Here is a 461,373-nt window from a genome sequence, read left to right as displayed (position 1 = left end):
ATCATGCTGCCGGGTCAAAAAGTATGGAAGAGTGGGAGCTGGGATGCCGGAACATCTGCATCATGGACATACAATTCTGCTGATGTGAATTTTGCAGATGGCGATAGTGTATTGTTTGACATTTCCGGTGATAATTCAACAGCCATTACCGTTGATGGTGATGTGGCTCCGTCTGATATAAGGGTGATATCTCCAGATGATTATATTTTTAGCGGAACCGGAAGTATTACTGGCAATACTGATTTTACCAAAGCCGGAAGATGTAAATTAACTATCAATACTAGTAATACCTACACAGGTATTACCAGAGTTTGGGATGGATCGTTAATCATAAATGGGTCGTTGGAAAATAGCCAGGTACTTGTAAAAAGATTTGCAACTGCAGGAGGTAATGGCACATATAATAATGGTTTGAAGCTTGAACCATATACCAATCTTGTTATAAGTGATGCCAAAGGAACAGCTGACACACTATTCATTAATAAGGAACTTTCTGTTGCAAAAGAAACTACCTTGTTTTGGGATCTCTCCGACGATGTTGATGGCACAACAAAAACCAATGATATTCTGGTAATAGATGGTGATCTCAATTTTAGCACTACTACCATCAATATTAATCGTCTGGATGGCAAATTGTCAGCTGGAGACTATGTACTGGCAACAGTTTCAGGTTCCCTGAATGGAAATCTGTCGGATATTACTGTTACTGGAATTCCGGGCATCCCTCATTCTTTGAGCTTTGATAATAACAAACTTGTACTTACGGTAGATGCTACCCGTGCTCCCGGAAAAGTTGAATGGACAGGTGCCGTAGATAGTGATTGGGACGTATTTAATAAACTGAACTGGTCTAATAATGGTGAGGCAGATTATTTTATCGGAGAAGATTCTGTGGTAATAAACGATAACGCAGTCAATAAAGCTCTTAAAATTCAGGGCGACTATGCTGTGCGTGATCTTACAATAGATATCAGTAGTACTTTTCTTTTATCCGGTAATGGTTCAGTTACTGGAGATGCCGGTTTGACCAAAAAAGGTTCAGGGATTATAACTATTCTGACTGATAATACTTATACAGGTAAAACTAAAATTGAAGGAGGTAAGATCAGGGTATTAAATATTGCCAATGCCGGATATGCAAGTCCGATAGGTGCGTCTACAGATGCTGCTACTAACCTTCAGTTGAACGGAGGATCTCTGGAAATAGTCGGGACAGGCGAGATGACGACGGACCGAAATGTATACATAGGTGCCAATAACGGTGAATTATCTATTTTAAACAGTACAGTAACATTTGGCGGCTATTTTACAGGAACCGGAAACCTGATTAAAAATGGGTCAGGCACTCTTGTGTTAAAAACAAAAAACTTTCACAACGCTACTGTTATAGAAAAGGGATCTATCCGGCTAACCGAAGATGCTGCAAATATTGATGGATTGGGAGATACCGTTGTTTTCAGAAATGGCAGTACACTGGCAATGAATGATAATTCATATTCTTATACCGATGGATGTCGCTGGAATATTCTGGTTGAAGAGGGGCAAACCGGCAATTTATTGCTTGATAGTCGCAGCTCCCTTACAGGTAAACTTTTGGGTTCTGGTACATTAAATCTTTTTTCTCCCTGGATCCGAAATGATTTAAACGGAGACTGGTCTGGCTTCACTGGGACAATTAATATTACTACCGATGGAGACGGAGGAGATTTTCGTATTAATAATACCTATGGTTTTGGTAATGCAGATGTTAATCTTAACGGACAATTATATACCTATAATCTGAAAGGAGGAACGACAAAATTAGGTACACTTAGTGGTGTTACTGCTTCCACTCTTGGTTCAAATGTATGGAGCGTTGGACATAATGATGGTGATGCCGTTTTTAACGGCTTAATCACCGGATCAGCGGTAATATATAAATTTGGAAAAGGTAAATGGACCCTGACGAATGCGAACGACTATACCGGAAGCACTTATGTTAATGGCGGTTCATTGATTGTTTCGAACACCAGCGGAAGCGCGACGGGAACAGGTGCCGTAACAGTTAACAATGGTGCCATACTCTTGGGAACAGGTTCCATTAGGGGAGCTGTCACCATTAATGCAGGCGGATATTTGCAAGCTGGCTCAGGCTTATCAGGTTCATACTTAACGGTAAACAACCTTGTTAGGTTTCAACCTGGTTCATATTTTGCGGTTGCAGTTAATAATACTACAAATAATTCTGATAAACTGGTTTCATCTTCAGTAGTATATTTAGGAGGTACTTTATATGTAACTAATAAAGGCGGTGCTTATAAAGTAGGTGATAGTTTTAAGGTTATTGAATCAACGGCCAATACAGGAGATTTTGATGCAGTTTCCCCTGCTTCTCCGGGAACAGGACTTGCATGGGATTTATCAAAAATGCGCTCTGACGGAATCTTAATGGTAACTGTCAGCAACGCAATTGATGAAAACCAGACAGGTTCATTTGAAGTATATCCTAATCCGGGAAATGGATTATTCACGGTTGAATTAGCAAATAACGAAAAGATAAAACAAATTCAGGTAACTGATTTGAATGGTAAAAAGGTGTACAATGAAAGTGCAGATGGAGGTATGAAGGAAACACTTAACCTTCAAAGTTTAGCTTCCGGAATTTACATTCTTAAAGTTGAAACCGATGATAAGGTATATAACAGGAGGATTTCTATTAAATAAACTTTAAAATACAAATATAAAATACCCATCCTAACCGGTGGGTATTTTTGTATTCCCCTGAAAGCCTTCAATTAACACATTTTAATTAGCAACTCGTAAAAATTCTTTTATTTTTGCTCTGTTTTATAAGATGAATAGAATTAAGAAAATATTACTTGTTCTGTTGTTGGGTATTGTGTTGCCTGCAGAGGCGCAGCTTAATACCGACCGCATACTAGCAATCGGGCAAAATGCCTTGGATTTTGAAGATTATGTTCTCTCCATTCAGTATTTTAATCAGGTTATTATGGTAAAACCATATCTTCCAGAGCCTTACTATTTCAGGGCGTTTGCGAAGTTTAATTTGGATGATTATCTTGGGGCAAAACAGGATTGTGATAAAGCACTGGAAAATAATCCTTTCTTGGTTGATGTCTACAATTTAAGGGGAGTATGTTACCTGAGGCTTGGTGAGTATTCAAAAGCAAATGAGGATTTTTCTACAGGTCTCAAATATGATCCTAACAATTCATCCTTGATTATGAATAAGGGAATAAGTAGAATGGCTGTTAAAGATTATAAAGATGCTATTGAGGATTATACAGAGGCTATAAAACTAAAATCCGATTTTGCAAAAGCTTATTTAAACAGAGGGAATGCTTATTTGGATATGAATGATACGCTAAAGGCTATTCCTGATTTTGAGAAAGTAATTGAACTAAATCCATATAATCCTGATGGATATGCAAATCTTGGTAGGATAGATTTTGAACAGAAGAAATATAAAGCGGCTGAAGAGAATTTTGATATGGCTGTGCGTTTAGAACCCGATGAGCCCATACATTACTTAAAACGTGCTTTAACAAGGTATTTCCAGAAAGACTATATGGACGCATTGAGCGATTTTGATAAGGCCATTTCACTTGATCCCAATAATTCAGATGCTTACTTTAACCGCGGTTTAATTCTTTCCGAGATAATGGATAATAACCGTGCTGTTGAAGATTTCTCTATGGTGTTGAATATTGCCCCTGATAATTATAAAGCTCTTTTTAACAGAGGCTTGATACATAATCAATTAGGTAATGCTTTTAATGCTATAGATGATTTCAATCGTGTCATTAATAAATATCCTGATTTTGCACCTGCATATTATGCAAGGGCCGAAGCCCGTCAGATGTTGGGAGACCAGAGTGGCATGCAGAAAGATATTAATATGGCCTATAACATTGAAGCTAAAGCCGATGAACGCAAGAAAAACGATAAGAAAGAGCTTGAAAATGTTAATCTGACTAAAAAAGATGAATCCCCTGATAAAAAAGATACTGACATCATTAACTTTAAGAAGATCGTAATCTTTAATGAAAGCAAAAAAAGCAAATTCGCCAGCAATATTCGTGGTCAGATTCAAAACAGAAACATTGTTATAGACCTTGAAAAAGAATTTGTTTTATCCCTTTATCCGGATGATCCTAAGCTTAAAACCAGGCAAAATTATTATGTTTCACTGATCGAAAGCTTCAACAGAAACTCCGGTCTTAATAAAACTATTTACCTGACAAACGATAATCAGACACTTAGCGAAAAACAGGTGGATGAGCATTTTCAGACCATAGAAACCATTTCACAACGCATTGATATGTATCCAAACAGTGCCATCAGTTATATGGAGCGTGCATTGAACTACGATATGGTTAAAGATTTTAGTTCAGCCATTAAGGATTTGAATAAAGTTGTAGAAATAAAGAGAGATTGGGCTATCGCTTATTTTTACCGGGCAGCACTTAGATATAAAACTGTGGAATTTGTCCTGTCCATAGAGAATGAGATAGCCCCGGACGCCAACGTCAACACCAATAACAATGGACGGCAATTGTTGACAGGTGGTCAGGGAACTGCTGATTTTCAGACGGAAAAGAAAATTCTGGATTATGATCTTATTTTAAGCGATTATAACAAAGTTCTTGAACTGGAACCGAATTTTGCATTCGCATGGTATAACAGGGGTATTGTGCATACTATTTTAAAGGATTATAAAGTTGCATTGAACGATTACACTGAAGCCATACGTCTGGAACCGGAACTGGCTGAAGCATATTTCAACAGAGGCCTTACAAATATCTATCTTGGAAATCTGGAACAGGGCAACAAGGACTTAAGTAAAGCCGGTGAACTTGGATTATATAAAGCTTACAACGTATTGAAACGTTACGGCCTTCAAAACCGTAATTAAATAACCTAATTAGAGATTAACATTATGAAAGCTTATATTTCTTTGTTTTTAAAAGGGCTTGGAATGGGAGCAGCCAATGTAATACCGGGAGTTTCCGGAGGTACAATTGCTCTTATAACAGGTATCTTTGAACGTTTAATTAATGCAATAAAATCGTTTAATATTAAAGCATTAAAACTGCTTTTAAAGGGTGATTTTAAAGAGCTTATTCGCCGCACGGATCTGTATTTTCTAATTGCAGTATTGGCGGGAGTCGCAATCAGCATTTTATCCCTGGCTCATTTACTGGACTTTCTGTTCAAGAATTATCCTGTTTACATATGGTCATTCTTTTTCGGATTAATCCTGGCTTCGGTCTATTTTGTAGGTAGAACCATCGATAAGTGGAATTTTCCGGTAATTACATCTTTTATGATAGGAACAGGTATTGCAATAGCCATATCCGTTCTTACACCTGCTTCCGAAAACACGGGTATGCTATACCTCTTTATTTGTGGTATTGTAGCAGCATGTAGTATGATCCTGCCTGGGTTGTCGGGGTCTTTTGTCTTAATTCTGATGGGAAACTACCAGCTGGTGATGATAGATGCCGTTAATACTCTTAATTTAAAAGTTCTTCTGCCTGTTGTTGCAGGTGCCGGCATAGGATTGCTGGGATTCTCATATATTTTATCCTGGGTGTTTGAACGGTTCAGAAATCAGACAATTGCCATACTTACAGGCTTTATTCTGGGATCGTTGGGAATATTGTGGCCGTGGAAAAATGAGATTTACAGAACCGGCGCAACAGGGGAATTAATATTAAAGAGCAGCGGTGAAAAGATTGTGGAAGGATATCACTGGTTCATTCCTGATGCATTTAATCATGAAGTGATTCTGGCCATTGCATTTGCACTGGTTGGTATTGTCATAATATGGCTGCTTGAAAAACTGGCAGCAAAAAGCAATGCGTAACTATTACAGAATTTAAAACTGTATCATGATTCTTGCGTCTTGATACATGATACTAAATAAATAAACAATGAAAACATTTGGCTTGCTTGGATATCCGTTAGGACATTCATTTTCAAAAAAATATTTTACTGAGAAATTTGAAAAAGAAGGGCTTGCGGATCATGAATATGTAAATTTTGAATTGGATTCTATTGACCGTTTCCCTGAAATACTGGATTACAAACATGAAGTTTATGGCCTGAACTGTACCATTCCATATAAACAACAGGTTATGCAGTATCTTGATGATATTGATGATGAAGCATACGAAGTTGGCGCAGTAAATACCATAAAATTTATTCGTGAGGAGAGTGGCAGAATTGAACTGGTTGGTTATAATACTGATATCATCGGTTTTGAGAATTCCCTGATGCCGATGCTTTCAGAAAAGCACAAAAAAGCTCTTATACTTGGAACCGGCGGCGCTTCTAAAGCAGTGAAACATGTACTGACGAAAAATAATATTACGTTTGTTTCCGCATCAATTGAAGAGCTGCAGGAAAATGAGATCGGATATGATGCGATAGATGAAACAATGATCAAAGACCATTTGATCATCATAAATGCAACCCCGCTTGGCACTTTCCCCAAGGTAGATGCATGTCCGGATATTCCTTATAATGCACTGACTTCGGATCATGTTCTTTTCGATCTGGTATATAATCCTGAAATCACAAAATTCATGAGTAACGGTATTGAAAAAGGTGCCAGTGTGAAAAACGGACTCGAAATGCTGCATGGTCAGGCAGAAGCTGCCTGGAAAATATGGAACGAGGATTAGAATATCTTGGGTTTGACATACGCCAAAATTTAATTACCTTAGGGGGTTTTAGAAAACAACACAATGTTAAAACTCAATAAGATTCAAAAAGGCTTTGGTACACCCGGTGCCCACGATTATCACCAGGTTTTAAACGAACTTTCACTAGATGTTGAGAAAGGTGAAGCTATAGCGATAACCGGTCCTTCAGGAAGTGGTAAATCAACCCTGCTGAACATTATTGGTTCTCTGGATAAACCGGATAAGGGATCAGTACTGTTCAATGAGCAGAATATTGAAAATTACTCCACCGAACAACTACAGAAATTCAGAAATTCAAACATAGGTTTTGTCTTTCAGTTGCATCATCTTTTTCCACAATGCACATTATTTGAAAATGTTCTGATTCCAACTTTACCGGTTAAAGATAAATCAGAAAGTGTTGAAAGGGCAGAAAACCTGATCAAAGATATGGGCTTGTGGGACAGGCGAAATGATAAACCAGGAACCTTATCGGGAGGAGAATGCCAGAGAACAGCAGTTATCCGTGCATTAATTAATGAACCATTATTGTTATTAGCCGATGAGCCAACCGGAGCACTGGATGAAGAAAATGCCTCAGCACTGATTGATCTTTTGCTTGAAATCAATAGAAAAACAGGAACAACCCTGATTGTTGTTACTCATTCCATGGAACTGGCCGGCAGAATGCAGAAAGTTTACAGGCTTACCAAAGGCAAACTGGTTCAGGAGAAATAATATGAATTACTTAAAGCTTGCCATAAAAAGTTTCAGATATTACTTTAGGTCACATCTCTCCTTAATGGCCGGAGTGATTGTTAGTACCATGGTTATTACCGGAGCGCTCATCGTAGGTGATTCTGTAAAATACAGTCTGGAGCATATTGCAATGCTCAGATTAGGTAATACTACACAGACTTTAACATCGGGAGACAGATATTTTACGCAGGAACTGGCTGCCAGATTAAAAGGTGTTCCTTTATTAAAACAGGAAGGAGCAGCAGTTAGAGAGGGTGGCAGATTCCGTTTAAACAAAGTTCAGATTCTGGGTATTGACAGCAGCTTTAACCAAATTGCAGGTTTTGATATTCACAAGGTGATCTCCGGACGGAATGTTTCTATTGGTTTCAATACCGCTGAACGTTTAAACCTTAAAAAAGGTGATCAGTTTTTACTACGGCTTGAAAAGGCTTCTCTGATACCGGCTAATGCTCCGTTTGTATCTGAAAAAGGTGAAATGACATCAATACGGGTACACGTTGCTGAAATTCTCTCAAAAGAAGAATTAGGAGCCTTTAATCTACGTAATTCTCAAACTGCACCTTACAATGTATTTATTGATTTGAGTGAACTGCAAAAGTACGTTGAAACAGAAAACAAAATTAACGTAACATTATTTTCTGAAGAGAGTCTTACTCCTGATGAGTTGCAGAAGAATCTGACATTGAAGGATGCGGGATTAAAAATCAAAAAATCGCAGGAACAAGGTATCTATGAATTGTCATCAGATCGGGTATTCATCGACAAACAACTTGTTGATGTCTTTCCAAATGCCAATCCAGGTCTTACATACTTTGTAAACTCTATTGGTTATCATCATAGATCTTCGCCGTATTCTTTTGTTGGATCAATGAGCAATTTAATGCTTGATGATGATGAAATAATTGTAAATCAATGGCTGGCTGATGATCTCAGTCTAAGACCGGGAGATTCACTAACTCTAACGTACTTTTTAGTAGGTCCCTTACGGGAGTTGTCAACCGACTCCGCCAGGTTCGCGGTCAGGCAGATTAAGCCTATGCAGGGAATATTTGCTGATCCGTCATTTATGCCTGATATTCCCGGGCTGTCTGACGTTGGCAATTGCCGGGACTGGGAGACGGGCGTTCCCATTAAACTTGATGCCATCAGAGACAAAGACGAAAAATACTGGGATGATTATAAAGGATCACCAAAGGCCTTTATCAGTTATTCTACGGCTTCAAAACTCTGGGGCAACCGGTTTGGTGTTGCTACTTCCTTGTTTTTAAAAGAATCCCCCGAAGAAATATCACAACAGTTTTCTGTCGGTATTGATCCGGCTCAACTAGGATTTATCCTGACACCGGTTAAAGCCAATGCAGTTTATGCTGCCCGCAACGGCGTTGATTTTGGGCAGTTGTTTATTGGGTTGAGCTTTTTTATTTTGGTGGCCGGATTTATTTTGGTCATTCTTTTGGTATCCTTCCATTTGAACAAGCGGGAAGAGCAGATAGGCACTTTGTCTGCAGTAGGAATACCGGTTAAACAGATTAAACGGTTGTTATTGCTTGAATCTGGTATCACACTTGTTCTGGGCGTTTTGCTTGGCCTTGTTTTTTCAGTGTTGTATAATCAGCTCATATTTATTGCCCTCAACCGGGTTTGGAACGATATTGTCAGAACCGAAATGCTGGAAGTTTACATAAAACCTCTCACATTGTTTTACGGTGCATTAATATCTGTTCTGACAATCCTGATTACCATTTATTTCACTTTGGCGCATACGTTTAAGAAGAACATTGCACAACAACAACGGAAGCTTCAAAAATCAAATAAGCCACTAAATACAATATTAAAGTTGCTGGGGTGGATTATTTCTGTTGGTTCTGCTATTTTACTGGTATCGTCGCTAGTTGTAGGGAATACAACTGATACTGTTTTGTATTTTAGCATAGGCGGTGCCATAATGGCCGGTCTTATTCTGCTATTCAGAACGTGGCTGATAGCCCTTGAAAATAAACCCGTTATTCTGCAAAAATATACGCAACTGGGATTTAAAAACATAACACGAAACAGGGGACGAAGCATGTCAGTCATCATTTTGTTTGCCCTGGGAACGTTTATTGTTGTTTCTACCGGTTTGAACCGGAAAGACATGTCAGCCAATTCCGATTCTAAATTGAGCGGGACAGGGGGAAGTTTGTTTTTCGCCGAAACAACCCTGCCGATCCTTCAAAATCTGAATTCTAATTCGGTTCAGCAGGAGGAGGGGTTTTCAACACCTGCATCGTTTATTCAGTTCAGAAAAGCCGAGGGAGATGATGCAAGTTGTTTGAACCTGAACAGAATATCCAATCCGGCTATATTGGGTGTTGAGCCGGATAAAATGGAAGGAAGATTCAGTTTTATGACGAAAGATCCATTGCTTCAGACAAATAATCCATGGAGTACTTTGAACCGAGATATTGGCGGAGTAATTCCGGCCATTGCTGATCAGACCGTTATTTTGTGGGGACTAGGGATGGAAATTGGCGATACGCTGACCTATCAGACTGAATCCGGTGAAGTATTAAAGCTAAAACTTGTGGGAGGACTGGTTAATTCAGTATTTCAGGGTTATGTCATCATCAGTAATCTGAATTTTCTGAAGTATTTTCCTACCTCGTCCGGTTCAAACATTATGCTGGTGGATGGCAAAAAAGGTAATGCACCTGCAATTAAAGATGAACTGGAATTAAATTTTCGGGATTATGGTATTGAATTAACATCATCAACAGATAAACTGAATGAGTTTTATTCGATTGAGAACACATATCTTGCTATATTTCTTATCCTTGGAATTCTGGGTTTGATCCTGGGAATTATCGGACTAGGTATTATCCTTGCGCGAAGTGTTTATGAACGGAAAAAGGAGATTTCATTGTTACAGAGCCTCGGATTAAAATCATTCAGAATTGCCGGGATGCTGGCTTATGAATATTTGATTTTACTTTTTGCAGGTCTTATAACAGGAATGCTTTCAGCTGTTGTTGCAACGTTGCCAAGCTTGATTTCTTCAGGAACACAGGTTTCATTTTCAACGGTTTATATTGTTTTAGCAATTCTGATCCTGAGTGGCCTGTCCATTATTTTGATAGCTGCCGGATTGCAGGTCAGGAAAAAAGATGTGTTATCGGGATTAAGGTATGAATAATTACTTTATTAGGTATTGGATCAATAAGGTAAAACCTGAAATTATTGTGAGACAAAGAATACATACCAATACCATCTTTAAAGCTTTATTTTTCATGATCCTTATTTTACTTTGAAAACAAAATAGTTACCTGGCAGGTTCAGATTTGTGGAAATTTGAATGGAAGTGATTGCACTAAATTTTATTACTTTTGCGTTAATTCAGAAAATATGAAGAAATTAATTATATCAATCATACTGGCATCTGTATATCTGGTATCGTCAGTTGCACAGGATAATTCTCTGAACGAACGGCTTACCAGCAATAAGATCATTGAAAACGGTAAGGAGTTCTATCTTTACAAGGTTAAGGAAAGGGAAGGTTTTTACACGCTTGAACGTAAATTTGGTGTATCCCGGGTTGAAATAGTCGAATATAACCCGGAAGCTGCCCAGGGGTTAAAGTTGGGGCAGATCATTAAAATTCCGGTTTTAAAAGGACGCAACAGTACGGATTCGGAGCTTAAGGAATCCTCTGATTTTATTTTTCATACGGTTGAAAAAGGGCAAACACTGTTTTTTATATCCCGCAAATATGGGGTGACTGAAGAGGAAATTTTTAAATATAATCCGGAAGCCAGAAATATTTTAATTACAGGCACGGAACTTAAAATTCCGGTTCATAAAGAAGACGTAAAACCTAAAAAGGATGAGGCGTATATTTATCATTCTGTAGAACCCGGTGAAACATTGTATTCTATTGCGCGGAAATACAATAAACCGGTAAAAAGTGTGCTGGATGCAAACCCGGGACTTGAATCAAGCGATATACCGGTGGGAACGGAAATTCGCGTACCCAAAATGGTTGTTGAAATAAAGTCTCCCATAGTATTAAATGATGGAAAGGAGAAAAAAGATTCAACCGTTTATGTTTTTGAGGATAGCACCTACTATTATCATAAAATTAAACCTAAGGAAACATTTTATTCCATTGTCAGTCAGTATAATGTAGATCGAGATGCAGTGCTGGCGACCAACAATATCAGGAATCCTGAAGACCTGAAAATTGGCTATATCATAAAAATTCCTAAAGCTGCTATTCGTAAAATAAGTAATGAACAGCAGCAAATGCAGGATCAGGATCATTTGGTTTACAAAGTCAAGGAACGAAGGGAATCACTCGATGATATTGCATCGAAGTTTTCTGTTACGGTAGATGAACTGAAAGCAGCAAATGATAATATACCAATCTGGGGTAAATATAGAAGAGGCGATTTGGTGAGAATTCCTGTTAAAAATGAATTTGCGAAACCTCTATCTCCGCTCACGAAACCTAAAAAGCCAGGACGAAATCTTCAGTACGTGAGAGACAGTATCCTTCTGGCTGAGGCATTCATAGCAGGTTGTGACACCCAATATTATGACTCACCTGTTAATGTAGCTGTCATCTGGCCGTTTTTCCTTGAAGCCAATGATACATTTAACATAGTAAAAGAGATCACGGAAGAAGGGGATACATTAGTAAAAATAAAGGATCCGCTTGAAGTTTATCCGGCAACAGACAAAAATGGTTTCAGAGAATTTTACGAAGGGATTCTGATCGCTGTGGACTCCCTTAAAAGAAAAGGACAGGATATTAACCTCTACACTTACGATACCGGTAACGATACTAATAAGGTAAAACAGATTCTGGCCAAACCGGAACTCAGATATATGGACATGATAATCGGACCGGTATATACAAACAATGTAAAACTGGTTGCTGAATTTTGCAAAACAAATGAAATTAAGCTGGTTGTTCCGTATAATCCTGCCGACGACCTGACCATCAATAATCCATATGTGTACCAGGTAAATCCGTTTTTGTCGGCCATGTTTGAACCCACGGTTAATTATATCGTCGATAATTATAAAGGCAGCAATATTATTGTTGCTTACACCGGAGATAAGACCGAGAGCAATACAATATTTACAAATATGCTGAAAAGGCAGTTGTTCAGGGTTGGGCTTGATCATTATCAACCGGTTTCTTTTAAAGAGGTTGATGTGAAGAAATACGGATTTCAGGGGCTTGAAAAACTTATTGACCCTGAAAAACATAATCTGATTGTTTTGCCTCCCGAAGCTACAAAAAGTGAAAGGATGGAACCCTTGAGCAGCGTAGTACCAACGCTGGAGAATCTGGTTTATAAGCGTAAGATGAGTAATATTACATTATTTGGGTATCCTGATTTTCAGAATTTAGGAGGGACAGATTTAAAAATGATATTCAAGGCAAATACAATATTATATGCTCCCTTTTATGTAGACTTTTCGGATCCGGGAACAGAAGCTGTTATCCAGTTATTCAGAGATAAATTTTATACTGATCCCACATCATATTTTCCGTATTATGGCTTACTAGGTTTTGATGTGGCCTATTATTTTCTGACTGCCGTACATGAATTCGGGCCGGAATTCGATCGTTGTCTGCCATATCTGAATCTTAAGCTTACAACATCCGGATTTAATTTTCAGCGGGTGAATAACTGGAGTGGTATGGTAAATACCAAAATTAATTTCATGAACTATCAGAGAAACTTTGATATCGTTAAACTTAATTATAAGCCTGTTGTTAAACCATTGGATTTAATAGAATTTTCAAATTTCGAAAAATAAGCTATGCCATATTTCAAAGTCAATACAAATACCAAGGAATTACCGGACAGAAATACATTTTTAAAGGATAGTTCCGCATTTATTTCAGGTTTACTTCATAAATCCGAAAAGTATGTCATGGTAGAATTAAATACAGATAGTTCAATGATTTTTGGTTCTGAGACAACCGGATTGGCTTATATAGAATTGAAAAGTATCGGATTACCGGCAGACCAGACAAAGGTTTTTTCGGAGAAAATATGTGACTTCATAACTAAACATTTTAACATTGAAAAATCGCGTATTTATATTGAGTTTTCCGATGTAGAGCGAAATAAATGGGGGTGGAACGGAACAACTTTTGCGTAATGTCTATTTCTTTCAGAAACTATTTCATTTTTATCTTTTTATCAACTGCATTTATATTTTTAGCTTGCAACCGCAAACCTAAAGGGAAATCCATAGATTATGTCAGTGTCTCAGTGTTGTCGAGAGATGAATTAAGGGCATTAAAAAAACATCCGAACGCAGACCACCTGGAAGCGATAAAGAAAAGCCCCGTAAAGGAAGTTATAAAAAGCCATAAATTTTTCGAAGAACACAAAGATGAAATATGCGATCAGAATGATTTGCAGGAAGTAACGGATAATGATTTTTATATAGTGTCCGTTTTAACTCATTCTTTGCCATATTTAACGGAACATACAGTGGATTTTCTGAATACCCTTGGTGAAAGAATGGAGGCAAGCTTTAAAGAAAATGGTATCATACCTTACCGTTTTGTATTAACTTCTGTTTTAAGAACAGCTGAAGACCAGAAAAAGCTGCGATCATTCAATTACAACGCCACAAAAAACGAATCGGCACATTTTTATGGTATTACGTTCGATATATCGCAAACACGATTTGCGTTGTGGGACTCAAGGGAATCCGTTTATACTTACAGACTTCGCAATCTTTTGGCACGAGAATTAATCCGTTTGCAGGAAGAAGGTAAATGTTATGTTCTGCTTGAAAACCGGGAAAAATGTTTTCATGTAACGGTTTTACCGGATTAGGATCAGGGTGCGAGTCTTGATATTTTCCATTTCTCACTCTTTAGTTTGTATAAAATTCGGTCGTGTAGTCTGTTAGGTCTTCCCTGCCAGAATTCTACAGATATCGGAGAAACGATATAACCGCCCCAGGAATCCGGACGTTCCGGCTCCGTTGTTTTTAAATTTTCCATGAGGTGCTCAACTTTATCATCCAGGTAATTTCTTGAAGGTACCTTTTGGCTTTGATCCGAAATAATTGCACTGACTCTACTTTCAAAAGGCCTGCTGTTAAAATAATCATCACTTTCTTTTTCTGTTGTTTTTGAGGCCAGACCTTCTATACGAACCTGCCGTTCCAGTTCAGGCCAGTAGAATGTAAGTGATACCTTATTATTCTTTTTAATGCCTTTCCCTTTTTGACTGTTATAATTGGTATAAAAGCTAAATCCTTTATCGGAGTATTCCTTTAAAAGGACAACTCGTGCCTGTGGAAATCCATTCTTCCCATGCGTTGAAAGTATCATTGCATTAGGCTGTGAGTTGTATGTGGCACTAATCTGCTCGAACCAATTATGAAAAAGCGTCAGAGGATTATCAGGCAAATTTTCTTCCAGTAACGGATCGCCGTTATAATCAATTTGTATGTCGGAAAGGTTATGTTGCATAATTTTTATTCAATTTCTTTAACAATTAAGAGATAAACAATCCTACACCGGCTAAGGTTTATATTAATAAGCTAATTAAATACTTAGGCTGTATTAACAATTAAAAAATTGAGTTATGAGAAAAAAAGGATTATTTATGTTAGCATTCATGGCTGTGGCTTTAGCGGCTTCAGCGCAGTACACTACGCTCGAAATAGGTGACAAGGCCCCATATACAACCTATAAAATGGAGAATACCAACGGTAAAATGTTATCATTTGATGACGTAAAAAAAGACAACGGCACACTGGTAATATTCTCCTGCAATACCTGTCCGTTCGTTCTGGCATGGGAAAACAGGTATCCTAAAGTAGCCCAGTTGGCTATAAAAAATAATGTTGGATTAATGCTTGTGAACTCTAATCAGATGAAACGTGATGGAGATGACAGTATGGACGCAATGAAAAAACACGCTTCCGACCACAATTATAACTGGCCTTATCTGGTTGATGTTGACAGTAAACTGGCTAATGCTTACGGAGCAATGACAACTCCCCATGTTTTTCTGTTTGACAAAAACAATAAGCTGGTTTACTTAGGTGCGATTGATGACAATTATAAAGATGCATCACAGGTAAAGGATTTTTATTTAAAAGATGCTTTGGAATCTTTAGTATCAGGTAAAGCAATAGCTGAAATCATTACCCGTGCTACAGGGTGTAGCATTAAAAGAATGAAATAAATCAAATTAGCTTTTTCGTATTCAACCGTTTGGTTGAAATAAATATTAGTGTTATAAAAAAAGGGCAGTTAACTGCCCTTTTTATTTTTGTAAAAATTTTGCTATTTAAAATTATAACGGACCGTTAGAGCTGTTCCTCCAAACCATCCATAAAACCTGCCAACAATATCAAATGATGGTTTCCAGTCAACAGATATATCAACAGGAAAGTCCCTGAATGTATATTCCAGTCCGATAATACCATCAAGACCCGCTACAAAACTTCGGGTATAGGGATTGCCAAATCCTGCATGTGCACCACCGCCATAATACCACATCAGGCCTTCAATGTCAAAAGCTTCATTATGCACCTCATACAATCCTGTTACAGCGATATTATTCCAGCGGGTCGAAAAAATACCTTCCAGCGCGGTATGATCATTAACAAAATGTTTCAGTGTAATACCGCTCTCAAATCCCATGCGTAAACCGATGGATGTTTGATAAGGTTGAGCCTTGAGTGCAATGGTAGAAAATACCAACATAAGAGTGATTACTAATGATTTTTTCATGTTTTACTTATTTATATTTGTTTAATATTCTTCTGCCAGATACCAGGTTTGTGTCCTGAAAAAAGGTCCGATATAACCTCGGACATTCAGCTTGTTACCTTCTCTCCAGATTTTAACATCGTAAAGTTTTCCGTTATCCGGATCAAGAATACCGTCATCACCTTTCCAGTATCCTTCATCATTTTTCAAACCGGTAATAATGGTTAACCCAATAATGGGTTTCATGTGCCTGTTTCCAGGACATTTATCACATAACGGATTTTCTTCATCATTATCAAGTAATTTAATGATATCTCCAAAAGCTTTGCCATCTTTGATGTATATTTTTACAATAGATTTTGCATTTCCTGTTTTGTCATCAATGGTTTTCCAGTGACCGGTGATATTTTGCGAGAATAACGATGTTGCTGTAAAAAGCAGGGATATAAGCATTAAGTGTTTCATACTAAAAAATTTAAGTTCATAATAAATTATTAACAGTTTTTGTAACTTTTAAACGTTTAGCACGTATTTGTAATAGTACAACAATAATACTTAAAAAATCATGAAAAATACAATCCTTTTAATTGTTGCGGTATTAACGCTAACGCTGGTAGCATTTGATGCACCAAAAGATGATATTGATATACGAGGTAATGGTGATGTAATAATAACTTCAAGAGCGGTATCATCATTCTCAGAATTAAAAATAGATGGAGTATTTAATATATATCTCCTTCAGGGGGACCAGGAAAAAGTAGAGGTGGAAACCGATGAAAACCTTCAGGATGTGGTGATTGTAAGAAATAAAGATAATGAATTAAGGATCAAGACAAAAGATGATATAAATATTAAGCATTCTACAAAAAGTAATATTTACATCACGCTTAAAAGCATAAATAAGATGGAAATAAATTCCGTTGGAAAAACCGAATGTAAGGATATACTTAACCTGGACAGATTATCTCTCGAGGTTAACAGCGTTGGAAAAACAATTATGAAAATCGACTGTAATCAGTTAAATGCAGAAGTAAATGCTGTTGGTGCCGTTATTTTGGAAGGTAAAGCTAAAAGTGCAAATATTGAACATACCGGTGTTGGTAGCATGAGTGCTTATCATTTTAATGTAGCCTATCTTTCACTTGAACACTCAGGAATCGGAAGTGTGGAAGCATATGCAACAAAAGAATTATCAATTTCATCAGACGGTATTGGCAGCGTAAGATACAAAGGACCGGCTGAAGTGACCAAACTGGAAACTTCGGGCATTGGATCTGTGAAAAAAGTAGATTGACCAGATATGTAATCATATCATCCCTAAAAGGAGGTACATCAGGACGGTGTGCCTCTTTTTTTGTATGTTTGCATCAAAAGATTGAAAATGGAAAAATTTATCCCCAAAGACCACATCAAAGTCACATTAATGATCTTTACTGCAATGCTGGGTGGTCTGTTCGTTTATGCCATGGTAGGCCTGTTTGTTACCTATGGCAAGAAACAGCCTAACAATGATATTGATACGTATCTGTATATTGCTGTTGCTGCAGCTTTTATTGCGATTATAGCAGGTCAGTTAATTGCCGGTTCTATCATTAAAAATGCCATGAGTAAAGATTTTGAAACAAAACTGAATGCATACAGATCTGCCGTACTTGCAAAGATCTCTCTCATGGAAGTTGCAGCCATTTATTCCATTACAATGTATATCATAACTGCCAATATTTTATTGCTTGTAGTTGCAGCTGTACTTGTTTTCCTTTACAGGTACACACGTCCAACTCCGTTAAGGGCAGCAAAACTTATGAAACTTTCACAAAAAGAGGCCCAACAACTAATGTAAACTTTAGTCGGTACTAAGGAGCCGGATTCGGTATTTCGCGTTGTATACCTTCAATTGCCTGAAGAATATCGTCTGACAAGGTAATATTGATACTTCCTATATCTTCTTTAAGCTGATCCATTGATGTCGCACCTATGATAGTACTGGTAACAAAATCACGGCTGTTTACAAATGCTAGAGCCATTTGTGCTGGTGTTAAACCGTTATCTTTAGCCAGCTTTACATATTTTTCCATCGCTTCCCATGCTTTAGGTTTACTGTAACGCGGTAGCCGGTCACTAAATAAGGTCAGTCTGGCTCCTGGAGGCATCATTCCACCGGATCTGTATTTGCCGGTTAGCAATCCAAAAGCGAGGGGGGAATATGCCAGTAATCCTGCTTTTTCACGTATTGCAACTTCAGCCAGTCCAACTTCAAATGTTCGGTTCAATAAGCTGTAAGGGTTTTGAATGCTCACAATTCGGGGTAGATTGTACTGTTCAGAAAACTTTAAAAAGGACATCAGTCCCCATGGTGTTTCATTGGATAATCCGACATACCTGATTTTCTTAGATTCTATGAGTTCCTGCAATGATTCCAGAACCACCTTAAAATCGGTTCCGGTATTATCAGTTTTATGATTGTATCCAAGGCGACCAAAAAAGTTTGTAGGACGCTCCGGCCAATGCAACTGATATAGATCAATGTAATCTGTTTGAAGACGTTCAATACTTTTTTCAAGAGCTTCATTTAAATGAGTTCTCGAAAAGGAAGGAGACTTTCTGATGTGTTCCATTCCTGGTCCTGCTATTTTGCTGGCAATAATCAGTTTATTTCTGTCATGTCTGTTTTTAAGCCATGAACCAATATACCTTTCAGTTGAACCCTGAGTTTCTGGTCTGGAAGGTACTGAGTACATTTCTGCCGTATCAATAAAATTGATGTCATTATCAATTGCATAATCCAGCTGCTCATGAGCTTCTTGTTCTGTATTCTGTTCCCCCCAGGTCATTGTTCCCAGGCATATTTTACTGACTTTTAAGCCGGTTTTACCTAATGTATCGTAGATCATAAATTTTTTTGTATTACATTATTTGAATTCAAATATGGCAAGTAAATTCAGCTGATCCAAAATTATTACCTCCATAATTTATAATAAACCCCATACTTATTAATTGGGTTCAGACAGATGAATAATTAACAATAAAAACAAGGCTTAAGTCGGGTGAGATATAACCATGTGAGATTCAATAAAAAAAGTGTGAAATCCTTTAGCATTACTGATAAATAGTGTATCTTTGCGCCGCGATAAGAAAATATAATGTCTAACTTATTAGTTTTTACAGAGTTAATTAATTTATGTCACAAAACGAAGAAAAAAAACTGGAAAACCAGGAACCTCAGGAAGAGGTAAAAGATCAGGTTGAACAGGTTGAAGAAACAAAACAGGAAGAAGCTCCTGTAGAAGAACCCAAAGAAGAAACTGAAGCAGCTCCCGCTGCCGAAGAAATCCCGGAAACAAAAGAGGAAGAAGTAGTTGAAGAGGCACCTGCAGCTGAGGTAAAAGAAGAAGTTGCTGAGCCTGTTGCTAAAAAGGAAGTTGTTAAAGAAGAGAAAACAGCAGCAAAAGCTACTGCTTCAGACGATTTTGACTGGGCCGCTTTTGAAAGAGGTGATGAAGTTCCTGACAAAGAAGCCAGCGAACTTGAAAAAATTTATGATGGAACACTTTCAACAATTGCTGAAAAAGAAGTTGTTGAGGGTACCGTTATTTCAATGAACAAGAGAGAAGTGGTGGTTAACATCGGCTTCAAATCTGATGGTATCGTAAGCTTAAATGAATTCAGGTACAATCCTGACCTTAAAGTTGGCGATACTGTTGAAGTTTACATTGAAAACCAGGAAGACAAAAAAGGTCAGCTGGTTCTTTCACATAAAAAGGCACGTGCAATGCGTTCCTGGGATCGTGTGAATGCTGCGCTTGACAACGATGAAGTTATTAAAGGTTACATCAAATGCCGCACAAAAGGTGGTATGATCGTAGATGTATTTGGAATTGAAGCTTTCCTTCCTGGATCTCAGATTGATGTTAAACCTATCCGTGATTACGATATCTATGTTGGTAAAACTATGGAATTCAAAGTGGTTAAAATCAACCAGGAATTCCGTAACGTAGTTGTATCTCACAAAGCGCTTATCGAAGCTGAACTTGAAGAACAGAAAAAACAGATCATTCAGAAACTTGAAAAAGGTCAGGTTCTTGAAGGTACGGTTAAAAACATTACATCATATGGTGTATTCATCGACCTTGGAGGTGTTGATGGTTTAATTCACATCACTGACCTATCATGGGGACGTGTTACACATCCGGAAGAAATCGTTCAGCTGGATCAGAAACTGAATGTTGTTATTCTTGATTTTGATGATGACAAAAAACGTATTGCTTTAGGTCTGAAACAATTGACTCCACATCCATGGGATTCATTGGATGAAGAGCTGAAAGTAGGTGATAAAGTTAAAGGTAAGGTTGTTGTATTGGCCGACTACGGTGCATTTGTTGAGATTGCTCCGGGTGTTGAAGGTCTGATCCACGTTTCTGAAATGTCATGGAGCCAGCATTTACGTAGTGCACAGGACTTCCTGAAAGTAGGAGATGATGTGGAAGCTGTAATTCTTACCTTAGACCGTGATGAGCGCAAAATGTCACTTGGTATTAAGCAGCTTAAAGAAGATCCATGGGCCAGCATTACTGAAAAATACAGCGTTGGAACCAAACATACTGCAACCGTTCGTAATTTCACCAACTTCGGTGTATTTGTAGAAATTGAAGAAGGTGTTGACGGATTAATTCACATTTCTGACCTGTCATGGACCAAGAAAATCAAACATCCTGCTGAATTTACTCAGATTGGTGCTGATATTGAAGTTGTGGTTCTTGAAATCGACATGGAAAACCGTCGTTTGAGTCTTGGACACAAACAACTGGAAGAAAATCCATGGGATGTATTTGAAACAATTTTCAGCGAAGGTTCAATTCACGAAGGTACCATAATCGAATTATTCGATAAAGGTGCTGTAGTATCTCTGCCTTATGGTGTGGAAGGTTTTGCAACTCCAAAACATCTTGTTAAGGAAGACGGCGTACAGGCAAAAATGGATGAGAAACTGGAATTCAAAGTCATTGAATTTAACAAAGATTCCAAACGAATTATTGTTTCCCACAGCCGTGTATTCGAAGATGAGAAACGTGCTGAAGATAAAGCAAAACGTAAATCTCAGGCTTCTTCAAACAAAAAAGGCATGAAGAAAGTTGTGGATAACCTGGAGAAAACAACTCTTGGTGACGTAACTGATCTGGCTGCTTTAAAAGATCAGCTTGAAGCTGCTGCCAAACCGAAGGCAAAGAAAGCCGCTGCTCCTAAAAAAGCTGAAACTGCAGAGCCAAAAGCTGAAGCGAAAACCGAAGTGAAGGAGGAAGCTAAAGAGGCTAAAGAAGAAAAAGCAACTCCTGCTGCTGAAGTGAAAGCTGAAAAGTCTGAAAAAGTGGAAGAGCCAAAGGCTGAAGAAGAAGCTCCAAAAGCTAAAACTAAGGCTAAAGCAAAAGAAGCTGATGAAGATGCAAAAGAAGATAAAGAATAATCATTCGATATCACATAAAGAGAAAGGCGGCCAAACGGTCGCCTTTCTTATTTGATATAATTCATATTTAACTATCTGTCAAGGTACTGTTTTTCATAATATTTCTCATACTCACCCGAAACAACGTTGTTCAGCCAGTCCTCATTCGTGAGATACCATTCAACTGTTTTTTCAAGACCTTCCTCAAACTGTAACGATGGTTTCCAATTTAACTCATTCTGAAGTTTTGTTGAATCAATTGCATACCTTAAATCATGCCCGGCACGATCTTTCACATACGTAATTAATTCAGCAGATTCTCCGGCCTTACGTCCAAGTTTCTTGTCCATGATACTGCACAGGAGCTTAATCAGCGCAATGTTAGTCCATTCGTTATGTCCCCCAATATTATAGGTTTCACCTGTCTTTCCTTCATGGAAGATGACATCAATAGCCCTGGCATGATCCTCTACCCATAGCCAGTCTCTTACATTTTCGCCTTTGCCATAAACAGGTAGTGGCTTTTTGTTTTTGATATTGTTTATAAACAATGGGATCAGCTTTTCAGGAAACTGATAGGACCCATAGTTATTTGAACAGTTTGATACTACAGTTGGCAAGCCAAACGTATCGTTATAAGCTCTGACAAAATGATCAGAGCTGGCTTTGGATGCAGAGTAGGGACTATGTGGATCATATGCCGTAGTTTCGGTAAAAAAACCACTTATGCCAAGAGAACCATAAACTTCATCCGTTGAAATATGATAAAAGCGCTTATCCTCCATGCTATCTTTCCAGATGGCTTTTGCTGCATTTAAAAGATTTACCGTTCCGATAACATTCGTAAAAACAAATTCCGTAGGATTCGAAATAGATCTGTCTACATGCGATTCAGCAGCTAAATGAATAACCCCATCAAACTGATGTTCCTGGAAGAGTGAGGTGATGAAATTGTCATCAACAATATCTCCTTTAATAAATTCATAATTTTCACGATCTTCTATGTCACTCAGGTTAGCCAGGTTTCCGGCATAAGTCAGTTTGTCTAAATTGTAAATTTTATAATCAGGATATTTGGTTACAAATAATCTTACAACATGAGAACCAATAAATCCGGCTCCTCCTGTAATTAAAATTTTCTTCATTTATTTTAATTTAATCTGTTTACTGGCAAAGTATAAAATTAATACCAAAACGCCAAATAGCTTATTTTATTCCCCTATAATTTTTTTCCCAGTTCCATGCAGAAGCCAGAGTTTCAGCCAGAGTTTTCTCAGCAGTCCATCCAAGCTCTTGATTTGCTTTCGTAGTATCAGCATATATTTTTTCAATATCACCGGCACGTCTGCCAACAATACTGTATTTCAGGTCAATTTTATTAACGTCACTAAATGTTTTAACCAGTTCAAGAACCGATGCTCCATTTCCGGTACCTACATTAAAATACTCATATGAACCATTGTTTTTACCCTCCAATAATCTGTTAATGGCATAAACGTGAGCTTTCGCGAGGTCAACCACATTGATAAAATCCCTGATGCAACTTCCGTCAGGTGTATCATAATCATCACCAAATACTTTTAGTTCGTCCCTTAATCCTGCTGCCGTCTGAGTAATATATGGCAACAGATTATTTGGAATCCCCTGTGGCAGTTCGCCAATTAGGCCGCTTTCATGTGCTCCAATCGGATTAAAATATCTTAATGCAATAGCATTGATGTTACCATAGGCTTTTGCAGAATCTCTTAAAATATCCTCACATATGGCTTTTGTATTGCCGTAAGGACTTTCTGCTTCTTTTCGGGGAGTTTCTTCTGTCACCGGAAGTTGATCCGGTTGTCCGTAAACCGTACACGATGAACTGAAAACAATGTTTTGAACACCACTTGCTTTCATGCCTTCAATGAGGTTTATCAACGATAATACATTGTTTTTATAATAAAGTAGTGGTTGCTGAACAGATTCACCAACAGCTTTTGATGCAGCAAAATGGATAATAGCTTTAATATCTTTGTTTTCGTCAAACAAAGCCTGTGTTTTTGCCATATCCTGCAGGTTGAACTGATAGAATGCAGGTTTTGTTCCTGTTATTGTTTCAATGCTGTCCAGAACCTCAACTGAAGAATTTGACAGGTCATCCACAATAACCACTTCAAAACCTGAGTTAATTAATTCAACTGCGGTGTGTGAACCAATATAGCCGGTTCCTCCTGTTACTAAAATTTTTTGTTTCATTATGATATATTATTCGATTTTCAGGATTAATTGCAATTTTGTTTTCAGGCCTAAAAATACGTAAAAATTAGCGCCGATGAATTGTAATAATCCTTTTTTACCGTCACTTTTATTTTAAAAGTGTACTTATTTACATGTAACATTGATATATGATGGTAATATTTTAAAAATCTGTTTTTATTTGGCACTTTTGTATTTCCAATTTTTTTGAAATTTACGTGAAGACATTCAACGGACACATATTGCACATTCCCCGATGGTATCCGGGACTAAACGGACCACAGGGAGGAATTTTTATTTCCAAACATATAGCATCTTCACAAAACTACAGGCATAGCGTAATAAATGTAAATACATCAAAGGGGAAGGAGATACCTTTAAAAAGGGTACTTTTTACGTCATCTGAAAACATCAATACCTATTCCTATTTTTATAGATCCGGAAACAGGTTGTTGAGTAGCTTCAATTATTGTATTGGAATTTATAGATGTATACGACAGATACTTAAAGAAAATAATAAACCTGATCTTATTCATGCACATGTATTGTTAAGGACCTATGTTGTTGCTTATGTTCTGCATATTTTATTTAAAAGACCCTATATAATTACAGAACATTGGTCAGGCTACCATTATGGCTTATACCACCAAAAAGCTAAAACCTACAGGTTTCTGTTAAAACGTACGCTGAAAGGAGCTGAAAAGGTATTGGTTGTTTCAGACAGGTTAAGGAATGATATACTGGCATGTATTCCTTTGGATAAAACAAAACTTAAAATACTGCCCAATGTTGCAGAGAATACATCGGAAACAAAACCCCAAAAGCAAGGCAGCACAATTAAAATAGTAACCGTAGCCGATCTGAAAGATAATATTAAACGCGTTTCAGGAGTGATAGAGGCTATGAAAAGGCTTACAAACAAAAATGATATTGAATACCACATTATTGGGGATGGACCCGACTTAAATAATTTAAAGCAGTTGGCCGATCAGCTATTGAATGAAAAAATATATTTCTATGGCGAACTATCAAATGAAGATGTTCTAAAAAAGCTGCCTGAATTTGATTTTCTGATACAGAATAGTCAATATGAAACATTTGGCTTGGTACCTGTTGAAGCTCTTTTATCCGGTCTGCCTGTTATTTCAACAACGACCGGATGCCCTGAAGAAGTTCAGCTGCGTGAAGCAGGTATATTTATCGAACCGGATCAGCCGGAGGAACTTATGAAAGCAATCGACAAAATGATTCATACATTTCGCGAGTATGATTTGATACCGGTTCAGAAAATAATTAACCAAAAGTTCTCTGTTGAAGCGGTAGGAGAAATGCAGGAACAGATTTATAATGAGATACTGAACAGATAATCAATGGATTTTACTTTTATCAACGATACTACAGAAAACGATCTGAAGCTGGTTTTAAATCAAATTAACCTGCATAAAAATGGTCCTGTTAGCCAGTCAATGAAGGATGCCGGTCTGAATTACAGGGTAAATTTTGGCGTTTCCGTTGTTGATCTTCGAAAAATAGCAAAACAATATGCTTATAATAATACACTGGCAAAACTGGTTTGGGAGAAAGGATGGCGGGAAACATATATCCTGGCGACTTTAATTGCAAATCCAGAAACTATTGAGATTGAAACCTTGACCAAATGGATGAATGAAATTCCTACCACTGAATTGTCAGAACAGTTGGGTAATAATCTTATTGCTTCAGTACCATATTCAAGTATCCTTAAAGACTTATTGAATTCCGGGAATAATTTTATGCGGATAGCTGCTTATAAAGCATTGTCGAAGCAGTTTCTGATGAAGAATTTTGATAATAAAGATGTTTTTATGAAATCGCTTGAATTTAACCTTTATGATTCGGCTTTGTTCAGACGGGAATTAGCAGTTTCATTAGGTCAGGCTTCTGCATTTTTTATACGATATCATAACAATTTGATAAACTACTTACTCGAAAAAATTAGTTATTTTCAGGTGAAATCAAATGATTTCGAATTAACGCACCAAATAGTTATAACTGAAATAGATTTTTTCTGTGAAAGGGACAATTCTGAATAAAGGATTATTGTTGTTTGTTATATTTTTTATAGCAAATACTATTTCTCTCTTCGCTTATATATCAGATCCTGCTTTCGAATCAATACCTGAAGAAAATGATTCTGCTTCGGTTTCAGTTTCTGAAACTGAAACGCTTGAAAATGAAAAGGAATCCTTTTATTTAAAGGCAGAAAAGGCAAATTCAAGTCAACAAAAATTTAAAGTTAAAAGTGATAATAGTGATTTTTGGGGTTTAATTGAAGAAGGTGAAATAACAGCTGCAAATAAAGAATATAAACCTGATAAACACCAAAAAGTTCCAATGTGGGGAGAGGCCGATCTTTCTTTTGAACTGGAGGAAATGATCCGAAATTACCGGGAACTGTTAAAAACCTATCAAAGCCATTCAAACTGGGCACAGAGGGTTAATAATCAACAGATTGTTGACTTAATGAATGTTAAAATAACGCAAACAAAAAAGCTGATAAAGGAATGTAAAAGAAATCTAAGGAAATATTAATATTACCCCTAAATGTCTGAAGAATACCTGCTAAACCAAATTGCCGCATCCATGATACCGGGAGCCGGGAGTGTTATTGTTAGAAAACTCATCGGTATAACCGGTTCACCCGAGGCTCTTTTCAGCGAATCAAAAAAGAATCTTTTAAAGATTCCTCAAATTCCACGTCATGTGGTAGATAACATATATAAAAAGGAATTTTGGAATAGTGCGGAAAGTGAACTGGAATTTATTAAAGCGGAAGATATCAACACTACATTTTTCCAGGAAAAAGATTTTCCGGTTCGGCTTAACGAATGTTATGATTCACCGGTATTATTATACCATAAAGGAAATGTTGATTTTAATAAACGAAAAATTGTGAGTATTGTAGGAACCCGTAAAAGTTCACATTACGGATCCGGCATGGTTGAAAAGATTGTGAAAGGTCTGGCAGAATCTGATCCTGACACCTGCATTGTCAGTGGATTAGCTTATGGTATTGATATTATGGCACACAAGGCCGCTGTACGCCATAATCTTGATAGTTTTGCTGTTCTGGCTCACGGGCTTGACGATCTTTATCCTCCTAAACATAAAGATACAGCAGTTAAAATGATGGAGCATGGCGGACTCGTGACTGAATATACCAAGTCCACTATTCCAGAATCTCATAACTTTGTAAAGCGGAACCGCATTGTGGCTGGCATTTCCGATGTAACTCTTGTGATTGAATCAGGTTTGAAAGGAGGAGCAATGATCACTGCCAATCTTGCATTTTCATATAATCGCGAAGTTATGGCGGTTCCCGGGAATGTCGGGAACTATTATTCGGCGGGATGCAATTATCTGATTAAAACACAAAAGGCATCGGTTATTGAGTCTGCAGACGACCTCTTAAAACTGATGAACTGGGATCTAAAAAATAAAATAGTTCAAAAAAGTCTCTTTGTTCAACTAAAACCTGATGAAGAGAAAATTTATAATCTGCTCAGAGAATACCAGACTATGTCTTTAAATGATATAAAGATACTGAGTGAATTAATGATCAGCCAGGTTTCAATGGCACTGCTAAACCTTGAAATGGAAGGATTAATCAAATCCTTGCCCGGAAATATGTTTACGATTGCCTGAGCTGATGATGAGGTTTATCATTCGGATCATATTCCAGTGTTATCTTAGTACCGTAAGTTTTATCTTCCAGTTTTGTCGCTTCTGTAATGACACTTTTTTGTCCACCATGTTCAATAAAACGTAAGGCTGCCCTTATTTTAGGAGCCATTGTTCCTTCGCCAAACACACCTTCTCCCAGCATTTCATTGGCATCCGCATAATTCAGAAACTCAACAAGTTCCTGTTTTTCTGTTCCAAAATGTTTATACACAAATGGTACATCCGTTAAGATGTAAAGCTCATCGGCATGAATATGTGCAGCCAAAAGGGCAGAAGACAAATCCTTATCTACCACAGCTTCTACAGGTTGTAACATGCCCTTAGAGTCTTTATATACAGGTATGCCACCACCACCAGCCGCAATCACAATACGACCGGCTCTTGCAGTAGCCTCTATTACTTTTTCATTGGTTATACATACCGGTTCGGGAGAAGCAACTACACGGCGTACATAACCGTTTTGCTTCGAAGCTTTAAACTGCCATCCTTTGGCTTTTTTCAAAAGTTCAGCTTCTTCCTTAATAAAAGACTTGCCTATGCGTTTTTGAGGATCCAAGAATGCGTTGTCCTTTGGATCAACAATTACCTGGGAAATAAAAGCAACAACTTCTTTGTTTATTCTGTATTTCTTTAAAATATTTAGAATACAGCGCTCAATCATATATCCGATACCGCCCTGTGAATCAGCCACACAAATATCCAGTGGCATAGGAGTAATGCCGTATATCTGTTCTCCTGCATCATTTCGCATCAGAATATTTCCAACTTGTGGCCCGTTTCCATGGGTGATCACAAGGTCATAGCCATCTCTGAGCAAATAGATAAGGTTTTCCAGTGTATCAAGTGTGTTTGCAATCTGCTCTTCAATACTTCCTTTCTGGTCTGCTCTTAACAGAGCGTTCCCGCCTAAAGCCACAACTGCCAGTTTATTCATAACATGGTGTCTAATCAATTCAAACTAAAGTAAGGTTTAATTTGAATCGTAGTAATGATCAAAGTCAATCTTTTACCATGTGATTAATCATGATTTTTCAGTTTGCACAGCGAACACTTTTTATTACCTTTATTGGATAAAAATTAACACAATGAGCAAATCAGTTACAGATATTTTAAAAGAGGCTATACTACTGGAGATGCGTGGACAGTCATTTTATAGTAATGTGTCAGAAAAGAGTGATAATGAAGCTGCAAAGGAGTTTTTTGACCTGATGGCAAAAGAGGAAGGTGAACACATTCGTTTTTTGAAAGAGCAGTTTGACAATTACACAAAAAATGCAAAATTTACCGCACCAAAGAAAATTGACACAGACGATGACACTGTAACTCAAATACTGACCGATAAAATTAAAAAAGAGATTAGTGCTGCCAGTTTTGAAGCCGCTGCTATTTCTGCCGCCATGGATTTTGAAACCCGTGCCGTAAAGATTTATGCTGACCGTGCGAAAGAAGCTACCGATCCCGAAGAGCAAAAAACATATGATATGTTAGCCAAATGGGAGGTAGGACATCAAAAATTCCTGCATGAAATAAATGAAGAACTGAAAGAACGGGTATGGTATGACAACCAGTTCTGGGCTTTTTAGATGATCATTCCGGCGGCTACTGTCTCATTGGTCGCCTCATCAATAAAAATTAAGCTACCGGTGATCCTGTTTTTATTGTAAGAATCATAAAACAGTGGTTTTGCTGTTTTGATGGTTATATTTGCTATATCATTTAATCCTACAGTCAAATCTGAATCATCCTGTTCAAGTGAATTAACATCCATTTTATAATTCACAGAATTTACGATCGCACGTACTTCATTGGTCGTATGCTTAATGGCGTATTTTCCTCTTGGAACCAATTTTCGTTCGTTAAACCAGCAAACCATCAAATTAATTTCCTGACCAACACGTGGCATATTTTCCTGATCCGTAATCATGTCACCACGACTTATATCTATATCATCTTCCAACTCAATTGTTACAGATTGGGGTGGGAATGCCTGACTTAGTTCTTCGTTGTATTCAAAAATATTTTTAATTTTTGAATCTATTCCTGATGGCAATACTTTTACTTTGTCTCCTTTTTTGAATATTCCACTGGCTATTTTTCCGGCATAACCCCTGAAGTCATGGTATTCATCACGCATTGGACGAATAACATACTGTACCGGGAAACGTGCATCATCAAGATTTTCATCATGCTTAATTTCAATGGTTTCCATCAGGTGCAGGAAGGTGTCACCTTTATACCAATCCATATTTTTTGAAGGATCAACAACGTTATCACCATTTTTGGCACTTATCGGAACAAACCGCGCATCTTCGAGACCAAGCTTTTTGGTTATATTATCAGTAAAATCCTTTTTGATAGATTCAAATGCTTTCTGATCATAATCAACCAGATCCATTTTATTAACGCAAACAATGATATGCGGAATCTGCAAAAGATTGGCGATATAAGAATGTCTTCGGGTTTGCTCAATCACACCATTACGGGCATCAATCAAAATAACGGCAACATTGGCTGTAGAGGCTCCGGTTACCATATTACGGGTATATTGAATATGACCCGGAGTATCGGCAATAATAAATTTACGTTTTGGTGTTGCAAAATAACGATAAGCCACATCAATGGTGATTCCCTGTTCGCGTTCAGCACGTAAACCATCCGTTAATAATGCAAGGTTTACTTCTTCTTCTCCCTTACCTACGCTGGCACGCTCAATAGCTTCCATCTGATCTTCGAAAATGGCTTTACTGTCATACAACAAACGTCCAATAAGCGTACTTTTTCCGTCATCCACACTTCCGGCTGTTGTAAACCTCAGAAGTTGCATATCAAGATAACCTGAATCTTTTCCTGCCATGATATATTTATGTGCTGATTGCTAAATTAAGTGATTAAAAATACCCCTCTTTTTTACGGTCTTCCATTGCTGCCTCTGAACGCTTGTCATCGGCACGACCACCTCGCTCTGTGACGCGTGTTGCGGCAATCTCCTGAATTATATCTTCAAGAGAATTCGCCTGTGACAATGTTACGCCTGTACAGGTTATATCACCAATGGTACGGCATCGAACTTTCATATGTTCTACCTTTTCTGTTGGCTTAAGTTCCATAAAAGGGGCATAGGCGAGCCATACACCGTCTCTGTTAAAAACGTCTCTTTCGTGCGTATAATACAGGGAAGGTAACGGAATATTTTCCTGATAAATATACTGCCATACATCCATTTCAGTCCAGTTGGAAATAGGGAACACCCTGAAATGTTCTCCTACATTCTTCCTGCCATTGTAAATGTGCCATAGCTCTGGCCTTTGGTTTTTAGGATCCCATTGACCAAAATCATCTCTGTGCGAAAAGAAACGTTCTTTGGCCCTTGCTTTTTCTTCATCACGCCGTCCACCACCAAGTGCAGCATCGAATTTATACTTTTCTATGGTATCTAACAGTGTTACCGTCTGCAGTTTGTTACGGGAGGCATTAACTCCTTTTTCCTCAACGACACGACCTTCATCAATTGATTCCTGAACTGAACCAACAACCAGTTTTACGCCCAGCTCTTTAATCAGATTGTCTCTGAATTCTATGGTTTCATCAAAATTATGTCCTGTATCGATATGTACAAATGGAAATGGAATTCTGGCAGGCCAGAATGCTTTTTTTGCCAAATGAGCCATTACAATGGAATCTTTCCCTCCAGAAAAAAGCAAAGCAGGATTTTCAAATTGTGCTGCTACTTCACGCATCACATAGATCGCTTCTGATTCCAGTTCTTTTAAATGGTTCAGACTATACTCTTCCATGTTTATTATAAAATTTAAAGCAAATTCGCCCCAAAGGAGAGATTTTCCCGTTTTATTTAATAAGCTGCAAAATTAATTAATCTTACCACATAAGAAAAAATCGTTACATATTTTAATTCTAAATAATCAGAAGCGGTCGAATCGTTTGCTATCAGGATCCAACTAAATTAATCTGGCTATGAGAGTATTATAGAACTTCGATATCCATAAAAAGATTTTCTTATGAACAGAGATTAAAGTATATTTAAGTCCTGTTAATTACAGTCTTAAAAATTATGTCCAATAATAGAACGTTGAAAGAGATAAAATGGGGAATAATCGGTGTCGGGGATGTGTGCGAAGTAAAAAGTGCGCCAGCTATGAACCTTGTAGAGCATTCTACTATTGTAGCTGTGATGCGCAGAAATAAAGTGAAGGCAGAAGATTATGCAAGGCGGCATAAAGTTCCGTTTTACACAAACGATGTGGATGAACTTCTTAATCATCCGGAGGTAAATGCCGTCTACATAGCCGCTCCACCCGGTTCGCATGCCGATTTGGCCGTAAAAGTCGCAGGAGCAGGTCTGCCATGTTATGTAGAAAAGCCAATGGCCAGGAATTTTGAAGAGTGCAGAACTATGATTGAAGCTTTTGAAACGGTAGAACTACCGCTTTGGGTGGCTTATTACAGAAGAACCTTACCAAATTTTGTAAAAATAAAAGAACTGGTAGAAACCGGGCATATCGGTGATATTCGTTCTGTTACCATCGAAATGTTTAAAGCTTTGGATAATAATCTGATAGCCAACTCAGAAGTCAACTGGCGGGTTGATCCGAAAATTGCAGGGGGCGGCTATTTCCATGATCTGGCCTCGCATCAGTTGGATTTTCTGGACTTCCTGTTTGGCCCGGTTAAAACAGCAAACGGATACTCTTCCAATCAGGCCGGCGTTTATCCCGCTGATGACATTGTCACAGCATCATTTGCATTTGAAAATGGGATTATTGGTAACGGAATCTGGTGTTTTAATGCTGCTAAAAATGCCGAAAAGGAGGTAACCACTATAGTTGGTTCCAAAGGTAAAATTACCTACCAGTCATTTGGATCGTCCGACCTAAAAATTGACATTGATAGCGGACCAACCCAAACACTTAAATTCGAATATCCAAAACACATACAGCAATATTTGATACAAACTGTTGTGGATGAACTGCGGGGAGTTGGAACATGTCCCAGTACGGCCGAATCGGCAGCCAGAACAAACAAGGTAATGGATTGGATACTGGAATAGGTTCATTTTATTCACCCGGTGAATAATTCATACAAATTTTTACTTCAGCATCCATCATAAAATTATACCCTCCTTGTCACGACAAAGTCGGGACAGGGAGGGCAGTTCATAAAGTACTTACAGATTAAATATTATCCAGGGTGGGGCATTAACTAACCTGACTCAGCCCTAAGTTGGGCGTAGCTTCCAAGCTACGTCGTTTTAAACAACTAAGCTCCAGCTTAGGGTATATTGTTAATTGCTTAATAAAATGGATTGAACTTTGTAAATTTGATATGTTATCTTAAATCTAATTCAAATGACAACCGGTTATAAAATTTACGATCAGAGAGCACTGTATTATCTTACGTTTCAAATTGTAAGCTGGGTAGATTTATTTACACGTAAGGTTTACAAAGATATCGTTATAGATAGTTTAAAATTTTGCCAGGAAAATAAAGGGTTGGAAATCTATGCTTATGTAATAATGAGCAATCACATGCATTTGTTAATCAGAAGTGCGAAATAGATACTAAGTGATACAATTCGTGATTTTAAAAGCTATACAGCAACGGAGTTTTTAAAAGTAATTGACTCAGTTGAAGAAAGCAGAAAAGAATGGATGTTAAATATCTTTGAGTTTGCTGCAAAAAAGCATAAACGTAATTCTAAATATCAGATCTGGACACATGAAAATCACGCTGAATTAATTTATAGTAATAAATTTATTGATCAGAAAATCAACTATATCCATGAAAATCCGGTCAGGGCCGGCATTGTTGAAAATGAAGAAGATTACTTATATTCAAGTGCTGGCATATTAGCTGGTAAGAAAGGTGCTTTAGAAGTAGAACTTATAAATATGCCGGTTGAAAAAATGAAATCATTTAGGACAATAAGGTAATATGTTTAACTTTGAGATGTTGATGTTTCTCAGGCCTGAGGCCTTAATATTATGTGTCGTAGCGAAAGACGCTACGCCAAACAAAGATTAACTTTAGAACAAGTACGAAGAGTGAAGGCCGCTGGAAATGGTGCGATTGAGCGATGGAAGACGTTCAGTATATCAATATCGGACAAGATATTGCAGTTTATTTCCAGCATGCATTTTTGAATACTTTTGATGCTTCAAAAGTATTAATTGGGTGAATTTCGAGTAAAACGAGAAAGAGGGTGTTATAACCCTAAATAATATTATAAGTTAAAGGTTCTGTCTTCTTATTAGTATTAATTTCAATATTCACCGGGTGAATAATTCAATCAAATTCTTACTTCAGCGTACGTTCCATGAAATTAAACATTCTGTGATACAGGTGATTGCGTGTATTGCCACCATATATGCTGTGGTTACGGTTATTATAAACCTGCATCTCAAACTGTTTGTTGGCCTGAACCAGGGCTTCTGCATATTCTATGGTATTCTGATAGTGTACATTATCATCCGCCGTTCCATGGCAGATCAGCAGATCGCCCTCCAGCTTATCTGCCAGCATTAAAGGAGAATTATTATCAAAACCATTTGGATTTTCCCCATAGGTTCGCATAAAGCGTTCGGTATAGATTGAATCGTAAAATTTATAATGCGTAACAGGAGCAACAGCAATTCCCATCCGGTAAACTCCCGATTCACGTGACATACATAAAGCCGACATAAAACCTCCGTAACTCCAGCCCCAGATACCTATTTTTGCAGGGTCGGTATAGGGAAGGGAGCCAACATACTTTGCTGCTTCAATCTGATCCATGCTTTCGAGTTTACCAAGGTTCAGATAGGTGCATTTTTTGAACTCCTCTCCCCGGGCACCTGTACCACGGCCATCTACACAGGCTACAAGATAACCCTGTGATGTGAGATACTGTTCCCAGCCAAATTCCCATTGGTCCAGAACTTCCTGGGATCCGGGACCGCTGTACTGGATCATTAATACCGGGTATTTTACATTCGGATCAAAATTAACCGGTTTTATCATCCAACCGTTTAACGAAACACCTTCTGTTGTTTTAAAACTGAAAAATTCTTTTGATGATGTTTGATATTTTTTAAGTCTGTTTACAAGTGCCTTATTATCTTCAAGCGCTCTTAATTCACTACCTTTATAATCGCAAACTGAAACAATTCGTGGTGTTTGAGCAGAACTGAATTTTTTAATAAAATAGCTGAAGTCTGCACTGAAATCTGCACTGTTTGTTCCTTTCTGAACAGCAACAGGGATAACTTTTTTGGCTTTAATGTCAACCGCATAAACTTCGCGCTGTAAAGGAGAAACAGCCGCAGCCTGGTAATAGAAAAGGTTGCGTTTTGAATCGAAACCATAGTATTTTGTCAGGTCCCATTTACCATTGGTAAGTTTTCTGACTTCAGTGCCGTCATTACGATAAAGGTACAAATGGTTCCAGCCATCTTTTTCGCTCACAAACACGAAATGTTCGTTATCAGGCAAAAAACTCAGATAATCCAGATTGATTTCATCAATGTATCTGTCGTTTGTATCTTTCATGATCATTCTGCAAACACCGGATTTGGGATTTGCCAGATACAGCTCCAGTTCGTTCTGGTGTCGGTTCAGCTTTAAAACCGCCAGATATTCAGAAGTTGCAGTCCAGCGAATGCGCGGGAAATAAATGTCCTTTTCATCCGTAACTTTCATTTCATGTGTGACACGGTTCGACGTATTATAAACATGTACTGAAACAACGGAATTCTTTTCACCTGTTTTTGGATATTTGTATACGTATTGTCCGGGATACAGTTCATTTTCATCATGCGATGGATGCGATCCTTTATAGACGGGGAAACTGTACTCTTTAACGTCTGATTCGTCAAATTTAATGTATGCAAGAAACTGTCCGTCCGGGGACCATTCAAACGCTTTGTTAAATTCGAATTCCTCTTCGTACACCCAATCCGGAATACCATTAATTATTTTATTCCGTTCACCATCATCCGTAATCTGAAGTATTGTGCCGAAACGCAGGTCTTTCAGATACAGGTTATTATCCCTGGCAAAAGCAATCCGGTTCCCGTCAGGAGAAAACGTGGCCATTTGCTGCCGTTTTCCCGGCTCAACTGCTTCAATGCGTTTGCGCCGTATATTATATACCCAGTATTCAGCGGTATAGCTTCTTCGGTATATCTGTTTTTTATTGGTATAAACCAAAATCAACTTTTCATCGTTGCTGAATGCATAACCAGAAATTGACCTTAGCCTGGCATCCTGAAGCAATTCAGCATTTACATCAAACACAACTTCTATTTTTTCACCGGTCTTATAACTGTATTTTACAATCTGCTGTCCGTTTTCCAGAACTGTATAATACTGACCGTCATTTAAGCTGTGAATATCTTTAATATCCTTTTGGTAGAAGGTATTGCGCAGAGTAAAATCCTCGAGTTCAACCTGCTGAAGATCAGTTTGAGAATATGTTGTTAACGTAGTTAAAATGGCAAAAAACAGAATAATATGTTTCATGTGTGTTGTTTTTACAAATAAACGAATGTTTGTGCTTTTAATTATGAAAAACAAAAGTATTTAAAAGATGTCACTCATCAAACTTAATATTTCAACAACGGATTTACATGCATTTATGACCAAAGCTATTATCTTTGTTAGTATTCCAGTAAAATTAAATCCGTTAATAATGATGCGTAAAACATCTCTTTTTCTCCTTGTAATTCTTTTAGGCGCATGTGAATCGGGTAATATAACAAAATTCGATTTTGAGACTTATGTTACCAAAAATATTACAGAACCTGAAATACCGGATTTCTCACTAACCATTCTTGATTTTAGTCCCTCCAGAGATTCAGCTGCGGATTGGAAACCGGCATTTGATAGGGCAATTGCAGAAATCCAGCAAAAAGGAGGAGGAACACTAATCGTTCCTGCGGGAAATTACCTTTTAAAGGGTCCGATACATCTCGTCAGTCATCTTGAAATAATGCTGAAAAAAGGCGCCAGATTGTATTTTAGCTCTGATCCGAAATATTATCTGCCCGTTGTAAAAACAAGCTGGGAGGGAACTTTTCTGTATAACTACAGTCCGTTTATTTATGCATACAATTGTACCAATATTGCCATAACCGGAGAGGGCACCATCGATGGTGAAGCATCGGAAACATGGGCTTCCTGGAAAGCCAGACAAAAAGATGACCAGTTGTTGAGCCGTGAAATGAACCACAATAATGTGCCCGTAAAGGACCGGATATTCGGTGCGGGACATTATCTGCGTCCTCAGTTGATTCAATTTTACGAATGTGAAAACATTAAAGTTGAGGGTGTTACCATCGAAGATAGTCCGTTTTGGTGCGTACATCTGCTAAAATGCGAAAATGCTATTGTACGAGGCGTACATTACAATGCATTTAATTACAACAATGACGGTATTGATCCGGAATATTCAAAAAATGTGCTGATTGAAGATGTTCATTTTAACAATTCTGATGATAATGTAGCCATTAAAGCGGGCCGGGATAATGAAGGAAGGGCAGCTAAATCAGGTTCCGAAAATATTATTATACGTAATTGTCATTTTCAGGGTTTGCATGCAGTTGTTATCGGAAGCGAAATGTCTGCCGGAGTAAAAAATGTGTTGGTGAAAAACTGTGATTTTGCAGGAAAACTGAAACGCGGGATTTATCTTAAATCCAATCCTGACAGGGGAGGATACATCAACAACATTTTTGTGGACCACGTAGCATTCGGCGAAGTGGAGGATTGCATATATATCACATCTTTTTACCATAATGAAGGAGAAGGTCATGTAACCGATATATCTAAAATTTATCTGAATGATATTACCTGCCATAAAGCGACCGGAAACGGGATTGTTATTCAGGGATATCCTCAACAAAAGGTTAATGAGGTTTACATCAGTAAGCTTCAGATTGATACAGTAGCAAACGCTGTTAGCATGGTGGATGCTGAAAATATCGTAATGTCTGATGTTGTGATTGGTGGTCTGGCTACTTCACCATCTTATGTTCGGTAATATTGTTACAAAGAATTATTTTAAACTGATACTATCTATTGTAATCATAAACTTTGAAAACTATATTTGAAACAACAACTAAAAAATCCTTCAATATGAAGTCTATAAAACTGATGGTAATATTATTTCTGTTGTGTTCGGTTACCGGGCTGGCACAAATAGAGTCAGCATGGCGTGGTCCGGATCGTAATGGAATTTATCCTGATAAAGGTCTGCTAACTCAATGGCCGGAAGATGGCCCGGAAATTATCTGGCATTACGACAATCTTGGAGAAGGATATTCTTCAGCTTCATTTTATAATGATAAAATCTATATGTCAGGAAACGAAGATACAACAGGCTATATATATGTATTGGATATGAATGGCAGCCTTCTATGGAAGAAGCCTTACGGTAGAGCTTATACCGGATCATTTCCAAACACCAGGACGACACCGTTGGTAACCGATGGTAAAATATATATGTATACCGGCTATGGTGTTTTGACCTGTATGAATGCAGAAAACGGAGACAAAATCTGGGTTCTGGATACTCAAAAGGAACTTGACGGAAGAAATATTACATGGGGAGTTACAGAAAACCTGCTTATCGATGGAGATAAACTGTTTTGCTCTCCGGGTGGTGAAAAGTACAATGTAATCGCTGTGAATAAAAATACGGGAAAGCTTATCTGGTCATCGCCGGGACTTGGAGATCTTTCTGCGTATTGTTCGCCGGTTGTTATACCCAGAAAAGGCAGAAAGATATTGGTAACAATGATGGCCAGTCACATACAGGGACATGACACAGAGACAGGAGAAATGTTATGGTCATACGAACAGCCCAATCAGTGGTCGGTTCATGCCAATACGCCTGTTTATGCCGATAATGCCATTGCCTGTGTTAGCGGATATGGCAAGGGAACCGTAAAACTCAATCTAAATGAGGATGGATCTCAGGTTACAAAAGCATGGTTCAACGAAGAGCTGGATAACAGAATTGGTGCGTTTGTTAAATGGGGTGATTATCTCTATGGATCCGGTGATAAAAACCGTGGCTGGCATTGTGTGAACTGGAAAACAGGAGAATCAAAGTACTATGACAAATCTTTGGCGAATGGTGTGGTAATTGCAGCCGACGGTATGCTGATCTGCTATTCCGACAGAGGTGAACTTGCATTGGTAAAAGCTGAACCGGATAAATTCAACATTCTTAGTCAGACCAAGGTTAATCTTGGAACCATGCAGCATTGGGCACATCCTGTAATAAAAGATGGGAAGCTGTATTTACGACATGGGAAGTCTTTGATAGTATATAAAATTAAATAATACATTGATTCAGAGCTGATGGGGAAATTGAAATCATCACATCTGTTAATTATTGCTTTAATAATTATTGGTGGTGGCGCAATTATTTGGTGGTTAACCAAAGATCCGGTTTCTGATTTAACCATTAGCATGCCCGGTACCGATAACCGCGGAAGTGATTCCTTGTTTGAAGAAGACATAAAAATCGGGAGCCTTTTTGAATCCTTTTCCAATGAAGTTCCTGAATTATCGGAAGTCTGGGCTTGTTTCCGTGGTGTAAACAGGGACAATATCTCCAATACAAAAGCACATCTGAAATCACAACTCGACGAAAATAAACTTCCCATTGTATGGAAAACTGAATTGGGTGAAGGGCATGCTGGCGCTGCCATTTACAAAGGCCAGGTTTTTGTACTGGACTATATGGAAAAGGAGCATGCCGATATGCTGCGGTGTTTCAATCTGGAAACAGGGAATGAACTCTGGAGAAGAGGGTATAAGGTGAAGATCAAGCGGAATCATGGCATGTCAAGAACAGTTCCATCTGTTACGGAAGATTATGTTGTAACCATAGGTCCGCGTTGTCAGGTGATGTGCGTGGATCGAAAGTCAGGCGATTTTAAATGGGGCATAGATATTGAAAAAGAATACCAGACTGAGGAACCATTGTGGTATACCGGTCAGTGTCCGTATATTGATAATGGAAAAGTAATTATTGCCACAGGGGGTAAAGCTCTGATTATTGCCGTGGATTGTGAAACCGGCGAAAAATTATGGGAAGTTCCGAACGACAATAACTGGCAAATGTCGCATGCTTCGGTAATGCCTTTTACATTTAAGGGAAAAAAAATGTATGTGTACAGTGCCGTTGGTGGCGTGTGTGGCGTTTCTGCCCAGGGCGTGGATGAAGGAAAAATACTCTGGCAAACTTCAGAATGGAATCATTCCGTGGTAGCACCATCTGCATTATGCTTACCGGATGGAAAGATTTTTTTAACTGCAGGTTACGGAGCCGGAAGCATGGTTATTCAACTCAATGAAAATGACGGAAGGTTCAGTACAAAGGTTCTGGATGAGTTCAAGCCAAAAGACGGTCTTGCATGTGAACAACAAACTCCTGTAGTTTGGAACGGACATGTGTTTGGGATCATGCCTAAAGAAGGTGGCATGAACCGCAACCAGTTTGTGTGCGTTGATCCGAAAGATTTCAGAACAATGGTCTGGACAAGCGGAAAAGATAAACGCTACGGCCTCGGGCCTTATTTTATGGCTGACGATAAATTTTACCTGTTGAATGACGATGCCACACTGACTATTATTGAGCCGAGTGTGACAGGTTTTAAAGAACTGGATGAAGTGAAACTGTTTGATGGACAGGATGCCTGGGCACCATTGGCAACAGCGGACGGGTACCTTGTGTTGCGCGATTCAAAAACCATGATTTGTCTGGATATGCACGTTGACCGTTAAAATTGTTTAAGTCTCTGGACTGCCGTAAGCTATTGGTACAGAAATTGATATTACCATAACAAATCAATAAGTCATGAAAAAGTTAATCGTAATCACAATTCTGATACTTGCAGTTGCAGGTATTAAGGCTCAGGACCAGCAAAAACTTAGTCGTAAAGACAGAATCGCACAACGGGAAGCAGAAGCAATTAAAGAAACCAAGCAAATGGTTGACAGTGCCAGTTTTGTTTTTGTCCCAACACAAGCACTGCCGTTAAGTATGCGTACACAGAATCTTGACGGAACCTTCAGGGCTAAAATTCAAAATGATTCTATAGATTCTTATCTCCCTTTTTATGGCAGGGCATATAAGGCAGACTACAACAGTTTGGACGGACCATTTTCTTTTGATCTCCCAATTGAAAAATATTCAACTGAAAAGTTAAAAAAGCAATATCTGGTTCAGTTTCAGGTTCAAAACAACGATGATTTAGTGAAATTTATGTTTTACATTGGTGAAACCGGTTACACAACACTTACCATCACAAGTACCAACCGGCAATCCATTTCATTTTACGGAAATATTGAGAAACCTGAAAAATAAGTATTCATTCGATCACAAATAACTTTGATAATGTGTGGTTTGAATACTCTGCACTCATTATATACCAACCAGGTTGCATTGCTTCGGTTTCAATTAACTGAATCATGTCGCCTGAAATATCCGCATCATAGGAGTTGAAATACATTTCTTTCCCTGATATGTCACGGATTATTATTTTTTTAATGTCTCTAATATCCCCATCAATGAAAATTCTATTACCAGCAGATAACGGATTAGGATAGATATTCAGGTCACCCAGCGTATTATTTTTAATTAATTTTTGAATTACTGATTCACCAAACGGCTCTTTAATTTTATGATATTCCGTGCTATTAATCACAACACTGTCAAGACAAAGATTCTGATAGTTATTGATGATAAATGGTGTGGAAATTGATTTAAAAGTGCAGTTCGTCAATTTCACATTTCGAATAAGTGAGCGGCTGTAACCATCAAACCGGAGTCCCACTGGTGCGTCGTTACATGTCGTATTCCGGATATCGATGTCTCTGACAATTGGATCAAATGTGGAAATATCACCCTCTCCATAATAAAAATTTATGCGTACTATAGCATCAGAAACTTGCCCTATTTCAATATTTCTCATGTAAATTTTTTCTATTAATCCACCTCTGATTGAGTTCGTTTTAATTCTCAGGGCACGATCCAGATTCGGGCTGTCCATGATACAGTTTTCCGCAAAAATATGATTGGCTCCTCCTGATATTTCACTACCAATCACAACTCCACCATGACCATCTTTCATTGTGCACTCCTGAATAATGATGTTTGAAGATGGAACATTTACTCTTCTGCCATCTGCATTACGACCCGACTTTATTGCAATGCAGTCATCACCGGTGTCAAAATAGCAATTTTTGATCCGCACGTTCGTACAGGATTCCGGATTACAACCGTCATTATTGGGACCATGCCCGACAACGCGCACGTTCGATACCGTAACATTTTCTGATAGTACCGGATGAATGTGCCACATTGGACTGTTCTCTATGGTTACACTATCAATCAGAACATTTGTACACCGATAGGGCTGTATCATGTTAGGGCGGATATAATGACCGCTTCCGAATACTCTGTCTTCAACAGGTACATTATTATCTGCCATAGTACGCAAAGCAGAAACATCTGAACCTCCTGTACTCTTCCATGCCCACCAGTTATCATAACTTCCCATACCGTTAAGTGTTCCGGTTCCTGTTACAGCAATATTCGTTTGCTCAAATGCATATATACAAGGTGAATAATTATAACATTCTGTCCCTTCAAAACGTGTATAAACCACCGGCAGATAATCATCCGGATTAGTACTGAATTTAACGACAGCATTAGCTGTGATATGTAAATTGACATTATTTAATAGGTGGATCGCACCTGTTCGGTAAGTACCTTCCGGCACAATCACGCGGCCACCACCTGCATCAGAGCATGCAGATATAGCTGATTTAAAAGCTTCGGTACAATCCGTAGCATCATCACCTGCCGCACCATAATCAAGAATGTTAAAGTCGTTGTCTGGAAACTCAGGAGGAGTTATGGATGCTAAAATTGCAGGGAGTCCGGCCCATCCTGAATCAGGATCATTAAGGGTCCGCACATTAAAATCATAAAACTCATTTCCAATTTTCAATTGTGCAGAACTAACGGAACTGTAATTTGAAGATGAGTTTACTTGTACCTCTACCTGATCATTGTTTTTAATAACCCCCGGGTCAGATGTAAAAGATCCGTTGTTAATAGCATATTTACCGTTTTCAATACTTATACCAAGGTCAGAGCTTAGTCCTGTAATGACCTCCGGATCAGATTTAATCCGGGTGTTTATTTCAACGTCAAACTTATCATCAAATTCGAACGGATCAGGAGTATTCTGAATAAATTCAGGATTGTAAAGAATAATTGTAAAGTTACTCGCACCGCTTGACTGGTTAACTGAACCAAGCGTAACCCAACTGTTTTTGGCATAGTTTTTACTGTAAAGACTAAAACTTACGGGAGTTGATTCATCATTTATTATGTTTTCTCCTGTATCCTCCCAATCTGTCATCCAGGGTAATACGCTTAACCTGTCATCCAGGGCAATGATTACATCAACATTTTCAGTTGTGTAAAACTTCAGCAGGGTGTCGTCGGAAAACGACTTGGATCCATTTGCAGTTCTTATCCATTCAGAGCCCGGATACGTTGAAGGTATATCGGTCAGTTTAAACGTTCTGTCGCCAAACTGCATATCGCCCTCCTGAAGATTTTCCTGAACGGACCAGTAATCTTTATTGTCAGTATCGTACACCTGAAACTGCTCAATTAGAGAAGCATATGAATTTATAGTTAAAATAAAAGTGCTGATAGTGAATAGTAATCTGATTAAGTTTTTCACGATGGGAATATGTTCAAAAGTTTTTAATTCAGGTAAAGGTATAAAAACATTAAACTTCACATAGTAATGTGTGCTAACTAAAATCTTCTTAAACCTAAATAAGATAACATTATATTCATTTTAATTTTGGCGGACAGTGATATTTGGGAATGAGTTCACAGGATTATGGCAAACAAATTCAGACTGATTCTAAATGATGTAAGGTTTTACCTGTGAATGCTTTTGTTTATTATTTTTACACGATTACAGCTTAAATGCGATATGCAGAAAAAGGGTATTATTATATTTATTGTTTTACTGGTTGTGGCTTTGATTGCTATAATTGTGGCGGATGTCATAAAGACACGTACTGATAACAGGCCGGACAATCCGTATGCTCTGGAATATGATGATTTAAAAAACGTTGATCCAAACCTGATTAGTCATAAAGAAACCAAAAATTTCAGGTTAACCGGTGATTCGTTGGGAGCTATGACGATTGATTCTGCATTCATTTACGTTTCAGTGGATCGTAATATTCTTATTTTGGATCTTAACGGAGTTATAAAGCAAACCATACCGGTTACCGAAACTGCCAAATCACTTGCGTTATGTCCGGATCAAAACCTTATAGTTGGCTATAAGGATTACATTGAAAAGATAGACTACAAAGGCATTGTTCTGGCTAAAACAGAACCGGTAAACGACAAAACAGTAATCACCAATGTTGCCGTTTATAATAACCGGATTTTATATGCAGATGCGGGCAACCGGGAAATATCTGAAGTGGATAAGGATTTAAAGCCAGTTAATTCATTTGAGGGGAAAAGGGAAGAAGGAGCATTGCACGGGTTTATTGTACCAAGTGCCAATTTCGATCTGGCGTTTACAAATTCCGGCGAACTATGGGTGGTCAATCCGGGCTTGCATGCTATAGAAAATTATGATGCATCAGGTAAAATGCGTTCGTATTGGGAAGCTACTTCTTTTAAACTGAATGGGTTTAGTGGATGTTGCAACCCGGCACGTATTGCTATCATGAATGATGATTCATTTGTGACCAGCGAAAAAGGCATAGTACGGATCAAAATTCACGGACCGTCAGGAAAATTTGTTTCAGTGGTTGCGCCTCCGTCAAAATTTAAAGTGGATGGCAAAGCACCCGATGTGGCAGTAAATAAAGAAGGTGTAGTATATGCACTGGATTACGATAAAAAGATGATACGAGTTTTTGAACCTGTAAAATAATGGACAGAAAAGCATTTTTACAACGGTTGGGGCGTTTATCGCTGTTGGGCGGATTAGCTGCAGTATCGGGTTTAATCCTGACAAAAAGGGAGATAAGCGCGGAGAAGTGTGCTATTAATGAGGTGTGTAAAAACTGTAATGAATACCGTTTTTGTTCTAAGGATCAGGCATTAAAACAGAGGGTAAATGAGCGAAAACAAAAAGATTGACCGCAGGAAATTCTTTAATACTACGGCCCGTGCATCGCTTTTAGTAGGACTTGGAGGTGTAGGAGCCCTGGCTTTTAAGAACGAAACAACAGATAAATGGGTGTGGCAAATCGATCCATTTCTATGTACGCAATGTGGCCGTTGTGCCACCGATTGTGTCATGACACCTTCTGCTGTAAAATGCGTGCATGCTTTCGATCTTTGCGGATATTGTGATTTATGCGGCGGATATTTTAAACCGGATTCCCATGCGTTGGAAACAGGAGGGGAGAACCAACTTTGTCCGACTTCAGCAATACAACGAAAATACATAGAAGAGCCTTATTTTGAATATATTATAAATGAAGACCTATGTTTTGCCTGCGGAAAATGCGTAAAGGGTTGTACGTCCTTTGGTAATGGTTCCCTTCATTTGCAGATAAGGCATGACAGATGTGTGAATTGTAACGAATGTTCTATTGCACGTGTTTGTCCTTCAGATGCTATAAAAAGAGTTCCGGCCAGCAGTCCATATTTAATTAAAGGAGATTTCACCAAAGATAGTTAAGATGAAAAGACTTATTCTGACCATATTGCTTTCTCTGGTTCTCATGCAGACTGTCGTGTTCTCTCAGGCGCAACAACGTTTTCCAAAACCGGAATTTGAAAACGGTTATGAGCAACCGGATACTACCACACCCGAACCACGGTCTGTTTCTCTGGAATTTTTTGATGTGGCGGTATTGCTGGTTGTATTGGCCCTCGCATCATGGCTTGCCATTCGCAAACGTTCCAGAAGAGGTATTTTATGGCTGTCGGTATTTACCTTGCTGTATTTCGGGTTTTACCGCAATGGTTGTATCTGCGCCATTGGCTCCATACAGAATGTGGCTTTAACGCTGGCTGATCCGGGATATGCCATTTCGCTGACCGTTCTGCTGTTTTTTCTCCTGCCACTTTTGTTTGCTTTGTTTTTTGGGCGAACCTTTTGTGCGGGTGCCTGTCCGCTGGGAGCAATTCAGGATTTAATCATTGTAAAACCTATTTCACTGCCGCTGTGGCTTAGAAAAGCATTAGGATTAATACCTTATCTTTATCTGGGCTTAGCCGTTTTATATGCAGCTACGGGAACAGATTTCATCATTTGCCGGTACGATCCGTTTGTGAGTATTTTCAGAATGGACGGGCCGTTTCTGATGATTGCGTTAGGCATTGTCATGTTGCTGATCGGGATGTTTGTGGCAAGGCCTTATTGCCGCTTTTTTTGTCCTTACAGTGTGCCGCTTAACTGGATGTCACGCTTCTCTAAATGGCATTTGAGCATCACACCAAAAGAATGTATTCAATGTAAACTATGTTCCGGTTCCTGTCCATTCGATGCCATCAATGAACCGGAAGACCGCAAGGAAGACCAGGGCTCTCTAAGACAATTTCTGTTTTATGTTGTTTTGGTACCTTTGATCGCTTTAACATTTGGATTTGCTTTTTCAAAAGCGCACGGATTTCTGGCAAAAGCCCATTCCGATGTTTATCTGGCAGAACTGCTGATCAAACACCCTGAGATGAAGACAAATCCTGACAATCTGGATATTCAGACCTTTATGGCTTCCGGAAGGACCATGGATGATCTGGTTCAGTCGGCAAAAACTATTCAAAAGAAATTTTACACCGGAAGTTGGATTTTGGGTATTTTTATGGGACTGGTGGTTGCATTTACACTGGTTAATCAGGTGATGTTCAGAAGTCGAAAGGACTATGAACCGGACAAAGGCACCTGCTTCAGTTGCGGACGATGTATGGACTATTGTCCGGTAAAGAAAAATTAATGTATGGATGACAACAAAAAAATAAAATTAGCTTTTAATGTCGCCTTGGTGGCCGGAATTTTCACACTCGTAGTGGCGCTGTTGTTTCTCATTAATTATATCAATATCAAGCAGAATGATCCGGTCGATAATAAGGTTCTCGAAGCCATGGTTCAACGTTTATCAGATGATCCGGGAAACGATGCTTTGATTTCCGAAATCCGCAATCTGGATCTCCTGGCCCGAAAAGCGTATTTTACAGGGCAGTGGCAGATCAACATCGGATCGTGGCTGTTACTTCTTGGCGCAATAATTACAACACTTGCACTCCGCGTTTATTATTCGTTGACCAGTAAAATAGATAAACCTGAATCCGCGGATATTAAACCATCCACGGCCCGCTTAATGAGCCAAAAATGGATTGCCGGACTGGCTGTAGTCGTTGTTATTCTGGCTCTGCTTTCATCGTTTGGATCACAAAATTACCTTGCCCGTTACGATCAGATGAAGACATCTGCAGCGCGGGATTCTGTGGAACAAAGTGAAATAGTTGTGGTGGATGTTAAACCAGCTCAGGCAACAGAAGAAACAACCGATACATTACAAAAGGCTGAAGAAAAAGTTGAAGAAATTGCGAAGGTAGAACCAGAAAAAAACACAACCAATAAAGAACTGGAAAAAAATGTTGAGCCGGAGGCTAACGTAAAGGCAGCGAAGATAGAGACGGAGAAAGAGCCTCAGGAAGATTTAACAGCCGAAAAACCAAAACCTGCAGTACTGCCTACACTGGATGACATTAAAAAGCAAAGTCCTTATTTCAGAGGCTATCTGGGGCAAGGCATATCTTTCGCAAAAAACATTCCCGATAACTGGGATGTCAGCACAGGAGATCACATTAAATGGAAAACAGATATCCCGTTAAAAGGGTACAATTCACCCGTTATCTGGGATGATAAAATATATTTAACCGGTGCAGATCAAACCAAAAGGGTGGTTTATTGTATCAGCAGGGGCGATGGCAAAATTCTGTGGCAACATGCGGCAGATAACATTCCTGGCTCACCGGCAAAACCACCTAAAACAACAGATGATACAGGCTTAGCTGCCCCAACAGTAGCTACCGACGGACAGCGTGTTTATGCCATTTTCGGTACCGGAGATATCGTTGCATTAAAGTCGGACGGAACCCGCCTGTGGGCCAAAAACCTGGGGGTGCCTGATAATCATTACGGACACTCGTCATCATTGATATGTTATCAGGATAAAGTATTTGTGCAATACGATACCAGCAAAGGTGGCCGGGTGATGGCTTTAAGTGTCTTTGATGGTTCTGTATTATGGGATACCAATCGTGAAAGCCATATTTCATGGGCATCGCCGGTATTAGCCCAATTAAACGGTAAAATGCAGTTAGTGTTATCGGCTGAACCAATTGTAGCCGGTTACGATATTAACGACGGGAAACAACTTTGGTCCGTAGAATGCATGATGGGAGAGGTTGGTCCTTCTGTTGGCATTGGTGATGGGTTGGTGTTTGCCGCCAATGAATATGCAACCCTGGCAGCTATTGATCCGGGGAAACAGGCAATTACCTGGGAGGATAACGAATACCTTCCCGAAGTTTCCAGTCCGGTTTCAGCAAACGGTTTATTATTTATTGCCACAACCTACGGTGTATTTGTCTGCTACGATGCTAAAACAGGAAAGAAACAGTGGGAAACAGAGTTTGGCAGCGGCTTTTATTCATCGGCCATGCTTGCTGACGGGAAAATATATATTGCAGATATGGAAGGCAATGTGCACATCATGAAACTGAGCAGACAACACGAAACCATTGCAGATATCCCGATGGGCAAACCAGTGATGGCAACACCGGCATTTATTGACGGACAACTTTTTATCAGAACAGCAGGAAGTTTATATTGTATCGAATAATGACAGAAGATCAGGCATTCATAGATCGGATTCTGGAGGAGAAAGGGCGTGGGAAAAATGCCGTTATTCCTGTACTGCAGGCTATTCAGGCTCAGTACAAATACCTGCCACAACCTATCCTTGAATATGTGTGTGATCATTCCGAAATAACACCTGCCCAAATTACAGGAGTGGCGAGTTTTTATTCCCAGTTCAGGATGCAACCTGTTGGGGAACACATGATAAAGGTGTGTGTGGGAACGGCCTGCCATGTAAAAGGTGCTGTTCAGGTTTATGATGCATTCCGGCGCGAGTTTAAGCTGGAAGGAGAAAATGATACCGATATTGATGGCAATTATACCATTGAAAAAGTTAGTTGTCTTGGCTGTTGTACGCTTGCCCCTGTGGTTCAGATAGATGATGTGACTTACGGTCATGTGAATACGAACCAGATCAAATCGGTTATCAGCGATTTTGAAAAACATAAAAACGATAAAAAACGGAAGAAATTCCGAAAAGGAGACGGAACAGAAATTCAGGGTGAAATCCGGGTAGGCCTTGGTTCATGCTGCGTAGCCAGCGGAAGTGATGAGGTAAGGGAAGCTGTGGAGAATGTGGTGGAAAACAGCGGAATGAATGTGAAGCTGAAACATGTGGGATGTGTGGGCATGTGTCACCAGGTTCCCTTGCTGGAAGTAGTTCCGACGGACAAAGAACCAACCTTATATGCCAAAGTAAGGCCCGAAGATGTCAAACAAATTGTTGAATCGCATTTTCAATCTGTAGGCTTGATGCAACGCCTGAAAAGAAGTCTTACCAATTCTGTGGAAAATATTCGTACCGATGCGGCATGGAATGGCGTGGAACGCTATAAAATTGATATCCGCGAAAAACATGTCTCCTCATTTTTAGGCAAGCAAATTCCGATTGCCACAGAACACCGCGGTGTCATCAATCCTACCGATCTGGAAGAATATCTGTCAAATGGTGGGTTTAAAGCTTTAAAAAGGGCTTTAGATGAGATGAAACCGAATGAGATTATTTCCACCATTAAGGAAAGTGGTTTACGTGGGCGTGGTGGTGCCGGTTTCATAACAGGTTTAAAATGGGACCTGGTAAGCAAAGAGAAATCTGACGCTAAATATCTTATCTGTAACGGAGACGAAGGCGATCCGGGAGCATTTATGGACCGGATGTTGCTGGAGTCCTATCCATACCGTGTTATTGAAGGGATGCTGATTGCAGCTTATGCCGTTGGTGCTACCCATGGCTTCTTTTATATCAGGGCTGAATATCCGCTGGCTTTAAAACGAATTCGTGAAGCACTTAAGATTTGCAGAACAAACAATTATCTCGGATCAGGTATTTTAGGCTCTGGTTTTAATTTTGATATTAACATCTATGAAGGAGCCGGAGCATTTGTTTGCGGGGAAGAATCAGCATTAATAGCCTCTATAGAAGGTGATCGCGGTTTTCCGCGTTTACGCCCTCCTTTTCCGGCACAGCAGGGATTATGGAACAAACCAACTCTGATCAACAATACAGAAACATTTGCACAGGTTTCGTATATCATCAGGAATCATTCGGTGTCATTCAGCAGAATAGGCACAGAAAAAAGCAAGGGAACAAAAGTATTCGCATTAGCGGGCAAAGTGGCGAGGGGCGGATTAATAGAAGTACCCATGGGAATTACCATTCGTCAGGTGATCGAGGAAATTGGTGGCGGAGTGGCCAATGGAAGAACTTTTAAAGCGGTTCAGATTGGTGGTCCGTCAGGAGGCTGTGTGCCGCACTGGTTGGCTGACACACCCATAGATTTTGAATCGCTTAAGGATGTAGGTGCCATGATGGGATCCGGTGGTCTGGTGGTTTTGGATGATACCGACTGCATGGTCGATATTGCCAAATACTTCCTCACATTTACGCAGCAGGAGTCGTGCGGAAAATGTACGTTTTGTCGCGTTGGTACCCGTAGAATGCTGGATATTCTGGAACGGATTACAGAAGGCAAAGGAAAGCTGGAAGATCTGGATGAACTGGAAAAACTGGCCGAATGGACCGGGAAAGGAAGTCTGTGCGGTCTCGGCAAAACAGCGCCAAACCCGGTTTTATCCACGTTGAAGTATTTCAGAGAAGAATACGAAGCGCATATCAATGGTGTGTGTCCGACCGGCAAATGTCAGGATCTGATCACGTATTCCATTACGGATGATTGTATTGGCTGTACCAAATGTGCACAGGATTGTCCGGTTGACGCCATAGCATTTAAACCGCATGAGGTTCATGTCATTGATACAGAATTGTGCATCAAATGTGATGCCTGCCGTCAGGTATGTCCGGTAGATGCGATTTTAGTGAAATAGTGATAAGTTGTAAGTGATAAGTTGTAAGTGATAAGTTGTAAGTAGTAAGTAGTAAGTAGTAAGTAGTAAGTAGTAAGTAGTAAGTAGTAAGTAAAAAGAGAAAAGTGTAAAGGAACAATTAAAAGTATGATATAACTCATTAAGGTCAAGCTGCAATTCCCTTAAATATCTCTATCCCTTAAAGGAGAAATCCCTCTTAATTTGTGGATTGGTCCCTTTAGGGAATTAAAGGGTAGGCGATGGAATAAAATATAAATCGATTAATATATAATCTTGATTCTTTAGTCTTATATCTTATTATGTCTTGGTTCTTATGTCTATAAAAAATGAAGCTAAAACTAAATCATACAGAAATAGAATTTGAAGAAGGGAAAACCATTTATGAAGTGGCAAAAGCCAATGGTATAGACATTCCTGTAATGTGTTTCAACGATGACCTGGAACATTTTACGTCCTGTATGATTTGTCTGGTAAAAGATGCAAAAACGGGAAAACTGATGCCTTCCTGTACCATGAAAGCTGAAAAAGGAATGGATATCATCACCAACGACGAAGAAGTGCAGGAATCCCGTAAAATGGCCCTGGAGCTGTTGCTGAGTGAACATGTCGGTGATTGTGAAGCGCCTTGCCGGACAGCCTGTCCGGCATATATGGATATTCCATTGATGAACCGTTTGCTCGCTGCCGGAAAAGTACAAGAAGCCTGGAAAGTAGTAACTAAAGATATCGCATTACCTTCGGTACTTGGACGTATTTGTCCGGCACCATGCGAAGGTGTTTGTCGCCGTAAACCCATTGATGGAGCGGTTTCTATCTGTCTGCTGAAACGTTATGCCGGTGATGTCGGATCAGCTCAGGAAAAACCGGACATTAAACAAAGTGGGAAAAAAGTTGCCATTATCGGTTCAGGTATAGCCGGACTCGCAGCAGCCAAACACAGTGCGGAAAAAGGACATGCCGTTACCATATTTGAAAAAGAAGAACAACCCGGCGGAAAACTACGATATGATACAGCAGAGGAACTATTGCCTAAAACTGTTTTAGATAAAGAGATTAATCAGATTAAAAATCTGGGGGTTACCGTTAAAACAGGTTCGCTTGTCGATGAGAAAACATTCAAAAAAATCCAAAAGGACTTTAATGCCATTGTCATAGCATCCGGAGGAATTACTGACGAGCAAAAAAACTGGGAAATTCCCTTTAATGATAAAGGTTTTATTGCAGATCAGAACACATATGCCACCGAGGTTTTGGGAGTTTTTGTTGTGGGTACTGCTATAAAGCCTGGCAGACTTGCCATTAAAATGCTGGCACAGGGAAAAGAAGTGGCCTTTAGTTTGGATCAGTATTTAAAAAGTAAACCTGTTGTTGGGGAAACCAAACGATTCAATTCCAGGTTTGGAAAACTGAGAGAGATTGAATTTGATGAATACCTGAAAGAATCACTTCCCGGGAACCGTATTGAACCTAAATCAGGAAAGAAGGAAGGTTTTACGCTTCAGGAGATGAAAGTGGAAGCCGCACGCTGTTTACATTGCGACTGTAGAAAACCCGATACCTGTAAGTTGCGATTATATTCCGATGAATTTGACGTAAAACAAAAGGTAGATAATGACCGCAGGCATGTGACAAAAAAGAATGTTCAGCATGATTATGTGATATTTGAAACAGGTAAATGTATTAAATGTGGAATTTGTGTACGCATGACAGCTAAATACCAGGAAGATTTTGGTTTTACATTTATTGGCCGTGGTTTCGATGTGGAGATTGGTATTCCATTTAATAAAATGCTTCATGAGGGATTGAAAAAAGTAGCCCTGGAAGTTGCCGATGCCTGTCCAACTGGTGCAATTGCAAGAAAATAATCTATTTACCCTAAATCAATTAAAAATTAAGAATTATGGAGTCTTGTGTCTTACATCTTGGTTCTTATGTCTAAAAAGATAAGGCCGCATGTCTAAACTATTTCATGAAATAATCATAGCATTGCAAGTGCTCTTATCATTACATCATCTTTACAAACAAGGACGTAAAGCATAAATTAATAATATTCAAATCCTCCGTCCCGCCTTTAGCATGACACCTCCTTTGACAAAGAGGACGCTGACATTTACTCATCGGATGACTTAAAGTCATCCGATGAGTAACAACTTTAACTAAAAAGATTACCTTTGCAGCGATTTTTCAAAAGGGTACGGTGAACCAATTGTAATTCAAAACATTTTATGAATACAAGGGTTTGAAATCCAGGTTTTTTGAAAGATCATGGATTAGGAATCTTGGACAAACACTGAATAAATTAAAACAATTGAAATCAATACGAAATATCGCAATCATTGCGCATGTTGACCATGGCAAAACTACACTGGTAGATAAAATGTTACTGGCAGGTCAGTTATTTAAAGATCATGAAAAACCAGGTGATCTTATCATGGACAGCAATGATCTGGAACGGGAGAGGGGCATCACAATTTTATCAAAAAACGTTTCCATCCTCTATAAGGATGTAAAAATCAACATTATTGACACACCTGGTCACGCCGACTTTGGTGGCGAAGTTGAACGCGTACTGAACATGGCCGATGGTGTGCTTTTGCTGGTAGATGCCTTTGAGGGACCAATGCCACAGACACGATTCGTGCTTCAAAAGGCACTCGGTTTAGGACTAAAACCAATTGTAGTCATTAACAAAGTAGACAAGCAAAACTGCCGGCCGGATGAGGTGCATGAAGAGGTTTTTGACCTGATGTTCAACCTTGATGCAACAGAAGAACAGCTGGATTTTGTTACCATTTACGGTTCTGCCAAAAATGGCTGGATGAGCGAAGATCTGGCTAAACCATCCAGTAACATTGAACCGCTTTTGGACGCTATCATCAAGTATATTCCTGAACCTGAATACAAAAAAGGAACGTCCCAGATGCAGATCACATCTTTGGATTATTCATCGTATGTAGGACGTATTGCTATTGGCAGAGTTTACCGTGGGGAGCTGGAAGAAGGACAAACGGTGGCTTTGGCAAAACGTGATGGTTCGATAGTCCGAACCAAAATCAAGGAGTTGAATGTTTTCAGTGGGTTGGGGCGTACACCTGTAAGAAAAGTATCTTGTGGTGAGATTTGTGCACTTGTAGGCATAGAAAATTTTGAGATTGGCGATACAATTACTGATATCGATAATCCTGATCCATTGGATCCGATCTCTATTGATGAGCCAACCATGAGCATGACGTTCACGATCAATAATTCACCGTTTTTTGGCAAAGAAGGTAAGTATGTAACATCGCGCCATATTCATGACCGTTTGATTCTTGAACTGGATAAAAACCTGGCATTGCGTGTGGAAACATCCAACGAAGCTGATTCGTGGACGGTTTATGGCCGTGGGGTACTGCATTTATCTGTTTTAATAGAAACCATGCGTCGCGAGGGATATGAACTTCAGGTAGGACAACCCAAAGTAATTATCAAGACCATTGCAGGCGAAAAAAACGAGCCTGTTGAAGAACTGACCGTTGATGTGCCGGAAGAATTTTCAGGGAAAGTAATAGAACTGGTTACCAGAAAGAAAGGTGAGATGCTGGTTATGGAACGTAAAGGAGACCGCCTGCATCTTGAATTTCATATTCCGTCAAGAGGTATCATAGGACTGCGAAACCAGATTCTGACAGCCACTACCGGTGAAGCCGTTATGACGCACCGGTTCATTGAATATCAGCCTTGGAAAGGTCCTATTGATAAACGTCTGGCAGGTTCATTAATAGCCATGGAAACCGGAACAGCCATTGCCTATGCCCTGGATAAATTGCAGGACAGAGGAAAATTCTTTGTCGCTCCTCAAACTGATGTTTATATGGGGCAGGTTGTTGGAGAGCATACCAAGGAAGGCGATGTAGTGGTTAACATTACAAAAACCAAGAAGCTGACAAACATGCGTGCTTCCGGTTCAGATGATAAAGTTAAGCTGGCTCCACCAATAGTCTTCAGTCTTGAAGAGGCTTTGGAATATATAAAAGATGATGAATACGTGGAAGTGACTCCAAAGTCAATTCGACTGCGTAAAATATTACTGAACGAAAACGACCGCAAACGCGCCGGTAAAAAAGAATAAAGCATAATGAGCCATCCTGACTGGACATCACGCACTGAACTTTTATTGGGCAGAGAAAAGCTGGATAAGCTTAAAAAAGCCCATGTTCTTGTTGTGGGACTGGGTGGTGTTGGCGCATACGCGGCTGAATCCATATGCAGAGCCGGTATAGGCAAAATGACTATAGTCGATGGAGATGTGGTTAATCCCAGCAATTTAAATCGTCAGTTAATTGCTTTAAATTCTACCATAGGTGAGTCTAAGTCTGATGTTTTATCCGGAAGACTAAAGGACATTAATCCTGATCTCGAACTTAGCGTTCATAATATTTTTTTAAGAGATGAGGAAACCATAAAACTTTTGGAAGCAGTCCATTACGACTATGTAATAGATGCCATTGACACACTCAGCCCGAAGGTTTATCTTTTGTATCACGCATTGCAAAAAGGTTATAAGGTGGTTTCGTCTATGGGAGCCGGAGGTAAAATGGATCCGACAAAAATTCACATTTCAGATATATCCAAATCCTCGGTATGCAGACTGGCGAGAACGGTTAGAAAACGCCTGGGGAAGATGGGAATACGAAAAGGAATCACCGTAGTTTACTCCACCGAAGAAGCAGCAGAACATGCCATTATTGGAAGTAGTGAGGAACAAAACAAAAACTCTACGGTTGGAACCATTTCGTATATGCCTGCTGTTTTCGGCTGTTTTGTAGCTTCAGTAGTAATCAGAGACCTGTCAGAGAGTGAATTGTAAGTCTTGCATCTTGGTTCTTTTGTCTATAATCGTTAAAAAACATCAACCACAGAACATACTTTGAAATTGATACGTTACTTTTGTGAATAGTTTAAGAAAAGAATAAAATGATACTACAAATATTATCAGTCACCATAGGTTTAGTTGCCATAGCATTCTTACTGCTTGGGATCAATGTATTATTTAAAAAGAAAGGAAAATTCCCAAATTTTCATATCGGAGGTAACAAAGAAATGGCAAAACGAGGTATTTACTGCGCCACAACAAACGATAAGCTGGAACGCAAATCGAAGAGCCGTTTTGATTTTACAAAGTTACAGCACGAAGTAGACGACTCGCTTAGTTGTTAATGTTTGTTAATAAGACACTATTTTCCATTCCCTTCATCTGTTGCGTGATGCAAAAAATTATTTTTGTATCTGGTCAATTAAAATGTAAATAATGAAGAAATTAATTCCTATCTCAATTGCAATTCTCTTTATTGCCGTAATTATCTTGTTTGTTATGCAATGTAACGTTTCAAAGGAATGCGCAGCACCTGCAGGTAAAGCTGAAACTCCGGCTATACGAGCCGATGGAACGGATCTGACAATTGCATACATTAATACCGATACCTTATTATTAAATTATCAGCTGTCCCGTGATCTCAACGAAGAATTGTTGAAAAAACAGGAAGATGCACGTACAAACCTTAACCAGGAAGCGCGGGCATTCGAAAGTGAAATGCAGGAATTTCAGCGTAAACTTGAAAACAACGGGTTCTTATCCCGCGACAGAGCCGAAAGGGAACAGCAAAGGCTGATTAACCGTGAACAGGAACTAAAGGATCTGAATGCAAAACTATCCAACGAACTGATGGTTAGACAACAGGAAATCAGTTCACAACTTCTGGACTCAATTACAATTTATCTTAAAGAAATGAATCTGGATAAAGATTATGATCTGATCCTGAGTACGACAGTTGGTGGAACCATTCTGCATGCTAAAGATGGCTTAAACATTACAGGTGAAGTTCTGGATGCGTTGAATAACAGATATAAAAAGAAAAAATAACACATATAAAATATTATTTTTAAGGGCTGCAAAGCCCTTTTTTTATGCACATCTACGAACAATACCTTAAAAAGCACGATATTCCCGGACAGTTTGTTTCAGGTTGGCATAAAAGTGTTTCCATCATAATTGTTATTCCATGTTATAATGAACCGGAAATAAAGCACACGTTAGATTCATTACAAAAATGCACATTTCCTGAAACGCACATTGAGGTCATAATATTGATTAATTCGGGAGAGATGACACCGAAACATATTATTTCTCAAAATCATGAGACATACAGCATGATCCTGCAGGAATTCCCTTTTGATCCGGATAAAAATCTGAATTTTAAACCCTGGATTATTGAAGGCATCCGTAAAAAACATGCCGGAGCCGGATATGCACGTAAGCTGGGCATGGATATGGCAGTTTCAACGTTCAATGGTATGGGAAACGAAAACGGCCTGATTGTTTCACTCGATGCAGACACGTTGGTAGAACCAAATTATCTCACAGAGTTATTTAATGTTTATTCAGATCCCGAAATACAAGGTGGAACCATACATTTCGAACATCCGGTAACGGATTCTGATGAACCTGAAAACCAGGCCATACTTTTATATGAATTGCATTTACGCTACTATCACAATGCCTTAAAAGAAATCGGATTCCCTTATTTCTATTACACCATTGGTTCTGCATTTTTTATACGCGCCTTAGAATATGCCAGACATGGTGGTATGAACCGGAAACAGGGTGGGGAAGACTTTTATTTCCTGCACAAGGTGTTGCCTCATATTAACAAAAAAATCCTCACTTCAACTAAAGTCATTCCGTCATCCAGAATTTCCGACAGGGTGCCATTTGGTACAGGGCCCAAAATCAGGCAATACCTTGAAACCGGAGAAATGCTGACCTATTGCATGGAAGCCTTTACTTCGCTTCAAAACTTTTTCAGTTTGAAAGAGAAGCTTTTTGAAACCGATACAAACCAGATTCAAGGGTTTATTAACGCTGTTCCCGAACCACTTCATACGTTTTTAATTGAGTTTAATGCAGAGGAAAAACTAATGGAACTCAAACAAAATACTGCCAATTTTCAAACATTTACAAAACGTTTTTTTGATCTTTTCAATGCCTTTTTTATTGTAAAATACCTGAATGAGTCCCATCTGCAATATTTTAATATGAAGAATGTCTGGCCTGAAGTTTCTGATTTTTTTAAAAAGCACTTCCATATTGTTTCAGGTTCACCGTATGATTTATTAAACCAAATCAGACAGAGTGATATAAAAACAACTGAAAAGTAAACTCATCCCTAATTCGTTTGTTTTTAAAGTGACAGACAATCAAATTTTAAAATATGCGATACCTGACGTTAATACTAATAACCATGTTATTCGGATGTAAAACACAAAAACTTCAGCTTGAAACAGTGGATCATCTTGATCTGAAACAATATACCGGAACCTGGTATGAAATTGCACGGTTACCAAATTCGTTTGAGAAAGGTTTGAAATGTACTACAGCTAATTACAGCCTTAATAAAGACGGATCAGTAAAGGTTGTCAACAGAGGACATAAAATATCTGATCCGGGTAAAATTAAAGAGGCAACAGGTAAGGCACTTGTTCCGGATATGTCTTCACCGGGTAAGTTAAAAGTAAGCTTTCAGTGGCCTTTTTACGGTAAATACTGGGTCATTAAACTTGATCCGGAATACAAACATGTACTGGTGGGTACTCCATCGGGGAAATATTTATGGATACTGAGCCGCGATCCTGATATGAATGACAGGGAAATGATGGAATACGTTGAATTTGCTAAAAAACAAGGTTTTGATATTCAGAAATTAATCTACGTCGATCAGGACTGTAAATAAAAAGCCGCTGAAAATATCAACGGCTTTTCCTTATAAGATTCACTACGTTATAATGTTGGCTTACATTCCGAATATGAGGCAAATCGCCTTAAGATAGTAACCAGTTTAGTTAATTCCTCCGGTTCATTCATATATTCAAATCTTATTTTCTTATAGTAATACTCATCCTCAATGGACACCCATTCTTCTCCGCCATCATTACAATCGGGGCAACCATAAACAGATTCCATGTAATAGAACAATGGTTTACTGACAAAATCAAGCACCATGTTGGTACTGTCAACCGGAAAATTCATCGAACAGTCAATGTCAGGAAGTGTATCTGTATTCAGACTTTCGTACAGAAAATCCAACTGACCACGACTGAGGGTCATTGTTTCAGAACAGTAACCGATACACTCTCCGAACGAAGTTCCATAGGTAACTTTCATGTCCTGTTGTGCACGCTTAGCTGTTTGCAAATGAACGACTTTAATAAGTGCTGTTTTTAATTCATCCGAAGCCGTATCTGTATAGGTAAACTGCACAGATTCATCATAAGTTGTTCCGGTAAACAGAATCTGCATTCCATCAACTTTCAGACTATCAGGAAATACATCCGGTTTCAGGAAGACATTATAATTCAAACTATGAATGAGGTACTGAGACGAATCTCCTTTAGGAAAATCATACACTGCTCCGGGGCTTTCGTTAAAATAAACCGTTGTATAATTATCACTTTCCTTAAGACATGACGTAAATGCTGTTGCTATAACAATCAACAAAATTATTATCCTTCTCATATTTTTTCTTTTAAAGATATTAAAATTTAAAATTTAGTTGCATCAGATACTGACTAAGTGCTGATAAAACATTTCAAAGTGCAAAAATACACTTTAAAAATATGTAATAATGAACCCAACAGGTTTTAACTTACCCTACCTTTTTAAATATAAAAATCTGTTATATAATCAGTTTTAGAACTTTTTTACAAGAAGCAGTGTTTATTGTTTGATAAAATATAAAGCATAAAAGCCACACTTTTTAACAAAGTAACTACTTTTGTGCCCGTAATCATTAAAACTTTAATATGGCTTATAATTTACTTAAAGGAAAAAGAGGAATTATTTTCGGTGCGCTTAATGATATGTCCATAGCGTGGAAAGTTGCTGAAAAAGCAGTTGAAGAGGGAGCAACCGTAACACTTTCCAATACACCCATGGCAGTAAGAATGGGTGAGGTAAACGAACTGGCTAAAAAGCTGAACACAGAAGTTATTCCCGCCAATGCAACAGATGTGGAAGATCTGGAAAAGGTTTTCGACCGCTCTATGGAAGTTTTAGGTGGTAAAATTGATTTTGTTCTGCACTCCATTGGTATGTCACCTAACGTTCGTAAAAAGATACCGTACGATGATCTTAATTATAACTATCTGTCGCAGACCCTTGATGTATCTGCAATCTCTTTTCATAAAATGATACAGGTAGCCAAAAAGAAAAAAGCAATAAATACATGGGGTTCCATTGTAGCCTTGTCTTATGTAGCTGCCCAGAGAACCCTGTATGGATATAACGATATGGCTGATGCCAAATCCCTGCTGGAAAGTATTGCCCGTAGCTTTGGTTATATCTATGGACGTGAAAGTAATGTACGCATCAATACAATTTCTCAATCGCCTACCATTACCACTGCAGGACAGGGCGTGAAAGGAATTGACAAACTGCTTGATTTTTCAGAACGTATGTCTCCGTTGGGAAATGCAACTGCCGAAGAGTGTGCAAACTACTGTGTGGTTATGTTCAGTGACCTGACCAAAAAGGTAACGATGCAGAATCTTTATCATGACGGAGGATTTTCCAGCATGGGTATGAGCCTCAGAGCCATGACCCAATATGAAAAAAGTTTCGATCTTGATGAGACTATTTCTTATGGATAACAGATAAAGAAAATACAGAGAAAGGCTTTCCGGTTTCGGGAGGCCTTTTCTTTTAAGACACAAGAATCAAGACCTTATTACTTATTTCAGCTGTCCCGTTAAAGCTTCAGAGATTCCTCCTTCACCCGGAATGACAGGCAGTTGCTGGTTGTCATTCTGAGCGTAATAAAATGAAGCGAAGAATCTTTAAGTAATATTGATTTTTTAACCGGACAACAATGATTACTTATCACAAAACTTCTAATTTGCATACTGATAAACCGAAAGTTCATTGCCTGATACACTTACATTATATCTGCGCAGCGGGAGAGTGGCTGGTCCTGTTGAGGGAATGCCGGAACCATCTATCAGGACAAATACGGAACTGTCTACAGGACATACGGCCAGGGCACCGTCAGCATTTACCTGATGTGCTTCGTTAGGGTTATGCGTACAGCATCGGTCAAAAGCATAAAAACCTGAATTTGAAAATGAACTTTTAATTATAACAAGCCCTGCATAACCGGCCCTGCGACCGTAATTATCATAAGTTGGAAGTGTTATCGACTGGCCATCACCAAGTAATGCCGCATATTCCGGCCTGGTAAGATTAATCGTTACATTAAATGATACAGTAGGTATATTAGAGTTTATTTCGTCTTTACAACTGCTTAAAAACATTAAAACAACCATAAATGATATGATCCTGATTTTGAACATCGCAGAATATAGTTTATTTTTGATGTAAAGTTAAAGCAAAAATCATGGATTCCGATAACATTGGCGATTTTCTATATCTTATCCTTCTCGTTGTTTTTGGGATAATCGGCGTTTTTGCAAAAAAGAAAAAGAAGCCTGTAGGAACGACGGGAGCACCACGTCCTTCATCACAAACAAGGGATATCTTTGAAACGCTGTTTCCATCAGACCAGGATGATGAACCTATAAGGGAAACTGTTTATGAACAGGAAGATGAAACGGATTATGAACCCTTCCCATCTGTAAAATCAAAGCCGGAAGTGGTTACAACAAAACCGGTATCTTCTGATTATACTTCAAAGCTCCCCAACGAAGGGACGAGCATTCATGAGGATACTTATTCTCAGAAAATAAGAGGAACAGAGATATCGGATCAGATTAAGGATATGAATCCAATCAAAGAGGGCGAAATAGGTTATGAAGATTCATCTCCGGAATATGATTTGTCTGATCCTGAAGAAATAAAGAAAGCAATTATTTATTCTGAAATATTAAAAGCAAAATACATCCACTGAACGTAATTGTTTTTACACATTCTAAATATTGTGGACGTACAATATTTTAAATTCGGAAAAATCTTATTATTTTTGTACCTGAACTTGAGGATCCTGATGAGGTATCAGGGTTCTTATTTTTTTATGTACTATTGAAAATTATTGGAGGATACCCATATGGCAGTTTCGTATATTTCAAAAGAAGGGCTTGAAAAGCTTAAAAAAGAATTAGAATATCTTGAAAGTGTAGAAAGGCCGTCTATCTCTCATCAGATAGCTGAAGCTCGTGATAAAGGTGATCTCTCTGAAAATGCTGAATATGATGCAGCAAAAGAAGCTCAGGGATTACTGGAAATGCGTATTGCCAAATTACAGGACACCATTGTTAATGCACGAATCATTGATGCATCCATGATTAATACCGATACGGTTCAGTTGATGAATAAGGTTAAAATCAAAAATGTAAAAACCGGTGCGGTTATGAGCTATACCCTGGTTTCTGAATCGGAAGCCGACCTCAAGAATGGTAAATTATCTATAAGTACACCAATTGCTCAGGGTTTGCTGGGGAAAAAAGTTGGTGATGTTACCGATGTTAAAGTACCAACAGGTATTGTTCCGTTTGAGATTCTTGAAATTTCAATATAATTAAAATGGCTTCCATATTTTCAAAAATAGTTGCAGGAGAAATTCCATCTTATAAAATTGCAGAAGACGATAAGTTTTTCGCTTTTTTGGATATTAATCCGCTGGTTGAAGGACACACCCTGGTAATTCCTAAAAAAGAAATTGACTATATATTTGATTTGGATGATGTACTTCTGGCCGACATGATGGTGTTTGCAAAGAAAGTGTCCAAAGGCATTAAAGAGGCTATTCCGTGTAACAGGGTAGGTGTAGTGGTACTTGGTTTGGATGTGCCTCATGCACATATTCACCTTATTCCGCTGAATTCTGCGGACGATATTAATTTTAGCCGTGCAAAGCTGAAATTTACGCCGGAAGAATTTAATGCAACCGTTAAAAAGATTCAAAATAATCTGTAACACAAAAGCTTAAAAAGAGACTCCTAAAGAGTCGGGAATTCACAATATTTTGTTTGCCGTAGCATTTTTGTTACGGCTTTTTTGTGTCAGCAACGAGAATACGATAGTTCTGCATTTGTAATGTTATGGACTTTGATTTCCTGAATAGTTAGATATATATTGGCTTTGTGTAACTAAAGGGATTTAACACCCTCTCCTTCGGATTCACCCAGTTGTTTCTTTTGAAGCATCAAAAGAAACCAAAAATGCTAGCTGTAAAGAACCGCAATAACTTACACGAATGTATTAAACTGTAAGTCTTCCAACGCGCCAATCCGCACCCTTTACAGCGGCAAACGCACGGTCTAAATAAGCTCTGGCTTTTGACACAATAACGATGCCCCTGTTAAGGGTCACCCTAATACTTCGGGGTAGTCTCAGGTCAATGAGCATAGTGAATGTAATTTGGGGTTAGGAAAGTCATGTAAATCAAGGCCGAGGCAATATCCTCAGTTTAAATCAGGAGCAGATCAAGGCCTAATGAATAAACGGATTAATGAAATAAAAAGCAAACAATCTTTGTTGCGGCAATATTATTCCCTAATGGACAGAATATAACCGCTACGTGGAATGGAGTCAATTTTAATATCCGGATCGTGTTGCAGGCGTTTTCTGAGTTTGGTAATGAACACATCCATACTGCGGCCATTGAAATAATCATCTTCACCCCAAAGTTTATTCAGTACTTCGGCACGTGAGATCAGTTCATTCTTACGGGATATCAGTAATTCGAGCAATTCAGCTTCACGGGGCGAAAGCCGTATAATTTCTCCGGATAATACCAGGTTTCGTAGTTGCACATTAAACGTATATTTCCCTATCTGGTATTCTTTGGTATCGGTCTGAACCGGAACTTTATTCCGTTTCAGAATAGCATCTATCTTATAGAGCAACACTTCGGTATCAAAAGGTTTGGTGATATAGTCATCTGCTCCTGTTTTATAACCTTTAAGTATATCTTCTTTCATTGATTTCGCTGTCAGGAAAACAAACGGAAGCTCAGCATCCTGTTCCCTGATATTTGTGGCAATGGTAAATCCGTCTACATATGGTAACATCACATCAATAATGGCCAGGTCGAATTTAGCTGGTTCAAAGCCTTCCAGGGCAGATTTTCCGTCAGAAAACCAATCCACCCTGTAATTATTCAACTCAAGAAAGGTTTTAAGCACATTCCCGAAGGGCAAATCGTCTTCTACAAAGAATATATGTTTGGTATCAGTCATATTTAAACAGAATAAGGTAAAAACATATTGAACGTACTGCCCTTACCCGGTTCACTTTCTACGTTAATGGTTCCTTTATGCGCTTCACATACGGCTTTCACATAACTCAGTCCAATACCAAATCCTTTTACATTATGCACATTTCCTGTTGGAATCCGGTAAAATGTATCAAAAATTCGGTGCTGCATTTGTTTACTTAACCCTATGCCGTTATCCGTCACTGAAATTATCACACCGTTTGTTGTTCCGCTGGTTTCTATTTTTATTACCGGTGAATGAGGCGTATATTTTTCGGCGTTATCAACCAGGTTGGTTATACTGTTATAGATATGCTCATAATCAGCCAGTACCACGGGATTTGCGGCATTCAAACCACAGCTGATTGTTCCGTTCCGGCCTTCCAGTTTAAGCGCAAATTTTGTGCAGATATCTTCCAGTATTTCATGTAAATCCACCGGTTTGAACCGGAATTCCACTTCCTTCCTTTCCATGCGGGCCACGCTCAGAATCTTTTCCACATGCCCGTTCATGCGCTTGTTTTCCTGTTTAATCAGATTGGCATATTCAGAAACGGCTTCGGGATTATCCACCACTTTTTTATTAACCAGAGAATCGGCTGCAACAGCAATTGTAGCTATTGGTGTTTTAAATTCATGGGTCATATTATTGATAAAATCCGATTTTACCTCTGATATTTTCTTTTGCAGTAAAATGGAATAAATACTCAGGATAAAGGCAGTGATAATCAGCAGCGTAAAAAGGAGGGAGGCAAACATGAGCCAGTTCACCGATTTCAAAAAATACCGGTTCTCTCCGTCAAATTTCACTGCTACAAACAAATCCTTTCTGATAATATCATTTGGAAAAAGCATGGCCTGATAGCTGTTTTCCCTGAATCCCAGCGTATCTATAATTTCCTTACTGCTTTCGGTTATTATTCCCGAATCGATCACGGCCAGATTATACGGCAGCTCAATATGACTGTTTTTCAGTTCATCATTCACAACCTCCTGCACAGCATCGAAATCAACCGGCAGCTTTTTCTCCATGATTGTCACCTCCGTCTGAAGCTTCTCTCCAATCCAGTTGATCCTTTTTTCCTTATCTTTTATACGCTGAATAATCACATCCTTTTGATTGTCTCCATGAGTAATCACAATCGTTGTATCCGAATTTACAACTTTTATCGTATAGTCCTTATTATTAATACTGTCATGACCAGTGCTTACAATCACATTATTATTTCTGAAAGTAAACTGTTTGTTTTTTGCTTTTCCTGTGGTAATAAAGCTCATTTTTAACCTGTTCAGGTCTGCTGTATCAAGCTGAGGAATCGTAATATTCTTAGGCAGTTTAACTTCTATTTCCTGCGTTGGAGGAGGAGGAGGCGGAGGAACCGGAATTTCGTTCTTTACAAAATAATTGATATACGATTTATTTTCAATCCGCTCAGAACTGCTTGTCAATGCATTGATAACTTTGGTTCTGTATTCCTCTTTACGCAGCTTGACAGCATTGTTGATCCAGATAATCTGAATGACAATAATTCCGGGCAATGCCAGAGACATAATGATAATAAGAATTATTAATGTACTGCGTTTCATACCTCAAAATTAGAAATTTAAATCATATACTTAAAAACGTTAACCAACCGTTAACCCGAATTAACCGGTCATTAACCATCTTTCAGAATGACAAGCCATAATTTTGGGATATCAAATTTCAAAATATGGATCAAATGAAAAGAAATCTATTATTCAACAGCCTGGTCGTAACATTCGGTGTAATATTCGCAATATCGGCACAGGATAAGACCAAAAAGGTTGAGAAAAACGTTCAGGTCGTAGTGAAAGACGGAAAAGTTGTTATGGATACCGTAATATGGACGGATGTTGATAGCGATATGGACTATTCTTTCGCAACCGACAGTACAGTCAATGTTTTTGTGATCAAAAAGGGAGACGGGAAAGAGGAGAAGATCATTAAGATTAACGCGATGCACGGAACTCCCGGAAAGGAGATGAAAATCAAAACCATCGTTGACGGAGATGGAGACACGTCTGTTGTAAAAACCATAATTCTGTCAAATGGCTTTGATCATGATTTAAATTTTACGGTTCCGCCACCGCCGCCGCCACCACTTCCAAAAATCAAATTCAGAACCCAAAACTATGATCCTCTGGAAGCCGTTTTAAACGATCCTGATTATGAAATTCTGGATTACACAAAAAAGGAAAAAAACGGTGTTGAACGAATCGAGATCAAACGAAAAAAAATAGAAGAATAATTTAGATGTTTGATTAATTCCCCAATTAATCATTGTGTTTCCGAAAGAGAAGTTGTATCAGCTTCTCTTTTTTTATACAATGATCACAAACAGAATATTTACGACAATGATAGCCAGAAATCCGACAATTAACCATCGGGTTTGCTTTTTGGCAAACAGGCTAATGGCATAAAACATTTTTAAAAAGTTGTTGCTGACAATTGCCAGTAACGACGAAGAAGCAATGGCACTGAGTGCAATCTCGTATTTCCCCTGAAACATATTCAGCAAAAACGGATCAATATCAGCTACACCAACAATAAGCGCCAGAATATGCAGTCCATCGGTTCCCCAGGTCTTTATGGCGAAATGGTTCACAAAGGTAAACAGGATGTATAAACCAGTAAATAAGAGCGCTACGTTAAATTCCAGAGGGTTTTTATTTTCTTTCACTTCCGCGGCGTCACCTTGTTTATGCGATCCTTTTAAATAGTACAGCAATATGCCTGAAGCTGCTGCAATTACAGCAAGAATCAGCAAATACGGAACCATTAACTGCGCAAGTGTTTTGTTAAAAATATAGACGAGTATAATGATCCGAACATACATCATAGATTGAGCCAAAAGTATTCCGGCCGTAATTTCATTGGATTGTTCAGGCATAGACTTACTTTTCCGTGAAAGCACAACCGTCGTGGCAGTACTTGAATATAAGCCACCTAAGATACCTACCAGTAACAACCCCGCATTTTTAAACACAAATTTTCGAAGCAGGTAGCTCACGTACGAAATGGATGAAATAACCACAACTGCCAGCCATATTTTATACGGCGTTATGGTGAGATATGACACAATGGGCTTGTCCGGCAAAAGTGGCAGAATAATGCCTGCTATCAGAATAAACTTTGCGACTGTAATAAATTCAGTCTTATCAAATTTTTGAGACACAGACGTCAGCTTTTCCTTTAATTCAGAAAAAATGAGGATAATAACAATATAGGTCAGGTACACATATATGGGCTGGGTGATCAGTACTGCTGCCTGAAAATAGGTGAGAAGAGCAACCATCACTGAAGTTAGTCCGGGTTTGTTGTGTTTTCCCCATTTATGATAATAGTGGATGCCAAGAAATAACGACAGAATTATAGCTCCGGTCATAAAAAACAGCTTGCTGTCCCTGTCGAGAATAAACAACACGAATCCCATGATACCGATAAAAGTAAATGTCCGGTCTGTTCCGAATACATATTCATCTTTATCGTTATCGCGAAGGTGTTTTTGAGAAAGACCTATGATCAGTGAAAAAACTGTGATCATAACCAAATGGATCAACACATCATTTAAGTAGGGAGCAATATCATTCATTAGCAGGAAAATTTAAAAAATACAAGGTACACAAAAAAGAAATATGTCCTGTATACTGCCAAATAAAAAAGGAGACCAAAACCTGATCCCCTTTTCTATTAATTATTGTAGTTGTTATTCTTTTTCCGAATCATTTTTTTCGGGAATCTCCTTTGGAGAATCGGGAAGGGCCTTTCTTTTCTTGTTAGGAGGTAACTTCGCTTTCCCCTTTTCAATGCTCGTCACTATTTTGTGTTCTTCTTTATCAAAGTCAACAACAATAGCATCACCCTCGGTCACCGTAGCTTTGATAATAATCTCAGCCATTTCATCCTCAAGATATTTCTGAATGGCCCTTTTCAAAGGTCGTGCACCAAACTGAACGTCATACCCTTTTGAAGCAATAAACCGCTTTGCCTCATCCGTAAGTTTCAGTTCATAACCAAGATTCTGAACACGGCTGTATAAACCTTTCAATTCAATATCAATAATTTTGAAGATAGACTCTTCATTTAGCTGTTCAAAAGTAACCACATCATCGATACGGTTAAGAAACTCCGGCGCAAACGCTCTATTTAAAGCTTTCTGAATGACACTTCGTGCATGTTCCTTATCATTGGCTGAACCAGTCTGAAATCCGACACCACGTCCAAAATCCTTTAACTGACGCGTACCTATGTTGGATGTCATAATGATAATGGTATTTTTAAAGTCGATCCGACGTCCCAGGCTGTCTGTCAAACGACCTTCATCCAGAACCTGAAGCATGATATTAAATACATCCGGATGTGCCTTTTCAATCTCATCAAGCAATACAACTGCATAAGGCTTTCTGCGCACTTTTTCAGTCAGCTGACCACCTTCTTCATATCCTACATATCCGGGAGGTGCACCAACCAGGCGCGATACGGAGAATTTCTCCATATACTCACTCATATCAATCCTGATCAACGCATCTGTTGTGTCAAACAGGAACTGAGCCAGTATCTTCGCCAGATGGGTTTTACCAACACCGGTAGGTCCCAGGAAGATAAATGATCCGATTGGTTTATTCGGATCCTTTAAACCGACCCGGTTACGTTGAATCGCTTTCACGATCTTATCAACCGCTTCATCCTGTCCGATAATCAGTTTTTTCAGTTCCTCTGACATCAGCATCAGGCGTTTGCTTTCGGCTTGTGCAATGCGTTGAACCGGAATCCCTGACATCATGGCAACAACTTCTGCCACTTTTTCTTCATCCACAATTTCACGATGCTGCTGAATCTCTTCTTCCCACTTATCTTTTGCGGCGTCAAGGTTCAGAATATATTCCTTTTCCTTATCCCTGAAACTCGCTGCCAGCTCAAAATTCTGCGATTTAACGGCTTTCAGCTTCTGTTCCTTGGTTTCTTCAATCAGTTCTTCCAGCTTTACAATATGTTCGGGAACCACAATATTTGTAATGTGAACCCTTGAACCGGTTTCGTCAAGCGCATCAATAGCTTTATCCGGCAAATGACGGTCGCTGATATAACGCTCTGTTAAAGATACACAAGCCTCCAGTGCATCTTCTGTATAGGTCACATTATGGTGATCTTCGTACCGGTCTTTAATATTTTTCAGGATAGCCAGCGTTTCTGCAGGTGTGGTCGGATCAACCATAACCTTCTGGAAACGGCGTTCCAGTGCACCATCCTTTTCAATGTTCTGGCGGTATTCATCAAGCGTTGTTGCACCAATACACTGAATCTCACCTCTGGCTAAGGCCGGTTTCAACATGTTGGCCGCATCCAGTGAACCCGCAGCGCTACCTGCACCTACAATGGTATGAATCTCATCGATGAACAAAATGATATCCGAGTTTTTACTCAGCTCATTCAGAATGGCTTTCATCCTTTCCTCGAACTGCCCACGGTATTTGGTTCCCGCTACAATTGAAGCCATATCCAGAGCTATAACCCGTTTATCAAATAATACGCGAGATACTTTACGGCTTACGATCCGCATGGCAAGCCCCTCGACAATGGCAGACTTACCAACGCCAGGTTCACCTATAAGTACCGGATTATTTTTCTTACGCCTGCTTAAAATCTGTGCCAGACGTTCAATTTCCTTTTCCCGTCCAATAATCGGATCTAGCCTGTTCTCTTCAGCAGCGCGGGTCATATCCACGCCAAAATTGTCAAGAACCGGTGTATCGGAATTAGAACGCGGATTTGCTTTACCCTGATCTCCGGAAGGAGAGGAGCCTGACACAGGTATATCCTGGTCATCATCGTCATCATGATATTCAGACCGAGTCTGAACATGCTCATTTTCAAATATTCTTCTCACTGAATCGTAGGTTATATTAAAATCCTGAAGCATACGTGCCACCAGATTATTTTTCTCTTTTAACAATGCTAATAATAAGTGCCCTGTTCCTACAACTTCACTACTTAAAGATCTGGCTTCAAGATAGATCAGCTTCAGAATTTTCTCACTGGTACTCGTGAGCGGAAGATTACCGGATAAACTTTGATGATAATCACCACGAATCTCGTTCTCTAGTGATGTCTTTATATCAATAATATCAATGTTCAGCATTTCCAGTACATCCATCGCTCTTCCTTCTCCTTCGCGTAATATTCCCAGGAAAAGGTGCTCCGGTCCAATGGATTCATTTCCAAGCCTTTCCGCTTCCTCCTTGCTGTAGGTCAGCACATCTTTAATCCGTTTTGATAATTTGGAATCCATTTATTCGTTATTTAATATGGGTAAAAATAGAAAAGTTAATACATAACAACAAAATTTCTTCACCCATCTTTTCAATAATTTAACAACAAAAATCTCAATGCTGGATACATTTTTAACAATAACTATGCCGATTTTGTTTTCCCTGAATTCCGGGTGCATTTATAAATATTTAACATATTGATTATCAGATGCTTTATAATTTAATTAACTTTTTATCCAATCGTTCTGTTAATTGCCTTTTTTCTATTATTTTCGCTTAGTTGTAACGTTTGGAACATATTATTTTTATTACATCGAAATCAATAAAATTACGATACTAAAAACATATATTAAATGACTGAAGGAGAAAAGGTTATAAAGATTAATATTGAGGAGGAGATGAAATCGGCCTACATCGATTATTCGATGTCGGTAATTGTTTCCCGTGCTTTACCAGATGTCAGGGATGGTCTGAAACCTGTTCACAGGAGAGTTTTGTTTGGTATGAATGAGCTTGGTTTAGCTGCCAACAGATCTTATAAAAAATCCGCAAGAATTGTAGGAGAGGTGCTGGGTAAGTACCACCCGCATGGTGACAGTTCCGTTTATTTCGCAATGGTCAGAATGGCGCAGCCATGGTCGTTGCGCTATCCCTTGGTAGATGGTCAGGGTAACTATGGTTCAATTGACGGTGACAGTCCGGCAGCTATGCGTTACACAGAGGCACGTTTGCAAAAGATCGCTGAAGAGACTTTGGCAGACCTGGATAAAAATACAGTAGACTTTAACAATAACTTTGATGATACTTTAAAAGAACCATCAGTTTTACCGACAAAAATTCCGAACCTGCTTGTTAACGGTACATCGGGAATTGCTGTTGGTATGGCCACCAATATGCCGCCTCATAATTTGAGTGAGGTATCGGATGCTGTAGTTGCTTATGTTCAAAATCCGGATATAGACATCGAAGGTCTGATGGAGCATGTAAAAGCACCTGACTTTCCGACAGGTGGTACCATTTACGGTTACAGCGGCGTTAAAGAAGCCTATGAAACGGGCAGAGGCAGGGTCGTGGTAAGGGCTAAAGCTGAAATTGAAGTTGCTGAAAACGGAAGGGAAAAGATTATTGTAACTGAAATACCTTACCTTGTAAATAAGGCAGAACTCATTATGAAGGTGGCTGACCTTGTTAATGACAAAAAGATTGAGGGTATTTCAAACCTGAATGATGAATCGGACCGAAATGGTATGCGCATCGTATTTGAGATTAAAAAAGATGCCATTGCCAATGTGGTTCTTAATAAATTATACAAATACACACAATTACAAAATGCGTTCAGTGTAAACAGCATTGCGCTGGTGAATGGAAGACCTAAAATACTGACGCTGAAAGATCTGATTTCCAACTTTGTGGATCACCGCCATGAGATTATTGTACGTCGTACGCAATATGAACTGGATCAGGCCGAAAAAAGGGCTCATATCCTTGAAGGACTTATTATTGCCAGCGATAACATTGACGAAGTGATCCGGATCATTCGTGGATCTTCAACACCGGATGAAGCAAGGGAATCCTTAATGACCACATTCAGTTTATCTGAGGTTCAGGCACGTGCCATCGTAGAGATGAGGCTTCGTCAGTTAACCGGACTGGAACAGGATAAGTTAAGAGCAGAATATAACGATTTAATATCGGAAATTGCACGCTTAAAGGAAATTCTGGAAAAACAAGAATTGAGAATGCAGATCATCGTTGATGAAATGCTTGAGATTAAAGCAAAATACGGTGACGAAAGAAGAACAGATATTGTTTATGCCTCGGAAGAATTCAACCCGGAAGATTTCTATGCAGATGAAGAGATGATAATCACCATTTCGCATATGGGATACATCAAAAGAACACCGCTTGCAGAATTCCGTACACAAACCAGAGGTGGAGTCGGGTCTAAAGGAAGTAATACGCGCGATGAGGATTTTCTCGAAGATATTTATCCGGCGTCCATGCATAATACCATTATGTTCTTTACACAGAAAGGACGTTGTTTCTGGAAGAAGGTATGGGAAGTTCCGGAAGGAAATAAAAACTCCAAAGGTCGGGCTATTCAGAACTTGCTGAATATTGATCCGGATGATAAAGTGAATGCATTTATTAAGGTGAAAAATCTGGATGACGCCGAATTTATCAACAGTCATTACCTGATGTTCTGTACCCAGCAGGGTGTAATCAAAAAAACATTACTCGAAGCATATTCAAGACCACGTGTGAACGGTGTAAACGCCATTTCGCTGCGTGATGATGACCGTGTAATTCAGGTAAGACTGACGGATGGTGAAAATGAAATTCTAATCGCCAATAAAAACGGTCGCGCCATCAGGTTCAACGAAAAAACCGTCCGCCCAATGGGTAGAACAGCCACCGGAGTCCGGGGAATGACGCTGGATGGAGGAAATGACGAGGTGGTTGGCATGATTTGTGTTAATAACCTGAATGAATCTATTCTTGTGGTAAGCGAAAAAGGATACGGAAAGCGTTCCGATATCGACGACTACCGCATCACCAACAGAGGTGGTAAAGGTGTAAAAACCATTAATATTACTGAAAAGACCGGAAATCTGGTTTCCATAAAGAATGTAACCGATGACCATGATCTGATGATCATTAATAAATCAGGGGTCACTATTCGACTGGCAGTAAGCGAAATGCGCATTATGGGTAGAAATACACAAGGCGTACGGCTTATCAACCTGGATAAACGGAACGATGAAATTGCCAGCGTTACAAAGGTAATTCATGAAGAGGAAGAGCTGATTGAGGACATTCTGGATGAAACACCAGATGTGGAAAATACCTCAGAAAACGGTGAAAATGGGGATAATGAATAGATTTTGAATTAATTATTATTAAAAAAATTCATAGTTTTGCATTCTCAATTGAACTCAAATAAAAATGAAAAATAACATGAAAAAACTGATTTTAATATTCACAGTTGGTTTGATGAGCACAGGTTTATTCGCTCAGAAAGGTGCTGTTAGTTATGCCGATTACGAATTATCTGCTGACAAGCCCGATTATGATAAGGCTGTTGCCAAAATTGAAGAGGCTGTGAAGCATGAAAAAACGAAAGACTGGCCAAAGACTTACATTGTAAAAGAGCGCGTTTACCGTACTTATTACGAAAAAAAGGACAAAAAAGAAGCGTATATTGACAGTGCTTACAATGCATTGATGAAAGCTGATTATCTGGACAGAAAGGGTAATGAAAAAGGAAAGGGTATTGGTAAATATCAGAAAGATATCCTTCTGGAAATGGTTAACCTTCGTAACGTATTGATTAACGAAGGAGTGTATGCCAATAACGATCTTAAGGATTATGATCGTACACTCAATGCCTTTGAAAAAGTGCTGGCTATCGACAAAAATGAAACATATTTACAGGAGAAACCATATGTTATGGACACTGTGATTATGTACAACACGCTGGCCACAGCTTATTCTGCTAAAAAGTATGATAAGGTAGTTGAACTGGCTCCCGATGTGATTAAAACAGGATACCAGGAAGATCAGCCGTACCTGATATTGTATGATAGCTATAAAAACCTGAACGATACAGCAAAAATGCTTGATGTATTGAAGGAAGCACTGCTTAAATTCCCGGATAAAAAGGTATTCCTTGATCAGTTGGTATACCATTATGTGGAAATGGGAGATGCACAGGAAGGGATTAATTACATTCAACAGTCTCTGGCAAAAGATCCTAACAATGCACAATTGCTGTTCATTTTAGGAACATTTTACGATGAAATAGGAGAGAGAGATAAAGCTATCGAAGCTTACAAAAAGGTTAACGATGTTGATAACGCAACTGAAAGTTCTATCACCAATGCCAATTATAACCTTGGCGTAATTTATTACAATGTTGCTGTTGAAGCCATGAATGATGCGAATGAAATAAAGGATTATAAAAAATTCAAGGCGGCTGAAGAAAAGGCAATAAAAGAATTCGACGTTTGTATTCCTTATTTCGAAAAATGTCTGGAGGTTGATCCGAACAACGTAGATGCACTTCAGGCTTTAAAACCGGTTTATTATCGTTTGATAAAATTTGATAGTAAAAAATATCAGCAGAAGTACAACCAGACAATGGATAAACTGAAAGAATTAGGCAAATAATAAAAGCATAGAATGAACCGGTCAAAAAATAGGGCCGGTTTATTTTTCATATATTCTATTTAACATAATATTTATTATAGGACAATAAATAATAAAACCGTAACAGGACTGAAAGTCATGTTTAATATAAAATCTGTTATGGTTGACGTAGTCCCATAACTATCGATTTTATGTTAAGGTTTTATGCCTGGTCTTTTTGAACAACATATTATGAATGCCGGAGAAAATCTATTTTCCCTACAGGACAATATCATAAATAGAAATATCCTTTTCCCGACTTATAGTTCCTTACGGGACAATTACTGTAATTTATTATGTTAAACTAATAATCCCTCAGATTTAAATATTCCTGTATAAATACCCGGATTATTTCAAATATTGAATTCTCAGAGCCTTTAGCCACAGATAATTATTTTGCCTTGCGCTTAAACCAGTTTACGGGATTCAGTTTGTCCCTGTATTTTTTAAACAATTCTTTTCCCACTAAAAATCCTCCGGCATAAAATAAAACTTCCATGGTAATCAATGCAGTTGTTGATCCGATAACCTTGGTTTTATTTTCCAGATCCAAAAACGGAATCAGTAACATAATTGCAAAAGCAACACCTGACAGTAATATCAGAATAATTCCAAATTTTATTTGTTGGCTCTTTTTCAACGAAAGTTTCATGATGAGGATTTAATAGTATAACTGGTGCTGCGGCCACCACCTGGTTCCTTTTCCAGAATCCCTTTATCCATTAAATCCTGTATATCCCTGAGTGCCGTATCCGGTGAACATTTGGCTATTTTAGCCCACTTGCCCGTTGTCAGCTTACCATAAAAATTATCCAATATCTTATTTAACATAATATATTGACGCTTATTAAAAGATGTGGCTGCATGTTTCTCCCAGAATCTGGCTTTAAACATCACATTTTCAAGCATTTCGCCTGTGTCGTTCAGGGCATCCTGCAGTATTCGCAAATACCACTGTAACCATATGGTGATATCCAGCGATCCTTTCTGCGTTAACTCCAGGATTTCGTAATAACTTTTACGGTTTTGCTCTATTTGTTTGGAGACACTGTAAAAGCGCAGATTGGTCTCATCAGCCCTAGATAACTGCATATCGGCTATAGCCCGGGCTATCCTGCCATTACCATCATCAAAGGGATGAATGGTTACGAACCACAAATGTGCTATCCCGGATTTAAGCACCGGCTCTACAGAATTTTTCTCATTAAACCAAAGTAGAAACTGTTGCATTTCCTTTGGCACCAGGGCTGATTCAGGCGCTTCAAAATGCACTCTTTCCTTTCCTAACGGACCGGAGACAACCTGCATCGGGCCGGTTTCGCCTTTGCGCCAGCTTCCTACCGTAATTTTTTGCATTCCGCTTCTGCCGGTTGGAAAAAGTGCAGCATGCCAGCCAAACAAACGTTCATCGGTTAACGCAGTATCATAATGTTGTGTGGCATCCAGCATCATTTCAACCACACCATCCACATCACGGTCCGATGGTACCAGGCCTGCTATATCCATCCCCAGCTTACGGGCAATGGACGATCTTACCTGCTCTGAATCAAGCGTCTCCCCTTCTATTTCGCTGGAAGTAACCACATCTGCCGTTAAGGTCTTTAACATGGCCTGATCGCGCAACTGAAAGCCAACCAGTTCCATTTTACCCAGCAATTTTCCCTGTAAACTTCTTACCTGACTTAATGCGGGTAATAATGCATCATTATCCCACTTAAAATCCGGCCATTGCGGTTTTTGATGAATATAAATCATTATTCGCCTTAATTTTGCGGTAAATATACAAAATATTCTCCGCAAAAAGGATTATCTAATATTAACTGCTTTATAGGATTTCTTATTTTTCTTTTTATCAAAGGATTGCTTTAAATCAAATGTTACTATTTGATTATTTTTAGTACGTTGTGGCAAATCATCTTTACTACAAAAGAAGGAATTGTGATCTTTGGTCTCAATAAAGCAAAATGGCTTGTTCGGATCAGCAAGATTGACTTTTCCTTTTAGATTTTTTGTTTTAGTTTGTTTTTTTGAATCCATTTTAATCCCCAATTCATCATTCCAAATTTGTTTACATTGTTTTAGAATATCTCTGGTACTTTTAACTAATATGTCCTGAGGATAAGATTCAACTAATTTCTGTATATTTTCTTTTAATTGTGTTGAAATGAACCATCCTTCTTGTTCACGTATAGTATGAACAAGTTGATAATGAATAAGAGCGATTTGAGGCTGGTCATGGATTATCAATAAATTAGCAAGGTCATAAAATAGGCTAACTTTATTCTTCATTGGTCCAGGAGAAATACTTGCTCGGTACATTAAATTAAGTGCTTCTTTTATCTTGTTTGAGTCAAGCAAAACTTTTGCATATTCATGGAGTATCCACCAATCGACTTTATTACTTTTTGTTAGCTTTTCGTAAATCTCCTCACTACCTTCCAAATCATTAGTAGCAACACAGGCTTTTGCAACCAATCTATCAAAAAATTTAGCTTTGCTTTCGAAACTATCCTTAACCTGATTTATAAAGAGTATTCCTTCTTCAAACCTTTCTGTTTTAATTAAATAAACAGCCCGATAATAATGCCATATTTCACTCTCTGACCAATCTTTCCCTTCCTCTTTAATTTTAAGTTGATCTGGTTCAATTTTGTGCAGCCATTCATCAAGTATTTCCCAATCCTCATTTTCCTTAGCAACCTTTGCTACTTTAAATATTGCCTTCTTATATGCCATTTGATCAGGTACTAGATTTAAAATCTTTAAGGCTATTTCAGTAATATATTGAGTGCTTGGAGTTTCTGAAAACTTATTTAGTTCACCAGATATTATGGTCCAAGCACATTCATTTTTAAACCAGCTAAAATCACGGAATTGTTCTAATGTTTCATCAATTAAATTGAAAGCTTTATCAAAATATCTTTTTTTTCGGTAACAATGTAAAAGTCCTGAAGCGATATATTTGTCCATTTTATCATTACGAATTGCTTCATAAATTTGTATAGCTTCATCATATTTACCAGCCTTACGGAATTCATTTGCGTTGCTACTATTTTCTTGATAAATACTCATTAGGCTATAATTGGTTTGTAGTTTTGAAATGTAATTTCGCCACACTTGCTAATTTCTCCTTCCCATATTTTTTAATAAAATCTTTAGCTTGCTCAACTATTCTTTCTGAAGCTCCCTTTCCAAATTCAATATCGTATTCGATTGACATTTTTTTCATTCTTTCAAGAAATCTAGCCCTTGCGAGTATTGAAGCTGCTGCAACAGCAGTATAACTCTCCGCTTTATGTTCCTGAACCAAATTAATACCTCTTCCCTTTTCCTGCAACTTACTTAAAATATATCTTTCATCCGCAAATTTATCAGATACGGCATCATCACAATTTACCTTTGTTAAAACTTCTTCAATAGCTTTTGCATGACTCCATGCTAGAAGTGTATTCAGATTCTTACCTTCACTTTTAAACTTAAAATACAAATTGTTGTATGTGTTAGGCGTTATTTCAATAACAGCATACTGTCCTCTACAAACATTTTTTATTATTAGAGCAAGCTCTATAATTTTTTTATCTCTAATCTTTTTACTATCCTTTATACCACTACTATCAAGAATTGATTTTGTGCGAGTATCTACATAAACTCCAGCAGTAACTAGCGGCCCAAAATAATCTCCTTTCCCTGATTCATCAGTGCCAATTATAGGTTTAAAATTTATAATTTTCGAGTGTGTTTCCTCTACTATATTCAAATTCTTCGACTCATTGTCAAAACCTGTTTGTTCTAAAATAGCTTTTAATTTAATCTTTTCTTTTTCATCTTTTATTTGAGAATAATCATATTTAATATCACCTTTTTTATTAAAAAAAACTCGAAAAATATATTCACCGTTTTTTATGCCAATCTTAAATTGTCTTCCATAATTAATATCTTTGATCTCCAATATATCAAAGATACCTTTCAATTTGTCTTCAACTTCTTGTAATATTGTACTAACTTTGTCCATTGAAAAAGATTATTGTCATAAATATAAGCAAAAATGGTGTCAGAATATAAAAACCTTTCTGTTAATAGAGATCGGATTGATGAAGTTTTGAATGAATATCCTGGTATTGAAAGTTTTACAAAAAGTGAAAAACCAAACAACCTTTTTCAGTACAAGCTAATTGTTGAGGGAAAGGTTGCATTCTTGAACGTTTATTTTAATAAAAATGGAGGAACAACTTTTTCCCCAACAGGGAAGAATACAGATCTGTCATCATCAATTGCGGGTTTTTTAAAGGCAAACTGTTTAAAAGGAGATGGAAAAACAAAAAGTTTGCGAATTATAAATTTCACTTCTAGCGGAAAAGCTTTATTATTTGATTATCTAAAGGATGAGTGCTTTGCGACAATTAATGATTCCGAAACATTCCCGCATGGTGAGAAATATAAGATAACAGGAAAAGATGGTGATTCAGTAGTATTTTGGATTTATACTAATGGTGCATGTCATTTACAGGGAAGACAATATTCAATATTTACAGATATTTTGGAAATGCTAGCTGAAATTATGGACTATAAGGAAATAATTGACAGCCAACTTAAAACCATAAAGGTAGATATAACTACAGCTGAAGCTTTGAGAGACATGAAGGTATTTTTACCTTCATCATTTAATTTTATTCCTAATAAGTTAAAGGCAATTATCAGTCCAGCATTAGCTTTAAAAAAAGTTGATATTGACTTAACTGATTACTCTAGCTTTGTATTTCCTGTCTTACGAGGATTGGAAGGTTTTTTAAAACAAGTTCTTATCCAGTTTGGAATTCTTATCGGGAAGGATGGCTTTGGTGAATTATTTACAGTTAATAACTTGGGCCGTTATGAATTAACTAGTAACGTTAGAGAGCGAATCAATGATGCAGGAAAGGAAAAGGTTATATTAGATATATACAAATTTTATAATACTAATAGACATGGACTTTTTCATGTTGATTCAGTAATAGAAAGTACACGAACTTTGGAAAATAAAGATGAATGCATAGCGTTAATTGAAAAAACTGTTATTTTAATGGAGAATTCTTATAAAAGTTTATTTTAAATGAACAGACTCTTTCATATTAGCGAATATCTTGATAGTTTTAAATCACAACTGGTATTTTCAACTAGTTATTTAAGCTTAGAAAACTATCTATATGATTTGGCGACCATTCTACATAAAAGAAAGTATAAAGGTAATGTCATTATTGACTTGCTATTAAGTAATGGTAAAGCTAAAAATCGATACATCCAAATTTATTTTGATGGCGCCAATTTTAAAATAGATCTAGCTAAGATTTTAAGACCAAACAAAGAACTTAAGGAAAAAAGTTTAAATTTTTATGCGAATAATTCCGAATTCTTATATAATAGTGTTTTAAATAAGTCGCAAGTATATCTTATTAAAAAGAAAATACAAATTTAATTTGGTAGCATTTTTTCATAACAATTTTAATCAAAGCTCTTTTAGTGATAATTTGTTTTTATTCTGATTCACTTTCATGATATTTAGATAATTAATTTTTTTCTAACGTTAGATATATTTTTACCTTTTCTATTTGATATAGCCTAATTATATTCCTAATTCTTTTAATATAAATAAATCAGTAAAACTGATTGACTTCCCAGCCAAACTGCCGTAACTTTAATAGTCATTTTAGTTCTAACCTCAAAAACATAGTAGTATGGCAGAAAGTGTTTACAAAGTCATTGAACTGGTCGGAACCAGTACAGAATCATGGGAAAAAGCAGCAGAAGCCGCCATCAACAAAGCTTCAAAGAGTCTGCATGACCTTCGTATTGCCGAAGTTTCCCAACTGGATATGCACATCAAGGACGGTAAAATTGAAACCTACCGTGCTAAGGTGAAAGTATCATTCAAGTATGAAGATTAATAAGGATGCGAGCCTACCACCCTTTTACCCAATAATGGGTTTATATAAAACAGGTTTTTATCAGCGGATATTTGCGTCATCTTTCTGCGTACATCTGCGAGAAATATTATGCTGTAAATAAGATGATTATATAAATCCGGAATTTAATATCAGACAGTTGCCTTAATGGTCAGCAACCAGGCATCTTTAAATTTAGGATTCTTTTCCCTGAATGTTTCAAGCACAGGAACCGCATCTTCTTTACTGGTAAATTTTCCGATGCTTACCCTGTATCTTCCGTTACTTTCAATAATGCTGTAATCAGGGGAATATTTTTTACAATTTTGCTTTACGAATTCCATGGCCTGTTCCTTTGTTGCCAGACTGGCTATAATTATGTGATAGGTCACAGAAGAAACCATCTTAATTTTTTCTTTCACAGGAACTTCAGTCTGCGTTGAAGTTGTATTTTGTACTTCTGATGGCTCAATATCTTCCGTAACAACATTTTCATTCTGGCTTAGTGCAGCAGTTGTTTCATTTGATATATTTTCTGATGCACCGGAAATATGCGCTTCATCAGCCATTGTTTCTTCAGATGCAATCTCAGGATTGCTCTTATTCAAAGAATCGAACATCGTCGTAAAATCCGCTCTTTCCACGTTCGGATCCTTCACCTTAGCAGGAAACAGAAAAAAGAAAATTAAGAACAGTGCAGCCACTGCCGCAGCAAAATGAGAAACCGGACGTCTGGCAACAGGTTTACCCGATTTAACTACTTTCAGATGCGTGCCCCTCTCCTCTTGTGAAAGCTCATTCATACTGAACGATGCCAGACCATATGACGCCTTAAGCAGTTGATTCTCCTTTTCAGGCTCGAACAATAACAGGCCATCTTCTCTGCGTTCCAGTTTTCCCAGACCCGAAAGTAAAACCATTTCGTTATCAAGCTTTGATTCTGCATGTTGAACGGATGACTGGATGATATCCACAGATTCGGCAAAGCTTCGGTGCTCATGTTTCATGATTTGCTGACACAACAAACCATCGTTATGCGTCAGCTTTGAATTAAATGCAATCTCTTTGGAAGGCGGAAAGAACCGTTTTAAAGTCGGATCAAAATAAGCTGGTTTATAGCTGGATACAAAACCACCAAATTGCGGAATAATTACACAATCGTGCATGAGGAGCAGGTCCTTAATATATCCAGTGAGATTTTGCATCAAACAAAAATAGCAAATGCAAACATCCTCACCAAAGAACAATTATAATTTGGTTACACTTTTTATTAACAATTTTTAGGTTAGGTTCACAATTCGCTAACTATCAGATTGGTGGTTACATCGAAACAATTCCTCAAATTTGAAACAGTAACATAGGAACAAGGAGGTGTCGTGATGTGAATCGTGACGGAAGCTTTTAGATTAAAATGGATAATTTAATTGAGCATCAATTGGTTTTTCAATGTTTTGTCTGTTTTAATTTTGTACGTATTTCATGAGTTCGTTCTGAAATGCGGCCCTATCTTTTTAGACATAAGAACCAAGATGTAAGACACAAGATTTCATAATTCTTCATTCTTCATTTTTAATTGATTTAGGGTGGCATTCGCTTCGCAAATTTACCCAGGGCTAAATAATGGTACCCCTACAGGGTGCATACTTATTTTCTAATGTTTGCATTTTTGTCCTCCTTTTTTCAAAAGGAGGTGGCCGAAGGACGGAGGATTTGAATTTTATTAATTTATGCTTTGCATATTTGTTAATAATGAGGATGTAATAATAAGAGCATTTGCAATGCTATGATTATTTCATGAAATAGTTTAGACACGCGGCCTCGATTCGTTTGAATTTCAACAGGAGATAAGAATACCGGCCTTGATTGACATTATTTCTATAACCCAGGGTTGCATTTGCTTCGCAAATTTACCCTGGGCTAAAATAATGGCACCCCTCCAGGATGCATACTTATTTTCTAATATTTGCATTTTTGTCCTCCTTTGAAAAAGGAGGTGTCGCGATGTAAATCGTGACGGAGGATTTTAGATTTTAAAATGGATTATTAAATTGAACATCGCCTGGTTTTTAAAGGTTTATCTGTTTTAATTCTGTACGTATTTCATGAGTTCGTTCTGAAATGCGGCCCTATCTTTTTAGACATAAGAACCAAGATGTAAGACACAAGACTTCATAATTCTTCATTTTTAATTGATTTAGGGTGGCATTCGCTTCTCTCATTTACCCTGGGCTAAAATAATGTTACCCTTTCAGGGTATATTAAATCATTAACCTTTGTTTTTTTGTCCTCCTTTTTTCAAAAGGAAGTGTCGCGATGTAAATCGTGACGGAGGATTTTAGATTTAAAAATGGATTATTAAATTGAACATCGCCTGGTTTTTAAAGGTTTATCTGTTTTAATTCTGTACGTATTTCATGAGTTCGTTCTTAAATGCGGCCCTATCTTTTAGACATAAGAACCAAGATGTAAGACACAAGACTTCATAATTCTTCATTCTTCATTTTTATTGATTTAGGGTGGTATTTGCTTCGCAAATTTGCCCTGGGCTAAAATAATGGCACCTCTACAGGGTGCATACTTATTTTCTAGTGTTTGCATTTTTGTCCTCCTTTTTTCAAAAGGAGGACAGTTTACACCATATTTGCGGGCCATGACGTGAGAGTTCCTGTGAAACAGATTACAATTCAAAAACATAAACCTCTCTTCTTCTTCGATTTACTACGAGATGAAGAGGGGAAGTTCATACCAGCTTGTTGATTCACGACAAAGAGGTCAACCTATATCAGGGACATATATACATCTTAAATCTTATATCTTGTGTCTTATGTCTATATAAACAAAAAAGGTCACCCAAAGGTGACCCTAAAAAATAACCAAAAAGAACTATTAACATTAATTTTTATGTTTTCCCAGGAATTCGGCAATGCCTTCCTGAGTCGCTTTCAATCCTTGTTCGCCCTTGTGCCAGTCAGCCGGACAAACTTCTCCGTTTTCTTCGAAAAACTGTAATGCATCTACCATACGCAGGGCTTCAGAAACACTTCGTCCCAGTGGCATATCGTTTACAAGCTGATGACGTACAACGCCTTCCTTATCGATTAAGAAAAGACCGCGGTATGCTCTTGGTTCACCTACAAACACGCTTTCGCCTTCCTCATTAACATCATAATCACCCGCTAGAACGTCATAATTTTCTGCAATTGTTTTAGCTGAATCTGCAACCAACGGAAATTTTACACCTTTGATTCCACCGTCATTTAACGAAGTCTGTAACCATTTCCAGTGCGAAAATTCAGAATCGGTAGAACATCCTACCACTGCCACATTACGAGCTTCAAATTCAGCAATAGCATCCTGAAACGCGATTATTTCTGTTGGACACACAAACGTAAAATCAGCAGGGTAAAAGAAAAATACAACGTATTTATCACCCACATACTGCTCCAGAGAAAAGTTTTCTACTATTTCACCGCCGTTTACAACAGCCGGCTCAGAGAATTTTGGAGCTTTTTTTCCTACTAATACAGCCATAATTGTTTTAAAAGTTAAATTGTTTGTAATAATGGTTTATTTAATTCACTCATTTAAATTCAATAAAAAAGGCCGGACTGATAAAAACCAAAAAATAAAAACACAACGAAATACCCCTAAACAGCAAAACCCATGCAGTCCGGCCTACATACATAACAAAAGGGTATATAAATTGTTTTTCAAATAAAATATTTTTTTGAATCATTCTAAATAAAGACAAGAATCGCTTGAATTTATTACTTTTGCAGCACAAAACTACAGTTATGATACAAAAGCCGGATATCAATAATACAGCCAAAAACAGAGTACTTATTTTAGATGGGGCAATGGGTTCAACCATTCAGCGCTACAAACTTCAGGAAGATGATTTCAGAGGCGAACGATTTAAAGATCACCCCTCTCCTGTTCAGGGAAATAATGATCTGCTCTGCATAACACGGCCTGATATAATTTCAGAAATTCACCGTAATTATTTGCTGGCCGGAGCTGATATTCTCTCGACCAACACCTTCAATGCCAATGCGATTTCGCTGGCAGATTATAACATGAGTGATCTGGCCTATGAGATGAACCGTGAAGCCGCCAGACTGGCACGTGAGGAAGCAGATAAGATGACCTCTGAAACTCCGGATCAGCCAAGATATGTGGCCGGATCTATCGGCCCTACCAACAAAACAGCTTCCATGTCGCCCGATGTAAATAATCCGGCTTACAGGGCTGTATCCTTTGACGATCTGGTCAGGATCTACAAGGAACAGGCATTAGGTCTGATCGATGGTGGTGCTGAACTGATCCTGATAGAAACCATATTTGATACGCTGAATGCCAAAGCCGCTATTTTTGCAGTAGAACAGGCTGAAAAAGAGCGTTCTGTTAAACTTCCGTTGATGATCTCAGTGACCATTACTGATCTGAGTGGCAGGACCTTATCGGGTCAGACGGTGAAGGCATTCTGGATTTCTGTATCACATGCCAAACCGTTTTCAGTTGGAGTGAATTGTTCGTTCGGAGCTAAAGCGCTTAAACCTTATATTAAAGAGCTGGGCGATATGGCGCCATGCCTGATCAGTGCGCATCCTAATGCAGGTCTGCCGAATCAGTTGGGCGATTATGACCAGACGCCGCGCATTATGGCAGAATTGGTACAGGAGTATTTTGATGATGAACTGGTTAATATTATAGGTGGTTGTTGCGGAACACGTCCCGAGCACATTGCAGAGCTGGCTAAACGCGCTAAAAATGCAAAATCGCGTATTCCTTCTGTAGCGGACAGTTTGATGCGGTTAAGCGGTCTTGAACCCTTGGAGATCAGACCGGATTCCAATTTTGTAAACATCGGGGAACGTTGTAATGTGGCCGGATCCAAGAAATTTGTGCGGCTCATAAAAAACAAACTGTACGATGAGGCCCTTGAAGTAGCCCGCGATCAGGTTGAAGGTGGCGCTCAAATCCTGGATATTAATATGGATGATGCCCTGCTGGAGGCCAAAGAAGAAATGGTGCAGTTCTTAAATCTGCTTATGTCTGAACCGGACATCTCGAAGCTTCCTGTCATGGTGGATTCATCCAAGTGGCCGGTTATTGAAGCAGGTTTAAAATGCTTGCAGGGAAAATCCATCGTCAATTCCATAAGCCTTAAGGAAGGTGAGGAACAGTTCATAAACCAGGCTTCGCTGATTAAAAGTTATGGTGCTGCGGTAGTGGTTATGGCGTTTGATGAAAAAGGCCAGGCCGACAGTTTTGAACGCCGAAAAGAAATTTGTACCAGGGCATATAATCTGTTAGTGGATAAGATCGGATTTCAACCACAGGATATCATTTTTGATCCGAATGTGCTGGCGATTGCCACCGGAATTGAGGAACACAATAATTATGCACTGGACTTTATAAAAACCGTAAAATGGATTAAGGCTAACCTGCCACACGCGAAAATCAGTGGCGGAATCAGTAACCTCTCCTTCTCTTTCAGGGGAAATAATGTGGTTCGTGAGGCTATCCACTCTGTTTTTCTGTACTATGCCATTAAGGAAGGTCTGGATATGGGAATTGTTAATCCGTCGATGTTACAGGTTTACGATGAGATTCCCAAAGATCTGCTTGTATTGGTAGAAGATGTGGTTTTGAACCGTAGACCGGATGCCACAGAACGTTTGATTGAAGCTGCAGAGCAAATCAAAAACAATGATAGCGGTGAGGGTCCGGCAAAAGCAAAGGATGAATGGCGTAATGGTACGCTGGAAGAACGCCTGAGTCACTGCCTCGTAAAAGGAATTGACAGTTATCTGGATGTGGATATTAATGAAGCACTGGAAAAATATCCTACTGCCCTCGACATTATCGAGCAACCGTTAATGGCCGGGATGAACGTAGTTGGTGACCTGTTCGGTGACGGTAAAATGTTTCTGCCTCAGGTGGTAAAAACAGCCCGTGTGATGAAAAAGGCCGTGGCCATCCTCCAACCCTACATAGAGATGGATAAAAAGGGTGGCTCGCACTCTGCAGGAAAAATACTGATGGCAACCGTAAAAGGTGATGTACATGATATTGGAAAAAATATTGTAAATGTGATCCTGGCCTGCAATAACTTTGAAGTCATCGATCTTGGCGTGATGGTTCCGGCAGAAAAAATTCTGGATACAGCTATCGAAGAGAATGTGGACGCGATTGGTTTAAGCGGTCTGATAACACCTTCGCTGGAAGAAATGGCCAAAATTGCCGAAGAAATGGAGAAACGTGGCATGACACTTCCGCTGATGGTTGGTGGTGCCACTACCTCGAAAGTGCATACAGCGGTTAAAATTGCACCTAAGTATTCACATATTGCGGTTCATGTAAAAGATGCATCGCAAAGTGTACAGGTAGCTGCGGCCATCATCAATCCTAAAACAAAGGACGAATTCAAGTCTAAATTAGACGTGGAATATGGCTTGCTGCGTGATAAGTTTTCAAAAGGCAACACAACCAGCTTTGAACCAATAGAATCTGCCAGAAGAAAGGGTGTAAAACTTGAGTTCAATGAAAATACCATCTACAAACCTGAATTTTTAGGTGTTAAAGAACCGGGAGAGTTTGATATCAGCAAACTCAGGACCTTTATCGACTGGACCTTCTTTTTTAAAGCGTGGCGACTACCCGGATCGTACAAGGGTATCCGGCTTTTTGAAGATGAAAAAAACGAAACAGCGTGGCTGAATACCTTTAAAGAAGGTCTGGAACGTGTCAAGGCCAAAGAAGCGCTGACACTTTACCGCGAAGCCAATGCCATGCTGGATGATGTGCTCGGAAATAAAAAAGTACGTGCAAAAGCTGTTCTGGGTTTCTTCCCGGTAAATTCTGAAAAAGATGATATTATATTCTGGAAAGATGAAAGCCGCAACGAAGTGCTTTTACGATTTCCGTTTCTGAGACAGCAGGCCACCAAGGATGCCGGTATTTATAACTGTCTGAGTGATTATATTGCACCTGTGTCGCATCCAACGTGTGATTATATTGGTGCGTTTGCAGTAACAGCCGGACTGGATATTGAACCATGGATAGAAAAATATGAGAAAGAAAATGATGATTACAGCGCTTTGTTGTTAAAGTCATTGTCTGACCGTCTGGCAGAAGCTTATGCTGAACTGCTGCATATGGAAGTTCGTCGTGATTACTGGGGATTCGCAAAAGACGAAGACCTGAGCATTAAAGATATGTTGCGGGTTAAATATCAGGGAATTCGTCCGGCCATCGGTTATCCTTCTATGCCGAACCAGGCTGATAACTTTCTTTTGGATAAGCTTATTCCATTGGAGAAAGCCGAAATACAACTCACAGAAAACGGAGCCATGTATCCAAACGCATCTGTAAGCTGTCTGGTATTTGCACATCCTGATTCTGCCTATTTTGCCATCACCAAAATTGATGATGATCAGGCTTCAGACTATGCCAACCGTCTTGGTATTGCACATGAGGAGATTGAAAAATGGTTGTACGGAATGGTGTAGTCAATTAATAATGAAGAATTAAGAATTACACAAACACAGAATTAAAGTTTTCTTTTTTCATTTAGGTAAGTTAATACATATCTGTTATATAAAAATTCCCGCAGATTTCGCAGATCAACGTAAATATATTTTGATCTGTTCAAGAGTTACTACTTTTCTGTAGGTGCAACCGCGGGCCGACCTTCCTCTTCATGGGACTAAGGGGGAGCAAAATATCCACAAGTTAATTAGGAATTACGATTTAATATAGTCCTTAATGATATAAAATCCGGTTGCTGAGTAGAAACAAAGTTGCGTATCGAAATAAAGATTCAAGGTAAGGGTCTAACTTAATTAATCCAGATTTTCCAGAATTTGCTTCAGCTGATCCCTGACACTGGAAAGGCGGGTTGCAATTTCAAAGGTTTTAATGGTTTTTTCGGGATTTTCTTCCAGTTTCTTTTTGGCTCCTTTCAGGGTCATCCCCTGCTCTTTCAGCAAAAAATAGATCAGATGAAGGTTCTTTAAATCCTCAGGCCTGAAATACCGTGTGCCTTTTGTATTCTTATAGGGTTTCAGAATATCAAATTCATTTTCCCAAAAACGAATAGTGGATTGCGGGATATCAAACATTTCGGATGTTTCCCGCATGGAATAAAACATTTTTTCGATGACCGGCTTCTTGTATGGCATCTGCAGTCTGTTAATCGAATGTTTGACCTGTATTAGTTGAGATACTGATCATTTCATCGTACTGCTCAGGCGTAAGATCCTGATAATAGAAATCCTTGGGATTGACCGGCCTGTTTTTGTAATGCACTTCGTAATGCAAATGAGGTCCTGTTGAATCACCCGTATTTCCCACATAGCCAATTACATGACCACGGGTAATCTTCTGTCCTACTTTTACATTAAAGCCGCTTAGATGTCCGTATAAGGTCTGGTATCCAAACCCATGATCAATTACGATATAGTTTCCGTAGCCTCTTCTCGACTTAATCACCTTCACCACGCGGCCGTCACCTGTTGCATAAATATCGGTTCCGATTGGTGATGTAAAGTCCATGCCGTAATGAAACTTACGTATTTTTTCTATTGGATGAATTCTGTATCCCCAACCTGAAGCTGTCCGTTTTAAATCACGGTTTGATATGGGCATGATGGCCGGAATGGAATGTAACATTTTTTCTTTGTTACGTGCCAGTTCAACAATCTCATCAAAGGATTTGGTTTGGATATAAAGTTCTTTCGTCAATACATCCAGTTTTTTCCTGGTTGATATCACCAGCTCGGCATTCTGCATGTTTTCAAGATGCTCATAGCGGTTTACCCCACCAAAACCTGCTTTACGAATAGACGAAGGTATCGGATCTGCCTCAAAAATTACACGGTAAATTCCCTCATCACGCTGCTGTACCTCATCAAGTATCTCAGAAAACTGATCCATTTGCTGATTCATCAGATCAATCTGCATGACCAAACGTGAATTTTCCTGCTTAGCTGACTTTAACTGTGGAGAATCTGCATAAGACCAGAGCAGATAGGCAATAACGGATCCAAAGACTAAACTGGGAACCAAATAGACTAAAATTTGTTTTAAACGATACTTGAAACCCTTTTTAACCTTCTTAAAACTAAGGGTCTCCGGATCGTAATGATAATGAGCTTTTGCCATATATCCTCTTTTAAAACAATTTAAGTGCAAAATTAATTATTTCGACTAACTTTGCAAAGCTGAAAAAAACAGGTGTTGTAACACGCTTTCAGCGCTTAAATATAGTAAAATTTTCATTAGTTTAACATTAAATTAGTTTTTTCGTTCATATGAAGACAGCCAAAGAGATACGCCAGGCCTTTAAAGATTTTTTTGAAGAGAAGGAACATCTTATCGTTTCATCTGCCCCGATGGTGGTAAAAGACGACCCAACACTGATGTTCACCAATGCGGGCATGAACCAGTTTAAAGAAATATTTCTGGGGCATGCCAAAGCGAAATCTCCAAGAGTGGCGAATTCACAAAAATGTTTGCGTGTATCCGGTAAGCATAACGATCTGGAAGAAGTGGGTCACGATACCTACCACCATACCATGTTCGAAATGCTTGGAAACTGGTCGTTTGGTAACTACTTTAAAAAAGAAGCCATTCAGTGGGCATGGGAATTTTTGGTGGAACGCATGAAGATTTCCCCGGACAGGTTGTATGCCACCGTTTTTGAAGGTGATAAGGAAGACGGCCTGGAACGCGATAACGAAGCATCCGGTTACTGGAATCAATATCTCCCTGAAGACAGGATCATTAACGGTAATAAAAAGGATAATTTCTGGGAAATGGGCGATACAGGGCCGTGCGGACCTTGTTCCGAAATCCATGTGGATATAAGAAACGACGAAGAACGTAAAAAAATAAGTGGTCGTGAGCTGGTCAACAAGGATCATCCGCAGGTGATTGAAATATGGAACCTTGTATTCATTCAGTTTAACCGGATGGCAAGCGGCAAACTGGTTTCTTTACCAGAAAAACACGTGGATACAGGAATGGGATTTGAACGCCTTTGCATGGTACTGCAAGGCAAACAGTCGAATTACGATACTGATGTGTTCCAGTCCATCATCAAAGCCATCGGTTCAATGTGTAATACCTCGTATGGTGATGATCCGAAAAAGGATATTGCTATGCGCGTGATTGCCGATCATGTGAGGACCATTGCGTTTTCAATCGCCGACGGACAGCTGCCATCCAATAATAAAGCCGGTTACGTTATCCGCCGGATACTGCGTCGTGCTGTACGTTACGGGTATACTTTCCTTGGGTTCAGGGAACCGTTTATGTATAACCTCACAACCGTACTAAATCAGGCGATGGGTGAAGCTTATCCTGAACTGATTAAGAACAGCGACCTTATTTCGAATGTTATGCACGAAGAGGAAGAGTCGTTCCTTAGAACCCTTGATACCGGAATTCGTCTGCTGGACAGCGTTATAAAAGAAGTGAAAGCCAAAAACGAAACCGTTGTTTCGGGTAAAAATGCATTTGAATTATACGATACATTTGGATTTCCATTGGATCTGACCGAATTGATATTAAAGGAAAACGGGCTGGTGGTTGATCGCAAAGCATTCGATGTGGAAATGCAGAAGCAGAAAGAACGGGCCCGTAATGCCGCTGCCATTGAAACAGATGACTGGGTGATCATTAAAGAAGATGACAGAGAGGAGTTTATCGGATATGATTACCTGGAGACTGATCTTTATATCACCCGTTATCGTCAGGTAAAATCAAAAAACAAAACATTTTATCAGTTGGTGTTCAATGTCACGCCGTTTTATGCTGAAAGCGGTGGACAGGTTGGTGATTCGGGCTATATAGAAGCTGAAGGTAAAAAATACAGTGTTATTGACACTAAAAAGGAAAATAACCTGATTGTACACATTGTAAAGGAGCTTCCCGAAAATATTGAAGCACGATTTAAAGCCACAGTAAATGGCAAAGACAGGCAATTGACTGCCAATAATCATTCGGCTACTCACCTGCTCCACCAGGCACTGCGGATGGTTTTGGGCGAACACGTGGAACAGAAAGGTTCACTGGTATGCCCGGATTATTTACGGTTTGACTTTTCGCATTTTCATAAGGTAAGCGATGATGAAATCAGGCAGGTTGAGCGCATTGTGAACCGGAATATCCGGAAAAATTTCAAACTGGAAGAATTCAGGGAAATTCCTATTAATAAGGCTAAAGAAATGGGTGCTATGGCACTGTTCGGCGAAAAATACGGCGATGTGGTCCGTGCCATTAAGTTTGGTTCATCGGTTGAATTATGTGGTGGAACACATGTGTCTGCCACAGGCGAAATCGGCCTGCTTAAAATTACAAGCGAAAGTTCAATATCTGCCGGTGTTCGAAGGATTGAGGCTGTTACAGCCGATAAAGCTGATGAATTTGTGGATAACCTGGCTGATACGCTAAGCAGTGCAAAGGAAATACTGAATAATCCGCCAAATCTGGAAAAAACACTGGAGAATCTGCTGGCAGAAAATAACGATCTTAAAAAACAGCTGGAAGCATTTAAAGGCGATGCGCTTAAATCTGTTAAAGGTGAGCTTAAGCATAAGATTGTGGAACAGAATGGCGTGAAAATCATCAAATCTGTTGTAGATAAGCTGGATGCCGGTGCATTGCGCGATTTATCCTTCCAGTTGAAAGGTGAATACGCGGATCTGGTTTGTGTGCTTGGAACAGAAAACGATGGAAAAGCAAACCTGTCTGTAATGATATCAGACGACCTGGTAAAATCGAAAGGCTGGCATGCCGGAAACATCATCAGGGAAGCCGCTAAATCCATTCAGGGCGGAGGTGGTGGACAGCCGTTTTTTGCCACAGCCGGTGGTAAAAATCCCAAAGGACTGGAACAGGCTTTGGACAAAGCCATCGAGTTATTAAACATTTAATATACCGATTGCCACCGTTTAGGTGGCAATTGTTTTTTGAATACTATCATGGTAACAATCAGTAAGGAAGTTCGAAAGGACCCGATGTATCTTTTTCTGTTGATGCTCGTCATCAGCGCCGCAGTATCTTTCCAGGGGTGGCGCACGCTTTACAGTAACTTTGCTGTGGACGTTATTGGTATCAACGGGTTTCAGAACGGTATTGTACAGGCCGTTCGGGAAATTCCCGGTTTTCTGTCGTTTGCTGTTGTATTTTTATTGCTATTTTTAAAGGAAAACCAGATTGGCTATCTTTCGGTTTTGTTGCTTGCATTAGGGGTTATGATCACCGGATTCTTCCCCTCTTTTACCGGCCTTATAGTTACAACTTTTATTATGTCGGTTGGATTTCATTACTACGAAACAGTGAATCAGTCCCTGACACTTCAAAGCTTTAACCTGAAGACTGCTCCATTGGTGCTGGCCAAATTACGCAGCATTATGTCCATAGCCAATGTGCTGATTGGCGCTGCAATAATCGGTCTGGCCTATATTCTGCCATTAAAATGGATCTACGTTGTTCTGGGGGGCTCTGTACTTATCCTGGTTGTTTATACCATCTTTAAGTTTCCGGCACGTGAACCGGAAATAAAACAGCATAAACGCATTATTCTAAAGAAACGCTACTGGTTATTTTACCTGCTTAACTTTTTAAGCGGAGCCAGAAGACAAATCTTCGTGGTTTTTGCGCTGTTTATGCTGGTAGAAAAATACCATTTTTCTGTGCAGCAGATTGCATTGCTTTATGCCGTAAATAACCTTATAACATGGCAGTTAAATCCGTATATCGGCAAATGGATCAATAAGTTTGGCGAACGCAAAGTACTCAGCATGGAATATATGAGCCTGATTTTTGTGTTCATTGGGTATGCGTTTATTGAGGAACCAATTATCGTTGCCCTGCTTTACATTGTGGATCATATCTTTTTCGGATTTTCCATAGGGATTAAAACATTTTTTCAGAAAACGGCTGATCCAAAGGATATTGCACCATCCATGGCAACCGGGTTTACCATTAACCACATTATGGCTGTATTTATGCCTGTGGTTGGTGGTGCTTTATGGATATGGAACTGGCGGTTACCGTTTCTGGTCGGCTCAGGAATTGCTGTCACATCGCTGATCTTTGCGCAGTATATAAGAGTTCCTGAAGAACAGGAATAGCATTTTATTTGCATTTCAAATGCTTAAACCAGAACATTCTCGTTGCAAACGAGGATGAGATACACTTTCCCTAAATATTTGTCTTGCTTCTTATATCTTGTGTCTTACATCTTACATCTTACATCTTACGTCTTATGTCTTATATCTTATATCTTATATCTAAACCTGTTTCACCTTAACCACGCCTTTCCGGTAGGCATCCAGAAGCCGGTGTAAATCCCTTATCTGTTGTTTCAGGTGTACGCCATTGTCCGTGTCCCCTACACGTATCCTTGTAATAGCATGTTCAATCATATTACGCGTGGACACAATATCAATCTCATCTTTTATGGCTTTACGTCTGGATTCAAAGGGCCTGTGCTCTGCGAGTATGAGATTATAGGAGTCGAATATCAAAGTATAGCCTGCAATCCCTGTCACTTTCTGGTAAGGTTTGGACATGCCTCCGTCAATCACAAACAGTTTTCCTCCGGCTTTTACAGGACTCTCTCCTTTAGTCACCTTAACCGGCACATGGCCGTTGACGATATGTGATACATCCGGATCAAGGCCAAACTCTTTTAAAATACGGTTACAGGTCTCTTCATCATCCCTGAGTTTATAATAGAGATTGCCTTCTTCATGGTGCGTTTCCTTGTCATCGATAAAATAGCGCTCAAAAGTTGCCATTTTCTTTTTACCGAATAACGGAGAAGCAGCGCCGCTCCATAGTGACCACATGTAATCGCGGTCTTTGCTCACCAGTTCCTGATGTTCCCTGTTAAAGTAAGCCCGGCGGCAGATGCGGTCGTACTGATCGCATAAGGCTTTGCCGCTGTATTCCTTACCATGCAGGGTTACCTTTTGAAAGTCAGCTTTGTCATCCAGAGGAATACAGCCATGGTACAGCAGATTGGAATTGTAGATCATATAGGTGCTGCCCTTGGTAAACAGTGTTTTCACGTGCCGTTGGAGCTTTTCACTGTTGAGAAAAGAGAAGCGCAGTTTCTGTGTCAGCTCTTTTTCTTCATCACTCAACTCGTAGGGATGCTCCGGATCGATGGTTGGAAAGAGTTTATCGTTCAATTCATATTCCTTCCCATCCAATTTAATGGTTCCTTTTTCATGATCTATTTTATGCAGTAACAGTCTGTCTTCCATGCCCAGTTCGGGTGTCCGCTGAATAATCTGTCCGGACAGTTTCATTTCAATAATGGCAATGGCTTTATGCATCTTGCTGATAAGCTGAACATGGGTAGACCCAATATTCTCCTTTGGTGTATTTACAGGGATGAATTGTTTGCAGGGGTCATTTCGGTAAACTTTCATTGCAAATGTGGCCAGCGGTACCAGGTTGATCCCATATGCATCCTCAAGTGTATCCAGATTACTGTAGCGTGCACTTATCCTGATTACCGCAGCAATGCTCGCCTGGATGCCGGTAGCTGCAGCCATCCATACAATATCATGGTTTCCCCACTGAATATCCACTGCGTGATGATTCTGGATCACATCCATCACCTTATCGGCATAAGGTCCCCGATCGAAAATATCACCAATTATATGCAGGTGATCAATCAACAGACGCTGAATGAACTTACTAAGAGCAATGATAAAGGAATCCGCCCTGTCCACATCAATGATGGACCGGATAATACTGTTGAAGTATTCTTCCTTTTTCACATTATGTTCCGTCAGTAATTCCTCTATGATATAGGCAAAATCAGCCGGCATAGCTTTACGAACCTTGGAACGGGTATATTTATCCGCAGAAACGCGGGCAACTTCTATTAACCGGCGGAGTGTAATGGCATACCAGTTATCCAGATCTTCCTGGTGTTTCACAATCAGTTCCAGCCGCTCCTCAGGATAATAAATAAGCGTGGCTAACTGCCGCTTTTCCTTCTCACTAATGGTGTATTTATACACGTCATTTATCTTTTTACGCACCATTCCTGAAGCATTTCTCAATATGTGACTGAATGTTTCATACTCACCATGAATATCTGTTAAAAAGTGCTCCGTTCCTTTTGGCAGATTAAGGATTGCCTCAAGGTTAATGATTTCAGTACAGGCAGCCTGAACGGTAGGAAACTTTTCAGCCAATAAGTTCAGAAAATTCAACTCATCTTCCCCATAGTTGTTAAGGTATAAACTTTCATCAGTGTAATCCATTGTGGTAGATTTAAATTTTACAGATTATACTAAGATAACATAATTAGGTATCAAAATGCTCAATTAGCACCAATACTTTGGGGTATATTACCTAAAAGAAAGTAATTGTACCGGACATTACAAATGCGATACAAAATGCATCCTCATTGCAAACAAGGATGAGAACAGATCATTATTGGATATAAAAACTATTGGATTAATCTAATTGTGTGTAGGCCGCTGTAAAGGGTGCGGATTAGCGGGACCGAAAACCTACAGTTTTATAGTTTTGGGTAAGTTATTGCGGTTCTTTACAGCAAGCATTTTTGGTTTCTTTTGATGCCTCAAAAGAAACAACTGGGTGTGGGTGTTAAAACCCACATATCACTTTAAACTTTTTAGTTTGATAGGGATTATCTTCCTTCGTCAGTCACTTCTCGTCCCTCAGTTTCAGACATAAAAAAACGAACCAACATTTCTGCTGATTCGTCTTAAGTGAACTTGGAGGGACTCGAACCCCCAACCTTCTGGTCCGTAGCCAGATGCTCTATCCATTAAGCTACAAGTCCTTTTATATGGTGCCTTCCGTTTTGGAATTGCGAGTGCAAAAATACACAATTTTACTTAACTGCAAACCTATAAAACAGATTTTTTATACCAACAATTAATAAACTTATTTTTTACGATTTTCGTTAATAATGTGTAACAGATTTATGCAAATTTGCTAATCTTTATTATTTTAGGCTCTTAGATAGAAAATCTGAAATCAAGATAATTTAAACATATGAAGAAGGTTCTTGGGATCATTGCGATCATCATCACAATTTTAATCATTGCTATTGTTGCCACACCGTTTTTATTTAAAAACCAGATTTCATCTCTGGCTAAAAAAGAGATCAGTAAACAGATGGAAGCCGATGTGGATTACAGCTCTGTTAACATTTCCATATTTAAGCACTTTCCGGATCTGACATTATCTCTGAATGACCTTTCCATCGTTCAGGAGGAAACGGATACTTTGATCAGCATGAAACAAATGCTGCTGAACATGGAAACATGGAGTGCCATCACCGGCAATCAACTCAACATTAAAACCATCGTTTTAAATACACCACGAATTAATTATGTAACTGGTATTGCGGATGCTTCTTCCGCAGAAATGGTGGAAGAAATGGTGGAAGAAATGCCGGATAAATCAACTCAGGATACCATTACAGAGGAACCTTTTCTTGTAAAGCTACAAAACCTTTCCGTCATTAACGGACGGATAGCATATCTGGATACCACTGAACAGATGCATGCCGTTGTAGATGGCATCAACCTTAATTTAAGCGGTGATTTCTCAGAGGTTAAAACCTTACTGGATATTGATTTCAACGCAGATAACATCTTTTATGCACAGGAAGGCGAAACCTTAATCAAAGGCTTTCCTTCCAGTTTAAAGGCTCAGGTTGACGCCGATTTGCAACACATGATTTTCACATTGAAAGATAATAATCTAAAGCTTGGCGTGTTAAATCTTGAACTGGATGGAAATGTAAAGGAAAACGGGCCGAATTATACTTTTGATTTGCATTTGAATGCACCTGTAACGGATATGAGCGATCTGTTGGGCATGATTCCGGAAAGCTATGCCAGCATGATGGAAGGCATGAAAACCGACGGGAAAATCACCATAAACGGTAACATCAAAGGCGATTATGTAGATATGGATCATCTACCCGAGTTTGATTTTAAATTCAGTGTGGTGGACGGTATGTTCCAGTATCCTGATCTTCCAAAATCCATAAACAGCATTAATATCAACGCAACGATCACCCACCCCGATCAAACCAGTACCGATGCAATGGTGATCAGGGTCGATAACTTTACCTGCAACATTGGTGGTAATCCAATCGAATCAAAATGGAATTTTACCACACCGGTTTCGGATCTCAACATCAATGGATTTTTTAAGGGAAACGTGGATCTGGCTACCCTGAAGGACGTTATTCCGATGGAAGATTATGACATCAAAGGTAAAATCAATGCAGATATTCGTCTCAAGGGGTGTATGAGTGCTATCGAAAAAGAGGAATATCAGAAATTTGATGCTTCAGGTTATATGAGCCTAAATGGTTTCTGGTTTAAAAGCAATGATGTACCGCAGGGCATATCCATCAACGAAAGCACCCTCTCCTTTTCTCCCAAAGAGATTGATCTGAAATCCTTCAGTGCCAGAATGGGCGAAAGTGATTTTACACTGGATGGTAAATTTTCAAACTACATCAACTATGTGTTCAGTGATGGCACCCTTAAAGGTAAATTCAATCACAAATCGAATTATATCAATGCCAACGAATTTCTGGACCAGGAAGATGATAACATAGCTGAAACCGATACGAGCGCCAGTGAGTTGTTCCTGGTTCCGGATAAACTGGATCTGGTATTCACCAGTAACATTCGTAAAATGTTATTTGATAACCTGAAAATTTATAATACCACGGGAAAAATTACGGTCGTGAACCGCAAAGCCATTCTTGACAACCTGAACATGCAGATGCTGGATGGTTCTGTGACCTTAACCGGCGTATATAATACAGAAGATACAACGAAGGTTTTCTCTGATATGCAGATGGTTATAGATAATATTGATGTGGCTCAGACCACGGCTTCATTCAGTACAATCCGGAAACTTGCTCCCATTGCCACATATGCCGAAGGGCGTATATCTCTAAATTTAAACTACTATTCGCCGTTTATGGAGAATGGAGAAATTGACATCGACAAGCTTGCCAGCCAGGGTTACCTGTCCTCTCCAAGTCTGTTGGTAAGAAACAATGCAGCACTTGATGAACTGGCCCGTGTCACTCAGAATCCAAAGTATAAAGATTTAAAAACGGGACCGTTTAAAGCCAATTATATGATTGAAAACGGCAAGGTGGTCATTAAACCGTTTAAAGTTGTTGTGGATGATAAGCCAATGGAAATCTGGGGTGATCATGCGCTTAAGAATGATATGAATTATCATATAAAAACGACAGTGGCGGCTAACGAACTTGGTAAGGATGTGGCCAACCTGGTAAAAATGATCAGTGATCCGAACAAACAGCTGCCTGTAACCGTAAATATAAAAGGCAGCATCAATAAGCCATCAGTATCCCTGGATGCCAAAGCAGCAATCAAACAACTTCAGAAAGATGCCTCAAAAGGCATTTTAAACGGATTGTTTAAGTAATGAAAAGGAGGATTTTACTGGATTTAATTCACTTATCATAGAAATCAAACCCTCTCCATAGTACGCTTTGAAAACAAAAAAAGCCGTAGCGAAAATCACTACGGCTAACCTATATGTTATAAATCTGATTTCTAAACTTCTAAGGCTCCAACCAACTCAGTCGCTGATTTAAAGCCGTTTTCATCGAGATAGGCATTTATACCTTCCTTTACTTTAATCGATACAGCCGGATCAATAAAATTGGCTGTACCAATCTGTATTGCTGAAGATCCGGCCAGCATAAATTCAATGGCATCGGTGGCATTCATGATACCTCCCATCCCAACCAGGGGAATTTTTACAGCATTGTAAACCTGCCAGACCATTCTGAGTGCTACAGGTTTTACCGCCGGTCCTGATAAACCACCAGTAACCGTGGATAGCTTCGGTCGACGGGTTTTGGCATCGATTGCCATGGCTAAAAGCGTATTGATCAGTGACAATGAATCAGCACCTTCAGCTTCCAGCACCCGTGCAATTTCCGTCACATCTGTCACATTGGGTGACAGTTTCACCATCAGGTGCTTCGGATATACTGCCCTTACGACCTTTGTAACAGCAGCTGCAGAAGGACAGGATGTTCCGAAGGTCATACCACCTTCTTTCACATTTGGACAACTTATATTCAGCTCAATGCCGGCCACATTTTCCAGATCAGCCAGTCTGCGTGAAGTTTCGGCATAATCTTCCACTTTTGATCCGGATACATTAACAAAGAGTTTAGACGAATATTTGGTCAGACGCGGATATATATGGTTTATAAAATAATCCACTCCCTTATTCTGAAGACCTACCGCATTCAGCATGCCTGAGGCCGTTTCAGCCATTCTGGGGTACTTATTACCTTCACGGTGTTCAAGGGTAGTACCTTTCACCACATAGCCTCCCAGAGCGTTTAAATCAATGAAATCCTCAAATTCTTCACCATATCCGAAGGTGCCGGATGCAGTCATTACCGGATTCTCCAGTTCCAGGTTACCAATATTTACCTTTAAATCTGCCATTCTTTTATATCCTTAACATTGAATATGGGACCTTCAACACATGTTGTTTTGTGTCCTTCACTGGTATCAACCACACAGCATAAACACACACCAAAACCACAGGCCATAAGGTTTTCAAGTGAAGCTTCACAATAAATATTATTTTTCTGTGCATACTTGGCCACAACTTTCATCATCGGATCAGGGCCACAGGTGTATATCCTGTCAAATTTCTGATTTTCATCCCATAATACATCATGATGCACTACATACCCCTTCTTACCCACAGATCCATCTTCAGTGGTTATATGTACCTGGCCAAACGCTTCGTATTTATCGATCAGAAAGATACCTTCCGATTTTCTGGCGCCCAGAAGAAACTGAGGCCTGATTCCATTTTTATTCATCTCACGTCCAAGGTACAATAAGGGAGCAATACCGCAACCACCGCCAATCAACAGTACGTTTTCGCCCTTTTCCGGCATGCTGAACCAGTTACCCAAGGGAAATATGGCGTTCATGGTATCACCGGGCTTTAATTGAGCCATCTTATGTGAACCATCACCAACCTCCTGAATCAGCAGACTCATACTATTGGTTTCAGGATCATAATCATGAATGGAAATGGGGCGTCTGAGAAAGGTATTGGGTGAATCTTCAACCAGAATCTGGACAAACTGTCCCGGCATCATTTCAGGTAGTGTATCCTTGTGTGTTACATCAATGACCACATATTCCTTGTTGAGCCTTATATTGCTGACGACCTCCAGGTCGAGTATATGCTTCTTCATTTCAAATCCCTGCATTTTTGAAGTGCAAATATAGAAAAAATGAAGACAAGAGACTATTCCAAATGCTTATCCAGCACAAATTCATCCATGCTGAAATCATCATAAATCACAACAATTTTTTTGATGCGTTTTGATGCATCCTTTTCCATTGCGATTCTATTTTCCCGTAAAGGCTTGTTCAGAGGGGCAGAGGTGTGTTCCTGTGTATTAAACAAGTTTACTCCATTATCTGCTTTATCGGTCTGAACCGGATGAATCGCTTCGTTTTTATACATCGGGCCTGATCCTGACAGCAGCCAGTCTCCACTAATATCCGGAAAGGTATTTATGATCTTCTGGAGGAAATCCAGGCTGGGTTTGTTCCTGCCAGCCAATATATGAGATATATTTGATCGCTGAACCTCAATCATATCAGCGAATTTAGAAGGCGTAAGTCCCTCTTTTTCTATTAATTCCGCTATTCTGTCCTTCATATTAACGTTAAATGCTGACGATATTCAGTTTAAACCCGGACCTTACACGTAAAAAAGACCGGTTTTTGATGTTTACATATTACACTATTCAAAATTACAAAACTAGTTACATATCTAAAATTCTATTTACTAACATTCAATTCACAAAAGACAACATGTAACATTTGTAATTCAATCATTGAATTTATAATTGTAAACACTATTTACATATTTATTATATTACAAATGTATACACTACTAAATGCCAAAGGTTGTATTAAAGCCGGAAACTCCTACTCTTATTTGCAACAGCTAACAATGATTACGACTATTAACCTCTATAAAAGGGATTATATAATGCTTTTGTGATATTAAATATCTTGAGTAGGGGCCTGTAAACAATATTTACAACTATAAAATTATGTTTATTTACAGTTATTTATTCAATTAATATCTAATATAACTTTATATAAATTATATAATAATTTGGTAATAAGTATTATAAGTAATGAATTATGTTGGAAAAGAAATAGTTTAACTTTGATCTAATATAAATCAATTATAATCGGTATTATAACTTGAATTAAATATATTATATAACTGATTATATGGTAATTATATTAAGTAATAGGATAATTCCTAACAATGTTAAATGTTTACATATTAGAATCTCATTGCAGTTTACTTTTTTAAATAATAGTAATTTATATTTGTGATCAAATAAATATAAATGCCATATGTAACTTATTTTGTTCGAAAATTCACATTAATAACTTCAAATTTACATTTCACATCTGTAATTTTGTCAGATTTGTAATTTTACACATGTTCTCCACTCCTATAAATGCAATAAGTTATAAACCGGCGTAAAATAATCTATCTTATTTGTTTATATCCAAGCTTATTTGATCCTGTTAATAAGGATTGATTAAAAAAATTAAAATCAGCAATCGGGCTTCCCACTCAAACAAACAATATTCTTAAAATTCAGCGCTTTACCCTATCCCTTATTCGGTCGATAGGCAAATACTGAATTCTCAGAGGCTTAAAATCAGTATTATATGCATATAATAATCTTAATACCAGTGAATTATGCATAAAAAAACGCCTTAGCTGTATATGAACAATTAAGGCGTCTTCTGTATTTTTATATGTTTATTCCCACTCAATTGTGGCAGGTGGTTTGGAACTGATATCGTAAACCACCCGGTTTATTCCACGCACTTTATTGATAATGTCGTTCGATACTTTTGCAAGAAAATCGTACGGAAGATGTACCCAGTCTGCCGTCATCCCATCAGTGGAAGAAACAGCACGGAGCGACACCACATTTTCGTAGGTACGTTCATCTCCCATTACGCCTACTGACTGTACCGGCAATAACATCACACCTGCCTGCCAAACCTCATCATATAAATTCCACTCCCTCAGTCCGTTGATAAAAATTGCATCAGCTTCCTGCAGTATCCTGACTTTCTCCGGTGTTACATCACTTAAAATTCGGATTCCAAGTCCTGGCCCCGGGAACGGATGGCGTCCCAGCAATTCCTGCTTGATGCCCAGTGCTTTACCTACCCGGCGTACTTCATCTTTAAACAGAAGATTCAACGGCTCCACTACTTTCAGCTTCATGAAATCCGGTAATCCACCTACATTATGATGCGACTTGATCGTAGCCGATGGACCGTTGACAGACACAGACTCAATCACATCAGGATAAATTGTTCCTTGTCCCAGCCATTTTACATCTTTTATTTTATGCGCTTCATCATCAAATACCTCAATGAAATCACGACCGATAATCTTACGCTTTTGTTCCGGTTCAGTCACACCCGCAAGATCGCCTATGAATTTCGCGGAAGCATCAACGCCAATCACATTCAATCCCATGCCTTTATAGGTATCCAGTACATCCTGAAACTCATTTTTGCGCAATAATCCGTTATCCACAAAAATACAGGTCAGATTTTTGCCAATGGCTTTATGCAAAAGCGTTGCAGCAACAGAGGAATCCACACCTCCCGATAAGCCCAAAACTACTTTATCATCTCCCAGTTTTTCTTTCAACTCATTTACAGTAGTTTCAATAAACGATGCCGGAGTCCAGTCCTGCTTACATCCGCAGATATCCACTACATAATTTTTAAGCAACTTTATGCCTTCTGTTGTATGGTAAACCTCAGGATGAAACTGAATAGCATACGTTTCCTCTCCCTGAATATGATATGCAGCGTTAACCACATCATGCGTACTTGCAATGACCTCAAAGTTTTCAGGCAGCCTTTGAATGGTATCACCGTGAGACATCCAGACCTGTGTATCCGGTGTCATATCTTTCAGCAAATCAGAGTACTGACTAATAAATGACAATCTTGCCCTTCCGTATTCCCGCGAATCAGAGGCTTCAACACTACCACCGGAACTCTGGGCCAGATACTGTGCTCCATAACAAATACCGAGCAAAGGTAAATGTCCTTTAATGCTTGTTAAATCCGGGAAAGGAGCATTTTCATCCCTTACCGAATATGGACTGCCGGAAAGAACCACGCCCTTAACTGTTTCATCCATAAGCTCCTGAGCTTTATGATATGGATGAATCTCACAATACACATTGAGTTCACGAATTCTACGGCCGATCAGCTGCGTGTACTGTGAACCAAAATCCAAAATCAAAATTTTTTCCTGCATACCTCTTTGAAATACTGAAAATTATGGCGCAAAGATAATACAAAGCAACGCTCCTTCAAACCCATTTTTTTAACACCTTTTCATAAATGTTACTTTCTCTGTTTGAAGCATTTTGCGTAAATTTATCAGACTCAATACAATGACTTAAGTTTGAGCCCATGTATAATTTTAAAAAAAATAATCTGCAAATTCTGGAAAACGACAGGAGACCTGTAGTTGCCGGTAAATTTTATCCTTCTTCTGCCAGCGAGTTGAAAAGGGATTTGGAATCGATCTTTTCAGAAAGCCCCTCATATCACATAGAAGAGCCATTACGCGCACTAATTGTACCACATGCAGGCTATATCTTTTCGGGTCATGTGGCCGGATCAGCCTATAAAGCACTTAAAAAATTTGATACTCCCGTTAATATTTTTCTTATCGGCAGCAGTCATAGCATGAATTTTGGCGGAGCAAGTATTTATAATAAAGGCGATTATGTAACTCCTTTGGGTAAGGTAAAAGTCAATAAGGAACTGGCAAACCAGCTCTTTAAAATAAATGAGAATATAACTTACTTCCCGGATGCACATAAAAATGAACATACACTGGAGGTTCAGTTGCCGTTTTTGCAAATGCTGTACGGTGATGACCTGCAAATTGTTCCAATTATTATCGGTACAAAAAATAAATCCATCATCAAATCAATTGCAAATGCTTTAAAGGATTATCTAAAAAGCGAAAATCTGTTTATTGTTAGCAGTGATTTCAGCCATTATCCATCCTATCACGATGCAACGCTGTCGGATGGATTAATCGCCAAATCAATTATCAGTAATGATCCCGAGGTATTTCTGAATACAAAGGAAAAAGTTGAGGGCATGCAATATGATAACCTCGTTACCTCCATTTGCGGTTCGAGTGCAATTCTGACTTTGCTCTATATGACAGAAAAAAGCAATTTTCATTATAAATTATTTGAATATAAAAATTCCGGTGATCATGTATATTTCGGAGATAAAACAAGAGTTGTAGGCTACTGGAGCATTGGTATTACAAAGCCAAGAGAAGTTTTTCACATCAACTCCGATGAGCGGAATTCTCTGTTACGCATTGCACATCGCACACTGGAAAAATACATTGGGAATCATAATATTGATCCGCTCGAAGATGTTGATCTAACATCTGCCATGATGACCCCTGTGGGTGCTTTTGTATCCATTTATTCCAACGGCAAACTTCGCGGTTGCATAGGAAGGTTCAACCCGGATTATCCCCTGTACAAAATTGTTCAGAAAATGTCTGTAGCAGCAGCAACTGCTGATAACCGGTTTTCACCGGTTCACCGGGATGAATTATCAGATTTGGAAATCGAAATTTCTGTGTTGACACCACTGGACAAGGTTCATGATATAAAGGAGATAAAGCTTGGTAAACACGGTATTTATATCAGGCAGGATAATAAAGCCGGAACTTTACTGCCACAGGTTGCTACGAAAAATAACTGGACACTGGAAGAATTTTTAGGCCGTTGCTCCAGAGACAAAGCAGGCATAGGTTGGGACGGATGGAGAAGAGCCGAAATTTTTAAATACGAAGCGATAATTTTTAAGGGCTGATTTTAAACTGCTTAAGATAATTCTTTGCCGGCTCAGAGATCAGACTGAATCCGTATTCATCGGCACTGTAAGCCTTCTGAACCAGCCTGTTGGATTCAAATAATTTTTCTTCAAAATTGTATCCTTTGTATGAATTATGTATATACAGTGTATCCAGCAGTATTTTATCATCCACCAGATTCCCGGTTAAAAAACCTACAATTTCATAATTATCATATATCAGACGAAGTTCGGAGTCATTATTTTTATAATTAAAATACGGGTAATAATGTTCTATGTCGGTTTTAAACCTATCCATAAACTTTTGAACTAAGGGATCATGCCAATCTTCTTTTTTAAGATATAGATGAAGATTTTTGTTATTCAGTTTCACCAGGTACCAGATATTAACCACTACCAGAAAAGCGTTCATCAATAGTACCGGCCATGAATCAATCAATGCGCCATATACTGTAAAAACAAATGCACCGGACATATTAATCCAGCGAAGTTTTTTTACTGAAGACATTAAAAGACTAAGCGCTACCAACGCGGACGCAAGGTAACCGATCCATTCCTGCCAATTGTTCATCAAGCTGCCTTAACTTTCATAGGTTTACAAACTTTATCCTCCTTTTTAGCCTGCCGTCCACACTTTTTACACTCGTATTTTGGCTTTTCAGGAATCTTTTTTGAATAATCTTTATCAGATAATTTACACCTTTTGTTTCCCATTTTTATAAATTATAACAACAACCAAAACAACTCAATAAACATTCTGTTTAATGTTTTAATATCTTTTGCCTGATATGTTCAGTTATTTTGTGAATATTGTACGGTGAAAACCATGTCATTTCTTCATCCTTCTTAAACCAGGTTAACTGCTTTTTTGCATATCGTCTGGAATTCCGCTGAATCAGTTCCACTGCCCGTTCAAGGGAAATTTTTTCATCGAAGAATTCAAATATCTCCTTGTATCCAACTGTATTCAAGGCATTCTCATTTCTGTATTTTTCAAGTGATCTTACCTCTTCCACCAGGCCATCATCTATCATTTTATGCACTCTTTGGTTGATCCGGTTATATAAATCACTGCGTGGCAAATCCAGTCCGATTTTTATCATATTGAACGGCCGGTCCTTGACTTGTTTTGTTCTGAACTCTGAAAATGGTTTTCCGGTAGTCAGACATATTTCCAGCGCATGTATAATCCGAACCGGATTTTTAAGATCTGCTTCTTTATAGTACACTGGATCCAATTTTTTTAGCTGCATACGTAAGCCTTCCATCTCGCCACGTTCGTGAGCCGCATACAGTGTTTTGCGTATTTCAGGATCAACATCCGGCATCAGGTCAATGCCTTTAGTTACTGCATCTACATATAACATGCTGCCGCCACATAAAATCGCCATGTCAGTTGTTTTGTACAGATCATCCAGTAAAGCCAGAACATCGTGTTCATATGTACTGGCATTGTAATACTGTTCCGGTTCAAGAAACTGTACAAAATGATGCTTTGCCTTTTGAAGTTCTGCCGCAGTTGGTGACGCCGTTCCGATTGTCATGTATTTGTAAAACTGCCTTGAATCGGCAGAAATTACATCACAGCCAAAATGTTTGGCTAATTCAATACTCACACCTGTTTTTCCAACAGCAGTTGGGCCGGTAAGGATGATAAGGTTTTTATCGGGCATCAACTAAAAATATTCTTCATAGGAATCAGAGTCGAGATCTTCGAAACGGATATCGTTAAATTCATCGTCAAACTCATCGTCTTCCTCTGTCAGACCAAGTAAGGATGATACTTCATCCAAACCAATATCATCCAAAAGAATCTGCTCAGGAGGCTCACCCTCCGACTTTATCAGAGCAGGTTGGGCAATGGTTCTATTTTCGCTTATTGAAAGTAATTCAATAAAGAAACCACGGTTTGAGAAAAAATCAAACTGGTAAATCAGTCTGTCCTTTTTGTTCATTAATATATCCTGAAGTTTTACATCCTGCATAATCAGTTCCTCATCACCGCTACGTCTGTCCATTTTAATGAGGGTGATCTCCTGTCCTTTGTCCCACTCATCATCTGACACAAAAAACGATGCAATCTGGCTGGTATCATAACCTACACTTTCCTGAATAGCTTCATGTAAATCAAGAAATGTAGCATCGCTATTGATGAGAATTTCACGAACAAAATCCTCTCTTTCTCCGGATAAAATTAAAAAGTGATATAGCATGTTGTCGTCCCCTGTTTTATAACTTCAAATTTAAAGAAAAACCTATGGACAATCCAAAAAGTTTATAAAAAAGGCACCTCAAAATTGAAGTGCCTTGTAAATATCTGTATCTCAGTTGATCAACCACATTTAGAATTTCCACAGGAAGTACAGATCAGACACCCCTCCTGATAGATCAAAGAATCACTGTTACAGTTCTGGCAATGTTTCCCGTGAGCTTTGGTCCCGTCAGGAATATATTTCTTAAGGGCACGTTCAACACCGTTTTTCCATGTATTGATGGATTCACTATCCAGATCCAGTCCCTGTATAAGTTTGGCTGCCAGATTTATAGGCATACCATAACGCAATACTCCTGAAATTAATTTTGCATAGTTCCAGAATTCAGGGTCAAATTTGCAACTCAGTCCCTCGATGGTTATTTTAAAGCCACGACGATGAACGTACTGAAAGTCGTAACGCTTATGACCTTCTTCATCCACATTCTTAATAATTTTACCTTTTGTAACCCATTTGGGTAGCAAAATTCCGTCTTCGTCATCTGCAAGACCGGTAAAAATTTCATAGGGTCTTCCGTCCAATAAACCAACGAAAGCAATCCATTTTTCCTTGTTATTCTGAAAACGAACCACATCAGTTTCCAGTTCTTTCGGACGTTCTTCAATCACCCGTACTGAATCTTCGCCGGCGACAGTGGCATCTTTTTTATCTTTATCTGATACCAAAACACCTGAACGTGATCCATCTCTGTAAACTGTCACACCCTTACAGCCTGATTTCCAGGCTTCAATGTACAATTCACCAACAAGTTCCTCTTTCACGTCTTCAGGCAGATTGATGGTTACACTTATGGAATGATCCACCCACTTCTGTATTCTTCCCTGCATTTTCACTTTCTGAACCCAATCCACATCATTTGAAGTTGCCTTGTAGTAAGGTGATTTAGCAACAATCTCATCCAGTTCTTCGTTGCTGTACTTTTTTGAAGTGTCATACCCGTTCACCTTCATCCAGTCGAGGAATTTATGATGGTATACAGAAAATTCTTCCCATGAATCTCCCACCTCATCCACAAAGTCCACTTTAATACCGGGATCATTCGGATTAACCTTTCTGCGACGGGTATAATACGGCAGGAATACCGGTTCAATGCCTGATGTTGTCTGAGTCATGAGGCTGGTTGTTCCGGTTGGAGCAATGGTAAGACAAGCGATATTACGACGTCCGTATTGCTGCATCTCTTCCAGCAGAGTTGGATCAGCATCAGCTAACCTGTTAATGAACGGATTATTTTTTTCACGTTTGGCATCAAATATCGGGAACTGACCACGATCCTTTGCCAGATAAACTGATGAACGATAGGCTTCAACAGCAATGGTTCTGTGAACTTTTACAGAAAAGTCTGTAGCTTCCTCCGTTCCATAGCGGTATCCTAAACCTGCCAGCATATCGCCTTCTGCAGTTATGCCAACACCGGTTCTCCTGCCCTGTAATGTTTTATTGCGTATGTTTTCCCACAAATTGCGTTCAACGCGTTTAACCTCAGCTGATTCAGGATCCAGATCAATTTTTTCAATGATTTTATTGATTTTTTCAATCTCCAGATCAATAATATCATCCATCATACGCTGAGCATATGCCACATGTTTTTTGAACAAACCAAAATTAAATGTTGCATTTGGTGTGAATGGATTTTCAACATAAGAAAACAGGTTGATGGCCAGCAGACGACAACTGTCGTAAGGGCACAACGGAATCTCGCCACATGGATTGGTGGAAACAGTTCTGTAACCTAAATCGGCATAACAATCCGGTACAGACTCATTAATCACATTATCCCAAAACAATATTCCCGGTTCTGCAGATTTCCATGCGTTATGAACAATCTTTTTCCATAGTTTCTGGGAATCAATTTCCTTGGTTACTGTTGGATTATTTGTTGCAATCGGATATTGTTGTTTATAGGGATTGCCATTTTCAACGGACTGCATAAAAGCATCATCAATTTTTACGGACACATTGGCGCCTGTCACTTTCCCCTGTTCCATTTTGGCATCAATAAAATCTTCAGCATCCGGATGTTGGATAGACACACTCAACATCAAAGCACCACGTCTGCCATCCTGGGCTACTTCCCTGGTTGAATTAGAAAAGCGTTCCATAAACGGAACCAAACCGGTAGAAGTTAAAGCAGAGTTTTTAACAGGCGAACCTTTTGGACGTATATGAGAAAGATCGTGACCTACACCACCACGTCTTTTCATAAGTTGCACCTGTTCCTGATCAATCTTCATAATACCACCGTATGAGTCAGCATTATCTTCATTTCCGATCACAAAACAGTTGGATAATGATGCAATCTGAAAAGGATTGCCGATGCCTGACATAGGGCTTCCCTGTGGAACAATGTATTTAAATTCTTTTATCAGATCAAACACATCCGTTTCGCTTAACGGATTCGGATATCTTTGTTCTATTCTGGCAATTTCAGATGCCAGCCTTCTATGCATGTCGTTGGGAGTTTTCTCATAGATCTTTCCATGTGAATCTTTTAATGCATATTTATTAACCCATACGCGTGCAGCAAGCTCGTCCCCTTTAAAATAGATTTTAGAAGCTTCAAAGGCTTCGTCAAATGTGTAAGTTTGAGTATCCTGCTGTTTAGCGTCATTTATTAAAACAACATTTTTTACGTCCATCAGTTCTTTTTTTTGCTAAAGATTTATTTTCAATTAGTTATTATACTTCAATTTTTAGAAGAGACAGTCTGCAAGTTAATAACGAATAAAACGCAACAGAAGAATATTGAACCGTAATTATCAACAAAGTTTTTACAGAAAAATTGTTAATTACAATTAACTTAATATTAAGTATTTAATCAATCAACACAGATAAAACTGATAATATTTGTTAATATAATTATATTTTTTTTAGAAAAGTTTTTTCTGCCCTACAACAGAAAACTTTCCTTATTTAGAATGATTCCACAATAAACAGTGTCACCTTTCAAACAAATTTATGAAATATAATGCTTTTTTAAAGCCTTTAATTTTCTTAAACAAAGAGTCCTTGTAATTTTGCATAAATTTTGATTTAATGCAGGAACAAGGGAATAAAAAGCTTTTTATTGAAACCTATGGGTGTCAGATGAATCTTGCGGACAGTGAGGTTGTAGCAACCGTAATGAAAATGGATCATTACGATATAACTAAAAATATTAATGAAGCTGATGCTATTTTTATCAACACCTGTTCTATCAGAGATAATGCAGAACAAAAGGTTTTGAACAGGCTCGATTATTTTAATTCGCTCAGAAAATCGAAGCCCAATCTTATTGTTGGGGTCTTGGGTTGTATGGCAGAACGAACTAAAGATGAACTCATAAAGGAGAAAGGTGTAAACCTTGTTGTGGGTCCCGATGCCTATCTTGACCTGCCTAATATGGTTGGTGCGGCAGAAACAGGAAAAAAAGCTATAAACGTTACACTTTCTACAAGTGAAACTTATAAAGAAATCATCCCGGAACGTATTGGGCCGTCAAGAATTTCAGGATTCGTTTCAATCATGCGGGGATGTAATAATTTTTGTACATATTGTATCGTACCCTATACAAGAGGACGGGAACGAAGCAGAGACACTCAAAGCATCATCCATGAAATTCAGGATCTGAAAGACAGAGGGTTTAAAGAAGTAACGCTTTTGGGTCAAAACGTAAATTCTTATAAGTTTTCTGACGATGATGAAAATGCAACTGATTTTACGGCACTTCTTGAGCTGATTGCCAATACATTTCCGGATATGAGGATACGTTTTACAACCTCACATCCTAAAGACATGAGTAATGAGACACTAATGGTAATTGCCCGCTACTCAAACATCTGCAACCATATCCATTTGCCAGTTCAGTCAGGAAGCTCAAAGATTCTGAAGCTTATGAATCGTAAATACAACAGGGAATGGTACCTGCAAAGGATTGCTGCGATAAAGGAAATTATACCGGACTGCGGCATTAGTACCGATATTTTTTGTGGATTTCATAACGAAACGGATGAAGATCATAATGAAACACTTAGTTTAATGAAACAGGTAGGATTTGATGCTGCATTTATGTTCAAATATTCTGAAAGGCCCGGAACCTATGCAGCTAAAAATCTTGAAGACAACGTACCGGAAAAAATAAAAAAGCAGAGACTGGAGGAAATCATAGACCTTCAGACTCAATTATCTTTAAACAGTAATAAAAAAGATATAGGGAAAACTTTTGAAGTATTGGTTGAAGGTGTTTCCAAACGTTCCCGGGAGAAACTCTTTGGAAGAACGCAACAAAATAAAGTTGTGGTCTTTTCAAAGGAACAAAACAGGATTGGTGACCTGGTTCAGGTTACAATAAATGATGCAACTTCCGCAACATTACTGGGCGAACCTGTACATCAACATCACACCATATAATTTGATCAGCTAGGTAATTCTCTTATTTTTGTAAAAAACAAGCAAAATGAAAAAACTTTTAATTGCTTTGTTGACAACTTTTGTTCTTTTTTATGCCTGTTCTGAAAAAGAAAAGGGTGACGAAAGAATTGCAGTTATAAAGACAGACCTGGGAAACATAAAAATCAAACTTTACAATGAAACGCCCCTCCACAGGGATAATTTCGTTAAACTGGTCAAAGACGGATTTTATAAAGATCTTCTTTTTCACCGTGTTGCCAAAGGAATGATTATTCAGGGTGGTGATCCAAAGAGTAAAAATGCGCCTGCAAATGTACAGTTGGGGTCAGGTGGTCCGGGATATACTATTCCTGCAGAGATTATTTATCCGAAATATTTTCATAAACGTGGCGCATTAGCCGCAGCCAGACAGGACGACAGAGTAAATCCTCTTAAGGAATCCTCCGGTTCACAGTTTTATATCGTGCAGGGTTCGGTTTACGATTCTACGCAACTGGTAAATATTGCGGTTAAAAAAAACGATCTTGAACGTAATAAATATTTTAATAAAATAGTTCCTAAATACAGGGATAGCATGAACACATTAATGTATTCTGACATGCCCGACAAACTTCTGGAATTACAGGATTCAATTATGGCAGAAACTAACCGGGCTTTTATAAAGAACAGCGGTATATTTTCATTTACGCCGGAACAGGTAAAAACATATTCTACCGTCGGAGGAATTCCATTTCTTGATAATGACTATACAGTGTTCGGAGAAGTCATTGATGGCATGGATGTTGTTGATTCCATTGCTGCCATGCAAACCAATCCGTCCACTCAGCGCCCTTTAGAAGACATTAAGTTTACCATCAAAATGCTGAATTAGAAATGCAAAAAAAACTAATATTAATACATCTTATATTTATACTTTCCTTTTATGCCGCAAGTTCTCAGACGCATGAAGTTTTAATAAGTACGAATATGGGAAATATAAAAGTAATGCTGTACAATGGTACTCCCGAACATGCTAAAAACTTTATGCAGTTGGTAAATTCAGGGCACTTTGATGGCACATTGTTTTACAGGGTCATTAAAAATTTTATCATCCAGGGAGGTTCATTGGATTCAAGAAATGCCCCTCCCGGAAAGCATATCGGCTATGGCGTTTCAACGCGAATCATTAATTCAGAATTTAATCCTGAGTATTTTCATAAAAGAGGTGCACTTTGTGCCCCGAGACAACCAGATGATATCAATGTATTTAAAAAATCGGATGTAAGTCAGTTTTACATTATTTCGGGAAGGAAATACACGAATGAAGAATTGGATATTCTTGAAAATAGCCATAACAAACCCATCGAAATTGAATTAAAAAACAAATATTATGTTCCCCGCAAAGAGGAATTGGCCAGGCTTAAAACTACTGACCCAAAAGCTTTTAATGAATTGTTACGGGAAATAAAGAATAAGATACAGGTAGAATATCTGTCATCAGATTTAAAACGATTTACCAATGAACAGCGGGAAGTGTATACAACAATTGGTGGTGTTCCGGCTCTTGATGGAGAATACACTGTGTTTGGAGAAGTGATTGAAGGCATGGACGTAGTTGATAAAATTGCCAATTTAAAAACGGATAAAAATGATCGTCCTTTGCAGGATGTAAAAATGGACGTACGCGTATTAAAATAAATGAAGAACCTGCTATATATATTGGTTATAACTTTTCTGTTTTCGTGTGGCAACAGTAAGAAGAAACAGAATGAGCCAAAGAAAAGCAATTCTACAGATGTTGAACAGTACAGGAAGAATTTTCTGGCTAACACCGAAATCATAACTTACGACCAGTATGCTTCAAAGGATCAGACCGGAAACGGAGTACAGGTAGGTGATAAGATCGTTGCCATCCCCTTTTCTTTATCAAGCAATGCCTATTCTGTCCGGATCATTTATAAAGGTTCAGATATAGAACCAATGGCCCGTGGTTACCTATGGTATGACATAACCCAAAATATTTTACTTCTCAGGGTAAGTGGAAAACCGCATAAATTCCCAGAACTGCTATCTACCGATGTCCCAAAGGATCTGTACGGATTAAAGATAATTGACAGCAAACTGCGCAAGTTCAACTGCCAGCGTGATTCTGCTGTAATAATTAAGAAGCTGAAAATGTATACGGTTAACAGCCCGTATGCCGATCCTGGAACAGCCCTTTTTACGGCTGATCACAAACTGGCCGGTGTGATAACAACTGTCAGCAAAGATGGTACTGATCTGAAGGTAATTTATCCGGCGTATCGTCTGAAGGCCGTGACAGATACACTGAGTGACAATTTTAAGCCTATATCCAAACTAAGATTTAAAACCGATAAAGTATATCCGAAACCAGAAGACGTAAAAAGTTTTACGGTGGAAACAACCATGGGAAATTTTGAAATTAAACTTTCAGATAAATTACCCGAATACGAAAAGAACTTTATTCGTCTTTCCAGTGATGGTTACTATGACAGCCTTCTTATTCACAGGGTTTTGCATAATTTTCTTATTCAGACCGGAGCAGCCGATACCAGATATGCTAAAAAGGATGATCCGGTTGGATGGAAAGGTCCCGGATATACTTTACCTACTGAAATTATTCCGGGCCTTTATCACAAAAGAGGTGCTGTTGCAGCTTCGAAGTTGCCAAAATATAAAAACAAATACAACAGAACCGACGGATCACAGTTTTTTATTATTTCGGGCCGTATTTTCACCGATGAGGAACTGAACGATATAGAACAGGCCAAACAGATAACGTTTACTCCGGAACAGAGGAAAACCTATACAACCGTTGGAGGTGCACCTATATACGATGGAGATTTTACGGTATTTGGAGAAGTCATTAAGGGAATGAATGTGGTAGATTCCATTGCTGCTGTAGCCACAAATGACAAAGACAAGCCATTAAAAGATATCCGTATTAAAAAAATTCGGATCATTGAAAAATAGCCTGAGTTCCGTTTTTTTACTAATTTCGCGCTTCAAATCGGAACAAATCATTTATATATATGAAGGTTATTGATCATATAAGAAAAGCTGAAGCTGAAAAACGAACCGCTTTTTCTTATGAAATTCTTCCTCCACTCAGGGGTAAAAATATTGACCGCTTATTCAAAAATATTGATGCACTGCAGGAATTTAATCCTATTTACATTAATATAACCACACACCGTAGTGAAACTGTATTTAAAGAGACTCCGGATGGTTTGTTTAAAAAGGTTACTGTGCGTAGCAGACCCGGAACAATTGCCATTGCAGCGGCTATAAAAAGCCGTTATAATGTTAATGTGGTTCCTCATATGTTGTGTAGCGGTTTCACAAAAGAAGAAACAGAATATGCATTAATAGACCTGCAGTATCTGGGCATTTTCGATCTGCTGGTACTTAGAGGAGATAAAGCCAAACACGAGAAACAGTTTACACCATCTGTAGACGGACACTCACATGCGACAGAACTGCAACAGCAAATTAACGATTTCAATCATGGTATTCTGTGTGATGGATCAAAAACAGAACCCTATGATCATAAGTTTTCTTATGGAGTTGCAGGATATCCGGAAAAGCACGAGGAAGCTCCCAATATGGATTCCGACATTCATTTTATGAAACAGAAAGTAGATAATGGTGCGGAATACATTGTGACCCAAATGTTTTTTGACAATGCCAAGTATTTTGATTTTGTGGACAGATGCAGAAAAGAAGGAATTAATGTTCCAATCATTCCGGGATTAAAGCCAATTACGTTTAAGAGCCAGCTAACCGTACTGCCTAAAATTTTTAAATCAGATATTCCACAGGAACTTGCCAGCGAACTTTTAAAATGTAAAACGGATGAAGAGGCTGCGGTGGTAGGTACAGAATGGACTATTAAGCAGTCCAGAGAACTTATTAAAGCCGGTGTTCCAAACATTCATTATTACACGTTAATGGCTACACAAAGCATCAAACAAATTGCGACGGAATTATTTTGAAATATAAGAATGAATCCATATAAAAAAAGGGAGGCCAAAGCCTCCCTTTTCACTTGTTACTCTAATAGCGCTCCCGTTCTACGTATTTAGTGTGGAGTAAATGATGAGACTTCTCGCCAAGAGGTTGTCCAAGAAAATCATTGTATAATTTTATGACTTCGGGATTATCATGCGATTTTCGCATATCCATTCCCATATCTTCAGCATAAATTGCTTCCATGCGTTTCTGACGTATTTCAGGGCTTGTTGGTATAGGTTGACCACCACCTCCAAGACAACCGCCCGGACATGCCATGACCTCAAGAAAATGAAATTCGGCTTCGCCTTTTTTCATGGAATCCATAACCTTTTTAGCATTGATTAAACCATGCGCCACGGCACATTTCAGTTCAACGCCATCAAGAAAAGCCCATTCTTTTAACGGCTTTTCAATTTTTACACTGGCCTCGCGTACGCCTTCTATACCGCGAACCGGAGTAATATTCAAATCTTTGAAAGGCACTTCCCTTCCGGTTACGATTTCATAAGCTGTGCGCAGTGCAGCTTCCATAACACCACCTGTTGCTCCAAATATCACTGCGGCTCCGGTAGAATCACCCATCAACCTATCGTAGTGCATATCTTCAAGCTTCATAAATTCAATACCTGCCTGTTTGATCATAATGGCAAGCTCACGGGTTGTAAGAACGTAATCCACATCTTTGTAACCACTGTCATGCATTTCCGGTCTGCTGGCTTCAAATTTCTTTGCCGTACACGGCATGATAGAAACGCTTATAATGTCTTCCGGTTCCAGATTTCTTGCTTTGGCATAATACGTTTTAACCAGTGCGCCAAACATCTGTTGAGGAGATTTACAGGTGGACAGGTTTCCAAGGTATTCTGGATACATATGTTCAATATATTTTATCCAGCCAGGAGAACAGGATGTAGCCATCGGAAGTTTTACAGTTTCATCCTTATCAACCAGTGCTCTTTTAAGTCGGGTTAATAACTCTGTACCTTCTTCCAGAATGGTAAGGTCTGCAGTGAAATCCGTATCCAAAACAGAATCGAATCCCAAGCGTTTCAATGCTGCAACTAGTTTACCGGTAACCCTTGTTCCGGGCTCATAGCCCAACTCTTCACCCAAACCAATTCTTACAGCCGGTGCTGTTTGAACCACCACATGTTTTGTAGGATCAGCAATGGCATTCCAAACATCTTCAATGTAATTGCGTTCAACCAAAGCACCTGTAGGACAGTGGTTAACACACTGACCACAGTTAGTACAAACCACATCTGTAATTGGCTTTTCAAAAAAGGTTGAAATTTTCATATTTTCACCTTTATATGCCACAGTTAACGCATTTACTCCCTGAAGCTCTGCACAGGTTCTTACACATCTTTGACACCTAATACAACGACTATTGTCCTTAATGATCGACGGAGAATACATATCAATTGTACGTGGCTTATCGTGACTAATTTCGATAAAATCCTGTGTCATTATTTTATATTCGGAAGCCAGCGTTTGTAACTCACAGTTTCCATTTCTGTAACACTGGGTACAATTGGCATTGTGTTCAGCCAATAGAAGTTCTATCACGTGTTTACGTGCATTTCTGACTTTTAAAGTATTTGTTCGAACTTCCATTCCTTCAGCGCAAGGTGTTGCACAGGAAGCTGCCAAACGCCTTTGACCTTCCAACTCTACCACACAGACCCTGCAGTTGCCTGCAACACACAGATCCTTATGATAGCACAGTGTAGGAATCTTTATATTCAACATTTTTGCAGCATCCAGAATTGTTGTTCCCTGATCTACAGCACATTTTGCACCATTTATAAAAAGATTTATTTTTTTTGCCATAACAGTCGTTTTTTAAATTAGTAAATCATCTCTTCCTTGAAATTCTCAACAATGGCAGCAAATGAATTTGCCACAGACTGACCCAAGCCGCATTTTGCCGTAACCTGCATGGTTTCAGACAATCTCAGAAGAGTATCAAGATATTGAGCATTGCGTTCTCCACGCTTAACGGCCTGAATTCCCTTGTAAAGAACCTGACAACCTACCCGACATGGTGTACATTGTCCGCAGGATTCTTCCTTGAAAAAATCAAGATAGCTATTCAAAACATTAAACATTGAACGCGTACTGTTATATAGCATCATAGAGCCTCCGGTAGGTAACGAAATACCAACCAGCTTGCCCTGAAAACCGATGGCTGTTTCCTTAAACTTTTTGCGTGGTACCAAAAAACCGGATGCACCACCAACCTGAACTGCCTTGGTATCACCGTCTCCAAATTCCGTTACAAAATCATGCAACGACATACCAAGTTCCAGTTCATAAATTCCGGGTATGGGTGTATCGCCAGATATTGAAAAGAGTTTCGTTCCCCTGGAATATTGCACCCCTAAATCGTAGAATTTTTTATCACCATATTTAAATATGGTGAAAGTGTGAGCCAGGGTTTCCACGTTATTTATGACTGTTGGTTTATTAAGATATCCACTATCAGTTGGAAAAGGAGGTTTATTTCTGGGTTCACCTCTCCGTCCCTGCATGGATTCGAATAATGCAGTTTCTTCACCACATATGTAAGCACCGCTTCCCATAAAGATTTTGATACTAAATTCAAAATTCATCTCTTTACAGAAATACTGGAATTCAGCAATAGCCTCTTCCAACGGTTTTTTCAAAAATGTATATTCACCACGCAGGTAGATAAATCCTTTTTGAGCCCCTATAACCTTACCACAAATAGCCATTGCGGTGAGAACTTTATATGGAACTTTTGTTAATATTTCCCTGTCTTTAAAGGTACCAGGTTCACCTTCATCTGCATTGCAAATCACATACTTTTCATCAGCTTTCGCTTCTGAGGCCAGCTTCCATTTGAGTCCGGTAGGAAAACCAGCTCCTCCCCGTCCTTTCAACTCTGAGCTGATAAGGCTGTTAACTATGTCCTGAGTATCTCTAGCCAGGGTATCTGTTAAAATTTTTTCCCAATCATTATCATTTTTAAAGATCAGGTCTACTCTTTTTAATTGATATGCCATAACAAACTGTTTAACCCATTTTTAAATAATCAGAAATAACATCTCTCACTTTTTCTGGTGTCAGTTCTGTATAAACCTCGTCATTAATTAAAATGGCAGGCGCTTTATGACACCATCCCAAACAGTTAGTTTGCAAAAGAGTAAACATACCATCGGGAGTTGTTTCTCCCAGCTTGATCTTTAACATATCCTGTATAGCCAATAATATCTGATTCGTTCCTTTCATTGAACAGGATATTGTTTTACACACCCGGATAATGTTTTTACCGGTTTTTTTATTCTCCATAAAAGAATAAAAGGTAGCAGTACCAAATACTTCAGCGGCAGGCAAATCAAGCTCTCGGGCAACTTCTTTCATCGAATATTCCGATAAAAAGCGCTCCTGCTTCACCACACCCTGTAAAATTGGTAAGAGACTGGTTCTTTCACGACCATGAACTTCGGCCAGTTCGTGAATCAATTCCTTAATAGGATCCATAAGCGATTAGTTTAATTAGAGAATTACAAGTGTTTAGTTTAATAAGAGTACCATGTGGTTTGTTCCTTGCTAATGTGATCAACATCACGACTTTAAATATAGAAATATTTCTTTAATTAAAATGTTGGACAATAATGTTATTCAACATAATTAGAGAATTTTTTCTTTAATTAAAATGAGATTGAATAAGAGATATAAGTATTTTATTTACAGATAATTAAAAAATTCATAAAGGAAATTACGTTCATATAAGGACATAAAAAAGCCGCACCCTGGATCTGAATAAACTCCTGTATTACAGGATTTGAGTGCCAGAGCAGTCAAGTATCTGCCGTCCTAAAAAGGAACCCGAAGGTTTGCAGCCCGCTTTCCTACTCTTAAGCTTTCTCGGAAAATTTTGTAGTGTTGAGTTTATCAATCTATTCTGATGCGGCCAATATCTTGTATTCAATGAACGTTTTCGTATTTCGAAAATAGGTAAAAAACCCTTTACCGGCAAGGATTTTAATACTTTTTTTCATTAAAAAGACTTAAAATAAACCAGTGTCTGTAGTACACTAAATTATAAATTACTCAGTTCCAGAAAGTCAATACCTCAACAGTTCAAATCAGTTAGCTAAACAAAATTGCAGGATTAAAATACGCTGACAGCAACAATCGCTGTAATATGTTCCTATTTCACGATTTTTAGTTTATTTTTGTGCCCCGTAAAACAATAAAACTACAAGTATGTCAGAGGATATTTTTAAAAAACTGATCTCACATTGTAAAGAATATGGATATGTATTTCCATCCAGTGAAATATATGACGGACTCGGTGCTGTTTATGATTATGGTCAAAATGGTGTTGAGTTAAAAAACAACATAAAAAAGTACTGGTGGGACAGTATGGTTTTATTAAATGAAAACGTGGTAGGAATTGACTCTGCAATTTTCATGCATCCCACCATTTGGAAGGCATCAGGACATGTGGATGCTTTTAATGATCCTTTGATTGATAATAAAGATTCAAAAAAGAGATACCGGGCCGATGTCCTGATCGAAGATCTGATGGCAAAGTTCGAAGGGAAAATTGATAAAGAAGTTGAAAAAGCAAAAAAACGGTTTGGTGATTCTTTTGATGAAGCACAGTTCAGAGCTACCAATCCACGTGTTTTGGCCAATCAGGAAAAAATCGATGCTGTTCATACTCGATTTGTAAAAGCATTAAACGATAACGATCTGGCTGAATTAAAAGCAATTATTGAAGACTACGATGTGGTATGCCCTGTTTCAGGAACAAAAAACTGGACAGATGTTAGACAGTTTAACCTGATGTTCAGTACTGAAATGGGATCAACTGCAGATGGTGCCATGAAGATATATTTACGTCCTGAAACCGCACAGGGAATATTTGTGAATTACCTGAATGTTCAGAAAACAGGACGTATGAAACTACCTTTTGGTATTGCACAAATAGGTAAAGCCTTCAGAAATGAAATTGTGGCCCGTCAGTTTATATTCCGTATGCGCGAATTTGAGCAAATGGAAATGCAGTTTTTCGTGCGTCCGGGCGAAGAGATGGATTGGTTCAATAAGTGGAAGGAAACCCGTATGAAATGGCATAAATCACTTGGTATGGGCGACCAGAAATATCGCTTCCACGACCACGACAAACTGGCTCACTATGCTAATGCTGCTACAGATATTGAATTTGAAATGCCATTTGGATTCAAGGAAGTGGAAGGAATTCATAGTCGTACCGATTTTGACCTGTCTCAACACGAAAAGTATTCCGGTAAAAAAATTCAGTATTTCGATCCGGAACTTAATAAATCGTATGTTCCTTACGTCATTGAAACATCTATTGGGGTAGACCGGATGTTTCTGAGTATTCTGGCTGGTTCATACCACGAAGAGGAAGTTAAAGGAGATACACGTGTGGTTTTAAAGTTACCTCCGGTTCTGGCGCCGTTCAAACTGGCAGTATTACCACTTATTAAAAAAGACGGTTTACCGGAAAAAGCGCGGGAGATTATTGATGAACTGAAATTTGATTTTAACTGCCAGTACGACGAAAAGGATTCAATCGGAAAACGATACCGCAGACAGGATGCAATAGGAACACCGTTCTGTATTACTCTGGATCATCAAACCCTGGAAGATAATACGGTTACTATACGACACAGGGATACTATGGAGCAGGAACGTGTAAGAATTTCGGATCTGCAAAATATTATTTCGGATAAAGTAAGTATGAAGAGTTTGTTCAGGCAGATTGCGCAATAATACAATTTTATACTGGTAATCCTTATTGAATTGCCAGTATAAAATTGATCCATATGGAAGCCATTACCACAATACCCATTGCTATTCTGGAATGCCAGAACACGTTAGCAACATATAATCCTGATAATATAAGGTTTTCGTCGTGTTTTGAAGCCTCAATCACACCTTTTTCTGATGAACCGTTAAACTTTATAAGGGTACCATTATAATCTGTTAGTTCCCACTTTGAATTCCAGAAGTTATAATTCCTCAGATCAAATGTTTTATCCACCATTTTAATTTTAGCTGTTGAATTAAAAAGGTTGTAATTGATTTGTCCAAAGACATTGCCATCCCTATCAGATATTTTTGTCTTAACCAGGAAGATACCCCTGGTATTAAAATGAATCTGTTTACGTTTCAGTTCTGCTTTTGCTTGCCTGTTAAACGTGCTCTGTATCAGGTCCCCAACATGCGATCCCTGATTATAAAGATAATAGGTGTTTTTAAAATATTCCTTTTCCCAAGTATAATCCGAATTCATAACGCAAGTTTTTAGGTTGTTTTGGCATTTTCTCTTTTCAAATTTAGTGAATATTAACACTATTACGGATTGTGTAATAGTTAAGTTTACATCTTTTTAATGCTTTAGCAGTTTCCTGGTAAATATGCTATACGACATTGTTTTTTATTCGAACCGGTTTTGATGTCAAGATTCTCAGTGACATAACCCCCTTTTAAATCAGCTTTTTAAAACAATTCTAAATAAAATTTCTCATGCTGATTTTAGCAAATATATATTACATTTGTTGCCATAAATTGCAAAGTGGAGATTGCAAAATGCACTCAGAAGCAATAACACATTCAGGGAAAGTACAAAAGATATCAGGTGATTGTATCGAGGTTGAAATCCAGACCGGTTCAGCCTGCGGGCATTGTAGTGCCAGCGATCAATGTGTGGCAGCCGATTCCAGCACGCGCAGGATCACTGTGGAGAATTATCAGGGGCCTGCTTTGAATATCGGAGATTGGGTCACATTAACCGGAAAAAACCGTGATGGATTAACTGCTGTATTTTTTGCTTACTTTCTTCCGTTTATTTTAGTGATTGTAACGCTGTTTGTATCTAATTCCATAGTTGATAGCGAGGCCATATCCGGTCTCATTTCTTTAGGGATACTTATTCCCTACTACATTGTGCTCTGGTTATTTAAGAACCGTTTAAAAAGAAAGTTTTCATTTAAAATAAATATTTAGTTTTTACTAATATGAGTCTTACGCTAATTGTAATGATAAGTCTTGGAGGCCTTGGAGGTATTTCTGCTGCGATTCTCTATTTTGCGGCACAAAAATTCAAGGTATACGAAGATCCAAGAATTGATCAGGTTGAAGAAGCACTACCTGCTGCCAACTGTGGCGGATGCGGATATCCCGGATGCCGTGGATTTGCAGAAGCATTGGTGAAGGCAGATGATTTGGCTGATTACAACTGCCCGGTTGGTGGTGCCGATGTCATGAAAACCGTTGCATCAATCCTGGGTAAAGAAGCCGCTGTTGCAGATCCATTGATAGCCGTTGTAAGATGTAACGGGTCTTGTGAAAACCGACCTAAAACAAATACCTACGACGGTGCCACATCCTGCGCTATCGCTTCATCTTTATATGGTGGAGAAACCGGTTGTTCATATGGATGTCATGGTTTAGGTGATTGTGTGATTTCATGCGATTTCGACGCTATTCATATGGATGAGGTTACAGGCTTACCCGTTGTTAACGATAAATGTGTGGCATGTGGAGCCTGTGTTAAAGCCTGTCCGAATAACATCATAGAGATGCGTAAAAAGGGTCCTAAAGACAGACGGATCTATGTCTCGTGTGTGAATCAGGATAAGGGCGCTGTTGCCAGAAAGGCATGTAATGTAGCATGTATCGGTTGTAACAAATGTTTTAAAATTTGTCCTTTTGATGCCATCATTATGGAAAACAACCTTGCTTACATTGATTATAATAAATGTAAGCTGTGCAGAAAATGTGTAGATGTTTGCCCGACAAATTCTATTCATGAACTCAACTTTCCACCTAAAAAGATAAAAGTGGATACTGAAGCGGTAAATGCAACCAAACCTGACAAAGATAACCAGAGTACGAACTCAACTAATAAGGAGGCATAATCGTGTTAAAGACGTTTTCATTAGGTGGTGTTCACCCTGCTGAGAATAAATTTTCTGCAGATAAAAAAATTGAAATTCTTCCCGTACCTGAAGAAGTGGTAATTCCTCTTGGACAGCATATAGGTGCACCTGCTACAGCCACGGTTAAAAAAGGAGATACTGTAAAAGTTGGTCAGTTGATTGCCCAGGCCGGAGGTTTTGTTTCGGCAGCGATCCACTCCCCTGTTTCAGGAACAGTTGTTAAAGTTGACGAAGCTATTGATGCAAGCGGTTACAGAAAGCCTGCCATCTATATAAAAACAGAAGGTGATGAGTGGGATGAAAAAATTGACCGCTCTGAAAAACTGGTTAAGACCTGCAACCTTGACTCAAAGGCAATTATCGAAAAGATAAAGGATGCCGGTATTGTAGGTCTCGGTGGCGCTACTTTCCCTACTCATATTAAGCTCTCCCCGCCTCCGGGTATGAAAGCTGAGGTATTGATCATTAACGGAGTGGAATGTGAACCATATCTTACTTCGGATCATAGGGTAATGCTAGAAAAAAGTGATGAAATTCTGGTTGGAATCGAGATTCTGAAAAAAGCATTGAATGTTGAACGGGCAATAATCGGAATTGAGAATAATAAACAGGATGCAATAAAACTTCTGACTGAGAAAGCAATTGAATATCAGAACATTGAAGTTGTAGCATTAAAAGTTCAATATCCTCAGGGTGGTGAAAAACAGCTGATAAAAGCAACCATCAATAAAGAAGTTCCATCAGGACAATTACCGATTGCCGTTGGAGCTGTGGTTCAGAATGTAGGTACAGCACTGGCCGTTTATGAAGCTGTTCAGAAAAACAAACCATTATTTGAACGCGTAGTAACCGTTACCGGAAAATCTCTGAAGCAACCATCCAATTTTCTGGTGAGACTGGGGACACCAATAAAAACACTGATTGAGGCAGCAGGAGGATTGCCAGAGGATACAGGCAAAATAATTGGTGGTGGACCAATGATGGGAAAAGCTCTGGTAAATACTGATATTCCTGTAACGAAAGGGAGTTCGGGAATTCTTATTATGCAGAATGAAGAGGCAGGCAGAAAACCGATGCAGAACTGCATCCGTTGTGGAAAATGCGTGAATGCCTGTCCAATGGGCTTATCACCCTACCTGCTAATGGTACTCGGAGAAAAAGACTTGCACGAAAGATCAGAGAAAGAACGTATCATGGACTGTATAGAGTGCGGTTCATGCAGTTTTACCTGCCCTGCAAACCGTCCGTTGCTGGACTACATCAGATTAGAAAAAGGTAAAGTAGGAACAATAATCAGAAACAGAAAAAATTAAATACTTAACTATGTCAAAGATAACAGTAGCCCCTTCTCCTCATGTGCATAGCGGCGACAGCATTTCAAAAAACATGTACTATGTTTTGCTGGCGTTGATCCCTGCATTTGCGGTCTCGATATTCAATTTTGGATTGGGCAGTATTGTCGTTATGGCTATTTCTGTAGCATCATGTCTGGTATTTGAGTACGTAATAGCTAAATACATCCTTAAAACAGAACCCAGCATAACAGACGGTTCAGCTCTTATTACAGGTGTTTTACTTGCTTTTAATGTACCTTCCAATCTTCCGTTCTGGATCATTATAATAGGTGCCCTCGTTGCAATAGGCGTAGCCAAAATGAGTTTTGGTGGCCTGGGAAACAATCTTTTCAATCCGGCATTGGTTGGACGTGTATTTTTGTTGATTTCTTTCCCGGTTCAGATGACCTCGTGGCCCATTCCGGGAGCTGACAGACTTGCTTATACAGATGTCACTACCGGTGCAACGCCCTTAGCCATTATAAAAGAAGGCCTTGCGAACGGAGACAGTTATACTTCATTACTTGGTAAACTTCCCTCCTACATTGATATGTTGTTTGGATACACCGGTGGCAGCGCCGGTGAAATGGCTGCAGCAGCACTTATACTGGGACTTATTTTTATGCTTTGGAAGAAAGTCATCACATGGCATATTCCGGTAAGCATCATCGGAACAGTAGCAATATTTACATCGCTTCTTTATTATCTGGGTGCTCCTTCCGCTGATCCTATCGTACATCTGTTGTCCGGTGGTTTAATGCTGGGTGCTATATTTATGGCAACCGATTATGTAACCTCTCCTATGAGTAATAAAGGTATGATAATCTATGGTATTGGCATTGGTGTGATAACAGTAGTCATAAGGGTTTTTGGTGCATATCCGGAGGGAATTTCATTTGCTATTCTGATAATGAATGCATTTGTTCCGATTATCGATATGTATATTAAACCAAAGAGATTTGGCGTGGTAAATGTGAAAAAGTAAAAGCATCTCACAATGAAAAAATTAGAATCTTCATTTCTCAATATGTTCCTGGTTTTGCTGGCAATCGCTTTAATTTCCGGCGGAGCACTCGGAACTGTATATAATATAACAAAGGCACCTATTGCTGAAGCCAAAATGGCAAAACAGGTAAAAGCTATTGAACAGGTTGTTCCCGGGTTTACAAACCAACCTTCCAAAGAGGCACTGAATATAAATGTGGATGGGGAAAAAGTTACTATCTATCCAGCTAAAAAGGATAATAAGTTTATTGGTGCAGCTGTTGAAACCTTTTCAAAAAATGGATTCAGCGGGTTAATTAAAGTTATGATCGGGTTTGACAAGGAAGGTAACATTATCAACTACTCTGTTCTTGAGCATAAAGAAACACCAGGGCTTGGAAGTAAAATGAATGATTGGTTCCGGGTCGGAAAAGGAGATATTAACGGAAAGAACCCTGCCACCACAAACATGGAAGTATCCAAAGATGGTGGTGATATAGATGCCATAACTGCAGCAACCATTAGTTCAAGAGCATTTTTGGATGCCGTGAACAGAGGCTACAAGATTTATGAAGAAAAAATTGACTCCCTGAGTGGAGCAACTGACATGAATGAATAAACAAGGAGCATATGAATCAGTGGAAAAATTTTAATAAGGGTTTCTTTAGAGAAAATGCAGTTTTTGTGCTGCTTCTCGGTATGTGTCCCACCCTGGGTGTAACCTCATCAGCCATTAATGGTTTGGGAATGGGACTGGCAACCACTTTCGTGCTGACCATGAGTAACCTGGTGGTTTCATTAGTGAAGAATCTGATACCCGATAAAGTGCGAATACCTGCATTTATAGTCATAATAGCATCATTCGTAACTTTGGTAGAACTCTCTATGCAGGCCTATTTACCGTCATTGTTCGAAAGTCTGGGCATTTTTATTCCGTTAATCGTTGTTAACTGTATTGTTCTGGGGCGTGCCGAAGCTTTTGCCTCAAAAAACAGTCTGATGAGCTCAGTAATCGACGGACTGGGAATGGGACTTGGCTTTGCGATGGCCCTTTCAATTTTGGGTTCAGTACGTGAATTTTTAGGAAGCGGGAAAATATTCGGTGTCACCATATATCCGAATCAGTATGGCATGCTGATTTTCGTTCTGGCTCCTGGTGCTTTTATTGCACTTGGATACTTAATTGCGTTTATCAACCGAATGCGTAAAGTTGCATAACATAGAAAATAAGAATCATGGAATATATATTAATATTTATATCGGCAATATTTGTAAACAACATCGTTTTAAGCCAGTTTTTAGGAATTTGTCCATTCCTGGGTGTTTCTAAAAAAATAGATACTGCCGTTGGTATGACCGGTGCCGTAACGTTTGTTATGGTTATCGCAACCATTGTTACATATCTGATCCAGAAATATATACTTGATGCTTTTGGTATCGGATTCCTACAGACGATTACATTTATTCTGGTAATTGCTGCTTTAGTTCAATTGGTTGAAATTATTCTTAAGAAAGTAAGCCCTCCTCTTTACCAGGCTTTGGGTGTATTTCTTCCGTTAATCACCACAAACTGTGCAATTCTTGGTGTAGCCATTATGACCATTCAAAAGGAATATAATCTGCTGGAAGGTGTGGTGTTTTCCTTTTCTACAGCAATTGGTTTTGGATTAGCGCTTATACTTTTTGCAGGTTTGCGTGAACAAATGGACCTTGTAAAGATTCCTAAAGGTATGAAAGGCACTCCCATTGCTTTAATTACAGCCGGCTTGCTGGCCATGGCATTTATGGGATTTGCCGGTATCGTATAATTCAAATCAAAAATATTCTGTTATGTCCGAAGACTGGAAAAAGAGATTAGGAATGGTTTATTCCTCTAATCCTGATTATAATTACGAAGCTGATGATGAAAATCTGGAAGAGACTCCCGAGAATAATAAACAGGACTTAAGAGTATTACGGGACAGCAAGAAAAGAAAAGGGAAAACTGTTACGCTGGTTACCGGATTTATTGGACACGATGATGATCTGAAAGAATTAGGGAAATTATTGAAAACCAAATGTGGTGTTGGTGGTACTGTTAAAGATGGCGAAATAATAATACAGGGAGACTTCAGGGACAAAATATATGACATCCTTAAATCTGAAGGATATAAAGTAAAAAAGGCCGGAGGTTGATTAAATGTCAACCTTTTTTGTTAAAATTCCACTAAAGTTGTTATGCTGCCAAAGCATGAATGCGCTGAAGTAATGTTGGATGAGAGTAATAAAAAAACACATACAATTTATGCGGTTTAAGATTACTTAGCGATTTAACAGACAGTTTTTTAAGTCCTTCAGTCAAGGCTAAACCCGAAAAATTTTCCTTTGCAAAACGGTCCGCTTGATATTCATTTTTACGAGAAAGCATATTCATAAAAATATCCAGTATAAAGGATACGGGACTATATAAAATTCCAAATGCCAGCACATTAATATGAAAGCCCGGAACTTTTGCCCCAAGCGCTTCGCTTAAAGCGTTGCTTTGCAAAAACAGTGATAGTATAAATAACATAATTCCACTGTTCACTATCGTAATAATAATGCTCTGAAGCGTATGTTTCTTTTTATAATGCCCAATTTCATGTGCCAGTACGGCGGTGACTTCATCTTCTGTCAGATCATTTATTAAAGTATCGTACAACACGATCCTCTTTTTGGGTCCTAAACCGGAAAAAAACGCATTGGCTTTTGTACTTCTTTTTGACCCATCCATCACAAAAATATTATCAAGTTTAAACCCCGTCTTAACACTCAATTTTTCAAGCTTATCGCGTAAAGAACCTTCTTCCAGCGGCTTTTGCTTATTGAATAACGGTAGAATAAGGGATGTATAAAACATAGCGGTAAACAGGGAAAAAATCACAATTATAGCCCAGGCTATCAGCCAGAAATAGTTTTGGGTCAGTGTGTAAACCCAAACAATAAGACTTAAAATGCCCCCACCTACGATAGCAGTGATTAACCAACCCTTCAACGTGTCCAGTACAAATGTTTTGGGAGTGGTTTTATTGAACCCAAATTTTTCTTCAATAACAAAAGTAGAATAAATAGAAAATGGCATGGTCAACAGATCAGATGCCAATCCGATAATTCCAAAGAAAAGTAAAGCTATCAATACTGCACTATCCGTTACTGAACGCACTAAAGTATCCAGCCATCCGAAGCCTCCCATAAATAGCATCAGCATAATTAATACGGTGCTGAATGTACCTGTTATCTGTGAAAATCGCTGTTTTACCTTGTAATAATCCTGAGATTTTTTGTATTCTTCATCACTGTATATACCTTTTAACTCATCCGGCAGAGTATTACTTAACTGTCTTGTATTAAGCCAATCAAGATATAGCTCGAAAAAGTAATCGAAAATAAGAATGAAAATAATGATCCAAAAAACTGTGTTTCCCATTTAAAGAATATAATGCCACGTTAAATCATGAAGCGTTTACAAAGATATTATTATTCTTTAACTCACAAACAGTTATTCGGATAACACTACTTTCATGAGGTAGATATTAAGCGGATATCAAATGAAATGACTGCAAAAGGAGGAATTTTACCCGATGTGCCTTTTCTTCCCCAACCTAATTCCGGGGGAACCCAAAACTTAAAGCGACTTCCTTCTTTCATTAAAAGTACACCTTCCTTAAGTCCGTCAATTAATTCTTCGTATTTTACTTCATCCGGTTGATTTTTTCGATAGGTGTCTTCCAGAATTGTTCCATTTAATAACAGAGCTCGCTGATGAATAACTAATTTACTGTATTCATCCGGGATATTGCCGTTTCCTTCCTCAATTACCTGGTATTGTAAACCTGAATCTGTTTCAATCACATCTTCTTTTTTCCTGTTCTTTTCCAGAAATTCCTCCCCGGTTTTCTTATGAAGTCCTGCACCTCCCCGGTTTTTTAATTTTTGTTCGCGTTTAGCCAAAATTCTCGTTTTTAAACAGATTATTCTGTACATATTTTACAGTCCGGTTCATTTCTATAAACTGAACCAGGCTCCTGTAACACTTTCCACAACTTACAGATGCACCCGTCATCAACCTGATATCTTCAACTGAGGCATCCGGATGCTTCTTAAGTGCTCTTTTTACATCAGCACCACTCACCCTGTTACACGTACAAATCATACCATAAAACTACTGCAAATCAGTATATTCATAAAAAGTCATACTACCTGATTACTAACATTTTTTCCAAATGAATTGTTTTTTCACGTTTGAGGTCATAAATTTGATTAAGCAACCAAAACAATACGAAAATGAAAAAGTCACTGTTCTTAGTTTCAATGAGTATATTATTTGCGGCCTGTGCTCCCGTTTATTTTCCAAACCAGTTACAAACACCATTGCTGCAGGATCAGGGTGAAGCAACAGTTTCAGCTTCCCTTGGTACGTCAACTTTCGATATGCAGCTGGCCTATTCTCCCATTAAGCATATTGACTTAACAGGTGATTTCTCTGTTGCCAACGGGAATGATCATGAACATCTGCAGTTTGAAGGAGGCATGGGTGTTTATCAGACCATTAATAATGCATTGCACCTGGAACTTCTTGGTGGCGGTGGTGCCGGTTATTCCACCACAACCACACAGGGAACTTTTGGAGAACATAACGAAGGAGCCTTCTCTAGATTTTATATCCAGCCGAATGTTTTTGTGGTCAGCGATTATATTGAAGCAGGCCTGGCAACCAGAGCATCCTTTATCTCATTCAGGGAGTTTGGAACAGGAGTTTATGTTGAACCAACTTTTGTCGGCCGCTTTGGCATTGAACATTTGAAATTTCAGTTGCAGGCGGGGTTATCCTTTAACGTTAATGACAATTCCGTTTTGGACTATAATCCTTTTATTTTTAATGTCGGACTGGTTTATACATTTCATCACAGAAGCAATCCCTGATTCAGCTCTATAATGGAGCATCAGGCTCTTTTGCCATGTGATTGTAAGTCAGCTTTATAAGTAGTCCGGGCATAAATTTACTCAGAAAGACGGTTAATTTACCTTCAACAAAGGTAAGAATTAGCGTGCGTTTGCGCTTTATCACAGCCTTGTAAATGTGCTGTGCTACTTCTTCCGCACTCATCATTTTATCTTCTTTTCTGGGCGTTTCACCCTGTGAAGATCCATCAGCTGTCAAGGCAGAAAACCTGACATTTGAAGCCGTAAAGCCCGGTGCAGCAATTAATACGTGCAATCCCTTTTTAAGATTCTCGGTTCTTACCGTATTTAAAAAACCATGCATGGCAAATTTTGAAGCGGAATAACCGGTCCGCCCGGGCAAACCGACATAACCGGCTATGGATGAAACTCCCACCAGTGAACCTTTGCTTTTTAAAAGATAAGGTAACGCATATTTGGTACAATACACGGTTCCCCAAAAGTTTACATCCATTAAGCGTTTCAGTACAGAAAGTTCCACATCCATGAAATTAGCACGCATGGAAATACCTGCATTATTTATCAAAACATCTACTCTCCCAAATTTTGAAACGGCCTTTTCCACAAGATTTTTACAATCACTTTCAATGCTTACGTCCGTTTTTACCGCAAGCACCTGAATACCAGACTTTTCAAGCTCAATACTCAATTCATTAAGTTTATCAAGCGAGCGTGCTGCCAGTACCAAATGCGATCCTTTGATGGCATACTGACGAGCCAGTGCAAGACCAATTCCTGAAGATGCTCCTGTTATGATAACAACCTTGTCTTTCATCCTTTTTATTATTTTGGATCAACAAAAGTAAGATTTGAAAATTAAATTACATATCGCACGTTAAACTTTTATCTGAAACCCTGCAATGACACGATTTTTTTTAACTTTGCTTTAACTTATAACATGTAAACTATGATACAACGCATACAAACACTTTATCTGTTTTTAGTAGTAGTACTAACCGGAGTAATTTTAGCTACAAATATTCTGAGTTTTACCAACACAGGGCTTATTTTCTTGAGCCCTTACAGACTCTATAACGAAACAGGAATAACCATAAAAGAGGCCATGCCTTTAGCAACGCTATTTCATCTGAGCTTCATATTGGTTGCTACAGCAATATTTTTTTATAAAAAAAGAGTTATACAAATTCGTATTTCAATATTCAGTCTTGTCTTATATTTAGGATCATATGCTTTGATTGCATATTACTATTTTACATTCAAAAAAGATTTATCTTTAGAATTCAATTCATTTAAAATTGGTGCTGTTATTCCGTTAATTAATGCTATATTGCTTTATTTAGCAGTGAGGAGCATCGGTAAAGATGAAGCACTGGTGAGGTCGTTAGACAGAATACGATAAATATTAAAAGTAGCTGTACTTTCAAAAATTAGAACAATGGCAAAAACAAACTCAATTGAGGAAACAAAACACAATCTGATCACAACCGGAACCAAAATCAAGGGTGAATTATCAGCAGAAGGCGATTTAAGAATCGATGGAATTGTAGAGGGAACAATCAACTGCAAAGGTAAATTGGTTGTAGGTCCGGAAGGTTCACTAAAAGGCGAAATAACCTGCAAAACAGCAGAAGTTATGGGTGCCATAGAAGGAAAGCTGTTAGTTAATGAGCTGCTGTCCATTAAAGCTACTGCCAAAATAAACGGTGACATTAAAACGTCCCGTCTGGCTATAGAACCGAATGCGGTCTTTACCGGCACCTGCGACATGGGAAAACCGGTAGTTCCAGGCCCATCCACCAAAGATTTAACAGATAAGAAAAAATAGAAATGAGTCCCCACAAAATTCGCAGAGCCTACAAATTCATGGGTCTGTACGCGTTAGCCTTATTTGTATTACATAATGTAGTCAATGCAATTGTTCCGCATCTTTCCATACTGAAAGAGCTGGTGATCATTCATATTATTATTTATGCTATGTGCGTACTGGATTATGCTGTTTCTAAATTTCTTATTGATCATAACAAGTCATATAAGCTGCTCATTGTTTTAGGAAGTATAACCGCGAAAATGTTTGTTGCCCTGATTGTAATTCTGTTGTTCTATTTTTTGAAAGAAAACAACATGAATACCTATATCTTTTCTTTCTTGATTGTTTACTTACTTTATCTACCCGTTATTACTTACTTCTTTGTTAAGGACTTTAAATAAGCGTTTATAAGTATGTTCATTTCAAATTATACTGAATCTTTCAAAACAAAACATATTCTTATTATTGGCGATGTAATGGTGGATTCCTACTTATGGGGAAGCGTCAAACGCATTTCACCTGAAGCACCCGTTCCAATATTAAGTCGTTCCAGGAGGGAACACCGACTGGGTGGTGCTGCCAATGTAGCTAGAAATATTAAACATCTCGGAGCCACTCCATTGATCTGTAGTGTAATTGGAGACGATACAAACGGTTCAGAATTCAGAACATTGTTAGCCGAAAAGAACCAGATAACAGACCGTTATATCGTTAGCGACCCCTCCCGTCCCACTACCATAAAAACAAGAATTATCAGTGGTGGACAACAGTTGTTGCGCCTTGATGATGAAGTTACCGATCCACTATCTGATGCTATTGAAGACGAACTGGAAAAATCCATTGAACGATGCCTTAAAGAAAATAGTGTTGATGCAGTAATTATTGAAGATTATGATAAAGGTATTATTTCGGAACAATTGATTGAAAAAATAAACGAACTGTTTGTTCCCTTATCCGTTCCGGTCTTTGTTGATCCGAAACGGAAAAATTTCTTTTCATACAAAAATGTTACGCTCTTCAAACCTAATTTCAATGAATTCTGTGCCGGTATCAATAAAGACCTGGAAAAGGATGATATAACTGAAATTGAAAAACAGGCACATATCTATAAGGAAAAATTCAATATTAAAAACATGCTGATCACGCTCTCTGAACATGGTATGTTGCTCAGTGGAGAAGAAAACCTGCACATTCCTGCCCAGAAAAGGGACATCGCTGATGTATCAGGTGCCGGTGATACAGTGATCAGTGTTATTGCTTTGTGCTATGCTGCAGGAATGCCTATGGAAATGGCAGCAAAAGCGGCAAACATAGCCGGAGGACTGGTGTGTACAAAATCAGGTGTCGTCCCGGTTGATCTGGATGAATTGCTTAAAGAATGTGACCGGATTTATAATATTTGACACAACTCACTTTTGACGAAGGAGGACTGTTTCACAATTTTTCAATCTTTAAGCCATAAAGTTGCTGCATTCTGGAGATAACTTGTTCCTCTTCGCTTAATCGAATGGCAATATCAATAGTGCAGGTCAGTTCAAATACCTGGTTCTTTATTTCAGGATTTTCTTCTTTTAATAATCGCATAACATCGTTCATTAAAGGATATTCAAACATTAACCGGTAAGGAGCCGTAACGATACACTCTTCTATTTCAGCCTGAGTTAATGCATCCTGTGCTGATGACTTGTAGGCATTTATCAAACCACTAATTCCAAGCTTAATACCGCCGAAATAACGAATTACAACAACCAAAACATTAGTTAAATCAAACGACAGAAGCTGACCATAAATTGGTTTACCTGCTGTTCCCGATGGTTCACCGTCATCATTCTGACGATACTGTTCGCCTTGGGGACCTAACCTATAGGCATAACATACATGACGTGCATCATAAAATGTTTTCCTGTACTGTTCAATTAATTCCTTTATTTCATCCTCGGAATCAACAGGATGAGCGTGAGCAATAAATTTGCTACCTTTTTCTTTATACAATCCTTCGGAATGTGTTGCGATCGTTCTGAATGTATCTTTTATCATCTAAAACCGTATTTCTTTAAGTTGCTGTCTACCCATATCCAGCAAATACAGACGATCCGGCTTCAGTACAAAATTGTATTCCAGCAATTGCCGGCGAGTTGATTCATTATAAACCGATGGTGCCGACTGACCTGTCTTAACTTCAATCACACAAAATTTTCCATGCCTGGTTGCCGTAAAATCTGGAATGATCTTAATTACTTTTTGACTACCATCCTCAATCAGTTTATAATTATATTGTTTCTGATACCGAATATTTTTAAACCCTTTACGTGAAAGAACTTTCTGAGCCTTAGCTTCAAGCTTCTTCCCGAGTTTCATCCGCTTTTTCTGCCTCCGGTTCAACCGATACTGATTGAACACAAGCCTGAACAAATAAAACGAAAGTACTACGAGTAATATAATTATTCCGTATAGCCAGTATTCATTCATTCTCAATGCCTTCCTTAAAAAACAACTCCTCAGTTATTGCCGTTATACGACGTTCAGCTGCACCTTGATACGTTGCGTTATTCTCGGATACTTTCTTACCACTTCGATCCAGGAAATCAATAAACTGTTGATAATACAGCTTTGCCTGCTTTTTATTGTCCAAATCAAAGTCGTACATTGATCCAAGATAAAACAATGCAAGCACAGCCTGCGTTGAATCGGCTTCCAACGCTTTATCAAATTTCTGTTCTGCCAAATCATATAATTTCAACGCCCGGTTACTTATGCCCATTTGCAGATAAAGCTCTGCAATTACCTTATCATCTGGTGTCAGCAAATCCATAGCCTTTTGCAGATACGGTAAGGCCAAAACATTATCACCGGTATAACTCAATGCGCAACCCAGAAAAAAAGCCACATCGGGTGCATTCTCATTATCACTGAAATACCGCTTTAGCAGACCAATTGATTTATCATACTGCTCTGTTTTAAAATATGCTATTCCAAGATACTTTTTAATGTTATCATCAGAAGTATTCCTTTTATGAGCTTTTTCAAGAAAATACACCGAACTCTTAAAATCGCCACCTTTGTAAAACGTCATTCCATCAAAGTAATAGAAGAAATAATCATCAGGATATTTATCCATTCCTTTTTTACATATCTCCTGTACAAAAGCCAGATTTTCCAGATTATAGTTAATCTTAACCAGACCACGTTGCACTTTTAAATTTTCAGGATCAGCAGCATAGGCTTTTCGCAGTATCTCGTCTGCATTCCTTAAACGTTTCGAGGCCATATAAGCATCTGATAACCGCATCATATACTGCACATTTAAAGTATCCAGCCGGTGTGCAAACCTTAAAAGCTTAATTGCACTGTAATTCTTATCGAATGTAAGATACAAACTTGCAAGTGGTAAATATGTTCTTTTAATAGATGAATCTGACTGAATAACCATTTCATAATACTTCTGTGACTGATCCAGATAACCTGCATCATAGCATATATCTGCCAGTTGTAAGCCCAGCTTAGCATTAAAACCATTATCGGTAATATATTCTGTCAGTTTACCGGCTGCTTTCTGCGTTGCACCTGTCTTGTCAAGAGCATAGGCCAGGTAAGAAATTTCTGTTTGATTCAGATCCGGTTCCTGATCCAGAAGTTCAATAACACTTTTGTATTCGCCTTTTATCATATACAGGTTCAGCGAATCGCGTGACTGGGCAAAACCTGAGATAACAATAAAGGCTAAAAAACTACTAACTACGAGATATTTCATGTGGGGTTGTTTCAAATAATAACGTAGAAAAACTGATTCATGTATGTGAACAGTTAAATTACTATCCTTTCAAAAGTAGCCACAATTAATGAAGTTCAAAAGCATAAACTGTATAAAATAAAAAAGGCTACACCGCTGTGTAGCCTTTTTCTCTGTTTGTTGACCTACTGAGCTTAATAATCGCATTAAGCTATATTTTTATATTACTCGAATAATCTTTTTATAATTTTTAATCCGCCCTGTGTTCCTTTGGCCACAAAAATGTATTCATCCTGAACTGTAACATAGTTTGCAGATGCATCTTCAATATCTTCATCCCATACGTAAAGCGGTTCAACAATAACAGGATCCTCACCATAGGTTATCGTCGGCTTTTTACATACAACCAGTCCGTCAGCACCGTTTGCCAGGTAAATGTATTGATCATCCACACTAATGCCGTTGGTATTACCATGTTTCAGCAATTTAGGAGAAGACTGCAACACTACCATTTGTTCAAATATATCAACAGCCACAAATCCGCTGGCTCCCATTGATACATAACAATAGCGGGAATCATTTTCCATAAAACAGGTTGCTTTTCCTGAATACATGTCAGCCTCGTTATCTACATTATGGTATAATGCCCCCAAAGAAACTACTGTTTCATTCTCAGTATCATTGACACCAATTCTATACACATGAAGTTTTGCTTCTTTACCGCCTTCAAGAGATACGTGGAATTTTCCCATGGTATAACCGTTGGTAGCTGAAAATTTAGCATTCGAGAAATAATCTGTACCATCATCACGGTAGCCTTTCTTAAAATTAAGAGCAAATGTTCCACCACCGGAATTCCCTGCTGTTACCATTAACCAGTCACCAGCTTCCTTAATACCATTTACGGATGCCACATTTTTTAAGGTAATAATATCCAGCGTAAGTTCACTTCCTGAATCTGCTACTACATTACCTTTATTATCAAGTTCAACGGGTATGATAACTGCGCCCTTTTTAAATGAAGATCCACCTAACCACATAAGTTTACCTGCATGATAAACTTCACATACGTTGATATCAATATCATTAAACAAAATTTCATTCACAATTGATGGATTTTCTGAATCAGTCAGATCCAGTACTACTAATGCACCACCGTGCGCAGATCCGCTAAGGTTATAGGTAACATAAGCTTTCACTTCAGAGTTAACCTTAAACACCTTAACATAACTTGCACTTAACATTTCACCGTTAATAACCGGAGAATTCACTGTTGATTCCAGTAAAAAGTTTTCAATTGAAACTTTTACACTTTTCAACTGCACCTGTGTATCGTCATAATACTGTGTAAAAGGAACCTCAACTCCCTGATAATTAATACTTGAAGAAAATTCACCTTCTCCATTTACCACAATATCAGAATATTCACCAAAAGAGACAACCGGGTCCTCCTGCTTTTCACAGGATGCTACCAGCACACCTCCAAAAATTAATAACAGAAAGTAAATTAAGTTCTTCATCTCTAATGATTTTAACAATATTATAACATAATGTTATCACAAAGATAAACAAACTCTTTTAATTTACAAATTATTTACATTAAATTTTTACTTCGGAAACAATAATGGATAAAACTTTAAGTTAAGGATAATTTTTTCATCAGAAATGGTTTACATAAACCCTTGTTTCTTAAGCACATCGAGTAATAAACCAGAAAATAGCTCATTATCAGCTTTTTTATAACGCACGTCCGTGAATACCTGCGCGAGTGTTTCTTTTTTATTCTCATCCACAAATCTTTTGTTCTCAGAAAGCGATTCTTTGAACGCATAAAACCCGTGAATTTGTTCTTCAGTATAGTCATGATAAATTTCTTCATGCACAACTGCTTCCAATGGCAGACGATCAGTTTGTTCAGGATTTTCATCGGGCCATCCAATAGTAACTGTTGTTACAGGAACAACTCCTTTTGGCAAATTCAACACATCAATAATCTGCTGAGCGGTATAAGTTGTTGTTCCCAGGTAACAAATGCCCAACCCTTTGTCTTCTGCAGCCACGCAAATATTCTGAGCCACAAGTAATGCATCAATTGCCGCTGTCATAAACGACAGAAAATTATCATATCCCGGTTCAGCATTACTTATTTTGCACCATTTATTGAAGCGGTTAAAATCTGCGCAAAAAGTCAGGACTACCGGCGCATTTTTTACCATTGGCTGATTAAAGTGACAGGGAGACAGTTTCTCTTTTACCTCCTGGGATTTTGTTACAACAATGCTGTAAACCTGCATATTACCTGTTGTAGATGCCCTGCAACCAGCTTCTAAAATGGTATCGAGCAATTTTTCACTTATCTGTTTTTCGCTGTATTTCCTGATGGATCTGTGATTCAAAATAGTATTATTCATTTCTTATATGTTAGACTCAAAACTTTAAAATCTTAAATATTCGCCTCGCGAGCTTTAGAGCAACCGGATATTTTGTCCATTTCCAGCGGTAGTTAATCTCCTCTTCGCTACCAAACCGCGCTTTGAAGTCCCTAACTCCGTAAGGAACATCTGGTATTCCGCCTCCCATAAAATCAAACCTCTCAGCCTTCAATTCCCCGGCTTTCTGAATTCCACCCCACGTTGCCATAACACTCGGAAACAAATGTTTATACGTTTGATGTAATCCCCCAATATACCATTCATAATATGTTTTACCGGGGTTTCCGGCCAAAAGAATTCCACCAATCACCATTCTGTCGTATTTAATTGCCAGAGTCTGAATGCAATCATTATGTCTGCCAAGCCGATAAGCAGAAACAAAGAAACTTTTATCCGGTAATGGCTTTCTCACCTTATGCTTATACAATTCCCTGAGGATACCATAAAAGGTGTTTAATTCATAAATATCTGCAAAAGGTTCTACTGTTACACCTGCGTCCAGCCCCTTATTTATCTGTCGCTGCTTCGACTCACTCAGGTTTTGAAATGTATCGAAAGAACCAAAATCTATATATAGATTAATTCTTTCCTGAGGCACAAAATTGAATTCTGACAATGTTCTATCCAGATTTTCATCCTTTTTACAATTTCTGAATTCAGTATAAAATACTTTATCGCCATATGCAGATTTGAATTCAACCAGTAAATCCCGTAATACCTCTTCTCTCCCCGATTTTATGACAGGACTTTGCATTACCACTGCCCGCCTTCCAAACTGCCATAAAAAATATGATCTGATAATGACAACCAGCATCAATCCGTCAATTCTGTCATCGGTATAATGTACAAAATACACGGGATTGTATCCTTTGGTCAAAGAATATAAATTGAAGATCAGCGGGAAATGGAACACAGATTCCGGCGATTCGCTTTGCAAAAAAGACAGAATCTCTTTCTCTGCGTCATCAGGAATAATATTTTCGTATTGTTTAACCAATGCCTTTAAATTGTTTAAAGAATTCTTTTTTTAAAAGTACCTCTTTTAAATTTTCCAGATTTGAATTTTCAATAAGCCAGTAAATAAAGGCGCTTAAATTAATATAATCCCTTGAGAAATTTTTGTAATTATTCTGCTCATTTTTAGTCTTCAGCAGTTCATCAGCCTTTTTTATAACATTGCCAAGGGCTGATTCACCGCACCTGAAGTTATAAACAAGTTGATAATCCGTTTCCAATCTGTCTGTATAACTTCGTCCTACCGGATCACAATATATTGCAGGAACATTTAAACAGGCTGCTTCGCTTGCCATAGTTGCACTTTCACCAATAAATAAATCTACTGTTTGCAATGTCTCATGAATCCTTTCTACTGGCCCTTTATATCTATACTTTTCAAGCTCAGATGGCAAGGTCTGTTCGGATGAGATTATGATATCTGCATTATTTTTAAAATGTTCCACAAGTCTGATCTTTTGGTTTACGGACAAACCATTTCTGAAAAAATCGTGCGTGGCATTCCACGAAACAAACCTAAAGAACACAGTTGGTTTGTCTTTCGGTTTGGCTCGCTTTATAATATTTCCAGGCAGATACGAAAGTTCGTGTAAACCCGGATATTTAACATGTTTATTGCCAAGATGCAGTAGAAATGGTTCAGGCGTAAATATTAAGGTTGACCCCAGCCTGTAAAACATAACCTGCTCTCTGTTTTCCGTATCATCAAAAACAAAGTGTTTCTTACCGGTTATGCCGCATGCCAATGATGCATACGGAGATGCTCCACTTAAGATAATATCAGGTTTAAACTTCCTGATCACACGGAACAAATGCCACGAATTTATGAAAAGGCCTCTTAATTTCCCCGTCTTTGATGTATAGTGTTTTCCTGTTTCTACAGAATGAAGATTAAACGCAGCCAGCAATTCATCACACCGGTCTTTATTCCTGTATGAAAACAAAACATCGTGTCCCAGTGAAATAGCCTGCTGAGCAGGTTTCACAAACAGATGCACAAAAGAAGGATGTCCTATATCAAATAATATCCGCATTAAAATCTGTATGAAAAGCCCACACTCGTCAACTGCTTAATCTGTATCCTTTTGGAGTATATCTTGTTACCTGCACTATCATCTCCAATGTAAATTTTTTCTTCATCATCGTACTTTAAATTTACGTAGAATCTCAGAGAAAAAACATGGCTAAACTTATATTCATATTCACCTTCCCAGTCGACATCAATATTTTGCGGATTTTTGACATAATTAGAGAAGAGATAAAGGTTTGAATTCACATGCATTTCGCTGTTGATATTCCATTTTAGGTTGGCTTTTATGTAGGCACCTGCCTCAGTCTTTGAACGTTTTCCGGCTTCAACCCCGAATTTCTGTTCATTAATTTTTGCCGTATCACTAACCAGTGTATTTTTCATGGTAAGTGGCGATATCAAAACAGAAAGTAAATTCTTTTTATACTTATAATCCAAACCAATTGAAAGATATGTTTTAGCCGGAGAAAGGAAACCCGATATCGGATCAGACCTTTCAGAGCCATTGTAATCGTATCCGTAAAGCAGCTGGGTTTGAAAATCAAAATCGAGCGTATAATACCAGCTCTTAAATGCTTTGTAACCAAGTTTAGAGCTTAGTTTTAACCGGTCATCAGTTTTCCTGAACAGTTCATCCTTGTCGAACTGTTTAATGGATCCAAGTTTTAACTCAAATTCATTCTCCCATTTTACATTCTTTTTATTATAATCCGCTTCAAACCTGCCAATACCAAGGAGTGACACTGAACTCTCATCCCCTTTTGCCCAATATTTGGTAAACGTTTCATTGGCCTGTAAGGCCCCATATCCTTTAACGTTCCACGGATTCTTTATCTGGTCAAAACCAGTAATCTTTCTAACATAATCCCTTTCCTCACCTGAAAAGTTCTTATAGTCCAGTTCCACGTTACGGATAAAAGGCATGTACACCGTATCCGATATATTTGGTGGATCAGGCAGCTGATTCCAATGAAGATCTATGTCTGAAGGATTATCATAACTTATGAAAGTTCTCGTCTCGTTCCATATTTTATTTTCAACCTGTACTGTTGTATCAATCATCACGAAATCAAGCTTATATGGAAAGGTATCCACATCAAGCATCAACTGTTTTTTCTTCCACAGATCAGGATATTCAAGATTATGATAGGTAACATAATCCAGTCCGTAATAATTTAATATAAGACCCGGAATGACAGGTTTGTAGCGATATATATTAAAATGTATGTGTTCATCAAATTTTTTCCACGACTTATATATTAATTTCAGCTGTTCATCGTACGTAAGATTACTATGAATATAATTGAAATTATACATATCAGGATACTCCACGAAATGAGGCAAATCCGGAACAATATAACCATCTTTACCCGGAATATATGGTTTAGCATTTTGAATGACCCGTTGAGCTGCAGAATCCTCCATAAGGCTGTCTATCTGACTCAGAATAACCTTTACTGAATCACTTAACAGAAAGGTATCCGGTTTTAATACCAGTGATGTGTCCTGCTGCAAATTATAATACCGGTAATATTTAGTCATTTCATTACCATATCCGTTTAATGTAATAAACAGATTACAGATTATATAAAGTATCAGGTAGCGAATGTATCGATTCATACCTTAAACAAAGGCGTTTTGAATAAGCCGCAAGTTATAAAAATGTTTGTGCTTACACAATACGAAATATCAATATCTAAAGTCGTTCTTATATCCAAAGCTTACCACAGCATTAATCAATAAATCTTTTTAAATTTGCGGTTCTTAAAATGAAACGGGAAATTGTAAATATTGTTTTATTGGGAAGTGGAAATGTTGCCACTCACCTGGGTTTGCATCTGCAAAACATAGGTTATAATATTATTCAGGTTTACAGCAGAACAGAGAAAAATGCCATGATACTGGCGAACCGATTGAATACCGACTACACTTCTGATCCGGAACAACTTAATCAGCAGGCAGACTTGTATCTGATTGCAGCAAAGGATGATTCCATAGCCACAATTGCCTCATTTACCATCCTGAAAAATAAGTTCCTGGTTCATACTGCAGGGAGTGTAAGATCGGATATTTTTATACCATACACGGATAAGTATGGCGTACTATATCCTTTTCAGACATTCACAAAAACCAGAAAAGTTAATTTTAAAGTCGTACCGGTTCTGGTTGAGGCCAACACTCCGGATCTTGAAAATGAATTAATAACTCTGGCGGAAAAACTTTCAGAAAAAGTTTTAAAAGCAAGCTCTGATCAACGGGCTATGTTACATATATCGGCTGTATTTGCCTGTAATTTCACAAATCATATGTATGCCATAGCTGCAGACCTGCTTAAAAATAATGATCTTTCGTTCGATCTTCTGCAACCTCTGATTATGGAAACTGCAGAAAAAGTTATGTCAATCCGTCCTGCTGACGCTCAAACCGGTCCTGCCGTACGATTCGACCGGAATATTATGGACCAGCAAATGACAAAACTGAATGAAGTCCCGGTTTATCAGGAGATTTACAGAATTATGAGTGAAAGTATTCAGAACCTTCAAAATAAGAAGTAATGGCAAAAAAGAATTTTAAAGAACTTTTACCGGATATTAAAGCATTTGTTTTTGATGTGGATGGCGTATTATCCGGTGGTCAGATTGTATTGCATCCCAACGGGGAACCTATGCGGACAGTTAACATCAAGGACGGATATGCCATGCAACTGGCTGTAAAAAAAGGATACCCTATTGCTATTATAACTGGAGGAAATACGCGAAGTGTAAGGATGCGTTACAAAAGACTCGGAGTTAAAGATGTGTATATGAAATCGGCTGAAAAGATTCACGATCTGAATCACTTTCTGAAAAAACATCAGCTGGATGCCAAAGATGTGATGTACATGGGAGATGACATTCCTGATTATCCGGTGATGCAGGCTTGTGGCTTTCCGGTTTGTCCTTCCGATGCGGCGCCTGAAATAAAAGCAATCTCACTGTATATTTCAGATAAGAAAGGTGGCGAAGGCTGTGCCCGTGATATTATTGAGCAGGTAATGAAAGCTCAGAACAAATGGATGGATGAACATGCTTTTGGCTGGTAAAGAACTATTTACGTGATAAATATGTCTTATAGTTTCCGGAATGGATATATTCCAAATCCATAGGATCGTAGTTATATGCATAAACCCAACAACCATGTATAACTGTTCCGTTATTAAGTACAACCGGAAGTTTTAATCTATTATATTCCCAGGGTTCAGGGAATTCAGGAGAACATTCTTCATATTTGTCCAATTGATAAAATAATTGAATAGCCTCTTTCAGCAAATACACCTCACCATAAACTTTCTCATCCTGATTGTCTGTTGGCACGAAACCGGGATAACCATCAATTTCGTAAAGTCTGCCCGTCATGTAAGCTTCACCAAGGAGCGTACCGTATTTTAATACCAATGCATTCATTTCTTTATTGACACTGGCAATAAGTGTTCCATATATAAATAAAAATTCTTCTTTCAAGCCTCAGTTTTAAAAATCTTATATATCATTCCCACTCTAAAATAACAAAAAAGGCTGGCATAATGTTATAAGATTATTTAATTTACATTTCTGATTAAGTATTGATTAAGACCATTAACACACTGAATATACCAGGTTATGAAAACAGTTAATATTCCCCAAACCGTAAACGAGTACATTATAAATGCCCCTGAAGGCATTCAGGAAAAATTACAGCAACTCAGAGAAATCATTAAAGATGTAGCTCCCAACGCAACAGAAAAAATCAGTTATCAAATGCCTGCATTTGCACAAAATGGTATACTGGTTTACTTTGCAGTCAATAAAAATCATATTGGCTTCTATCCTACTGCATCTGGCATAAAATTTGCTGAGCCTGAACTAAAATCCTTTAAATATTCAAAAGGAGCGATACAGTTTCCTCTTGATCAGGATTTACCGGTTGATCTTATTCGTAATATTGTCCGATTCAGATTAGAGGAAAACACACATAAAATTAAAAAATGAAAGGGATAAACTAAATCAGTATCTTAACGATCTAAATGTAAAAGTATGAAAAAGAACACCCCACAATTCAGATTAGCTGCATTTTTACTTGCGGTCACAATTCTATTTTCAGGTTGCGTTAGTTCCACAGTCATCAGGACAATTCCTGAAGGCGCAAAACTGTACATGAATGACGAGATAGTTGGCACAACACCATACAAGCATTCGGACTCTAAAATTCTGATGTCTGAGACCCAGATCAGGATTGAGAAGGAAGGATACGAACCTTTTTATACTACTCTTACAAAAGACGAAGAGATTGATCCCGGGGCAATTGTGGGTGGTATTTTCTTTACGTTTCCTTTTATCTGGGCATTGGGATACAAACCCGTACATACATATGAGCTGATTCCTTTATGGCCTGAAGAAAATGTCATTGAAGATCTGGAACAAAAAGATATTCAACTTACTCAACCCAATGATTCTGTTCCGGTTCAGAACCCGGCTGTAAAGATTATAAAATAAATTTTACTTCTTTACATCCACGAGTGCACCTGAAATAATTTTATCCACTACCTCTTCATCCAGCAATGTGGTGGTGTCGCCCAGATTTGTGGCATCTCCTTCTGCTATTTTCCTTAGTATCCTGCGCATAATCTTACCACTGCGCGTTTTAGGAAGACCGGGCACAAGTTGCACCAAATCGGGGCGTGCGATAGGACCAATTATTTTTGAAACCCCTTGTTTTACACTTTTTCGTATTCCGTCCTCGCCTCCTGTAGAAAGTTCTCCGCAAACGATATATGCATAAATTCCCTGTCCTTTAATAGGATGAGGATAACCAACCACAGCTGATTCATTTACCAGAGGATGTTCATTAATGGCATTCTCAATTTCAGCAGTCCCTAGCCGATGCCCTGAAACGTTGATAACATCATCCACACGACCCAGAATTCTGTAATAACCGTCTTCATCGCGCTTTACACCATCACCTGTAAAATACAGATTCTTAAACGTACTGAAGTATGTCTCCCTGAACCTTGCGTGGTCACCCCAAATTGTTCTTGCCATACCCGGCCATGGATATTTAATACAAAGGTTACCCTCTACAGAATTACCTTCAAGTTCATTCCCTTCTCCATCAACAATCATGGGCTGAATTCCCGGTAAAGGCAGAGTTGCAAACGAAGGTTTGGTTGGCGTAATACCGGCAATTGGAGAAATCATCACACCACCGGTTTCAGTTTGCCACCAGGTATCCACAATGGGGCACTTATTTAATCCCACATGATCATGATACCAATGCCATGCCAGTTCATTAATCGGCTCCCCTACGGAACCCAAAACCTTCAAAGTACTCAGATCCTTGCTTTCCAAATATTCATTTCCTTTTGCCAGCAAGGAGCGAATAGCTGTAGGTGCTGTATAAAACTGATTGACCTTATGTTTTTTTACGATATCCCAGAACCTTCCTGCATCAGGCCATGTGGGAACACCTTCAAACATAAGTGTTTTGGCACCCGATAACAAAGGACCATAAACAATGTATGAATGTCCGGTGATCCAACCAATATCAGCTGTGCAGAAATAAACATCACCGCTGTTATATTGAAATACATTGGTAAAGGTATACGCAGAATAAACCATATAACCACCTGTAGTATGGACAATTCCCTTTGGTTTTCCTGTTGATCCTGACGTATATAAAATAAATAACGGATCTTCCGCATCCATTTCAACCGCTTCACATTCATCGGACTGCCCGTTAACGATATCGTGCCACCATATGTCACGGCCACCCTTCATAACAATGTCAGAACCGGTACGTTTGAGAACCACCACATTTTCAATGGAAGGGCATGTTTCCAGTGCTTCATCCGATATTTCTTTTAATGGCGTTATCTTATTCCCTCGGTAACCACCATCAGCAGTTAAAAGCAACTTAGCATCCGCATCATTAATTCGCTCCTGTAATGCATTGGCCGAAAAACCTGCAAATACAACAGAATGGATAGCTCCAATCCTTGCACAGGCAAGAAGGGCTATCGCAAGTTCAGGAACCATAGGCATATATATAGCAATCCTGTCTCCCTTTTCCACTCCTAGTTGCTGCAATGCATTGGCAAATTTGTTAACCTCAGCAAATAATTCATTATAGGTTAATGTCTTTGATGCTTCCGAAGGATCATTGGGTTCCCATATTATTGCGGGTTGATTTCCATACGTAAAAAGATTACGTTCAAAAATATTTTCCGTAATGTTAAGTTTACCATTAACAAACCAGTTTACATCAGGCTTTTCAAAATTCCAGTCTATAACTTTATCCCAACGTTTTCTCCAGTAAAAAGATTCTGCCTGTACTGCCCAGAATTCACCAGGATTTGCAATACTCTTTTGATACTCATGAATGTATCCTCCCAAACTGTGGATTTTATTAATCATTTTAAATCAGAATAAGGTTAAACATCGATTTACCAATTTGAACTAATTTAAAATAACAATCTGCAAAGTGATACAGTTCAAACTTTTATCATATCGTAATACTTCGAAAAAAAAGCCTGTGTAAAAAAATACACAGGCTTCACAATATTGTTGATAATTAATATTAATCAATTCCTTCACCTTCAATGGCTTCAACAGGCACAAACTCCAGATAGTCCATTTGAAACTGACCTGTTCTGGATGCTTTAATATGAAATTTATGTTCTTTAACTTCGTTAAACGTATATATCCCAAGAATTCTTCTTAAAACATTGGAACTTAAACGCACGTTCACGGTAGCATTTGAATAAAAACCACCATCAGACTTGTAACTGGAAGGCCCTTTCATGTATCCCCTGTTGCGCATGGTTTTGTCGTTTTCGTAACCATTCGGATCAGCCGAATCTGAGCCGGGTAACTGATACCCTATTGAAGGATTGGTTGCCAAAATATTAAGATCCAAAGGAATACCTGTAGGCACTCCATCCCAGTACATCTGAACAGCTCCCCTGTTACCGTTAGAATGATAGCACATCCGCACTTCGTATGTTCCTTTAGGAATAATAGGCGTTGTTATAGTAAATTCATACAATCCTTCCAGCAGGAATATCTCATCACCCTGAAAATCAATAAGACGTGAATCATAGCAGTAATAAAAAAATACAGTCTGTTCAGAAAATTCCAACCGATCAACATATCCGTGAGGAAGAATAAATCTGCTTCTGTTATTCACTCCGTCTCCAATGCCTCTCATGTTATTATTTGTTAGTTCCGGGAAAAAAGAAGCCAGATCCAGCCTCAGTCTTTTACTTGACACTTCAGAAGCAACATTCAAATCATATTGCAATATCCCGTCAATTTCATGGTAAACACCATTCAATGCATCATTGTCATAATCATCAGTCAGAGTAATAAATTCACCGGTTGAACTGTTGTAGTTAAACACATTCGTTCTGTTACTGTTTCTCAAGGTTCTGACTTCCATTAACGTTTTCGGACACATCATTTCCACGTATTCATACATATCATATGTCTGGATAGTGTTAGATGTATTATAATAGTCAATAATAAACTTCGTGCGACCAATTTGCTTGTTAATGAGATGGTAAGCAACAAATTTGTTAAGGCTGTTTCTTGGATCTGTAATATCTTCGACACCTGCATCTTCCGGGAAAACGGCATCATATACCATTTTGGCATATGCTTTCATATCTTCCAGGTTTTGAATTCCGTGAGCTTCGTATGTGGAATCGCTTTCCATTAAAGCTGTGTATCCGTATTTTTTAAATTCAGGAACATAAATTGTCGTTCCCAAACGTTCCCGGGGAACATCATCATAATAATTATTCCAATAAGTATAACTATAAGATTCATCCTCTATTAAATTCAGCTTTTCATCGAGATGTGTTGCCAGAAGAGCTTCTGAAAACAGACGGAATTTGGGATCGTCATTAATGGCTTCAACCAGGGTTTTCTCCGTTGGCTTCAATACCTCTCCAATCACATGAACAACACCGTTATGGACTATAACATCGGGTTTAAGAATTGGTGATGTTTTATTGACTCTGATGGTATGATCACCAGTCTGAAATCCGGAAAAAGTTACAGAGATGTAACGCTTACTCATAGTAAGATAGGGCAATCGTCCTTCCAGAAAGGTTTCTGTTCCCAGTTCTTCATCTTTTATTATATGATCATACGCAATTTTTTTCAAAGTATCAGCCGAGAAATCCTCAAGTGATGTCCTTCCTCTGGAGGCATAAAATGCATGCATGGCCTCATTTGTCGGCGCAAAACAGGTATAGTGCCCATAGGCATTTAAAAGCCCCATAACCTCTGTCGTATCCAATAATTTTCTGAATTCAGAAAAAGAATCCGGACGATTCATGAAATAACGTCCCATCATCTCTTCTGTAAACGTATAATAACTGTTACGCGTGATATTGTCGCTATTACAGGACACAAACAATACAGAGAAAAATAATGCTATATATATCAGTGATTTAAACTGATAGCCTGATTTCCTTAAATGAAATTTATTTAAATTTTTACCAGTATTCATATTTGTATTTTCAGAAAAGTTTAATAAAAAGGATTTATCCTACATATTTCTAAATAAAATACCACAAATTAAATTATAATTAATTGCAATAATTGAAATAATTTCAAAATATCATGTCAAATTTTCACAAAGATAATTTGAATTTCTCTTTATTAATTATGTAAATATACAAAAAAAAGAGCCGGAATAATATCCGGCTCTTAAAAGCATATGATGTAAATATTTTATCCAAGGAAGGATATCAAAACTCCGGCAGCAACTGCAGAACCAATCACACCCGATATATTACTAGCCATACAATATTGCAATACATGATTGCTTGAATCTTTTGTCAGAGCAATTTCATTCGCCACCCGTGATGCCATTGGCACCGCACTTAAGCCTGTGGCTCCTACAAGCGGATTGATCTTTTTCTTACTAAAAAGATTATAAATTTTCACTGCATAGATACCACCGGCAACGGAGATTGAAAAGGCAATAAAGCCACCTCCAACAATCATCAGTGTTTTCCAGTCCAGAAATACATCAGATGTCATTGTTGCGCCAACTGTTAATCCCAAAAAGATAGTACTACTATTCATAATTGAATTACTGGCAGCATCAAACAAGCGGAATGTATTAGCGCCGATTTCCTTAACCAGGTTACCAAATAACAACATCCCCAGCAAAGGCACGGCAGAAGGAACAAAAATAGAAACAACGATACCCAGAACAATAGGAAAAGCAATCTTAGCTGCCTTTAGATTCTTTATCTCGTATTTTGGCGGATACTTCTTATCCATCTGTTTCATGTTGATTTTCAACTCCTTATCGCCACATGTCAGCCGAACCACAAAGGGTATAATTACCGGAACCAAAGCCATATACGAGTATGCTGCAATAGCGATTGGACCCAATAAATGAGGTGCCAGTTTCAGCGTTGTATATATTGCAGTCGGGCCATCTGCTCCACCTATAATTCCCAATGAACCAGCTTCTTTTGGCGTAAATCCAACAGCTGTAGCACCAAACAGAACGGCAAAAATACCAATCTGGGCTGCAGCACCAAAGAAAGCAAGTTTAAGGTTACGCAACATCGGACCAAAATCTGTTAAGGCTCCTACTCCCATAAAAATTAATGGTGGAAGTAGTCCCGTTTTTATCAGCGAGTAATACAGGAAATTCATAATCCCGTATTCATGCGCTATCTCAAACAGATTCATATAAGATGATTGTTCGGCCATATGAGCCACAACTTTAGGGTCCAGTGCTTTTATCGCTTCAGGATCCATTCCTGAAAAAGCTGTATGAACCCAGTCAGCGGGTACTACTCCCATCGTTCCACCCGGCAGGTTGGCCAAAATAACCCCCATCCCAATAGGAACCAGTAACAACGGCTCGTACTGCTTCTTTATACCAAGATACAAGAGAAATGCACCTACTGCCAGCATGAGGAGATATCCCGGATTCGCTGCCAGTTCAGACAGCGCCGTCATCTCAAATAAACGTCTTAATATCATAATATTACTATTCGTAAGTCATTAAGCCAGCTTGAAGAGCACATCGTCTTCTTCAACATCTGAACCATTATCAAAACATATTTCAACCACAGTACCTGATACATCAGCTTTAATGGCATTCATAGTTTTCATGGCTTCGATGTAACCAACCAAATCTCCTTCATTTACTTTATCTCCAACCTTTACAGCTTTATCACCGGCATTTTTCACCAGATAAAATTTACCCTCAAGCGGAGCAATAATTTCCGCACTTCCCTGAGCTGGTTGTGCTGCAGCTGCAGGAGTTTCTTCTTTTTTTGTTTCCTGAACCGGAGCAGAACCGGAAGTCTTTCCGTAAGATACCGTGACATTAAATTTTTCACCATCCACAGATACAACCATCTGCTTAGGAGTGGTATCCATTGCCGGTGCAGCAGCCTGAACAGCAGGAGCAGACTCAGTAGCCGAAGCTTCTTTTTTGGCTTTTAAATCAGCCTCAAAGTCTTCTTTTGCCTTACCGGACTTATATGCCCTGTATTGTTCCGGATGCATGGCAAGTTCAAACAGTTCTTCATTATCCTGTCCGTAATCCCATCCGTTTTTATCCATTTCCTTTTTAAAGTCTTCCAGAGCATCAGGATATTCATCCTGAGGAACTCCTGTAAAGAATTCCTTGCCCTGTTCTTTGGCCAGTGCAATAATTTCCGGCGCCAGTTTACCTGGAACCTGTCCTGTTTTGCCAAGAATCATATCCCAAACAGAATCCGGAATCATGGACCAGCGCTCCTGACCTTTTTCCATTTGCATCACATTCATCAATGCAACATTCTTAACATACTGACTGTAAGGCGTTACTAATGGAGGATATCCTAATTTAGGCCACGCATATGACACCTCATCAAACAGTTTTATCAAGAGGTCATCCTGTGTTAATTCAGCTTCGTTATGCTTTACTTTCCATTTATTAAGGCTCTTCAGGTTATTTTCGAGGTCAGCCATTAAACTACCCATCATGCCACCAGGAAGCCCCGGACCAATAAGCAGCGAATTCATAAAGCGGTTTTTCGGATTGATGTACAGGCCAAGAAAATCGTCAATAAATTCCTGTGTCAACTCACGAACCTTCATATAAGCCTTCATATTAATATCGGGCACTTTGAATCCGGCATCCCGCAACATTTCATGTATGGTTAAAATATCCACATGTCCTGTTCCCCATGAAAGCGGTTCCATGGCCACATCGATGATATCGGCACCGGCCTTGGCAACTTCAAGAATGGAAGCTGGTGCAAAACCAGGTCCAGAATGTGAATGGTACTGAATGATAATATCAGGATGATTTTTCTTAATGCCTTTTACAATTTTACCCAGCCAAACCGGACGTCCGATACCGGCCATATCTTTTACACAGATCTCGTCAGCACCCATTTTAATGAGCTTTTCTGCCAGATCCACATAATATTCAACGGTGTGAACCGGTGAATATGTAATGCTTAATGCTGCCTGAGAGATCATTCCTGCCTCTTTGGCAAACTTAATGGAGTTCTCAAGGTTTCTCGGGTCATTTAAACCGCAAAAAGAACGCGCAATATCTGTTCCCTGCGCCTTTTTAACCTTAAAAAATAAGCGACGTACATCAGCAGGTACCGGTGTCATGCGGATACCATTTAATGCGCGCTCAAGCATATGCGTCTTTATTCCAGCCTCGTGAAATGGTTTGGTCCACTCACGAACCGCTTTATTCGGGTTCTCACCAAATAGAAGGTTTATCTGTTCAAAACCACCACCATTGGTTTCCACCCTGTCAAAACATCCCATTTCAACAATGTGGGGCGCGACTTTGGTTAACTGATCTACCCTGGGTACATATTTACCCGACGACTGCCACATATCTCTGTATAGCAGTGAAAATTTTATTTCCCGGCTCATAATATTAATATTTTATAATTTTTCAACTTTTTCAACCACACCTTTTCCATTGGTAACAATGCTGACTGCAGCAGAAATTGCAGCAAGCTTCTTAGAACTTATGGTCTGTTTTACCTCAGCTAGCTTCTTTTCTGCCGGGAGTTTAATAAAACGGTTGGTGAATAATATGATGGCTTTACCTACGTAAACTACCAGCATAAGAATAATAAACACGGTTATCATTCCTATTGCAAGTAATGAAAATGCCATTTGATAATCTGAGTTCATCTGAAATTAGAATTTAAAAGAAATAGATTGGACATTTTTATAAAAAGATGCAATTTTAATCAAATAACTTATAATCTAAAAGTCAATTTGTCAATCCTGCGAATGAAAAGCTATAAGAATCTCTAGCATAAGTCATTCTATCTGCAATTTATACAGAGTCTAAATCATATCTACTTTTCTAAATATTTGTTAAACTGGTATAACAGAGGAAATAAGATTCAAATAAAGAACATACCAAACTGATTTCAAACCCTTAAATTAAACCAGACTATCGATAGTAGATTTAATATCGGGATAATTAAATTTGAAGCCCTGCTGTCTAAGTTTTACCGGCCGTACTTTTTCGCCACCCACCACTACTTCTGCAGCACCGCCATAAAGTAATTTCAAAGCAAAAACAGGCACTGTAAATAACGCTGGTCTGTGTAAAGCTTTTGCCAGAGTTTGTGTAAATTCTTTATTGGTACAATATTCAGGTGCAACAAGATTGTAAACACCGCTGGCTTTTTTATTCAATAGGAGCTCTTCCAAAGCTCTTATCAGGTCCTCAATGTGAATAAAAGACATGGCCTGTTGCCCATTGCCGATTTTTCCACCAACAAACCACTCAAAAGGTTTCTTCATAACCGGAAATGCACTGCCGTCTTTCCCCAATACTACACCAAACCGGGTAATACAGCTACGTATTTCAAGGTCATTGACTTTTTTTGCTTCTGCTTCCCATTGTTTAACGACATCTGCCAGAAAATTATGGCCGAAATAAGGCGTGGTTTCATCGTTTTCATGTTCATAATCATAAATACCAATGGCAGACGCGTTGATATAGACTTCAGGCTTTCTTTTCATGACGGTAAGGGCACCAACAATTTTTCGCGTGGTTTCAACCCGACTTGACAAAATTTCTTTTTTCCAGGATTCTGTCCACCGTTTTATCACAGGTGCTCCGGATAAATTGATGACGGCATCACATCCTTTGAGATATGCAGCAAAGTCGTCTTGTGATAGTTTAAAATGGTTTCTTTTGACGGGGACAATTTCATGCCCTTTAGACATCAGATATTCACTTAACTTCTGACCAATATACCCGGTAATACCTGCAATGGCTATTTTCATATTCTGTTTAATTCACAATTATATCTATTAAACAAAACAAAGCGGATTCTGTTTGAATAAATTTTACTTCTGTAAATCCAGATGTTTAAGTATGCGACTATTCTTGCTTTAAAGGAACTCCAAACTCATATTTTCCAAAAACCAGTTGTGGGGTTTAACACCCTACTTCGATAAACTCAGTACCCTTCTCCTTCGACAAGCTCAGGATTCACCCAGTTAATACTTTTGATGCATCAATCCCGACATTTTATGTCGGGAGCTGTAAAGAACCGCAACAACCTACCCGAAAGTATCAACATGAAAAGTTTTCCAACGCACCAATCCACACCCTTTACAGCGGCTAACGCGCATTTTGAAACATGTGATAAAATTAATCTAATATTAGCTATTACCTAATATTGATTATTGGGAACATTATGAAATAAATGCTCTAAAATTAATATAAAATTCAAGCCACAACCTCACCAATCAGATCGTATGATTCTGCACCGGTAATTTTAATCGTATAAAAAGATCCAACATTCAGATTTTTACCACTAACAAGGACTTCAGGGTCAACTTCGGGGGAATCAAATTCTGTCCGGCCAATATAATAGTCTGCTTCTTTACGGTCTATCATTACCTTTAGCTCCTGTCCCACTTTCTGAGCACTTAGTTCATTGGCAATTTCTTCCTGAACAGCCATCAGTTTTTCAGCACGGTCCAGCTTAACTTCTTCGGGAATATCGTCGGCAAAATGATCACCGGCATAAGTTCCGTCCTCTTCAGAATATGGAAACACACCTAAACGCTCAAAACGGATATCTTTTACAAACTGCACCAGCTCCTCAAAATCTTCCTCAGTTTCTCCCGGAAAACCGGTCATCAGTGTTGTACGCAGATGAATGCCCGGCACTTCCGTTCTTATTTTTCGGATCAGGTCATATGTCTGCTGTTTAGATACCTGGCGCTTCATCTTTTTCAGCATGTTATCACTGATATGCTGAAATGCAATATCCAGATAAGTGCAAACTTTAGGATTGGTACGCATCACCTCCAGAATCTCAAAAGGGAAACCAGCGGGATATGCATAATGCAACCGAATCCATTCTATGCCCTGAATTTCAGACAGAGCTGTGACCAGTTCAGAGAGTTTGTGTTTTTTATAGAGATCCAGGCCATAATACGACAGATCCTGCGCAATCACCTGGAGTTCCTTCACACCTTTTGATGCTAGCTGTGTGGCCTCCTCAACAAGCTTGTCAATTGGCACTGATTTATGTTTTCCGGTAATCAGAGGGATAGCACAATAAGCACACGAACGGTTGCATCCTTCTGATATTTTAAGGTAAGCAAAATGCGAAGGCGTAGTTATATACCGGTTGCTACTGGTTGATTCTTTATATTTTTTATTTTCAATGAGTTCATCAATAACTTTATTCCAATTAAACTTGCCAAAATATTTATCTACCTCCGGAATTTCACGGTTCAGATCTTCCATATACCGTTCAGACAAACAGCCCATTACATACAGCTTTTCTATGTCTCCATTGGTACGGGCATCGGCCAGCTGCAGGATCATATTTACCGACTCCTCTTTGGCATCACCAATAAAGCCACAGGTATTGACCACCACAATTTCTCCGGTTACAGTTTCGGGATCATGTTCCACATCAAACCCATAATCTGAAAATTTTTGCAGTAAAACCTCCGAATCCACAAGGTTCTTAGAGCACCCCATTGTAATTACACTTACCTTCTTCCTCATTCCGAATGGAGCCTTAAAATGAATTTTGATTAGCTGAAAAGAGAATCCACAAACTCACGCTTGCGGAAAACCTGAAGATCTTCTATTCCTTCACCAATGCCAATATATTTGACTGGTATTTTAAACTGATCCGATACGCCTATCACAACACCACCTTTTGCTGTTCCATCCAGTTTTGTAATAGCTAACGCATTAACTTCTGTTGCCAGGGTAAATTGTTTAGCCTGCTCAAAAGCGTTTTGTCCGGTTGAACCATCAAGAATAAGCAGAATTTCGTGTGGCGCACCCGGAACAATGCGGTCCATCACTTTTTTCACCTTACTCAGCTCATTCATCAGGTTTATTTTATTATGCAAGCGGCCGGCTGTATCAATAATCACAACATCAGCATTTTGCTGCTTGGCAGATTGCAACGTATCGAAAGCCACGGATGCCGGATCAGCACCCATATGTTGCTTAACCACAGGAACATCCACCCGCTCACCCCAAATCACCAACTGTTCTATGGCAGCAGCACGGAATGTATCCGCAGCTCCAAGAATGACTTTCTTACCCTGCTTTTTAAACTGGTACGCCAACTTCCCGATAGTGGTGGTTTTTCCAACGCCATTCACTCCAACAACCATTATCACATACGGATTGTCGGATACAGGCAACTCAAACGCTTCGCCATCACCGGTTTCATTTTCTGACAATAACTCAGAAATTTCCTCCCTCAGGATCAGGTTCAGCTCTTCAATACCCAGATATTTATCTTTCTGCACACGCTCCTCTATCCGTTCAATTATTTTCAGAGTAGTTTCAACGCCCACATCAGATGTAATCAATACTTCCTCCAGATTATCAAGTACTTCATCATCCACCTTAGACTTTCCTGCTACAGCACGCGAAAGTTTTTTGAACACACTTTCCTTGGTTTTCTCCAAACCTTTATCCAGTGTTTCTTTCTTTTCCTTAGAGAATAATCCGAATAGAGCCATCCTTAGTTTTTTACTGAATTATTGAAGCGTAAAAGTAAAAAAAAACTTCCCTTTTTGGGGGAAGTTCTTTGTATTATTAAGAATAATAATTATTTCTTAAAAAAATCCTTAACTAAGTCGTTAGGAACAATTTCTTCTTTGAAAGAATAAGCTCCGGTTTTATCGGATTTTACCATTTTAATTACTTTGGCATGACCTTTACCGGCTCCTTTCTGTAACGATGCTACTGCTTTCTTAGCCATAACTCAATTATTTTATTTCTTTATGAACAGTTACTTTTTTAAGGATAGGATTGTACTTTTTCAGTTCCATCCTTTCCGGAGTATTTTTGCGGTTTTTTGTTGTAATGTATCTTGAAGTTCCAGGCATACCGCTTTCTTTATGCTCAGTGCATTCAAGAATAACCTGTACTCTGTTTCCTTTCTTAGCCATTGTTCTATCTCCTCAATTAAATATTTTTAGCTACTAATCCTTTTTCTTTTGCTTCTTTCAGCGCTTTATTCAAACCAATTTTATTGATTGTGCGTAAACCTGAAGTTGAAACCCTTAAAGTGATCCAACGATCTTCTTCCGGGAGATAAAATCTTTTATTGATCAGGTTAATATCGAACCGTCTTTTAGTTCTTCTTTTAGAGTGTGAAACATTGTTTCCCACCTGTGCTTTCTTCCCTGTTATCTGACAAATCTTTGACATTTCGCTATGCTTTTATATACGTTTTTCAAACAGTGCGCAAAATAAGCAATTATTTTCCATATTAGCAAAAATTATTTTCCAGAAAATTTCATGCTTTTACGCTTCATTTCAAGCATGTTAACATTTTAAACCTGTTTTCCGAATACAAATCAGAAATACAAAGCCTCCAAAAAAATCTATAATTCCCTGACCTTTAAATCTTTAATCAACACATCACAACTACCGTTCAGCAAAGACTTAAACATCTGCGCATCGTCCACTTTTCCTTCATACAGACCGTAATGAAAAGGAATTGCCACGATGGGACCGACATCTTTAACAGCTTCAGCAGCTTCTTTTACGCTACTCATGGTATAAGTTTGCCCCAAAGGCATGAAAGCAATATCACAATTAATACCCTTCATCTCGGGAATTCGCTCCGTATCTCCCGGATGATATATGGTTACGCCATCATATGTAAGAACATACCCTACCCAATTATTTGCTTTGGGATGATACCTTACTTTAACAATATTATACGCATGGACTACTTTAACGGCTATGCCATCCAGGTCAAATTCATCACCTGGTTTTACCAGAACCAGGTTGTCAAAGCCACCTTCACGGAGTTTACTCTCACACGTTTCCGGCGCTACAATCAGCACCTTATTACCATTCAGTTTAGCTATTTCATTTACATCCAGATGATCCCCGTGACTATGCGTGATGAACACCACATCAGGCGTATCATTTCCAGGTAATTTGTACGGATCAATATAAACCGTTTTGTCACTGAACAGTATTTTGATGGATGCCTGACCGAACCATTCTATTTTTTTTGCAAAGTCCATTACCTCTTTCGCAGATTTCTGACTAAATCCTGTGACTGAAATCATTGAAATTATGACAAACCAAACAGTTTTATTGTTCATTTCATACCTTTTAAGTATTTGTACAATTCATTATCGGTAGATAAGATTACCGATGTTTCGCTATCAAACGTTTTTTCAAACGTCTCCATAGATTTCATAAAGGCATACAATTCGCGTGCACTAGTGTTTTTATTATAAGCAGCAGCATAAATGGCAGCAGCTTTAGCATCGGCTTTACCTTTTATTTCCTCAGCCTCTTTAAAAGCACCTGACTGGATCGTCTGCAACTCTCGCTCTTTTTCTCCATTGATCCTGGATGCTTCACCCTGTCCTTCTGATCTGAATTTATCCGCTATTCTGTAGCGTTCGCTTTTCATACGCTCATATACCTGAGTACGTACTTCTTCGTTATAATTGATCCTTTTAAACCTGAAATCAAGAATGGCAATCCCCAACTCGCTGGCCAGTTTATTAGCTTCTGCCAGGATCATCTTTTCAATTTTAACACGGCCAACAGATATATCCATCAAAGAATCACCTACCATTTCACCAATTAATCCTGAAGACATCGGTTTACGATTACTGTTCCGAACAGCTTCCTCAATATTGTTCTTAGCGATAAAGTCCCTGGTTTCACCATCCAGAATATCATCCAGACGGGATTGGGCACTACGTTCGTTGTTAAAACGTTTAAAGAACTGCAACGGATCGGTTATCTGCCACCGGGCATAGGTATCCACAAAAATATATTTCTTATCTTTTGTAGGAACAAGATCCGGATCTCCATCCCATTCCAGAAAACGTTTGTCAAAAAAGTTTGCAGTCTGAATAAAGGGTTTCTTGAACTTCAGTCCCGGCGTTAGCACAGCTTCTCCCACGGGTTTACCAAATTGGGTAATTACAACCTGTTCCGATTCATTGACGACGTAAACACTACCGGCAAGCAATATTACTGCGATTAATGCAATTACGGATATAAATACTAATTTTTTCATGGCTACTTATTTTGAAGGTTGAGGATTAGACATTTGCATTTGTAACAATGGTAATACATTATTGCCATCATCATCTGTAATAATTTTCTTACCCAGCTTTGGAATTACATTCTGCATGGTTTCAAGATATATCCTTCGTTTTGTAACCTCAGGTGCTTTAATATATTCAGAGTATAATGCATTAAAACGAGCCACATCACCCTGAGAGTTATTCACCCTGGCTGTAGCATATCCTTCTGCCTTCTGAATAGTCTCTTCGGCCTGTCCCTTGGCCTTTGGAATTACTTTATTGTATTCGGATTTCGCCTGGTTAATCAGGGTTTCTTTTTCCTGCTGAGCCTCATTTACCTCATTGAAAGCATCTTTTACAGGATCAGGCGGATTCACATCCTGCAGAACTACCTGATCAATTTCAAATCCGAGAGAATATTCCGTACATATTTTCTGAACCAGTTCTTCCACCTTGCTTGCTATTTCAGTCCTACCCACGGTCAGAACTTCATTAACCGTTCTGTCTCCTACAACCTGGCGCATAGCAGCTTCTGATATATCCCTCAAAGTAGTCTCCGGATTTCGGACCTTAAACAAATAATTGTAAGGATCATTGATCCTGTACTGTACCACCCATTCCACATCGGCAAGGTTAAGGTCACCTGTGAGCATCAGTGCTTCATCCCGCACTCCGGATCGCGTATAGGTTGAGCGCACATCAGCTTTCACTGTTCTGAATCCAAATTCCTGTTTTAACTGGCGCTCAACAGGTACTTTGTAAAGCTTATCTATAATCGGGAGCTTTACATTCAATCCTGGTTCCACCGTTCGTTGATATTTTCCAAACCGGACAATCACACCAACTTCCTCTGTGTTGATCTGAAAGAATGTACCTAAAAGCAATATGATAATGACAATCGCTGATATTCCATACTTTATAAGCCTGAGAACGTTTTTTACATCAGGCTTTTGAGAACCTAAATCATTAAAATTAATTTGTGCCATATTTAATAGTTTGTTGTAATAGTGTGAATTTATTTTCTTTTGGGATCATTACCCTTTTAATCCTTTAAAACAGCAACTGCATCTACTTCAACAAGAACCCCCAAAGGAAGCGTTTTAACAGCCACCGTTGCTCTGGCAGGAGCACTTGCCTCATCAAAAAAAGATGCATACACCCCATTAAAAGCTTTAAAATAATCCATATCGGACAGATAACAGGTCGTTTTCACCACATCATTAAATCCGGCTCCTGCAGCTTTCAATACTTCACCAAGATTTGTCATAACCTGTTTTGTCTGGGACTCAATTCCACCTTCAACAACGGTCATTGTTTTTGGATCAAGGCCGATTTGTCCCGACGTAAAAATCATATTTCCGGCTTTAACAGCCTGTGAATAAGGTCCGATTGCCTGAGGGGCTTTTTCAGTTGCGATAATCTGCTTGTTCATAAACATCAATTTGGGTTCCCAAGGTAATGAATTTTAGGAGATAAAACTTAAATAAGTGCCTTAAGTTTCAGGAGTATAAATTTGATCTTATTTCGATATAACCAAAACTTTAGCAACTTACTTTTCTATCCGGCAAAACCTCTTTAACCAGATCAAATATGTTTAGGAACCTTATAACAATTCTTAAAAGTTTATAAAAATCTTTATTATATCGTGCGCGATACAAAATTACATACTATATTTGTATCGCGAACGATATAAATTAAAAACGATCTCAAAATGGACGCAAAATTTTATGATTTTAAGGCAAAAAGCCTTCAGGGGAAAGAGATTTCAATGGACAGTTACAAAGGCAAAACTGTTTTAGTAGTTAATACTGCCAGTAAATGTGGATTTACACCTCAGTACGAGGGTCTGGAAAAGATGTATGAAAAATACCGGGAGCAGGGTCTTGTAATCCTTGGATTTCCCTGTAATCAGTTTGCCAATCAGGAACCTGGTGATGAAAAATCTATTGCCGAAGGTTGTATGATAAATTATGGCGTAACATTTCCAATGTTTTCAAAAATTGACGTTAACGGTGACAATGCACATCCGTTGTACAAATATTTGAAATCAGAACTGGGAAGTGTTTTAGGTAGTAAAGTCAAATGGAACTTTACAAAATTTCTGATTGACAAGGATGGCAAGCCAGTGAAGCGTTTTGCCCCGGTAACAAAGCCGGAAAAGATAGAGCCATATATTGAAAAGATGCTGAAATAGCAGATTACGCTTATTGATTTCGGATTAAACTGATATTTTTGCACGCGCAGCGTTATAAATTCATGATGAAATACGAACAACTAAAATTAAGTAACCAGATATGCTTTCCTGTATATGCAGCCTCCAGGCTAATTATAAGGGAATATCAGCCATATCTGGATAAACTTGGTATTACTTATCCGCAATATCTTGTTTTGATGACATTATGGGAACAGGATGGATTAACTGTAAATGAAATCGGATCGAAACTCATATTGAAAACAAACACCATAACACCATTATTAAAGCGCATGGAAGTTATGGGTTTGCTTACGAGACAAAAAGCAATTCAGGATGAACGGAAAGTCATCGTGAAGCTTACCTCAAAAGGGGAATACATGATGGAAGCTGCCGCAGAGATTCCTGAAAAACTTGTAGCGGACACAGATATTTCTTCGATCAATATTGAAGACCTGATAGATTTGAAAAATAAACTTTACCAGGTCATTGAAGTCCTTTCGAAAAAACAAACATTACATGCAAACAACTAACTATACCGTTCTATTTTTACTGGCATTAGCCGTATTTATCCTTAATCTTCCATTCGGTTTCTGGCGTAGAAATACTAAAAAATATTCATTTAAATGGTTTCTGTTTATTCATCTCCCAATCCCGGCCATAGTATTGATGCGTATTTATAGCGGTGTGGGATTTGCGTTTGTCACGTATCCAGTTCTGGTATCGGCATTTTTTATGGGACAATTCGTGGGAAGGAAATACATTGTAAGCTTAAATCCATTCAGAAAATAAATATATACTGACTTTAGACATTCAGCTGTTCAATAAACACACCAACTCCGGTTAACACCATTTGTACACCAATGGTAGCGACAATCAGCCCAAAGATTCGAATCAATGAATTCATAAGGTTAATCCGGTTTAATCCATTACCAATCTTACGTGCATAGTGCATAAAGAAGAAATTTATAACTAACGCTGCAACTATTGAAATTATGGTAACCATATATCCGTAGTGAGCAGGAAAGGTAACAGCAGCTGTTATGGTGGCTGGTCCTGCAATCATAGGTAATGCTATAGGAACAGCAGTAATATCCTTTATAGAAATATTCTTATCCAGTTTGATGAATTCACCACGTTGCAGGCCCTGAATTCCGTTATAAAACAAAACAACGCCACACGTAATCTGAAAGGCATATAACTGGATATGAAACACATAATTGAATACAAACTGCCCCAATGCCAGAAAAAATAATAAAATAATCAGTGCTGTAATTGTAGCTTTTATGGCAATATACTTAATAGATTGATGATCAAACTGGTTTTGCAGTGTATTGATCACAAAAACCTTATGAATAGGATTGACTAATGCAAAAAATGCGACAAGGCAACTTAAAAAGAGATTAAGGTTAAATACTTCCATCGTAAAATAATTTTACTGATCTTTAAATGTCAATCCAAATCCAACATGTGAAATGACATACAAATTTTGCATTATTTTACCATAATTGCTAAAAAGCAGATGTTATAATTTTTTAAAAACCGAAAGAATCAGCACACCCCGTTATTATTTGCAGATTCTTTTGGCACCAGCTGAATAGCGTCCCAATGTTCCACTATTTTTCCCTTTTCATCGAACCTAAAGAAATCCATAGTAATATATTCTTCATTGCCCGGCCACACCTGATGCGTGTGGAGTGCAACGAGGTTACCTTCAACCACACTTCGTAAAAAACTGACTGACTTTTCCGGATACTCCTTCTTCATTCGATTAAAATATCTGATAAAGCCTTCCGGTCCATCTTCCACAACAGGATTATGTTGAATATACCTTTCACCCACATAGAGTTTAACTGCTGTTTCCGGATCACCATTAAATGCCATCCTGTAAAATGCTATGGCATTTTCCTTGTTTTTGTTTTCAATCATACCAGTTTTGTTTAACGTCTTTTTATTAAACAAATCAAACCTGAATAGTTTCAAAGTTGACAGTGAGTACCCTGATTTGATTCAAATGCAACATAAGATCAATGTGAAATGCATTAGTCATTATAGCGTTTTAATAAGCAATATTTGCATTGTCAAGAGTGTTTATCCAACTCCACCAATTCATAGCTGAAGCTACTGCAGGACATTAAAGGATTTCGGTTAACTCCTCCTCCCCATTCGTCAGATAATATGCCACAAATGTCATGGGCTCCGTATCTGAATAATTATCAAAATGTACAATTGGAGTTTCAGCAGGTTCATAAAATGTTTCTCCGGCTTTCAGAACCTGTGGATTTTCTCCTTCAACCTGAACCAAACAGGAACCGGAAACAATTTGCCCTACTATCGGGCACGGATGACGATGATAAGGCGCTTTTTGACCCGCCTGAAATTCAATCTCCACAATTTTAACTATCGAAACATCCCGTTTTCCGATATCAACATTCATCAATCCCTTTCTGATAATGGTGTTTTTTGCATTCTCTTCCATTTCTGTTATTATTAAAATTCTTGCATTCAGTTTGGTTCACAATATTATTACAGATTGTGCCGGTAAATTCAGTTTTAAATAACAAAAAACAGGGTCAAAACGTTGACCGGAATAATATATGTTAACGCTAAGATTTTATTAAAAGTCAGCCTGGATAAATACTCAACTGCCCTTGTAAGCCATAAAATATCCAGCTACATGGTTTATCCGGTCAGCTGCCACCTGAATTTGTTTCTGAGCCAGATCCCAATCTTTTTGCTCAATGGCCTCCCTGATTCCCGGCATTGTTTTCACGCCATAACCTGTGTAAAATCCGGGAGCATACAGCACATGCTTATACCACGAACGCCCGGGTAAACCATCTGCAATCAATAACTGCTGTTCTGCCTGACTGAGTAACCTGTTAAATGCTTCGCTAACGTGATGATACTTTACCGCTGCATTATAAGTCAGTGTCACACTATCCACTCCTGCTTTCAGGGCACTCAGCGCATTTTCCAGAGGCGAAAAATCAAGATATGGCACTTCAGGTTTAATGTCAGGTAATTTGTATTTTTTTGTCGGGTCTTCGCCAAGATCATAGATATGGTTTTGAATTAACGTATTCTCAAAATCTGTACCTTCACGGCTTTTATCAATTAGACTGATAAGTTCTTTTGAATAGCCCAGAATGGTTTGATACAGAATCTCAAAATCATACGGAAGAACATCAGCATTTGCCATTCTTAAAACAGCACGACCAGCAGTTTCTGCCAAAGCTACACCATAATGAAATCCAGGATCTTTGAATGTTACAAAATTTGTATAGGTATCAAAATTTGTATGGTATTCGCCACCTTCATTTTCACCATAAAATCCAAGATTTAATGCAGGGATACCAATATGCTGGATAAATGAGGAATAATCGGATCCTGATCCCATGGCATATAGTTTCAGGTTATTTTCCTTCCATATGTTTTCCTTTCCCTGCAGACTGGCTTCATTAACAATTCTTCCTGCTTTAAGCCGTTCAAAAACACTTACGTTAGTCTGAGGATCAGGGACATCTTTCGCAATTTCATCCATCAAAGGTTCAAGTGCATGAGATCCCTGTGCAAACAAAAACCCGCGACCGTTACCATCAGAATTCACATACAACACAGCATGCTCCTTCAATTCTTTTTCATGAGCCTCTACCCATTCCGTTGATCCAAGTAATCCCGGTTCCTCACCATCCCATGCACAATAGATCAACGTACGGTCCGGTGTCCAGCCATTTTTCTTCATTTCACCGATAGACCTTGCCTCTTCCATAAGTGCCGCCAGTCCACTGATCGGATCTGATGCACCATGAACCCAGGCATCCTGATGATTCCCACGGATCACCCATTCATCCGGATATCTGGAGCCTTCAATTTTCGCAATCACATCGTAACAAGGCACAATATCCCAGTTGAAAGCCAGACTCAGATGCACCCTTGCTTTTCCCGGACCCAGATGGTAGGTAAAAGGAAGGTTCCCCTGCCAACCAACCGGTGCCACTTCACCTTCCAGTGCCTTCAACAATGGAGTAGCATCACTATAACTTATAGGTAAAACAGGTATTTTCAACAAGTTTTCAGCTTTGGAATGATCTAAATGATCCGCATCTTTAACTGATCCGTATCCCGGTGTTGTGGGATCACCAGGATATACCACCATATCCATTACTGACCCCCGTTGTACACCGTGTGAATTTTTAAACGCACCTTTGGGATACACATCGCCCTGTTTATAACCGTCATCGGCCGGATCACTGTAAATAATGCACCCCACGGCACCATGTTCCTGTGCTATCTTAGGTTTTATCCCCCGCCAGCTGTGACCATATTTTGCGATCACTATCTTGCCTTTTACATCCACGCCCATTTTATCCAGAACAGCATAATCGTCAGGTAAACCATAATTTACAAACACCAGCTCTGCCGTCACATCTCCATCAGCACTGTAGGCGTTATACGTCGGTAACTGTCCCGGTAAAGCTGTGGCAGGATCTTCCTTTAGAACAGACTCCTTCAAACCGGCTTTAAAGGAAACAGGTTCAACCATCTCAAGAAGTCGTTTTTTAGGAGTCGGAAACAGCACATAGAAGGTTTCTATTTCGGCATCCCATCCCCATGATTTGAACTTTTTCAGAATATATTCCGCATTCTCTTTGCTTCCGTCAGACCCCAGATGATGCGGTTTTGCTGACATTTTTTTGATCATCTCTCCAATATGCGCGGCACTCAGATTACTATCAAAATCAGTCTCCAGTTTCAATTGTTTCTCAACACTGCTGCTGTAAAACCCTGTAAGCGAGGTTTCCTGTGCCATCCCGAACTGCAAAACAAAAAGGAAACCAAAGAGAAAGTATATATGTTTCATAACCTATGTATTTTATTTAAAACCAACAACTTAACCTAAAAAGAAGCCACCCAGCCATTTATTTTTTGTTCCAGAATTTCCAGGGGTACACAACCGGTCGACAATACCTGATCATGATACTTCCGGATATCAAACTTATCACCAAGTTTCTCTTTAGCCATATCGCGTAATTCCCTTATTTTAATCTCCCCTATCTTATATGAAAGTGCCTGTCCCGGGTTGGCCATATAGCGCTCAACTTCTGCAATAATACTGGCTTCACTTTCAGCTTCATGATCCAGAGAGTACTGAATAGCCTCATCTCTGGTCCATTTCTTGAAATGAATACCTGTGTCAATAACCAGTCTGATGGCACGGTGCATTTCCATACTGAGCCGTCCAAAGTACTGGTACGGATCGGTATATAATCCAAGAATTTTCCCCAGTGATTCCGAATAAAGTGCCCATCCTTCACCATAACCACTATACCAGATAGTCTTCCGGAATTTAGGTAATTTATCATTCTCCTGTGTTAAAGAGACCTGGTAATGATGCCCCGGAACTGCTTCATGTAAGAACAGTGCCTCATCCGAATAAATGTTATACGTGGATGCATCAGGAATGGGTACATAAAAAATTCCCGGTCGTGTACCATCCAGCGAAGCAGAACTGTACTGTGCACTGGCAGATTTTTCTCTGAATTTCTCCGTTTGCCTGATTTCAAATCCGGTTTTGGGTTTGTGATCAAACAATAGATCCAGATTAGGCTGAATGGTGCTGTAAATATTTTCAAAATGATCCAATACCTGCTGAGGCTTTGTGTATGGCATTAAGGCCTTATCGTGTCTCACAAATTCAAAAAAGGCTTTCAAATCACCTTTGAATCCAACCAACTCCTTCACCTTTTCCATCTCCGCAGTAATTCTTTCAACCTCCTTTAATCCAATCTGATGGATCTCTTCTGCAGTCAGTTTTGTGGTTGTATATTTCTTTATCTGATGTGCGTAATATGCTTCACCATTGGGAATATCCCAGATACCACTGGTTTTACGGCCGGCTTTTAAATAGTCATTGACCAGAAAACTGTTCATTTTCGTGAACTCCGGTATCACTTCATTAGCTACCATATTTTTGTACGCTTCAGTCAATTCTTTTTTATCCTGATCCGAAAAAGATGAAGGCATTTGCTTCACCGGCTGATAGAACAGGTGATTTTCGACGTCTTTATTTGCCATTACTGCCATTTGCGGAATGATTTTTTTAATGAGGCTTTCCGGCAACACATATCCTTTTTGAATTCCCTGTTTCATCCGGTAGACAGCTGTATCCATCCAGACCATAAATCCATCTACCCGTTCCAGCCAATTCCTGTAATCCTGAACCGTTTTAAAAGGCTGTGCATTTGTACCACTGGCAAACTGCCCCATTGTGAGATTTACAGTCCACATCTGATCCACGGGAAAATAATCTTCCCTGAACTTCAGCCCCTCAAGGTTAATGTCACACTCCCATTTCAGCACTGCCTTACTCACCCGCTCTTCCGGTGTAAGATCTTTATCATTAAATGCCTGTAATTTATTGAGATATATTGTATAATACGCATGTAAAGTATCTCTGTAAGCTATCGACAGAAAATTTGGAAAGCTGTTATTATATCTTGTGTCTCCCTGATAGGTAGCTTCAATCGGGTGTAATCTCAATCCTTCCTCATAATAGTTGTTCAGCATTGTATCGAATGCCTTATTATTCTGATTAACATTGCTTTGCGTTGATGAATTTTTACAGGAACCAAGGAAAAGAATAAAAATGAAGACAGGAAGAAAAAACTTATGCATAACCTGAGAAATTTAAATATATGTAATTAAAAACAATACGTATTTCTAAAAGTTTAAGGTAACGATAATTCAATTAACTGAAATGAAGGTACCTATTTATCTTTCTCAAATTGTAGCCGTATTATTTTTGGGAAATAAATGTCCTCATTAGCAATGAGACTTTCAATATCTCCGTTGTTGATATTATAGGTGATGATTAGTCCGTCGGACTTAAATTCTGGATGTGCATTGGCAGTGTATACAAATTCTTTATCTTCTTTAAGTGAAGGCGTGTAAACTATTATCGGTTCAGACCATGGACCGTACAAATGATCTGCCAACCGGTATCCAACAGATGCTTTACCGATTCCATACGTCTGTATCTGGATATATTGCTTTAAACATTGATCATAATGAACAGAAAACTCCGTTTGCCCGATAAACAGAGCCGATGATTTGGGTTCCTTATCAACATTGTTTGTCCAGTCGCTAGTTACCCACCATTCAAGTTCCGCCAGGTTTCCATCTGTTAAATCCTGTTTGTCAATCCTGAATAAATACGTTTCATGCGTGGCAGGTTCCTTTACCCCATAGGCATACACATAGGTTTCATCCTGAAGAACAGCCGATGAACCAACAATAACGCCAAAGGTATTTATTCCTTTGTGATAGGTTATGTCCCATTTATCAGGACTTACGTCAGGATTATCAATTACTGCAACATACCATCCAACCGCCTCAAATCCAATACCTTCTTTAGTAGCCGTTTCTTCAAACAAAAAAACGACCAGCTTGTCGCCGACCATGATACCATGTCCTGTCCAGAACCAGTTTTTCCCGGGGAGCTTAAAAAAATCTTCAGGGTTTTGCGGATTACCTTTATAATAAAACGTCAGGTTAGCATTTAAAACGCCGGAGTCCTGAACCGCAATGCTGTTCCGGATCATCGTATTGGACCAGGATCGTTTTCCTGTTCCTTCTTTATCAATAAACGAATCACTGAAAAGCCACAGAATTTTACCATTTGCCAGTTTAACGGTGGCGGCGCCGTCTGCACCACGCCAGTAATTATCCCTTTTAAAAATTGTATTATCGATTTCTGCTACAGAGAATTTTAGTTCCTGTGCGAAAATAATGTTGGGTAGAATTAAAAAAAGGAATAATATGCTTCTCATCTTTTTTTTATATTAAAATCTGTATTTCTCTGGTATAAAATTAGCACATCTTATCCAAGCACCCTGGTTCTTAGCTGCAAAAATGGTTTTTCAATTATCACATGCATTATTAATCCCACCAATATTGCCATCATTACAGAAATCCAGAATGTCCATTGTTCAACTTTAGGGTTTCCTGATTTATCAATCAGCATCTTAACCAGATAATAAACTTCCTTATGTATAAGATAAACAGCGTATGATAACGTTGCTATTATCAGAGTAAACCTCGTTTTTATCTTATACAAAATGCAGGTCGGACTTATTGCTGCTATAACAATTACTCCATATGCCAATGAAATTAATGGAAACCCATAAATCATGGATTTATAGGAAATAAAGTTTTCACATATTTTGTATGCAAAAAGGAAAAGTAGAATACCACTTACCAAAACAATATTCCCATGCTTCGTAAGGAATTCCTTAATTCTGGGTTTAAAGTTGAAGATTGCTGCAATGCTCACACCTATTAACAATCCATCCATTCTGTTATAACTTGGATAATAAATTTTTTCCTGCATATTATAAACCATTTGCCTGCGATTACCTGAATCAATGAACGGTTGTACATATTCATTCCAGTTGTACATTCTGATAATAAATCCCAAAATTATGAGTCCAGCAATTACATAAGGAGCAAGTTTTTGAACCCGGCTCTTAAAAAACAGCGTTATTGTTATTGGTAACAGTAAATAGAATTGTTCCTCTATACACAGGGACCATGCGTGGGAGAATGATTTTTGAGTCTGAACGTCTAATCCAAAATTTTGAGTAAACGTTAGAAATCTCCATAATGGCGGCAGGCCACCCCCTTCGCGCAGATTTGGGAGTAATGAATAATATAAAATTAAAACGGCTAAGTAAACAGGAATGATCCTGAAAAACCTTTTTATGTAAAAACGCTTGAAATTAATTCTGCTGGTATTTTTATATTCCTTTAAAAGCTGATAACCAATCAGGTAACCGCTGAGCACAAAAAACAAATCCACGCCTGTCCAACCGATCCGGTTTACCGGCTCCAGCCATGATGGTATGCCACGCCCATAATGAAAAATCATGACCATAAGAATAGCTAATGCCCTCAAATGGTCTAATCCGTTTAACCTGTCAGATTTATAATTAAATATAATGGCCATTTCATCTTATTTATAAACCAAGCAATTTTGTTTTTTCAATCAGGCAATTTTTAATCCTATAGATTCCTATCCTTTTAATGATTTATACAATAACACGTATTCCTCATTCAACAACTTAATATTTATATCCTTAGTCGTATTAATTCCTTCATACCCTGTTCCGTGAAACAAATTTTTAAACATTGAAGCTAAGATGGTTACATTACATTTTTTATCTATTTCTCCCGATTTAACAGCATTGTTAATAACTGTATACCATACTTTTGTTTCCGTTTCATTCCAATCAATTGCTTTTTCTGCAAAGTCAGGGTAAAAATGAAAAGCCTGCAGGTTCAGGTTAACCAGAGCAAAACTCATGTTTATGATACCCAACTCAAATAAATCCTTCTTTAATTCTGCTAACTGTTCAGTATAATTAAAAATAAATTTTTCCAGAGTAATTTTTTCTTCCTTTATATGGCGGGATGCTGAAAGATCATGTAATACATACTTATCTACCACATTTTTAAATATTTGTTCCTTCACAGGAAAATGAAAGAGAATTGCCCCACGACTCAGGCCTGTTTCTTCTTCAATTCTTTTTAGAGAAATCTTATTGTAAGCACTTCCTGAAAATAAAATAAAGGCTTTTTCCAATATCAGTTTTTTGGTCCTTTCCCCTTTTGTGTCCATTTTTTGTAATTAGAAATATAAATGTAATTGCATTTTAACAAAAATACTTTAATAAACGTAACCATTATTGAAGATTATTAATACTTTTGTAAAACAGTCTATTTAGACTGTTTTGTTGATTTAAGGATATTGACCAATATTAAACAGATGAAAAAATTATTATTCCTGGTATTACTATGTACTTCTTTTTTAACAGCTTTTGCCGTTAATGTTGATCTCTACATGCCTTCAAACGATTCAACAGGCGTTGAAACTCCAATATTTGTGTGGAATGATCCAGACATACCGGAAGGATTAACCGTGGCTTATGATTTTTACTTTGGAACAGAAAGTGATCCAGGCTTGATCCAGGAAGGATTATATGATGGATTCAGTGTATTAAACGATGATGAAACACAGATTGTAGCTACAGCATACATCTCTGACAGTGGCGAAGCTTTGTATTTTATTTATTATGATAATCGACTAAATTTTAAACGCTCAACAAAATATTTCTGGAAAATTATAGCAAGGCTAAGCGATGGAAACGAAATTACGAGTGACGTATTTAATTTTACCACTGCTGATATTAATGTACTTCCGTCAAGACCAGTTATCAGTTACCCGGCAAACAATGCCCAAAATGTAGAAAGCGAGAACCTGACTATTTCATGGAACGAAAGCTCTGATAATGATAGTGATGCCGTAAGTTACAATGTTTATCTGGGCACAGCCGCCAATAACATGGTTTTAAAGGCAGGCGGGCTTACCGAAACAGAGTATACGGTACCGGAAAAACTAATGGATCAGCAAAAATATTATTTAAAAGTTACAGCCGTTGATGGTCATAGTGGCGAAGAAGTTGATAACCTCAATGCTCCTTATGTTTTTACTGTTGAAAACTATGTAAACGATGCTCCAACAAAGGTTACGCTTACAAAACCATGGGATAATTCCGAAAATACGACCTGTAATGTTACCTTAACCTGGCAGAAGGCAACGGATAAAGATGGTGATGCTGTTTATTACGATATTTATCTTGACATGACCCCAAACCCTTCAACATTAATTGCGTCTGACATTTCCACGCTGTCAAAAGCTGTTGAATTAGAAAACAGACACGAAACCTATTATTGGAAAGTTGTTGCCAAAGATAATAAAGGAGGCGTATCCGAAAGCTCTGTATATTCATTTCTTCCATGGAAGAAAGCTGATAAATTTATGGAATTAGTGCGCGTAGAAGGAGGAACTTTCCAGATGGGTCAGCCTAATCCCAATATTGGTTTCGAAGGATATTCGAATGACGAGCAACCCGTTCATACTGTAACGCTGGATAATTTTATGATCGGAAAATATGAGGTCACGTGGGCTCAGTTCTGCGATTTTTTAAATGCCTTTAAAAATTCTGTTTACATTGATTACCAGGAAGATTACTACCATGACTGCGATATAGTTAAAACATCAGGTAGCAGTTATTTCGGTGCAGGAAAAGTTATCTGCCTGATATCCGACAACAGTGGTATTGACTATGAAAATCCGAAAATTTATTATGCCAATGGTTCTTATCATGTAAAGCAAGGGTTTGAAAACTATCCTGCCGAAAACATAAATTTCTCAGGGGCAAAAATATATTGCAGATGGGCAGGTGGCAGATTACCGACCGAAGCCGAATGGGAATACGCTGCACGCGGAGGAAACAAAAGTATGGGATATACTTACAGTGGAAGCAATTCAATAAACCAGGTTGGTTGGTATTATGATAACGGGTTGAACCTTCACAATCCTATGGATGATCATCATTTATCATTAAGTTTGTCGGGTCACGGCACACATGAAGTTGGTACAAAAGCACCAAATGAACTAGGAATTTATGATATGACCGGTAATGTTGGGGAGCTGGTAAGCGATTGGTATCAAAAAGATTATTATAGTATTAGTCCGGCTATTAATCCGCAGGGACCAGAGACTATGCCCGCAGATGACTCTTCTTTTATTTACCGTGGAGGCGACTGGTTCCGTCACGATTATCGATCGAGGAATTGTTCCAGAAACCGCGTTCAGTACGTCGATGAGTATCTTATGAAGTTTTTCAGAGGATTTCGTTTTGCCGCAGATACAACAGAAAATAATGCTCCGGATAAAGCAGATTTATTGTTACCCGCTAACGGGACTACAGGAATAAATTCGGCAGTAAAGCTTAAATGGAAGTCATTTAATGATTGGGAAGATGATTTGGTCGCTTATGATGTCTATGTTGATAAAAATATAAATCCTGTAACACTTGTTTCTCAGAATAATTCAGACACTACCTACGTGATTACAGCTATTGACTCCAACACAACTTATTACTGGAAAATTATTGCTAAGGACAACAAGGGAAATTCTGTAGAAAGTGATACCTGGTCATTTTCAACTGCAACAATCACAACATATACCCTGTCAGGCACTGCCTTAACAGAATTCGGGACACCAATGACAGATGTTGAAATAATGGGTTTTGATACAGAAGTATTTACCAATCAAAATGGTGAATTTTCGGCTGAGGTACCCGAAGGTTGGGCCGGAAGGATATGGCCTTTTAAACTTGACTTTGAGTTTACTCCAGAAAACATTGATTTTGAAACGATTAAACACAATATTGATTCAATTAATTTTACCGGGCATCACACTTATTTCTACTACATTATTGTTTATGTAAGGGATGAAAATGGAAACTATACTATTGAACCGGAAATAACTGCGGGAGAAGGAGCTATTAGCCCTGCGAGTAGTACATTTTATATGAAACGGGTTAACGCCGGTTGGACTGGCATAATAAAACCTGAACTTGAAGGATATTCATTCTCTCCGGCAAGCTACAAGATAGATACCCTTGAAGAAGAAACTGTTATTCATTTTTCACTGGCTCCTACCGAAACATATAATATCTCTGGTAGTATCAAAGATCAATCAGGAAATCCTTTATCCGGCGCTACGCTTTCTGGTTTTTCAGAAGAAGTCATTACCGACAATAATGGGAATTATACAACCACTGAATCCGGTGGCTGGAGCGGGACCATAACTCCCGAAATGGATGGATATCATTTTACTCCTGAAGAACTGGTTGTCACAACTTTAGAATCAGATATTTCACAGGATTTTACAGCAACTGAAAATGTACAAAGCTATTCTGTAACGTTTACAGTAACCAGCGGCAATATTCCGCTTGAGAACGGAACAATAATATTCGATGGATTAACTTACACCACTGATATCAACGGTCAGCTTGTCATTGGCAATATACTTCCGGGTACTTATAATTATGAAGTAACATTAGACGGTTATGAAGGAACCTCGGGAGAAATAATTGTTCACGATGAGGATATAACGGAAACCGTTTCATTAACACCCCTGCCATTAACATATAATGTTGTTTTTGTTTTGACTGATGGAATGAGCCCTGTTTCAGAAGCCTCTGTTAATTTTAATTCGGAAAACTATACCTCTGATGAAGAAGGCAAGGTTGAAATTGAAGGCATCGAAAGTGGCGAATATTCTTATCAAATTACAGCTGATGGTTATCAAACCTTTGACAGCAGCCTTATGGTTGAGTCTGACACCTTAGTTGCTATTGAGTTGTTAATTTTAAATGGAATCAAATCGGTTGAGGCAGAAAAGATCAACTTTTTCCCCAATCCGGTTCGTGATATATTAATCATTGATCCAGATCTTAAAAACTTTGATGAAGTATTGATCATTGATTATTCAGGAAAGGTCGTTGCTAAAAAAACATTATCGGCATTCACAACAAATGAAATTAATATGAGAGACTTGCCATCAGCAGTTTATTTAATCGCCGGTAAAAACAGTCAGAGTTATATTTTATTAGGAAAAGTTGTAAAACATAAATGATGTGGCCCAAAGAATCAAATACAAAAGCTGAAATGTCCCCCAGTAATGCAGATAAAGAATTTCAACTCGCCTAATTAAGTTCGGCCTCCTTCTTCACCAAAGCCTCAAACTGCAATAAACCATCCCGTAATTCGGTGTTGGTCACTTCTACATTACCGGAATTGAGTTCAAAAGTGATATTTGCCCAGGTACCTGTTGGCAGCACCGATGGTGTGTAGTCTCCTGCCAGCTCATTCTCGTTATGAAGGGCTGCATAAAAAGTATTAAACAGATCCACAGTTTCGGTATTCTGTTCCAGAATTACATCTTTGCTTGTATTGCTGAAATTATAATACGAAATATGTGCTTTCAGCTTTCCCTGATTAACTGTTTCAAAGAGATCAAAATGAAGGCTACCAGCGCCGTCTCTCTCAAAATGCATGCATCTGTAATACCCGGTAACTGTATCAGGATAATCCTCTTTTTGACAGGACACTATGCATATGGAAGCAAATAGCAAAAGGAAGAATATTTTTTTCATGGTTCAATGTATTATCAACAATCAAATATAAGATAAAAACTTTGAAGAAGATTCAACATAATCATAAATAAATACTGTAATTTTTACGGATCAGTACCTTTTCTTGTACTGATTCTATGACTTCGTTCTCCAACTGGGTTTAAGCATTTGGCAGTTAAGCAGGATACTATCGAATAATTCAATAAATTTCATACATTCTACAGTCTGATCAGGGAATGAAGGTAGTGAAAACTAACTTGTAATCAGTAGTAGATACTATACTTAATATTACCAGTGTCAGGGTAAAGCGGAACGAACTATGTTTTTGATTAAATTATCAGATATTTATTTTAGTACTCTGATAATCAGGACTAAAGTCCTTTTGTATGGATTTAACCAGTAACCCCGGCATTAATGCCGGGGTTACTGAATAATTTATATAATTGGGTTTTAACCCATAATTTAATATTTTAACCGATCAACAATGACTTGATATTGATAACTCCAAACCCCTAAATCTTCAGGAGGAAGACTTTAAGTCCCTTTTTCGCGTGTTGCCTAAGCTATAGCGGAGGCACAAGGGAATTTATTTTTTTACCAATCCCATATCAGTTGATACATACGGTTTAAGCTTTTTATACGGAATAACAGACCAGCCTGCATCGTCGCATTTACGGCTGGTTATTGGAGATTTGCTTCCGAGGTAGAGTCCCTTTTTAGTGAGGCACCAGGTTGGAAACTGCCATACTTTCACATCGTGGTAGTTGCAGGCACCGGCTGATTGCGGTGACATCTTATCCGGATATTGTGCGTTCATGAATTCAAGTATTTGAGGTCCAAAAACCTTATAGCGGTACTGGAACCATGCATATTCACCATCCTTAAGTTCCGGTTGCGGTTTTTCTCCAAACCAGAAGAGATTCTCCAGCGAAACCGTTTCTGCATCTTTCATATATAAGGTATTGTACACTACCAAATTCTGAGTCGGACTGCCGTAGCACGCTGCATTCGAAATTACTTTATAGCTTATAAGATCTTTGCTTAAGTATTGTACTTCAAATTCATACTGGTAATCTCCCGGTTTTCCCATGTAAACACAACTATACTTATAATTCAACGCCATCAAAAATTCAGCCTGTAATTTTATATTTACAGAATCCACATCCGGTAAATATTTAGAATTCTGAATCAACCTGAACCATTTCATGCCGGTTTCCGGTTCCATCTCATTCATAATATATGCGCCTTTGCTTATCTTTTCTTTTTTCAGATCGACCAGTTTGATATTTTTAGTCCGGTAAGCCGCAAATGGTGAAACCTTATATTTTTGTATTGCTTTAATAAACGGATGATCCAATTCGTTGACCTCTATCCTGTTCAAATGGACTTCCTGTGCCGTTCCATCCGGCTTTTCCCATACACCTTGCCATACATCCAGCCTTATTTCTTTAACGGTTAAACGGCTGCCCGGTGCCTTTTCCTTTGTCACCGGATCGTATTCATTGGCATGAAATTCAAACGTTGTATCCGGTAAAATTTTGCCTTCCAAAACATGATCGTACAAATTATCTGCAGTAAAATAGCGGGCCATACAGTCGTTTCCATATTCATCTATCTGAATGGCAACCTTCTGATTCCCGAAAGTCCCGTACAAATAATATGAGTTTTCACGATGTGCAAACAGTTGTGAAACGTTCAGCAAAAACAGTAAAAAGAGAATATGTACAAATCGCATAACCTATTTTAGAGATTTAAACAGTGTTTATAAAACAATAAATATGCAATCTTGTTTCAAAAGAAGTATTAATCCGGGATTTTCACAAAATAATGGATCAGTTCTTATTTTATCTCGAACAGGGAATTAACCATATTACCGACCTTAATGGCCTGGATCATATGGTATTCATCATTACGTTATGTGCTGTTTATACGCTTAGGCAGTGGAAACAGATTTTAATTCTCATCACCGCATTTACACTGGGACATACTTCAACACTGGCATTAGCCGGGTTGAATATTATAACGGTTAACCAAAAACTAGTGGAAACATTGATCCCAGTGACTATTCTTTTAACCAGCATTTACAACATTGTTAAAAAAAGTGCCCCGGATAAAAAGTTTCAGATCAACTACTTTCTGGCCCTGTTTTTCGGATTGATCCATGGCATGGGCTTTTCGAATTTCTTCAGAGCCATGATGATGGGGATTTCGGATGATTCTATTGTATTCCCCTTATTCTCCTTTAACGTGGGTATTGAAGTAGGGCAATTAATTATTGTTAGTTTGTTCCTGATCGCAAATCTTATTTTGTCGACCCTCTTTACCATAAAACACCGCGACTGGAATCTGGTTATTTCAGGTGCTGGCGGTGGTATTGCTGCAACGATGATTATTAAAGCAATGTTTTTAGGGTGAAATCATTAATATCCATAGGGCTTTTGTTGATCCTGCTGATTCCGGGAGGCTTACTTTATGCACATCCCATAAAAATGACCACGGGAAAATTACAGATTGATACCAAAGACAAAAACTGCATTCTCACCCTGAATTTCTTCATTGATGATTTTGAAAGTACCCTTCGGAAGATATATCCGCAGCCGGCATTTAATTATGATGAACCGGGTGAAACCATGAAGGCAACCATTTATGAATACATTACCTCCAATTTTGAACTAAAACTGGATGATACTGTAATTAGCTTTAATTTGGAATCCATTAAAAAAATTGAAGACAATGTATGCCAGGTAACGCTGAACGGAAACTTCACTAACCTGTCTGATTTTAATCTCATAACCGTGAAAGACGTCCTGCTTTTTTCATCCTTCAGCAAACAGTCTAACATCCTTCACGTGTTTATTGACAATGGATCACATAAGATTCTGCAGTTTTATCCCGGTGTTCCGGTAAGGATTGAAAAATTATAGTTAATAAACGTTTCGCTCTTTTTACTTATACTGAGTATGAATTATTAAGCTACTACGAATCCGTTTATTTTTTTCTTATTTTAGTAGCATTGTTGAGATACATTTAACCTAATATTACTTGCTATGTTACGAAGATTATTACTTGTTGTATTCATTTCAACTTGCTTTATGTATAATTTGCTGTCTCAAACCCAGGACAGTATTGTTGATAAGGGTATAAAATTATACGACGAACAAAAATACCCAGAAGCCATTGAAGTATTTGAAACTGTAGATGAAAATGATTCTGCTTACACCCGCATGTTATATGAGCTGGCTATTACTCACCTTGCAGAGGATGATTACAATCAGACCATGGAGACCTGTCAAAAGGGAATGACAGAACCTTCAACCTATGACGGTTTGTTTTTGGCGACTATGGCAACGGCATATGATAATATGGGTGAAAAAGATTCAGCTATTTCATATTATATCAAAGCAATTGCTAAAAAGCCATTTAATTATTTGAACCATTATAATCTTGGATATACTTATTATAATATTGGGGATATTGAGAAAGCTACAAAATGTTTCCAGGAAGCACTCAGATGCAATCCCTTTCATGCCACAAGTCACCTATTCCTGGGAATAATAAGTGCCCGGCAGCATCAGTTAACAAAGGCAATGCTATCTCTGGAAACCTACCTTATGGTTGAACCCAATTCAAGTAGAAGTAATAAATACCTGGTTTATTTGGATAACATTGCGCAAAGCTATGTTGATACTGCACATGGTCAGTATATTGAACCATTTCTGGATAATACACTGTTCGAAGAAACTGATCATCTTATTGCATCAAGAATAGTAATTACTGACGAATTTGAACCTGCAATAGATTTTAGTGCAGCTACAGTTAAACAGACACAACTTTTATTCGACAAATTACCGTTCGACACCACAGAGAAATCATTTTGGGTTGAGATGTATTTCCCGTTTTTTAAAAGTATTAAAGAAAAAGGATATATGTCACCAATGCTTTACACAATACTAACATCAACCAAAAATAATAAAGTACAGGAGTGGAAAGCAAAAAATGAAAACCTGCTTAAAGAGTTTTATAAACTGGGATCTGAACTTACCGCTGTGAAAAACTACAGAGATGTCATTACACCAAACGGTATTGTACATAAAATAGTAGAATACGACGATGACAAACCATATAGCTTTGGATCATATAATTCGGATCAAAAAGAAGAAGGTTACTGGGAGTATTTTAATAACAATGGAGGTTTAAAAGCCTGCGGAAATTACATTAATGGGGAAAAGAACGGAACATGGTCATATTATACATTGGAAGGAAATCTGGAATTTAAGCAGGAATTGAAGGATGGTAAAATAAACGGGATGGAATATAAATACTTCCCAAATGGAAAGATCAGATATGAAGTGGCCTATATAGACGATGTTCCTGATGGCATACTAAAATTCTATAACCAGACGGGGAGACTTGATGAAATAAATTATTTCAAAGACGGAACGCGAAACGGACCTGCAATAGGCTTTTACGGTAACGGTGATACCTCTTTTATCTACAACTATCTGGATGGTGAAATAAATGGTCTGTATAAAACTTACCATTATGATCAAAAGATTTATTTAATCTCTAGGTATAAAAACGGAAAAGAAGAGGGAGAAGAAACAACCTATCATCCAAACGGAAATGTTAGTTCAAAAGGTAGTTACATAAACGGTAAAGAAACAGGACTCTGGCAATATTTTTCTGATAATAATACATTACTGAGCGAATACCTTTACAATGACACAATTTTAAAAACAATTACCCAGTACCATGAAAATGGAAAGATTCAACAAATTACGCCATATAATGATGCAGGAAACATTAACGGGGAATTAAAATCCTTTGACAGAGAAGGAAATCATTTCTCCACAGAAGTATATGAAGACGGAAGTATATTAAAACTGATTAATTATACCGGTGATAAAGAAAGAGACAGTTATAGTTCTGATGATATGTCATTTGAATTTGTAACCTACTATCCTGATGGTCCGGTCGCCAGAAAGGGAAACATCCGAAATGGAAAACTTGACGGTACCATAAAAGATTTCTGGCGAAATGGTAATCTGAAAACAATATCTTATTATAAGGACGGGACAAAACTTCCCAGGGAAGAAAATTACTACATAAACGGGACTTTAATAGCCAAAACATCAGAAGCAGGCACGTATGGAATAAGCAAATATGAAACCTATTACAACAACAGCAATATTAAAAGTTCAGGGTATTTAAAGGATGGCTCTTTTACCGGCCAATATCTGCAATATAATCCACTGGGCAAAAAATCATTTAAGAGCTATTACATTGATAACGAACAAAATGGATGGTCAACCTACTTTTTAAATGACACCATAATAACATCACGCTATCAAAACAAAAACGGAGATTTGGTAAGGGTTGATTATTATGACGAAGCCGGAAACATATATTGTACTAACAATTATGATAAAAAGCCAAGATTTGAATCCTATAGTCTGACTGGCGAATTAAGGGGCTCCGTAAATGTTTATAATTATTGCTTTTACGACACATTAAAATGGTTTTACCCAAATGGAAATATTGAGTCTGAAATGTATTTTTTCAACGATCAAAGACAGGGTGATTATAACAGATATTACTTATCGGGAAAAATGCGGCAAAAAGGGAAATACCGCTATAATAAAAAACACGGATTATGGGTTTCGTTTTACGAGAATGGCTTGCCCGAAGATTCATCATATTATATTGCTGATAATAGGTTTTACCGTAGGACTTCTTATTATGAGAATGGGAAAATACAAGCTATGTCCATGTATATAAATGATGAGATGGATGGTTATACTACATTATGGGATTACAATGGAAACTTGCAAATCAGGATTTTATACAAGGGTGACGAAATTATTTCATATCAAACACCCCTATCTTCTGGTTGGTCTGAACCTATACAGATAAAAACCGGTAATGAACTGATAAAATCATACTTCCCAAACGGGAAAATTGCATACGAAATGCAACTCAAAGATTTTTGTCCCAATGGCGAACAAATATTGTATGCCGCAAACGGCAAAATAATATCACAAGCAGAATATTCATGCGGTTCATTAAACGGGAAACATACATATTACTACGCCAATGGAAATGTAAAATCAGAGGGAAATTATATTATGGGTGACAGGTATGGTTTATTTAGTGAATTTTACGAGAATGGAAAACTACGCAATACTACAGAATTCAATCAGGACGATATAAACGGAGAAGATGTTTTTTATGATAACACAGGAAAGCATAACAGAACTGAAATTTATTTCAACAACAGATTTATGAAAATGAAAGAATAATTAAGAAAGCAATTTGATTTGAAAAATATAAAAAAAATATATTGGGTTATTTCAGGAATTATTTTAGCACAGACATGTTTGGCAGCAAAAATAAAAATACCTGACATTAAAGATATGACTGCCAGATACAGCAATCAAAATGCAGTGTTCCTGTATAATAATAAGGATATCACATTTGATATTGTTAACGATTCACTAAAGATTTTTCAGCACAACGAGGAAGCAATAATGCTACTTAACGAACATTCCAAAAACGGTGCTAAGAATCATATCTATTTTGGAAAATTCAATTCAGTAAATAATGTAAATACATATACATATTACCTTTCAAAAGGAAAATACAAAAAAGCTGAGGCCACAAACAAAAAAACAACAAATAACATCGGCAACTCTGTATTTTATGATGATTCCAAGCAAATTGAAATCACCTATCCCATGGTAAATAAAGGTTCAGTTATGATTATGGCCTATGATGAGGTCATAAAAGACGCTCATTTTTCAGACTTGTTTTATTTTCAATCCTCTGTACCTACAGAACGTACAGTCCTTACTGTTAAAGTTCACGATAATGTAAAAGTTGAGTTTAAAAAATTTAATTTTGACAGGGTGCACATTGCCTGCGATTCAACGCATAAAGGGAAATACACCATTTATACCTTTACTGGATACAATATGCCTGCAGCAAAATATGGCAATAATTACACCAGCATTCGTCATCTTTGGCCACATATTCACATGCTCGTAAACGAAGTCAGGCTTTCTGATAGAACCGAACGGTATTTTGAAACGACAGATGATCTTTTTACCTATTACAATGGCTTTATAAAAACAATTGATACCACTTATTCTGAAGAGTTTAAAGACAAAGTAAAGGAGATTACACAGAACTGCATTTCAGATAATGATAAAGCAAAAGCTATTCTTTATTGGGTTCAGGATAACATAAAATATGTTGCTTTTGAGGATGGATACAGAGGATATATACCTCATAGTTCTCAAAAGGTTTTTGATCAGAGGTACGGTGACTGTAAGGATATGGCCAGTATTATTGTCGGAATGATGAAAGTTGCCGGGTTGCCCTGTTATTATAGTTGGGTTGGTACAAGAGACATACCTTATACCTATAAAGAATTACCAACAATAGCAGCTGATAATCACATGGTAGCAGCCTATTTAACCAAAGATTCTTTAATTATTTTAGATGGCACAATGGATATGTATGAATATGGATATGTTCCACATCACATTCAGGGAAAGGAAGTGCTTATCCGTTTATCCGACAAAGATTACACCATAAAACATTTACCTGTAACGGCTTTTACAGAAAGCCGGATTATTGATTCCTTAAGCATCCGCATTAATGGATCTTCAGTTACCGGAGTTGCTCAAAAGCGTTGGGAAGGTTATAACAGGTACGAAATTGCCAGTACGTTGGATGGCGTAAAAAATGATAAACTCAACAAAACATTAAATAAGATTCTGGTCCTTGGAAATAATACGTTTATCGTTAATAATTTTAATATCCCGGATATTAAAGACAGAGACAATCCCATAACTATTGATTATTCATTTAATGTCACTGACTACGTGCAAAATCTGGGTAATGAAATATACATTAATTTAAATCTGGATAAAGAATTTGCTGAATATAAAATTGATACAACCTTCTCATGCAGGCCATTTGCAAACGACTTTAAATTCTATGAAACTACTATATCATCATTAGAGATACCTGATGGTTTTAAAGTCAGTTATGTTCCGGAAAACGTTTCATATCACAATCCGTATTTTAGTTTTAAAATTGAATATTCACAAAATAATAACCGTATCACTCAACTTAAAACAATTACTATGAATTTACTGGACCTTGAGCCGAAGGATTTTTCTGAATGGGATAAAATGATTCTGGAATTGAATAAAGCATATAATCAGACTGTAGGATTAGAAAAAATTTAAACCAACGACTATGAAAAAATTATTTCTTTTACTGTTTTTGGCATCACAGATAATTGCTCAGGCAAAAGGATTTGAAACCACCGATTGGGAAACTTCACCGGATTACAAAACACTACCGGATTCTTTGATGAACGAAAATGTTATTTGTTTGAACCTGAATATAGCATATGACTTCAGACACGGAGATGATGGAAACCTTTATGCATACGAAACAGAACATAAAGTATATCGCATCCTGAATGAAGAATCCATTCAGAGTTTTAATAAATACTATATGTATGATGAGTCCGTACTTGAATATATAACCATAAAGGCACGGACAATTTCCTCCGATGGTACAATAAAGGAATTTGACAAGTCCAACATAAGAGAAATAACAGATGAGGAAACCGGGAAAAAATATAAGATCTTCGCTGTTGATGGTATAGAAGAAGGTAATACGGTAGAATATTTTACCGTGATGAAAAAAGAAGCAGAATCCTTTGGACGAAATTACTTTCAATTCGGCTTCCCTGTATTAGAGGCGAGCTACAGTCTTACATGCCCAGAAAAGTTGCGATACCTAATAAAACCTTATAATGGTCACATGACGCAAAGTGAACCGGAAATAAAAGATAGTACCGTTTATTATTCCTTAACCGGAGAAAATATTCCGGCAATAAATTCTGAACTCTTTTCGTATTTGAATCCCAATAAAGTTCGGGTTGAATATCGTCTCGACAGAAACCTGTTTAAAGGAAAATATCAATTAAATACCTGGGATATTGCAGCTAAAATTATTAACAACCAGTTTTCAAACCTGAATAAAAAAGAAGAAGCAGCTCTGGAAAAATTTATAAAAAAGCTTAAAGTACCCAATGGCGAAAATATAGATAAAATCATTGCCGTGGAAAACATCATAAAAAAGGATTTTCTCATCCAGGAGCAGAACAGCTATATTTATAACGATCTGACCTTTACTATTGGTGAAAAGGTCTCGTCGGATAAAGGTCTTGCCAAATTATATGCTAACATTTTTACAAAGCTCAACATACCTTATAATGTTGTACTAACATGTGAAAGAGATAATGTAAAATTTGACGAATCCTTTCCCAGCTGGAATTACCTTACGACCTATCTCATTTATTTCCCGGAATATGATTTATATCTGACCCCATCCACGCCTTTTCTCAGAGTGGGCATAACCAAAGAAGATGTTATGGCTCAAAATGCACTATTCATTCGTAAAGTAAGTGTAGGTAATTTTCATTCTGCCGTTGCCGATATTAAATACATTAAAGAGAACTCTTATTTGGATAACCAAAATAATATCATATCTGATATTACACTTGATGTTGAAAACAATAAGGTTAATATTGATCTGACAAAAAAGTTAAAAGGGTTATCAGGTGGATACTTTGAACTTATTTTATCATCGATGGATGAAGACCAAAAGTTAAGCACATTTAAAAATCTCTCAGGTTTGGATGATTTAAATCCTGAATTTTCCGATTTTAAAATAATCGATCAGAATAATAACAAATATCAAAATGAATTCGGATTTAACTGTAAAGTCTCTACTCCCAGATTAATTGAAAATGCCGGAAATAAAATCTTATTTAAAATGGGGATGGTTATTGGGCCTCAGGCGGAATTATACCAGGAAGCAGAACGTACACTTCCCGTTGAAAACCAATTTAACCGCAGCTACGACAGAATCTTAACGTTTAATGTTCCAGAGGGTTATAAAATATCCAATCCTGAAGCAGGCATTATTAATGTGGTAAGTTCCAAAGAAGAAGATGCGCCCTATGGATTTATATCTGAAGTGGAATATTCCGTCAATACATATACAATTAAAATCCATGAGTTTTATAAAGACCTGCTGGCTCCCATAGAACAATTTGAAGCTTTCAGAAGAGTTGTAAATGCCGCTGCGGACTTTAATAAAGTTGTTCTCGTTCTTGAAAAAACAGATTAAAATCCAAAGTTAAAAATCCCTTCTATTACATAATCCTGATGGCTAAAAGAATAGCCGACTTTGGCTCCTACTTTCCATTCAATTGGATAACGGAACAGATTCATATCTATATACATCGTTCCACCCAGAGCATTATATTCATATTCATCACGACTGAATTTAAACTGTCCAAGATCAGCCCAAACGCCGAAATTTAATCGTTTAAGATATGCCAGCCAAAATATTTCTGCATCCGCATTTGCCAGGGTAAACAGGTATTCAAAACCTATGCGGTAATTATCCTTGCCATATCCGGAATTTGTTAGTTTACTCCATCCTATTGGCATGGATAAGGGTTGTGTAAATACCATTCCGTATGGTTGATCCTTACTCAGGTGCAGAAAAGTGAGGTTCAGTTGAAGACTATGATTTACTTCAAATCCAGGCAGATAAAAGCTGACTTCAGCTCCTGAATATATTTGAGAATCTTCAGAGCCTGACATTTTATAGTGCCTATCAAATTTTTGCAGGATTGCCGTAATTTCATATCCCCAGTTTGTTTTTAGGTTCCGGTAAGCGTTTTGTTTCAACCAGGAATGATACAATCCAATACCATAAAATGTTCTGGTTCCCTGGCCTTTGTCAAATTCCATTGAACCGGTATTCTGAAATGTATACCTGTCTGATGCATAGCTACCATAGATAAAAGGAGATAATGTAATATACTCTGAAAGATGCCTGAAGACAAACGGGAATTCTACCTTGCCCTCGAACCGCAAGGCATTGATATCTGTACTCACATTATACCCGTATCCTGTTTCATCTATAACTAAAATGTTTTGGTTCCATGCACCATAATAGGTGTTAAAATGAATCACAGGAAGAAAACCGCGGTAGATGTAGTTAAAGTAAAACTTTTCATCTTTGTTGGTCGACGCAAAATTAATTCCAACCGACATTGTTGCATCATTCAGCATGCTTTGGGACAGCAATGACACACCGGGTAAATATGCCTGCCCTCCAAGTTGATAGGCAGCACCAGGTATCCAGCTGTGAAAATTAAACTGATGTGCAAATTTATTGTACCGGCTAATGCTGTATTCTGTTGAATCTTTTTCTTTGAAATCAACTTTACCTAACTCCATTTCAGCCAGATTTCGGTAAAGGTTAGGGGCATAATTGGGCACCTCTGTAAGGTTTTGATTAAGCATCTGATTGTCATTTTGTTTGACAACCTCATTTCCTTTCCATGTATAATCCAGATACACCAGATCCCCATCAATAAAAGTAGGTGATATTGCCCCAAACCTTGAATTAGTAATACGTACAGGTTCTCCTCCGGTAAGAGGTATCTGGTAGATATTTTCTATTCCGGACCAATCCCCTGAAAAAAATACATATTCGCCTGTCACATAAGGATGCTTGAAATCCATATTATCGGGCCCAAATAAAATCTTCTCCTCTTTAAAATCATTCCGGCACAGTATTTTGCCACCATCTGTGATTTTGATATAAACCAGTGACTTTCCGTCCGGAGTCCATTTTGGAGTAATAATATACCCGTTATTATCATTTTTAAGCCGCTTAATTATGCTGCCATTCTGCGGATTAAGGATTACCAGATTACAACCATTCAGATCATTCATTTCTACTGCAGCAATCTGATCCTTTACAGGATTAAATACCGGACTGTAATAGCTGTTGTAATGCGTCAACCTTTTATTCTTGAACTTTTGCATATCATATACATAAACAGCCTGCTGACTTTCCTGCTCCCATCTTGCATTCGGCATTTCAAGAGTATACAACAACTTATGATCCTTAACATCAAAATACTTTCCATTGTTGTACCCCAGCGATAAAACAGGTACCACAAAACCGGATGTGTCAATTTTCACGATCTGAGGCACGCGGCTCAGATTACTTTGATATGCGTAAAGATCAGATCCCTCTTCTGTTATGTATTCCAAACCTGAATAATCCTTTGACGTGTAAATTATATCCGGCTGATCAGCTTTTACGAGTTGATCCTGTGCTTTCCATAATTCCATAAGGGTATCTGCAGCATATTTGTAATATTTAAACTTCCGTGTATCCTTTAAACCGTTACTGCGCCTTGAAAAGGGCCATATATACCATGGGTACCGGGCAATTTTATCCAGCTTTGTTTTAAATATGTCAGGATCACGAAAAACCCTGTTAGCAGCTACTATTTGGTAGCCGGTAGCATAATGGTCAGGTATAAAATCCCGGTACGATCCAAGAATCATCTTATCGTATCCCGGATTTCCTTTTTGCAGAAAATATGCCCGCATTTCCTTTTCAAAGGAAGCTTGTCTTCCCCGTCCGTAGTCTGAAAGTGCTGTTTCAGTAACAACCGCATCACCTTCCATAAACCAGTTTGGGATATATAAGCCAACAGGGAAAGAATATCCCATTTGTCCGGTCAACCAGATGGGAAGTTTGGATGCCCCCCTGTACATACTGGTAAACTGAACCACATGTCTGCCTTCGTGCAAAATCAGTTGTTCATCCCAGGCCTGCCCGTAACTGTCCTGATAAGGCTTGGTCCATAATTCTACCTTATTAGGTGCCACAGCCGTCATACCGTTGGCAACAGCAGAATGTGTGCGTAGCACATAAGTGAATTTTTTAGGTTCAAAACCAAGCGAATAATTGACGTATTTATACGCCTTTTCAAGCTTCATTGCGTATTCAATAGCCTGACTTTCATAATTCTCAGGATAAATTACAATGTAATGCAATGTTTCTATTTTGTTCCAGTCAATCGACGATCGATCCGTGCCGGCATTCACAAATTGAGCATAAATATTGGGGGCTGAGACACAAAAAAATATCAAAAGCAATATTTTAGTCATGTTTTTAAAAGATTTTTGTAGGTTTATTACCATAACTTTGTATAAAAATTAAGGGATGGAAAAATTTATCATTTACCAGGCATTTACAAGACTATTCGGAAACAAAAATAATACAAATAAACCTTCCGGCACCATTAGGGAGAACGGATGTGGAAAATTTAACGATTTCACATCCGAAGCATTTAATGGAATTAAAGAACTGGGGACAACCCATATCTGGTATACCGGGATTCTTGAGCATGCAAGCAAGACCGGATATCCGGAATTCGGAATTCAGGCCTCCCCTGCTGAAATTGTAAAGGGCCAGGCTGGTTCGCCCTATGCCATAAGGGATTACTATGACGTTTGTCCAGACTTCGCAGAAAATATTCCGGAAAGAATGAAAGAATTTGAAAACCTGGCTCAACGCACACATGAAGCGGGATTAAAAGTAATTATCGACTTTGTTCCGAATCATGTTTCGAGAGGTTATAAATCAGATTCAAAACCAGAAAGTGTATTTTGCTTTGGTGAACACGACAACCAGTCCGATGCTTTTAATCCTAACAATAATTTTTATTATATCCCGGGTCAGTTATTACGTCTACCAAATATTCCTGACGCATATCAACCAGATGTCTATTCTGAGTTTCCTGCTAAAGTTACAGGCAATGACTGTTTTTCTGCCAATCCGGGTGATCATGATTGGTACGAAACGGTAAAACTGAATTACGGTGTGGATTACTTAAACGGACATGCAAAACATTTCTCACCCATTCCGAATACATGGTATAAAATGTTGGAAGTACTTACATTCTGGGCCAGTAAAGAAATTGACGGTTTCAGGTGTGATATGGCAGAAATGGTTCCTGTTGAATTCTGGGAATGGGTCATCCCTGAAATTAAGTCAAGATTCCCATCGGTTATCTTTATAGCAGAAGTATATAATCCTCAGCTGTACAGGGAATATATCAACAAAGGTAAATTTGACTTTTTATACGATAAAGTTGGCCTGTATGATACATTAAAAGGAGTACTGCAGGGAAAACAATCCGCTACCGATATTACAAAGTGTTGGCAGGACATTGATGACATTAAACAACATATGCTCAACTTTTTGGAGAATCATGACGAACAACGCATAGCTTCTGATTTCTTTATTAAAGATCCGTTTACAATCATTCCCGCCCTTGTAATTTCCACCTGCCTGAATCCCGGACCATATATGCATTATTTTGCACAGGAGCTTGGTGAAACTGCTGCAGATGCTGAAGGGTTCAGCGGATTTGACGGCCGGACAACCATATTTGACTATTGGGGCGTTAAATCGCAACAGAATTGGATGAATAACGGAAAATTTGACGGTGGACAGTTAACGGATGAGCAAAAAAGATTGCGCCAGTTATATGTCGATATTTTGAATTTTGCCAGAACCGAAAAGTGCGTTTCTGAAGGGATGTTCTATGGTCTTCAGTGGGCAAATAAAGATAATCCTGAATATGACAGTTACAGCATCTATTCCTTTTTGAGATACACAACAGAAGAGGTTCTGATCTTTATCTGCAATTTCTCGGATGAAATAAAAGTAGTAAATCTTGAAATTCCGGAAGATGCAAAAGAAATGTCCGGTCTGAAAGGTTTATGCCATTGCAAGGGAGAAGAAATCAGTTTTAATTTTGGTTCAACCGATATTGAATTTGCCCAAAAACGATTTTTAAGAATAAATCATGAAGTTGAAGCAAAGGATGTTTTAATTTACAGAATCAGGAAATAGCACCATCATCCAGGATAAAATTATCCAGTGTTGTATTTCTTAAAATTGAAACAAACTGCTTCCGGGCACTGTCGAAAGAAGTATGCAGAACACAATGTGAGCCTTTCTCTACAGGACAGTTTTCAAACCCCATGATACAGCGGTGCACGTTGGTGAATCCTTCAAAAGCTTCCACTATTTCCGAAACAAAAATCTCTGCACTTGGTCTCACAAGGACAAATCCTCCCTTACGGCCATGGATACTTCGTAATAAATCTTTATTGGTAAGATCGGTTAAAATACGTCTGCAATACTGAAGTGGAATTTTCAGTTCCCTACTTAAAAGCGTTGCTGAGACATTCACATCAGGGTGTTTAGCCATGTGTGTAAGAATCATCAATGCATATGTAGTAGTCTTATTAAAGGTCATTGCTTAAACGATCTGGTACCGGGATCAAATTATCCGAATGCGGTAACATTATTTTTCTGATTCACAAAAATAACGATTTGCATGAAATTTGCATTTTTTACGTCCAATATCTTGTGTCTTATGTCTATATCACGAATTAAAGATCTCAAGTGATTCAGGAGGCAATTCATTGATATCCAAAATCATCAAACCGTCCAGAGAATAATTAAAATCAGGATCAACATTAAAGCCAACCACCCTTGCATTCTGACTCAGATACTTCTTGATCAAAACAGGAATACGCATGCCCTGAATTTCGAGTGTTGAAATGTAATTATCCAGCTTTTTCAAATCATCTTTATGTTGATCCAGAATAGATTCAACCTCATGTTCACGAAAGCCACTGACTTTAAATTCCATTTTAGGATGAATATATGCTGCCAGTTCAGTATTGAAATAATACTTTCTGATAAAGGACATGATCAATTCCTTCGAGAATTGCGAAAAATCGTTACTGATGCTCACAGGCCCCATAAGATAACGCTGAGAATCATGTTTGAGCACAAATTTCAATATCCCGTTCCAAAGCAAAAATAACGACAGTGGCTTCTTCTGGTATTTTGATACAACAAAGGAACGTCCCATTTCAATGGTTTGGGAAAAAACGGGAATCATCTCGTCATCCACATCAAACAGCGACGTAATGTAAAACCCCTTCTTACCATATTTTTCTATAATTATGTCACCCCTGCCCAATCTGTAACCACCAAGCAATTCCTTTTCTACACGGTTCCACACAAACAACTGATCGTAGTAAGTATCATAGTCATCCAGATCAAAAGACCGGTTTGTACCTTCTCCAACTTCGCGAAAGGTAATCTCTCTTAAACGGCCAATTTCCATTAAAACATTTGGGATAAGATCTTTAGATGCATAGTACACATCAAACTCATTCCGGGACATAAGCTTATGTTCTGCCGGTAGTGCAAATATTTCTTTTTCCAGAACTTCCGGATCAACCGGGAGAATAATTGGCTCCGGCTTTTTAACCCTGAATTTCAGGTTCAGCTTTAATATTCTTTTGTCTTCGGGAGATGAATATTTTAACGCATTGACCGTAGAATGAAGAAAATCGCGCGTTGCCGGTGTATCCGATTTAATATAATCTTCGGGCTTTATAGGCATCCCAATTCTAAAGAAGACTTCCTCATCTTTTTTTCTTAGAAATTCCCGGGGAAGTGATATCGATCTGAGAATCGGATTTATCCGTTCTGTAATTTTGTACAGTCGGCTGTTCTTACCACTAAAGTAAACCGGTATTACCGGAACCCCGGCTTTTTCTATCAGTTTTATCGATGCCAGATTCCATTCCGTACTGCTTACAAACTTACGCTTCCGCGACCTTGTGGTAATGTCTCCGGAAGGAAAAATACCAATAGGATGACCATCTTCCAAATGTTGCAATGCACCTTTTACCCCTTTTTTATTGGTGTGTGTGCCCAGTGTAAACGGATCAACCTCAATAAAATAATCGGCAATAGGAGAAAACAATCTTAAAAAATAATTGGCAAGCACCTTAAATCCCTCAAAACGTTCTGCGAAAATTCTGATCAGAATCAATCCGTCCAGAAAACCATATGGGTGATTGGAAATAACAATAAAAGGACCTGTCTTAGGAATATGTTTCAGATCGTTTTCAGGACATACATATTTAATATTCAGTGTTTCAAAAGAAGCATCTATAAAATTCAATCCGGTTTGGTTCACCATGTATTTTTTATAAATCCTGTTTATTTTAGAAAAACCTGAAGCCTGGTAAGCAATATTGAATATGAGCGGATTTTTAAGTGGCCCACCCATGTACTTTTGCAAAGCATCCTTATCTATAAGGTTCATATTTATAAGTAATGTTAATTGAACAAATGTAATTATATTTCTATATTAACTATTAAATTAATAGGTTAAGAACTTAAAAATTATATTTTTGTGTGACCTTAAAAAACTGTTCGAACCATAAGGTCCTCATTATTCATACGAATTTTAAATAAAGCAAAAAGATTAAAGAAATATTTCCATAATTAAAATATTTTCTATTTTTGTAACCGCTCAAACAGGGCGTATTTTATAACCGGATAGAACAATTATTAACATAAAAAACGATTAAGAGCTATGGCAAATTTAGATTTAAGCAAGTACGGCATCCTGGACGTCAAGGAGATCGTCCATAATCCATCGTACGAGCAGTTGTTTGAAGAAGAGATGAAACCGGGTCTGGAAGGATTTGAAAAAGGTCAGCTTACAGAACTGGATGCGGTGAATGTGATGACCGGTATCTTCACCGGACGTTCTCCTAAGGATAAATACATTGTAAAAGATGCAACAACAGAAGATACCATGTGGTGGACCACTCCCGGATCTCCTAACGATAACAAACCTGTTTCTACAGAGGTATGGAACGATCTTAAAAAAACAACTGTTGAGCAGCTCTCCGGCAAGAAATTATTCGTAATGGATACATTCTGTGGAGCAAACGCTGATTCAAGATTAAAAGTACGCTTTATAATGGAAGTGGCATGGCAAGCACACTTCGTAAAAAACATGTTCATTCGTCCAACAGAAGAAGAACTGGCCAACTATGGTGAACCTGATTTTGTATCAATGAATGCCTCTAAAACCACTAATACAAAGTGGAAAGAGCACGGATTAAATTCAGAAGTATATACTGTATTTAACCTTTCGGAAAAAATGCAGGTTATTGGTGGTTCATGGTATGGTGGTGAAATGAAGAAAGGTATGTTTGCCATGATGAACTACTACCTGCCGTTAAACGGTATGGCTTCGATGCACTGTTCTGCCAATAAAGGTAAAGATGGTGACGTGGCTATTTTCTTCGGTTTATCAGGAACCGGAAAAACAACACTTTCCACAGATCCAAAACGTGAGCTTATCGGTGATGACGAGCACGGTTGGGACGATGACGGTATCTTCAACTTCGAAGGTGGATGTTATGCTAAAACAATTAATCTTGATCCTGAAGCTGAACCGGATATTTATGGTGCAATCAAAAGAAATGCACTGCTTGAGAATGTGACGGTAGATGAAGCTGGTAAAATCGATTTTAACGATGGATCTGTAACACAGAATACACGTGTTTCCTATCCGATTTACCATATCAATAATATTGTTAAGCCGGTTTCAAAAGCAGGACACGCCAACAAGGTAATTTTCTTGTCTGCAGATGCATTCGGTGTATTACCTCCTGTTTCAAAACTGACCAAAGAACAGACAAAATACCATTTCCTTTCAGGATTTACAGCTAAACTGGCTGGTACTGAACGTGGTGTAACATCTCCACAGCCTACCTTCTCAGCTTGTTTCGGTGCTGCTTTCCTTTCACTTCACCCAACTAAATACGGTGAGGAACTCGTTAAAAAGATGGAAGAACACGGAGCAGAAGCTTACCTGGTAAACACAGGATGGAATGGAACAGGAAAACGTATCTCTATTAAAGATACACGTGGTATCATCGATGCTATTCTCGATGGTTCTATCGAAAAAGCTGAAACAAAAACAATTCCTATTTTCAATCTGGAAGTACCAACTGCATTACCCGGGGTTGATCCTAATATTCTGGATCCTCGTGATACATATGCTGATGCTAAAGATTGGGAAGAAAAAGCTAAAGATCTTGGCTCACGCTTTATTAAAAACTTTGTTAAATACACTGATAACGAAGAAGGTAAAGCATTGGTTGCTGCAGGTCCTCAACTTGACTAATTCCAAACAACACCATAAGAAAAAACCTTCCGGCTTTCGGGAGGTTTTTTTATGCTCTCAAGTTTAGCAATAAGTTTTTAACCCTACTGCGACTGAATTTCACAGACAATTTTCTCGGTGGTGCCTGCAATGTTATACAGCAACCTCAATCGCTGTTTTTGCAGCCCTGACTCAGAAGCTGATAACTGCTCTTGCAAATCGTTTAACAGAACTGTAAGATCTGAAGAAAATCCCTGTTGTTCCGTTTCAGAATAATGGCCTGCTTCCTTTAAACCTTCCATCACCCGGTTACTTACAGTTCTTATTTCATTTAAATCGGGCGAACTGGTCTCTCTGTGTGCTCCGAGGGCAGAAATATGCGATAACAAAGCATGATTAAGGTAAGTAAGGGTAAAAGCCTGCTGCATGGACATTTGTTTGCTTTTGGGTTCAAGACGCATGCTGTTCCAAGCCAGCGCCAGCTCATTGTCTGCCAGATGGGCCTCGCGTCGCGCAATTCGATATTCCAGATCGTCCTCTGTATGTACATTATATTCATTTGTTATAGCCCGGAGATAAGCCATATTCTTCAGCAAAGCTTTGGAAATCAGGCCCGGCATACGCCTGTACTGCCATCCCGGCCAAAGCAGCCGTATAACGATAAATGCAATAGATGCACCGATTATGGTGTCTATTAAACGTGGAACCATAATGTGCATTCCGGCATCTTTTGATATCAGGTTAAATGCGCTGATCACAAATGTGGTTATGAAAACAACTGCCACAGAATACCTGCTTCTGACCCAATAGAAGAATGCAAAAGCCGAACCAAGCATCATCAGAACCTGTGCTGCTGTATTGGTAAAAACCTGCAGCAGTATTACACCCAGTACAACACCACTGGCAGTTCCCAGTAAACGTTGAAATAAACGGCGGCGCGTTTCACTATAGGTTATCTGACTTACAAACAAACTGGTCAGCATGACCCAGGCTCCTTTATCCAGTTGAAAATATCGCTCAATAAAAAACCCAATCAGAAAACTCATGCTTAGTCGGATAGCATAACGCATGCGGGGATGTTCAAAAGTCAGCAGAGCCTTAAACCGTTGAAATGGATTCCTTTCATCTTTTCTTAACCGGGGAACAGCACTCCCCTCTTCAGTGTTATCGAGGTATTTAAGAGCCTGTTGAGAACGATCAAGATTATGATGCAACAGGCGAAGTGCCTGAGCCCTCTCTGCATCCATTGTTTTCAGTTTCTCATCAATAGCTTTTGAAATCAGTTCCAGTGCAAGCGGATGTTGATATTTTGTGCCGGTGAGCATTTTCTCACCAACCTGCCTTGTAGCATACGACAACTGCCGCAGCATTTCTCCCATGGCACTCATCACCTCCGGGCTTCCGGCTTCACCACTTAATTTGTCATGCTGTTCATGGCTTGAAGCTGCACGCTCATGCAAACTCTGCAATACCATAAAACGCTGGAGATAAGGACGAAGTTGTTCCGGTGTATTGAGTTCTCTGCCGTAGCTGTTCAGCACATCCTTGATTTTTTCAAGCGAATTAACCACGCTGATATTCAATAGTGCCAGCTCCTGGTTTATAGGCTGCTGGTCTTTTAAATTACTCGGAAATAACCCTGATTTCTTTTCAAGATAGACCGAAAGGTTAATAAATCCGTTGGACATCTGTTCATCGAGTAGTCGAAAAGGTTTTCGGTACATCAGGATGAGTGTTAACAGGCCATGGAATAATGCTCCTGCTGGAAGCAATACTGCCTGCCAGTACCAGGCGGGACTTATTTCAATTCCCAGCATCGCATAAATACCGATAAGTATTGATCCGAATGTGATTGCCCGGTATCGTTCTCCGGTTCCTCCCAGAAGAATAAATAAAATGGTAGACAAAATAAATCCTGCACCTAACCAGAAAGGATTATTGTTCAAAAGGCCTACGGCAAAACTTGAAACGAAAAAACTTATAACAGTGAGAGTCAGTGCTTTTATACGTCCTCTCGGATGATCATCCGTTTCTGAAAGACCTGCTGCCACTGCCCCTAAAGCCAGTGTAACACCATAAAATGGCTTTCCAATAATGATAAAAGGAATTGACAGCAATGCCATGGAAACGGTCATCCTAAGCGCAAACAACCTGCCGGGGGAACCGTTGAAAGCCAGTGTCAGTTGCACAAGTGCTGTAGATAGTTTATTTGATTTACCTGTTATCATTTCATCATTTTATATCAATACAAATGTAATCCAAACCAGCCTGAATTGTAAATCTCCGGTACAGAGATTAATACTTTCCGAATCTTCAGATTAATGATCTTTTAGTGTCAGGTTTTCAATTGCGGAATATGATGCTGCTATATCAAAAGGTTTTACTATTTTCGTCCCTGAATAAAATTTTACACCATGTACAAAAAGACCTTTATTTTAACCCTTTTGGCTGTTGCTTTGTTTGCGTGCAACACTAAATCTAAAGAATCCAAAGCTGAAGCTGAAGTTAAAACAGTAAATGTAAATGAACTGATTGGTTCACTGGATCAAAATGTCGATAAAGTCGTAATTGTTTCAGGTACTGTTGACCATGTATGCTCACATTCCGGCCGCAGAGCTTTTCTTATTGATTCCACAGGAGAACAATCAATCCGCATAGAGGCAGCTGGTGATATTGAAAGTTTCGGCAAGGAACTGGTGGGATCCAACCTTAAGGTTAAATGTATCATTAAAGAAGACCGCTTAACTGCAGACGATATTCAACAAAAAGAAGCTGCTGTACTGGAAAAACATCCGGAAGATGCAGAAGCTGATGGAGAGAACTGCAGCATTGAGATGCAGAATATCAACCAGATGCGTCAGTGGATGAAAAATAACGGCAAAGATTATTACGCCACCTATTATGCCGAAGGTATTTCGTATGAAGTGGCTGACTAATAAATGGATCAGAAAATGGCTCAGAATCCTTCACCGCGATCTGGGTTATTTTCTGGTCGGAATTACCATTGTTTACAGTATATCGGGCATTATCCTGAACCATAAAAAGCAGGGCGTTGATCCGGCCTATAAGACTGTTTTAGTACAGGATAAGTTTGAGAACTCATTAACTGTTGACCGTTTTGCCGCCGATTTTGGGAAAAGCTATCCTGAATACACAATTAATAAGGTATTACCGCAGGAAACAGGATATCAGTTATTTTTAAAAGGAGGTGTTGGGTTTTACAATTACCAAAGTGGAGAACTCTGGTTTGAATTTTATAAGAAAAAACCTGTTATTTTCTTTTTCAATAAACTGCATTACAATCAAAAAAAATTCTGGACTACACCGTCTGATATTTTTGCCGGAGCACTCATATTCCTGGCGATATCGGGTCTGATTATGGTACGCGGCAAAAATGGATTTGCCAGACGAGGCGCCTGGTTTGCCCTGGCAGGTATTCTGTTTGTGGTCGTTTATATCTGGCTCTGATTTTTTTAAAAGTTATTGGGTAAAGCCAAAATACAATTTACGCTGATGTCCGTCAAATAATTCTATTGTTCTGCCAACAGATGCTTTCTCCCTGACATTAAGAACTTTGCTGCCGACTTAGCTTACCTTCAATCAACCATTCAGTTTAAAATTTGTTATAACGTAAATTGAATTGGTATGAAGCGAGCATGAACTTTTTTAATCAGAAATTCGACAAATAAGCATGATTAAAATAAGTTCATGTGAGAGCGGAGCGGTTACATCCGTTCTCAAATTTTAAAGTATTATTTTCCCAAACTTGAAAATTTTAAACGGATGAAACGAATATTTATTCTTTTGTTGGCGTCATTTCCCCTCTTAACAATGCATGCTCAGGATTTTGCATTGAAGGAACTGGATGCATCACCGCGGCATCAGGAATGGATAAAGGTCAAATCAGGTGACCGTGACGTGAACTGTTTTGTAGTTTATCCTGAAACATCAAAAAAAGCCACCGTCGTTATTGCCATTCATGAAAACCGTGGTTTAACGGACTGGGTACGTAGCTTTGCAGATCAGCTTGCCGGAAAGGGATTTATTGTGATAGCACCGGATCTGCTGTCTGATTTTGGTCCTTCACTCAGCAGAACGTCTGACTTCAAGTCCTCTGATGAAGCCAGGAACGCTATTTATGCTCTGACACCTGATCAGGTAATGAATGATCTGAATGCCGTACAGAAGTATGCGTCACAAATCCCGGCTGGAAACGGAAAGACTTCTGTTATTGGTTTTTGCTGGGGCGGAACTCAGAGCTTCAGAATGGCAACGTACAATCATGATATTAAAGCAGCCCTGGTATTTTACGGAAGTGCACCGGACAAAAAAGGTATTAAACAAATTGCTGCTCCGGTTTATGGATTTTATGGTGGAAACGATCAACGCATCAATGCAGGGATTCCTGAAACTGAGAAATTAATGAAGGAAGCTGGAAAAAGCTATGACTATGTGATTTACGAAGGAGCTGGTCATGCCTATATGCGTCAGGGAGATGACCCGAAAGGATCTGCAGAAAACAAAACAGCCAGAGATAAATCGTGGGAACGTCTGCTTAAAATATTAAAAGCAACATAGAAACTCCGCTTACTGAGCTACAGGTTCAACAGTATAGCCCTGTTCTCTTAAAAGGTTTATCACCCCTTCCTTTCCGGGCAAATGAGCTGCACCAACAGCGATAAATGAACAATGCTGACTTATCTGGTAAACAATCTTCGGAATCCAGTCAGCATTACGGTCAACCAGAAACTTTTTCATGAAAGTCTGCATCTCCTTATCCTGTTCGGCTTCTTCTTCCGACTGATCATAAATGGCATCGAGATCCTGTTTCCTGTATAAATTGATCAGGTCGTATAACTCTGACATTTCTGTAACATCCAGAAAATACTCAACCTGCGTTTCAAAAGGCATATCACTGACAAGGCTTAACTGGAAAGCCATTGTTTCCAGTTCAGTAATTTCCTTTTTATTCTTTTTAGCCAGCTTATAAAACTCCTGCTCATACATTTTATATTTACCAATATATTTTGCTATAAATAGAGAATTTAAAGCAAAAGGAGTTAACCGGTTATATCTCTTCATAAATTTCCTTTCCTTAATTCTTAACGTGTCCCTGGCAAAATCAACCAATGCTGTAAACTCATCCCTGTTCATAAGTTGTTCCAGGGTAGATCCATTTTTAAGGTACATTTTAGAAGCTAAACTCAGTTTTTCTGAAAATGAAAGATCAAACATATTGACTTCAAATGTTATCACATCGCAGCTCTCAATCAGCTCTTTTGTTTTATTCGAAATATTAAACAGTTTTTTAGGCATTATATGCATAGTGCCAAACAAATAAGACGGTTGCTCCAAACCGTTTCCACTAATTTTCCATAAGGTGCTGTTGTATTCCTGTCCCGAAACACTTATACCTACAAAAACTAAAAGGAGTAAAACTAATTTTTTCATTTATTAAAATTTATAATGTAGCATCATTGTTGTCCTAGTAAAAAATCAATATACATATAAATTCTTCGCTTCATTTTATTACGCTCAGAATGACAGTCTATTAGGTTCAAAAGGGGCTGAAGGATGGGTTGATTTGCGACTGATTCGCAAATCAACCCATCCTTCAGCTCAAAAGCCCTCCAATACCTGTCTTTCCGAGTGAAGCGAGGAATCATAGAAGTGCTACCCGTACAACAGTAATTTAGAATCATGAACCAGGAGCCAAGACATAAGATTTTAATTTATGGACATAAAGATATCAAATATTACATTTCAGGAATACCTGAATACTTTCAATTATTTCTGAATTGTACAGTATAAAACACATTTTAACATATACACCTTCCATATTGTGTTTATTTTTATCAAATATAAATTACAGTTTTGCATAAAAATTGCAATCTCTACTTTACAATTATGCCATTTAAATCCATACTTTTGCAGTGCAATTTTTAAAACGTGGACGCATTTTACAGAACACACCGGTATTTGGTTGAAAATCTTGACTATCATGTCGAGAGGCTTCTCATGCAGGAAATAGATTGGTCGCAACCTTTAATCGGAATTAAAGGAAGTCGTGGCGTTGGAAAAACCTCTTTTTTGCTGGCGCATGCCCGTCAATATCTGAACGACGAGCGTTCATGTCTTTATATCAATCTCAACAGTTTTTATTTCACTCAGCGCTCGCTTATTAATTTCGCTGATGAGTTTTACAAAAAAGGCGGACGAATATTATTAATAGATCAGGTTTACAAATATCCGGAATGGTCGCATGAACTTAGGTTCATTAATGAAAACTATCCGGAGCTGAAAGTCGTATTTACCGGTTCAAGTGTCATGCGTCTGAAAGAAGAAAATCCTGACCTGTATGGCAAAGTTGCTTCGTACAATTTACGTGGATTTTCGTTCAGGGAATATATAAATGAAAAAACAGGACTTGGATTTCCGGCATTCGACCTGCAAACTATTTTAAAGGATCACAAACAGTTAGCAAAAGACATTACTTCAAAAGTAAGGCCTCTCGCCTACTTCCAGGATTATTTACATCATGGTTACTATCCGTTCTACCTTGAAAAAAGTAATTTTTCGGAGAACCTTCTGAAAACTATGAATATGATGCTGGAGATTGATATCACACTTTTGAAGCAGATTGAACTGAAATATCTGCCTAAATTACGGCAGCTACTATACTTGATATCACAGGATGCTCCTGCAACACCTAATGTCAGTAAACTGAGTACACAGATTAAAACATCCCGTGCAACCGTAAGCAATTACATTAAGTATTTAAAGGATGCACGCATGGTAAACCTGCTCTATCCTATTAATGAGGATTATCCTAAGAAACCGGATAAGGTTTACCTGCACAATACAAACCTGGCATTTGCCATTGACAGGGATTATTCAAACCCGCAAATCCTGAATGAAACATTCCTTTACAACATGCTTCACAAGGATCATAAAATAAACAGCGGGACGCTAAAGAATCCATTTATTGTAGATCAGAAAATTAATTTTGATGTATCTCAGGATGCTAAAGGGACTGGTAAAAACAGTGATATTATTTACGCGGTGGATATGATAGAAAAAGGGAATGAGAATATCGTTCCATTGTGGTTATTTGGATTTTTATATTAATAAAAATAAACAGAACATATAAACTTTTAAAATTTGTAGAAATGGCAAAGAACAAAAAATTCTTAACATGTGACGGTAACCATGCCGCAGCTCACATCGCTTACATGTTCAGCGAGGTAGCCGCCATTTACCCGATCACCCCATCTTCTAATATGGCCGAAAACGTTGACGAATGGGCCGCTAACGGAAGAAAAAACATTTTTGGGGAAACTGTACGTGTCGAAGAAATGCAGTCTGAAGCCGGTGCTGCAGGTGCAGTGCACGGATCTTTACAGGCAGGTGCTTTAACTTCAACTTTTACTGCTTCTCAGGGACTACTGCTTATGGTTCCTAATATGTACAAAATTGCCGGTGAACTTTTACCAGGTGTATTCCATGTATCAGCGCGTTCTTTAGCAGCTCAGGCATTGTCAATCTTTGGTGACCACCAGGATGTTATGGCAACACGCCAGACTGGTTTTGCCATGCTGGCAACCGGTTCGGTACAGGAAGTTATGGATCTGGCCGGTGTGGCTCACTTAGCTTCTATCAAAACCAGAATTCCTTTCTTGCACTTTTTCGATGGATTCCGTACTTCACACGAAATTCAGAAAATTGAAGCCCTGAGTAACGAAGATCTCGCCCCACTCCTTGATCAGAAAGCTCTCCAGGCATTCCGTGACGGTGCTTTAAATCCTGAGAATCCTGTAACAAGAGGTACAGCTGAAAACCCGGATATTTATTTCCAGGCACGTGAAGCTTGTAACCCATTTTACATTGCTGTTCCAGATATCGTTGAAGATTACATGGGAAAAATCAGCAAAATCACCGGACGTGAATACCATTTGTTTGATTATTACGGTGCCAAAGATGCAGAGAATGTAATCATAGCCATGGGTTCAGTAACAGAAACCATTCGTGAAACCGTTGATTATCTGACAGCGAAAGGTGAAAAAGTTGGTTTGATTGCCGTTCATCTGTATCGTCCGTTCTCAGCCAAACATTTCATGAATGCGTTCCCTAAAAGCTGTAAACGTATTGCAGTTCTGGATCGTACTAAAGAACCAGGCTCAGAAGGTGAACCATTATATCTTGACATTAAGAATCTGTTCTACGGAAAAGAAAATGCTCCGGTTGTTGTTGGTGGCCGTTACGGTCTTTCTTCTAAAGAAACAACGCCGGCATCTATCTTAGCCGTATACGAAAACCTTAAAATGACTGAACCTAAAAATCAGTTCACTGTAGGTATTGTTGACGATGTTACCTTCACTTCTCTTCCAATGGGAAAAGAAATTTCATTGGCGCCTAAAGGAACATTCGAAGGTAAATTCTACGGTTTAGGTTCGGACGGTACTGTTGGAGCCAACAAAAACTCTATTAAAATTATCGGTAACTCTACTGATAAATTCTGTCAGGCATATTTTGCATATGACTCAAAAAAATCAGGTGGTTTTACAACGTCTCACCTTCGTTTTGGTGATACACCGATCCGTTCAACTTACCTGGTTAATACGCCGGATTTTGTAGCTTGTCACGTTCCTGCCTATTTGGGTCAGTATGATATGCTGAAAGGATTGAAAGATGGAGGAACCTTCCTTTTGAATTCAATCTGGGATGAGGAAGAAACAAAAAAACATCTGCCAAACGACATTAAAAAATATATGGCAGATCATAACATCAGCTTTTATACCATTAATGCAACAGCTCTAGCTGAAGAAATTGGTTTGGGTAACCGTACCAACACTATCATGCAGAGTGCATTCTTTAAAATTGCCAATGTAATTCCTTACGATAAGGCAGTTGAAGAAATGAAGAAAATGATTGTAAAATCATTTGGTAAAAAAGGTGAGGATATTGTGAATATGAACTTTGCTGCAGTTGACGCCGGTGGAACGAATATTACAAAAATTGAGGTTCCTGCCGAATGGTCAAAACTGACTGTAACAAAAGAGAAGGATTCCCGCGATATACCGGATTTCATCAAAAACATTGTTGAGCCCATCAATGCTCAGAATGGTGACGATCTTCCTGTATCAGCGTTCAAAGGCTATGAAGACGGAACTTTCCCTGCCGGAACTGCTGCATATGAAAAACGCGGTATTGCGGTTAACGTGCCTGAATGGCAGATGGATAATTGTATTCAGTGTAACCAATGTGCTTATGTATGTCCTCACGCCGCTATCCGTCCGTTCTTACTGGATGAAAAAGAAATGGCAGATGCACCGGAAGGTTTGGAAGGTAAAAAAGCAAATGGAAAAGCACTGTTAGGATTACAGTACAGAATTCAGGTTACTGTACTTGACTGTACCGGATGTGGTAACTGTGCTGATGTTTGTCCGTCAAAAGAGAAAGCATTGATCATGAAACCACTTGAATCACAGCGTAAAGAACAGGATAACTGGGATTATTTGGTTAAAAACGTTACGATTAAGGATAATCTGCTTGATAAATATACCAACGTCAAAAACTCACAGTTTGCACAACCATTGTTCGAATTCTCAGGTGCATGTGCCGGTTGTGGTGAAACACCTTATATTAAACTGATCACACAGTTATACGGTGACCGCATGATGGTAGCAAATGCTACAGGTTGTTCTTCAATCTACGGTGGTTCTGCTCCTGCAACACCTTACTGTAAAAATGCTGAAGGTCAGGGACCAGCCTGGGCAAACTCATTGTTCGAAGATAATGCAGAGTATGGTTTAGGTATGGCGAAAGGTGTAAAACAATTGCGTAACCGCATTGAACGCCTGATGACAGAAAACCTTTACAATGTAGGCGAAACAACCAAGGAAGCATTCAAAGCATGGATTGAAGCCAAAGAAGACGGTGAAAAAACAAGGCTGGTTTCAAAAGCTGTAATTGATGCTCTGAAAAATGAGAAAGCGGATGTAGCCAAAGAAATTCTCGCCCTGGAGAAATACCTGGTTAAGAAATCAGTATGGATTTTCGGTGGTGACGGTTGGGCATACGATATCGGTTACGGAGGTCTGGATCACGTGATTGCAACCGGTGAAGATGTAAACATTCTTGTAATGGACACAGAGGTTTACTCAAATACAGGTGGTCAGTCATCCAAATCAACGCCTGTTGGTGCTGTAGCCAAATTTGCTGCTTCGGGTAAACGCATCCGTAAAAAAGACCTCGGTCTGATGGCAACAACTTATGGTTATGTTTACGTAGCCCAGGTAGCAATGGGTGCCAACCAGGCTCAGTATTTCAAAGCACTGAAAGAAGCTGAAGCTTATCCAGGTCCGTCGCTGATTATTGCTTACTCACCTTGTATTAACCATGGTCTGCGTAAGGGAATGGGTAAATCACAGGATGAAACCAAACTGGCCGTTGAAAGCGGTTACTGGCACTTGTGGCGATTTAACCCACAGATGGAAGAAGAAGGCAAGAATCCATTTGTTTTCGACAGCAAAGAACCACAATGGGATAAATTTCAGGACTTCCTGAAAGGTGAAGTTCGTTATACTGCACTGCTTAAATCATTCCCTGAAGTTGCTCAGGAATTATTTAAAGCGGCAGAAGATAATGCAAAATGGCGTTACAATACGTACCAGCGTTTTGCAGCCATGGCTTATGCTCCTGAAGCTGAAGCAAAAGAAGAATAAGCTATCCATTTCTACAAATAAGAAAAGCCCTCCCAAAATAGGGAGGGCTTTTTTATGAATTATCATTATTTATTACTTAAAACAAATAATTCCAATCAGTCCATTTCTTTTGATAAAAAACACAAAATCGAAATATGTTTCTACATAAGTAGTCCTTATAAATACAAGTATAGACGTTTTATTCAATTTTTTTCCTTCCTAAAATAATATGTTCTCTTCCTTCATCGGTATGTAAAACGTCCATTTTAAAATACTCAAATATTTCCTTTAATACTTCAATATTAAATACATGGTGATGTAGAGCTCTGTTTTCAAAATTCTTTAGGGATCTTTCTTTAAACTCTTCAAAACTACCAGCAGGTTTATCCATTTTCAAGTCATGTAGTTTTAATATCTCATCAAGATGTGTTAAATCATCCTCACCTGTGTTATTCTCATAATCATCAAGCATATGTGAGAATTTTGTTATCGGTCGATTATGATCAAAACAATAGTCCTTATTGGGCAGTACTAACAACAACAAACCATCCTTCTTCATAACTCTAAGCCATTCCTTTATTGCTTTTAAAGGATTTGCGACATGTTCCAAACAATTTGAAGATATTACAAACTCATATTTGAAACCTGGAATCTGATTTAAATCGGCAGCCTCACAAATGTACTGCACTCCCTTTTTGTCTTTATAAAAATCATATTTTTCACCATTTTCAATGCTACCTTCCCATATTGTAGTATTTGAAAAATTACATCCATCTAATTCTTTCACAATTTTATATAATGGAATATATCCTCCATCACGAAATACTCCACTTGGACCTCCTACTTCTAACCCTGACTTACCAGAAAATAATTCTTCTATCACTTCATAATTACTAATTTGTTCACCAAATAACCGGGCTAATGCTCTTTTAAATAAGAAAGTAATTCCATGTTGTTTTAAAACTTCAAATACTTGAGTAATTTTTACCATAATTAAGTCTATTTTAAAACTTTTTCTATAAACGCAAAATATATATCTATTCGAAAGGCTTTCTTCGATCAATCATTTTTATTATCCCCCACAACATTAAAATATCCAGAATAAGAAAAAGTAGAATATATTTTATGTTACTTGCAGCAATAAACGCTAAAATAAAAATTATTGAATTTATCATCAGTGCATAATAACTGGTTTTTCTATGCGAAAATCCGTATTGTACAATCCTTTGATAAGCATGTTTTCTATGAGCTTCACTAAGTTTTTCACCGTTTCGCCATCTTCTAAACAATGTTAACGTTGCATCAAACCAAAATAATGAAGATAAGATTAAAGGAATAACTATTGATAGTTGTGATGTACTCTGTAAATAAATCGCAAATACTGCTACATTAAAACCTATTAATGTGCTTCCAACATCGCCACAAAAAATTTTTGCTTGAGGCATTGGCCAGTTCAAAATAAGGAATCCTAAAATCGCTGCCACAAAAATCAGCAATACTGTATTTCCGGTAAAAAACCAAAGCGCTATAAATATGAAAACGCCCTCCATTCCAAGATAACCGTCAATACCATCTAAAAAGTTAAACAAATTTATAAACCACACTATAAAAGGAATTGAAAGCAATGTAAATACATATATATTATCTAATTGAACAAACCCCAGATCAACAATCCTCGAACCACCCAAAGCTAACAATGCTAGAATTGCTGTAATTATCTGCGTCCCCATTCTGATTTTGGGACTTAGGCTTTTAAGGTCATCCACAAAACTTACAATTGATAAGATCATTCCCGTGAGCAAAGCCCAAAACAAACGTGCTTCTATTTTTCCCAGTATAAAAAATATTGCCAGTGAAACATACCAGACAATAGCTATCGCCAAGCCACCTCCTCTTGGAATCGGAACTGAATGTGAGCTCCGATGGTTAGGGATGTCTAAAAGTTGCCTCTTTATGGCGGTTTTTTTCACCCAATAAGTAGAAAGAAGAGAAATAAAAAATATAAGGATAGTCGTGTATATCATTTCAATTTACTTCTATTATACCCGACTGAGGATAAACAAAAAGAATATATCCCTTTAAATCCGCAACGGACTCACCTTTTTTCATTCCGATATATAATCCAACCACTTCTTTGCCATTGACACAATAATGACGAATATTTAGATATTCCCATATTCCTTTATTTTGAACAGAATCTATATTATATTTTAATAATTCGTTTTTTGAAAATAAAAACACATCGCCATTAAACTCAGGAGAGACATAAGCATAAACATTTGAATAAATACTATCTCCTAAATTAGTAGCATATTTACCAAAGATTGTAATATCATATGGCTTATCCACTGTTAATTGTTTAAAAACCAATGTGTCCAACAATAAAGCATTGGCATCATGAGGAATTGCGTTTGGAACAGTTTCGGGGAGGTCTTTATAATTCAAAGTCTTAAAATTCCCGTTACGATATGTTTCTGGTCTTTTGGGGTCCATTTTAAATAGCATCTGATATGGAAATAAGAAGAAAACCAATACTGTAAGAAGTGAAGCTAACGAAACGACTTTCCATCTTGAAGTATATAATTTCAAATCCATCTTACCTGACTCATTCACCAAATAAAGTAAAATCATACTAAACAATATAACCTCTCGTCCTGCAGATCTTGCAATAATATTTTCAACAAACAGAGCTGCAAGCAAAGTAGTGACATACAATATACGAATCACTAAGTTTACATTTCGGAATGAAACCAATCCGGAAACGATTGCCAATGTAAACATTAACATTCCGGGAATGCCTGATTCAATCCACAACTGTAAGAACTGGTTGTGAGTATTCAACTGTAAAACATCACCCAACGAAAAATTATTTTGACGATAAGCTTCAATTATCCCTCCCTGGGCATCTCCTACTCCAATGCCCCAAAAAGGATGTGCTTCAATAACTGATCTTACAGAATTCCATATCTGAAAACGTGAGTCCAAACTCCCCAGTTGATCTGAATGATCATTAAGAAGGTTTTGCAGTATCCCAAAATCGGAGTTTTTTATTACAACTATGCTTAAAATTGCAATAAAAATGGCTGATATACCTAACAAAACTTTAGTATTCATCCACCTTCTGCCTATATCAAATAAAACTCCGACCAAAATAAATATAAAATATAGGATTGGAATTCTTGCCCCGATATTCCAGACAAAAATAAATGCGGTTATGTATGTTAAAAGCCAGTAAAAAAGCTTTTCCTTATTATCAACAAATAAATAAATAATAAGTAATGCTACAGCTAGAGCCAATGCTATGTAAGAACGATGCATCCATAAACCTAACACCTCTCTAAAAGCAGAGATTACATTAATGTTTAAAAGTGCAATTAATGATTTATTGTGTACAAAAGAGAAAAATACAAATACAATAGAACCTATAATTCCAAGAAATATTGAACCTATTAAATTTTTAACTGCTTTTGATATCGGGATTTGCGTTACCGGAGTAATATAAACAAGTAAAGATATTACAAAAAAAGGAAGGTATTTGTTAATAATTCTGATACCCGCTTTCAAATCAGAACTGTATAATAAAGATAATAATTCGAATAAATAAAATAGGGTAAATAGTAAAAATGGTAATTTAGACGTAGAATAATCCCAGCTTATAAACTTTCTTTTTGCTATTATATAAATTAACCATACCCACATAAGTGGTTCAACCAAATAAAGAGGCGATACAAATAACAACCCGGTTAAAACAAATAACAAGGTAAAAGCTTTATAAAAAAAACTTTGAAGTTTTATTTGGTCAAAATACTTACTCATTAATTACGGATCATTTCTTCAACGCCATTTTCAATATCCCAATCAGATTTATAAAGCGCTAGCGCTTCTATATTGGTGATATCAATAAACAAATTACCAAATAATTTATTATAAATAGTTGGCCTCATCTTTTTTAAGAGACTCAAAGCAATTTTAGGTATTTTAAATTGCCTGTCTTTAACCTGTATTTTTCTTGAAATCAAAGAAATCAGGGCACTTGTTGATATTCCTTCTTTATCTGCCAAAATAAATATTCCACGTAAATGCTTATTAATAGAATAATCCAAAAAACCATTTAATGTATGAATATTTAAAAACTGCCTATGGTTTTGTACATTTTTAAATGGCAGAGGTATTCCTCTTTTCACGTATGAAATAAGTTTTAACATGTTACCTGGGGCTGCTCCACCTCCGTAAACCATTGAAGGCCTGACAATAGTAACATAAAAATGCTTATCTTGCATTTTTAAAAGTTCATTGTCAGCCATAAGCTTCGACCTTCCATAGTCATTTACAGGTAACTCAGCAGTCGTGATTCCTATATTTTGAACTTCTCCATAAACTGCAATAGTACTTAACTGGATAAAATGCTTTACTCCTGCTTCTTTAGCCAGTCCCGCATTTCTTACAGCCAGTTCATGATTTATCCTGTAGTAATGCTCCGGCTTAGCTCCTTTAGGATTGTGTACTATTGCTGCAAAGTTAATAACGACATCAAAACCTCTAAAATCACTTTCTTTAATTGAAAAAAAATCCTTTAAAACTTTATTGTTTTTGTGTTTTATTTCCTTTCGAGAAAATGAAATTATTTCATAATTTAAAGAGTAATCAATCATAAATCTTGATGCAATAAAACTATCACCGCCAATAATTAAAACCTTCAAAATCAAATTATTTTATGTTACAATACCCTTTTAATTAGGAAAATACTCTCATTTTTGAATAAAAGTTGCAGCTTTAATACCATGTGATCTACATACTAATGGTATTTAGTATTTTGCGTGTCATTCATACAAATAATAGCCTTTGATGTTCCCCCGTCTTTGATGTTTTTGTAATTTACAGCAAATGAATTTCTGTCGAAATTCAAATTAACAGGTCAGTTTACAAACCAATAAAGCAATCAACCAACCAAGATTCCAATGAATATTTATCATATATATTAAATGGAATTTCATGATAATCAGATTCTAAAAAATCTTGGGGCACAAAAGGATTATATCTATCAACAACACAAATATTATCTGTATTGAAAAAATCATATTTTTCAATTTCAGCATTTGTTGTAATCATTTTCTTTTTAGCACCCAAAACCTCCAGTGTCCTCATGGTAAGTCCTGTTTGTTTTGGATGTTGTATGTCAATAACAATAGAAGATTGCTTCATCAGTTCAACTAGCTCATCGTGTCCAACAGGGGTAAATTCTATCTCTGAAATTTTAACACCTCTAAAATTTCTATCGAAAAGCTTTCTATACCAAAATAATATTTTACTTGGCATATAAAGGACAATTCGAAATGAATTACTCTCTCCCTTAACTTGTTGAACTATTCTCTTAAGTATTGTGATACGGTCAACGTGAGCTGTTCCTATAAACAGAAACTTGTATAGAAAATCCTGTTTTTCTGCCTGTGCTATTTTTTTATAAATATCAAAATAGAATAAAGGTCTGAATACAAATTCCTCGAATTTTAGGGCATCGCCCTTATCAAAAGTCAATATTTTATCAAAGTATTTATATATTCCGGAGTTATTATTATTTTTTACAGAATCCCATAAATATAAAATGAATTTAGCCTCACTATATTTATCCCTGAATTTAGCTATGATGTTTTCAGTAATTGATTCTCCTTTTAAGAAAAACACATAATCATATATAACAGATTTACTTTTATATAAAATATTGTTATAATATTTATTAATATAAAATGACAGTAATTTCCTGTTTATTCTGATGAGCCCTTTTATAAAAGCAGAATTGAATGGTCTATCATCAAATAAGTAAACTTCAGCTCCTAAGCTTTCTAACTTTTGCTTAATAATGACATCATAATTGAAAAACTTCGGAGCTATAAAAAGAATTTTTTTCCCCTCGAATACTGAATTCATATTTAAATCCTTATTTACTTAAATAATCCTTTTTGCTTTAATTCGTCAATTGATCTTTTATAATTATCGATCTGAATTTTCTGTTCTTCAACCCAAGATGTGAATGCTTTTATTCCTTTCTCAAAAGGCCACTTAGGATCAAAGTCTAAAAGCCTTTTTATTTTAGTTAAATCAGCATAATTATGTCTAATATCTCCAAGTCTGTAATTTCCTGTCACATTAAGCTTTACATCTGAATTATAATTTTGCAGTAGAGTTTTAGCAACTTCAATTACACTAACAGGCTCATCTGCTCCAACATTAAAAGCACATCCATTTGCCGTATTTTTTTCAAGACCTAATATTGTGGCATCTACAACATCATTAATATAAATGAAATCCCTACTTTCTTTACCATCCTCAAAGATATTTATTGAATTGCCATTTTTAATCTGCGTACTAAAAACTGAAAGGATTCCTGTATAAGGATTTGATAATGATTGCCCTGGACCATATACATTCTGATATCGAAATGCAACAGCAGGTATATCGATAGATTTTCCCACTGTCAATACCATCTGTTCCTGAGTTGCCTTTGTTATCCCGTAAACAGATGTCGGATGTATTTTCGAATCTTCATCTGTTGACTTTAGTGTCACAGAACTATGGCAAATGGGACATTTACACTCAAAATCTCCTAAATCCATCTCATTCTGAACACGAGCCAAAGGATAAACATAACCATGTATATCACAATAATATCGACCTTCTCCATAAATTGCTCGTGATGATGCAACTACTATCTTCTTTATACTATGCTTTTCGTTGGTAAGAATATCTAACATTAAAGCCGTACCACCAATATTTACATCTACATATTTTTTTATTTCGTACATCGACTGTCCGGTTCCGGTCTCTGCAGCTAAATGTATAATGGCATCCTGATTCCCGATTGCATTTAACCAATCCCTTCTTGATATTACACTTCCTTCAATTACCCTGGCAATATTTATCACAGATTGATATAATGGAGATGTTTCTTTTGGATTGTCTCCATGAATTTGTCTAGATAGGTTGTCAAGAATTGTTACTTCGTAACCTTTATTTACAAGTTTCTTTGTTAGATTAGAGCCAATAAATCCAGCTCCACCAGTAATTAAAATTCGTCTCATATAATTATTTTTCAACTTTCATCCACTTTTTTAATTCCAAATTATACTTTTTAATTACAACGGCGGGATTACCTACAGCAATACTGTAGGGTGCAATATCTTTCGTCACAACTGAATTTGCACCAATTATTGACCCTCTGCCAATTCTTACCCCAGGCAAAATAGATACAGATTCGCCTATCCAAACATTGTCTTCAACAGCAACAAATGACACCTTATATTTTCGCGATATTGGATTTTCTTCCGGGGAACTATCCATATCTCCGCCCTCATAAAATCCGTGAGAACAATCTGATATGTATATTTTCCCCGCCATCAAAACATTATTCCCTATTTGCACTTTTCCCATTGCAGTTATATGCACAAAATCATTCATTTGCACATTATCTCCTATAAGCAAAACCTTTGTATTTGAATCGTGAGGATATGCTTCTAAACGACAATAACGACCAGTTGTAAATCCTTTACCAACTGAAATAAATTTTCTCCCCCTAATATCAATTGGAAAACGAATTATACGAGCATCAGAAAAAACAAATTTTGTTCTAAAAACAAAATAAGACATACGGATTAACTCAGCAAGACTATATCTTTTATAAAGATTCATATTTTATAGGTTTCACAATTCAAAAGTTTACGATAAAAGCTTCTTCATAAATTAATGCCCCTTAACAAAAGTTTCATTAACGTATAAAGTCGTGTTTTCAGTTTTTTGGAAATACTATTCGTGCTTATTTCACCTCCGGTTAAAGCATTAGCCTGATGACGACGGTATTTTAATAATGGTTCATGTACTAGTCCAACCCTAAAATATAACTCACCCAGACAAGCTAACCAATAATCATGAGCACAGAGTTCTTTATTTTTAGGAAAAGGTAAAGATTTTTCTAATAATTCTCTCCTAAAAGCCATACATGCTCCGATATAACGAGTTTTCAGAAAATTTAACAAAAACCCGGTTTTAACGTTATATAGTTCAAAATGAGATGAAGCTATTGTTTCAAGCTTTGCATTTACCACTTCGGCATCCGTTACAACTAAATCAAAATGTTCCAATTTATCAATAATTTTTACCACCTTATCATCCATCCATATATCATCCTGATCGGCAAGAAATATAATATCCCCTTTCGATTTTATTAATGCATTTTCGAAGTTTGATACGTATCCTAACCTGGATTCATTTATAAAAATTTTTATTCTGGGATCATTTAAGGAAAGAACTATTTCTAAAGTATCATCTGTTGAATGATCGTCTGATATTATTATTTCATCATTAGGTGTTAGTTGTGTTAATATGGAAATTAATTGTTCCCTGATGTATTTTTCTCCATTATATGATGCTAAACATACAGATATCATTTTACAACAAAAATGAGTTTACCTTTTTTATATTTTATTGATCCCAAAAGTAGAGGAAATACAAGCTGAAAACTAATGCCAGAAAAATATATCATGTTTGAAAACATATTAAATAATACAAAGGTGCAAAGTATTGCAATCCCTGTAACATAATATGGATTCGTTTTTTTCAATGCAAAAATGTACAAAAAGATTAGACCTGAGCTAATGATAAAAATTAAATAAATTCCCAACCATCCCAATACACTATAAGACCTTGCATATATAGTACCGACAGTCAGAAAATTTGACACTCTATTAATTTCAGCTTCTTTAGCCCCAAAAACAGGAGCAATTCTTTTAGATAAAAAGTCTGGTAAAATTTCAACAAATACAAAGTCTTTAACTCTATTGTTAACCGGCGGATTTTCATCAATAGTGTGTTGCAGGTTAGCTAAAGGTGACGATATATACATATAGGCCCACAAATATTCATCAGGAATGATAGACTCCTTAAATTCTTTGGTTGCTTTTGAGGATTTTAAAAAATACTCATTTGTTTTGTTGCCTACAAGTCGATAGTTACCTAATACACCAAAACCATAAAATAACACCAGAATTAATGGAATTCCCCACAGTAAAACTTTAAAGGGTATTCTTGGAACCGAAGTAATGTATACAAAAAAACAACTCGTCAATATAATTATAAACATACCTCTATTATAAACCAATACATTAATTGAAAGGTATAGGAGAAAATACAGAATATATTTTTTTCGTTTTGTTGATATAAAAGCGTGAAAAATATATACAGAAAAGAAGGAGGTAAAAGTAGTCAATAAAGGATGTAAAAATGGAATTCCAAATTTGTTATACTCATATTTGACTTTCGAAAACACTAATAATAAAGGTATACCTTTATTATATACAAATTCTAAAATAAATAATGAAAAGACGAGTATTGTTATAAGTCCTAACTTATTTATAGAATCTACCCGGTGATATTCTATTGGTTTAAATTTATCTATGATTGCTCCTAAATATATTGAAACAATTGAAGACAATATTAAGAATACTACTAAGCCTACACGAAGTTGAGGATATAAATCGGACCAACCCAAAAAATAAACCCCAACTGTAATAATTGTGGCCAAAGAGAACAAGTAAAACGGATTCTTTAAAAACTGCATATTATTGAAAAACTGCTTTTAACGTTAATACCAGAAATTGTTTTTCTTTAAAGAAAAGGTATTTAAATATTCTAACTAGCAATCGCAATTTGTAAACTGCAACATCTGCACTATTTCCCTCTAAAAAAATACGCTCACTTAATAACAAATTTCTATAACGATCAGGAGACATTTCTTTTTCAAAATTCATCACAGATAAATTGTGTTGTATTTCAGCTTGTGTGAGAAAAACAACATAACCTGATTTATTTATTTCTCTAAATAACCAGTGATCCAACATATCTAATCCAAACTGTTCGTTAAATCCTTCTATTTTTCTCAAATATGACACGCGTAGAAGCGTTCCTGAATTAAGTCCTGTTGCATTATTGCATTGTATCCCGAAATTCATATTTTTTATTGAGCCTACTAACCCTCCTTTTTTTAATTTCATTGGAGACAACATTTTCCCTGATCGCGAGAATATTTTAGGAATAAAACATACAATATTACTATCACCTTCATTCTCAAGTAATGATTGTTCTGTTTTTTTAAAAAAACTCTCATCTAATATTGTATCCTGATCAAGCAATAGAATCCAAGGAATTTTTCGTTCAATACATATTTGAAGGCCTTTATTGTATGCCTTTGCTACACCTGAATTTGAGCTATCCCTTATATAGATTATTTCATTAACTTCATCTTCTTCATATTCCTGAAAATACGGCGAATTATCATATATAAGAATATTTATTGAATAACCGGTTATTTTGTTATAATCTAATATACTTTTGTATGACACCGATTCTGACAAATTAGTCTTGTACAGAACCACCACTACCAATAATTTATTTAGAAAGATGCTATTTTCTTCCAAATTTCATAAGTATTTCTAAGTTATAGCTTAACAAAACCATCACTTTGGCAATCTGTTTAATATAAATGATAAAACAAAACCCACTCCAAGTATCAGATACAAAACAGTAAGCATAATAGTATTAGTAAATATACTTAATGTAGCAAACGTACAAATTGTTCCTATTAAAACAGGCTTCACAAGTGAATTTGAACGATTTGCATACCTATACATCAGAAAAATAAAACTAAAAAAATACAAAACATAAATTCCAAGCCCTAACCACTTACCGTACAAATAAACATAGCTATAAGCTGAACCAGCAAAATATCGAGGATAGCCATAATTAGATTTTCTTTCTTCACATTTTGCAATACTATTTAGTCTGACTCCTAATGCATTAGGTAATATCTCAAACAAAAAAAGCCCTCCAAAATCATTATTCATACTCTTATATTCATCGTCTTCAATAACATACTGCAATTTTCCAATGGGAGAAGTCATATAGAAGTATACCCAAAAGAATTCCTTTTTAAAGAACGTGGGATACTTTTCTCCTAGATAATCATTATAAAACGTTACGTTTTGTTGTCTCTTTTTTGCCTCTTCTCTGTAATTACCAACAATTCCAAACATTAGTGACACAACAACAACCAAAACAGCTGCTCTAAAAGTAAATTTTAATAATTTTTCTTTTGACAATATTCCCCATGTAAAAAAGAAGGGTAAAAAGGTTACAAAAGCAAAAAGCCGATTAAATAACAATATTAAAGGGAGAATAGAAATTAACATTAAAAATATATACTTCTTTTCTCTTACGTTATGATATATAGTCAGAATTAAAGACAATGCTACTGCATTAATTGCAATACCACTAATAGTTAAATATTGAATTCCCTTATATTCAGCATAGTCAAATGTTTTTTGCGAAAACATAATATTATATAGAGGAACACCCTTTATAAGAAACGTTAATGTAAAACATAATGTGCTTATAGTCAAAAGAATTAAAACTAATTTCAATAAATTATTTTCGTTCAATTCAAATTGCAATTTTGGTGGACTCAACTTATATCCTACTAAAGTTGCTATTAATACTGTTATTAAAATAAAAAGGACTAGATTAAAACTTAATTCCGGATAAGTATCTGACCAGTGTAAAAAGTACATGCCTAATGATATAATCCAAACGAATACATAAACAAAAAAAGGATTGTGAAACAGTTTATCTATCAATTTCTTCATATAACAATACCTAAACTAAATAATCTCATAACTATTCATTTCATATCTGAATAAGAAATAAAAAACACTACTTTATAATATCGCTGTTAATATAAAATTCAAATTTTCGAGATTAATTCAACTCTTCTTTAATAACTGCACAATTTCAAATAATTCTTGTTTTGAATATGAGATTAAAATTATAAATATACTTAAAACGAAAGTAATTATTGAAAAAGCAAAATTCATTGAAGGAAAAGAGATATATAAAAATAATACGATTAAGACTATTATACTACCTGAGAATATCAAATTGAATTTAAGCAAATAACTTTTAAAAACACGATGAACGGTAAAAACATACATAAAAAGCAACAATATATGTGTTAATAAACTAACATAGGCTGCTCCTTCAAAATTAAATTTAGGTATAATAATAAAGTTCAATGAAACATTAAAAATAAATGATATAAAAACTATTAGGGCCCGTTTCCTTTGATGATCTGATATTGTCAATAAAATAGAATATACCACATTTGCTCCCCTTAATAATAAAATAAATGAAAGTGGCAAAATAATTGAAAAAGAAGGTAAGTATTTCTCTCCGTATAAAAAAACGATTAAATGCTTGGAAAACAAGATAAAAAATAAGAACAATATAATGCTAACAGAAATAATTTGTTTATTTATCATTTTTGAAAGGCCTAAAAATCGCTCCTTATCCCGACCTATATTTTCTGATAAATATGGTAAAAACACACTTTCAATAAGGGCAGTTACATATAACAGTATTAATACAAACTTAAATACTGCCTGATAAAATGCTAATGCTTCGTTTCCACAATAATATGCAATAAGCTGATTATCAATTGTAAAATAAAATGTTCCGATTATATAATGTAACCCAAATGAAAATGAATTTTTAAACAGATACTTTTGAATAGCTGCATCTATCTTAAGGACAAAAGGAAATTGACTAAAATACACAATTATTAAAATTAATAATTGCAAAAATCTAATTATTAATAAACCATAGGCAATAGTTAGAATTCCCAAATTAAAATAATAATAAACAGCCAGTAATAAAACGGATGATATAGAATAAATAATTGATATTACACTTTCATATTTAAACTTGTTCTTTGCCCTGAAAATTGCAAAGAAATACATATTAAACGATGTTAATATGGCGTTTAAACTAAATATTACACCAATCGTTGAATTTATACTATCATAAAAAAACACCGAATATAATATCCCCAAAATGATCACAACAAAAGAATAGCCTACTTTTTGTATCATGACGTTTCCTACATATTCATCCAGTCTGAATCTATTTTGAGGAATATCTCTTTGTGCCATTAATGAAAAACCAAATTCTGCAAAAACGGTCAGCAAACCAGCAAGAGTTGCTCCAAAATTTAACAAGCCGTAGTCATCAACACTCATTAAACGGGCAAGTATTATATATATAATACTTCCTGAAATCACCCTGCTAATAAGTGTTAATAAAGAAAGCTTTAGATTAGTACCAATATTATACCTCATCAAAATTTCCGCAACTATGCCATTAAGTAATGTATATTAAGTATTATAAGGATAAAAAACACCTAATATTTCCCTAAGTATAACTATAAACTATTACTGATTATTTAAGATACATCTGCTGAAAAATCCTTTCCGAATTTTTATTATCACAATAGAAATTATATTGCTTATTTTTATTCTTCCTTTTCTCTTTATAGTCATCATGTTTAATCAAATTTTGGATTGCCACGATTACCTCTTCCCAATTATAAACAACTGGTCCGCACACAATATCTCTAAAATAATCAAAGTAAAGGCCTCGATCATCAGACATATATTCTTTTAAATCATACGGGAAAAAAATAATTGGTTTTTGAGTGAGTAAAAAATCAAAGTAAGCCCCGGAATAATCTGTAATTAAAATATCAACATCAACCAATAAAGAATTAAAGTTTAACATCTCGTCATCCAACACCTGATATATTCTGTTATCGGAATTATCATCCAATTCTAATTTCTTCTTCTCATTTACAAAAAAATGACCTTTATACACAAATAATAAATTATTTTGGTGAAGAAACTGATTGAATCTGTTCTTATCAAAACTATTATTTGTAAAATAATCAATATTACTGATATAATCTCCCCGATGAGTAGGAAAGTAACCAATAACTTTCGCATCTTTAAAGTCTTCCTTAAGGTTTTTAATAACTGAATCTGTAATTTGATTATTTTTCAGCATATCATTTCTAGGATACCCGGCATGTATCAATTTTTCGGGTTGTGCTACAAAGGCAGTGCAAATAATACTATCAAATATTGGAGAGGTAGACAAGTAATTCGAGTAATTATATTCATATTTAAACGGGAAAAAATATTTAAACAGGATTTTTTGCAAAATGCTAAGTGTATGCTGTTTCGAATCTACTCCAATTTTTTTCATTGGAACTCCATGCCATAACTGGACAGATTTCCCTCCGTTAATGAAAAAAGCATTTATATCTCTTTTACTATTGGATACAACAATATATTTGGCTATTAAAGAAAAATAAATTCCTTTAACAGAATTAATATTGTAACAGCATATTCCTTCCTTTCGCAAATGTTCTATAACTTTAACATTACGGCTAAGCCAAACAGTCTTGATTTCAGCATGTTCATTTCTTATATACTCTATTAACGCTCTACTGTTATCTGAAAATTTTTCGCCAAACCAAGCACCGAAAATCCAAATATTTCTATTTCTGGGAATAATTAATTGTAACCACCAAAATGGTATAAATAACGTGTATAATAAATATCTAAAAACCTTAATCATTTATTAAAATCTGAATGATAAATACTTTTAATGGTAAGCTCATCTATGGAAACAGGGTTATTTTTTAACCTTTCATAACTTATACCTTTTATTGCTTTCTCAAATAAATTTTCAGATATGTTTAAATCAACAAAATGTATATTAATATTACACAGTTTTAGAAAGTCTGCTATTTTATTTGGTAAATTTTCAAACTCAACACTTAACTCCCCGGCAATAGAATGCATTATTGACAATACCCACTCCTCTCCTCTTTTATCATTGCAGTTTGAAGAATTTATGTTCATATGCAACTTTACAAAAAAGGGGAGAAATAGTGCTACGGCATGTCCATGAGGTAAATTGCAATAAGTGGTAAACCCATATGATAGTGCGTGAGGTCCTGTTGTTTTTGTTATGTTAATAGCTTGCCCTGCAAGATTTGATGCCAACAACATATTTTCTCTAGCTTCTTTATCCTTTTTATTGACCGCTTGTGGCAGATTATTCCAAATCAACTTTAAAGCTTGTTGGGATAAATTCCGTGATTCGATTGTTGAATTCACACTCCACAAAGACTCAATCGCCTGGCATAAAGCATCAACTCCTGTTACAGCCGACAGATATTCAGGCATTGAAAATACTAACTCTGGAATGAGAAAAACCAACGAAGGTAATATATGAGGATGCTCCACTGAATATTTTATACCATCTATATAAACAACAGCAAATTGAGTTGATTCACTACCTGTTCCAGCTGTGGTTGGTATTGCAATGAGTTCACACGGACTATCACCTATTCTGTTCTCCTTAATCCAACTCTCCAGATTTTTTGAGACATCATGATAAGCAGATATTAATTTAGCCATATCCAGTACACTTCCTCCACCTATCGCAATAATGGCTTCACATTTATTATGGTTGTAGAAATTTATTCCCTTATATATATCTTCGGACTTGGGATTCTCTGAAAAATTTGAATATCTGATAATCTTAACTGTATTTAAATAAGGTTCAAAAATACTCTTAACATTATCAAAAGATTGTTTACCAGTAACTAATAAAATATTTTTATAATTCCTACTTTTCAGTAACAGTTCAAGCTTAATAATATTTTCAATTCCTTTATAAATATCCTGCATCATTTATGCTTTAAAAACTTTATAAAGTTTTCCTTATTTTCAATTGGTGATACAGTTGGTCGTCCTAAATCTTTTCTGGCTCCCTTGGCTATTTTAACCTCTATCAAAATTGGACCTTTAAGGACTTTGATTTCTTCCATAATTTTATCAATTTCCTTAAATGTAGTTGCTGAAAAAGTATATTTATAGTTAAAACCACGTGCAATTTTTTCAAAATCAATCTGATATCCTATTGTTGGTTGTCCGCCAACAGATTCATGCGCGCCATTATTTAAAATAATGTGTATAAAATTTGAAGGAGCTAAGTCACCTATTATTCCCATTCCTCCACAATGCATTAGTACGGCTCCATCTCCATCAAAACAAAATATTTTTCTATCAGTCTTTTGTAGTGCTATTCCTAATGCAATTTGGTTAGCATGTCCCATAGAACCAACAGTTAAAAAATCTCTATGATGCCCTTCTCCATTTCTTTCTCTAATTTCAAAAAGTTCGCGAGAGGTTTTACCTGTAGTAGATACGACTACATCCAGAGAAGTCATATGACCAAGAATCCTCTCGGTAGCTTTTTCCCTGGTTAAAGAAAATACTTCGTCATGTTTATTAACAGGTATATATTTCGAGAACGTGCCCTTCCTTACTATTAATGCATGCGGTTTCTTGTTTTGATGCATTCGAGGAAGAACAGAAAGAAGTAAATGCTCAGTCTCCTCAAATGAATCAGGTAAAATGCTATACTCAATTCCCATAGAGTCAAGTAAGTCCAAAGTAACCTTACCTTGCTTTACATGTTGCGGCTCATCCTTTATTCCAGGCTCCCCTCTCCATCCAATAAGTAATAAAACCGGAATATTGTAAACATCCTGATCTGCAAGAGATAATAAAGGGTTTACAGTATTTCCTAATCCTGAGTTTTGCATATAAACCAAAGGAATTCCTTCGGTTGCCAAATAATACCCGCAAGCAATGGCCACAGCATTACCTTCATTTGCAGCAATAATGTTATTTCTATTACCGGCCCTATCAGTTATACATGCACAAACTTCCTTCAGAAGAGAGTCTGGCACCCCGGTATAAAAATTTATTTGATTGGTATTGAGTAATTCATAAAATAATTCAGGGTTTATCATTTTGTACCAGGTATTAATTCTAAAATATCTTTAATAGGCATACATAAATCATCTGCTTCGTAAGATCTCCGATTCAGTAAAATTGATTCTGCAACTTTGACCATTGCAGGATATGAAGCTCTTAACATATGATTAGCATAAATAACAATGTTAGCCCCCCATTCTTGGAATTCTTGCTCTTTTCTGTGATTGTAAGTTGAAGGCACAACAACAATAGGTGTTGAATTATTTTCCTTACGAAATGCTAAGCAAAACTCTTTTATATCATCACCTGTTTTGTCTTTGCTGTGAATCATTATACCGTCAGCACCTGCATCCGTATAAGCTTTTGCCCTCAGTAATGCATCAGCTACAGTTTTTCCAAGAATTAAACTTTCAACCCGGGCAATAATCATAAAATCATCTGTTACCTGAGCCCTTTTCCCACTTCCAATTTTTGCACAAAAATCGTCAACACTATCCTGTTCCTGAAGCACTGAAGTACCAAATAATGAATTTTTCTTCAAACCTATCTTATCCTCAATAATTACAGCAGATATTCCATGCCTTTCTAATGTTCTAACGGTGAAAGCAAAATGCTCGATCTTTCCCCCTGTATCTCCATCATAAATTATCGGTTTTGTTGTACATTCTAAAATATCATTTAGATTGTGTAATCGCGTTGTAATATCAACTGCCTCAATGTCAGGTTTTCCTTTTGATGTTGAGTCTGTTAAACTACTTGACCACATACCGTCAAATTCGTAATTTATCCCATCAATGCTTACCTTCACATCTTCAATAATTAATCCTGTTAAGCCACTATGCGATTCAAGAATTCTAACCATAGGTTTCGCCTGAATTAATCTCCTTAATCGTTTCAATCTAACATCTGGTGTTGTACCTATGGACTTAATTCTTTCGTTGAGTTTTGTGGAAGAAATACCTTGTGTATAAGGAATATCAACAACTTTTCCTCCCCAATTTTTTAAGATATCAATAACACTTTGTCTTGTTTTCTTTTGTATGCCCTCTTTCCAATCATCTCCATGCACTACAAAATCTGGTTTCTCTTTTAACAAATTTGGCACATAATCTAATGTCTTCTGAGGGATGACTCTTTCAACTCCCTTTAAGTTTTCTACAATTACTTTCCTTTGCTCAAAATCGAGGTAAGGTAACCTTTTATAACTGGCAATTGCTTCATCCGTCAAAACCCCAACCGTAACCTTTCCAAGTTTTGCACCTTCCTTAATAATATTTAAATGACCTGGATGTATGATATCCGCGCTCATTCCAATATAAACTTTTTTATGCATATTAATTTTTTTGTAATATTATACAGGACAACTGCTTACGTACTTTTAAATAAATTTATGTAAAAAAACATACGTAACAAGCTGAGATGCTTTTGTAAATATCAATTTTTTATTTAAGCCATCGGTATTATTAGCTTACTATGTTCATTAAAATAGAATTTGATCCAGATCAATAACTAAACTTATATTTTTAATACGCCTTTGCAAACAATACCCTACCTTTGGATGGCTTTCCTGAGTACACACATGCACCTTCTTCATCTTTCATTTCAAGAGGGATGCAGCGTAGGGTTGCTTTTGTTTCTTCCTGAATTTTTTCTTCGGTTTCTGAAGTACCGTCCCAGTGCGCTGAGATAAAACCACCTTTGTTTTCCAGTACTTTTTTGAACTCTTCCCAACTGTTGACCTCTGTTGTTGCAGTATCACGATAATCAGATGCTTTCTGGTAAATACTCGTCTGAATATCTTCAAGGAGCTGAGCAATGTAGTTTTCAATTCCGTCAATATTCACGACTTCCTTAGTCAGGGTATCACGCCTTGCCACTTCTACCGTACCGTTTTCCAGATCGCGTGGTCCCATGGCCAGACGCACAGGCACGCCTTTCAGTTCGTATTCAGCAAATTTCCATCCCGGCTTTTTATTGTCGCTATCATCATAACGAACAGAAATACCTTTAGCACGTAACGCTTTCACAATTTCATCCACTTTATCGGATATCTGTTCCAGCTGTTCTTCTTTCTTATAAATCGGTACAATCACAACCTGGTAAGGAGCCAGTTTAGGAGGCAATACTAATCCGTTATCATCAGAATGCGCCATTATAAGAGCCCCCATCAGTCGGGTTGAAACACCCCAGGAAGTGGCCCAGACAAAATCCTGTTTACCCTCTTTATTAGTAAATAACACATCAAAAGCTTTGGCAAAATTCTGTCCCAAAAAGTGAGATGTCCCCATCTGCAGTGCTTTACCATCCTGCATCAAACCTTCAATACAATAGGTATCAACAGCCCCGGCAAATTTTTCATTTTCAGATTTCAATCCTTTATGAACCGGAACAGCCATAAACTCTTCAGCAAACCTCGCATAAATATCCAGTATCAGTTTTGTTTCCTTTACCGCCTCATCTGCAGTCGCATGAGCCGTATGACCTTCCTGCCAAAGAAATTCAGCCGTCCTTAAAAACAAGCGTGTGCGCATTTCCCAACGTACGACATTGGCCCACTGATTTACCAAAATGGGTAGATCACGATACGACTGGATCCAGTTTTTATAAGTATTCCAGATGATGGTTTCCGAAGTTGGCCTTACAATCAACTCTTCTTCCAGTTTGGCTTCAGGATCAACAACAACTCCACTGCCATCATCAGCATTTTTAAGTCTGTAATGGGTAACCACAGCACATTCTTTGGCAAAACCTTCCACATGGTCCGCTTCCTTGCTGAGAAATGATTTGGGAATAAATAAGGGGAAATAGGCATTTTCATGTCCGGTTTCCTTAAACATTTTATCCAGCTGAGCCTGCATCTTTTCCCAGATGGCGTAACCATAAGGTTTGATTACCATACAGCCACGAACAGCAGAATTTTCCGCCAAATCCGCCTCTTTAACCAAATCAATATACCATTGTGCAGCATTTTCCGCACGTGGAGTTAATACCTTTGCCATAATATTTTATTAGAATAAAACCTTTAATTTTCGAGGCACAAAGAAATAAAAAATTGGTGAGATTACCTTAAACATAAGAGTCCACCTTAACTTCCTTACTGTTTAAATTATATCTTGTGTCTTATGTCTTATGTCTTATGTCTTAAAAAAACACAGCTTCGCCACCTCACCCACATTTTGCAGTAATTTTGAAACTCTCTAATACAAGTTATGCTATCCGAAGACAGCATAATCCTTTCCCAAAAAAGCCGGATATAAAGATACTTATTCTGAGGCTATTCTTTCCAATGTTACATACGAAAAACCGAATTCAGCAACTTCTCCCGGTTCAAAATCCTTTCTGTCTATTTCATTCCAGTCTTCCCAATGAATTTCAGGAAAATAAACATCCGCATCATAGCTTTTATCCACAATGGTAAGGTATAGTTTTCCGGCTATCGGATAAAACTGTCTGTAAATCATGCCTCCTCCTATAATAAAAGCCTCATCCTCTTCTTTTACTTTTTCCACGGCCTCATCAATGGAATAGACCATTTCACAACCATCAAAAGACTCTTCAGGATTATCTGTGATCACAATATTCCGCCTGTTTTTCAATGGGCCGTTAGGCAGACTGATTAGTGTATTACGTCCCATGATAACAGGATGACCGGTTGTAATTTCTTTGAACCTTTTCAGGTCACCTGGAATATGCACCAACAGATCATTGTTTTTTCCAATAGCAAAATCCCTAGTTATAGCTACTATGATTGACAGGTTATTGTACATGTGTATTTACGTTATACTGAAATTGGTGCTTTAATATGAGGATGCGGATCATAATCCACCAATTCAAAATCTTCGAACTTAAAGTCAAAAATGGATTTCACATCCGGATTTATCTTCATTTTTGGTAATGGTCTCGGCTCACGCGTAAGTTGCAACTTAGCCTGCTCAATATGATTCAGGTATAAATGTGTATCGCCAAGCGTATGAACAAAATCTCCTGGTTCCAAACCTGTCACCTGGGCCATCATCATCGTCAATAAGGCATAGGAAGCGATATTAAAAGGCACACCTAAAAATGTGTCTGCACTGCGTTGGTAAAGCTGGCAACTCAGCTTCCCGTCTGCCACATAAAACTGAAAGAATGCATGACATGGAGGAAGGTTCATGTTTGGCAGGTCTCCTACATTCCAGGCACTCACAATTATTCTTCGCGAATCAGGGTTGTTTTTAATCATATTTACCGCATTCGTAATTTGATCAATATTACCACCCTGATAATCAGGCCACGAACGCCACTGATATCCGTAGATGTGTCCCAGGTTTCCATCGTCATCTGCCCATTCATTCCATATTTTCACACCATTATCCTGCAGATATTTCACGTTGGTGTCTCCATTCAGAAACCAAAGCAGCTCGTATATAATGGATCTGAGGTGCAGTTTCTTTGTAGTCAGAGCCGCAAAACCTTCCTGCAGATTAAACCGCATCTGGTGCCCGAAAACACTGATGGTTCCGGTTCCTGTCCTGTCCCCTTTTTCTACCCCTTCTTTTAAAATTCTGTCCAGTAAGTCAAGATATTGCTTCATCTTTTACTATTTCCCGGGTTTATAATTGGTTGAAATCACTTTAAATTCTGTTCTCCTGTTAATCTGGTTACATATGTCCTGTTGCTCCGGCGTCAGCTTTGAAATAAATTCGGGAGACAAAACATCATTCTCCTTAATGAAAGTATACTCTGAAGCCAGAACCTTATCTGCAACAACAGGCTGTGTTTTACCGTAGCCTTGTGCCTGAAGCCGGTCAGCAGCAACTCCCTTGGAAATAAGATAATTCATAACTGAGGATGCCCTTTCCTGCGATAACTTCATATTAAAGGCATCATCACCTATCATATCGGTATGAGCACTCAATTCAATTGCAATATTCGGATTATCATTTAAAACTTCAACCAGTGTACCCAGAGACAACTTGGATTGCTGATTTAATTCTGCACTGTTGAATGCGAAGAAGATGTTGTTCAGACGGATCGGTTTCTTAATGGAAGAAAGCTGAAAATCAAAATCGAAACTTTTATTTTCTTCAAGCCCGATGGTTGACACATCGCCTTTTTTATTCAGATATCCACGACATGTTACAAGGAACACAAAATCCGCACCTTTATTCAGTTCATGCGTAAACGTGCCGTCTTTTTTAGTTCGGATTATTGTATTGGTACCGTCATTCCCTACAATTTTGATCCTACTTTCAGATAGTGGTGTTCCATCCCGTTCATCCGTTACCTGTCCCTCAAGTAAAAACTGTAGCTCCGGTAATTCAAATGAATAAATATGATCATTTCCCCTGTATTCATTTCTATTGGAAGTAAAGAGTCCTTTTTCCCTTTCGCCTTCAAAGGTGATCCCAAAATCATCTCCCTTGCTGTTTATGGGAGCCGGGAGCCTTGTTCTGATCCAGCCACTGTCTGTTTCAACTGCTTTAAAAATGTCAAGACCTCCTAAACCGGGCCATCCATTGGATGAAAAATATAATTCATCATTCACACGATAGTAAGGAAATTCCTCGTCTCCCGGTGTATTAATCTCAGGCCCAAGATTCTCGGGCGTACTCCAGTTTTGTCCAATTTTTTTTGTGATCCAGATATCCTTTCCGCCATAACCTCCGTCAAGGTCCGATACGAAATATATGGCAGATCCGGTATTATTTATTGCCGGGTGAGCCAAAACCAACGTATCTGCTGTTGAATCCTGAAAGATGGTTACTACCGATGGAGTCCCCCATTGGGCTCCGGTTCGTGTAGCGCTGAAAATAGAAGCTCCATAGGCTTTTCCTTCTTCATAACGACACATTGTAAAATACAGCGTTTTACCGTCCGGTGTTGCAGATGCCACACCTTCATCTTCCTCAGTATTCAGACTCCCTTCTACCAATTCTGGTTTAATCCATTCGTCCTTACTGTCTTTCCTGGTCATATAAAAATCAGCGGGACGCATTCCGGTAATGTCGCTGTTTTTCATCGAAATGCCGCCTTCACGGGTGGAATTAAAATACACCACATCATAATCAGGTCCCACATATACCGGGCAAAAATCACTTCTTCTTGAATCAAAAGCCCGCTCACGCTTTACGATATATCTTGAACTTTCCTTGTTCCAGATATCCGTACTATCCAAAGAAAGCAACAGGTTCTTTGCAACAATGTTGGTAGAATCGTATTTCAGATAGGTATTGACAGCATCTACAGCCTGTTTTTTCTGCCCAAGGCCGGCAAGGGTCTGACCGTAATGCAGAAACACGACAGAATCAGGATATTTAAAGTTTATTGCCAGTCTGTAAGAATTTGCTGCAAACTGATTGAAATTGAGTATTCTGTAACACTCACCCTGACGGTAAAATACTGTAGCACGCTGTTGGTTGTTTTTTACTTTTTTTATCGCCTTTCTGTAAAATGATGCGGCTTTCTCATACTCCCCGATTTCATATGTTTTATCCGCTCTTGTAAGAATTTTTTTAGCACTGCAACCACCTAACAGGGTCAGAATTATTGTAAAATATGTTAATGTTCTAAGCTTTCTTCGCATCTTTATGTTTTGCAATTGTTATTGCATTTATATTTGTAAAAAAACCATCTTTTTAGCAAACGCTTTTTAGATCAATTTATTTTTTTGTCAACTATGTTTTAACAAGTCCGGTATGTCTTTAATTAAAGCACTTTTATTAGCACTACTTATATACTTTTTTTATAAAGTACTGGTCTTTTCATTCAGGATCAGAAAAGCATATAAAACAGCACAGCATACAACTGGAAATGACAGCACAAATCACGAAGGAGAAGTAACCATTACCGACAGTCATTCCAAAAAGAAAAAACTTGACAATGATGTAGGAGAATATGTTAATTATGAAGAAGTTGACTAACCCTCATTTTTCTCCGGAAAATCAATGGTATAATGTAACCCCCTGCTCTCTTTTCGTTCCTGAGCCATTTTAATTACCAGATACCCAACATTTATTGAGTTTCTCAGTTCACAAATATCTTTGAATACAATGGAGCGGTCAAAAAGATCTTCCGTTTCGCGATAAAGTGTCTCAAGACGGTCAAGTGCTCTTTTTAGACGCAAATTCGAACGCACAATTCCTACATAATTACTCATTACCATTTCCAGTTCCCGTCTGCTTTGTGTAATCAGTACCATTTCTTCAGGCAATCGTGTACCCTCGTCATTCCAGTCTGGCACGCTTGTATTAAAATCGTATTTTTTAAACTGCTTCAATGCATGCAATGCTGCCGAATCAGCATATACAATAGCTTCAAGCAATGAATTTGACGCTAATCTGTTTGCGCCATGTAATCCTGTTGAAGAACATTCTCCTACAGCGTAAAGACGGTTAATAGATGATCTTCCTTCCTTGTCCACAGAAATACCTCCACATAAATAATGAGCGGCAGGTACAACCGGAATCATGTCCTTTGTAATATCAATTCCAACTTCAAGGCACTTACGGGTAATATTGGGAAAATGTGTTTTGGTTTCCTCGGGATCCTTATGTGTCACATCCAGATATACAAAATCCTTACCGCTTATTTTTAATTCATTATCCATTGCACGAGCCACAATATCTCTTGGTGCCAGGGATCCACGTTCATCGTATTTATACATGAACTTTTTTCCTGCATGATTGCGCAATTCAGCACCATAGCCCCGCATAGCTTCGGTTATTAAAAAGCTGGGACGTTCTTTGGGATTATATAAAGCTGTTGGATGAAACTGAACAAACTCCATCCCACTGATAATGCCTTTAGCGCGATAAACCATGGCAATTCCGTCACCGGTAGCAATGCCCGGATTTGTGGTGGTTTGGTATATATTCCCGATACCTCCGGTTGCCACAAGAGTAACCCTGGATAAAAAGGTGTGAAGGGTACGCTTTTTAATATTCAGTACATATGCACCGTAGCATTCTATATCCTTATTCCAGCGATGAACCGTTTTTCCGAGATGATGCTGGGTAATCAGATCAACTGCAAAATGGTTTTCAAGCAAAGTAATGTTCTTATGTTCTTTAACCCTTCGAACCAGACTGTTCTGAATTTCTTTTCCGGTTTTATCCTTTACATGAAGAATACGATGTTCACTATGTCCGCCTTCCCGGTGAAGATCGAATTTTCCATCATCCGTTTTGTCAAAATCCACACCCCAGTTCAGTAGTTGCTTTATCTCTGTTGGCGCATCTTCAACCACCTTTCGCACTACGTCCGGATTATTTATCCCATCTCCCGCAATCATGGTATCTTCGATGTGTTTCTCAAAATTATCGGGATCATACATCACCGAAGCAATTCCACCCTGAGCATAACTTGTATTGGTTTCATACAGGTTCGTTTTAGAAATAATGCAAACCGATCCGTAATCTGCAACCTTAAGTGCAAAACTCAATCCTCCAATCCCTGAACCAATTACCAGAAAATCGTATGTGTGCTTCATTTTTTGAAAAATTTGGTCAAAGTTATAAAACAATCAACGTATTAAGGTATAAAACTATAACTTTACGAAAAATTCATTATATGATTCGAACCGGGGATTGCATAAGGATCGGGAAACTGGGTAAGGCACATGGCACCAAAGGTGCATTTAACCTCTCACTTTATGATGCTTTTTTTGACGATGAGGATACCCTTGAATATTTACTTGTGATGTTTGAAGGCTACCTGGTTCCGTTTTTTATAGAAGAGCTTATTTTGACAGATAGGAAGAGCGGAATTATAAAATTCGACCATATACATAAGCCGGAAGATACTCGCGAGTTTGTGAATTGTGAAGTTTATGCAGCACACGATCAGGTGGACTCTCACGATGACCGGAAACAGCAATATAATCTTGAGGGATTTTCAGTAACAGACAAACGTTTTGGGAACCTCGGAAAAGTTCAGGAAGTACAGCTCGACACACCTAATCCGTTATTGTTATCAGAATATAATGATAAAATTATCTATATCCCGTTTAACGACTCAATTATATTATCCATTGAGCCGGACACAAAAACCGTTATTACGGAAATACCTGACGGACTTTTAGATATAAACGATTAAAAGATGCTTAGAACATTACTGATTATTGGAACAGGAGGATTTTTAGGAAGTATTTCACGCTACGGTGTAACATTACTGACAACCAAATGGTGGGGAAATGCTTTTCCATGGGGAACACTGACGGTAAACATTATCGGCAGTTTCTTAATTGGCATTATATATGGCCTTGCCGTTCAGAATGACTGGCTTACCGCTGATTTAAGGCTCTTTCTGGCAATAGGTTTTTGCGGAAGTTTTACTACATTTTCCACCTTTTCGTACGATATTATACAAATGATTAATACCGGCCATTTTATCTATACATCACTCTATGTGGCAGGAAGTATACTTATGGGAATGCTGGCTGTTTTTGCCGGTATCGGATTATTTAAATACGCCTGATGTTAATATGAATATTAATTTATTTGGCTTGTATATTCCTTCATTTTGTCAAACAATATAAAAGCATCATATCCTTTTGCAATAAATAACAAACAAATTAAGACAATACGTTTAAAAATGCATATTTATAAAAGTGAAATGTTAAAATCTTCAAACATTCATTTGTGTTATACAACATAATGTTAAAATTTGTAGTTATTTAAAATTTATCCAATTTTGTCCATGTCCAAAGCAATCACCAAGATTCTTTTTACCTTAACATTCTAGTACCATTTTGAGAAAACTCAGAAAAAGAAACCAGCGATGGTTTCTTTTTTTTGTGCTAATATGTAAAAAATAGACGAAAATAATTTTGCAATATTAAGACGGAAACCTATATTTGCACCGCGTTTGAAAAATGCAAATATGGTGGATGTAGCTCAGTTGGTTAGAGCGCTGGATTGTGGTTCCAGAGGTCGCCGGTTCGAACCCGGTCTTCCACCCCTAAGAGCTTCCTGATGATTCAGGGAGCTTTTTTTATGTTGAAAACTTAGACCGGGTGAGAAGTCTATACCAACCGAATAAAGTGAGCGTGTGGAAATATAGCTTTCAGCCGGTAAAAGCTCCACAGAAAATTATTTAAACATTATAAACGGAATTTGTATATGAGCTGAAAGAATCAGGAAGATCATTTATTCGTTACACCATTTTAAAGCCTCATTTCTTGTTGTAAACATTTTTACCTGCCAGTTTGTATCTGCCATTATTCTGACATAGTCATCAACAAGATCTTCTAATTGCTTATTTACGCTTACGATTGCCACCTTTACATGATTGTTCCAATGGCTGGCCTTCTTATCAAGAATACCAATTATTTTCATATCTGCAGCATGCATATTGATGTCACAGGTTTTTGAAAAGTCAAACAACTGGAAATGCATATTTTCCAACCTGCTGTCTCCGTAGATAATATCATCAATTTTAATGATCTCCTTACCTTCAACGCTGGCTCCAAAAGTAACGTACACATTAGAATCGCACCATTCCATAGTATAACTCATGCCGCTAATATAGTACTTTATAAGTTAAGCCAAAAGTCCAATAAGAGAAGTAGTATTTGTTCAGAAATTCTGAAAATTATTCATCCTAAAAGGACCTATAAGAAAACACAAAGATTAAATAACAGATACGATACCTATGGTTCTCCTGATATTTCTTTAAAATAAAACATTCCATCTGGCCTCAGCATGTTCAATAATGCTCCTGATTTGGCATATCTATTCCGTATCACCCCCTACGGCCGGCAAATTATATTTTGCACTTGCTCGTGAAACAGCCAGACATGAGAAGAAGCCGATTCCATCATTGCTAACATTGCCAACAATGTTTGCCGGAGGCCCGCTAAAAAGAGGTATATTACCAAAAGACTCAATGTTCACCGCCTGAAGAAAATCGTAATATGCCTCCGAAATCTGAATTTGCTGCAGTGTAAATACATCACCGGGCTTCAACATTTCTGTTGAGTCTTCCTGGTTCAGATATTTAACTACAATTCCATTTGTATAATTTCCGTTAAAGAACTCATCATTGTAAAGTCCCCAGTCCGTAACAGATTCGGGCAATGGTTTACCGTTTACTAAAGATTTAAACAGGTAGTTGTTTTTCTCAGGAGGATCAAGCATAAATAACATTACGCCCACAAAATAATGGTCCGGTCCTTCAATATATGTTCTCAACAGGTTAATTGAATCTATTGGCACAGGATAGGTCATTGTATCCATCGCTCTGTACTCCTCAGGTTCCCCGTCTTCGTTTATATCTACACCCTGTATGACCAGCTCATATTCAGTATTAAACTTTGCCGCAAAATCCTTTGGAGTGTAATACATACCGGCCTCCTTTTCGTTCAAATGTACCGTGTCGCTTCCTTCCAGAATAAAAACAGTTGCATCAGTTACATTAGGAGTTTCTGTTCCATCAAAAAAGTCGGCAGATTTGGTCAGGCGTACCAGGTGTTCCATCGGATCATTCGATATACTCCCATCCACGACTATTCTTGTATAGGACTTATCTATCTGTATATCAATACGCTCAGTACATGAGACCAAAACAGCCATAAACAATATGTAAAGTACTCTTTTCAACCTTTAAAATTTAAAATTATACGTTATGGCCGGTAAAACCGGAAACAAATACGTCATTTCAGCATACAGCAAATTCGGATTGTAATCCTCCTGATAAAAATTGATCGTCCATGCATTATGACGGTTATACACGTTATATACCGAAAGGTTCCATTCACTGTGCCAGCGTTTAGCGGAATTCGGTTTCGGTGTATACGTGATCCCAATATCCAGCCTGTGATAATCGGGCATGCGGTAAGAATTTCGATCTGAATAAACAGGCAGTATTTTTCCTTTATACACAAATCTTCCGGTTGGAAAAGTTACTGCGTTACCTGTGGCATAGACCCAATTAGACGAAACTGAAAAATTATCGCTCAGTTTGTAATTAAATACAACCGAAACATCGTGCGTTTTATCGTATGGTGCCAGATACGTCCTACCATCATTGATTTCAGGAATTTTACGTTCTGCACGGGACAGTGTATAGGCTATCCAACCGTTCCATTTTTTTTGGTTGAACCTGACCAGCAACTCCATCCCATATGCCTGTCCCTCTCCCACACGAACCTCTCCTTCAAGATACTGGTTCAGGAACAGGTTAGCATGGTCTCTGAAGTCAACCGTATTTTTATATTTTTTATAATAACCTTCAAGGCTAAGCTCTATGCTGTTATCCATAAAATTTTTAAAATACCCCAGTGCAAACTGATTCACTTCCTGCGGTTTAATATTTGGACTTGCAGGAAACCAGATTTCAAAAGGTGAACCGGAAGTCGCATTAGATGCAATCTGCATGTACTGATAATTGCGATTATAACTTCCCTTAAATGAGGTACTCTTATTAATGATGTAGGTAAATCCAATTCTTGGTTCTATTCCCCAGTAGGTGTTGTAAATATCCCACTGACCATGAACTACAGAATCTGTTGGATTATAGTTGTCATTGTAATTATATATAATTGATTCACCCATGCTCTGAAAAGCTGAAATACGCAATCCAAGCTTCAGTTTGAGCCGGTTGCCTATATTGGGATTCACAGATGCATAAATTCCATGTTCCAGGGCCTGCGTTCCTTTGATCACAAAATCCTGAAAAAATGCCGAATCCGATTGGGCATAAAATGCTCCCGGTGAAAACTGGTGCATGGTTGTACTGAATCCGGTCTGAAGATTTATATTTTCCCGTATATGCCAGTTCAGATCATATTTGACACCAAAATCCTTTACACCCGACACCCATTCAAACGAATTAGTCGCTTCTTCCGGATCATTGTTACCCAGAATATAGCGGTATTGTGTTCCCAGTAGTGTCAGGTCGCTCCAAAGGTTATCGTTAAAAATATGATTCCAGCGTAACGACATGATCTGATTCCCAAACCGCATGGCAAAGGTGCTTTGACCAAATGTATCATCGCCAAGATAAGCACTTAAAAACACCCGGTCCCTTCTTGAAAAAGTCTGGTTAAGTTTCAGGTTCAGATCATAGAAAAAGAGTTTTGTATCTTTAAACCTTTCTTTATCATACAGTTTTAATCCCAGATCAGCGTATGTTCTTCTGCCGGAGAGAGCAAATGTTGTGGTTCTTGAAAGCGATCCCTGCAACATTAAACGTGATGAGATAGATCCTATTCCACCCTGACCACTGATCTTACCCGGTGTACCGTTTATGGATTTAATATCCAGAAAAGAAGACAATCGTCCGCCGACATTTGCCGGAATATCTCCCTTATAAAGCGTAACATCCTGCACAAAATCGTTATTGAAAACCGAAAAGAATCCCATCAAATGAGAGGCATTATAAACCGGAGCATTATCCAGAAGGATCAGGTTCTGATCGGGAGCACCTCCACGCACACTGAATCCACTGCTTCCTTCTGAGGTGGCCTGCACACCAGGCAAGAGCTGAATGGCCTTAATAATATCCACCTCTCCCATAAAAGCAGGAATACTTTTTATGGTATTTTTATCCAGCTTTTGAATCCCCATTTGAACTGAACGCACATTCTCATCAGGCTGCTTTCCGGACACATTAACTTCGGAGAGTTGCTTGTCAACTGGCTTTAACAGAATTACAACAGGTTTATCCAATGGAACATTTATGGTCACAGTTGTTTTCTGATAGCCCACAAATGTAACCATCAACACATATTCCCCCTCTGATAACATCAGTTCAAACTTACCATCAAGATCGGTTGCTGTTCCACGGGCTGTATTTTCAACAAATACAGCTGCACCCGGAAGATGGTCCTTCGTTTGAGCATCAAGTATAGTCCCTGAAACCTTATAACTCTTATCCACAGGAAGGTTATCCGGCTTCAGATTAAATACTGAGAATATGAATATGCAAATCCCTAAAACGTATCTGTTCATAAAATGTGTGTTCAATATAGAAACACCATAAGGTTTAAATTGATCATTAAAAGCCGCAAATCTAAATAAAAAAGCAACCCGGTGGAAATTATTATGAGAAAGCTATTACTAATATTCCGGGTTGCTAATTTCAGATTTTTACTTAACCAAAAAACATCTTTTATGATTACATCTTAATGACGAATCCTGTGTATTTAAGTTACATTCGGATGTTTTATATTAACATCTTTTATAACAGCAACAGTGTAAATCAGAATATATCTTCCTAAAAAATACTTCACAATACATCGCATATATTGTTTCTCTATATTTAGGACTAACCGGACTATCTGTATGGTTCAACTTATTTATTTTGAAAACATTTGAGTTCTTCAGCTTTTTTATTGTTCCTCATCTCATTATACATCAGATTAACACCGGTTTATAAAAGTTTAATAAATGTGACAAAAAAAATTTTCAGCTTATTAATAATGGAGTATTTTTGTCGCATAAAACTCAACTCCTTAATAAACGTATAATGAAAAGGGATACAATAATTTTCAATCTTATCCAGAAAGAATATGAACGCCAGTTAAACGGCATCGAACTTATTGCTTCAGAAAACTTTGTGAGCAACCAGGTAATGGAAGCCATGGGTTCTTACCTTACCAATAAATATGCCGAAGGTCTTCCGGGCAAACGCTATTACGGTGGTTGCGAAGTTGTGGATCAAAGCGAGATTATTGCTATCGAAAGGTTAAAAGAACTTTTTGATGCGGAATGGGCAAACGTACAGCCTCACTCAGGTGCACAGGCCAATGCCGCTGTAATGCTGGCAGTATTAAATCCAGGCGACACCTTCCTTGGTCTTGATCTTGCTCATGGCGGTCACCTTTCTCATGGCTCACTGGTTAACAGTTCAGGAATTCTTTACCGTCCTGTGGCTTATTCTGTAAAAGAAGATACAGGATTAGTTGATTATGATCAGATGGAAGAACTTGCTATTAAGGAGAAACCAAAACTGATTATCGGTGGTGCATCGGCTTACAGCCGCGACTGGTACTACGAACGTATGCGTGCCATTGCAGATAAAGTAGGCGCTTTACTGATGATTGACATGGCTCATCCTGCCGGCCTGATTGCTGCCGGTTTGCTGAAGAATCCGGTTAAACATGCACACATTGTGACTTCAACTACGCATAAAACGTTAAGAGGCCCGAGAGGTGGTATCATCCTTATGGGTGAGGATTTTGATAATCCGTTCGGCAAAACAACTCCCAAAGGTGTGATCCGAAAAATGTCTTCACTGCTTGATTCAGCTGTATTTCCGGGAACACAGGGTGGTCCGCTGGAGCACGTAATTGCTGCAAAAGCAGTTGCATTTGGCGAAGCACTTTCTCCTGAATACAAAGCTTACCAGAAACAGGTTCAGGTGAATGCAAAGGCCATGGCTAAAGCCTTTACAGACAAAGGCTATAAAATTGTTTCCGGTGGAACCGATAACCATTCCATGCTGATCGATTTACGCACCAAATATCCTGAAATCACAGGTAAAATGGCAGAGAACATTCTGGTTCAGGCACACATAACACTGAATAAAAATATGGTTCCGTTTGATGATCGTTCTCCGTTCCAGACTTCAGGAATTCGTGTGGGTACACCTGCAATCACCACGCGTGGTTTAAAAGAAGATATGATGCCCAAAATTGTAGATCTGGTTGACGAAGTTCTGGCCAACATCGAAGACGAATCTATAATTGCTAAAGTTTCGGAAAAAGTAAACGCAATGATGAAACCGTATCCTTTATTTGCAGAATAATAGGTTAATCAATACATAAAGTAAAAGCCGGTAAAAATTTTACCGGCTTTTATTTATTCTCAAATTTACCCCATCACATCAAAAAAACAATATTTTAATTGTCTTAGAGTGCTTTTCTGTTTCTACATTTAAGAGGTAAATCCCACTGTCAAAACTGCTTAATTCAATTTCCCCGTAGTTGGCATTCAATTTCTCCCTAAATAAAACAACTCCGTTCAATGCATAGATTTTAACTCTGACAGGATCACTAACAAAATCATTAATCACAATATGAAGCAGATTACCCGATATGTTTGTCCTAAAAAATTCTTTATCCTTACCATTGCCATTTAATGCTGTACCGGAACAATAGTTTTCCGCCGCGGGACTTGGGGTATCAAATATTATCCAGGCAGTATCGCATTTGCCATAACTTAAGTCGGCATTCAGGGGAGGTAGGGTTACAGAATCAATTACAGTGGTTCCATCGGATTTATACAAGCCAAGATATTCTCCGTTAGACGCAGACAATTTAAAATTTGTGTGAAACTTACCTTGTCCTTCTTCATCATCCGCCCACAACAAAAAATAAGTTCCCGGCTGCATAACGGTAAGAGGATCACCCGAAGGAATTTGCCAGGTATCCACATTATCCTTTAAGATAAGGCCTGCAATATCAACTTCAAAATCATTGGGATTGAAAAGCTCTATCCAATCATCATATTCACCGTAATTATCTTTGATTGTTGAATTGTTGGAGCTTTGAACTTCGTTTATAATGATCTGTGCCTGACTATTCAAAATGAAGAATAGAAATAACAGCGAAAGTGTAGTGGTTTTCATTTGAGGTGTATTTTCAGTAAAATGAGCTTTGCAGGCACAAGTTAGGAATAATAAATATATCATTGAAATAATATACTGAATATTAACAAGATGCACCGGAACGATTAAGCTATCCCGATAGTTGGAGACAAAAAAACCGCCCTGAAAGAGCGGTTTCTCAATATGTTTAATATTTTTTACCGGTAAATCTTATTTATCAACATCATATCCAGCATTACCATGGCAGCCATCGATTCTACAATTGGAACTGCACGGGGCAAAACACAAGGGTCATGACGACCTTTCGCTTTTAATACAGTTTCGTTACCTTCACTATCCACGGTATTCTGATCGCGTAAAACTGTAGCCACCGGCTTAAATGCCACCCTGAAATACACATCTTCGCCATTAGATATTCCACCCTGAATACCTCCTGAATGGTTTTTCGTTGTTCTTACCTTGCCATCACGAATTTCAAAGGGATCGTTATGCTGAGAACCTCTGAGTTGAGTTCCTGCAAAGCCGGATCCGTATTCAAACCCTTTTACTGCATTTATGCTCAACATGGCTTTTCCAAGTTCAGCGTGAAGCTTATCAAACACCGGTTCACCAAGACCAACCGGCAATCCCTGAACAACACCTGTAATCACACCACCAATGGTATCACCTTCTTTCCTTACCTGGTCAACCAGATCAATCATCTTTTCAGCTATTTTCTGATCCGGACAACGTATAATATTATCCTCAATGGTTGAGAGATCAAGTTCAGTGTAAGGCTTTTCCATGTGCAGATCACCAACACTTGAGGTAAACGCTGTTACCTGGATGCCATGGGCTTTTAGTGCCTGTTTCGCTATTGCTCCCGCAACTACACGGGCAATGGTTTCCCGGGCTGAAGAACGCCCGCCACCTCTGTGATCGCGGACTCCGTATTTGGTTTCATACACATAATCAGAATGCGATGGTCTGTAAACACTCTTCATGTTATCATAGTCCCCGCTCCGCTGATCATTATTGTGTATCAAAAAACCGATGGGCGTTCCGGTTGCTATGCCGTTCAGCACACCTGAAAGTATTTCGACCTGATCTTCTTCTTTTCTTGGTGTGGTTATCCTGGACTGACCAGGTCGACGGCGGGATAATTCATTTTGAATGAATTCAATATCAACCGGTGTGCCCGGAGGACAACCATCAATAACACCACCAACACCTAATCCATGTGATTCACCAAAAGAAGATAATCTGTAGATTTTACCCCAGGTATTTCCAGCCATCGACTTATCTGCTATAAATTAGTTACACCCACAACTTCCACTACCACAGCCACAACTTTCTGCTCCGGCACCGGCTTCAGCACCACAGCTGTCATCGCCACAACCGCAACCACCGCTTCCACAGCTACAACCGCCACTCATTATACCGGCAGCCTCAGCTAATTCGTGCTCACTGGCTTCGCGAACTTCAAGAACCTCACCCTTGAAACACAGATCCTGACCCGCCAACGGATGATTGAAATCCATTTTTACATTGTCATCAGAAATTGTAACAACAGTACCATTTAACCTGTTACCCGAAGCGTCCATCATTGGCACAACATTACCTTCAAAAAGGATCTTGTCGTCAATTTTACCATCCACTTCGAAAATACTTTTAGGCAGATCCACAATACGGTCTTCCATAATCGGACCGTAAGCATCCAGATGATCAATTACAAATTCATAATTGTCACCTTCTTCCAGACCAACCAGATTATCTTCAAATTTCTGGATCATCATACCTGCTCCAAAAACAAAGGTTAAAGGTGTTTCCTTTACTGCTTTTTCTTTAAGCTCACCCTCAACTCCCCCCGATCTTAACTCGTATGTAAGGGAAACAAATTTATTTCTGTCAATTTTCATCCTTTAAATTATTTTTTTTGATGAATAAATTATATACTATTTAAATTCAGTCCTGATAAAAATCAGATAACCTGAAAAATTTTCTGCAAAGATATACTAATATTTATAAACTATAAACCCCTGTTATTAACAGCTTTTTCAATCCTTCGAAGTGCATCTTCAATTACCGTCCTTGGTGCTCCCACGTTTAGACGCTGAAATCCTTCTCCACCGGGTCCGAAATCCGCACCATTGTTCATGCCTATCTTTCCTTCTTCAATCATTAACTTTCTCAAATCCTTACTATTAAGACCCATCTCTGTAAAATCGAGCCACAATAAAAATGAGGCTTTAGCATCGAAAGGTTTTACCTGAGAAATATTCCTGTTGATATAATCCAAAGCAAAATCAAAATTTCCCCGCAGGTAAATTTTTAACTGTTTTAACCAATCATCACCATTTTTAAACGCCTCCATTAAACCGATATACGCAAACATATTACTATGAGCAATGTGAAGTGCATTCAGGGCGTCGTAAAATTTCTTTCTCAATTTCAAATCAGGAACAACACAAAATGAAACTCCCAAACCTGCAATATTAAATGTTTTACTTGGCGCCATCAGCGTTATAGAGATCTCTCTGGCCTTTTTAGAAACAGTTGCAAAAGGAATATGTTCATGTCCCGGATGCACCAGGTCGCAGTGTATTTCATCAGAAATTACGAGGATATTATACGCATGACAAATCTCTGCAACTTCCTTTAAAGTCTCCCTTTCCCATACAATTCCGGCAGGATTATGCGGATTGCTCATAATAAAGACTGATGCTCCTTTTTTTGCTTTCTTCCTGAAATCGTCAAGATCCATTTCGTAACTGTTGCCAACCCTTTTTAACTGGTTGAACACCACATTTCGTTTATTCGCTTTGGGAATACTGATAAACGGCGGATAAATTGGTGATTGTATGATAACATTATCACCTTCTGAAGAAAATGTCTGCAGAGCAACAGCAATGGAAGGCAGTACGCCTGACATAAATTTTATCCATGAACTATGGATCTTCCAGTTATGATTGCGTTCAATCCACTCAGCAATGATATTGTTCATGGTCCTTGAAGGAACCGTATAGCCAAGCACTCTGTGATTTGCCCTTTTAATCACTTCATCCATTATAAAATCAGGTGTTTCAAAGTCCATATCTGCTACCCATAGCGGCAATATATCATCTGAACCAAAATAATACTGACTGAATTCGTGCTTGTAAGTGGATGTACCTCTGCGATCAATCAGCTTGTCAAAATCATATTTCATGTAATACTTTTTAGGGATGCTATATTTACAAAACCGGATGCCAAGTCATACCAATTAGCAATTGTCATCTCAATATGTCGCTTAAAGCTGTATTTGAAAAACAATTAGTATTATAAACAATTCATCCGGCTTTTGTTTACAGGGAAACAAATATAACCGTCGTATCTTAAATACCCGAATAAAAATGAAAGAAATAATTAAAACTTTAAGGGCATAAAAAAACCCGGTAAACCGGGTTTTAGTTTTTATGAATATCTTTTTCAGAACAGGATTTTAAATCCAGGTACTCATATGACCGTGCAAATCTTTTAATAAAATCTACCTTGTCCTGAGGCGCTTTACGAATAAATCCTTTTTTAATTCCCAAAGGTGATTCATTAAAATTTCTTGACGTCATTAATCGAAAAGTAAAATGTTTCTGCATAGGCAATTATTTTTTTGTTTTCTACCAAAACGCGAAACAGTATTTACTTATTGTATGGATCCAAAAATATTTTATGTGGTGATTTATGTATAAGCGTATACCACATCAAAACTTTATAAAAGGGAGAGCGACTCAAAGCCGCATTCCCGCCCAATGAGGTATTAATGAATTATTTTAAAGAAATAATGTGAAAAAAAATTTTACAGATTAAGGTCAATGTTTTTTTCTTCAACAATTTTACGCAGGTTAATGATCGCATAACGCATTCTGCCCAAAGCTGTGTTAATGCTCACATCTGTCTGATCTGCAATTTCTTTGAAACTTAACCCCTGGTAAAATCTGCGTTTTACCACATCCTTCTGTTCTTCCGGTAATAACTCAAGCAAACTTGTCACATCATCCAGAACTTGTTTAAATACCAGTTCATCTTCAATATGACCTTCACAATAGTTCAGTGAATTGAACTCATCCTTATCAGAGTCTTCATTGAAGTAGGTATTCTGACCTTTACCTTTACGGTAATAATCAATTACCAGATTATGTGCAATGCGGGTAACCCACGAATAGAAACGGCCGTTTTCAATATACTTCCCCTGTTTCAGTGATTTAATAACCTTAATAAAGGTATCCTGAAATAAATCCTCAGCAAGCTCCTGATTTTTAACGGTGAAAAAGATATATGAATACAACCTGTCCTTATACCTGTCAACAAGAATATCCATAGCTTCGAAATTGCCACGTATAAATTCCTGTACAAGCACGTTGTCATCAAGATTCTTTAGCTCAACCATCTTTTTTATGTATTAGTTAGTTAACGATGGTAGAGTTCACTTCGATAGGCAAATAATGTTTAGTTTGACAAATATTATATCTACAAATAAATGAAACAATTTTGAATTATCCAAATTTAACAAAAAAGAGGCTACTTTTAACAAGCAGCCTCTTCAATTTAAACTTTGAAATATTTTTTAACCCAGATAAGCTTTCAGAAGTTTGCTTCTGGAATTATGACGTAAGCGTCTGATGGCTTTTTCTTTGATCTGACGAACACGTTCCCGGGTCAATCCAAAACGTTCTCCAATTTCTTCCAGGGTCATTTCCTGTGTATTGATTCCGAAGAACATTTTAATGATGTCTCCTTCCCTTTCAGTTAAAGTGGAAAGCGCCCTCTCAATTTCACGGCATAAAGATTCATTAATCAATGTACGGTCGGCAATCGGAGAATCATCATTCACCAGCACATCCAACAGACTATTGTCCTCTCCTTCCACAAAAGGCGCATCAACAGAAATGTGACGGCCTGATACTTTTAATGTATCGGAAACTTTTTCTGCAGGAAGATCCAATGACTCTGCCAGTTCTTCAGGTGAAGGCTTACGTTCGTTTTCCTGCTCGAATTTAGAAAATGCCTTATTTATTTTATTTAATGAACCAACCTGGTTCAATGGTAAACGCACAATACGTGACTGTTCTGCCAATGCCTGCAATATAGACTGGCGAATCCACCATACAGCGTATGAAATAAATTTAAACCCTCTTGTTTCATCAAATTTTTCAGCAGCTTTGATTAAGCCGAGGTTTCCCTCGTTAATCAGGTCAGGAAGACTCAATCCTTGGTTTTGGTACTGTTTGGCTACGGAAACTACAAATCGGAGGTTTGCCCGTGTCAGTTTTTCCAACGCGATCCTGTCACCCTTCTTTATCCTCTGTGCCAACTCTACTTCTTCTTCCACAGTGATCAGATCTTCACGTCCAATTTCTTGTAAATACTTATCAAGTGAAGCACTCTCCCTGTTTGTAATCGATTTCGTAATCTTTAATTGTCTCATAACACCATATAAAAATTCAAGGCCGCAAAAGTACGTAAATTAAATATTAATGTCAATTATTTTTTCACGCTTACCCAACGCCGTCCTTAGGAAATATAACAATGCGAACAAATTTAAACCTTTTTAGTTTTAAGTGTCAAGTGTTTTTTTGTTAAAACCTGCTATACAAAACCCAAACGCTTAAAAAAACATATTATTATTGTACGATTTACACGTAACATTTTTTAACTAAAAAGTCATATAACACTCTTCATGTCATTGTGTTGCTCTCTTCATAAATTAGAACCCTGTTCTTTTTATTTAGTTTAAATATTTAATTCAATTTATCTTAAACTTTTTAAAATAACCGGAATATTTACATTTTTTTAAAGAGCTTCCTTTATTGAATGCTTATTTCACTTGCTAAATGTATGCATTACAAAAAAACATTTTTTATATTTGCACCCGCAAATGCAAAAACCAAGCCACAGGGTACCGTGGCCGAGTGGCTAGGCAGCGGTCTGCAAAACCGTCTACGGCGGTTCGAATCCGCCCGGTACCTCAACTTAAGCTCCTCTTTATGAGGGGCTTTTATTTTTTATCACCTATCATTCGCACACAAAAATACTTACAGCTGCCTTCGGGCAATATCAAAAATCTAATATCACCTTTCAAGCTTCCGTCTGAGAAAGATATTTTATTCAGCTTTTACGATTTTTTCATATTTAAAATTCACATGCTTTTACTAACTTCGTACTACAAAACACAAACTAAAAAACCATGTTATACGTATCAACAGAAACAATTCCCGGAAAAGAGATTACAGAAGCTATAGGCATTGTAAGGGGCAGCACGGTTCGTGCCCGTAACATAGGCCGTGACATTTTTGCCGGATTAAAAAACATTGTAGGTGGTGAAGTATCGGAATACACACAACTTATGGCCGATTCACGTGAACAGGCTATTGCCCGCATGTTAAAAGACGCTGAACGGGTTGGCGCCGATGCTGTGGTAAATGTACGTTTTATGACATCGATGATCATGCAGGGAATGGCAGAGATACTGGCGTATGGCACAGCAGTAAAACTAAAATGATATGATCATCTTATGGATTTATGGTGCGTTGGCACTGGCTGTATTAGTTATTATCATCTATCTTATATTCAAACGAATAGAAGACAAGAAAAAAGAGGATTTCGAAAAACGAAGCAACTGAGTTTGTCTTTTTAGGATCATTGCCGGATAAAAAACTAAGTCCAAGGTCTTTAATACAAAAAAAGTTTCTATATTTGCAGCCCGTAAAAAGTAGGTTGTTAATTATTAAATTTTTAAACACACATGCCAACAAAAATTCGTTTAGCAAGACACGGACGTAAAGGTTATGCTTTCTATCACATTGTGATAGCAGATAGCAGGGCGCCACGCGATGGTAAATTTATCGAAAGGATTGGTTCTTACAATCCAAATACAAATCCTGCTACGATAGATTTAAATTTTGACAGAGCTCTTGATTGGGTTCTCAAAGGCGCTCAACCTACTGACACAGCAAGATCTATTTTGTCCAAGGAAGGTGTTATGTACATGAAACACCTGGTGGGCGGCGTTAAAAAAGGTGCATTTGACGAAGCAGAAGCTCAGAAACGTTTTGAAAGCTGGAAAGCAGACAAAACCAAACAACTGGCCAACCAGGCCGATGATCTTTCTGCCAAAGAAAAAGCAGCTGAAAACGCTCGTCTGGAACAAGAAAAGAAAATCAACGAAGAGCGTGCTGCTGCCATTGCTGCTCAACAGTCTGAATTAGCTGCTGAAGAAGCCGCAGAAGAGACTACAGAGGAAGCTACAGAAGCAGAAGAAGTTGAAACCGCTGAAGCACCGGCTGAAGAGCCTGTAGCAGAAGAGGCTGCAACGGAAGAAGCTCCGGTTGAAGAACCTAAAGCATCAGAAGAAGCTGAAAAGCCTGAAGCATCTGATGAAGAAGAAAAGAAAGAAGCGTAATAACATATTACCTCTTTACACAAGCCATCCGTCGTTTGACAGATGGCTTTTTTTTGTAAATTTAAATATGAATTTACAAGATGCTTTGTTCTGGACTACTGTAAATGATCATGTCAACTGCCACCTTTGCCCCAACAACTGCAAACTAAAAGACGGCCAGACCGGACCGTGTAATACCCGGATCAACAAAGGGAACAAACTCTATACGCTGGCTTATAATAATCCGTCAGCCATACAGGTTGATCCGATTGAAAAAAAGCCGCTGTACCATTTTATGCCCGGCCATTCCACTTTTTCGCTGGCCACAAACGGATGCGTGTTACACTGTGTGCAGTGCCAGAACAGCTCTATTTCGCAGTGTGAACCCACACAGAAAAGCAGCGACGCATACAGTCCTGCAAAGATTGTAGAACTGGCAAAAAAGCACAAATGCGAATCCATATCCTTAACTTATACCGATCCGATTGCATACTTTGAATACAGCTATGATATTTGTCGTGAAGCGCACTTCAGTGATATTCCGGTCACACTTATTTCATCGGGTTATATCAGTGCTGAACCACTGGCAATGCTCAGCCCTTATATTACTGCAGCAAACATCGACATCAAGTCCTTCAATGATAAAACTTATAAACTATTTTTTAAAGGAAAACTCCAACCTGTTCTGGATTCGGTACTTTATTTACACAGCAAACAAATCTGGATAGAAATAACGGTTTTACTAATTCCGGGAGTCAATGACAGTAGAGAAGAAATAAAGGCATTGTGCACCTGGATGGTTCAAAACAACCTGAATAACGTTCCACTACACTTTTCCAGGTTTCATCCATCGCATAAATTACTTTCCAAATCACCTACTCCACTTACGTCTCTGGAAACTGCTAAAAAAACAGCGTTGAAATGCGGCATTAACTATTGTTACATTGGAAACGCAGAACATAAAGATTACCATACCACATGTTGTCCGAATTGCGGAAAAGCATTAATTGAAAGACACCGCTTAAGTCTTTCGTATATTTTTATGCAGGATGGCAAATGCCCGGAATGCCGGACTAGTATTGCCGGCATTTGGTAAGCAGGTTTCAATTTCCTTTATTTGTACAAAATTGATAAAATGATCATCAGGGAAGCAAAATTTCTTGTAAGTAACAGCAATGTCAGCAAATGTCCCGAATCGGACATACCGGAATATGCCTTTATCGGCCGTTCAAATGTGGGGAAGTCGAGCCTGATCAATATGCTGACAAATAACAAAAAACTGGCCATGACCTCGTCGAAACCGGGAAAAACAAGATTGATCAATCATTTCATCATCAATAAAGAGTGGCACCTGGTAGACCTTCCGGGCTATGGATATACCAGAACAGGAAAAGCCAGCAGGTTGCAATTTTCAAAGCTTATTCAGGATTATGTTTTGAAACGTCTGCAGCTCACGTGTATGTTTGTACTGATTGACAGTCGGTTAGCACCCCAAAAAATAGATATAGATTTCATTAACTGGCTAGGGGAAAATGAAATTCCCTTTTCTGTAATTTTCACAAAAGCAGATAAAGTTTCAGGATTAAAAGTGAACAACAATATCGAGATGTTCAATGACGAATTGATGAAAAACTGGGAAGAAATACCGCCTTACTTTATCTCTTCATCAGTTGAAGGAACAGGCCGCGAAGAAATTTTAAACTATATCGACCAAATAAACAATGAATTAAAAAACTGAGTTACATAATTTTTTCATTTTTGTTTCGTGCGGCTGTGCCTTAACAATAATTGTATTAAATTTGCACACCAAATAAGTTTACTAAAATTCAAAAATCATCCCAATGAGGAAAGCCCCTATTAAGATTTTTTCAGGGACATCAACTGAATATTTAGGCGAGAGAATCTGCAATAGTTTAGGCGTGGAGATGGGAAAAATGAAAATTCAGCATTTTGCTGATGGTGAATTTTCTGTTTCTTACGAAGAATCCATCCGTGGTTCCCATGTTTTTCTGATCCAGTCCACTTTTCCAAATGCTGACAATTTAATGGAGTTATTATTAATGATTGATGCAGCGAAACGTGCATCAGCTAAAATGATTAACGCTATTATACCGTATTTCGGATGGGCACGTCAGGACCGCAAGGACAAACCAAGAGTATCGATCGGAGCCAAACTGGTTGCTGACCTGTTAGGCGTAGCCGGAATTAACAGAGTGGTAACGATGGACCTGCATGCAGATCAGATTCAGGGATTTTTCGATGTGCCGGTAGATCACCTTTATGCCTCCACTATTTTTATTCCGTATATTGAGCAATTAGCTTTAGAAGATCTTGTGATCGCATCGCCGGATGTAGGTGGATCCAAAAGGGCCAACTCGTACGCAAAATTCCTCGGTGTTCCAATGGTTATTTGTCACAAGTCAAGGGTTAAAGCTAACGAAATTCATGAAATGCGCGTTATTGGTGATGTAAAGGATAAAAATGTTATCATCATTGATGACCTTGTGGATACAGCGGGTTCCATTACCAGGGCTGCGGACCTGATGATGGAAGACGGTGCTAAAACAGTCAGGGCCTGTGCCTCACATGGTGTGCTTTCAAATCCGGCCATTCAAAGAATTGAAGATTCGTCGCTTACAGAGATCATCTTCTCTGATTCTATTCCTTTTACAGGCAGTTCGCCTAAAATAAAGGTTTTATCTGTAGCAGATATGTTTGCCGACACCATTCAGAGGGTTTATAATTATCAATCCATAAGCTCTCAGTTTTTACTCTGAAAATAAAGCATTTAAATAATTCTCACCCTGAAAAAATTTAATTTTTCAGGGTGTTTTTTTTCAATCAATAATTATTATCTTTGCAGCCGCATTACAGCATTGGTGTGATGGGGAATTAAGCCCAATACCATTGACTTAATTTTGAGTAGCACATTTAAAAAATTAAAAATGAAAACTTTTGAAATCAACGGTTCTTTAAGAACTGATTTAGGTAAAAAGGCAACTAAAGCCTTAAGAAAAGAAGGTTTAGTACCTTGTGTTCTTTACAATGGAGAAGAAAATGTTCATTTTACGCTTCTAGCGCAGGATTTACATCACTTAATTTATACCGATCAGGTATACATCGTTTCATTAACAATTGGTGACAAAAAATACGAAGCTGTTGTTAAAGAATTGCAGTTCCACCCGGTATCTGACGAAATTTTACACATTGACTTTCTTCCTGTTACTGATGATAAACCAATCAGCATTAACATTCCTGTTAAAGTTGCAGGTTCATCAGAAGGTGTTAAAGCCGGTGGTAAACTACAGTTGCAAATGAGATATCTTAAAGTAAGAGGTGTTAAAGCTAATTTACCTGAATTCCTGAAAGTGGATGTTACCACGCTTGGACTGGGTAAGAGTATTCAGGTTGGTGATCTTTCATTCGAAAATCTTGAATTACTGAATGCTAAAAACGCTGTAGTTGTAACAGTTAAACTGACAAGGGCCGCAAGAGGTGCAGCCGCCGCTACTGCAGAAAAATAAAAATGCTAATAGTTATGCTGATGAATTTTTTAAAAAGATTCAAACGCCATAACGAAATTGACCCTATGAAGTATTTAATTGTTGGCCTTGGAAACATTGGCCCGAAATACGAAAATACAAGACACAACATAGGTTTTGACATATTGGACGCCCTTGCAAAGGCGTCCAATGTTGTTTTTGAGAATAAGCGTTATGGCGATGTGACCACCCTTAAATTCAAGGGGCGTACACTTATTTTATTAAAACCTTCCACATACGTGAACCTGAGCGGAAAGGCTGTTCGGTACTGGATGCAGCAGGAAAATATTGACATAAAAAATGTATTGATTGCACTGGACGATATTGCCCTGCCTTTCGGAACCCTTAGAATAAGGTCAAAGGGAGGTGATGCAGGCCATAACGGACTAAAAAACATCCAGGAAATATTAGGCCATACCAATTATACCCGGCTTAGGTTTGGCATTGGCGACGATTATTCAAAGGGCCAACAGATAGATTTTGTACTCGGAAAGTGGTCGGATGAAGAGCTTAAAACGGTAGAAGAAAAGAAAGAAGTGGCTGCTGAGGCCATTAAGTCCTTTGCTACCATTGGTGTTGAGCGAACCATGAACCTGTTCAATAAGAAATAATGGGTGACGATATCCGCATCGATAAATGGCTATGGGCAGTCCGGTTATTTAAAACCCGGTCAATGGCTTCTGAAGCCTGCAAAAAAGGCCGGATATTAATTAACGGACAGGAATGCAAAGCCTCGAGAACGGTAAATATTGGCGATCAGATAGAGGTAAAAGAACCACCGGTAACCTACCGTTACAAGGTGCTTGATCTGGCTGAAAAACGCATGGGGGCCAAACTGGTTCCGGGATATCTGGAAGATATTACCCCTGAAGATCAAAAGGAAATTCTTGAGATGCAGATTCTTGACCGCAAATACAACCGGAGAAAGGGCTTAGGACGCCCAACCAAAAAAGAACGCCGGGATATTGAAAAATTCAGGGACGAAAATTAAATCCTTTAATTTCATTTATCATGTTAATTGCGCAACAAAAACGCAAAGAAAATATCGCTGAATACCTGATTTACATGTGGCAGATTGAAGATCAGATCAGAGCATTCAATTTTAATATTGAAGCCATACAGCAGCATATTATCAGTAAATATGATCAGCCGGATGAGGTAAAAGCACAAATCGGGGAATGGTACGAAAACCTGATTCTGTTAATGCGGAATGAAGGCATTACAGCTTCTGGCCATTTACAGGTCACAAAAAACCTGATAACGGATTTGTATAACACACATCTTTACTTGCTGAAAACTCCGAATGAAGTCAGATATCAAACCACATTTGCAACAGCAAAACCTGATATTGAACTTCTGAAAGTAAAAACAAAGGAAGAAAATGACATTGCAGCAGCTTTCCAGTTTTTATACGGCTCACTGCTTCTCCGCCTACAGGGTAAAGATTTGACCAAAGACACACAGTCCGGTATGAAGCGGATATCTGCACTTATAAGTCTTCTGGCTACCAGACATCATAAGTTTGAACGGGGCGACGAGGAGATAGTTCTTTAGTTTGGAGTTGGGAGTGACTAAAGTTATGAGTGACTAGAGTGACTAGAGTTACAAGTGACTAAAACTGGAAGTGACTAGAGTTATGTTACCTATAAATAGATATGACGAAATCAGTTTTTGTATTTGATCTGGATTTTACGCTTTGGGATGCGGGTGGAACCTGGTGTGATTGCACTACACCACCGTACAAAAATGTAAATAATCATATCGTGGATTATTATGGTTCTGAAATTCATTTATACAAAGACGTACGGATAATACTGGAACAACTCAAAAACAACAACAAAATTATAGCTGCTGCATCGCGTACCAGTGCTCCTGAAATAGCAAGAGAATTACTCGAACGCTTTAATATCAGGCATTTTTTTGATATTGAGGAAATTTATCCCACATCAAAAACACAACATTTGTCAGAAATTCTGGATCAAACCCAAAAGACTACCGATGACCTTGTATTTTTTGATGATGAAATAAGGAATATTTACGATGTGGGCAATATGGGCATTAAAAGCGTTCACATACAGAACGGTATTACCATGCAGCATATTAAGAAATACATTTAACCCACCAATGTTTCATCCGGCTTAAATAATCCCAATACTTTTTTGATAACAAGATCAGGATCAGGATCAATAGGGAAAATAATTTCCGGTTTCAGATTATATATGTTATGCTCTTTTCTGAAACGCACACCGCCACCACCGGTAATATTAAGCATGATAATTTTATCCTTCTCAATCTTACCGCTTTTAACTTCATTTATAAGGGTTGCCAAAGCAATAGCTGCTGCAGGCTCTATATCAGAACCTTCAAACTTTTTAAACAATTGAACGGCTGCTTCTGCTTCCTCGTTATCAGCTACAAGAACCTCACCGTCCGTAGCTTTTAATGCATCGTACAAACCTCCGGTAAGACTGTAAGGTGGTTTTCTGTTGGATAAAACCTTAGCATTGATAATCTCAACCTGACGACGGGCTTCATCATCATCGAACGGAAACAGATCACGGGAATCTGCCACATAGGCATCGGCTATCGGAACAAACGGGTGATTCTGTGAAACCATAAGCTTCATCAAACGATTGCCGTAATTACCGTCTTCAAGAAAACGCAGATTTGCTTCCCATGCCGCAATAGCGCCAGTTCCACTTCCAACAGCCTGAAAATAATAATGCGGAATCTCACCAATAGTGGTCACAGCGGATAAAACTGTTGTTCCCATTCCATCGCGACGTGCAATATTCTTCGCACCGCCCTCTGGCAAAAAATGTGAATGTTTACAAACTATGTTGGATAAATGAATGGCATCGAAATAATCGGCACCTTTTTGTGATGCAACCAGTTTTACACACGGATCAATAGGATGATCGAACCACAGCGCATCCAGGTTATCTTCAGGAACACAAAGTAAAAGAGGAATCTTATTCCGGCTGCACACACTGGCAAATGCCCTTGCAGTATTTCCTGCAGAAGCCACAACCAGAACCTTGTCCCTTATACCATGTAAACGCGCACATACCGAATATGCTTCACATTCCTTAAAAGAGCCGGTTCTCATTTCTGCCCCTTTTTCAGGCCAGTAACCGTTAAACGTAATGTATAAATTTTCGAGTCCCAGTTCTTTGGCTAATCCTGTACTTTTGTATGTAACAGGTGATCCGGAACCTTCAAGAACAGTTTTAATTGGAAGCCAGTCCGCAAACCTGTATAATCCGGGAAGGTCTTCTCTTACGGTTAATTGTTTATTTTCATAATCGGCCCGGATCAACGACGGTGTTTCATCATTAGAATAATCCAGTGTCCACCCTTCATCTTCAAACTCAACAGCACTGCTAACAGATACTAAACAATATTTTGTAGGGGCAAAATTCATCATCCTCCGTTTAATTTCGCGTAAAAATAATAATATTTATTAGAGAATTCCAATATGCCACATGGTGGTATTATTTTATTTTATAATTTAGTGCGAAAATTTTATATCTGATAAAATATTGATAATTTTATATTCTTTAAAATTGATGCTTAACTGAGAACTGTGTATGAATCTACTAAAAAAAGTATTCAGGTTTTATTATGAGGGATTCAATGGCATGACAGTTGGAAAAACCTTGTGGACACTCATTCTTATTAAATTATTCATCATGTTTGTAATTCTCAGGCTGTTTTTCTTTCCTGATTTTTTAAATACAAATTATAACACAGATAAAGAGCGTGCAGAGCACGTTAGAAATGAACTTATTAATTTAAATTAAACCACTATGCTAGAGAACTTTGACTTGAGCCTTGTTAATTGGTCCAGGGCACAATTTGCACTCACTGCTATCTACCATTGGCTATTTGTCCCGCTTACATTGGGGATTACCTTTATTATAGCCATCATGGAATCAATCTATGTTAAAACGGGGAATGAGCAGTGGAAAAAAATCACAAAATTCTGGATGACACTTTTCGGGATTAACTTTGCTATTGGTGTAGCAACCGGACTTATTATGGAATTCCAGTTTGGAACAAACTGGTCCAACTACTCATGGTTTGTAGGTGACATTTTTGGTGCACCGCTTGCAATTGAAGGTATTATGGCATTTTTTATGGAGTCAACCTTTATTGCGGTAATGTTTTTCGGATGGAACAAGGTGAGCAAACGTTTTCACTTGTTATCAACATGGCTGACAGCAATCGGGGCCAACCTCTCCGCCTTGTGGATACTTGTTGCCAATGGCTGGATGCAAAATCCCACAGGAATGTGGTTTAATCCGGAAACGGTAAGGAATGAAATGGTCAATTTCTGGGAAGTCCTCTTCTCTCCCATGGCTATCAGTAAGTTTATACATACAACCTCATCAGGCTTTGTGCTTGCCAGCTTTTTTGTTATTGGAATCAGCTCATGGTTTCTCCTGAAGAAAAGACATATTGAAATGGCCAAAAAGAGTATATTGGTAGCCACTGTATTCGGATTATTATCGTCCATTTATCTTGCAAGCACCGGAGATTACAGCGCCAAATCAGTAAGTGAAAATCAACCGATGAAACTGGCTGCTGCCGAGGGACTTTACGAAGGTTCTGAAGAAGCACCACTTGTAGCGTTTGGAATACTGACAAATACGGGAACAGAGAATTTAGATGCTGAAGGAAAATTTCTGGTAAAAATGGATGTTCCTATTCCCGGCTTCCTTTCATTACTGGCATTTGGAGATTTTGAATCATTTGTACCGGGAATTAAAGACCTCGTTAAAGGAAATCCGGAACAGGGGATTTTATCATTCGAAGAAAAAATATCACGCGGTCATGTTGCCAAGGAAGCACTAAAGGAATTCAGTTCCATAAAGGATAAAACTGATCCACGATATCAGGAATTGTATGCTCAGTTTAAAAATGAACAATGGCTGAACAACTACTTCAAATATTTCGGATATGGTGATTACTATCATCCGGATAAATCGGTTCGTGAGAAAAACGCGTATAAACTGATACCAAATGTGTCATTAACATTCTATTCATTCCATGTTATGGTAATCCTTGGGTTCATGTTTATCATAGTATTAGGAATATTTGGTTATATGTTATACCGAGGAACACTTGAAAAAAACAAGTGGTTATTATGGCTGGGGATAGTATTTGTTCCACTTACCTACTTAGCTTCCATTGCCGGCTGGAATGTCGCTGAAATTGGAAGACAACCCTGGGTAATTCAGGATTTAATGCCTACCTTAACTGCAGTAACTAAAATAGATAGCGCTTCGGTAATTACAACTTTCTGGATGTTTGCTGCCATTTTTACAGCACTCCTGATTGCCGAACTGCGTATCATGTTTACCCAAATTAAAAAAGGTCCTCAGGAACACTAAAAATGAATATCATGGAACAAAGTACATATAATATATTTCAACACTACTGGTTTTTTGTGGATGCCCTTTTAGGTGGATTACTCGTATTTCTGCTTTTCGTTCAGGGTGGCCAGACATTTATTCTGTCACTGGCCAAAAATAACCAGGAAAAAGCATTGATAGCTAATTCGCTTGGCCGTAAGTGGGAGTTTACCTTTACCACGCTTGTAACATTTGGAGGTGCATTTTTTGCCTCTTTCCCACTCTTTTATTCCACCAGCTTTGGTGGCGCATACTGGGTTTGGATTTTGATACTTTTTGCCTTCATTATTCAGGCCATTTCATATGAATTCCGTTCAAAGCCCAACAATTTTCTTGGTCAAAAGACTTTTGACGTATTCTTATTCCTGAATGGCGCTTTGGGAACCATATTACTGGGAACTGCTGTAGCTACCTTATTCACAGGTTCAGCATTCAGCATCACAGAAACCAAATCTGTGATATGGGAAGGTCCGCTTAGAGGTGTGGAAGCAGCATTTAACATTCATAATCTCTCGCTTGGCTTAGCTGTATTTTTTCTGGCCCGCGTGAATGGGTTACTGTATTTCATTAATTCCATCAGCGATGAAACTTTTATCGCAAGAGCACAAAAACGGATATTGCCTAATACAATTGGCTTTCTTGTAACCTTTCTCACGTTTGTAATCTGGTTATTCCTCAGAGATGGTTATGCGGTAAATCCTGATACGGGTGAAGTATTTATGCAGTCGTTCAAATACTTCAATAACATGATCCAGATGCCATTGGTCGGAATTTTCTTCCTGATCGGCGTTGTCCTGGTTCTGTTTGGATTATTCAGGGCATTATTTACAGATAAAAAGAATGGAGCCATCTGGTTCACCGGAATAGGTACGGTACTGGCAGTTGTAACACTTTTGCTTGATGCCGGATTTAACAATACAGCCTTTTATCCGTCTTTCAGTTCTTTACAGAGCTCACTGACCATTCATAATGCATCTTCAAGTCCGTTTACATTAAAAGCCATGTCAATTGTTTCAATCCTCGTTCCATTTGTACTGGCTTATATCTGGTATGCGTGGAGAGCCATAAACAAAGAGAAAATCACCACCACAGAGCTTGAAAGCCACGATGGAGGTCATGTATATTAATAACCATAAAAATTAAACACTATGTTAACTGAAGTATTTTGGTTTCTGACCTGGCCCGTTCTGATTGTAGTTAGTTATTATCTGACTACATGGCTGGTTAAGAAATATGAAGAAAAAACTGAAAAATAGTCAATTCTTATAGCATACTCTACCCGTTATGCAGGACAGGCGTTCGATCTAAATCTGATCAAGATCGTAACGCAATCGGTCCAGCATAATGGGTATTTCATTTTGATCCACACCTTTCTCCACCAAAAGCGTTTTATCGACGTTAAACACCTTTATAAACTTTTCCATGTCTCCTCTGAACAGGTTCACGCTTTGTTTATACATGTTCAAGGCCCCTTGTCTGTCCTTCGCAACCCACTTAACATGCCCAAGGTTCATGTAATCGTGCATATCGGGTTTGTTGTCAATAATTTTCTGGTAATATTTTGTAGCCTGATCCAGTTTCCCTGTCACAAAGGAGCACCAGGCAATGGGCTTCCAGACCTTTGTATTTTTTGTATCCAGGTATTCCACCCTGAAGTAATATTTCAAAGCCTCATCAAATTTCTTCTGATCCAGCAAACAATGTCCTACAGACAGCTGTACGCTGAGGTTCTCATCGTCGATAACCTCTGCCTGACGATAATATTCAAGCGCTTTATCAGGCATATTTAACTGCCGGTAGCAATATGCAATCTTTTTTATAGTCCACAGTTCCTGAGACCGGATCAGGTCCGCCTTTGAATAAAATTTAAGGGCTCCCTGATAATCACCTGCCAGTTGCATGGAATACCCTGCTTTTTGCAGAATTTCAACATTGTCAGGATCATCCTCAAGCAATATTTCAAATACTTCCAGCGCTTCTACAAAATAGTTTTTAGCAAAATAATATTCCCCAATATTACGCCACCGTTTTTTGTCTTCAATTATCTTTTCAAAAAACCTCTTGTTGTGAAAATCCAGACGCCAGTTGAAAAGGTCTCCAAAATCGCGCTTTTGTGGATGAAGTTTGACAAAACGGTACAGATCCTGAATATACTGGTTAGAGACTTTTTCTGCATTCAGATCAGGATTAATCACTGATTCGTCCTTATCATTTTCATCAAACTGTCCCAGTTCTGCATTCAGCGCTTTAGACATCATCTCCTTGTAAGACGATGGTACCTGCTGCACACTGAGCACAAACGAATATTTGTCCGAATTGCATAAAAAGCGCGTATCTTTTAAGGCGACAATAAAATCTGATTTAAGGTCATCACCTGCCGATCTGACCAGATCCGGGTGCTGTACTGAGAATGGAATAAACCAGTTGATCAGGCGTTTAAAAAAAGGAAAACTTTTCAGCATGGCAAATGTACTCATGAACACATCTGCGCCTTCCATCTGTAGTTCTGAAAATTCTTCCAGTTTGTTGGTCAGGCCCGGAACATCGTCGAACATATGTTGCCAATCCGGGTTTTTATCTTCCGTCATATCATCTTTCAGCAGGTTATCCAGATTCAGTTTATCCATGATATACGGATTCATTTTAACCATTTCCGGCAAAATCTCCTCCTGCATTTTCTTTGTCAGTTTTTCTGTTTCCTTACTCCGGATCAATTGAATAACGATTTTCTCCACACTTTTCACAAAGCGTTTATCTTCACTTAACAGCTCCAGCCGGTGATTAATTTCAGGGAAAAACTGCAGTCTGCCATCGTAAAGATAAAGCACAATCAATGCACCGAAAATGGCCCTCTGTCTGATCTCATCATTCGTATGCACCGAATAATCGAACAGCAGTTTTAATTTTTCCGGATCAAAGCAGCGCATGGAACTCAGCGTTAATGCAGAAATCATCAACGACTTTGAATAAACCGGTCCGTTACCCATTTCCACAAATTCTTTGAAATGCTGAGTTATGTGCTCGCTGTAAAAATCAGTTGTCCAGAAATAATTAAAAAAGAACTGAAGATCTTCCAGAAACCTGTCCCCTTCAACTGAATCATCAGAGGCAGTTTCAACCAGGGCAGACAGTTCCAATTTATCACAATAGCGTTGCACGGATTCAATTCGGTCTCGTACCAGTTCTGCCTTTGGAGCTGGGAATGAGCGTTTAACAGTAAAAGGTAGTGCTGTAGAATTTTTGGTAAGCATTTGTTGTGTCACCTCATCCAGCAGATGAAAAGCGGATGTAATAAGATCGTGATAAATGGTGTCCCTTTCCGGATCCTTTACCCCGGCCACGGTATATTTCAACATAAACTTGTAGGTAGTCTGATATTGTTCCAGCCTATCCTTCAAATCCACCGTTTGCAATTCTTCCAGCATCTGACCTATAATATCAAAGGTATCCTTTAGCAGACGTTCTTTGAGATAAGCTTCTGCCTTTTTATGTAACTCGTATATTTTTTTTTCTTCCATTGCTATTTCCTGATAAAATATGCTGTTGCCGTATAACTGCCATTATCCATGCTGTAACTGTAATCCAGACGAAACTGGTCTTTATCGCTGACAACACCACTGCTGTTTTTCACTTCAATTACATCTACCTGTTGCGGATCCACAATAAGCCGGTTACCTTCCACCCGTACCTGAAGCATATAATTCTGAATTGTCGTTTCCGGATCATTTGCCGTATTCAGAAAGTTTGCGATGAGAATCCGGCTGGAATTATTGGGGTCAACCGTAACAGTAACCTCATACGCATAACCATCGTAATTTCCGCCAACCTCATTCACAATCCAGCTACCCTCAAGGTCTGTTATCAAGATCTCTGTGTTGTCACATGCTGTAAAAAGCATGGTTGTAAGCAGTAACAGATATAATGTAATTTTATTCATATTTCTTTTAATGTAAAGATACGATTTAATTATCCTCTTCTACACATTTCAATCACCTCCAGGTCCTTGATGTTTTTACCGTCAATTACAAAGCGAATCAGCGTACGAACCTGATGAAGTCCAACATTACCGGCAGCACCCGGATTAATGTGCAGTAAGTTGAACTTGTCATCATACATGACCTTCAGTATATGTGAATGACCGCTAATAAAAAGATCTACGGGAGATTCGGCAAACATGGTTTTCATTCCGGAAGCATATCTTCCCGGATATCCACCAATGTGCGTCATTAATACATTGACATCTTCGCATTTAAACCGAAGAATTTCCGGATATTTCTTCCTGTACTCCCAACCATCAATATTTCCATGAACCGCTTTGACAGGAGCTATTGTTTCAAGGTCGCTTATTACCTGCCATGAACCAATATCGCCTGCATGCCAAATCTCATCACAGCCTTTAAAATTTTCATACACATGATTATGGATTTCCCCATGAGTATCTGAAATTAAACCTATCTTCTTCATCTCTTGTCATTAACGGTTTCAGTTTGACAAATTACATGCCACCAATTTTTTTTGTCTAAAATTGCATATTATTTCAAAAAAAAGTGAATATTTGTCATATGAAAAGATACCACATATCCATTTGCTTCTCATGTATATTCTAATTATGTCTAATTAATAAATTCAAGTATTCTTATTAAAAATGAAACGATTGATTTTTGTGCGTCATGCTAAAGCAGAAACCTTTGATGGCCAAAAAAATGATTTCGAAAGGCAATTAGCCTCCAAAGGACAAAACGATGCAGGTATAATGTCCACAGTTTTATTAAAAGCCAACATACGACCTGATCTGATCTATTCAAGTTCCGCTGACAGAGCCTTTCAGACAGCACAAATCTTTGCTGAAAAGCTCAACATTAATCCGGGTAAGGTTAAAAAGAACGACGATCTGTATGAAGATGTGACAACATCTGATATCCTTGAAATTATTTCTACTACAATGGAATCGGTAAAATCACTGATGATCGTAGGTCACAACCCATGGATTTCGGATGTTACAGGTACCATGTCTGACAGTTATGATGACATTATGCCAACCTGTGGTATGGTAGTTCTTGACTTTAAAGTAGACTACTGGGACGAAGTTCTTCCTGGTAACGGCTCCGTAAAACTGGACGATTTTCCTAAAAATTACAGGTAGTTCAGGTATATAATGCTTTCATTTATAAACAATTTATTTATTTTTGCGGACGAAAAATTAAAAAAGAAAAATTAAAATGGCTACAACATCAGACATACGAAACGGACTTTGTATTGATTTTAAAGGAGGATTATACACGGTAGTCCAGTTTCAGCATGTTAAACCCGGTAAAGGACCGGCTTTTGTAAGAACAAAATTAAAGAATGTAATAACCGGAAAAGTAATTGACAATACGTTTTCTGCCGGTCATAACATCAATGACGTAAGAATTGAAAGACGTTCGTATCAGTATCTTTACAAAGATGATTTGGGATACAACTTTATGAACAACGAAACTTTTGACCAGATCAGCATTAATGAAAACCAGATAGAACATCCGGGCTTTCTGAAAGAAGGTGAAAGTGTGGAAATTGTTTTTCATGCTGAAAATGACACACCACTACTGGTTGACCTGCCTCAGCACATTATCTGTGAGATTACGTATACCGAACCGGGCGTAAAAGGAGATACGGCTACCAATACTCTTAAGCCGGCTACAATTGAAACGGGTGCAGAAGTAATGGTTCCGTTGTTTATTGAAATTGGCGAAAAAATTAAAATTGACACGTCAACCGGAGCTTACGTTGAAAGAGCAAAATAATAAGTTAACATAAACTTTTATATGTATCGAAAGCACGTTTAAAACGTGCTTTTTTTGTATCCTAAAATAACTAACAACTTCCCTAAAGCATCAAAATTTAACAATACATTAATATTTTATTTTAAATATTTGATTATTTTAACTTAATATGTTATATTTGTGTTATCTATTAACTCAAAGGACATATTCAAGGATGAAATATTTTATTTTTTTGTTAATAATTTTGATTCACTCCGAGTTTACATCCACTTCAGGACAAAACAATTCGATATTAACATTACCTGACACATCAATCACATATGCCTATGATACGAATGGTGATTCATTGGCCTGGACAAAAACTTTGCGAAAAAAAGATAGTGATACAATCCGGATCATAACACAAAAGTTTGACGGAGAAAGATGGAATAATGAGACTCAGGTAAAATATACATCTGATTTTTTTTCAACAACAGAACTGGCATATACATGGTCCGGCTTAGCCTGGATTCCTGATACACGTACAACAAAAATATTTGAACAGGACTATATTACAAAGGAAAGTCGTGATTTCTACTCTTCAAAAACCACTGATTGGGTGTGTTCAGAAAAGACTGAATATTTCAGGGATGTATATTTTGGCGTAGATTCAGTTTACACATATAAAATTAATCATGATTCTTCTGATCTGGAACTGGTAACAAAAGAATACCGGACTAATTGCTATGACAAACCGGTTCAGGCGTTGTTGTACAGTAGAAGTGAAGGTGCTACCTGGCTACTAACGGGAAAAACAGAATACATGTATAATGAAGAAAATCATGATGTGACGGAAACTTTCTACAGCCACACTGATGTTTTTGAACCGGACAGAAAAATTTTCACTGATTATGATGAAAATGGGCGCATTGCATTACAACAGGAATTGAGCTGGCAAAAGCATCGAATGGATTGGAGTGGCGTTAAAATGTATGTAAAAAAACAAAACGGCAGCAATTTTACGGAAGAGATCAATTATAGATTTAACGGTCAAAACTGGGAAAAGGATTCAAAGACCGTAAGATATCCTGATGCCGACCGGATCAGGCTAATTACAGAACAATCAACATGGATTGATTCTCTGAACAGATGGTCTTTACAAACAAAAACTTTCGACAAATCATTAACTACTAACACAATCACTATAAATAATACCACAATGGATGAGCAAGTCTATTTATCTGACAGGAGTATTATCATTCAGAATGATAAGTACTCCCGATCCAGTTATTCGTTGTACTCATTAGGTGGTTCCCTTCTTCAAAAAGGAACCATAGCACAAGACCATATCGATATTGACCCAAAAATTCAGGAACAGACACTTGTATTGATCCTGATGAGTCATTCGGCTATTTTTTCAAAAAAACTACACTTCATGCAATAACTCAGAGATTTTAGGAAAAAGAAAGATGCTCCTTAAAACGGAGCATCTTTTTTATTATATTCGCATAACGTTTTAACCACTGTTTTGAATATTAGCAAGTTAATATTATCATACCTGTTGTTTACCGCCCCCATAATGGCGCAGGATCTTGTCATACTGCACACCAACGATCTGCATTCACGTCTGAATGGATTCTCTCCAGAGTCTGAATATACACCTCTTACCGTTAATGATGATCCTACTATTGGCGGTTTTTCCCGAATAGCTTCTGTTATTGAAAATGAACGCAGGATAAATGAAGACAAGGTTCTGACCGTAGATGCGGGAGATTTTCTCATGGGAACCCTGTTTCATAATCTGGAACCGACAACCGGTTTTCAGTTATCATTAATGAAAAAAATGGGTTACGATGTTGTTGCTTTAGGAAACCATGAATTTGATTTCGGACCTGAAACACTTTCAGAAATCATACATAAAAGCATACAAAATGGCGGTATTCCTTATCTGACTCTATCAAATATCCATTTCTGCAAAGCATTGGACAAGGATAATTCTTTGGAAAAATTATACAAAGAAGATGTAATATCAAAACATAGGATTATTGAAAAAAACGGAGTCAGAATAGGTATATTCTCTCTGCTTGGTAAAGAAGCAGAAAAAGCGTCCGGCGGTGCCTTCCCTGTTACTTTCAAAAATTATATTAGATGTGCAAAACAGGAAGTGAAGTTACTAAAAGCACAAAATGTTGACTACATTATTGCGCTCTCGCATTCAGGCGTTACACAGGATAAAGCCGGTAACTGGACCGGAGAGGACGTGGAACTGGCTCAAAAGGTTCCTGAAATCAACCTGATAATAAGTGGTCACAGCCACACCAAATTAAAAGAACCTCTATATGTTAACGGAACATATATCGCGCAGGTTGGATCATTTGGATCAACAGTGGGTAAGATTGAAGTTTTTAATATTAAATCGAACCCGGAATATGTTTTTACTCCGATTGAAATAAATGACAATATCAGAGGAGACAGCACCATTCAAATGGCAATTAACAAGCAGCAGGAACTCATAAAAAATACGATTTTAAATCCGCTTGGACTAAACTATGACCAGAAAATATTTGAAACTGATTTTCCTTTGTTACTCAATAAGTCCAACAGTTTGGAAGGAGGTAATCTGGGGCCATTTGTTGCAGATGCCATACTTAACGAAACAAATCGTCTGAAGGGAGGTAACACGCATATTGCGCTGATTCCGGCAGGTATGATCAGGGGTAATATTCTACCAGGATATAAAGGATTGCTCACAACACCGGATCTGTTCAGCACATTATCGCTGGGCAGCGGGAACGACTCCGTTCCGGGCTATCCATTAGCCAGAGTATTTCTAACCGGAAAAGAACTTAAGCGTATTATGGAAGTTCTTCTGATCGCCTATCAGTCGGGAGCATCACGTTACATGTACTATTCCGGCCTCAGGGCGACATACAATCCTGAAAAGTTCTATTTAAAACAAATACAAACCCTGGAAGTAAGAAACGAAGAGGGTATTTTTGAGACCGTCAATTTAAATGACGAAAAAAAGTTATATGGTCTTGTCGGTAACTCGTACCTGCTGAGCTTTGTTAATATGGTCAAAAAAATGAGTTTAGGGGTCGTACAGATCACACCAAAAAATATTGATGGCACCCCTATTGATCAGATGTATGAAGCAGTTATTGATTTTGATCCTGTAAAACCAGGCATACAGGAAGGTAAAGAGTGGATTTCAGTCATCCATTTTAGCGAAACTTTTTCGGATATTGACAATAACGGTGTTCCCAATGTTCCGATAACCTACAAAGAAAAAATAAATCCTGTTTATACCTTAGAATCATTATCAAACGAACAAACCATAGTTGAGAAATAAGTTTTCAGTTCGTTTTTCATGACTTTTCAGTATGCTTTTCATGTGTCTCCCGTTCCAGCATTTCACCAATGTAATCCGGAATAATGGTTTGCTCCTCAATAGGAGGCCTGATATAGGATTTGTTTTGTTGTTTTGGAGGCAGAGTCAGCTCCTCATATTCTATTTTTTTATACGGAACCATGGTCAGAAGGTGGTGAATGCAGTTCAGTCGTGCACGTTTTTTGCTGTCTGAAGGAATCACATACCATGGTGCCTGTTTAATATCAGTATAATCCATCATTTTATCTTTGGCCATGGAATACTCTACCCAATGCTTACGCGATTCAAAATCCATTTTACTAACCTTCCAGCGCTTGGTTGGATCCTTAATGCGTGCCTGAAACCTTTTTTCCTGTTCTTCATCACTCACAGAGAACCAGTATTTAATAAGAATAATACCTGAACGCACCAGCATTTTTTCAAATTCAGGGCAGCTGCGTAAAAACTCCTGGTATTCATCGTCTGTACAAAAGCCCATAACACGTTCTACTCCGGCCCTGTTGTACCAGCTGCGGTCAAACAGAACCATCTCGCCTTTTGCGGGCAGGTGTGGCACATAACGCTGGAAATACCATTGTGTTTTTTCCCGTTCAGTAGGGATTCCAAGCGCAACCACACGGCAGACACGGGGATTCAGTTTTTCGGTTATGCGTTTTATGGCACCACCTTTACCGGCAGCATCACGCCCTTCGAATATTACCACAATCTTCAGTCCCTCCTGCTTTACCCATTCCTGCAGTTTTACAAGTTCAACCTGCAACTTGGCCAGTTCTCGATCATAAATTTTATGGGTAAGTTTTAATCCGGATTTCATGATACAGTGATTTAAGAGATGTAAGTATTTGTATTATACAAATATACACCAATTATATCAGCATGTAAAGCAGAAAGTTTTATGGGTAAAATTCAGAATTGGCGGTATTCTATTTCTTCAGAATGGTTTTTAAAGCTTCCTCCACCCTTCCGGCTTCATAAACTTCAATACCTGACTTTTTCACAGATACATTTTTCAGGTTGCCTTTAGGAATAATGATCTTTGTAAATCCCAGCTTCTCTGCTTCCAGGATACGTTGCTCTATTCTGCCAACAGGACGGATTTCGCCGGAAAGCCCAATTTCACCTGTCAGACATACATCCGGTTGAATAACCATATCAATATTGGAAGATACAATGGCAGCCAGAATAGCCAGATCAATGGCAGGATCAGCCACCTTGAGACCACCGGCGATGTTCAGAAAAACATCCTTGGCAGCCAGTTTAAAGCCCACCCGTTTCTCCATCACCGCCAGTAGCATATTCAGGCGTCGTGTATCAAAACCGGTGGCCGAACGTTGTGGTGTACCGTAAGCTGCCGTACTCACAAGCCCCTGAACCTCGATCAACAAAGGCCGAATCCCCTCAACTGCAGCGGCAATAGCCACACCACTCAACCCCTTATGTTCATTCATCAACAAAAATTCTGACGGATTTTCCACCTCACGCAAACCGGTATGCTGCATTTCGTAAATCCCCAGTTCAGATGTGCTTCCAAACCTGTTCTTAACCGAACGTAAAATACGGTACATGTGGTTCCTGTCGCCTTCAAACTGAAGTACGGTATCCACAATATGCTCCAGAACCTTCGGTCCGGCCAGGCTTCCCTCCTTGTTAATATGTCCGATAAGGAAAACCGGAAGATTCTGTTCCTTGCTGTATCTGAGCAACATGGAAGCACATTCCCTCACCTGGGTTACACTCCCCGGAGAAGATTCCACACGCTCTGTTGAAATAGTTTGAATGGAATCGATGATAAGCACATCCGGCTGCACATTTTTGATATGCGTGATGGCTTTTTCAAGCGAAGTTTCGCTCACCACATAGCAGTTCTCTGTTCCGCCTTTCAGACGCTGTGCCCTTAATTTCAGTTGCTGAGCCGACTCTTCGCCGGATACATACAATATTTTTTTATTCGGAATGTTCAACGCTACCTGCAATACCAGGGTTGACTTGCCTATTCCCGGTTCACCACCAATAAGTACCATAGATCCCGGAACGAGACCTCCTCCCAGCACCCGGTTCAGCTCGCTGCTTCCGGTATCAATACGTGGTGCATCTTCTGCTCTGATATCACTAATTAAAAGTGGTTTTGAGTTGGATTCAACCAACCCGGAATGAACACTACCGGACGTTTTGGTCACAATCTCTTCCACGTAGGTATTCCATTGTCCGCAGGACGGACATTTTCCGATCCATTTTGGCGAATCCACACCACAATTCTGGCAGACATATACGGTTTTGGTTTTGGCCATCTTAAAATGCTTTTTTTATGCGATCTATTAATGCAGTGGTGGAATAGCCCTCAACCAGTTCCACTGTAATCACCTCACCTCCTTTCGCCATCACTACATCGTATCCGGCAATATCTTCGGGTTTATAATCATTTCCTTTCACCAGTATATCCGGCTGTAACAACTTTACCAGTTCATACGGTGTATCTTCATCAAATATCACCACAAGATCGATAAACGAGAACCCTGCCAGTAAAAACGCCCGGCTATCCTGATCCACCACTGGTCTTGCATTACCTTTTAAAAGGCTCACCGAAGCATCACTATTCAGTCCGATCACCAGTTTATCGCCCAAATCACGGGCACGGGCCAGGTAATCCACATGTCCCTTATGTACCAGATCAAAACACCCGTTTGAAAAGACCACTTTCAAACCCTTTTCTTCCCATTCGGAAACGGTTTGCTTTGCCTGATCCCAGGTTTGAATTTTTGAAACGATCTGTTCAGTCTGGTTCATACGACATAAATTTTGGTGGTAAAATGTTTACAACGGGTAAAGATAAAAAAACCGTTCCTTTTGAGAACGGTTCACAATATAATTATGTACTAATAATTTCTAATCGACGAGTTTGTTGGTTGCCGTGTCAGGAAAAATAAAGATTGGCTCATGTGTTTTAGCCTCTTCGAACGGCATTGATGCATAGGTAATAATAATAATTACATCTCCTACAGCCACTTTACGTGCTGCCGCACCATTCAGACATATTTCACCTGATCCGCGTTCTCCCTTAATCACATATGTTTCAAAACGTTCGCCATTGGTGTTATTCACCACCTGTACTTTCTCGTGTGTAAGGATGTTCGCAGCATCCATCAAATCTTCATCTATCGTAATGCTACCAATGTAGTTCAGGTTTGCACCTGTAACCGATACATTGTGCAATTTTGATTTTACTACTTCGACATTCATTCCCATACCGCAAAGTTAATAGATAATATTATCAATTAAACGAATTTTGCCTGCAAAAACTGCTATACAGCCGATCAGTTGCTCATGTCCGTGCCACGAAGCGACCGGTTGTAAGTTATTTACATCTGATATTTCAAAGTATTCCACTTCCAGTTCCGGATCATCGTTTACATAATCCTTAACCCATTTTTTAACGGAATCAATATCCGTTATACTGGCCATGTGACGGGATTTAAACAATGCCTGCGAAATACGGACAGCGCTTTTTCGTTGTTGCTCTGTCAGTCGCACATTTCTGGAACTCATGGCGAGTCCGTCCGCTTCTCTTACAATAGTACAAGGGACAATCTCCACCTTATAGTTGTACTCACGCACCATAGCCTTAATAACGGCAAGTTGCTGAAAATCCTTTTCACCAAAATAAGCTTTATCAGGCTGAACCACATCAAACAACTTGCTGACTATCTGTGCTACTCCATTAAAATGACCTGGCCGGTGAGCACCTTCCATTACGCTCTCCAAAGATCCGAAGTTGAATTTTCGTGTATCCGGTTCAGGATACATCTCCTCTGCTTCGGGATTAAAAACCAGATCAACCCCTAAAGGTTCCAATAACTTCAGATCGTTTTCCAAAGTGCGGGGATATTTCTTTAAATCTTCGGGATTGTTAAACTGGGTCGGGTTTACAAAGATGCTTACTACTGTAAAACCGCAATCGTTTAAGCTACATTCTACCAATGATAAATGTCCCTTGTGTAAAGCCCCCATGGTAGGTACAAAACCTACACTTTTACCGGCGCGTACAGCGCCATCAATAACGGAACGCAGTTCCCTTACCGTTTTTACTAATTTCATGTTCCAAAATATCGCTGCAAAGTAACAAAATTATATAATTACTCTAAAGCAATAAATGTGATATTCTGTTAAACGCAGACATATACCCCTATTGTTTAATCAGTTACATTCAATTAACAACAATTAAAAATAATTAATTATTAATTAAATTTAAACTAAGTAATAACTTAAACTTAAATGTCTTCAATAAGTATAAAGAATTTACGTTTGTTAAGGTATAATAATTAATTTTGTGCGATAATTTTCTAAAAAATGGCGAAAGCTAATAGAAAGCAAATCAGAAGAGGGTGGGCACTTTGGATAATTGACCTTTTAATACTGGTTATTGCATTCCTCTTCATTGCCAAACTAAAACCTGCAACAGTCAGAATATACCTTCCGAGGTATTCTGACCCGTTTTATATCTTCCTGGTTATCTGGAGTATAATTTCATTCGTTACAGGTAAATATTTTCTGATACGAAAACTGCGCCGCAAGGACTACCTTGTCATGATACTGCTATCCAATGCAGTAATAACAGGTATCGTTTCTTTCGCTATTTATTTCCTTGGGTACTATAATTTCAGCCGTTTAATCGTTTACGGAACCATTGGAATGGCAACGCTCATGGAGCTGTTCTTTGCCGCCATATTCACCTATTATTTAAAGCTGAACCGAAAAGGATTCTACTACGAAGGTGAACCGGAGGGAAGGCTGCTTGAACCATTAAAAAGCAGGAAGGAACGAAAAAGGTTAAAAGAAGAGGCTGAAGCCAAAGAGATTGATGAAGATTCGGAACTGGATCAGACGCTGATAGAGGCCTCATCGCAGGAAGTTCATGATTTTATCGTGAAATATGTGGATCTGAATTCACCAAAAACTGTACTGTTTTCAACCACTACACTCTTTAACATACAGAAACTGAAACGAAATAATGCCGAAGCCATCATTAATCTAAAGCGCATTAATGACGTGCGGCACCTCAACACCTTTTTCAAAACAGTCAATGAACGCCTGATTGAGGGCGGAACTTACATCTTAAATGCAGAAACAGCAGAAGAGCGCAGAAAGCGGCTCATAGCCAAATATCCGCCGGTTATTAATTACATTTATTTATCCCTGGATTACCTTCTAAAGCGTGTTGCTCCCAAGATAAAAGCAACCCGCTGGCTTTACTTCATGATTACGCGAGGCAATAACCGCGTGCTAACGCATGTAGAGATACTTGGCCGTCTTTATTACAGCGGATTTGAGCTGATACGTGAAAAAGAAATTGAAGGCCGTTCCTACCTGATTATGAATAAAAAAGGTGCTCCTAAAAATAATTCCAATCCATCATATGGCCCGCTGATTCGTCTGCGCCGACAAGGAAAAGATGGTAAAACCATTGGGGTATATAAATTCAGAACCATGTATCCCTACTCCGAATTTTTACAGGAATACATTTTTAATCTGAACAACCTGCAGGAAGGCGGCAAGATAAAGGATGATTTCCGTGTGAGCCCGATGGGTAAATTTTTGCGTAAAGTATGGCTGGATGAATTTCCGATGATCCTGAACCTGCTGAAAGGACAGTTAAAAATAGTAGGTGTAAGGCCGCTTAGCGCCCATTATTTCAGCCTGTATTCCGATGAACTGAAAGAAAAACGTACTACAGTAAAACCAGGGCTTATCCCGCCCTTTTATGCAGACTTACCGCATACTCTGGAAGAAATACAACAGTCGGAATTACGCTACATTGAATCCTACCAAAAGTCTCCTTTAAAAACCGACTGGAGCTATTTCTGGAAAGCCGTGGGTAATATTGTATTGAACCGGGCACGATCAGCATAGTCAAATAGGAATTAGGAATTTCTGATTCGTTACATAACGCTTCGGATCACAATGGAATTAGAAGTTTTGTCTGCGTAAATCTGCGAGAAATAATAACCACCTGACTCACCCCGGTTCTGACAGTCAGAGAGAACGCAATATCCGCCCCTCTCTATCCTAAAGGACAAAGAGGGGATTTCTTAACCAGATCAATAGTATTAACACACAATGAATTAGAAATTTATCAGCTATTATGCAATGGCCGACAAGTGCCATAGCGGGATATTCAATAATATTGCGCGGCCATGATTTACATTTCATATACATTTTGCTACCATACTGACACTCCTTCGGAGTTTTGTCGGCGGAAATCAGCGTAAACCTCTGCGTACATCTGCGAGAAACTTTTTCAAATCGTTAGCCGTGAATCGTTACTTCGATACATTCCGGCTTGAAACCGGCACACTCAGTAACCGGGAACCCTTTGTCTTATCAATTTGCGGGAAATATTAATATGGTAATTTATCTGCAGTATTCTGCGCAATCAGCGGGAAAAGTTTAAAAAGCCCTGAATACCACCAATGCACCATCTGTAAATTCAATCCGGAAAGAGGTTTCAAGTGCTTCGTTTAAGGTGCCTTCCCAAAGATTTTTCAGCACATAATCGTTTAATGAATATTTAAGATCGTGCAATGTGATGGCAGGATTACCCATGACAGAGAATATGGAGACCTGTTGCGCTTTGAAAGAACCAAATATTGTCGTCTCATAAACCGGATTAAAAATGCCGTAATCCGACACCATCTGCAATTGCAGTTTTTGTCCGTGTTCAGCCAAAAGTCCGATGTTCCCCATTGTATGATCTTCCCGTAAGCCGGTGGCACCCAGTATCACCACCTTACCCAATCCCAGCTCCAGAGCTTTGTTAACGGCTTTTGTAAGATCGTTGGTCAGTTGATCGGCAGATGATGAGATGATGGATTCAAAGCGGCGTTTGAACTGTTCCGGCAGCGAATCCATGTCGCCCACAATATAATCGGGTTGTAACTCGTGCTCCAGCAACTTTACCGTAGCACCGTCACAACATATTATGGTTGATGCCTGATGTAAAAATTCCAGTACCCGTTGTGATTCCGGAAACAATCCGTCCGCCAGAATAACAGGAACACCCGGTTTTAAATCCTCAATCTGCTGCATGTTAAACCTGTTTATCATAATCCCTACGCCATCGATAATAGCCTACTATGGCGAGCACTGTATAAAAGAAAAAGAGCACCACCGTAGGATATAATCCTTTATAGATATAAAGCCCCAAAGATACAGCATTCACCAGGATCCACACCAGCCATTGCTCCAGAATTTTCCTCGCCAGCATCCAGGTGGCGGTAATGCTCAGCGCTGTGGTAAAGGCATCCCAGTAAGGCACCGGTGAGTCTGTCCAGGAAACCAAAACATAAGCAATCACAATAAAAACAGGAATGGTCACGCCGAGTAATGTTAATGCCAACCGTGGTGTAATCCGGCTTACCGGCAACTCTTCACTCACCTCCTCACTCTCACACTGTTCCTCACACTGTACTTCACTCTCTTTCCTCTTTCCTCCTTTCAGCCAGTAATACCATCCGTAAATACTAATGACCACATAATACACATTCAATCCCATGTCCGCATAAAACTTGGCACTGAAAAAGATGAAGATGTAAAATGCAGACGTGAGAATTCCCAGCGGCCAGAGCAGCTTGTTTTGCTTTATCTCAAACCAGAGATAGAGTATCCCAAGCAGTGCGCCGGTTATTTCCACATAATTTTTTATGATCCAGTCTAACATATAATCAATTAGGAAATATAAATGAACAATGAAAAGTGAAAAATAAATAATCATTTTAGTGACGCGTGACAAGTTACCTGTAACAATTGTAAACTGTCACCCGTAACCTGTCACTTTAAATCCTCCGGCCTTCTTGCGAAGTCCACCTCCTTTTTGCTTCGATACGTCCTGTAAAGGACTACTCAGCAACCTCAGGGAGGACGTCTCTAGAACCTGAGAACGAGCTTAACCGCATAATTTCTGAACGCCTGCGGGAAATAATATGTCCAGCGGGCTTCATAGAAATCAGTGGTTGATCCTTCAACCTGTACCATATCCTTTCCACCGTATGCATCGCTGATATAGTCCTTATTAAATAGGTTGTTAACCATTATCTTTATATCTACATAATCTGCAAATTTAAGCGGCAGACGATAACCTGCCACGAAATCAGTTATCATATAGGCATCAAGTTTTGCATCTTCCTGTGATGTATTATCGAAGTACTGATCACCCACATATTTACTTGTCAGGTTCAATGTAACACCTTTTGCAGGATAAAACGTAAAGGCATTAGCAGCCACCACATTTGGTGAATAAGCAATATCCGTATTTCCTCTTGCTGTGCCACGATAATCTACCACGTTCCAGTAATACTCATCATAATACGTGTTGTACTCCACAAAATCTATAATCTTATTCTGACTAAAGGTAGCATTAGCTTCCCACTTAAACCAGTTAACAGGAGCATAGGCTAAAGCCAGTTCCACACCTGCTCTGTAGCTCTTTGGCACATTGGTCATAATGTCGTAACCCACGCTGTTTTTCTCTCCAGTCGGAACAAGCTGATCCTTGTAGTTCATATAGAACAGGTTTGCGCTGGCCGTAAACTGACGGGAAGAAAACTGATATCCCAGTTCGGTGTCGTACAATGTTTCAGGAGTTGGCACGGAACGCGGATCACCCACAGCATCTTTCAGATTGGCACGGGTCGGTTCACGGTTAGCTACTCCAAAAGATGCAAAGGCTTTATGTCTGTTTTTCTCGTAAACCAGACCGGCTTTCGGATTAAAGAAATTGTACATCTTCTGAATATCCAGATAAGGCTTATCCGGATCACTGTTTACACCATCCATAGTGTAGTTGATATGGCGATACTGGACATCGGCGTATCCATACAGACTGCCTGCAAAATTGTACGTAGCCTTGCCATACAGACTCTGCTCATCCTTTATGGACTTGTTCAGATAATATTCGTATTGTGTAGGAATACCGGGATTAAACTCAGCCCACAGCACCCTGCCGAAATGATCGCCATCGTAACGGTTGGCCGAACCACCAAATACCATATTCAGACCTTTTTTATGGTATTCCAGAGAAAAGGTTCCTCCGTAAAAATAATTTTTCATCCATTTCTGACGGGTCAGATCCGAAGTTATTGTGGTGTCACCCGACCCGGGATGAATAAATATGTCATTAGGAAAACCATAGTAAGCATACTCTGTGTCGTGCAACCAGTTTCCGTCATCCTGGAACTGCTCGTAATAACCCTTTCCATGAGTATAGTGCAGTGCTACATTCAGCTTAAGAGCAGTATTCAAAATCTGCGAAAAATGCGCGTGGATATGATCCTGCCAGTAATTATCTTTCTGGTCTTCGTAGTAGTGCTCCACGCCCTGCGCATCGGTATACAAGCCAGCAGGATTGTAACGGCGGTCGGTTTCCATGATCCATGGTTCTACGCCCCACCAACTAATCCCGGTATGTTCCTCATTACCGAATACCTTAACACGCAGTGTGGTTTTATCGGAAAAATAACCCCCGGAAAAGAAATACGACTTATGGTTCATACCGGTATGCTTTACATAACCGTCGGTAGTCAATGCAGATAAACGTGCATTAAACACAAAATGATCCTTAATAAGCCCGGTATTGGCCTGAACGCTGTTTTTAAAGGTATTGAACGATCCGGCATAGGACGAAAATTCGCCATAAGGATCGGCATCGTAGCCTTTGGTCTGTACGTTGACCGAGGCGCCAAACGAAGCTGAACCGTTGGTTGATGCTCCCACCCCCCGCTGAATCTGAATATCAGACACCGATTCGGTAAAATCCGTCATGTTGACCCAAAACACGGTCTGCGATTCGGCTTCATTCAGGGGAATACCATCCACGGTGACGTTAATACGCGATGGGTCTGAACCGCGAATGCGGAACTTGGTATTTCCGAACGGTAAACCATTCTCTGTGGATGTGACCACAGAAGGTGACAATTTCAACAGTTCCGGCAGTTCTGCTCCTGTATTTTTGGCCGCCAACTCCTCTGAATTGATATTGGTTACGGCAAACGGATCGTTCTCTCCTGCTCTGGTGGCGCGGACTTCAAAGTCCTTATACACAAAAGGCGCCACCAGCATAGTGATATTCAACACCTTGGTTTCATCAGTATTTACTGATACTAACTTTTTTTCAAACCCGATGCGAGAGAATTCCAGCTTCACTTCTCCTTTCAGGTTCTGAATGGTAAAGGAACCGTCTTCACCGGTTACTGTACCAAAGGGCGTGTTTAATACACGCACATTCACACCATACAAAGGTTCGCCGCTTTGGTCCACTACCTTACCGTTAAACACACTCGTCTGACCATAAACCACTACCGAAGCCAGCAGCAGGATGGCCATTGCCAATAAATTTTTCATGAAAAACACAATTTTTTAGTTAATAAAAAACTATGTGAAATGTGGGTTTACTCCGATTCCCTTCGCCGGCACTACCCGGATCAGGTTCAAAGGGTTTGATCTCAGCCCGTTTTATTAAGGCACCCCCATCACACTATCGCCGCAAAAGTAGAAATTAATTAGGACACTTCGATAAACTCAATGTTAAATTTGGAATTAGTAACCTTCGTCCCTTACGGACTTCGGCTACCAAGGGAATTACGAATTATTGAGTAATTTAGAATGGGTGGAATGGTAAAATACATTTCTGAAGTGTTACAAACAAGGGAGATAATTTAGAATTTAAACGTTGCAATTATTTAGATATATAATCTCATTCTCAGTAAACTATGAGCAAAATAACATTAGGATATTTCAATACTTTAAAAAAAGTTATATCTTGTAGTGTTATTAATCCAGTAGTCAAAGATTTAAAAAACCTTATTTAGAACGATGAAAGAAATTGTCAAAGCATTTAAACATCTTGCACGTGACATAATGATTTATATATTACCTGGATTCACTTTATTAGCATATGTTTTATTTATATTCAATTATCAATTTAATATGTTTGAAAAGGATGAAATTCTTAGTTCTAAAAATCTATTAATTATTCTAATTGGCTCGTATATAATTGGACATATTATCTTAGGATTCATGGAATTATTTGTCTATTCAAAAGTGGACAAGCTCTTTTTTAAGAAGGAGCGCAGAGTACTTGAAGAAGCTACAAATAATAAAATAGATGCAGAACTTGAAATTTTAGCATACTCAAAAAGAAAAGCTTATGATTTCTTTGTAGAAAGACATACGCAGTTATCATTATTTCGCTGGAATTTATCTGGTGCATTTCTTATAATTTCTATATTATCTTTTTTATTTATTATTAATAATTACAACTGCAATCTGTTGATCATTGGGATCTTTAGCTTCATAATATTTCTTATTTTGTTTATCTTTTCAATTAGAACAGAATTAGATGGCCTAAACCGAAGAAAAGTGTTAGCAGCAAAAAAATAATAATCTACATTATAAAATTAAAAGTTTTGCTTTCGTTTAAATAACCCGTATAACCTATTATTCAAAAAATTTTCCAATATAAAAAGTTCAATTTTTTTGTTGGGGAATATCAGTATATTTTACTCGATAACTCTCTCATTATATACTAAATTGGTTACCATATTTTTATCAACAATTAATCAATTCATTAAAAAATCAAAACAATAAAAGCTAATTTTGAGTAAACCTATAAAAAAGTTCTTGCATGTCATTTAATGAAAGTGAAATTGTAAATTTAAAAGAAGAGATTAGTAAGGAGCTCAACAAGAAATTTCCAAAATTTGAAGATTCTTGGAATAATACTGTTAAGGAGTTAGGAAATGAATTTGTTGGATTAATTAAGGAATTACTACAAGACGAATTTCAGTTATTAAAGGAAATAACAGAATTTCGTTTTTCTATTGTAATTGATAATAACTTTATATTCGGTCAAATAAAAAATATCATTGAAAAAAATTTAGATCTTGAAGATTCATTTATTTATAAATTAACTCATACTTCATACGTAGATGTATACGCCCCTTATAAACTGAAAGAAGAACTTTATGATAAAATTGAGTATGTTTTAAAAGCCAATAAAAGTAAAGCTAGACAATTTGCAAATTTTTTATTAGAGAAAATAATAATAAAAGATGCAGAATGGATCGATGAATGGAAAAAAGCAAAAAACCTAATAGGACATATTGATAAAGATGATGTTCCTTATTTAGCATTGGCTTTTCACACTCAAAGTCATGCAATTATTTCCATGGACAAAATATTTAAAACTCAGAGTTTATCAAAATCATGGAATGTCCAAGAAACAGATAAAATTATTACGTCCTATAATTCCGGATTTATATCATTTTGTTTCATAGGTACTGGATTGAAAATTATGGAATTAATTTGGAAAACATTGCTAATCGTCTTTAAAACAATAGCAGAAATATTCATAGAGATAATATTAGGGATTGGTGTTATTCTTTCAGGCGCTTACGAGCTAATATTAAAAAAAATTCCGCCTTGGGTTTATTTAGGAATTTTATTTCTTGCAATAGGAGCCGCATTCATATCTGAGGATTTTAGGAATTTGGGCAAAGATTTCTTTTCTAGGGCGAACAAAGTTCTAAAAGATTTTTCAATTAAAATTAAAGAATTTTTGGATAAGCTTTTAGAGACGATCAAAGAGTTTTGGGAAGTGTTTAAACCAATCGGTGTTACGAGTCTTGAAATAATTGGTTATTTAACGCTTGAATACCAAACAATGGTAAAACAAGTGGAAAAATTAAATATTGAGAAAGCTAGTTAAAACTTAGCTTTTGCCATTAACTAAACCTCCAAATGTTAAAATCCAAATTTAAAAATCTACCGCTAAACTTAAATAATTCAAAAAAAGTCCAGACATTTTGATGAAAAAGTCCAGACATTTTTGGTAAAAAGTCCGGACTTTTTTTGGAGAATGTCAGGTCATATTACCCGTTTACTCCGCTTCCTTTTCATACTGGATAGTTTTCATGGCATCTTTCAATTCTTTTCCCGGGCGGAAAACAACCTTTGCCCCACGGATATTTGCCGCGGTAACCTTGTCGGCCGTATCGCTTCCTTCGGAAGAAATGTTTATGGAAAAACTTCCCAGATCGCCCAGCCGCACCGTCTGACCTTCGGTCAGTTCCTGTGGCACAACCTCAAGCAATGCCGTTAACACCGCCAGTGTATCCGTACGGGATACGGTTGAAATCTGTGCAATACGCTCAGAAAGACGTTTTAAAGTAATCTCTCCGTTACTGCTGAATGAAGCAAAAAACTTTTTAGGAGCGGCCTGATCCAACGGATTGCCCCTTTGAATAACATGATACTTTACAGACATGTTGTTAAAATTTAACTGTTTAGAGTAAATAAAATACGTACAGGACTTATACAATAAGCCCATTAATAAGAGAAAATCTTTAAATGTTTATGGTACATTTTCGGTTTATGTTCGGGTACAGTTACAAATATATACGTAAGCAATAAAGAAATTATTATTTCAGAAGACTGGTTTTCACGATTTTATTAACACTATGTTCTTCTCATATTCCCATGAAACATATATTACAAATGTTAAAAATAAAATTTTAACATTTACCTGCTAAGCCGGTTTTTCAGCGGGATTCATTAACATTTATTAAGTCTTAATAAGCTACTACTAAACCGCAAGGCTTGACTTTTATAATGGGTTGTCATACATTTGGTTACAAGAAACCCTGTTACCCGTCCCCCATCAATTTACCTTCATAGAAATTTGTATTGAGCCTATTACATTAAGCTCAGGAGGACTAATAAATTTATAGAATATATTTTTTTAAATAACCAAATATCCGAATTTCAATTTTTAAAAAATAAATTATGAAAAAAGCTATTTTCATTCTAGCGTTGTTAATATTAACAGTAGTCTCACATGGACAAAACATTAAAGAAAATTCATATGACATAATACAAAACATACAACTAAAACCAAACACGGTTGCAAAATTCTTTGAGATTGACAACAGAGGTAATTTGCAAACAGACACAATTTTTATTGCTAGTGAATATTTTATTTTTAAACCTTTCTATGAAGAAAATATAAATGGAAAAGATTATGTTATAATTAAATTCCCCAACTTTAGCGGTAATAGTAATAGCGGGAAAATGAGTAAACATACTCCCGCAATTGGAGGTGTTGCCAAGGGAACAGTAAGAGTGGAGCTTTCTGAAGCATATAATGGTAAAATTCTGGCAATATCAAAAGAAGATTTTGATAAGCTACTCACTAATAATATTTATAAACGAAATATTCATATTACAGGTGGGATTCTAACTCTACCTTTTAAATTTAGAGGTAAAGTCGGGGAAATTCCTCGTTCTATGACAACCGATGTGACATTGGGTCCATACGTAGGCCCTCGAATGAGATTATCAAGAAAATCAGACTTTTTTGTAACCATGCCTTTTACCTTAGGTCTAACATTTATTAACGTAAATAACAGTAATACTTCTCCAACAAATCCTAGTAACAACCAAAACGAAATTGTTCCTGGACTAACATTGGGATCTGGGCTTGTTTTTCAAATAAGGCAATATGAATTCGGTCTTATTGGTGGCTGGGATTTTGGGACAGGGACAGCTGGTTCAGAGTGGATATATAATGAAAAGCCTTGGATATCGTTTGCAATTGGGTATAGCTTCTTAAAATAAAACTAGCTCTAAAAATTTATAAACTTCACTTAATTTATTATGATAGCCAGTCATTGAATTATATACTGTAGTTAACAAATGCTCTATCTCCTCCCCAACCAGCAAAGCCAACGGCTTAGTTTCCGTTTACTACAGCGCAGTGATTTTAACAACCAAGGCACTGATCAGAAATAATAATAATAATAATAAAATAATCTTAAGCGCCTTTCTAAAATGGGAATAAGCTTATAATTCAATTTAAAAGCTTAATTTTAGTGCATGAAATACCTCCTCTCCAATCAGCAAACCAAACGACTTAGTTTCCGTTTACTGCAGCACAGCGATTTTAATGTCTGGCTAACCTTTTTTGAGCATCCGGATGCGGCGGCCTATTTAGGTATGCAGGATATTGGTTCTCCAATGGAACAATGTGAAGCCTGGTTTAACAAGGTTGAAGGCAGATACAAAAACAATACAGGTGGCTTAAATGTCCTGGTTGAGAAAAGCAGTGGCAGATTTGTAGGTCAGTGTGGCCTGCTGGTGCAGGAAGTTGATGGTAAAGAAGAACTGGAGATCGGCTATTCCCTTTTACCGGAATTCTGGGGCAAAGGCTATGCCAGCGAAGCCGCCCGCTTTTGCAGGGATTATGCCTTTGAACACAACTTCAGGGACTCACTTATTTCCATTATTCATGTAGATAACATCCGGTCAGAGAAGGTCGCCCTGAAAAACGGAATGACCATAAGCAAACAAACCACCTATCACGGATTACCAGTGAATATTTTCAGGATCACGAAGAAGGAATGGGAGAAATAGTGACTCATCCCGGTTCATTTAAAATTGAACGGTTTGCATACAGTGCCCCTCTCTCTCACGATTGTATCGTGACAAAAATTGGTTGTCCATATCAATAAATCTATTGAGATGACTGTGGCAATTCGCGTTGACACAATGTGCGCTGGACGCTGGAAAGGGTGCGGAATTGCGTGTAGGAAATCACCATGCTAAAAGTATCGGTAAATTTATTGCGGTTCTTTTCAGCAAGCATTTTGCGCCACCGCTAAAGCTTAAGGCGGCACGCGGTTGAATCCTTTTGATGCATCAAAAGGATTAACTGGGTGAATTTCGAGTGGAATGAGAAAGAGGGTGTTAAATCCCTAAAGACCTGTGCTAAAAATGACTCACCCCGGTTCATTTTAAATTGAATGCCTGATATATACTGCCCCTCTCTATCTACAACTTCGTTGTGACAAAGAGGGGTGCCCCACATTAAAAATCTGTTGGTACGGTTGGACTCCGGATGGAGTCCTATGTATGTAGAAATCAATTCGATTACAATCGTATGACCCCGGATGGGGTCAAACAGTGCGGACAGCTATGTCACCGGATGAATATAACCGGTATTGCAAATTTCAACCGGTGAATGTGTGCCAGGTGATCCACCATTAAACATTTGCCGGTTGATATTATTACAAATTGGTGCTTATAACATAACGTAGTTTTCCCAAGACGCTATAAATAGACGTCTCTATCCAGTTCATGCTTGTTTAACGGTTCAGAATATTTTATATCTTTAGGCTCATGAAATGTGTGTAATTGTCTGTTGAAATTCTTGTAAACATTTTATACTCATAAGTAATAAAACTTAAATTCAACTATGAAAATTATAGTTACTATAATCATACTTATTAATTGTATTACGATTACTAATTCTCAGAATATAGACACTACTAAGCTTGGTGATAATTCGGACTATGAGCTTATTCCCTGTAAAAAGAATCATTATGAACCCACAAGATGCAGAATAACTCTTAATAGCGGCTTTGCATATATTTTTTCAAAAGCCAGTTCTGATATACCCACTGAATATAAAAATTATTACGATGCATTAAGGTCCGGTATTAACTATAGTGGTGATGCTACTTATTATTTGACTAAAAATATAGGGATAGGATTTAAATTATTACGATCTTATTCTCATAATAGAATGGACAATATAGTCTCTATCGATGAAGATGGAAACAGACACTACGGTAACAAAAGTGATAAATTGAGTATTAGTTTTATAGGACCTTCCATTTCTTCCAGATTCTACCACAATGAAAATATAATTTTAGCGAATGTATCAATAGGTTATATAGAGTACTCAAATGAGAGAGTGATAATTGAAAACTACCCTATTACAGGTTATACATTTGGATTAACCTATGATTTAGGGTATGATTTTCATATTTGTCAAAATATTTATTTAGGTTTTCAGCTATCACTTATTTCAGGTTTTTCATATCAGTTTGAATCAGGAAATAGTGAGTTGCTAAATATTATTAATACTGAATTTAAAAGTCCGCTCAGATTTGATATTTCTACTGGATTGAGGTATTATTTTTGAATATTTAATTTGACAACTGACTTTTTCATATAACATAAGAAAATTTTCAAGCAATTTCTTTATATCAACCAACAAACCCAGCGGTTTCAGTTCCATCTGATATAAGGAAGAATGTTCTGAGTTTATCGAAGCAGGGTGTTAAACCCCAATAGGCTGGTTTTAAACATGACGCACCCCGGTTCATATTAAAACCGAATGTTACCAATACACTGCTCTCTTTCACGACTGCATCGTGACAAAGATGGATTGTCCAAATTAATAAATCTTTCAGTACCGGTTGGACTCCGAATGGAGTCCTATGTTTGTAGAAATCTGCAGTGCTACAAACGTGTGACCCCGGGCGGGGTCATACCTTACGCACCGGATTTTCACCGGATGAATATAACCGGTATTGCAAATTTCATCCGGCGAATGTGTGCGGTGTGAACCAGCTATTAAACATTTGCAGGTTGTTATTATTACAAATTGGTGTTTATAGCATAATGTAATTTTTCCCGAGACGCGATAAATCGACGTCTCTATCCAGATTCCTTCGTTACAAAGAGGAAAAAATCCATATTAAATAATCTGTTACTACAGTTGGACTCCGGATGGAGTCCTATGTTTGTATAAATCAATTCGATTACAAACGTGTGACCCCGGAAGGGGTCAAACATTATGCGACGAATTGTCACCAAATAAATATAACCGACTTATAGATTTCATTAGGTGAATAATTTGATTCAGGCACATTAATTGCATATGCATTAAAATACAAATACCAGAAGCTATGAACCGAATAACTACACTACTAATGATGGCTCTGTTAGCTTTATCGGGAAGTATGACCGGTCAGATTTTTACGGATAAAGAAGGAAATCCTTTTTCAGGGATATTCAGAACCTATTACAGAAATGGTTCAATTAAAAGCCAGACATACTATAAAGATGGAATGCCTGTAGGTTTAATGCAGGAATGGCATGAAAACGGTGTGGTCAAAAGTGAGAAACACTATCTTCATTTAATGGGAGAACCGGTTATTAATGGTCCTGTGTATGCCTGGAACTCTGACGGGAAACTTATTTTGGTGAAGAACTATATGTGGGGTAAACTTGACGGGGAATGGATAAGATAAGATGCAGCAGGTAAAATTATTTTCCATGCTGTTTTTAGAAATGGTAAACATATCTCAGGAGATAAAATAAATATGTATCCTCACCCTCCTCCAAGGATGATACCATATGCATCCTGCAGATAATTGTTTATGTAATTTCTTATTGCAATTCCACCGACTTTCTCTATCTCAACTATGTTGTGACAAAGAGGGGAAATCCATATCAAAAAATCTGTTAGCACGGTTGGACTCCGGATGGAGTCCTATGTTTGTAGCAATCTACAGTTCTACAAAAATGTGACCCCTGATGGGATCATACATTGTGCGACAAATAATCACCGGTTGAATATGAAGGCTTATAAATATTAACCGGTTTATTCCGTGGAATCATCGGATTCAAATTGCAGGCTCACCTTATTCAGGCTTTCCAAAGATCCGACCACGGTAAGCACATCACCTTTACGTAAACGGGTGTAACCGTGTGTGATAATAATGTTCCCTTTTCGTTTAACAGAAAGAATCAGCACATCAAGCGGAAGTCGAAGGTTACGCAAGGCCATGCCAAACAAGCTTTTATCTGCAACTGTGACATCCAGGGTATCTTTATCAGGTTCCATTCCCATTAATAAGGATGTAGCCAATGGTGACCGTACAAAGTGCTGTAATAAATTTACAAATGCCGTTGAAGGGTCAATGACCAATGCACCCAAATCATAGAATTTCTTCAAATTTTTTCGGTCCGACAAACGCACGATAACAACTTTTTTTCCGATATTTTCATAGATCCATTCCGTGATCTGATAATTTCCCTTATCGGAATGAAGCAACACCATGGTGTCAAACCTCTTCAAATCCAGTCGTTCCAGTTCTTCAGCCTGAATACCAGAAATATAATGCATATTTACACTCGGTATTTCATCCACCACTTCTTTCGGTTTACGTGTAGCCACAGACACTTTCCAGTTATTTTTAATTAATTCATAGGATAAGGCAACCGATTGGTTTTCATAGCCAAAGATTAAAACACGGTGTGAATTATCGTAAGTATCCTTTGCCAGGTTTCGGTTTTCTCCTACCCTCTTTATGGCCCATTTGAATAAAGGCGGACCTATCAACTGATTTACAATAATAACGGCAACAATGATGGTAGCCGGCTCATTTCCCCATTCCGGAAAACTTTCCGCGACCACCATAACCAAAGCCAGACTAACGCCTGCCTGCGTCACATAAGGCATCCAGCCTATCCGTCTGAATAGTTTCGGATCACCGGCAATAATTCCCCCCAATAACGACCCTCCTATCATGCCAATTAAACGGATGAAAAAAAACAGCAATGCAATTTTCCATGCATTGGCTAACACATCAATGGACATCATGGATCCTGCCAGCGTAAAAAATGCCGCGTAGATGGCCGGACCAACCTTTTCAACAATAATCTGGAATTCTATGCGCTGTCTGGAATAATTTACAATAATAAAACTGACTAAAATACAAACCAGTAAAGGCTCTATCAATATCTCAAACGGCAAATAGAGCTGACTTAAATGATGAATATAGCGTGAAAGCGGAAACGTTAGATACCCGAATCCAAGCAGAACTGCAATCTTAATATACTGATGAAGCTTTAAGGAAAAAAGAAATCCCATAACTTTGGCTAGCAAAACACCCATTCCAAAAGTAGCCAGAAGTTCAATAAACAGTTCAACCATCAGAAAATAACTAAACCCAACACCTTCCACAAGGGTATTGGCGATAGAAAAACAGATGGCAAAAATAAGAATGACCAGTACATCCTTTATCACTGTAACACTGATAGCCGTTTTTGTAAACCTTCCTTTTGCCCGCATCTCATTCATTATGGCAATAGCAGATGAAGGTGAACGGGCAATAAAAATAGTTGCCGTAAGGATGGCAACAGCCAGCACATTATTATGTGATAAGTCTGAAAGAAAGGGTATAACAGGGGCTAGCAGAAGTATCAGAAAAACAGATACAGCAAACGTAACCACTAACTGACCAAAGGTATTCCATAAAATACTTTTAATGCTGCTAAGAATTTCTTTCATATATAGCTCAACACCCGCTGCAAAGGCAATATAAGCCAGAGAAAAATCATTAATAATCTGAAGATTTGGAATGGCTTTATTGGAAACAAGTTTTAAAAAAAACGGACCTACGATAACTCCTGAAATTAAAAACCCGGTAATCAAAGGCAATCTGATTTTTTGAAAGTATTTTGCTATTTGCGAACTTCCAATCACAACCCAGAAGAAAGCCAACAGAAAAAACAAAAAACTTTCAAACTTTAACATAAGGCACTTTTTCTGTAAGATAACCTTTACTGGTTAGAAATGCAAAACTATGTGTTGCCATTTTATTAATTGGGAAACATACAGATAATTAAGTTATAAACATGATCATTTAATATTCTCAATAAATTTTAAAATTTACCTTTTAATAAATATCTTGTGGTGTCTGATCCCAACAGAAAAATTTAAAAATTAATTAATGAATATTGACGGCAAACATTACCGTACCATTTGGATAAAAGAAGATAATGTCAAGGTCATTCAAATCATAGATCAAAGTCATCTACCCCATAAATTTGTCATCGAAAATTTGAAGTCGGTGAATGATGTTGCCATAGCTATCAAAGACATGCTCGTAAGAGGCGCCGGACTGATTGGAGCAGCAGCCGGGTTTGGTATATACTTAGCAACATTGGAGGCTCCGGACGATAACTCCTTTGACGGGTATATATACGAGGCTGGTGAGAAATTAAAAGCCACAAGACCAACAGCAGTAAATCTTTCCTGGGCCGTGGAAAAACAATTAAAGGCTATAAAAAATGAAATTTCCATTCCTGAAAAAATTTCCATTGCGTATAAAACGGCCATAGAAATTGCAGATATGGATGCGGATTATTGCAGAAGAATTGGCGAACATGGTCTTAAGCTTATTGAAGAAATAAGCAAAAACAAGAAAGGTAAAACTGTAAATATACTTACCCATTGCAATGCTGGATGGCTGGCGTTTGTTGATTACGGTACGGCCACATCTCCGGTATATGCCGCATTTGATAAGGGAATTGATGTGCACGTGTGGGTAGATGAAACCCGTCCCAGAAATCAGGGTGCAAGTCTCACAGCTTGGGAACTGGGCAATCATGGTGTTCCTCACACCATAATAGCGGATAATGTTGGTGGTCATTTAATGCAGCATGCCCTGGTCGATCTGGTGATTGTAGGGTCAGACAGGACAACCTGTACCGGAGACGTAGCCAATAAAATAGGGACTTACCTGAAAGCCTTAGCCGCAAACGACAACGATATACCTTTTTACGTGGCCCTTCCCTCATCAACAATTGACTGGAAAATAGAAGATGGCATCAAAGACATACCAATTGAAGAACGGGGAGCTGAAGAAGTAAAATATATGTCAGGGCTTTGTGATGGAGAAATAAAAACGGTATTGTTAACTCCGGTAAACAGCAATGCCACAAATTTTGGTTTCGATGTGACCCCGGCACGTTTAATTTCAGGACTTATTACTGAAAGAGGAATATGTGAGCCAAACAAAGAAAGTATTCTTACATTATTTCCCGAAAAAAGACCTTGAATGGATGAAGGATATATAAAATTCAATTGCAACTGGATAAAAGCAGCTCCCTGCCCGAAGCAGCAGATCGAAAACATTAATGCATGGAGAGACAGGTTGTATCAGCTTGGTTTAATAGGTGCATACCCAAACGGTATCGGGTTTGGCAATATAAGCATCCGGTCTGATGGGCAGACCTTTGTCATAACAGGTTCAGCAACAGGCAACTTTAAAAGACTGGATGAATTTCATTATGTTTTGGTCACTGAATACGATTTGATGCAGAACAGCCTGACGTGTTCGGGCCCCATAAAGGCCTCTTCAGAATCCTTATCCCATGCTGTAATATACGAAAGTTCATCGGAAACAAAAGCTGTAATCCATATTCATAGTATGGAAAAGTGGAAGAAATACATCCATAAGTTTCCTACTACAAAAACGGACGTATTGTATGGAACGCCTGAGATGGCTAACGAAATAGAAAGACTTTTCAGGGAAACAGATGTTCCTGAGAAAAAAATTATAATCATGGGCGGTCATGAGGAAGGAATCATAACCTTCGGAAAAACTTTGGATGAAGCAGGGAAGCTCCTTTTGGATTTGCTGTAGAAGGATATCCGTCTCATTCTCATTATTCAGCCCTTATTCATTAAATTATCATAAAGCACTGTCAGCTGGTGTTGATATATCATCCTTTAGTTGTAACTTCTGAGCCTATTTAAAATATACGTTCATGAAAATTCTGCTCATCTCCCCTTGTCCGGAGAATAATCAACGCCGTAATTCGATGGCCATACCACAGCTAACACTTTCCTTAATTGCGGCCATGACTCCTGAAGAGCATGAAGTCGAAATAATTGAAGAGGTTAACAACGAAACAATTGATTTTGATGTTGACGTTGACATAGTTGGGATAACGCTTATGACCCAGACAGCTATCCGGGGTTATGAAATCGCCAATGAGTTTAAAAAACGTGATAAAGTTGTAATTTTTGGAGGAATTCACGCAACAGTCATGCCCAACGAGGCGATCAGATATGCAGATGCTGTTGTTATTGGCGAAGCTGAAAACGGCCTGTGGAATCAAATTCTGAAGGACATTAAATCTCATAGTTTAAAGGAGTTTTACAAATTGGAAAAATTTCCGGATTTATGTGATTATATCATTCCGCGCAGGGATTTAATAAATACTAAAGCAGGTAAATTTGGTATTTCACCGATTGAAACCGGACGTGGTTGTCCCTATGGGTGTGACTTTTGCACAGTACCTTCATCGTTTGGAAAGAAACAACGGTTTAAGTCAATCGATCTGATACTTAAAGACATAGAATCGATAACAGACAAAGTATTGTTCTTTCTGGATGATAACATTGCACTCAATAAGAAATATGCTAAAGAGTTATTTACACGAATGATTCCATACAACAAATACTGGGTGGGTCAGGCATCAATTAATATTGTAAAGGATAAGGAACTGATGAAACTTGCCTATAAGAGTGGGTGCCGTGGTTTACTTATTGGTTTTGAATCGATGACGGAAAAAGGAATTGGCCAGTACAAAAAAACCTTTTCTTCTTTTAATGAAAATGTTGAAGCCATTAAAACGTTACAGCAAAATGGCATTATGACGATGGCTTCTTTTGTTTTTGGCCTGGACATAGATGATAAGCAGGTTTTTGAAAATACCTGGAATTTTATAAAAAAAGCTAAGCCTGCCTTTTTACAGGCGTGTGTATTAACACCATATCCCGGAACTGAAGTTTTTAAACGGATGAAGCAGGAAAACAGAATTCTGACGGATGACTGGCGGCAGTTTGATGCTAAAAAAGTTATTGTATCCCCCAAAAATATGAGTCCCGAAGAACTCCAATATGGTTATACTTCAATTAAAGATCAAACATATAGTTATCAATCGATTTTCAGCAGAGCAATACCTCATATTTTTTCAGGGTTGACTGAAGCAGCCCTTTACTTTTCATTAAATGGTGGAGCGCGGAAATGGCATAAAACAGGTTTAACCGCAGAAATATTCAGAAATAAACCGGAAAAAGCCGTTGATTTTGATGTAAGCAAATATGTTGAACCGATAAAACAGAAAATTACGTCCAAAACATACGTGCGGTAGTTCAAACAATATTTAGCCATTCTTAACATGACAGTCCTCTGATAGATTGCATAACTCATGTATCTTTTTTTCTATTAAACATGATATTTTAAGATTTAGTTTAATGCTACGATGCCTAAAATATTGAACTCAAAAAACAGTTCCGCTTTTTTGTTATGCATGCGTGTTTTTTTCGTTATTTAGATTAGATGAACGCAACAGAATTCAAACAACAGGTGATTTCACTATCGGACAGGCTCTATCCCATGGTCACTCGCATGCTGGGAAACGCGGAAACTGCAGAAGATGCCATCCAGGAAATTATGATTCGCTTATGGGATAAACGCCGGCAATTAAAACACCATCCGAATGTTCCGGGATTTGTGTTCTTAACGGCACGGAATTATTGTCTGGATCTTTTAAAGAAGAGCAAACCAGTATTTGATGATGCCAGCGAAAATCATATAACAAATGTTACTGAAAATAACGGACCGGCTGAGCTGGAGTGGAAAGAACTGAATGTTCTGGTTCAGGATATTATTAAAACCTTACCGGATCAGCAACTGGAAATCATTACACTCCGTGATCTGGACGGACTGGAATACAAAGAGATTGAGGGGATAACAAATCTGAACGTGGGGCACATCAGGGTGTTGTTATCCCGTGCACGAAAACAGGTTGCTTTGGAACTGAAAAAGATTTACAGCTATGAAGGAAAACATTGATAAACTGATTAAGACATACGAAGCAGGCGAAAGCTCTTTAGCTGAAGAAATGTTTCTAAAGGATCATGCTGAAGAAATAAATCATTCTCATAAGCCCTGGTTTAAATATATTCAACGCAATAAACACACGGCACCCCAACAATTCAATACATCCATTTGGGAAGCGATTCAGAGAAGAAGAAAAAACAAACAAAGGTTAAGCATTGGCATCCTGACAGCGGCTGCTTCTGTTGCCATCTTATTGTCGGTTTTTATTATTAATCCGCAGAAAAACAGGTTGAGCTACCAGGAAAAGGAAGCCATATTGAATGAAGCCTTAAGCATGTTCAATGCGCATAATACGACACAGCAGCAGACTCAAAATGTGCTGTATGAAGACGATATGATAGTCATCTATTTGGAGCAGGAATAATGGGTATCGAATGAAATGGGCTAAAGCCCAAATTAAGCTTTGGCTAATAAACCGGGCTTAAGCCCGGTTATATTTAAAAGAGATACTGCCGGACTTCAGTCCTATAAAACTAAAAATTAAACAATTAAAACATAACTCAAATGAAAAATCTTATTTTAACAGCATGCCTTATCATTCTTTCAGTGTCTATCCTGTCAGCACAGGATACAACAGCGGTCAGGAAAAACCTGGGAGAGCAGGAAAAACTGCAGATTAAATTAAAGACCGATGCCGATCCTGACTTTTATATTGATGGCGTTAAATACGATGCTAAAATATTCAATTTGCTCGATCCCAACAAAATAGAATCGGTCTCCGTTTTTAAAGGAGAACAAGCCTTGGAAAAGTACAATGCACCGAATGGAGTTGTTCTGATAACAACCAAGCTGGCGGCCAAAACCGATTCCGCTAAAACTGCGAAAAACATAAAAATCAAAGGCTATGGCAACACGGACAAAAAAGAACCAATGATAATCATAGATGGTGAAACATCAACACAAGACGCACTAACAAAGCTGAACCCGGATAAGATTAAATCGATCAACGTTTTTAAAGATAAAGCTGCAATAAAAAAGTACAACGCCCCGGAGGGTGTCATAATCGTAGAAACAAAAAAAGGTGAAAAATGACGAACTCCACTCATACGCATTCATTGAACCTTTATGACTACACTCCTCTCTTTTTTGATAATATTGTTAAAATAGGGGTAATTCATTTTAAGAATCTCTTGGTACAGTTGGACTCCGGATGGAGTCCTATGTTTGTAGCGATCTGAAGTTCTACAAACGTGTGACCCCGGATGGGGTCATACATTGCTTGCAACTGAATATTTCAATGCCGTTAATATTCACCCGGTGACTTATCTTTCCATCCCCTTTTGTTTTCATTTACTTATTTGATACATTTACTCTTTCAAATAACGAAATTTAATACCACCATGAAAACGGGATACACTTCACCAATACTTTTATTGTTACTGGCTTTAACAGGTTTATTGGTTTTTAACTGTAAACCGAAGGAAGATGTCCCTGTTCTGGAAACCGGTTCTCAAAGTCCAATGCCCAATCAGTGGATTGATAAAGATACACACCATAAACTGACCAAACTCACCAGGAATGACGGTGATAACCGCAGTTTCTATTTTCATAATAATCCCTTTCTACCTACAGCTGATGGCAAAGGAACCCTTATGGTATATTATGGCAGTCCTAGAGAGGGCGTATCCGATCACTGGTACCGGGGAAGAGAAGTTCGCCAACTGCATGTTATGAACCTAAAAACACTCAAGACAAAACAGTTAACCCACAATACAACGCCGATACGCGGAGAAATTGTCGCTAAAAAGCACAGGGAAGTCGTTTATCAAAGTCAGGATACTGTATTTGCTACCAACGTGGATGACAAAGCAACGCGTGTACTTTACATTTTTCCGGATTCGCTGAAGCGGACTGGAATTACAACCTTAAATGCCGACGAAACATTACTGGCCGGAGTTTTCAGCATCAGTGAAAAAGATTCTATTCTACGCCATCACCCCAGCAAAGGTGAATTCTTCAATTTAATATATGAAGCCAAACTTCCACATACCATCTTTACGGTAAATGTTGAGACCAAAGAACTCAAACCGGTAATTACCGATACAGCCTGGCTGAATCATGTGCAGTTCTCCCCTGCTGATCCTGATGTTCTGATGTTTTGCCACGAAGGTCCATGGCATAAGGTGGACCGCATATGGACCATCCGGATGGGTGAAAGCACACCTAAATTCATGCACGAACGCACCATGTACAGGGAAATAGCAGGACATGAGTTTTTCAGTCCCGACGGGCAAACTGTATGGTTCGACCTGCAGAAACCACGCGGTGAAACGTTTTTCCTTGCCGGAACCAATATTGAAACAGGGAACGAAACAGATTACGAAATGACCCGCGATGAATGGTCTATTCACTTTAATATTTCGCCTGATCAAAAATTGTTTGCAGGAGATGGCGGAGATGAAGGTCAGGTGGCACATGCTGAAAACGGCCGTTGGATCTACCTTTTCCGTCCTGATACGGATAACCATAAGCTTGTAAGTGAGAAACTGGTGAATATGCAGCACCACAACTACGATCTGGAACCGAATGTACATTTTACTCCTGATGGGAAATCCATTATTTTCCGGGCAAATTTCGAAGGTAAAAGCCAGATCTATAAAGTTGATATCTGATCCTAACGAGTCACCCGGTGAATATTGTAAGCAATGGCTACATTCACCAGGCGACTTAATAATATCTAAACTATGACAAAGCAAATTGACGTCTTAACGGAATTGCCCAATATTGGGAAGACACTTGCCAACAGGTTACACCAGATTGGTATTGACACACCCGGCCAGTTAGTACAGGAAGGTGCGGAAAATACATTCATAAAAATTCTTGCCGTCGATAAAGATGCATGCCTTAGCATGCTGCGTGCCCTTGAAGGAGCTGTACAGGGTATTCGATGGCACAATATAAGTCAATCCCGCAAAGATGAACTTAGCGAATTTCTTCTAAAGGCAAAACAAGGTAAATTATAATAATTTAAAAACGTTAAGTAACTTTAATGATATAGTTTTAAAATTGACATTTTTTCCTGTTTGCAGTACATTTGAATTCAGAATCTTTTCCCATTTATACTCAAAAATTTAACTTACAGATACTCAATTTACCTTGTTGAACTTTGGACAACAGTACGAGTGTTACTTATCTCTGTTCCGGAGCATTTTATCCGGCATACGAACAAGAATTTATAAAACCAAAATACGAACACGATGAGAAAACTTAAACTACAGGTTCAAATCTCGCTGGACGGTTTTATTGCAGGAAACAATGGAGAATTGGACTGGATGGAATTTAACTGGGATAATGAGCTCAAATCATACATTGAAAAGCTGACAAAACCGGTTGATTGTATCGTTCTTGGCCGGAAGCTGGCAGAAGGATTTATTCCGCACTGGGCCAACATAGCTGCTGAACATGAACATCCTGAACATGAAGCGGGTAAGAAATTTACAGACACCCATAAAGTTGTATTTTCCAAATCACTAAATCATACGGTTCCTGCAGCTTACGGTTGGGAAAACACCGTTATGGCCAACGGCTATCTAATCGATGAAATTAAAAAACTGAAAGAACAGGATGGTGGCGACATCATTGTTTATGGGGGTGCGGGTTTTGTATCATCACTCATAAAAGCCGGTCTTATTGATGAATATCACTTATTGGTTAATCCTTCGGCTATTGGTAACGGACTTCCTATTTTCAGGGAAATCGAAGAGAGTTTAAAACTAAAACTGGTAGAATCCCATGCATATAGTTGTGGTATCATCATCTTAAAATATGTGCCAGATGTTTCACACACGGATTAAGTGAGTTTGTGATAAGGATAAACAGCCTCATTAGATTATATAATCTATTCTACTCCCCACTATTCAAGATAAAACTGAAGGGACGAATTCAAATACGAAATCTAACGTTGCAATATAATTTGTATAAATTTTAGCCATTGAATCTTATTTTTAATTATATTGTAAACTAGTTTTCAAGTAATTAACCAAAATAATTACAGGATTAATATGTAAGCTCTCAACTCTCATCAAATACTTCATGCTATGAATTCCCATAAATCAACACATTACATTTTACCGGTAAAACGAATCTTAACATTTTCTTTGTTCTGGATACTTTGCTGGACAGTCGGTAATGCTCAGGCAACAAAAAGCATTAATAATGATGCACTGAAACAAAAGCAGGAAAAACTGGATGAATTTAAACGCACATTTTACTGGTGGCCGGAAATAAGTCAGAAATCCTACACATGGTACACATCAGACGAAGGGAAACAAATAATCGAAAATATACTATCGTGGCAGGATAACGGAACTGGCTGGCCTTTAATGAATACGGCCAGACGACCATTTACCGGAGATTCAACGCTTGCAGGTCCCTGGGGCATGAAAGCTGCCCTGGTAAAAGCAACATTAAACGAGATCCGGTTCATGGCACGGGCATATACAGCCACAAAAGACGAACGCTGTAAAACAGCATTGGAAGGTGGAATAAACTATATTTTGGATGCACAGCATAAATCAGGTGGCTGGCCACACTCCTATCCTTACCGTATGACGGATTATTCGCATTATGCCACTTACAATGATGATGTTATCCCCGATATCATGACGCTTCTATCGGAAATTATGAGTATGCCGGACTACAGAACAATTGGCGAGGATAAACTAAAACAGGTCAAAGAGGCCTATGGAAAAGGACTGGATTTTATCCTGAAAAGTCAGATAACAGACAATGGCGAACTGACAGCCTGGGCGCAGCAATACGATGAAAATACGTATGAACCGAAACCTGCGCGTGCATTTGAGCCGGCCGCCATCAGTGGCGGCGAAAGCGCTTCAGTATTATTGTTTTTAATGGATATCCGAAAACCTTCTAAAGAAGTGAAACAGGCAATTGAGGCCGGTGTAAAGTTTTACAATGACGTTCAGATTAATGGATTTAAAGTGGTTAGGGAAAATGGAGATGTTGTCATTGCAGAGGATAAAAACGCAGGTCCGTTGTGGGCTAGATACTATGAACTTAAGACGCATAAGCCCATTTTTGCGGGAAGAGACGGCATTATAAAATATAATCTTTCCGAAATTGAAAAAGAACGACGAACCGGTTATGCCTGGTACAATCAAAACGGCATAAAAGTTTTGAACCGGTATGCCAAATGGAAAAATGAACGCAAATGGGACAGTCAGCCAGCCACCAACACGGACGAGTCAAAAGTGGTTGAATACTCACTTCCGGATCCGCTTTTATCAAACGGTAAAAAAGTGAAAACCGTTAAAGTATGGGAAAAGAAAAGACGCCCGGAAATAGTTAAGCTGTTTGAAGAATACCAACACGGTAAAACACCAGATCATCCTATCAGAATTAAAAATGAGGTTCTGGAGAAAGACGTTCCCGGCATGAACGGATTATCAAAACGCACCCAGGTTCGCATTACCTTTCCTGATTACCCGGAAGCACATCCGATCCGGGTACTTCTTAATGTACCGGCAAATGCCACAGGTCCTGTCCCCACTCTGCTGCATATCAGTTTTACACCAAATCCCGTCCTGTTTAATGAACCGGGCATAGATGAAGATATGGCCTGGAACACCAGGTTAAAGATCCCCGTTCCGGACAAAGAATCGTGGCGATTACAGGATACTGATCCAAAGCATTTTATCGATCATGGTTATGGTATTGCCACCGTTTTTTATGGCGATATAGAGCCCGATTTCGATTCTGAAGGGAAATATGGTGTACGTTCCTGGTATAAACGGGATAATATTCAGCATCCTGATGACTGGGGAGCTATTGCCGCCTGGTCATGGGGACTGAGCCGCATTATGGATTATCTTCAGACTGATCCGGATGTGGATGGCTCAAAAATTGCTTTATCCGGCGTATCGCGCCTGGGAAAAACCGTAATATGGGCAGGAGCCAGTGATCAGCGTTTTGCTATGGTCATTCCGATGGTTTCGGGAGAAGGAGGAGCTGCGATAAGCCGCAGAAACTTTGGTGAAACCATTGCTGACCTTACCAATCCTCAGCGATATTATTACTGGTTTGCGCCGCGCTACAGCGATTATGCATTTCAACCGGATCAACTTCCTGTTGATGGCCACATGCTCATTGCCCTGATTGCACCACGCCCGGTATTACTGATTGTCGGACAAAAAGATACCTGGTCTGATCCCAAAGGTGAATGGGTTGCAGCAAAAGCAGCAGAACCGGTATATGAACTTTACGGTCGTAAAGGGCTGGAACAGGAAGAATACCCTGAACCTGAGAAACCGATATTAAATGATATGGGGTTTTACATGCACGAAGAAGGGCATGGTGTTTTTCCAAATGATTACCAGGTTATGACGGATTTTATGGACTTGCATTTCAAATAGACAATCAGATCAGGTAGTGAAAGAGATCCGGTTTTTCATTGATATATTCATATACGAAACCGTTGTCTGACATGCGTTTAATAAGGGCATTAAAGTCGTTTTTATCCGTCAGCTCAATGCCGACAAATGCAGGTCCTTTTTCGCGGTTATTCTTTTTTGAATATTCAAAATGAGTGATATCATCTTTTGGCCCAAGCACTTTATCCACAAAATCACGCAACGCACCTGCACGCTGCGGAAAGCGGATGATAAAATAATGTTTCAGCCCTTCAAACATCAACGAACGTTCCTTGATCTCTTCTGTCCGGGTAATATCATTATTACTCCCGGAAACAATACAAGCTACATTTTTACCTTTTATCTTATCGGCATAGTAATCGAGAGCAGCGATGGATAGTGCACCAGCCGGTTCCACTACAATGGCTTCACGATTATACAGCTCCAGTATTTTTGTACAAATCTTACCCTCAGGAACAAGCACGATATCATCCACCACTTTTTTACTGATCTCAAAAGGTAAATCCCCTACCCGTTGTACCGCTGCACCATCCACAAATTTATCAATCTGATCAAGCGTTACCACGTTGTTCTGTTTCAGCGATTCATACATGGAAGGCGCGCCGGCAGGTTCCACACCGATGATTTTGGTATTTGGGCTCACCTGTTTAAAATAACTACCAACACCACTTACCAGTCCACCGCCTCCAATAGGCACAAACAGGTAATCCAGCTGGCAGGTCGATTCCTGGATAATCTCCAGTGCAACTGTTGCCTGACCTTCAATAATTAAAGGATCATCAAACGGATGAATAAACGCCATATGGATTTCCTCGCAGTCCTTCATGGCAGCAGTGCTGGCCTGATCGTATGTATCACCTTCCAGTACAATATCCACAAACTGTTTTCCGAACATCTGAACCTGTTTTATCTTTTGCTTGGGAGTAGTAGTTGGCATATATATTTTAGCCTTTATACCCAGCTTAAAGCACGAATAGGCCACACCCTGCGCATGGTTACCGGCACTGGCGCAGACAACCCCGTTTTGCAGTTGATCCTTACTCAAACTTTTAATTTTGTTATAAGCACCACGTATCTTATAGGAACGGACAATCTGAAGATCTTCTCTTTTTAAAAATACGTTTGCACCAAACTGCTCCGATAAATTCAGATTTTCGGTAAGCGGTGTGGCACTGATTACTTCGTTTATGGTCAGTTTTGCTTTATTAACAGCCTGTAATGAAGGATAATAGGATTCAGCCATGTTCTGTTGATTAATATTCAGACAAAAGTACAGTAAAGTTTTTTGAAATTACACGTTAAAGGTTTCTAATAAACCAGCTTAAACAGGAACACTCTCTTACTAAGTTAAGTTCAGAAAGCCCTAAGTTTTAATTAAATATTTGCTGTAAACCGTCCTCCTTTCAAGGAGGACTTACCCTTAAAATTTTGTCTTACGTCTTGGTTCTTGTGTCTTGTATCTCTAAATTTCATCTTGCTTTTTTAGCAAATACCGCTAATTTTGAATATTAATTTGAAAAGCGGGTTATGGAAGTTTTATTATTAATGCTTCTCACATTTGGAGGTTACATTGCAGCTTATCATCTGTACGGTAAATTTTTATCGCGTAAAATCTTTAAAATAAATCCGGAATCTACAGTTCCATCGCACAATCTGAAAGACGGTGTGGATTTTGTGCCTTCGAAGAAGAAAGTCGTATTTGGCCACCATTTTACGTCAATTGCAGGAACCGGACCTATTGTAGGACCGGCTGTAGCCATCATCTGGGGTTGGCTTCCGGCTCTCATATGGGTATTTCTTGGCAGCATTTTTATGGGAGCCGTTCACGATTTCGGTTCACTTGTCATTTCTCTGCGAAACCAGGGGAAGTCTATTTCAGATTATACAGCCAAATACATGCACAAACACACCCGTTTTCTGTTTTTCCTGGTTGTGTTTCTGGAACTATGGATTGTGATAGCCATTTTCGGACTGGTAATAGCCATTATCTTTAATATTTTTCCGGCATCGGTATTTCCGGTTTTTATGCAGATCGCCATTGCAGTATGGCTTGGGCGTATGGTAAATATTAAAGGCCGAAACATCAATATTTATACGGCAATTGCTGTCGTTCTGATGTTTGCCACCATTATTGCCGGAGTATATATTCCGTTTAAAATGCCCGAAATCGCAGGAATTCCGGCAACCGGTATCTGGACCATCATATTGCTCATTTACGCATTTATAGCCTCAATCCTTCCGGTAGCGACTTTATTACAACCAAGGGATTATATTAATGCTTATCAGCTGATAGTGGTTATGTTGCTATTGGTTGGCGGTGTTATTGTGGCTTCGTTCAGCACAGATTTACATCTGGTCGCACCTTCAGTAAACATTGATCCGAAAGGCGCACCTAATCTGTTTCCATTCCTGTTCATTACCATAGCATGCGGAGCTATATCAGGCTTCCACTCCGTTGTTTCATCCGGGACATCGGCCAAACAACTGGACAACGAAAAAGACGCCTTGTTCGTCGGATACGGATCCATGTTGATGGAAGGAACGCTGGCTCTGCTTGTGCTCATTGCAGTTGCTGCCGGAATAGGCTTGGGATATACAACCGGCGATCAGACTCTGATCGGTATTTCTGCCTGGAATTCCCATTACGCATCGTGGCAGGCCGTCTCAGGTTTGGGTTCCAAACTTAATGCTTTTGTGGTCGGATCGTCAAATATGATAGAAACACTGGGAGTACCATACCAATGGGCACTGGCCATTATGGGCGTATTTATTGCTTCTTTTGCCGGAACCACTCTGGATACAGCAACACGATTGCAACGGTATGTAATCAGTGAAGTATTTACGGGCGTTAAACCCATGCAAAACAAATGGCTGGCCACGTTTATTGCGGTTTTTACTGCTGCTATCCTTGCATTTGCCAACGGGGCCAACGGTAATGGAGCCTTGAGTCTGTGGCCATTGTTTGGCGCTGTAAACCAGACGCTTGCCGCACTGGCACTTATTGTTATCACCCTTTACCTGAAGAAAAAAGGAAAGTTTTACTGGATGGTCTCAGGTCTCCCCGCTGTGTTCATGTCTGTTATGACCATTTGGGCACTTGTGGCAAATGAAGGGGATTTCTGGAGTGATAAAAACTGGCTGTTGGTCGTAGTTAATTTTCTGGTTATTGCCATTGCTTCAATAATCACGCTCGAAGGGGTAGGCCTGTTTATAATGCCATCACGAAAAATTAAAACGAAAAAGATTTCAGAGCCGTCGGTTTAATTTGTTTCGTTTTCCGGTTCAGGTTCTGAATGGAAATAAAAAACGGTATAAAAAATGGCCAGCATCATAATACCCCAATACCGGTTCATCATCGATTCAAAATACATACTGACACCAAATAACACAGCAAAAACAATCATCAGGAAATTCCTGCGTTTAATTCCAAACCAAATCAAAGTACCCAATATCCACAACAGAGACAGTAAACCAGGAATACCTGTTTCAGCCCAGGTATGCAAATACTGGTTATGCGGATTGATCCTCATTTCCTTCATTTTCATTAGCCCCTGTTCTTCATACTTTCGCTCCATTGTGCTGTAAAGATCTCCGTTACCAATGCCCAGAACCGGATGTTCCTTAATAATCTCCAATGTAACTTCCCGGGCTTTCAAACGCATACTATTTTCGTCTGAACCGGATGATCTGCCGGATAATATCTGAAATTGAGGGTTATAAGCGACGCCGCTCAGCAAAATCATTGCAACCAATATAAGCCAGTATTTTTTCAAATCCAGGTAATGTCTGTATCTAATGGTTAATACAATAAGTGTTATTGCCAAAATAATTGCCGACATCAATGCTCCGTTTGTTGAAAGAAGTATCAGTGTCATACTTTCCACGATGAATACCGGAATAGCAATGCGTTGAATGAGTATGGATTTATGTTCATGGATCAATGTAAACACGGCTATTGCAATACTTAAAGCAAGGAGAACACCTGTATATGTCGGGTGCATCAGAAACGAAAAATTATCACCCATTAAATGGTTGTTATGTATAACAGTATCCAGCAACACAGTATTGTCACCTGAAAAACCCGGTACAATGCAGAGCATTCCATCTCCAATTCTTGTAGAATGATACAAACCGGAAATAATGTAAAGTAAGGAAACAAGAAGAGTTCCCAGCACAAAAAACCGAACACCCTTTCTTGCCAGTTTTCTGCTGAATGAGGTGAATAAGAGCAACAGAGGAATAACAAGGAATGAGCTTTTCTGAATAAGCAAGTCAAATCCTCTTCCCGGATGTTTGCTGTAAATCAGGCTGATCAACATAAAGAGAAAATATGCAAATACGGGAAGAAAGTAAGCTATTTTTTCTTTTGAAGGACAGGTCCGTTCCTTTAAAGCTTTCCGGAACATTAATACGCCAAATAGTAATAATGGAATAATAGAAAACTGCCACCCGAACGGAAGGGTCATCATCAGAACAGAAAACACTAATTCATCAACAGTATCAAAGACATCAATAATCCGAACGGCTGTTTTATCCATGAGTTATCATTTAGCAGTAACAAAAATAAAAATAAATTTTTGTCTGCCGCTAAAACTCAGAAGTAAAGAAGAATTCGATGTCTTTAAAGTTATCCTGTGCCATTTGCAACATATACTGTGAATCGGCCAAAAACACATCCCGATCATGTTTATCCTTGGCCATGTATTGTGCTTTACGTTTTTTAAAATCCTCAAGCGCTTCCTTGCTTTTACTTCTTATCCAGCATGCCTTGTACAAGTTAATCGGATCATACCGGCACTGTGCGTTGTACTCGTGTAATAAACGATACTGTATGACCTCAAACTGAAGCTGTCCGACCGTACCTATAATTTTGCGATTGTTAAACTGATTTACGAATAGCTGTGCCACACCTTCATCCATAAGCTGATCAATCCCTTTTGCCAATTGTTTGGACTTCATTGGATCGGCATTTTCAATGTATTTAAACATTTCAGGTGAGAAACTGGGCAATCCTTTGTAATGCAGATTCTCTCCTTCCGTAAGTGTATCCCCAATTTTAAAGTTCCCTGAATCCGGCAAACCAACAATATCGCCTGGCCAGGCCTCTTCCACAATGCTTTTTTTCTGCGCCATAAAAGCGGTCGGACTTGAAAATTTCAGGTTTTTACCTAAACGAACGTGTGTATAATTGGTGTTGCGCTGGAACATACCGGAACAAACCTTAACAAATGCAATCCTGTTTCTGTGATTCGGATCCATATTGGCATGGATCTTAAAAATAAAACCGGTGAATTTTTCTTCGTCAGGCAGAACTTCACGTTCTTCTGCTTTCGATTTACGCGGTGTAGGTGCGATATCTATAAAACAGTCCAGCAATTCTTTTACGCCGAAATTATTGAGTGCACTACCAAAAAAGACCGGGGCCACATTTCCTGCCAGGTATTCATCCAGATCAAATTCAGGATAAACACCTTCCACCAGTTCGGCTTCTTCCCGCAACTTTTCGGCATCGGTTTCCCCCAGCATTTTATCCAGCCTTGGGTCAGACAAATCGCTTATTTCATGCATTTCAGTTACGACCTGCTTGCTCGGCGCAAACAAACGTAAATCTCTGCCATATAAATTATATACACCTTTAAATGACGGCCCCATATTTATGGGCCACGAAAGCGGACGAACATTTATCTGTAATTCCTCTTCTATCTCATCCAACAACTCAAAGGCGTCCTTCCCGATACGGTCAAGCTTATTTACAAAAACGATAACAGGTGTTTTACGCATACGACAAACTTCCATAAGCTTACGTGTTTGCGTCTCCACCCCTTTTGCCACGTCAATTACTATGATTACGCTATCTACAGCAGTTAAGGTACGAAAGGTATCTTCGGCAAAATCCTGGTGGCCTGGAGTATCCAGAATATTGATCTTTTTTCCCTTGTATTCAAATCCCATCACCGATGTAGCAACAGAAATTCCACGTTGCTTCTCAATCTCCATCCAGTCGGATGTAGCTGTTTTTTTTATTTTGTTCGATTTTACGGCACCGGCCACATGTATGGCACCACCAAAAAGCAGTAACTTCTCAGTTAATGTTGTTTTTCCCGCATCCGGGTGACTCACAATAGCAAATGTTCTGCGCCGCTTTATCTCTTCGTGTAATCCCATAATTGTTCTAAAAGGCTGCAAAATTATAAATTAAGTTTTGCAATCCATACATTCATACAGATTTTAAGCTAATTATCTGAAAATAAGTTTACGGGAAAAGGTTTCGGTTGCGAAATCAGAATTTATAACCGTACTTAACGCCAATAATATGCGCATCAACAGGCTTTACTACGTTAAATTCATTTTCGAACATGTAATATACATCAATATTCGAATGTTTTGAAAGCAGGTATGATGCTCCGGCTTTCAGTCTCCACTGATTAAGAATGCTGCCGTTAGGGTGGTTCAGGTGATGAAACAGCTCAAATTTAATACCCGGCTTGATTTTCTTTCCGAACCAGTCGTAATCAACCTGCACTGAATTTCGGTTTATCAGTTTCTGATCCACACTGAAACCGGCATTTGTGATATCATCAAAGCCATATTGTAAAATAGAGCGAAGTTTTAATTTGAAATCAAGGTACGAAACATCATATTTAACAAATGCAGAATAGCGCTGTTCCGAAAACATTTTGTAGCTGTTATTTTCCCTTATTTGAATGCGCCAGATAATACCAGTGCTGAAATGTTTTGATATATTATAGGAAAGGGACGGCTCAACAAAGGTTTTGTCATAGCTGGAAATATTATGCATATAACGCTGCTCCAGTTCAATATGAGCGTCCAGATTATCAATAATCTCTTTTTCAACCTCCAGCCCTAACCGCATTTTAAAGTCGGTGTATTGTGCTTTCAGTGAAAAAGGGATTATTGAAATTAGTAATAATAAAAAGCTGAAAAGAAAGCGTGATCTAATCATCGTCGTCGTTCGCGAAACCATCTATATCGGCGTCATCGGCCTGATTCTCACTCTCAAAATAATAAATATCAACCCGGGCCGTATCACGCAGAAAGTCAATCTTACCAACTTCTACCCTGTTGATTTTAAGACCGGTGCGTTCTTCGAGATCTCTTTTTAGTTCGGATCTGGTTTCAGGCTTTATTAATTCTATTTTCTCGTAAACGATCGATTTTGTTGACTCATGACGCAGCAACATCATCCTTTCCAGAAAATATGCTGTAATCACAAGAATAATATTAGTCAGCAATAACTCGGCATACGATATTTTTTTGTTAGCCAAAGCGTTAATTACTGAAATACCGATTACCAGAAAAAGATACGTCATTTCTTTTATCGGGATTTGCCTGGTTCGGTATCTGATAATACCGAAAATGGCGAATAAGCCAAGTGCAAAACCAATTTCCAGTTTTACGTTTTCCAAAAGGAAACACAATAAAAAGATAACTGTGGAAATAATGATGTATGTAAAAAAGTAATCTTTACGCTTTCTGACTCTGTAATATAAAAACCGTACAATTATGAATACGAATAAAAAATTTACGAGGAATCTGATAAACAATTCAAGCGTACTGGGACCATCGATAAGATCGATATTAAAAATTTCTACCATTGGGTTTTTTACTTAAAATTTTGGATTTTATTTATTCTGCTTTTAAAGTTATTCTGTTTCAAATTATTTTGTAATAAACTGACGCCCACACAGTATTTACTGAACCCCATCGGATAAACCCTGTTATTCTTTAATAGTGTGGCAAAAGCTGAATTCTTTTCGTACAGATTCCGTTTAATTTCAATAATACAAATAGATTCGTTTGTGAGCGATTTTTCAGTTTCAATATCAATAAAATTCAGTTTATAATCAATGGTTACCCTTTCCTGAATTTGTTTATTTACCAGAGTGATCCTAATAAATCTATTCCCGAGTTTTGGTTCAAGTAATTCCGATTCGTAAGGCGTATGCTTTGCAACAAACCATCCGTCACCATTTATAGTCTGCTCGGTATGTTCACCAGAATTTTCAATGCGTTTTTTTATGGTCTCACCCTTGTTATTCTTTCGCTTTATTTCAAGGAATTGCTTATTGGTATATACATATCGTCTGACCCTGATTTTATGCCTGTTAAGTTTGCCATTATGATGCATTTTGTACATGCTGAAATCGTTGGTATCAAAATATGTGGTCTCGTATGCATGTTCTCGCTCTTCTTCAATTTCCAGCACATAATAGTCCTTACGGAGCTGTTCCAGAAAGAACGGCAACTGAGACCTGCTGCATACATATTTTGTATCCTTCCGTCTCATCAGTTCAACATTCCCCATTTGATCCAGAGATATCGGATCGAATGAACTGATGACTTTTCTGATATCAGGATCGGAATTCGTACTCATACTTTTTCTTTTTATACAATCTGTCGCGGTCGTCATAATAATGACGTTCAATTTTCAAATCGTCTTTATATATTGTTACTATGCGTTCCTTTTGTTCCCCCTTTTCATTCAGCTCAATTTCCTCAATCAGGTTTGAATTGGTATCATATTTATATTTAATCCACTTCTTCAAATCATCCCCCTTATCTGAATATTCCTTATATTCAATTAAATTTCCCCTGTTGTCGTAATATTCAATTTCATCTATCCAGTATTCTTTGTCCCCGTCGTCAATGCGCATCTCGGAAGTTTTAACCACACTAATACCTTTCTGAACAATTTTCTTACTTGATTGCGCAAAACCTGCGGTCATACAAAACACAAAGATAATAAGACTAAAGACTCTTAATTTACTCATAATTATAGTTTTTCAATGGATATATCACTCAATTCTACATATTGTCCATCCTCAGTAATCGTTGCAAATACTTCCTTAACAATATTTGCTGTTCCTCCGGTAACATCCTCTGAATATACAAATATCCGATAGGTCCCTTTTATAAGGTTCCGGAATTCAAAGGTACCGTCATCCTGCGTTCTTATCCTGTCATCATAAAAGGTATGATTACCATATGTAATGTATATTTCCTGTTCCTGGGCAGGTGTTATATCCTTAATAACCAGGTTAGGATAAGTACTGGAGTTTTTATAATTAGTTACCATTACTTTACCCCGGATGGTTGCAGAACCCTCGTTCCATTCCTTAATTTTATAGGTGTACATTGTATCAAGCTGTACCGTTGTGTTATTCGATAAGGAAACGGTTTGCTTTATTTCCATATCAGGCTGAGAAATATCTGCTGTATCATCAGACATATAATATATGGTATAGTCACCTCCCCAAATATTGTTGAATTCAAACTGACCGTTATAACTTGTCTCCACTTTATCATTAAATGAAGTATTGTCACCTAACATTATAAATATGTCCTGGGCTTTTGCAGGGCCTTCCGACAGAAGAATGGAAAGGTCATCATTATAGATCCTTTCAATCAGTACCCCGTTTATAGCACTGCTACCCTGATCCCAATCCTTAATTTTGTAGGTATATAATGACCCCAGATCCAGTGATTCATTTTTTCCAAGTGTCACCTGTTTCATGATCTCCATCTTGGGTTTTGAATTATCTGATGTGTCGTCCGATAAATAAAAAATGGTATATTCACCCGGCCACAAATAAGAAAACTTAAAATCACCGGTATAACTGGTTTCGACCTTATCATCTACTACAGTATTATTTCCAAACATAATGTAAATATCCTCTGCCTTTGCTGGTGTTTCTGACAAAAGCACTGAAAGATCCTTGTTGTAAACCCTTTCCATTAACTCACCCTTAATCTCGCCGTTTCCACCGAAGCCTTCATCCTGAGAACAGGCAGTTAATAAAGTAATTCCCACAACAAGAACAATGAAGAGGAATTTAAACGGAATATTCTTTACCATTTTGTAAAATTAGTGTTAATTCTTGAAACAATCACCCTTTAAACGCGCTAAAATTAATAAAATAATTTTAACATTACAATACACTTGTATCAAATCTGTAATATTATTGTAATAACCAAAAATTGAGCTAAAAAATATCTATCAACAAAAGGAATCAACAAAACAGAAACTTTCTTCTCCGAAGTATTATTAATCCAATATGTTTACATAATCATACTTCAAAATCCACCTGTTAATTTATAAAACAAGACGTATTTCGACTTACCAAATTAAGTTCTTCCCATCCAAAAAATTTCTTATACATTTATTATCTGTACCGCCAGGTTTTGCAGATTGCGTTTTATTATACCACGGTTTTAATTATATTTGCTTGCCAATTTCTAAGCATAAAAATTGATGTATGATTAGCTATATAAAAGGGGAAATTGCTGATAAATTTCCAACCCATGTTGTAATAGATGTGCATGGCATTGGATATCATATCAATATTTCCCTTAATACCTTTTCTCAAATTGCGGAGCAAAAACAAATTTTATTGCATATCCATGAAATAATTCGTGAAGATACGCATGAATTATACGGATTTTGGTCGGTTCGTGAACGGGAAGTTTTTCGCCATCTTATTTCTGTTTCAGGTATTGGAGCCAATACGGCCCGAATGATCTTATCTTCCCTGCAGGTTGAAGAACTGGAACAGGTGATTATATCAGGAAATGTAAATGTGCTGAAAAGTATAAAAGGTATTGGATTAAAGACCGCCCAACGGGTAATTGTTGACCTGAAAGACAAAATCGGAAAATCTGCTTCAGCAGCCGAAATATTTACTCTGACAGACAATACTATAAAGAATGAAGCGTTATCTGCTTTAGTTATGTTGGGCTTTACACGTAATGCTTCAGAAAAGGCCATTGATAAAGTGTTAAAAACTTCAGGAAATTATGCCGTTGAAGAAGTAATAAAACTTGCCCTAAAACAGTTGTAAGTATTTAATGAGGTTGATAAAAAAAGTGCATTGGAATCTGTTCAGGCTTAAATTAGTACTACCCGTTTTGTTCGGTACTTTTTTGTTGTTATCGTCGCATGGTCAAACCAGCGATACTACATTGCTTTATCCGGTTAAAAGTATACAGTCTGATCCTTACACACAGGATGATGCTTCAGGCATAGATTTGAAAAATCCTAAAAACTTCAAACAGGTTACAGAATACGACCCGGAAACAGGAAATTACATAATTCGGAATATGGTGGGTGATGTGGAAGTTGGCTCTCCTACCCTCATGTCGTACGAAGAGTATAAAAAATACGACATGAACCGCTCTCTGAATGACTTCTGGCGCAATAAACAACTGGAGGAAGCAGGGAGGAAACAAGGTGGTCCACTCGACATCAACATTAACCTGGGGAAAGCCAGTGCCATATTCGGAGAAGGAGGTATAAAATTGAAACCCCAGGGATATGCTGAACTTCAGTTTGGGGTTAAAACCAATAATATAGATAACCCTGCACTTTCTGAAGACCTCAGAAAAACAACTATTTTTGACTTCGACGAAAAAATCGTACTAAGCGTAGCCGGTTCTGTGGGTGATCGTATAAAGATGAACATGGACTACAACACGGAAGCTACTTTCGATTTTGACAATACCATCAACCTTAATTATGAAGGAAAAGAAGACGACATCGTTAAAAAGGTAGAAGCCGGAAATGTTAGTCTCCCTTTAGGTGGATCTCTGATTCGAGGTAGTCAGAGCCTCTTTGGTGTAAAAACAGAACTTCAATTCGGGAAATTGAGTGTGGCTACTGTTTTCTCACAACAGGAATCGGAAACAGAAACCATGACATTAAAAGGTGGAGCCACGTCCAGCGATTTTGAAATCAGGGCGGATGAATACGATGCCAACCGCAACTTTTTTCTGACACACTTTTTTGAAAAAAACTACGATAACTGGATGAAAAACATTCCTGTTATTATGTCTGGTCTTGTTATTAATCGTATTGAGGTTTGGGTGACCAATAAACGGGGTGACTATAACGATTCAAGAAACATTGTAGCCTTTATGGACCTTGCTGAACCTCAAGCAGCAGATATCTATAATGATAGATGGACACCCAGTACTGAAGGGGTAAATCCGGCATATATTGCGCCTGCCAATAAATTTAATACCCTTTACAGCCAGTTGAACTCAACCTATACCGGATTCCGTAATATCAGTGAAATCTCGAATGAATTTAACGGTGTAATGCAAGGAGGTGTGGATTATGAAAAAATTGAAAATGCCAGACTATTATCTTCCAATGAATATACACTTAATAAAAACCTGGGGTATATTTCCTTAAATACAGCTCTTAATTCTGATGAGGTGCTTGCTGTTGCTTTTGAATATCAGTACAGAGGTCAGGTGTACCAGGTTGGTGAATTTTCAACTGACAGTATTCGTTCACCTCAGGCTCTGGCAGTAAAGTTATTAAAAGGAACAAACCTGAGTCCACAACTGAAAACATGGGACCTGATGATGAAAAACATCTACTCTCTTGGTGCACGACAGGTTGATCGTGAAGATTTCAGATTTGAGGTAATGTACCGTTCCGACAGTTTAGGAACAAATATTAATTACCTTCCTGAACCAGGATTAAGAGATGAGCGTCTGCTGAACCTGATGAAACTCGACCGTTTAAATTCTCAAAACGAACAGGGCTCTGATGGTTTTTTCGACTGGGTACCAGGTTTGACTGTTATTCCTGACAGAGGTAAGATTATCTTCCCGGTAACCAAACCGTTCAGCTCAAAATACCTCAGTACATTTATGAGCCCTACGCTGGCAGAAAAGTATGCCTACGATTCACTTTATACACAAACCATCACTATAGCAACACAAAACGCAGAAAAAAATAAATTCATTCTGGAAGGTTCCTATAAAGCAGCTTCCGGTTCTGAAATCAAGCTGAATGCCTTTAACATTCCACGAGGCTCGGTGGTTGTTACGGCCGGTGGACGGACACTGACTGAAAATGTAGACTATACGGTGGACTATGCATCAGGATATTTAAAAATACTGAATCAGGCTATTCTTGATTCAGGAACACCGATCCAGGTTTCAATGGAAAACTCAGCGACTTTCAGTTTACAAAAGAAGACCATGATCGGGACTCATCTCGATTACCGGTTCAATGATGATTTTACATTGGGTGGTACCATCATGCACCTTTATGAAAGGCCTTTAACCCAGAAAGTGTCTATCGGAGAAGATCCAATTTCAAATACAATCTGGGGACTGAACGGTGCATACAAAGCAGAAATGCCTTTCCTGACAAAGCTTATTGATAAATTGCCGCTCATAGAAACCAAAGCGCCATCATCCATTGCAGTGAACGGAGAATTTGCACAATTAATTCCGGGTCATGCCAAAGTTATTGGTGGTGGTGGCTCCGTATATCTGGATGATTTTGAAGCCACAAAAATAGGCATCGATATCAAACATTATTTCTCATGGAAACTGTCCTCAACGCCAACGGAGATAATAAATGCCACCAGCCCAATTACTGATCTTGATTACGGAAAACACCGTGCCCGCATTGCATGGTATACCATTGACAGGCTTTTTCAATATGACAACAGTAACCTGATGCCCAGCCATATAAAAAATGATCCTGAAATGCGTTCCAATAATTATTCCCGCGCGGTAAGTGAGAATAACCTTTTCCCTAACAAAGATAACGCATACGGAGAATCCACATTGATTCCAATTCTGAACGTCGCATATTATCCAACTGAAAAAGGACCATACAACTTTAGTCTTGACCTGAATCCTCAAACCGGAAAAATGAATAACCCTGATCAAAACTGGGGCGGTGTAATGCGCAGAATGGAGACCACTGATTTTGAACAGGCCAACATTGAATATATAGAATTCTGGGTGATGGACCCGTTTATTGAGGGCGACTCGCCAAATAAAAATAAAACGGGAGGTAAACTTGTCTTTAACCTGGGTGAAATTTCAGAAGATGTATTAAAGGATGGCCGGAAATCATTTGAATATGGTCTGCCGGCAACCAGTGATATAAACGGGCTGGTTGACACAACAAGTTGGGGACGTGTTCCGGTTAAGCAGTCCCTGACCCAGGCATTTGCCAACACCGAAAACAGCAGGATTTACCAGGACGTTGGACTGGATGGTTTGGATGATACGGATGAAAGTACATTTTTTAGTGGATATCTTGATTCGCTTACTCAAATACTTACCCGGGGTTCCAGTACATATGTTGACAGTTTATTCAATGATCCGGCCCAGGATGACTATCATTATTACAGGGGATCAGATTATGATGCTGCTAAAACAAGTATTCTGAATCGCTACAAACTGTATAATAATATGCAGGGCAACTCACCTACTGATGCGCAATCCAATGAAGCCTATTCAACCACCGGATCGAACCTGCCGGATGCCGAAGATATTAACCAGGATAACACATTAAGCGAGAATGATAACTACTACCGGTATGTTGTAGATCTTTATCCTGATCAAATGAAAATTGGCGGGCAAAAGTATATTACGGATGTCAAAACGGAACATGTAAAACTGGCTAACGGAAATGAAGATTCTGTAAAGTGGTACCAGTTCAGAATTCCTGTGTCTGACTATGACAATGTCGTAGGATCAATTTCCGGTTTTAAATCCATTCGTTTTATGAGAATGTTTCTGGAAGATTTCGAAGAACCGGTGATCCTTCGTTTTGCAACGTTGGAACTGGTTCGCGGAGAATGGCGCAAGTATACTGTTCCTTTGGATGAAATAGGAGAAAACAACTACAAAGATGGTGGTGTCATTGATATCGGTTCGGTAAATATTGAAGAAAACAGTGACAGGACTCCGGTCAACTATGTACTTCCTCCTGGTGTAGACCGGGTTATTGATCCGGGTCAGCCACAACTGAGACAACTGAATGAGCAGTCTATGACCTTAAAGGTCCTGAATCTGGCACCTCAGGATGCAAGAGCGGTATATAAGACCCTACAGATGGATATGCGTCAGTATAAACGCCTGCAAATGTGGGTACATGCAGAAGAACTGGTCAATGCTCCCGGTGTTAACACCAATCTTGAAGATGATGACCTCTCCATCTTTATCCGGTTGGGATCCGATTTCAAGAACAACTATTACGAATACGAAATTCCTTTAAAGCTAACGCCTCCGAGGGTTTATAACAATGATAATACGGCACATCGTGAAATGGTATGGCCGGATGCAAACAAGTTTGATATTCCATTCGATCTACTGACAAATTTCAAGTTAAAACGTAACCGTGAATCCAGGGCTTCAGGCAGTGATGTAAAAATATCGCAGCGCAAAGGTGAACCGGTACCGGATGATCCTACACACTGGGTTTACATTAAAGGTAATCCTTCACTGAGCGATGTCAGAACCATTATGATTGGAGTACGTAATAAACGCCGTCAGACAACGGAATACCGCTCTGGTGAAGTTTGGGTAAATGAACTGCGTTTATCAGAATTTGATGAACAAGGCGGATGGGCAGGCATTGGAAGTATGTCCTTAAAACTGGCGGATCTGGGTACAGTAAATATGTCCGGAAGTATTAGCACAGCAGGATTTGGTGGACTTGAACAGAATCTTATGGAGCGTCAGATTGATGACCTGAGCAGTTACGATGTCTCAACCAATTTGCAACTGGGTAAATTCTTCCCAAAAAAAGCTCAGATTAGTTTGCCGGTGAATTATTCCTATTCAAAAGATGTTGTCAGTCCTAAATATAACCCTCTTGATGAAGACGTAAAACTTCAGGATGCCATAAACAGCGCCGTAACTCAAACCGAAAAAGATTCTATCAAGAGTATGTCTTTGGATGTGACCACCAGAAAAAGTATAAGTCTGCCGAATGTACGCATTGGATATGGGGGCGAAAAGAAACAGTTCTTTGATCCGAACAATGTAACCATGAACTTTGCATATAACGAAACGGAGCGTACATCCCCCACTATTCAGCGGGATCTTTCTAAAAACTTCCGTGGAGGATTGCAGTACAGTTATGCCACATCTGCAAAGCCGGTTGAGCCTTTCAAAAAAGTGAAGTTTCTGGAATCGGATATACTGGCATTGATTCGTGATTTTAATTTTTACTATCTGCCAACAACGTTCAGTTTCAGAACGGATATGAACAGGGACTACAACGAAATGCTCTATAGGGACATCAGCAATACCGGCGTTGAGTTACCGCTTTCTGTTGGTAAGGACTGGTACTGGAACAGGCAATTCGATATTAAATATAAACTTGCCAACTCCCTGCAGTTAAGCCTTACATCGCAATCAAACGCGCTTATTGGCGAACCTGATTACCTGAACAACGATTCTGTGACTGTTTCTTTAAATAAAAGAACACAGCGGGCCTATTATGCGGCATGGCAGGATTCAGTGATGCAAAGCATACGTGAATGGGGTCGCTCCGTCATGTACCATCAGGTATTTAGCGCAAGCTATACTGTTCCCTTTTCTAAAATTCCGTTACTGGATTGGATTTCAGCTGACGGTACGTATAATGCCACTTATGACTGGCAACGCGGTGCAAATTCTTTAAACCCCAAATTCTCCAATCTGTTTTTGGGTCATACCATAGAAAACTCACGAAATATCAACATCAATACCACATTAAGTTTTACAGGGCTCTATTCAAAATGGAAGTTTCTGGATGATGCCAATAAAAAGTATGGCAGAGCGGGTTCAAACCGGTCAAGCGGTGCCAAGAAAATGGTTACTGTAAGGTACGAGAATAAGTTTGATTTCCCCGAGGGCCAGAAAGTTGTGATCAATCATAAGTTGGGAAGTAAAACGCCGAATGTCAGGATTTACGATGCTGATAATAAACAGGTGATGGGTAAACGAAATATAGTGGATGAAAACACCATTGAGTTTACAGCCAACCAGACTGTAGATGGTGCAAGAGTTGTAATTACCGCCAGAGTTCAGGAAAAGAGTAACCCGGTTATTGAGGTATTGCAACGGACTGCCCGTGTACTTATGGGTGTGAAAAATGTGTCTGCCAATTATACCAGAAATAACAGTCTGATCATTCCGGGATTTGACGGTGAACCCAACATCATTGGTCAGGATAACATTGGTGGTCTGCCTGCACCGGGTTATGCCTTTGCTTTTGGAAGTCAGAGCCTTGACATAATTGATCAGGCGAACCAAAACGGATGGCTGATTAATAATGCACTGATGACCGATCCTTATATCAGCCAGCAAATGGAGCAGTTCAGGGGACAGGCATCCATCGAACCGATTAACGGACTCCGGATCACTTTAAATACAACATGGGCACAAAACCAGGTTACAGGAGCCAATTATTATTACGATACAGAAAACGGCAACCGGTTTATTCCTGAAGCTAATAAAACCATGACCGGTAATTTCTCCATGTCGTGGATATCCCTTCGTACAGCATTCGAAAAGGTTCATGAAGATGAAAGTTATACTTATGCACCATATACTGAATTTGTAAAACACAACAGATCCATTATTGCCGGACGAACCGGAAATAAAGATCTCAATTCACAGGAAGTGCTTATTCCTGCCTTCCTCGCAGGTTATTCAGGAATTGATGCACATAAAATAAGGCTCTACGAAAATGGCATGCCGGATATTTTCAGCCAGTTACCAAACTGGAACATCAGGTACGATGGTTTATCAAAAATTCCGTTGCTGCAAAAGTATTTCAGGAACGTAACATTGAACCACAGTTACACAGCCACATATAATATTGCAGGATTCAACACCAATCTTTCCTCAGGTCAACTTGAAATACCAACCGTAAATATTACAGAAGCACTCAATCCGTTGTTAAATGTTGATATGGCGTTTAAAAACAGCCTTACCGGTTCTTTGGAAATGAGCAAAATGAGGAATATCATGCTCAACATCAGCAACAACCAGGTTGTTGAAACCGTCTCAAACGATTTCTCTGTAGGCTTAGGGTACCGTTGGGATAATTTTGATCTGGTCATTAACAGTGGTGGCCGTTCAAAAAATGTAAGCAATGATCTTAACCTCAGGGCAGATTTCACGTTGCGGGATATGAAAACCATCATTCGTAAGATTGAAGAAAACTATAACCAGCCGTCTACGGGACAGAATGCACTGAATATAAAATTAACTGCGGACTATACATTAAGCAGAAGTGTAACAATCCGCTTATTCTATGACAGACAGGCCATCAATCCTTTGGTATCAACATCATTTTCAACGGCCACATCCAATTTTGGTGTAAGCTTTAAATTTCAGTTGATACAATAGTTTATCAATATAGATTGTTTTAAATTATTCGTATGAGACATTACCTGATTATTCATCAGGTATTTGCACTATTGTATGATATCCTCATACTTCAATATTACTTTCAAAGGTCCGGAAAAGAATGATTCTTTGTAAGATAGTGGTTTATTGAAATGTACAGCCACCGTGAATTCACATTTAATGCTTTATCGTTCGTGATCAGTCACAATTACCCGGAGCAGGTATTCGAATCCTCTCCATTCATTTTGTTACGAACTTGATTGTTTTAGTATTTTTTTCCGTAGATAATACGCATAGATATACGCCTCCTTCTGGGAGTATATTTGGAACAGAAACAGAGTGTGACCCAGCTTTCATTCTTTCATTGAACACAGTACAAACCTCTCTTCCGTGAATATCAAAAATGGTTAGCTTAACATTCCCATGATATTGAGTATGGAATGAAATAATGGATTCATAACTAACCGGATTGGGATATACTTTAAAATTCGAATCAAAAATTAGATTAGAATGTGTAACAACCCCTTCCGCCTTAAAATTATCAACATACAACTGAAGGTGCTGCTCTCCCTCTGTCTTTAATCTGATCCCAACAAAAACTGTATCCGGCAAATTGCTTATTGTTATCTCACCCGTGTTGCTCCATCCCCAATCAACCGGCATCTCCACTGACTTTAGTAAGCTCCAGCTGGTACTGTCAGTAAATCCATTAAATCTATCGGTGTACAAAATCTCCAGTTCCAATCCTTCACCAAATCTGGCAAAATCAAATGATAGTTGTAACTGGTCTGTGTGCTCCAAATTCAGGGCTGGTGAAACCAACCATGAATCAACCGGCTCGTTAGCGTCGCTGTGGGTATAATACCTAATACAGCTTGTCCCGTTAATACCTCCATCATCTATATTCCAGTTATCAGGATTTAATACGCTGGGTTTAGTCCAGCCATTGGAGAGGGCATTAAAAGGTTCATTAAACGGCAATTCAATCAGTGTGTCTGTAAAGGTAAGGTGTTGATACATCTTGAGACGCCTTAAATATCCCTTTTCAATCTGATCATACGATTGACTAAAAACACTGAAATCCATCCCCTTATCAAAGAACTCCTCCAGTTTCAATATTCCATCCAATTCATATAAATACCTTATAAATTCAAGTCCGAAATAATAGGGATCAATATTTCCTCCTTCATCCATATATGGATTTGTAATAAACTCATTAAGAGTTGGTTCCCTGCCAAACTGCTTCAAAAAATAATATAATACTGATTCTATTAGCGGGCGATTTTCTGCCCAATCCGAACCGTACTGCATGAAACCTGAAAAATTAGCCATCCCTTCATGATAGAATCCAAAAGGCATTTCGGGACATAAGACACTGTTATATACATGTCCGAATTCATGTGCCAATAACCAGGGAAATCCATCAATTCCATCAGGAAAATTATGAGGCGATATATTCAGTCCTCCACTTCCTCCGTTCCAGTTATCATAACCAGTCATATCCATACCGGTTTTTTCATCATAATAAATCACAAGATTATACTTCCGGTTAATCTCCAACCGGAATGAATCAATATAAAACTGTTGGGTTTGCTCCAGCCACTCAAAAAAGCGGTCAATAAACATGGTATCCCGTGAAGAACAATATATGTCGAAGTTATCTGAAGAGGCATATTTCTTTATACGGACCACATCTGTAGTATCGTAAAAATAAATCAGAAAATTATTCCAGATTGGCTCAAATGAGCCATAAGGTGCCGTTCCGTTATAATCGAGTAAACAAACAATTTGTCCTTCAACATACGAAACAATAATGTCCTTTTGTGCTGTTCTGCTGAAAACATTCATATCGTTCAGGGCTTCATGAGTCAGATCCTCCGGATGTTCTGACCGAAAACGAATGATCGAATCCAACCTTGGACGAAATCCCTGCTCATAAAGTCCAAAACCTTCTGTGTAATAGTCAGGCAATCCATAAAATCCACCCTGATCCCGGTACAACTGGTGATATTTTGCATAACCCGCGAACGTATTGATTGCCAGCCCTTCCATGCTTTGATAGTACTCCAGTTTTTCAGGTGTATCTAATGGCGAAAGATAGATTGAATTATTTTGTAGATCAAAAAAGCCGGACTTGATTTCAGGCGTCTCAGCATTTACAAAAGGAATATTCGCTTTTTCAGTATAATATATTTTTGTTTTAAGGTTTTTATCAATAAAGTCTGTTTTCCCCCTAATGTTCCATATGTCACAGTACTTTTTAAAACTTTGTTCCAATCCTTCTGATATACCGGTCCAGTAGTTTGTTTCCTCTGCCATATTGGTATAAAATTCAAAATACGCAGTACTTGCGACCAATTCATATTCCGGTGAAGCCACATATTTACTTACGCTAAAATTATCCAGCAGAAACAGAATGCCATTATTTGCTTCCTGATTACTGTGAAAGGCAAACCATATTTCCGATTCAGGAGCTTTTATATTAATTTCACCAGAATGGTGCCACGATTCCGTGCTTTCACCCAGATCATATTCTATTTCACTCCAGACATCATTTTGAGCATCCCCGGAATAGGCAGTAGTATAAAGCAACTCCGGTTTGGTTCCCTGGAAATTGTAAAAGCTGTAAAAATGAATTACTAACGAATCAGCATCTTCCGTATTTATTGGATTCGTAATTAACCAATCGTTCTGATTAAGATCATTATTTTCAAAGCGTACACATTGTCCTCCTCCAAATCCACCCCACGGGATCAGGTGCCAGTGTTGCCATCCTTCAAGATCTTCAGTTGACCAGTTTTCGAATATAGCGTCATTGGTTATGGATTCTTCAAAATCCTCATAAAAAGGTAATTCCAGGCTTTGAGATTGAGCATTGATGGCAATAAGAAAAATAAATAGCTCAGTAAAGATTGTTTTCATTATTATTTCGCATTTTAATGTATCTGCTATCCTCGTTATATCAACATATAATTTTTCATCTTCTCCCCTATACTTTAAAGCCACTTTATCTTTAATATTGAAAGTAATTGCAAAAAGTGATTCTAGTTTTAGCTAATTTGAATAAAAAAATCATTTCCAATCACCCTAAAATATAATCTCAGATTGGTTTTGCGGCTAATTGCTTACATTTAAGATATTGATGTTAAGATTGATATATTTACAAGTTATGCAAAAAATGAATAAATCAAGAAAATTTAGAATATGTTATGTAGACAGTAAAGGTATTTAGAATTATTCTATATGATGCCTGCCCAGCTTCCTGTGATGACTGCTTACTTGTTATGAGTTACTCAGAAAGCAGAGACTGCTTTTTAGCCATGTAAATTAACGAAAACTTCCATGTTAAAGCTGGCGACACTCAGAGCTGATAAGTCATCTATTCGTCAGGAAAGATTGCCTGCCTCTTTATCTTAAGGTCCATAGATAAGCTTTTCCAAAGTTTTAAACTTTGGAATAGTTAGTCACTGTTTGATAATCCAGTCAACGGCTGCATCATAGGTAGTGAAAGGCTTAATTTGCAAATCCTGTATAAACTCACCCATAGAAGGAAAGATAATTTTTTTCGGATCTTCACAAATCACTGCCAACCGGATGCGTTTAAAGGCATCTTCTGTCTTCAGATATGCTATCAGATATTGAAAACTGTTCATATCCATTCTAAGATTGCAGGCACAAATGTTATTAATAACACCGAGTACGTTTTCTCCAAGCATATTATTAGTCAGTAGAAACTTCCATGATTCTATGATGTCTTCTACTTCTACATTTCCCTCAAAATCTCTTATCAGGATCGTTCCTGAAGGATAATTTTGTTGCTCATAATGGATTGACATAATAATATTTTTCGGGTTAAGCTAGCATTTACCTCTTCGTATTACCGTATTAGTTTCCAGTGAACTAAATGAGACAGAAGATAAAATAATTTATCATTTTGAAAATGAACACCCCCGCAGAGCAAACGGAATATCTATAAGGAATTATTCGTTTAAGCACCACAAGGCAGTAATAAAACCCATTGCTCCCTCGACAAAAGCTCGGGATCATTTCGACTTTGTAATTTCAGTTCACTTCGTTTCTCAAATCACAGTCTCACTGATTTAAGCAGTACTCAATTTACGTATTTTTACGTGAGATATCAATACGGCTTTTACCAATACCCCTTACACCTCTCTTTTTCGGCAACTTTAAGTACCGTAAATCCTTGTTCTATTGCCTTTTTAAAATCGGCACATCCCTCCTCTTCATTTCCTGTAGTATATTTTGCCAGACCACGAAGAAAATAAGCATTCTTATTATCCGGTTCAAGTTCTATGGCTTTGTTACAATCCACAATTGCCTCATTCAGTTTATCAGGAAACCAGGTTCCGGCCCTGTTGATATAAACTCTTGCATTTGCTGAATCTATATCAAGGTAGGTTGAAAAATCGTTCCTGGCCATTTGAGGATTTGCCGTTGCCATATAAATTCTGGCTCTGTCCAGATATAAGTCAGGTTCAGGGGCCTCCTCTGCAAGTTGTTCATTCAAATGCTGCAGCTTTTCTGTAAAATCAGGATATACCCAGAATCCCATTGTTGACTTTACCCTTCCTCCACAGGTATCGTCAATTAGGTCAAAAGACACGTAATAATCATTTTTATTCATAGTGTAAATTCCGGGGCCAGGACAGGAAATACCGTCCTTATCAGTAAAAATTATAGTATCTCCCTGAACCGAATACAGACTTGTTACCTCAACTGTACTGTCGTTACCAAAATCGACATCCACCGTTCCATCTGTATTAAAATTTAAACTTACAGGCCCCTGCATCGACATGCGCAGAATCTGCATATCAAGACTGGTTATAGTCTCGGAATCATGTTTTGTCTCTGACTTTTTGGAAGTATTCTTACATCCGAACATGGTTAATAAAAAGACAAAAAGCAACAGCGGGGTTTTCATGGCTGCAATTTTATGAGTGTTTGATTTCCATTGAGTTACACAAATATAAAGCATTTAACATAATAACGGAAATCTTAAAATACCTGATCAGCAGGAATTTATCCTTATGGCATATTATTTTTAAAGAGTAAGGTGTTGTTTATTTCAGCAGCAATAGCCCGGGCTGTTGAAGGTGCCCAGTGTGTATCCCCATAGTAATATAAATCCTTTTGCTTACGTTTTAAGCTATCCAAATAGCTTTTGGTATCAACGTACAAATAATCCTTTTGCAGGTCATCCAAATATTCAAAAAACATCGGCTCAACATAATTTGACTTATCTTTTATGCTGGAATAATACAAATCGTATTTATCAGGACAAACCAATACTATTAATTTAATACCCCATGTTCCCAGTTTTTGTGAGAGCAGATTTAGCCTGCTGTTTAACTTTTCCACCGAATCAACAGAATTATTATAATTCAGATAATCAATATCTTCGTTTATAAACAACAGTTCATTTGTTTTAGCTGAAAAAAGTGTATCACGGGTACGGACTTTATAGGTGAGTGATCCGGGAGGATTATCCATAAAATTATATAGCAAGTTAATGTATAAAACTTTAAAAATCCGTTCCGAAAAAAAATCATATTTTTCATCCTGACCATCTTTTGATAGATTTGATTTTCTAAGTTTAATAATATCCTTTTGCGTAAATACGCCTGATGTATCAGCCTTCAATCCTCTGTACGTAATATATCGTTCTGCAGATTCAAGAATGACATATTTTACGTGCAACGTATCAAAAGCATTGCTGTTTATAAAGTTTATAAGTGACTGAACCGGATTCTGATCATAATACCGGTTAAGATTTAGAACAGAAACAGAATCATTTGCCAAAAAATTATTGTAGCCAAGATTAGACTTATCTGAATAAGAATCGCCAATGGTAAAGTAAGTAAATGTATCTACAACTGACTGCCCCTGCCTGGAAAAATAAGTCATTCTCATTGGCACAGATTTAATCGGGTTACTAAACTCTTGGTTATGTGATGTTTGAAGTATATATCCCACTCTAACTAAATCACCCTGATCCTGAGGATTAAAAAGAAAAACAACAATACTCAGCAGCAATACCGGAACAACGAAATATGAACTTTTTATAATAAACCTTCTCATGACTAAAACTGGAAATAAATAAATTGTTGTTCTTTACCTCCGAACCAGAATAATGCAAAAATTATCAGATAATAAAAACTGTATCTGAGATATTTATTCCATTTCAGAGCCAGCTTTTCAATGGCATAATTATCTGCTCTTCCAAACCATTCTGTTATCAGAAAAATAATAGTCAGAATAATTGTTGGTATAGCCAGGGTTCCATTCTCAAAATAAGGCATCGAAAATATAGATTTGGAGAATACTTTAGAAAAAATATGCATAGCCTGCCCCATAGATTCTGATCTGAAAAATATCCAGCCAAGCGTTGCAAGTAAAAACGTTATTCCAATAGAAAATATCTCCATAACACCCGGAATAACCTTGCCTTCGGCTGGTATATTAAGGTATTTTCGGTTGCTTTTTGTGAGTAAAAGTGGTAGAAAATATATGGCATTCAGAGCACCCCATGCTATGAATGTCCACTTGGCACCATGCCAAAACCCACTGACTAAAAAAATGATAAAAATATTCCTAACGTTCTGCCATTTAGAACCTTTACTTCCACCTAAAGGAATATAAACATAATCTCTGAACCAGGTAGAAAGTGAAATATGCCACCTTCGCCAGAATTCACCGATATTTCTTGAAAAATACGGGAATGCAAAGTTTTTCATAATATCAAATCCAAATAATCGTGATGTCCCGATTGCGATATCTGAATAACCTGAAAAATCACCGTAAATCTGAAATGCAAAGAATATGGCACCCAATAATAATGTACTGCCTGAATATTGTGTTGAATGATTAAAAATTGTATTTGCAAATTCAGCACAATTATCAGCGATAACAACCTTTTTGAATAACCCCCATAAAATTTGTCGCATTCCATTCACTGCTTTTGAGTAATCAAAATTTCTCTTTGAATAAAACTGAGGCAACAAATGTGTTGCCCTTTCTATAGGTCCGGCAACCAGTTGCGGGAAAAAGCTTACAAATGCTGAAAATGCAATAAGATCCCTTGTTGGCTCAAGCTTTCGTTTATACACATCAATGGTATAACTCAAAGTCTGAAACGTATAAAAACTTATTCCAACGGGCAATATTATCTGCAATGATTTTGAATTAAATGTTGATCCGAAAAACTTAAAGGCTTCGATAAAATTATCCAGAAAGAAATTATAATATTTAAAATACCCAAGCAAGCCTATATTCACAATAATGCTGATCCAAAGGAGCACCTTCCTCTTTTTTCTGTTCTCTTCTTTGCCAAGTTGCAGACCAACCGTATAATCCACTAAAGTACTAAGCATAATCAATGAAAGAAATCGCCAGTCCCACCAGCCATAGAACACATAACTGGCAGCGACAACAAGAATATTCTGAAACTGTAAATTTTTACTGGTTGTAAACCAGTAAAGTATAAATACAACAGGTAAAAAAATTACAAAATCTATTGAATTAAACAGCATATTAACATGGTAAAGAAAAACAATTGACGTCCTGACAAAACGGCTGCAATTTACATAAAATAAGAGACTGATCAACCAGTAGCAATTTTGTAGAAACAGTTTAACTTTTTAAAATTCACGATAACACATATATTTTTCTTAGCCCGACTATATGGCCCTGCCATTTTAACCGCACAATATAAATACCAGATGGTAATGCAGAAATATCCAGAGGTGAACGTCCATTACGGATACATATCTTACCTGTAATTTCATAAACAGAGATTTCAACTGGTTCATTATAAATAGTAAACAGCATCTTTTGTACCGGATCGTAAATCACTTCGTTCTTTCCATTTGTTACATGAATAATCGAATTTTTATCTGAAAACCTTAATCTGAATAACGATGCTTTTCCAGTCGTGCTTTTCTCAGAGGTCACCAGATAATTATCAGTTCCGGTTGCTGCAATACCTTCAATTTTTGCTGAATAACCATCAAATACACCAAGTTGAGTTCTGGAAACGGGTTTTAAACTTAAGGGCGTTTTTGTAAACTCATCAATTTCAACCATCAAAGGATATTCATCCGTATACCCGCACAGCAGGATTTTTTGACTTGTAGTGTTATATGTTGCATCTGTAATTAAACCGTAGGGATTGATGCTGTCACGCAGGTATGCCACCTGATCTCCCGGAGTTTTTGCAACTTTATAGATATTGCATTTTGCATCTTTCCAGTTTTTGGTAAAGATCCATAGCGAATCACTAAAGGCTAAAAGGGTCTCTGCATCATAATTCGAAGCATAAGGTTTGGGTGTAAAATCAGTCTGATCCGAGTAACTGAACCGAATTGTATCAACCATTAACGTATCCGTATCACCCGTCAGATAATCATCCAGCGATAAACGATATACTCGCAAATCAGTCCGTGCTCCGTAGTTATTTCCAAAATCTCCGATATACATGTAATGATCATCGGAACATACTGCTTCCCAATCTACATTGGATGCATTTTTCAGAAAAACAGTACGTAAAACTTCACCGGAAATACTGTCCAGCTCAAACAGCTCCGGTTTACCATCAGAATCGTTATGAGAAATTAACCTCTCGTGTACAAAGTTCAGTCCGGAAGACTCAGCAACTCTGGTATTTAAAAAAGTAACAGGATCAAATTGTTGCGCAGAAAGTTGAAGGAAAGAGATCAGAATAAAAAAAGCACATGCAAGCCTGTATTTTCCTGTTAAAGATTTAACAATCATTCCGGATCTCGTTTAATCAGACATATAATAAAAACTTCCGGTTACTTAAAACCGGAAGTTTTTATTTGTACAACTCAGTAGGTTAATTTCATACTGTTCTGATAATACAATCAGCCTTGTATGAAAGTCAAACAGAACCTAAATTTACAACTTAAATGCTAAGTCGCCAAGTCATTTTAAATGAAGAATTTAACAAATATGGAAATTACCTACTAATCAGGTTGAATAAAATGCAGCCTATTAATCCAGTCGGAAATGATACGTTATGGTACCTATTTGTTTTATCGGAGCAGTAGGATTATCGTTGAACCGGGCTTTTAACGCGGCCTCCTTAGCCACTCGCCACAATTCGGAATTTTGTGTGGTTGATCCTTTTAAAATAGGCGTTGCACTAATAACGCGCCCGGAGCGATCCACTTCTATTGAAACAACTACAATGCCCTCTTCCTGGATATTGTAAACCGGTTGAGGTAAGGAACCTACAAGGCTTCTTCCTGTAAGATCAAAACCACTTCCATCTGTACCCAGCCCTGTTCCGGTATATGTACCGGTATTCGGAGCACCGTTGGGTGATCCCTGATTACCATCATCTCCGGTTTGACCTTCGCCTGAAGTATTGGCATTACCGGCTCCACCCCCAAATGCATCCTGTGTCCGCTGACGTATTTCTGCTGCTTTACGTTCGCGTTCCAGGCGCTCGCGCTCAAGCCGTTCCGCTTCTTCCTTTTTCTTCCGTTCAATCTCTTCCAGACGTTTGCGTTCCGCCTCTTCTGCCGCTTTTCGGATGCGTTCCGCTTCTTCTGCTTCTTTTTGTTTTCTAAGTTCTTCCGCTTTACGGGCTATTTCTTCCTCAGTCTCCTGTTTGCGTTTTCCGCTTTCAATAACCGGCGCTTCATCAAAATCCTGAGTCTCTACATCTTCTTTCACATCTTCCGATGTCTGTGGCTGAGCCTTTACAGGTTCTGAAACAGTAGGAGATTTTGGTTTTGATGCAGGCTTTTCAACTGATGGGGCCGGTTCCTGAGGACCTGTTCCCACGACGGAATTACCAAAATCCACCAATATGCCTTCTTCGGAATCCGGCATAATGGCTTTGAATCCGAAAAAAATCAGCAATAATAACATCACCACAACCGATATGATGGTATAAATTGTTGCTTTGGTATTTTCCTTTTTGTGTTCCAAGTCTTTCTATTTTCCCCTTGTTGCCAGAATCAGTTTATACTTATTGCGTCGAGCTATATCCAGTATTTTTCCCACCTCTGAAAACGGCACGCTTTCATCTGTATGTAAGGCAATATAAATATCCGGATCCAGTGATAACTTTTCCTGTAAACGTGGCTCTATTTCATTAAAATTCACCTGCTCTCCTTCGATGTAATATTTCATATCCGAAGTTATGGAAACCGTGGTATTCGGTTTTGCAGATGTTTGATGCGCACCAAACGGCAACTTCAGTTTTCTGATGGCTACCGGTGTTACCAGAGTGGAAGTTATCATGAAAAAGATAAGCAAAAGAAACACGATATCAGTCATGGAAGACATGCTGAACCCCGAATCAACCTTATTTCTTTTTCTGAACGCCATTTATTTAATATTTAATGCCACCTGGTAATTATTATCCTTTGCCAGGTTCAAAACCGTAACAGCCTGTTTGGTGGTCACACCTTTATCGGTTGTCAGGTTAATGTAAGTTTTTGACGGATCTTTTATGACAGTACTTATTTCCTGAAGCAGTCCAGCCTCATCCACCCGTTTACCATTTACAAAATACGAACCTGCATTGCTTACTCTTACCGTGATATAATTGCTGATCTGCTCTGTTTTATGTTCGGCTTTTCGCGGCATTAACAGTTTTAATGCATTCGGATGTACCAAAGTTGAAGTAACCATAAAAAATATAAGCAACAGGAATACAATGTCAGTCATTGACGACATACTAAATGATGCATTTACTTTGGTTCTCCGCTTATAAGCCATAAAACGATAATTACGCCGGTTCGTTTAACAAATCGAGAAACTCCATGGTTGATGATTCCATTTTATGCACCACCTTATCCACACGGGCCACCAGAAAGTTATACGCAAAATAGGCAATGATCCCGACTATAAGACCTGCAACTGTAGTTACCATAGCGGTATAAATACCATTTGAAAGCAATCCCACATCAATGTTATTGCCTGCATTGGCCATATCGTAAAATGCCCTGATCATCCCAATGACTGTTCCAAGGAAACCGATCATCGGCGCTCCTCCTGAGATAGTTGCCAGAAATGCAAGACCCTTTTCCATTTTCGCAATCTCAAGGTTTCCTACATTTTCAATGGCAGCATTCACGTCTTCCAGGGGACGTCCTAACCGGGTAATCCCTTTTTCTATCATTCTGGCAACCGGTGTTTTTGTCTGTTCACAAAGATTAATAGCTGAATCAATCTTATTATCTGAAATATAATCCTTGATGCGGTTCATAAATCCCGGATCAACCTTTGATTTTTGTTTAATTACCAGAAACCGTTCGAAAAAAATGTATAAGGCAAAAATGAATAAAAGCGCGATTGGGATCATAATCCACCCGCCTTTTAATGCCAGATCAAAAAAACTTATACCGGTCTGGGCTGTCTCTTCAGCACTTTCGGTCAGTACCGGCATGTCACCCTGAGCCTGTGCAAGCATTAACACGAGAAAATTCATATAATTTGCTTCTTTTATGGTTTACTTAATAACGCAGTGCTAAATTAATTATTTTCCGGCAAAGAGAAATGGGTTGTTAATTGTGTGTTGAAAGGTTCAAATAAATGAATAACTGAGAATGAATAATGAACAATTTAAAATGAAACTTTAAACTGTTTAGATCCCTAAAAAAGTTGATCGTTAAGGTTAATACTTCATTGTTAGTTATTAATTCTTCTTTCTTATTTTATCGTAAACAGTGATCATTTCACCGGCGTGCTTATCAATTTTAAAATGTTTTTCCACACCTTTACGGGCACTGATACTTCTTTTAGCATGATGATCAGGATCATCGAGTAAGGTTTTAAGAGCTTTTTCCAGCTCTTCCGGCGTATTGTTTTGGTACACCACACCTCCTTTGGTTTTATTGATAATTTCGGGGAAAGCACCCAGAGCAGGCTGCACCATAGGAATTCCCGATGCCATGGATTCGATCATATACAATCCAAAAGCCTCGCCGTTTCTTACCGGTACAGAAATCATAGATACCCTTTCGAAAAAGCTATGTCTTGCCTCTCCTTCAAACTCCTCCAAAACTTCAAAATGGTCTGCCAGTCCGGCCTTTCTAAGTTTGCCCAGGTTTTGCTTAATGAATTTGGTATCTGCCCCGGTTGAACCTCCTGTCAGGATCAGTTTTACGTCCGCATATTTTGAATCCTTTTTCAGACGGATAAAGGCATCTACCAGAATATCCATGCCATTTTCATGACACATTCTGGACACATAGCCAATATGTCTGTCACCGGTTCCCCGCTCAAAAAAACGATAATCGTCCGGATTTACGCCCAAATGTATGGTATGCATTTTATGATCCGGAATATTCAGTACCGGTTTCATCCGTTCTGCAAAATAACTGCTTACCGAAATGTATGCATCAACCTCCTGTCCTTTGTCGGCCATTAGTTTCCATACGCCTTCCCTGACATCAGGCTCCATCACATCCACCCACACATCTTCATCCTGCAACGAACATACAATAGGTACATTCAGCTTCTTTTTTATCTGATGTGCGAGTCCTAACAACAACGCATTTGATATATGGATCACATCCGGCTTACAATTTTCGGCCATCCAGTCTGTCATTCGTTCCAGTTCCTCTTTCTGCTTGCCTTCTTCGCCCATTAACATCGAAATGGTCATATCTTCCAAACCGGTTGCATCGGTCGATCCGGACATTTTTGCTGCAAATTTCAGCATCGGACCTGAGTTCAACAGGTTATCAAACCATTTGGGCGCTTTTCTGAAGATTGGCATCAATTGCTTCAGGTAAATACTTATAGCACCGTAAAACACCGGTGTATCACCCAAATCGTGTTCATCGGAAAATAAAGGAAGGTACATCGGAATTTTAACCACGTTGTGCCCCTGTTCGCGTAATGCCTCCACGAACTTACTGTCACGCAAACAGTTTCCGCAGTAAAACGAACCTCCTGAACCAGGTATGATTTGTATGATATTCATCGCATGTGTTTTTTAGTGTGGAAAGCAAAGATAGTTATTTTCATTGTTCCCCAAGGCAATACAGATTTCCATCCTCTGCAGCAATTATAATTTTTCCGTCAACCACGGCAGGCGTGGCACTGATGGCAGATCCAAGCTCATAACTCAGTAACTTTTTCCCGGTGTTAAGATCCAGAATCAGTAAATCGCCCCGCATATTTGCGGCAAGTACTTTTGAACCACTTATTACAGGTGAGGCATCCACCCTGCTACCGGTGTTGTATTTCCATATGACTGAACCGTCTGATTTATCGAAACAGTATAGAAACTTGTCTCTACAACCAGCCACAACTTTGCCATCGGACAGAGCCGGAGAAGCAATAAACGCAAGATTCTTATTTACATCTTCCCATCTCCATTTAATAGTTTTGTGCTCCAGGTCAATGGCAGAGAAGCGTCCGTCATAGTCGCCGGTATAAGCCATTTTATTTTCGAGTGCGGATGAACCGGCCACATAGGTAGCCACCTCCACTTTCTCATTCAACTTCCCATCTAATACACTGATAACGTGCAAAAAACCATCACAACCGCCAAATACCACCTCTCCGTTTAAACAGGCAGGTGCCCCATTAATATAGTTATCCGACTCGTATTTCCACAACAGTTTTCCGGAATCCGGATCAAGTGCATATAAAAAGTAGTCATAACTGCCAAACATCAGAATATCCTTATTTTGCCAGGAATAAACAACCGGCGATCCCATAATCTGACCATCCGTTTTAAATTGCCATAGTTCTTCTCCGGTCTTCAGACTAAGACAAAAAAGCGTTCCGTTCAGGTCACCAACAAATACATAAGCACCATGAATAGTTGCCGGTGCTTCAAAACCGCTTTCTGACTTAAACGACCAGAGTTTTTCTCCTTTCATGCTGATGGCATATAATGTTCCATCCATAGCGGCAACCACGATGGTTTTCCTACATACAACAGGACTGCTCTTAAACTGATCCTCTGTAGAAAATGTCCATATAACCCCCATCTCTTCCGGAAAGGTTGATTGTGTGACACCAGTCAGCGCTGCATCACCCCTGAAATTGGGCCAGCATGTTTTAATCTGCCCCGAAACTATAACGGATAAAAACAGAAATATAAATATTACAAATTGTTTCATGAATTATGGAGCTCTTTTAATAAATCCGGTGGTTAAGATACGAAAATTTAGCGCCTTTATTTTATTCCGTAAATTCTTTTAACAAACCTGTTTTACCAGCCCTAAAACCATCCTCTGTTTGTTCAACCAAACAGCACTCGTTATACAAATCGTGTTCCAAAAAAAGGATATAACCGTTTTCTGCTGCTTCCTTTAAAAATGATTCTTTCTCATGAATTGAGATCAACGGGAAGGTATCGTAAGCCGAGATCCAATCCGGTTGAACCGATGCCGCCATGGGAATTAAATCAGCAGTATAAACCAATGTTTTACCTTTAAAGGTAATAAAAGGCAGTATTTGTCCCGGCGTATGTCCGTTAAATATTCTGACAAAGAAACCGGGAGCAAGCTCTTTGTTTTCATCAATGAATTTAAGCTTGTCTGCCTCAAAAACTGGCATCATATCTTCCTTAAAAAAAGCGTCCTGTTCCAGTCTGTTTGGATTCAGAAAGTTATCCCACTGCGCTTTTCCGACCCAATAGACCGCATTCGGAAATGTAAGTTCCGGTTTAGTTCTGTCCGCATTATAGAAAACACTTCCGCCACAATGGTCAAAATGCAAATGAGTCAGTACCATATCAGTAATATCTTCCGGTTTGTAACCTGCGCTATTCAGTGACCGGATCAGTTCACCGCTCCCATTCAGGTGATAATCCGCATAGAACGATTCGCTTTGTTTATTGCCCATGCCATTATCTACTAGGAATACCCTGTCTCCGGTATCAACAAGCAGGGAACGCATGGATAAATTACAGTAATTATCTTTGTTACAGGGATAAAGATGACTCCATTGCACTTTGGGTACCGTGCCAAACATGGCCCCTCCGTCAACCATAAAGTTTCCCGTATCAATTACATGAAATTCCATCGCTTTAATTCTATAATACAAATATAGAAGTAATGCGAATCAAGAGTTAAAAATTACGACTATAAATCAGGATATTAACTTTTCCAAAGTTTAAAACTTTGGAAAAGCTTATCTACTAACCTCATAATAATGAAAAGGCACTTTACAAATCTGTTTTTATATTGATTTTACTCTGAATAATGCCTAAATTTAGTCTGCAAAATCCTTAAAATTGAAATTATGGAAACCCGGCAATCAGAATCCGTTTCATACTTTGTAGTCTTCAGTGAACGGTTTGATAATCAGAAAGATTTTATTATTCAAAATCTTGAAAACAGGTTTGGAAAGACAGTTCCTAATTTTTCTGAAGACGTGGAAATCAACTTTTTAGATTCCAGTCATTTTGGAGAAGGTTACAGTATAAAAATTACGGCTCCTGTTATGTTAGAAAACCTTCTACACGAGCATTTCCTGACCAGCAGCAAAGCAATGGCCATTATAAAAATTGAATGACGGGCTTATACTTTAGCTCTTTGATACTGAACCGGCCATTCAATATCTTCGCCCATCTCAGAAGCAGCGATCAAAGGAAAGTAAGGATTCCTTAGCGACTCCCTAGCCATAAGAATAAGATCTGCCTGGTTCTGATCCAAAATCTTTTCGGCCTGAACAGCTTCAGTAATCAATCCCACAGCACCCGTCATAATTCCGGTCTCGTTCTTTATACGATCTGCAAACTGAACCTGGTAACCAGGTTCAACCGGCACTTTTGCGTGCGGAACTATACCGGCAGAGGAACAGTCAATCAGATCCACGCCTTTACTTTTTAATACCGCAGCCAGTTTTACCGATTCATCAATATTCCAGCCACCTTCTACCCAATCAGTAGACGAAATACGTACAAATAACGGCAGGTTTCCCTGCCAAACAGATGTTACCGCAGCAACTATTTCGAGCAGCAAGCGGATTCTGTTTTCAAAGCTTCCACCATATTTATCCACTCTGTAATTCGATAGCGGCGATAAAAACTCATGAATCAGATACCCATGCGCTGCATGAATTTCCAGAACCTTATATCCAGCTTTTAAGGCTCTTTCGGTTGCTTTTTTAAAATCATTTATAACTTTCGAAATTCCTTCTTCATCCAACATTTCAGGTGCTGCATCCTGATTAAAAAACGGAATAGGCGAAGGCGCTACGGTTTGCCATCTGCCGTTATCATGAGCAAGTTGTTTTCCGCCGTCCCAGGGCCTGGCACATCCAGCTTTTCGTCCGGCATGTGCCAGTTGAATTCCGGCAATGGCGCCATGCTGATGAATAAATGAAGTGATGCGTTGCAGCATTTCAATATGTTCATCTTTGTACAGCCCTAAATCAGCAGGCGTAATTCTCCCCTCAGGTGAAACGGCTGTTGCCTCCTGTATAATCAGGCCCGCACCACCAATAGCCCTGCTTCCAAGATGAACCAGGTGCCAGTCGTTGGCAAAACCGTCCTCAGAGGAATACTGACACATGGGAGAAACAGTAATTCTGTTTCTGAACGTTATATCTTTAATTTTTAAAGGTGAAAAAAGTTTTGACATAGTATAAATTTTCCAAGGATGTATTACAATTTATATTCTTTCATTTTATCACGATCTGCGTTGGTTCCAAACACATAAATAAGCGTCTGTCCGGGTTTCTCTTTTATATCAAAGGTAACTGCACCTTTCACCTGCCAGTAATCATCCACTGCATATTGCTGTTTTGTTACAGGATCCCACATTTCCGGGGCTCCGGCAAGTGTTCCAAAAGTACCTTTAAATTCAATATCATCATCAGAGTGATTAGTGACCACGAAAAAATCAATCCCCTTATAATGATACTGGTTCCATTCAAGATTAAGGTCGGCCGGGTATTTAAACTGTGGTTCAACTTTCATCATACCCAAAACCTTATTGGGTTGTTCACCACTAACAATACCGCCACCTCCGAATTTTATGGTCCTGAAATCATTCAATGGTAAATTTTCAATCGGACTGTCCGGCACATCGTAAGATATTACGCCGCCATCTTTAACGATTCTCTTATACGTTGCAAAATCTGATACGGCATTGGCATATAATAAATGATATACCTGGCTATCAATTTTTATTGTCTGGTTGCTGACCTTTGCTTTAGCAAGATCCACCGAACTAATTTCCCGGTAAGCATAACCGTTCATGTAGAGGCTGTCAAGATAAACCTTTGAAGGAGCCATTGCTGTATCTACCAAAACCGCTACATCATAAACCGGTTTAGAAATGTCTGACATTCTTTGTAAACACACATCCACACTTCCATTGGCAGCGAACGCATTTTGCAGCTCATTACTGTTTTTGCCATGTCGGCAGGCTGAAAAAATAACTACTGCAAAAAACAGGAATAAATAGTTTTTCCTTATCATGACGAATAACTTAACATTTTCATTTCCATCTATTAACCTTTGACGCTGCAAAATGTTTGCTGTAAAGCCTTAATTATTCTGAAGGATTGCCCTGGTTAAAATTTATTCAGACCAGCACTAAACTTTTTAACAGAATTTAATGTTTTACGAAAAAATAGTTATGGAAATCCTGAATTCTTTCTCAGAAATCAATTGGTTGTCAGTCATAGTTTCAACCATTATAGCATTTGCTATTGGAGCAGTTTGGTATTCTCCTCTATTGGTTGGCAATGCATGGCAAAAAGAAATTAATCTTTCAACTGATGATTTGAAAAATACCAACATGGCGCTGGTTTTCGGGCCTGCTTTTGTACTTACATTTATAGGCGCTATTATATTGGAGTTGTTGATCGGACAGCAATCAACATTAGCAGAAGGATTAGTTACCGGATTGATTGTCAGTATCGGTTTTATTACAACGGCATTAGGTATTAACTATCTGTTCGCCAGGCACTCACTAAAGCTTTTTCTCATTGATTCAGGATATTTTATCATATTCTTCGCTGTAATGGGAATGATATTAGGCGCCTGGTGATTAAAGCCACTTTTCGAAACAACAAAACAGGTCTTTCTTTTTTCTCAGCACTATATTCCCGGTATAACGATACTCCATCTTCTCAAAAATGTGCAGCATGGGTTTATTTTTACAGTTGGTATCCGAGCGCAGGGATCTCACGCCATACTCAGATGTTAATTCTTCAGCATACTGCATCATTTTTTGACCAAGTCCCGATCCGGCAAAATTACGGTTAATCACCATACGGTGTATTACCAGACTCTTAGGAGGTGTTTTCCAGTCAGGAGAAAAATATTCCGGAGGTTGATCCAGATTCAGGCAGATGAAACCCGCTATCTGTGAATCAATCACCATTTTATATAACGATCCGCTGTTAATATCTTTTTCAAATGTATCCACCAAAGGATATTCATCGTCCCATTGAAAGTTCCCTATAGAATGCATGAATTCTTTCGCATCCCTAACCAAAGTCATTATTTCCGGCAAATCCTTTACATCTGCCTTAAGCATGTTGTAGTTTTGTTCAATTCCCATACCACGTAACTTAAACTGAGTAAAAACTCAAAGTTGCGTTTCACAAATTTTGTTTCGATCCCAAAAATAATGAATTCGTTAAGTTTATGGTGATAATGTATCAGAATATTTAAACCTCTGCTAAAAATTTAATATTTTTGATGTCGGCGATCAAAACCAAATTAAAATGAACGGAGCATTTTTTATATTTGACTGAAAATGATTAATATTGCATTCGTTAAATTTTTAAGTGTATTTTTTACACAAAAGACCGCACAACATTAAAAGAATAATTATAATCCAAAAATAGAATGTCAGTAAACAGTAATGATTTAATGAAAAAAGCAGCAGATAATATCCGTATATTATCCGCTTCTATGGTTGAAAAAGCGAAATCAGGTCATCCGGGTGGTGCCATGGGTGGAGCAGATTTTGTTAATGTATTATATTCCGAGTTTCTGGAATACGATCCGGATAACCTGTCATGGTTCAACCGCGACCGTTTCTTTCTTGATCCGGGGCACATGTCACCAATGTTATATTCTGCATTAAGCCTTTGTGGAAACTATTCGATGGAAGACCTGAAAAATTTCCGTCAATGGGGAAGCGTAACTCCGGGGCATCCTGAAGTTGACGTTGAACGTGGTGTTGAAAACACATCGGGTCCGTTAGGACAGGGTCACACATATGCAGTTGGTGCCGCCATTGCTTCAAAATTTTTGGCTGCCCGCTTCGGAGACTGGATCAACCACACCATTTATGCTTACATTTCTGACGGTGGTGTTCAGGAAGAAATTTCGCAGGGTGCAGGTCGTTTGGCAGGTCACCTTGGATTAGGAAACCTGATAATGTTTTATGATTCAAATGATATTCAGCTGTCTACCGAAACCAATGCCGTTACCAGCGAGGTTGTCGGACAGAAATATGCAGCATGGGGCTGGAACGTTGTAGAGATTGCTGGTAATGACACTGATGCCATCCGAAAAGCATTAAAAGAAGCTAAAACCGTGACTGACAAACCAACTATTATAATTGGTAAAACAGTTATGGGCAAAGGTGCCGTAACAGAAGATGGTTCAAGTTACGAAAACCAGTGTTCAACGCATGGTATGCCTTTGGGTGAAGCCGGTGCATCGTTTGCAAAATCCATTGCAAACCTTGGTGGAAATCCTGAAGATCCATTTGTAATATTTGACGATGTAAAAGCATTGTACGAAAAACGTCAGGCAGAATTACGTGAAATCGTTGCCGCTAAAAAAGCTGCAAAAGCAGAATGGGCAAAAACGAATGCTGAAGCAGCTGCTAAACTGGAATCTTTTATTAAAGGTGAACTTCCAAACGTAGGCTGGGCTGCGATTGAGCAAAAAGCAAACGTTGCGACCCGTGCAGCTTCAGGAGCAGTTCTTGGAATATTGGCAAAAGAAGTTGAAAACATGATTGTTGCTTCCGCCGACTTATCTAATTCTGATAAAACGGACGGATTTCTTAAAAATACCAAAGCATTTGTTAAAGGCGATTTCTCAGGAAAATTTCTTCAGGCTGGTGTAAGTGAGCTTACCATGGCAGCTGTGATGAACGGTATAGCCCTCCACGGAGGTGTTATTCCAGCTTGTGCTACCTTCTTTGTATTCTCGGATTACATGAAGCCTGCCGTTCGCATGGCAGCCCTTATGGAACTTCCGGTAGTTTACATCTGGACGCACGATGCGTTCCGTGTTGGTGAAGATGGGCCTACACATGAACCGGTTGAACAGGAAGCCCAGATTCGTTTGATGGAAAAACTTCAGAATCATAACGGACATAACAGTATTACCGTACTGCGTCCTGCTGATGCAGACGAAACAACTGTTTCGTGGAAGATGGCTATTGAAAACCGCTCAACCCCAACTGCTTTGATCCTGTCACGCCAGAACATCACAAACCTTCCGGCAAAATCAAGCCGTTACGAAGAAGCATTGCAAACTGATAAAGGAGCTTACATTGTTTCAGATTCTGAAGGAACACCTGATGTGGTTCTTATTGCCAGTGGTTCTGAGGTTTCAACATTGGTTGAAGGAGCTGAGCTGTTGCACAAGGATGGCATTAAAACACGTATCGTTTCTGTACCATCAGAAGGTTTATTCCGCAATCAGTCGAAAGAATACCAGGAATCTGTTATTCCTACAGGAGCCAAAGTATTTGGTCTGACTGCAGGTCTGCCTGTTAACCTTGAAGGTTTAGCCGGTGCCAATGGCAAAGTTTGGGGTTTGAATTCATTCGGCTTCTCTGCACCTTACAAAGTATTGGATGAGAAACTCGGTTTCACCGGTGCAAATGTTTACAACCAGGTTAAAGAATTTCTCAAGTAAATATTCATCATAAATTATAAAAGGCCGGTCCTGATTTGGGATCGGCCTTTTTTATGTCTTGTACTTTAACCACAAATCCCAAGCAATCAAATAAGCGGAATAACAATTTTGAGAAATTCTTATTTTAATGCAGAATTCTTAATACTGTTGAAACAACAACATTCCCAAAAGTTATAAATGTGACAGGTTTATTTAAAAATGTTATACGAAATTGAATGGTTCGTCTGTAATTTTACAAACGTAATAAAAACAAAAAATGCCTGAGCAGATTAGATAGTCAGGTTATAATAGTATTAATGAATACTTACTAAGATCATAAAAAATAATTTAAATAGGTTTTTTTCATATACAATAATCAAGGATTAGTTAGCACAGCCGTTCCGCCTGGAACGGCTTTTTTTTTACTTCAGTACTCTGGATAATTAATCACTTTTCTTACTTATTAAAAAAATATTACCAACTTTCTAAAACGAAAAAAGCTTCTCAAAAAAACTGAGAAGCTTTTAACGGTACCCGGAGTGGGACTTGAACCCACACAACCATTTCTGGTTACTGGATTTTAAGTCCAGCGCGTCTACCAATTCCGCCATCCGGGCAACAATATCTTTGGATGACTTATTTCAATGAATCGTGCTCATTTGAGCGGTGCAAATATAATGGTGTTTTCTTTTTTTCCAAAATTGAAATGCCAATTATTTCCCCTTAATCAGCTTTTTTATCTCATTCAGTTTATTCAATGCCTCCACCGGCGTCAGATTATTGATATCCGTGCTCAGAATTTCATCACGGATTTGCGACAAAACCGGATCATCCAGCTGGAAAAAGCTCATCTGAAAGCCTTCCCTTTGCTGGCCTATTTTATCCACCGGTTTTGAAATACCCGATTTACGGTTGTCTGTCTCCAGTTGTTTCAGAATATCCTCTGAACGTTTCACCACACTTTTTGGCATTCCTGCCATAGCTGCCACATGAATACCAAAACTGTGCTCACTTCCCCCACGCACCAGTTTACGTAAAAACAGAATTTTATCATCCAGCTCTTTTACGGATACATTGAAGTTTCTGATCCTTTTAAAGCTTTTCTCCATTTCGTTCAGTTCGTGGTAATGCGTGGCAAATAAGGTTTTGGCCTTTGCCTTTGGATGTTCATGAATGTGCTCCACAATGGACCAGGCTATGGAGATTCCATCGTAAGTACTTGTTCCACGCCCCAGTTCATCAAACAAAATCAAACTCCGGTCCGAAATATTATTCAGAATGCTTGCGGCCTCATTCATCTCCACCATAAATGTGGATTCACCCAATGATATATTATCGGAGGCACCAACCCGTGTAAAGATTTTGTCCACAAGGCCAATTTTAGCACTTTGAACGGGTACAAAAGCACCAACCTGAGCCATGAGTACAATCAGAGCCGTCTGCCTCAACAAAGCTGACTTACCGGCCATATTCGGACCCGTAATGATGATGATCTGTTGCGAATCACTGTCAAGCAAAACGTTATTCGAGATGTACTCCTCTCCTAACGGCAGTTGGGTTTCTATTACCGGATGGCGTCCTTCCACAATATCAATAACAGCTGAATCATTGACCTCTGGTCGCACATATTTATTTTCTTTGGCCACGCGGGCAAACGACAGGAGACAGTCCAGTTTGGCTATAAGGTTAGCGTTTAGCTGAATAGGTGCAACATATTCTGCCAGATCATACACCAGCTGGCTGTATAATTTTGCTTCCAATACCTGTATCTTCTCTTCTGCGCCAAGAATTTTGGATTCATACTCCTTCAGCTCTTCCGTGATATAGCGTTCAGCATTTACCAGGGTCTGTTTACGGATCCACTCTTCCGGAACCTTGTCCTTGTGCGTATTTCTAACTTCGATATAGTAACCAAACACATTATTAAAAGCCACCTTAAGACTTGGAATTCCTGTCCTTTCTGTTTCACGCTGCTGAAGTTTCACCAGGTAATCCTTGCCGGAATAAGCCAGATCACGCAGATTATCCAATTCCTCATTCACACCGGATTTTATAACATTTCCTTTCTGAACCAGGGATGGTGGATCGTCATTAATTTCTTTTCTTATCCTTTCACGGATTGTATCACAAGGATTAAGCTGTTCTGCCAATCTCTGTAGTCCTTCATGATTCGTAGCAGCACAGGCTTCTTTAACTGGTATTACAGCATCCAGCGCTACGCGCAGCTGAACCACTTCGCGTGGAGTTATACGCGAAACAGAAGCTTTGGAAATAATACGTTCCAGATCACCAATCAGATTGATTTTTTCTTCCAGCAACATTTTAAAATCCGGCGTCTTAAAGAAATGATCCACAATATCGTGCCGCTCCGAAATAGCTTTAATGTCTTTCAACGGAAAAGCAACCCACCTTTTTAGTAATCTGGAGCCCATAGGTGAAATGGTTTTATCCATTACATCAACCAAAGCAGCTCCGCCTTCATTGATAGGATGAAACAACTCCAGATTCCGAATTGTAAACCGGTCAAGCCATACAAAGCGTTCCTCCTCAATTCGTGAAACGGCCGTAATATGTCCCAGTTGCTGATGATGTGTAATATCAAGATAATGGAGAATTGCACCGGCTGCCGTGATCCCGGCTTTCAGCTGCTCAACTCCATACCCTTTTAGGTTTTTTGTTTTAAAATGCTTAATGAGCCTGTCATACGAAGAGCTATATTCAAACACCCAGTCCTCCAGTTCATAGGTAAACAATTTTGAACCAAAAGCCTCCCTGAATTGCTGTTTTTTATTGCGTTCAAACAGTACTTCTTTAGGTGCAAAGCTATTGATGAGTTTATCGATGTATTCTACCGAACCCTCAGCCAGCAAAAACTCACCGGTTGAAATATCCAGAAAAGAAATACCGGCTTTGTTTTTCTCAATATTAACACTGGCCAAAAAATTATTTTCTTTATGATTAAGGATATTATCATTGATAGAAACTCCCGGAGTCACCAACTCTGTGATACCGCGTTTAACAATGTTTTTGGTGGTTTTCGGATCTTCCAGTTGCTCGCAGACCGCCACACGCAAACCTGCCCTGACTAATTTGGGCAGGTACGTATCCAGCGCATGATGTGGGAATCCGGCCAGCTCCACGTAAGAAGCGGATCCGTTTGCTCTTCGGGTCAAGGTTATACCCAAAACCTGGGAGGTTTTTATGGCATCATCAGAAAAAGTTTCGTAAAAGTCTCCCACCCTAAACAACAGTATCGCATCAGGATGTTTATCCTTAATCTGGTAATACTGCTTCATGAGGGGTGTTTCAACTGCTTTTCTTCCTTGCGCCATAGTGTAATGTTCTGAATATGCAAATATAAAACATCACAGCGGTGAAGCCGAAAAGCCTGTAAAAAGTTTTAAACAAATATTTAAAATTCTGTACTCTTGGTTTTATTCCATTAAATTTGCAGGAATCATAAAAAATTGGTCATGCAAAAAACACTTTTACTAACTGGTATAGCGCTGATTATGGGCGGATTAATTCCGGTTCAAAGCAGCCTTAATGCATTTCTTGGTCAGCAGCTCAAAAGTCCGCTTCAGGCAACCTTTATAAATTTTGCAGCCGGTCTGCTCCTGTCCGTATTCCTGTTATTATTTGTGTTCAGAGTAACCATCCCTTCCATGACTGTACTTAAGGAAATTCCCTGGTATTACTACTTTGGAGGATTCATAGGCGTAAGTTTTGTAACCATGGTGGTTATGCTGACCCCCAAAATAGGTATCACCAATGTGTTAGCCGGAGCACTGGTAGGACAGCTGATTATATCTGCTATTATGGATCATTTTGGTTTACTGAACCTGAATGTGCATCCCATAACATGGAACCGTGTTTTTGGCATTATCTTTTTAATTGTCGGTATTATTTTAACTCAGAAGTAGTATGAAGACCAGACGTTTATCCATTCTGTTGCTAATCATTATTGCAGGTGCATTTCTTGTTATAAATTTCAATAAAGGGGAGTACATTCGTAATCAGGGACTTATTCACGGTACTATTTATCATTTTATTTATAACAGTCCCGATAAAAAAGATTTGCAGTCCGTTCTTGAGCAGGAAATGCACCAGTTCGATAATTCCCTTTCCACTTTCGTTCCTTCATCTACAATATCTAAGATCAATAGCAATACCGATATGTCAACCGATTCGTTGTTTGAAGTTTTATACAAGCGTTCTGTTGAGATTTCGGATCAAACCGACGGCGCATTTGATATGACTGTAGCTCCGCTGGTGAACGAATGGGGTTTTGGATATGAAACATCTGGCGACAGTACCGTGAGCAAACAAATCATCGATTCTTTGCTTCAGTTTACCGGTTATGAGATGGTTCATCTTGTGGATCACAAAATAACTAAGGATGACCCCAGAATAAAACTCGACGCCAGTGCTATAGCCAAAGGTTTTTCGGTAGATATGGTTGCAAATCTTCTGGAAAAATATGGCGTGAAGGATTACATGGTGGAAATTGGTGGTGAAATTCGGGTAAAGGGTAAAAATCCGAAAGGGCATAAATGGGTCATTGGCATCGATAAGCCGATTGATGATCCCACTGTTTCGCATGAAGAATTGCTGCAGACCATTGATATAACCAATAAGGCCATCGCCACATCAGGTAATTACAGGAACTTTTACGTAAAAGATGGCGTAAAATACAGCCATACCATCGATCCGGCCACAGGGTATCCGGTTCATCATAACCTGTTAAGTGCCACCGTAATTGCAGATGATTGCATGACTGCCGATGCATTTGCCACGGCCTGCATGGTTTCAGGTGTAGAGAAGAGTCTGACCTTTGCAAAAATGAACAAAAACCTGGACATATTCCTTATATACAGTGATGAAAACGGAGATCTTAAAACAGCCTCCAGCAATAATTTTGATGCATATTTGTCAAAGGAATGAATCCTGAAGAACTCATAAAAAAATATTACGCAGAGAATCCTGACGCTTTTGACAAACTAATGGTACACAGCACCATGGTTAAGAACAAAGCGCTGAAAGTAGTAGACGATCATCCTGAATTGTTGGCAGACAGGGAATTTGTGGAATCAGCCGCCATGCTGCATGATATCGGGATCATCTTCACCAATGCACCTTCCATTGGATGCAACGGCAGCTGGCCGTATATTGCACACGGACACCTTGGAGCAGAGCTGTTGCGCAAGGAGGGTTATCCGTTTCATGCGAGGGTATGCGAAAGACATACCGGAACAGGCCTCACCCGCGAAGAAGTGGTCAACCAAAACCTTCCCATTCCTCCGTCACGGTATGTACCGGAAACCATCGAAGAACTCATCATATGCTATGCTGATAAATTTTATTCCAAGGGAGACCTGACATATGAACATTCCGTGGATGAAGTCCTTCAAAATCTAAGCCGGTACGGAGAAGATAAGAATGAAACGTTTTTAAAGTGGCATGAGATGTTTAAGTGAAATAGATATAAGATATAAGATACAAGATACAAGATACAAGATACAAGACCCAAGATTCAATACTCAAGTATCTGGACTCAGGGGTTTAATAATTTCATTTTACTTTTCTAACTTTAAGTTCCAAATCGAAAAACTATGGCACAGAAATTTAAATGGGCAATCATAGGAACCGGGCGTATTGCTAATGAAATGGCTCACGACCTGCTGCTTTAAAAAATATTGAACTGACATGCATTCACCCTTTTGACTTTTCAGTCATGAAAGACCTTGTTACTTTATAATTTCACCCTATATAATGTTGAAGTATTTGCCCAAAGCTAACTTTACTTTTCCTGTGTATTAAGTTTTATCCAACCCGGATAAAAATGACATATTTAACAATTGTTTGTCATATTTTTTTGTACATTTATATGTTAACCACCTTGTAACTACTTGATTTTAAATACACAAAATAGCTTGTAGTGTATATACATTTTATGTGAAGTATAAGCAATAAGATGTGAAATATGCACAACAAATTAAATAAAAAACCGCTTTATGAAAACTTATTTACTCTCCTTTATTTTTATTTTTAGTGTAACCGCATCTATTGCTCAGGATCACAGAGTAATTTTCAGCGCTGTGGGCGATTACAATTCAATTGATTCTATACGTGTAGAAAACATTACCCAGGGAACTTCCGTAAAATTGGGCGGAACCGATACGCTTTTATTAATAAGGAGCTATACCCCACTGCAGATTCCCATAAAGTCAGATGATAATATCGCAATATATCCTAATCCTGTTTCAGATAAGTGTAATATCGAATTTACTCTTACTTCCACAGAATCCGTAAAAATCCGTCTGTTTGATAGTTCGGGAAAACTAATAGTTCAAAACAATTGTTCACTGCCAAAAGGAGATCAACGTTTACGAATTGAAAATTTAGACAAAGGAATATATTTCTTAAGTATTAATTCCAGAACATACTACAGTTCCGGTAAAATTATAAGTTATAGTGGAAATGGCCATGCCACTCCTGAAATAAGTATTAAGTCGGGTGGTTTTAATGCTGAATTTATTCATAAGAAAAGTATTAAAGAATCGGGTCTGGTATACCTTCCTTATATTTTTAATGATAATATTATTGCTACAGCGATGTGGACTAATGAAATAACAACCATTCCTTTTAGCAACGTCATACCTTTGAATTTTACGTGTGATACGGTATTGGATAAAGATTTTGAGGTCAATATTGAATTTACAGAATGCATTGACGCTATGGGAAAAAGTTATCCTACAATTGAACTTGGGAACCAGGTATGGATGGCTGAAAATTTTAAAAGTAAATTACAGCTTGGTAGCTGGAGCTATGAGGATGATGAAAATAACGCTGAGCTTTATGGACGATTATATGATTGGAAAGCAGCAAAGCAAAATGCACCTGAAGGATGGCATCTGCCCTCCTTTGATGAATGGGTTCAACTTTACGGATATTTAAATTCGGGAAGTTACCAAACCAATGATACAACAATTAGCGGATTAAAATCTGTTTCCCATTGGGAAGATACCGATGAAGGCCAAACTGGTAATGGGACAAACACCAGCGGAATGTCTCTTTTGCCTGGTGGCTATAGAAATGCAAGTGGCTATGACGGATTAGGCCTGACCGGAAATTACTGGACTTCAACAACCTATGAGGCTGATACAAGTTATGCCCAGGTCTGGAGGCTTTTTAGATGGAATACGTCAATTGGGATGGGTTATATGACAAAGGCAGACATGAGTCTTTCTGTCAGGTATATCAAAGACTATGCTCCGGAAATAGTAACTATGGCTGCCTCTGACATCAGTTCAGCAGAGGCAACAATGAACGGCGTCATAAAAAATGATGGAGGAAATGCAGTAACCGAATGCGGTTTTTACTGGAGCAAAGTGAACCAGGTTCCGGATTCTGACGATAGCGTTTCCTTATGCACAACTCCATCGGATACGTTTGAAATAAAACTCGAAAATCTGGAACCGGATTCCAGATACTTTTATCGGGCATTTGCAACGAACAATCTAGGAACATCCAAAGGTGAGGTGCAGTTTATCACAACAGATCAGGATACCAATAAAATTGAATACAGCAGCTTTATAGATAGCAGAGACGGAACCACATATAAGACCATAAAAATCGGAGACCAAACATGGATGGCAGAAAATCTTGCATTTATGCCATTTGTTAATCCTGCAGACAGCGTATCAACAGATGTACCCTTTTACTTTGTATCCGGATATAATGGAAACAACATTAATGAAGCTAAATCCACCTATAATTATGCCACCTATGGCGTCCTGTACAATTGGGTAGCTGCAACTACAGCCTCTCCGAATGGCTGGCATCTGCCATCTTTTGACGAATGGGAAGCTTTAACTGATTATATCAAAGACAATCCTGAATTATTTAACAATTGTACCGTTACATCTTCGCTGGCAGCTACTTCAAACTGGACCTACTCACCCAATACAGGCGCGGCGGGTAACGACTTGCAAAACAATAATAGTTCCGGTTTCTCTGCTCTACCCGGAGGAATGTGTCAGGCTACGATAGGGCAGTTTCCGCATATTGAAACAAATGGGTACTGGTGGTTATCAACTGAAAAAGCAAATGTTTATGGTATGTTTACAATGGCATATTGTTTTAACCTGAGTTATAATATGGGATACTATTTTGATTCATACCATAAATCAGATGGATTCAGTGTCAGATGCATAAAGGACTAATTATAATAGTTTACATTCGGATATCGAGTTCAAATTAATCAGGAAAATAAGCTCCATTAATCAGATATGTTAGCTAAATTTAATGCTCGATAAATTTATAATTTCATACGATGGCAAAAACATTTAAATGGGCAATTATCGGGACAGGGCGTATTGCCAACGAAATGGCTCACGACCTTCAGCTTCTGAAAAATGTGGAAATAACAGCAGTTTTGTCACGCACTCAGGAGAATGCCGAAAAGTTTGCAAAAAAATACAGTATCCCGAATATTTTTTTCAACCGGGATGAATTTGCAGCATTTACCGATGTGGATGTGGTATATGTTGCTTCGCCACACAATGCACACTATGCCGACACCATGCTATGTCTGGAGAGCGGTAAAAACGTGTTGTGTGAAAAAGCAATGGCTGTGAATGCCAGGGAAGCAGCAGCCATGATTAACAAAGCCGGAGAAAAGCAATTGTTTTTAATGGAAGCCATGTGGATGGCATTTTTCCCGGCTATTCAAAAGGCTCAGGCGCTTATTCAAAAAGGTAAGATTGGTGAAGTTCGCCAGATTGATGCCAATTTCTTTTTTTATAAAACCGACGATCCCAAACACCGCTTACTGAATCCTGAACTGGCCGGGGGAGCCATGCTGGATATAGGAATTTATGTGCTCTATTTTGCCATTCTGATGATGAATGAATTACCGGTAAGCAGTTCTTCTGTGGCATATCTTGGAAAAACCGGTGTGGATGAATCTTCATCATACCTGTTGCGATTTAAAAACGGAACTGTTGCTACACTGGCCTCCAGTGTTATGGTTGAGGCCGAACGTAATGCCGCCGTTTACGGAACAGCTGGAAAAATTCAGGTTCCTTTATTCTGGAATCCTGATAAAATTTATTGCATTAGAGACGGCAAAAAGAAAACCTATAAATACAAACGGCAAGGCAATGGTTTTACGTTTGAAGCCGAACATGTGATGGATTGCATTAAAAAAGGAAAGATAGAAAGTAACGTTATAACCCATGAGCATTCCTTAAAACTAGCCGAACTTATGGACAGCTTCCGAAGAGAATGGGGACTGAAATATCCGTTTGAGGCATAAAGGACCATAACTTACGAATCAGTTTTAACGAAAATATCTTTTTACTTTTAACCTTTTACTTTTAACTTTTTACTTTTTACTTTTAACCTTTAACTTGGTACCTTTAACTTGGTACCTGGTACTCACCAGCCACCATTCTTACTAAAACTGAATTATTTTTAAAAAAGATATTTTTATTGTCACCATACCTAATTATATTTTATCTTTACAAATTGTAATCTGCATATGGCATTTTAGATATAAAACTTAACAAAATGCTTAACATGTGATAATTAGATGGCAAAGCAGGGAAGCGATAATTGCAGATTGCAGGGTTGATGAACGGAATCAACCACCGGACAAGCTAAAAAAAAGAAGAATATAATGGAAAAACGATGGAATTTGCGAACTCCATCAGATGAAGAACTAAAATTTATTAACGATTTATCCAAACAATTAAACATCAATCATGTATTAGCACAATTACTGGTACAACGTGGAATCAGATCATTTGAAGAGGCAAAGGATTTTTTCAGGCCGCAGCTTGAAAACCTTCACGACCCTTTTCTGATGAATGACATGAGAGCAGCAGTAGACCGTTTAAATACGGCTCTGGGGCACAAGGAAAGAATTCTGGTTTACGGAGATTATGATGTTGACGGAACTTCATCTGTGGCGTTGATTTATTCATTTTTAAGGCATTACACGTCCGCACTCGATTACTACATTCCTGACCGCTACACCGAAGGTTACGGTATTTCCTACGAAGGCATTGATTACGCAAAAGAAACCGGCGCAACGCTGATAGTTGCGCTTGACTGTGGCATTAAAGCCATTGATAAGGTTGCTTATGCCAAAGAAAAGGGTATCGATTTTATCATTTGTGATCACCATACACCCGACGAAATTTTACCGGATGCTGTGGCTGTACTTGACCCCAAAAGGCCCGACAGCACCTACCCTTTCAAACATCTTTCCGGCTGTGGCGTGGGTTATAAGCTGATTCAGGCTTTTGCGCTTGATAACCATATCAATTGCAAGGAAGTAAGGCGTTACCTCGATCTTGTGGTCGTAAGTATTGCTTCGGATATTGTACCAATAACCGGAGAAAACAGGATACTCGCGTATTGGGGTCTGAGAAAACTCAACAGCAATCCGCGCATTGGGCTGAAAACCATTATTGACATTTCGGGTCTTGACCGTAAAGAGATTACCATCAGCGATATCGTATTCAAAATAGGTCCCCGGATCAATGCTTCCGGCAGGATGTACAGCGGCAAAGAAGCTGTTGAACTGATGGTTGCAACCGATCTGGAAGAGGCTCGCGCAAAATGTCTGGAACTCAATGAATACAATCAGGAACGGAAAGATCTGGACAAAGGCATTACAGAAGAAGCACTCCAACACATTGAGGATAATGATAATTTGCAGGAAAAAAAATCTACGGTCCTCTACAATCCCGAATGGCACAAAGGCATTATCGGAATTGTGGCCTCAAGGCTGATAGAAAAATACTACAGACCTACCATTATTCTGACTAAATCGAACAATAAAATAACCGGTTCTGCACGATCTGTAGCAGGATTCAATATCTATAACGCCATTGAGCATTGCAAGGACCTTCTGGAGAATTTTGGTGGTCATAAATTTGCCGCCGGTCTGACCATGAAGGAAGAGAACCTTGAAGAATTTAAAAGACGTTTTGAGGAATTTGTAGCTTCGAAAATTCAACCGGTTCAAACAATTCCTCAGATAGATATTGATGCGCGCCTGAACTTTTCGAGCATTACACCAAAGTTTTTCAGGATTTTGTCGCAGTTTGCACCCTTTGGACCGGAAAATATGAAACCCGTGTTTATTACAGAGAATGTGCGGGATTCAGGTGGCACGCGGTTGGTTGGTAAAGATGCTGATCATCTGAAGGTTGAACTTGCCGATCCGGAAGATGGTATTGTTTTGGGCGGCATTGGATTTTCAATGAGCCAGTTCAACGATCATCTCAAAAAATCGCGTCCCGTGGATATTTGTTATACCATAGAAGAAAATTCCTTTAACGGGAATCGCTATATCCAGCTGATGATAAAGGATATCAAAGAGAAGTAGCAGCATTGGAACTGAAAGAGATCATCGGGTTTTACGATTCACTCCCCTTCCATTTTGAATCCGGGAGCGGACAGATACACCTTTTAAAAGGGCTTTCGGGCTCGGCTCAGGCTTTAATGGTGGCCAGAATGTTTTCTGAACACAAAGGTCAGCACGTTATTTTTATCGAAGACAAGGAAGAGGCTGCCTATTTTTATAATGATCTTACGGCATTACTTACTGATAAATCCGTATTCTTTTTCCCATCATCTTACAAACGTTCCATTCGTTACGGTCAGACCGAAGCTGCTGATATTATTCTGAGAACTGAAGCACTCAAAGCGCTTCACTCCCGTCGTCAGGCACTCGTGGTAACCTATCCCGAGGCGGTAATTGAAACTGTAATCCGGCCGGATGAGCTGGAAGAAAAAACTTTGGAACTGCATAAAGGCGAACAGGTTGATAAGACCTTCATCCAGCAGTTACTTGACGAACTGCAATTTGAACGGGTTGACTTTGTATATGAACCCGGACAATATGCCGTACGGGGTGGGATTATTGATATTTTTTCGTTTGCACATGAAAACCCGTATCGTATTGACTTCTGGGGAAACGAGGTAGACAGTATCCGAACCTTTGATACTGAGACACAACTTTCCATAGCCGTATGCGAAGAACTGACCATAGTACCGGATATTCGCAGCGGATTGTCCCAACACAAGAAAATAACGCTGCTTGATTTTATCAAACAAAAAACCACGCTTTGGTTTAATCAGGTTGATGTATTCTGTCAGAGGCTTGAAGAAATAAAGACTTCTGTGAAAGAAGCCAGGGATGCAGCCGAAGGGGCTATGGAAAATGTGATCGATACCGGAAGCTTTAAAACATCTCTTGAAGGTTTCGATCTGTTTATTTTAGGTAACACGCCTTATGGAAAGGATAATATTCAGGTAGAGGGCAATTTTACACCTCAGCCCTTTTTTCACAAAAACTTTGATCTGCTGTTTGATGATCTGAAACAAAAGAAGAATGACGGTTATAAAATCTTTATTCTGAGCAACAGTGACAAGCAGATCGAACGCCTGCGGGCTATTTTTGAGGATCAGGAAAAAAATATTGAGTTTGAAGCCATAAAGCCGACGGTTCACCAGGGATTTATAGACAATGATCATAAGCTTTGCTTTTATACGGATCACCAGATCTTTGACCGCTACCACAAATTCAAGCTCAAATCGGACAGGCTACGCACCAATAAAGCCAGTCTGACGCTGAAGGAAATTAACCAGCTGAATCCCGGTGATTATGTTGTGCATACCGATCATGGTATCGGCCGTTTTGATGGTCTGACCCGAACGGAAATCAACGGGAAGATGCAGGAGGTCATTAAGATCAGCTATCGCGACAGTGATGTGCTGTTTGTAAGCATTCATTCCCTGCACCGTATTTCGAAGTACAAAAGTAAAGATGCCACACAACCATCCGTTAATAAACTGGGAACCGGTGCATGGCAGCGACTGAAACAAAAAACCAAGTCGAGAGTAAAAGACATTGCCCGTGACCTGATTAAATTGTACGCCAAACGGCGCGAGGAAAGTGGTTTTGCTTTTAGTCCCGATTCGTTCATGCAAAACGAGCTGGAAGCATCATTCATCTACGAAGACACACCGGATCAGTTAAAATCAACACAGGCCATAAAAAGCGATATGGAACAGGCCATTCCAATGGACAGGCTTGTTTGCGGTGATGTGGGATTTGGGAAGACTGAAGTTGCTATACGTGCTGCATTTAAGGCTGCGACGGACAGTAAACAGGTAGCCGTTTTAGTACCGACAACCATACTAGCTTTTCAGCATTACAATACCTTCAAAGAGCGACTGAAGGAATTTCCGGTCCGGGTAGAATATATTTCCAGGTTCAGGACAACGGCAGAGATCAAAAAAATACTGAAAGATACCAGCGAAGGAAAAGTAGACATTCTGATCGGCACACACAGGTTAACCAGTAAAGATGTGCAGTTTAAAGATCTGGGGCTGCTGATTATTGACGAGGAGCAAAAATTCGGGGTCTCAATAAAAGAAAAGCTGAAACAGATGCGTGTAAATGTGGATACACTTACGCTTACAGCCACCCCAATCCCGCGTACGCTACAGTTTTCATTAATGGGTGCGAGGGATTTGTCCATTATCAATACGCCTCCACCAAACAGGTTCCCGATTCTGACAGAGGTTCACACTTTTAACGAAGATATTATTCGCGAAGCAATCACTTATGAACTGGATCGCGATGGCCAGGTATTCTTTATTCATAACCGCATTCAGAACATCAAGGAAGTTGAAATGATGATCCGGAGAGCTGTACCCGATGCACGGACCATTATCGGTCACGGACAGATGGATGGAAAACAACTGGAAAGGGTGATGCTTGATTTTATTGCCGGTGAATATGATGTACTTATTGCTACCACCATCATTGAATCCGGGCTGGATATTCCGAATGCCAATACCATCATCATCAACGATGCTCAGAACTACGGTCTCAGTGATCTGCATCAGTTGCGGGGACGCGTGGGACGTGCCAATAAAAAAGCTTTTGCCTATATTCTGGCTCCACCGGTAACAACTCTGCCACAGGAAGCAAGACGCAGACTGGAAGCCATAGAAAACTTTTCTGAGCTGGGAAGTGGGTTTCAAATCGCTTTACAGGATCTGGACATTCGCGGTGCAGGAAACCTGTTGGGTGCAGAACAAAGTGGATTTATTGAAAATATTGGTCTGGAGACCTACCATAAAATTCTGAATGAGGCCATCAGGGAACTGGCAACGGAAGAATTCAGCGACCTGTTTGCCAACCGGCAGACAGAGCAGTTTACAAGTGGATTCTTTACTGATTGCCAGGTGGAAACGGACATGGCCTTACAGTTTCCAACAGAATACATCGACAATACTGCGGAACGTATCAGCCTGTACCGCCGGCTGGATAACATCAATACCGAAGAGGAACTGGGTAAATTTGAAAAGGAAGTGGAAGACCGCTTTGGAAAATTCCCTGAGGAAGTATTACAACTCATCAATGTAGTACGCTTGCGCTGGATGGCTCAAAAACTGGGCATAGAAAAACTGGTGTTACGAACCGGCAAGATGTTGGCCTATTTTATTCCTGATCAGGAAGATCCGTACTATAAAAGCGATGCATTTACCGGCTTACTGAAATATTTGCAGGCCCATCCAAAATCCTGTAAAATGAAGGAAAAGAATGAGCGCCTTTCATTGGTATTCCCTGAAGTAAAAAGCGTTGATACGGCGTTGAAAGTTCTTTCGCCAATAATACAATCAATGAATAATTAATAGTGAACAATGAATAATTCGGATTGATCGGTTATCTTCCCTGTTCAGATAAATTCAGAGTTCTCGCTGATTAGCGCTGATGATAACGCTGATTTACGCCGATAAACAGCTCCGTAGGAGCGACAGAATGGTAGAACATTGTCATAAATGATGTCTATTTGGCCGCGCAATACAAAAGAATTTCCATACTTAGTTCTTGTCGGCTGTTGCACTTCGAAAATAGTGGTGATAAATATAAATGCGCCTGTCGGGACCTACGGCCCTCTTTTATTAATACTAATCCTTTGCTATCATACCATAACCTCGACGAGGCTTATTTTTCCCACATATAGCACAGATTATTGAATTCCGGTTAGTGAGTGTTCCAGTATCAAACCTGAACGTATAGAAGTAACGACTCACGATTCACGGCTTACGATTTAAAAAGATTCTCTCTGATTGAAGCATTTACAGCTCCGTAGGAGTGTCAGTACGGTAGAAAAATATATGTGAAATGTCAATCATAGCCGCGCAGAATAATAACATTTCCGAAACAGCTCGTCGACCTATCTGATGATGGAAAATGTAGTCAAAAATTTTCTCGCTGATTGGCGCAGATTAAGCCGCAGATTCACGCAGTCCCGATAGTTATCGGGATTACTCCGTAGGAGTGTCAGTACGGTAGAAAAATGTATGTGAAATGTAAATCATGGCCGCGCTGAATAATTGAATTTCCTGAAGCTGCTCTTGTCGGCCGTATCTGATGATCCAGTAAGATGGGAAAACTAATATTAAATTTCTGGCTGATTTACGCGGATGATAGCGCTGATTCTCGCAGAGAACTTCAAATCGTTATTCGGAAATCGTACCTGGTCTCCTGAAACAGGTAATTCCACATTCGTAATTCGTAATTAATTCAACAGCGGTAGCTTTGTACCTTCGTTCAATGTCAGTTGAAGGTAGAAATCAATATCGCTGTCCAGCTGATCCAAAACGAACCGTTTTTCATCCGGATCCTTGATTTCATCTTCCAGTTGGTAAAAGCTTAAAAGGTCTTTGTAATCGAGTAACATGTTGATTTTGTCGTTGATGTTTTCTGGTCTCATGATCACTTGTTTTAAATCGGTCTTTCTTTTACACCATCAAATTTATAACCCAATCTCCAAAACATGATTGTAAATAAATGAAGTTTTAATGACATTAACATTACATAACAGATGACCTCAAATCTGGCAGGATAACAACAATCTTTGACATATTAACCTAAATTTCGTAACTTTCTGATTGTCAACCTCAATATCTCACATCATGCAAAAAATAATACTTGTATTTTTTACCGCAATACTCCTGTTTAGCTGCGGGGAAACGGAAGAATCATTCAACTATATCCAGGTTACTGTAACAGGAACGGTAACATTGGTTCAAAGAGAAGATAACGTGTATAAAATGGATGAGCCTTATGCAGGAGAACCTGTGAATATGTCGCTGATTAAGGCCGGTGGAGAACGGTTTCAGGAAACCGGGTCAACAGGAAGTGAAGGAGAAACTTCCATAACAACCGTTTTTAATCTTTATAAAGAGCAACCCATTGAATTTATCGCAGTACCGGTCAATTATCCGGAACTGGCTAAATCAGGTACATTAACATGGGAACAGGCTGATAAATTGGCTTATGACAGCGGACAGCCATCAAAATTAAGAACATTAAGCCACGAAATCTGGGTTATAGTGGGGATACCGTAAAATAACGTTCCAACAATATTGATGTTTAAATTATTTTCCAAAAAAACTGAAAGCTACAAGGTTTAATATCATATATTGGTATCAACAAAATAATTTCTAAAAGCCTGATTTATTATTCTTTTATATACAAATCGGTCCACAACAATTTGAATATTCAGGTTGAATATTATAACTACCGGTACAATACCTAAAAAAACGAATGTATCAGTCCTTGATATCAGAATTAAAAATAACATCAGAACAAACAAGATTGGCATGAAAGTCATAATCACACGATACCATGGCGAAAGCTGGACTTTTCCTTTTATCGTTATTATCTTATTTTGACACGTAATATCACCCTCAAAATTCGTCAGAAAAATTGATAAATACCTGCGATAAGTGAATGCATCCATTAAACTGATCCAGTTTTTTTTAAGGTATATGCTATCTTCAGTCAGTACAACCCTGTAATTTGGTTGCTCTTTGGCAAAAGATTCAATATTCCTTTTAAACAGACTAAAATCGCCTTCTTTATGTATATCGAACCTGGTAACTTTTTCCAACATTTTCAGGTAATTTGATTTTATTCACACTGTCTAAAATTATGTAATTCAGATGTTATATGCAATATTGCTATGCCGTTAAATTAAAATCCCTCGTCCCTCCGCTGGCTTCGGGACACTCCCTTTTTAAAAAAGGGAGACATCTCGTAATTCCACTTTCCAGTGCGATCTGAAACTTTACGCAAACGATCAATAATTCGTAATTTCATCTTGTGTCTTAAATCTTAGGTCTTATATCTAAAAAAAAAGTATTTTTATAAAAAACAAATTATTGGAAAATCTCACCATCTATAAAGCTTCTGCGGGTTCCGGTAAAACATACCGCCTGGTTCGCGAATACATCTTATTGTTGTTCAAAAACCGGTACAACTTCAGGCATATTCTGGCGGTAACATTTACCAATAAAGCCACAGCAGAAATGAAAAGCAAGGTGGTGAATGAACTGTTCCTGCTATCAAAACCAGATACAGAAAACCGGAAAAGCGAACACCGGCAGGCATTAAAAGAGGCCTTCCCGTTTATGAGTGATGCCGAAATAATGAAAACCGCCGGAAATATTCTGAGCCTGATCCTGAATAATTATTCGCACTTTTTCATTTCCACCATCGATAAGTTTTTTCAGTACGTTATTAAATCTTTCTCAAAGGAACTGGGAATTTTTAATAACTATAACCTGCAGCTGGACAACAAGGCTATTCTGACCGAAGCCGTGGAACAACTCTTCATGAACCTGGAAGAGTCGGAACACTCCGAGCTACTGAACTGGCTGACCACCTATGCAGAGAGCCGTGTGGAAGAAGGTGAAAAATACGATATAACCGGAGACATCATACGACTGGGGAATGAACTGTTTAAAGAAGGCTTTAAAACGGAAAAACAAATTCTTTTTGATGCACTGAAAGATAAGCAGACCATGCTTTCCATATCAAAAGATCTGAAAAAACGGATCAGGTTGCTTGAAAATGAGTTTGTCGCATTTGGTGAAAAAGGTCTGGAAATGATCGAGAATTTCGGTCTTGAAATTACCGATTTTAAATATGGAAAGTCCGGTGGAATGAACCTGTTCGCCAAACTCTTCAACCGTAATATTGACGATAAGCTTATAACAAAGCGGACTCTGGATATGGCGGAAGATGACAATTCCTGGGTCACCAAAACAAGTGATTACGTCAATGAGGTCTCTACCGCCAGGGATAACGGGTTAAGAACTCTTTTACTGGATTACCTGGCATTTCACGATGAAAACTATGAGACACTGCAGTCTTTAAGAGCCGTATCGCGGAACTTTTTTACGCTGGGAATTTTTGTTGATCTGCATCAGGCCGTCAAAGCGTATGCAGAGGAACACAACCTGCTGCTCCTCTCCGATTCCAATGAAATGATCGATGCCATTATTGGCGACAACGATACACCGTTTATTTACGAAAAAGCCGGAAATACGTTTGGTTATTTTATGATCGATGAGTTTCAGGACACATCAAATATGCAATGGAAAAATTTCAGACCACTCATTAACAACAGTCTGGCTTTCGGACATCCAAACCTGCTGGTGGGCGACGTGAAACAATCCATTTACCGGTGGCGAAATTCTGACTGGCAATTGCTGGCCAACACCATTTACTCGGAGTTTACGCAGGAGCAGATTAACGACGAATACCTGGATAAGAACTGGAGAAGTTCAGAAAATATCGTCCGGTTCAATAACTTTATTTTTGATCATGCTCCCGGAATTCTACAGAAAAATTACAACAGCACGTTCCCTTCCGAAAATAAGGTTTGGGAGCATATGATCACCAAAGCATACGAAGGACATAACCAAAACATAACGCACAATGACGGATATGGCTATGTATATTTTAAAAACTTTGGAAAAAAGGATGAATTTGAAACTGATGACGTTTTTAATCATACCGTTGAACTGATAGAAGATGTGCAAAAAAGAGGCTATCAGGCCGGTGATATAGCTGTGTTGGTGCGCAAAAACCGTGAAGGTGCTGACCTGATCAAATATCTGCTGAATTATAAACAAAGTACACAGGCAAAACCCGGCACATGCTATGATGTGATCTCATCAGATTCACTGATTCTGGGAGCATCAGAGGTGCTCCGGTTTATTGTTAACATACTCAGACTTGAAACCGAACCGGATAACCTTTTGCTAATCTCAGAAATCAACTATTTCGCTTCCGCCCCGGATGCTGTAACAACTGAAAAGTTCAATGCGGAAGAAGGGAATCAGGTTGTGCTTCATACCAAAGTTGCTGAAAAACTCACAGGATTAGATAATCTTTCTTTGAAAGAAAAAACGGATGCCATTATTCGTCGGTTCAACCTGGAAACTGATCCGGAACAGATCATCTTTATTGAGGCATTTCGCGATGTGATGAATGAATTTATCAAGCGGTATGCATCTGATGTGTATGGTTTTCTGAATCACTGGGAAGAGATCCGCATGAAAAGTTCGGTTCAGCCGCCCAAAACAGAAAATGCGATACAGGTGCTCACCATTCATAAGGCCAAGGGACTGGAATTCCCTGTCGTGATTATTCCGTTTGCCAGCTGGAAAATGGACATTGACAAAAACACCAACGTGGCCTGGTGCAAGGTTCCTGAATCGCTTGGTCTGCCACTTCCTATTGTTCCGGTTCAACTGACCAGTGCCCTGAAAGATACTGTGTTTAAAGATACGTTAATGGAAGAGCAGCTACTGACCAATGTGGATAACCTGAACCTGTTGTATGTGGCGCTTACGCGGGCAAAAACCGAGTTATATATTTTGGGTTCCCTGGTTAACAGCAACAATGTTACTACACTTTTGGAAACATGCCTTCAAAATGCTCCGGATAACCTTAATATACTGGCACATGATGAAGGCTACACTGATTTTGGTGAACGCAAACCAAAGAAAAAAACGGCAGAAAAACAGGATCAAACCGAAATTATAAACCTGATGAACTTCGCATCGCACAGTCAGGCCAGTCCTGTTATCCGGCAAAATGCACCACGAGTATTCTCTACTTCAGATACAGACCTGATGGAGAAAGCACATATCGGAACGTTTTTGCACGAAGCTTTCAGACAAGGTAAAAATGTGGACGATATAAAACGAAATATTGAAAAGCAGGCGCGTGAAGGTAAAATAACCGTGGATGAGAGCAACAAACTAAAAGAAATTATCACGAATAAATTTAAAAAACCACTTGTACAAAACTGGTTTTCCAATGATAATACCGTTTTGAATGAGATATCTATCCGTCAAGGTGAACGGGAATGGCGCCCCGATAAAGTAATCCTGAAAGACAAGGTGGTACAGGTGATCGATTACAAGTTTGGTGAAATTGATAATCCCAAATATCACCGGCAGGTAGCTTCCTATAAAAGTCTGCTCAACCGCATGGGCTACGCGGATGTAAAAGGGTATTTATGGTATGTGGCAATGGATAAGATAGTGGAAGTATAAAAGTTATAAGTTGCAAGTGATAAGTTGTAAGTGATTTGTTGTAGAATAAAAGTTGGGCGTAGTCTCCCGGCTACGTCCTAAAAATTAAGTATTTAATTGGATTTGAAATCAATTTCTGCGGAAATCCGCGATCCCGATAGCTATCTGCACTAAGCTTATCAGCGAGAAATTTAAGCCTTGTTAATCCTGAAATGTGTTTCAATAAATAAAAACGCAGATTATTTTGTTCTCAGACTATTTAAATATTCATCCGGTGTTAAAACAGGAATTTCTGATTCCTTAAAATCTTTAATATTTCTTGTAATCAATATCTTACAATCCATTTTTATAGCACAGTAATATTGTAAAGCATCCTCGAAATCTGAAAATTTTGACGATAATCCTTTTTCTACAATTTTATCAGTCAAATCTGATGTCTCTGCAATAACCTTAAACTTACGTATCTTTTCCTTAACCAATTCCTTATCCTCAAATCTTGAAAGTAAATAATACACGGTTGAATATGTTAAAGCAGAAACAATCAGTTCAATTTCGCCTCTATCAGCGAGAGTCGTAATTTTAGCAGCAGAATCATAAAAAGGTTCTCGCTCTCCAAGCAAATCAAGCACTACGTTTGTGTCAAAGAATAATCTGTCTTTCATTTGTATTTTTCGGCTAAGTAATCAGCATATACTTTCTTATAATCGAAATCCGCCGGGATTTTAACACCAGTCTTCATACTTCTAACAAACGGAGATATTTCAATCTCATTTTCAGAACATTTGTTTTCTTTATCAATCAATGATTTGAGATAAGACTCAATCATGCGCGAAAGACTTCTTTTATGCGATGAAGCGTACTCCTTTGCTTTTTCAATCACATCCTTATCTAATTTTAATGTCAGTTTTGAATCCATTACTCATATTATTTGTACGTACAAATGTATAAAATATATCCGTACTAATCAATCTGTAATTTTCGTTTCATCGGCCTATTTCTTTAATAGAATGGCCGACAAGAATTACATCCGGAAATTCATCTGTATTGCGCGGCCAGATAAATATCGTTTCTGGCAATAATCTACAATACTGACACTCCTTCGGAGTTATCCCGATAGCTATCGGGACTGCGTGAATCTGCGAAAATCAGCGCCATCTTCGGGAAAGCACTAACGCAAAAAAAGGCGTAGCAAAAATGCCACGCCTGATCAATATAATAAACTCAGCTAGTCTTCCAGTAAATGAACTACCAAGCCTGAACGCAATTTAGGTTCAAACCATGTTGTTTTTGGTGGCATAATATTGCCGGAATCCGCAATATCTATCAACTGCTTCATGGAAACCGGATACAATGCAAAAGCCACTTCCATCTCACCGGAGTTCACGCGTTTTTCCAGTTCTCCCAGACCACGGATTCCACCCACGAAATCCACACGTTTGCTGGTCCTCAGATCATCAATTCCAAGAACATCGCGTAAAATAAGATTCGAAGAAATCGTTACATCAAGCACACCGATTGGATCATTATCATCATAAGTACCCGGTTTGGCAGTCAATGAATACCAGGTATTATCCAGGTACATTCCGAAGTTATGCAGCTTTTCAGGTTTATAAATGCTTTCACCTTTCGCCTCTACTTCAAAATTTTCCTGAAGTTTCGCAAGGAATTCTTCCTTCGACAAACCATTCAGGTCTTTCACCACACGGTTATAATCAATAATATTCAATTGGTCGTCCGGAAAGTGCACAGCCATAAAATAGTTATATTCTTCGTCGCCCGTATGATTTGGGTTTTGAGATTCTTTCTCTGCCCCTATTCTTGCAGCGGCAGCAGTCCTGTGATGACCGTCCGCAACATATGTATACGGAACTTTGGATGCAAATAATTCTTCCAGTCTGGCATTTTTTCCTGCATCATTAATAACCCAGAAAGCATGACCAAAACCATCTTCCTCTGCCACAAAATCGTAATCTGCCACCTGGTTTTCCACCACACCTGCAACAATGTCGTCAATCTCAGGAACGGCCTTATAAGAAAAGAAAACCGGTTCAATATTAGCATTCGTATAGCGTGTAAGTACCATCCTGTCTTCTTCCTTATCAGGGCGGGTTAACTCATGCTTCTTTATAATCCCGTCTTCGTAGTCTTTACATGCTGCACAACCTACTATGCCATACTGTGTACGACCATTCATTGTTTGTGCATAGATATAATATTTTGCCTCATCATCCTGAATGAGCCAATCCTTTTCTATGAAGTTCTTAAAGTTATCGACAGCTTTTGTATATACCGATTCAGAATGGACGTCAGTACCGTCAGGACAATCAATTTCTGCTTTTGTAATATGCAACAATGAAAATGGTTTTCCCTTTGCCATTTCAGCAGCTTCTGCGCTGTTCATTACGTCATACGGTAAGCAGGACAAATCTTTGGCAATTTCTTTAGGAGGTCTTAAGCCTTTAAAAGGTTTTATTATAGCCATTATAAAAAGTTTTTCAGGCTATGATCCCAAAAGAAAGGATCATAACCCGGAAGATTTAATATTGTGAATACTATTATTTATTGACTTTGAAAGTGGCATCGCCATTATCCAGGAAGCCCACAATTTGTTTTGCAGCTGCCACACCGGCATTAATATTTGCTTCGGCGGTCTGCGCTCCCATTTTTTTAGGTGTAAAGAAATAGCGTCCGCTATATTTTTCAGTAAACACTGAAGCACAATCCGGAGCGATATCAGAGATATATTTAAAATCCTGGCGGTCTTCCATAATTTTCAGAAGACCATCCTCATCAATCACCTCTTTACGGGCTGTATTAACCAACACACCGCCTTTGGGCATAAAACGGAGTAAATCGTAGTTAATGGATTTCTTTGTATCTGCTGTGGCAGGAATATTGAGTGACACATAATCGCATGTGGAATAGAATGTTTTCAGGTCGGTAATAAGGTTAATACCGTCTGCTTTGATTTTATCCTCGCAATAAGGATCGTAAGCATAAACTTCCATACCAAAACCTTTGGCAATCCGGGCCACATTTTTACCAACGTTTCCGTAAGCATGAATACCTAGCTTTTTGCACATCAGTTCAGTTCCTGCAGAACCATTGTACTGATTACGTGCCAGAAATACCATCATGCCCAGAGCCAGCTCTGCAACGGCGTTTGAGTTCTGACCCGGAGTATTCATCACACATACATCTTTTGACGTAGCTGCAGCAAGATCCACATTATCATATCCGGCTCCTGCCCTGACAACGATTTTCAGGTTCTTTCCGGCGTTAATAACTTCTGAATCCACAATATCACTTCTGATAATTACTGCATCCACATCAGAAACAGCATCAAGCAACTGTTGCTTTTCTGTGTATTTTTCAAGTAATACCAGTTCATAACCTGCACTGTCTGTAACCTCTTTAATCAGTTTTATAGCGGCTGATGCGAAAGGTTTTTCTGTAGCTACTAATACTTTTGCCATAGTTTTGTACGATTATTGTTAGAAACAAAAAACGCAGGAATTTCCTGCGTCTTAAGATTTTATTTAATTAGATTTTTTTTTCAAATTCTTTCATTGCATCCACAAGTACCTGGACACTTTCGATTGGCATGGCATTATAAATAGATGCTCTGAAACCACCAACACTTCGGTGACCCTTTATCCCCACGATACCTTTTTGAGAGGCTAACGCCAGAAAGTCAGCTTCCAGATCTTTATATTCTTCCTTCATCACGAATGTAACGTTCATATCAGAACGATCTTCAGCACTCTTAACAGTTCCTTCAAATAATTTATTGCTGTCAATCTCGCCATAAAGAAGATCTGATTTCTGCTTTTTAATTTTTTCAATGGCAGGAATACCACCCAACTGTTTGTACCATTTAAGCGTTTGTAAGCTTGTATAGATTGGCGCACACGGCGGGGTATTAAACATGGACTCTTTGGAGATATGCGTGCGATAATCCAGGATGGTTGGAATAGCGCGATCCACATGGCCCAGTAAATTTTCATTAACAATTACGAAAGCAGTTCCTGCCGGACCCAGATTTTTCTGAGCACCACCATAAATGACTGCATATTTTGAAACATCAATGGGACGGGAAAAAATATCGGAAGACATATCTGCAACCAACGGAATTTCAACATCCGGATCTGACTTGATTTCAGTACCGTATATGGTATTATTGGAAGTATAGTGAAAATAATCAGCATCTTTAGGAACCTCGTACCCTTTGGGGATATAACAGTAATTTCCATCTTTTGATGAAGCAACAACTTCTGTTTCACCAAAGAACTTTGCTTCTTTAATGGCTTTTGCCGCCCAGGCACCGGTATCAAGATAAGCTGCTTTTTCTTTCAGCAGGTTATAAGGCACCATGCAAAACTGTGTACTGGCTCCTCCTCCCAGGAACAAAACCTGGTATCCATAAGGTAGATCCAAAAGCTCTTTCACCAAAGCCTGTGCTTCAGACATCACAGCAATAAATTCTTTACTTCGGTGAGAAATTTCAAGGATTGATAATCCGGATCCTTCAAAATTCAAAACAGCATCTGCAGTGTTTTTAATGGCATATTCCGACAATATAGACGGGCCGGCGTAAAAATTGTGCTTTTTCATTCGTAAATTTTTATTTATGATAACCTTTTCCCAATATTTTTATTATACCCAATACATTAATTTGGAGCCTCAAAATTAACATTTTCTGTCACAATTTAATACGGTAATTGACAAAATTAAAGCGCTTTCCTTCAATATTTATCAACAGTTTTTCATTATCAGTTTTTTAGCAGGGAAACTAAAGGTGAAAATAATTTTCTATATTTGTTGAATTACTTAAGAAACAGAAGGGAGACGCTTTCCCAAATCCGTTATATATGGAGAAAATAAAGTTAAACGTTCTCGGTTTATCATACAACCACTCTAACTCGGGTGCTTATGCCCTTGTTTTAGCCGAAGAAGAAGGCGAACGCAGAATACCGATTATTATTGGGGGAGTTGAAGCACAGGCCATAGCCATTCAACTTGAAGGTCTGACTCCACCCCGTCCCTTAACACACGATTTATTTGTGTCCTTCGCTACGGCATTTAATATTAAAGTTGAAGAAGTATTTATATATAAGCTTAAAGACGGCATTTTCTATTCGGAACTCAGCTGCTTTGATTACACCACAAAAAACAAGGTTCGCATAGATTCCCGCACATCCGATGCCGTTGCGCTGGCCCTGCGTTTTCATGTTCCGATTTACACATCCAAAGAAATTATTGAAAGGGCCGGTATTATCCTTGATATCGAAAACAGCAGTTCTCCCAAACCTGAAGAAACAGAGTCAACACTGAACGATCTGATTAATTCACCGGAAGATACGGGCAGTATCGATTTCACCGAATTTACGATTGAAGAGTTAAAAAAAGAACTGCAGAATGCCATCGGTAACGAAGATTACGAACTGGCATCCAAAATCAGGGACGAAATTAAAAGACGCGGAAAATAACAAAAAAATGGTAATAGAAAGTCAGGGGATTTCCATGTTAAGTGTGGTAAGAGGCATTATTGGTATAACAACCATTATTGGCATTGCCTGGTTGTTCAGCACCAACCGTAAAAAAGTACATTGGGCAACCATTGGTAAAGGATTATTATTCCAGCTTATTCTGGCACTGGGTGTTTTGTATGTTCCTTTTGTTCAGGCCTTTTTTGAATACGGCGGTAAAGTATTCGTATTAATCCTGGACTTTACAAAACAAGGCTCAGAGTTTTTAATGGGCGACCTGGTAGACCTGAGCAAAACAGGCTATATTTTCATGTTTCAGATATTGCCAACCATCATCTTCTTTTCTGCGCTTACCAGCTTATTGTTTTATCTTGGTGTGATCCAAAAGATTGTGTATGGCCTTGCCTGGATTATGAGCCGCTTTTTAAAGCTGTCGGGTGCCGAGAGCTTGTCCGTGGCCGGAAATATTTTCCTGGGCCAGACCGAATCACCCCTTATGATCAAGGCTTTTCTTGAGAAAATGAACCGGTCCGAGATTTTTCTGGTGATGACCGGAGGTATGGCCACCATTGCAGGTGGTGTTATGGCGGCGTATATCGGTTTCCTTGGTGGCGATGATCCAGCCCTGCGTCAGATGTTTGCCAAACACCTGCTGACGGCTTCTGTAATGGCTGCTCCGGGTGCTGTTGTGTTATCGAAAATACTTTTCCCACAAACCGAAGACATTGATAAAAATATTGAGATATCGAAGGATAAGGTCGGTACAAATATACTGGATGCCATCTCAAACGGTACAGTTGAAGGCATAAAGCTGGCGGTGAATGTTGGCGGTATGCTGTTGGTGTTCATTGCATTTATTGCCATGTTTAACTATTTTACCAACAACCTGATTGGAAGATATACCGGATTAAATGAAGTCATAGCCAGAATTACTGATAATCAGTACGATGGCCTGTCACTGCAATTTATGCTGGGCTACGTCATGTCGCCTTTTATGTGGCTGATTGGCGTGGCGAAGGAAGATATGACCCTGGTTGGCCAGTTGCTGGGCGAAAAGGTCATCATCAACGAATTCATAGGGTATGCCAGTCTTGGTAAAATGCAGGCTGCTGGTGCTTTCACCTACGAAAAGTCCATCATCATGTCAACCTATATTCTGTGCGGTTTTGCTAACATCAGCTCTATAGGTATACAGATAGGCGGCATTGGTTCCCTTGCTCCCGGTAAAAAAGTCTGGTTGTCTGAATTTGGCTTTCGTGCACTTCTGGCCGGCACACTGGCCTCGGCACTTTCTGCTACCTTTATTGGGATGATAATGGGGTGATTTCAGATACAAGATACAAGATTCAAGAACCAAGAGCCAAGACCCGAAAAATCCAAATCTGCGATTTGTTATTGGACCAGGGATTCAGATAGCCATAGGAAAATGCAAATTTTATACATTTCCTGGAACTGAAGAGTTCTGACGTAAATGCTATTATTTTTTAGCGGTTCTGGTTGTTCGTACCCTTCAAAACAGAAACAAGCTTTAATTCGATTCAAAAATGCAAATTAAGAACGGTTTGTATTAACAATTGATCACCATATGACCGCTTATTACCAGCTTTGAGTTATCAGTGTTTCATATGTTTCCCTGTCTATTTCATGTATTAACATCGGATATATCATCCTGATATCCTCCTGTCCTTCATACTCTGAATCCTCCTGTTGAAACTTAAGAAATAATTCCTCACTATTCTTTTTACTCTCTTCTTGATATACTGCTCTCAGTTTTGACAATTCCCGTAAATAAGTTTCAAAATCCATCCTGTCATCGAAGTAAACCTCTACTATAACCCCCTGAGTAGACATCATCTTTTCTTTTAAAACAGAATCTAACTCTTCTGATTTTATCGGCTTCCCGCTAATTTCTTTACCTGTAGCTGAAATTTTACATATAACAGCATGTTCGTTAATGTCTTCAGGATTTGAAAACAAAGGTGGCGGAAGAGGTGGATATTTTGACAACAGAGAATCCGGGATATTATTTTCAGTATAGGGCAGAACTGATTGTATTCCACAAAGATGATCAGAGCTATCCTGCGTTACGTATATTATTCTGTTTCTACGTGCTTTCTGCAATACGGATTTAAGGTTGTTTAGGACACTAAGTCTTATCCTGCCATCACAAAAAACTAAATTTTGACCTCCTCCAAATAAATAATCATCAATATCCGGCAGTAGTTTCAAGTAGGTTAAGCTATCTAATTTAAACTTTTCGCCATTTAAATAGACTGCATTATCGTTTTCAATGTCAAATACAATAGTGCTACTGTTCTCCTTCCTCTCAATGTCAGTGGCTTTAAGAACTGGAAGCACTATCTCTGTATGCTTTTTAACATTAAAATAATCTATAAAGTTTTTGTAAATGTTTCTTTCGAACTTACCCAACAAAGAATCACTGTTAATATCGTAAAATAATAATTCGTTCTCTGCTACTTTAAATCGTATTTTATCCAGCCCCATGAAATTATCAAACAAGAATGTGTCTTTCTTAATTTTATATAATCTATCCTGGAGAATTGGTCCGTTAAGTGTCCTATAAAAATCCTGTCGAATTTCACAAATTTCAGGATTAACAAAATTATCCTTCTCAATCCAGTTACCCGTAATGTGATTTTTATTGGTGCACGCACTAAGCGTTATAAATAGAAATAGTATAGGAACGACTCTTTTCATCTTTTTCAATGTTTGCTAAATCAAATATCTAAGAAATTTATTATCAAATGACATAAACCAACATTACAAATGACCATCAGGATAAATGTCAGTGATAGGAATAAAAATCGTAGTGTTTTCATAGTTCGTTATTTCCTGGGTTTGCATTTAAATATAACATTCTCATTATTTATTGTCCCTATGGCTGTTGAGATCACATGAAGTGATGATTGTCGTGCCTAAAACTATAGTATACGAAATAAAGTTTGGCAGATAATTAAACCCGCATACAATATGACCACATGTTATCGTCAGTTGATTTCATGCCATTAGTTCATTTTATTATATATTACCGGCATCTGCCCTTTCCACTTATTCCACAAATCAGTTTCTACAATTAGTCTGGACATAAAATTCCCAACATTAATCCTGCTGGTTTTACCCGGATTAGAAAGTGCACTCCGTATCGGTAAAGGGTATATCTCGTATTCACTTACATTATCTTCATCAATTAAAGTATCTGGTCGGACAGCTACCCATTCAATTAATTCATTTTTTTGCCCAATGTTAACTCTTAAAAAGTCAGCTGCGTTTTCATTATCTGACTGCGGTGGTACAAAAAAACGAATGAGCCCCATTACCAGTTTTTCTCCAATTGAAACGGGCTCATTTAAATCTCCGTTTCTGTTCGCAGTTGTGTTCATTAACACAAACCGGATTGGTTTATCGGGTGAATTCTTCTGAATTGCAATACAAAGCAATTTAACGGCATCAGTTACTAATTTTCTTGGCTTTCCAAAAATTCCCTTCAAATTAATATTATGGCCAAGACAAGAAGCGACTGACTGGCAATCAATCAAATGATTCATCATTTCATCAACGCTGATCTCTGAGATATTAGCTTTGATGATTGATATCTTATCGTTTTTCGTCCACGTATCCGTCACTTTTCCCGAAGGACGCACTATCACCTTGACGCTTTGTCCCATACTCAATAATTGTTCAACCAATTGTTTTCCTGTAGCACCGGTTGCTCCTACTATTAATGTTGCCATATTTTTATTTTTTTAGTCAGGACAGATTTCTTCAATTGCTACAACTATTATATACCGACCTTTATTCCACTAATCCTTGCAAATAAGTCAATAAAGCGAAAAGTGGTTCAACTTTTTTCTCTTTTTATTGTAGGTATTTGTTATTAAATAAGACATGTTATCATCAGGCTAATCCAGACAGGAACGGGGTCATTTCAATTTTATCAACCTAAAAGTAAGTATTTTATATGAACAATTGAAAATGAAGAATGAATAATTGCTCATATTAGTTTTGAATATAATTAAACGTTTAATTCTCAGGACTTAGCCGGTAGACCATAACAAACGTGAAGAGGATATTTAGGATTGGCTTTGTAAGCTCTTGGCAAGTCCTGACTTCAGCGAAGCTACTGAGAGATCAGAGCAGGCTGTATGACTTGCCAATGTGCTTACAAATAGGGAGGGCTTTTTCTAACCCTATATTTTTTTTTGATATTAACTTAAAATTTCTTCGATAGTAATGAAATCACCTACTTTACCTGTCATTTCTTCAACTTTTTCCTGAACTGGTAATGTCTTTTTTCCAGGTCTCCATCCAGCAGGACAAACTTCACCTGTTTTACTGGCATGTTGCCATGCCTGAATTTGTCTTAAAAATTCATTTACATTTCTACCTACAGAATCAGCTTGTACTTCCTGTGCAACACAAACCCCATCAGGGTTGAAAAGGAAACGTCCTCTGAGGGCTACACCTTCTTCTTCAATAAGTACGCCAAAAGCACGGGCAACCTCTTTCGTCGTATCTGCACCAATGGTTATTTTAAGACCTTTAAGTATTGGTTCAGTTTCTACAAATCTTTTATGTGAAAACTTTGAGTCTACAGAAACAGGCAAAAGCTCTACTCCAAGATTTTCAAATTCATCGTAGTGAGCATTCATTGCAGCAATCTCTGTCGGGCACACGAAAGTAAAGTCAGCAGGGTAAAAGCATACAACTGCCCATTTATCTTTATAATCTGCACTTGAAACTGTTTTGTAATGTCCTGTTTTTGCGTCATACGCTTCCATTTCAAATTCAGGCATTTCTTGTCTTACCATTGTTGCACTCATAGATTTTTCCTCCATTTTTAAATTTTGAACTTCAATTTCTTTGTTTTTTTTCTTTTTTACTGGTTTTACACCGTTTACACATGCCATAGCAATTAGTTTTTATGGTTATTATTTATGACTCCCGTTCTTATGGTTTAGTAGAATTGAAAGACTATTTTATTGCTTCACGTATAATTAAACAAAATTCTTTATGAGATATTTCTCAATACAAATATAATGAGAATATTCTCAAAACAAAATATCTATGAAAAATGTATAGAAAGTTTCTTATTAATTTATACAAATACGGAAACCCTAAATTCTTAGCTCTTTTATTAACTTTCCTGCTTTCATATTATTTTTTGGTACAAATCAGGGTAACTTTCCAACTACAAAACACGACATCCCTGTCTTTAATTCTAATAAGGTCTTTAATAATCTATTATGTTGTAATGGTCGATTGCAATATCACACAACTGATGGCAGTAAGAAATCGTTGAACACTTAAATACGTTTCAGTATCAAGCGGCTAAGCCTTATATTAAATGCTGTATTATTCAAATATAACATTTATCTGCACGATCTTTTATGACCGTGTTGTTATGGGCTGGGCATTATTCAAATCAATTATCCCGGAATATATAACCCACACCCCGAAATGTTTCAATTCTAATCATCGGATCATCTTTGAAGAATTTCCTTAGCCTGCTTATAAATACATCCATACTCCGGCCTAAGAAATAATCGTTTTCTCCCCAAATTGTTTTTAGCATGATTTGTCTTTTAATTAAGCGGTTTTTATTTTTAATTATAAAAGCAATCAGCTCAGATTCTTTCTGGGTTAATTTATATTCATTTTGGGGTGTACAGAGTTTTAATTCATCATGTTTCAAACTGGAATTTCCAATATCAAGTGTTTGATTCCCATTTTGTAAATTCCTTCTAAGCACAATATTAATGCGTAAAACTAATTCTTCAGGTTCAAAAGGTTTTGTAATATAATCTTCAGCACCCAGTTTTAACCCACTTATAATATCTTCCTTTTTGTTTTTAGCAGTCAAAAATAAGAATGGCAAATCAGGCTTTTGTTGTTTAAATACTTTGGCAATTTTAAATCCGTTGGTGTCGGGTAACATCACATCAATAATGGCAAGATCAAATTCTATCCGCTCAAATAAATCTAGGGCTGTTTCTCCATCCCTGGCATGAACAACTTCAATATCGTTCATTTCAAGAAATTGGGTAAGTAACTTGCCTAAATCAACATCATCTTCAATTAATAAAACAGACATTTTACAAGTTTTTATTTTGGTAAAGTAATGATTGCTGTTGTTCCTTTGCCCCACTCGCTTTCCAGTCGTATTGTACCATGATGGTCTTCAATAATTCGTTTTACGATATACAGTCCCAATCCAAGGCCTTTTACTTTATCAGGATTATCGGCTCTAAAGAATTTATTGAATACATCTTTTTCATGATTCTCTTTAATTCCAATGCCGTTGTCTTTTATTTCTATTCTCAGTTGTTCGTTCAACGTAATTCCAATTTCAATTACCGGATCCAGTTTACAATATTTTATGGAATTATTTAAAAGATTACCTATGGCCCTTGAGAATTGCAGCGTGTTGATATGATATATAAAATCATCCGGAATTGAATATTCTTCAATAATTTGAACGTTTTTTTCAGCTGCTTCGGTATTTAGAAAAGTGGAAACAATCTCTGAGAAATATTGTTTTAAAGGAACATTCTCCTTTTCGCTTTGAATCGACTTTCTGTCTAATAAACTTGCATCAATCACATTATCAATCATTTTTGAGAGAACTTTGTTTTGCTTTTCCAGCTGGGTATAAATTTCCTTAAACTTAAGATCATCTTTTTTAATCTTCTCCTGTTTTAATGATGAAGTAGCCACTGAAATAATTGATAAGGGTGTTTTGAACTCATGACTGATATTATTGATAAAGTCATCTTTCAGCTCTGTCAATTTCTTTTGGCGTTGCAGGGTAATCAACGTATAAACAAAAGTAAAGATAACTGCAGACAGGGTAAGGATGACCATAATCAGCAAACCTTTCATCTCGGAAAGTATCACGTTATGCTTATGAACAAAATCGATATAATAGTCGTATTGTATGGCATAATAATTACCTTCCTTATAATATGTATTAATGTAAATTCCTTTTGCTTTTTCTTGCAGGGTGGTTTGAATGTTCTTATATACAGGTATCTTATTATCAAAATCCATAAACGATATTTCGTTTATGGAATAATAGGTTTTAAAAACAGTATCCAGGTTATTATTCAATAGATAGTCTTTAACTTTTGAAGTATTTGAATCATATCTTAATAATATGTTATCGAATTTTGTTAAAACATAATCCTGTACAGTACTATCCAAGGGATTGAAAAATTCCATCAAAAATGAAGATGCAGTTTTATTAAACATGATATCGAGCGAGTCAGATAAAGAATCATAACTGTTATTATCTATTGTGCTTAATATAGCACTGGAATAATTCATGTCGAAATTTTCACTTTTTACATTGTAGTAGTTCCAGATAACATAGATTTGGATAATGACCAAAACCAATAGTGATAAAGATGAAATAAATGTGAGCGGTCCTTTACGCATCTTTTTTTGTTTCTAAAATACTAATAATATTGATGAGAAAATTGCATTAACCTTCCATTAACCCTTCATTAACCCAATGCAGGTGATTTTGTAATAATTTTACTCCTGATAAATAATTTAAGAATGAATTAAATAATGAAATTATGAAACGCAAATTATTATTACTTGGACTTGTATTGGGCATCCTTTTTTCGGGAATCTGTGTTAATGCACAGAATTCTACAGGAGATGCTATAAAAGAATCTGAGAGGAAAGATGTATCAGAGCTGATGCTGCGAAAAACATTCAATGGACAATCCTTGGAAGCAACTAAAAAATTTTCAGTGGAGACCTACTATAGTAAGTTAAAACTGATTATACAAGGCGAAGTAAATTCGGGAAGCATAATTATTACTTTCATTTCGCCGACCGGCAAAGAATTCAAAACCATAACAGTTGACAATACTTTCGATGTTTATTTCAATCAGGAGTTGAATTTAAAGTCGAATCCATCGGAGTGGATTGGTGAGTGGAAATTAAAAATAAAAACGGAAAAAGCTGACGGATCCTATAGCGTGCAGATTCATTTAAGGTAATTTAAAATTTGCAGGTTCCATAATCTAATTGGAATCTGCAAATTTTAGTTTGTTTCAACAACCTATCAATGCTAAATGCAAGCCTTGCCTACCCTTCCCACAATATGGTGTCATCCCAATGTACAATGAACTGAATATCGGCCACAGTTTTTTATTTTCCATAATCTTTATTACATAAATCGATCAATCCGTTTTCTGTATTTATCGCCATTTTTACATTAAAAATCAGATTGTCAAGAACGCTCATATCACCTTGTATAAATTTTTTAGCATCATTATAGATTCCATTATTTGTTTGGATAATACTATATAGCGATTTATAGATATATTCCAAGCTCATTAAGTAATCAAAATCGTAGGATGAAATGATATTACTACTTTTTAAAGTCTCCCATGCTATGGTTCTCAGTTCTACCTGTTCTAAAGTAAAGACCAAATTTAAATTCATTCGGGTGTATTTAAACATTCCATTTTCCAATCGTACTGAGTCAATGGGAGAAAGTAAGCCAGGGTGCTTTGTTCTAAACTGAATCATATTTTCTGATGAAGTAATAAATTCACTTTCAGCGCTTAAACACTCATTAAAAAAGATGTATATGTCGAGCATTTCTGTGTAATTTTTTACTGATTCCGTTAGCAATTTTTTATTTGCACTTATTTCGGTTAAAATATTTTCAGTTGCAATTTCTTTTTGCTTTTTAAGTTTTCTTGAGGCATTCCATTCGTTTAAATAAAGCGCAAGAAAAACACCAATTAGGGTTGCGATAAGTGTTATAATACCTTCCCTACTCCAAAAGACTGTTTTTTTTATCATATTTTTAAATTCTTAATACTGTCAATTTTATATGTCTGTGTGCCCAACAGTAATAATAAACCATCGTTCTAATGTGGTTTATTTTGGGCTACAGCAGGTTCATTCCGTTAGTCCAATTTTTTTGTTTTTAAAATCAATAATTAAATCTTTATCAACGAATAATTTATTCCCAACAATACAAAAATAGATTTCCTTTTTATCAAGCTAAAAGTAATTGTTTTAAATGAACAATGCATGATGCAAAATTAATAATTACTCTTATTCATTTTGAATATATTCAAACGTCTAATTTTCAAGATATAGCCTGGAGACTACACTAAACATATATTTTTAGATACAAGAACCAGGACATAAGCCTGTAACATTATACTACATTTTTCAGGATAAGAAGAGCATCTGACTTACCAATATGTTTACAAAGAGGGTTGGCAATTTATTTATTTCTGTTTAACCATTGTGGATGAAAAATCAATCCCATTTCAATGCTATAGTAGTTCAGGATGTAGTAGTTACTTCTGTCAAATAAGTCATAATAAATGCCAGGCTTAACAAATAGTTGGATGTTGGTATTTGCTTTTTTCGAAAAATCATACCCCAGACCTATCGAATACCCCAAGGTCATTGTACTCTTCAATTTTCTACCTGTATTAACAATATCTCCATCTGAATTAGTTCTATAAATATCGAAATTGTAATACTTACCTAAATAACCCATGTTTACTCCATGTTCCAGATATAAACCACTGTTCCATGTTCTCCTGAGGGTGCTTCCTAAATTAAAACCGGTAGAGGTAAAAACATCAGGTTTTTGGTTCAGTTGTAGCGTTGCAGAACCAAGAACTGAATATTTTGCCGATTGAAGATAAGTTTTTTCAATGCCCAGACTCAAGCCTGGGGTATTTCTTATTATCCCCCGATAACTCACCACAATACCAACACTTCTACTGGTTGAATCCGGATTTGAAGCTACTATTATTTGGTATAATGACAAAAAGATTATTATAAACAGGACAGGTAAAATTGTACGTTTCATAATTACAGATATCTGGGTTTAATTATTGTCGTTTTGCGTAAAGTAATAAGGCATTTCCAATTGCAGCTTTTCGCGAATATATATTGTTACGATTAGTTATCATTATGTAACCTACACGTTGGTCTCTGTCAAAAAACATTTCAGCTGCTGCACCATATATAAGTCCGGTGTGTCCCCAAACCGTGAATTTTCCCATTTTTCGCCCCACAAAAATTAAGCCCTGACGATCTTTATAGTCATGTAGAATTAAGTCAACTGTCTGTGGTTTCAATAGCTGATAATCATTGTATGATCCATCCATAATAAAAGCCCTCATAAATTTAGATAAATCTTCAGCTGTAGTAATCAAATTCCCTGAAGGATAATTAGGTTGACTATAAAAAGGGCTTTGTGGATCAACATTAATTATGTTAGCATAAGGAATTGCCATTTCATCTTTTGGGGTTTCACTATACAACCAGGTAGTTTTATTCATTCCCAATGGGTAGAAAATATTTTCTTTGCAATAGGCGTTAAAACCCTCCCCGGTAACATATTCAACCAAACAAGCTATCAGTGATGCAGCAACATTAGAATAAAGATAAGTTGTTCCCGGCTTTTTATCGGAATAGTTATCTTTTGAATAGTATTGACCATTTGCCGTTAAATAGTTTTGTTCAAAATGCATTAGACTTTCAGGAAAATCCTCATAGCCCCAGAACAATAATAAAGAACATGTGTACGAGTCTGAAATGGATGAAGAGTGCATAAGTAACATCCTAACTGTGATAGGTACATCAGCGTAACGTGGGTTTCTTACCTCAAAAGGTAAATATGAGTTTATGTCAGCGTCGAGTTCAATTAATCCTCTGTCATATAATTGCATAATTGCAGTTAAAGTTAAAGTTTTAGATACCGACCCCACTAACATTCGGGTTTGCGACGAAAGCTCCACTTTATCTTTCACATTTGCATAACCTCTATACCCTATATAAACTATCGAATCTTCTTTTACTGCTGCACAAGTCAATCCGGGCATCTCACACCGACTGAATTCAGAGTCAATAATTTTTTCTAATTCTGTTTTCTGCATTACATCAATAAATTCTTCCTTTTCGCAGGAATAAAAAGAGGCGATGAAAAAGATGGGTAAAAAAAATAATTTTCTAAATTTCATGTGCATTGTAGTTTCAGGCGTTTCTGTTAAAGAAAAGGAGATTTATTATCAAATCAAATTATTTTGCAAATCCTTAACTGTTTTATGTTGTTAGTTACCGTCTATTGTTTTTCTTGAATCATATATTTCTGCGGATTTGCTCGGTTTTTATACTTGTAGCTAACGGTTCTATAACCTCAATAGTATTGCGGTTATTTTTACTTTGTTCGTTGTTATTTAATTGCATTTTTAAATGCATTCTGCTTTTTATATTTTTTAAAATTTATGCTTAATTCATCTGCATCGGCCACAGGAAAATGGGTGAACTCAGCGAAGCTAATGTTTTATGAGATTGTGAGCGCTGGTTTTATTATTTGGTATTCTTTACATTAAACACTTCTTTTTTTATATCATCAATTATTTCTGTACTAATCCAATAAATATCCGAACTGTTTTTTCGGTTTGGTATGTGTTTATTAAAAAAAAGATACTTTCCATCGGGAGAAAGGGTTGGTCGGGTCTGGAACCGGGTATTGATATTTGATTCACCTTTATCCATATTTACAGGTATCGTCCATTCCCCATTTCCCTTGTTAAAGCTTATATAAAGGTGCTCATAGTATGTATTTGACTGGGTGAAAATTAAATATGAGCCATCCTGGGCAATACAAGGCGTTAAATTCTTAGACTCTAATTTATCATTAATCCAGGATTCTTTGCTTGCAGTGAATTATCAGGCTCCTGATTTATTTGCCAAACATTAAGATACCTACCAGATCCACCGGGACGACTGGACCCGACATAAATAGTACCATCAGTTGTCTCGGTGTAACTATGGTCATTCGAAGTTGAATTGATTTGCACAGGAAGGCATTGTGGTTCGCCCCATCCATTGGTAGTGCGTTCGACCATCCATATGTCATCGTCTTTTTCGAAATAAAGTTTTTTCCCGTCTGAAGATAAACCGGACAACATAACTTTCTGATTCAATGAAAATGGCACTTCCATTAGTTCTGTCCAGGTATTGTTTATTCGCTTTGTAAAATAAATTTTACTGGAATCCCTAATAGAACAACCAATATAACATTCGTTTCCGTCAGGGGTGAATTTTAATACGTATTCACTGCGATCAGGAAGTGAAATGAAATCAGGTGCAAATTTAATTGCTTTTTTACCTGGAGGAGTTCGCCCTAAATAATCTCCATATAAATCGATAAATGAATTGAATCCTGTGCATAAGTAATGTTTGTTATCGCAATTAAAAAGAAGAATAGAATTGTTTTCATGATTTATTTAATTAATTACAATTTTTTGAGCAAACGTCTTTTTAGCAATAGAATAACTAAAAAAATAAGCTCCCGTTGAAATACCTGAAATATCAATTATATCTGTATCCAATTTACCTTCTTTAATTACTTTGCCGTTTATATCCAACAATTGATAGTTTGAGATATCTGTAAAATCTCCATTGGTTTTAATTTGAATGGTTTGGTTGGTAGGGTTTGGAAATATGCAAATTCCATTATTATTTATTTCAAATATGTCCGAAACATCAGGATATGTTGCATCACTTTTTAAATCTTCAATAAAACTTGTATTCACCCAATATAAATTTCCATACCAGTTTGAACTTTCTTCCCAGTTTCTGGTAAAAAGCAAATATTTACCATCGGGTGTAATAACCGGGCAAATATCCCTGTCGGTCGAATTAATATTTCTACCTAAATTTATTGGATTACTCCAGTTTTTACTTTCAGACAGGTATGAAATATATAAATCGGTTTCACCGAAACCGCCTGATTTGTTTGAGTTAAATAAAAGGTAGCTTTCATCCGGAGCAATAAAAGGGTGAAATGTACTTATTCCTGTAGTGTTAATTTGTTCAGGTAATTTTACCGCCGTTTCATTTTTACCATTCATAAATTTTGACACATAAATTGAAGCTATACCATTTTCTATTCTTGAAAAATAAATATTGCCTGAGCTTGTTGTTGATGCGTAATACTCATTATTGCCCGTATTAATTTCGTCTCCCATTTTTTGTGGCGTGTCCCATATATCACCATTTTTTTCCATAAACCATATATCACCATCACCAAAAAACAATTTTGAACCATCTGGTGAAAAAATAGCTTCACGTCCATCAAATTCAGCCCGAACAGGATTTTCCCAGGAATCGTCATGGTATTTTGTCATTAAAAAGGTTTTCCTGTCAGGGTCGCGAGTAAAATAAAATGATTTACCATCAGGAGAAAATGAAGCGGTATGTTCATTATTGTCATATAAAGAGATAATCGACAAACCAAATGGTTTCGGTATGGTATCGGGTTTTTCCTGCCCAAAGTAATCTCCTGTTAGTTCAATAGTATCTTTAACACATCGAACCGATTTATATCCATCTGTTTTTGACTGATAGTAAATGTGAATGCCGGAATTGTTATAGCCCAGACTTCTATACCAGGCTTCATTGCTGTTTTTTTCATCTGCCCAGAATTGTGCAACGGTATTCTCTCCCCAAAACTGACCCATAGCGTAATGTCCTCCAGGCAAAGCACTAAATCCACTTGAGTTGTTGTTGGTATTAGGAGTGTCCCATAATACCGTATCTTTCAACTTATCACCTTCATTGGTACCATAAAAATTATTGGATTTAACCGGCTCGTTTTGTTTGAAACCTAATTCCATTTCGAGATAACGCCATTCTTCATGTGTAGGCAGGTGCCAGCCAGCCGGACAAGAGTTTGCAGCTGTTTTCCATTCATATAACAGACCATATTTACTTGCATTTTGGACACTATCGTTGTTTAAGTATTTGATGCCACTAGTAACATAATAATTCAGGTTCTGTGAAAACCACCATTGATTTCCAATTTTTATTGTCCTATAGGTATTTCCATCTCTGTAATCAGTTATTGTTCCTGAGTTTTGAGCAGGAGAATCTTTCAGTTCATTATCATTTCCAAAATCAGTACTTTGAGCATACGTGATCCCAGTAAGAGTATAAAACATTATAGTTAAAACTATATTCTTCATATCGTGTAGTTTATTTAAATAGTAGCTAATGCATGTTAGGTCATGCTTATTTAGTGATATTATACTTTTCTTTTAATCTGCCAATAATCTCGGCACTAACCCAAAAAATATCATGATCAAAATCGGGGAAGCCTGAACGTGTTAAACGGGTAAAGAAAAGATATTTTCCATCAGGAGACAGCCCGGGAAAGCGCTCCTCTTTGTTAGTATTTATAGGTGCTCCCATATTTATTGGTTCTGTCCAGGTATCTGCATTTATGTTGTGGAAACTAATATATAAATCGCCACCACCAAGGCTGCCTTCGCGATCAGAGATGAAAATCAGATAACTTTCGTCGGGTGCAATAAATGGAAACATATCATGACCGGGAGTCTGATTGATGCAAGGTGGCAATAATTCCAATGTGGTATATTCACCATTCACCTGTTTAGCCCGAAAGATCTTATTGTCCGTAGTCTGTTCTTTTCCACCAGTATCACCATTAAAATAGAATGTACCGTTTCTTGTAACCGAGAAACTTCCGGCACCCTTTATTTCCGGGAAGCGGGCTACAATGCCAAGGTTTTTAGGTTGACTCCAACTTTTGCCCTGCTTTTCAATAAAATAAGGCCCATCGGCTTTTTTGTCAGGATATAGTCCCGGAAAATAGAGTCGTTTACCGTCAACGGAAAATGTGGGCCCTCCATAATTAGGTGTAACCTCCGGAGCAGTCCATCTGCCTTTAACAGAACGCATGGCCATACCCCATGATGTCCATTTTTCGTCACTTGTTTTCGGACTCCTGACAATCCACCAGAATACTTCTTTTCCATCAGGAGAAAATGTTGGGGCACTGTGCTCGATAAGGGAATCCGTTGAAATAATTCCCGGTGCAAAGACAACTGGCGTTTCTCCCGGGGGTGTTTGCCCTAAATAATCACCGTATAGATTGGTAAAGTGGATTGAATTCTGTGCATTTAAAAAATAAGGAAATCCTAATAGTATTAGAAATAAATATTTTCTCATATTGTAAATTTTAATTCATTTTTAAAGACCCATATATAAAAGCAGTTGGTTCTTTTCTTATCGCATTTTGGGTTAGAGAAAAATTAGTATCATTTGTAATTCCAAAGTATCGTATATTTCCATCTTCATCCGAGGATATATTAAATCTACTGCCTCCATTGAAATATGTAGAATATAGCAGTTGACCTTTGTTAATGTCGATAAGTGAAACAAAGAATTTTCTTTCACCTAAAAAGCCCGGATGATACAGGCTATCATTTACAGGATAAATTGTGTCCATGGCATTTTTTGTAAGTGGAAAGTCAGTAGAGTTTGTTTCGCCACCGATTAAAATGGTCTCTTCATTTAGAAAGAATGCATCCTCTATCATATCATAGCTGTTTCCCCCAAGCAAAGTGGAATACTCAAGTTCCATTTTATCAGAATTAAAAATGGAGATATATCCATCCCGATCTCCCATCGGTTCTGAATTCAATGCACTTTCTGTTATTGGGAAACACTCAGAATTGACATTTCCGGCTATTAGAATTTTATTGGGTTCTTTCCAGTTCAGCGTTTTTATCGGACGACTTTTACCGCCTATGTATGATGAATAAAGTATTTTTGAACCATCGGATGAGATTTTCATCAGATAGTTATCCGTACCATCCCACCATTCGCTATCATTTATATTTTCGCTTTTGCTCCGAAGCGCATCCATAGTTACAGGAAAATCAGTAGAGCGTGTAAATCCTGCTATATAAATTTGATTTACATTGTCTGTTGAAATGCAGGTTACCTGGTCGTTATTATTTCCACCTAAAAGGGTGGAGAATAATAGTTTCTCTCCTGTAGGATTGAACTTGGCAAGAAATGCTTCAAAACCTCTGAATTCCCTGTCAATAATATTTTCAGTGGTTGGAAAATCAGATGAAAGCGTACAACCTCCAATAATTATATTTCCTTCATTGTCAACATGAACAACGTCGGCTGTTTCCTGAACACTACCTCCAATAAAAGTGGAGAATAACAGTTTACTTCCGGTTGGGTCAAGTTTTAATAAATAGACATCACCAGCCCAATCCTTTTCTCCGTTAAAAGTTCTGTCATAAGCATTCTTAGTAACAGGAAAATCGTACGAATGTGTACCACCAACCAGGTAGATATTCCCTTGTTCATCAACGGTTAACCCTGTGTGGTGTTCCCTTTTACTTCCTCCAATATATGTGCAAAAAACAAGGTTGTTTTCAGGGTCAAACTTAGCTATAAATGCATCGGCCTTCTCGCCGTTTAATGTGGTTTGAAATGCACCTTTTGTTGTGGGAAGGTCTTTATTTTTAGTATTACCGGAAATATAGGTATACCCCTGTTTGTCAGTATAAATAGATGAGGCTGGCCCACCAAAATCTATATCTGCAATAAATGTAGCGTAATTTAAAGAATAGGATAATTGCTCGTCTGTTTCAACTTTTTGATTTCCGGATTTACAAGATATCAACAGTATAGCGATCGGAATTAGTAAGCGAAATCTGTTCATGAATTTTTTTTTGTGAATATTCATATTTTCCAGATGGTTTGAGCAACGAGATATTCCAAAAACAAGCACATCTATTCCACCATACTGGAGAATTAAACTCACTTTACTAATTGCTTCTGTATTTCACTTTGTCTCTTTATGCTTGTTTCCCGTTTTACATTTTATTCATTAGTTATATGTAATAGTCAGGTTCCTGTACCGCCCAAGGGTGCTGGCACCAACCCATAACCCGACACCACCGCTAATATTTTCACCCATTTTTAAGTCGTTAACAAGCAAGACCGGTTGTTTGGAATCGTTTATATACAACTCTGCTTTTTGTCCGTTTACCTTAATTTTTATTTTGGTCCATGAGTTTTTTGTAAGATCGTAATAGGCCACATATTTACCCGGCGACTCATTTTTTTGTACCTGCCATGTATAGTATGGGTGAGAAGTATATTGTACTGCAAAGTTTCGGCTTTCCATGTCGTTATCCCTGCCTGCAGATGGTCTGATATAAATACACTCGTAGGTTGAATCATTCTGTATACGAAAAGCTAAACCCAGAAATGTCCAAGACGTTTCTTTAACATAGGGCCCGGGTGTACCTAATAACTCCAATTCAATGGTGCCATTTGTAAAAGAGGTTTTAGATATTTCAATAAAACTTTCATTATTGTCATTTTTATCCCAGTATGCCTCAATACAGTCTAGCCCCTGATAGTTCGATGCTTTTGCTTTATAACCATTTAATTCCAGTCCTTTCAAATCATTTAAAGGAAAGTGTTCTGCTTTTATAAAAAAATTTGGCAAAGACCGGTCTAATAACATTGAGGCCTCCCAGGTGGGTTGCAAATTGACCAGTTCATGTTTTACATCCTCATAATGAGTTGCTGTTTTAAGTGAACTATTTGCTTTTTGCAAATACACGATAAATTCATCAATATTTTCGTTTGTTGCAGGTTTTCCATGTCCTGCCAGTAGTAGCTTGTAATTTTTTGTTTTAATCTTCTTTAATTGCTCAATCCGTCCATTAATATCCTTTGGGATAATCGGGTGCATACCATAAGGCATCATATGATGGGAAACCAGTATTTTTTGATGAGGCAATTCAAGGTAAACCGGTCCTCCTTCGTTTATTTGGAAATTGCGAAATAATACACCATCTATTATTTCATCTTCAAAAAGCAGTTCTTTTATTGAAACATTCAATTCAGCGGGCAGGTTTTCACCTAACTGTTCTTGCCTTTTTTTATAAATACCGGGACCTTCTTTGCGGATATAATTAATAACCGACGGTGTGGCATAAACAGGGTATTCTTTAAAATAACACAAACCCAGCCAATGGTCATCGTGTTCATGCGAAATATAAATTGCCTTAACTTCCTTTTTTAACGATTTAATGTATTTCAGAAAATCCAGGCAATCATCTTTCTTTTGAAATACATCGTGAATAATAAGATGGTTTTTGGTTTCGAAAATATGTGCATTCGTTAAAAAATCATCTTTTGCCACATAGGTATGAACGGTAATATCTTTAAACCTATTTACATAAATATCACCTTGAAATCCGTTAACTTTTGTATTGTTTTGTGCGAAAATGCTACCGGTAATAAGATAAAATACTAAAAGGAGTAGTGCAGTTTTTTTAAAAGTCATAATTTTAGTTTTTTGAATTTGTTGTGTCGGTGTATTTCTGGTAATCTGCAGAGTACAGGATCATTGCATTCAAATCATCGTCCGAATCGACATCTCCTAAATCAACACAAGAGATATCTATGGAATCGAACGGAATACTTTTAATGCTCGTACAGTCGAAATTTCCGGCACCGTTGTTTAGCCAGAACCGAATGTATATTTTATCTCCATTCATATTCCCATTGCGGGATACAATATCCCAAAAACCATCATTATTGATATCGGCAAGCTTTACCTCCCGCCCAATATCGTTTCCAAAAGTTTGCACTGATTTATCAAATTTAAGTTGCGCATTTATAGTTGCATAAGTTGTATTTATAATTAAAATAAGGGCGATTATGTGATTTGTTCTCATAATGAATTCTATAAAAAACTGAATTTCAATTTTTATTTAAGCTCTTTATTATGCGAATATTGACATTTTCCTAAGGATTGAACAGACGAAACATTCCAGCTTTCATCAGATTTGGGTCAAAGTTGTGAAAGGTTAATATCCAGTTGGATTGCATTTATTTTTACAGGCATGATAACGCAAAAGCTCAAAAAAAGCATTCTTTAATTCAAGCTCCCTTTAACACTTAACAGCGCATAATCTTTAGGGTATTCGCCAAAATATTCTTTAAAACAGTTATTAAAGTGCGAATAATTACTGAAGCCTGTAGCATCCATTACTTCGGCAATGTTGTTCTGGCCATGTTTTAGAATTTGTGCAGCTCTTTTCAGGCGGATAATACGGATAAACTGGTTGGCTGAATAATCTGTCAATGCTTTCAACTTACGGTATAACTGGGTTCTGCTAACGCCTAATTCAAGGGCAAGTAAATCTATGTTCAGGTTGGGATCGGCAATATATTTTTCAATAAGACCAATGGTTTTTTCAAGGAATTTCTGATCGGCATCTTCAATATGTATTTCCTTGGGTTGCAGGTGGAATTCCTTTGAAAATTTTTCGACCAGATGTTTTCTTAAGCGTAGTAAATTTTCAACGCGCGATTTTAGGACGACAGAGTCGAAAGGTTTACTGATGTAATCATCGGCACCTTTTTCGAAACTGCTAAGTTGTGTGCTTATATCATTTTTGGCCGTGAGTAAAATAACAGGGATATGACTGGTTGTTTCCTGGTTCTTGATCTGCTCTATCATCTGAATGCCTGATAATTTGGGCATCATAATGTCGCTTATTATAATATCGGGCACATGTTTTATGGCCAGCTTAATACCCTGTTCCCCGTTATTTGCCTCAATAGTTTGGTATTCAGTAGTGAATATATCAATAATGAATTTTCGTAAATCAGCATTATCCTCTACAACCAACAAGCTTTTTTTGTTAACATCGTTTTCTTTTTCGTCAGCACGTTCTGTTAGTTCGGGTTGTTCTTCTGCGTCTATAGTTTCTGTATAGTTATCTGTATCAGGTAAATAATCTTTGTTAGACACTATTCTTGAATTTTCATAAAAATATTTTTCTACCGGCAGTAGTACTGTAAACACTGTCCTCTTGTTTTTAACGCTTTCGACTTTTACACTGCCTTTATGGAGTTCAACCAGTTCCTTCACCAGTGCCAGACCAATACCAGATCCCTGGGACGTGTTTTCATTTACACGATAAAACCGGTTGAAAATATTTTGCAACTCCTTTTCTGCTATGCCAACACCTGTATCTGCTATGGCTATTTCAACATATCCCTGTTTTTTATCTTTTGCTAATGAGATTTCTACTGCCCCATTTTGGGTATTGTATTTAACAGCGTTTGAAACCAGGTTCGATATAATTTTTTCCAGTTTATCGTGATCGAAAAAACCAGTAAAATCATTTTCTTCCCTTGTAACCCGGATGATAATGTTCTTCTGATTTGCGATAGTTTCAAAAGAACTGGCAATACCTTTAATAAAGTCATACAGATCACCTTGGCTAACATTTAACACCATATTGGAAGTATCCAGTTTTTGTAAGTCTAATAAGTGATTAATCAATTGGAGTAGCTTAAAGGCATTTTTTCTGATAACAGGAAGGAATTCTGAATCATTCAGAATTGCCTTAAGTTTTTCCGTTACACCAATTATTATGGTTAATGGGGTTCGTAATTCATGGGAGATATTTGTAAAGAATTGCAATTTTGCCTGATCCGCCTCATGTACTTTTACAGACATTTTCCGGATGGCTTCCTTTTGCTCATTGAGTATCCTGTTGTCTTTCTTTTTTCTGCGGTAACTTAAGTATATAAGGAATCCAAGAATCGATAACATAATAATACCAATAAAAAAGAAATTGCGTAATAATTTTTGTCTGGCAATTTCCTTATCTGCCTGCAGATTATCCAGTTCCTTTTGCATTTGCAGGTTTTGAAACTCGAACCTGGTTTCGAGCCGGGCTATGTTTTCCACATTGTTCAGAATATTGATACTATCCTTTAATTTATCGGATGATGCTAAAAAAATGTATGCCTGTTGATAGTTCTTTTGACTGGAATAGATTTGGGTCAGGTGCTCAGAAATGTCCTTTTGCAAAGGCAGAGAATTTGCTTCTTTAGCCAGGTTAAGTGCTCGATGGTTATAATTTAATGAACGGTTGATGTCCTTCTGTGCATCGTAATATTTTGCCAGGTTAAAGTAGGAAACGGCAAGATCATAGATTGAATTTGTTGAGTCGGCCAAAGCAATTGCTTTCTGATAATATATAAAGGCACTATCCGGTTTGTGATCAAGCAGGTAAACATTTCCTATATTCACCAATGCTGAATGAAAAACAATTTGCGGACATATATCGCATCCTGTAGTGTAACTTTTTTGGTAGTATTCCAGGGCTTTATCATACTCTTTGGTACTATAATAAATCTCACCTATGTTCCTGTACGCATCGGCCATGGTATGGCGGTGATGGTGTTCCGTTGAAATTTTGAGGCTTTTGTTATAGTATTGAATTGCCATAGAATTGTTTCCTGCCAGTTTGTAATTGTATCCGATATCGTTATACAGGCTTGCAACCGCTAAAGGCTTTGCTTCCTTTTCATATATCTCCATTATTTTACTGTAATAGCTTAAGGCTGCAGGGTAATTTTGCTGTATGTCCCTAAAATAGCTGGCAATTAAATAATACGACTTTATAATCCCTTTTAAATTCTTAGCTTCTTCGGCTAAATCCACTGCAATTTGAACATAGTATATTGATTGATTCCGGTTTCCCAGTTTATTATACAGATTTGCCAGGTCGATATAATAAAATAGTTTTTCGTTTGGATCTTCTTTTTCATCAATTATTGTTTTGATACTGGCTATCTGTCTGTTGATATTCTCTTCCTGATTTTTAGGATCAGTTTTGATAAATAACCAACCCAGTTTAATGAGCATATCGGCACGATTGTCCTTTTTAAAGGCTTCTTCGCTAATTTTTAAATACGACAGTGCTTTATCTAAACTGTCCTGTTCCAATAATATTTGGGCAATATGGTACGAACCGAAACCAATCCGGTCGTAAAAATCATTCTCCTGGCCTATATTTATATTCTTTTGAAATAATGCTTTGGCTGATTCAAGGCTGTCGACTGCCTTATACCCGCAAGCAGCTGCATCATATGCTTCTGCAATTTTAAGTTTATCATCAGTTTTTAGTGCAGTTTCAAGGGCAAAATTCCCATAATAATATTTTACCTGTGCATTGTCATATGGAGTATTCCATGTTATCCTGCATAGGTAATAAACACTGTCATCGGTAGTTTTGCATTGAGCCAGTTCATTTTTTAAACTATCGACAATGACATTTATCTGCGCAAATGAGTTATGATAAGAAATAAGCATGAAGATTAGCAGAACATACAGACTTCGCATCATTGTATAAGGTTTGATCTATTTCAAAAGTAAGATTTTCTTTAAGAAAGAAGCGACGAAACAGTTCAAAAATGATCCTGAATGTTTCAATTGGCTATTGCTCTCCTTATTTATTACAATTCAATTCTTTATTTAACTTTGATATTATCAGCGTCTGAAGTAAGTGGATAATTTAAAAGCTCATCAATTGAAAACCTTAAAAATACAACATCGCCACCTTGCCTTGCCTCTCCGCCATAATTCTTGAAAAGTGCATGTTCTGTGACAGGAAAATCATTTGATTTTGTGTTGCCCACTATATAAATTTTGTCATCGTTTACGATAGCCCTTGGCCAATAATCATTCCCGGTTCCACCAAGGTAGGTTGAGTATTCCTGTGTGCCCATAGCAGAATTAATTATCGAAATGAAATAATCACCTCCCCATGTACTGCCAGAAGCACCATTATATGAAGCATCGAAAGAATTTGAAGTTACCGGGAAATCTTCCGATAGTGATGTGCCGGTTATCAATAAGTTTCCATCATTCGTTTTGGCTATTGAAGTACATATATCCTTGTTAGAACCGCCAATGTATGTACAGTAATTAACTTTATTATTGACCAGACTATATTCCATTACAAAAGCGTCCTGATCGTTGTGATATTCTTTTTGAAATGCATTTTTGCTCACAGGCAAATCGGATGATGTGGTCGATCCACCCAAAAGTAAATTTTTATCATCTTTAAAAATGACAGTGTTTATAAAACCAGGGCTATTGCCCTTTAAATATGTACAATGATTTATTCTTTTGCCGGAAGAATCAATAACTGCAAGAAATAAATTTGCCCCATTTCTGCCCGAAGTTGTATCGGAGCTGGTGAAATAAGAGCCGTCGGTTACCGGTAAATCATTCGAGGAAGATTGACCTGCCAGAATCATATTGAGATCGTCATCAATAATTAATTTGCCGGTTTCATTACCTCTGCCTCCAAAGTAGGTAGAATAAAGCAATTTACCCTGATTGCTAAATTTTGATATGGCAATATCTGCGAGATAGCTACCACTATTGTATCCATTAAAACTATTATTAAGTGCATTCGGTGTTATGGGATAATCGGTAGAAGAAGTGGAAGAACAAACATAGATATTCCCGTATTTGTCAAGTTCTAAGTTTTCATAGCTTTCGGTCCCTGATCCTCCCAGGTAGGTAGAAAACAGTAACCTTGATCCATCATTACTCAATTTCGCTATATACAAATCTCCATGATTCCCGCCTGAAGCACCATTAAAGTTTCTATCGTAGGCATTTTCGCTTGTTGGAAAATCAGATGAAAGGGTATTGCCAATGATGTATACATTCCCTTGATTGTCTATTTCCATATCACCCAAATAATCAACACTTGTACCTCCAATATATGTTGCCCATATAATTTTGTTGGTGTTGATATCGATTTTTACAACATAAGCATCTAAATCGCCCATGTGGTGTGTTGAGAATGCATTTTCAGTAACCGGGAAATTATCTGACATCGTAGATCCGGCTATATACAGAAATCCATCTTTATCAATTTGTACACTGTTTACCTGGTCAGCACTACTGCCACCCAAATAACTTGAATAGGCATTTGGTAAGCTACTCAAGTCCTGAGCTGAAAGACAATTGTTGAAACATAAAACGATTGAAAGTAAGATAAATGTAACTAAGATTGAATTTTTCATATTTTGACTTTTATGAATTAGTATTAAGTCAAAACTAAGATTCAACTATTGCAGCAATCTTTCAGGTAGATTACACTTTGTTAATGTTGGGAAATAATAAAGGTAGTTCTATTTTAAATGTAGTTCCTTTGCCGGTTTCACTGTCAAGCTTTATGTTTCCGTTATGCAGATTGATATATGCCCGGGCAATGCTTAACCCCATTCCATTTCCCAAAGTATTCCTGCTTTTATCAACCTTATAAAATTTATCAAAAATGCGTTCTTGTTCTTCCTTTGCTATGCCAATTCCTGAATCTCTAATGCTGATTATGACCTTATCTCCAAGGATATAATATTCTATAAAAATAGTACCCCCTGTTTTTGTGAATTTAATGGCATTATCAATGATGTTGGATATGGCACGTTGTATTAAATTTATATTCCCGGTTAATTCTATATTATCAATTGAAAAGTTGGTTTTAATTTCAATTCCTTTGTCCTCAGCAACAGGAGTGAAAATATCTACAGCTTTAATTAATAAATTGAATAAGTTAAAGGTGGATTGTTGATTAATGAAAACACCTGTCTCTATTTCTGATATTTCGAGTGTACTGTTCACCATGTAGATTAACCTGTCGCATTCCGAGATGATTTGTCCGAAGGTTTCGGTTTGGTCACCCTGTTCTTTTAAACCTGCTTCTGACAGCCCTCTGATGCCTGTTACAGGGCTTCTAAGGTCATGGGCAATATCGTCGGTCAATTGTTTTTGCTCCCTGATCAGTTCTTCGATTCGATGCAACATATTATTGAATGAATCAGTGAGGTTATTAATTTCTTCACTGGTGCTATTCCCTTTTACCCGTAATGAAAGATTTCCCTTTTGTATATCATTAACAGCTTTGGTAATGCGTGTTACATCTTTCATTGATTTTTTCGCCAGAAAAAATCCTAATGCACCTCCAATAACAACAGATAAAGCCAGAAATACAATAATCAGGCTTCTGATTTGCTGCATAAATAGCAAATTCTCTTTTAAGGAGATACCACCAACAAGGATTTCCCCATCGGGCAGCCAAACATAACCCACACGCACTTCAATATAAGGCTCCTGAACACTGCCTTCTTTTACAAAAAGATAATTTTTTTCAGGATAGTGCTTATAAAACAATGTTGGAATTATTCTGACATCTTTCTCCTTCCATGGATCAGGTAAATCATTATTTAGTGGATTTACTGTTTTGACCTTGGGAAGAGTTGGTAAATTTTCTGAAAATTGAGTCAGGTCTCCCCATATAGCAATGTAAGATTCGCCAATAATTGTATGCGTTGAATCCAATACCAGATAAAAAGTATTTTCTATACCATCCGCCCCCGACTTATTGCTCAGAATTTTTGTCAGGTACTCATTTTCTTGGTTTCTTACAAGGTTAAGGGTTGATTTTAAATTCGAAGAAAGTTGTTTGTCTGTTTTCCGATCCTGAAATAATTCAATTCGGTTAAAAATAAGAAAAGCCAAACCAATGTTTAGGATGAGGTACAACACAATAAACTGAAAGGTCAGCTTAAATACCAAAGTTTTAAAAAACCTACTTTTTCTCCAAAACATATCCCGCACCTTTAATTGTGTGTATTAATTTTTTTTCGAAAGGTTTATCCAGCTTTTCCCTGAGACGGCATATTCTTACATCTACCACATTGGTTTGAGGGTCGAAATTAAAATCCCAGACATTTTCAATGATCATGGTACGTGATACAATATTTCCCTGATGTTCCAGAAGATATCTTAATAAATCAAAATCAAGCGGTTGAAGGTTTATATTTATTCCATCTCTGGCAACCTTTCTTTTGCTTATATCCAAACATATTCCTTCATAACAAAGAACATCTTCCGGCCTTGATCTTCGTTTCATAATTGCATTTATTCGGGCCAGCAACTCGGCAAAAGCAAATGGTTTTACCAGGTAATCATCGGCACCGAAGTTTAATCCATTTACCCGGTCTTCGGTCTTTCCTTTTGCACTAAGAATAATAATTGGTGTATGATTGTTTTTTGCCCTTAATTGTTTGATCAAAGAAAATCCATCGAGCCCGGGCAGCATAATATCTACTATCGCTATGTCAAAACTATTATTAAGTGCAAGTTCATAGCCGGAATTTCCATCCAAAGTATGAACCACACTGAATCCTTCCTTTTGAAGCCCTTTCTGAATAAAAGAGGCAATTGTTAAATCATCTTCAATTAACAGAATCTGCATATTACAAAGGTAAATTTTAAATCATATTAATTAAATCAGGCAGATTACAATGTTGTAATGTTATATGGAAGTGCTGGTGGGAAAAAACAACTCTTTAGCATCCCGAAAACTATCAGCATAGGTTTGTGAATTAGCACCTCCATGTATCGGAACCGGTTGTGTGACTTACCAGGGCTAGCAACCTAAATTTCAGGAAAATACATATCAATTATTGCTTTTGCTTCATTTAACCATTTAACCCTTTGTTCTTTCGTGCTGGTTACGATAATGCGAAACATCCTTCGCTCAAATTGTTTTATCCCACAAAAATCAAAAATGCAGTTTTTCCAGATTGATTCCAGCGGATCCTGAAAAATTTCATTTTCCCTTTTTTCACTGGTATTTGACGTATTAAAAACAATCCCGGTTTTTGCTTTCAATAAGCCAATTGGAATTCCTTCTCCGTTATCACCATCCTTAAACTTATAGGCTATCCCGGGCCTTATAACCCTGTCTATCCAACCTTTTAAAACTGCAGGCGGCTGTCCCCACCAATTAGGATGAACAATGATGATTCCATCGCTATTTACCAAATCATCACAATGTTTTCTTATGAGATCGCTAAAGTTACCTTCTTTGGGTATTTCTTCGGACGTAATAACAGGATCAAATTTTTCCCTGTGCAAATCATGGAAAATAACACGATGTCCGTTTTCAATAAGTCTCTGTTTACAGGTATCTGCAATGGCGTGATTAAAGCTTCCCTGATCAGGGTGGGCCAGTATGACTAATACATTCATAATTTTCTTGCAATAATAAGGTTAGTGGTAACTCCATGAAAAAAATTCACTGATTCAACGATTTGAAAACTTCCGTTCTCCATCATTTTTTCTAAATCCGCACTTGTTAATAAGTTTAGATTTATGGGAAGAATTCCAAGCTTTTTAATGACCAGGAGCGCATAAATTTCAAGTCTTTTTTTTAAAGTCATTTTATCTTTTAAACATACGGTGGTTAAAATAAATAAACTGCCTGGTTTCAATAGGTCATGTATTTTTTGTAATACCTTTTCAATATCTTCCAGGAGATGAATTACATGATAAGACACAATTGCATCGAAAGAAGCATTTTTAAAATCATTGTCAAAGATAGTCCCCTGAGAAAAAGAACAATTTCTGATATCAGCATCATTTTTCTTTTGTATTGCCCTGCTAATCATTTCAGCTGAAATATCCAGCCCGTGAATGTGTCCTGTTGTTTTAGCAAGTTTAATTGTTTTTTCACCGGTAGCACATCCAAAATCCAAAACATTATCATTTGCATGAAGATACTTTTTTGTTTTGGCAATTACTTCCTCAAAAATAGTTTCGAATTGTCTTTTCCTTGCATCATATTTTTCCGCTTCTCTGTCCCAAAAGTTTTGGGTTTTATTTGTCATGATTCTGGTTGTTTTTTAGCATTTCAAAAGAGGTTGTACAAACTTTTTTAATATCTATTTGTAATAAACCAATCAAATATAGATGTGAACAATTTCTCCGCATCTTTATTAAAAAGATCAACCTTTACTTTTATTATTACTCTGCCCTTATCTTTTAATTCATTTATAGTAAGGTGGATATCTGAATCAATTATATTAGCTCTTGAAGAAATTACCCCATTTGCAGGTTTACTGTATTTAATTTCAACTTTTCTGACTACCGGAATGATATCCAATTGAAAGTCTTTAAACTGATTTAATAAATACTCTCCACTTGATGCTTCTGCTAACGCAAACATTGCACTTGCATGTATTGTACCCAGATGGTTCATATATTCATCTTTTGGTTCTAATTTGAAAATATAATTGTCATCATTATTGGCACTTTCTAAGCCCAGAAATTTATTAAATGGTATTTCCAATACTTTCATCAGTAATATATAAATCTGTTTACGTCTTCTTTTATTGTTTCTTTACATTGAGAACTTTAGCCTAACCCTATAACGTTTTTAACTATTGTTAATGCATTTTCGGGCTCAAATACTTTAATCCCAACAATAGGTATTTGAAACTCTTTTTTCTCAAATTGTTTTTGTAATTCTTTAATGAAAACTCCTTGCCCTGCTATTTCTTCATTATCCATTGAAGTACTTTCAACACCACAACTTGGGGAACGATTAATGCCAATTACCCCTTTAATCTCAAATCCATTTTTTAAGTATTCCTCAATTTGATAAACAACAGATTGAATCAGACCTCTAATTATTTTTAAAGAACTTTCTTGTTTAATCACGTTTCGAATTCTGCTGTTTTCCTCAATAACAGGTCTCATGCTTCCATTAACATCACCTCTGTCTAAACCCAGGCAATGCAATTCAGGGCATGGCATTTGAACAATTCCAATATCTATTGAATTTATCAAATCTACAAGTTCTGTTATTGTACCACCATATGAAGCTGTTCCATCTGATTTAGCATTCTGGTTAATTATGCAATGTGCTAAAAGTATGATTGATTTACTTCTTTTGTCTTCAAACATTTTTCTTTGTATTTGAATCAATTTTATCAGTTGTCCTGTAATTTAATATCTCGGTTTATCTTTTATCTCATCATAATAGTTTTCCAACCCAATTTCACGAATCCTTCGATTTATCTTTAACCATCTCTGCTTTAAATTATTGTCAAATCCAGTATTATCGCATGGGAAATCTGTACATTGATAACAATAATCTACCGTTTTGCCTTTATAACAATGTCGCACCATACAATCCCTAAACAAATGGCACTCCTGTTTTCGGCATCCCTGACAATTGCCCGAAGATAAAAGGTTCAATAACTCATTAAAATCGTGATATTTATTAAAAACAGGCTCATCCAATAAGGTCACAAACCGTTTTGCATAATTGTCAAAATTACCAAGATTTGCTTTTAACTGCTCTGCGTGATATTTAATCTGACCATTGGCATATGCAAAGCACTTTTCACATAATAATCCACATGGCCCAAATTTATTATTTAAATCATTCTGCACCTTTTAACCATTTTATAGGATGTCCCAATGTTCTTTTTATTTCTTCCATCTCGGCTGCATGCCACATTTCATGCTTAAAACACCAGGACAACGCTTCATATTTAGTATCAGCAACCGGATGTTTAAAAGGTATTGGTTCTAATGCATCAAACAGAATATCATCGTTCAGCTTACTTAAATTATCCAAACAAATTTCATGAACCATATTAAATTGTTCTTTTAATTCTTTTGCTGTTATAATATTTTGCTCAACAGACCTGTGTAAAGAACCCATTCCATTGAAAATTTTATTAAACTGAACCGGGATCACTTTGTAAACCTGTTCATTTCTACCAGTTATCACTGTCAAAGCATGAAAATTCTGAGCCATCATTAAATGCCCTATTTGCCAGGAAAAATTAGAATCTGTATTCTCTGGAATGGTAAACCATAAGTCTTCAGGTATTTCCGAAACTAATCTATTGACAAAATTTCTTGATTCGACAAACTGCTCTTTTAAAAATTCAATTTTACTCATAATTATTTATTTTAAACCATTGTTTTCCGGCTAAAAGTCGATACTCCTAAAAGATTCTTCGCTCCATTTTACTACGCTCAGAATGACAGTCTTTTAGTTTCATATGGGGCTGGAGGATGGTTGGTTTGAGAGTCTGTCGCGAACCAAACATCCTCCGGCCCAAAAGCCAGCAAATGTCTGTTATTCCGAGTGAAGCAAGAAATCTCTGAAGCTTTAACCGGACAACAGCAATTTTAAGCTTATAATATAATTAGTGAGTTAAGCATTCCGATTTGTGACAACTCAGTTCAATAATTTTTCCCAATAGTTCTTTCTCGGCAATTCCTTTTCAAATTTTTGGTATAAATCAGCCAGACGGACCATTTTTTGTACAGTTGAATATTCCTGTTCAAAATCAATAGATGCAACCTGTTTGCAAATTCTGCATTTACAGGTTCCTTGCGGATTGTACAGTGGACAGGTATCATTCATAAAATTTTTGATTTTAGACAATGAACGCGAGGAGATTTGCCTGATATTATCCTCTTTCATGTCCATAATCTCACTAATCTGTTTGTATGAAAGCCCAATATTTTCGCGAAATATAAATATTAACCGGGCATCATTGTTCAGACAGTGGTTAAGAGCAGTCAAACACCAGTCGCATATTTCTTTAACCCATTCCTGTCTTTTTTCTTCAGTACCGGAATATTCAACCTCCGGCAAAGCTCTGAATTCCTCCAATTCTATAATTGTTGCTGTTTTTTCGTTTTTCGAATACTTAAGAATAGTACGTTTGGCAATCGTATAAATCCATGTTGACAATTCCGAATTGCCATTGAATGAGTCTATGCTTTTGATCACCTCGAACCAAACCTCCTGGGAAGCTTCTTTTGCAAGTTCTTTATTCTGTATCATTCTGTGAGAGATACACGAAACCATAGTTCCGAATTTTTCTACAAGTTCTTCTAAATCAATATTCATTAGTCATAATTTGTTTGGGTCGGGACGATGCATATTTTAATGTTCATTTATCTCTGGTAGAATATAGCATCCATTTAAGAAGATATCCACTAGCCGATAAATATTCTGTCCGTTTTAGTTCAATCGCTTTTGCCAGATGTATCTCCTCCCAGTATTCCCCTTTTAAAGAAGATGTCTCATCAAATCCGAGAATCTGTGCACCAAGATCAATTAAACTATATTTAATTAATTCAAACCTTCTTTTTGTTTCAATTCCGATAGGCCAGTAAATGGCACCATCCTTTTTATAAATAGTGCTGTCCCCGTACCAGGCATAATCATTAAAGTTGTCATATATACGGGAACAATTAAATGTGTTTACCAAAGGAACGGATTGCCCCCCTAATTGTAAGAACAGTGCTCCTTCAATAGAATGACGCAGAGTGGCCGCCATATAATCCGGGTGAGGATAAGCGAAGTGATTTCCAAGGGCCCCCAGCGTATCCATATTGTATCCTGAAACCCTGTCCTTGACCTTTTTACCTTCTACTAAGGATTCATTTTCCAAATCTGTAGGCATAGCCACAGCTGCAAGCCTGTGTTCGTATGATTTCTCTAACCAGGCATTATAATTACTATGATTAGGAAGCATAGCACAGGCTGTTTGTAATGCCGTCGCATTCCAACCAACTTCTTCTGCCATCGTATTAAAAATATAATTCCCGTTGGCGTAAGGCGGCATATTATTCAGAAAGCGGTTAGCCTCATATTCAATCATTCGGGTTACATTGTTTTTGGCTTCCTTATCAAGATATTCCCACATCAGCCATCCGGCAACAGCAACTTTACCGGCCCATTGCGCTGACTGCCACTGATCGCCCCATGGATGATTTATACCTCCATTTATTTTATGATCTTTAGCCAGGGATTTAATGATCTGTGTTGTGCGTTGAATGATAACAGATTTCGGCAAATCAATCATTGATGCTTCATATGAATCAGTAAAAATTAAAACCGCCAGTGTATAAGCATACTCGGCAGCATCCCGGATACCACCTTTGGTTTCCTTACCAAATTCAGCTTTTTTGTTATTGTTCTCTAAATAACCAAAGTCAATGAAATCATTTTTATCAGTTTTCCCATTTTTATCCTTAAGGTCCGGTATTGAATTCCACCAATTATTCAGGACCTCTTCACAGGTAAATGTTAACAGCGTCTGCCATTGATTCAATACAGGATCATCAACAACGTCGTAGCTAAATCTCGATTTATCAATTGGCACAACTTCGTTGTTACTGCTTTGAGCCAATGAATTTGAAATAGTAGCAGTAAAAATTGTTACAATTAATATTATCCTGATATGAAAAACGTATGTATTCATAACCCTGATTTTTTATTGATATTTTCGTTACATGCTGTACTTACTGTATACATAACCGCTGGCGGTTTATCAATCAATCGTCTTTCCGCAATGCGTGCATTTTAAAAACTGATGAGGTCAACATTGTTGCCAAGGTTACGGTAATTAATTTTTTCCAGCGGGTTGGTGCCGTTGAGGTATTCTTCCACATTGGTATAAATATCACCGTCAGTATCCAAAGAGCCGTCTGCAGGATTCGCAGGATCCAGCTTGTATTGACGTTCCCAGTCATCGGGCATGCCGTCGCCGTCAGTATCAACAGGAACTTCTTTAGGATCGTAAGCCAGGTCAGGATAACCACCAACTTCTGAAATGTCCTTAATGATCCCCGTCTCAGTCATGGGTTTGCCGCTAAGAACCATTTCGGTCACACGCTTATCCACAGCATCGCGTTTGGGCAAAGTAGCACCCACATGGGCCAGTACCGATTGATAGGCCGCTTCAGCCGTTTCGTGTGGTGCCACAGGCCAGCCCACGAAAGGAGTATTTACACGGGCCAGACGCTCGTAAGCTGCATTTACCCGTTCATGACGTTGAGGTCCGCGCATGCCTGCCCAGTTATTATTGTTAAGCTCTTCATTGCCCTCCATGATATTACCGGCAACGTACCATTTTCCAGGACGTTTTTGAGCCCGGGGAAACCAATTGCCTTCAGCCCATGCACTGCCGGGCGAATACATGTCGCGTTGCTCAATACGTGCAAAAGCATCACGCATATCATCGTTGGTAGCCGGACCCGGTTTGTAATAATTATTAATGACATTGACCTGGGATGTTTCGTCACCGCCATCCATGGTTCTGTGTTGCCAGTTGAAAATAACATTGTTGCGAAAGTCAAAAGGACCGGACATCCCAATGGATGGATTGCGCGCTGTATTGCAGGCAAAAAGGTTATGGTGAAAGGTAGAAGGGTTTCCGCCCCAGGTGCCGCCAAAGGCATGACCGCGGGCATTGAGTGCTTCACTGGAAATGGTCCATTGAATGGTAATATTTTTTGCAGGATCCTTAATCCGTGTGGTTCCGTCCAGGGAAGGCCTCATACGCCGGTAAAGCGAAATATTTTCGTCCATGCCCCAACTGGTTGAACAGTGGTCGATGATGATGTGATGATCGGGGCTGCCGCCACCAATATTGTCATCGCCCTGTCCGCCCTGTGGAATACCCCGACGGACACGAATGTGCCGCATAACGACATTGTGCGTATTGATATTGACCGTTCCCATGATGCAAACACCATCACCCGGTGCTGACTGGCCTGCAATAGTGATGTAGGGATAATTGATATTGATGTCGTCCTGAATTTTAATGTTTCCTGCTACGCGGAATACCACAATACGTGGCCCTTCGGCTTCAAGGGCAGCACGAAGGCTACCTTCTCCGCTATTGTTTAAATTGGTAACCGCAATTACTTTTCCTCCACGCCCGCCTTGCGTAAACATACCGCCACCCCAGGCACCCGGAAATGCCGGAATAACCGCTTCAGGTAATCTTGGCGGATGTGGTGGAATCTGCCCCTGCTCAGGCTGCCGGGTTGAAACAACTTCTTCCTGTGCACTAACAACAAGGCTTGTGCACAGTGCAACAAGGGAAAAAGCATGGATAAAAATTCGATGAACAGGTGTCATATTAATTATTATTTAGTTGATTAAGCTGTTTTTCTAATTCAGCATAGTTTTTTATTTCCTCTTTTCTATCATACGTCCGATTATTGAATCCGAACTCTAACAAATTAATTAAAAACTCGTCTTTATATTTTTCAGTCAGTCTGTTTTTAACAAGTCCTGGATTACAAATAAAAATTCCACCAAGGATATTGGATGGAGTTTCGTTTGCAGAATCTTTTGTCTTTAAAATCATTTCAAGAAAACAGTCAAATAATATGGTGTCATTGTTTTCACAAATTATTTTCTCGATTTTTATTATTCCCGGATTCAATTTACCGTCAATAAAATCAAAGCTGTAATTTGGTTTCCCATAATTTTCGCCATATTCATTCATTAGGGAAATGATTTCTTCCCTATTCTGTCCGTTTGCAGAAAGAGTGAAAATAATAATTAATAATGGAATTACTCTTTTCATTGTGGTCCTTTTTCTAATTGGCTACAACCTTACCACGGTATGGTATCGTCCCGATGTACACCGCGATGCACTGTGAGCGTGTGTTGTAACCAGTTTTTTATTTAATCTTTAATATTCTTCTATAAAAGGATTTATTTAATTCATCAAGTTCCAATCTTAACCTAATTCTTTTATTGTCTAAAAAAATTATGTTCCCTTCTTTCATTGTCACTATTACCTCTTTTGAATTTATTTCGTTCAAAGGAATAAATGCATTAGCATAGCCCAGCATAGAAATCTTAATTAAAGAATCTGAGATTTGGTCCTTATCAATTAACGCAATTCCGTTTATATCTGAAATTACTCCAGTGTGTTTATTTGATATATCCGCAAAAGTTAAAGTGGCACCTCCTTTTATAGGCCTGTTAAACTTATCTTGAATAATAAATTTGATATCAGAATTATCATTAGCCTGAGGGGTGATTGTTTGGATGAAGGTGGATTCATATTTTTTATCGTGTGATGTGACATCGATAATTATTTTATTTCTCTTTAATTTATAAACTCCTTGTCCAATATAAAATTCTTCTCCAAAGCAACCTGTAACTTCAAATTTAAACGAAACAATATTATTGGGTTTAAACTCAATATATTCATTTGTATTGGTATATTTTCCTGTAGGATTTTGAGCTAAAGTGTTAATCCCAAATCCAAGGATGACTAATATGAGCGTAATGTGAATTTTCATCTTTTTAAAGTTGGTTACATTGTTCCCGCCGTATGGTATCGTCCCGATGTATTTCGGAACGCAATAAGACCGCATGTAGTGTTAGTTATTTAATTAAGTGTCCAATTTCCTTTCCAGTATCTCCAACGTTTGAGTAGCTCTTTTCTTATAATCTTCTAACATCCGCACAAATTGAACCGAATAATACAGATATCTTGCACTTCTTTGCTGATGCTCCTTGCTTTCGTAGATGTATTTTAAGTATTCTTTATCATATGTTTTGTTATATACTATAACATCAGAATACCAATCATATTTTTGATAATCTTTGATAGCTTCATCCGATAATCGATAGAGATATTTCCCAAAATCTTTAATATTTGTTATACGTCCATCATATAAATAAAACAAATACTGAGAGAGCGTATCCTTGCCAAAATCAACCTGATCATTGTTTATTTCTCTGTATAATTTATACCCTTTGTCGGTATTGTAAAAAAGATGATTTACTATCAGTCCACAATTACATTTACTACAATTCTGATAGTTATTTGCGTTTATGGTGTCGAAATAGGCCATCGAAACTTTTTTATCTATAATATCAGCTAAATCCAGGATGATTTTTTCATAGTAATCAATAACATAATTTGCATATAATGTATCGCTTCGTAAATCTTTATGCATTTGATAATATACTTCCTGCAAATAATTCTCCTCTTTTCTATCCTCGTTCCAATTGTTTATTTTAAGAGCAAGTAAAATACTCAACATTATCAATAAAATCTCTCCTAATGAATACTTTAAGTAGTCTGATATTTTATCTTTCTTCATAAAATCTAATCGTTTTTTATTAAAGAATCGTTTCATTGCAAGGTTTTGTTTTAATTCTGACTAACGTTCCGGCGATATGGTGTCGTCCCTATGAACATTGGGATGCTATATGCCCCCTGTGTCATGGGCCGTAATTCTTTACTCTTTAATTAATTTACTGATTATCGTTTTTTCAGAGGTTATAATTTTAACCAGGTATACACCTTTATGGAGACTTGATAAGTCTATGGGATCTGAACAAACATGTGCATAAATGACCTGTTTCCCTTGTAAATCGAGCATTTGGATATATGTATTTGGGTGGTTGTTATATTTGATAAATAACTTATCTTTTGCAGGATTAGGATAAAAATTATTGACTCTTGATTCTTTTGTTAAGTAAACGGAAGAAACATTATTATCATTTAAACAACGGACAGAATATCCACAACTCATCTCAGAATGGTCACTTCGCGAAAGGCTGTAACTATTCCTGCTTAAAGATATATCCCATGGGTTAATTTCAGATTGAGTAGAACTCCACATATGAACTACATTACCAATAGCAAAGTATTCTCCGCCAGGAAATCGCATCCCTCCCGGAATTGCTGTAAATCCAGAACTATTGTCAGCTCCCGTATTTGGATCATTCCAATGATTTAAACCTGATTCTTTAAGTTTTCCACCGGCAATACTATCTCCTCCTAAGTATGTTTCTAAGATCATCCATTCGTCATTAGTTGGTACATGCCAACCAGTTGGACAAAGCTTCCCCGTTTGTACTACATACCAATTATACAATGCTCCATATGGATTTTTATACTGAATTGAGTCATTGTACCAGGTAAATGCAGGTGTTCTCAGAAATCCAGTATTATCTTCCGGGATTGCAATACCATCATTATATTTCGTTGTTTTCAGATTTTCTTTCATCCAGATTTGCGTTCCAATGGTTATCGTGTTATATACATTACCATCAACATCGGTGACTGTTTGAGCTTCATTCCTGACAGTTAAAGTAAGTAAGGTAAGTAATATTAAATAGTTTTTCATTTTATATCATTTTTGCTTTCGAGATGTGTCTTTATTGACCAACGTTCCCATAGTATGGCGTCGTCCCGATGTACTTCCGAATGCACTATGACCGCGTTTTACTGTAACCAGTTGTTTTATTCGTATAAAAATACTCTAACATTATTAAAATCAGTCCTTCTTAAATTAAGATAATCTATTATCTCAGGTTTAACACTATCATATTTTTCAATTTTGTCAATGGCAATAAAAGTTGAATCATATTTTTCAAATGGACATGTTCCATGTGAATGGTCAAATACTTTTTCCCCAGTATTAGTTGTTTGAATCCTATAGTCTGTTTGTTCTCCAATGTATACATTTTCATATTTCATAACTGTACCTGAAAATGTGAATGCAATACAAATTGAGTCGGAGTTATTAAAACGGTATATACTATTACTGGATATATTCAAAGTCATATTTTCACAGTAATCAGGTTTATAGAAAAGGGTATCATAAATATAATATGTTCTAAACTCTTTTATAACAGAATCGCAATCAATTTTCTCACTTTTGCAGCTTTGACAGTTACGAAAGTTTAAGATCGTTTCAAACTTTGACAAATAATTTTCTGGATTGGTTATCGAACTTAATAAATCTGGATTCTTTTTCAATATGTAGTAATTTGTTTCTCTATTCGGTATTAAATCAAATTTGCTAAATCTAATGAGTATTTCAGGTTTCAAACTACAATAATATTCATCGAATTCTTTATCTGGAGTATACTTGAAAATAATGGTTCCAACAATATCAACTTGCTCAGCTTTTTTCTTATTCTGCGCATTACAGAAAAAAAATAACATTAGTAATATTGAAGTGATAAAACATCTCATTTTACAATTGGCTAAGGTTCCAGCATTAAGGCATCGTCCCGATGTATTTCCGAATACACTATGACCGCTTGTTGGCACCTGTTTTTATCATTTGCTATTCTATTTTTTCATTAATTATTTTCTCAAATTGAATAAGAGAATTCCGCAGGCTCGTATTCGTTACTTCTGTTTCTATACCTTCCAAAATGATATATACATATGCCCATGTTCCGGTTAATAATGGTTGTTCATAGTCTCCTGTTAGCTCAAACTGATTATTTAATGCATTTTTTAAATAATTAAAAGTAGAATCATTACTTATATTTCTAACAATAATTGTCTCAATAGACGTATCACGAAAATTATACTTAGTTATTATTCCTTTTATATTATCCGTGTTATTAGTCAAGTATAATTTAAAATCAATTTGACCTCCACCCTGACGTTCAAATCGCATATAATTATTGGAATCAACCGTGTCAGGAATTACTCCTGTTGGATAAGGATTAGAATTCACAGGATATTTTTCACATGCGGAGCACAGCACTAGCAATATAAAAACTATAAATACAATTGAAAATGATCTCATATGTCAAAGTTTTAATTTTTTAATATTAGAAAATTATTTCAATAAGTTGGTTCTGTATACATTAAACTTGGGCCCAACGGATTTATAAATGAAATGTTTGGCATTTCAAAGCGACTTCCTATCAAACCGTTGCGATATTCATTAAGCGTACCACCCTTTAAATCAGCAATTTCCGACAAATGTCTTATATAATGTGTTATGTACAGGACGTTATTCGTATGTCTCATTTATTCATCTTTAAGTGTCATTACAGGATTTTGAATCGCTGCTCTATAAACCTGAATATTAATGCTAAGTATGGTTACCAATATTAATAAAACACTTGTGATAAAAAATATCCCAACACCAATATTAATTCTATATGCAAAACTTTGTAGCCAATTGTCTATAACATAATATGCAACAGGGAAAGCAATGAACAATGATAATATTAACATTAAGAAATATTTTTGATTCAACATTTTTACAACATTAGAAACTGTTGCTCCATTGACCTTGCGAATTCCTACTTCTTTAGTTCGTTGTTGAATATTTTCAATCGATATGCTAACTAAACCAAGAGTAATAATAACCATTGCAATAACAGAAAGTATGATTAGTATTCGTCTTGCATAGGTTTCTTTGCTATAAAGGCTATTATAAGAATTTTCAAAAAAGGAATATTTTAAATAATTGTCTGAGGTAAACTTTTTCCATTGTTTTTCAAGGAATGCAACCGTTGAAACAGAATTATTATTTCCAGTCTTAATTGATAAATAATTAGGAATCCAATGGGCGTATACTGTAGGCATCGTTACAAAAGCCATAGGTTTTATTTCCTTTTGTTTTGAATCGAAATGGAAGTTTTTCACTACGCCTATTATTTTAAAAGTTTTTCCTCCAAATTCAATGCTGTTATTTAAAACATTATTATATCGCAGAATTTTAGCTGCCGATTCATTTATTACAATCTTATTATCATTTGAATAATCGTTAGAGAAAAATCTTCCTTGTAAAATTTCCAGTTGAAATACATCTTTAAAACTAAAGTCGCAAGGACAAAATGCCATAACAAAACTTTCTTTTGATCCTTTAATGATTTTCTTACAAGCTATTTCCGGAAACTGTTCGCCTGGAATTGTATAAGAATAAGTTACCTGTTCAATTTCTGGATTATTAAGCAACGAATTTTTAAACGATTCTAACGAATTACCCAATTTGTCAATACCTTTAACATTTATTATATTTTCTTTTGTCATTCCTAATTCATCATTCTCCATGTAACGTAGTTGTCGGTTTATTATTAAAGTGCTGAATATAACAATTACAGATATCACCAATTGAATTACCATTAAAGCATTAAAGCTATTTTTCTTTGATATATTATGGTTGCGATTTATTAAAGATGATAAACTCTGTTTAATTGTTGATGGAATAGACACCATTGCCACTGTAAATGCGATCATCAAGGAAACCGTTAATAAAATAATATAATTGCTGAAATTGTCAGTAAATCTAAAATTTTCAATTTTTAGTATTAATGGAACCAATGTCTCAAGCAAAATAAAACTTATAAAAATAGAAATCACTGTAATTATTATTATTTCAGACAAGAACTTGTAAAAGAGACTGTCGTTTCTGGCACCACTAACCTTTCTTACATATATTTCTTTATGTGATTTGTGTATTCTAATTTTTGTAAGCGTTATGAAAATAGAACTTGTAATTATTAATATCAGGACTAAAACCGAGACGAATAATTTGATATAAATTACATCACCATTTTGTTCGAGTTCATCATTAAAGTTCGAATGTAAATGTATGTCTGTCAATTTTTGTAAGTCATGCCTGAAATAATTTTCCGAATTGGTTAAAGAAGCATTATTAAAATCCTTAATAATTGGGGCGATATAGTTTAATGTATATTCATTAATTTTTTTCTGAAGATTTTCAATATCAATATTTTTTTGCAATAGTAAATAGGTATAAAAATCCGTAGATAACCATTGCTCATTATCAGTCCACCTAAGTGTATTCATGGAAAACAGTATATCGAAGTGAAAATGTGATTCATTTGGGAAATTATTTACAACACTTTTTATAGTGAAAGTATGCTTGTTACCATCAATAAAGAAATCTAATTTATTTCCTGCTACATTATTGCTTCCAAAAAGTCTATTAGCGGCTTTCTCTGTAAGAATAACTTCATTTGGATTACTTAAAATTTCTTTGTTGTACCCATTGATAAAGCTTACATCAAATATCGAAAAAAAGCTAGTGTCAACACCGTATGCTTTAAGATAAAGCGCATTTTTATCCTCAGTGGTTACTTCCACACTACCAATCTTGAGAATCCTTGTTGCAGCTTTTACTTCAGGGAAATTATTTTCTAAGGATTTAGCTAAAGGTGCGCCGGTACGTGCGCTTTTTATTATCAAATCACCTGCTTTTCCATTAATTACAACCCTATATATGTCCTGTTGATTTTTATGAAATTTGTCAAAACTTTTTTCGATGAAAATCCAATTAGAAAGTGTTAATATCACTGTAAGTCCAAGAGTTATTGAAATTATACTTGTTATAGAATACAATGAATGTCTTTTTAAGTTCAGAGATATACTTTTAAGATTTATTTTCGACATAATATATTGTTTTTCTTATCATAAAGCTCTTCAGAAATCATGCCCAAAGTATATTATATTTAATATCAGCACATTAAAAATCATCATATAATCTCATTGTCTAATTTATTTACGGTTGAAGTAAATTTTTTCACACAGTCTCATGATTGTTCTAAAGCTTGCAGGATGTTTTTTTGCCTGTTTGTTAAAGCACATGGTTTAAAAATTTATAAGCACATGCTTTACACTAAATTAGTGCTTAGCCTTATTGTGTTTTCGTGCATACTATGAATTTTGGTCTGATTTATATTTTCTATTGCAAATCGTTTATTCATTATAGCATAGACTTGATTTATAAGTTTTGATTTATAAGCTTTTTACAAATATGTGCTTTCCATAGTCTTATAGAGAAACTAATTGAAACAATAAATCCAATTATTAAACCAATCCATGCAAGTACCTTGAATAATTCATCAATATTGTTAAATGCTGATAAGCTATTTAATGCAAAAATTGTAATTAACACAAAAAATGATAAAATAATACTTTTCTTAATAACAGTACGACTATTTATCTCTACAAGCTTAATGATCTTGGACCTAACCAAAGGATCCAAAATATCAAGGTTTTTAAATAAAGTTTCTCTATTTGAATTTAGAATTATTTTCTCATATATATAATACATGTAATCCTTATCATCAATAAATTCTTTGATATCACAATTTACAAATGGATTCGTATTGTTTTTTAGTAATTTAATTATTTCATCTAAAGGCACTCGGGTTCCTGTCCTTTTTACTTCATTAATAAAATCCTCTAATGAACTTATATTACAAGTTTCATTTTTTACTTCTAATATTGATTCATTAAAAGATAAGTCTATAATACTTTTTTTATAAATCGAAAATGAATTATTAATTTTATGAAATTCAATATCGGATGTTTTATAAAGTTTAACAGTAATTGTTTTGTTTTTTATTTTTTCAAGCAGATGAAGGATGTGTCCGTTTGTTATCAAGGCCTTTGTGTCTGTAAAGGGAGCTAATGTATGACATATAATTATTTGATTTGTGATTAAAATTATGATTCCAAGCTGACCTTCATAATAAGATTTTCTTTTTGAAAGTATTGAGCCTCCAAAAATCATTTCTCCAATCGCACCTCCTATTGCAACACCTGCAATCATACCCATAGCTTTTGAAAGAGTATCATCCTTTCTTTCAGTTAAATTCCAATTAATAAATGCTTTACAAATTGGTTCCTCATCTTGACAAATTAAACGTACTAAGGTGTCAATGTTTGATACAATGTTATTTATATTTGAAATCTCATCTGTGTTTTCAGTACTTGCTAATTCTGTTTGAGATTTCAGATTTGTATTCAATCTTCTTTCCTCTAGGATATCTTGTATTATTTCTGAAATTTGAGGAACATATTTATTAGAGTTTATTGCTTCTGTTAATTTCTCAGTTGAATAACCTGAATAATCTGAGTAAATCTTTTGTTGTCTAGAATTGTAATTTTTTATCATATGATTTTTGTTTGTATGGTTTGACCAGCATGAAGCACAACGGTCACTTGTAAGTTATTGTTGCGGATTTCGAAGAGCGTTCCTGTCCGAAGGACACGGAACTGCGATGCGAGAATCCGCAGTTGGCGTAACACCAAACCCCGCCCTGCAATATGTACTGTGTTATAGCCATGTGCTTTAATTTTTGCTTTTTTTATCACAAGTGAATTTTCAAGGTTTATTGAAATATACAGTCTGAAAATTATTTGTCGCGAAAAACCAATCACTTACACCATATTCAGACCAACCTTCATTTGTATTTTGATTTGTTTTGATATCAACACCTAATTGCATCAATGCGTTACCAGTAATTCTAATTTCCGCCTCTATCCAGAGTTTGTTTGTATTAGTTGGAACCTTTGACCACGCACCTGTACACCACCCATGCCATACACGATTTGTGATATCAGAAGGAAAGAATAATAATTTTCCATTACTTAATTGTGCGGGCATTTGCCATTGAAAAGATTCATTTAATGAGCATTCAAAGTAAGGATACCTTATATAAAGTTTACCACCCCATTCTGTATCATAAAAGTCAGAGGCAAGTAAAACGTCCTGTCCATTATTTAATCTTGCAAAAAGCTTAAGACTTTCAATCTCGACTTTACTCACTCCTCCTTTTTTTGTGTCATGTACTACAGAGAACCAGGCATTTGTATATTTATTGATTAAAGAAGACGGAGTTAAATGAACCGCTTCTTTTGTATGCCAAATTTCAGGAGGAATATTCTCGTTAATTGTCAGAGGATTTCCAGTACCTGGAACAATTTCTCCTTCTTGATTTACTTTAAAAATGAAGTTACTGCCACCTTGGTTATTGTTAAATAAAAATGTTTTATCAAGCACAGAATCATTAACTTTTATTTCTTTAGCTCTTATTCCATTTTTAAAAGCAATCCATTCATTGTCATCAAGTCCACAGACTGGTTGATTATTAGTCTCTATATTGAAAATATACTCTTTCTCCTGTGTTATCTGGAAGTCGTAAATATATTTTCCTGAAACTGATGTCATGCTCTGTCCATTAATATCAGAAGCTCCCCCCCATATATAGATTTTTGCAAACTCAGGCGGAAGAGGGTCGTAATTTGACTCAAAAGATATTGTAACTTTATTAATCGTATTTTGATTATTTTCAAGTTTTTCACACGAAAACATTCCAAAAGAAGCTATAAGTGCAAAAACATAAATAGTCAATCGTGAAACTTTAATGGTTCTTTTCTTTTCTATGAATATTGTTTTCATATACCTGAAATTTTGATTGTTTGTCGTCTTTAGCATTGGCTATAACGGCGGTGGTATAAGGTCGTGGCGGTCAGAAGAAACTCTGAGTGTCCGACCAAAACTGAGGTTTGAAGAGATTCGACTTGTCGAATCAAGCCGACCCCAGCCATGTAATTCTAATCTTCTTACGTGCTATAGTACTTCATTTTTTTTCTTTTTAGCTAATTTAGATTATACATAGGATGCTTATAATAAATTATCTTCCTTAATAAATGATTTTATGGAAAATTTAATCATTCCCTTAAATTCAAATTCGGATGCATGCCTTTTTAAATCTTCAATTTTTTTTCTTTTTTTCACCTTATCTGATATCATATTAATACTTTCAATCACTCTTAATAATTCCAAAAAAACTTTTTTTCTAGCGTCTACTAATTCTTCTCTTTCTTCAATATCATTAAGGTAAAAAGTATCTATTGTTGTTAACGCATTGTCAGACTCACCAGATAATTCCCATAGCGAATAAGATATATGATTTTCAATATTTGTATCCTCATCACAAGGGTCTAATATTGGATGCTCCAAATTCCATTTAACACCTTTTTTGATATTGCATTTATGGCAACTATAATGCAAATTTTTCCATTCGAAGCACAGTTCGGGGAATTGATTTTTGGGTTTGTAATGTTCAATGTGTGCATAATCTGTTTTTCCTATTTTTTGTTCACAATAATAGCAGTAGCCCCCTCCATTCATTTTTTTTAATACTTCCGAAACTTCATTTTGTTTATAATGCCTTTTAAATGAATCATCGACTTTATCAAATCCTCCTTTTGTTTGTATTTCAAAAAGAAGTTCTTCTGTCCATTTCTGTTTATTGTCTTTTAGAATATTGGGTTCTTCCAATCTTTTAATATTGTGCATATCTACTTTATTTTTAAGAATCGCCTTTTAAGGCTTTAAGGTTGAGTAAAGTAATAACTGGATCACTTGGCGGTAAATTATCAACATCTGTTATTAGCTCATTCATTTTTTTCTCCTCATTTTTAGTTATCGTATTTTTATATTTTTTAATAAATAATTTTTCAATCTCAGAAATCTTTTTTGCAACCTCGCTATCCCTAGTATTTTCAACACCCATTACATCATGCAATATATTTTCAACAGACCAACCCTTAATATTGTCAATATTTTTTAGGGAGATGCCATCTTCTTTTATCTCAAGTAAAACTACTTCACCCTCCTCACAAGATGAAATTGCAAGGGGAGAATGAGTAGATAGAAGAAACTGAGTATTTGGAAATATTTTTCTTAGGATGTTAATAAGTTTGGTTTGCCATTTAGGGTGAATATAAGTATCAATCTCATCAATAATTAAAATTGCATGACTATTTGTAGATTGATCAGGTGTTTGAACAGGATAGGACTCAATAAGTCTTTGCATAAAATATCCCAACCAACCCATTACAACCTTAAATCCCTGACTTACAAAATCAAGAGGAATTCCATTTGGGGCACCATTTGTTATAACCCAAACAACAGGTGATTCACCACTTTCAACCGTTTTAAACTTTATATCATAGTCAGAAAAGCTAGAAATTACCTCGAAAGCTTTTTTTATTATTTGCCATTCTTTAACCTTTAAATCCTTTTCATACTCTTTTTTTACTGCATCAAAAAATAATTGTGCAATCCAATTACCATAAGAACTAAGTCTATTACTTTCAGTATCATTTATTAATGGAAGAATATCATCTATATGAGGCTGATTTAGTTTTTTAATGAGGCTATTACTTTTATTAATAAAACCGCCTCTAATCTGAGGAAATCCAAGAATTAGAGATTTAAGATTTTGACCTGTGGTAGAGATCTCAAAATCTCCTCGTTTCATTATGGAGAATGAACCATCTTCATTATTATTTATAATACTTATCTCATTAATATAAGAATCACCATCTATTGTATAGTCAAGCTTAATCCTTCCATTGTAATATTTGATATTACTATTATCATCCAATTCTTTAATTCTTAATAATTTGTAGATTTCGTTCTTGTTTATGCTATCAAAATCATTCCCAATTGTTGCAAGAGCTATTGCTTTTAAAATTGTACTTTTCCCAGTTCCATTTTCGCCTACAATACAACAAACATTTTTGCTTATTGGAATACTAATATTTGAAAAATGTCCAATATTGGTTAATTCAATATTCGTCAATTTTATATTTGGTGCCCTTTGGTTTACTGCATTAAAAATAATATTTATCAATTCTCCATATTCTTTAAAATATCTTATTTGAAAATTTTTCTTTAATTCATTATGCTGAGCATCTACAAGAGCTCCCTTTGAAAGATTTACAAATGATCTTCCTCCTATAATATCCTCTTCCATAAGGATAAAAAAATTGAGATCTAGCTTTTTACATTTATCTATGACTTTACCAACTAACTGAGGATCATCATGAATATCAAAACAAATTATAATAAAAACAATTGTTGCATCTTTACTAATGTCTTCCAATTCTTCGATGAAAACAATGTCTATTCCTTTTTCTTCTGTGAATTTTTCAAGAATTGAGTTGTATTTATCAATAATAATTTTTTTACTCTGATTTTTAAAAACATAAGCTTTTGTCGTTTTTAATTTTGCAAATTCTTCTTGTTTTAGAAAAAAATCAATTGTGTTTAGTGGAGTTAATGGATTGTAATTTGGAGGAAGTTTGAAATTGTTCCCACTTATATGCAATTCTTGAAGATTAGGCAGTTCTTTTAATTCCTTTGTAAATTTATTGAGATTTGTATTGTTTAAATTTAAGCTTACTAAGTTTGTTAAATTCTTAATATCAGAAGGTAAATATCCAATATTATTATCGGATAAATCAATTGAGGTTATCGAATTTAACTTACAAAGTTCAATTGGAAATTCTGTCAATTTATTGTTAGATAAGTTGATCGATCTTAGGTTTTTTAATTCTTGAATATTATTTGGAAATTTATCAATACTATTTCCCTCCATACTTATCTTTTGTATTGACGTTGATAAGCCAATATTATTAATTTCATTTATTAAGTTGAAATTGAAATCTACTTCAATTAAATTTTCTAAATCTCCAATGACTTTGGGGAATGACACAAATTTATTTCCGGAAAGATTTAAATATTCAAGATTTTTAAGCTTAATAAAATAATTAGGGAGACTTGCAATATGATTATTTTTAAGAGATATCCTTCTTTTTAAATAATATTCTTTTACTAATATTTTTGGGAAAGTTCTTAGTCCTTTATTATTTTCATTTATAATATTATACTTTGCCATTATCTTATTCTTTAGTTGTATAATTATCTAACAAAAGGCACATATAATGCATTAAATTTGAACACCTTACATTCCTATCTCCAACTATGATATATATACTAATACTTATTCCACTGATGCTCACAAACAAGACAATAGAGCCGATTTCTATTCAGCTTTATTTTCCACTTTTATGGTGTACGTATATGTTGTAACGTAAATCATATTATTATCAGGCTAATCCAAACAGGAACGGGTTCATTTCATTTTTATCAGGTTAAAAGTAAGCATTTTAAATGAAGAATTAATAATGAAGAATGAAAAATGAGGAATTGCTTCTTTGGGTTTCGAATGAAATTGGATGTTCTCGATGACGTAGCCGGGAGACTTTGTCCTCGTAAGTCGTAAGCCGTAATTCGTGATACGGGAGTTGTGGCGGTTCACAACACATTATTTTCTCGCAGATGTACGCAGATTAAATCGCGGAGTTTCGCAGATGTTCTTTGGAAGTCATCAATAAGGGGAGGAACACCGCATACTAAGAGTTAATATGCCTTACAAGACATGCTCCATTATTCATTTTAAATTTTTCATTATTCATTTGTATGTCGTTATACGGGAGTTGTGGCGGTTCACAACACATCATTTTCTCGCAGATATACGCCGATTTTCGCAGATGCTCTTTGGAAGTCATTAATAAGGGGAGGAACACCGCCTACTAAGAGTCAAAATGCCCTACAAGGCATGCTCCATTATTCATTTGTATGTCAGTAGTCGTAACTTGTAACTCGTAACTCGTAACTTGTAACTCGTAACTTGCAACCCGCACCCCGTCACATTTAACGTCTCACGATCAACGACTTACGATTCACATAGCTATTTTCTCGCAGATATATGCCGATTAAATCGCGGAGTTTCGCAGATGTTCTTTGGAAGTCATTAATAAGGAGAGGAACACCGCCTACTAAGAGTCAATATGTCTTAAAAGACATACTCCATTATTCATTTTAAATTTTTCATTATTCATTTGTAAGTCAGAAGTAGTAACTCGTAACTTGTAACTCGTAACTCGTTACGTCTTACGATTCACATAGCTATTTTCTCGCAGATATACGCCGATTAATTCGCGGATTTTCGCAGATGTTCTTTGGAAGTCGTTAATATGGGGAGGAACACCGCATACTAAGAGTCAATATGCCTTACAAGACATACTCCATTATTCATTTTAAATTTTTCATTATTCATTTTTAAGTCAGGAGTCGTAACTTGTAACTCGTAACCTGTAACTCGTAACCTGTAACCTGTAACACGTCACGTTTCACGATTGATATACTTCTTCGCTGAAGCTTTGGAGTATGATAAAAAAAGGGAATCCACGCCTGAACTCCCAATTCGTTTAATTGCAATTGTAATGCCAATCCCTTTAATACAGTACAAATGTAACGTGCTGATTTTAAGATGACATTACAGCATTGTGTCATTATCAACACAATTTACCTAAATTATTCTTCAATTTGTATGTCAATATTTTTTTCCTTCAGCAAGGCTTTAGACTTAGAACAGATATTGGATGTACAAACCAGGATGACTTTCTGTCCCGGCTCTTTTTCCTGAATTGTATCAGCCATAGCCACAATTTTTTCCGCATCCTTTCTAATGATCCGGCTTTTAATCTTCTTCACAATGGCAATAGTACGCTCATCAACCTGTTGTAAATCTGTTCTGCTGTTTAAACCAAACGGTGTGGGGTCGAGTTTTTTCATTTCAATGCGCTTTATGCTTGGCTTCCTCCCAGATTTTATCCATCTCCTCCAGGTTCATGTCTTTCAGTGATTTTCCTTTCTTCAGCGTCTGATCCTCCAGGTAATTAAAGCGCTGAATGAATTTGATGTTGGTTCGTTCCAAAGCCGCTTCAGGATCAATTCCGTACAACCTGGCCGCATTGATCATACTAAAAAACAGGTCGCCGAATTCTTTTTCTGTATCGGTAACATTACCGGCCTTAATCTCAAATTCCAGTTCAGCCAGTTCCTCACGCACCTTATCCCAAACCTGTTCTTTCTGATCCCAGTCAAAACCAACACCGCGTGCCTTATCCTGTATCCGGTGTGCCTTAATCATCGCAGGCAGCGCCGTGGGAACACCTTCCAGTACGCGCCGGTTACCATCCTTTTCCTTGAGTTTCAGCTTTTCCCAGTTCCGCTCCACCTCTGATGCATCTGCCACTTCTGTGTCGGCGAAAATGTGCGGATGTCGGTAAATCAGTTTTTCACAGATGCCGTTAAGGACATCAGTGATATCAAAAGCCTGTTTCTCCTCTCCTATTTTTGCATAAAACACAATATGCAGTAAAATATCCCCCAACTCCTTTTTTATCTCTTTAAGGTCTCCTTTCAGAATAGCATCCGAAAGTTCGTATGTCTCTTCAATGGTTAAATGACGGAGGCTTTCCAGGGTCTGCTTACTGTCCCACGGACATTTCTCACGCAATTCGTCCATGATGTCCAGCAATTCACCAAATGCATCCATCCGTTCCTGCTTTGTGCTCATATTATAGTATAAGTTTTAATCCGTCATAAGCCGGCTGAACATTTGCCGGCAGTTGTTTCAATACCTCACTGTGTTTTATCATGCCATGACTGATATGTGTCAGATAAGCCTTTCCGGGTTTTAACTGTTCCACCACTTCCAGGGCCTGTTCAAGGTTGTAATGCGAAATATGCTCTTCATGCCGTAAAGCATCAATCACCAGTACATCCAGATGCTGCAGTTTTGAAATTTCACTTTCAGGGATAGAACTCAGGTCTGTGAGATAGGCAAAATTCCGGATCCGGAACCCCAGAACCGGAAGTTTATAATGCATACAGCGAACCGGCATAAACGGTTCATCCTGAAGCACCAAAGAAGTTTTATCATCAATCAGATGGATATCGAATTTTGGTATGCCCGGATAGCGAAAGTTCTTAAAGGCATAACTGAACTCTGTTTTAACCACCTTGCTCACCCGTTCCTCGCAATATACCTTTACGGCATCACCTGATATCCGGTTAAAAGCACGCACATCATCCATTCCGGCAATGTGGTCCTTATGTTCGTGTGTCAGGATCAATGCATCCATATGATCTATCCCGCAGGTGAGCATCTGCTGCCTGAAATCCGGTCCTGCATCAATAACCACATTCGTTTCTCCGTATTGAACCAGAATAGAAGAACGCAGCCGCTTATCTCTTGGATCATCCGAAACACAGACATCACACCGGCATCCAATCACCGGTATTCCCTGCGATGTGCCCGTTCCCAGAAATGTTATTTTCAGTTGATTTGACATAAAAAACAAAAGTAATAAAAGTAAATCCGATGTGTTTATTTAACCGGAATTATTCACAAAGAGTTGTAAATTATTCTATTTTTGTTTGAAAAAAATGGATATTCTACTTAGCAGCCTGGGAGTTATCCTTATCCTGATTGGATTAGCCGGATGCATTTTACCTGGCATTCCGGGACCTCCGATAAGTTTTGTTGGCCTTCTCGTACTCCACTTTACCAAATATGTACAGATCAACGGAAACACACTGATAACCTGGGGGATCATAGCCGTAATAGTTACTGTACTGGATAATTTTGTTCCTATCTGGGGCACCAAAAAGTTTGGGGGATCCAAATGGGGAGTCTGGGGAAGCATAATCGGACTGCTTATCGGAATGTTTGTTTTCCCTCCATTCGGGATCATTATCGGGCCATTTGCCGGAGCCGTAATTGGTGAAATGATGGCCGGACAGGAAAGCCATAAAGCCTTAAAAGCAGGATTTGGCGCTTTTGTAGGTTTCTTATTCGGAACCGGCGTAAAGCTGGTGGCTTCAGGCTGGATGACGTGGATATTTTTTCGCGAAATGTTCCAGGGAATAAATTAGCGCAGGTATTTAAATGCGCTCCGGGTTTTAATTCTTCCTCATTTTTATTATTTTGCGCATGAGCACGTTTGGAGATGATGCGGTTGAAAGGTTACATATTGCTCATAGTTTTACCGTTATTAAGTTTAGTTGCTTTCGGACAAAAAGACGATGTACAGCTTATCAGGTACATTGACAGTACTTTGTATGTGCATAAAATCGACATCCTGAAAACGGAGTTTCAGGATGTATCAGGCATTCCGGATCGCTATGCCACAGCATTTTACACCGCCCTGTCCTACTATCCCGAACTACGAAATTCACATATCCGGGTCAAAACAGGCAACATAAAAACAACACTTTCCATGCGTCCCACCATTTGGTCGGTGATATTCAAACCGAAACATAACCGGGATTATATTCTGCGGATCAACAAAGACAATAATTTTGGAAACATTATACTCAGAGATGTTAACTACCAGGCAGCTGTTGGTCTGTTTGGCCATGAGCTGGCACACATACTGGACTACAGGAGCGTTGGTGCAGGTGGCATATTAAAACGGGCTGTCTGGTATTTAAGCGAAGAGAAGCGAACCTTCTATGAGCACCAGATTGATATGCTGACGATTGATAAGGGTTTGGGCTGGCAGCTGTACGAATGGTCCCGTTTTGTACAACAATCACCTAAAGCAACACCACAATATAAAAGATTAAAAGCAAGACGCTATCTGAAACCGCCTCAGATTCTGTCGACAATGAACCAGGATTAAAACACCTTATAATCAGGCTTTGGGATTTAGTATTATTTATTTCTGTTCAGCATTTTAATGTATGTTTCTGAAATTAAATTATGAAGAACATTCATATTAACATCTAACAATCTTTTTACATACAAGCAGGCTTTTCCGGTTTTATATTTACCAAGTTCTTTTATGCCTGTGAGCTTATTCACACCGTAAATAAGATAAATTGTAAGGCTCTGTTTTCTTGGAGAAAATCCGGTGATGAACCAGTCTCCTTCCCTTCCCGAATCATATTTATAATGGTAAGAACCAAATCCAACAATACTTTCGCCCCACATGGCAGGCTCTTCTCCCGTTATTTCTTGCATCATGTGCATCAATACCAATGCATCCGCCTTCTTTTCCTGATCATCGATGGTATTAATAAAGTCAATTACATCATTTTCTGTCCGTTTTGTTTTTAGTTCAGCCATATCTTCCTTTTTCAGGAAAAAACAAGAAACGGCAATCATTTGTTGAAAGCTCCGGGTTAAACAGGATCGGCAGCAATAAAACGGGTAATATTACGCGACAACTCTATGCGATTCAAAAACGATTCCATAACACGATCGTATAATGATTTTTTCAACACAAGATCTTCAATCCCGTAATCTATATTCGGGTTATCATTAATCTCAATCAGGAAGACTTCTCCGTTAACCTCTTTTAAGTCAACGCCATATAATCCGTCCCCCATTAAGGATGCACCTTTCAGAGCCACTTTTAAGACTTTTTCCGGCACCTCTGAAACGGGTAATGTTTCGGACATACCTTCCATATCATCCTTTTTTCCTTTCCAGTTATATATTTGCCAGTGTCCCTTGGCCATATAATATTTACAGGCATATAAAGGCTGTCCATCCAAAATACCAATACGCCAGTCAAAATCAGATGGCAAAAACTGCTGTGCGATGATTAATTCTGATTTTTTAAACAGGATCCTGAGTGATTCCTGCAGCTCTTCTTTGTTATGAACCTTACTTACTCCCTTTGAAAATGACCCGTCCGGTTGTTTTAACACCAGCGGATATACCAGCGCATCGGCATCCGTTGGTTTAAACTGGCTTTTTGCCAAAACCCTGGAAGCCGGAATGGGAATCCGGTTCAGTACCATGCGTTCGTACAAATATATTTTGTTGGAACACCGCAGAATTGACCACGGATCATCAATTACAACCAAACCTTCGGCATAAGCCGTTCGGGAGAAACGGTAGGTATAATCGTTTACATTGGTAGTCTCGCGGATAAACAGCGCATCGAATTCACTCAAACGGTTGATATCATCTTTTGTGATGTACTCCATATAAAAACCGGCCCTGTCTGCCGCAGCCTTAAATTTTTCCAGGGCCTTTTTATTAGAAGGCGGATTTTTTTCCTCCGGATTGACCAACACAGCAAGATCATATTTATAATTTTTCAGTCGCGGAATATGAAAACGCTTTTTGGAAAAGAAATTTTCCATAAACTGCTCCAGCAATTCTTTGTGCTCAACCGGAAGTTTATTCACGTTTAGCGGTTGTACCTTGTAAATCATCCAGTTGTCTTCCTTCACAAAATGGACCTGAAGCAAAGGCGTTTCGAACAGCATGTAGAGCTTACCGGCCAGTTGTTTCAGTCTCCGGTCTTCCGTTTGACCAAAATATATATTCAAACTGACTTTCTTCTCTGCGATGCCGTTAAATGCTTTTTGGATCAATTCATCAACCTCGGTTGAAATACTTTTAATGACCGAAGCATTTTTAAAATCACCAATGGTAGTCACACTCGGAACCACACGATGGTCGCGTGCCGATGCCAGCAATGAAACATAATAGCCCGTACTTTGATATTTATAGGAACTGCACAGGTTAAAAATCCTTGCATTCCGAAGTTCCTGATATTTTTTGGTATTGATATATTTTTTAGCAGGAACCACCTGAATATTATCCGGTACAAACTTAAACTGCCCGGGATTATCAACTACAATAATATTCTCCTTAGAACTCTTCTCTGATTGTACCGGTAGCTGGTAAATCATTTTCACAGCATCGTAACCTGCAGCATAATAATCGCTGAGAACACCTGTGACCTTAAAACCAAATTGTTCGTACCACGAAATCAGCGACTTATTTGATGCCATGGCTTCCAGCGAAACTTTTTCGAACTTCATCAGTTCTGCCCTTTCAAAACAATAGGCCATAAGCTTTTTCCCAAGCTTCAACGATCTGAACTGCGGAAGAATGGCTATGGAATAGAGCCTGAGCGTCCGTTTGTGGTAATGCACCACCATAGCGCCGGCATAGGTTTCTTCTTTCCCGTTCTGAACCGAAATCAGAAATACATCCTGAAACTGGCTTGTAAGGCTCAGCCGCAACATCCTGCGCGAACTGCGTTGGATTTCAATAAAACACGTTTTCTCCAGATCTTCAAGAAATTGTAATTCCTCCAGTGACGCACAGCTAATTTTAACTTCCATTGTTAGTAATCTCTTAAATTCGTTTCAATATATTCATTCTGCCAGATTTTAAACAACACGGGGTCATCGGGAATTTGATTCGGCTCCTCCGTTGTTAGTTTTACGATATCCGGCTGTTGATGTTCCATAAATTTCACAGCTTGCGTTACCGGTGACCGATACACATGATATGTTTTACCGGCAAGTTTTAATGTCGTATGATCCGAAGCAGACATATCGCTTTTATCTTTAACAAAATAGCTACTGTACTGAACAGCGCCAGCGCTAATCATACGGATATTTCCTTTTTCAGTGAGCATATCACCGGTAACACCCATTGCAGTATTTACACGCGTTCTGAAACCGGCTTTCTGAAACCGGTTTTTAAAATAAAACGAGCAGTAATTGATCCCAATATCAATCTGATTATCTCTGGCATAATCAATAATTTCGAGTGCCGCCAGCTCCGATTCCAGTACAACAGGCTTTTCTGCCGGAATGTAAGTGTAATTCCGTTTAAGCAATTTAGTAGCATTGTGATCCGTCAACCGCAACTGATGCAGATTCAGATGTTTGACACCGACCTTCACCAAATCAGGTAAAAGTTCTATTATGAGATTCTTTTCTTCCGGAACTGAAGGAATCTCAATGGTTACCGTTGGTATAATTCCGCTAGCTTTCTTCACATTTTCAAGTGAATAGCGGGTTGCACCTATATCGAACCGTATTTCGTTCAATCCTGCCTCAGCCAGCAACCGGAACTTTTCTTCGCTGGCAAGAATTCCGTTTGTATAAAGCCAGATATAAATATCCGGATCACACATGGAACGTACCGCTTTAAGATATTCCAGTGTCCGTTCAAAATACAACAAAGGTTCGCCTCCGCTGAAACTTACGCCTTTAAAACCGAAATAATTGACGTATTCCGCATAGGCTTCCGGCGTTTCAAATGTTAATCCCTGCGATGTTGGTAGTTCATCGGTCTGCTGAGGTGCCGGACAATAAAAACAGCCGGCATTACATTTTCCGGTTATGAACAGACAGCTCCACATACCTTTACCACACAACGAGCAACCATTGGAAATGCCCTTATGAAATATTTTGGTTCCCTTGAACAAACGGCCCGGATTTTTGCTCAGAAGCTCATCCCGCTTAAACTGGAACACATCCGCTTCATACGGATTTAACCAACGGATATCCTGGTATTTTGAAAAGGCATCTTTTTGTTCAGATACCAGATCATTCAAATAATGAATGAATGCTTTCATTCAGAATAAAAATAAAATTGAACGTTTTTGATTATTGCACCCGGAAAGCTATTGGTCGGGAATCAAAATTCAGAGAATACACAGAGACAAATAAGGCATATATCTCTGTTTATAAATCCATTAACAAGGTGGTATGTCGTTATATTCCTATCCATTTTATGCGTGTAAAAGTATAAAAAGAATTGAATGATTATCATGCGAAGACGTTTTTTCACAAACATATTTTAGATACAAATAACATGCTGATTTAATGAGTATTAAGAAATAAAAATTTACAATTGAATTTGTATCAAATCCCGGTTCCTTATGCATTGCTGTTCAACCTGTAATTATGCCTGTTTAGGAGCCTTTCCACAATCACCGACGAAATTCGGCATTTCATTTTGGCGATAAACGGCTGCCAAATGGTCGGTAAATGGCGACATCATCTCCGGAAATGATAAAAGCAGCCATATACCGATTTAAAGCCCGGATTCACAGATAAACTGTTCATAGATTTTGTAAACCGCCATACTTTTGGATCAGAATTAAAAACAAAAACATTTAAACAATAAAAAATAGCATCATGAAAACAATCAACAAATTTTTCGGATTAGCAGTGTTAGCAATTTCAATGTTCTCATTTACAGCCAGTGCTTCTGCCCTTGTTGGCGAAACAAACTCGGACCTCGGTAAATACTGGTTAAAAGAAGCCGTTAACGTTATTGAAGTATCAGGTGAAGCTTTAGAAACTTATGTGATTCATTACGATCACCTGGCTTACCCGGTTTATGTTGGCGTATTGGAAAGTAAAAAAGGAAACACCTATATTGTAAGAACTGATGGGTTTGAAATTGCTTATGTAAACAAAAAAGGTAAGTTTGGTGTAGAATACATGCCTAAAAAACTGGCCACACTGGATGAAGAAGTTGTAATGTCAAAAATTGACCGCGAACATTTTCTGAATCAACGTGTCATTACACCGAATAACCCAAATGACGACAAAGCACTGAAACTGATTGCAGCTTATCTGCCCCAGGTCATGAAATAAGTCTCATAGATATTTTGATTAATAATTATTTACGTAGAAGTTGAGGGGTGTCCGTTTTGGGCACCTCTTTTTTTATAAGACACAGGTATCAGGTATCAGGAATGATTGTTGTCCGGCTAAAAATCAATATTACTTAAAGATTCTTCGCTTCATTTTACTACGCTCAGAATGACAATCCTCCAGCCCAACTGCCAACAAATACCTGTCATTCCGGGTGAAGCGAGGAATCTCTGAAGCTTAAACCGGACAACAGTAATTAAGAGTTAAGTACCAAGACTCTCAACATAAGGTTTAAGACAATTTTTAAATCTTACCTTAATACATAAATTTTCTTTTTAGTATCTTCGGATAATCTGCCCCCTGTCTTTTCCTTCCACACTTCTTGCATAAGCCTGAACAACAACATTCATAGGCACAGGAATATGGCCGGGAAACGCATCTTTTAAGCGTTCGTATGCATCTTCAACCAACCCAACAGAAACTGCATTGACACGAATCTCATTCTCCATTTCAAGATCGACAGCTTTTACAAAACTTTGAATACCTCCGTTTGCCATAGCAGCTGCCGTTGTATTTACAACAGGATCATCCCCTAAAATTCCGGTAGTCAGTGTTATCGATCCTTTAGGATTCAGATAATATTTTCCTATCCTTACCAGGTTAATCTGCCCCATCAACTTACTTTTGATGCCAACATAATAATCTTCTTCGGTAAGATCGGCAAAAGCTCCCCACTTGGTAGCACCGGCAATATTCACAATGGCATCGAGCTTCCCTGTTTCATCCAGTGCTTTTTTAATAGAATCGTTACTGGTAATATCAATATGAATATTTCCTCCGGATCTTCCGGCTATTATAACATCATACTTTTGCTTAAAATACTCCGAGACTTTGCGACCTATTGTCCCTTCTCCTCCGATTATCAGAATTCTCATAATTCAACTTTTATATGTATCAACGTTTACAGGTGATAACAAGAAAACTTAAAGGCTTGTTGTATGAACCGGAAGAAATTTCCGCCTTTACGTTTTCAGTCATCTGAAAAAGTTACAAAAAAACCTGAATTTTCGGTAAATGGGGAGGTGAATACACCGGTTTCGGCCCAAAACGTTAATTTTCTTCACACACCGACCAGTGGCTGATACTCACAGATTTTCGCTTCATAAACGACATATCCCGCCATACCTTTGAATCAGAAAAATTATTAATCACCATAAAAATTGAAGTCATGAAAACGACAGGTAAACTTTTCGGATTATTAGTGTTAGTGTTCACAATGTTTGCATTTACCACAAATGCAGAGACGATTGTAAACGATTCAAACTCGGAACTCGGCAAGTACTATTTGAAAAAAGCCGCGCATGCTATGGAAGTTAATGATCAGGAAGTCCCAACTTATGTAATCCACTACGACAATCTTTCCAAACCCGTTTATATAGGTGTATATTCTGTACCAAACTGCAAAATTTTTCTGGTAAGAACCGATGATTTTGAGGTGGCATACGCTTGTAGAGACGGAATCTTTGGAATCAATTATATGCCGGAAAGCCTGGCCACTCTCCCCGCTGAGAAATCAAAAGCAAGCATTGACAGAGTTAATTATTTAAGACAAAGAGTGATAACTCAGAAAAAATGCACAGAAAAGACTCAGCTGAATTTAATCGCACAATACCTTCCTGATATTATGCAATAAGGAGAGTTACACTAACAAGCTAAAGAAGGAAAAGGGGATCAGTTTTGATCCCCTTTTTGTTCCAATATTCCGGCGATTACTGTAATTCAAAAAAGTTACACCGCATTACGGCTTATCGGTAAATGGTTTGGTAATGAGGCTGAATACAGAAAAAACCGATAAAAACTGTATACACCGACAAACTACTGTAAATCACAGATTATAGCTTCCACTCGGACAAAATCCGCCTTAATTTTGAACCAGAATTTTGAGCGATAACCAAAAAAAATAAGTGTCATGAAAACAAAGGTTAAATTATTAGGATTGATGGTGATAAGTATCACTTTGTTCTCGTTCTCTACAAAGTTCCCAACCATTGTGAAAGATTCCCATACCGATCTGGGCAGATACTGGTTGAAAAGAGCAGTAAATCTTATTGAGGTAGAAGGTGAAAGTCTTCCAACTTATGTGGTTCATTACGATAATTTAGACAAGCCTGTTTATATCGGCGTTTTGGAAGAAAAAAGGTGCAAAACCTACATTGTAAGAACAGATGGATTTGAAGTTGCATATACCTGCAAAAAGGGTATATTGGGAATAAAATACCTTCCAAAACGATTGGCAACATACACACAACAATACAGTATAGAACATGTAAACAGGGAAAACTATCTGAAGCAAAAAGTAATTACCAGCAAGCCATGTTCGGAAAAAGAACAACTTTGTCTGATTGCCACATTTTTACCCGAAGTCATGAGTTAAACGAAAAACATAGTAGTAAAATAGGGGATCTTACAGTCCCCTTTTTTATGTACCTGCGCAGATTACGATTATTAGCAAACGAATTCAGAATTCAATCAACATAGCACCGTACGAATAACCACCGCCAAAGACCGTAATACCAACCAGATCGCCTTTTTTGAATTCCTGCCAGTTTTCCGAAAGACAAATTCCCGTGCTGGCACATCCCGTATTACCCAGTCTGTCAATATTTCTGAATATTCGGTTGTAATCAAATTTCATACGTTGCGACAGGTTTTGAATAATTCTGTCGTTGGCCTGATGCGGAATAATATAATCCAGATCATTTTTGTCCAGATTTCTGTTATCCAGAACCTTCATCAAGCCTGTTTCCATATATTCACAGGCATGAATAAACACGTCCCTGCCATTGGGCATCTCCAATCCTTCTCCGGCAGGCCTTAAATATACTGCATCCGGACCCTGACCAACATCCCCCAAACCTTCGGTAAAAATATTCAGTATTTCGGGTGAACCGGGAACTTCGTTGCTGTTTAACAAAATTGCTGTTGCCCCATCTCCCCATAAATGTCCGCTTTTCTCATCCGTTTGATTGCTGTATAACCAATTGTGTTCTGATGCAATCACCAAAGCCTTTGATGCTTTCCCCATGGCAAAATAGCCTTCTACAATCTCAACCGCATTAATAAGCGAAGAACAGGCCGAAGAAATGAAGACAGCTTTAGCTCCTTTCAGCGCAAACTCTTTCTGAACAACATGTGCAATGGTAGCAACAGTATCATAGGGACTGTAAGAAGCTCCAACAATAAGATCAACACCATCCAGATATTTTTCAAGACTACGAACAGCATCTACAGCCATTGTATTTGAATTCTCATGCTCTGCCGCCCTCGACCGGGTCTTAATACCGGTTCTTTGAAATATCCATTCGTCATCCAAACCATTCACATCTTTAAAATAAGAGTTAGGAACGCGTTCCTCAGGGATATAATGTGAAATCTTCTCAATAAACATAACTTTTTCCTACTTGTGTATTCCTTTTAATAAAGTCTTATAATATAAATCCAACGTTTCCCAACTCCATTCACCAAAAGCATCTTTAATAAAAGGTACTTCCATAGCCTTTAACGATCGCTGCAACACAAACGCAAGCCTGTCAGGATTTTTGAGTTCAAAATCTTCATTTTCAATACCTTCCTTGAGGATATTTCCGATTAACTCAGTTTCTTTAATATCCAGGTTTTTTCTCAGGTTTTCAATACGGTCAATATTGTTCAGAAAATCTTTCCGTAGCGATTCATTATTCATCGATAAATGTTCCACAGCTTTCATGCGGGCGATAAAGATTTCGTTTAATTTAATATCCGGTGCATGCTGGGTCCTGGTAACCGCTTTCAGCTTTACAAGAATAGAGTTGATTTCAACATTTACGACTTCAGAATATAACTCTTCTTTTGATCCAAAATAGCTGTAGATGGTACGTCTGCCAATTTTTGAAGCTTTGGCAATATCTTCCATCGTTGTCTTGTAAACACTTAGATTTGCAAATACAATGCGGGCAACAGATACAATTTTATCGCGTGTAGTCTTTAGTGATTTCATTACACAATTGCACAAAAAGTGTGTCAATGTGCAAATATATACCTAAGAATAGTTATACCCAAACAAAACAATAATTTTAACGGGAGATATTACTCGGCAATAAATGAAGTCAGGTAATCAATAATATCGGAAGCTACCTGTTGTTTGGTTTTAAGGTCGTACAAAGTTCGCCTGCCCATTCTGTCAAAAATGGTAATTTTATTGGTATCGTGCATAAAACCTGCATTGGCGTCATTCAAACTGTTCAGCACAATTAAATCCAGATTTTTACGCTGTAACTTTCCAAGGGCATTTGTTTCCTCATCGTTGGTTTCAAGGGCAAAACCAACCATAAACTGATTATTCCGCTTAACCTCACCCAGAGAACGGGCAATATCTTTGGTGGGCTTAAGTTTTAATACCAGGTCTTCCTTTCCTCTTTTTACTTTGCTGTTCTGAACCTTTTCCGGCGTAAAATCTGCAACAGCCGCGCTCAAAATCGCTACATCTGCATCCTTAAAGGCATTCATGGCAGCTTCATACATTTCCTGAGCCGAAGTAACATTTATGCGTTTAATTTCCGGAGATGGTGTTTCAAGCTGAACCGGACCGGATATAAGCGTAACTTCCGCGCCACGGAATGCACATTCCCTGGCAATGGCATATCCCATTTTGCCGGAAGAATAATTTCCAATAAAGCGTACCGGATCAATTTTTTCGAAGGTTGGTCCTGCAGTAATCAGAACCTTTTTATTCAGGCTTTTTTTTTTGAAAAGTGATCTATCACATGCTTCACGATCACTTCCGGTTCCTGCATCCGCCCCTTTCCTTCAAGGCCACTTGCAAGTTCCCCGCTGTCAGGGTCGAGAATCTCGACACCTCTGTTCTGAAGGATTCTGATATTTTCCTGCGTGGATGCATGCGCAAACATATCCAGATCCATGGCAGGTGCCACCATTACGGGACATTTTACCGACATGTATGCTGTTAATAACAGATTGTCGCAAATACCATGCGCCATTTTACCAAGTGTATTGGCAGATGCCGGCGCTACAATCATCAAATCGGCCCATAATCCCATATCAACATGAGAATGCCAGGTACCATCGGCATTGGCAAAAAATTCGCTTTGAACCGGTTTCCCGGATAAAGCCGAAAGGGTAACGGGAGTAATAAACTCCTTGCTGGCAGGTGTCATTAAAACCTGTACTTCTGCCCCTTCTTTGATAAGGCCACGAAGAAGATAAGCCGCTTTATAAGCGGCTATACTTCCTGTGACTCCTAATAATATTTTTTTGCCCGGTAATCTCATCGCAGGGCGAATTAAGCTTCGTTGCTTTCTTTTGCCGGATTACGATAATAGACATTGTCTTCAATATATTCCTCTGTAGCAATCAGAGCAGGTTTTGGAAGACGTTCATAGAATTTTGAAATTTCAATTTGCTCACGGTTTTCAAATACCTCTTCCAGGTTATCCGTGTAGGAAGCAAACTCCTGTAACTTTCTGTTTAACTCCTCTTTCATTTCAGCACTGATCTGATTCGCACGTTTTGCAATAATCATCACAGTTTCATAAATGTTACCGGTATCGCTACTCAATTCCATTGTGTCTCTCGTAACGGTAGACAAAGGTGCTTTTGATTTTTTATAATCCATATTTGAACTGTTAATTAAAACGCTTTAATACTTTTTGTGAATCTTCAAACATTTTCTCAGCCTCTTTCAAATGGCTGCTTTCAGGAAAATCATTGGAGAACGAATAATACTCATCCACTGTACTGCGGTAACGTTCTTCCAGTTTTGATTCCACACTGTTTACGGCCTGCATATATTTTGCTTTCAAAATGAGAAAAGATAAATCTTCCCTGTATTTGGTATCAGGATATTCCTTTAATACATTTTCTGCAGTTATGACGGCCGATTTATAATTATTTCCCAGGTAGTTGCCCAGATCAAAATACAACTTAGCATTCAGGTAGTCCTTTTGAACAAGCTTTTCCCTCAACTCATCTATATAATTCAATGCTTTTCCGGCATTCTCGCTTTTAGGATACAAATTTACATATAATTCAAAAGCTTCAATTGCCTGCTTGGTAGGTGCCTGATCCAGACGGGGTTTCGGTGAATCAAGATACAGACAATAAGCCGCCATATAATATGCTTCCTGAACATACGGGCCATTAGGGAACGTTTTAGCCAATGTACCAAAATAATGACCGGCCATCAGGTTGTCCCCCTGGCCATAATAAGCATTTGCCATAAGATACAGGGCTTCTTCCGATTTATCCGATCCCCGGATTACAGGATACACCTCACTAAAAAGGGTTACAGCCTTGTTGTAATCTTCGGCCAGATAATACTCTTTCGCCTTGTTATATTTATAACCGGCATCTGTACTTTTTAATACTTTGTTGTATTCTCCGCACCCTGCAAATAACAGGGTCACAGCAATCAGTATGTATAATGTTCTGTTTCTCATTTTCAAAAGCCCTGCAAAATTATGTTATTCCCACTAATAAAAAAAGTATAACCCGCTATTTTAATGAATTTTTGCTCTACGGATCAACATAATTATTCTTTAACCAATACGTACGAAACATTAAAATGTTATCATGCTTTTTATATTTTTTCATTTTTTTTGTCTGAACCGGACAACTGCACCCATTCAATATTCAGAAGCAAATACGACGATAAAATCAAGGCTACATGGTTATTTAGACTGACTATGAAAAATATATATGTCATTTGGACAGATATTAAAAAACACTACATTTGCATTGCAATTTTAAAACCATAAGAACGTGGATTTATTTGATAAGATACTAGCTGATCAGGGCGATTTAGGTAAATACCGTCAACAGGCCCATGGATATTTTATGTTCCCAAAACTGGAAGGTGAAATCAATCCCCGTATGAAATTCAGGGGCAAAGAAGTTCTCACCTGGAGTTTAAATAACTACCTTGGTTTAGCCAATCATCCCGAGGTAAGAAAAACAGATGCTGAAGCAGCTGCTAAATGGGGACTTGGCTATCCGATGGGTGCACGAATGATGAGTGGACATACCAGTCTGCACGAAAAACTGGAAGCTCAGTTGGCTGATTTTGTAGGTAAAGAAGACAGTTATCTGCTTAACTTTGGCTATCAGGGAATGGTATCCATTATTGATTCAGTGGTGAACCGGAATGACGTAATTGTTTATGACTCTGAATCACATGCCTGTATTCTTGATGGGATGCGCTTACACATGGGAAAACGTTTTGTTTTTCAGCACAACGATATTGAAAATCTGGAACGTCAGCTCACCCGGGCAGTGAAACTTGCAGAAACTCAAAAAGGTGGTGTTCTGGTTATTACTGAAGGTGTTTTTGGAATGGCAGGCGATCTGGGTAGACTGGATGATATTACCGCTTTAAAAGATAGATTCAAATTCAGGTTGCTGGTTGATGATGCGCATGGATTCGGAACCATGGGTAAAACAGGTGCAGGAACGGGAGAACACTTTGGTGTTCAGGATAAAATCGATCTGTACTTCTCAACCTTTGCCAAATCTATGGCTTCCATAGGTGCGTTTATTGCAGGCGATGAAGTAATCATCAACTATCTGCGGTATAATATGCGTTCACAGATTTTTGCCAAATCTTTACCAATGCCACTTGTTGAAGGCGCACTAAAACGTTTGGAAATTCTAAAGAATAATCCTGAACTGAAATCTAATCTATGGGAAGTAGTTAACAAACTACAAAGTGGATTAAAGGCAGAAGGATTTAACCTTGGCCACACACAATCACCCGTAACACCGGTATATCTTTCAGGTAGTGTTCCTGAAGCAACCAACCTGGTTATGGATTTACGTGAAAACTATAATGTATTTTGTTCTATCGTAGTGTATCCGGTAATTCCAAAAGGACAGTTAATGCTACGTATTATTCCAACTGCAAGTCATACTATAGAAGATGTGGAATATACCATTAAAGCTTTCTCCGAAGTAAGGGCTAATCTTGAAGCCGGAAAATACGATGTGGAAAGCATTCCTGAATGGCAATAAAAACACCATATATCACAATTTAAAAGCCGGTTAAAACCGGCTTTTTTTATCTCCCATCGCCATTTTACTTCTAAAAATAATACACTTTCAATAAATCAAACAATATATTAATTATCAATAATTTATAATTACGAATAACATTGCAATATATTTATTTTTAAATTATTCGCATATGATATTTACAACGTATCTTAGGGCTGAACACCTGTGCTTTTTATCTTACCGGTTTGTTGCTGATTTATGGTCACAAATCGTTTAAAGATCCCAACAAAAGTTAATAAAACAGCATAAAACATAAACCTATCGTAAAAAACTAAAAATTCAGCTGGTTCTATATACATCATGGTACGGACCAGTATAATATTTATATATTTATTTTACAATATTTTATATAATTATAATTTTGATATTTCACAGAAATATAACTGTCAAAATATACTTATTCCTATTATTAAATACTATTACTTTCTTAAACGCAGATTTTGACCTATATTTGCTTATCAAAATTGAGTAAAATGGATAATAAAGACGTATTAAAATCTGTAATTAAGAAAGCCCAGCTATGGCTTGACGGAAATTATGACGAGCAAACAAAAGCAGAGATCAAACGTATGATGGATGCAGAAGATAAGTCAGAACTTATTGATGCATTTTATAAGGACCTTGAATTTGGCACCGGTGGATTACGCGGTATTATGGGAGCCGGATCTAACCGAATGAATATTTACACGGTAGGTGCAGCCACACAAGGTCTGTCAAACTACCTGATCAAGCAGTTTCCTGATGTAAATCCGATAAAAGTGGTTATTGGGCACGACTGTAGAAATAACAGCCGCCTGTTTGCCGAGACTTCCGCCAATATATTTTCTGCCAATGGCATTAAAGTATATCTGTTTGAAGACCTGCGCCCTACGCCGGAAATGTCTTTCACAATTCGCGAGTTAGGCTGTCAGAGCGGAATTATCTTAACAGCGTCGCACAATCCTAAGGAATATAACGGTTACAAGGCATATTGGGACGATGGGGCCCAGATGATTGCGCCTCACGATAAAAATGTAATTGACGAAGTGAATGCCATTACCGACGTCAAAGACATTAAATTTGAGGGCAAACCGGAGCTGATAGAGATTATCGGAGAAGAAATTGACAATATGTATCTCGACAGGGTTGCCACACTGGTCCTTGACCCGGAAGCCATTGAACGTCAAAAAGATTTAAAAATCGTCTATACTCCTATTCACGGAACCGGAGTAAAAATTATTCCGGCGGCTTTAAGAAGATTTGGTTTTACCAATATCATCAATGTTCCTGAACAGGATGTGGTCAGCGGAGATTTCCCAACGGTAAAATCACCAAACCCGGAAGAACCTGCAGCACTGGAAATGGCTGTGAATAAAGCGGCTGAAAAAGATGCCGACCTGGTTATGGCATCAGACCCGGATTCGGACCGTATTGGGATTGCTATTAAAAACGATAAAGGTGAGTTTATTCTGGTCAACGGTAACCAGACAGCGTTACTTCTCACCTACTACATTATTACACAATGGAAGGCAAAAGGTAAGCTTAAAGGAAATGAGTTTTTTGTTAAAACCATCGTTACATCAGAAACACTAAAAGAAGTCGCAGTTAAAAACGGAGTTGAATATTTTGATTGTTATACCGGGTTTAAATGGATTGCTTCGTTGATCCGTGAATTCGAAGGTCAGAAACAATACATTTGCGGAGGTGAGGAAAGTTACGGCTTCCTTCCGGAAGATTTTGTTCGTGACAAAGATGCTGTATCATCATGTTCTATAATGGCAGAAGTTGCAGCATGGGCAAAAGATAACGGCAAATCCTTATATGAACTGCTTCAGGATATATATCTGACATATGGTTTCTCCAAAGAAAAACTGATATCGGTAGTGCGTAAAGGAAAAGCGGGAGCGGATGAAATAAAACAGATGATGGAAGATTTCAGACACAACACACCAAAAACATTAGGTGGATCACCTGTAAAAATACTGAAGGATTACAAGTCTCTCGAAGCCAAAGATTTTATTACCGGTGATATTACAAAACTGGATTTCCCTGAAGCATCTAACGTATTGCAGTTCCTGACTGATGATGGATCAAAAATTTCAGTTCGCCCTTCAGGGACTGAACCAAAAATCAAGTTTTATTTTGAAGTGAAAGGGGAATTAAAATCCAGGGCCGATTTTGATGCTGCCAATGCTAAAGCAGACGAAAAAATTGCCCAGATTATAAAAGAGCTCAAACTAAACTGATTAGCTAATTCTTTCATATAAAAAAGCCCGGCAATGCCGGGCTTTTTGCATGTAGAAATGTTCAAACCAGTACCCATTTCAATTTTTATGGTCGATTAAACTTTAATTTTTCGTCCATAAAAATCGTATAACACTTTTTCATATTCTTCATTCACAGCCATCGAAGGATCAAATTCAGGAGCTGCTTCGATATCATCCCTGGTCATCTTTATGGTTGCCTTTCTTCCAACATAACTTATTTCAGAAATCACTTCAATAGGCAGCATAACCTTTTTACTCCAGGGCAATAAATCCTTCGTATCAATCACAACGTAAAAAACATGCCAGTTTTCATCTTCAATAATCAAATCTTCAATATGCCCAAACCTGTCGTCTGTGGACTCAATCGTATATCCTCTGACCTCATTAAAACTTCTTAGACTTGTATCAATGTCGTTTTCATCCACCACTTTTTCAGGATAACGTGACGGAACCGGTCTGTTAGGATCAAGCATAGAAGCAATGCCCGAATATCCTGCATATTGCTGAGCCCAGTAAGGTTGCATGGCATAGTGGTTAAACAACATTTGTTCATATCTTCTCGAAACAGGACTATCAAAATCAATCCCCGGAGATTTTTCGATAACCTCCATGTTAAGATTAACCGGAAAATGCTCACTCATCCATTCGGGTTCACCAAGATTCACTCTTGGAATCAGTACTTTTCGGTTTTTAAAGATATTCCCCAGCTTTACCTCCAGGTAACGAATAGTCCATCGTTCCTCATCGAATAAAAAGTCTTTAACACTTCCTTTATCTCCGTCTTTGGCTTTGACTGAAAAGCCTACTAATCTGTTTAAACTTCTTTTCATGGCTTTTTTAATGTAAACGGTGCAAATAATATTCCATAGAAACATCGTCACACATACACTTCTTAATACGCTAATTATCAGAATATTGAAAGGATATTTTTATTTCAGACTGTATTGAAGATGTAAGTTTTTGTAGAAGAAATATGAAAACTGTGTAAAATCTCCACACGAATTACGAAAATCCGGGACTATTCGAATTTTTAAATGCGTCTTGAGAATATTTCCTAAATGAATTAAAAAAATTGTGACCGACAAAGCTTTAATCAGCAACTTTTCTGTATCGGTAATGTCCGATTATTTTGTATTTAAACAAGCAATCAGCCAACTCCTGCCCCTGGCCAATGTTATGCACAACCATCAGGTTCGATTTGTCATTATTTAACCGATTTACAACAATTCCAATATGTGTAACATTGCCACCCAGATTCCAGCACACGATATCTCCGGCTTTATAATCTGATCCAATATCTGTAAGCGGTAATTCCTCACCGAAGCGGCTAAAAAATACCATTAGATTAGGTACTCTGCGGTGATCAATATTTTTATCGGTGCGTGAAAGTCCCCAGATTTTAGGATATAACCCGAAATTATCTTTCATATCTTCATGAACCTCTTTCTGAAGATCAGTGCCTACTTTCCGGTACGCGCGAATAATAACATCTGTACAAACACCTCTGTCAGAAGGGACATCTCCGTTTGGATAAGGTATGGAAAAGTATGATGGATCATACAACACATCATCTTTTGTAAGTTGTAAAGTGGAATCAGCCAGAGAAGTGTAAAATGCTGAATCCTGCGCTGATATAAGCAAACAGAATCCTGTAAACACTGATATTATAAAGAACTTCCTCATTATTCGTTCATCATCCCTGATCCAATCTTTTTCCAGTCTTTGGTTTTAATGATAGCGAGTTTTTCGTTTTTAAGGTCAAAAACGGATACATACTTCCGGCTAAGCACATAATGTAAATCCCACTCCACCTGATCTTTATAGAGTAACAATGTACATATGTCCGTCGGATCAATTGCCTCAGAAATAAAATGCTTGTGCAAGGTTGCATTTTGGGTGGTATCCATCCCGGCTTTTGTGCTTAGTTTCACCAATGACTTGTGTATGCGTTCCACACCACGGTATTTATTATTTTTATCAAAACGCAACTGGTAGTCATTTCCAAGAATTATTACATCACCCACTTTTGAGCCGGACATAACATATACACAACGTTCATGGTTATTTATTACCGGGAGCAATGTAAACGACACTCCGTCGTAATAGGTGAAATAACCATCCTTATTAACTTTAATCTTTTCAATGGCCTTTTCACGCATGGTTATCAGGTCATCTTCCAATTCAGTAGGAACCAGTTGTCTTGTTTCCGGAATCCCTGCTATTTTATCCGGTTGTGATGCTGCAAAATGGTAGCGGGCTAAAATCTGAGTAGAATCAAAATGATAATAAATAATGGTATTAATCTCATTTCCATTGATGTATGACAGATAACCATTTGCTTTCTCTGCCTTGGCAGGAAATTGTTGCAAGAAGTGTGTTGTTGCCACTACAGATGCTTCCTGAAGAGTATAAAGCATCTTTCCTTCCTTAAGAATTTTATCTGCATCCGGTTTTTTGGCAGCCACTGCTACAGAAAAGAATAATATTACCAGTAAAGCGCTGTATTTCATTTTATAAATTTTGGTTCAACAAGATACAATATCCTAATCAGGATACATGAAAAAATAAGACACATATTTTTTAAAAAGTAATTCACTAACTGATGAACGATAAAAACAATTTTCTGTTACATAAATACGTAATAATTGAGCAGTGCAATCGTATTATTTCGTTTGGATGGAATCAATCCTTTTTTTACTTTTGCACGCGGTTTCGGGGTGACTGACAAACCCCAACATTCATTTCGGGGAAGCCCGTAAATAAAAAAAACAGATAAAATGCAGGAGTTTAAGCCTATCAAACTTGTACTGGAAGACGGAACCGTATTCAAAGGAAAATCATTTGGTTATCATCAATCTGTCGCCGGAGAAGTTGTTTTTAACACCGCCATGACCGGTTACCCCGAGAGTTTAACAGATCCATCTTACAAAGGCCAGTTACTGGTTGCCACCTATCCACTCATAGGAAATTATGGTGTTCCCGGTGATGAAAAAGAAAATGGAATTCCCCAATTCTATGAATCGGATCAGATTCATGTGAGTGCTTTTATTATTTCAGAATATTCCACTGAACACAGTCACTGGAATGCGGATAAAAGTCTGGGAGACTGGCTGAAGGAACATAAAGTTCCGGGTATGTTTGGTATTGACACCAGGGCACTGACCAAGATTATACGTGAAAAAGGTGTAATGTTGGGGAAAATCATAGCCGATGATGCAGATGTTGATTTTTACGATCCTAACCAGGATAATCTGGTGGATATGGTGAGCTGCAAAGAAAAAATAGTTTACGGAAATGGTCAGCATAAAGTAGTTTTGGTTGATACCGGAGCTAAATATAACATCTTCCGCTGTCTGCTCAGAAGGGATACCACATTAATCAGAGTACCGTGGGATTATGATTTCACGCAGGAAGATTATGATGGCATCATGCTTTCGAACGGTCCTGGTGATCCTGAAGTATGTGAAGCTACGGTACAAAATATTCGTAAAGCGTTGGATGATGACAAACCAATCTTCGGTATTTGCTTAGGCAATCAGTTGATGGGACTGGCTGCAGGCGGAGGAACGCACAAACTTAAATATGGTCACCGCAGCCATAATCAGCCGGTAAGGGAACTCGGAACAAACCGCTGCTACATCACATCACAAAACCACGGATTTGTGCTGGATACAGAATCGCTTAAAAAAGACTGGGAACCTTCTTTTGTAAACGTAAACGACGATACAAACGAAGGCATCAAACACAAAAGCAAACCATTCTTTTCCACTCAGTTCCACCCCGAAGCATCAAGTGGTCCTACAGATACAGAATTTTTATTCGATGTATTTATTGACAAGATCGTAGATTACAAAAACAATAAAAAGTAATCTTCTTACAATACCATCATTCGCTAAGAGAATGATCTGAAAGGGGTTTTTTCATAAAACTCCTTTTTTAGTCTGGTTACAAACCAAAAATATTAACAACACTCCGGAATGGGAAGAAAAAAGAATCATCCTTTGCTTGAGAACATCGAAATTACAGATGTTGGAACCGAAGGAAAAGCCCTGGCAAGGGTTGACAACATGGTAGTATTTACCAAAAACGTTGTTCCCGGCGACGTGGTTGACATACAGGTCAACAAAAAACGTAAAAAATACATGGAAGGTTTTGTCACGGCCATCCACAAAAAGTCAGCGGTCAGAGCTGAACCCAGATGTGAGCATTTTGGTGTTTGTGGCGGTTGTAAATGGCAGAACCTGCCTTACGAAGAACAACTTCGGTATAAAACCAGACATGTTAAAGATTCCCTTATCCGGATAGGGCATCTGGATATTCCTGAAGTAAAGCCAATCCTGGGTTCAGAAGATATCTACTATTACCGGAACAAAATGGAGTATACGTTTTGTAATAACCGTTGGGTAACTGCCGAAGAACTTCAGGAAGGCCATGAAATCGAAGACTGGCGGGCTGCAGGTTTTTATGTTCCGGGGCGATTTGACAAAGTTCTTGACCTTCACACCTGCCATTTGCAGGCTGAACCAAGCAATGCAATCCGGAATGGGCTAAAGGAATTTGCCGTAAAAAAAGGATATTCATTTTTTGATCTGAAAGAACAAACCGGTTTTTTAAGAACATTATGGGTCCGGACATCCTCAACCGGAGAGATCATGATAATAGTGGTATTCAATGAGAACCGGAAAAATGAAATTGCGGAAGTCATGGAATACCTGAAAAACACTTTCCCTGAAATTACTTCGCTAACGTACTGCATTAACAGCAAAGGAAATCCTGTAATCAGTGATCTGGATATTAAAACATATTCAGGGAAGGATCATATTATGGAAACCATGGAAAACCTTCAATTTAAGATCAGTCCAAAATCCTTTTATCAGACCAACAGCAAGCAAGCATACACGTTATACAGCGTTACACGTGAATTTGCAGAACTTACCGGAAACGAAACAGTTTACGATCTCTATACCGGAACAGGAACCATCGCCAATTTTGTGGCAGCTAACGCCAAAAAGGTCATTGGAGTTGAATATGTAGAAGATGCCATTATCGATGCACGACAAAATTCAGAACTGAACGGAATAACTAACACCTCCTTTTTCGCAGGCGATATGAAAGACATTCTGAATGATGAATTCATAGCCAGTCACGGCCAGCCTGATGTAATTATTACGGACCCTCCCCGTGCCGGCATGCATCCCGATGTGGTTCAGACCATTATGAATTCAAAGCCGAAACGTATTGTGTATGTAAGTTGCAATCCAACCACGCAGGCGCGTGATCTGGAAATGATGTCAGATATGTATAACGTAATAAAAGTACAGCCGGTCGACATGTTCCCTCACACAGCCCATGTAGAGAATGTGGTTCAGCTTGAACTAATTAACCCTTAAAGGGTTTTAACATGTGATAAACACACTGCAATGAAAATAACAGATTTAAACCCCACAGTTATCTGGCACTATTTCAATGAAATCTGCCAAATTCCAAGGCCTTCAAAAAAGGAAGAAAAAATTATTGCTTATCTCGTTGAGTTTGGTAAATCACATGGTTTAAACACGCGGACGGATAAGGCCGGAAATGTACTTATCAGCAAGTCTGCCACAGCTGGTTACGAAAACCGGAAAACTGTTATTTTACAGTCGCATGTAGATATGGTATGCGAAAAAAACAGCGATACTGTTCACGATTTCGATAAAGATCCTATTCAGCCATTTATTGATGGTGATTGGGTCAAAGCAAAAGGAACAACACTTGGTGCAGATGATGGCATTGGTGTTGCGGCTCAGCTTGCAATTTTAGCAGCTGATGATTTAGTACACGGACCAATTGAATGCTTGTTCACAACTGACGAGGAAACAGGTTTATCAGGCGCATTTGCCCTGGAAAAAGATTTTATGACCGGAGAGATTCTGCTGAACCTTGACAGTGAAGACGAAGGAGAATTATACATGGGATGTGCCGGTGGAATTGATACGCTGGCACTGATGGAATTTCTGAAAGAAGAAGTTCCTCAAAACATGCAACCGTATACAGTGACAGTTAAAGGTTTAAAAGGCGGGCATTCAGGCGATGACATCAATAAGGAATTGGGAAATGCGAATAAAATTCTGAACCGATTTCTCTGGGAATGCAATAAAGAATTTGGTATTAAACTATCCTCTTTTAACGGTGGGAACCTGCGCAATGCGATTGCCAGGGAAGCGCAGGCAGTTATTCTGATTCATAAAGATAAAACTGAACTGATGCAGAAGAAATTACCGGTTTACATTAGCGAAATTAAATCGGTATTTGAAGCAACAGAACCGGATTTTAAAATGGAAATCCTTGAAACCGGCAAGCCTGAGTATATTCTTGACAGGGATGCACAGAACAAACTTATGAATGTCATTTATGCATGTCCTCATGGCGTGTTGGGCATGAGCAAGACGATTCCCGGATTAGTTGAGACTTCCACCAATCTTGCTTCTGTGAAGATGAAGGACGATACCCACATTGAAATTGTTACCAGTCAGAGAAGCTCAGTTGAGGCAGCCAGAAAAGGAGCATCACAAATGCTTAGAAGTGTATTTAGCCTTGCCGGAGCAACCGTAAAACATTCCGATGGTTATCCGGGTTGGAAACCTAATCTTAATTCGCCGATTTTAAATATTTCCGAAGAAACATATATTAACACATTCAACACCAAACCGGACGTTAAAGCAATTCACGCCGGGCTGGAATGCGGGCTGTTCCTTGAAAAATATCCCTATCTGGATATGGTATCATTCGGACCTACCATTAAAGGCGCTCACTCTCCGGATGAACGCATTCATATTGAAAGTGTTAATAAATTCTGGTTGTATCTTACTGAAATACTTAAAAAGATCCCAAAAACCTGATTTTTTTACTATTCTGTATTTTTTCACTCTAATAGTGAGGAATTTTTCTCTTATAAGATTGCATAAATAATTCATTTATTAGTGTTTAACCCAAAGTCAAACACTTTATTGTTTTTATAAGGATCAAGTTAAGATAATATCAAATTGTCGCTATATTATTTTAACTAATTCCAAATAGCCTGTTTCAAAATACTAATATTAAGATATTTACACACTTCATTAACTATTTTTTTACTTAATAATTTTGTTACAAACAAAACACTTCATAATTTTATCCTAGTTTTCCTATAGGATATATAGTTTATAATTATGGTTATGAGAACAAAACATTTTTTAATAGGATTAAGTCTGATGCTGCCACTTATAGTGTCAGCACAGCAAAAGGAGACATTTAAGCTTGATAAAAGTAATCTCCTTATTAAAGGTACATCATCGTTGCATGACTGGGAGATGGAAGCAAAAGATGTAACCTGTTTTACTGCGACAGAGTTTGAGAACAACGAATTAAAGGCTTTCGAATCCATCAATTTTGTTTGTAAAAGTAATTCACTTAAAAGTGACCATTCCATGATGGACGATAAAGCACATGATGCGCTTAAAGCCAAAAAACATCCGAACATCATGTTCAAACTTGATGCAAGTTCAATTAAAAACAACAGCAGTGACAAATTCGATGGAACGCTGAATGGAACACTTTCGCTTTCAGGTGTCTCCAAAAAAATCAATGTTCCTGTATCCGGAATTATGAACAGCAATAATCAGTTTGAAGCCAAAGGATCATTAAAACTCAAAATGTCTGATTACAATATCGATGCCCCCACTGCCATGTTTGGCACCATAACTACAGGCGATGTCATTACAATTGAATATGATTTTATTTTCACAAAAACCGAATCACAGGTTTTATCGGAGAACAATTAATAATTATAATTTTTTTAACGTTTCTAAAAAATTCAATTATGAGAAATTTAATAGCAGCAGTGCTTATTGTGCTGACCGGAGTTACCGGATTTGCACAGAATTTTGAAGCTCCTAAGCTGGATGCATCGAAATTCGAAAAAGTGAAGGCAAAAGTGGGAGGCGATTTTGCTATTCAGTATCAGGCTCTGAATCACTCAATTAACGGAAGTTCGGATTCTTTAATTGATTTAAAACACAACATCAATCTTCCGACTGCCAACTTTAATATTACGACCGATTTAGGCCCTGGTGTTCAATTATATATGAACACATTTCTTTCTTCGCGTCATCATAATGATGCATGGGTGGAAGGAGGTTATCTGACAATCGACAATCTTCCCTTTTTACCTGCAGCTGATCCGGTGATGAAATACCTGACTATTAAGGCTGGTGTTTTCAATCCAAACTATGGTGATGCACATTTCTATAGAAGCACTAATGCTCATGTGGTTGATAACCCGTTTGTAGGGAACTGGATCATGGATTCGTATACCACTAACCCGGGAATGGAAATTATGTATCGTAACAATGGCGTCCTGGCTATGGTAGGAACCAACAACGGAAGAATGAACTACGGTCGTGGAAATGATCTGGGTAAAGACCTGGTTTTCCTATGGAAACTTGCTTATGACAAACAGTTCACAGATGATTTCAGAGGACGTGTTTCATTATCCGGATACCATGTGCCGGAAGGGCATAGTGGTTCTACATTATGGGGTGGTGACCGTTCAGGCGCCAGATATTATAACGTAATGCAGTGGACGGGATTAAATGACAATTTCCGCTCCGGACGATGGGATCCAGGCAGTGAGCAGACACAAATGAACAGTTATCAGGCCAATATTTTTGCAAAATTTAAAGGACTGGAAGTATTTGGAATATTTGAAGATATGAAGGGTGTAAGGTATACTCTAAATCAACATTTTACTCAGACAGCAGTTCAGGCAATATATCGTCTCGGCGACTTCTATTTAGGAACACGTTGGAACAATGTATCAGACAATAACGGTTCAACGGTAACCAGGCTGAACCTGGGAGGAGGATGGAATATGTTAGACAACGTACTCGTTAAAGTAGATTATGTGAATCAAAAATACAGTGGTCCGGCAAAACATGTAGTTGGCCAGGATAAAAATAACAGTTACATAGCCCAATCACTTGACGGTGGTAAATTTAATGGCGTAGTTGTTGAAGCAGCTATTTCATTCTAATTTTAATAGTTCTTTTACAAGAAAAAAACCGCACCATCGTGCGGTTTTTTTTCCTCTATATGTTAATTAGAAAATTCCATATTATCATTTTAACAGTATTGTTCAGCTGTTTTTGTACCGCACAAAGCAAATCGGGGTACGATACTGGGAGTATTGATATATCAGGAACCTCAAACATCAATACCTTTTCATTTCATAATACAATAAAAAGCCATGATGTTAACTCGTTTATTTATGAAGCAGATTCTACGCAACACCCTGAACTGATTCATAAATTATCAATTGAAGTTGCTGACTTTGAGAATGATAATGTGACCTTAAGAAAAAATTTTCTAAATCTGCTCAAATACCCTGAGTTTCCGTATATCTATATCACGGTAAGTCAGAACAAGTTGAATCAGGTAGAACCTGACACGGAAAAATTATCCGTAAAATTAAGCTTAACAGGCATAACCAGGAATTACAAGATTAATTGCTATGTCGTTCCACTTCCCGATGGTACATATACAATCTCAGGGAAACACTGCATACATTTAAAAGATTTTGGGCTGGAACCACCATCAAAATTTTTTGGATTAATCAAAGTAAATAACGATGTTTACGTTAATTTTGTGATCAGGACAAACACACCTCAAAACTACTATAATGAAATTCAGCACTAAAACGCGTTACGGATTAAGAGCAATGATGGAGATCGCTAATTCAGATCAGAAGACAGGGATCTTTCAGAAAGATATTGCAGCTAATCAGAATATTTCTTTGAAATATCTTGATCACATTATCCATGCCCTTAAAGTTGCAGGATTAATTACCAATGTTCGCGGGAAAAAAAGCGGTTATATCCTAACCAAATCACCTTCCAAAATAACTGTCTTCGATATTCACAGTGCCTTTGAACCTGGTATTTGTGTCATCGACTGCCTGTCGCGTAATATTAAATGCGAACGCGAAAACATTTGTGCTGCCAAAGGATTCTGGGGCAAACTTAACAACCAGATTGTAACATATTTCAAAACAGTAACCTTAAAAGAGCTGATTAACGAACAGATTAATCTGGATGATGGTACCCCTATTCCCTGTTGTTAAATTCGTTTGTTGCTTTATCCAGAAATTCAATAAAATTGTCCACATCCAAATCGTACGCTTTGGGTTGCTCTAAAAGATTCTCATTGTTATCTAACAGTACATAGTAAGGTTGTGAATTGACTTTATACCTGCTAATCTGAAAATCTGCGTACTTCTTACCCAGCGTTTTTTTCACTTTACCATCAAATGTTGATGTTATCCAATCAGTTTCAGGAAGTTTCGTTTTGTCATCCACATACAATGCCACGATCACAAAATCCTCCTTGAGCCTTTTCAGCACCTTGGGATCCGACCATACCCTGTCTTCCATTTCACGACAGTTCACACAACCGTGACCGGTAAAATCGATAAATAAGGGTTTATTTTTTTCACGTGCGCAAGCCAGGGCCTGGTCATAATCGAAATAACCTTCGAGACCGTGGGGCAAATGCAAAAACTCAGCATATTTAGGTTTTTCACAAATGGTCTGTGAATCGTCCGTTTCGGCAACAGAGATCTTTTCCTGCATAATCCGGGTCAAATCAAAATCGTGTGTTGAACGAGGCGGAAGATATCCTGCCAGTGCTTTTAAAGGTGCTCCGAACATTCCTGGTATAAGATAAACCACAAAGCTAAAGGTAACAATTGCCAAAGCCAAACGTGATACTGTAACATGCTTAACGTCACTGTCATGTGAAAACTTAAGTTTACCCAGAAAATAAAAACCGAGCAATGCGAAGGTTACAATCCAAATCGCCAGATAGATTTCCCTGTCAAGAATACCCCAATGATAGGTTTGATCCGCCACACTCAGAAATTTCAAACCAAGTGCAACCTCGACAAATCCCAATACAACCTTAACCGTATTTAGCCATCCACCCGATTTTGGCATCTTTTTCAGATATCCAGGGAAGAGTGCAAAAAAGGTGAACGGGAGTGCAAAAGCCAGTGAAAAACCTAACATTCCAACAATTGGAGTCAGCACAGCACCACCTGCACTGGCAACCAAAATAGCCCCCACAATAGGCCCGGTACAACTAAACGATACCAACACCAGTGTAAAAGCCATAAAAAAGATCCCGATCAGACCACCCTTCTCTTCATTTGCAGTTGATTTGTTGACGATCCACGAAGGCATTGTAATTTCGAATGCGCCAAAAAAAGATGCCGCGAAAACCATAAAAATAATGAAGAACAGAATATTAGGCAGCCAATGGGTACTTAAAAAATTGGCAAAATTCGCACCAAAGGCAAGAGCAACAACAGTTCCAACAATGGTATAAATCGCAATAATGGATATGCCATATACCAATGCATTAAACTTGCCGCGTGCCTTATTTTCGCTTCCCTTTAGAAAAAAACTCATGGTCATTGGGATCATCGGGAATACACATGGTGTAAAGATAGCAGCCAGTCCCCCTAAAAATGCCAGGAAGAAAAACCCCCATAAACCGGTTTGATCCGTTGCACCGGACTGAGACAGATCTGTTGCCTGAACCTGAGTTGTTTCTGTATTTTTTGTTTCAGGCACAACCTGAGCCTGGGCCTCTCCCACCTCATATTCAAAATCATAGTCATCAGGTGGTATACAGCGTTCATCATCACATGTCATGAATTCAACATAACCTTTAACCAGTATATGGTCAGGATCAGTTACCTTAAAGGTCTGAATAAAATCTACTTTCCCTTCAAAGTATTGCAGATTCATATTAAAAGACACATCAAATTTTTCAATTGGCTTTTTTGATGTATGAATCTCACCTACCGGTTCCAGTCCGTAAATAGTATCATAATTAAATGAGGTAGCAATCGGGCCGTTATCAGGAATCTTTGTAGAATATAAGTGCCAGCCTTCGTCTATGTTGGCTGAAAATATAAGATCAATCCTGGAATTCGCCTTTATATCTGTTGAACTGAGTCGGGATTCCCATTTTACAGGTTTTACAATCTGTGAAAAAACAGAAATAGGGAGTACAATAAATAAAAGTGCAGCTGCAAGTGTTTTTCTCATGATTAATAACTATTTTTAAACTGAAATTTTAGTTTTTAATAAATTGTAAAAAATATACATAAATAACCATTTTTTTTCGATATGGTTTTTTTTTAAATGTTTTTTAATAAATACGCAGACATTTAGATGCCTGAAAAGCTTATAAAAATAATACTACTGAGTTGTTTCCTCTGGATTTTTAATCTAACACATGCTGCAGAGATGAAACACGTACTGGTATTGCATTCATACTTCCCAAATCAGGGATGGACCAGACTTGCCAACGAAGGAATAATGTCCACGCTCCATAAAGAAAAGGATCTGGCGATTACAGTAGATATTCGGTATCTTGATATGAGAAATGATACCAGTAAAGTCCGTTTGACTGATATTAAGAATGATTTGCACGATGAGTATCCGGATTCAGGAGATGTGGATTTACTGATTATTGTGGATGACCTTGCGTTCCAGTTTGTGAATGAAAAAGGCAACGAATTATTTCCTGATGTTCCCATTGTATTTTGCAGTGCTAAAAACTACAAATCTGTGGATTACGGGAACAGGCCTGTTACCGGAGTAAATGAATCCATAGGTTTTGTTAAAAATATACGTCTGGCAAAGCAATTGTTGCCCAAAACAACTACAGCTTTATTACTAAACTCTGAAAACCTTCCAACCGGCAAAGGGCACCTGGCTGAATTTGAAGAATTTCCCAAAGAGGTGGATGGTGTTGAAATAAGGCTTTGGAAGGATCACACTAAAAACTCGTTACTGGATGCTTTAAATGACCTTCCTGAAAATTCTGTTTTGTTTTATGGAATTACCAGTTTCACAGATGACCGGGAACTTGACCTGATTGTTAATTTACACGATTTCAGCTTCTTTACTGATAACACCGATGCTGCTATTTTTTCGCACAACTACGACCTTATCAATAGTGGAATAATGGGAGGATACACCATAAAAGCGGAAGATATTGGAGAAGAGACTGCAAAAATGGCTATCGAATATTTAAAGGGAAAACCTATTGATAAACTTCCGGTTAAACTTGTTACTTCAGATCACCTTACGCTGAACTACAATGCGTTGAAGAAGTACAACATACCGATGAAGAACTTCAACAACAAATCCATCCTGGTAAATTACAGTCCCAGTTTCTGGGATCAACATAAAAACATTGTAATATCCATTATTATAATTTTTATTATTCAGCTAATCTTTATCGTTATTCTGTTAGAGCAGCGCCGTGCACTTCAAAAGTCCCATATTGAACTTAAATTAGCTCAAAAATCAGCAGAGGAAAGTAATCAGATGAAGAAAGTTTTCCTAGCAAACATGAACCATGAAATCCGAACCCCTTTAAATGCGATAATCGGTTTTTCAAATCTGCTGTATGAGGAAAACCTTACTGAAAAGGATAAAACAAAATATTTGAATCTGATCAATGAAAACTCAGAAAACCTGCTGAATATTGTAGGGGATTTACTTGACCTTTCAAAAATTGAATCCGGAGCTCTTGAGTTGTTTCCCAGAAAGGTAAATGTAAATCAACTTATTAAAGAAATTTACGACACATCTAACATGCTTAAATTTGAGCAGGAAAAGACGAGCTTGAAGTTTATACAGGTAGAACCGGATACAGATGATAAAATTTCAATTTATACGGATCCTTACAGGTTAAAACAAATCCTGTATAATCTGGTTATAAATGCTATAAAAAACACTGAAGAAGGAGAAATAAAACTGGGATATGAATTAAATGGTAAAGATGTGAAGTTTTTTGTGGAAAATCCCGGGCTACATTTAAATGCAAAAGAAAAAGAACGGATTTTTGAACCGTTTTATCATCCCTTAAAAGCATATAATATTTTTAATAACAGCCTGGGAACCACCCTTTCATTGATGTACCGTTTAGCAAAATTATTAAATGGCTCGCTCACAGTTGATGACATCCCTGGTGACGGTACAGTTTTTATTCTTTCTTTGCCTTTAACGCAAAATGATTCTAATTAATTAAATTAATGCAAAATAACAGTCACCTGTCTAATATTGCATCATTAGTCTCGGATTGTATTGCCGTGGGAATTACAACAATTGTTGTATCACCCGGTTCCCGAAATGCACCATTAACCATACTGTTTTCATCTGTCAAGTCAATAGATCTGCATATTGTTGTGGATGAACGATCTGCAGGCTTCTATGCACTGGGGATGGCACAGCAACTGAACAAGCCTGTAGCTGTAATCTGTACTTCAGGGACTGCATCTTTGAATTATGCTCCGGCTATTGCCGAGGCCTACTACCTGCAGGTCCCATTACTGGTTCTTACAGCAGACAGACCTTTGAAGTGGTTACACCAATCGGAAGGGCAACAGATTAACCAAACCGGAATTTACGACAACTTCAGCGCTGCTTCCTTTACATATGATACAGAAAAAGATCAGCAGAAACTAAAAATTATCAGCAGAAAGGCATTTGAAGCATTAATTACATCTTCACGTCCGGTTCATATAAATATCCCATTAGACGAACCCTTGTATAATCTGGATGAGATATACCCGGTTCACAGCCATGTTTCCAACTGGACAATACCGGAAAAACACTATGAATTTGAACTGAGAGAAGAAGAAACATTATTCATTCAGAAAAATATATTAGTTGCGGTAGGCTGCAAACAAGCAAATAAGGAGTTCAACCAGATAATCAATGCATTAAGTCAACACTCCAATGTTGCCGTTCTATGTGAAACCATGGCAAATCTGGATGGAAGTAAACTGATCAGAAATCCGGACTTGTTGATTCCTTCACTGAATGAACAGGAAAAAGCCGATTTACAACCGGAGCTTCTGATTACCATAGGAACGCACTTTATATCAAAACACCTGAAGCTGTTTCTGCGAAAATACAAACCACTGGAACACTGGCATATTAATCAGTTTGATTATTATCCGGATACATTTGAGGCCTTAAGTAAAAAACTGAAGCTTCCGCCTGAATTTGTACTTGAAAAAGTTAACACAGGAATAGAAACAACCGATTCTGATTATGCAAACCGCTGGCAAAAACAAAATAAAAAGATAAGTACCGGTATTTCTGATTACATCATTCTTCAACCCTGGAGCGAATTTCGTGCTTTTAAATGCATTTACGATGCTATTCCATCCGGTTCTGTATTACACCTGGGCAACAGCATGGCCGTACGCTATGCTCAGTATATCGAAGCACGCTCTGATATTGAATACTTTTCAAACCGCGGTACCAGCGGTATAGACGGATCCCTTTCAACCGCTGTGGGTGCAGCCGTCGCTTCTGATAAGCAACACTCCATTATTCTCGGCGACCTGAGTTTTATGTATGATTCAAATGCGCTATGGAAAGAAAAACTTCCTGGCAATCTAAAAATTATTGTACTCAACAACGGCGGTGGCGGAATCTTCCGGTTTATTAACGGACCATCAAAATATGATGGGTTTGAACGTACATTTATTGCAAGACATAGCAGTAACTTTGAACATATGGCAGCTCAGTTTAGCGTACCATATCATCCGGTTCGAACCGAAACTGAACTAAAGAAAGTATTAAATGGTTTTTACAATACAACAGGTATCGAGTTGATTGAAATACAGACAAACGAAGAGGAGAACACTAAAATTCTAAAATCTTATATACATAAAATTATTGATTGATTATGGGATACGACTGGAAAACGATCAAAGAATACAAAGACATTAAGTTTGAATTTTTTGAGGGTATTGCCAAAATAACCATTAACAGACCGGAGGTAAGAAACGCATTCAGACCTCAGACTGTGATGGAAATGAGTGATGCGATGGTTATCTGTCGCGAAAATCAGGAAATCGGTGTTGTGGTATTTACAGGCGAAGGAGATAAAGCTTTCTGCAGTGGTGGTGATCAGAATGTTAAAGGGAAAGCCGGTTATATTGGTGAAGACGGTGTTCCGCGTCTGAATGTACTGGATCTGCAAAAACAAATCCGTTCGTTGCCAAAACCTGTTATTGCCATGGTAAACGGTTATGCCATTGGTGGTGGTCATGTGCTGCACGTAATCTGCGATATGTCCATTGCTTCTGAAAATGCCATTTTCGGACAAACAGGACCAAAAGTCGGAAGCTTTGACGGAGGTTTTGGATCATCTTACCTGGCAAGAATTGTTGGACAAAAAAAGGCACGCGAAATATGGTTCCTTTGCCGTCAGTATTCTGCACAGGAAGCACTGGAAATGGGACTGGTAAATAAGGTAGTTCCCTTGGATAAACTGGAAGACGAAGTAGTAGATTGGGCCAGAACCATAATGATGCGTAGTCCGATGGCCATAAGGATGATAAAGGCAGGATTAAATGCTGAGCTTGACGGACAGGCAGGTATTCAGGAACTGGCAGGTAATGCTACTCTGCTGTTTTATATGACCGATGAAGCTCAGGAGGGCAAAAATGCATTTCTAGAAAAACGGAATCCGGACTTTAAAAAATTTCCAAAATTCCCTTAAATAAATTTCTGCTTAATGGAAAACATAGAAAACGGGTATCTGAAGATTCAGATACCCGTTTTTCAACTCTCTTATTAAACCCTCTATTAAACTAAATCTCTTTATAACTAATCCTCATGATACCCCGTAATAATGCTTCTGTAATTTCTGAATGGATGTTTACCAACTGAGGCCACATACAAATGAATAAACAGAAAAAGAGAAATCAGAAACCCAAGAGATGCATGGAAAATAGCTGTTAACCTTATTCCACTGGTTTTTAGAAATCTCTCTATAATTACTTCAGGAAACAATAGCGCCAATCCTGTCAGAATAACAAGTGGAACCAAAAGATACATTGCAGTTACATATGCAACTTTCTGTAAGGGATTAAATTTTTCAGTTTTACTGACAGGGAAAGGTTTTGGTTCTCCCTTAAAGTATCCGCTCAGATAGTATTGAGATTGCTTAATTAAACGATCCATTAACCCTTTAAAATGCAATTTATACGCTTTTCTGTTGCCAGTAACCGAATTTATGATGATAAACGCTAAATAATTTACCAATGTTATCACACCAAAAAGGTTATGGAAAGGCACAGCATACTTAAAATTAATGATTGGATAATTAACATTGGAATACTGCATACTGATTCCGGTAGCAATAAGCATAATAATACTCAGAGCATTTATGCCGTGCCACACACGCAACCACTTGGGATACAGATATAATTTATGATCACTCATGCTATTTCTTTCTAATTATTCTGGCAATTATATGAATAAGAATTCCTGTGATGAGCAAAGCAAAAATTGCCACACTGGCGTAATTCAGAAAAGGAACCCTGTTTGCGCCAATCACATAAGCTTCATTTTTAATTGATGACCCCAACCCTTCTTCTGTCCGGGATTCAATAGTCATATACTTGTACAATTTAGCCTGAAGCAGATTATTTGAGCTATGACACTCCACACAGTTCTTAATTGCTTTTTCCTTGGGAAGAATATTGTGGGATACCATCAATGTATCTTCTTTGGCTGTGTGGCACTCCAGACATCGTACATTTTTAAAATGTAACGACTGATTGGGCAGCCAGTCATGGGCATCTATAATCTTAGGTCGCTCACTCTCCGTATATATATGAAATACACTCGCATCGCTGTGACACTGAAGACACATATTATTATCAACAGCTACAATCTCCTCAATCGGATAATTCTGAGAGGTTGCGACCAATCTATTCGTATGCGGATCGTGGCACATTTCACATTTGAAGGCATCTCCCAGTTTCTCAGCATGAACACTTTTATTTGCTTCTTCAGCAATCTCATCAAAATGCAGATGTGCGTATGCCGGGTCCCCTCCATGGCAATCCATACAGCCATACTTGAATTCCAGCTTCAGTTCAGCACCATGAGGATAGGTTGCATAATCCGGTGAGTGACAGTCATCGCAGGAAAAAGTACCATGAACTCCATGCAGAAACATAGTTGAATCAATCCTTATATAAGGATTCATCCTTTTCTTTTCTGTCAATCCTGTATAATCATTGTAAAAGGAGTAATATTCCTTACTATGACAGTTTAAACAGGTTTGTGATGTTTCTGCGAGTTCCTTTTCCTCTGCGTGTATACTGAACACAGACAGAATCAGACACACCACTCCCGGGAGAATAGCATAACGCAACCTTCCTGAATATTTCATGAAATGATAAATCTTTTAGCTATTATTCTTTTAATGTACGCAGGTACATAACTACTGCCCAACGATCCTCTTCCTCCGGAATCTTAGATTCAAAATTCGGCATCTCATCTCTTCCTATAATTGACTGATAATAAATGGTGCCATCTGACTCTTTTTGAAATGCCTCAGATGCAAAGTCACCAGGAAAAGCTTCAAGATTACGTGCCTTAGGACCATCACCTTTACCAGCATTTCCATGACATGCACGGCAATGCTTCATATAATTCATTTTACCATACTTAACAATATCTGCATCATCAGCATAAGGATTCTTCATGGTTTGATACTTTTCAGGAATATCCCACGCTTTCTTCTCTTTTTTATCATCCTGTGGTTTTGATATAAAGGAAGATAAAACTACGACTGCAAAAAGAGCCGCTACACCTGCAAGTAATAATTTATTTAGTTTCATAATTACAATAATTTATGTTTATAATTAAAAGCTCCAAAGTCTTGTAATGGTAAATCCTATTCTAAATGAACTTACATCAAATTCATTATAATTATTAACCATTATATCCTGCGGAAGAACGCCACCGAACTGTCCTGCATAAATCTGAAATGCATGCGTACTGGTAGCGATCTCGACACCAACTGCTATGTTTGGACTTGTATTATTTCCGTTTTTATTTCTCAGAACCAAAAGTCCCAAAGGCTGATCATAGTTAAAAATGAACGATGACTGCGGTGAGAATTTAGCTCTACCGTTGAAATGAACACCGACCTTGTCAAAATCTGACTTCGTTCTGTCAACCATGTTATAGTGTGAAAAACTTCCACCGGCCTGGATGCTTAACCAGTCGTTAAACTTTCTGCTGACGATTAATTGTGAAAAATATGAGAATCGTCCCATGAAAGAATAATCTTTTCCGAAATAATCATCCGCTTGTCCGTTTATTGCGGCAACTCCGTAAAGGGTTAAAGCTACAGGAAACGTATTCTTACGGGTCTGTTCAAATATGGTCCACTTTGCGTTAAAGTCATGTGTCATATTTGATTTAGACAAACCATATCCAACTTCAACATTATTTAATATAACATAATTAAATCCAAGACGAACATTTGCACCCGGTGCGTACAAACCATAAAGATCTGATATACCATTTGCCATGGTACCGAACTTATGCTGAATAACGTACTCAAGCGTATTTTTGTAAGGAATATAAGTTGTTTGATTATCTATCAGATAACCGCTTTGAAAAGGTGGACGAACAGGTTTATCCTGTTCCTTTTCTTCGTCCTGAGCAAAAAATGATAACGCGCAGAAACAGAAAATCAGTGTGAAAATAATTTTATGTGGTTTCATCATCTATCTGTTTTTAGTTATTTTTTGCACCTTGTTCAATCCATGCCAGCACAAGCTTAGCCTGAGCACTTGTATACTTCGCACCATGACTACCGTCGGGTGAAGGTTTTGTATACAGTTCGCTTTCTGCCGGATTTGATGTATTAACGAGCCCCAGGTCCATAATACTTTCATAAGCATTTCCTGCCGAAAGATCAGGTTTTTTCATTGACGGATGACAATTGGTGCAACTCTGTGTCGTAAAAATAGGTTCAATGTCTGCTGAAAAACTAACGCTTTCAGGGACACTTCCCGAACCATCGTCTTCAATTATATCTGTATATTCGCACGCCACAAAACCTAACATGATAATGAAGCTGAATATGATACTTATTTTTTTCATCCTTTGAATATTCTGAATTAAACGTTCTTAAATTATAGTATCAAATAAAGGCTGCAGGTTAGCAGCCTTTATTTATTTTTATCAAGCTATATTCTATACGTTATTTGATAGCAGCCAGTGTATTTTTCAGCACGGCAATAATGTATTCAGGATTGTGAACACCCATACTGCGGTCTTCTTCTATACCTATATAATTGTAGTAAGCTGCAGCAAGTGTACTTGAATAAGTTCCAGCAATTACATGACCTTCTGCATCCAGAACGTTATTTTCTGCTAAAACAGTAGCTATCTCTTCAAGTAATCCTTCAACTTCGGTCTGAACACCACCGATATCAAATGTAGTAGCATCGGTATGACATGCAGTACAGTTAGTAACATTAGCACTGAACGTATGACCACCATGCATTTCACTACCCTCACCGGTTGATTCACCCATGTGACACATTACACAGGCTCCGGCAGAAGCGTGAGTAGAAGATCCCGGTTCAGGATAACTCTCAGAACCTGAAAATTCAACAGCACCTATACCATCAAGATATGTAGCCTGTGGTCCGTGGTGAGGTCCCCAGTGAGTACTTGAAATTCTGAAAGTCTCTTCAGCAAGAGAAGGACCTGCTGTTCTTGGTTGATGACAATTGGCACACAAATTACTTGAAGCTTCAAAATCTACTGTCTCACCATTAATAATAAATGTTACAGGATCTTTGGTTCTTAAGGCATAATCAGGGCCATCTGTTTCAAAATCAAGTGATTCATGAAAATCGTGACATGTTTCACAAGAAATATGTGTCGGAATTGGAATATCAGCAGCTGTTGTATCCATTCCGGTATGAAGTGTTTCAATGAAACCTTCGTTTGAATGACATCTTGCACACGATTTTCTTCCTCCTGCATATCCCACATAAGCTCCGGCTGCATGCCCGGAAAGATTATATTCCACAGATTTTAATGTCATGTTTGCATCGTTATGACATTGCTTACAGGTTGAGTTTGCATCAACGCCATCCATACCCGCAGGACCTTCACAGCTTATAATCAATGCTGTAGCCATTAGTATTAAAAGTCCTTTTGCACAAATTAATGTTCTTTTCATTACAGTAGATTTTAATAGTTCTTTTACACTATAAAAGTAGATAATAGATTAATTCAATAAATTTTTCTTCATTAATCCTTTTCATTTGTAATGTTGATTGTTTTCCTTAATTTGCAAGATGAACATCATTTTAAACATTGATATATATCAATGAATGTTTAGATGTATATATATATAATTATTTATATTTTGCCGGGTCAAAAAATTTACTGCAATGCGCGAGGGAAATAACAGGACGTGTCAATTATGTACACATGGATGGGAGAACTTTAAAAATCTTACGACGGAAGAACTGGAGATTGTAAATGAGCACAGATTTGAAGCAACCTATCTCGCTGGTGAAATCATCATGAAGCAGGGAAGTCCTTGTTCCAATATGATATTTTTAGCAAATGGTATTGGTAAGGCTTATATTGAGGGTATTGATGGCAAGCGTATCGTTATAGGATTTCACAGACCAGGAAACATGTTGGTTGGCCCGGGACTTTATGGCAATAACCGTCACAATTATTCTCTTTCGGCACTAACCGATCTAAGAGCTTGCTTCATTGATTCAGCCATTATAAAGGAAATGGTTTTAAAGAATGGTAAATTTGCCGAAGGCTTGATTAAAGACATTTCATTAAAATCTCATAACACTTTCCAGCAGCTCCTTAATTTAACCCAAAAAAAGATGCATGGAAGACTATCTGACGGAATACTATATCTCTCAAACGAATTATTTAAATCCGACAAGTTTAAATGTATGTTGACAAGACAGGAATTGGGAGAACTTACGAATATGACCAAAGAAAGTGTTGTCAGAATTTTAAATGAGTTTGACAAAGAGGGAATATTAAAGGTTCATGGTGACGAAATTCAAATCATAGATAAAGAAAAATTGGAGCATATTTCAATCTCCGGGTAAACCGGTAGAAAGCCTTCCTGTTTCAGTTTCAAATTAAATTTACTATACATTATATAATAGGTTCTGTTTTTCAGAACAAGTTTTTAGATTATTAAAGATGAAAAAATTTTACAATCTGCTTTTTTCTCCCGTTTTAATGGGAATACTTTTGGTAATACTGGGATTCGCTTTAGCCGTTGCAACATTTATTGAAAATGACTTCGGCGCTGAAGTTGCACGAATGAAAGTTTATAACTCGCACTGGCTGGAGATTCTTTTCCTTTTCCTTGCTATTAATATGACAGGCAGAATTTTCAGGTTAAAGCTCTACAAACCTAAAAAGTTCACCATATTCCTGTTTCACATCGCGTTTATCGGTATGATTGCTGGTGCAGCAATTACCCGTTATTTTGGGTACGAAGGAACCATGCATATCAGAGAGGGACAGGCTTCTTCAAGCATTGTCACAGCGGATAAAATTCTTAAAATAAAAACAGATGCCAATGATCCTGTTATTATGAATACAACAGGAAATATTGCGAATAAGGGGAAATTTGATGAAACCGTTATGCTGGACGGCAAACCGATGAACATCATCCTGATAAACAGGTATAATAATGCATATGAAAAAGCTGTTGATGCAGACAATGGTCATCAAATTGTTGGTTTTGTATTAACCGGTCCCGGATTCAGAGGATTCCAGTATCTTAAACAGGGAAATACCATTGAACTTGGAAACATGTCTTTGTCATTCGATGGGCAACCAGGAACAGATATTAGCTTCAGCTATGAAAATGACACGTTATATTTACATTCAGACGTACATATTTTTATAACTGAGATGGGCAAGCATTCAGAGGTTAATATATCCGATAAAAAAGTACCGTTTGAACCTAAAAAACTTTACAAAATTGGACAATACAATCTGGTTTATCAGGATTTTAAGAAAAAAGCTGAACTGATACCCGTACAATCTGAAGTTAAAAACCATATGCTTGGAATGCAGGCTATGGAGTTTCGACTTCAATACGGAGAAGCTATTAAAAACCTCTATTTATGGGAAAAGGACTGGAATAATTCATATGTTCAGACTGAAATAAGCGGACATAACGTAGCCCTTTTTTACGGGAACCATACCGTGGATTTACCATTCAGTATTTATTTAAAAGATTTTGTTATTGACCGGTATCCCGGATCAATGAGTCCTTCCTCTTTTTCAAGCTTTGTCACCTTAAGAGATAAAGGCAGTGAACCGATAGAATTTCACATTTACATGAACAATATTTTAAAGCACAATGGATTCAGGTTTTATCAATCATCTTATGACAGTGATGAGCACGGAACCATACTATCTGTAAACAGTGATAGATGGGGCACAACAGTAACTTATTTTAGCTACGCAGTACTCTTTTTTGGAATGATCTTGTCCCTCTTAAACAAAAACTCGTTTTTCAGAAAAACCAAATTGAATGAAAAGCTTGTAACTATATTGGCTTTCATCGTGATCTCAGTTTCTGCGAGTGCCCAAATGGCAAATGGCAATATGCCTGACAGCCACCGTCCTATCAATAAAAAGCATGCAGAAAAATTCGGTGAGCTATTAATTCAAAACACACAGGGACGAACAGAACCGGTATATACGTTTGCATCGGAACTAATGCGAAAAATATCCCGAAAGGAGACCATCATGGGTATGAATCCGGTTCAGTTGTTTATGGAAATGAATATGCAGCCATCGCACTGGTCTAAAGCACCGATTATTCGCATTAGTAATGGAGAGTTACAAAATCTGCTGGGCTTAAATGGCAAATACGCTTCTTATTCAAGCTTTATGGACCCTCAGACAGGATATGTTTTGCGTCAAAGGGTACAGATGGCCTTTGAAAAGTCTCCGGGCGAAAGAACAAAACTGGATAAGGCCATCATAAAAACGGATGAAAAAGTAAATATCTGTTATGCTATTTTTAGTGGTGAATACCTTAAAATGTTTCCTGTCCCCAATTCAAAGGACAGTATTTCATGGTTTATTGCGGATGAAGCTGCAAAAAGAGCGACAACCAGCGAAGATTCCATATTTTTAGCCAGCATTTTAAAAACTTATTATGGTGAGGTTCTTAATGCAAAAAGCACGGGAGATTATTCCCTGGCAAACGAGTTGGTGGAAGGAATCAATACATTTCAGCGCAAACATGCAGGATACAATCTGCCATCAGATTTTAAAATTAATGTGGAGATCCTGTATTACAAACTCAATCCGTTTAAATTTTTATTTCCATTTTATGCCACTTTAGGGGTGATTTATCTGTTCATGCTGATTGCTTTTATCGTAAACGGGAAAAGCGTTCCGGGTATTCTGCGGAAAGGATATTTTTACCTCTTACTGTTGGCCTTTGCTGTTCATGTTCTTGCAATAGCCGCCAGGTGGTATATCTCGGGTCATGCACCGATGAGCAACGGATACGAATCGATGATATTTATCTCGGGAATCACACTGCTTGCAGGGTTTATATTTCACAAATTATCTCCGTTTGCACTGCCGGCAACAACAGTGTTAGGAGGATTAACGTTAATGGTGGCCAATCTGTCATTTATGGATCCGGTCATCACAAATCTTGTTCCGGTGTTACAATCTTACTGGTTGACGATTCATGTCTCTGTTATCACAGCCAGCTATGGATTTTTAGGATTAGGTGCCATATTAGGACTTATAAATATGATATTAATGGCCTTAAGAACATCACGTAATCAGAAGCGAATCATTACTAATCTGGAGTCTTTAACTATTTTAAACCATAAGACTTTAATTGTTGGCCTGTATTTATTAACCATAGGTACATTTTTAGGTGCTGTTTGGGCCAACGAATCATGGGGCCGTTACTGGGGATGGGATCCAAAAGAAACCTGGGCATTTATATCTATCCTGGTTTATACCATTGTGACACACTCAAGGCTTATTCCAGGCTTAAAGGGAATTTTTACATTTAACGCATTATCCGTGTATGGATTTGCATCTATACTGATGACATATTTTGGGGTGAATTATTATTTATCAGGATTACACTCTTATGCAGCCGGTGACCCGGTACCGGTTCCTTTATTTGTATATTATACAACTGCAGCCATATTTTTACTTACGATTGTTGCAGCATTTCAGTACGATAAAATGAAACAGATTAAAAGATAGATCAGGAACAGGCTTGTAATTTTACAATCCAAGTTTTGAATTACAGCTTCTGCAAAAGCGAATGGATTTTTGATCAATATCTTCCACATAGGTACTGGACTGCATAACGCAATCAGGCGTAAAACAATGAATTAATCCAAATTCATGACCAAGTTCATGAACAACCTCTTTTTGAAAACGGGTCAGCATTAATTCATTATCCGGCTTTAATCCGTAACGTTCGTTGTATAGCCTGTAGTTTGAAGAAATTCCGGTACTCCCGTTTAGATAGGCTTGTCCGAAAATATAGGTTAAAATTGGGATAAAAAGGTCAACCTGAAATAAACCCATAATTTTATTTTCACCCGGGTTGCGTAAAGAATCCACCTTTTTAAGCAACAGGTCACCATTATACTGCCGGCGTGAAGGGTTGTAATATTCTATCAGTTCTACATTTCCATTTCTAATTGTCACCTCACGGTGGAATACCATCTTTACAGTATTTGCCACCTTATCAATATATTTCATGTCGAAATTACCACATGTAATAAGCGTGATATTTTGTGTGGAATTAACCAAGTCCTGTTTTTATTTTTTGACCTGCTTCAGATTGTATTTTTTTATTTTATTGTATAAGGTGACCCGGTCAATTTTTAGTGCTTTGGCGGTTTGAGAAATATTCCAGTTGTATCTGTCCAGAATTTGTATGATGTGTTTTTTTTCGTTTTCATCCAAGCTCTCCGCCGTGCTCACCTCCACCTCGCTGCCTACCGGAAGATCTTTTAAACGGATCTCTTTCCCATTGCCTATTACAATAGCTCTTTCAATCATGTTTTCAAGCTCCCGTACATTTCCTGGAAATTCAAAACTTTCAAGACGCTTTAATGCAGCAGGTTCAATTTTAATTGCATCACGACTCATAGAAGAACAATATTTCGTGATAAAATAATTTACCAGCAGCGGTATATCATCCGTCCGCTCCCGCAATGGAGGCACATGAATGTTGACCACATTCAGTCTGTAATAAAGATCTTCTCTGAATGTCCCCATCTCTACCATCTTTTTCAGATCTTTATTCGTTGCACATATTACCCTGAAATCGGATTCAATCTCCTTCGTTCCTCCTACTCTGACAAATCGTTTGGATTCAAGCACCCTTAATAATTCAATCTGCATTTTGAGTGGAATGGTTGCAATCTCATCAAGAAATATGGTACCGTTATCAGCCATTTCAAAACGCCCTTTTCTGTTATACATGGCACCTGTAAAAGCACCTTTCTCATGTCCGAACAACTCGCTTTCCAGTAATGATTCCGACAAGGCACCGCAATGCACACTTACCAAGGGGAAGTATTTACGGGGAGAATTAAAATGAATGGCCCTAGCAATCAATTCTTTTCCCGTCCCGCTTTCTCCTGTTATAATTACCGATGAATTGGATTGCGCAACACTTTCCACCTCCCGGAGGACTTTCTTCATCGGTTCACTATTACCTATCAGATCCTCCACATTTTCAAGTGAAATAACTCTTTCCTTTAAAGACTCGTTTTCTTCTGACAGCTTTATTTGTTTGGAAACATTATTTATTAAATGGGATAATTCATCCGGATCAAAGGGTTTAGTCACATAATCATATGCCCCATCCTTAAGCGCCTGAACAGCTGTATTTACAGTGGCGAATGCCGTCATCATTATTACAATTGACTTGTCGTTCAGTGTCTTTATGCGTTTCAACATTTCCATACCATCCATTCCTGGCATTTTAATATCAGCCAGAACAATATCATAAGGATGGGATTCAAGAATTGAAAGTGCCGTTTTAGCATCCTGTGCGCAGGCAACCTCATAACCATCCTCAATAAACCAGTTATATAATGAATCACGGACAGATTCTTCGTCGTCTACAATCAAAATAGATATTTGCTGTTCCATAAAATTTTATTATTGGTTTATTAATGAGAACTTTATGCTTACTGTAGTACCTTTACCCACAGCAGAAGTAATGCTGATTTCCCCGTTATGATTTTGTATTATCCCGTGCACAATAGCAAGACCCAGCCCTATTCCGCTCGTTTGATGTTTTGTGGAGAAAAAAGGTTCGAAAACATGTTTCAGGTTCTCTTCGGAAATTCCTGCTCCATTATCCGTAATATCCAATACAATACTTTTATCATCTTCATTACGGGTTACCATAACAATCTCACCATTTTCAGTTATCGCTTCTGTAGCATTTACCAGAATAGCAATAAACGCCTGTTTAAGTTGAGCCGCATTACACGAAATCAGATCCTGTGTCGCATCATACTTGGTAATAAGTCTGATGTTAGCAATCTTAACAGAGTGAAGCACAATTTTAGTGGTCTCCTTTAAAATATTATGCAGATTTTTGATTTCAAAATTATCCTGATCTTTTCTTGAGAAATCCAATAGTCCTTTCACAATATCCCCACAACGTATTATTTCATTCTCAACAAACTGTAAGTGCTTTAAAATACTCTGACGCTTTTCAGTGGAAATATCCTCCTTTCTGAGCTGTCGTGACACAAGTTTGGTATAAACCAACATACCCGAAAGCGGATTATTTAATTCATGCGCAACAGAAGCAGATAATTTACCCAAAGAGGCAATCCGTTCAATATGTATCATCTCATTTTGAGCCGCACTTAATTCTTCGGATTTCTTTTGAACCTTATATTCCAGCTGTTTCGACCAGTTTTCAAGTTCTGTATTTGCAGCCTGTAATTTGTCAAGCATATCATTAAAGGCCACAGAAACCATGTGAATATCGCCAAGTTGATTTGGTTTTAATGCCAGGCGAATTGAATTGTCCCCGTTAGCAACCGCAACACTTGCCCTGGTAAGATCATTTAAAGGCTTTCTGATTTTCTTACCTGTAAAAAATACAAGAAAGGTAGCGAGCAAAAATGTGGTTACCAATGCCATTGCAAAAAAATCCGTCGATGATTTGGCAACGGCTGTATCCAGGTCATCCAATGGTGCTTTAATGATAAGTGAACCAAGTACTTTTTCGTCCGGACCATGTGCATGACATGCAGCAGTATAGCAAGACGGCTGATTCAGTATAGGTGAGCGAATCATTAAATGCCTGTGGTTATTATCATTATCCGTCATTGTACAACCACTTTTCATATCAATAATCCGGTACGCTTTCTCTGTAGCCGGAAACATCTCCGATAAATTACTGTGGCATTTTATGCAATCCGGATCACTATGCTTATGATCGTCAGAAGAAAACGAAGTATAGATTAAATTATTTTCACTGTCGTACATATCAACCTCATCGATTCCTGACATTGTATTGATGAGATCGAGCGTATTTTGAAGTCCGGTCTTATCATTTTCGAGCATGGAAGTATAAAGTGCCCCTTCAACAATTGACCCAACATTATTCCCGTTCTGTCGAATCACTGTTCGCAAATAATCTCCGTAAACAGCTCTGAATATTACGCTGAATGAAAGAAATAAAATCAGCGATAACAGTACAATAATTAAAATAACCCGGCCATATATTGATGACCGGATTTTTATGTAGCTTTCAAGGAGAGGTACAACAAATTTTGTTTTTATTCTGTGGAGCATAGCATCTAATCTCTTGCTTTAATAAGGCGCAAACAAGTTACAAAACATCATTTGAATAAAAAACTGATTAGAACGAATCATTCCGTTTTGTTTAAAAATTCATTTTGAAATTCCTGCCAGACCTGTTCGGGCATATCCGACAGTGAATATTCCCTTAACTCGCCTCCATCCTGCATAACAGCTCCTAGTTCATTTTCATATTGTTCGTGCATATTAAAAACAAGAAATTCTTTAAACCGCACCAATTCTGCCTTAAGCCAGTCAAATGCTTCCACACCCAGTCGTATGTTTCTCGTTTCCTCTATCCAGTTGTTCGGCTCAATTTCCAGTAACCAACCTGAACCATACGGATCATTTACAGGAATGTTTTCAGGTTGATTGACCAGTGAATTATTATTCCGTACCAATCCGGATATTGGAGAATGGATTTCAAGGTATTTCTTATCAGAATATATTTTTGCAATCAAATCTCCTTTTTTAACGCTATCACCACTTTTTAAAAGATATTCTACCTGGATATTACCTACAATCTTTAACAACATTATATCCATCCCTACTTTAGCAATTCCGGTTCGCTCAAGAAATGTCCACGTATGATTCCTGTTTACAAAAATACCTCCCGGAACATGCATCATAGCAGCTTTAAGTATGCCCTTTGCTGTTTCCACCTGTTCCTTTAGCCTTGGTTTTCTTTTTATTAAAAGCCAAAATGGAATTAAAAGCGCAAAAAAGATAATTGTAATAATATATTCAAATCCCTTGGTTTCAAATATATTGTGATATGTGAATTCATTCATTATACTATAATTTTACAGGTTAAATTAAATCCGGAGATTTTCTCAAAACAGGCATTCTTCGTACAATCCATCTGAATACCCATATTTCGATGAATATGATAGTTAACGTCACGACTACTTCCTGCCATGAAGGAACATAATGCGGTGTTTCGTACCATTTAAATGCAATTAATGAAACATTTAAACGATTCAAAAGAATACCAACAAGCGTCATTAATGAAGCAATCTTTACCAAGGTAATATTCTGTTTTTTAAAACTTATAAAGAACAGGATCATCGGAGTAAAAACAAAACCTAACATTTCCAGTAGATACCAATAACCATAACCTGTATTCAGATATGTCCAGTTTTTCTCGTGTACAAAAACAATAACTGACATAAACAGATAAGCAAACAGAGCTACGGTACAGATTTTAGCAAGACCTATTAGTATCTTGTGGTATGATTCATGGAACTTTTTATCCAGTTGGTTTGAAAACACCTTATGGCTTATTGATCCTTCAAAAACAATAAGGGAAAAACCGGCAAAAATACTTGAAACCACGAACATCAGTGGCAGGTAAGGATTATACCAGAGCGGATGAATCTTTTCCTTTGCCATTAAAAACAGTGCACCTATACCACTCTGATGCAATATCGAAAGTGTGATCCCAAACACTACAGCACCAAGAGTCAATCCTGTTAGTATCCGGTGTGCTTTTTTTGCGTTCAACCATTCTGCAATGGCAGGAGAGAATTCCAGCAATAATGCCAGCATATACAACAAAAAATGCCAACCTACCAAAAACAGCACTGAACTTACGCCGTAATTATTGCCAATTATAACATTCACAATATGTAAAGGTCGCCCAAGGTCCAGTAAAAGAGCGCAGGAATAAAAAAAGTAAGCAAGAAAGCCATTCAGTACCGTCACTCTCATTATGGGTTTATACAATTTCAGGTTAAGTATATGTACCATGAAAACAAGCACATAAGCTCCTCCTGCGAATGCCACACCTGTCACAACATCGAAAGCTATCCAAAGTCCCCAGGGGAACTCCTGCGACAAATTTGTTACCGAGCCTAACCCTTCTGAGAATCTTACAAAAATGATGTATAATCCAATCAGAATTACTGGTACACTAATAAGGTTAAACGGGGTAAAAATCTTACCTTTTGGCTTCAGCTCACTGATTAAAAACCGAAATCTGCTTTGTGATTTATTAATGGTTGTTGTTGCGTCTGTAGTTGTCATATTTAGCATTGATTATTCCTCCTTATTTTGGTTTCTGAATTTTACAGCTTCATGTATCCCTAATAGTAATCCCGGTAATAATATATCAACCGGGGCAATGGATGATATAAAACCTTTGGTCAGGGCAGGATAAGAACTATGCTGCAGATTTGTTTTTAGTCCAAGCTCTTCAAAAGGAACGGGTGAAATGTAGAGCCATCCTGTTCCTCCTGCTTCATGTTCACCGTAAATCTGATCAATATAAACATCAGGGCTTTCTGCAATTCGCTTATGTGCTTCAGCCATCAGTTCCCGACGTGTTCCGAATTTCAGTGCATCGTAAGGACAGTTGTAAACACAATTAGGGACCTCACCCTGCTCTATTAACTCATAGCACATCGTACACTTCTGAATGACAGGATTCGTGCTATTGTATTCAAATTTTGGCATATCAAACGGACATGAAACCATACAGTATCTGCAGCCCATACATTTATCACCGCGCCAGATCACCGGACCTTTTTCTGTTTTATGCATTGCCTCGGTTAAACATGCTGTACAACAAGCCGGATCATTACAGTTCATACATTGTGTTCGAACAAATAGTTTTCCTTTTGAGGTTTGTTTCGCGTTGACAACAGTGCGTTGTATTTCACTGGTTTTACGGGTGACACCGAGTTCAGCACCATCTTCAGGATATGGTAATCCATTTGCATCCGCACAGTCAATTTCACAGCCGCAACATCCTTTGCACCGTGTTATATCGTATAATATCCCATGCAATTCGTTTGTTTCTTTGGGATTCGTATTTGCAACAAGCTTTTCTCCTGTTGTAACGGCAACGCCTGTCACACCCAATACCTTTAAAAAATTTCTCCGATTTAAATTCATGACGATTTTTATTAGATAAATAGTTAGCTGAGTTTGTATTATCTGTCCAAAAACTGACATTGAAACTCTTCCCAAACATCAGGTCCCATTTTACTTAATGTATTTTCCAACAGTTCTCCTCCATCCTGAAAAACCAATTCACTTTCTTTCATTTGGGGATCACGTCTGACAACAGCATTTGTAATAAAATCCTTAAACCGGGAAAATTCCTGTGTTATCCATTCTTTATATTTAAAAGCACTGTTCAGATAAATCCTTTCAATATTCCAGTCATCTGGTGTTATCTCATAAACCCAACCATCGTCATACGGCACATCATTTAGTTTCGACACATCATAAATCAGATCGCTGTTGAAAGCCTGAACTGTACCAGATACCGGAGAACTTACCTTAATCTGCTTTCCATCCTGAATTAAGGTAAGCATATGTTCACCTTTGGTTATTTTTTCGCCCTCGCTTTTCATGATTACTCTGCTCACGGGACCTGAAACCTGTGCCAGAAAATCATCGAGACCAATCCTGACACTGCCATTTTTTTCCAGAAAAGCCCAGGTATGTGTTTTATCAAAATATACGCCCTGTGGAATCGTAAGACTTTTTAACTCCAAAGACTTGGGAGTTTGGGTTATAAGGCCATTCCTGACTTTTCTCCTTCTTGAAATAAGTACCACTAATTCAATTCCTGCAATCGTTAATAAAATCAGAACAACGGGTATTAAAATATATCCCGGAATAAAAGGATCCGGTTTAACAGATATTGGAAAAGTAACAGGTTCATTGAGCTTAGATAATTTTGATGGAATCTCTGCATATACCAATTCCTGGTATCCATTTCCTGCAATTAAAGGTTGCCCTTTCGTAATGACCCATTTAATAAAAGTTGAGTTTTCATCTCCAATCGTTTGTTTTAAAGATACGAGGTATATACTGCTGTATAATGCTTTTGGATACTTGCCGATCCAAACACCGCGCTGAAATGAGCCTAAATCAGTATAAATATTTTCAGTATCATCAATAAAACCATTTGCGTTTTTATCGATTGGCAACACCTGAACGCTACTTTCAGCAGGTGCTTCCAAAACATGAATATCAGACAAAAGACATAATGCAATAGCATTCTTATTGTTTTTGAGTTCGCGCTGAATATTGTCTGTTCCTGAAACAAACTGGACAGCCCATGATGCTTTATCCGTGTTCAGTATACCATGAAGACATGTCACAACCTCTTCACTATTTTCTACAAAAATCCGGATTGGAGCATCAAAAGATTCGCCGAGCAAATTTTGCCAATTCCTGTTCTGAGGATCAAGCAGTAGCCGGGTTAACTCATCAACTGAAATGCCCTGTTTTAAAACTTCTTCATAGAACGGATTGCCTTTATTAATTAAAGGAACAAGAACAGACCGGCCAACGACCATCTTCCAGCTTTCTTTTAAACTATAATTGGCAAGATCATTATCGTTTACCAGAATTAAAGCAGCATCATTCTCAATGTCGCTCTTTTTTTCCAATGGAGCTGTAGTACTTTTCATGGAACTACTTCCGGCATTGAACGACTCAGAAAGATTTGTTGCTAGCTTCATGAGATCGGGGCTGTATAAAACGGAAACCGTCTGAGCCTTTTCCTCTGAATAGTTCTGCCCGGATGACACATTACCGAACAACAAACTACCAGTTAACAGTCCAATTGATATAAGCGTTTTTGTTTTCATTATTGAAAGGTTTTAATGATTCATTTCTACATTATTTATTAAAATCACTACCTATTAACCAACAATAATGCCATACATTTTAATCAATTAATTATCAACCGCTTACGACATGTTCGCATAATTATTAATCACTTAAGAGTGTTGTATTTTTAAACACCAATAATCACAAACTGAATTAATGCACTGTAATTCAATACACTATCTTGTGTGTTTAAATTATAAACATATGTTTATTTTTTCAACAATCAAAAATTAAAATTCTGATATACTGACTTTTATAAACAATAATATTTTACTTCCTAATGAAGTAACATACAATCTGAAGCTGATAGGTTATTAAAAAATAGTGAATAAAATTAAGGATAGGATCAGGAGAAATTTGAAGATGGTTGTAAAAGAGCATAAAAAAAACCGGTTGGATAACCGGTCTTTTTATTTTGTACGAAAGAGTTAAAGCTACCAGGCTTCCACTATTCCCATAAAATCATCTACTTTCAGCGATGCACCACCAATAAGGCCACCGTCCACATCAGGGTTAGCAAACAACTCCGGTGCATTAGAAGCCTTACAGCTACCACCATATAAAATGGATGTTTCATCGGCTACTTCAGCTCCAAACTGCTCAGCAATAGCATCACGAATTGCTTTATGCATTTCCTGTGCCTGATCAGATGATGCTGTTTTTCCGGTTCCGATTGCCCAGATTGGCTCATAAGCCAGAATCAGTTTTTTAAAATCTTCTACAGAAAGATTGAAGATTGTTTCCTTCAGTTGGTTTATAACATATTCATTCTGTGTTCCTGCCTCGCGAATATCCAACGCTTCACCACAACAATAGATAGGGGTCAGGCCGTTTTCCAATGCTAAAGCAACTTTGTCATTCAAAATAGCACTGGTTTCTCCATAATACTCACGGCGCTCGCTGTGACCTAAAATAACATAACCTGCACCAGTTGATTTTACCATTTCAGCAGATACTTCACCTGTATATGCACCACTGGCTTTATCAGCAC

At 37.9% G+C, this 461,373-nt stretch carries 394 protein-coding genes, 4 tRNA genes, 1 pseudogene and 1 riboswitch (2 of these 400 only partly in view); of the genes and pseudogenes, 168 read left to right on the top strand and 231 right to left on the bottom strand.

Going from position 1 to position 461,373, the window contains the following annotated elements; translation table 11 throughout:
- The 9 genes from ACE01N_RS05905 to ACE01N_RS05865 all read left to right on the top strand — a co-directional run.
- Positions 1–2,703, top strand: partial view of a rhamnogalacturonan lyase family protein gene (locus ACE01N_RS05905; protein ID WP_380585774.1) — the 3' portion only. Its footprint begins 1,728 nt before the window's first position; the window shows 2,703 of its 4,431 coding nt (coding positions 1,729–4,431); the start codon falls outside the window, past its left edge; the stop codon is at positions 2,701–2,703.
- A 130-nt stretch (positions 2,704–2,833) separates the two neighbouring features.
- A complete protein-coding gene (locus ACE01N_RS05900) occupies positions 2,834–4,915 on the top strand; it encodes a tetratricopeptide repeat protein (RefSeq protein WP_380585772.1) in 2,082 nt (693 codons plus the stop codon).
- Positions 4,916–4,939: 24 nt separating this feature from the next.
- Positions 4,940–5,869, top strand: a complete 930-nt coding sequence (locus tag ACE01N_RS05895; protein ID WP_380585770.1) for a DUF368 domain-containing protein — start codon at positions 4,940–4,942, stop codon at positions 5,867–5,869.
- A 67-nt stretch (positions 5,870–5,936) separates the two neighbouring features.
- Complete coding sequence (locus ACE01N_RS05890; protein ID WP_380585767.1) at positions 5,937–6,689, top strand: shikimate dehydrogenase family protein; 753 nt, start codon at positions 5,937–5,939, stop codon at positions 6,687–6,689.
- 63 nt (positions 6,690–6,752) lie between these two features.
- Positions 6,753–7,427 (top strand): ABC transporter ATP-binding protein, encoded by a 675-nt coding sequence (locus ACE01N_RS05885; RefSeq protein ID WP_380585765.1) that lies wholly within the window; start codon positions 6,753–6,755, stop codon positions 7,425–7,427.
- Position 7,428: 1 nt separating this feature from the next.
- A complete protein-coding gene (locus ACE01N_RS05880; RefSeq protein WP_380585763.1) occupies positions 7,429–10,623 on the top strand; it encodes an FtsX-like permease family protein in 3,195 nt (1,064 codons plus the stop codon).
- 209 nt (positions 10,624–10,832) lie between these two features.
- Positions 10,833–13,259, top strand: a complete 2,427-nt coding sequence (locus ACE01N_RS05875) for a LysM peptidoglycan-binding domain-containing protein (RefSeq protein ID WP_380585761.1) — start codon at positions 10,833–10,835, stop codon at positions 13,257–13,259.
- A 3-nt stretch (positions 13,260–13,262) separates the two neighbouring features.
- Positions 13,263–13,607 (top strand): phenylpyruvate tautomerase MIF-related protein, encoded by a 345-nt coding sequence (locus tag ACE01N_RS05870; protein WP_380585759.1) that lies wholly within the window; start codon positions 13,263–13,265, stop codon positions 13,605–13,607.
- Positions 13,607–14,296, top strand: a complete 690-nt coding sequence (locus tag ACE01N_RS05865) for a DUF5715 family protein (RefSeq protein ID WP_380585757.1) — start codon at positions 13,607–13,609, stop codon at positions 14,294–14,296. Before ACE01N_RS05870 ends, ACE01N_RS05865 begins: the two co-directional genes overlap by 1 nt.
- Positions 14,297–14,298: 2 nt before the next feature.
- Here the strand turns inward: ACE01N_RS05865 and pdxH are convergent, their stop codons facing one another.
- On the bottom strand, positions 14,299–14,940 hold the full coding sequence (pdxH, locus tag ACE01N_RS05860) for a pyridoxamine 5'-phosphate oxidase (RefSeq protein ID WP_380585755.1): 642 nt from the start codon (positions 14,938–14,940) through the stop codon (positions 14,299–14,301).
- A gap of 115 nt (positions 14,941–15,055) precedes the next feature.
- Here pdxH and ACE01N_RS05855 point away from each other — a divergent pair, with 115 nt between their 5' ends.
- On the top strand, positions 15,056–15,661 hold the full coding sequence (locus ACE01N_RS05855) for a thioredoxin family protein (protein ID WP_380585753.1): 606 nt from the start codon (positions 15,056–15,058) through the stop codon (positions 15,659–15,661).
- A gap of 101 nt (positions 15,662–15,762) precedes the next feature.
- Here ACE01N_RS05855 and ACE01N_RS05850 read toward each other — a convergent pair whose 3' ends face one another.
- Together ACE01N_RS05850 and ACE01N_RS05845 are read right to left on the bottom strand one after the other, a co-directional pair.
- Positions 15,763–16,212 (bottom strand): hypothetical protein, encoded by a 450-nt coding sequence (locus ACE01N_RS05850; protein WP_380585751.1) that lies wholly within the window; start codon positions 16,210–16,212, stop codon positions 15,763–15,765.
- Positions 16,213–16,233: 21 nt separating this feature from the next.
- On the bottom strand, positions 16,234–16,656 hold the full coding sequence (locus tag ACE01N_RS05845) for a DUF2147 domain-containing protein (RefSeq protein ID WP_380585749.1): 423 nt from the start codon (positions 16,654–16,656) through the stop codon (positions 16,234–16,236).
- A 100-nt stretch (positions 16,657–16,756) separates the two neighbouring features.
- On the opposite strand from ACE01N_RS05845, the gene ACE01N_RS05840 reads away from it, so the two are divergent.
- Complete coding sequence (locus ACE01N_RS05840) at positions 16,757–17,485, top strand: head GIN domain-containing protein (protein WP_380585747.1); 729 nt, start codon at positions 16,757–16,759, stop codon at positions 17,483–17,485.
- A gap of 87 nt (positions 17,486–17,572) precedes the next feature.
- On the top strand, positions 17,573–18,031 hold the full coding sequence (locus ACE01N_RS05835; protein ID WP_380585745.1) for a hypothetical protein: 459 nt from the start codon (positions 17,573–17,575) through the stop codon (positions 18,029–18,031).
- A gap of 13 nt (positions 18,032–18,044) precedes the next feature.
- Here the strand turns inward: ACE01N_RS05835 and ACE01N_RS05830 are convergent, their stop codons facing one another.
- The gene (locus tag ACE01N_RS05830) at positions 18,045–19,082 is read right to left on the bottom strand and encodes an NADP(H)-dependent aldo-keto reductase (protein WP_380585743.1); all 1,038 of its coding nucleotides are present in this window, start codon (positions 19,080–19,082) and stop codon (positions 18,045–18,047) included.
- A 287-nt stretch (positions 19,083–19,369) separates the two neighbouring features.
- Between ACE01N_RS05830 and rpsA the strand changes: the two genes are divergently transcribed.
- Positions 19,370–21,649: a 30S ribosomal protein S1 gene (rpsA, locus tag ACE01N_RS05825; protein WP_375726820.1), complete on the top strand. Its 2,280-nt coding sequence runs from the start codon at positions 19,370–19,372 to the stop codon at positions 21,647–21,649.
- A gap of 71 nt (positions 21,650–21,720) precedes the next feature.
- On the opposite strand, the gene rfbB is transcribed toward rpsA, so the two are convergent.
- Together rfbB and galE are read right to left on the bottom strand one after the other, a co-directional pair.
- Positions 21,721–22,773, bottom strand: coding sequence for a dTDP-glucose 4,6-dehydratase (gene rfbB, locus ACE01N_RS05820; RefSeq protein WP_380585740.1), 1,053 nt, complete (start codon positions 22,771–22,773; stop codon positions 21,721–21,723).
- Positions 22,774–22,834: 61 nt separating this feature from the next.
- On the bottom strand, positions 22,835–23,863 hold the full coding sequence (galE, locus tag ACE01N_RS05815; protein WP_380585738.1) for a UDP-glucose 4-epimerase GalE: 1,029 nt from the start codon (positions 23,861–23,863) through the stop codon (positions 22,835–22,837).
- Between the two features lie 218 nt (positions 23,864–24,081).
- Here galE and ACE01N_RS05810 point away from each other — a divergent pair, with 218 nt between their 5' ends.
- From ACE01N_RS05810 to dprA, 4 genes are read left to right on the top strand one after another with little or no spacing between them, the layout of a single operon-like run.
- A complete protein-coding gene (locus tag ACE01N_RS05810) occupies positions 24,082–25,230 on the top strand; it encodes a glycosyltransferase family 4 protein (protein ID WP_380585736.1) in 1,149 nt (382 codons plus the stop codon).
- A gap of 3 nt (positions 25,231–25,233) precedes the next feature.
- Complete coding sequence (locus tag ACE01N_RS05805; protein ID WP_380585734.1) at positions 25,234–25,935, top strand: DNA alkylation repair protein; 702 nt, start codon at positions 25,234–25,236, stop codon at positions 25,933–25,935.
- Positions 25,913–26,434 carry a hypothetical protein gene (locus tag ACE01N_RS05800; RefSeq protein WP_380585732.1) on the top strand — a complete coding sequence of 174 codons (522 nt, stop codon included), beginning with the start codon at positions 25,913–25,915 and terminating at the stop codon, positions 26,432–26,434. The genes ACE01N_RS05805 and ACE01N_RS05800 overlap by 23 nt, the downstream gene beginning before the upstream one ends.
- A 12-nt stretch (positions 26,435–26,446) precedes the next feature.
- The gene (dprA, locus tag ACE01N_RS05795; protein ID WP_380585730.1) at positions 26,447–27,547 is read left to right on the top strand and encodes a DNA-processing protein DprA; all 1,101 of its coding nucleotides are present in this window, start codon (positions 26,447–26,449) and stop codon (positions 27,545–27,547) included.
- Here dprA and ACE01N_RS05790 read toward each other — a convergent pair.
- Positions 27,534–28,520, bottom strand: coding sequence for a carbamate kinase (locus ACE01N_RS05790; RefSeq protein ID WP_380585728.1), 987 nt, complete (start codon positions 28,518–28,520; stop codon positions 27,534–27,536). The genes dprA and ACE01N_RS05790 overlap by 14 nt on opposite strands.
- Before the next feature lie 151 nt (positions 28,521–28,671).
- Here ACE01N_RS05790 and ACE01N_RS05785 point away from each other — a divergent pair, with 151 nt between their 5' ends.
- Positions 28,672–29,169 (top strand): ferritin-like domain-containing protein, encoded by a 498-nt coding sequence (locus tag ACE01N_RS05785; RefSeq protein WP_380585726.1) that lies wholly within the window; start codon positions 28,672–28,674, stop codon positions 29,167–29,169.
- Here the strand turns inward: ACE01N_RS05785 and cysN are convergent.
- Both cysN and cysD read right to left on the bottom strand, forming a co-directional pair.
- Positions 29,166–30,440: a sulfate adenylyltransferase subunit CysN gene (gene cysN, locus ACE01N_RS05780; protein WP_380585724.1), complete on the bottom strand. Its 1,275-nt coding sequence runs from the start codon at positions 30,438–30,440 to the stop codon at positions 29,166–29,168. The genes ACE01N_RS05785 and cysN overlap by 4 nt on opposite strands.
- 34 nt (positions 30,441–30,474) lie before the next feature.
- Complete coding sequence (gene cysD / locus ACE01N_RS05775; RefSeq protein ID WP_380585722.1) at positions 30,475–31,380, bottom strand: sulfate adenylyltransferase subunit CysD; 906 nt, start codon at positions 31,378–31,380, stop codon at positions 30,475–30,477.
- Between the two features lie 275 nt (positions 31,381–31,655).
- On the opposite strand from cysD, the gene ACE01N_RS05770 reads away from it, so the two are divergent.
- Complete coding sequence (locus ACE01N_RS05770; RefSeq protein ID WP_380585720.1) at positions 31,656–32,651, top strand: Gfo/Idh/MocA family protein; 996 nt, start codon at positions 31,656–31,658, stop codon at positions 32,649–32,651.
- A 601-nt stretch (positions 32,652–33,252) separates the two neighbouring features.
- Entirely contained in the window at positions 33,253–33,534 is a 282-nt protein-coding gene (locus tag ACE01N_RS05765; RefSeq protein WP_380585718.1) for a hypothetical protein, read from the top strand.
- A gap of 364 nt (positions 33,535–33,898) precedes the next feature.
- Here the strand turns inward: ACE01N_RS05765 and ACE01N_RS05760 are convergent, their stop codons facing one another.
- The gene (locus tag ACE01N_RS05760; protein WP_380585716.1) at positions 33,899–36,100 is read right to left on the bottom strand and encodes a S9 family peptidase; all 2,202 of its coding nucleotides are present in this window, start codon (positions 36,098–36,100) and stop codon (positions 33,899–33,901) included.
- 67 nt (positions 36,101–36,167) lie between these two features.
- Here ACE01N_RS05760 and ACE01N_RS05755 point away from each other — a divergent pair, with 67 nt between their 5' ends.
- From ACE01N_RS05755 to ACE01N_RS05740, 4 genes are all read left to right on the top strand, one after another.
- Positions 36,168–37,619, top strand: coding sequence for a glycoside hydrolase family 28 protein (locus ACE01N_RS05755; RefSeq protein ID WP_380585714.1), 1,452 nt, complete (start codon positions 36,168–36,170; stop codon positions 37,617–37,619).
- 95 nt (positions 37,620–37,714) lie between these two features.
- The gene (locus tag ACE01N_RS05750; RefSeq protein ID WP_380585712.1) at positions 37,715–38,926 is read left to right on the top strand and encodes an outer membrane protein assembly factor BamB family protein; all 1,212 of its coding nucleotides are present in this window, start codon (positions 37,715–37,717) and stop codon (positions 38,924–38,926) included.
- Positions 38,927–38,944: 18 nt separating this feature from the next.
- Complete coding sequence (locus ACE01N_RS05745) at positions 38,945–40,375, top strand: outer membrane protein assembly factor BamB family protein (RefSeq protein WP_380585710.1); 1,431 nt, start codon at positions 38,945–38,947, stop codon at positions 40,373–40,375.
- Between the two features lie 73 nt (positions 40,376–40,448).
- Positions 40,449–40,958, top strand: a complete 510-nt coding sequence (locus ACE01N_RS05740) for a DUF4251 domain-containing protein (RefSeq protein WP_380585708.1) — start codon at positions 40,449–40,451, stop codon at positions 40,956–40,958.
- Positions 40,959–40,962: 4 nt separating this feature from the next.
- Here ACE01N_RS05740 and ACE01N_RS05735 read toward each other — a convergent pair whose 3' ends face one another.
- Entirely contained in the window at positions 40,963–43,353 is a 2,391-nt protein-coding gene (locus ACE01N_RS05735) for a glycoside hydrolase family 28 protein (protein WP_380585706.1), read from the bottom strand.
- 261 nt (positions 43,354–43,614) lie between these two features.
- Here ACE01N_RS05735 and ACE01N_RS05730 point away from each other — a divergent pair, with 261 nt between their 5' ends.
- The 13 genes from ACE01N_RS05730 to ACE01N_RS05670 all read left to right on the top strand — a co-directional run bounded on the left by ACE01N_RS05730 (position 43,615) and on the right by ACE01N_RS05670 (position 58,619).
- Positions 43,615–44,580 carry a hypothetical protein gene (locus ACE01N_RS05730; RefSeq protein WP_380585704.1) on the top strand — a complete coding sequence of 322 codons (966 nt, stop codon included), beginning with the start codon at positions 43,615–43,617 and terminating at the stop codon, positions 44,578–44,580.
- Positions 44,580–44,789 (top strand): hypothetical protein, encoded by a 210-nt coding sequence (locus tag ACE01N_RS05725; protein WP_380585702.1) that lies wholly within the window; start codon positions 44,580–44,582, stop codon positions 44,787–44,789. The genes ACE01N_RS05730 and ACE01N_RS05725 overlap by 1 nt, the downstream gene beginning before the upstream one ends.
- Positions 44,767–45,336, top strand: coding sequence for a 4Fe-4S dicluster domain-containing protein (locus ACE01N_RS05720; RefSeq protein WP_375726799.1), 570 nt, complete (start codon positions 44,767–44,769; stop codon positions 45,334–45,336). Before ACE01N_RS05725 ends, ACE01N_RS05720 begins: the two co-directional genes overlap by 23 nt.
- A gap of 1 nt (position 45,337) precedes the next feature.
- Entirely contained in the window at positions 45,338–46,594 is a 1,257-nt protein-coding gene (locus tag ACE01N_RS05715; RefSeq protein WP_380585699.1) for a 4Fe-4S binding protein, read from the top strand.
- Between the two features lie 3 nt (positions 46,595–46,597).
- Positions 46,598–48,508 (top strand): PQQ-binding-like beta-propeller repeat protein, encoded by a 1,911-nt coding sequence (locus ACE01N_RS05710; RefSeq protein WP_380585697.1) that lies wholly within the window; start codon positions 46,598–46,600, stop codon positions 48,506–48,508.
- On the top strand, positions 48,508–50,850 hold the full coding sequence (locus ACE01N_RS05705) for an NAD(P)H-dependent oxidoreductase subunit E (RefSeq protein WP_380585695.1): 2,343 nt from the start codon (positions 48,508–48,510) through the stop codon (positions 50,848–50,850). The genes ACE01N_RS05710 and ACE01N_RS05705 overlap by 1 nt, the downstream gene beginning before the upstream one ends.
- A gap of 326 nt (positions 50,851–51,176) precedes the next feature.
- Positions 51,177–52,715: an FAD-dependent oxidoreductase gene (locus ACE01N_RS05700; RefSeq protein WP_380585693.1), complete on the top strand. Its 1,539-nt coding sequence runs from the start codon at positions 51,177–51,179 to the stop codon at positions 52,713–52,715.
- 443 nt (positions 52,716–53,158) lie between these two features.
- Positions 53,159–54,961 carry a translational GTPase TypA gene (gene typA / locus ACE01N_RS05695; RefSeq protein ID WP_375726793.1) on the top strand — a complete coding sequence of 601 codons (1,803 nt, stop codon included), beginning with the start codon at positions 53,159–53,161 and terminating at the stop codon, positions 54,959–54,961.
- Positions 54,962–54,967: 6 nt separating this feature from the next.
- On the top strand, positions 54,968–55,699 hold the full coding sequence (locus ACE01N_RS05690; RefSeq protein WP_380585690.1) for a tRNA threonylcarbamoyladenosine dehydratase: 732 nt from the start codon (positions 54,968–54,970) through the stop codon (positions 55,697–55,699).
- A 107-nt stretch (positions 55,700–55,806) separates the two neighbouring features.
- Positions 55,807–56,049, top strand: coding sequence for a hypothetical protein (locus ACE01N_RS05685; protein WP_380585688.1), 243 nt, complete (start codon positions 55,807–55,809; stop codon positions 56,047–56,049).
- A gap of 91 nt (positions 56,050–56,140) precedes the next feature.
- Complete coding sequence (locus tag ACE01N_RS05680; protein ID WP_380585686.1) at positions 56,141–56,752, top strand: OmpH/Skp family outer membrane protein; 612 nt, start codon at positions 56,141–56,143, stop codon at positions 56,750–56,752.
- Positions 56,753–56,796: 44 nt separating this feature from the next.
- Complete coding sequence (locus tag ACE01N_RS05675) at positions 56,797–58,047, top strand: glycosyltransferase family 2 protein (protein WP_380585684.1); 1,251 nt, start codon at positions 56,797–56,799, stop codon at positions 58,045–58,047.
- A 53-nt stretch (positions 58,048–58,100) separates the two neighbouring features.
- Positions 58,101–58,619 (top strand): lipocalin family protein, encoded by a 519-nt coding sequence (locus tag ACE01N_RS05670; RefSeq protein ID WP_380585682.1) that lies wholly within the window; start codon positions 58,101–58,103, stop codon positions 58,617–58,619.
- A 47-nt stretch (positions 58,620–58,666) separates the two neighbouring features.
- On the opposite strand, the gene ACE01N_RS05665 is transcribed toward ACE01N_RS05670, so the two are convergent.
- The gene (locus tag ACE01N_RS05665; protein ID WP_380585680.1) at positions 58,667–59,401 is read right to left on the bottom strand and encodes a hypothetical protein; all 735 of its coding nucleotides are present in this window, start codon (positions 59,399–59,401) and stop codon (positions 58,667–58,669) included.
- A 287-nt stretch (positions 59,402–59,688) separates the two neighbouring features.
- Between ACE01N_RS05665 and ACE01N_RS05660 the strand changes: the two genes are divergently transcribed.
- Positions 59,689–60,534: an enoyl-ACP reductase FabI gene (locus ACE01N_RS05660; RefSeq protein WP_375726786.1), complete on the top strand. Its 846-nt coding sequence runs from the start codon at positions 59,689–59,691 to the stop codon at positions 60,532–60,534.
- Between the two features lie 240 nt (positions 60,535–60,774).
- Here ACE01N_RS05660 and ACE01N_RS05655 read toward each other — a convergent pair whose 3' ends face one another.
- Complete coding sequence (locus tag ACE01N_RS05655) at positions 60,775–61,233, bottom strand: Rieske (2Fe-2S) protein (RefSeq protein WP_375726785.1); 459 nt, start codon at positions 61,231–61,233, stop codon at positions 60,775–60,777.
- A gap of 44 nt (positions 61,234–61,277) precedes the next feature.
- On the opposite strand from ACE01N_RS05655, the gene ACE01N_RS05650 reads away from it, so the two are divergent.
- The 3 genes from ACE01N_RS05650 (at position 61,278) to ACE01N_RS05640 (ending at position 62,812) form a co-directional block, all read left to right on the top strand.
- Positions 61,278–61,787, top strand: a complete 510-nt coding sequence (locus tag ACE01N_RS05650; RefSeq protein WP_380585677.1) for a hypothetical protein — start codon at positions 61,278–61,280, stop codon at positions 61,785–61,787.
- 141 nt (positions 61,788–61,928) lie between these two features.
- Positions 61,929–62,414: a transcription elongation factor GreA gene (gene greA / locus ACE01N_RS05645; RefSeq protein WP_380585675.1), complete on the top strand. Its 486-nt coding sequence runs from the start codon at positions 61,929–61,931 to the stop codon at positions 62,412–62,414.
- 5 nt (positions 62,415–62,419) lie between these two features.
- Positions 62,420–62,812 (top strand): HIT family protein, encoded by a 393-nt coding sequence (locus ACE01N_RS05640; RefSeq protein ID WP_375726782.1) that lies wholly within the window; start codon positions 62,420–62,422, stop codon positions 62,810–62,812.
- A gap of 572 nt (positions 62,813–63,384) precedes the next feature.
- Here ACE01N_RS05640 and ACE01N_RS05635 read toward each other — a convergent pair.
- Positions 63,385–64,077 carry a response regulator transcription factor gene (locus ACE01N_RS05635; protein WP_380585672.1) on the bottom strand — a complete coding sequence of 231 codons (693 nt, stop codon included), beginning with the start codon at positions 64,075–64,077 and terminating at the stop codon, positions 63,385–63,387.
- A gap of 2 nt (positions 64,078–64,079) precedes the next feature.
- Complete coding sequence (locus ACE01N_RS05630) at positions 64,080–65,681, bottom strand: sensor histidine kinase (protein ID WP_380585670.1); 1,602 nt, start codon at positions 65,679–65,681, stop codon at positions 64,080–64,082.
- Positions 65,682–65,815: 134 nt separating this feature from the next.
- Between ACE01N_RS05630 and ACE01N_RS05625 the strand changes: the two genes are divergently transcribed.
- Positions 65,816–66,364: a hypothetical protein gene (locus ACE01N_RS05625; RefSeq protein WP_375726778.1), complete on the top strand. Its 549-nt coding sequence runs from the start codon at positions 65,816–65,818 to the stop codon at positions 66,362–66,364.
- Between the two features lie 72 nt (positions 66,365–66,436).
- On the opposite strand, the gene ACE01N_RS05620 is transcribed toward ACE01N_RS05625, so the two are convergent.
- Together ACE01N_RS05620 and ACE01N_RS05615 are read right to left on the bottom strand one after the other, a co-directional pair.
- Entirely contained in the window at positions 66,437–67,708 is a 1,272-nt protein-coding gene (locus ACE01N_RS05620) for an MgtC/SapB family protein (RefSeq protein WP_380585667.1), read from the bottom strand.
- A gap of 114 nt (positions 67,709–67,822) precedes the next feature.
- Positions 67,823–70,405: an ATP-dependent Clp protease ATP-binding subunit gene (locus ACE01N_RS05615; RefSeq protein WP_380585665.1), complete on the bottom strand. Its 2,583-nt coding sequence runs from the start codon at positions 70,403–70,405 to the stop codon at positions 67,823–67,825.
- 333 nt (positions 70,406–70,738) lie between these two features.
- Here ACE01N_RS05615 and gyrA point away from each other — a divergent pair, with 333 nt between their 5' ends.
- Positions 70,739–73,267, top strand: coding sequence for a DNA gyrase subunit A (gene gyrA, locus ACE01N_RS05610; protein WP_380585663.1), 2,529 nt, complete (start codon positions 70,739–70,741; stop codon positions 73,265–73,267).
- Between the two features lie 76 nt (positions 73,268–73,343).
- On the top strand, positions 73,344–74,555 hold the full coding sequence (locus ACE01N_RS05605; protein ID WP_380585661.1) for a tetratricopeptide repeat protein: 1,212 nt from the start codon (positions 73,344–73,346) through the stop codon (positions 74,553–74,555).
- Positions 74,556–74,964: 409 nt separating this feature from the next.
- Here ACE01N_RS05605 and ACE01N_RS05600 read toward each other — a convergent pair whose 3' ends face one another.
- From ACE01N_RS05600 to rnhC, 4 genes are read right to left on the bottom strand one after another with little or no spacing between them, the layout of a single operon-like run.
- On the bottom strand, positions 74,965–75,225 hold the full coding sequence (locus ACE01N_RS05600) for a transporter suffix domain-containing protein (protein WP_380585659.1): 261 nt from the start codon (positions 75,223–75,225) through the stop codon (positions 74,965–74,967).
- A complete protein-coding gene (locus ACE01N_RS05595; RefSeq protein WP_380585657.1) occupies positions 75,222–76,328 on the bottom strand; it encodes a Fic family protein in 1,107 nt (368 codons plus the stop codon). Before ACE01N_RS05595 ends, ACE01N_RS05600 begins: the two co-directional genes overlap by 4 nt.
- 51 nt (positions 76,329–76,379) lie before the next feature.
- Positions 76,380–77,645, bottom strand: coding sequence for a DUF7017 domain-containing protein (locus ACE01N_RS05590; RefSeq protein WP_380585655.1), 1,266 nt, complete (start codon positions 77,643–77,645; stop codon positions 76,380–76,382).
- A gap of 4 nt (positions 77,646–77,649) precedes the next feature.
- Positions 77,650–78,585, bottom strand: coding sequence for a ribonuclease HIII (gene rnhC, locus ACE01N_RS05585; RefSeq protein WP_380585653.1), 936 nt, complete (start codon positions 78,583–78,585; stop codon positions 77,650–77,652).
- A gap of 33 nt (positions 78,586–78,618) precedes the next feature.
- Between rnhC and ACE01N_RS05580 the strand changes: the two genes are divergently transcribed.
- The 3 genes from ACE01N_RS05580 (at position 78,619) to ACE01N_RS05570 (ending at position 80,494) form a co-directional block, all read left to right on the top strand.
- The gene (locus tag ACE01N_RS05580; RefSeq protein ID WP_380585651.1) at positions 78,619–79,662 is read left to right on the top strand and encodes a type II toxin-antitoxin system RnlA family toxin; all 1,044 of its coding nucleotides are present in this window, start codon (positions 78,619–78,621) and stop codon (positions 79,660–79,662) included.
- Positions 79,663–80,025, top strand: coding sequence for a type II toxin-antitoxin system RnlB family antitoxin (locus ACE01N_RS05575; protein ID WP_380585649.1), 363 nt, complete (start codon positions 79,663–79,665; stop codon positions 80,023–80,025). It begins immediately after the preceding gene.
- Between the two features lie 259 nt (positions 80,026–80,284).
- Positions 80,285–80,494 carry a dodecin family protein gene (locus tag ACE01N_RS05570; protein WP_380585647.1) on the top strand — a complete coding sequence of 70 codons (210 nt, stop codon included), beginning with the start codon at positions 80,285–80,287 and terminating at the stop codon, positions 80,492–80,494.
- A gap of 149 nt (positions 80,495–80,643) precedes the next feature.
- Here ACE01N_RS05570 and ACE01N_RS05565 read toward each other — a convergent pair whose 3' ends face one another.
- Positions 80,644–81,696 carry an HU domain-containing protein gene (locus ACE01N_RS05565; protein WP_380585645.1) on the bottom strand — a complete coding sequence of 351 codons (1,053 nt, stop codon included), beginning with the start codon at positions 81,694–81,696 and terminating at the stop codon, positions 80,644–80,646.
- Between the two features lie 1,687 nt (positions 81,697–83,383).
- Complete coding sequence (locus ACE01N_RS05560) at positions 83,384–84,022, bottom strand: peroxiredoxin (protein ID WP_380585643.1); 639 nt, start codon at positions 84,020–84,022, stop codon at positions 83,384–83,386.
- Positions 84,023–84,285: 263 nt separating this feature from the next.
- Here ACE01N_RS05560 and metH point away from each other — a divergent pair, with 263 nt between their 5' ends.
- The gene (gene metH / locus ACE01N_RS05555) at positions 84,286–88,005 is read left to right on the top strand and encodes a methionine synthase (RefSeq protein WP_380585641.1); all 3,720 of its coding nucleotides are present in this window, start codon (positions 84,286–84,288) and stop codon (positions 88,003–88,005) included.
- Positions 88,006–88,338: 333 nt separating this feature from the next.
- Here the strand turns inward: metH and ACE01N_RS05550 are convergent, their stop codons facing one another.
- Positions 88,339–88,677, bottom strand: coding sequence for a MerR family transcriptional regulator (locus ACE01N_RS05550; protein WP_375726760.1), 339 nt, complete (start codon positions 88,675–88,677; stop codon positions 88,339–88,341).
- Between the two features lie 10 nt (positions 88,678–88,687).
- Positions 88,688–89,659: a M23 family metallopeptidase gene (locus ACE01N_RS05545; RefSeq protein WP_375726759.1), complete on the bottom strand. Its 972-nt coding sequence runs from the start codon at positions 89,657–89,659 to the stop codon at positions 88,688–88,690.
- 149 nt (positions 89,660–89,808) lie between these two features.
- Between ACE01N_RS05545 and alaS the strand changes: the two genes are divergently transcribed.
- Together alaS and ACE01N_RS05535 are read left to right on the top strand one after the other, a co-directional pair.
- Positions 89,809–92,433, top strand: coding sequence for an alanine--tRNA ligase (alaS, locus tag ACE01N_RS05540; RefSeq protein ID WP_380585637.1), 2,625 nt, complete (start codon positions 89,809–89,811; stop codon positions 92,431–92,433).
- A gap of 48 nt (positions 92,434–92,481) precedes the next feature.
- On the top strand, positions 92,482–93,636 hold the full coding sequence (locus ACE01N_RS05535; RefSeq protein ID WP_380585635.1) for an MFS transporter: 1,155 nt from the start codon (positions 92,482–92,484) through the stop codon (positions 93,634–93,636).
- Between the two features lie 159 nt (positions 93,637–93,795).
- Here ACE01N_RS05535 and ACE01N_RS05530 read toward each other — a convergent pair whose 3' ends face one another.
- On the bottom strand, positions 93,796–95,790 hold the full coding sequence (locus tag ACE01N_RS05530) for a fructose-1,6-bisphosphatase (protein WP_380585633.1): 1,995 nt from the start codon (positions 95,788–95,790) through the stop codon (positions 93,796–93,798).
- Positions 95,791–96,265: 475 nt separating this feature from the next.
- Positions 96,266–96,338: transfer RNA gene (locus ACE01N_RS05525), tRNA-Arg, on the bottom strand.
- 215 nt (positions 96,339–96,553) lie between these two features.
- Here ACE01N_RS05525 and ACE01N_RS05520 point away from each other — a divergent pair.
- Positions 96,554–98,986, top strand: coding sequence for a DUF748 domain-containing protein (locus ACE01N_RS05520; RefSeq protein ID WP_380585631.1), 2,433 nt, complete (start codon positions 96,554–96,556; stop codon positions 98,984–98,986).
- Between the two features lie 131 nt (positions 98,987–99,117).
- Here ACE01N_RS05520 and ACE01N_RS05515 read toward each other — a convergent pair whose 3' ends face one another.
- The 4 genes from ACE01N_RS05515 to guaA all read right to left on the bottom strand — a co-directional run bounded on the left by ACE01N_RS05515 (position 99,118) and on the right by guaA (position 103,939).
- The gene (locus ACE01N_RS05515; RefSeq protein WP_380585629.1) at positions 99,118–100,029 is read right to left on the bottom strand and encodes a dihydroorotate dehydrogenase; all 912 of its coding nucleotides are present in this window, start codon (positions 100,027–100,029) and stop codon (positions 99,118–99,120) included.
- Positions 100,017–100,799 (bottom strand): dihydroorotate dehydrogenase electron transfer subunit, encoded by a 783-nt coding sequence (locus ACE01N_RS05510; protein ID WP_375726751.1) that lies wholly within the window; start codon positions 100,797–100,799, stop codon positions 100,017–100,019. Before ACE01N_RS05510 ends, ACE01N_RS05515 begins: the two co-directional genes overlap by 13 nt.
- 53 nt (positions 100,800–100,852) lie before the next feature.
- Positions 100,853–101,272 (bottom strand): helix-turn-helix transcriptional regulator, encoded by a 420-nt coding sequence (locus tag ACE01N_RS05505; protein ID WP_380585627.1) that lies wholly within the window; start codon positions 101,270–101,272, stop codon positions 100,853–100,855.
- A 1,134-nt stretch (positions 101,273–102,406) separates the two neighbouring features.
- Positions 102,407–103,939, bottom strand: a complete 1,533-nt coding sequence (gene guaA / locus ACE01N_RS05500) for a glutamine-hydrolyzing GMP synthase (protein WP_380585625.1) — start codon at positions 103,937–103,939, stop codon at positions 102,407–102,409.
- 158 nt (positions 103,940–104,097) lie between these two features.
- Here guaA and amrB point away from each other — a divergent pair, with 158 nt between their 5' ends.
- The gene (gene amrB, locus ACE01N_RS05495; RefSeq protein ID WP_380585623.1) at positions 104,098–105,537 is read left to right on the top strand and encodes an AmmeMemoRadiSam system protein B; all 1,440 of its coding nucleotides are present in this window, start codon (positions 104,098–104,100) and stop codon (positions 105,535–105,537) included.
- On the opposite strand, the gene ACE01N_RS05490 is transcribed toward amrB, so the two are convergent.
- The 5 genes from ACE01N_RS05490 to ACE01N_RS05470 all read right to left on the bottom strand — a co-directional run bounded on the left by ACE01N_RS05490 (position 105,527) and on the right by ACE01N_RS05470 (position 110,449).
- Complete coding sequence (locus tag ACE01N_RS05490) at positions 105,527–106,108, bottom strand: hypothetical protein (protein ID WP_380585621.1); 582 nt, start codon at positions 106,106–106,108, stop codon at positions 105,527–105,529. The genes amrB and ACE01N_RS05490 overlap by 11 nt on opposite strands.
- Positions 106,108–106,251 (bottom strand): hypothetical protein, encoded by a 144-nt coding sequence (locus ACE01N_RS05485; protein WP_380585619.1) that lies wholly within the window; start codon positions 106,249–106,251, stop codon positions 106,108–106,110. The genes ACE01N_RS05490 and ACE01N_RS05485 overlap by 1 nt, the downstream gene beginning before the upstream one ends.
- Before the next feature lie 47 nt (positions 106,252–106,298).
- Positions 106,299–107,210, bottom strand: coding sequence for a tRNA (adenosine(37)-N6)-dimethylallyltransferase MiaA (gene miaA, locus ACE01N_RS05480; RefSeq protein WP_380585617.1), 912 nt, complete (start codon positions 107,208–107,210; stop codon positions 106,299–106,301).
- 3 nt (positions 107,211–107,213) lie between these two features.
- Positions 107,214–107,750, bottom strand: a complete 537-nt coding sequence (locus ACE01N_RS05475) for an IS1096 element passenger TnpR family protein (RefSeq protein ID WP_375726745.1) — start codon at positions 107,748–107,750, stop codon at positions 107,214–107,216.
- Between the two features lie 119 nt (positions 107,751–107,869).
- Positions 107,870–110,449 carry an adenosylcobalamin-dependent ribonucleoside-diphosphate reductase gene (locus tag ACE01N_RS05470; protein WP_380585614.1) on the bottom strand — a complete coding sequence of 860 codons (2,580 nt, stop codon included), beginning with the start codon at positions 110,447–110,449 and terminating at the stop codon, positions 107,870–107,872.
- A 397-nt stretch (positions 110,450–110,846) separates the two neighbouring features.
- Between ACE01N_RS05470 and miaB the strand changes: the two genes are divergently transcribed.
- The 5 genes from miaB to metF are packed head-to-tail and all read left to right on the top strand — an operon-like array spanning position 110,847 to position 116,194.
- Positions 110,847–112,199 (top strand): tRNA (N6-isopentenyl adenosine(37)-C2)-methylthiotransferase MiaB, encoded by a 1,353-nt coding sequence (miaB, locus tag ACE01N_RS05465; protein WP_380585612.1) that lies wholly within the window; start codon positions 110,847–110,849, stop codon positions 112,197–112,199.
- Between the two features lie 46 nt (positions 112,200–112,245).
- Positions 112,246–113,070: a peptidylprolyl isomerase gene (locus ACE01N_RS05460; RefSeq protein ID WP_380585610.1), complete on the top strand. Its 825-nt coding sequence runs from the start codon at positions 112,246–112,248 to the stop codon at positions 113,068–113,070.
- Between the two features lie 2 nt (positions 113,071–113,072).
- Positions 113,073–113,876, top strand: coding sequence for a peptidylprolyl isomerase (locus ACE01N_RS05455; protein ID WP_380585608.1), 804 nt, complete (start codon positions 113,073–113,075; stop codon positions 113,874–113,876).
- Positions 113,877–115,172 carry a peptidylprolyl isomerase gene (locus ACE01N_RS05450; protein ID WP_380585606.1) on the top strand — a complete coding sequence of 432 codons (1,296 nt, stop codon included), beginning with the start codon at positions 113,877–113,879 and terminating at the stop codon, positions 115,170–115,172.
- 59 nt (positions 115,173–115,231) lie between these two features.
- Complete coding sequence (metF, locus tag ACE01N_RS05445) at positions 115,232–116,194, top strand: methylenetetrahydrofolate reductase [NAD(P)H] (protein WP_380585604.1); 963 nt, start codon at positions 115,232–115,234, stop codon at positions 116,192–116,194.
- Between the two features lie 61 nt (positions 116,195–116,255).
- On the opposite strand, the gene ACE01N_RS05440 is transcribed toward metF, so the two are convergent.
- From ACE01N_RS05440 to ACE01N_RS05430, 3 genes are read right to left on the bottom strand one after another with little or no spacing between them, the layout of a single operon-like run.
- On the bottom strand, positions 116,256–118,046 hold the full coding sequence (locus ACE01N_RS05440; RefSeq protein WP_380585602.1) for an NADH-dependent [FeFe] hydrogenase, group A6: 1,791 nt from the start codon (positions 118,044–118,046) through the stop codon (positions 116,256–116,258).
- Positions 118,047–118,063: 17 nt separating this feature from the next.
- Positions 118,064–119,242, bottom strand: a complete 1,179-nt coding sequence (locus tag ACE01N_RS05435; protein WP_380585600.1) for an NADH-ubiquinone oxidoreductase-F iron-sulfur binding region domain-containing protein — start codon at positions 119,240–119,242, stop codon at positions 118,064–118,066.
- A gap of 10 nt (positions 119,243–119,252) precedes the next feature.
- Positions 119,253–119,720: an NADH-quinone oxidoreductase subunit NuoE family protein gene (locus ACE01N_RS05430; RefSeq protein WP_375726736.1), complete on the bottom strand. Its 468-nt coding sequence runs from the start codon at positions 119,718–119,720 to the stop codon at positions 119,253–119,255.
- 729 nt (positions 119,721–120,449) lie between these two features.
- On the opposite strand from ACE01N_RS05430, the gene ACE01N_RS05425 reads away from it, so the two are divergent.
- Entirely contained in the window at positions 120,450–121,988 is a 1,539-nt protein-coding gene (locus ACE01N_RS05425) for a glycine--tRNA ligase (RefSeq protein ID WP_380585597.1), read from the top strand.
- Positions 121,989–122,010: 22 nt separating this feature from the next.
- Here the strand turns inward: ACE01N_RS05425 and ACE01N_RS05420 are convergent, their stop codons facing one another.
- Positions 122,011–122,511 (bottom strand): hypothetical protein, encoded by a 501-nt coding sequence (locus tag ACE01N_RS05420; protein ID WP_380585595.1) that lies wholly within the window; start codon positions 122,509–122,511, stop codon positions 122,011–122,013.
- A gap of 233 nt (positions 122,512–122,744) precedes the next feature.
- On the opposite strand from ACE01N_RS05420, the gene ACE01N_RS05415 reads away from it, so the two are divergent.
- From ACE01N_RS05415 to ACE01N_RS05380, 8 genes are read left to right on the top strand one after another with little or no spacing between them, the layout of a single operon-like run.
- The gene (locus tag ACE01N_RS05415; RefSeq protein WP_380585593.1) at positions 122,745–123,224 is read left to right on the top strand and encodes a SoxR reducing system RseC family protein; all 480 of its coding nucleotides are present in this window, start codon (positions 122,745–122,747) and stop codon (positions 123,222–123,224) included.
- An 11-nt stretch (positions 123,225–123,235) separates the two neighbouring features.
- Positions 123,236–124,138, top strand: a complete 903-nt coding sequence (locus ACE01N_RS05410; RefSeq protein WP_380585591.1) for a Fe-S cluster domain-containing protein — start codon at positions 123,236–123,238, stop codon at positions 124,136–124,138.
- Between the two features lie 2 nt (positions 124,139–124,140).
- Positions 124,141–125,472 carry an electron transport complex subunit RsxC gene (rsxC, locus tag ACE01N_RS05405; protein WP_380585588.1) on the top strand — a complete coding sequence of 444 codons (1,332 nt, stop codon included), beginning with the start codon at positions 124,141–124,143 and terminating at the stop codon, positions 125,470–125,472.
- Between the two features lie 10 nt (positions 125,473–125,482).
- Positions 125,483–126,478, top strand: a complete 996-nt coding sequence (locus tag ACE01N_RS05400; protein ID WP_380585586.1) for an RnfABCDGE type electron transport complex subunit D — start codon at positions 125,483–125,485, stop codon at positions 126,476–126,478.
- 12 nt (positions 126,479–126,490) lie between these two features.
- Positions 126,491–127,096: an RnfABCDGE type electron transport complex subunit G gene (locus tag ACE01N_RS05395; protein ID WP_380585584.1), complete on the top strand. Its 606-nt coding sequence runs from the start codon at positions 126,491–126,493 to the stop codon at positions 127,094–127,096.
- A gap of 11 nt (positions 127,097–127,107) precedes the next feature.
- The gene (locus ACE01N_RS05390; RefSeq protein ID WP_380585582.1) at positions 127,108–127,695 is read left to right on the top strand and encodes an RnfABCDGE type electron transport complex subunit E; all 588 of its coding nucleotides are present in this window, start codon (positions 127,108–127,110) and stop codon (positions 127,693–127,695) included.
- A 17-nt stretch (positions 127,696–127,712) separates the two neighbouring features.
- Positions 127,713–128,285, top strand: coding sequence for an electron transport complex subunit RsxA (gene rsxA, locus ACE01N_RS05385; RefSeq protein ID WP_380585580.1), 573 nt, complete (start codon positions 127,713–127,715; stop codon positions 128,283–128,285).
- 22 nt (positions 128,286–128,307) lie between these two features.
- Entirely contained in the window at positions 128,308–128,652 is a 345-nt protein-coding gene (locus ACE01N_RS05380) for a translation initiation factor (RefSeq protein ID WP_380585578.1), read from the top strand.
- 40 nt (positions 128,653–128,692) lie between these two features.
- Here ACE01N_RS05380 and ACE01N_RS05375 read toward each other — a convergent pair whose 3' ends face one another.
- From ACE01N_RS05375 to ACE01N_RS05365, 3 genes are all read right to left on the bottom strand, one after another.
- Positions 128,693–129,922 carry a M48 family metallopeptidase gene (locus ACE01N_RS05375; RefSeq protein WP_380585576.1) on the bottom strand — a complete coding sequence of 410 codons (1,230 nt, stop codon included), beginning with the start codon at positions 129,920–129,922 and terminating at the stop codon, positions 128,693–128,695.
- Positions 129,923–130,014: 92 nt separating this feature from the next.
- Positions 130,015–130,446 carry an FKBP-type peptidyl-prolyl cis-trans isomerase gene (locus ACE01N_RS05370; RefSeq protein WP_380585574.1) on the bottom strand — a complete coding sequence of 144 codons (432 nt, stop codon included), beginning with the start codon at positions 130,444–130,446 and terminating at the stop codon, positions 130,015–130,017.
- Entirely contained in the window at positions 130,439–130,648 is a 210-nt protein-coding gene (locus ACE01N_RS05365) for a (2Fe-2S)-binding protein (RefSeq protein WP_380585571.1), read from the bottom strand. The genes ACE01N_RS05370 and ACE01N_RS05365 overlap by 8 nt, the downstream gene beginning before the upstream one ends.
- A 131-nt stretch (positions 130,649–130,779) precedes the next feature.
- Here ACE01N_RS05365 and ACE01N_RS05360 point away from each other — a divergent pair, with 131 nt between their 5' ends.
- Positions 130,780–131,418, top strand: a complete 639-nt coding sequence (locus ACE01N_RS05360) for a hypothetical protein (RefSeq protein ID WP_380585569.1) — start codon at positions 130,780–130,782, stop codon at positions 131,416–131,418.
- 7 nt (positions 131,419–131,425) lie between these two features.
- Here ACE01N_RS05360 and ACE01N_RS05355 read toward each other — a convergent pair whose 3' ends face one another.
- Complete coding sequence (locus ACE01N_RS05355) at positions 131,426–132,232, bottom strand: SDR family oxidoreductase (RefSeq protein WP_380585567.1); 807 nt, start codon at positions 132,230–132,232, stop codon at positions 131,426–131,428.
- A gap of 132 nt (positions 132,233–132,364) precedes the next feature.
- On the opposite strand from ACE01N_RS05355, the gene ACE01N_RS05350 reads away from it, so the two are divergent.
- From ACE01N_RS05350 to ACE01N_RS05335, 4 genes are read left to right on the top strand one after another with little or no spacing between them, the layout of a single operon-like run.
- The gene (locus tag ACE01N_RS05350; protein WP_380585565.1) at positions 132,365–132,817 is read left to right on the top strand and encodes a DUF4293 domain-containing protein; all 453 of its coding nucleotides are present in this window, start codon (positions 132,365–132,367) and stop codon (positions 132,815–132,817) included.
- Positions 132,818–132,853: 36 nt separating this feature from the next.
- A complete protein-coding gene (locus ACE01N_RS05345; RefSeq protein WP_380585563.1) occupies positions 132,854–133,243 on the top strand; it encodes a bactofilin family protein in 390 nt (129 codons plus the stop codon).
- A gap of 2 nt (positions 133,244–133,245) precedes the next feature.
- Complete coding sequence (locus ACE01N_RS05340) at positions 133,246–133,626, top strand: hypothetical protein (protein ID WP_380585561.1); 381 nt, start codon at positions 133,246–133,248, stop codon at positions 133,624–133,626.
- 12 nt (positions 133,627–133,638) lie between these two features.
- Complete coding sequence (locus ACE01N_RS05335; protein ID WP_380585559.1) at positions 133,639–134,628, top strand: bifunctional heptose 7-phosphate kinase/heptose 1-phosphate adenyltransferase; 990 nt, start codon at positions 133,639–133,641, stop codon at positions 134,626–134,628.
- Positions 134,629–134,659: 31 nt separating this feature from the next.
- On the opposite strand, the gene ACE01N_RS05330 is transcribed toward ACE01N_RS05335, so the two are convergent.
- From ACE01N_RS05330 to ACE01N_RS05295, 8 genes are all read right to left on the bottom strand, one after another.
- Positions 134,660–135,262: an IMPACT family protein gene (locus ACE01N_RS05330; protein ID WP_380585557.1), complete on the bottom strand. Its 603-nt coding sequence runs from the start codon at positions 135,260–135,262 to the stop codon at positions 134,660–134,662.
- The gene (locus ACE01N_RS05325) at positions 135,263–135,694 is read right to left on the bottom strand and encodes a hypothetical protein (RefSeq protein WP_380585555.1); all 432 of its coding nucleotides are present in this window, start codon (positions 135,692–135,694) and stop codon (positions 135,263–135,265) included.
- Positions 135,687–136,976, bottom strand: a complete 1,290-nt coding sequence (locus tag ACE01N_RS05320; RefSeq protein ID WP_380585553.1) for a tetratricopeptide repeat protein — start codon at positions 136,974–136,976, stop codon at positions 135,687–135,689. The genes ACE01N_RS05325 and ACE01N_RS05320 overlap by 8 nt, the downstream gene beginning before the upstream one ends.
- Before the next feature lie 203 nt (positions 136,977–137,179).
- Positions 137,180–138,475, bottom strand: coding sequence for an LVIVD repeat-containing protein (locus ACE01N_RS05315; protein WP_380585551.1), 1,296 nt, complete (start codon positions 138,473–138,475; stop codon positions 137,180–137,182).
- A 150-nt stretch (positions 138,476–138,625) separates the two neighbouring features.
- Positions 138,626–139,366, bottom strand: a complete 741-nt coding sequence (locus ACE01N_RS05310; RefSeq protein WP_380585549.1) for an NADPH-dependent oxidoreductase — start codon at positions 139,364–139,366, stop codon at positions 138,626–138,628.
- A gap of 16 nt (positions 139,367–139,382) precedes the next feature.
- Positions 139,383–140,384, bottom strand: a complete 1,002-nt coding sequence (locus ACE01N_RS05305; RefSeq protein WP_380585547.1) for a GNAT family N-acetyltransferase — start codon at positions 140,382–140,384, stop codon at positions 139,383–139,385.
- Positions 140,377–141,435, bottom strand: coding sequence for a hypothetical protein (locus ACE01N_RS05300; protein ID WP_380585546.1), 1,059 nt, complete (start codon positions 141,433–141,435; stop codon positions 140,377–140,379). Before ACE01N_RS05300 ends, ACE01N_RS05305 begins: the two co-directional genes overlap by 8 nt.
- Entirely contained in the window at positions 141,435–143,051 is a 1,617-nt protein-coding gene (locus ACE01N_RS05295) for a DUF3078 domain-containing protein (RefSeq protein ID WP_380585545.1), read from the bottom strand. The genes ACE01N_RS05300 and ACE01N_RS05295 overlap by 1 nt, the downstream gene beginning before the upstream one ends.
- Positions 143,052–143,200: 149 nt before the next feature.
- Between ACE01N_RS05295 and ACE01N_RS05290 the strand changes: the two genes are divergently transcribed.
- Positions 143,201–143,986, top strand: coding sequence for a Rossmann-like and DUF2520 domain-containing protein (locus ACE01N_RS05290; RefSeq protein WP_380585543.1), 786 nt, complete (start codon positions 143,201–143,203; stop codon positions 143,984–143,986).
- On the top strand, positions 143,986–144,513 hold the full coding sequence (locus ACE01N_RS05285) for a KdsC family phosphatase (RefSeq protein ID WP_380585541.1): 528 nt from the start codon (positions 143,986–143,988) through the stop codon (positions 144,511–144,513). The genes ACE01N_RS05290 and ACE01N_RS05285 overlap by 1 nt, the downstream gene beginning before the upstream one ends.
- Positions 144,514–144,517: 4 nt before the next feature.
- On the opposite strand, the gene ACE01N_RS05280 is transcribed toward ACE01N_RS05285, so the two are convergent.
- The gene (locus ACE01N_RS05280; RefSeq protein WP_380585539.1) at positions 144,518–144,931 is read right to left on the bottom strand and encodes a gamma-glutamylcyclotransferase family protein; all 414 of its coding nucleotides are present in this window, start codon (positions 144,929–144,931) and stop codon (positions 144,518–144,520) included.
- Between the two features lie 138 nt (positions 144,932–145,069).
- Between ACE01N_RS05280 and ACE01N_RS05275 the strand changes: the two genes are divergently transcribed.
- Both ACE01N_RS05275 and ACE01N_RS05270 read left to right on the top strand, forming a co-directional pair.
- Positions 145,070–145,438: an iron chaperone gene (locus ACE01N_RS05275; RefSeq protein WP_380585537.1), complete on the top strand. Its 369-nt coding sequence runs from the start codon at positions 145,070–145,072 to the stop codon at positions 145,436–145,438.
- Positions 145,439–145,483: 45 nt separating this feature from the next.
- Positions 145,484–145,942 (top strand): PEGA domain-containing protein, encoded by a 459-nt coding sequence (locus ACE01N_RS05270; protein ID WP_380585535.1) that lies wholly within the window; start codon positions 145,484–145,486, stop codon positions 145,940–145,942.
- 3 nt (positions 145,943–145,945) lie between these two features.
- On the opposite strand, the gene acs is transcribed toward ACE01N_RS05270, so the two are convergent.
- The 15 genes from acs to ACE01N_RS05195 all read right to left on the bottom strand — a co-directional run bounded on the left by acs (position 145,946) and on the right by ACE01N_RS05195 (position 161,456).
- Complete coding sequence (acs, locus tag ACE01N_RS05265) at positions 145,946–147,859, bottom strand: acetate--CoA ligase (protein ID WP_380585533.1); 1,914 nt, start codon at positions 147,857–147,859, stop codon at positions 145,946–145,948.
- A 163-nt stretch (positions 147,860–148,022) separates the two neighbouring features.
- A complete protein-coding gene (locus ACE01N_RS05260; protein WP_380585531.1) occupies positions 148,023–149,960 on the bottom strand; it encodes a fasciclin domain-containing protein in 1,938 nt (645 codons plus the stop codon).
- A 224-nt stretch (positions 149,961–150,184) separates the two neighbouring features.
- Complete coding sequence (locus tag ACE01N_RS05255; protein ID WP_380585529.1) at positions 150,185–151,459, bottom strand: sodium ion-translocating decarboxylase subunit beta; 1,275 nt, start codon at positions 151,457–151,459, stop codon at positions 150,185–150,187.
- A 21-nt stretch (positions 151,460–151,480) separates the two neighbouring features.
- On the bottom strand, positions 151,481–153,367 hold the full coding sequence (locus ACE01N_RS05250) for a biotin/lipoyl-containing protein (RefSeq protein WP_380585527.1): 1,887 nt from the start codon (positions 153,365–153,367) through the stop codon (positions 151,481–151,483).
- A 12-nt stretch (positions 153,368–153,379) separates the two neighbouring features.
- Positions 153,380–153,634: a hypothetical protein gene (locus ACE01N_RS05245; protein WP_380585525.1), complete on the bottom strand. Its 255-nt coding sequence runs from the start codon at positions 153,632–153,634 to the stop codon at positions 153,380–153,382.
- A gap of 258 nt (positions 153,635–153,892) precedes the next feature.
- Positions 153,893–154,747, bottom strand: a complete 855-nt coding sequence (locus ACE01N_RS05240) for a TIGR01777 family oxidoreductase (RefSeq protein ID WP_380585523.1) — start codon at positions 154,745–154,747, stop codon at positions 153,893–153,895.
- 448 nt (positions 154,748–155,195) lie between these two features.
- Entirely contained in the window at positions 155,196–156,494 is a 1,299-nt protein-coding gene (gene rimO, locus ACE01N_RS05235) for a 30S ribosomal protein S12 methylthiotransferase RimO (protein WP_380585521.1), read from the bottom strand.
- A 29-nt stretch (positions 156,495–156,523) separates the two neighbouring features.
- Positions 156,524–157,474: a signal recognition particle-docking protein FtsY gene (ftsY, locus tag ACE01N_RS05230; protein ID WP_380585519.1), complete on the bottom strand. Its 951-nt coding sequence runs from the start codon at positions 157,472–157,474 to the stop codon at positions 156,524–156,526.
- A gap of 89 nt (positions 157,475–157,563) precedes the next feature.
- The gene (locus ACE01N_RS05225) at positions 157,564–157,716 is read right to left on the bottom strand and encodes a DUF4295 domain-containing protein (RefSeq protein ID WP_375719208.1); all 153 of its coding nucleotides are present in this window, start codon (positions 157,714–157,716) and stop codon (positions 157,564–157,566) included.
- A 7-nt stretch (positions 157,717–157,723) separates the two neighbouring features.
- Entirely contained in the window at positions 157,724–157,906 is a 183-nt protein-coding gene (rpmG, locus tag ACE01N_RS05220; RefSeq protein ID WP_375719209.1) for a 50S ribosomal protein L33, read from the bottom strand.
- A gap of 16 nt (positions 157,907–157,922) precedes the next feature.
- Positions 157,923–158,168 (bottom strand): 50S ribosomal protein L28, encoded by a 246-nt coding sequence (gene rpmB / locus ACE01N_RS05215; protein ID WP_375719210.1) that lies wholly within the window; start codon positions 158,166–158,168, stop codon positions 157,923–157,925.
- Between the two features lie 176 nt (positions 158,169–158,344).
- The gene (locus ACE01N_RS05210; RefSeq protein ID WP_380585515.1) at positions 158,345–159,079 is read right to left on the bottom strand and encodes an MBL fold metallo-hydrolase; all 735 of its coding nucleotides are present in this window, start codon (positions 159,077–159,079) and stop codon (positions 158,345–158,347) included.
- Positions 159,076–160,014 carry a protease modulator HflC gene (hflC, locus tag ACE01N_RS05205; protein ID WP_380585513.1) on the bottom strand — a complete coding sequence of 313 codons (939 nt, stop codon included), beginning with the start codon at positions 160,012–160,014 and terminating at the stop codon, positions 159,076–159,078. The genes ACE01N_RS05210 and hflC overlap by 4 nt, the downstream gene beginning before the upstream one ends.
- A gap of 6 nt (positions 160,015–160,020) precedes the next feature.
- Complete coding sequence (gene hflK / locus ACE01N_RS05200; protein ID WP_375726689.1) at positions 160,021–161,010, bottom strand: FtsH protease activity modulator HflK; 990 nt, start codon at positions 161,008–161,010, stop codon at positions 160,021–160,023.
- 56 nt (positions 161,011–161,066) lie between these two features.
- On the bottom strand, positions 161,067–161,456 hold the full coding sequence (locus ACE01N_RS05195; protein ID WP_380585510.1) for a RidA family protein: 390 nt from the start codon (positions 161,454–161,456) through the stop codon (positions 161,067–161,069).
- Positions 161,457–161,735: 279 nt separating this feature from the next.
- On the opposite strand from ACE01N_RS05195, the gene ACE01N_RS05190 reads away from it, so the two are divergent.
- The 3 genes from ACE01N_RS05190 to ACE01N_RS05180 all read left to right on the top strand — a co-directional run bounded on the left by ACE01N_RS05190 (position 161,736) and on the right by ACE01N_RS05180 (position 163,007).
- On the top strand, positions 161,736–162,218 hold the full coding sequence (locus ACE01N_RS05190; protein WP_380585508.1) for a glutathione peroxidase: 483 nt from the start codon (positions 161,736–161,738) through the stop codon (positions 162,216–162,218).
- 62 nt (positions 162,219–162,280) lie between these two features.
- Positions 162,281–162,748, top strand: a complete 468-nt coding sequence (locus ACE01N_RS05185; protein ID WP_380585506.1) for a MarR family winged helix-turn-helix transcriptional regulator — start codon at positions 162,281–162,283, stop codon at positions 162,746–162,748.
- Positions 162,735–163,007 carry a hypothetical protein gene (locus ACE01N_RS05180; RefSeq protein ID WP_375726684.1) on the top strand — a complete coding sequence of 91 codons (273 nt, stop codon included), beginning with the start codon at positions 162,735–162,737 and terminating at the stop codon, positions 163,005–163,007. The genes ACE01N_RS05185 and ACE01N_RS05180 overlap by 14 nt, the downstream gene beginning before the upstream one ends.
- Positions 163,008–163,020: 13 nt before the next feature.
- Here the strand turns inward: ACE01N_RS05180 and ACE01N_RS05175 are convergent, their stop codons facing one another.
- The 8 genes from ACE01N_RS05175 to ACE01N_RS05140 form a co-directional block, all read right to left on the bottom strand.
- Positions 163,021–163,638, bottom strand: a complete 618-nt coding sequence (locus tag ACE01N_RS05175) for a MarC family protein (RefSeq protein ID WP_380585504.1) — start codon at positions 163,636–163,638, stop codon at positions 163,021–163,023.
- Positions 163,639–163,766: 128 nt separating this feature from the next.
- Positions 163,767–164,144, bottom strand: coding sequence for a nuclear transport factor 2 family protein (locus ACE01N_RS05170; protein ID WP_380585501.1), 378 nt, complete (start codon positions 164,142–164,144; stop codon positions 163,767–163,769).
- A gap of 205 nt (positions 164,145–164,349) precedes the next feature.
- Entirely contained in the window at positions 164,350–164,694 is a 345-nt protein-coding gene (locus ACE01N_RS05165) for a cupin domain-containing protein (RefSeq protein ID WP_380585499.1), read from the bottom strand.
- Between the two features lie 162 nt (positions 164,695–164,856).
- Positions 164,857–167,079, bottom strand: a complete 2,223-nt coding sequence (locus ACE01N_RS05160) for a transferrin receptor-like dimerization domain-containing protein (RefSeq protein ID WP_380585497.1) — start codon at positions 167,077–167,079, stop codon at positions 164,857–164,859.
- 35 nt (positions 167,080–167,114) lie between these two features.
- Positions 167,115–168,893, bottom strand: coding sequence for a DUF885 domain-containing protein (locus tag ACE01N_RS05155; protein WP_380585495.1), 1,779 nt, complete (start codon positions 168,891–168,893; stop codon positions 167,115–167,117).
- Positions 168,894–168,985: 92 nt separating this feature from the next.
- Positions 168,986–170,047 (bottom strand): DUF4185 domain-containing protein, encoded by a 1,062-nt coding sequence (locus ACE01N_RS05150; protein ID WP_380585493.1) that lies wholly within the window; start codon positions 170,045–170,047, stop codon positions 168,986–168,988.
- Positions 170,048–170,097: 50 nt separating this feature from the next.
- Entirely contained in the window at positions 170,098–171,222 is a 1,125-nt protein-coding gene (locus ACE01N_RS05145) for an acyltransferase family protein (protein WP_380585491.1), read from the bottom strand.
- Between the two features lie 66 nt (positions 171,223–171,288).
- Positions 171,289–171,894 carry a TetR/AcrR family transcriptional regulator gene (locus tag ACE01N_RS05140; protein ID WP_380585489.1) on the bottom strand — a complete coding sequence of 202 codons (606 nt, stop codon included), beginning with the start codon at positions 171,892–171,894 and terminating at the stop codon, positions 171,289–171,291.
- 147 nt (positions 171,895–172,041) lie between these two features.
- On the opposite strand from ACE01N_RS05140, the gene ACE01N_RS05135 reads away from it, so the two are divergent.
- Complete coding sequence (locus ACE01N_RS05135) at positions 172,042–175,764, top strand: SUMF1/EgtB/PvdO family nonheme iron enzyme (RefSeq protein WP_380585487.1); 3,723 nt, start codon at positions 172,042–172,044, stop codon at positions 175,762–175,764.
- A gap of 70 nt (positions 175,765–175,834) precedes the next feature.
- Here the strand turns inward: ACE01N_RS05135 and ACE01N_RS05130 are convergent, their stop codons facing one another.
- Positions 175,835–176,284 carry a hypothetical protein gene (locus tag ACE01N_RS05130; protein WP_380585485.1) on the bottom strand — a complete coding sequence of 150 codons (450 nt, stop codon included), beginning with the start codon at positions 176,282–176,284 and terminating at the stop codon, positions 175,835–175,837.
- 565 nt (positions 176,285–176,849) lie between these two features.
- On the bottom strand, positions 176,850–177,998 hold the full coding sequence (locus ACE01N_RS05125) for a hypothetical protein (RefSeq protein ID WP_380585483.1): 1,149 nt from the start codon (positions 177,996–177,998) through the stop codon (positions 176,850–176,852).
- 92 nt (positions 177,999–178,090) lie between these two features.
- Here ACE01N_RS05125 and ACE01N_RS05120 point away from each other — a divergent pair, with 92 nt between their 5' ends.
- The 5 genes from ACE01N_RS05120 to ACE01N_RS05100 all read left to right on the top strand — a co-directional run bounded on the left by ACE01N_RS05120 (position 178,091) and on the right by ACE01N_RS05100 (position 186,478).
- Positions 178,091–178,678 carry a HupE/UreJ family protein gene (locus ACE01N_RS05120; protein ID WP_380585481.1) on the top strand — a complete coding sequence of 196 codons (588 nt, stop codon included), beginning with the start codon at positions 178,091–178,093 and terminating at the stop codon, positions 178,676–178,678.
- On the top strand, positions 178,675–179,187 hold the full coding sequence (locus ACE01N_RS05115; protein WP_380585479.1) for a DUF6702 family protein: 513 nt from the start codon (positions 178,675–178,677) through the stop codon (positions 179,185–179,187). The genes ACE01N_RS05120 and ACE01N_RS05115 overlap by 4 nt, the downstream gene beginning before the upstream one ends.
- 123 nt (positions 179,188–179,310) lie before the next feature.
- Positions 179,311–182,562, top strand: coding sequence for a tetratricopeptide repeat protein (locus ACE01N_RS05110; protein ID WP_380585477.1), 3,252 nt, complete (start codon positions 179,311–179,313; stop codon positions 182,560–182,562).
- An 18-nt stretch (positions 182,563–182,580) separates the two neighbouring features.
- Positions 182,581–184,518: a transglutaminase domain-containing protein gene (locus tag ACE01N_RS05105; protein WP_380585475.1), complete on the top strand. Its 1,938-nt coding sequence runs from the start codon at positions 182,581–182,583 to the stop codon at positions 184,516–184,518.
- A gap of 10 nt (positions 184,519–184,528) precedes the next feature.
- Positions 184,529–186,478, top strand: coding sequence for a DUF3857 domain-containing protein (locus ACE01N_RS05100; RefSeq protein WP_380585473.1), 1,950 nt, complete (start codon positions 184,529–184,531; stop codon positions 186,476–186,478).
- Here ACE01N_RS05100 and ACE01N_RS05095 read toward each other — a convergent pair.
- A complete protein-coding gene (locus ACE01N_RS05095) occupies positions 186,475–189,336 on the bottom strand; it encodes a TolB family protein (protein WP_380585471.1) in 2,862 nt (953 codons plus the stop codon). The genes ACE01N_RS05100 and ACE01N_RS05095 overlap by 4 nt on opposite strands.
- Before the next feature lie 55 nt (positions 189,337–189,391).
- On the opposite strand from ACE01N_RS05095, the gene ACE01N_RS05090 reads away from it, so the two are divergent.
- On the top strand, positions 189,392–191,089 hold the full coding sequence (locus tag ACE01N_RS05090; protein WP_380585469.1) for an alpha-amylase family protein: 1,698 nt from the start codon (positions 189,392–189,394) through the stop codon (positions 191,087–191,089).
- Here ACE01N_RS05090 and ACE01N_RS05085 read toward each other — a convergent pair.
- Both ACE01N_RS05085 and ACE01N_RS05080 read right to left on the bottom strand, forming a co-directional pair.
- On the bottom strand, positions 191,079–191,498 hold the full coding sequence (locus ACE01N_RS05085) for an RrF2 family transcriptional regulator (protein WP_380585467.1): 420 nt from the start codon (positions 191,496–191,498) through the stop codon (positions 191,079–191,081). The two genes, ACE01N_RS05090 and ACE01N_RS05085, sit on opposite strands and share 11 nt — an antisense overlap.
- Before the next feature lie 129 nt (positions 191,499–191,627).
- Positions 191,628–193,373, bottom strand: coding sequence for a lysophospholipid acyltransferase family protein (locus ACE01N_RS05080; RefSeq protein ID WP_380585465.1), 1,746 nt, complete (start codon positions 193,371–193,373; stop codon positions 191,628–191,630).
- Positions 193,374–193,646: 273 nt separating this feature from the next.
- Between ACE01N_RS05080 and pckA the strand changes: the two genes are divergently transcribed.
- On the top strand, positions 193,647–195,254 hold the full coding sequence (gene pckA, locus ACE01N_RS05075) for a phosphoenolpyruvate carboxykinase (ATP) (protein ID WP_380585463.1): 1,608 nt from the start codon (positions 193,647–193,649) through the stop codon (positions 195,252–195,254).
- A gap of 83 nt (positions 195,255–195,337) precedes the next feature.
- On the opposite strand, the gene ACE01N_RS05070 is transcribed toward pckA, so the two are convergent.
- Positions 195,338–197,461 carry an FUSC family membrane protein gene (locus tag ACE01N_RS05070; RefSeq protein ID WP_380585461.1) on the bottom strand — a complete coding sequence of 708 codons (2,124 nt, stop codon included), beginning with the start codon at positions 197,459–197,461 and terminating at the stop codon, positions 195,338–195,340.
- A 186-nt stretch (positions 197,462–197,647) separates the two neighbouring features.
- On the opposite strand from ACE01N_RS05070, the gene ACE01N_RS05065 reads away from it, so the two are divergent.
- From ACE01N_RS05065 to ACE01N_RS05055, 3 genes are all read left to right on the top strand, one after another.
- Positions 197,648–198,169: a hypothetical protein gene (locus ACE01N_RS05065; protein WP_380585459.1), complete on the top strand. Its 522-nt coding sequence runs from the start codon at positions 197,648–197,650 to the stop codon at positions 198,167–198,169.
- Positions 198,135–198,701 (top strand): peptidase, encoded by a 567-nt coding sequence (locus tag ACE01N_RS05060; protein WP_380585457.1) that lies wholly within the window; start codon positions 198,135–198,137, stop codon positions 198,699–198,701. The genes ACE01N_RS05065 and ACE01N_RS05060 overlap by 35 nt, the downstream gene beginning before the upstream one ends.
- A 315-nt stretch (positions 198,702–199,016) precedes the next feature.
- Positions 199,017–199,811 (top strand): dienelactone hydrolase family protein, encoded by a 795-nt coding sequence (locus ACE01N_RS05055; protein ID WP_380585455.1) that lies wholly within the window; start codon positions 199,017–199,019, stop codon positions 199,809–199,811.
- Positions 199,812–199,820: 9 nt separating this feature from the next.
- On the opposite strand, the gene ACE01N_RS05050 is transcribed toward ACE01N_RS05055, so the two are convergent.
- Entirely contained in the window at positions 199,821–200,684 is an 864-nt protein-coding gene (locus ACE01N_RS05050; RefSeq protein WP_380585453.1) for a TraB/GumN family protein, read from the bottom strand.
- A 498-nt stretch (positions 200,685–201,182) separates the two neighbouring features.
- Between ACE01N_RS05050 and ACE01N_RS05045 the strand changes: the two genes are divergently transcribed.
- On the top strand, positions 201,183–202,361 hold the full coding sequence (locus ACE01N_RS05045) for an ATP-binding protein (RefSeq protein ID WP_380585451.1): 1,179 nt from the start codon (positions 201,183–201,185) through the stop codon (positions 202,359–202,361).
- A gap of 41 nt (positions 202,362–202,402) precedes the next feature.
- Positions 202,403–205,957 carry a pyruvate:ferredoxin (flavodoxin) oxidoreductase gene (nifJ, locus tag ACE01N_RS05040; protein ID WP_380585449.1) on the top strand — a complete coding sequence of 1,185 codons (3,555 nt, stop codon included), beginning with the start codon at positions 202,403–202,405 and terminating at the stop codon, positions 205,955–205,957.
- A 178-nt stretch (positions 205,958–206,135) separates the two neighbouring features.
- Here nifJ and ACE01N_RS05035 read toward each other — a convergent pair whose 3' ends face one another.
- From ACE01N_RS05035 to porE, 20 genes and pseudogenes are all read right to left on the bottom strand, one after another.
- A complete protein-coding gene (locus ACE01N_RS05035) occupies positions 206,136–206,927 on the bottom strand; it encodes a class I SAM-dependent methyltransferase (protein ID WP_380585447.1) in 792 nt (263 codons plus the stop codon).
- Positions 206,928–206,973: 46 nt separating this feature from the next.
- Positions 206,974–207,960, bottom strand: a complete 987-nt coding sequence (locus tag ACE01N_RS05030) for an MraY family glycosyltransferase (RefSeq protein ID WP_380585445.1) — start codon at positions 207,958–207,960, stop codon at positions 206,974–206,976.
- 1 nt (position 207,961) lies between these two features.
- Positions 207,962–209,752 carry an O-antigen ligase family protein gene (locus ACE01N_RS05025; RefSeq protein ID WP_380585443.1) on the bottom strand — a complete coding sequence of 597 codons (1,791 nt, stop codon included), beginning with the start codon at positions 209,750–209,752 and terminating at the stop codon, positions 207,962–207,964.
- A complete protein-coding gene (locus ACE01N_RS05020; protein ID WP_380585441.1) occupies positions 209,752–210,636 on the bottom strand; it encodes an NAD-dependent epimerase/dehydratase family protein in 885 nt (294 codons plus the stop codon). The genes ACE01N_RS05025 and ACE01N_RS05020 overlap by 1 nt, the downstream gene beginning before the upstream one ends.
- 220 nt (positions 210,637–210,856) lie before the next feature.
- Positions 210,857–211,861: a WaaS/CpsH family glycosyltransferase gene (locus ACE01N_RS05015; RefSeq protein WP_380585439.1), complete on the bottom strand. Its 1,005-nt coding sequence runs from the start codon at positions 211,859–211,861 to the stop codon at positions 210,857–210,859.
- A gap of 14 nt (positions 211,862–211,875) precedes the next feature.
- Complete coding sequence (locus ACE01N_RS05010) at positions 211,876–213,012, bottom strand: NAD-dependent epimerase/dehydratase family protein (protein ID WP_380585437.1); 1,137 nt, start codon at positions 213,010–213,012, stop codon at positions 211,876–211,878.
- A 46-nt stretch (positions 213,013–213,058) separates the two neighbouring features.
- A pseudogene (locus ACE01N_RS05005) lies at positions 213,059–213,211 on the bottom strand (DapH/DapD/GlmU-related protein); the annotation flags it as partial.
- 452 nt (positions 213,212–213,663) lie between these two features.
- Positions 213,664–214,374 (bottom strand): glycosyltransferase family 2 protein, encoded by a 711-nt coding sequence (locus ACE01N_RS05000; RefSeq protein ID WP_380585435.1) that lies wholly within the window; start codon positions 214,372–214,374, stop codon positions 213,664–213,666.
- A complete protein-coding gene (locus ACE01N_RS04995) occupies positions 214,371–215,507 on the bottom strand; it encodes an O-antigen polymerase (protein WP_380585433.1) in 1,137 nt (378 codons plus the stop codon). The genes ACE01N_RS05000 and ACE01N_RS04995 overlap by 4 nt, the downstream gene beginning before the upstream one ends.
- A gap of 37 nt (positions 215,508–215,544) precedes the next feature.
- Entirely contained in the window at positions 215,545–216,324 is a 780-nt protein-coding gene (locus ACE01N_RS04990) for a glycosyltransferase (protein ID WP_380585431.1), read from the bottom strand.
- Between the two features lie 114 nt (positions 216,325–216,438).
- Positions 216,439–217,623 carry a hypothetical protein gene (locus tag ACE01N_RS04985; RefSeq protein WP_380585429.1) on the bottom strand — a complete coding sequence of 395 codons (1,185 nt, stop codon included), beginning with the start codon at positions 217,621–217,623 and terminating at the stop codon, positions 216,439–216,441.
- Positions 217,624–217,740: 117 nt separating this feature from the next.
- Positions 217,741–219,150, bottom strand: coding sequence for an oligosaccharide flippase family protein (locus tag ACE01N_RS04980; RefSeq protein WP_380585427.1), 1,410 nt, complete (start codon positions 219,148–219,150; stop codon positions 217,741–217,743).
- Between the two features lie 100 nt (positions 219,151–219,250).
- Positions 219,251–220,447 (bottom strand): CDP-glycerol glycerophosphotransferase family protein, encoded by a 1,197-nt coding sequence (locus ACE01N_RS04975; RefSeq protein ID WP_380585425.1) that lies wholly within the window; start codon positions 220,445–220,447, stop codon positions 219,251–219,253.
- The gene (locus tag ACE01N_RS04970) at positions 220,444–221,571 is read right to left on the bottom strand and encodes a phosphonoacetaldehyde reductase (RefSeq protein ID WP_380585423.1); all 1,128 of its coding nucleotides are present in this window, start codon (positions 221,569–221,571) and stop codon (positions 220,444–220,446) included. Before ACE01N_RS04970 ends, ACE01N_RS04975 begins: the two co-directional genes overlap by 4 nt.
- Positions 221,568–222,698, bottom strand: coding sequence for a phosphonopyruvate decarboxylase (aepY, locus tag ACE01N_RS04965; RefSeq protein WP_380585421.1), 1,131 nt, complete (start codon positions 222,696–222,698; stop codon positions 221,568–221,570). Before aepY ends, ACE01N_RS04970 begins: the two co-directional genes overlap by 4 nt.
- Complete coding sequence (gene aepX / locus ACE01N_RS04960) at positions 222,695–223,996, bottom strand: phosphoenolpyruvate mutase (RefSeq protein ID WP_380585418.1); 1,302 nt, start codon at positions 223,994–223,996, stop codon at positions 222,695–222,697. The genes aepY and aepX overlap by 4 nt, the downstream gene beginning before the upstream one ends.
- 190 nt (positions 223,997–224,186) lie before the next feature.
- Positions 224,187–225,662, bottom strand: coding sequence for a proline--tRNA ligase (gene proS / locus ACE01N_RS04955; protein ID WP_380585416.1), 1,476 nt, complete (start codon positions 225,660–225,662; stop codon positions 224,187–224,189).
- A 264-nt stretch (positions 225,663–225,926) separates the two neighbouring features.
- On the bottom strand, positions 225,927–226,430 hold the full coding sequence (locus tag ACE01N_RS04950) for a dihydrofolate reductase (RefSeq protein WP_380585414.1): 504 nt from the start codon (positions 226,428–226,430) through the stop codon (positions 225,927–225,929).
- Positions 226,431–226,441: 11 nt separating this feature from the next.
- Complete coding sequence (locus tag ACE01N_RS04945; RefSeq protein ID WP_380585412.1) at positions 226,442–227,236, bottom strand: thymidylate synthase; 795 nt, start codon at positions 227,234–227,236, stop codon at positions 226,442–226,444.
- 6 nt (positions 227,237–227,242) lie between these two features.
- Positions 227,243–229,228: a PorE family type IX secretion system protein gene (gene porE / locus ACE01N_RS04940; protein ID WP_380585410.1), complete on the bottom strand. Its 1,986-nt coding sequence runs from the start codon at positions 229,226–229,228 to the stop codon at positions 227,243–227,245.
- A gap of 112 nt (positions 229,229–229,340) precedes the next feature.
- On the opposite strand from porE, the gene ACE01N_RS04935 reads away from it, so the two are divergent.
- Entirely contained in the window at positions 229,341–229,565 is a 225-nt protein-coding gene (locus ACE01N_RS04935; protein ID WP_375726640.1) for a hypothetical protein, read from the top strand.
- Here the strand turns inward: ACE01N_RS04935 and nadB are convergent.
- Positions 229,562–231,133: an L-aspartate oxidase gene (nadB, locus tag ACE01N_RS04930; RefSeq protein ID WP_380585408.1), complete on the bottom strand. Its 1,572-nt coding sequence runs from the start codon at positions 231,131–231,133 to the stop codon at positions 229,562–229,564. The two genes, ACE01N_RS04935 and nadB, sit on opposite strands and share 4 nt — an antisense overlap.
- An 80-nt stretch (positions 231,134–231,213) precedes the next feature.
- Between nadB and ACE01N_RS04925 the strand changes: the two genes are divergently transcribed.
- From ACE01N_RS04925 to ACE01N_RS04915, 3 genes are all read left to right on the top strand, one after another.
- On the top strand, positions 231,214–231,738 hold the full coding sequence (locus tag ACE01N_RS04925; protein ID WP_380585406.1) for a ribosome maturation factor RimM: 525 nt from the start codon (positions 231,214–231,216) through the stop codon (positions 231,736–231,738).
- Between the two features lie 3 nt (positions 231,739–231,741).
- The gene (gene crcB, locus ACE01N_RS04920) at positions 231,742–232,119 is read left to right on the top strand and encodes a fluoride efflux transporter CrcB (protein ID WP_375726637.1); all 378 of its coding nucleotides are present in this window, start codon (positions 231,742–231,744) and stop codon (positions 232,117–232,119) included.
- Positions 232,120–232,526: 407 nt separating this feature from the next.
- Positions 232,527–232,602 (top strand) — tRNA-His (locus ACE01N_RS04915).
- 188 nt (positions 232,603–232,790) lie between these two features.
- Here the strand turns inward: ACE01N_RS04915 and ACE01N_RS04910 are convergent.
- The 3 genes from ACE01N_RS04910 to ACE01N_RS04900 form a co-directional block, all read right to left on the bottom strand.
- Positions 232,791–233,159 (bottom strand): hypothetical protein, encoded by a 369-nt coding sequence (locus ACE01N_RS04910; protein WP_375726636.1) that lies wholly within the window; start codon positions 233,157–233,159, stop codon positions 232,791–232,793.
- A gap of 216 nt (positions 233,160–233,375) precedes the next feature.
- Positions 233,376–234,242 carry a DUF4249 domain-containing protein gene (locus ACE01N_RS04905; RefSeq protein ID WP_380585403.1) on the bottom strand — a complete coding sequence of 289 codons (867 nt, stop codon included), beginning with the start codon at positions 234,240–234,242 and terminating at the stop codon, positions 233,376–233,378.
- Between the two features lie 3 nt (positions 234,243–234,245).
- Positions 234,246–236,594 carry a TonB-dependent receptor gene (locus ACE01N_RS04900; protein ID WP_380585401.1) on the bottom strand — a complete coding sequence of 783 codons (2,349 nt, stop codon included), beginning with the start codon at positions 236,592–236,594 and terminating at the stop codon, positions 234,246–234,248.
- A 517-nt stretch (positions 236,595–237,111) separates the two neighbouring features.
- Between ACE01N_RS04900 and glyA the strand changes: the two genes are divergently transcribed.
- Positions 237,112–238,392: a serine hydroxymethyltransferase gene (gene glyA / locus ACE01N_RS04895; protein ID WP_380585399.1), complete on the top strand. Its 1,281-nt coding sequence runs from the start codon at positions 237,112–237,114 to the stop codon at positions 238,390–238,392.
- 78 nt (positions 238,393–238,470) lie between these two features.
- Here the strand turns inward: glyA and ACE01N_RS04890 are convergent, their stop codons facing one another.
- The 7 genes from ACE01N_RS04890 to ACE01N_RS04860 all read right to left on the bottom strand — a co-directional run bounded on the left by ACE01N_RS04890 (position 238,471) and on the right by ACE01N_RS04860 (position 244,633).
- Complete coding sequence (locus ACE01N_RS04890; RefSeq protein WP_380585397.1) at positions 238,471–239,214, bottom strand: lamin tail domain-containing protein; 744 nt, start codon at positions 239,212–239,214, stop codon at positions 238,471–238,473.
- Positions 239,215–239,390: 176 nt separating this feature from the next.
- Positions 239,391–240,467: a chorismate synthase gene (gene aroC / locus ACE01N_RS04885; protein WP_380585395.1), complete on the bottom strand. Its 1,077-nt coding sequence runs from the start codon at positions 240,465–240,467 to the stop codon at positions 239,391–239,393.
- An 18-nt stretch (positions 240,468–240,485) separates the two neighbouring features.
- A complete protein-coding gene (locus ACE01N_RS04880; RefSeq protein ID WP_375726630.1) occupies positions 240,486–241,091 on the bottom strand; it encodes an FKBP-type peptidyl-prolyl cis-trans isomerase in 606 nt (201 codons plus the stop codon).
- Between the two features lie 110 nt (positions 241,092–241,201).
- Positions 241,202–242,380: a MalY/PatB family protein gene (locus tag ACE01N_RS04875; RefSeq protein ID WP_380585392.1), complete on the bottom strand. Its 1,179-nt coding sequence runs from the start codon at positions 242,378–242,380 to the stop codon at positions 241,202–241,204.
- A gap of 238 nt (positions 242,381–242,618) precedes the next feature.
- Entirely contained in the window at positions 242,619–242,804 is a 186-nt protein-coding gene (locus ACE01N_RS04870) for a hypothetical protein (RefSeq protein WP_375726628.1), read from the bottom strand.
- Between the two features lie 200 nt (positions 242,805–243,004).
- Positions 243,005–243,595: an RNA polymerase sigma factor gene (locus ACE01N_RS04865; RefSeq protein ID WP_375726627.1), complete on the bottom strand. Its 591-nt coding sequence runs from the start codon at positions 243,593–243,595 to the stop codon at positions 243,005–243,007.
- 177 nt (positions 243,596–243,772) lie between these two features.
- The gene (locus ACE01N_RS04860) at positions 243,773–244,633 is read right to left on the bottom strand and encodes a sigma-70 family RNA polymerase sigma factor (protein ID WP_375719276.1); all 861 of its coding nucleotides are present in this window, start codon (positions 244,631–244,633) and stop codon (positions 243,773–243,775) included.
- Positions 244,634–245,103: 470 nt separating this feature from the next.
- Here ACE01N_RS04860 and ACE01N_RS04855 point away from each other — a divergent pair.
- From ACE01N_RS04855 to ACE01N_RS04805, 11 genes are all read left to right on the top strand, one after another.
- Positions 245,104–245,174 (top strand) — tRNA-Cys (locus ACE01N_RS04855).
- A 218-nt stretch (positions 245,175–245,392) separates the two neighbouring features.
- Complete coding sequence (locus tag ACE01N_RS04850) at positions 245,393–245,707, top strand: YbjQ family protein (RefSeq protein ID WP_375726626.1); 315 nt, start codon at positions 245,393–245,395, stop codon at positions 245,705–245,707.
- 243 nt (positions 245,708–245,950) lie between these two features.
- Complete coding sequence (locus ACE01N_RS04845; protein WP_380585388.1) at positions 245,951–246,607, top strand: 30S ribosomal protein S16; 657 nt, start codon at positions 245,951–245,953, stop codon at positions 246,605–246,607.
- A 67-nt stretch (positions 246,608–246,674) separates the two neighbouring features.
- Positions 246,675–247,682 carry an AmmeMemoRadiSam system radical SAM enzyme gene (gene amrS, locus ACE01N_RS04840; protein ID WP_380585386.1) on the top strand — a complete coding sequence of 336 codons (1,008 nt, stop codon included), beginning with the start codon at positions 246,675–246,677 and terminating at the stop codon, positions 247,680–247,682.
- Between the two features lie 39 nt (positions 247,683–247,721).
- Entirely contained in the window at positions 247,722–248,324 is a 603-nt protein-coding gene (gene yihA / locus ACE01N_RS04835; protein WP_380585384.1) for a ribosome biogenesis GTP-binding protein YihA/YsxC, read from the top strand.
- 103 nt (positions 248,325–248,427) lie between these two features.
- On the top strand, positions 248,428–249,363 hold the full coding sequence (locus ACE01N_RS04830; RefSeq protein ID WP_375726622.1) for a ribose-phosphate pyrophosphokinase: 936 nt from the start codon (positions 248,428–248,430) through the stop codon (positions 249,361–249,363).
- A gap of 168 nt (positions 249,364–249,531) precedes the next feature.
- Positions 249,532–250,110, top strand: coding sequence for a 50S ribosomal protein L25/general stress protein Ctc (locus tag ACE01N_RS04825; protein ID WP_380585381.1), 579 nt, complete (start codon positions 249,532–249,534; stop codon positions 250,108–250,110).
- Between the two features lie 20 nt (positions 250,111–250,130).
- On the top strand, positions 250,131–250,739 hold the full coding sequence (pth, locus tag ACE01N_RS04820; protein ID WP_380585379.1) for an aminoacyl-tRNA hydrolase: 609 nt from the start codon (positions 250,131–250,133) through the stop codon (positions 250,737–250,739).
- Positions 250,739–251,119 carry an RNA-binding S4 domain-containing protein gene (locus ACE01N_RS04815; RefSeq protein WP_380585376.1) on the top strand — a complete coding sequence of 127 codons (381 nt, stop codon included), beginning with the start codon at positions 250,739–250,741 and terminating at the stop codon, positions 251,117–251,119. The genes pth and ACE01N_RS04815 overlap by 1 nt, the downstream gene beginning before the upstream one ends.
- A 20-nt stretch (positions 251,120–251,139) precedes the next feature.
- Complete coding sequence (locus tag ACE01N_RS04810; protein WP_380585374.1) at positions 251,140–251,682, top strand: DUF4924 family protein; 543 nt, start codon at positions 251,140–251,142, stop codon at positions 251,680–251,682.
- Between the two features lie 101 nt (positions 251,683–251,783).
- Complete coding sequence (locus tag ACE01N_RS04805; RefSeq protein WP_380585372.1) at positions 251,784–252,245, top strand: magnesium-dependent phosphatase-1; 462 nt, start codon at positions 251,784–251,786, stop codon at positions 252,243–252,245.
- Here ACE01N_RS04805 and ACE01N_RS04800 read toward each other — a convergent pair.
- Positions 252,242–253,555, bottom strand: a complete 1,314-nt coding sequence (locus tag ACE01N_RS04800) for a cysteate synthase (RefSeq protein WP_380585370.1) — start codon at positions 253,553–253,555, stop codon at positions 252,242–252,244. The genes ACE01N_RS04805 and ACE01N_RS04800 overlap by 4 nt on opposite strands.
- A gap of 163 nt (positions 253,556–253,718) precedes the next feature.
- Here ACE01N_RS04800 and ACE01N_RS04795 point away from each other — a divergent pair, with 163 nt between their 5' ends.
- Genes ACE01N_RS04795 through cydB form a run of 3 tightly spaced genes read left to right on the top strand, consistent with a single transcriptional unit; the run spans position 253,719 to position 256,672 of the window.
- Positions 253,719–253,931 carry a DUF4492 domain-containing protein gene (locus tag ACE01N_RS04795; RefSeq protein WP_380585367.1) on the top strand — a complete coding sequence of 71 codons (213 nt, stop codon included), beginning with the start codon at positions 253,719–253,721 and terminating at the stop codon, positions 253,929–253,931.
- Positions 253,932–253,937: 6 nt separating this feature from the next.
- A complete protein-coding gene (locus tag ACE01N_RS04790; RefSeq protein WP_380585365.1) occupies positions 253,938–255,524 on the top strand; it encodes a cytochrome ubiquinol oxidase subunit I in 1,587 nt (528 codons plus the stop codon).
- An 11-nt stretch (positions 255,525–255,535) separates the two neighbouring features.
- The gene (cydB, locus tag ACE01N_RS04785; protein WP_375726613.1) at positions 255,536–256,672 is read left to right on the top strand and encodes a cytochrome d ubiquinol oxidase subunit II; all 1,137 of its coding nucleotides are present in this window, start codon (positions 255,536–255,538) and stop codon (positions 256,670–256,672) included.
- A gap of 177 nt (positions 256,673–256,849) precedes the next feature.
- On the opposite strand, the gene ACE01N_RS04780 is transcribed toward cydB, so the two are convergent.
- The 3 genes from ACE01N_RS04780 to ACE01N_RS04770 are packed head-to-tail and all read right to left on the bottom strand — an operon-like array spanning position 256,850 to position 260,009.
- On the bottom strand, positions 256,850–259,063 hold the full coding sequence (locus ACE01N_RS04780) for a tetratricopeptide repeat protein (protein ID WP_380585363.1): 2,214 nt from the start codon (positions 259,061–259,063) through the stop codon (positions 256,850–256,852).
- Between the two features lie 2 nt (positions 259,064–259,065).
- Positions 259,066–259,482, bottom strand: coding sequence for a hypothetical protein (locus tag ACE01N_RS04775; protein ID WP_375726611.1), 417 nt, complete (start codon positions 259,480–259,482; stop codon positions 259,066–259,068).
- A gap of 29 nt (positions 259,483–259,511) precedes the next feature.
- Positions 259,512–260,009, bottom strand: a complete 498-nt coding sequence (locus ACE01N_RS04770) for a metallophosphoesterase family protein (RefSeq protein ID WP_380585360.1) — start codon at positions 260,007–260,009, stop codon at positions 259,512–259,514.
- A gap of 181 nt (positions 260,010–260,190) precedes the next feature.
- Here ACE01N_RS04770 and ACE01N_RS04765 point away from each other — a divergent pair, with 181 nt between their 5' ends.
- From ACE01N_RS04765 to ACE01N_RS04750, 4 genes are all read left to right on the top strand, one after another.
- Positions 260,191–260,688: a SixA phosphatase family protein gene (locus tag ACE01N_RS04765; protein ID WP_380585358.1), complete on the top strand. Its 498-nt coding sequence runs from the start codon at positions 260,191–260,193 to the stop codon at positions 260,686–260,688.
- A 76-nt stretch (positions 260,689–260,764) separates the two neighbouring features.
- Positions 260,765–261,328, top strand: a complete 564-nt coding sequence (gene efp, locus ACE01N_RS04760; protein ID WP_375726608.1) for an elongation factor P — start codon at positions 260,765–260,767, stop codon at positions 261,326–261,328.
- Between the two features lie 193 nt (positions 261,329–261,521).
- Positions 261,522–262,730: a hypothetical protein gene (locus ACE01N_RS04755; protein WP_380585355.1), complete on the top strand. Its 1,209-nt coding sequence runs from the start codon at positions 261,522–261,524 to the stop codon at positions 262,728–262,730.
- Between the two features lie 135 nt (positions 262,731–262,865).
- Positions 262,866–264,638: a bifunctional metallophosphatase/5'-nucleotidase gene (locus ACE01N_RS04750; protein ID WP_380585353.1), complete on the top strand. Its 1,773-nt coding sequence runs from the start codon at positions 262,866–262,868 to the stop codon at positions 264,636–264,638.
- Between the two features lie 16 nt (positions 264,639–264,654).
- Here ACE01N_RS04750 and ppk2 read toward each other — a convergent pair whose 3' ends face one another.
- From ppk2 to panC, 5 genes are all read right to left on the bottom strand, one after another.
- Complete coding sequence (ppk2, locus tag ACE01N_RS04745) at positions 264,655–265,491, bottom strand: polyphosphate kinase 2 (protein ID WP_380585351.1); 837 nt, start codon at positions 265,489–265,491, stop codon at positions 264,655–264,657.
- Between the two features lie 109 nt (positions 265,492–265,600).
- Entirely contained in the window at positions 265,601–266,965 is a 1,365-nt protein-coding gene (radA, locus tag ACE01N_RS04740) for a DNA repair protein RadA (RefSeq protein ID WP_375726604.1), read from the bottom strand.
- Position 266,966: 1 nt separating this feature from the next.
- Positions 266,967–267,461: a D-glycero-beta-D-manno-heptose 1-phosphate adenylyltransferase gene (gene rfaE2, locus ACE01N_RS04735; RefSeq protein WP_380585348.1), complete on the bottom strand. Its 495-nt coding sequence runs from the start codon at positions 267,459–267,461 to the stop codon at positions 266,967–266,969.
- A 99-nt stretch (positions 267,462–267,560) separates the two neighbouring features.
- Positions 267,561–267,920 (bottom strand): aspartate 1-decarboxylase, encoded by a 360-nt coding sequence (gene panD / locus ACE01N_RS04730; RefSeq protein ID WP_438826943.1) that lies wholly within the window; start codon positions 267,918–267,920, stop codon positions 267,561–267,563.
- Between the two features lie 9 nt (positions 267,921–267,929).
- Positions 267,930–268,769: a pantoate--beta-alanine ligase gene (panC, locus tag ACE01N_RS04725; protein ID WP_380585345.1), complete on the bottom strand. Its 840-nt coding sequence runs from the start codon at positions 268,767–268,769 to the stop codon at positions 267,930–267,932.
- A 252-nt stretch (positions 268,770–269,021) separates the two neighbouring features.
- On the opposite strand from panC, the gene ACE01N_RS04720 reads away from it, so the two are divergent.
- A complete protein-coding gene (locus tag ACE01N_RS04720) occupies positions 269,022–270,581 on the top strand; it encodes a sugar transferase (RefSeq protein WP_380585343.1) in 1,560 nt (519 codons plus the stop codon).
- 537 nt (positions 270,582–271,118) lie between these two features.
- Here ACE01N_RS04720 and ACE01N_RS04715 read toward each other — a convergent pair.
- The 3 genes from ACE01N_RS04715 to ACE01N_RS04705 all read right to left on the bottom strand — a co-directional run bounded on the left by ACE01N_RS04715 (position 271,119) and on the right by ACE01N_RS04705 (position 275,066).
- Positions 271,119–271,757 carry a thiamine diphosphokinase gene (locus tag ACE01N_RS04715; protein ID WP_380585341.1) on the bottom strand — a complete coding sequence of 213 codons (639 nt, stop codon included), beginning with the start codon at positions 271,755–271,757 and terminating at the stop codon, positions 271,119–271,121.
- 1 nt (position 271,758) lies between these two features.
- Positions 271,759–272,388: a nicotinamide riboside transporter PnuC gene (pnuC, locus tag ACE01N_RS04710; protein WP_380585339.1), complete on the bottom strand. Its 630-nt coding sequence runs from the start codon at positions 272,386–272,388 to the stop codon at positions 271,759–271,761.
- 206 nt (positions 272,389–272,594) lie between these two features.
- Entirely contained in the window at positions 272,595–275,066 is a 2,472-nt protein-coding gene (locus ACE01N_RS04705; RefSeq protein ID WP_380585337.1) for a TonB-dependent receptor, read from the bottom strand.
- A 40-nt stretch (positions 275,067–275,106) separates the two neighbouring features.
- Positions 275,107–275,203: riboswitch (TPP riboswitch) on the bottom strand.
- Positions 275,204–275,537: 334 nt separating this feature from the next.
- Between ACE01N_RS04705 and ACE01N_RS04700 the strand changes: the two genes are divergently transcribed.
- Together ACE01N_RS04700 and ACE01N_RS04695 are read left to right on the top strand one after the other, a co-directional pair.
- Positions 275,538–276,104 carry a hypothetical protein gene (locus tag ACE01N_RS04700; RefSeq protein ID WP_380585335.1) on the top strand — a complete coding sequence of 189 codons (567 nt, stop codon included), beginning with the start codon at positions 275,538–275,540 and terminating at the stop codon, positions 276,102–276,104.
- Positions 276,105–276,348: 244 nt separating this feature from the next.
- Positions 276,349–277,431: a PIN domain-containing protein gene (locus tag ACE01N_RS04695; RefSeq protein ID WP_380585333.1), complete on the top strand. Its 1,083-nt coding sequence runs from the start codon at positions 276,349–276,351 to the stop codon at positions 277,429–277,431.
- Positions 277,432–277,602: 171 nt separating this feature from the next.
- On the opposite strand, the gene ACE01N_RS04690 is transcribed toward ACE01N_RS04695, so the two are convergent.
- Positions 277,603–277,989, bottom strand: coding sequence for an HU family DNA-binding protein (locus ACE01N_RS04690; RefSeq protein ID WP_380585331.1), 387 nt, complete (start codon positions 277,987–277,989; stop codon positions 277,603–277,605).
- A gap of 518 nt (positions 277,990–278,507) precedes the next feature.
- On the opposite strand from ACE01N_RS04690, the gene ACE01N_RS04685 reads away from it, so the two are divergent.
- The 4 genes from ACE01N_RS04685 to ACE01N_RS04670 all read left to right on the top strand — a co-directional run bounded on the left by ACE01N_RS04685 (position 278,508) and on the right by ACE01N_RS04670 (position 282,820).
- Positions 278,508–279,338 (top strand): hypothetical protein, encoded by an 831-nt coding sequence (locus tag ACE01N_RS04685; protein ID WP_380585329.1) that lies wholly within the window; start codon positions 278,508–278,510, stop codon positions 279,336–279,338.
- Positions 279,339–279,596: 258 nt separating this feature from the next.
- Positions 279,597–280,133 (top strand): GNAT family N-acetyltransferase, encoded by a 537-nt coding sequence (locus ACE01N_RS04680; protein ID WP_380585328.1) that lies wholly within the window; start codon positions 279,597–279,599, stop codon positions 280,131–280,133.
- A gap of 841 nt (positions 280,134–280,974) precedes the next feature.
- Positions 280,975–281,706 carry a hypothetical protein gene (locus ACE01N_RS04675; RefSeq protein ID WP_380585326.1) on the top strand — a complete coding sequence of 244 codons (732 nt, stop codon included), beginning with the start codon at positions 280,975–280,977 and terminating at the stop codon, positions 281,704–281,706.
- A 769-nt stretch (positions 281,707–282,475) separates the two neighbouring features.
- Positions 282,476–282,820, top strand: coding sequence for a toxin-antitoxin system YwqK family antitoxin (locus ACE01N_RS04670; RefSeq protein ID WP_380585324.1), 345 nt, complete (start codon positions 282,476–282,478; stop codon positions 282,818–282,820).
- A 353-nt stretch (positions 282,821–283,173) separates the two neighbouring features.
- On the opposite strand, the gene ACE01N_RS04665 is transcribed toward ACE01N_RS04670, so the two are convergent.
- Positions 283,174–285,111, bottom strand: a complete 1,938-nt coding sequence (locus ACE01N_RS04665; protein WP_380585322.1) for a monovalent cation:proton antiporter family protein — start codon at positions 285,109–285,111, stop codon at positions 283,174–283,176.
- Between the two features lie 196 nt (positions 285,112–285,307).
- On the opposite strand from ACE01N_RS04665, the gene mtnA reads away from it, so the two are divergent.
- The 10 genes from mtnA (at position 285,308) to pelA (ending at position 295,644) form a co-directional block, all read left to right on the top strand.
- Positions 285,308–286,417, top strand: a complete 1,110-nt coding sequence (gene mtnA / locus ACE01N_RS04660) for an S-methyl-5-thioribose-1-phosphate isomerase (RefSeq protein WP_380585320.1) — start codon at positions 285,308–285,310, stop codon at positions 286,415–286,417.
- Positions 286,418–287,005, top strand: a complete 588-nt coding sequence (locus tag ACE01N_RS04655) for a class II aldolase/adducin family protein (RefSeq protein WP_380585318.1) — start codon at positions 286,418–286,420, stop codon at positions 287,003–287,005.
- Between the two features lie 124 nt (positions 287,006–287,129).
- Positions 287,130–288,521 (top strand): B12-binding domain-containing radical SAM protein, encoded by a 1,392-nt coding sequence (locus ACE01N_RS04650; RefSeq protein WP_380585316.1) that lies wholly within the window; start codon positions 287,130–287,132, stop codon positions 288,519–288,521.
- A gap of 188 nt (positions 288,522–288,709) precedes the next feature.
- On the top strand, positions 288,710–289,225 hold the full coding sequence (locus tag ACE01N_RS04645; RefSeq protein ID WP_380585314.1) for an RNA polymerase sigma factor: 516 nt from the start codon (positions 288,710–288,712) through the stop codon (positions 289,223–289,225).
- Positions 289,209–289,637: a hypothetical protein gene (locus ACE01N_RS04640; protein WP_380585312.1), complete on the top strand. Its 429-nt coding sequence runs from the start codon at positions 289,209–289,211 to the stop codon at positions 289,635–289,637. Before ACE01N_RS04645 ends, ACE01N_RS04640 begins: the two co-directional genes overlap by 17 nt.
- Positions 289,638–289,777: 140 nt before the next feature.
- Positions 289,778–290,305, top strand: coding sequence for a hypothetical protein (locus tag ACE01N_RS04635; protein ID WP_380585309.1), 528 nt, complete (start codon positions 289,778–289,780; stop codon positions 290,303–290,305).
- Positions 290,306–290,613: 308 nt separating this feature from the next.
- On the top strand, positions 290,614–291,885 hold the full coding sequence (locus ACE01N_RS04630) for an oligogalacturonate lyase family protein (protein ID WP_380585307.1): 1,272 nt from the start codon (positions 290,614–290,616) through the stop codon (positions 291,883–291,885).
- A gap of 72 nt (positions 291,886–291,957) precedes the next feature.
- Positions 291,958–292,236: a TfoX/Sxy family protein gene (locus ACE01N_RS04625; protein ID WP_380585305.1), complete on the top strand. Its 279-nt coding sequence runs from the start codon at positions 291,958–291,960 to the stop codon at positions 292,234–292,236.
- 234 nt (positions 292,237–292,470) lie between these two features.
- On the top strand, positions 292,471–293,067 hold the full coding sequence (locus ACE01N_RS04620) for a dihydrofolate reductase family protein (protein ID WP_380585303.1): 597 nt from the start codon (positions 292,471–292,473) through the stop codon (positions 293,065–293,067).
- A gap of 243 nt (positions 293,068–293,310) precedes the next feature.
- On the top strand, positions 293,311–295,644 hold the full coding sequence (gene pelA / locus ACE01N_RS04615) for a pectate lyase (RefSeq protein ID WP_380585301.1): 2,334 nt from the start codon (positions 293,311–293,313) through the stop codon (positions 295,642–295,644).
- A gap of 4 nt (positions 295,645–295,648) precedes the next feature.
- Here pelA and ilvA read toward each other — a convergent pair whose 3' ends face one another.
- Positions 295,649–296,905 carry a threonine ammonia-lyase gene (ilvA, locus tag ACE01N_RS04610; RefSeq protein WP_380585299.1) on the bottom strand — a complete coding sequence of 419 codons (1,257 nt, stop codon included), beginning with the start codon at positions 296,903–296,905 and terminating at the stop codon, positions 295,649–295,651.
- Between the two features lie 284 nt (positions 296,906–297,189).
- Between ilvA and ACE01N_RS04605 the strand changes: the two genes are divergently transcribed.
- On the top strand, positions 297,190–298,926 hold the full coding sequence (locus ACE01N_RS04605; RefSeq protein WP_380585297.1) for a carbon starvation CstA family protein: 1,737 nt from the start codon (positions 297,190–297,192) through the stop codon (positions 298,924–298,926).
- Here the strand turns inward: ACE01N_RS04605 and ACE01N_RS04600 are convergent.
- From ACE01N_RS04600 to ACE01N_RS04570, 7 genes are all read right to left on the bottom strand, one after another.
- Entirely contained in the window at positions 298,923–300,200 is a 1,278-nt protein-coding gene (locus tag ACE01N_RS04600; RefSeq protein ID WP_380585295.1) for an O-antigen ligase family protein, read from the bottom strand. The genes ACE01N_RS04605 and ACE01N_RS04600 overlap by 4 nt on opposite strands.
- A 49-nt stretch (positions 300,201–300,249) precedes the next feature.
- Positions 300,250–301,827, bottom strand: a complete 1,578-nt coding sequence (locus ACE01N_RS04595; RefSeq protein WP_375726578.1) for a peptide chain release factor 3 — start codon at positions 301,825–301,827, stop codon at positions 300,250–300,252.
- Between the two features lie 115 nt (positions 301,828–301,942).
- On the bottom strand, positions 301,943–302,626 hold the full coding sequence (locus ACE01N_RS04590) for a DUF2490 domain-containing protein (RefSeq protein WP_380585292.1): 684 nt from the start codon (positions 302,624–302,626) through the stop codon (positions 301,943–301,945).
- Positions 302,619–303,278 carry a DUF4956 domain-containing protein gene (locus ACE01N_RS04585; RefSeq protein ID WP_380585290.1) on the bottom strand — a complete coding sequence of 220 codons (660 nt, stop codon included), beginning with the start codon at positions 303,276–303,278 and terminating at the stop codon, positions 302,619–302,621. The genes ACE01N_RS04590 and ACE01N_RS04585 overlap by 8 nt, the downstream gene beginning before the upstream one ends.
- 8 nt (positions 303,279–303,286) lie before the next feature.
- Complete coding sequence (locus tag ACE01N_RS04580; RefSeq protein ID WP_375726575.1) at positions 303,287–304,057, bottom strand: polyphosphate polymerase domain-containing protein; 771 nt, start codon at positions 304,055–304,057, stop codon at positions 303,287–303,289.
- Positions 304,035–304,454, bottom strand: a complete 420-nt coding sequence (locus ACE01N_RS04575; RefSeq protein ID WP_380585288.1) for a hypothetical protein — start codon at positions 304,452–304,454, stop codon at positions 304,035–304,037. Before ACE01N_RS04575 ends, ACE01N_RS04580 begins: the two co-directional genes overlap by 23 nt.
- 2 nt (positions 304,455–304,456) lie before the next feature.
- Positions 304,457–305,539: a hypothetical protein gene (locus tag ACE01N_RS04570; RefSeq protein WP_380585286.1), complete on the bottom strand. Its 1,083-nt coding sequence runs from the start codon at positions 305,537–305,539 to the stop codon at positions 304,457–304,459.
- Positions 305,540–305,939: 400 nt separating this feature from the next.
- Here ACE01N_RS04570 and ruvA point away from each other — a divergent pair, with 400 nt between their 5' ends.
- Positions 305,940–306,521 (top strand): Holliday junction branch migration protein RuvA, encoded by a 582-nt coding sequence (gene ruvA, locus ACE01N_RS04565; protein ID WP_380585284.1) that lies wholly within the window; start codon positions 305,940–305,942, stop codon positions 306,519–306,521.
- A 7-nt stretch (positions 306,522–306,528) separates the two neighbouring features.
- Entirely contained in the window at positions 306,529–313,842 is a 7,314-nt protein-coding gene (gene sov / locus ACE01N_RS04560; RefSeq protein ID WP_380585282.1) for a T9SS outer membrane translocon Sov/SprA, read from the top strand.
- A gap of 240 nt (positions 313,843–314,082) precedes the next feature.
- On the opposite strand, the gene ACE01N_RS04555 is transcribed toward sov, so the two are convergent.
- The 13 genes from ACE01N_RS04555 to ACE01N_RS04495 all read right to left on the bottom strand — a co-directional run bounded on the left by ACE01N_RS04555 (position 314,083) and on the right by ACE01N_RS04495 (position 328,881).
- Complete coding sequence (locus ACE01N_RS04555; protein ID WP_380585280.1) at positions 314,083–316,764, bottom strand: choice-of-anchor J domain-containing protein; 2,682 nt, start codon at positions 316,762–316,764, stop codon at positions 314,083–314,085.
- 542 nt (positions 316,765–317,306) lie between these two features.
- The gene (locus tag ACE01N_RS04550) at positions 317,307–317,678 is read right to left on the bottom strand and encodes a hypothetical protein (RefSeq protein WP_380585278.1); all 372 of its coding nucleotides are present in this window, start codon (positions 317,676–317,678) and stop codon (positions 317,307–317,309) included.
- A 314-nt stretch (positions 317,679–317,992) separates the two neighbouring features.
- Positions 317,993–318,784 carry a tetratricopeptide repeat protein gene (locus tag ACE01N_RS04545; protein ID WP_380585276.1) on the bottom strand — a complete coding sequence of 264 codons (792 nt, stop codon included), beginning with the start codon at positions 318,782–318,784 and terminating at the stop codon, positions 317,993–317,995.
- Between the two features lie 104 nt (positions 318,785–318,888).
- Positions 318,889–319,941: an alginate O-acetyltransferase AlgX-related protein gene (locus ACE01N_RS04540; protein ID WP_380585274.1), complete on the bottom strand. Its 1,053-nt coding sequence runs from the start codon at positions 319,939–319,941 to the stop codon at positions 318,889–318,891.
- Between the two features lie 2 nt (positions 319,942–319,943).
- On the bottom strand, positions 319,944–321,392 hold the full coding sequence (locus tag ACE01N_RS04535) for an MBOAT family O-acyltransferase (RefSeq protein WP_380585272.1): 1,449 nt from the start codon (positions 321,390–321,392) through the stop codon (positions 319,944–319,946).
- A 115-nt stretch (positions 321,393–321,507) separates the two neighbouring features.
- The gene (locus tag ACE01N_RS04530; protein WP_380585270.1) at positions 321,508–322,632 is read right to left on the bottom strand and encodes a T9SS type A sorting domain-containing protein; all 1,125 of its coding nucleotides are present in this window, start codon (positions 322,630–322,632) and stop codon (positions 321,508–321,510) included.
- 240 nt (positions 322,633–322,872) lie between these two features.
- Complete coding sequence (gene tolA, locus ACE01N_RS04525; RefSeq protein WP_380585268.1) at positions 322,873–323,817, bottom strand: cell envelope integrity protein TolA; 945 nt, start codon at positions 323,815–323,817, stop codon at positions 322,873–322,875.
- A gap of 6 nt (positions 323,818–323,823) precedes the next feature.
- Positions 323,824–324,219, bottom strand: a complete 396-nt coding sequence (locus ACE01N_RS04520) for an ExbD/TolR family protein (RefSeq protein ID WP_380585266.1) — start codon at positions 324,217–324,219, stop codon at positions 323,824–323,826.
- Complete coding sequence (locus tag ACE01N_RS04515; RefSeq protein ID WP_380585264.1) at positions 324,220–324,612, bottom strand: ExbD/TolR family protein; 393 nt, start codon at positions 324,610–324,612, stop codon at positions 324,220–324,222.
- Between the two features lie 10 nt (positions 324,613–324,622).
- A complete protein-coding gene (locus ACE01N_RS04510) occupies positions 324,623–325,324 on the bottom strand; it encodes a MotA/TolQ/ExbB proton channel family protein (RefSeq protein ID WP_375726564.1) in 702 nt (233 codons plus the stop codon).
- A gap of 207 nt (positions 325,325–325,531) precedes the next feature.
- The gene (locus ACE01N_RS04505) at positions 325,532–326,824 is read right to left on the bottom strand and encodes a glycosyltransferase family 4 protein (protein ID WP_380585261.1); all 1,293 of its coding nucleotides are present in this window, start codon (positions 326,822–326,824) and stop codon (positions 325,532–325,534) included.
- Positions 326,825–326,864: 40 nt separating this feature from the next.
- Positions 326,865–327,974: a beta-alanine-activating enzyme beta-propeller domain-containing protein gene (locus ACE01N_RS04500; protein WP_380585259.1), complete on the bottom strand. Its 1,110-nt coding sequence runs from the start codon at positions 327,972–327,974 to the stop codon at positions 326,865–326,867.
- A 61-nt stretch (positions 327,975–328,035) separates the two neighbouring features.
- Positions 328,036–328,881 (bottom strand): MBL fold metallo-hydrolase, encoded by an 846-nt coding sequence (locus tag ACE01N_RS04495; protein ID WP_380585257.1) that lies wholly within the window; start codon positions 328,879–328,881, stop codon positions 328,036–328,038.
- Between the two features lie 219 nt (positions 328,882–329,100).
- Here ACE01N_RS04495 and ACE01N_RS04490 point away from each other — a divergent pair, with 219 nt between their 5' ends.
- Entirely contained in the window at positions 329,101–329,373 is a 273-nt protein-coding gene (locus tag ACE01N_RS04490; RefSeq protein ID WP_380585255.1) for a hypothetical protein, read from the top strand.
- A 5-nt stretch (positions 329,374–329,378) separates the two neighbouring features.
- Here the strand turns inward: ACE01N_RS04490 and namA are convergent, their stop codons facing one another.
- Positions 329,379–330,443: an NADPH dehydrogenase NamA gene (namA, locus tag ACE01N_RS04485; RefSeq protein ID WP_380585253.1), complete on the bottom strand. Its 1,065-nt coding sequence runs from the start codon at positions 330,441–330,443 to the stop codon at positions 329,379–329,381.
- A gap of 23 nt (positions 330,444–330,466) precedes the next feature.
- The gene (locus ACE01N_RS04480; RefSeq protein ID WP_380585251.1) at positions 330,467–331,285 is read right to left on the bottom strand and encodes a hypothetical protein; all 819 of its coding nucleotides are present in this window, start codon (positions 331,283–331,285) and stop codon (positions 330,467–330,469) included.
- Between the two features lie 139 nt (positions 331,286–331,424).
- On the opposite strand from ACE01N_RS04480, the gene ACE01N_RS04475 reads away from it, so the two are divergent.
- The gene (locus ACE01N_RS04475; protein ID WP_380585249.1) at positions 331,425–331,859 is read left to right on the top strand and encodes a DUF1761 domain-containing protein; all 435 of its coding nucleotides are present in this window, start codon (positions 331,425–331,427) and stop codon (positions 331,857–331,859) included.
- Here the strand turns inward: ACE01N_RS04475 and ACE01N_RS04470 are convergent, their stop codons facing one another.
- Entirely contained in the window at positions 331,860–332,375 is a 516-nt protein-coding gene (locus ACE01N_RS04470; protein ID WP_375726556.1) for a GNAT family N-acetyltransferase, read from the bottom strand.
- A 314-nt stretch (positions 332,376–332,689) separates the two neighbouring features.
- Here ACE01N_RS04470 and ACE01N_RS04465 point away from each other — a divergent pair, with 314 nt between their 5' ends.
- Positions 332,690–334,702, top strand: a complete 2,013-nt coding sequence (locus ACE01N_RS04465; RefSeq protein WP_380585246.1) for a transketolase family protein — start codon at positions 332,690–332,692, stop codon at positions 334,700–334,702.
- 510 nt (positions 334,703–335,212) lie between these two features.
- Here the strand turns inward: ACE01N_RS04465 and ACE01N_RS04460 are convergent.
- Together ACE01N_RS04460 and mutS are read right to left on the bottom strand one after the other, a co-directional pair.
- Positions 335,213–335,298, bottom strand: a tRNA-Leu gene (locus ACE01N_RS04460).
- A 96-nt stretch (positions 335,299–335,394) separates the two neighbouring features.
- Positions 335,395–338,013, bottom strand: a complete 2,619-nt coding sequence (gene mutS, locus ACE01N_RS04455) for a DNA mismatch repair protein MutS (protein WP_380585244.1) — start codon at positions 338,011–338,013, stop codon at positions 335,395–335,397.
- A gap of 141 nt (positions 338,014–338,154) precedes the next feature.
- Between mutS and ACE01N_RS04450 the strand changes: the two genes are divergently transcribed.
- The 7 genes from ACE01N_RS04450 to mfd all read left to right on the top strand — a co-directional run bounded on the left by ACE01N_RS04450 (position 338,155) and on the right by mfd (position 349,405).
- Positions 338,155–338,604 carry a DMT family transporter gene (locus tag ACE01N_RS04450; protein WP_375726546.1) on the top strand — a complete coding sequence of 150 codons (450 nt, stop codon included), beginning with the start codon at positions 338,155–338,157 and terminating at the stop codon, positions 338,602–338,604.
- Position 338,605: 1 nt separating this feature from the next.
- Complete coding sequence (locus tag ACE01N_RS04445; protein ID WP_380585242.1) at positions 338,606–339,625, top strand: FAD:protein FMN transferase; 1,020 nt, start codon at positions 338,606–338,608, stop codon at positions 339,623–339,625.
- A complete protein-coding gene (locus tag ACE01N_RS04440) occupies positions 339,622–340,158 on the top strand; it encodes an HDIG domain-containing metalloprotein (protein ID WP_380585240.1) in 537 nt (178 codons plus the stop codon). Before ACE01N_RS04445 ends, ACE01N_RS04440 begins: the two co-directional genes overlap by 4 nt.
- Before the next feature lie 537 nt (positions 340,159–340,695).
- On the top strand, positions 340,696–342,906 hold the full coding sequence (locus ACE01N_RS04435) for an FISUMP domain-containing protein (protein WP_380585238.1): 2,211 nt from the start codon (positions 340,696–340,698) through the stop codon (positions 342,904–342,906).
- A 110-nt stretch (positions 342,907–343,016) separates the two neighbouring features.
- Positions 343,017–344,000 (top strand): Gfo/Idh/MocA family protein, encoded by a 984-nt coding sequence (locus tag ACE01N_RS04430; protein WP_380585236.1) that lies wholly within the window; start codon positions 343,017–343,019, stop codon positions 343,998–344,000.
- A gap of 363 nt (positions 344,001–344,363) precedes the next feature.
- A complete protein-coding gene (gene recJ, locus ACE01N_RS04425; protein ID WP_375726539.1) occupies positions 344,364–346,082 on the top strand; it encodes a single-stranded-DNA-specific exonuclease RecJ in 1,719 nt (572 codons plus the stop codon).
- Positions 346,083–346,087: 5 nt separating this feature from the next.
- Entirely contained in the window at positions 346,088–349,405 is a 3,318-nt protein-coding gene (gene mfd, locus ACE01N_RS04420; RefSeq protein ID WP_380585234.1) for a transcription-repair coupling factor, read from the top strand.
- 890 nt (positions 349,406–350,295) lie between these two features.
- Here the strand turns inward: mfd and ACE01N_RS04415 are convergent.
- The gene (locus ACE01N_RS04415; RefSeq protein WP_380585232.1) at positions 350,296–350,490 is read right to left on the bottom strand and encodes a hypothetical protein; all 195 of its coding nucleotides are present in this window, start codon (positions 350,488–350,490) and stop codon (positions 350,296–350,298) included.
- A 202-nt stretch (positions 350,491–350,692) separates the two neighbouring features.
- Here ACE01N_RS04415 and ACE01N_RS04410 point away from each other — a divergent pair, with 202 nt between their 5' ends.
- Positions 350,693–351,127, top strand: a complete 435-nt coding sequence (locus tag ACE01N_RS04410) for a hypothetical protein (protein ID WP_380585230.1) — start codon at positions 350,693–350,695, stop codon at positions 351,125–351,127.
- A 68-nt stretch (positions 351,128–351,195) separates the two neighbouring features.
- On the opposite strand, the gene ACE01N_RS04405 is transcribed toward ACE01N_RS04410, so the two are convergent.
- Positions 351,196–351,675 carry a hypothetical protein gene (locus ACE01N_RS04405; RefSeq protein ID WP_380585228.1) on the bottom strand — a complete coding sequence of 160 codons (480 nt, stop codon included), beginning with the start codon at positions 351,673–351,675 and terminating at the stop codon, positions 351,196–351,198.
- A 268-nt stretch (positions 351,676–351,943) separates the two neighbouring features.
- Between ACE01N_RS04405 and ACE01N_RS04400 the strand changes: the two genes are divergently transcribed.
- Positions 351,944–355,132, top strand: a complete 3,189-nt coding sequence (locus tag ACE01N_RS04400) for a UvrD-helicase domain-containing protein (protein ID WP_380585226.1) — start codon at positions 351,944–351,946, stop codon at positions 355,130–355,132.
- A gap of 218 nt (positions 355,133–355,350) precedes the next feature.
- On the opposite strand, the gene ACE01N_RS04395 is transcribed toward ACE01N_RS04400, so the two are convergent.
- The 5 genes from ACE01N_RS04395 to serC all read right to left on the bottom strand — a co-directional run bounded on the left by ACE01N_RS04395 (position 355,351) and on the right by serC (position 359,725).
- On the bottom strand, positions 355,351–355,773 hold the full coding sequence (locus ACE01N_RS04395) for a type II toxin-antitoxin system VapC family toxin (protein WP_380585224.1): 423 nt from the start codon (positions 355,771–355,773) through the stop codon (positions 355,351–355,353).
- Positions 355,770–356,027 (bottom strand): DUF6364 family protein, encoded by a 258-nt coding sequence (locus ACE01N_RS04390; RefSeq protein WP_380585222.1) that lies wholly within the window; start codon positions 356,025–356,027, stop codon positions 355,770–355,772. Before ACE01N_RS04390 ends, ACE01N_RS04395 begins: the two co-directional genes overlap by 4 nt.
- A gap of 309 nt (positions 356,028–356,336) precedes the next feature.
- Complete coding sequence (locus ACE01N_RS04385; RefSeq protein ID WP_380585220.1) at positions 356,337–357,593, bottom strand: DUF1015 domain-containing protein; 1,257 nt, start codon at positions 357,591–357,593, stop codon at positions 356,337–356,339.
- Positions 357,594–357,666: 73 nt separating this feature from the next.
- Entirely contained in the window at positions 357,667–358,587 is a 921-nt protein-coding gene (locus tag ACE01N_RS04380; protein WP_380585218.1) for a 3-phosphoglycerate dehydrogenase, read from the bottom strand.
- Positions 358,588–358,654: 67 nt separating this feature from the next.
- Complete coding sequence (gene serC / locus ACE01N_RS04375) at positions 358,655–359,725, bottom strand: 3-phosphoserine/phosphohydroxythreonine transaminase (protein WP_375726531.1); 1,071 nt, start codon at positions 359,723–359,725, stop codon at positions 358,655–358,657.
- Positions 359,726–359,982: 257 nt separating this feature from the next.
- Here serC and ACE01N_RS04370 point away from each other — a divergent pair, with 257 nt between their 5' ends.
- Positions 359,983–360,600, top strand: coding sequence for a bifunctional nuclease domain-containing protein (locus tag ACE01N_RS04370; protein WP_380585215.1), 618 nt, complete (start codon positions 359,983–359,985; stop codon positions 360,598–360,600).
- A gap of 7 nt (positions 360,601–360,607) precedes the next feature.
- Entirely contained in the window at positions 360,608–361,924 is a 1,317-nt protein-coding gene (locus tag ACE01N_RS04365) for a NupC/NupG family nucleoside CNT transporter (protein ID WP_380585213.1), read from the top strand.
- A 272-nt stretch (positions 361,925–362,196) separates the two neighbouring features.
- Here the strand turns inward: ACE01N_RS04365 and ACE01N_RS04360 are convergent, their stop codons facing one another.
- The 5 genes from ACE01N_RS04360 to ACE01N_RS04340 form a co-directional block, all read right to left on the bottom strand.
- The gene (locus ACE01N_RS04360) at positions 362,197–363,318 is read right to left on the bottom strand and encodes a hypothetical protein (RefSeq protein WP_380585211.1); all 1,122 of its coding nucleotides are present in this window, start codon (positions 363,316–363,318) and stop codon (positions 362,197–362,199) included.
- A 308-nt stretch (positions 363,319–363,626) separates the two neighbouring features.
- Positions 363,627–364,352 (bottom strand): NAD(P)H-binding protein, encoded by a 726-nt coding sequence (locus ACE01N_RS04355; RefSeq protein ID WP_380585209.1) that lies wholly within the window; start codon positions 364,350–364,352, stop codon positions 363,627–363,629.
- 474 nt (positions 364,353–364,826) lie between these two features.
- A complete protein-coding gene (locus tag ACE01N_RS04350) occupies positions 364,827–365,528 on the bottom strand; it encodes a peroxiredoxin (RefSeq protein ID WP_380585207.1) in 702 nt (233 codons plus the stop codon).
- A 515-nt stretch (positions 365,529–366,043) separates the two neighbouring features.
- Positions 366,044–366,712 (bottom strand): response regulator transcription factor, encoded by a 669-nt coding sequence (locus ACE01N_RS04345; protein WP_380585205.1) that lies wholly within the window; start codon positions 366,710–366,712, stop codon positions 366,044–366,046.
- Between the two features lie 11 nt (positions 366,713–366,723).
- Entirely contained in the window at positions 366,724–368,055 is a 1,332-nt protein-coding gene (locus tag ACE01N_RS04340) for a sensor histidine kinase (RefSeq protein WP_380585203.1), read from the bottom strand.
- Positions 368,056–368,198: 143 nt separating this feature from the next.
- Here ACE01N_RS04340 and ACE01N_RS04335 point away from each other — a divergent pair, with 143 nt between their 5' ends.
- Positions 368,199–368,630, top strand: coding sequence for a hypothetical protein (locus tag ACE01N_RS04335; protein ID WP_380585201.1), 432 nt, complete (start codon positions 368,199–368,201; stop codon positions 368,628–368,630).
- A 151-nt stretch (positions 368,631–368,781) separates the two neighbouring features.
- Here ACE01N_RS04335 and ACE01N_RS04330 read toward each other — a convergent pair whose 3' ends face one another.
- From ACE01N_RS04330 to ACE01N_RS04150, 37 genes are all read right to left on the bottom strand, one after another.
- The gene (locus ACE01N_RS04330; RefSeq protein WP_380585199.1) at positions 368,782–369,444 is read right to left on the bottom strand and encodes a hypothetical protein; all 663 of its coding nucleotides are present in this window, start codon (positions 369,442–369,444) and stop codon (positions 368,782–368,784) included.
- Positions 369,445–369,877: 433 nt separating this feature from the next.
- A complete protein-coding gene (locus tag ACE01N_RS04325) occupies positions 369,878–370,477 on the bottom strand; it encodes a hypothetical protein (protein WP_380585197.1) in 600 nt (199 codons plus the stop codon).
- A 22-nt stretch (positions 370,478–370,499) separates the two neighbouring features.
- On the bottom strand, positions 370,500–371,633 hold the full coding sequence (locus ACE01N_RS04320) for a serine hydrolase domain-containing protein (protein ID WP_380585195.1): 1,134 nt from the start codon (positions 371,631–371,633) through the stop codon (positions 370,500–370,502).
- Between the two features lie 349 nt (positions 371,634–371,982).
- Positions 371,983–372,171 (bottom strand): hypothetical protein, encoded by a 189-nt coding sequence (locus tag ACE01N_RS04315; protein ID WP_380585193.1) that lies wholly within the window; start codon positions 372,169–372,171, stop codon positions 371,983–371,985.
- Positions 372,172–372,302: 131 nt separating this feature from the next.
- Positions 372,303–372,620 carry a hypothetical protein gene (locus ACE01N_RS04310; protein ID WP_380585191.1) on the bottom strand — a complete coding sequence of 106 codons (318 nt, stop codon included), beginning with the start codon at positions 372,618–372,620 and terminating at the stop codon, positions 372,303–372,305.
- 285 nt (positions 372,621–372,905) lie between these two features.
- On the bottom strand, positions 372,906–374,645 hold the full coding sequence (locus ACE01N_RS04305; protein ID WP_380585189.1) for an FISUMP domain-containing protein: 1,740 nt from the start codon (positions 374,643–374,645) through the stop codon (positions 372,906–372,908).
- Positions 374,646–374,691: 46 nt separating this feature from the next.
- Positions 374,692–375,651 (bottom strand): TolB-like translocation protein, encoded by a 960-nt coding sequence (locus tag ACE01N_RS04300; protein ID WP_380585187.1) that lies wholly within the window; start codon positions 375,649–375,651, stop codon positions 374,692–374,694.
- 10 nt (positions 375,652–375,661) lie between these two features.
- Positions 375,662–377,167, bottom strand: coding sequence for an SBBP repeat-containing protein (locus ACE01N_RS04295; protein ID WP_380585185.1), 1,506 nt, complete (start codon positions 377,165–377,167; stop codon positions 375,662–375,664).
- A gap of 168 nt (positions 377,168–377,335) precedes the next feature.
- Positions 377,336–378,808 carry an MBL fold metallo-hydrolase gene (locus ACE01N_RS04290; RefSeq protein ID WP_380585183.1) on the bottom strand — a complete coding sequence of 491 codons (1,473 nt, stop codon included), beginning with the start codon at positions 378,806–378,808 and terminating at the stop codon, positions 377,336–377,338.
- A gap of 4 nt (positions 378,809–378,812) precedes the next feature.
- Positions 378,813–379,202, bottom strand: coding sequence for an FG-GAP-like repeat-containing protein (locus tag ACE01N_RS04285; protein ID WP_380585181.1), 390 nt, complete (start codon positions 379,200–379,202; stop codon positions 378,813–378,815).
- Positions 379,203–379,402: 200 nt separating this feature from the next.
- Positions 379,403–382,675 carry a tetratricopeptide repeat protein gene (locus ACE01N_RS04280; RefSeq protein ID WP_380585179.1) on the bottom strand — a complete coding sequence of 1,091 codons (3,273 nt, stop codon included), beginning with the start codon at positions 382,673–382,675 and terminating at the stop codon, positions 379,403–379,405.
- 125 nt (positions 382,676–382,800) lie between these two features.
- Positions 382,801–384,372, bottom strand: coding sequence for an SBBP repeat-containing protein (locus tag ACE01N_RS04275; RefSeq protein ID WP_380585177.1), 1,572 nt, complete (start codon positions 384,370–384,372; stop codon positions 382,801–382,803).
- A 70-nt stretch (positions 384,373–384,442) separates the two neighbouring features.
- Positions 384,443–385,957 (bottom strand): sensor histidine kinase, encoded by a 1,515-nt coding sequence (locus tag ACE01N_RS04270; protein WP_380585175.1) that lies wholly within the window; start codon positions 385,955–385,957, stop codon positions 384,443–384,445.
- The gene (locus tag ACE01N_RS04265) at positions 385,938–386,606 is read right to left on the bottom strand and encodes a response regulator transcription factor (protein WP_380585173.1); all 669 of its coding nucleotides are present in this window, start codon (positions 386,604–386,606) and stop codon (positions 385,938–385,940) included. The genes ACE01N_RS04270 and ACE01N_RS04265 overlap by 20 nt, the downstream gene beginning before the upstream one ends.
- Positions 386,607–386,788: 182 nt before the next feature.
- Positions 386,789–387,385, bottom strand: a complete 597-nt coding sequence (locus ACE01N_RS04260) for an NAD(P)H-dependent oxidoreductase (protein ID WP_380585171.1) — start codon at positions 387,383–387,385, stop codon at positions 386,789–386,791.
- Positions 387,382–388,023 carry a class I SAM-dependent methyltransferase gene (locus tag ACE01N_RS04255; RefSeq protein ID WP_380585168.1) on the bottom strand — a complete coding sequence of 214 codons (642 nt, stop codon included), beginning with the start codon at positions 388,021–388,023 and terminating at the stop codon, positions 387,382–387,384. Before ACE01N_RS04255 ends, ACE01N_RS04260 begins: the two co-directional genes overlap by 4 nt.
- Before the next feature lie 47 nt (positions 388,024–388,070).
- The gene (locus ACE01N_RS04250; RefSeq protein ID WP_380585166.1) at positions 388,071–388,493 is read right to left on the bottom strand and encodes a PaaI family thioesterase; all 423 of its coding nucleotides are present in this window, start codon (positions 388,491–388,493) and stop codon (positions 388,071–388,073) included.
- Positions 388,494–388,549: 56 nt separating this feature from the next.
- A complete protein-coding gene (locus tag ACE01N_RS04245; protein ID WP_380585164.1) occupies positions 388,550–389,101 on the bottom strand; it encodes a CD3072 family TudS-related putative desulfidase in 552 nt (183 codons plus the stop codon).
- Between the two features lie 42 nt (positions 389,102–389,143).
- Positions 389,144–389,593: a DUF3795 domain-containing protein gene (locus ACE01N_RS04240; protein WP_380585162.1), complete on the bottom strand. Its 450-nt coding sequence runs from the start codon at positions 389,591–389,593 to the stop codon at positions 389,144–389,146.
- Positions 389,583–390,110 (bottom strand): DinB family protein, encoded by a 528-nt coding sequence (locus ACE01N_RS04235; protein ID WP_380585159.1) that lies wholly within the window; start codon positions 390,108–390,110, stop codon positions 389,583–389,585. Before ACE01N_RS04235 ends, ACE01N_RS04240 begins: the two co-directional genes overlap by 11 nt.
- A 282-nt stretch (positions 390,111–390,392) precedes the next feature.
- The gene (locus ACE01N_RS04230; protein ID WP_380585157.1) at positions 390,393–391,073 is read right to left on the bottom strand and encodes an RNA polymerase sigma factor; all 681 of its coding nucleotides are present in this window, start codon (positions 391,071–391,073) and stop codon (positions 390,393–390,395) included.
- A gap of 43 nt (positions 391,074–391,116) precedes the next feature.
- The gene (locus tag ACE01N_RS04225) at positions 391,117–392,433 is read right to left on the bottom strand and encodes a hypothetical protein (protein WP_380585155.1); all 1,317 of its coding nucleotides are present in this window, start codon (positions 392,431–392,433) and stop codon (positions 391,117–391,119) included.
- Between the two features lie 101 nt (positions 392,434–392,534).
- Positions 392,535–394,097 (bottom strand): pectate lyase family protein, encoded by a 1,563-nt coding sequence (locus ACE01N_RS04220; RefSeq protein ID WP_380585153.1) that lies wholly within the window; start codon positions 394,095–394,097, stop codon positions 392,535–392,537.
- Position 394,098: 1 nt separating this feature from the next.
- Positions 394,099–394,551, bottom strand: a complete 453-nt coding sequence (locus ACE01N_RS04215; RefSeq protein WP_380585151.1) for a hypothetical protein — start codon at positions 394,549–394,551, stop codon at positions 394,099–394,101.
- A 97-nt stretch (positions 394,552–394,648) separates the two neighbouring features.
- The gene (locus tag ACE01N_RS04210; protein ID WP_380585149.1) at positions 394,649–395,278 is read right to left on the bottom strand and encodes a hypothetical protein; all 630 of its coding nucleotides are present in this window, start codon (positions 395,276–395,278) and stop codon (positions 394,649–394,651) included.
- A 93-nt stretch (positions 395,279–395,371) separates the two neighbouring features.
- Positions 395,372–396,124, bottom strand: coding sequence for a hypothetical protein (locus ACE01N_RS04205; protein WP_380585146.1), 753 nt, complete (start codon positions 396,122–396,124; stop codon positions 395,372–395,374).
- Positions 396,125–396,226: 102 nt separating this feature from the next.
- Entirely contained in the window at positions 396,227–397,120 is an 894-nt protein-coding gene (locus tag ACE01N_RS04200) for an FISUMP domain-containing protein (RefSeq protein WP_380585144.1), read from the bottom strand.
- A gap of 116 nt (positions 397,121–397,236) precedes the next feature.
- The gene (locus ACE01N_RS04195) at positions 397,237–397,944 is read right to left on the bottom strand and encodes a hypothetical protein (RefSeq protein WP_380585142.1); all 708 of its coding nucleotides are present in this window, start codon (positions 397,942–397,944) and stop codon (positions 397,237–397,239) included.
- Between the two features lie 124 nt (positions 397,945–398,068).
- Positions 398,069–398,542, bottom strand: coding sequence for a hypothetical protein (locus ACE01N_RS04190; RefSeq protein WP_380585140.1), 474 nt, complete (start codon positions 398,540–398,542; stop codon positions 398,069–398,071).
- Positions 398,543–398,769: 227 nt separating this feature from the next.
- Positions 398,770–401,163 (bottom strand): ABC transporter permease, encoded by a 2,394-nt coding sequence (locus ACE01N_RS04185; RefSeq protein WP_380585138.1) that lies wholly within the window; start codon positions 401,161–401,163, stop codon positions 398,770–398,772.
- Positions 401,164–401,494: 331 nt separating this feature from the next.
- Positions 401,495–402,673, bottom strand: coding sequence for a hypothetical protein (locus ACE01N_RS04180; RefSeq protein ID WP_380585136.1), 1,179 nt, complete (start codon positions 402,671–402,673; stop codon positions 401,495–401,497).
- Positions 402,674–402,883: 210 nt separating this feature from the next.
- Positions 402,884–403,960, bottom strand: coding sequence for a hypothetical protein (locus ACE01N_RS04175; protein WP_380585134.1), 1,077 nt, complete (start codon positions 403,958–403,960; stop codon positions 402,884–402,886).
- A 225-nt stretch (positions 403,961–404,185) separates the two neighbouring features.
- Positions 404,186–404,863 (bottom strand): HNH endonuclease, encoded by a 678-nt coding sequence (locus ACE01N_RS04170; protein ID WP_380585132.1) that lies wholly within the window; start codon positions 404,861–404,863, stop codon positions 404,186–404,188.
- Between the two features lie 13 nt (positions 404,864–404,876).
- Entirely contained in the window at positions 404,877–407,252 is a 2,376-nt protein-coding gene (locus ACE01N_RS04165; RefSeq protein WP_380585130.1) for an AAA family ATPase, read from the bottom strand.
- Positions 407,253–408,733: 1,481 nt separating this feature from the next.
- Positions 408,734–408,994, bottom strand: a complete 261-nt coding sequence (locus ACE01N_RS04160) for a hypothetical protein (RefSeq protein ID WP_380585128.1) — start codon at positions 408,992–408,994, stop codon at positions 408,734–408,736.
- Between the two features lies 1 nt (position 408,995).
- Positions 408,996–409,781, bottom strand: coding sequence for a nucleoside triphosphate pyrophosphohydrolase (gene mazG / locus ACE01N_RS04155; RefSeq protein WP_380585126.1), 786 nt, complete (start codon positions 409,779–409,781; stop codon positions 408,996–408,998).
- A gap of 1 nt (position 409,782) precedes the next feature.
- The gene (locus tag ACE01N_RS04150; RefSeq protein ID WP_380585124.1) at positions 409,783–410,559 is read right to left on the bottom strand and encodes an MBL fold metallo-hydrolase; all 777 of its coding nucleotides are present in this window, start codon (positions 410,557–410,559) and stop codon (positions 409,783–409,785) included.
- A 94-nt stretch (positions 410,560–410,653) separates the two neighbouring features.
- Between ACE01N_RS04150 and ACE01N_RS04145 the strand changes: the two genes are divergently transcribed.
- Together ACE01N_RS04145 and ACE01N_RS04140 are read left to right on the top strand one after the other, a co-directional pair.
- Positions 410,654–411,142 carry a DUF456 domain-containing protein gene (locus tag ACE01N_RS04145; protein ID WP_380585122.1) on the top strand — a complete coding sequence of 163 codons (489 nt, stop codon included), beginning with the start codon at positions 410,654–410,656 and terminating at the stop codon, positions 411,140–411,142.
- Between the two features lie 74 nt (positions 411,143–411,216).
- Positions 411,217–411,891: a hypothetical protein gene (locus ACE01N_RS04140; RefSeq protein WP_380585120.1), complete on the top strand. Its 675-nt coding sequence runs from the start codon at positions 411,217–411,219 to the stop codon at positions 411,889–411,891.
- Between the two features lie 32 nt (positions 411,892–411,923).
- Here ACE01N_RS04140 and ACE01N_RS04135 read toward each other — a convergent pair whose 3' ends face one another.
- The 3 genes from ACE01N_RS04135 to ACE01N_RS04125 are packed head-to-tail and all read right to left on the bottom strand — an operon-like array spanning position 411,924 to position 415,605.
- On the bottom strand, positions 411,924–412,337 hold the full coding sequence (locus ACE01N_RS04135) for a DUF1801 domain-containing protein (protein ID WP_380585118.1): 414 nt from the start codon (positions 412,335–412,337) through the stop codon (positions 411,924–411,926).
- Positions 412,338–412,393: 56 nt separating this feature from the next.
- On the bottom strand, positions 412,394–414,358 hold the full coding sequence (locus ACE01N_RS04130) for a GNAT family N-acetyltransferase (protein WP_380585116.1): 1,965 nt from the start codon (positions 414,356–414,358) through the stop codon (positions 412,394–412,396).
- 2 nt (positions 414,359–414,360) lie between these two features.
- Positions 414,361–415,605 carry a radical SAM protein gene (locus ACE01N_RS04125; protein ID WP_380585114.1) on the bottom strand — a complete coding sequence of 415 codons (1,245 nt, stop codon included), beginning with the start codon at positions 415,603–415,605 and terminating at the stop codon, positions 414,361–414,363.
- 565 nt (positions 415,606–416,170) lie between these two features.
- On the opposite strand from ACE01N_RS04125, the gene ACE01N_RS04120 reads away from it, so the two are divergent.
- Complete coding sequence (locus ACE01N_RS04120) at positions 416,171–416,635, top strand: hypothetical protein (RefSeq protein ID WP_375726509.1); 465 nt, start codon at positions 416,171–416,173, stop codon at positions 416,633–416,635.
- Between the two features lie 335 nt (positions 416,636–416,970).
- Here the strand turns inward: ACE01N_RS04120 and ACE01N_RS04115 are convergent, their stop codons facing one another.
- Positions 416,971–417,570, bottom strand: a complete 600-nt coding sequence (locus ACE01N_RS04115) for a short chain dehydrogenase (RefSeq protein WP_380585112.1) — start codon at positions 417,568–417,570, stop codon at positions 416,971–416,973.
- Between the two features lie 293 nt (positions 417,571–417,863).
- Here ACE01N_RS04115 and ACE01N_RS04110 point away from each other — a divergent pair, with 293 nt between their 5' ends.
- Positions 417,864–418,328 carry a hypothetical protein gene (locus ACE01N_RS04110; RefSeq protein WP_380585110.1) on the top strand — a complete coding sequence of 155 codons (465 nt, stop codon included), beginning with the start codon at positions 417,864–417,866 and terminating at the stop codon, positions 418,326–418,328.
- A gap of 276 nt (positions 418,329–418,604) precedes the next feature.
- Complete coding sequence (locus ACE01N_RS04105; protein ID WP_380585108.1) at positions 418,605–419,069, top strand: hypothetical protein; 465 nt, start codon at positions 418,605–418,607, stop codon at positions 419,067–419,069.
- An 84-nt stretch (positions 419,070–419,153) separates the two neighbouring features.
- Here ACE01N_RS04105 and ACE01N_RS04100 read toward each other — a convergent pair whose 3' ends face one another.
- The 6 genes from ACE01N_RS04100 to ACE01N_RS04075 form a co-directional block, all read right to left on the bottom strand.
- Positions 419,154–420,083 (bottom strand): 3-oxoacyl-ACP synthase III family protein, encoded by a 930-nt coding sequence (locus ACE01N_RS04100; protein WP_380585106.1) that lies wholly within the window; start codon positions 420,081–420,083, stop codon positions 419,154–419,156.
- A 9-nt stretch (positions 420,084–420,092) separates the two neighbouring features.
- Positions 420,093–420,671, bottom strand: coding sequence for a TetR/AcrR family transcriptional regulator (locus ACE01N_RS04095; protein ID WP_380585104.1), 579 nt, complete (start codon positions 420,669–420,671; stop codon positions 420,093–420,095).
- 89 nt (positions 420,672–420,760) lie between these two features.
- On the bottom strand, positions 420,761–421,390 hold the full coding sequence (locus ACE01N_RS04090; protein WP_380585882.1) for a phosphopantothenoylcysteine decarboxylase domain-containing protein: 630 nt from the start codon (positions 421,388–421,390) through the stop codon (positions 420,761–420,763).
- A 14-nt stretch (positions 421,391–421,404) separates the two neighbouring features.
- Positions 421,405–421,962 carry a flavoprotein gene (locus ACE01N_RS04085; RefSeq protein ID WP_380585102.1) on the bottom strand — a complete coding sequence of 186 codons (558 nt, stop codon included), beginning with the start codon at positions 421,960–421,962 and terminating at the stop codon, positions 421,405–421,407.
- A gap of 11 nt (positions 421,963–421,973) precedes the next feature.
- Positions 421,974–422,306, bottom strand: a complete 333-nt coding sequence (locus ACE01N_RS04080) for a DNA-directed RNA polymerase subunit omega (protein WP_375726502.1) — start codon at positions 422,304–422,306, stop codon at positions 421,974–421,976.
- A 10-nt stretch (positions 422,307–422,316) separates the two neighbouring features.
- Positions 422,317–423,129 carry an outer membrane protein assembly factor BamD gene (locus ACE01N_RS04075; protein ID WP_380585100.1) on the bottom strand — a complete coding sequence of 271 codons (813 nt, stop codon included), beginning with the start codon at positions 423,127–423,129 and terminating at the stop codon, positions 422,317–422,319.
- A 322-nt stretch (positions 423,130–423,451) separates the two neighbouring features.
- On the opposite strand from ACE01N_RS04075, the gene ACE01N_RS04070 reads away from it, so the two are divergent.
- Positions 423,452–424,696 carry an aminotransferase class I/II-fold pyridoxal phosphate-dependent enzyme gene (locus tag ACE01N_RS04070; protein ID WP_380585098.1) on the top strand — a complete coding sequence of 415 codons (1,245 nt, stop codon included), beginning with the start codon at positions 423,452–423,454 and terminating at the stop codon, positions 424,694–424,696.
- A 515-nt stretch (positions 424,697–425,211) separates the two neighbouring features.
- Positions 425,212–426,963, top strand: a complete 1,752-nt coding sequence (locus tag ACE01N_RS04065; RefSeq protein WP_380585096.1) for a phospho-sugar mutase — start codon at positions 425,212–425,214, stop codon at positions 426,961–426,963.
- 95 nt (positions 426,964–427,058) lie between these two features.
- Here ACE01N_RS04065 and ACE01N_RS04060 read toward each other — a convergent pair whose 3' ends face one another.
- The 3 genes from ACE01N_RS04060 to ACE01N_RS04050 form a co-directional block, all read right to left on the bottom strand.
- Positions 427,059–427,814 carry a PRC-barrel domain-containing protein gene (locus ACE01N_RS04060; RefSeq protein WP_380585094.1) on the bottom strand — a complete coding sequence of 252 codons (756 nt, stop codon included), beginning with the start codon at positions 427,812–427,814 and terminating at the stop codon, positions 427,059–427,061.
- Positions 427,815–428,073: 259 nt separating this feature from the next.
- Complete coding sequence (locus tag ACE01N_RS04055; RefSeq protein WP_380585092.1) at positions 428,074–428,667, bottom strand: DUF1287 domain-containing protein; 594 nt, start codon at positions 428,665–428,667, stop codon at positions 428,074–428,076.
- Positions 428,667–429,494 carry a hypothetical protein gene (locus tag ACE01N_RS04050; RefSeq protein WP_380585090.1) on the bottom strand — a complete coding sequence of 276 codons (828 nt, stop codon included), beginning with the start codon at positions 429,492–429,494 and terminating at the stop codon, positions 428,667–428,669. The genes ACE01N_RS04055 and ACE01N_RS04050 overlap by 1 nt, the downstream gene beginning before the upstream one ends.
- 267 nt (positions 429,495–429,761) lie before the next feature.
- Between ACE01N_RS04050 and carA the strand changes: the two genes are divergently transcribed.
- From carA to ACE01N_RS04015, 7 genes are all read left to right on the top strand, one after another.
- Positions 429,762–430,853 carry a glutamine-hydrolyzing carbamoyl-phosphate synthase small subunit gene (gene carA / locus ACE01N_RS04045; RefSeq protein WP_380585088.1) on the top strand — a complete coding sequence of 364 codons (1,092 nt, stop codon included), beginning with the start codon at positions 429,762–429,764 and terminating at the stop codon, positions 430,851–430,853.
- Positions 430,854–430,961: 108 nt separating this feature from the next.
- Positions 430,962–432,374, top strand: coding sequence for a 23S rRNA (uracil(1939)-C(5))-methyltransferase RlmD (gene rlmD / locus ACE01N_RS04040; protein ID WP_380585086.1), 1,413 nt, complete (start codon positions 430,962–430,964; stop codon positions 432,372–432,374).
- A 30-nt stretch (positions 432,375–432,404) separates the two neighbouring features.
- The gene (locus ACE01N_RS04035) at positions 432,405–433,862 is read left to right on the top strand and encodes an aminoacyl-histidine dipeptidase (RefSeq protein WP_380585084.1); all 1,458 of its coding nucleotides are present in this window, start codon (positions 432,405–432,407) and stop codon (positions 433,860–433,862) included.
- Between the two features lie 315 nt (positions 433,863–434,177).
- Positions 434,178–434,783, top strand: a complete 606-nt coding sequence (locus ACE01N_RS04030; RefSeq protein ID WP_380585082.1) for a YceI family protein — start codon at positions 434,178–434,180, stop codon at positions 434,781–434,783.
- A gap of 38 nt (positions 434,784–434,821) precedes the next feature.
- Positions 434,822–436,033: a hypothetical protein gene (locus ACE01N_RS04025; protein WP_380585080.1), complete on the top strand. Its 1,212-nt coding sequence runs from the start codon at positions 434,822–434,824 to the stop codon at positions 436,031–436,033.
- A gap of 59 nt (positions 436,034–436,092) precedes the next feature.
- Positions 436,093–436,695 (top strand): YceI family protein, encoded by a 603-nt coding sequence (locus ACE01N_RS04020; protein WP_380585078.1) that lies wholly within the window; start codon positions 436,093–436,095, stop codon positions 436,693–436,695.
- Positions 436,679–437,119 (top strand): RrF2 family transcriptional regulator, encoded by a 441-nt coding sequence (locus tag ACE01N_RS04015; protein ID WP_380585076.1) that lies wholly within the window; start codon positions 436,679–436,681, stop codon positions 437,117–437,119. Before ACE01N_RS04020 ends, ACE01N_RS04015 begins: the two co-directional genes overlap by 17 nt.
- Here the strand turns inward: ACE01N_RS04015 and ACE01N_RS04010 are convergent.
- Entirely contained in the window at positions 437,103–439,109 is a 2,007-nt protein-coding gene (locus tag ACE01N_RS04010; protein WP_380585074.1) for a protein-disulfide reductase DsbD family protein, read from the bottom strand. The two genes, ACE01N_RS04015 and ACE01N_RS04010, sit on opposite strands and share 17 nt — an antisense overlap.
- Positions 439,110–439,310: 201 nt before the next feature.
- On the opposite strand from ACE01N_RS04010, the gene ACE01N_RS04005 reads away from it, so the two are divergent.
- The 3 genes from ACE01N_RS04005 to menB are packed head-to-tail and all read left to right on the top strand — an operon-like array spanning position 439,311 to position 443,595.
- Positions 439,311–441,101, top strand: coding sequence for a sensor histidine kinase (locus tag ACE01N_RS04005; protein ID WP_380585072.1), 1,791 nt, complete (start codon positions 439,311–439,313; stop codon positions 441,099–441,101).
- A gap of 8 nt (positions 441,102–441,109) precedes the next feature.
- Entirely contained in the window at positions 441,110–442,774 is a 1,665-nt protein-coding gene (gene menD, locus ACE01N_RS04000; protein WP_380585070.1) for a 2-succinyl-5-enolpyruvyl-6-hydroxy-3-cyclohexene-1-carboxylic-acid synthase, read from the top strand.
- A gap of 2 nt (positions 442,775–442,776) precedes the next feature.
- The gene (gene menB, locus ACE01N_RS03995) at positions 442,777–443,595 is read left to right on the top strand and encodes a 1,4-dihydroxy-2-naphthoyl-CoA synthase (RefSeq protein ID WP_380585068.1); all 819 of its coding nucleotides are present in this window, start codon (positions 442,777–442,779) and stop codon (positions 443,593–443,595) included.
- A 107-nt stretch (positions 443,596–443,702) separates the two neighbouring features.
- On the opposite strand, the gene ACE01N_RS03990 is transcribed toward menB, so the two are convergent.
- The 6 genes from ACE01N_RS03990 to ACE01N_RS03965 form a co-directional block, all read right to left on the bottom strand.
- Positions 443,703–444,320, bottom strand: coding sequence for a cytochrome b/b6 domain-containing protein (locus ACE01N_RS03990; protein ID WP_380585066.1), 618 nt, complete (start codon positions 444,318–444,320; stop codon positions 443,703–443,705).
- A 1-nt stretch (position 444,321) separates the two neighbouring features.
- A complete protein-coding gene (locus tag ACE01N_RS03985; protein ID WP_380585064.1) occupies positions 444,322–445,278 on the bottom strand; it encodes a hypothetical protein in 957 nt (318 codons plus the stop codon).
- A 22-nt stretch (positions 445,279–445,300) separates the two neighbouring features.
- Entirely contained in the window at positions 445,301–445,729 is a 429-nt protein-coding gene (locus ACE01N_RS03980; protein WP_380585062.1) for a c-type cytochrome, read from the bottom strand.
- A 24-nt stretch (positions 445,730–445,753) separates the two neighbouring features.
- Complete coding sequence (locus ACE01N_RS03975) at positions 445,754–446,626, bottom strand: DUF5777 family beta-barrel protein (RefSeq protein ID WP_380585060.1); 873 nt, start codon at positions 446,624–446,626, stop codon at positions 445,754–445,756.
- A gap of 10 nt (positions 446,627–446,636) precedes the next feature.
- On the bottom strand, positions 446,637–447,005 hold the full coding sequence (locus ACE01N_RS03970) for a hypothetical protein (RefSeq protein WP_380585058.1): 369 nt from the start codon (positions 447,003–447,005) through the stop codon (positions 446,637–446,639).
- A gap of 100 nt (positions 447,006–447,105) precedes the next feature.
- Positions 447,106–448,098 carry a hypothetical protein gene (locus tag ACE01N_RS03965; protein WP_380585056.1) on the bottom strand — a complete coding sequence of 331 codons (993 nt, stop codon included), beginning with the start codon at positions 448,096–448,098 and terminating at the stop codon, positions 447,106–447,108.
- A gap of 214 nt (positions 448,099–448,312) precedes the next feature.
- Between ACE01N_RS03965 and ACE01N_RS03960 the strand changes: the two genes are divergently transcribed.
- Entirely contained in the window at positions 448,313–449,005 is a 693-nt protein-coding gene (locus ACE01N_RS03960; RefSeq protein ID WP_375726478.1) for a Crp/Fnr family transcriptional regulator, read from the top strand.
- 97 nt (positions 449,006–449,102) lie between these two features.
- Positions 449,103–452,168 (top strand): cytochrome c biogenesis protein, encoded by a 3,066-nt coding sequence (locus ACE01N_RS03955; RefSeq protein WP_380585053.1) that lies wholly within the window; start codon positions 449,103–449,105, stop codon positions 452,166–452,168.
- A 21-nt stretch (positions 452,169–452,189) separates the two neighbouring features.
- Here ACE01N_RS03955 and ACE01N_RS03950 read toward each other — a convergent pair whose 3' ends face one another.
- From ACE01N_RS03950 to tpiA, 8 genes are all read right to left on the bottom strand, one after another.
- On the bottom strand, positions 452,190–452,726 hold the full coding sequence (locus tag ACE01N_RS03950) for an archaemetzincin family Zn-dependent metalloprotease (RefSeq protein ID WP_380585051.1): 537 nt from the start codon (positions 452,724–452,726) through the stop codon (positions 452,190–452,192).
- A 9-nt stretch (positions 452,727–452,735) separates the two neighbouring features.
- Positions 452,736–454,079 (bottom strand): sigma-54-dependent transcriptional regulator, encoded by a 1,344-nt coding sequence (locus ACE01N_RS03945; protein WP_380585049.1) that lies wholly within the window; start codon positions 454,077–454,079, stop codon positions 452,736–452,738.
- Positions 454,080–454,088: 9 nt separating this feature from the next.
- Entirely contained in the window at positions 454,089–455,747 is a 1,659-nt protein-coding gene (locus tag ACE01N_RS03940; protein ID WP_380585047.1) for a sensor histidine kinase, read from the bottom strand.
- 77 nt (positions 455,748–455,824) lie between these two features.
- Positions 455,825–456,544: a glycine cleavage system protein H gene (locus ACE01N_RS03935; protein WP_380585046.1), complete on the bottom strand. Its 720-nt coding sequence runs from the start codon at positions 456,542–456,544 to the stop codon at positions 455,825–455,827.
- Positions 456,545–456,563: 19 nt separating this feature from the next.
- Positions 456,564–457,778 carry an NrfD/PsrC family molybdoenzyme membrane anchor subunit gene (nrfD, locus tag ACE01N_RS03930; protein WP_380585044.1) on the bottom strand — a complete coding sequence of 405 codons (1,215 nt, stop codon included), beginning with the start codon at positions 457,776–457,778 and terminating at the stop codon, positions 456,564–456,566.
- A 12-nt stretch (positions 457,779–457,790) separates the two neighbouring features.
- Positions 457,791–458,648, bottom strand: a complete 858-nt coding sequence (locus ACE01N_RS03925) for a 4Fe-4S dicluster domain-containing protein (RefSeq protein ID WP_380585042.1) — start codon at positions 458,646–458,648, stop codon at positions 457,791–457,793.
- A 38-nt stretch (positions 458,649–458,686) separates the two neighbouring features.
- Positions 458,687–460,360, bottom strand: coding sequence for a hypothetical protein (locus ACE01N_RS03920; RefSeq protein ID WP_380585040.1), 1,674 nt, complete (start codon positions 460,358–460,360; stop codon positions 458,687–458,689).
- 456 nt (positions 460,361–460,816) lie between these two features.
- Positions 460,817–461,373, bottom strand: the 3' portion of a protein-coding gene (gene tpiA / locus ACE01N_RS03915; RefSeq protein ID WP_380585038.1) for a triose-phosphate isomerase. It continues 199 nt past the right edge of the window; 557 of the gene's 756 nt are visible here — the last part of the coding sequence; its start codon lies off the right edge, out of view; it ends in the stop codon at positions 460,817–460,819.

Source organism: Quyinboa ferrireducens (assembly GCF_042436675.1).
In the GTDB taxonomy this organism is placed as follows: domain Bacteria; phylum Bacteroidota; class Bacteroidia; order Bacteroidales; family UBA5342; genus JBHJHP01.
The sequence above is the reverse complement of the archived record's forward strand: the minus strand, read 5'-3'. Positions and strand labels throughout refer to the sequence as shown.

Excerpts from the sequence above, each read along its gene's own strand:
- ACE01N_RS05900 (WP_380585772.1), top strand. The coding sequence starts at position 2,834 with ATGAATAGAATTAAGAAAATATTACTTGTTCTGTTGTTGGGTATTGTG.
- ACE01N_RS05895 (WP_380585770.1), top strand. The coding sequence starts at position 4,940 with ATGAAAGCTTATATTTCTTTGTTTTTAAAAGGGCTTGGAATGGGAGCA.
- ACE01N_RS05890 (WP_380585767.1), top strand. The coding sequence starts at position 5,937 with ATGAAAACATTTGGCTTGCTTGGATATCCGTTAGGACATTCATTTTCA.
- ACE01N_RS05885 (WP_380585765.1), top strand. The coding sequence starts at position 6,753 with ATGTTAAAACTCAATAAGATTCAAAAAGGCTTTGGTACACCCGGTGCC.
- ACE01N_RS05880 (WP_380585763.1), top strand. The coding sequence starts at position 7,429 with ATGAATTACTTAAAGCTTGCCATAAAAAGTTTCAGATATTACTTTAGG.
- ACE01N_RS05875 (WP_380585761.1), top strand. The coding sequence starts at position 10,833 with ATGAAGAAATTAATTATATCAATCATACTGGCATCTGTATATCTGGTA.
- ACE01N_RS05870 (WP_380585759.1), top strand. The coding sequence starts at position 13,263 with ATGCCATATTTCAAAGTCAATACAAATACCAAGGAATTACCGGACAGA.
- ACE01N_RS05865 (WP_380585757.1), top strand. The coding sequence starts at position 13,607 with ATGTCTATTTCTTTCAGAAACTATTTCATTTTTATCTTTTTATCAACT.
- pdxH (WP_380585755.1), bottom strand. The coding sequence starts at position 14,940 with ATGCAACATAACCTTTCCGACATACAAATTGATTATAACGGCGATCCG.
- ACE01N_RS05855 (WP_380585753.1), top strand. The coding sequence starts at position 15,056 with ATGAGAAAAAAAGGATTATTTATGTTAGCATTCATGGCTGTGGCTTTA.
- ACE01N_RS05850 (WP_380585751.1), bottom strand. The coding sequence starts at position 16,212 with ATGAAAAAATCATTAGTAATCACTCTTATGTTGGTATTTTCTACCATT.
- ACE01N_RS05845 (WP_380585749.1), bottom strand. The coding sequence starts at position 16,656 with ATGAAACACTTAATGCTTATATCCCTGCTTTTTACAGCAACATCGTTA.
- ACE01N_RS05840 (WP_380585747.1), top strand. The coding sequence starts at position 16,757 with ATGAAAAATACAATCCTTTTAATTGTTGCGGTATTAACGCTAACGCTG.
- ACE01N_RS05835 (WP_380585745.1), top strand. The coding sequence starts at position 17,573 with ATGGAAAAATTTATCCCCAAAGACCACATCAAAGTCACATTAATGATC.
- ACE01N_RS05830 (WP_380585743.1), bottom strand. The coding sequence starts at position 19,082 with ATGATCTACGATACATTAGGTAAAACCGGCTTAAAAGTCAGTAAAATA.
- rpsA (WP_375726820.1), top strand. The coding sequence starts at position 19,370 with ATGTCACAAAACGAAGAAAAAAAACTGGAAAACCAGGAACCTCAGGAA.
- rfbB (WP_380585740.1), bottom strand. The coding sequence starts at position 22,773 with ATGAAGAAAATTTTAATTACAGGAGGAGCCGGATTTATTGGTTCTCAT.
- galE (WP_380585738.1), bottom strand. The coding sequence starts at position 23,863 with ATGAAACAAAAAATTTTAGTAACAGGAGGAACCGGCTATATTGGTTCA.
- ACE01N_RS05805 (WP_380585734.1), top strand. The coding sequence starts at position 25,234 with ATGGATTTTACTTTTATCAACGATACTACAGAAAACGATCTGAAGCTG.
- dprA (WP_380585730.1), top strand. The coding sequence starts at position 26,447 with ATGTCTGAAGAATACCTGCTAAACCAAATTGCCGCATCCATGATACCG.
- ACE01N_RS05790 (WP_380585728.1), bottom strand. The coding sequence starts at position 28,520 with ATGAATAAACTGGCAGTTGTGGCTTTAGGCGGGAACGCTCTGTTAAGA.
- ACE01N_RS05785 (WP_380585726.1), top strand. The coding sequence starts at position 28,672 with ATGAGCAAATCAGTTACAGATATTTTAAAAGAGGCTATACTACTGGAG.
- cysN (WP_380585724.1), bottom strand. The coding sequence starts at position 30,440 with ATGGCAGGAAAAGATTCAGGTTATCTTGATATGCAACTTCTGAGGTTT.
- cysD (WP_380585722.1), bottom strand. The coding sequence starts at position 31,380 with ATGGAAGAGTATAGTCTGAACCATTTAAAAGAACTGGAATCAGAAGCG.
- ACE01N_RS05770 (WP_380585720.1), top strand. The coding sequence starts at position 31,656 with ATGTCCAATAATAGAACGTTGAAAGAGATAAAATGGGGAATAATCGGT.
- ACE01N_RS05765 (WP_380585718.1), top strand. The coding sequence starts at position 33,253 with ATGTTAAATATCTTTGAGTTTGCTGCAAAAAAGCATAAACGTAATTCT.
- ACE01N_RS05760 (WP_380585716.1), bottom strand. The coding sequence starts at position 36,100 with ATGAAACATATTATTCTGTTTTTTGCCATTTTAACTACGTTAACAACA.
- ACE01N_RS05755 (WP_380585714.1), top strand. The coding sequence starts at position 36,168 with ATGTCACTCATCAAACTTAATATTTCAACAACGGATTTACATGCATTT.
- ACE01N_RS05750 (WP_380585712.1), top strand. The coding sequence starts at position 37,715 with ATGAAGTCTATAAAACTGATGGTAATATTATTTCTGTTGTGTTCGGTT.
- ACE01N_RS05745 (WP_380585710.1), top strand. The coding sequence starts at position 38,945 with ATGGGGAAATTGAAATCATCACATCTGTTAATTATTGCTTTAATAATT.
- ACE01N_RS05740 (WP_380585708.1), top strand. The coding sequence starts at position 40,449 with ATGAAAAAGTTAATCGTAATCACAATTCTGATACTTGCAGTTGCAGGT.
- ACE01N_RS05730 (WP_380585704.1), top strand. The coding sequence starts at position 43,615 with ATGCAGAAAAAGGGTATTATTATATTTATTGTTTTACTGGTTGTGGCT.
- ACE01N_RS05725 (WP_380585702.1), top strand. The coding sequence starts at position 44,580 with ATGGACAGAAAAGCATTTTTACAACGGTTGGGGCGTTTATCGCTGTTG.
- ACE01N_RS05720 (WP_375726799.1), top strand. The coding sequence starts at position 44,767 with ATGAGCGAAAACAAAAAGATTGACCGCAGGAAATTCTTTAATACTACG.
- ACE01N_RS05715 (WP_380585699.1), top strand. The coding sequence starts at position 45,338 with ATGAAAAGACTTATTCTGACCATATTGCTTTCTCTGGTTCTCATGCAG.
- ACE01N_RS05710 (WP_380585697.1), top strand. The coding sequence starts at position 46,598 with ATGGATGACAACAAAAAAATAAAATTAGCTTTTAATGTCGCCTTGGTG.
- ACE01N_RS05705 (WP_380585695.1), top strand. The coding sequence starts at position 48,508 with ATGACAGAAGATCAGGCATTCATAGATCGGATTCTGGAGGAGAAAGGG.
- ACE01N_RS05700 (WP_380585693.1), top strand. The coding sequence starts at position 51,177 with ATGAAGCTAAAACTAAATCATACAGAAATAGAATTTGAAGAAGGGAAA.
- ACE01N_RS05690 (WP_380585690.1), top strand. The coding sequence starts at position 54,968 with ATGAGCCATCCTGACTGGACATCACGCACTGAACTTTTATTGGGCAGA.
- ACE01N_RS05685 (WP_380585688.1), top strand. The coding sequence starts at position 55,807 with ATGATACTACAAATATTATCAGTCACCATAGGTTTAGTTGCCATAGCA.
- ACE01N_RS05680 (WP_380585686.1), top strand. The coding sequence starts at position 56,141 with ATGAAGAAATTAATTCCTATCTCAATTGCAATTCTCTTTATTGCCGTA.
- ACE01N_RS05675 (WP_380585684.1), top strand. The coding sequence starts at position 56,797 with ATGCACATCTACGAACAATACCTTAAAAAGCACGATATTCCCGGACAG.
- ACE01N_RS05670 (WP_380585682.1), top strand. The coding sequence starts at position 58,101 with ATGCGATACCTGACGTTAATACTAATAACCATGTTATTCGGATGTAAA.
- ACE01N_RS05665 (WP_380585680.1), bottom strand. The coding sequence starts at position 59,401 with ATGAGAAGGATAATAATTTTGTTGATTGTTATAGCAACAGCATTTACG.
- ACE01N_RS05660 (WP_375726786.1), top strand. The coding sequence starts at position 59,689 with ATGGCTTATAATTTACTTAAAGGAAAAAGAGGAATTATTTTCGGTGCG.
- ACE01N_RS05655 (WP_375726785.1), bottom strand. The coding sequence starts at position 61,233 with ATGTTCAAAATCAGGATCATATCATTTATGGTTGTTTTAATGTTTTTA.
- ACE01N_RS05650 (WP_380585677.1), top strand. The coding sequence starts at position 61,278 with ATGGATTCCGATAACATTGGCGATTTTCTATATCTTATCCTTCTCGTT.
- ACE01N_RS05640 (WP_375726782.1), top strand. The coding sequence starts at position 62,420 with ATGGCTTCCATATTTTCAAAAATAGTTGCAGGAGAAATTCCATCTTAT.
- ACE01N_RS05635 (WP_380585672.1), bottom strand. The coding sequence starts at position 64,077 with ATGACTGATACCAAACATATATTCTTTGTAGAAGACGATTTGCCCTTC.
- ACE01N_RS05630 (WP_380585670.1), bottom strand. The coding sequence starts at position 65,681 with ATGAAACGCAGTACATTAATAATTCTTATTATCATTATGTCTCTGGCA.
- ACE01N_RS05625 (WP_375726778.1), top strand. The coding sequence starts at position 65,816 with ATGAAAAGAAATCTATTATTCAACAGCCTGGTCGTAACATTCGGTGTA.
- ACE01N_RS05620 (WP_380585667.1), bottom strand. The coding sequence starts at position 67,708 with ATGAATGATATTGCTCCCTACTTAAATGATGTGTTGATCCATTTGGTT.
- ACE01N_RS05615 (WP_380585665.1), bottom strand. The coding sequence starts at position 70,405 with ATGGATTCCAAATTATCAAAACGGATTAAAGATGTGCTGACCTACAGC.
- gyrA (WP_380585663.1), top strand. The coding sequence starts at position 70,739 with ATGACTGAAGGAGAAAAGGTTATAAAGATTAATATTGAGGAGGAGATG.
- ACE01N_RS05605 (WP_380585661.1), top strand. The coding sequence starts at position 73,344 with ATGAAAAAACTGATTTTAATATTCACAGTTGGTTTGATGAGCACAGGT.
- ACE01N_RS05600 (WP_380585659.1), bottom strand. The coding sequence starts at position 75,225 with ATGAAACTTTCGTTGAAAAAGAGCCAACAAATAAAATTTGGAATTATT.
- ACE01N_RS05595 (WP_380585657.1), bottom strand. The coding sequence starts at position 76,328 with ATGATTTATATTCATCAAAAACCGCAATGGCCGGATTTTAAGTGGGAT.
- ACE01N_RS05590 (WP_380585655.1), bottom strand. The coding sequence starts at position 77,645 with ATGAGTATTTATCAAGAAAATAGTAGCAACGCAAATGAATTCCGTAAG.
- rnhC (WP_380585653.1), bottom strand. The coding sequence starts at position 78,585 with ATGGACAAAGTTAGTACAATATTACAAGAAGTTGAAGACAAATTGAAA.
- ACE01N_RS05580 (WP_380585651.1), top strand. The coding sequence starts at position 78,619 with ATGGTGTCAGAATATAAAAACCTTTCTGTTAATAGAGATCGGATTGAT.
- ACE01N_RS05575 (WP_380585649.1), top strand. The coding sequence starts at position 79,663 with ATGAACAGACTCTTTCATATTAGCGAATATCTTGATAGTTTTAAATCA.
- ACE01N_RS05570 (WP_380585647.1), top strand. The coding sequence starts at position 80,285 with ATGGCAGAAAGTGTTTACAAAGTCATTGAACTGGTCGGAACCAGTACA.
- ACE01N_RS05565 (WP_380585645.1), bottom strand. The coding sequence starts at position 81,696 with ATGCAAAATCTCACTGGATATATTAAGGACCTGCTCCTCATGCACGAT.
- ACE01N_RS05560 (WP_380585643.1), bottom strand. The coding sequence starts at position 84,022 with ATGGCTGTATTAGTAGGAAAAAAAGCTCCAAAATTCTCTGAGCCGGCT.
- metH (WP_380585641.1), top strand. The coding sequence starts at position 84,286 with ATGATACAAAAGCCGGATATCAATAATACAGCCAAAAACAGAGTACTT.
- ACE01N_RS05550 (WP_375726760.1), bottom strand. The coding sequence starts at position 88,677 with ATGCCATACAAGAAGCCGGTCATCGAAAAAATGTTTTATTCCATGCGG.
- ACE01N_RS05545 (WP_375726759.1), bottom strand. The coding sequence starts at position 89,659 with ATGGCAAAAGCTCATTATCATTACGATCCGGAGACCCTTAGTTTTAAG.
- alaS (WP_380585637.1), top strand. The coding sequence starts at position 89,809 with ATGAAGACAGCCAAAGAGATACGCCAGGCCTTTAAAGATTTTTTTGAA.
- ACE01N_RS05535 (WP_380585635.1), top strand. The coding sequence starts at position 92,482 with ATGGTAACAATCAGTAAGGAAGTTCGAAAGGACCCGATGTATCTTTTT.
- ACE01N_RS05530 (WP_380585633.1), bottom strand. The coding sequence starts at position 95,790 with ATGGATTACACTGATGAAAGTTTATACCTTAACAACTATGGGGAAGAT.
- ACE01N_RS05520 (WP_380585631.1), top strand. The coding sequence starts at position 96,554 with ATGAAGAAGGTTCTTGGGATCATTGCGATCATCATCACAATTTTAATC.
- ACE01N_RS05515 (WP_380585629.1), bottom strand. The coding sequence starts at position 100,029 with ATGGCAGATTTAAAGGTAAATATTGGTAACCTGGAACTGGAGAATCCG.
- ACE01N_RS05510 (WP_375726751.1), bottom strand. The coding sequence starts at position 100,799 with ATGAAGAAGCATATACTCGACCTGGAGGTCGTCAGCAATATAAGGCTC.
- ACE01N_RS05505 (WP_380585627.1), bottom strand. The coding sequence starts at position 101,272 with ATGAAGGACAGAATAGCGGAATTAATAGAAAAAGAGGGACTTACGCCT.
- guaA (WP_380585625.1), bottom strand. The coding sequence starts at position 103,939 with ATGCAGGAAAAAATTTTGATTTTGGATTTTGGTTCACAGTACACGCAG.
- amrB (WP_380585623.1), top strand. The coding sequence starts at position 104,098 with ATGTATAATTTTAAAAAAAATAATCTGCAAATTCTGGAAAACGACAGG.
- ACE01N_RS05490 (WP_380585621.1), bottom strand. The coding sequence starts at position 106,108 with ATGAACAATTGGCAGGAATGGATCGGTTACCTTGCGTCCGCGTTGGTA.
- ACE01N_RS05485 (WP_380585619.1), bottom strand. The coding sequence starts at position 106,251 with ATGGGAAACAAAAGGTGTAAATTATCTGATAAAGATTATTCAAAAAAG.
- miaA (WP_380585617.1), bottom strand. The coding sequence starts at position 107,210 with ATGCCCGATAAAAACCTTATCATCCTTACCGGCCCAACTGCTGTTGGA.
- ACE01N_RS05475 (WP_375726745.1), bottom strand. The coding sequence starts at position 107,750 with ATGCTATATCACTTTTTAATTTTATCCGGAGAAAGAGAGGATTTTGTT.
- ACE01N_RS05470 (WP_380585614.1), bottom strand. The coding sequence starts at position 110,449 with ATGGACGTAAAAAATGTTGTTTTAATAAATGACGCTAAACAGCAGGAT.
- miaB (WP_380585612.1), top strand. The coding sequence starts at position 110,847 with ATGCAGGAACAAGGGAATAAAAAGCTTTTTATTGAAACCTATGGGTGT.
- ACE01N_RS05460 (WP_380585610.1), top strand. The coding sequence starts at position 112,246 with ATGAAAAAACTTTTAATTGCTTTGTTGACAACTTTTGTTCTTTTTTAT.
- ACE01N_RS05455 (WP_380585608.1), top strand. The coding sequence starts at position 113,073 with ATGCAAAAAAAACTAATATTAATACATCTTATATTTATACTTTCCTTT.
- ACE01N_RS05450 (WP_380585606.1), top strand. The coding sequence starts at position 113,877 with ATGAAGAACCTGCTATATATATTGGTTATAACTTTTCTGTTTTCGTGT.
- metF (WP_380585604.1), top strand. The coding sequence starts at position 115,232 with ATGAAGGTTATTGATCATATAAGAAAAGCTGAAGCTGAAAAACGAACC.
- ACE01N_RS05440 (WP_380585602.1), bottom strand. The coding sequence starts at position 118,046 with ATGGCAAAAAAAATAAATCTTTTTATAAATGGTGCAAAATGTGCTGTA.
- ACE01N_RS05435 (WP_380585600.1), bottom strand. The coding sequence starts at position 119,242 with ATGGCATATCAATTAAAAAGAGTAGACCTGATCTTTAAAAATGATAAT.
- ACE01N_RS05430 (WP_375726736.1), bottom strand. The coding sequence starts at position 119,720 with ATGGATCCTATTAAGGAATTGATTCACGAACTGGCCGAAGTTCATGGT.
- ACE01N_RS05425 (WP_380585597.1), top strand. The coding sequence starts at position 120,450 with ATGTCAGAGGATATTTTTAAAAAACTGATCTCACATTGTAAAGAATAT.
- ACE01N_RS05420 (WP_380585595.1), bottom strand. The coding sequence starts at position 122,511 with ATGAATTCGGATTATACTTGGGAAAAGGAATATTTTAAAAACACCTAT.
- ACE01N_RS05415 (WP_380585593.1), top strand. The coding sequence starts at position 122,745 with ATGCTGATTTTAGCAAATATATATTACATTTGTTGCCATAAATTGCAA.
- ACE01N_RS05410 (WP_380585591.1), top strand. The coding sequence starts at position 123,236 with ATGAGTCTTACGCTAATTGTAATGATAAGTCTTGGAGGCCTTGGAGGT.
- ACE01N_RS05400 (WP_380585586.1), top strand. The coding sequence starts at position 125,483 with ATGTCAAAGATAACAGTAGCCCCTTCTCCTCATGTGCATAGCGGCGAC.
- ACE01N_RS05395 (WP_380585584.1), top strand. The coding sequence starts at position 126,491 with ATGAAAAAATTAGAATCTTCATTTCTCAATATGTTCCTGGTTTTGCTG.
- ACE01N_RS05390 (WP_380585582.1), top strand. The coding sequence starts at position 127,108 with ATGAATCAGTGGAAAAATTTTAATAAGGGTTTCTTTAGAGAAAATGCA.
- rsxA (WP_380585580.1), top strand. The coding sequence starts at position 127,713 with ATGGAATATATATTAATATTTATATCGGCAATATTTGTAAACAACATC.
- ACE01N_RS05380 (WP_380585578.1), top strand. The coding sequence starts at position 128,308 with ATGTCCGAAGACTGGAAAAAGAGATTAGGAATGGTTTATTCCTCTAAT.
- ACE01N_RS05375 (WP_380585576.1), bottom strand. The coding sequence starts at position 129,922 with ATGGGAAACACAGTTTTTTGGATCATTATTTTCATTCTTATTTTCGAT.
- ACE01N_RS05365 (WP_380585571.1), bottom strand. The coding sequence starts at position 130,648 with ATGATTTGTACGTGTAACAGGGTGAGTGGTGCTGATGTAAAAAGAGCA.
- ACE01N_RS05360 (WP_380585569.1), top strand. The coding sequence starts at position 130,780 with ATGAAAAAGTCACTGTTCTTAGTTTCAATGAGTATATTATTTGCGGCC.
- ACE01N_RS05355 (WP_380585567.1), bottom strand. The coding sequence starts at position 132,232 with ATGAAAGACAAGGTTGTTATCATAACAGGAGCATCTTCAGGAATTGGT.
- ACE01N_RS05350 (WP_380585565.1), top strand. The coding sequence starts at position 132,365 with ATGATACAACGCATACAAACACTTTATCTGTTTTTAGTAGTAGTACTA.
- ACE01N_RS05345 (WP_380585563.1), top strand. The coding sequence starts at position 132,854 with ATGGCAAAAACAAACTCAATTGAGGAAACAAAACACAATCTGATCACA.
- ACE01N_RS05340 (WP_380585561.1), top strand. The coding sequence starts at position 133,246 with ATGAGTCCCCACAAAATTCGCAGAGCCTACAAATTCATGGGTCTGTAC.
- ACE01N_RS05335 (WP_380585559.1), top strand. The coding sequence starts at position 133,639 with ATGTTCATTTCAAATTATACTGAATCTTTCAAAACAAAACATATTCTT.
- ACE01N_RS05330 (WP_380585557.1), bottom strand. The coding sequence starts at position 135,262 with ATGATAAAAGATACATTCAGAACGATCGCAACACATTCCGAAGGATTG.
- ACE01N_RS05325 (WP_380585555.1), bottom strand. The coding sequence starts at position 135,694 with ATGAATGAATACTGGCTATACGGAATAATTATATTACTCGTAGTACTT.
- ACE01N_RS05320 (WP_380585553.1), bottom strand. The coding sequence starts at position 136,976 with ATGAAATATCTCGTAGTTAGTAGTTTTTTAGCCTTTATTGTTATCTCA.
- ACE01N_RS05315 (WP_380585551.1), bottom strand. The coding sequence starts at position 138,475 with ATGAAGAACTTAATTTACTTTCTGTTATTAATTTTTGGAGGTGTGCTG.
- ACE01N_RS05310 (WP_380585549.1), bottom strand. The coding sequence starts at position 139,366 with ATGAATAATACTATTTTGAATCACAGATCCATCAGGAAATACAGCGAA.
- ACE01N_RS05300 (WP_380585546.1), bottom strand. The coding sequence starts at position 141,435 with ATGCGGATATTATTTGATATAGGACATCCTTCTTTTGTGCATCTGTTT.
- ACE01N_RS05295 (WP_380585545.1), bottom strand. The coding sequence starts at position 143,051 with ATGAATCGATACATTCGCTACCTGATACTTTATATAATCTGTAATCTG.
- ACE01N_RS05290 (WP_380585543.1), top strand. The coding sequence starts at position 143,201 with ATGAAACGGGAAATTGTAAATATTGTTTTATTGGGAAGTGGAAATGTT.
- ACE01N_RS05285 (WP_380585541.1), top strand. The coding sequence starts at position 143,986 with ATGGCAAAAAAGAATTTTAAAGAACTTTTACCGGATATTAAAGCATTT.
- ACE01N_RS05275 (WP_380585537.1), top strand. The coding sequence starts at position 145,070 with ATGAAAACAGTTAATATTCCCCAAACCGTAAACGAGTACATTATAAAT.
- ACE01N_RS05270 (WP_380585535.1), top strand. The coding sequence starts at position 145,484 with ATGAAAAAGAACACCCCACAATTCAGATTAGCTGCATTTTTACTTGCG.
- acs (WP_380585533.1), bottom strand. The coding sequence starts at position 147,859 with ATGATTAATAAAATCCACAGTTTGGGAGGATACATTCATGAGTATCAA.
- ACE01N_RS05260 (WP_380585531.1), bottom strand. The coding sequence starts at position 149,960 with ATGAATACTGGTAAAAATTTAAATAAATTTCATTTAAGGAAATCAGGC.
- ACE01N_RS05255 (WP_380585529.1), bottom strand. The coding sequence starts at position 151,459 with ATGATATTAAGACGTTTATTTGAGATGACGGCGCTGTCTGAACTGGCA.
- ACE01N_RS05250 (WP_380585527.1), bottom strand. The coding sequence starts at position 153,367 with ATGAGCCGGGAAATAAAATTTTCACTGCTATACAGAGATATGTGGCAG.
- ACE01N_RS05245 (WP_380585525.1), bottom strand. The coding sequence starts at position 153,634 with ATGAACTCAGATTATCAAATGGCATTTTCATTACTTGCAATAGGAATG.
- ACE01N_RS05240 (WP_380585523.1), bottom strand. The coding sequence starts at position 154,747 with ATGAAAATAGCCATTGCAGGTATTACCGGGTATATTGGTCAGAAGTTA.
- rimO (WP_380585521.1), bottom strand. The coding sequence starts at position 156,494 with ATGAGGAAGAAGGTAAGTGTAATTACAATGGGGTGCTCTAAGAACCTT.
- ftsY (WP_380585519.1), bottom strand. The coding sequence starts at position 157,474 with ATGGCTCTATTCGGATTATTCTCTAAGGAAAAGAAAGAAACACTGGAT.
- ACE01N_RS05225 (WP_375719208.1), bottom strand. The coding sequence starts at position 157,716 with ATGGCTAAGAAAGCAGTAGCATCGTTACAGAAAGGAGCCGGTAAAGGT.
- rpmG (WP_375719209.1), bottom strand. The coding sequence starts at position 157,906 with ATGGCTAAGAAAGGAAACAGAGTACAGGTTATTCTTGAATGCACTGAG.
- rpmB (WP_375719210.1), bottom strand. The coding sequence starts at position 158,168 with ATGTCAAAGATTTGTCAGATAACAGGGAAGAAAGCACAGGTGGGAAAC.
- ACE01N_RS05210 (WP_380585515.1), bottom strand. The coding sequence starts at position 159,079 with ATGAACAATAAAACTGTTTGGTTTGTCATAATTTCAATGATTTCAGTC.
- hflC (WP_380585513.1), bottom strand. The coding sequence starts at position 160,014 with ATGAAAAAATTAGTATTTATATCCGTAATTGCATTAATCGCAGTAATA.
- hflK (WP_375726689.1), bottom strand. The coding sequence starts at position 161,010 with ATGGCACAAATTAATTTTAATGATTTAGGTTCTCAAAAGCCTGATGTA.
- ACE01N_RS05195 (WP_380585510.1), bottom strand. The coding sequence starts at position 161,456 with ATGAACAAGCAGATTATCGCAACTGAAAAAGCCCCTCAGGCAATCGGA.
- ACE01N_RS05190 (WP_380585508.1), top strand. The coding sequence starts at position 161,736 with ATGGACGCAAAATTTTATGATTTTAAGGCAAAAAGCCTTCAGGGGAAA.
- ACE01N_RS05185 (WP_380585506.1), top strand. The coding sequence starts at position 162,281 with ATGATGAAATACGAACAACTAAAATTAAGTAACCAGATATGCTTTCCT.
- ACE01N_RS05180 (WP_375726684.1), top strand. The coding sequence starts at position 162,735 with ATGCAAACAACTAACTATACCGTTCTATTTTTACTGGCATTAGCCGTA.
- ACE01N_RS05175 (WP_380585504.1), bottom strand. The coding sequence starts at position 163,638 with ATGGAAGTATTTAACCTTAATCTCTTTTTAAGTTGCCTTGTCGCATTT.
- ACE01N_RS05170 (WP_380585501.1), bottom strand. The coding sequence starts at position 164,144 with ATGATTGAAAACAAAAACAAGGAAAATGCCATAGCATTTTACAGGATG.
- ACE01N_RS05165 (WP_380585499.1), bottom strand. The coding sequence starts at position 164,694 with ATGGAAGAGAATGCAAAAAACACCATTATCAGAAAGGGATTGATGAAT.
- ACE01N_RS05160 (WP_380585497.1), bottom strand. The coding sequence starts at position 167,079 with ATGAAACATATATACTTTCTCTTTGGTTTCCTTTTTGTTTTGCAGTTC.
- ACE01N_RS05155 (WP_380585495.1), bottom strand. The coding sequence starts at position 168,893 with ATGCATAAGTTTTTTCTTCCTGTCTTCATTTTTATTCTTTTCCTTGGT.
- ACE01N_RS05150 (WP_380585493.1), bottom strand. The coding sequence starts at position 170,047 with ATGAGAAGCATATTATTCCTTTTTTTAATTCTACCCAACATTATTTTC.
- ACE01N_RS05145 (WP_380585491.1), bottom strand. The coding sequence starts at position 171,222 with ATGGCCATTATATTTAATTATAAATCTGACAGGTTAAACGGATTAGAC.
- ACE01N_RS05140 (WP_380585489.1), bottom strand. The coding sequence starts at position 171,894 with ATGGACACAAAAGGGGAAAGGACCAAAAAACTGATATTGGAAAAAGCC.
- ACE01N_RS05135 (WP_380585487.1), top strand. The coding sequence starts at position 172,042 with ATGAAAAAATTATTATTCCTGGTATTACTATGTACTTCTTTTTTAACA.
- ACE01N_RS05130 (WP_380585485.1), bottom strand. The coding sequence starts at position 176,284 with ATGAAAAAAATATTCTTCCTTTTGCTATTTGCTTCCATATGCATAGTG.
- ACE01N_RS05125 (WP_380585483.1), bottom strand. The coding sequence starts at position 177,998 with ATGCGATTTGTACATATTCTCTTTTTACTGTTTTTGCTGAACGTTTCA.
- ACE01N_RS05120 (WP_380585481.1), top strand. The coding sequence starts at position 178,091 with ATGGATCAGTTCTTATTTTATCTCGAACAGGGAATTAACCATATTACC.
- ACE01N_RS05110 (WP_380585477.1), top strand. The coding sequence starts at position 179,311 with ATGTTACGAAGATTATTACTTGTTGTATTCATTTCAACTTGCTTTATG.
- ACE01N_RS05100 (WP_380585473.1), top strand. The coding sequence starts at position 184,529 with ATGAAAAAATTATTTCTTTTACTGTTTTTGGCATCACAGATAATTGCT.
- ACE01N_RS05095 (WP_380585471.1), bottom strand. The coding sequence starts at position 189,336 with ATGACTAAAATATTGCTTTTGATATTTTTTTGTGTCTCAGCCCCCAAT.
- ACE01N_RS05090 (WP_380585469.1), top strand. The coding sequence starts at position 189,392 with ATGGAAAAATTTATCATTTACCAGGCATTTACAAGACTATTCGGAAAC.
- ACE01N_RS05085 (WP_380585467.1), bottom strand. The coding sequence starts at position 191,498 with ATGACCTTTAATAAGACTACTACATATGCATTGATGATTCTTACACAC.
- ACE01N_RS05080 (WP_380585465.1), bottom strand. The coding sequence starts at position 193,373 with ATGAACCTTATAGATAAGGATGCTTTGCAAAAGTACATGGGTGGGCCA.
- pckA (WP_380585463.1), top strand. The coding sequence starts at position 193,647 with ATGGCAAATTTAGATTTAAGCAAGTACGGCATCCTGGACGTCAAGGAG.
- ACE01N_RS05070 (WP_380585461.1), bottom strand. The coding sequence starts at position 197,461 with ATGATAACAGGTAAATCAAATAAACTATCTACAGCACTTGTGCAACTG.
- ACE01N_RS05065 (WP_380585459.1), top strand. The coding sequence starts at position 197,648 with ATGTACAAAAAGACCTTTATTTTAACCCTTTTGGCTGTTGCTTTGTTT.
- ACE01N_RS05060 (WP_380585457.1), top strand. The coding sequence starts at position 198,135 with ATGCCGAAGGTATTTCGTATGAAGTGGCTGACTAATAAATGGATCAGA.
- ACE01N_RS05055 (WP_380585455.1), top strand. The coding sequence starts at position 199,017 with ATGAAACGAATATTTATTCTTTTGTTGGCGTCATTTCCCCTCTTAACA.
- ACE01N_RS05050 (WP_380585453.1), bottom strand. The coding sequence starts at position 200,684 with ATGAAAAAATTAGTTTTACTCCTTTTAGTTTTTGTAGGTATAAGTGTT.
- nifJ (WP_380585449.1), top strand. The coding sequence starts at position 202,403 with ATGGCAAAGAACAAAAAATTCTTAACATGTGACGGTAACCATGCCGCA.
- ACE01N_RS05035 (WP_380585447.1), bottom strand. The coding sequence starts at position 206,927 with ATGGTAAAAATTACTCAAGTATTTGAAGTTTTAAAACAACATGGAATT.
- ACE01N_RS05030 (WP_380585445.1), bottom strand. The coding sequence starts at position 207,960 with ATGATATACACGACTATCCTTATATTTTTTATTTCTCTTCTTTCTACT.
- ACE01N_RS05025 (WP_380585443.1), bottom strand. The coding sequence starts at position 209,752 with ATGAGTAAGTATTTTGACCAAATAAAACTTCAAAGTTTTTTTTATAAA.
- ACE01N_RS05015 (WP_380585439.1), bottom strand. The coding sequence starts at position 211,861 with ATGAATTCAGTATTCGAGGGGAAAAAAATTCTTTTTATAGCTCCGAAG.
- ACE01N_RS05010 (WP_380585437.1), bottom strand. The coding sequence starts at position 213,012 with ATGAGACGAATTTTAATTACTGGTGGAGCTGGATTTATTGGCTCTAAT.
- ACE01N_RS05000 (WP_380585435.1), bottom strand. The coding sequence starts at position 214,374 with ATGATATCTGTATGTTTAGCATCATATAATGGAGAAAAATACATCAGG.
- ACE01N_RS04985 (WP_380585429.1), bottom strand. The coding sequence starts at position 217,623 with ATGAAGAAATTGATAGATAAACTGTTTCACAATCCTTTTTTTGTTTAT.
- ACE01N_RS04980 (WP_380585427.1), bottom strand. The coding sequence starts at position 219,150 with ATGAGGTATAATATTGGTACTAATCTAAAGCTTTCTTTATTAACACTT.
- ACE01N_RS04975 (WP_380585425.1), bottom strand. The coding sequence starts at position 220,447 with ATGATTAAGGTTTTTAGATATTTATTATACACGTTATTTATACCATTT.
- ACE01N_RS04970 (WP_380585423.1), bottom strand. The coding sequence starts at position 221,571 with ATGATGCAGGATATTTATAAAGGAATTGAAAATATTATTAAGCTTGAA.
- aepY (WP_380585421.1), bottom strand. The coding sequence starts at position 222,698 with ATGATAAACCCTGAATTATTTTATGAATTACTCAATACCAATCAAATA.
- aepX (WP_380585418.1), bottom strand. The coding sequence starts at position 223,996 with ATGCATAAAAAAGTTTATATTGGAATGAGCGCGGATATCATACATCCA.
- proS (WP_380585416.1), bottom strand. The coding sequence starts at position 225,662 with ATGGCAAAGGTATTAACTCCACGTGCGGAAAATGCTGCACAATGGTAT.
- ACE01N_RS04950 (WP_380585414.1), bottom strand. The coding sequence starts at position 226,430 with ATGTACAATAACCTGTCAATCATAGTAGCTATAACTAGGGATTTTGCT.
- ACE01N_RS04945 (WP_380585412.1), bottom strand. The coding sequence starts at position 227,236 with ATGAAGCAATATCTTGACTTACTGGACAGAATTTTAAAAGAAGGGGTA.
- porE (WP_380585410.1), bottom strand. The coding sequence starts at position 229,228 with ATGCGAAGAAAGCTTAGAACATTAACATATTTTACAATAATTCTGACC.
- ACE01N_RS04935 (WP_375726640.1), top strand. The coding sequence starts at position 229,341 with ATGTCTTTAATTAAAGCACTTTTATTAGCACTACTTATATACTTTTTT.
- nadB (WP_380585408.1), bottom strand. The coding sequence starts at position 231,133 with ATGAAGCACACATACGATTTTCTGGTAATTGGTTCAGGGATTGGAGGA.
- ACE01N_RS04925 (WP_380585406.1), top strand. The coding sequence starts at position 231,214 with ATGATTCGAACCGGGGATTGCATAAGGATCGGGAAACTGGGTAAGGCA.
- crcB (WP_375726637.1), top strand. The coding sequence starts at position 231,742 with ATGCTTAGAACATTACTGATTATTGGAACAGGAGGATTTTTAGGAAGT.
- ACE01N_RS04910 (WP_375726636.1), bottom strand. The coding sequence starts at position 233,159 with ATGAGTTATACTATGGAATGGTGCGATTCTAATGTGTACGTTACTTTT.
- ACE01N_RS04900 (WP_380585401.1), bottom strand. The coding sequence starts at position 236,594 with ATGAACAGATACGTTTTAGGGATTTGCATATTCATATTCTCAGTATTT.
- glyA (WP_380585399.1), top strand. The coding sequence starts at position 237,112 with ATGAAAAGGGATACAATAATTTTCAATCTTATCCAGAAAGAATATGAA.
- ACE01N_RS04890 (WP_380585397.1), bottom strand. The coding sequence starts at position 239,214 with ATGAAAACCACTACACTTTCGCTGTTATTTCTATTCTTCATTTTGAAT.
- aroC (WP_380585395.1), bottom strand. The coding sequence starts at position 240,467 with ATGGCTGGAAATACCTGGGGTAAAATCTACAGATTATCTTCTTTTGGT.
- ACE01N_RS04880 (WP_375726630.1), bottom strand. The coding sequence starts at position 241,091 with ATGAAAATTGACAGAAATAAATTTGTTTCCCTTACATACGAGTTAAGA.
- ACE01N_RS04875 (WP_380585392.1), bottom strand. The coding sequence starts at position 242,380 with ATGAAATATGATTTTGACAAGCTGATTGATCGCAGAGGTACATCCACT.
- ACE01N_RS04870 (WP_375726628.1), bottom strand. The coding sequence starts at position 242,804 with ATGCAGAAACATTTTACTTTTCGATTAATGACGTCAAGAAATTTTAAT.
- ACE01N_RS04865 (WP_375726627.1), bottom strand. The coding sequence starts at position 243,595 with ATGGTTGAGCTAAAGAATCTTGATGACAACGTGCTTGTACAGGAATTT.
- ACE01N_RS04860 (WP_375719276.1), bottom strand. The coding sequence starts at position 244,633 with ATGAGACAATTAAAGATTACGAAATCGATTACAAACAGGGAGAGTGCT.
- ACE01N_RS04850 (WP_375726626.1), top strand. The coding sequence starts at position 245,393 with ATGTTATACGTATCAACAGAAACAATTCCCGGAAAAGAGATTACAGAA.
- ACE01N_RS04845 (WP_380585388.1), top strand. The coding sequence starts at position 245,951 with ATGCCAACAAAAATTCGTTTAGCAAGACACGGACGTAAAGGTTATGCT.
- amrS (WP_380585386.1), top strand. The coding sequence starts at position 246,675 with ATGAATTTACAAGATGCTTTGTTCTGGACTACTGTAAATGATCATGTC.
- yihA (WP_380585384.1), top strand. The coding sequence starts at position 247,722 with ATGATCATCAGGGAAGCAAAATTTCTTGTAAGTAACAGCAATGTCAGC.
- ACE01N_RS04830 (WP_375726622.1), top strand. The coding sequence starts at position 248,428 with ATGAGGAAAGCCCCTATTAAGATTTTTTCAGGGACATCAACTGAATAT.
- ACE01N_RS04825 (WP_380585381.1), top strand. The coding sequence starts at position 249,532 with ATGAAAACTTTTGAAATCAACGGTTCTTTAAGAACTGATTTAGGTAAA.
- pth (WP_380585379.1), top strand. The coding sequence starts at position 250,131 with ATGAATTTTTTAAAAAGATTCAAACGCCATAACGAAATTGACCCTATG.
- ACE01N_RS04815 (WP_380585376.1), top strand. The coding sequence starts at position 250,739 with ATGGGTGACGATATCCGCATCGATAAATGGCTATGGGCAGTCCGGTTA.
- ACE01N_RS04810 (WP_380585374.1), top strand. The coding sequence starts at position 251,140 with ATGTTAATTGCGCAACAAAAACGCAAAGAAAATATCGCTGAATACCTG.
- ACE01N_RS04805 (WP_380585372.1), top strand. The coding sequence starts at position 251,784 with ATGACGAAATCAGTTTTTGTATTTGATCTGGATTTTACGCTTTGGGAT.
- ACE01N_RS04800 (WP_380585370.1), bottom strand. The coding sequence starts at position 253,555 with ATGATGAATTTTGCCCCTACAAAATATTGTTTAGTATCTGTTAGCAGT.
- ACE01N_RS04795 (WP_380585367.1), top strand. The coding sequence starts at position 253,719 with ATGAATCTACTAAAAAAAGTATTCAGGTTTTATTATGAGGGATTCAAT.
- ACE01N_RS04790 (WP_380585365.1), top strand. The coding sequence starts at position 253,938 with ATGCTAGAGAACTTTGACTTGAGCCTTGTTAATTGGTCCAGGGCACAA.
- cydB (WP_375726613.1), top strand. The coding sequence starts at position 255,536 with ATGGAACAAAGTACATATAATATATTTCAACACTACTGGTTTTTTGTG.
- ACE01N_RS04780 (WP_380585363.1), bottom strand. The coding sequence starts at position 259,063 with ATGGAAGAAAAAAAAATATACGAGTTACATAAAAAGGCAGAAGCTTAT.
- ACE01N_RS04775 (WP_375726611.1), bottom strand. The coding sequence starts at position 259,482 with ATGAATAAAATTACATTATATCTGTTACTGCTTACAACCATGCTTTTT.
- ACE01N_RS04770 (WP_380585360.1), bottom strand. The coding sequence starts at position 260,009 with ATGAAGAAGATAGGTTTAATTTCAGATACTCATGGGGAAATCCATAAT.
- ACE01N_RS04765 (WP_380585358.1), top strand. The coding sequence starts at position 260,191 with ATGAAACGATTGATTTTTGTGCGTCATGCTAAAGCAGAAACCTTTGAT.
- efp (WP_375726608.1), top strand. The coding sequence starts at position 260,765 with ATGGCTACAACATCAGACATACGAAACGGACTTTGTATTGATTTTAAA.
- ACE01N_RS04755 (WP_380585355.1), top strand. The coding sequence starts at position 261,522 with ATGAAATATTTTATTTTTTTGTTAATAATTTTGATTCACTCCGAGTTT.
- ACE01N_RS04750 (WP_380585353.1), top strand. The coding sequence starts at position 262,866 with ATGGCGCAGGATCTTGTCATACTGCACACCAACGATCTGCATTCACGT.
- ppk2 (WP_380585351.1), bottom strand. The coding sequence starts at position 265,491 with ATGAAATCCGGATTAAAACTTACCCATAAAATTTATGATCGAGAACTG.
- radA (WP_375726604.1), bottom strand. The coding sequence starts at position 266,965 with ATGGCCAAAACCAAAACCGTATATGTCTGCCAGAATTGTGGTGTGGAT.
- rfaE2 (WP_380585348.1), bottom strand. The coding sequence starts at position 267,461 with ATGAACCAGACTGAACAGATCGTTTCAAAAATTCAAACCTGGGATCAG.
- panD (WP_438826943.1), bottom strand. The coding sequence starts at position 267,920 with ATGGGAATGAATGTCGAAGTAGTAAAATCAAAATTGCACAATGTATCG.
- panC (WP_380585345.1), bottom strand. The coding sequence starts at position 268,769 with ATGAAATTAGTAAAAACGGTAAGGGAACTGCGTTCCGTTATTGATGGC.
- ACE01N_RS04720 (WP_380585343.1), top strand. The coding sequence starts at position 269,022 with ATGGCGAAAGCTAATAGAAAGCAAATCAGAAGAGGGTGGGCACTTTGG.
- ACE01N_RS04715 (WP_380585341.1), bottom strand. The coding sequence starts at position 271,757 with ATGCAGCAGATTGAGGATTTAAAACCGGGTGTTCCTGTTATTCTGGCG.
- pnuC (WP_380585339.1), bottom strand. The coding sequence starts at position 272,388 with ATGTTAGACTGGATCATAAAAAATTATGTGGAAATAACCGGCGCACTG.
- ACE01N_RS04705 (WP_380585337.1), bottom strand. The coding sequence starts at position 275,066 with ATGAAAAATTTATTGGCAATGGCCATCCTGCTGCTGGCTTCGGTAGTG.
- ACE01N_RS04700 (WP_380585335.1), top strand. The coding sequence starts at position 275,538 with ATGAAAGAAATTGTCAAAGCATTTAAACATCTTGCACGTGACATAATG.
- ACE01N_RS04695 (WP_380585333.1), top strand. The coding sequence starts at position 276,349 with ATGTCATTTAATGAAAGTGAAATTGTAAATTTAAAAGAAGAGATTAGT.
- ACE01N_RS04690 (WP_380585331.1), bottom strand. The coding sequence starts at position 277,989 with ATGTCTGTAAAGTATCATGTTATTCAAAGGGGCAATCCGTTGGATCAG.
- ACE01N_RS04685 (WP_380585329.1), top strand. The coding sequence starts at position 278,508 with ATGAAAAAAGCTATTTTCATTCTAGCGTTGTTAATATTAACAGTAGTC.
- ACE01N_RS04680 (WP_380585328.1), top strand. The coding sequence starts at position 279,597 with ATGAAATACCTCCTCTCCAATCAGCAAACCAAACGACTTAGTTTCCGT.
- ACE01N_RS04675 (WP_380585326.1), top strand. The coding sequence starts at position 280,975 with ATGAAAATTATAGTTACTATAATCATACTTATTAATTGTATTACGATT.
- ACE01N_RS04670 (WP_380585324.1), top strand. The coding sequence starts at position 282,476 with ATGAACCGAATAACTACACTACTAATGATGGCTCTGTTAGCTTTATCG.
- ACE01N_RS04665 (WP_380585322.1), bottom strand. The coding sequence starts at position 285,111 with ATGTTAAAGTTTGAAAGTTTTTTGTTTTTTCTGTTGGCTTTCTTCTGG.
- mtnA (WP_380585320.1), top strand. The coding sequence starts at position 285,308 with ATGAATATTGACGGCAAACATTACCGTACCATTTGGATAAAAGAAGAT.
- ACE01N_RS04655 (WP_380585318.1), top strand. The coding sequence starts at position 286,418 with ATGGATGAAGGATATATAAAATTCAATTGCAACTGGATAAAAGCAGCT.
- ACE01N_RS04650 (WP_380585316.1), top strand. The coding sequence starts at position 287,130 with ATGAAAATTCTGCTCATCTCCCCTTGTCCGGAGAATAATCAACGCCGT.
- ACE01N_RS04645 (WP_380585314.1), top strand. The coding sequence starts at position 288,710 with ATGAACGCAACAGAATTCAAACAACAGGTGATTTCACTATCGGACAGG.
- ACE01N_RS04640 (WP_380585312.1), top strand. The coding sequence starts at position 289,209 with ATGAAGGAAAACATTGATAAACTGATTAAGACATACGAAGCAGGCGAA.
- ACE01N_RS04635 (WP_380585309.1), top strand. The coding sequence starts at position 289,778 with ATGAAAAATCTTATTTTAACAGCATGCCTTATCATTCTTTCAGTGTCT.
- ACE01N_RS04630 (WP_380585307.1), top strand. The coding sequence starts at position 290,614 with ATGAAAACGGGATACACTTCACCAATACTTTTATTGTTACTGGCTTTA.
- ACE01N_RS04625 (WP_380585305.1), top strand. The coding sequence starts at position 291,958 with ATGACAAAGCAAATTGACGTCTTAACGGAATTGCCCAATATTGGGAAG.
- ACE01N_RS04620 (WP_380585303.1), top strand. The coding sequence starts at position 292,471 with ATGAGAAAACTTAAACTACAGGTTCAAATCTCGCTGGACGGTTTTATT.
- pelA (WP_380585301.1), top strand. The coding sequence starts at position 293,311 with ATGAATTCCCATAAATCAACACATTACATTTTACCGGTAAAACGAATC.
- ilvA (WP_380585299.1), bottom strand. The coding sequence starts at position 296,905 with ATGGCTGAATCCTATTATCCTTCATTACAGGCTGTTAATAAAGCAAAA.
- ACE01N_RS04605 (WP_380585297.1), top strand. The coding sequence starts at position 297,190 with ATGGAAGTTTTATTATTAATGCTTCTCACATTTGGAGGTTACATTGCA.
- ACE01N_RS04600 (WP_380585295.1), bottom strand. The coding sequence starts at position 300,200 with ATGGATAAAACAGCCGTTCGGATTATTGATGTCTTTGATACTGTTGAT.
- ACE01N_RS04595 (WP_375726578.1), bottom strand. The coding sequence starts at position 301,827 with ATGGGATTACACGAAGAGATAAAGCGGCGCAGAACATTTGCTATTGTG.
- ACE01N_RS04590 (WP_380585292.1), bottom strand. The coding sequence starts at position 302,626 with ATGATTAGATCACGCTTTCTTTTCAGCTTTTTATTATTACTAATTTCA.
- ACE01N_RS04585 (WP_380585290.1), bottom strand. The coding sequence starts at position 303,278 with ATGGTAGAAATTTTTAATATCGATCTTATCGATGGTCCCAGTACGCTT.
- ACE01N_RS04580 (WP_375726575.1), bottom strand. The coding sequence starts at position 304,057 with ATGAGTACGAATTCCGATCCTGATATCAGAAAAGTCATCAGTTCATTC.
- ACE01N_RS04575 (WP_380585288.1), bottom strand. The coding sequence starts at position 304,454 with ATGAGTAAATTAAGAGTCTTTAGTCTTATTATCTTTGTGTTTTGTATG.
- ACE01N_RS04570 (WP_380585286.1), bottom strand. The coding sequence starts at position 305,539 with ATGGTAAAGAATATTCCGTTTAAATTCCTCTTCATTGTTCTTGTTGTG.
- ruvA (WP_380585284.1), top strand. The coding sequence starts at position 305,940 with ATGATTAGCTATATAAAAGGGGAAATTGCTGATAAATTTCCAACCCAT.
- sov (WP_380585282.1), top strand. The coding sequence starts at position 306,529 with ATGAGGTTGATAAAAAAAGTGCATTGGAATCTGTTCAGGCTTAAATTA.
- ACE01N_RS04555 (WP_380585280.1), bottom strand. The coding sequence starts at position 316,764 with ATGAAAACAATCTTTACTGAGCTATTTATTTTTCTTATTGCCATCAAT.
- ACE01N_RS04550 (WP_380585278.1), bottom strand. The coding sequence starts at position 317,678 with ATGTCAATCCATTATGAGCAACAAAATTATCCTTCAGGAACGATCCTG.
- ACE01N_RS04545 (WP_380585276.1), bottom strand. The coding sequence starts at position 318,784 with ATGAAAACCCCGCTGTTGCTTTTTGTCTTTTTATTAACCATGTTCGGA.
- ACE01N_RS04540 (WP_380585274.1), bottom strand. The coding sequence starts at position 319,941 with ATGAGAAGGTTTATTATAAAAAGTTCATATTTCGTTGTTCCGGTATTG.
- ACE01N_RS04535 (WP_380585272.1), bottom strand. The coding sequence starts at position 321,392 with ATGCTGTTTAATTCAATAGATTTTGTAATTTTTTTACCTGTTGTATTT.
- ACE01N_RS04530 (WP_380585270.1), bottom strand. The coding sequence starts at position 322,632 with ATGATTGTTAAATCTTTAACAGGAAAATACAGGCTTGCATGTGCTTTT.
- ACE01N_RS04520 (WP_380585266.1), bottom strand. The coding sequence starts at position 324,219 with ATGGCGTTCAGAAAAAGAAATAAGGTTGATTCGGGGTTCAGCATGTCT.
- ACE01N_RS04515 (WP_380585264.1), bottom strand. The coding sequence starts at position 324,612 with ATGGCTTATAAGCGGAGAACCAAAGTAAATGCATCATTTAGTATGTCG.
- ACE01N_RS04510 (WP_375726564.1), bottom strand. The coding sequence starts at position 325,324 with ATGAATTTTCTCGTGTTAATGCTTGCACAGGCTCAGGGTGACATGCCG.
- ACE01N_RS04505 (WP_380585261.1), bottom strand. The coding sequence starts at position 326,824 with ATGAATATCATACAAATCATACCTGGTTCAGGAGGTTCGTTTTACTGC.
- ACE01N_RS04500 (WP_380585259.1), bottom strand. The coding sequence starts at position 327,974 with ATGAAACAATTTGTAATATTTATATTTCTGTTTTTATCCGTTATAGTT.
- ACE01N_RS04495 (WP_380585257.1), bottom strand. The coding sequence starts at position 328,881 with ATGGAATTTCATGTAATTGATACGGGAAACTTTATGGTTGACGGAGGG.
- ACE01N_RS04490 (WP_380585255.1), top strand. The coding sequence starts at position 329,101 with ATGGAAACCCGGCAATCAGAATCCGTTTCATACTTTGTAGTCTTCAGT.
- namA (WP_380585253.1), bottom strand. The coding sequence starts at position 330,443 with ATGTCAAAACTTTTTTCACCTTTAAAAATTAAAGATATAACGTTCAGA.
- ACE01N_RS04480 (WP_380585251.1), bottom strand. The coding sequence starts at position 331,285 with ATGATAAGGAAAAACTATTTATTCCTGTTTTTTGCAGTAGTTATTTTT.
- ACE01N_RS04475 (WP_380585249.1), top strand. The coding sequence starts at position 331,425 with ATGTTTTACGAAAAAATAGTTATGGAAATCCTGAATTCTTTCTCAGAA.
- ACE01N_RS04470 (WP_375726556.1), bottom strand. The coding sequence starts at position 332,375 with ATGGGAATTGAACAAAACTACAACATGCTTAAGGCAGATGTAAAGGAT.
- ACE01N_RS04465 (WP_380585246.1), top strand. The coding sequence starts at position 332,690 with ATGAAAAAAGCAGCAGATAATATCCGTATATTATCCGCTTCTATGGTT.
- mutS (WP_380585244.1), bottom strand. The coding sequence starts at position 338,013 with ATGGCGCAAGGAAGAAAAGCAGTTGAAACACCCCTCATGAAGCAGTAT.
- ACE01N_RS04450 (WP_375726546.1), top strand. The coding sequence starts at position 338,155 with ATGCAAAAAACACTTTTACTAACTGGTATAGCGCTGATTATGGGCGGA.
- ACE01N_RS04445 (WP_380585242.1), top strand. The coding sequence starts at position 338,606 with ATGAAGACCAGACGTTTATCCATTCTGTTGCTAATCATTATTGCAGGT.
- ACE01N_RS04440 (WP_380585240.1), top strand. The coding sequence starts at position 339,622 with ATGAATCCTGAAGAACTCATAAAAAAATATTACGCAGAGAATCCTGAC.
- ACE01N_RS04435 (WP_380585238.1), top strand. The coding sequence starts at position 340,696 with ATGAAAACTTATTTACTCTCCTTTATTTTTATTTTTAGTGTAACCGCA.
- ACE01N_RS04430 (WP_380585236.1), top strand. The coding sequence starts at position 343,017 with ATGGCAAAAACATTTAAATGGGCAATTATCGGGACAGGGCGTATTGCC.
- recJ (WP_375726539.1), top strand. The coding sequence starts at position 344,364 with ATGGAAAAACGATGGAATTTGCGAACTCCATCAGATGAAGAACTAAAA.
- ACE01N_RS04415 (WP_380585232.1), bottom strand. The coding sequence starts at position 350,490 with ATGAGACCAGAAAACATCAACGACAAAATCAACATGTTACTCGATTAC.
- ACE01N_RS04410 (WP_380585230.1), top strand. The coding sequence starts at position 350,693 with ATGCAAAAAATAATACTTGTATTTTTTACCGCAATACTCCTGTTTAGC.
- ACE01N_RS04405 (WP_380585228.1), bottom strand. The coding sequence starts at position 351,675 with ATGTTGGAAAAAGTTACCAGGTTCGATATACATAAAGAAGGCGATTTT.
- ACE01N_RS04395 (WP_380585224.1), bottom strand. The coding sequence starts at position 355,773 with ATGAAAGACAGATTATTCTTTGACACAAACGTAGTGCTTGATTTGCTT.
- ACE01N_RS04390 (WP_380585222.1), bottom strand. The coding sequence starts at position 356,027 with ATGGATTCAAAACTGACATTAAAATTAGATAAGGATGTGATTGAAAAA.
- ACE01N_RS04385 (WP_380585220.1), bottom strand. The coding sequence starts at position 357,593 with ATGGCTATAATAAAACCTTTTAAAGGCTTAAGACCTCCTAAAGAAATT.
- ACE01N_RS04380 (WP_380585218.1), bottom strand. The coding sequence starts at position 358,587 with ATGGCAAAAGTATTAGTAGCTACAGAAAAACCTTTCGCATCAGCCGCT.
- serC (WP_375726531.1), bottom strand. The coding sequence starts at position 359,725 with ATGAAAAAGCACAATTTTTACGCCGGCCCGTCTATATTGTCGGAATAT.
- ACE01N_RS04370 (WP_380585215.1), top strand. The coding sequence starts at position 359,983 with ATGGAGAAAATAAAGTTAAACGTTCTCGGTTTATCATACAACCACTCT.
- ACE01N_RS04365 (WP_380585213.1), top strand. The coding sequence starts at position 360,608 with ATGGTAATAGAAAGTCAGGGGATTTCCATGTTAAGTGTGGTAAGAGGC.
- ACE01N_RS04360 (WP_380585211.1), bottom strand. The coding sequence starts at position 363,318 with ATGAAAAGAGTCGTTCCTATACTATTTCTATTTATAACGCTTAGTGCG.
- ACE01N_RS04355 (WP_380585209.1), bottom strand. The coding sequence starts at position 364,352 with ATGGCAACATTAATAGTAGGAGCAACCGGTGCTACAGGAAAACAATTG.
- ACE01N_RS04350 (WP_380585207.1), bottom strand. The coding sequence starts at position 365,528 with ATGGCATGTGTAAACGGTGTAAAACCAGTAAAAAAGAAAAAAAACAAA.
- ACE01N_RS04345 (WP_380585205.1), bottom strand. The coding sequence starts at position 366,712 with ATGTCTGTTTTATTAATTGAAGATGATGTTGATTTAGGCAAGTTACTT.
- ACE01N_RS04340 (WP_380585203.1), bottom strand. The coding sequence starts at position 368,055 with ATGCGTAAAGGACCGCTCACATTTATTTCATCTTTATCACTATTGGTT.
- ACE01N_RS04335 (WP_380585201.1), top strand. The coding sequence starts at position 368,199 with ATGAAACGCAAATTATTATTACTTGGACTTGTATTGGGCATCCTTTTT.
- ACE01N_RS04330 (WP_380585199.1), bottom strand. The coding sequence starts at position 369,444 with ATGATAAAAAAAACAGTCTTTTGGAGTAGGGAAGGTATTATAACACTT.
- ACE01N_RS04325 (WP_380585197.1), bottom strand. The coding sequence starts at position 370,477 with ATGAAACGTACAATTTTACCTGTCCTGTTTATAATAATCTTTTTGTCA.
- ACE01N_RS04320 (WP_380585195.1), bottom strand. The coding sequence starts at position 371,633 with ATGAAATTTAGAAAATTATTTTTTTTACCCATCTTTTTCATCGCCTCT.
- ACE01N_RS04315 (WP_380585193.1), bottom strand. The coding sequence starts at position 372,171 with ATGGATAAAGGTGAATCAAATATCAATACCCGGTTCCAGACCCGACCA.
- ACE01N_RS04310 (WP_380585191.1), bottom strand. The coding sequence starts at position 372,620 with ATGGAAGTGCCATTTTCATTGAATCAGAAAGTTATGTTGTCCGGTTTA.
- ACE01N_RS04305 (WP_380585189.1), bottom strand. The coding sequence starts at position 374,645 with ATGAAGAATATAGTTTTAACTATAATGTTTTATACTCTTACTGGGATC.
- ACE01N_RS04300 (WP_380585187.1), bottom strand. The coding sequence starts at position 375,651 with ATGAGAAAATATTTATTTCTAATACTATTAGGATTTCCTTATTTTTTA.
- ACE01N_RS04295 (WP_380585185.1), bottom strand. The coding sequence starts at position 377,167 with ATGAACAGATTTCGCTTACTAATTCCGATCGCTATACTGTTGATATCT.
- ACE01N_RS04290 (WP_380585183.1), bottom strand. The coding sequence starts at position 378,808 with ATGACTTTTAAAAAAACTGCACTACTCCTTTTAGTATTTTATCTTATT.
- ACE01N_RS04285 (WP_380585181.1), bottom strand. The coding sequence starts at position 379,202 with ATGAGAACAAATCACATAATCGCCCTTATTTTAATTATAAATACAACT.
- ACE01N_RS04280 (WP_380585179.1), bottom strand. The coding sequence starts at position 382,675 with ATGATGCGAAGTCTGTATGTTCTGCTAATCTTCATGCTTATTTCTTAT.
- ACE01N_RS04275 (WP_380585177.1), bottom strand. The coding sequence starts at position 384,372 with ATGAAAAATTCAATCTTAGTTACATTTATCTTACTTTCAATCGTTTTA.
- ACE01N_RS04270 (WP_380585175.1), bottom strand. The coding sequence starts at position 385,957 with ATGTTTTGGAGAAAAAGTAGGTTTTTTAAAACTTTGGTATTTAAGCTG.
- ACE01N_RS04265 (WP_380585173.1), bottom strand. The coding sequence starts at position 386,606 with ATGCAGATTCTGTTAATTGAAGATGATTTAACAATTGCCTCTTTTATT.
- ACE01N_RS04260 (WP_380585171.1), bottom strand. The coding sequence starts at position 387,385 with ATGAATGTATTAGTCATACTGGCCCACCCTGATCAGGGAAGCTTTAAT.
- ACE01N_RS04255 (WP_380585168.1), bottom strand. The coding sequence starts at position 388,023 with ATGACAAATAAAACCCAAAACTTTTGGGACAGAGAAGCGGAAAAATAT.
- ACE01N_RS04250 (WP_380585166.1), bottom strand. The coding sequence starts at position 388,493 with ATGAAAGTATTGGAAATACCATTTAATAAATTTCTGGGCTTAGAAAGT.
- ACE01N_RS04245 (WP_380585164.1), bottom strand. The coding sequence starts at position 389,101 with ATGTTTGAAGACAAAAGAAGTAAATCAATCATACTTTTAGCACATTGC.
- ACE01N_RS04235 (WP_380585159.1), bottom strand. The coding sequence starts at position 390,110 with ATGAGTAAAATTGAATTTTTAAAAGAGCAGTTTGTCGAATCAAGAAAT.
- ACE01N_RS04230 (WP_380585157.1), bottom strand. The coding sequence starts at position 391,073 with ATGAATATTGATTTAGAAGAACTTGTAGAAAAATTCGGAACTATGGTT.
- ACE01N_RS04225 (WP_380585155.1), bottom strand. The coding sequence starts at position 392,433 with ATGAATACATACGTTTTTCATATCAGGATAATATTAATTGTAACAATT.
- ACE01N_RS04220 (WP_380585153.1), bottom strand. The coding sequence starts at position 394,097 with ATGACACCTGTTCATCGAATTTTTATCCATGCTTTTTCCCTTGTTGCA.
- ACE01N_RS04215 (WP_380585151.1), bottom strand. The coding sequence starts at position 394,551 with ATGAAAAGAGTAATTCCATTATTAATTATTATTTTCACTCTTTCTGCA.
- ACE01N_RS04210 (WP_380585149.1), bottom strand. The coding sequence starts at position 395,278 with ATGAAAATTCACATTACGCTCATATTAGTCATCCTTGGATTTGGGATT.
- ACE01N_RS04205 (WP_380585146.1), bottom strand. The coding sequence starts at position 396,124 with ATGAAACGATTCTTTAATAAAAAACGATTAGATTTTATGAAGAAAGAT.
- ACE01N_RS04200 (WP_380585144.1), bottom strand. The coding sequence starts at position 397,120 with ATGAAAAACTATTTAATATTACTTACCTTACTTACTTTAACTGTCAGG.
- ACE01N_RS04195 (WP_380585142.1), bottom strand. The coding sequence starts at position 397,944 with ATGTTATTTTTTTTCTGTAATGCGCAGAATAAGAAAAAAGCTGAGCAA.
- ACE01N_RS04190 (WP_380585140.1), bottom strand. The coding sequence starts at position 398,542 with ATGAGATCATTTTCAATTGTATTTATAGTTTTTATATTGCTAGTGCTG.
- ACE01N_RS04185 (WP_380585138.1), bottom strand. The coding sequence starts at position 401,163 with ATGTCGAAAATAAATCTTAAAAGTATATCTCTGAACTTAAAAAGACAT.
- ACE01N_RS04180 (WP_380585136.1), bottom strand. The coding sequence starts at position 402,673 with ATGATAAAAAATTACAATTCTAGACAACAAAAGATTTACTCAGATTAT.
- ACE01N_RS04175 (WP_380585134.1), bottom strand. The coding sequence starts at position 403,960 with ATGAAAACAATATTCATAGAAAAGAAAAGAACCATTAAAGTTTCACGA.
- ACE01N_RS04170 (WP_380585132.1), bottom strand. The coding sequence starts at position 404,863 with ATGCACAATATTAAAAGATTGGAAGAACCCAATATTCTAAAAGACAAT.
- ACE01N_RS04165 (WP_380585130.1), bottom strand. The coding sequence starts at position 407,252 with ATGGCAAAGTATAATATTATAAATGAAAATAATAAAGGACTAAGAACT.
- ACE01N_RS04160 (WP_380585128.1), bottom strand. The coding sequence starts at position 408,994 with ATGAAAAAACTCGACCCCACACCGTTTGGTTTAAACAGCAGAACAGAT.
- mazG (WP_380585126.1), bottom strand. The coding sequence starts at position 409,781 with ATGAGCACAAAGCAGGAACGGATGGATGCATTTGGTGAATTGCTGGAC.
- ACE01N_RS04150 (WP_380585124.1), bottom strand. The coding sequence starts at position 410,559 with ATGTCAAATCAACTGAAAATAACATTTCTGGGAACGGGCACATCGCAG.
- ACE01N_RS04145 (WP_380585122.1), top strand. The coding sequence starts at position 410,654 with ATGGATATTCTACTTAGCAGCCTGGGAGTTATCCTTATCCTGATTGGA.
- ACE01N_RS04140 (WP_380585120.1), top strand. The coding sequence starts at position 411,217 with ATGATGCGGTTGAAAGGTTACATATTGCTCATAGTTTTACCGTTATTA.
- ACE01N_RS04135 (WP_380585118.1), bottom strand. The coding sequence starts at position 412,337 with ATGGCTGAACTAAAAACAAAACGGACAGAAAATGATGTAATTGACTTT.
- ACE01N_RS04130 (WP_380585116.1), bottom strand. The coding sequence starts at position 414,358 with ATGGAAGTTAAAATTAGCTGTGCGTCACTGGAGGAATTACAATTTCTT.
- ACE01N_RS04125 (WP_380585114.1), bottom strand. The coding sequence starts at position 415,605 with ATGAAAGCATTCATTCATTATTTGAATGATCTGGTATCTGAACAAAAA.
- ACE01N_RS04120 (WP_375726509.1), top strand. The coding sequence starts at position 416,171 with ATGAAAACAATCAACAAATTTTTCGGATTAGCAGTGTTAGCAATTTCA.
- ACE01N_RS04115 (WP_380585112.1), bottom strand. The coding sequence starts at position 417,570 with ATGAGAATTCTGATAATCGGAGGAGAAGGGACAATAGGTCGCAAAGTC.
- ACE01N_RS04110 (WP_380585110.1), top strand. The coding sequence starts at position 417,864 with ATGAAAACGACAGGTAAACTTTTCGGATTATTAGTGTTAGTGTTCACA.
- ACE01N_RS04105 (WP_380585108.1), top strand. The coding sequence starts at position 418,605 with ATGAAAACAAAGGTTAAATTATTAGGATTGATGGTGATAAGTATCACT.
- ACE01N_RS04100 (WP_380585106.1), bottom strand. The coding sequence starts at position 420,083 with ATGTTTATTGAGAAGATTTCACATTATATCCCTGAGGAACGCGTTCCT.
- ACE01N_RS04095 (WP_380585104.1), bottom strand. The coding sequence starts at position 420,671 with ATGAAATCACTAAAGACTACACGCGATAAAATTGTATCTGTTGCCCGC.
- ACE01N_RS04085 (WP_380585102.1), bottom strand. The coding sequence starts at position 421,962 with ATGAGATTACCGGGCAAAAAAATATTATTAGGAGTCACAGGAAGTATA.
- ACE01N_RS04080 (WP_375726502.1), bottom strand. The coding sequence starts at position 422,306 with ATGGATTATAAAAAATCAAAAGCACCTTTGTCTACCGTTACGAGAGAC.
- ACE01N_RS04075 (WP_380585100.1), bottom strand. The coding sequence starts at position 423,129 with ATGAGAAACAGAACATTATACATACTGATTGCTGTGACCCTGTTATTT.
- ACE01N_RS04065 (WP_380585096.1), top strand. The coding sequence starts at position 425,212 with ATGGATAATAAAGACGTATTAAAATCTGTAATTAAGAAAGCCCAGCTA.
- ACE01N_RS04060 (WP_380585094.1), bottom strand. The coding sequence starts at position 427,814 with ATGAAAAGAAGTTTAAACAGATTAGTAGGCTTTTCAGTCAAAGCCAAA.
- ACE01N_RS04055 (WP_380585092.1), bottom strand. The coding sequence starts at position 428,667 with ATGAGGAAGTTCTTTATAATATCAGTGTTTACAGGATTCTGTTTGCTT.
- ACE01N_RS04050 (WP_380585090.1), bottom strand. The coding sequence starts at position 429,494 with ATGAAATACAGCGCTTTACTGGTAATATTATTCTTTTCTGTAGCAGTG.
- carA (WP_380585088.1), top strand. The coding sequence starts at position 429,762 with ATGCAGGAGTTTAAGCCTATCAAACTTGTACTGGAAGACGGAACCGTA.
- rlmD (WP_380585086.1), top strand. The coding sequence starts at position 430,962 with ATGGGAAGAAAAAAGAATCATCCTTTGCTTGAGAACATCGAAATTACA.
- ACE01N_RS04035 (WP_380585084.1), top strand. The coding sequence starts at position 432,405 with ATGAAAATAACAGATTTAAACCCCACAGTTATCTGGCACTATTTCAAT.
- ACE01N_RS04030 (WP_380585082.1), top strand. The coding sequence starts at position 434,178 with ATGAGAACAAAACATTTTTTAATAGGATTAAGTCTGATGCTGCCACTT.
- ACE01N_RS04025 (WP_380585080.1), top strand. The coding sequence starts at position 434,822 with ATGAGAAATTTAATAGCAGCAGTGCTTATTGTGCTGACCGGAGTTACC.
- ACE01N_RS04020 (WP_380585078.1), top strand. The coding sequence starts at position 436,093 with ATGTTAATTAGAAAATTCCATATTATCATTTTAACAGTATTGTTCAGC.
- ACE01N_RS04015 (WP_380585076.1), top strand. The coding sequence starts at position 436,679 with ATGAAATTCAGCACTAAAACGCGTTACGGATTAAGAGCAATGATGGAG.
- ACE01N_RS04010 (WP_380585074.1), bottom strand. The coding sequence starts at position 439,109 with ATGAGAAAAACACTTGCAGCTGCACTTTTATTTATTGTACTCCCTATT.
- ACE01N_RS04005 (WP_380585072.1), top strand. The coding sequence starts at position 439,311 with ATGAAACACGTACTGGTATTGCATTCATACTTCCCAAATCAGGGATGG.
- menD (WP_380585070.1), top strand. The coding sequence starts at position 441,110 with ATGCAAAATAACAGTCACCTGTCTAATATTGCATCATTAGTCTCGGAT.
- menB (WP_380585068.1), top strand. The coding sequence starts at position 442,777 with ATGGGATACGACTGGAAAACGATCAAAGAATACAAAGACATTAAGTTT.
- ACE01N_RS03990 (WP_380585066.1), bottom strand. The coding sequence starts at position 444,320 with ATGAGTGATCATAAATTATATCTGTATCCCAAGTGGTTGCGTGTGTGG.
- ACE01N_RS03985 (WP_380585064.1), bottom strand. The coding sequence starts at position 445,278 with ATGAAATATTCAGGAAGGTTGCGTTATGCTATTCTCCCGGGAGTGGTG.
- ACE01N_RS03980 (WP_380585062.1), bottom strand. The coding sequence starts at position 445,729 with ATGAAACTAAATAAATTATTACTTGCAGGTGTAGCGGCTCTTTTTGCA.
- ACE01N_RS03975 (WP_380585060.1), bottom strand. The coding sequence starts at position 446,626 with ATGATGAAACCACATAAAATTATTTTCACACTGATTTTCTGTTTCTGC.
- ACE01N_RS03970 (WP_380585058.1), bottom strand. The coding sequence starts at position 447,005 with ATGAAAAAAATAAGTATCATATTCAGCTTCATTATCATGTTAGGTTTT.
- ACE01N_RS03965 (WP_380585056.1), bottom strand. The coding sequence starts at position 448,098 with ATGAAAAGAACATTAATTTGTGCAAAAGGACTTTTAATACTAATGGCT.
- ACE01N_RS03960 (WP_375726478.1), top strand. The coding sequence starts at position 448,313 with ATGCGCGAGGGAAATAACAGGACGTGTCAATTATGTACACATGGATGG.
- ACE01N_RS03955 (WP_380585053.1), top strand. The coding sequence starts at position 449,103 with ATGAAAAAATTTTACAATCTGCTTTTTTCTCCCGTTTTAATGGGAATA.
- ACE01N_RS03945 (WP_380585049.1), bottom strand. The coding sequence starts at position 454,079 with ATGGAACAGCAAATATCTATTTTGATTGTAGACGACGAAGAATCTGTC.
- ACE01N_RS03940 (WP_380585047.1), bottom strand. The coding sequence starts at position 455,747 with ATGCTCCACAGAATAAAAACAAAATTTGTTGTACCTCTCCTTGAAAGC.
- ACE01N_RS03935 (WP_380585046.1), bottom strand. The coding sequence starts at position 456,544 with ATGAATGAATTCACATATCACAATATATTTGAAACCAAGGGATTTGAA.
- nrfD (WP_380585044.1), bottom strand. The coding sequence starts at position 457,778 with ATGACAACTACAGACGCAACAACAACCATTAATAAATCACAAAGCAGA.
- ACE01N_RS03925 (WP_380585042.1), bottom strand. The coding sequence starts at position 458,648 with ATGAATTTAAATCGGAGAAATTTTTTAAAGGTATTGGGTGTGACAGGC.
- ACE01N_RS03920 (WP_380585040.1), bottom strand. The coding sequence starts at position 460,360 with ATGAAAACAAAAACGCTTATATCAATTGGACTGTTAACTGGTAGTTTG.